This window comes from Mycobacterium gallinarum (assembly GCF_010726765.1).
GTDB lineage: Bacteria > Actinomycetota > Actinomycetes > Mycobacteriales > Mycobacteriaceae > Mycobacterium > Mycobacterium gallinarum.
The window spans coordinates 4,831,782-5,289,279 of the sequence record NZ_AP022601.1 but is presented as its reverse complement, the minus strand read 5'-3'; the positions used below and the strand labels follow the sequence as shown (position 1 = coordinate 5,289,279).

Here is a 457,498-nt window from a genome sequence, read left to right as displayed (position 1 = left end):
GCCGTCAAGGACTTCGCGCGCGCGTTCGCCTCGCTTGCCGAGGTGCAGACCGAGTTCACCGCGGACGACATGGCGGACGAACACTCACTGAACCTGCAGCGCGTGTACAACCTGGAGTGCTGGATCTACGGGTCGAACCCGGACGCCAACGGCGACTTGGTAACCAACGAACAACTGCCCGAAGACCGCGCGTCGGGCTGCCCGGCCGAGTGGCAGCAACTCGACGAAGCCTGGTCCACGCTGCTCGAACCCCACTGGAAATAGCGCTATCCAACCGACGAAATTCGATCTTGATAACTCGCTGGTAGTCGGTTTGCAGGCGCAAAGGTGAACATTATTGACATTGGCGTAGACGGCTGTGTCTAAAGCAAGGACAGAACCGTCGAGCAGCCCTAACATTCCGTCCGTGGAACCCCAGAGCCCAGCGGCGCCAGAGCGCCAGGCAAGTTCGCGCCACGGCGCTCCCGAGCCCACATCGGGCCGGCGCGTCGGAACCATCGTCGGCGTCGTCGCGGTGGTCCTGCTGGCCTACGTCGGCACGCTGTTCGCCTACTGGTGGCTGTCGGGATCGTCGACCGAGTTGGGCCCCGCCGACACCGGCGACGGATCCGAAACCGTCGTCCTCGTGACCGTGAAGGCCTTGCGCACCGTCGACTATCAAGCCGATGTCAAGGTGCTCGTCATTCCGCAGGATGACCTCACCGATGAACGTCTCGAGGTACTCAACACCGACATATCGGTGCGGTTGTTCCCGTGGAACACGTTGGGCGACTTGAGTTTCCCCGCAGGGGAGGCGCCTGCCGAGAAGACGACCACCCTCGACCTCAACGGTGACGTGAACAACTGGCCGTTCGACTCGTACAGGAGCGAGCCGATCAGCGCCACGCTGCTTGTCGGATCGGGTGAAGAGCGGCAGTTCATGCCTGCCCGCGTGGAGGTAGAGGGCGCGCTGCAGGGCTGGGATATCACAGCCGAAGAGGTTCCTCCGGGACCGCAGACCTCGGGCACCGACGAAGCGATGCAGGTGACGATGAAACGGTCACTCGGTCCGCTGGCATTCGATCTCGGAATCTGCATAGTGTTGATCACGCTGCCCACGTTGGCGATTGCCACTGCCCTGCAGGTGATCACACGACGGAAGGCGTTCCAGATGCCGTTCCTGACGTGGTACGCCGCGATGCTGTTCGCGGTTGTCCCGCTCCGGAACATCTTGCCGGGAGCACCGCCGCCGGGCGCGTGGATCGACGTTGGCCTCGTGCTGTGGGTCCTGGTCGCCTTGGTGACGGCGATGTTGATGGCTGTCATCTCCTGGTGGAAACAGGTCGACTAGAACCGAGTAGTTCTTGGACGCACCGACATTCGGTAGGTCCAAGTTCTATTCCCAGATGTCCTGTAGCTCGTCGGCGATCGCCACTGGGTCCTGCGTGTCGGTGTTGCAGGTGACAGCGATGGATGTGTGTCGATCCGCGCTGACGCGGAACGCACTGACGAATCCAGCCCATGAGCCGTCGTGGTCGAGGCTGCCGTCGGGGTACACGAAGATGCCGGCGCCGTAACGATCGCCGTCGCCGGATCCGGTGTCTGCGGCCCCTTCGACCTGCTCGTCGAGGAGGCGCCGGCCGCCCAACTTTCCGGTCCGATAGTTATCGGCCCACCGCACGAGTTGGGTGGGTGTGGTTTCGACGGCGCCGTCACCGACCTGCTCCCATGCGGAATTCCAGACGGTGTACTCGGAGGTGTCCTCGTCGAACCCGTAGGACAGGGCCTTGCCCGGGATCGAGTTGCCGGCGTCCATCACCATGGCTAGATCGAGCGGCTTGAAGACCTGCGTGCTCAGGTAGGCGGGTAACGGTTGGCCGGAAACCCGCTGGACGATGTCGGCCAGCAACAGATAGTTGGAGTTCGAGTATTCGAACTGATCGCCGGGCTCGAACTCCAAATCCTGTACCTCGGCTAGGATCTGCAGTGCCTGCTCCTGCGTCGTGCGGTCGCTGTACTGATAGCCGGCATCCTCCAGCAGTCCGATGTAGTCCGGGATTCCGCTCGTTTGATGCATGACTTGTCCGACGGTCACCGTTTCGGCCCACGCGGGGAGCCCCGGCACCAGGGAGGCCAGGGTGTCGTCGAGCGAGAGCTGGCCCGCGTCCACCAACAACAGGACCGCGGTGGCGGTGAATTGCTTGGACACAGAAGCGATGTCGAAGACTGTGCTGTCGGTTATCTCGGCGCCGGTTTTCAGATCGGCGAGACCACGGACCCCTTTCCAAACCACGTTGCCGTCGACACCGACCGCGGCGGAGCAGCCGGGCTCGTCAAGCTTGATGGCGCGGTTGAGCACGTCCTGGCTGCGGGCCGCGGATTCGTCCGGCGCGTACGCCGCGGTGGCCTCGGTCCTGTCGTGGGTTCCCGGTGCCGGCTCGTGTGCGCTGCTGCACCCCCCGAGGAGAAGTGCAACGGCGACAAGGCGAATCGCCAGCTGTTGCTTGCGGGTTGCCCCGGCGCAACGAGTCACCATGGCTACCTCCCGCGCCGACAATATATCCACCCATCCTGGGTGACTGCTGTACGAGCGAAACACCGAGGATGAGATCGGCCAGCAGGCAACGGGATTGGCCGCCGAGCTCCGTCTGGACGGCACGATCACGCTGATACCGATCCGACGTCGCGAGCCGGGTGAGCGTCGCGGCGAACCTCATCGACGCGTCCGCTCCGAGACCGAACCGGGTCCCGATGACCTGACAGCGGGGACCCTCACTAGTCACATGCGTCTCAGCTGGTCACACCTGACACCGACTTCACAGGAGCTGCCAGGATTTCTCACAGATTTTGGCTTGAAATTCTGCGATTTCGGCAAATTCGCCATCGGGTAATGGTGTGATGGACATCACCGTCGATGAATTCATTTGGACCCAGGCATCCATGTGAAGGGGGGAACGATGGACCCATTTTTAGGGCACGCGTGGATCGGAGCGATAGCCATCCCGCTGGCGATACTGATGGCCATCGCGTTCGTTTTGGAGCAATACCAACAGCGTCAAAATCGCGTGGACGGCGTGCTGATGTCGTGGGATGACCTGCGGTTGACCCCCAGCTATCTCATCGTCGGCTCTCGCCGCGACGCCAAACGACTGCCCGTCGGCGGGCTCAGCGCGAAGGTCGACGTCACTCGCTCGCCCGGTCACCCGGACGACGAGGTCCACCTCGTCATCAAGAACGCAGGCGCCGACATCCGCCGCAGGCAGCCGTACTCGTACGGTGCGAGCGGGAACGCGCAGATGTTCGCGATCAAGCTCAACATGCTCAGCGGCCACCCCCGCAAGGCGTCCGACGCCTTCGCCAGCGGCATCATCGACGGCCCACGGCCGGACCGCCACGCCGCCTGAGCGCGGTTGAACAGCCTAGGTTTTCAGCAGCTGCGCCGCATCGTCGACCACACCCATCACGATCTCGCCGATGCGACGCTTGTCCGTCGGACTCATCCGCGGACGCGGTATCGCTGTGCTGAAGGCCAGGTGCGGCAGCCCTTCCCGAACCGGGAACGCAACCGCAATCGACGAGACATCCGCCTCGCTCTCCTCAGAGCTGCACGCGTAACCGCGCCGCCGGATCTGTGCGAGCTCTCGTAGCAATCCGGCTTTGGTCTTGATGCTGCGGTCAGTGAGGGTGACGAGTTCTTCGGTCGGATAGAGCTTCTCGATTTCAGCAAGCGACAGGCCGGCGAGCATCGCCTTTCCGGACGCGGTCGTACTCGCGGGCAGCGCCATACCCACCCGTGACGCGGTCCGCGCCACCTTCGAGCCTTCGATCGCGTCCACGAAACAGACCGCCGTGTTGTCGAGCATCGACAGGTGCACCGTCTCATCGAGCGTGGAGCTGAGCTTTTCCAGATACGGACGCAGCGGCGCCAGGAAGTCCAGACGACGGGTAATCGAGAAGGCGATCTTCGTCAGCGCAGTGCCTGCGGTGTAGATCTTTGTCTTCGGGTCTTGTTGGACGAAACCGCGATAGAGCAACATCGCCAACATTCGGTGGGCGCTCGAGGATGCGACGCCGAGATAGTCGCTCACGTCGGTCAACCGCAGTTCGCCCCGTTCCGCGAGAAGTAGTACGACCTTCAACGCGTTGTCCACCGATTCGATCGGGTATTGCGGCATCGGTCCGCCGGCGGTTGTCACGATCACATGACCTTCGTCGGCGATGGACTAGGCGCGAGCCCATACCCGCCGTCGGGATGCAAAGTGTCCCCGGTGATTCCGCGTGCGCGATCGGAAGCCAGATACACAAAACTCCATGCGTGATCTTCGGCCGTCAACGCCACGTTCAGGGGAGTTCGCGCCTTCAGACCATCGGCGCGATCGGGACCGTCACCGAGTCGAAACTCGCTCTGGCCCAACGCGGTCAAGCCTCGCAGATCGGTCTTGACCGTGCCGCCCGGCGCGACACCGTTGACCCGGATGTGGGGCGCTAGTTCATAGGCGAGGCTGGTGACCAAACCGCGGACCGCGAACTTCGACGAAACGTAGAGAACCCCGCCGCGGCCGGGATAGAACGAGGATGCCGACTCCGCGAGCACTATCGACGATCCAGTCCCGCGCTGCAAGGCCGAGACTGCCGCCTTGACCGACTGCAGATGGCTCAACACGTTGACTCGGAACATCTCCTCGAAGGCCGCGTCGAGGCTGTCCTCGGCGATGTCGGTCAGGCCTTGGTAGAAGTCGAATACGCCAACACAGTTGACCAAGGTGTCCAGGCCGCCAAACGCGTCGACGGCGGCGTCGACCGCGTCGACGTTGGCTGACCTCGTCGTCGCGTCACCCTCGATCACGGGTACGTCGGGGACTTCGTCGCGCAGCGCGATGCACTTGTCGGCGTCACGTTCCAGCGCCATCAACTGCGCGCCCTCGTGGCGAAACGCGTCCACGACGGCTCGGCCGATACCGGATCCGGCCCCGACGATCAGCGCACGTTTGCCGTCGAGCCATCCGGTCATCGGTCGTCCTCGGCGTCGGGGATCAGCGGCGCGTGGGGGTTGCTGATCATCGCCTCGAGTGTGGCCGTGTTCTGCCAAGTCAGGGCTTCCACCTCCAACGCGTCGAGGGTGATCCAGCGTCCCGTGCGAGGTGACGTGATGAGCAGCCGCGTCCCGTTACGAGTCTCGATCCGGTAGACCTCGGTGGCACTGAACTCGTTCGCGATGACGATCGGATCGCCGACGCGGGCGTCGAGCAGACTCTGCGGCAGTGCCGACGTCCGGTCGTCTCCGGTACTCATAGGAAGATCGCCAGGTTCTGCATGCGGATGACCGACTCGTCGATGAAGATCGTGCGCCGGGCGATCTTCCAGCGGTCTCCTTCGCGCCGCAGCAGGTCTTCACGGCCACACGACACGGTCGCGGCTTCGTTGACATCGCCGCGGCTACGGAACAGCAGCTCGGCCGAGTCGACGATGAGGTGGTCATCCTTGGGGGTCGCAAAAGTGCGCACGTTGGTGATGTAGTGCCGTAGTCGAGACGGCGGATCCTCCGTCCACGCATGCTCGGTGCGGAACCGGGCGACCCGGCGGCCCAACGAGTACTTGTTTTCGTCGAAGTGAGCCATGCCCGGCGACGAGTCGTACCCGGTGCCCAACGCGGTCGAAACTCGCACCGGCATCACGTAGTGCACGTCGTCGGTGAACAAGTCCAACCACTCGTCGTACGCCTGAGCATCGAGCAGGTATGTCTCATCGACGAGGAACTGGTGGGCGCGCAGGTGGCGCTCATCGCTGAAGGGCAGTGTGCTTCCGACGCGACGGTCACGCGCCGCGTGGTCGCCGAGTACCGACTGCTCGGAGTACGTCTCGCCGCGCCCGAAGCGGCGAAACCCGGCCCCTCGATCATGCTGCGGCGCAGTCATACCCGCGCTCGATCTGTAACCGGAAGGCTGGCTGTCTGTACCAGTGGCTCGATCCCGTCGGCGCACGTCCCGACCGCGACCGTCGCCGAGGCCTCGACCGGACGCTCCACCTGGTCGGCCCACAATCGCAGCAGAGCACGCTGATTGGCTTCGTTGTAGCCGACCTGCGCTACGCCTGGGCCATGAAATTCGTTGGGTGGCAGGCGCTTTCCGACAGGTGTATCGTCCTCGAGCAACCCCATCCGACTGTTGAGCTGCAGACGCCGCGCCATCGATCCGGCCGCGGTGTTGGTCAGCGACACCCAGTTCTCGACATCGTCCTGCTCGAACATGCCCGTCGAGCCGAAGCACATCAAGTAGGCCTTGTAGGACTTCTTCTTGTACTCCTCAGGTGCCGCGGCGTCGACGGCGAACCAGGAGTACACCTCGGTTTCGTGTTCGTCGATGGGTTGCCACGTCCGCAGCGAGATGAACGGCAGGACACTGTCACCGTCCTCCACCTTCGGCCAGTTGTGCACCAGGCTCATGTTCGGGAAGCAGGACGCCGCCGAGATCATGAAGCCGTCGCCGCCGACCAGCTTCTGCTGATCCGAGGACCAGATCTGTTCGATGCGCGCGATCATGTCGTCGGTGTAGCCGACGTAGCGCATCCGCTCCCGGAAATCGCCGGGCGGCAGTTTGTAGGTGGTGCCCCCGCCGACCCCGGCCCAGTAGGTGGCGCCGTCCTTGCGCTTTTCCGCCTTGGGCTCACGGAACAAGCCGATCTCCACGACGGAGGTGTGCGTCTGCGGGGTGTGATACATGTCGCCGGCGAAGTTCTCGGCGCCGATCTTCCAGTTGGCGTTGATGCGCCATCGCTGAGGACCGCGGACCTCCAAACCGGCCGAGCTCTGCCTCGAGTAGTAGTCGAGGTAGAACCGGAAGTCGCCGAGATAGTCCTCGAGGGGTTCAGCGTTGGCGTCCAGGCTGATGAAAATCAGTCCGTTGTAGCTGGCGAGGCTCGGGGCGGGCAGCAGCGTCTGACCGCGCTTCTTGAACCCTTGCTCACCTCCATAGGCCTCCTGATGAAACGGCAAGCCGAGGATGCGTCCGTCATTGCGGTACGACCACCCGTGATACGGGCACCGGAAGTTCGACGCGTTGCCCATCTCCGCGCGGCACACCTGCATGCCCCGGTGCAGGCACATGTTGAACATCGCCCTGATCTCGCCCTTGGAGTCGCGTGCGATGACGAACGAATCGTCGAGCACGCGCCTGACCACGTAGTCACCATCGAGCGGAACCTCCGACTCGTGTCCGACGAAGATCCAGGACCGGCCGAAGATCCGCTCTCGTTCGAGGGCGAAGATCTCGGCGTCGTTGTAGATGTGGGCGGGGATCATGCCCCGGCGCACCGCAGCCAGGACATCCACTAGGTCGGGCATCGCAAATCTCCAACCGGCGGTTCTCTGACAGACAGAAAGCCATCTCCGCCAGTTAGAAGGATTCTCTACACCGGGGCGCTAGACATCCCAGGGCCGTAAGTTGTCAAGCAGCTGCGGGCGTGCGGTGTGTCCAGGCTTTGTGTTCGTCGTAGAGCGTTTGGTGGCGTAGGCAGCCGTGGAGGATGCCGACGAGTCGGTTGCCGAGGGCGCGTAGGGCTTGATGGTGGGTATCGCCATTTCCGCGGTGCTGGTCATAGAAGGTGCGGGCACCACGACTTCGGGTCAGCGCGCAGAAGGCCCATTGATCGAGGGCGTCGTAGAGCCGTTTGTTGCGAACATGGCGGGCCAGCACAACTCGTTTTCGGCCCGACGCGATGGTCAATGGTGAGGTTCCGGCGTAGTTCTTGCGACACTTGGCAGTGCGGTATCGGTTCGGGTCGTCCCCGAACTCACCGAGCACCGGGCGCCGAGCACAACACCAAGTCCTGGCAGGGAGCGGTAGATGTCGGCGTCCGGGTGTTTCTCAAAATGGTCGGCCAGCACGGTCTCGAGTTCGGCGATCTGGGTGTTCAGTGCTGCAATGACATGAACCGCGGCCGTCGTGGTCGTCCCGAAAGCGCTGGCTATGGCAGGGGAAGCGGTGAGGTGCTCGCGGCGCAAGATGGTTTGAATCTCGATAGCACGTGTGTCGATATTGCGTTGTCGGCCAGCAGCTTTGAGTGCCGATCCGATCTTCGACAGGCTCAACCGGGCGCCCTGTTCAGGAGTGGGTGCGCGGCCCAAGACAGCCAACGCGTCACCGTCGGTGAGTGAATCGAAGGCCTCCAAGGCTGCGGGGTAGTACTCCCGCAGCCCGCTACGCAGCATGTTGGCGTGCCGAGTGCGTGCCCAGATCAGGCTCTGATGAGTGCGGGCCAGCACCTTGATCGCCTCGGCGTCTGAGGTGTCTCCGGCGATCTGGCGGTGGTTGTGCCGGTCGGTGCGAACCAGGTCGGCGAGCAGCTTGGCGTCTCCGGCATCAGATTTCGCACCCGAGACGTGATGACGGTCGCGGTAGCGGGCCGCGGCCATCGGGTTGATCGCCCACACCCGATAACCCGATGCCGCCAACGCCGAAACCCACAGGCCACGATCGGTCTCGATGCCGATCACCACCTGGTCGGGTTCCTCAGCGTGACGGGCAACCAGCTCATGCAAGTCCCGGATGCCAGACAAGCCCTCGGATAATCGCCGGGCTGCCAATCGTTGGCCGGCCTCGTCCATCAGATACACATCGTGATGGTCTTCGGCCCAGTCGTCGCCGACGAAGATCATCAATGCCACCTCCTCGCGGTCGTCGTTGACTCACATTGAGCCCGAGGACACCCGGCGGCGGACTAATGGATCAGTGCTCGTATTGGCACGACATCCCATCAGCGCTTCAAGCGACCTCACCGAACCGACCGGGGCACGATCTAGCGCTAGGAATCAGACATTCATCCCCGTCAGACATAGTGCTCACCGGTCAGCGGCTCGACGATCAGCGTCCCGCGACCACGAACTCAAACTCGTCAACGCCACGCCGATCGACTCCCATTAGTCAAGGCTGGTCGGACGTGCTGTTTCGACTCTTGCGCAGCAGGTACTGATATCCCGCGTCGAGTTGCTTCTGATTCCACGCTTGTTCGCGTTTGAACGCCGACTCGGCAGGGTCGGACCAGATAGCCGGACCTCCGGCGGACATCGCCATCAGCTGGGTACGACAGGCACGTTCGAGCAGGACGGCGTGCATCACGGCGCTGGCGACGTTCGGGCCTGCGACGGCAGCACCGTGGAACGGCATCAAGATGGCCGGCGCACCACCGAGTTCGGCGGCCAGTGCGCTCCCGAGTTCTCGACTGGCAATCAACGCACCGGTGACGGTGAAGCGCGGTAACCCGGCCTCGAACAGAACGCCGTCGTGGGATATCGGGCGCAGCGGTACATCGAGGGACGCGAAGGCGGCCAGCGTCGGGGCGTGGGTGTGCACGACACAGTGCACCTCGGGTCGGGCGGCCATGATCTCCGTGTGGATCGGATACTCGATGTGGCGCGGCCCGTTTCCGGCGGCGACATCACCATCGGGCGTCACCAGAGCCACGCGGTCGGTCGTCACTTCGTCGAACCCCCACCCACTGGCCTTCATCCACACGCCGCTGCCGTCAGGATCCCGCACCGAAGCGTGCCCCCACACCATGTCGGTGAGGCCGTGCGCCGCGAGCGCAGCACTGGCTGCAACGACTTCTGCTATCGGATCGTCCACAGCGTTCCCCTTCGTTCAGATCGATTTTGAACCCAGCCCGGCGTCACCATGGGTATATCTCGTCGGTGTCGCCGACGAACTGCCCCGTCGGCCCATCACCGCCGATCAGAGCCATGTTCACGGCCACTCTCGCTGCGGCGGTTACCTGCCGTGCGACTGGACAGTTGAGCCCGCGTTGTTCGGTCGCAGAGAACGAACCTCGTTGTGCGACTAGACAATTGGGCGCGCATTGTTTGGTCTCTCGGAGGCGATATGCTGCGGTCGAATCGAGCAGGGTCGAATAGTCAGGGGCCGTCGTGGCATGTGCGTGTGAAGAGTCAGGCCAGCCGCTCTGCGGCTGGTGCGAGGAGGCCGTCGTGCAGGATGTGCCACCTTCACACCACAAATGCCTGAACGGTTACTGCTCGTAGCGGGATTTCGGCGTGGCTGGGTCATGCGTCGAAGTCGTTCACGCTGCACATGTAGTGCACAGCCAGCCGGGTGCGTTGGCCGCAGCGAGCCTCCCGGACGGTAGAGGTCTCGGGGTACCCGGAGTCGTAGCGCTCTTCGGTTTGGCCGCGAAGCACGCCGGTGACGACGCATTGCGACCAGGGGTGTGAGCACTGCGCCACCGTTACAGACGGTCTAATGCCATTCTTTGAACGCGTCGAGGAGGCGATCTCGGAAGGTTGGATCGAGCTCGCCGACGGGGATCTTGCCGATGGTGCCCACGGTCCTGCGGAACTGTTGAAGGTAGTTCTCACAGCCTTCGCATTCCAACAGGTGGGTGTCGAACCGCGCACGGTCCTCGAGATCCAGAGAGCGGTCGAGGTAGGCGGTGATCAACTCCACGAGTTCGTTGCAGTCCATCGAATCTGTGCTCATGAGCTTTCCCTCAGATAGTCCTCGAGGGCCTGCCGGACCGCGGCTCGGCCCCGATGCAGGAGCACCCGTTGATTGGCGACTGTGATGCCGAGATGCTCGCACACTTCGGCGGAATCGAGTCCCAGCACGTCGCGCATTGTGACAACGAGTCGTTGCCGCTCGGGCAGCTTGTCGAGCTCTCGTTGCGCAAGGCTGATGAGTTCATCACCGAGAACCGAGCCTTCGGGCGTCTCCGGAAACGGCGACGGCTGTTGCTCCGGTCTCCAGTGCCCTGGATAGCGGTCGTCGGCGTCCCGGAAGCGCGCCGGATCGACAGTGCTGCCGGTGAAGGCCATCACCGCGGCATCAGCGTCACGACGCTCGCGCACGCCTTTGCGCTTCGCGATATTTATCATGACGGTGAAAAGCCATGTGCGCAAAGATGATCGGCCCTCAAACGAGTCGATTCCTTTGAGCAGGGCGATCCAGGTTTCCTGGACAACCTCCTCGGCGAGCTCGCGGCTCGACACATAACCTCGCGCCACACGCAGCATCGCAGGCGTATGACGATCCACCAGAGACACGAACGCGGACTCCTCGCGGTTGCGCAGGGCCGCGATGAGTTCTTCTTCGTCACCAGCCGTCCTGGTCATGACGAGCAGCATCGTATCCCCTCAGCGGTACTCAGGGTTCTCGAAGTCATACCGGCACCCCGCATCCCAACCGGTTCGAAGGTTTCCGTACGCCGGTACTCCGCCACCGTCGCGCAGCATGCGGGCCAAATGCATCAGATTCCACGTCATGAACGTCGTATTGCGGTTCGTGAAGTCGTTATCCGGTCCGCCCGAACCGGGATCCAGGTACGACGGCCCCGGCCCCGCTTCGCCAATCCAGCCTGCATCGGCCTGCGGCGGAATGGTGTAGCCGATGTGTTGCAGGGTGTAGAGCGCGTTTTGGGCACAGTGCTTGACCCCGTCCTCGTTGCCGGTGATAAGGCAGCCTCCGACGCGTCCGTAGTACAGGTATTGGCCGGCATCGTTGAGCAGGTGAGAGCCACCATAAAGGCGTTCATGCACTTTCTTCATCACAGAGCTGTTGTCACCCAGCCAGATCGGGCCCGCCAGCACCAGAATGTCTGAGGCAAGTACCTTGTCGAAGATCTCCGGCCAATCATCGCTGTCCCAGCCGTGTTCACGCATGTCGGGCCACACCCCGGTGGCGATGTCGTGGTCGATCGCGCGCACGACGTCGACCTCGACACCGTGGGCTGCCATGATCCGCGTCGAGATGTCGATCAAGCCGCCGGTGTTACTGAGCTCCGGGGACTTCTTCAACGTGCAGTTGATGAACAGGGCCCGCAATCCAGAGAAATCCCAGCTGAGCTCAGGCATGCTGCGCCAGCCTGGCCGCGCGCAGCGCGTCGCCCAGACTCCATACCGAAAGCCCGAGCAGCGCAACATCTTTGATCAGAAACTGACCTGTCATCGACAAAAACGGGAAGCCGCCGGCCGATGCCTCGCCGACACCGGGCGTCGTGAACAGAAAGCTGATCGTGGCGACGAACAGTCCAATCGACGCAACACTGCCGAGCGCCGACAGGCGCGGCCACCACGGCTTGACCGCGAGCAGCACCGCGGTGCCCACCTCGACGACGCCAAGCAGCGCCGCGAAGGCGCCCACCGAGAACACCCCGTACACCCACGACATGAACGGACTGTGAGCCACCAGCGGCTCGATGCCCTGCGCTTCATAGGCCGTGAACTTCAGAAGGCCAATCCAGCCGATCACGACAACCAGGCCATACCGCGCGAGCACAGCGCCCACTCGTGCCACCGTCGACTCCGTCGAGGATTCGTCGATCCTGCCCTCGAGATGGATCCCCGCCATAACGTCTCCTTCACTCCGTGCGGCGCCGATCAGGGCCGCGCTGATGGTTACCGTGCGGAGTGGCGCCGAATGCAGCAGGCGTTACACGGGTGCCGTCTGGATCTTGCAGGCGAACGGAGGCAGGTCCGGCGCCGGCCAGTCGAATTCTGGTCGGGTTGCTCGCAGTGCGCGCAGATCCTTTAAGGATTCGCCAAGGTGCCGACGTCAAAGTCGCTCTCATCACCACGAGAGGACCCGACATGTTGGTCAAGACGCTGACGGAAGAGCCCGCCCGTCCGATCTCCCGTTTGTCGGGTGCGACGAGCTCGCGGAAGGCGACTCGACGCGTCCGCTTGATCTGCTTCCACCACGCCGGGGGCGGGGCCAGCTCGTTCAACCTCTGGAAGAGGGGCCTCAGCGCGGATGTCGACGTCGTTGCCGTCGACGTGCCCGATCGCGAACGCTTCGCCACGCTCAGCGAGCTCGTTGAGGCGATCCACGATCGGCTCGGTCCGCTGCTCGACGAACCGCACGTATTCTTCGGCCACAGCTTCGGCGCACTCGTGGCGTACCGACTGGCCAGCCTGCGCGCGGCGGCGGGCCTACCCCTGCCGAGCGCCTTGATCGTGTCTTCCTTCCCCCCACCGCACCTGCCGACAGCGATACACATGGTGCACGACGTCGACGATCAACAGCTGAGCAAGGTCCTGTCCGACATCGGCGGTCTACCGGTCGAGCTGGACCGGTGGCCGTGTTTGCGGAAGAAAGCGGTCGCGTTAGCTCGAATCGACCTGCGTCTCGGCGCAACGGATGACGACGCCACGTCGGTGCCCCTGACGTGCCCGATCCACGCCTTCGGTGGCAGCGACGACTTCCTGGTCAGCGAGCGTGAGCTGCGCCAATGGAGTTCGCGTACCGTGGCCGAATTCTCAGTGCAGATGCTCAAAGGCAACCACTTCCACATCAGCGACCGCAAGCAACTGTTCGCCGCCCTGGAGCCACTGCTCTTTGGATTCGACGCGCCCCACGCCAACGTCGCATAGCTCAGTCGCACGCCTAGACCGAAGTTGTGCAGGCAAAGTGCGAGAAGCCCTTTAAGTTTCAGTTTCGCGGCTCACACAGCTGAATCGGATCGGCGACCCGTTCGAGCTCGTCGGCAACCGAAGCGATCTGGCCGAGTACTCGAGCGGAGGGCACGCTCGACCGCAGCCAAGTCGCCTAAGTAACGGAAACCCGGGGTGGATCCGTCTTAGGTCCTCCCGAAACGACCCACATCGGGTGTTGCTGACCCGAGTACTCAGCCTGCCAGTCACTGATGTCGTCGATTGAGTCGCCGGGGGCGCTGGACGATGTCGATCTCGAGGCACGCCCACCGCGCGTCACCCAAACGACGACATATCTGGAAAACGCTCCGGTGGCGTTGATTTCGGTGTGGCTGAGTCACGCGACCCGCAGACTCCGCGCAGGCCGGGACAATCCCGTTAGCCGTCGAACACCTCAGGCCCCCTCGAAAGGGGGCCTGACCAGTGTGGCAGGTACAGGATTCGAACCTGTGTAGGCGTTAGCCGACGGATTTACAGTCCGCTCCCATTGGCCGCTCGGGCAACCTGCCTGGGTGCTGCACCACCCGGGTACCGGTTTGGTGCGAATAGCAGGGTACAACGAGGATGGCGCTAAGACGAAAACGCACTAGACACCAGGAGGGCCGAGTCCAATGGCGGATTCATCGTTCGACGTCGTGAGCAAGGTCGACCGCCAGGAGGCCGACAACGCACTCAATCAGGCGGCCAAGGAGCTGTCCACGCGCTACGACTTCCGCGGCACCGACACCTCCATCGCCTGGCAGGGCGAGGAGACCGTCGTCATCACGTCCTCGACCGAGGAGCGGGTCAAGGCGGCAATCGACGTCTTCAAGGAAAAGCTGATCCGTCGCGACATCTCCATGAAGGCCTTCGACGTCGGAGAGCCGCAGGCTTCGGGCAAGACCTTCAAGGTCAGCGGCCAGATGAAGCAGGGCATCAGCAGCGAGGACGCCAAGAAGATCACCAAGATCATCCGCGACGAGGGCCCCAAGGGCGTCAAGGCCCAGATCCAGGGCGATGAGATCCGGGTGTCGTCGAAGAAGCGCGACGACCTGCAGGCCGTCATCGCCCTGCTCAAGGGCTCCGACCTGGACGTCGCGCTGCAGTTCGTCAACTACCGCTGACGCCCTAGCCGATCGACACCAGCTCGCCGATCGGGTCCCTCGGCAGATCGCCGTCAGTGACGGCGGTCACCGACATCCAGTTCAGGTTGATCCCGCCCCTGTGGTTGTCCAGAAAGGCGGTGTCGGCGGCGTCGCGACCGGTCGCGATGCGGACCAGTGTCTGCCGCGGCGCCAGCAGGGTGGCGTCGACGACGCGCCACTGCCCCTCGACGAACGCCTCGGCCACCGCGTGGAAGTCCATCGGGTACAGGCCCGGCGCGTACACCGAGACGACGCGGGCCGGAACGAACACCGCTCGCAGCAGCGCCACCACCAGGTGCGCGAAGTCGCGGCAGACTCCGGCACCGGCGAGCAATGTGTCCGCCGCCCCGTCGATCGGGTCGCTGGACCCGGGCACGTAGTTCAGCCGCGTACCCACCCATGACGACACCTTCTCCAGCAGCGTCGTCGAATCGACGTAGTTACCGAATTCCGTTGCCGCGAACCCGAAGAACTTGTCGGCCTCCGCGTAGCGGCTCGGCCTCAGGTACACCGACTTTTCGTACTCGGTGACCGGCGGCGGATCAGCTCGTCCGGTGACGGTCGCGGCATAGTCGACCTTCAGCAACCCGCCTTGAACGTCAAGCTTGTGGATCCTGTTGCCATGCGTCCCGCTTATCTCCAAGGGCTGCACAGGTTTTCCGTCCAACACGAAGGACAACGATTCCGACACCTCAGCATTGACGTGCGGTGCGACGGCGATCTGGAACTCCAGTTCGGTCGGCGCGAGCACCTGGACTTCGAGCTGTGCGCCCACCTCTCGCCTCATGCTGCTGATGATGCGCCTCTCGGTCGGGTTGTGCGAGCCATACGACGGGCGTGGGACCCGCCAGGGGATCTACCCGCATTCAGTCGCCACAAACCGGTCCGCGCGACTCGCCGACAGTCATACCCTGATCGGCATGGCACCTGCGCAACGCGAACCCAAGGTCGTCGTCCTCGGTGGAGGCTCATGGGGCACCACCGTGGCGTCCATCTGCGCCAGGCGCGGGCCGACGCTGCAGTGGGTGCGTTCCCAGGAGACCGCCGACGACATCAACGACAAGCACCGCAACACCAAGTACCTCGGCAACGAGGTCGAGCTGGCGCACACGCTCAAGGCCACCACCGACTTCTCCGAGGCCGCCGAGTGCGCCGACGTCATCGTCATGGGCGTGCCGTCGCACGGCTTCCGCGGGGTCTTAACCGAACTCGCCAGGGAGCTACGGCCTTGGGTGCCGGTGGTGTCTCTGGTCAAGGGTCTCGAGCAGGGCACGAACTACCGGATGAGCCAGATCGTCAACGAGGTGCTGCCCGGACACCCCGCAGGTATCCTCGCCGGGCCGAACATTGCGCGGGAAGTGGCCGAGGGCTACGCGGCCGCCGCGGTGCTCGCGATGCCCGACCAGAGTCTCGCAGCGAACCTCGGAAAGCTGTTCCGCACCAGGCGATTCCGGACTTACACCACCGATGACGTCGTCGGGGTGGAGATGGCAGGTGCACTCAAGAACGTGTACGCGATCGCGGTGGGGATGGGCTATTCCCTTGGCATCGGTGAAAACACCCGCGCGATGGTGATCGCCCGCGCCCTTCGTGAGATGTCGAAGCTCGGCGAAGCGATGGGCGGTCACCGCGACACCTTCGCGGGCCTGGCCGGCATGGGCGACCTCATCGTCACGTGCACGAGTCAGCGCAGCCGCAACCGCCATGTCGGCGAACAACTCGGTTCCGGCAAGTCGATCGAGGAGATCATCTCGTCGATGAATCAGGTTGCCGAGGGAGTCAAGGCCGCGAGCGTGATCATGGAGTTTGCCGACAAGTACGGCATCTCCATGCCGATCGCGCGGGAGGTCGACGGCGTCGTCAACCACGGTTCCACGGTCGAACAGGCCTACCGAGGTCTGGCCGCCGAGAAGCCCGGACACGAGGTGCACGGCTCAGGATTCTGAGCCGCGCCTATCCACCGGAGCTCAGTTGAAGTAAGGGTTGGTGCCCTCGGGTCGATCCAGCAGCGGGTTGATGCCGCCGTTGATGATGAAGCTGCCCGCCGGGCTGAGCACGAACCCGGACTGGTTGCGGCTGTCCGCGCAGGTTGTCACCGACCCGTCGCTACCGCAGCTGACCGTCTGATAGCTCAGGCGCGAACCCGCCGGAAGTGGCTTGGCGTCGACGTTGGCGAACACATCCCCCGCCGAGTTGGCGAAGGACGGGACGCCGGGACCACCGCTGACGAGGTTCGCACCCTCGGGCGCCCCGGGGATCGGGCCGCTGCAGCCGTAGCCGCCGTTGCGCTGCAAGACGCAGGTCAGACCGTCGGGCGTCTTGAACGCATACCACTGGTTGTCCATCACCTGGTACTCCGACAGCTTCATCGGCGCGTACGCGTTCACGTTCGGTGGAGGTGGCGGTGGCGGCGGTGCCGGCGGCTGGGCCATCGCGACGCCCGGCAGTCCGATGAGGGCCGCCCCCGCAGACGCCACGACGCCGATCAGCATTCTGTTCAGCACGGTCCACACCCTAGATGGTGCGGTTGTGACTCGCAGCATGCCCGTGTCATCGCCGGTCAGGGCGGCGGCGTTACCCGATCAGTAGTACCGATCAGGCCCGCGGCCGGCCATCGCCTCCAGCCGGGCGATGCGATCTTCCATCGGCGGGTGCGTCGAGAAGAGCTTGCCGATCTTCTCCCCCGCCCGGAACGGGTTGGCGATCATCAGGTGCGCCTGGTCGGCGAGCTGCGGTTCCGGCGGCAGCGGGGCCTGCTGCACCCCCATGCTGATCTTGCGCAGCGCACTCGCCAGCGCCAGCGGATCACCCGTCAACTCGGCTCCCGACTGATCGGCCTGGTATTCGCGCGACCGCGAAACTGCCAACTTGATCACCGTCGCGGCGATCGGCCCGAGCAGCGCAACCAGAAGCATCGCAAAGGGATTCGAGCCACCCTCGCGGCTGCCGCCGAACATACCGGCGAACTGGGCGACGAGCGCCAGCGCCGTCACCACCGACGCCATGGCACCTGCCACGCAGGAAATGAGGATGTCGCGGTTGTAGACGTGGCTCAGCTCGTGGCCGAGCACCGCGCGTAGCTCGCGCTCGTTGAGGATGCCCAGGATGCCGGTCGTGCAGCAGACGGCCGCGTTGCGCGGGTTGCGTCCCGTCGCGAACGCGTTCGGGGCCGCGGTGTCGCTGATGTAGAGCCGCGGCATCGGCTGGCGTGCCGTGGTCGCCAGTTCGCGCACGATCTTGTACATCACCGGTGCCTGCATCTCGTTCACCGGCTGGGCGTGCATCGCCTTCAACGCCAGCTTGTCGCTGTTGAAGTACACGTAGACGTTCATGCCAACGGCGAACAGGACGGCCAGATACATGATGTTCCGCCCGAACAACGCGCCGATGAAGACGATCAGCGCCGAAAATCCCGCGAGCAGCACGAACGTCTTGGCGGTGTTGGCGTGCGGATGCCAGGTCATTGTGGCTGTCTCCTACTAGGCCGACTACGGATACCGAGACGTTTCACGCTCTTAACGCATAGACAGGCTCGGCAAGTTCCACGGCACCGTCAGCCGTGGCGATTGGCCGTGTAGTCGGCCAGCGTCGCCAACGCCTGGCGCCCGGGGCTCTCCGGCAGGTTCGCCAGCTCCTCGCGTGCCTGCGCGGCGTACTCGGCGACAGTCTGCTTGGCCTTCACCATGCCCTGCGAGGCACGCAGCAGGCGCAGCGCCTCGGCCAGGTCGTCGTCGTTCTCGACGGGGCCGGCGAGCAGCTCACGCAGCCGGTCGGCGTCGGGGCCGGTGTCCCGTAGCGCGTAGAGCACCGGGAGGGTGTGCACGCCTTCGCGCAGGTCCGTGCCGGGCAGTTTGCCGGATTCGTCTGGATCGCTGTCGATGTCGATGATGTCGTCGGAGATCTGGAACGCCGTGCCGACGATGCCGCCGAGGCGGCTCAACCGTTCGATCTGCTCCTCGTCGGCGCCGGAGAACGTCGCTCCGAACCGGCCGGACGCCGCGATCAGGCAAGCCGTCTTCTCGTACACCACCTTCAGGTAGTGCTCGACGGAGTCGACATGGTCGGCCGCGCCGCGGGTTTCCCGCATCTGTCCCGTGACCAGCTGGGCGAACGTGTCGGCGATTACGCGCACCGCCTCCGGACCCAGCCGGGAAACCAGCCGCGACGCCGTCGCGAACAGATAGTCGCCAGCGAGGATCGCGATGTTGTTGCTCCACCGCGCGTTCGCGCTCGGCGCACCGCGACGCACCTGGGCCTCGTCCATCACGTCGTCGTGGTACAGCGTCGCCAGGTGGACCAGCTCGATGACGGCGCCCGCCACGTCGACCTGCCACGCATCGGGTTCGGGGCCGAGGCGCGCCGCCAACACCGTGAACAGCGGGCGGAACCGCTTACCGCCCGCCTGGAACAGGTGCTGTACGGCCGCGGACATCAATTCGTCGGCTTTGCCCAGCTCAGTGGCCATCAAATCTTCGATTCGGGCCACGGCCTCGCGCACATCCTGCGCAAAGGCGGGGTCTCCGAAGTCGACGCCTGCCACCACACTCGCCGGTGTCCTCACCCTGCCAACATACTGGGAGCTATGCAAACGCGAGCCGATGTGGTGGTCGTCGGGGCCGGGCCCGCCGGTTCGGCCGCGGCGGCGTGGGCGTGCCGGGCCGGGCGCGACGTGCTGGTGATCGATTCGGCGCAGTTCCCACGCGACAAAGCGTGCGGCGACGGTCTGACACCGCGCGCGGTTCAGGAGATGGAGCATCTCGGGCTCGGTGCGTGGCTGGACGGCCGCGTGCGACACCGCGGATTGCGGATGTCGGGGTTCGGCGCGGACGTCGAAATCGAGTGGCCGGGTCCGTCGTTCCCTGCGACGTCGAGCGCGGTCCCGCGCACCGAGCTCGACGACCGGATCCGCATGGTGGCGGTCGATGAGGGCGCAAAGATGATGCTCGGCGCCAAAGCCGTTGATGTCCATCATGATTCGTCGGGACGAGTGGCGTCGCTGGTGCTGGACGATGGCGCCGAGATCGGCTGCTGCGAACTGATCGTCGCCGACGGCGCCCGCTCGACACTGGGACGCGTGCTCGGTCGTGAGTGGCACAAGGAGACGGTGTACGGAGTGGCCATCCGCGGGTACATCGGCACGCCGCGCGCGAGCGAACCGTGGATCACGTCGCATCTCGAATTGCGCTCACCCGAACGTGAGGTGCTGCCCGGCTACGGATGGATCTTCCCGCTGGGCAACGGCGAGGTGAACATCGGTGTCGGCGCGCTCGCGACGTCCAAACGGCCGGCCGACGCCGCACTGCGTCCGTTGATGGCGTATTACACCGACCTGCGGCGCGAGGAATGGGGCTTCGACGGAGCGCCGCGCGCGGGTCTGTCGGCGTTGTTGCCGATGGGCGGTGCCGTATCCGGGGTGGCCGGGCCGAACTGGATGCTGATCGGCGACGCCGCGGCGTGCGTCAACCCGCTCAACGGTGAGGGCATCGACTACGGGCTGGAAACCGGCAGGCTCGCGGCAGAGCTGCTAGGCACCGGCGATCTGACATTGGCGTGGCCCGCGGTGCTGTCGGCGCACTACGCGCAGGGCTTCTCCGTGGCGCGACGGCTGGGGCTGCTGCTGACGATCCCGCGCTTCTTGCCTGCGACCGGTCCGCTCGCGATGAGGTCGTCGTTCCTCATGACGATCGCGGTGCGCGTCATGGGCAACTTCGTCACCGACGAGGATGCGGACTGGGTCGCGCGGCTGTGGCGGCGTGCGGGTGCGGCGTCGCGTCGGATCGACGAACGCCCGCCGTTCACCTAGTCCTCGAGGATTTGCGTCAGTACTGACACAATTCGTGCTAGGAACGACGTGTGGCGAGTCCCCGCGTGCAGTCCGCGACCCGCGCCACTTTCGTGGTCGCCGCCGTCGCGTTTGCCACCGTCGTGCCTCCGGCCGCGGCGACCGAGTGGCCTACGCTCGACGGGACGTACACGGCAGTCTCCGACGGGCGGTGGGCCAAAACCCGCGAGGTCCGTCGCGACGAGGCCACGGTCACGAGCACCTGGACGATAACTTCGACTTGCAGCTCCCATGTCGAGTGCACCGGCCGCGTTATCAGCGACCAGGGGTGGAGCGCCGATGCCGTCTTCAGTTTCGGACTGTGGACGGTCGAACATGATGTGGTCGAATGGATTCCGTGCGCCGACGGCACTACCGCGCCGGGCAATCAACAGTTCACCTTTTATCCTGTCGATTCGACGACGTTGGTCGGCAAGGACAAAACCTTCGGGCCGAGCGGTGCGTGCGGCGTCAGTTACTGGATGACAATCGAGATGCCGTTTCGGTTGACCAAGACCGCGTGATCATCTGGGCAGCAGGTCTTTCCAATCCTTCGGCGGCGGCTCGGCGAGATTCGTCTGCCGGTAGGCTCGGCCATCCTGGGCGACGAACTGGCCAGTGCTCGGGCTGTACTGCGTGACCGCGACCGGCGGTGGGGGCCCGGTGGCGTGGTTGCCGCTCGGCGCCGCCGGCGGCGACGCAGGTGGCGGCTGCTGACCTACAGGCGGTGCGGTACCTTCGGCCGGCGCAAAGATGTTCTCGTCGAGAGTAATCCGGTCGTCGGGCGGAATGCCTTGCGAGACCAGATTGGGATCGATCGGATACGGGCCGACGACGTGCTGACGCTCGGCCACCGGTGTGAAAGGCTGCTCGCCGCGGCAAATCTCGACCGTCGGGGCGCGCTTTCCGGGATATCCCATACAGGGGTAGTTGCGTGCGCCGCGAACGGCGATCGGTGAATCTTGCGGCAGTTTGCAGTACAGGCCGTCTGGAGTGTCGATCACAGTGGTGTCAGCAGGTGATCGCCAGGCGGACGGGGGTAGATAGCCCACAGTGCACGCTGGCGGATCGCCCACTGCGATCCTGAACTCGCCCAGCGCAATTCCGGTCGGATTGTTGCCCGGCAACGCTGCCTGGACCGCGGCCACGAACGGTGGCAGAAGTACCAGTAGCTGTTCCAACGAGGCGTTGTATGTCACGCCGATCTGGCCGACTGAGCTCAGGTTCGCCAGCAGCACCGGCAACGTGGGCTTGACCTGCTCGAGTAACCGCGATACTTCCTCCGTGGCCCCGGGTCCCGCCCGCAACAGGGTCCGCACCTCGCTGTCATTACGGGCGAGCTCCTCGGTGACGTTGGCGAGGTCACGAGTCCAGATGCGCAGCGCATCAGCAGTCTGGGCTTGTGAATTCAGCAGCGGGGCAGTGTCTTCGACCAGACGACGCGGACGCTCACCGGTAGCGTCGATGTCGCGGACCAGCGCGGCAGACGAATCGATCAGTGACGCGATGTCATAGCCGGCGCCGTTGAGACCGGTGAACGATTCGTCTAGCAGGGCGGTCACCCTGCCCTTCGGGATGCTTGCCAGTAACGCGCTAACCTGGTCCAGCATCGGACCCACCTGCTGAGGAACGACGGCATCGCGCATGGGGATCACAGACCCGTCAGCCAGGTACGGCGCACCCGCGGTGCGGGGCCGCAGTTCGACATATTGCTCACCCACCGCCGATACGCTGCGCACTTCGGCCTGCACATCCGCCGGCACTCGCGGTGAACTGTCCAAGGACAAAGTGGCTTTCGCGCCTTCACGAGTAGGAGCAACGTCGACGACCTTGCCGATCTGCACACCGCGATAGGTCACATTGCCGAATTGATAGAGCCCACCTGTCGTCGGCAATTCCAGTGTCACTGTAATCCGGCCGATGCCCAACAGCATCGGCACCTGAACATAAGAGAACAGCAATGCGGACACCCCGATGACCGAAGCGACAGTGAAGATCACCAGCTGAGCCTTCACCAGACCGGTGAACATCAGCGGCCACCAGACTGAGGTGGCGGCGCGACACCTACCCCTAGCGGATCGGGGGTGTAGTAGGCGTCGTAGCCCGGGTCGCCTGGTGCGGGCACCAAGGGCAGGTCCGGTCGCCCCCAACGTGTTCCGAGCATCAACCCGCGCTTGAGTCGGTTCACCGTCAAGTCGAGCACCAGGTAATAGTTCATGTAGTCACCGCGAACCGCGCGGTCGACGAGATTCTGCGGGTAAGGGAACGTGGTCGCGAACGCCAACGCGGTGTCGAGGTCCGGCCCGACGTCGGCGAGCGCTCCCAGCGTCGGTTCGAGGTTGCGCAGATTATCGACGAAGTTCGCCTTCGTATCTTCAACGAGACCCGTTGCGGTATCGCTGAACACCCGCAACCTATCCAGCGCCGCGGTGAGGTTCGGTCGCTGGGCGACAAGGACATCGAGGGCTGGCGGAATGGTGTCCAGCGCGCGCACAATGACCTCACGCTGGGCTGCGAGGCGGGCTGCGAGCCGATCCAGCGCGTGAATCGAGGCGACGACGTTATCGCGTTGTGAATCGAGTACACCGACGAATCTCTCGAACCGCCCAAGCAACTCGCGCACCTCGCTCTCGCGACCGGACAGCGCGACGCTGAGATTGTGGATGACGTCGCCGATCTGGCCCAACCCTCCCGTGTTGACGATCGCCGACAATGACGACAACGTCGCCTCAGTGGACGGATAAGTGGAGGAGCTGTCGAGCGGAAGTGTTGAGCCCGTCGCGAGCCGGCCGAACGGCGCATCCCCTAGCGGTGGGTTCAACGCCAGGTGGCTGGATCCCAGCAGACTCGTCTGGCCGATAGTCGCGACCGCGTTGGCCGGGACAACGACATTCGACTTGACGAAGACCTCTACGTCGGCGTGGTAGCCACGCACCTTCATTGCACCGACACTGCCGACAACGACATCGTCCACCAGCACCGGTGAATTCGACTCCATCGTCCCGACATTGGCGATCTCGACGTGAAAGATCTGATCATGCGCGCCCCGCCCGATGGTGCCCGGCAGCGCAATCGAGTTCGTACCTGTGAAGCTACAACCCGGTACGACCAGGATCACGCTGCCCACGGCGGCGAGCAGTGTTCGAACACGGGACGTGCTGCTCATCACGGCGGGCTCCCTTCGAAGGGCACCCCGACAGCCGGCGGCGCCACGAGGGTCGAGGGCGCCGCCTCGGCGGGCAGCAACATGTCGGGCAGCGTCGGTGGGGCCGCGTCAGCGTGTCCCGGCATCAGACGCGGTTCGGTATAGATCAGGTTCTCCGGGCTCGCGGACTTGGCAAGGTAGGGGTTGAAGGGAATGGGCAGGTAGTTGAAATTCATCAGCCGCAGTGCCGGTCCCAGATAGTCGCTGCACAGTTGTGCTGTCTCGGGCGCGGTCGCATTCTCGATTGCACCGATCTGGGCGCAGATGAAATGGATGGGGTTCGAAAAGCCGTTCAGAACAGCCGCTCCGGCGAACTCGCCGGTGTCGGCGTTGTACATGTTGTACGCGTTGGCAAAGGAGTTGGGCGCCACGTGCAGGATCTGCTCGAGATCGGTGCTGTGGTCGACCAGGTTCTGCGTGACGTCCGCCAGCCGGCCGATCTGCTCGGAGGTTCGGTCGCGGTGCGTGGCGACGAAGCGGCTGACGTCTCCCACCGCGACCGACAGGCTGTTGAGTGCCGCATCGAGATCCGAGCGACTACCGTCGAGCACGCTGGACAACGTGGCGAGGCGGTCCTGGAACTGGACGATCTGCTCGCTGCTCTCGCTCAGCGTGGTGACGAAAGTCTGCAGATGACTGATGATTTCGACGATGTCGCCACTGCCGTCGGACAGCAATCGACCCACGCCGGACAGTTGAGCCAGTGTCTGCCGCAATTTGGCCCCGTTTCCCTCCATTGCGGAGGCCGCGCTGTCGATGAAGCGCGCCATCGCCGTGGTCGACAACTCGCTGTTGGGGCCCAAATCGGTTGCGAGTCGGGTCAGCTGGGCCTTCACCTCGTCCCACTCGACAGGTACGGCCGTGCGCTCGATGGGGATGACGCCGTTGTCCGGCATGGTCGGACCGGTGTCTCGGTAGGCCGGGGCGAGCTGGACATAGCGCGCCGCAACGAGGTTGTGTGACACGATCACCGCGTCGGCCTCGGCGGGAATCGGCACGTCGCGGTCGACGTGCATCGTCATTTTCGACCAGGTGCCGTCGGGCTCGATCGCGGTGATCCGTCCGACGTTCACGCCAAGGACCCGCACCTCGTCGCCGGGATAAATTGCGGTCGTCGACGTGAAGTACGCGGTGATGACCGTCGGCGCAAAGTAGATTTGTCGAACCAGCACGAGCGTCCCCGAAAATCCCACACCCACCAGCACGACTGCCAATACGGCGGCGATCCGGCTGCGTGCGATCATCGCGGCCTCTCCGGAATACCATTGCGCGGCCAGGGGAATTCCGCCCGCGGGCCCGCGTCGTCGGGGGGTTGGCCCGCGTCGACACCGCGGCGAAAGCCGAACGCGTAGTCGAGGAACGGTTGAAGCATCTGGCCGGGCAGGAGGTTGGGCACGAAGGCGTTGTAGTACGGGCCGTTTGCGACGGTCTCGCCCAACGTCAGCTGATACTTCGCGAAGCCCGGTAAGGCTTTGGCGATGTTGTCACGGTTCTGCTGCAACATCGCCGCCACCGAGTTCAACCTGTCGAGAGTGGGGCCGAGTTCCTGTTCGTGATCGGCCACCAGTCCGGATAGCTGTCGGGCGACGGCGGTGGTGTTGGCGAGCAAGGTGGCAATCTCGTTGCGCCGCTGCACCAGGACCGCGAGCAGATCGGTGGTGTCGAGAATCAGGGTGTCGACCTGCTGGCTGCGGTCCGCCAGGATTTCGGAGACGTTCCCGGCATGCTTCAACAGATCGCGCATCGACTCATTACGTTCGTTGAGTGTTCGCGACAGCCGGGTCAGTCCATCGAAGGTTGGCGTGAGTTGGGGCGATATCCGGTCGATGGCATCCGACAGCGCATCCAGCGACTGATTGAGGCTGGCTGTGTCCAGCCCCTCGGCGTTGGTGGTGAGCTCGTCCATGGCCTCGGTCAAGGAATACGGAGAGGAGGTGCGCGATAACGGAATCTCGTCGGTGTGCCGCATCGGGTCACGACCGGCGGGTCTAAGCACAACCATCCGTTGGCCCAGTACCGAGCCGGTGGCGATGTGGGCGGTGGTCTCAGACCCCAGCCTTACGGTGCCCGCGACGGTGAACCCGACGACCACTTCGCCGTGGCGCAGCGAGATATCCGAAACCGCACCTACTTTCATTCCGGCGACGGTGACGTCGTTGCCGAGAGCCAGCCCGCCGGCCTCGGCGAAGATGGCACGGTACTGCAGCGCCGTCGCCATCGAGACCAGTCGCTCCGGCGCGAGCCCGATTGCGACGATCAACACGCAGAGCACCGCGCCGATGACCCCGACGCGTGTGAGTCTGTTGTCACGGTATTTAAGCATCGGGCTCCGAACACCTCCCGCCCTCCTGCTTGATCCACGGGAAGACCGCCGTGCGGTTCTGCAGATCCGAAACCCGCACACTCAAGCCGCACACATAGAACTGGATGAAGTTGCCGTAGGCGCCGAGCCGCACCAGTTTTCGATAGTTCTCCGGCGCTTTGCGCAGGGCGGCGTCGATACGGTCCTTATCCTCATCGAGGAGGGGCGCAAGCCGGTTCAGCTGTCCGACGGTAGCCGCGAGCGGTGGTCTGGACGTGGTCAGCAGATCGGCGACCGATGCGGTGCCCGCGTCGATCGAGGTGATCGCGGCACCGATCAGATCGCGCTGCTCCGCCAGTTCGGTTGCCAGCCGTTGCAGACCGTCGACGGCGTTCGAGAACTTGTCACCTTCGTGGTCCAACGTGGCCACCAGGGTGGTGAGGTTGTCGATGAGGCGCTGCACCACGTCGTTGTTGTCGGCCAGCGAATCAGCGAAGGCCGACGTCTTCGTGAAGACCGATTCCAGTGCGTCGCCCTGCCCCTGGAACACCGTGAGCAAAGCCGACGTCAACGCGTTGACATCCTGCGCATCCAGGCCCTGGATGACGGGTTTGAGTCCACCGAGGAGCAGGTCGAGATCCAACGCGGGTGCGGTGCTGGCTTCGGCGATCTCGGCCCGCGCTGCCAGCCGACGGGTCGAGCCCGGGCCGTCGAGAAGTTCGAGATAGCGGTCTCCCACCAGGTTGAGATAGCGCACCGCGAGTCGGGTGCCCTCGGTGAGCACCACCTCGTCGTCCGCATCAAAGTGCACTACCACCTTGTTGTCGGCGCGCAGCGTCACGCCGGTGACCGTACCGACCCTGATTCCGGCTACCCGCACGGAATCACCTGCGCTCAAACGTGATACATCCGCGAAGACAGCCGAGTACTCGGTGGTCGAGCTGGTTCGGAACTGGCCGAACACGACGAACAGGGAGGCGGTGAGCACCGACATCACAGCTGCGAAGACGGCGAACTTCACGGCCGTTGCCCAACGGCGAGGGCGGCTCATCCCGGTTGGCCGATCTCTGCACTGTTACGCGGTGGACCGTTCAGGGGCCCGAACAGCCATTGTTTGAGGCCGTCGGCGTTGAGCACCAACCCCTGGTTGCCGTACTCCCACGGGTTCGCGCCGACGTCGGCGACGACGAACGGCGGGTGCTGACCGTAGGCCAGCCGCGGCAGATCGTGGCACTGGGGGCCGCCGGTGGCGGCGACCCTGGGCAGGTCACCGGGGTAGCGATAGCGGTCCTGACCTAATAGCAGGCTCACCGAGGCGACGACACCAGGTTCGGGCGACGGCGGATTCTTGGCGGCCGGGAGCACGCCTTCGACAGCACAATTGATGGCCTCGTGGTATTCGCTGGTCAGCGTGGTTGTCGGCAGTAGCAGACGCAGCACCTCGCTCAGCGCCCGCCGGTTTCCGCCGATGACATCGTTGCCGATATCGGCCAGTCCGATGAGTCCGAGCAGCAGCGCATCGAGATTGTGTTGTTCGGCGACCACCGTCTGACTCACCGTCGCGACGTGGTCGGCGATACGCAGGAGGTCCTCGGCGGCGTCGGCATAGGCGCCGAACACCGATGGCGCGTCCGTGAGGTCCCGGCTGAGAGCGGGTAACGCCGGATCGAGCTTGCCCAGAACGGCGTTGAGCGTCGAAAGCATCTGACCCAAGGATTGGCCGCGCCCGTTGAGTGCCGTGGCGATTGCCCCCAGCGTCTGATTGATCTTCACCGGATCGACCGCCGACAGCAGAGAGGTGAGCTGCTCGAACACGGTGTTGATCTCGACTGTCACTTGATCGGCCTGAATCACGGCACCTTCGGCGATGTTGTGTGGCGACGGCTGTGGCGGGTCTACCAATTGCACGAACTTGGCGCCGAACACCGTCGTCGACGCGATGTCGACCACAACATTCGAGGGAATCAACTGCAACGCAGCGGGATCCATCGCCAGCCTCAGTGCCGCCTGGCCGTCGGGCAATGCGTCGATGGCGCTGACCCGGCCGACCTCGGCGCCATGCAGCTTGACCTTGGCGTCCGGATTCATCACCAGGCCGGCACGTGGCGACAACACCGTGAGAGGCACGGTTTGGGTGAAGCCGCCGCGGAACATGGTGGCGGCCAGCACGATGACACCGACGATGGCGACCACCGTCACCAGCCCGACCAGCGGACGGCGGAATGTCGTCCACCGGGTTTTGCTGCGAATACTATTGGCGCGCAGCCGATGTCGGGTCACTGCGCCAAACTTCGTGGACGGGGTGTTACTCGTCGAACACCCGACCGACAGTCCACGCTGCGTCTCCTTTCACGACGTGGAGGAGTACTCTGCCACAGATCATGTCAGGACTGACACAAATTTGCCATACTGCGGGCAACGGTAAATTACGACAGCGGCCCGAGACCCGACCGGACGAGATTCATCGACGTAGCCGTGATCTCGCCGAGGTCACCGGCGCAGCCGTTGCGGCCCCAGTGCTCCACGGCTGTCACCAGCGCCGCGGCGACCACCGCCCCGGCCACATCGGCGACCAGGTCGATGTCGGCCACATCCTGATATCTGTTCCTGATGAAGTCGGTCAACACTGCGGCGAACGATGACTGCACGACCCGTAGGTGCCCGGCGATCCGTTCGGCGCTGATCAGTTCCGCCCTGGCGGTCGCGGCCTGCCGTACCACCTCGATGTCGAACGGGAAGCTGACAATGCTTGCGAGCACCGCGTCGAACAACGATTCCGTGGGAGGTCGCTGCTCCAACGCTTCGGCCAACCACTCCACCTGGGTCTCGTAGTCCTGGAACAGCACCGCTTCCTTGGTGGGAAAGTGCCGGAAGAAAGTCCGTTCGGTGACCCCGGCCTCGCGCGCCAGCTCGGTGACCGTCACGTTGGCGAACCCCTTGTCCGCGAAGCTGGCCAGCGCGGCGCGCCGCAGTGCCTCACGGGTCGAGCGTCGCCGCTGCTCATGAAGGTTGGGGGCGGATGCCATGGTGCGCCGATCGTAGCCCACCCTTGAGAATTCATGTCAGTACTGACATATTTCTGGTGGACCGCTGCATTGCGAAGGAGAACAGGCCATGAGCGAATATGACGCGATCGTCGTCGGTGCCGGACACAACGGGCTGACGGCTGCGGCCGTGTTACAGCAGGCAGGAATGCGCACGCTGTGTGTAGAGGCCAACACCTACAGCGGCGGGATGGCCGCGACCGTTGAGCTGATCGAGGGGTTTCGCTACGAGATCGCGGGCTCGGTGCAGTTCCCCATGCCGCCGCAGATCGCCAAGGAGCTGGGCCTGGACACCCTGCCAACCGTCGACGCCGAGGTGCAGTCGGTGAATCTCGGCGACGCCGGCGAGGAGCCGCTGATCTTCTACCGCGACCCCATCAAGTTCATGACCCATCTGGCCGACAAACACGGCATGGAGGCCGTCGCTGGGATGGCAGGACTGATCGGGTGGTCGCAGGGTCCGGCAAAGGCGCTGGGCCGCTTCGACGTTCGCACACCGCCGAAAACACTTGACGAGATGTACGCGTGTGCGGCCAACGAGGCCGAACGCACCGCGATCCACGACGTGATGTTCGGCTCCGCGATGGACGCCATCGACCGCTACCTTCCCGACAAGGAGAAGCACGCGGTGTTGCGCGGCATGCTGGCATTCCTGGCGATCAACTCGACCTACCGGGGGCCCTACACTCCGGGCAGCGCCACGTGTCTGGCGTGGGCGTTGGCGGTGCCCGATGACACGACCGCCATGATGACCAAGCTCGAAGGGGGCATCGGCGCGCTGTGCGACCATCTCCGTGAGTTGTTTCTGTCCTCCGGCGGTGAAATCCGTTATCGCACAAAGGTGGATCGCATCCTGGTGTCTGATGACCGCGTCACCGGGGTTCGCCTTCGCGACGGATCCGAGATCAGCGCGCCGGTGGTGGTGTCGAATCTGTCACCGGACTACACCCTCGTCGATCTGGTGGGCGCCGACCTGCTGCCCGCCGACCTGGTCACCCGCATCAGCGGCCGTGACCACCGCGCATCGTTTGTCCAACTGCACTTCGCCCTTGACGGCCTACCCGAATTCGCGCCGCCCTACGACTTCCTCAATGATCCCGAGATGCTCGGGTCGGTGGCGATCTTCAATTCGCCAGAAGAACAGCAGCGCCAGTGGGACGAATGCCGGCGCGGGATCGTGCCGGACAACCCGTCGATGGGCATGCAGATCCCGTCCGTGCACGACCCGAGCATGGCGCCACCGGGAAAGCATGCCGCCAGCGCCTTCGCCTACGCGCTACCCGTCGAGAACAGCCGGGACACGCGCAAACTCAAGAACGAGATGGCCGAGAAAGTCATCGACAAGATCACCCGGTATGCGCCCAATTTTCGCGATATCCAGATCCGCCTCATCACCTTCGCGCCGTATCACATGGACACCATGTTCGCCGCCCCGTCCGGCGACTTCTGCCACGGCCTGCTGCACCCAGATCTCATGGGGCCCAACCGGCCCGGGCCGAAAGGCTTCCTGGACATGCCGATTCCGATCGACGGGCTCTACCTCGGCGGGGCAGGCTGTCACGGTGGCCCGGGCATCACATTCACCCCTGGCTACAACGCCGGATACCAGGTCATCGAGGATTTCGCCGGCAGCACCTAGACAGACGACGAGGACCCCGAATCGCTTGATGAGGATCCGGAATCGCTTGATGAGGATCCCGAATCGCTTGATGACCAACCGGAGTCGCCCGACGACGAGCCCGAATCGGTCGAGAACAATCCGACGGCGCCTCCGAAGAACGGATCCGAACTGCTCAACGAGCTCGAAGACCCGCTTGTACCGGATCGACCCGACTGTTTCCGCTTCTGCAGCGCCATCGCGATCTTGACGTCCTTGGGGGCCTTCTTCTTGTCTCCACTTCCGGCGGTGAGTGCCAATGCGATGAGGATGTCAGCGGCGGTGATGAACAGGCCTGCCCAGTACGCCCAGCGGAGCTCCGGATGGCGCGGGGATGCGAAGAACATGATCAGGAAGATCGGGCCGACGATGCCGAAGACGAACATCATCGCCTGAATCAGCAAGTACCGCTTGAACGTCTCCATGTCGGGTGCAGAATATCGCGCATGCCCGAGGTCTACCGCGCACCGATGCGGTCCCGCCGCGACGACATCGATCCTCGATCGACGGTCGATCGCGCGCTTGCGATCGGAGTCGTTGGCTTCGGTGACGCGGGCGGCGGCGAGCGTCTCGATCGCCGCGTCGCGCGGTTCACCGACGTGGCCGACGGATCGTTCGTGTGGACTCGCGACGCCGACGGTCTCTACTGGCTCGGCCGTATCGAGGGACCGATGTTCTACGACGATGCCGGCGCCGCCGTCGATCTCGTTCACGTCCGGCCGTGCCGGTGGGTCGACGAGCCGGTTCTCGAACCGGAGGTTCCCGCCGCGGTGCTGGCGACGTTCGCGCGAGGAGGTCGCAACTTTCAGCAGACGCACGACCCGAATGTCAGCGAGCAGACGGCGGCGATTTGGCGCAGGCGCCGTCCGGCGCGCTGACAAGGGCCCGTGAAAACCTTTGCTGGAGCGGGCGATTTGCACAGCCCGGCTAAATGTAAGCCCTGCTAGAGGACCTATTCTCAAACGCTCCGCGGGATTACTCTGGAGTGCACCGGCGTTCCCACAAGCATCGGCGGAAGGAATCCACGATGCGCAAGCTGACAGTTCGATCAGCATTCGCGGCATTGGCCATTGCGGCCGCCGCGATGGGCACGGCCACGATTGCGAGCGCCGCGCCCGCCGGCCCGTGCGAAAAGGTCACGTCTGTCGGCGTCTGCCAGCCCTTCGATCAGCAGCAGCAGCAACAGCAACGCATCCGGTCACCACAGCAGGGCATGGGTGAAGTGGTCGTGCCCGGCCTCGGCTCCAACCCGCTGACCCTCGGTTAGCCGCTCAGCGACTTCGCGAACCCACTCACGTCGCGGATCGAGGCGTGAAACACCTCCGGCATCACGTGCGGCAACAACAGGTCACCACCGTGGCATGTGCCGGCGACCAGCCGGCCCACCGTCGGCACCCCCGCCTGCAGAAGCCGGCGGTAGTACTGCAGCCCCTCGTCGCGCAGCGGGTCCAACTCGTTGACCGAGATGACATGCGGCGGTAGGCCCGCCAATTCGTCGTCGGTGGCCACCGCGGCCCAGCACGTCGCGTCGTCGCTATGGCTATCGGCGGGGTCATAGAGCGATCCGAGCAGTGCCAATTGGTGGCATGTGACGAAGTACTCGTCGTTCTCGGTGAGTGACGGCAGATCCTCACACGCTTCGAGCCAGCGGTTCGAGATGTAGGGACACTGCGCGTAGAAACCGGCGATCTCGTGCAGCCACCCTTCGCGCTTCGCCTTGTGCGCGACGGTGAGTGTGAGGTTCCCGCCGCCGGACTCGCCGGACACGATCAGCTGTGCCATGCCGAGCTCGCCGCGGTTCGCGGCGGCCCATCGGACCGCGGCCGCACAATCGTTCAGACCTGCGGGGAACGGATGCGGTCCGAGCTTGCCACCGGAGTTGCGGAACTCCACACCGATCACGACAACCCCTGTGGCAGCCAGATGTTCGCGCAGCATCATGTATCCGATGTCCGCTGCGGCGCCAATCGCCATGCCGCCACCGTGCAGGTGCACGACGCCCGGGATCGGACGGTCGGCGCCGTCGGGGCGGCTGATGTAGAGCGCGATGTCGTTGCCGTCGTCACCGCTGATGGTGGTCGTCGTGGTGGTCACACCGTCGGCCGCAGACGCCGATTGCGCGAACACGTCGAAGATCGCGCCCATCCCCTCTTCGCTCATCGTGGCGAACGCCAGCCGCTCCTCGAGGGGTGCGTCGACCGCCAGCTCGATCGGCGGCAGCCGACCGTCGAGCCCGAACTCGGCGAGCGCCTTGACCATTCGCGGGTCGGAGCGGGGATCGGTGGCGAGTGTCGAATCCGGATCAGCGTGACGTCCATAGGCCATGGCGCGACCGTACAACCGGGTCGTGTGTCGTGGCCCGGGTTTGGGTAGCTCCGTCGTGTGCGCGAAGCTGATTCAGTGTGACGGTTTGGTCGCAGCGTGCAGCGCGACGATGCCGCCGCTGAGGTTGCGCCACCGCACCGCCGACCAGCCCGCGTCGGCGATGTGTCGCGCGAGGTCGGGCTGGTCGGGCCACGCGCGGATCGACTCGGCGAGGTAGACGTAGGCGTCGGGATTCGACGACACCGCGCTCGCCATCCGCGGCAGCGCCTGCATCAGATACTCCTTGTAGGCCGTCGCGAACAGCCTGTTCGTCGGCGTCGAGAACTCGCACACAACCAGCCGCCCGCCGGGCCGGGTCACCCGGGCCAGCTCGCGGAGCGCCGCTCCGTGGTCGACGATGTTGCGCAGCCCGAAGCTGATGGTCACCGCGTCGAACACGGCGTCGCCGAACGGCAGCTTGGTGCCGTCGGCCGCGACCTTGGGCACCTTGCGCGCACTGCCCGCGGCGAGCATGCCGACGGAGAAGTCCGCGGCTACGCACCACGCCCCCGAGGTCTCGAGCTCCACGGTCGAGACGGCAGTGCCGGCGGCCAGATCGAGCACCTTGTCGCCGGGGCCGATACGCAGCGCCTCGCGCGTCGCCCGCCGCCAGAAGCGGTCCTGCCCCAGAGACAACACCGTGTTCGTGAGGTCGTAGCGGCGCGCCACCCCGTCGAACATCGATGCGACCTCGTGGGGATCCTTGTCCAGCGTCGCGCGGTTCACAACGGCGACGCTACCTGTCAACATCCGGGCGTCGGGAATGGAATGCGCCCCAGCGGGCATTTATCCGCACATGGCGGAAAAAGTTTGGTTCATCACCGGTACTTCGCGTGGCTTCGGGCGAGAGTGGGCAATCGCGGCACTCGAGCGCGGCGACAAGGTAGCAGCGACGGCGCGGAACACGTCGACGCTCGACGATCTGGTCGAGACGTTCGGCGACGCGCTGCTGCCGATCCAACTCGACGTGACCGACCGTGATGCGGACTTCGCCGCTGTGAAAGAGGCGCACGACCACTTCGGTCGGCTCGACGTCGTCGTGAACAACGCGGGCTACGGCCACTTCGGTTTCATCGAGGAGCTGACCGAACAGGAGGCGCGCGATCAGATCGAGACCAACGTGTTCGGTGCTCTGTGGGTGACCCAGGCGGCGCTCCCCTATCTGCGGGCGCAGCGCAGCGGACACATCATCCAAGTGTCGTCGATCGGCGGTATCACCGCGTTCCAGAACGTCGGCATCTATCACGCCTCGAAGTGGGCCCTGGAAGGGTTCTCGCAGTCGCTGGCGCAGGAGGTTGCGCCGTTCGGGATTCATGTGACGCTGATCGAACCCGGCGGGTTCTCGACCGATTGGGCGGGCTCGTCGTCGAAACGGTCCGCACCGCACCCTGACTACAAAGAGGTGCATGAAGAAGCGGACCGGCTACGCAGCCAGCGCGTCTCGGAGCCCGGTGACCCGAAGGCGTCGGCGGCCGCGGTACTCAAGCTCGTCGACGCCGAAAAGCCGCCGCTGCGAATCTTTTTCGGTGAGCTGCCGCTGCGGCTCGCCAAAGCCGACTACGAAAGCCGGCTGGCTACCTGGGAGGAATGGCAGCCGGTGTCGATCGAGGCCCAGGGCTAGGCGGCTTTGAGGCGGCGCAGGCCGATGACCTCGTCGTAATGTCCGAGCAGCTCGTCGCAGATCGCGGGCCACGTCCGGGTCAGCACGCTGCGACGCGCCGCAACCGAGTAGCGCTGCCGTTCGGCGATCAGATGGTCGACGGCCGCTGGCAGTTTGGCTTCGAACTCGTCGACCGAAAGCAGCAGTCCGGTGCGGTAAGGCATGACGAGATCACGCGGACCACCGGCGTTCGGTGCGATCGCCGGCAGCCCAGAGGCCATCGCCTCCTGCACCGCCTGACAGAACGTCTCGTGCTCGCCGGGGTGGACGAAGACATCCATGCTTGCGTACGCGGCGGCCAGCTCTCCGCCGTACAGCGCTCCGGTGAAAACGGCTGACGGCAGCATGGTTTCGAGTTTCGCACGGTCGACGCCGTCACCGACGACGACCAGCTGAAGGTCGTCGCGCTCCGACAGCGCCGCGAGCCGCTCGACGTGTTTCTCAGGCGCCAGCCGGCCGACGAATCCGACGATCGGCTTATCCTGTGGGGACCACAGGCTGCGCAGGTTCTCGTCGCGCGCCGAAGGTGCAAACCCGGTGATGTCGACACCGCGCGCCCACTTGTGCACCCGTGGGATGCGATGCGCCGTCAGGTTTTCCATCGCGGCGGCCGACGGCGCCAGCGTGCGGTCGGCGCGGGTGTGGACCATCCGCGTCCACGCCCAGGCCGCCCTGGATGCGAAGCCCATGCCATAGCTCTCTGCGAAACCTGCGACATCCGTTTGGAATACGGCCACTGTCGGCACTCCGAGGTGACGCGCGGCGAGCATGCCGCCCCAACCGAGCAGGGCTGGCGAGGCCAGGTGCACGACGTGGGGGTCGAACCCGCGCAACACACTCACCATGCGGGGACGCGGCACGCCGAGCGGAAGCGACGTGATTTTCGGGAACATCCGCGACGGCACCCGGTGCACCCGGACACCTTCGTAGATCTTGTCGGCCGCCGGCTCACCCCGCGGGGTGTCCGGTGCGATGACGAGGGCCTCATGACCGGCGCAGCGGAGATGCTCGAGCACCCGAAGCACCGAGTTGGTGACGCCGTTGACATTCGGGAGGAACGACTCTGCGACGATTGCAACGCGCACGCCTCGAGAGTCCCATCGGCGGCTGTCGTCAAGGTTTCGTGCAGGGATATGTCACGCAAATAGCTCGTGCCGACGAACGGATGCTTCAGATCGGCGTTTTCGAGTACTCTGCGCTCAAAGAAAGGCGGTTGACATGCGGATTCCCCGGACGGCATCGGTGGCCATCGCTGTGGTGCTGATCCTCACCGGTTGCACTACGCAGGTGACCGGCACCGCGGAGCGGAATCCCGAACCAGCCCCACTTGTGGTGAGCGAAGACGGCTACGGCATCGTCGCCGGATTCGAGGACGCGCCGACCCGGATCGAGATCTTCACCGAGCCGCAGTGTTCCCATTGCGCGGATCTGCAGGCCGATTTCGGCGATCAGTTCGCGTACTACATCGGCGTCGGCGCGCTGAAGATCACCTATCGACCCTTGACATTCCTGGACAGCGGGGGCGGCGGCTACTCGGCGAATGTGAGCAACGCGTTGTTCCTTGCCGCCGAGGGCGATGCAACGGGAACACAGTTCCAGCGCTTCGTCGAGGAACTGTATGCACACCAGCAACGGACCAAGGGGGGACCCGGCCCCACCGACGACGAGATGGCCGACATGGCGAAGGCCGCCGGAATGCCGGACACAGTAGCCAATCGCATCGGCGATGCGGGGTCAGCGATCAACACCAAGGACATGGACGCCGCCAACTTCGAGTACCTGTACGGGATCGACCCGCTGAACACCGGGACACCAACGGTTTACGACCCGGTGAACGACGAGAAGATCGATATCTACGACAACAACTGGCTGAACACACTGATGCAGACCTGAGGCCTACGCGACCTCCTGCACCGAAACCTGCCGTCGGTCGCCGCGGCGCTCCAGGTAGGCCAGGCCCGACAGTGCCGCCACCGCGATGAGCCAGCCGACCACCGCGATGGAACCGGCCGGGATGATCGCCAGTGAGGCGTTGCGATCCCGAACCCGTACCAAATCCGGGTTGTTCGTGTCGTATTCGACGTAGATTCGCATACCCGTCTCCAGTTCGGACGGGTACAGGACACCCAGCTCGGGGCGATAGGTCACGCGGTCGGGCGTCACGAACTCGATGGTCGACCGTCGCGGTCCGGCGCTGAGCACCTCGGCGGCGGCCACGCCCATGTGCCGCTCGATCTGCCGGTCGTTACGCCACGCGCCCATCACCATGAGCACCGACTGCAGCGTCACCAGACACGCGACGAGCACGATTCCGATGCGGATCCGCCGGAACACACGCTGCGCCCGCGTCTCGGTGGGGTCGGGCGACAGTCGCGGAACCAGCTTGCGCCACAACGCGATGACTCGGCTCACAGTGTCGTCTCGTTCGCTCGGCTCACAGTGCAGCCTTGATCGACGCGTGCAGAGCTCGCAGCGACGACCGGTCGGCCTTCACCTCCAGCACCCGCATCCCGTCGAACGGCTCGTTGAGCGCCTCGACCAGGCCGTCGACCTCGATCTGCCGGCTGTCGATGTGGTACGCCCGGCACAACGCGCCGACGTCCACATCGTGCGGGGTACCGAAGATCCGCGACGAGACGTCGGAGAACCGCGGATCGCCTTGCTCGAGCAGTTCGAAGATGCCGCCGCCGTTGTCGTTCGACACGACGATGGTGAGGTTGCGGGGCGTGGGTTCGGTCGGACCGATCAGCAGCCCGGAGCTGTCGTGCACGAATGTCAGGTCGCCGATCAGTGCGAGGGTCCTGCCGTCATGGGCGAGCGCGGCGCCGATCGCCGTCGACACCGTGCCATCGATCCCGGCGACTCCGCGGTTTGACCGCACCTTCAAGCCCTGGGTGTTGAGGCCGACGAGCGCGGCATCCCGAACCGGGTTCGATGCGCCCAGCACCAGTTGGTCGCCGGTGCGGACCGCGTCGGCGACGGCGGCCGCGACATGGAGTCCCGTCTTGAGCGGATGGGCCTCCAATTGGGCGCGAACGGCGTCCACAGCGTGCTTATTGACCTCGCCGCAGCGCGCCAACCAGGCGGGATCGGGTTCGCCAGTGGTCACGGCCCGCGTGCCGGTCGCTGCCGAGTTCCCCGAAACGTCGGGCCAGCGCGGGCCCGTCGTCAGCGCGTAGACCGGGACCGCCGGATCGGCCAGCAGCGTCGACACCGGCCGGTGCAGCGTCGGACGGCCCAGCATGATGACCTGCTTCGGCCGTACCAGCCGCAGGGCGAACGGATGCAGCGGGTTGGCGGCCGGCGGCGCGGTCGGCTCCGCGACGGTCGGCAGCGCGGCGAGGTTCGGGTGTACACCGGCACCGTGGCCGGCGATGACGACCGTGTCGGGCGTCAGGTCGATGTCGAGCGGCTGGTCGAAGGTGACGGGCGGCGTGAACGTCCACGGCTTGCCGTCGGGCCGTCCTTGCGGGCAATAAGTGCCGCCGGAGCCCAAGTCGTCCTGGGCGCCGGGCACCAGCGGTTCGCGCAGCGGAATGTCGAACTGCACGGGTCCCGCGTTGGCCGAACGAGATCCGGTGGCGGCCACCAGGACTCGACACGTTGCCGACCGCCACTGCGCGTTGAGGGAATTCAATTCGTCAGGCTTGGCCCCGGCGATTTCGGAGGCGAGGCCGAGGCTGATGGTCTCGCGCACCTGCGTTCCGAAGTAGCCCAACTGCTCGAACGTCTGGTTCGCTCCGGTGCCGAGCAATTCGTAGGGCCGGTTGGCGCTCAGCACGATGAGCGGCACCCGCGCGTAGTTGGCCTCCACCACCGCCGGACCGAGGTTGGCCACCGCCGTACCGGACGTCATCGCGACGCACACCGGCGCGCGCTCAGCGACGGCGAGGCCGATCGCCAGGAAGCCGGAGGTGCGTTCGTCGATGCGCACGTGTAGCCGCAGCCGGCCCGCGCGGTCGGCGTCGTGCAGGGCGAACGCCAACGGGGCGTTTCGCGAACCGGGGCACAGCACGACATCGCGCACGCCGCCGCGGATCAGTTCGTCGACGACCACGCGGGCCTGCGTAGTCGAGGGGTTCACCACTACAGACTATCGGCGAAGAATTTCAGCGCTGCGGCGTTGACTTCCTGCGGCTTCTCGAGGAATCCGAGGTGACCGGTGTCGGCAATCTCCAGGTAGTAGCCGGTACGGATGGCTTTGGCGACCTCACGGCCCAGATGCGGCGGCAGCACGATGTCGTCGGCGAACCCGATGACGAGCGTGGGCGTCGTAATACTTTGGTAAGCGGGCAGCCGATCGGTCGTGGGCGCGGCGTCGGTCTGACAGCGCAGTCCAGGCGACGGCTTGGTGGGCCACATCGTGAACATCTCGGCCCAGTCGCGGACGAAGTTGTCGTTGTTCAGCGTGGCCGGCGAAAAGCTCTCCATCAGACGGATTTTCGCGTCGTACGACGCGGGTAGCTCGATGCCGGCGTCGTAGAGTTCACGTTCGGCGTCGCGGAAGAAGCTGCGCGCCCGGTCATGGCGGCCGCGGGTGGCCATCAGCACCGCGGCACTGACCAGCTCCGGACGCGCCAGCATCAGTTCCTGCGCGATGTAGGAGCCCATCGAGACGCCGACGATGCGCGCAGGTCCGGCGTCGAGCTTCTCGATCAACTCGGCAGTGTCGGCCACCATCTCCTCGACGCCGAAGTTGTCTTCGTTCTCGGTGGCACCGATACCCCGGTTGTCGAAGGTGATGCAGCGGTAGCCCGCGCGTTGGAACTCCGGCACCTGATGTAGGTGCCAGGTGCGACCCGCACCGCCCCTACCTGCGATGAACAGCACCGGATCGCCTTTACCGCGGTCGTCGTACGCCAAATCCACGCCGACGACGCTACTTGCTCACTCGACCTCGGTGAACGCCACCACCGGGATGCGGCGACCCTGCGTCGTCTTCTGGTATCCCGCGTAGTTCGGCATGAACTGCGTGGCCAGCCCGAACAGCCGGTCGCGTTCCGCGCCCAGCATTTCCTCGCCCACGAAGGTGCCCTGGTAGCCGCGGGAGGTGAGCGTGACGCGGGGATTGGCCTTGACGTTGTGGTACCAGGCGGGATGCCGAACGCCCCCGTAGTTGGAGGCGACGACGATGACGCGGCCGCCGTCGGTGAAATACGTCAGCGGTGTACTGCGCTGCTGACCGGACTTCGCGCCGGTGTGCGTGAGCAGCACCTCCGGTCGGACCATCGAGATCGACAGATGGCCCTTGGTCGCCTTGATCAGCGCGCGGTCGATGCGCCAGCCGTACCGGCGCAGGAACGTCTGCCCAGGACCTGTCGCCGTGAGCCGCGCGCCGGCCCTGACCACGGCTGACGGCGGGTTGGGCGGAACCTCAGGAATTCCCACGCCTGCGACCGTATCGCGGTTGCGATTTCGGTGTCGGCAGTCGCGCTGAGCGCTCCCCGCTACACCGAAATCGACTTTTTGCGGCCGCTGCGCACGCGGTCAATGGCCGCGCCCCACAGCAGCTGGACCGTCGGCGTCAACTGGTGCCCCTTGACGGTCTCGACGCTGAGCGCCGCGGTGGCCGCCGCCTTGGTCGCCGCCGACGCCTTCGACATGTGACCCGAGTCGTAGGGCGGCTGGGGGTCGTACTCGATCACCAACTGCACGGCCTTGGCCTTGGCGTCGCCGCAGATCTGACCGAACAGCCACAGCCCCAAGTCGATGCCGGCCGACACCCCCGCCGCGGTCACGATCTTGCCGTCGCGCACGATCCGCTCGTCGCCGACAGGCTCGACACCGAACGGCTTGAGCATCGGCACGCACAGCCAGTGCGACGTGGCGCGGCGGTCTTCGAGGATGCCCGCGGCGGCCAGGATCACCGAGCCCGAGCACACCGACGTCGTCCAGGTGGACGTCTCGTGTGCCTTGCGCACCCAGTCGAGCACCTTCTCGTCGCGGGCGTGCTCGAAGGTCGCCATGCCGCCCGGCACCAAAATGATGTCCGGAGAGGGGGTTTCGTCGAACGAGTGCGTCGCACCGATGAGCAGCACTCCCGAGTCAGCGGTGATGGGTCCCGGCTCGTGCCACACGAACCGCACCTCGGCATCGGGCAGGTTACGCAGCACCTCGTAGGGCCCGATGAAGTCCAGTGCGGTGAAGCCGGGGTACACCATGATTGCGATCTGCTGGGACATTTGGAGCCATCTCCTCTACTAGGCGAACGTCTTGCGGTATTGATCGGGCGAAATGCCCAGTCGTCGAACGAAATTGCGGCGCAGCGTCTCGGCACTACCGAAGCCGCAGCGCGCCGCGATGACCGTCACGGTGTCGTCGGTCTCCTCGAGTTGCCTGCGGGCGGCCTCGGTGCGGATCCGCTCGACATATGCCCCTGGCGCCTCCCCCACCTCATCGGTGAACACCCGTGTGAAGTGCCGAGGGCTCATCGCCGCGCGCCGGGCGAGTTCGGGAATACTGTGCGCGCCACCGGGTTCGGCTTCGATCGCGTTCTGCACGTCGCGGATCGGTGCCCGCTTGGCGCGTGGCATCCACACCGGCGCGGCGAACTGCGTCTGGCCACCGGGCCGCCGCAGGTACATCACCATCCAGCGCGCCACCGTCTGCGCGACGTCGGTGCCGTAGTCGTCTTCGACCAGCGACAGGGTCAGGTCGATCCCCGCCGTGACACCGGCCGCGGTCCAGACCTGTTCGGAGCTGCGCACAAAGATCGGTTCGGGATCGACGGTCACGGCGGGGAACTCGTCGGCCAGCTGCGAAGCGAACGCCCAGTGCGTGGTCGCGACGCAACCGTCGACCAGACCGGCCTGCGCCGCGATGAAGGCGCCGGTGCATACGCTGACGACGCGCCGCGACTGCTCGGCGGCGATCCGAATCCAACCGACGGTGTCGGGATCCCGCCGCGCATCGTCAACGCCCATGCCTCCGGGCAACACGAGTGTGTCGATCGGTTCGCGCGGGTCGGGGAACAGCTGGGCAACCAGTGCGAGGCCGGTGAGAGTGGCGGCGGGTTCGCCCGTCCGGGTCACGATGGTGACCGAATAGCCCTCGTCTGCTCGCCCCTGACTGGCCAGACAGATGGTGGCTCCCGTGAACACCTCGAACGGGCCGACCAGGTCAAGAGCCTGGACGCCCGGGAAGCCGAGGATCACCACCGATCGCACGCCTTCAGTGTTGGCCAGCGCCCGCGTGGCGTCTAGGCCGCGACCCCCACAAATTAGGACATCAGCGGGTAGCAGGCCTTGATTCGGTCGATCCACCAGCGCCGACGGTCGGAAGCCGCCGCCAGCGCGGCCAGCCGCGCCGGATCCGGCGTCACTGGTGCGACGGGCAGGAACCCGTCGACCGGTTCGACGGGTTCGCCGACGTCGTCGACGAACAGCCCGCCGGTGCCGAGGCCGCAGGCATACGGCAAATCGGGAAGCGCGGCGGCGGCGAGCAGTCCGCGGCCGATGCCGACCGCGGAGTCGAGCGCGCTGGACACCACGATCGGGATGTCGATCTGATCGGCGATCTCGAGTATCCTGGCCACGCCGCCCAGCGGCGCGACCTTGAGTACCGCCACGTCGGCGGCGTGCTCGCGCACCACGCGCAGCGGGTCGTCGGCCTTGCGGATGCTCTCGTCGGCCGCGATCGCCACGTCAACACGGCGGCGCAGCGCAGCCAGCTCGGGCACCGTCGCGCACGGCTGCTCGATGTACTCGAGCGGGCCGTCGGCGGTCAGTGCGGCGGCCGCCTCGGCTGCCTCGTCGACGCTCCAGCCTCCGTTGGCGTCGACGCGCACCGTCGGTACCAGTGCGCGTACTGCGTTGACGCGCACCACGTCGTCGGCGAGGGTCTGCCCGGGCTCGGCCACCTTGACCTTCGCGGTGCGCGCGCCGGGAAACCGGGACAGCACCTCGGGCACCTGCCTGGCGACGACGGCGGGCACGGTGGCATTGATCGGGATGCGGTCGCGCCGGACGGCGGGGGGCGCCCGGTATGCCGCCTCGACGGCCGACGCCAGCCAAAACACCGCTTCGGGCGGCTCGTATTCGGGAAATGCCCCGAACTCACCCCAGCCCACGGGGCCCTCGATGAGCGCGACCTCTCGAACGGTGATGCCGCGGAACCGAACTCGCATCGGCAGCGAAACGACATGCAATCCGTCGAGAACCTCATCCAGCTGCGGCACGCAGACCATACTGCCCCGCTCCGGTTCATCGATGCCGGCTTTACAGTGGTGACATGCCCACCCCTGACAAACCGCGCCCCGGCCAGGAGTCGGTGTGGGACTACCCACGACCGCCGCGGCTGGAGGAGTTCCACGGTTCGATCACCGTCGAACTCGGAGGCGTCGTCATCGCATCGACAACGGCGGCGTGGCGCGTGCTCGAGACCAGCCATCCCCCGACCTATTACCTGCCTGCCAGCAGCTTCATCGATGGCAGTCTGCGTGCGGCGGCCGGCTCCTCATGGTGCGAATGGAAGGGGCAGGCGAGTTATTTCGATCTCGTCAGCCCGCGCCGGGTGGCGTCACGGGCGGCATGGACCTATGTGTCACCGACCCGTGGATTCACCGCGATCGCCGGCGCGCTCGCGGTCATGCCTGCCCTGGTGGACCGGTGCACGGTGGACGGAGAAGAGGTCACTCCGCAGCCAGGGGGCTTTTACGGCGGCTGGATCACGAGTCGGGTCGCGGGGCCGTTCAAGGGAATACCGGGCTCCATGGGATGGTGACCTTGGTCGTCATGCATCGGTCACTTTTGGCCCGCGTTTAGACCGGCGCCTCGTGGATATAGTTAAGAAACTTAACGATGCCACGAGGGAGCAGATCTTGAAGTCAGGAACTATCGCAGGAACCGCTGTGGCGACCGCGGCGACGGCGGTCATCGGCGGGCTGGCGAGCCGCCCGGCGCAGTCGCCTTGGTATGCGAACCTGAAGAAGCCGCCGTATCAGCCTCCGCGCCAGGCTTTTCCGATCGTCTGGCCGATCCTGTACGCCGACATCGCAGTGGTGTCGGCCGCGACAATCGACGACCTGGAGCAACGCGGACTACGAGACGAGCGACGGACGTATATTGCGGCGCTGGCGACGAACCTGATCCTGAACGGGAGTTGGTCCTGGTTGTTCTTCAATCGCCGCTGGCTTGGCACATCGGCGATCGCGGCCGGAATCCTGGCAATCAGCAGCGCCGACCTGACCCGGCGCTCGGTCGCCGTCCGCGGTGGGAAGGCAGCCCCGATGGCCGCCTACGCAGCGTGGACCTCGTTCGCCACCGCGCTGTCGACTCACATCTGGGCGCTGAACAGGCGGCGTTGATGAGACTGAGCGACATACCGGGCCAGGTTGCCGAATCGATCTTGTCGATCGTCGGCATCCGCGTCGGCACCGAAGAACCCCACTATCTGGCGACCAAACTGACCGATCGGGTGGAGATCCGGCGGTACGGCCCGCGGATTGCCGCCGAAACGGCGGTGGCGGCCGACGACGAACGCGCCCGCAACATCGGCTTCCGCAGACTGGCGGGTTACATCTTCGGCGCCAATCACCGCGGCGAGACGATCTCGATGACGGCGCCTGTCAGCCAGCATCGCGGTGACACGATTGCCATGACGGCTCCGGTCGCACAGGCGCGAAACACTGAGGGCGAGTCGACGATCCGGTTCTTCATGCCGTCCAAGTGGACGATGGAGACATTGCCGGAGCCCGACGATGATCACGTCACCCTCGTCGAGGTCCCAGCGGAAACCTACGGCGTCCTGCGCTTCACTGGTGACCGCAGCTCGGCGGCCGTCGCCGCTAGGACCGACGAACTGCGGAAGATCCTGAGCGACAACGATGTTGAACCCGTGGGCGAGCCGGTGGCGTGGTTCTTCGATCCGCCGTGGACGTTACCGTTCCGGCGCCGCAACGAGATCGCCATCCCGGTCAAGCCACCGGCCTAGACCGTCGAGCGGTCGCCGACGTGATGAGCTAGGGCGATTCGATGCAAGAGCCCAGTTGCAAAGCCTTCCACGGCCGCCGGCCGCCCACGATGCGAAGGCCTTTGCCCACCGCCGCGACTGGACCGATGCGTTGAAGGATCAGCCGAACCATGGTCGATGCCGGCGCCTTCAGGACGGCATCCGGCCTGTCGCTGGATCGACGGGGACGAACCTCAAGGGTGCCGTCGTGAATGTGCATCAGATACGGCCGCGCAGCTGGGATCTGGAGAATCACAGAGATATCGGTCGTAGGTGAGATCCCCGGTTTGACGTAGGCCGGCGCCACCTCCACCACCTCGCGGAGTAGCAGCAACATGTCACGCTCGTGAATGTCCCACTTCACTCCGACGGCCCGCGCGATGTCCTCGCCATGCAAGAGCAGGTCAAAGAGCCAGTTAATCTGAAGTATGATGCCGGAAGTAGTTGCACCGCAGTGAAATTCGTTTGTGTAGTCATCCGGAAGGTTATCGAAAAACTCGTCCATCACCGTTTCCAAGGCCTCGAGCTTTTCGAGCAGTTCGGGTATCGGCGCCATCGCCGCCAGCATCTCTTCGCGGTTGATCTGATCCAGCTCGCGCGGATACCGTGCGCGCCGAAAGTCTCGGCCCTCCGCGATCGCTTGATACCGACGGGCGACGCAAAGCACGTGGGCGATGACCTGATTCACGTTCCAGTCCAAGCCCCGTCGCCGCGCTTTCGGATCGGCGGTACGAGCCAGTTTATAAAACCGTTGCCGCGCCCGGCCGATGCGATCCTTTAGTTCGCCTCGATCGGTGTCGACGAGTGCGAGGAACTGTGTGGCGTTCACGATACCCCCCTTTATACTCCAGGATGGAGCTTAAGTTACTCCAAGATGGAGTATTGTCAAGGTATGCCGTCGAAGCCGACCACCACATCGTTCGCGCTTCTGGGGTTGCTGGGCATAAAGCCGTGGACGGCGTACGAGATCGTCGCTCAGATCAAGCGCGGCATGCACTTCTTCTGGCCCCGATCGGACGCCCACCTGTACGCGGAGCTCAAGCGGCTCGTCGAGCGTGGGCACGCTACCGCCGAGCTGGTCGACGGTCGCAGAAAGCAAGCAACGCGCTACACGATCACACCGGAAGGCCGTGCGGCACTGGCCGATTGGTTCGGCACCGACCCCGCAGCACCTCTGCTCGAAGTCGAGGGATTTCTGCGCATGTTTCTCGGTGACCAGACAACCAAGGAGAATCTTCGCGCAGCGCTGGAAGCCACTGCGCGCCACGCCCGGGAATACCACGCCAAGGGAAACGCACTCATCGACGAACTTCTCACCACCGGCGGGCCCTTTCCCCAGCGGCTGCACCTGATCGAGCGTCAGGCGATGTTCATCGCCGACTTCTACCGGAATCTCATCGAATGGTGTGACGAGACGATCGCCGAGATCGACGAATGGCGCGACACCCGCGACGTCGGCCTTACGCCAACGGGGCGCAAGCAGTGGGAGCGGATACTCGCCGAACCCGATCCCTAGACCGCCTTACGAGTACTGCTTGCGCAGATCCTTCTTGAGGATCTTTCCGGTCGGATTACGCGGCAACTCGTCCTTGAAATCGACGGACTTCGGGCACTTGTACGCGGCCAAGCGCTCTCTGGCGAAGGTGATCAACTCGTCTTCGGTGGCCTCACCCTCGAGTTGGACAACGGCTTTGACGACCTCACCCCACTTGTCGTCGGGGATGCCGATGATCGCGACATCGGAGACCGCGGGATGCTCGGCGAGTACCCGCTCCACCTCGATCGAGTAGATGTTCTCTCCGCCGGAGATGATCATGTCCTTCAGTCGGTCCTCGACGAAGATGTAGCCGCCATCGTCGACGCGCCCGATGTCACCGGTGCGGAACCAGCCGTCCTCGGTGATCGACTCCTCCGTCGCCTCCGGCTTGTTGTGATAGCCCTTCATCAACTGTGGTGAGCGGAACCATAATTCACCCTGCTCACCCTCTGGCACGTCTTTGAGAGTGTCGGGATCGACCACCCGCACCTCCGCGTTGGGAACCAGCGTGCCCGCACTCGAGAGTCGCTCCTCCTTGCCCGGGTCACGGTGCGCCTCGGGAAGCAGGTGGCTGATGACGCCGCACAGTTCGGTCAGCCCGTACGCCTGCATGAAATCGGTGTTCGGCCACGCTTCGAGCGCCCGACGCAGCAATGGAAGCGGCATCGGCGAAGCGCCGTAGGCGAACGTCTTCAGCGATCCGAACAGCTTGACCGCATCCTCACCGGAGTCGAGCACCTTGGCCAGCACCGCGGGCACCAGGAATGTCCGGTTGGCACCCTTGAAGATTGCGCCGGCCAGGGACGCGCCGTCGACCTCGCGGGTCATGACGCTGGGGAAGCCGTCGTGGATTCCGAATTGCACATAGGACGAGCCGCCGACATGGAACAGCGGCATCGACACCATGTTCTTGTCGCCTTCGTCGAACTCGAACCCCTCGTGCGCGTTCACCGTGTGCGCGATGATGTTCGCCTGAGTCAGCTGCACGCCCTTCGGTTTGCCCGTCGTGCCTGATGAATACATGATGATCGCGACATCGTCGGGCTCGACATCGTCTTGACGATCGACGGGCGTAGCCGCCGCGAGCATCGCCTCGTACTCATCGCCGTCGCCGCCCTCCGGTGTCACCTCGATGACGTGCTCGACGTGGGTGAGCTTGTCGCGGATCTTGTCGACGTTGGCCCGCAGTTCCTTTCCCACGATCAGCACTTTGGCGCCCGAATCGTTGAGCACGTAGTCGAGCTCGTCGGCGGCCAGCCGGAAGTTGATGATCGCGTTGGCCGCGCCCAGCGAGGCGGCCGCCAGCGTCAGCTCCACACAGGCGGGGTGGTTCTTGTCGAGGAACGCCACCACATCCCCGCGCTTGACGCCGCGCTCCTTCAGCGCACCTGCCAGCCGGCGCACGCGGTCATTCCACTCCGCCCACGTCCAGGATCGGTCGAGGTAATCGAACGCCTCGGCGTCGGGTCGTGTTTCGGCCCAATGAGCCGTGCGTTCGTCGAGGAAGCGGGGTTCAGCCAGGTCAGACATGCTCTGAGCCTGCCACGGACACCGCCGGCGGTGCCCGCGTTTCGGCCAATCCGGCCGTTTACGTGTCGTCGGCTGCCGTGTGACTGCGCTGCAGGCCTCGACGGTCGTAGATGCGGGTGACGATGCCGCCGATCAGCAGGCCGATGAGGAGGCCGATAGCCGTCATCGTCAGCGAATGCGTGAGCCCGGCGTCGGCACGACCGTCGAAGTAGAGCAGCGCCCGCGCACCAAGGAAGACTTGATGCATAGGTTCGAACTTCGCGAGCCATCCAAACACCTTGGGGGCCGCCTCCAGCGGAATCGTCGCGCCGTTGGACGGTAGTCCCAGCATGACGAAGATGAACAGGTTCACCAGCAGCCCAACCGAACCCAACACCGCGATCAACGACGTCGAGGTGATCCCGACGGCCGCAATGGTGAACGCGCCGTATGCCCAGAGCGTCCACGCATTCGGTATCGGCATACCCAATGCGGTGGCGATACCGATGTATGCGGCGGACGTGAGTACCGCCATGATGGCCATCAACCCCCATTTGACGAGCAGTGTTGTGAACCGCGAGATCTTGACCGGTTCGGCGAACCGGTACATGGGGCCGAGCTCGGCGGGTACGAAGCCGAGCATCGAGTCGACCAGTGAGCTCACCAGGATGCTGCCGGTGAACCCCGCGAGCAACAACAGCAGCGCGTAATAGAAAGCCGACAAGCCGTTGCCGGTGCCGCCCGGCAGTGGGTTGAAGTCGTTGACCTGGACATCGACAGGGCTGGTCAGTGCGAGCGAAACGCCACCTGGCAACGGTGCGCCACTGGCCTTCTGCACCTGCGCAGAGATGCGTTGGCCAATCTTGTCGCTCATCTCGTTGACCGCCTTGCCCAACGTCAACCCGGCGATGCTGGAGCCCAATTCGCCGGCCCGGGGATTGGTGGAGATCGTGATGACCGGCCGAGTCACCTGACTTGGCCGCAACGCGCCCTGACCGAGGGCCTGCAGCTTCGCCGAGAAGTCCGACGGTATCTGGACAAGTCCGTAGATCTCCGCCCGACCCAACTGTGCTCTGGCCGCGTCCTCCGACAACACCCGCACGTCAAACTGATCGGGGTTCAGTCCCGACACCAACCCGTCGACGATCTGCTTGCCGTCGGCGCCGGCATCGGAGTTGACGACCGCGACCGGGAAATGCCGCAGATTCGGTGTCGGGTTGAGGATTCCCGCCAGGTACAACAACGCCAACGCCGAGAACACGACGAGGGACACGACGATTGGCGTCAGCCAGAACCTAGGGGTCCGGATCGTCGTCCATGGGTTTGGTGCAGCGTGCCTATGCGGTTCCGATGCGGCATGGCGATGCGGTACGGATTCGGACATCACTACTCCTGTTCTGGTTGCGGCTTTGCGGCGCAACGATGTTCGAACCGCCCAGCCGCGTCATTGTCCGTATACCTGCCTGCCCGCCAGGTAGGTCGCACGCACTTCGAGGTCGGCGATCTGCTCGGGCGGCACCGTTCGCGGGTCCGCCGAAAGCACCACCATGTCCGCGTACTTGCCCACTTCCAGCGAGCCGATGACGTCGTCGGAGTGCAGCTGCCACGCCGCGTCGATGGTCTGCGCCCGGATCGCCTGATCCACGGTGATCCGTTGCTCCGGCCCGATCACCCGACCGCTCGGTGCGGTGCGGGTGACGGCGACGCTGATGTTGCGCAGTGGCTCCTCGGGTGTGACGGGCGGGTCGTTGTGCAAGGAGATGCGCATCCCCGTCGCCACCGCCGAACCACATGGCATCCAACGGTTTCCGCGCTCAGGTCCGAAAAGGCCGTCGACGACGATGTCGCCCCAATAGTGGATCTGGTCGACGAACAGGCTGCAGGTGACGCCGAGATCGTGAGCGCGTTGCAGTTGGTCGTCGCGTATGGCGCCGACATGCTCGAGGCGCAACCGATGGTCGTCGCGGGGGTGCGCGCGCAGCGCTTCTTCGTAGACGTCGAGGATGGTGTCGGCACCCGCATCGCCCTGGACGTGGCAGGCCATCTGCCAGCCCTTCGGAAAGTAGGCGCCAACGATCTCGGTCAGCTGCTCACGGGTGTAGTTCGCACAACCACACGACCCCTTCGGAATGCCGACGCTGCGGGTGGCCGCGGTGTCGAGGTACGGGAACGACAGGTCGATGTTGCCGATCCACGGAGAGCCGTCGACCCAGATCTTGATGCCGGCCTGCCGGAACATGTCGTCGCCGTTGTCTGGTACCTGGTCGGTGGTCATCGCGGCGGTGGACATTTCGTAGACGCGCAGCCGCACGGTGAGGTCGTCACGCATCTGGTCGATCACCGGGCGGAACCCCGGGTCGAACGCCATCTCCGAACATGTTGTCAACCCGGCGCGGTTCAGCCGGGCGAGTTCGGCGCGCAGCATCGCCGGGTAGTCGGTGGGCTGGATCGCACCCTGCAGCAGCGGGAACACCGCCTGGATCTCCTCGGCGCTCCCGTCGAGCGACCCGTCGGCGTTCCGTCCGTACTTGGCACCCTTCGGGTCCGGTGTGTCACCGGTCAGGCCGACGCGGGCGGCCGCCGCGGAGTTGAAGTAGGCCTTGTGTCCGGAGTTGTGGATGATCACCAACGGGTTTTCGGGGGCGATGCCGTCGAGCCAGGCGAGCGTCGGGTCGGGTAGTCCGTCCTGCAGCAGCGCGTCCCAGCCGTTGAGGTAGGCGCCCTCGACCCCGCGCTTGGCGACTTCCCCTTTGATCGCCGCGACCACGTCGTCGGCGTTCGCCAGCGTGACTGGGCGAATGTCGACCATCCGGTCCGACAGCACGATGGCCTCCATCAGCGGGTGCCCATGAGCCTCGACGAGGCCGGGCATGACGCATGCGTCACCGAGGTCCTCGGTGTGCGTGTCCGGGCCGATCCAGGCCGCGACCTCAGACTTGCCACCCACGGCGACGATGCGGCCACCGGACACGGCTATCGATTCGGCAGTGGGTTGTGCGTCGTCGACGGTAAGAACGGTCGCGTTAATTACCAAGTCTGCGAAGGGCATCCGCAAAGTATGACCCGCGCGGCCGCGGCCGTGGCGCTATTCGGCTATGCGCCACCGAACTCGGGACGCAGTATCGAACGCAGCGCGGCCAGCGGAATATGGGCCTGTACCGTACCGCCGTCCATCGCCCACTGCATGCGGCCGACCGTGTAGTCCAACGGGGTGTCATGACCGACGGGGTAGTCGGGCATATAGAGAATCAACTCATCGGATGTCAACGCCCAGGCCCGGTAGCCGCCGGAGTACACCTTGTCCGGGGTCCAGCGGTCCGGGGTGAACGGATAGGTCCCAGGCTGATGCGGCGGCGGTGCGGCATCGAGGGCCGCCACGATGAACGGCGCACCCAACCGCGGGATCTCAGCCCCGTGGTCGACTCCCGGCTTGAACAGGTCGGCCAGCGTCAACTGTCGGCCGCCCGCGAAGGTGAAAGTGCGGTAGGCGTCGCTGATGATGGGCGCGTTCGGGTGGGCGAGGGCATCGGTACCGACGGTGCCCGAGTACATCTCGTGGAAGACGACCGTCATCGCGTCCCCGTGCTGGAAGATCTGGAATTGCTCCTCGCCGAAGCTGTCTTGAGCCATCTTTCGCGCCGCATTGCGCCAGTTGTTCATCAGGTTGGTCAGGTACTCCCGGATGGTGGGGTTTTCCACCAGATCGCCGGGCAACGCCATCTTGATGTTGCGAACCGCCTTGCGCTCCGATTCCACCGACGTGCTGCAGGACTGCCCGTCCCAATGACCGCCCAGCTCACCGCACAGGGCCGGCGCTGACGCCGACACGGCCGGTGCCACGCAGAACGCCGCCCCAACGGCGACGATAGCGACGACGCAGCGTGCGATCACGGCAGTTCGACTTTGCTTGCCCGCCAACGATCGTCGACGTTCTCCATCGTCATCTTGATCCTGCTGCGGTCGACCCGGGGGTCGGGCACGCTGGTGTTGGATACCGCCTGATCCACGAACAGCAGCACGACAACCTTGTCCTTGGACGCGGACTGCACCGCCGAATCCAGCACGACACCATGCGCCGTCGCCTTGTTGTCGATGAGCAATTGCCGTAGCTGAACGCTCGACTGCGAATACATGTCCTTGAACTCACCGGTCGACCCGTCCAAAACCTGGGCGAAGTTCTCGTCGACGTTGTTGGAGTCGATGCTGGTCAAGATCTGCGCGTACGTGACGGCTGCTTGTTGAGCCTGTTGACTCGCCTGCTCGATCTGCTGGCCCTGCCATAGCTGCCAGCCGAGGTAGCCTGAAGTGGCAAGTGCGGCAACGAAGATCACCACAACTGCGCCGATTAGCAGGCGTCGCCCCCAGCGGGGGTCGGTTGCGGGCTCGCTGTCGCCGACGTCGTTCCCGGTGTCGTCCGGCGCGGTGTCATCTGCCGCCTCGCCCGTTTCACTCGGCTTCAGTTCGTCGGCGGTGTCGGCGTCATCTTTAGCGGTTGTCACTGACAAGGTCATCTCCTTTGATCACTCAACGCGGTGGCTCGATGGGCAGGACGGGGCCACCGTACGGCGTGGGAATTGTGAAGCGGCCCTTCGGCGTCGGATCGGTCTGACGGCCGAGGTCGGCGCCCGGCGGCGGGCCTGCGGTGTCGTCGTCGGCGGGACGCGGTGCGTTCTTGGCTCCGCGAATCAGTACACCTGGATGGTCGTCGCGGCAGTAGGTGTACATGAACGGCTCGGGAAAGTCTGCCGAAGACGGTGGCAGACGCGGCGTTCCGTAGTCACAGAAGTACATCGGGTAGGGGTCCGCGGTTGCCCACAGTCCGTTGTCGTGCAACGTGCTGGTGATCGCGTCCAGCACCGATGTGCGATACGTCGGGAACAGCGCATTCAGCGCCGGGACACGAAGGTAGAGCAGTCGCGATGTAGTGGTCAGATTCCCGAGCAACTGCACCATGATGTCGGAGTTGTCGATGAACAACGCATCGACGTCGGACAGCGTGTCCGGCGCCTCGTTGGTGAGACGGCGGTAACCCTCGCGCATTTTGTTGATCCCGACAAAGCTCTCGCTGAGATTGTCTGCGGCGACGTCCATTCCAGCATTTTTGTCCGAGACGAGGGTGAATACGGTACGGCTGTTGCGCAGCACGCTGGTGGTCTCCGGCAACACCGAGTCGAGAGTGGACAGCAGGAAGGAGCCGCCGTTGACGATGTCGGCGAGCTTGCGCGGACCGTCCTTGCTCAGGCTCAGTTCGCGTTTGATGAGCTCGATCTGGGCCGTGTCGACCTGCGCCAGCGCGCCGTCGGCATCAGCGAGCAATTCCGCCAGGCTGACCGGGACGGTGGCCCTGCCCTGACTGACCACAGCGCCGTCCCTCAGATAAGGCCCGTCACTCGACTGCGCCGCGAAATCGATGTACTGCTCACCCGCGGGCGAAAGTCCCGACACGCGTACGTCGCTGGACTCGGGGATGTGCACCGCCGAGTTGACGTCAACAACCGCGTTGACTCCCGACGGCGTGATGTCGAGTCGGTCCACCCGCCCGATCCGCACGCCGCGCAGCGTGACGTCCTGATTCGGCAGCAGCCCTGCCGAATCCGGCAGTTCGATGGTCACGCGGTAAGTCGACGTCAGCGGATTCACCTGCAGCGCAACAAGAGACAAGTACGCGACGGCCACGACCAGCGTGCAGAGCAGCGCACCGGCTGACAGCCACGCCTTCCGGCGGTAGCCGAAGCGCACCGCGGCGACGAGGTGATTCGCGACGGCGGAGATCATGGCGTCCTCGGCGGGACTGCAGGGACGGAGGCCGGCGGCGGCTGCAGACCGGCTGGCGGCGCTCCCGGTGGCAGCACGCCGGGCGGCGGCGGCGGCGCGATCATCACCTCTCCGGGAACGTCCGGGTTGGGGATCACGGGCACCTGCGGGACACCTGGCCCCTTGCCGACGACCCGCTCCTGCAGCCGGTAGAGCGTGTACTGGAACGTTCCGACCAATTGGTGCCAGTTGTACCGTTTGGGCCCGTGCAGCCCCGGGTCACCAGCGAATCCGATGTCAGGTATCGAGCCGAGGATCAGCCGGTCGATGCTGCCGTTCACCGCGAGCGCAGTACCGGTGGTCGACTTCACGAACGGAGGCATCAGCCGGTTCAGTGAATGCAGCGTGGCGTCGGGGGTGAGCACGACGTCGTTCCATGCCCGCGCGATCTCGTTCGCGTCGGCGATCACGCTCCGGCCGCTGGCGTCGGTGCCCGCGATCGACGGGAACTTGCGCAGCTGGCCGGAGACGTCGCCGATCTGCACGACGAGGTCGGCGATCTGGCTCGTATGGACGGCCAGAGTGTCGGTGGCGGGGCGAGCCTCCGCCAGCACATCGGCGAGACTCTGGTTCTTCGCCTCGATGGTGTCGACCAGTCGCGACGTCTCGGTCATCGCGTTGGCGATCTGGTCCGACCGCGAATTGAGCCTGCCGAGCGTGTTGTTCGTCTTGCGGATCAGCGTGCCGAACGCTTCGCCCTGATCACCGGTCGCCTTGCCGAGGCCGTTGACGATATTGGTGAAGTTGCGCACCGCGCCGCCGTTCACCAGGATCGCGGCCGAGCTGAGCACCGACTCGACCGTCGCTGCGGCGGTCGTCGATTCCAGCTCGATGGAGTCGCCGTCCTTCAGCAGCGGCGCACCGGGTTCGGCCGGGCTCGGCGGCTTGACCGCGATGAACACGTCACCGAGCGGCGTTGCCGACCGCAGTTCGGCGGTGCTGCCCTTGGGCAGCCGCACCCCGTCCATGATGCGCAACGTCGTCACAGCGGTGTAATTGCGAGCGACCATCGATTCGAGTTGCCCGACGTCGGCGCCCGCGAGTTTCACCTTCGCATTGGCGGGCAGATTGAGCGCATTGGAGAACACCGCGGTCAGCGTGTAGCCGGCGGAGCCGACGCCGGGCGCGGGCAGTGGCAGGCTGGCCAACCCTTCTGAAGCACAACTGGTTACGGCCAGACAAAGGGCTGCGGCCAGGGCGGTCAATCGACGGGCGTACATCACTTCTGTCCCATCGCGGCCAGGCCGTCGAGCATGGACGTCAGTCCGTAATCCGGTCCGAAGTCCTGCAACGTCCCCGTGCTGCATCCGAGCTGGCGCAGACCCATCATGTTGCAGACTTCCTTCATCGTCTGGCTGTCGAAGAGCACCCGGTCGGTGAGCACCTTGGCCCGGATGGCGCCGTTACGTTGATCGATGATGTTGTAGATGTTGTCCAGCGTCATCGCCGCCAGATCGAGGAACTCCTTGAGATCGCGCTCATGCTCGACGGTCGTGCGCGACACCGTGTTGGCGTTGGCGACGATGCCCTTGATCGCGTCGCGGTTGGCCTCGAGAACCTCGCCTGTCTGCACGAGCACCTCGTTCAGCTTCTTGCCGGTGGTACCGCTTCCGAGATCCTCGTCGGCGATGACCTGGCTGAGCACATTGACGTTCGATCCGAACTCGCGAAGCGTCGCATCGTTGGCGGCGGCAGCATCGAGCAGCGAACTGACGTTGCGGATGATGGTCGTCAACTGGTCGCGCGTCACCGCGCCGCCGTCGGCGCTCAGCCGCAGGGCTTCCGACAGTTCACCGAGGGAATCCTTCATCTGCTGACCATTGCCGTCCGCGATGGCGGCACTGGCGTTGACGAGGTCGGCGACCGGGCCGTTGCCGTGACCGTCACCGCGAAGCGAAACGGACAGCTTGTCGAGAACGTCTAGCACTCGGGCGAATTCGACCGGGGTCTTGGTTCGATTCAGTCCGATGGTGTCGCCGTTCTGCAGTGCCGGGCCACCACTGTAGGGCGGCGTCAACTCGATTTGGCGGTCCGTGAGGATCGAGTTCGAGATCGTCACCGCCTGGGCATCGGCAGGCACCTTGACGTCCTTGTCCACGGTGAACTCCACTTCGACATACCCACCCTTGGGGGTGATCTTGGTGACCTTGCCCACCGGCATGCCGAGCACCGCGACGGTATTGTCCTCGTAAAGCCCTGCCGCATTGTCGAACTGGGCGGTGACCGTGACGGTATCCAGCCGATCCGCGGCGAAGGTCCACACCAAGGCGGCACCCACCACCACCGACACGAGGACGACGGCACCGAGGGCGAGCACTTTCGTTCTCATTTGCAGTCCTGGAAGTACGGAATCATGTTGAACTGCTCGGCGCGCTCGCTGATGGCACACATCCACGAGTCGACGAGCAGGCCATTGGGAGCGTTGAATCCGACCGCGTTGCCACTACCGGTAGCGTTGGTCAGATTTCGCAGTGTGACGGGGCCGGCTTGCAGGGTGCTGCGCAACAGGTCGTCGTGCTGGCCGAGCATGCCCGACAGTTCACGGATGTCCCGCAACAAGGCCTCGAGTTGCGGACGGTCGTCGATCACGATACCGCTGAGCGTTTCGACCAGATTGGTGAGCGCAGCCATCATCGCGTGAAAGGTCTCGCGCCGGGCGACGAACTCGCCCACCAGCGAATTGCCCTGCCGGACCAGAGTTCCGATGGTGGACTGCTGGCGGCGCAGCGTGTTTGTCACCGTCTCAGTGGTTTTCAGCAGGGAGCCCAACTGGTCGCGTCGTCGGGCGATGATCTCCGACAACGTCTTGGTGTTGGCCAGCGCCTGCGGAATGACCGGTGGCAGTGTTTGCATCTGCTTGCCGAGGACCCCGAGTGTTTCGGCGAACTGATCCGAGTCGACCTGCTCGTAGGTGGTCGTCACGTCGGACAACGCCTCCTGCAGATCGTAGGGCACCTCGGTGTGTTCGAGATCAAAGGTGTTGTCCGGCAACGCCCCTTCCCCCGCTGGCTGCAACGACAGGTAGCGGGAGCCGAGGATGGTGGTGATCTTGATGGACGCGCGGGATTGCGTGCCGAGCGGGATGTCGTCGCGGACTTTCAGCCCCGCTTCGACATGGTCGCCCGCCAACTCCATGCTGGTCACTTCCCCGACCGGGATGCCCGCGATGGTGATCGGATTGCCCACCTGCAGCGCCGCCGCTTGCAGGAACTGCGCCGTGTAGTGGCGATACCCCACATTGGCGACCTTGACGAGCAGCAGCGATCCGATCAGCACCGTGACCACCGCGACGGCGATGACGCCAAGCCAGGTCTTGTTGCGTTCCTCGAGCGGGATCCGTCGCCGCTTTGGTGATTGGTCAGCCATTGGCCATGTTCCTGCACTTCGGCGAGTACTGGGTGCCCGGTCCTGGTGAAGCGGCATCGACGATGATCGGAATCACGTCGTTGAGCCCGGGGAAAAAGCCTTGGATGTTGAGGTCGCAGGCATAGGCGTTGGCGTATGGACCGTCGCTGGTGATGCGTGCGAATCCCTTCAACAGCAGCGGCAGGTTCGCACCGGTGAACGCCAGCTGCGGCTCGAGGCCGACCATGTGCGAAGCGAATCCCGGCTCTCGGGTGACGAGCTCGTTCAGCGGCGGGTACACCTCGTCGGAGATCGTGGACAGCTGTCGCACCACCTTCGCGATCGCGCCGGTGGACGCGACCAGCTCGGGGCGCCGGGCATCGAAAGTAGATACCACCGTTTGGGTTTCGGTGAGCACGTGGTCGAGATCATCGTTGTGTTTGGCGAGGTTCGCCACGACCGTGTTCAGATCGGTGATGACGGCGCCCAGTTCCTCGTCGCGACCGGCGAATGATTCCGTCAGCTGCGATGTCTGGTCGACGAGGGCGGTGATCGACCCGGTGTCGCCCTGCAGCGACTGCAGGACTCCTTTGGTGAGGTTATCGGCGTCGCGCGGATTGAGCAGACTGAACAGGGGTTCATAACCGTTGAGCAGGGTGCCGACATCGAAGGACGGATCGGTGCGTTCGACGGGGATGACGCTGTTCGGTGGCAGCGGTCCGGGCTCGCCGATGTTGCCCAGCGACAGCCCGAGGTAGCGCTGGCCGACGATGTTCTGATAGGTGACCGACGCAACGGTGGTCCCCAAGACCTGCTGGTCCGACTGCACCACGAACGACACCTTCGCCTTATCGCCCTGCAGCTCAATGCTTTCGACACGGCCCACGCGAACCCCCGCCATGCGCACGTCGTCGCCTTCGCGAAGGCCGAACACATCGGTGAACACAGCGGCGTAGGGGATGGTCTCACCGGCGACGTCGCGGCGCAGCGTGGCGTAGACCAGCCAGGTCAACGCCACGGTTACCACCATGAACAGCGACAGACCGATCAGTGGCCCGCGGTATCTCATCCTGCCTCCTGCGCAACAGTGACCGTCGTCCCGCGAGCGAGCGGGCCGAGCAGTAGTTGGGTGGCGCTCGTCGCCGGTTGTCCGGTGAGAAGGCTGAATTGGGCCCGCTCCCCTGGGCTGCCGACCGGGCCGACGTTTCCGCCGTACGACGCGGGTGCGGCCTCAGCCGGTAGCGCGGGGGGAGCGGGGGCGGCCGGCGGCGCGCCGCCTGTCGCATCTCTCGTGTTCGGGGCCGTCGGATCCGACCATGGTTTCGGCGCCACCGGTGCCGGTGGTGACAGCGGTACCGGCGGTGGCGGGGTTGGCACCAGTGCCGGATTGGATGTTCCCGGTACCGGCGGCGAAGGCGGCATCCACGACGGCAGTGGCGGATTGGGATCGGCCAAGCTGGGATTGAAGTTGATCAACGGCGGTCCAACGGCGACGAGGTTGCCGTTCTCACCCACGATGGTGCCCGGCGGCGGTGCCAGATCTTTCGGGGGCTGATAGTTCTGCGGTAACAGGATGTCGGGCAGTTCGGGTCTGGTCGGAACCAGCGGTGCGGTGAAACAGCTCGGTCCCTTCAGCTCTCCGTACTGCGGGCAATCCGCCCGGGTGTAGGTGTAGCTGGGCGTGAAGGTCAGATTGACTCGCATGTTGCCGATATCTCTATCGGGCATCCACACATGCTCGAAGAACCTGTCCGCCAACGTGTTCAGCTTCACGAATGCCGGCACGAAGTTGTGTGACGTCTGCGCCAGCACGCCGATCACCGGCGTCATCTCACCGGTGATCTTCACCAGCCGGTCCGTGTGGTTGTTCAACGCGGTGTGCGTCGTGCCCATGGTGTGCACGCCGCCGGAGATGAGCGCATCGAGCTGCGAGCGCTGTTCGACAAGGGTCTGCATCGGCTCTATCGCCTGCTGCAGTGAGTCGATGAGCTCGGGTGCGGTCGCCTGCAGCCCGTGGGTCGCATCGATGAGCGCGGAGACCGTCGTCGCATCGGGTTCGGTGGCGACGATCGAGTCGAGCTGGTCGATCAAACGGTTCAAATGCGCACCGGAGGCCAGCAGTTCGGCCCGCTTGCCCTCGGTCGCGGCGTTCACCGCGGCGAGGATGCCCACCGTCTTGTCCTCACGACCGCGCCCGGTCGCCGCCAGCAGGTCGCGAAGCTTGCTGATGGTGGTCTGGAACAGGACCGTCGGCAGCTCGGTGTCCTCCGGGATGTGGGCCCCGGCTCGGATCGGTGCCCCCGTCCCTTGGTCGACGAGTTGCACCGAGGACACCGCAAACACGTTGCTCGGCACTACCCGCGCCGTCACTCCAGCTGGAATCGATTGTGCGTATTCGGGTTTGAGGTCGATGTGGACGAAGTTCGGCCTACCGTCAGCGGCCGGTGTGACGCTGTCGACCATGCCGACGAGCACACCGTGATACTTGACGTCGGACCGTTGCGGCAGGCCGTCACCGACGTTGACGAGGTCGGCCACCACCCGGACATACGGGTCGAGTCGACCCGTCGACTTGACCAACAACGTCGCGGTCGCCAGGGCTGCGACCACGAACAGCGCCACGCCGCAACCGAGCAGCTGGCGGTTCGACGGCCCACGTCCGTCCGGGTCAAGCGAATTCGACAATGTTCCCCTATCCCCCAAACCTTGCGCCTGCGTCGACAGACCACAGCGCCATCGTCAGCAGCATGTTGACCATGATCACGACGGTGATGCTGGCCCTCATCGCATGTCCGGCGGCGACTCCCACACCTTCCGGACCGCCGGAGGCGTAGAAGCCGTAGTAACACTGCACGGTCGAGGCGATCCACACGAAGATGATGGTCTTGATGAGCGAATAGAGGATGTCTTGACCGGACAGCATCAACGAGAAGTAGTGCAGATACGAGCCTGTCGAGCCGCCGCTGATGACGTACACGACGACTTGGGTGGTCAGATAGCTCACCGCGAGGCAGGCGACGTACAGCGGGACGACGGCGACCACCGACGCCATCAGCCGCGTGGTCACCAGGTACGGAACAGGTCGAATCGCAAGCGAATCCAGAGCGTCGATCTCTTCGGCGATGCGCATCGAACCCAGCTGGGCGGTGAACCGGCAACCGGCCTGGGTGGCGAACGCGAGCGAGGCGGCAATCGGGGCGAGCTCACGGGTGTTGACCAGCGAGGAGATGATTCCCGTCGCCGGTCCCAGTCCCAGCAGGTCGAGGAAGTTATAGCCCTCGATCCCGACGAGGGCCCCGACGGTGACACCCAACACGATCGCCACGCCGGCGGTGCCGCCGCCGACCACCAAAGATCCGTTGCCCCAGGCGATGTCGGATAGCAGGCGGACGAATTCGCTGCGGTAGTGACGCAGCGCGATGGGCACACCCGTCAACGCCCTGACGAAGAACACCAGCATGTGCCCCAGCCGCATCAGCGGCGTGCTGATGAGGCGGTACGCGCGGATTACCGGGACGAATGCCTTGGGCCGGTAGGGGGCTACGGCCATGTCACAGCCCCACTCTCGGGAACATCATGATGTACAGCTGACTGATGACGACATTGACGACCATCAGGATCAGGATCGATTCGACGACCGCCGCGTTCACCGAGTTGGCGACTCCGGTCGGACCACCGACCGTGGACATGCCCTTCTGACACGACACCACCGCGACGATGGCGCCGAAGATCACCGCCTTCAACAACGCGACGATCAGGTCGCCGGTGGTCGCGAACGAGGCGAAGGTGGCCACGAAGCTGCCGGGTGCGCCGTTCTGGAAGTAGACGTTGAACAGGTAGCTCGCCAGGAACCCGACGAAGCAGACGACGCCGGTGAGCGCGACACCGACCAGGATGGCGGCGGCGAACCGCGGCACCACCAGACGCCGGATCACCGAGACGCCCATGACTTCCATCGCGTCGGTTTCTTCACGCATCTTGCGCGAGCCGAGGTCCGCGGTGATCGCGGATCCGACGGCGGCGGCCATCAATATCGCGGCCGTCAGAGATGCGGCCTGTCGGATCACCGCCAGCCCGCTCGCGGCACCGGCGAGCGAGGTAGCACCCACCTGGCCGGCCAACAACGCGAACTGAATCGACAAGGTGACGCCGATGGGCAGGGCCACCAGAACCGTCGGCAGGACAGCGGTGCCGGCCATGAAGGCCCCCTGGCGGATGAACTCCTGCCACTGGAAGCGACCGGTGAAGAGATCGATGACCAAGTACTGAACGGTGCGGACGGCAAGAACGAACTGATCGCCAACGGTGGTCAGCGAGGCCAAGGGGTGGCGACGAACGTATCCCGCGCTCCAGTTCTGAATGGCTTCGAGGCCGTCGTCGGCGTCGCCGGCTGTTGCCCGGTCTGCAGGTGGAGCGGTCACCGGCCTCGAACCCCTTGCGTCAAGACGATCAGCCGCCCACTTGCTTGTGCCGAGTCAACGTCAACCCTCACGTTCGGACACCAACCCGGCAATCCCGCGTCGGCCTGTTCTTGGCAACCTCGCTGCCGCCCGACACGCTATGGCTGGCGACCCTTCAACGTCAAGGTTTTTGTGAATGGTCATTAACATAATTGAGTTGCTGCGAAGTTTCTCCAACGATGACCACGCCGTCTGGCGAGTTCAAGACCGACCCTACGACCAGTGGCCGACGCTCCGGGGAGCTTTCAATACTTATAGGTACGGTTATGTTCGTTTACTTCTTGTACGGCTGGGGCCCGCCGTCCAGGCGGCGACCACATGCTGACACGAGCGGTGACTCGCGTTCAATTCGCGTTTCGGGCGGCGTCACCGACGGCCGTGCGGCGGGGTCGGCCACGGACGCAGATAACTCAGCGCCATGGTGGTGAGTTCGTCGATGAACTCGTCGCGACCGATCGGCGGCTGGTCGAGGACGAACCGCACGCACAGGTGCTCGACCATGCGCACCAGCATCCACGCGGCCGTGTCATGCGAGCCGACGGGCCGAAGCCGTTTCTGGTTGATGGTCAGATACGCCTTGGTGAGGTCGCCGATGCGCTGCTCGAACGCGACGAGCTTGCTCCCGGCACCGAGGCGCGGAGTCTGCTCCATGACCGCCCGCAGAAATTCGGGGTGTACGTCGAGGGCGTCCAGCAGTGCGGCGATGGACTCGCGCACATAGTCCGGCGCCGGCCGGCTGAGTCGTTCTGACACCCTCGCCGCGACCCGGGCGGACAACTGATCGCTGTACCGGTCGATCACGGCCGCCGCAATGGCGTCCTTGTTGGGGAAGTACTGATACAGCGAGCCCGGACTGATTCCCGCGGCCGCGGCGATGCGGTTGGTGGAGGCTCCGTCATACCCGTGGGCGATCAGCATCTGCTCACCGGCGTCGAGGATGCGGTCGACCATCAGCCGGGATCGCTCCTGGCGCGGCGTCCGGCGCAGCGCGGGATCGACCTTCGCCATCAGAAGGCGAATTGAACGCGAGTCATTGCTCGTGTGAACATCGGGTCATGGTCGCACAGCAAGCCCAGTCCTTGCATCCCGGTCGGTTCATGGAGGCACCCCGCCGCAATCGTCGTCTTGGGCGTCCGCTGCAGGTACTCACCAGAACGGCGCGGCCGGATCCTGAACTGATCGACCTGATCGGCCAGCGGTTGCTCGAGCGCGACGAACTCGGCGCAGCGCTGGTCGCCGCGATGCGCAGCGAGCGTGACGGCGACCGCGTATCCATGGGTCAGTTCAAGGCAGCGCTCGAGCACGGCGTCGACGCCGTACCCGACTGCCCCGGCGCGTTACGCGAGTTCTTCTCCGCGGTTGAGCGTGTACCCGCCTGGGTGGACTGGGATCTGATGAACGAGGGTGCGGCAGCCTACCGACGGTTGGGCACCAATGCCGCCGATGTCATGCTGCAGTTATCGCTGATCGGAGGCTATCGATTCGGCGGTCCCACCGATCTGTTGGTTGAGACCGGAGGTCTGACCGGGCGCACCACGGTCCGCCGTCTGGCCGAGACGCAGAAGTGGGCGGTCGCGGTGTCTCAGCATGACGCCATGCGTCGCGACGGCGAAGGCTTCAAGCTCACCGTCCACGTCCGATTGATGCACGCACTGGTGAATCACCAATTCGAAACGAACGGCCGCTGGGACATCGACCAGTGGGGCCTGCCAATCAACCAGACCGACCAGGCCGCAACACTGGGCCTGTTCAACGGCGCTCTATTGCTGGGCATCCGCCTCCTCGGGGTGCGGGTGAGCAAATCCGAGTCTGCGGCGATCATGCACCTGTGGCGCTACGTCGGCTGGTTGATGGGGGTTGATGAAGACTGGTTGTGCGAGACAGAGGCCCAACAGCACCGGCTCAATTACCACCTTCTCATCACGCAATCGACGGTCAGCGCGGCCGGACCCCCACTGGCGAATGCGATCGTCGAAGCGCAGCGCCACCTGCATTACCCGAACTTGCCGGGCCTTCGGGGCAGCTACCGCCGCGCCCGACTACTGAGCATGCTGCGGTACTTCCTGCGTGCTGAGGGAATGCGCGACCTCGACCTACCGCGGGCGATTCCCTGGGCGGTCATCCCGATCGTGGCCAAGAACTGCATTCGCTACCAACTTCTCGCCCGCACTCGGGTGGGCCGGGCCTACCTCGAGCGATGGGGTGAGCGCACGAGCGACGCCCTGCTGGCGAAATACTTCGGGGAGCAGAGGCATGACGTCGGTGAACTCGCCCTCTGACGTGTCGAAGCCTGACGGATCCGCGCCACCCGCGCTTGGGCCGCAATCGCTGCTGTGGCGATGGGCCGGCGATATGCGCATCGCCTTCGAAGGCGGCACGGCGGGACTCCTGCAGACCATGCACCCCGCCATCGGACAGGGACTGATCGACCATTCCGACTTCTTCGACGATCCGGTCGACCGAGTCTTTCGTTCTCTCCCGGGAATCCTCGGAACGATCTACAACGGCGAACTGGCCGAGTCGACCGGCATACAGGTGCGCGACTTCCACCGCGACATCAAGGGCTCGCTACCCGGCGGGGGTCGCTATCACGCGCTGCAACCGGAGACTTTCTGGTGGGCGCACGCGACATTTCAGCGAATGGTCGATCGTCTTGCGCTGCACTGGGATCGCCACCGCTTGACCGCCGAACAGAGCGAGCAGCTCTATGCCGAGGGCTGCGAGTGGTATCGCCGCTACGGCGTCACCGGCACAGTCGTGCCACCGGACCGGGCGGTCTTCGAGCGCGAGGTCGAGCGCTACTGCGACGAGGTCCTGGTGCCGAACCCCGCGTCGACCTACCTGATCGAATTCATCAACCGGCGCGCGATACCGGACATGAGCGCGTCGCCGGACTATCCCTCTCATCCGCGACTGCGGCCACTGACCGACGCGTTGCTGCCCACCCTGCCGGTGCGAATGGCCCTGGCGCCGCCCATGCGACTGGTCATCTTCGGCGGACTGCCCGCCTCCGTGCGCGAGCGGTTCGGCATCTCGTGGAGCCGCGGCGACGAACGCCGATATCGCGGCATTCGTGCCGGCATCCGCGCCGGATGGCCCTACGTCCCGGCGTCACTCAAGTGGTACCCCGCCGCCCGTAAAGGCTGGATTCGCGAACGAGGACGCGTACCCGGCCGGTTCTGAGCCGCAACGCACCAGTTCAGAGTTGTTGCCGAAATTCGATGAGTTTCTTTCGTCGTCCGTGTCGATTTCAGTGGGTTGCCGTTCGACGTATGCACGAGGGCACGATGGAACGAGCCCCTTCCCAACTAGAAGGAGACAAAAATGTCGCGCTACATGCTGATCATGCGGTCCAGCGCCGAGGCCGAGGCGGCCATGGCGGAGGCGGGGATCGACTTCGACCAGGTCATCGAAGACATGGGCCGCTTCAACGAGGAGCTCATCAAGGCCGGTGTGCTGCTCGCCGGTGAGGGGCTGACGGGGCCCGAGGAGGGCTTCGTCGTCGACTTCAACTCCGACCCGCCCGTGGTCACCGACGGCCCGTACACCGAGGCCAAGGAGCTGTTCAACGGGTTCTGGATCCTCGACGTGTCGTCGAAGGAGGAAGCCAAGCAATGGGCTCAGAAGATCCCGCTCGGCAAGGGCGTCAAGGTCGAGGTCCGCCGGGTGTCGGAGACCGAGGAGTTCCCGCAGGACAACCCTTGGGTCCAGAAGGAGATCCAGTGGAAGGCCGAACTGGCCGAGAAGATCGCGGCGCAGGCGCGCGCGGACGCCGACAAGTTCGCGAGTCGCTGAGCCGGCCCGGCGTGCTGTGAAGCAGCGCTGCCTAGGGGTCGGGCAGCGCTGCTTCGTGGTGCCTACGCGACTTTCGCCAGGCTGAAGCCGCTTTGGTAGGTGGCCCCGGCAGGATCGCCGCACGCCGGGACGGATTGCGTGTTGACCGCGGTGCCGTCCAACGTCGCCGCCTCGAACGAAAACACAACTGTGCCAGGGGCGGTGACGTTGTCATTGGGTGGACTGCATCGAACCGCATGGACGTACTGCACGGTCATGTCCCACCGCCCGTTGTTCAACAGGGCCCGCCCCCCATAAGGGACGACCCTCGGGTCGGTGACCGGCGTGACGGCTACGTCCGCGCATCCGGGACCGCACGGCGTGATCACCCATGTGTTGACTCGGCCGGTGTCGGACTCATAGGTGTAGGTACCGCTCAGCTCGCCCGGTGAAGGCTGGAGAGGCCCGTCGGCCGATGCGGTACCTGCCGATCCGATCGCCACGCCTGCCGCCAGGATGATCGCCGCGGGCAGCTCGCGAGTGATGGTCATGCCGTTCCTCTCGTCACACGTGTCCGGGCATTCCGCCCATGCCGGCGCCCATGCCACCGATATGTCCCATTCCGCCCATGCCGGCGCCCATGCCACCGATATGTCCGATTCCGCCCATGCCGGCGCCCATGCCACCGATATGACCGATTCCACCCATACCGGCGCCCATGCCGCTGATTCCGCCCATGCCGGCCGGGCCGCCGATTCCGCCCATACCCGCGGGGGCCATCGGAGGCGGTGCTATCGGTGCCATCGGCGGCGGTGCGATCGGCGCCATCGGCGGCGGTGCGATCGGCGCCATCGGTGGCGGCGCGATTGGCGGCGCCGGCGGCGGCGCCAGGGGCGGCGGCGCGACCGGCGGCGCCGGCGGGGGTGCCGGCGGGGGTGGCGGAGGAGGTGGAGGCGGCGTCGGCAGCCCGTACGGACCGCCCGCGCACACCGGATTGGCAGGCTGGCTGACGCACGCAGGATCACCTGGACCGGTCGGAGACCCCATGGCGGGAGGAGGCGGCGGCGCATAGGGGCCGCCCTGGCACACGGGGTTGGTTGGCTGGCTGATGCATCGGGGATCGTCTGGCCCGGTCGGTGGCCCGGGCGGCTGGAGCGGTGCCGGCGCAATGGACGTTCCGCCGAAGACGGGCATCGCGATCGCCGGGCCAGCCGCGCCCGTCGTGGCGACGACGATGAGCGCACCGGCGAGAGCACCCTTAGCCACGATGCCGCCGACACGGGAGGCATTGGTCCAGCTCATCTTTCGCTCCTTCGCGCTAAGGAAAGGCGATGCGAGGCCCAATGTTATTGACGCCAAAGCAAATTCGCCCATACCTACAGTGTCGCCGGGTGGAACATTCGCACGCTAGCCCATCGAAAAACGCGCCGACAGCAAATCAGCGAAACCAGCTATTCACGTTGCTGAACGTCACCGCGGCCGAGCGCGAATCCGGATGGGTCCGCGCCACTGTGCGTCCGGGTCGATCACCTCGCCGCGCTGCATGATCTCCACGTCGCCGGCTCTCGCGAGGTCTCGCGCGATGTCGCGGGCGCCTTCCATCAAATCGCGCCAGTCGTCGCCCCCGACGGCGCGTGCCGCGTCCGACGGGCAGATGGTTTTGGCCGGCGCCCGCTCGCGGGCCAGCGTCAGAATCGCCTCGCGCAACTTCTTCTCACTCACTGATCGGAAGAAGCCCGTTCGGGGTTCCCTTGAAACCATTTCTGTAACACGTTCTAATCTGGAGGCATGAGCACTGATGCAGTCTCTTCCTCGCGCGAGCGCTCGTCAGCGCTGCTGCGGCATCCCATCCATTCCGGGCACCTCACGGTCGGCGCGCTGAAGCGCAACAAGGACAAGCCGGTGCTGTTCCTCGGCGACACCACACTGACCGGCGGCCAGCTGGCAGAGCGCATCAGCCAGTACATTCAGGCCTTCGAGGCACTGGGTGCGGGCACCGGGGTGGTGAGCGGGCTGCTGGCACTGAACCGGCCCGAGGTGCTGATGATCCTGGGGGCCGGCCAGACGCAGGGTTACCGACGCCTGTCACTACACCCTCTCGGCTCACTGGACGACCACGCATACGTGCTCAACGACGCCGGCGTCACGTCGCTGACCATCGACCCGAACCCGATGTTCGTCGAGCGGGCCAAGGGGTTGCTCGAGAAGGTTCCCGGTCTCAAGCAGGTGCTGACGATAGGCCCGGTCCCCGAGGAACTCGCCGAGGTCGGCGTGGACCTCACCGCCGAAGCCGCCAAGTACTCGCCGAAGCCGTTGGTCGCCGCTGACCTGCCGCCGGACCACATCGGTGGCATGGCTTACACCGGCGGCACCACCGGTAAGCCCAAGGGCGTGATCGGCACCGCGCAGTCGATCACCACCATGACGACCATTCAGCTCGCGGAGTGGGAGTGGCCCGATCGTCCGAAATTCCTGATGTGCACGCCGCTGTCGCACGCAGGCGCGGCCTTCTTCGTGCCGACCATCATCAAGGGCGGCGAGCTGGTGGTGCTCACGAAGTTCGATCCGGCTGAGGTGCTGAAAACCATTGAGGAGCAGAAGATCACGGCCACCATGCTGGTGCCGTCGATGATCTACGCACTGATGGACCACCCGGATTCGCACACCCGCGACCTGTCGTCACTTGAGACGGTGTACTACGGCGCCTCGGCAATGAACCCGGTGCGCCTGAAGGAGGCGATCGACCGGTTCGGCCCGATCTTCGCGCAGTACTACGGCCAGTCCGAGGCGCCGATGGTCATCACCTACCTGCCCAAGGGCGATCACGACGAGAAACGGTTGACGTCCTGCGGGCGGCCGACGGTGTTCGCGCGCACCGCGCTGCTCGATGCCGACGGAAACCAGGTGCCCCAGGGTGAGGTCGGCGAGATCTGCGTGTCCGGTCCGCTGGTGTCCGGCGGTTACTGGAACAAGCCGGAGGCGACGGCCGAGACGTTCAGGGACGGCTGGATGCACACCGGCGACCTGGCCCGCGAGGACGAGGACGGCTTCTGGTACATCGTCGACCGGACCAAGGACATGATCGTCACCGGCGGCTTCAACGTGTTCCCGCGCGAGGTGGAAGACGTTGTCGCAGAGCATCCTTCGGTTGCGCAGGTGTGCGTGATCGGCACGCCCGACGAGAAGTGGGGTGAGGCGGTGACCGCGGTGGTCGTGCTGCGGCCCGATGCCCCGTCCGACGAGGCGGCGATCGCGACGATGACGGCCGAGATCCAGTCGGCGGTCAAGGAGCGCAAGGGTTCGGTGCAGTCGCCCAAGCAGGTGATCATCGTCGATTCGGTGCCGGTGACCGCGCTGGGAAAGCCGGACAAGAAGGCGGTGCGCGCACAGTTCTGGGAGGGTGCGGACCGCGCGATCGGCTGAGTTGCTTCGCGAGCGACCGCTTCTGTACGCCCAATAGCGGCGTGTCGCAGTGCCAACACGGTCACTCGCGATGCGCTAGATCACTAGGTCGGCCCTACCGCGGCCGCGGTCGATGCGCTCGGCGTTCGGCTCGTCGATGGCGCGCACCCACGCCTGCGCCCGCTCGGGCGACTTGCCGAACTCGACATGGCGCGCGATGAGCCGGCGTCGACGCTCATCGGGTGCGCAGTCCACGAACCACACCTCGTCCAGCGTGCGCCGCACCAGCGGCCACGGCTCGTCGTCATCGAGCAGATAGTTACCCTCGGTCACGATGAGCCTCGCCGTCGGCTCCACACAGATGCTGCCCGCGACCGGTTGCTCGATATCGCGGTCGAAGGCCGGGGCATAGACAGCCTCGCCGCCTCGGCGGATGCGTTGCAGCAGCGCGAGATACCCGTACGCGTCAAAGGTGTCGATCGCGCCCTTGCGATCGAGCCGGCCCAGCCGTCGCAGCTCCGCGTCCGCGAGGTGAAAGCCGTCCATGGGGACGTGCACCGCGTCATCAATTGATGACGCGACCTGACGCGCCAACGCCGTCTTGCCCGCGCCGGGCGACCCGGTGATGCCGACGATGACGCGGTCCTCCCGGGCGAGCAGAGCCTCGAGACGGCTACTCCAGGAGGTCATCGATCTCGGCGGCCAACCGCTCGATGCGCTCCCGTTCACTGGGGATACCGCGACTGTCGTCGGCGGCGCGCCGCCAGCCCATCCGCCACATCCGCGCGACGGTCCGGTCCCCGATACCCGCGTACGGGTTCGCGATCCTCTGCGGGTAGGCCTTCCGGCCTTCCCGGTAAGCGGTCACGAGTCGGTGCGTCATCACCGTCAACTCTCCTGCGCGAACAGCGGCAGAGGCCGCCATTTCTGCGGCGTGTCGGAGCGTTTTCCCCGTCCTCGGCAGAATGGTGGGGTGTCGAACATCCAGCAGACCGTCGACGCGGTGTGGCGGATGGAGGCCGCCAAGATCGTCGCGACGTTGACGCGGATGGTCGGCGACGTCGGCTTCGCGGAGGATTTGGCGCAAGAGGCGCTCCTCGACGCACTGACCCAATGGCCCGCCTCAGGTGTGCCGCGCAACCCCGGCGCCTGGTTGACCGCGGTGGCCAAACGCAAGGCGATCGACCAGTGGCGGCGTCAGGAGAACCTCGACGCCAAGTACGCCGTGCTGGCGCACGAACTGGAGACGCAGGACCAGGACTCCCCCGAGGCGTGGGATCCCGACCACATCGACGACGACGTGTTGCGTCTGGTGTTCATCTCGGCGCACCCCGTGCTCTCCCGCGAGGGTCAGATCGCGCTGACTCTGCGTGTCGTCGGCGGTCTGACGACCGAGGAGATCGCCCGCGCCTTCCTCACGTCCAAGGCGACGATCGCCGCGCGCATCACCCGCGCGAAGAAGACCCTGTCCGAAGCGAATGTGCCGTTCGAGGTGCCGGACCGCTCGGAGTACCCGCAGCGCCTGTCGGCTGTGTTGTCGGTGATCTACCTCATCTACAACGAGGGCTATTCGGCGTCGTTCGGACAGCGCTGGATCCGCGACGAACTGTGCAGTGAGGCTTTGCGGTTGGGCCGTGTGCTCGCCGCGCTGGCTCCCGACGAGCCAGAGGTGCACGGCCTGGTCTCGCTGATGGAGTTCCAGTCGTCGCGATTCGCGGCCCGCACCGACAGCGACGGCAGGCCGATCCTGTTGGAGGCTCAGAACCGGGCCCGGTGGGATCGCGCGCAGATCAGGCGCGGCGTGGCGGCACTGGAGCGATCAGCAGACGCGTTGCGGCGCAAGGGTGTCGGCTGGGGCTCGTACGGCCTGCAGGCGGCAATCGCCGAATGCCACGCCACCGCACCCACGGCCGGTGACACCGACTGGAAACACATCGTCATGCTGTACGACGGGCTTGTCCAGGTATCACCGTCGCCCGTCGTCCACCTCAACCGTGCCGTCGCGGTGGCGATGGCCGGCGACCCCGCCGAGGCGCTGGCGATCGTCGACGGCTTGACCGGTCTCGACGGCTCGTACCTGGTGCCCAGCGTGCGCGGCGAGTTCCTCATCCGGCTGGGCCGCAATGCCGAGGCTGCCGACGAGTTCGATCGCGCCGCCGGATTGACCGACAACGAGCGGGAGCGGGAAGTATTGGCCGACAAGGCTGTTCGCGCGCGTGGCTAAGCCCCCGGCACACCCGTCCGCGCGGCCACCGATTTCGAGGAACCGGTATCGAATACCTCGACGATCACGTCCGCGTCGCGGTATCCGCCCAGGTGATGCAGATCAGACGTCGCGGCGATGACGTCGGTCGCGTAGTCCCCCGTCATCGGGTATTCGGCCACCGGGTGACGCCAGTGCGCGGCGACGACCGTCGTGCCGGGCCTCAACAGGGGTATCTCGCGGTCCAGGGTGTCGCGTAGCACCTCGGGATGCAGGTAGTAGCAGAGCTCGGACAGCACCACCAGATCGAATCCGTCCTGCGGCCACGGGTCGTCCACCGACCTGCGAAGCAGCGTCACGTTCTGGCGTCGGCCCGCGTCGATCAGCCGTCGGTGCGCGGCGTCCAGCGCCGCACTCGCGATATCGGTGCTCGTGACGTGATCACACCGTGTGGTGAGTTGTTCGGTGAGCACACCGATCGAACAGCCCGGTTCGAAAGCATGGCGGTAGCGCCGATAGGGCAACAGCGCCAAGGTGATCGCATACTTTCGTTGCTCATACCACCGCCCTCCGAGCTGCCACGGATCTTCGGACTCGGAGTAGATCCGGTCGAAATACCCGGTCGATAGCCGAGTGGGCATCAGAACACCACCTCCCTGACGGCGAGCAGCCGCCGTAGTACGAACGACGGCAGCAGCGGCGCATCGGCACCGTCCGGCTCGACCTGTGTGCGGTAACACCGCACGGCCGCCGTTTTGCGGTCGAAAGCGTGTGGAGTGATCGGCATGGCAAGCACCCGATTCCATGGCAAGGCGATATCACCGGGTGTGGCCCAGTGCCACATCCATATCGGATACTCCAGCAACACCGCGTCGCAGCGGTGCGCGGCGGTCGCCGCGGCACGGCCGACGGCCTGGTGGTCGGGATGTCCATCGCCACGCCACGTCGCCGCGATCCACGTCCGGTTCGTCCTCGGCGCCAGAATCTCGGTCAGCAGGTCCGCGAGCCGTTCCTCGTGATCGCTCAGCTCACCGTCGGGCAAGCCGAGACAGATCGGCGCGGGGACCCCTAGCACCGACATGGCTTCGTGGAGTTCGGCGCGACGGACGCGTTCCAGGTGCAGACGCTCCAACAGCCCTATGCCATCACGCGAGGCTCCACCGTCACTGGCGGCGACGACCTGTACCCGCACCCCCCGTTCGGCGAGGGCGACCATCGACGCACCGAATCCGAGCGTCTCGTCGTCGGGATGCGCTGCCACGACGATGATTTCGTCACAGCCACCAAGGTCCAGTTCGGGTACATCTGCGAGCGCATCGAGCCACTCCTCCGTCGGCGTACCAACGTCGGTGAGGGGCCTCGCGGCGAAGCGCGCGCAGTTGTCGACATTCGCGACAGTCATAGCTCGGCTCCCGCCAGCACGCCCAGCCGCTCGAGATCGCGCTCGGCGTGGCTCTGCCTCACGTAAACCGTCAGGTCGGCGACGCGTTTCGCGTGCTGCGCGTCCTGGCACAGCGGCGTCGGGCCCAGAGCGCGACCCGTTCTCGCGATCGATTCCTCGACCGCGGTTTCGATCACCGCTCGCGTGCGTCGCGCGATCATCTCGGCCGCACCTTTACGGTTCAACGGATCGTTGTCGACCGCGGCCGCCGCGCTGTCCAGCATGGCTTCGCCGGCGGCCAGTGCGGCGTCCACAGCGCCCAGGTGCGCCAGGGTGTGAGGGTCGACGGAATCCTGTGCAGCGCGGGCATACAGTGGCCGGGCGACGGCGCGTGCCCCGCCCAGCCAGCATGCTGCGACGCCGATCGCGCCGTGCCAGAACCCGGGCCGCGACAGATACTCACCGGGCCGGCCTACCGGCGTGGCCGGTACATCACTGAATTGCACTGAGCGGGTATCGGATTCGGCCATCCCGGGGTTACGCCACCCGCTCGGCAAGGGCCGTACCCCGGCGTGCCGCAGATCGACGGCGAACAGTCCGCGCTCGCCGGAGTCGAGTCGCGCGGTGACGAGAGCATGCGTGCACAGCCCGGCTCCCGAGCACCACACTTTCGTGCCGTTCAACGACGTCGATCCGCCGTCGCCGTGCGCGCTCAGCACCGCGTCGCGTGACTCTGCCGCCCAGACACCGTACAGCTCACCGGATTTCGATTCATATCCGCCGAGTTCGGCGATGATCGCGACCGCGTCGGTATGAGCTTCGGCGAGGCGGGCCGCCACCACGTCGACCTCGGCCAGCTCGGCGAGGCGGTGCCAACGTCGCGCCGTTTCGCCGCCGCCGGGCAACGGCAGCTCCAACGCTCCGGCATCCAACCATCGGCTGAGCAGTCCACTTGTCATGTCTGGGCACGCACCTTGCGCCGTGGCCGAGCCAGCTCGCGAAGGTGGGCGGCGAATCCGCCGGGGGCGCGTCCGTCTTCGCGTGCCGAAGTCGCCACCGTGAGCTTTGCGTCCCGATGGATGCTCAGGTGCGCAGCCTCGAATCGCTCGACGAGGTCGACGTCCTCACCGGTGCTCAGGGCACGGAACCCGCCGACACCCCAGTACGCGTCGGCCCGGAAGCCCATGTTGGCGCCGTGGACGTGATCGTGGCCCGGACCTTTCGAGTTGTAGGCGGCTCGGTAGCGGCGGGCCACCTCGGCGGGGAGCCGCCACACCGGTATGCGCACCGTGCCGAGCACCATGTCGGCGTCGGCTTGCGTCATCTGCGACAGCCACCGACTGCCGACGATGGTGTCGGCGTCCGTGGTGGCGAACCAGGTGCGGGCGGGCTCGACGTCGGTGCACACCGAGCGCGCGTACTCGAACCCGGCGGCGCGGGCGGCGCCGACGTTGGCCGCGTCGGTCGAGATGAAGTGCACGTTGGGGCCGTACCGCCCGATGAGGCGATCGCTCCCGTCGTCGCAAGAATCGAGCACAACGACGATCAATACCGGCATCTGCGCGCTCATCGACGTCGCAAGCAGCGCGGACAGGCTGCGCGGCAAATTGTCGATCTCGTTGTGCGCGGGCACCACCACGACCGCCTGCTCGAACTTCATCACAGGTGGTTAATTAGCCAATTTCGCCAGTTCTCACACCTGGCAGCATGGTGCGGGTGAATCGCATCGAAGCTGCTCTGTTCGATTTCTCCGGCACGCTGTTCCGGCTGGAGGAGGACGACAGCTGGTTCAACGGCATCGAAGTCGACGAACGCCAGATCGACGGCCATGTACAGGCCGAGCTGATGCGCAGGATGACCGCACCTACGGGCCAGCACGTCAACATGCCTCCCGACGCCCATCACGCGTGGATCAACCGTGACCTCGCCCCGCACCTGCACCGCGAGGCCTACTTGCATGTCCTTCGCGAGTCGGGGGTGGCCGACCACCAGGCCGAAGCGCTTTACGGCCTGATGATCGACCCGCTGAACTGGACGCCGTACCCCGACACCGCCGGTGTGCTGGAGGGTCTGCATCGACAGGGCATCAAGACCGCTGTCGTGTCGAACATCGCCTTCGACGTGCGGCCGGCGTTCGAGTCGATCGGCGCAGCCGAGTTCGTCGACGAATTCGTGTTGTCGTTCGAAGTCGGTGCCGTCAAGCCCGACGCGGCGATCTTCCAGACCGCGCTGGACCGGCTCGGGGTGCAGGCCGCGCGGGCGGTCATGGTCGGCGACAGCGACGAGGCCGACGGCGGTGCGCGCGCCCTGGGCTGTGGATTCGTGCTCGTTGACCCGCTGCCGACGGCAGAGCGCCGCGACGGGTTGCGCGCCGCCTTGGCCGATCACGGTGTGCAGCTATGACGGGTCCCGAGCCGATCCGAGCGCCGTGGTGGCTGAAGTACGCGAACAAAGTCGTCGTGAGGCTGGTGCGGGTCGGCGTGCCGATCTCGCGACGTGAGTCACCGGTCGTGCTGACGGTACCGGGCCGAAAGACGGGCAGGCCGCGCTCGACTCCGGTCACACCGATGCACGTGAACGGCAAACGATTTGTCGTGAACGGTTATCCGGGTGCCGACTGGGTCCGCAACGTGCGCGCCGCCCCGCAGGTGGCGCTGACCCAGGGCAGGCGGTCGGAGGTGGTGCGGATGGTCGAGCTGAGCGCCGAGGATGCTCGACCGATCTTGCGGGAGTTCCCCGTTCAGGTGTCCGACGGTGTCGACATCATGAAGCGAGCAGGCGTGCTGAAGACCGGGACCGTCGACGAGTTGGTGAGCCTGGCAGGCCGACTGCCCGTGTTTCGCATCGATCCGGTCGCGTAGCGTTCCAGGCATGTCCGACAGCGCGCGCATCCGGCCGCCGTGGTGGCTGAAGTACGTCAACAAAGTCATGATCGGTATCCAGAAAATCGGCCTACCCCTGGGCGAGAAGGGACCGGTGATCCTCGTGGTCCCCGGTCGGAAATCGGGGAAGCCGCGCTCGACGCCCATCACTCCGATGACCGTCGAGGGCAAGCGCTACGTGCTCGGCGGCCTGCCGGGCAGCGATTGGGCGGCCAACCTGCGGGCAGCCGGTGAGGCGGAATTGAAGCAGGGCAAGACCTCCGAACGTGTCCGCGTCATCGAGTTGCCGCCCGAAGAGGCAAAGCCACTGCTGCGCCTATTCCCCGTCGAGGTGCCCACCGGTGTCAGTTTCATGAAAAACGCCGGTCTCATCACCGGTCCGAACCCCGACGAGTACGAGGCCCTCGCCGGCCGCTGCCCGGTGTTCCGATTCGATCCGGTAAACGCATGAAGGACAACCCTTTTGACCCGTCACTGTGGCAGGCCGTCGACGGGTTCGACCTGACCGACATCACCTACCACCGTCATGTCGTCGACGGGAAACCGCAGCCGACGGTGCGGGTGGCCTTCGACCGTCCCGACGTGCGCAACGCGTTCCGGCCGCACAGCGTCGACGAGCTGTACCGAGTGCTCGACCACGCCAGGATGTGGCCCGAGATCGGCGTCATCCTGCTCACCGGTAACGGGCCAAGCCCGAAGGACGGCGGCTGGGCGTTCTGCTCCGGTGGCGACCAGCGCATCCGTGGACGCAGCGGCTACCAGTACGCAGCCGGTGAGACCGCCGAGTCCGTCGATCCTGCGCGTGCCGGGCGGCTGCACATCCTCGAGGTGCAGCGGCTCATCCGGTTCATGCCGAAGGTCGTGATCTGCCTGGTCAACGGCTGGGCGGCCGGCGGCGGACACAGCCTGCACGTGACATGCGACCTCACCCTGGCCAGCCGCGAGCACGCGCGGTTCAAGCAGACCGACGCCGACGTCGGTAGCTTCGACGGCGGCTACGGCAGCGCGTATCTGGCCAAGCAGGTCGGCCAGAAGTTCGCCCGCGAGATCTTCTTCCTCGGCAGGCCGTATGACGCCGAGCAGATGCACGCGATGGGCGCGGTGAACGAGGTCGTCGATCACGCCTCGCTCGAGACCGTCGGGCTCGAGTGGGCGGCCGCCATCAACGGCAAATCGCCGCAGGCGATCCGCATGCTCAAGTACGCGTTCAACCTGACCGACGACGGGCTGATGGGCCAGCAGCTGTTTGCCGGTGAGGCAACGCGATTGGCGTACATGACCGATGAGGCCGTCGAGGGCCGCGACGCGTTCCTGGAGAAGCGCGACCCTGACTGGAGCCAGTTCCCCCGCTACTTCTGATTGCGGGTCGACCTAGACTCGCCGACTGTGAGTAAGAACCCGCTGCGCTGGCTCTCCGAACAGGTGCTGCTGGCCGGCATGCGACCACCGCTGGCCCCGCAGTTGATGCTGCGCCGCCCCGACCGCGGCGAGATCGACCTCAAGGGCAAGCGGATCCTGCTGACCGGGGCGTCGTCGGGCATCGGTGAGGCCGCCGCCGCGAAGTTCGCCCGCCGCGGTGCCACGGTGGTGGTCGCCGCCCGCCGCCAGGAACTCCTCGACGATTTGGTCGACCGGATCTCCGCCGACGGCGGCACCGCGAGGGCCCACGCCTGCGACCTGTCGGACCTGGACGCCGTCGACGAACTGGTCGCCGCGCTCGAGCGCGACCTCGGCGGCATCGACATCCTGATCAACAACGCGGGGCGCTCGATCCGTAGGCCGCTGGCGGAATCCCTGGACCGCTGGCATGACGTCGAGCGCACGATGTCCCTGAACTACTACTCGCCGCTGCGGCTGATCCGCGGGCTGGCTCCTGGTATGCGCGAGCGCGGCGACGGCCACATCATCAACGTGTCGACCTGGGGTGTGCTCAACGAATCGTCGCCCCTGTTCTCGGTGTACAACGCGTCGAAGGCGGCGCTCACCTCCGTCAGCCGGATCATCGAAACCGAGTGGGGCGACGACGGGGTGCACTCGACGACGCTGTTCTACCCGCTCGTCCTCACACCGATGATCGCGCCTACCCGCGCCTACGACGGACTGCCCGGATTGAGCGCCGACGAGGCAGCGGACTGGATGATCACCGCGGCACGGGTCCGTCCGGTGCGCATCGCACCGCGGATGGCCGTCACCGCGCAGGCGGTGAACACGTTCGCCCCCGGCGCGGTGAACGCGGTGATGAAACGTCAACGCGTACAACCCAGCAGCTGATGACCGCACCCGAAATCGCCACGATCGCCGACATCGTCCGCGTCCAGGCGCGACGGCGGCCCGACGCCACCGCGCTCATCGTGGGTGAGCGGACGATCTCGTTCGCCGAACTCGACGCACGGTCCAACCAGGTCGCCCAGGCGTTCCGCGCCGCCGGTGTGGGATTCGGTGATCGGGTCGCCTTCATCGAGAAGAACGGCGCGGAGTTCTTCGAGGTGATGTTCGGCCTCACCAAGCTGGGTGCCGTTGGCGTACCGGTGAATTGGCGGCTGGCCGCACCGGAGATGCTGCACATCATCGAGGACGCACAGGCGTGCATGGTCGTCGTCGGATCCCAATTCTTCGGCCATCTGGAGGCGGTCGAGGATCAGCTGACGACGGTGGGCGACATCTTGGCGATCGGAGCGCATGACCGGTGGCCGTCTTTCGAGGACTGGTTGGCCGGCCATCCAATTGAAGACCCTTATGTCACAACGGGTCCCGACGACATCGCTTTCTTGATGTACACGTCCGGCACCACCGGGCTACCCAAGGGTGTCATGCTTTCCAACGGCAACTATCTCTGCAAGTCCAGCGGCATCGCCGGACAATGGCGGTTCACCGACGACAGTGTCAGCCTCGCGGTGATGCCGATGTTCCACATGGCCGGCTCGGGCTGGGTGTTCGTCGGAATGTACGAAGGCGCCACCACCGTGGTGCTGCGCGACGTCGACCCGGCCGCGATTCTGGATTCCGTTGTCCGACATCGGATCACCAACCTGCTGCTGGTGCCCGCGGTGATCCAGATGATGCTCGGCGCGCCGGAGGTTGAGAGCGCCGACTTCTCGAGCGTACGGGCCATTGTCTACGGTGCTTCGCCCATCACCGACGACGTGCTGGTGAAGGGGCTTGACCGCTTCGGGTGTGAGTTCATCCAGGTGTATGGGTTGACCGAAACCACCGGCTCGGTAACACAACTCGACGTTCACGATCCGTCGCGACGTCCTGAGCTGCTGCGCTCCTGCGGTAAGCCCTACCCGTGGGTGGAGCTGCGCATCGTCGGCGACGACGGCTGCGAGGTACCCACCGGCACGGTCGGTGAGGTGTGGACGCGGTCGGCGCAGAACATGCACGGCTACTGGAACAACCCCGACGCCACGGCAGCGACGGTCACCGACGACGGGTGGTTGAAGACCGGCGACGCCGGCTACGTCGACCACGACGGCTTTGTCTACCTGCACGACCGGAAGAAGGACATGATCGTCTCCGGCGGGGAGAACGTGTACCCCACCGAGGTCGAGAACGTTTTGATGACCCATCCCGGCGTCGGCGATGTGGCCATCATCGGAATCCCCGACGAGAGGTGGGGCGAGGCGGTCAAGGCCGTCGTCGTGCCCGTAGCAGGGGCCGCACCGACCGAGGCCGAGCTCATCGCCTATGCGCGCGAACGGCTTGCCGGGTTCAAGTTGCCCAAGTCTGTCGACTTCGCCGAAGTGCTGCCCCGCAACCCGAGCGGCAAGCTGCTCAAACGAGCGCTTCGCGAACCGTACTGGGCGGGCGTCGACCGTCGAATCGGCTGACCGAGCGTGATAGACACGTTCGTATGGAGATCCTGGCCAGCCGCATGCTCATTCGGCCTGCGGATTACGAACGCTCGCTGACGTTCTACCGCGACGAGATCGGATTGGCGATCGCGCGTGACTACGGCGCGGGCACGGTGTTCTACGCCGGCCAGTCGTTGATCGAGATCGCCGGCCACGGAACGCCTACCGCGGGCGGGACGATATGGCTTCAGGTCCGCGACATCTACGCCACCGAGCAGGAATTGACCGGGCGCGGCGTGCCGATCGACCGCGAGGCACGTCAGGAGCCGTGGGGACTGCACGAGATGCACGTCACCGATCCCGACGGGACACTACTGATCTTCGTGCAGGTCCCCGAAAACCATCCGCTGCGCCGCGACAATCGCGAATAGCGTCAGCGCGCGGCCGCCAGCGGCCATCCCACCGAGGCCAGGCGCGCGGCGACCTGGTGGATCTCCTCCGGGTTGGGCTCCTTGTCGATGACGGCCTGCACCGCGGTGCGGATCTCGTCCTCGGTCACCGTGTCGGAGTGGGTCCTCTTCAGGATCGACTGCGCGGCCTGAACGACCTCTTCCTCGGTGAGCGAGCGCTTCAGCAGTGCGAGTAGCGCGAAGTAGTCCGTCGGCGGCACGCCCTCGGGATAACCCTGGTGCAGCCAGCCCAGCACGCTGTCCAAAACAGTTTGATTCACAGCCATGTCGTCTCGGCTCATTTCTTGGGCATGAAGGGGAAGAGATCGATACCGGTGTGATGGATGATGGTCGCCCGCGTGATCCAGAGAACCGCGGTCAGGATCACCCAGCCGACGAAGACGAACAGTGCGATGCCGAGGAACTTCACCATCGGATTCGGGGCGACGGTCGTGCCGTCCGCATTCTGGCCGCCCGACCCGTTGGAGTAGGCCACCAGCCCGGCCGCGAACACCGCGGGCAGGCCTGCGCCGAGGAGCAGTCCGACGGCGAGCACCTTGAGGATGCTTTCGAAATACGTCATCAACGTGTCCTTGTCGTCCCGCTCAGACCGACGCCGTCGGCTTGGATTCCCTGACGGCCTCGCGAAGTTCCGCGGGCACAACGGAGTTCGTCGAGCTGTCCCAGTCCGCGTTGACGTTGCTGCTGTCCACCTTCTGCTGCTGGGCGCGCCACCACATGAAGAAGGACAGGCCCACCAGCACCAGGAAGATCAGGCCGTCACCGGCCAGCGCCGAGTTCGTCAGTGACTTCACCCCGTCGGACAGCCAGTACGACAAGGCGCCGACGAGACCGGCGGCGGGCAGGGTGATCAGCCATGCGACGGCCATCCGGCCCGCGACGGCCCAGCGGACCTGGGCGCCGGGCTTGCCGACGCCGCTGCCCAGGATCGAGCCGGTGGCGACGTGCGTGGTCGACAGCGCCATACCCGCGGCGCTTGAGCTCAAAATGATTGCGGCCGAGGATGCTTCGGCGGCGAAGCCCTGCGGCGAGTCGATCTCGACGAGCCCCTTGCCCAGGGTGCGGATGACACGCCAGCCACCGAGGTAGGTACCGAGGCCGATCGCAAGCGCGCAGCTGAAGATGATCCAGAACGGCAGTCCCTGTTCCTTCACATCGCCCGTCAGGTGACCGGTCGTGATGAGTGCCAATGCGATGACGCCCATCGTCTTCTGGGCGTCGTTGGTGCCGTGCGACAGCGCGACCAGTGAAGCGGTCGCGATCTGGCCCCAGCGGAAGCCTTCCCGTCGCCGGCCCTCCACCACCCGACGGGTGATCCGGTATACGAGCCAGGTGCCGCCCGCGGCGACCAGACATGCGATGACCGGCGCGGCGATCGCGGGGATCAGCACCTTGCCGGTGACGCCCGACCAGTTGACGCCCGCGAGTCCGAGCGCCGCGAGGCCCGCGCCGATCAATCCGCCGAAGAGCGCATGCGACGAACTGGAGGGGATACCGAACAACCAGGTGAGGAGGTTCCAGAGGATGCCGCCGATGAGGCCGGCGAAGATGATCGTCAGACCCGTCGACGCGTCGATCCCCGGGATCAGCTCGCCGGTCTTGCTGTCCTGCACCTTGAGCACCGAGGTGGTCACGGTGACCGCGACCTCGACGGACAGGAACGCCCCGACCAGGTTCAGGACGCCTGCCAACAGGACCGCGGTCTTGGGCTTCAGAGCGCCGGTGGCGATCGACGTCGCCATCGCGTTGCCCGTGTCGTGGAAGCCGTTCGTGAAGTCGAACGCCAGTGCCGTTGCTATCAACAGCACCAGGATGATCAGCTCTGCGCTCACGGCGCTAATTCTGCGGCCCGGAGGGGCCATTTGCCTAACGAAACGCCCCACCAGAAGGGTGTGTCGAGCAGGGACTTCGTCTGACCAGGCGAGGTGTTCACCCATTGTTCAACTTCAACGGGGTAAACGTTTGCCTGCCGCGCCGATCGCACCGTGCCTGGGGCGCGATTAGCATCGAATCCCTAGACCGCACGCGATAGTACGGAGGAGCCGTGACCTTTCTGGCGAGGATCGTCGCGTGGATCACCGCCGGTTATCCGGAGGGCGTGCCTGGCCCGGACCGGGTGCCGCTGTTCGCGCTCCTCAAGCGCCGCCTCACCGACGACGAGGTGAAGGCCGTCGCGAAGGAGTTGAAGGACCTCGGCGAGTTCGACAGTGCCGATATCGGCGTACTGATCACCCAGATCACCGACGAACTGCCGACGCCGGACGACATTGAGCGCGTACGAGCACGGCTGGCCGCGAGAGGCTGGCCACTCGACGACCCGCGTGACGGCGAGGAGCAGGCATAGCCGTCCTCCGCGCCGTCGCCGTTCCGCCTGGTGCTACGGCGCTTTCGGTGCTACCCATGGTGGAACTCGCGCTCGCCGGACGCGCGGCGCTGTTGCCGGTGCCGAAAGACGACGAGCGCGAAACCTCCTTGATCACAACGTCATTGCGGGCAGACTCGGAGGTCGACGACGATGTGGCCGTAGTGGTATCGACGTCCGGAACGACAGGAACACCCAAGGGCGCGCTGCTGACCGCGTCGGCGTTGACGGCCAGCGCGGAGGCCACCCATGCCCGTCTCGGCGGCGCCGGACGGTGGCTGCTGGCGCTACCCGCCCATCACGTGGCCGGGCTGCAGGTGTTGGTGCGCAGCGTCATCGCGGGGACCGCGCCGGTCGCAATACCGGCGGGTTTCTCTGCGATAGAACTGGTTTGGGCCATCGACTCTCTCGGTTCGGGCCGGCGATATGTATCGCTGGTGGCTGCGCAGCTCGACAAGGCACTGCGCGACGCCGGCGCTACCGCAGCGTTGGCGTCGATGGATGCCGTGCTGATCGGCGGCGGGCCGATGCCTGCCGGGGTGGCACACCGAGCCGCGGCCGCGGGCATTCCCGTGGTCCGCACGTACGGCATGAGCGAGACCGCGGGCGGCTGCGTGTACGACGGGTTGCCGCTCGACGGTGTGCGGTTGCGTATCGACGACGGACGCGTGGTGCTCGGCGGCGCGACGCTGGCCAAGGGCTACCGCAATCCCGTCGACCCCGACCCGTTCGTCGAGCCGGGCTGGTTTCGCACCGATGATGTTGGTGCGATTGATGACTCAGGGGTGCTCACAGTTCTGGGCCGAGTCGACGATGCAATCAGCACAGGCGGGTTGACCGTACTGCCGCAACTGGTGGAGGCGGCGGTGGCGTCGCACGATGCGGTGGCCGAATGCGTTGTGTTCGGCGTCGACGACGAACGCTTGGGGCAGCGAGTTGCGGCAGCGGTTGTCGTGGCACCGGGACGTACCGCCCCGACGCTGGCCGACATCCGCGCGCACATCGCGACCACACTGGACGTAACGGCGGCACCGCGGGAAATCCACGTCATCGACGAGATCCCGCGCCGCGGCATCGGCAAGGTCGACCGGCGGGCGCTGGCGGCGCGGTTCGGCGGCCAGTAACTCGGTCATTCGCGAATCATGGCCCCCGCTCCGGGTTTTCGTCGTCTTTGTCTGGTGGTTTCAGGAGTAGTTCGGGGCGGTGGTGGTAGTTGATGCGGGTTTGGCCGGTGTCGAGGCCTGGTGGTGGGCGCCATTCGGCGTCGCCGTGGTCGTTGATGGTGGTGGTCCAGCCATTCTCCTTGTCGACGAGGCGGTTATCCGGCCCACAGGCCAGGGTCATCTCGTTGACGTTGGTGTGGCCGCCATCAGCCCAATCCTGCAGGGCGTGATGCACCTGGGCGCCGTAGGCCGGCACCGCGCAGCACGGTTTGGTGCAGCCCCCGTCACGCGCGATCAACATGATCCGCTGCGCCGCCGACGCGGTGCGTCGCGCGCGGAACAGATCCAGGGCTTGTCCGGTGGATTTGTCGAACACCGCCAGCCAGTGGTGGGCGTGGGCGGCCAGGCGGATCACGTCTGTGATCGGTATGAGGCTGCCGCCGCCGGTGGTGCCGACCCCGGCGCGGGATTCGAGGTCTTGCAGGGTGGTGCGGATGATGATCGAGGTCGGTAGCCCGTTGTGCTGACCCAACTCGCCGGATTCCAACGCGTTGCGGCCCAGGGCGAGCAGGGCGTCGTGTTGGCGTTGGGCCAGGGTGCGGTGATCGGTGTCGATCTGCTCCTGTGAGGGGGTGCCGCTGATGCACGGGGTGTCGTCGTCGGGGTTGCACATGCCCGGTGCGCCCCATTTGGCGAAGATGGGTTCGAGCACTGCCCACGCTTCCGGCGTCAGGTCGCCTTTGATGGAGACCATGCCGTCACGGCCCTGCGGGCCACAAATGAGACCGCGTTTGCGCTGTCGTTCGGTGTCCTCGGGTTCCGGGCCGTCCTGATCCAACAGGAACAGCATGGTGGTGGCGGCCCTGCCCAGCTCGTAGGGTCCGACACCGACCGCGATACGCACCAAGTCTTGTTCGATCTGTTCACGTGTGGCGGCATCCACGAACCCGGGAAGGCGTCCCATGGCGTCGCGGATCTTGTCCACATGTTCACCGGTGATCTGCCCGGCGGCTTGGGCGGCGGCGGTCGCGGGCAGCACCGGCGCCAACGGTTGACCGGTCAACGCGCGCCGTGGCCCGAGTACTTCGGCTTCGGCCAGGCGGCGGTTGGCCTCGGTCGCTGAGATCCGCCACCGGATCCGCAGTACGTCTTTCCAGTTCTTGGCGCCCAACTCCTTGGGCGTCGTTTCGGTCTGTAGTCGGGCCAGCGCGCGGTGCCACTGCGTAGGTAGTTGGCACGACAACACCTCCAGCTCGTCGAGGACGTCGAGCAGTTCGCGGTGGGTGAGCATGTCCAGGTCGCAGCAGGCCAGCGATTCGTAGGCGGACCGCAGCGCGGCCATCGCCACCTGAACCGGAGTCGCCAACATGATTCGAACATACATTCGACCACCGACAACCACACCCAGCCTGTGACAGCAGAAACCAAAGTGACAGAAGAGGTTTCAGCTGTTCGCGAGAGCCCGCCTGGCATAGGCCCGAACATCGGCGTCGCCGTCGTCGAGTGCGCCTTCCAGCGCCTCCCGGGCCGCGTCCTCCGACGACGCCCACCGGGTCAGGCTCAACACCGCGGCCTTGCGGACATCGAGGTGTGGGTCAGACAGTGCGCGCGACAGTGGGGGCACGGCGGCAATCGGCGAGGGCGCCCCGGCCAGCGCGCGGGCCGCGCCCTGCCGGATCTGCCATGCCGACGCCGCGAGTGCGCCCTCGACGGTCGTCGCGTCGACGTCGTTCCAGCCGATCGACCCCATCGCCGCCAACGCCGCTGCCCGAACCAGCGGGTCGGGGTCGTCGATGAGTTCGCGGACCGCGTCGGCGCCGGTGCGCAGTGTGCCGAGCCCATTGGCGACGGCGATGCGCACTTCACGGTTCGCATCCGTGCGCGCGGCGGCAACGCCCGCAGCGTCGTCGACCGAGACCAGCGCACGGACCGCCTCGATGCGCACGCGGTGATCCGCGTCGACGACTGCTCGACGGTACTGTTCGGCGTCCCCGGCGCGGCGGGAACTCAACACGTAGACGGCCGCGCCCCGAACGACCGGGTCGACGGACGTCAACAGGCTTTGGATGGGTTCGGCGGTCGGCAGCACTTCCACGAGTTCACGGATGCCGTCGGCCGCGACGCGACGCACTTCGGCGTTCGGGTCACTCAGCGCGGCTACCAGTGCCGTCGCATACCCATCGGGCAGGTGCTCGGTCAACACATCGACCGCGGTGCGACGGACGCCCGCATCGCTGTCGGTCAGGAACGGCGCAAGCAGCTCGACGGTGGGCTCGTCGAGCGCCAGCACGGCGGCGATGCGTGGCGACGGCGGTTGCGCGGCTGCCCCGTCGCGAACCCGGGACACCTCGGACGCGGGCGCCTGTCCACCGACCGGGTCGGGCTGTCGCACCGGGATGGGTTCCGTTTCACCGCTGGGCAATTCGTCGAAACCGGGAACCGGCACAAAGTAGGGCGCGACGGGCCGCTTGAAGAACTCGATGTCGCCGTCGGCGGTCTTTCGCAGGTTGAGGTGATAGCGCCAGTCCACATCGTCGCGCTCGGGGCTGTCGCTGCGGTCGTGATAGAGGCCCCAACGCGATTCGGTGCGGGTGAGCGACGAGCGGGCGGCCATCTCAGCGCAGTCACGGATGAACGACACCTCGACGGCCCGCATCAGTTCGTGCGGCGTGGTGGCACCGATGCCCGCGATCTCGCCGCGCATCCGGTCGAAGGTCTGCACCGCTATAGACAGCTTGGCGGCGGTCTTCGGCGGGGCGACATAGTCGTTGACGAACCGGCGCAGCTTGTACTCGACCTGGGTCTGCGGCGGACCGTCGGGATGCTGAAGCGGCCGGTAGATCAGCTCGTGTGCCTCAGCGATCTGATCATCCGGAAGTTGTTGTGGCGATTCGACATCGGTCAGGGTGGACGCTGCGTGGCTGCCTGCGAGATCGCCGTAGACGAACGCGCCGATCATGTAGTTGTGCGGGACGCAGGCCAGGTCACCCGCTGCATACAGTCCTGGGACGGTGGTGCGTGCATGCTCGTCGACCCAGACACCTGATGCGGAATGACCGCTGCACAAACCGATTTCGGAGATATGCATCTCGATGTCGTGCGTACGGTAGTCATGGCCGCGATTCGCATGGAACGTACCGCGGGTCGGCCGCTCGGTGGTGTGCAGAATGCCCTCGAGCGTGCTCAGTGTCTCGTCGGGTAGGTGGCTGACCTTCAGGTAGATGGGACCGCGCGCCGACTCGATCTCGTTCTTGACCTCCGACATCATCTGCCCCGACCAGTAGTCGGAGTCGACGAACCGCTCCCCGGCCGCGTTGACCTGGTAGCCCCCGAAGGGGTTGGCGACGTACGCACATGCCGGTCCGTTGTAGTCCTTGATCAACGGATTGATCTGGAAGCACTCGATTCCGGAGAGTTCGGCGCCCGCGTGGAACGCCATCGAATAGCCATCACCGGCGTTGGTCGGGTTCTCGTAGGTGCCGTACAGGTAACCCGAGGCGGGCAACCCCAGCCGGCCGCACGGTCCGGTGGCGAGGATGACGGCCTTGGCGCCCACGACTACGAACTCTCCGGTGCGGCTGTTCAGCGCGGCGGCACCGACCGCGCGCCCGTTCTCGGTGAGGACGCGGACGGGAACCAGCCGGTTCTCGATGCGGATCTTCTCGCGCATCGATCGCTGCCGCAGCACCCGGTACAGCGCTTTTTTGACATCCTTGCCCTCCGGCATTGGCAGCACGTACGAGCCGGAGCGATGGACGCGCCGCACAGCGTACTCGCCGTGTTCATCCTTCTCGAACTTGACGCCGTACCGTTCCAGTCGCTGCACCATGGCGAAACCACGGGTGGCGGTCTGATAAATGGTGCGCTGGTTGACGATTCCGTCGTTGGCGCGGGTGATCTCGGCGACGTAGTCCTCGGGTGTGGCCTTGCCGGGGATGACGGCGTTGTTGACGCCGTCCATGCCCATGGCCAACGCACCGGAGTGCCGGACGTGGGCCTTCTCGAGCAGCAGGACCTGCGCACCGTTCTCGGCGGCGGTGAGCGCGGCCATCGTTCCGGCCGTGCCGCCACCGATCACGAGCACGTCGCAGTCGAGGCGCACGGCGTCTTCGAGCGCAGGAACTTCCACTAGCTGACCAACTCCGAATGATCGAGTGCAACAATGACTTCAGCACGCAGGGTGGCCCGGTTTACGCTGGTGTCGCGGGGCGATGGAACGTGGAGCAGTGCGCGCAGGGGTTGCCCCGCACGACCGAGCACGGCGATGCGGTCCCCGATGAGCAGGGCCTCGTCGACGTCGTGAGTGACGAAGACAACGGTCGTCGGGTGCGCACGCCAGGTCTCGATGAGCAGGCGCTGCATGGTGGCGCGGGTCTGCGTGTCGAGGGCGCCGAACGGTTCGTCCATCATGACCGCGCGCGGCGCCCCGGCCAGCCCGCGGGCGAGTTGCACACGCTGACGCATCCCGCCGGACAGACTCTTCGGCAGATACTTCTCAAACCCGGTCAGCCCGACGTCGGCGACCCACCGCAACGCCTCCTCGCGGCGGCCCTGGCGCGGGCGTCCGGCCAGTTTGAGCGCGAGCTCGACGTTCGATTGCACAGTCCGCCAGGGCAACAGCGCGTTGTCTTGGAAAACCATGGCGCGGTCGCGGGACGTGGTGGTGACGCGGTCACCGTCGCCGAGCACCTCTCCCCTGTCCGGTGGCAGCAAGCCGGCCAGTGCGCGCAGCACCGTCGACTTGCCGCAGCCCGATGGTCCGGTCAGCACCAGGATCTCGCCGGGCGCGACGTCGAGGTCCAGTCCGTCGACGACGGGCGCGCCGCCGTAGCTGAGCACGACGTCGCGCAGTTCCAGGGACATACCCGTCATCGCGCGTTCTCCTCACCGCGGGGCAGCCAACGGGTTACTCGCCGGCCGATGAGTTCGACGGCGGCAGACGTGACGAAGCCGAGTACGCCGATCGTGATGATGCCGACGAAGACGTCGGGATAGGCCAGCACGGTGTATGCCTGCCAGGTGCGGTAGCCGACGCCGAGACGTCCGGAGATCATCTCGGCGGAGATCACGCAGATCCACGCGACTCCGATGCCAACGGACAACCCGCCGAAGACACCGGGGAGGATGCCGGGCAACACAACTCGGGTGATGACGTCCCATCGGTTGCCGCCGAGCGTGCGCACCGAGTCCTCCCACAGCGTCGGCAGCGCCCGCACCGCGTGCCTGGTGCTCACCATGATGGGGAAGTACGCGGCGAGGAAGGTGATGAACACGATCCCCGCCTCGTCGGTGGGGAACAGCAGGATCGCGACGGGCACGATCGCGATCGCGGGGATCGGTCGGGCAAGTTCGGTGAGCGGGCCGAAGACGTTGGCAAACGCGCCCGAGCGGCCGAGCAGAATGCCGGTGACGACACCCGCGACAGCAGCGAGAGCGAATCCGGTGAGGATGCGGATCAGTGACTGGCCCAGGTCCAGCCAGTAGTCCTGCGTACCCACCCGCGTGCCGAACGCGGAGACGATCTCGGTGACCGTCGGCAACGTGTCGAATCGCAGCCACAGCCGGACGTCGCTGGCGGTCAACAGCTGCCAGAGTGCGATGGCGGCCGCCACCGAGGCGATGCGCACCAGCCAGGATGACCAGGTCCTGCGGGCAGGTGCCTTGACGGTGGCGTCCGTCGGTGCGGCGACTGCGGGCGCGTCGGGTGTCAGCACCGCCGGCGCGGCCGTCACACCGCACCCACTAATGCCTGCTGGTACTCGACGACCGTCGCGCCGGGATGGCCGCCGATGTAGCGCTGCGCACCGGCGGGCGTACCGAACGGCAGAAAGTTACGACCATCCTGGACCCAGACGGACTTGTCGGCGAACCAACGCGTGCCGAACTCGCTGTCGGGGACGTAGGCCGCACGGACCTGCTCTCCGCGGGCGTTCGCCTCGCGCACGGCGCGCAACAGGCATCCGGGGTTCGCGGCAGCCTGGGTGGCGTCCCTGCCATTGATCCAGAGTTCGCTCGCCAGTTTCGGATCGGTGACCGCAACGTTGCAGACCGGATCCTGACCGCCCAGCGCTGACGGGTTCGTCGTCGTATTCAGCGCGGCTTCATAGTCCTGCCCACGCTCCGCGAACGCCTTGCGGATGGCGGTGTCGTCGACGAACTCGTCGATGTTCAGATCGGCGAAGTCCCCGATGGACTCGAGGTAGGGCACGTCGCCCTTGAACGCCTCGATGAGCGACGGCTTGAGCGTGGTGTCGAAGCTGGTGCCGCCGGGGCCGTTGTAGAGGTACACGACTTCCTGGGGCAGGCCGCTGCCCTCAGCGACGAGCCGGGCGGACTCCAGCGGGTTTTCGTTGAGGAAGTCGGTGGCGTCGAGTTGTGCCTGCAGGAACGCGTCGAGCACCTCGGGGTGTTGGCTCGCGTAGTCGCGGCGGACGACGACTCCGTGGAACGTCGGGTAGTCACCCTCGGCACCGTCGTAGAGCAGCTGGGCCTTGTCCTGGAAGACCAGCAGACCGGGCCATGCGACGAATTGTGAAAGTGCCTGCGCCTGTCCGGATTCCAGCGCCGACGCGCCGACCTGAGGCTGCTGGTTGAGTACCTCGACGCCGGTCTTCGGATCGATGCCGGCGTTGTCGAGTGCGCGGACCAACGTGCCGTGGCCCGCAGAGCCGACGCTGGCCGAGACCTTCTTACCCGCGAGATCGGTGATCGATCGGATGGGCGAGTTGGGCGGGACGACGACCATGTTCAGTGCGCCGGTCGGGCTGTAGCCGGTGACGGAGACGAACTCCGTGCGGGCGCGTTCGTTCGCCTGGGTCTTGGAGCCGTTGATGAGCAGCGGGTAGTCGCCCATCGAGCCGATGTCGATCTTCTCGGCGACCATCTGGGCGGTGATGGGGGCGCCCGTGTCGTAGTCCTGCCACTGCACGTTGTAGTTCACTCCCGAGGAGTTGGAGATGTCCTCGAGCCGCTTCTCCAGAAAACCCTTGGCCTTCAAAAGGGTTCCGGCGGTGACGGTGTTGATGGTCTTGGATTGATAGCCGATGACGACGTTGACGGTGTCTGCGGACTCGGACTGGGAGTCAAGCGAGCAGGCGGCCAGTGAACCGGCGGTGAGGACGACAGAGGCTACGGCGAGTATGCGCTTCATGAATGTTCCTGATTCTCAGCGGAGGAGGTAGGGCATGTTGACGGAGACGGCGCCGGTGGGGCAGCGCGCTGCGCAGGGACCGCAGTACCAACACTCGTCCACGTGCATGAAGGCCTTGCCGTTCTCGGGATTGATCGCCAAGGAGTCGAGTGGACAGATCTCGACGCACAATGTGCACCCTTCGATGCACAGCGACTCGTCGATGGTCACCGGCACATCGACACGCTGATTGACCTGGGCCATCAGTTTCCCCTAACCAGATTGCTGCGCAGCGTAATTCGATCCCCGCGCATGCGGATGTACTCGAGATCGACGGGCCGTCCGTCGTCCAGGTGGGTGAGGCGCTCCAACAGCAGGACCGGAGCACCGTCCGGGACCTGCAGGATGGCGGCTGAATGTGCATCGGCGGCAACAGATTCGACTGCAAGGGTGGCCCCGCCGAGGCGCCGCCCGGTGACCTGCTCGATGAGCGCGAAGACGTCGTTGACCTCGAGTGAATGCTCGATGACCTCGCGGCCGATGTCGGGAGCGAGGTAGGTCATGTCGAGTGACAGCGGGAGGTCACCGAGGTAGCGCAGACGCTCGATGAACACGACGGGCTCGGACGGGCTCAGCTGTAAGCGGTTCGCGACCGACGGTGGCGCAGCGACGTTCATGGTCGTGCGCACCTCGTTGCGGATCTCGCCGTAGCCCTTGAACGTCTCCTTGAGGCCGACGAGCGCGTCGAGACCGTGGTCGTACTTGCGGATGGCGACATGGGTGCCCGTGCGGGGACCGCGGTCGATGAGGCCCTCGTCCTTGAGCGCAGCCAGCGCCTCACGGACGGTGTTGCGGGAAACGAAGAATTCGCTCGCCAGATCCTGCTCGGTGGGCAGTCCGTCGGAGTAGCCGCCCGCATGAATCTGGTGCCTCAGGACATCGGCGACCAGGCGCGCCTGGTCGGCTCGGGGTCGGCGGATCGGCGTCGGTTCGGCATGCTGCGCGCGGGCTTCTTGGCTGGCCACGGTCACCTCCAGGGGGCTGTCGTCGTGTGACTGACCTGGTCGGTGACGTTATCGGTGGACGCGGTGGCCGCCGACCAACCGCATTGAGGGATCGGCGCGGCTCAGGTGAATGCGCCGGTCCACAGCCTCGCCGACCTGCCGTTAGGCCTCATACGACAGCCATTGCGCCAGTGCTCCGGCGTCGAGAGGTTTCAAATCGCGGTGAGCAGAACGGTGCGGATCGGCGGTGAGCGCCGTCTCTGCGAACGGGCAGCGACGCGGCGAGCATGATGTAGCCATGCGCCACGAAGTGACCACCGTCGCCGACCTCCGCGCGATTGTCGGGGAACCTCAGCAGGCGGTCGCCAACAAGGTCAAGGACAGGTTGTCCCCTGTCCAGCGGGACTGGCTGGCGCACTCGCCGCTCGGCTTCGTCGCGACCACCGATGCGCAGGGCCGCGTCGATGTGTCACCGAAAGGCGACCCGCCCGGCTTCGTTCACGTCATCGACGACACGACGGTCGCGATCCCCGAACGCCCGGGCAACAAGCGCGTCGACGGCTACCTCAACGTGTTGCAGCGCCCGCAGGTCGGCACGCTGTTTCTGATACCGGGCCGCGGCGACACACTGCGCATCAATGGCTCCGCGCGAATCCTCTCTGACGCAGACTATTTCGATGCCATGGTGGTGAACGGTAACCGGCCCATCCTCGCGTTGGAGATCGACATCGAAGAGGTGTTCTTCCACTGCGCCAAGGCTTTTATGCGGTCGGACACTTGGGATCCGTCAAGTTGGAATCCGACGGCCTTGCCGAGCGTCGCCGAACTCGCCAAGGCCGTCCGCACCGACTGGACGCAAGCCCAGCTCGAGGAGTACTACAGCGACGACAACTATCGCAGGCAGCTCTACTAGAACTGGTTGACGCCGCCATCGACGGGGATGTCGGCAACGGTGGTGAAGCTGCTCAGATCCTCGCGTTGGTGTTGGAGGAGCTCAGGATGATGGGGAGGTGCTCCTCGGTGATGTACCCGATCGGGGCGACGTCGATGACCGCTGTCGTGCCCTCGAGTAGTGCAATGGTGGATGGGTAGGGTCGTTCAGATGGCGGCCACTTCTCACCGACGAGAAATCGTGGCGGTCGCCGTCGGAGTTGTCCTTGTCATCGCGGCATTCGTGGTGCCGCACCTGGATCTCGGCATCGTCACCCCCCTGATCAATGCCACCCCGGAACGCTTCCGCGACTTCGCGGGCACCGCGCCGATCTTCGGGTGGTGGAATGCCCACGTCGGCTGGGGCACTGTCCCCGCCGTCGTGATCGGCGCCGCGGCGGTGTGGTGGGGACCGTCGGTGGCGCGGCGGCTGCCGTGGCGATGGGTGCCGTGGGTCACGTGGGCGACGGCGTGCGCATGGGCGTTTTCGCTCGCCATGATCGACGGCTGGGAACGCGGTTTCGCCGGTCGGCTCACCGCGCGGCATGAGTATCTGCGCCAGGTACCCACCATCACCGATATCCCGGAGGCGGTGCGCACCTTCGCGAGCAGAATTCTGGATTACCAACCTGATTCGTGGATCACCCACGTGTCGGGCCATCCTCCGGGAGCGCTGCTGTCGTTTGTCTGGCTCGACCGCATCGGGCTGGGCGGTGGCGGATGGGCGGCGCTGCTGTGCCTGCTCGTCGGTTCGAGCGCGGCAGCCGCGATCGTGGTCGCGGTGCGCGCACTCGCCAATGAGGACGTCGCGCGGATGGCGGCACCGTTCACGGCGGTTGCGCCTACGGCGATCTGGATCGCCGTGTCCGCCGACGGCTACTTCGCCGGTGTGGCGGCGTGGGGTATCGCGTTGCTGGCGTTGGCGGCTCGACGCACCGTGCGCTGGCCGATGCTGGCGGCGGCCGGTTCCGGGCTGCTGCTGGGGTGGGGCATCTTCCTCAACTACGGCTTGGGTCTCATGGCAGCTCCCGCCGTCGCGGTGTTGCTCGCGGCGGTGGACTGGCGGGCGGCGCTGCGCGCGCTGATCCCTGCGGTGCTGGTCGCGCTCGTCGTTGTCGCGGTCTTCGCCGCCGCGGGGTTCTGGTGGTTCGACGGGTATGTCCTTGTGCAGGAACGCTATTGGCAGGGCATCGCGAACGACCGCCCGTTCCAGTACTGGTCGTGGGCGAATTTCGCGTCGGTGGTGTGCGCGATCGGACTGGGCAGCGTGGCGGGAATCGGCCGCGTCTTCGACCGGGCCGCGATCAGGCTGCGGCCGGGTCTGCATCTGGTCGTGCTCGGCGCGCTGGTCGCGGTCGTGTTCGCGGACCTGTCCATGCTGAGCAAGGCCGAAACGGAACGCATCTGGCTGCCGTTCACGATTTGGCTGACGGCGGCCGGGGCGCTGTTGCCGCCACGTTCGCAGCGGTGGTGGCTGGCCGTCAACGTGGTCGGCGCGCTCGCGCTGAACCATCTGATCCTGACGAATTGGTGACGTCGTCGCTGACTATTCGGTGACGCACTGCTCGATTCCCGGCAACCGGTGGCTTGTGGGTCGACAATCGGATGCGTAACGAACGCGCGACTCACGCCACTCAAGGTGGGACGGACACCCGAGCACATGGACCATTCCGAGGAGCCTGATGGAGCGCCGACAGACGCGCGCGGATACGGATTCCCCCGACGCCTGTGGCGCGGTCTGGACGAGCATCCGCCACCGGGCCTGAAACGCGCCACGCGCTGGCGCAGTCCGCTGCGCGGCCTATGGCTGACGTCTGCGCTCGGGTCTGTACTGCTGATCACCCTTCCGGTGGTGACGATCACCGGTCTGCTTTCGTACATCGCGTACGGGCCGCAGTTCGGCCAGGCGATTCCGGGCGACGTCGGCTGGCTCAAGTTACCGACGTTCGACTGGCCGACCGACCCGTCATGGCTGTACCGGCTCAACCAAGGCCTGCATGTCGGGCTCGGGCTGATCCTGATCCCGATTGTGCTGGCCAAACTCTGGTCGGTGATTCCGCGACTCTTCGCTTGGCCACCGTCACGCTCGGTGGCACAGATGCTCGAACGCATTTCGCTGCTGATGCTTGTCGGTGGGATCCTGTTCGAGATCATCACCGGCGTCCTCAACATCCAGTACGACTACATATTCGGCTTCAGCTTCTACACGGCCCATTACTACGGAGCATGGGTCTTCATCGCGGGCTTCGTGATTCACATCGCCATCAAGATTCCGCGCATGCGGCTAGGGCTTCGATCGATGTCCATGCGACGCGTGTTGCGCACCAACACCAGGGACACCCGACCCGAACCGTACGAACCCGACGGGCTCGTGGCAGCCGAACCCGGACCCGCCACGATCAGCCGCCGCGGCGCTCTCGCCCTCGTCGGCGGTGGCGCGCTGTTCATGGCAGTCATCACCGCCGGCCAGACGCTGGGCGGCTGGACTCGGCAGACAGCACTGCTGTTGCCCCGCGGGCGGACCCACGGCGACGGGCCAAACGACTTCCAGATCAACCGCACTGCCGCCGCGGCCCGGATCACCCCCGACTTGACCGGCGAACGCTGGCGCCTGACCCTGACCGGTGGGCCGTCGCCGGTCGTTCTCGACCGCGCGATGCTCACCGCGATGTCGCAGCACACCGCACGATTGCCGATCGCCTGCGTCGAGGGCTGGTCGACCACCGAGACGTGGACCGGGGTGCCACTGCGGAACCTGGCAAAGCTCGCCGGTGTTCCCGAACCGCGGTCCGCATTCGTGCGCTCAGTGGAACGTTTCGGCGCGTTCAACCGCGCCACCCTGCAGGCCAACCAGGTGATGCACCCGGATTCGCTGCTTGCACTTCGGGTCAACGACGCCGACCTGTCCCTCGATCACGGCTTTCCGGCACGAATCATCGTTCCGGCACTGCCCGGCGTGCACAACACCAAATGGGTAGCATCCATCGACTTCAGGGCGAAGTGACATGTCACTGAACGGATTTCACCGCATCTACGGGTCGCATCCGCTGCACCTGCTGACGCTGGTCGCAGGTTTCGCGCTCTTCGGTTACGTCATCGCGACGATCAAGCCTGAGACGTTGTGGAACACCAACGTGTGGTGGCAGTCGATCGCAGTGTGGTTCGCCGCCGCGATCATCGCCCACGACCTCGTCTTGTTTCCGATCTATGCCCTGGCGGACCGACTGCTGACAGCCAATCGGCGTCCGGTCGCAAAGGTGCCTGTGCTCAACTTCATTCGGGTACCCGCGCTGGGGGCCGCGCTGACGCTGGTGGTCTTCCTGCCCGGCATCATCGAACAAGGCGCGCCGACATATCTCGCCGCCACCGGACAGACCCAGGAACCTTTCCTCGGTCGGTGGCTGCTGCTGACCGCGGTGATGTTCGCCGCGAGTGCCATCGCGTTCGCGATCAAGCTCGTTCTCAGCCGGGCGAAATCCACTGGCCCGCAGAAAAGGACGGTTCGAAGTGCCGAATCGGCCGGTTGAGGCGATCGGGGCGCTGCTCGCCGTGATCGTGGTTGTGGCGGGCTGCGGCGAAGGTGCGACAACGGAGCAGACATCCGCGCCGCGGTCCTCACGTACGCCCGCTGCCGAACCCGCTCCGGCCGGGGCTCCGACGGTGTCGCCGGTCGGCAGGGTCGTGCCGATCCCCGGCGGGCCCGAGGGCATCGTCATCGGCACATCGGGAACCGCTGCGATCGCCGTACGTAATCCCCCCGGTGTGGCGCTGGTGGACAGCAGAACCGGGGTCGTTCGTCAGACCGTCCAGCTGGGCGGAGCTGCACGGCATCTGAGCCTCGCCGGGGCCGACGGGCCAGTGTTGGTCCCGCTGGAGTCGTCCGACGAGTTGGTCGAAATGAGCCTCGCCGATGGCGACGTGGTGTCGAGGACCGCCGGCGTCGGGCGGCAGCCTCACGATGCCGTGCGCACGTCCGACGGCACTGTCGTCGTGACCAACGAAATGGGTGGCGGTGTGGTGTTCGTTCGGGACGGGGACGTCGTCGGATCACTACCCGCGGGTCCACCGCAGCCGGGTGGTGCCGCGGCGGTCGGGAAGTACGCGGCGGTGGCCGACGTGCAGGGCAACGGAGTGTGGGTTTATGACGGATCGAGCCGGGAGCAGGTGGCGCAAGGGCCGGTCGGTACCAAGCTGACGCACGCGGTGACATTATCCGACGACCTCGTCGCATTCGCCGACACCGATGGCGGCGCCGTGCTCATCGAACGCATCACGCCGCAGATCAGCGGGCTGGCCAGGGTCGAGTCGCCGGGCAAGCCCTACGGGCTGGCATACGACCCCGATCGTCGACGGCTTTTCGTCACCCTGACCGCCACCAACCAACTGCAGGTGATCGACGTGGCCGATCCCGCCACACCACGGATCGCCGGCACCGTCCCGACGGTGCAACAACCCAATTCGGTCGCGGTGGAACCACGTTCGGGCGCGGTACTGATCACGGGCAGCAGCCCCAACGGGTCGCTGCAGATCATCACCGAGGATCTGTTACCCCGCTGATCGTCACGGCAAAGCCAGCGTCGCCACGACGCGCCCGCCGATCGTCTGCATACCCGTCATCACCAATCCTGCGTCCTTGGCGAGCGAGGCGGCGGAATCGATGCCGACCAATGCCCAACGAAACCACGGCCCGATAGTCCGGCTGGACTCCAGTCGCACCCAGCTGGTGCGGATTCCCATTGCCTCCGAATCGAATTCGGCCACGCACTTGCCGCCGTGACCCAACAACTCGGCTGCTCTTCTGAGCATCCGCAGTGGGTCACCACCCAACCCCACGTTTCCGTCGGCGAGAAGGACTGTCTGCCAGCGTCCGATCCCCGGCAATGGTCCGAACACGTCTCGTCGGAGCACCGGAGCGCCGTTGCGCCGCGCCAAGTCGATGGCCGTCGCCGACTGATCGACCCCGAGCGCGGGAATGCCACACCGGATGAGTTCAGTCACGAATCGACCAGGACCACAACCCAAGTCGATCGTCGGACCAGTGCACAGTTCCAGCACGGCACTGTCGAACTTATCGTCGGCGTGCTTCCCGCCGAGCCACCGTCGCACCGGTAACCGTCGGACTTCGCCGTCGTCGCGCCTGATCCAGCACCGCTCACCGTCGAGAGCGCGGTCATAGAGTTGGCCCAGCATGTCAGGCATGCACCCCCTCGGTGGCGCGGGCGAAATGACTGTCCGCGGAGCACATCCGCCGGACCGACGCGATGTCCGCGACGGTATCGACATCGCCCAACTCGGCGACCCGCGTGACCTCGATTCCCTTGGACCACAACGCGGCCAGCGTCAACGCCCCGGTGTCGGGTTGCGACATCGGCACCGTCCGAAGGCAATCGGCCATCGCGGCGTCGGACACTCCCAGCACCCACCATCCGCCGTCGTCGGCGAGGCCGAGCACCGCGCCGGTGCCCATCAGTTCATGGGCGCATTCGGTGAGCATGTCGGCCGACACCTGCGGCGTGTCCATACCGATCTGCAGCACCGTTCGAATGCCCGTCGCTGCCGCCGCGTCGATGTGCGCATTGGCGAGCCGGTCGGCGAAACCATCCCCGCGCTGCGGCACCACCGTGAACGATTCCAGGCGGCTACGGATCGTCGCCGATGCCCGCGCGGAATCGAGGTCGCCTGTCATCGCCACCACGCGCGCCTGTACCGGCATGGCGGCGACCGCGTCGAGGGTGTCCAGCAGCGCAGCGGCCGCGATGTCGGCGGCCACCCGATCCCCTACCGAGGCGGCCAGCCGCGTCTTCGCCAATCCGGGCACGGGCGCCTTCGCCACCACCAGGGCGACCACCGGAATCACGAAATCACCCGCCAGAAATCGAATGCCGCGACCACGCTGCCGCGCATCGAACCGCTCACCTTCGATTTTCCGCCGGTTCTGGGTCCGTAGTCCACATCGCGTTCGACGACGTTCCAGCCCGCGGCAGCGGCCCGCACCAGCAGTTCGAGCGGATATCCGGACCTGCGGTCCTGCACGCCGAGCCCCATCAGCGCGTCGCGACGGACCACCCGCATCGGCGCAATGTCGTGCACCGGCAGACCGTGCTTGCGACGCAGCCGCCAGCACACCGCAGCGGTCCCGGCGCGGGCATGCCACGGCCATTTCAGCCCCTTCACGGCACGCCGCCGTCCGATCGCCATATCCGCTCCACGTTCGAGATCGTCGACCAATTTCGGCAGGTCACGCGGATCAAGCGAGCCGTCGGCGTCGATGACCGCCACGACCGGCGTCGTCGCCGCCACGATCCCGGCGTGCACCGCGGAGCCGTATCCCGGACGGGGCTCGGCGACCACGTCCGCACCGTGCCGTCGGGCCACCTCGGCGGTGCCGTCGGTGCTGTTGTTGTCGACCACCAGGGTGCGGTACCCGGGCGGGATCGCCGCCAGGACCCCCGGCAGCGACGCGGCCTCGTTGAGGCACGGCAGCACCACCGTGACGGGACAGTCGGGCATGGTTCGAGGCTAACCACCCTCGCGCTGGTCAAACAGGGTGACCCATGACGAATTCATTACGTTGCTGCAGGTCGCGGGTGTGCGGGGCTAACCTCGGGGGGTGACTCGGGTGTTGATCGCCGACGACGACACCGTCGTGCGCGATGTCGTGCGCCGGTATCTGGAGCGCGATGGCCTCGAGGTGTCGATCGCCCACGACGGAACGGAGGCGCTGCGGCTGCTCGGCTCGCAGCGCATCGACGTCGCGGTATTGGACGTGATGATGCCCGGACCTGACGGCCTCACGCTGTGCCGCAGCCTGAGGCAGCGCGGCGGTTACGCGATTCCGGTGATCCTGCTGACCGCGCTCGGTGAAGAGGACGACCGGATCGCGGGTCTGGAGGCCGGCGCCGACGACTATCTGACCAAACCGTTCAGTCCGCGCGAACTGGCGCTGCGGGTCCGGTCGGTGCTGCGGCGTGCTCCTGCGCAGTCAGGCCCCCCACCGCTCGACATCACGGTGGGCGGGCTGAGCGTGTCGGCAGCCGCGCGCTCGGCGACCGTGTCCGGGCACCCGGTATCGCTGACCAACCGCGAATTCGACCTGCTGATGTTCTTCCTCACACACACCGACACCGTGTTCTCCCGTGAGGAACTGCTGAAACAGGTGTGGCGCTGGGACTTCGGCGATCTGTCGACGGTGACGGTGCATGTGAAGCGGCTGAGGTCCAAGCTCGGAGACGCGCACCGGTTGCAGACCGTGTGGGGCAAGGGCTACCTCTGGAGCAGCGCCGACGAACAGCAGGCTCATGCCCACTGACCTGTGGGAGATCGCCTGGTGGGCGTTCGCCTGCTCGGTGCCGGTGGTTCTCGCCGGAGCGATCATCATCCGGTTGGCACGGTCGTGGTCGTTGGCCGTCAGCATGGTGGCGCTGGTGCTCATCCCGGTACTGGCGACGTTCTCCGGAGTGCTGGGCGCGAGCGGGTTCATGCTCACCGAGACGTTTGAACAGACGGCGGTCGTGCTGGTCATCGTCGCGGTGGTCACGATTCCGGCGGCGGTGATGTTGGCGCGCTACCAAGCCCGGCGCACCGTCTGGGAGCAGGAGATCCGCGATTCCGAACGGGCCGCAGAGCAGTCGCGGCGGCGGCTGGTGGCCTTCGTCAGCCACGACCTGCGCACACCGCTGGCCGGGATCCGCGCGGTGTCCGAGGCCATCGCCGACGGTGTGGTTCCCGAATCAGAGGTGCAGGTGCACGCCAAAACGATTGAGCAGGAATCGATTCGGCTCGCCGATATGGTCGACGATCTGTTCGAGATGTCGAAGATCAATGCAGGCGCGATACGACCCGCGCTGGACAAGGTGGCGCTGGACGAGGTCGTCGACGACGTCCTGGCTGCACACCGGATCGCCGCCGAGCGCGCCGGCGTGCACCTGACGGCCGAATTGCCGTCCAAGGCGGTACGGGTGGTGGGTAGCGACCGGGCTTTGGTCCGGGTGTTGTCCAACCTGGTGGCCAACGCCATCGCGCATACACCGGAGGGCGGGGAGGTTCTGCTCTCACTCGGTGCCGACGACAACGGCGCATGGGCCCGGGTGGACGACACCGGCGTCGGCATCGCCGAGGCTGACCTACCGCGGGTGTTCGATGTCGCGTACCGCGGTTCCAACAACCGTGTGCCACGCTCGGATTCGTCGCTGCCCAGCGGATCCGGACTCGGCCTCGCCATCGCCGCGGGTCTTGTTCAGGCCCATCGCGGCACACTGACCGCGCACAACCTCGACGCCGGCGCACGGTTCGAGGTGCGGTTGCCGTTGGCTGCCGAGGATTAGTCCACGGCGAATGCTCGCCACATTCCGGGCACACCCTTCAATTGGTGCTCACCGCGATCGGTGAAGCGCAGTCGGGAACCGAGCACCAGTGGCGGGATCACCCCCGATACAAACACCTCGCCAGGACCGGCAAGCGCCATGATGCGGGCCGCAACATGGACCGCGATGCCGTGGATGTCGCCGTCGGATTTCTCGACCTCTCCGGTGTGCAGACCGACACGGACTTCCAAGCCGAGATCTTCGACCGCGTCGCGTATCGCGCATCCACATTCGATCGCGCGCGCCGGACCGTCGAATGTCGCGAGCGCGCCGTCTCCGGTGAACTTGACGACTTCACCACGCCAGCTGGCCACACTTCGATCGACGACGCGGTCATGGGCGGCAAGCACTTTCGTCCAAGCTTCATCGCCGAGCTGTGCAGCACGTCGGGTCGAGCCCACAATGTCGGTGAACAACACCGTCGCCAGTACGCGGTTGGACGGTGGCGCACCGCGTTGGCCGGTGAGAAATGTTTCCACCTCGTCGAGCAGGCTGTCGGCATCGCCGGCGAACCACACGCTGTCCTCGCCGTCGAACTCGACCAGTCGAGCATCGGGAATCCGCCCGACGATGTCCTGGGCATGGCCGTCGCGTACGTGGCGATCGCCGCGACGGCGCACCACCAGCGTCGGCGCCTGGATACTGCCGAGGAGAGGGCGGACGTCGGTGCGCGCGAACAGGTCGAACGCCCGCACCCAGTCCCCGGGTCCGCCTGCGAGGCGTTCATTGCGGCCCCACCAACGCCTCTTGGCGGCGTCGTTGGTCCAACTCGGCGCCAACACGTCGACGAGCGCTCCCGTCCCGACATTTCGACCGAACGCCTCGTTGAACCGAGCGAGCTCCGACTCGGGTAGTCCGAAAGACTGGCCGGTAGTGCGGAGAAAGTTTGCGTAGGGACTGGAAAGCACAAGCGAGCGAATCCGCTGAGGATGGGTGGCGGCCAACAACATGACAGACAGCCCTGACTCCGTCATCGAGAACACCGACGCTCGCTCGCTCCCGACCGCATCGAGCACCGAAACGAGGCCGTCGGTCCAGACCTGCATCGAAGGATTGTCGGCCGGCGCCGAATCGGAGCTGCCGATCCCGAGCAGATCGGTCAGGATCAAACGACTGAACGACGCCAGGCGGTGAAGATGTCCGGCGACGGCGGCGTCGTCCCACACCAGGTCAATCGGGAAGTTCGGACTCGGTACCAACAGTAGGTCGGGCCCGTTGTCGCCGAGGACCTGGTACGCGAAATGGACACCGTTGTCCTGCGCGTACAGCGTCTCCGGCACGCCCCCCATGGCAAGAGCATGCCATCTGACCGGCGCCCTCATCCGCGACTCTTGTATTTGAGTGATCGTTCTACTATCGTCGCTAACCATGGCGACCAAGAGTGCCGACAAGGCGCGACGCAAATTCAAGTTCGAACGACGCATGGGACGCATCGTGATGAACCCGTTGGTGACGGCGCTGGACCGTCTGGGCGTCCGCTCGTCACTTGTGGTCGAGCTCGAAACCATCGGCCGCAAGTCGTCAGAACCGCGCCGGGTGCCGCTGGCCGGTCGGATCGACGGCAACGACCTGTGGGTCATCTCCCAACACGGTCGCCGGGCCGGCTGGGCCTACAACATAGCCGCCAACCCGAATGTCCGGGTACGGGTGAACAACGAGTGGCGCACCGGCACAGCCACTTTCGAACCCGATGACGACGTGCGCGCCCGTGCCCGCAGCTTCGGTGGTGGCGGCCGATTCGGACAATCGGCGACCGCGTTCACGATGCGCGCGATGGAAAGCGACCCGATCTCGGTCCGCATCGCCCTCGACTAAGTCCGTTTCGAGCCGACTGGGACGGGTAGTCCCACCGCGTCGGAAGGAAACGGAGGAACTGTGAACAAGCAACTACGCACATCGTTCGCTGTGCTCGGCGGCGCTGCTGCAATGGTGTTGGCCGTGGGTTGTGGCGGCGGCGACGAAGGTGAATCGACCAGCACGACCAGCACGACCAGCACGACCACCGAGACGACGTCGGCGACGACGACCGCACCCGCACCCGCTCCGGCGACGACGACCGCGCCCGGTGGCGGCGGTGCGGTTCCCGGAGGCCCCACCGGCGGGGGCGGCCCGGAGGGCGGCGGCGGAACGATCCCGGGCGGCCCCACGGGTGGCGGCGGTCCCGGCGGAGGCGGCGGGTCCATCCCCGGCGGCCCGTCAGGCGGCGGCGGCCCAGGTGGCGGCGGCGGTTGTGTTCCCGGCGTGGGTTGCATCGAGGTCCCGTAGGACTTGCTGGCTGACGCTCACTGCCGGAACCTAGTCCGGCAGTGAGTTGCTCAGCCGTTCTGTCGCTGACAGGTAGTCCTCGATGAACTCACGAACCACCTCTTTGGCTGGCTTCACCTTGTTCATCAGCCCCACGCCCTGTCCGACGAAATAGGTCGCCAAGGCTTGCGCCCCCGGATGGCCTTGCGCCGCGAGCACGTCGATGCGCCGGATGATCGGCTCGGCCACCATCGATTGCAGCGGCAACGGCAATGTTTTGTGACCGCCCTCGTTCGGCTGCCACGCGTCGGTCCAGTCCGAAACCAGCTGCCGCGCAGGCTTTCCGGTTCGGCCGGTCGAGCGGATTGTGTCGCGTGAGGATGCGGCGAGGAATTTCTGCACCGTATGCGGCGCCGTTTCGGCCTCCTCCGTCGTCAGCCACACCGAGCCGGTCCACGCCCCGTCGGCACCCATCGCTACACACGCGGCCATCTGCTTGCCGGTAACGATCCCGCCTGCCGCCAACACCGGGATGTTGCTCCCGATCGCCGCAAGAGCTTCCAACACCTCGGGGATCAGCACCAGCGTCGTCACCTCGCCGCAGTGGCCGCCGGCTTCGGTGCCCTGAGCGACGATCAGATCCACCCCCGCCTGCGCCTGCTTGACCGCATGCTCCTTCGCGCCCACCAACGCGGCGACCGGGACGCCGTTCTTCTTCCCCGCCTCGATCATGTAGTCGGGCGGCACCCCAAGCGCGTTGGCGATGAGCTTGATCGGATGGCTCATCGCGACCTCGAGCAGCTCCTGCCCGGTGTCTCCCGACAGGAACGACGGGCCGGTCTTCGGCGACGCCTCGGGCTCGATGTCATGCTTGGCCAGCAGCTCCGCGATGAATTCGCGGTAGTCGTCGGGGATGCGGGACGCCAGCTCGCCCCGGCCCAACTTTTCGCCCTTGCCCTCGAACTTGGCGGGCACGATGAGGTCGAGGCCGTACGGCTTACCGCCGACGTGCTCGTCGATCCACGACAGTTCCTGGTCGAGCAACTCCGGTGTGTAGGCGGTGGCGCCCAGGACGCCGAACCCCCCGGCATTGGTCACCGCGGCCACGACGTCCCGACAGTGGCTGAACGCGAAGAGGGGGAAATCGATGCCGAACTGCTCACAAATGGCGGGCTTCATTCCACCAGTATCACTAGGTCACACCGGTCGACGACAGAAACCCTTGGATCTCGGTGAGCATCTGCCGGCCGTCCACCATCTCAGGGTCGTTGTGACCGGCCCCCGGCACCAGCACGTACCGCTTGGGCTCATTGGCCGCGTCATAGAGTCGACGGCTCAGTGCCTCGGGGACGATGTCGTCGCGGTCGCCGGCGATCACCATGACCGGCACGTGCACCGATCCGATCCGGTCGATCGACGGATACCGGTCCATCAGCAGCCACCGCACCGGCAACCACGGATAGTGCATCGCGCCAACGTCGGGCAGGGAGGTGAACGGCGATCGCAAAATCAAGGCCGCGGGCGGCCGTTCCACCGCGAGGCCGACAGCGACTGCGCCGCCGAGGGATTCGCCGAAGTACACGATCTTCTCGACGCCGGGTTGCGCAGCCAGCCATGCCTGGGCGGCCCGCGCGTCGGCGGCCGTTCCATCCTCGGAAGGTTGGCCAGGGTTGCCACCGTAGCCGCGGTAGTCGAACAGCAGCACCGAAAGGCCGATACGGTTCAGCGCGGCGGCCAGGGCGATCCGGCCAGATCGATCGCCGCCGTTGCCGTTGCACACCAGCACCGCGGGACCGCCGCCGACGACAGGGAAATACCAGGCCCCCAAACGGATTCCGTCGCTGTCCAGTACGACGTCCTGACCGTTGGGCAACATCGTTGCCGCTGGCGGGACCGGCCCAGGCGACGGAAAGTAGATCAACCGTCGCTGTTGCGACCACGCCAACGCCAGCAGACCCGAAGCCACGAGCGCGACGATAGCGACAACCACCGCGAGGCGCTTCATCTACGCCCGCAGCGGTGCGAACGCGAACTCGCGCAGGCCGTCGCGCGGATCAACGGCGGCGCGAAAACCGAGCACCTCGGCGGCGCGGGCGGGGTCGGCGACGATATGGCGGACGTCGCCGCTGCGGTACTGCCCGGTGACGACGGGCGCTAGAGCCTCATGTCGCCGTCGGGGCGGCTCCGCGGCACCGCGTGCGTCGCACAACTCGGTCGCGACCTCCATGATCGAAATCGGCCGACCGGAGCAGACGTTGAACGCGTCGAAGCCGTCGACCGCGGATTCGACGGACGCGACGTTGGCTGCCGCGATGTCGTCGACGTGCACGAAGTCGCGCATTTGACCACCGTCTTCAAAAACCCTTGGCACGTCGCCGGATTCCAGCTCTGAGCGGAAGATCGCCGCGACCCCGGAGTACGGGGTGTCGCGCGGCATGTGCGGGCCGTACACGTTGTGATAGCGCAGCGCGACGACCGAGCCGCCGCTGGCCTCAGACCACGCCAGGGCGTAATGCTCCTGCGCGGTCTTGCTCGCGGCGTAAAGGCTGCGCGGCCGCAGCGGCGCGTCCTCGGCCACCAGTTGCCAGTTGACCGTCGCACCACAGACCGGGCAGCGGTGGTCGAACTCCCCGGCGTCGAGATCGGCGCGCGAGCGGGGCAGCGGGTCGATCGGACCGTGCTCGGCGCAGTCGTAGCGGCCCTGGCCGTAGACCACCATCGACGAGGCCAGCACCAGCCGCCTGCAGTCCGCGGCGAACATCTCGGCCAGCAGAACCGACGTCCCGTAGTCATTGTGGCTGCCGTACGACGGTGCGTCGGCGGCGTTCACCCCGGCGCCCACCACCGCGGCCTGGTGGCACACCACGTCGACACCGTCGAGCAGCGGCGCCAGCGCGGACCCGTCGCGGATGTCGAGCACCCGGCAGTCCGGGGGCGGCACAGCACCCGGACCGTGCGCGGCGGGCAGCATGGCGTCGACGGCGACGACGTCGTGCCCCGCGTCGCGCAGGGCGGCGTCGACCCGGGTTCCGATGAACCCGGCCGCTCCGGTCAGCAGAACTCTCACGGCAAGTCGAACGGAAGTTGAATGCCTTCGTGCGGAAGGCAATGCGTGCAGGTCCGCTCGAGCTGAACCTGATCTATGGCCTCGTGCACGAGCTTCTTGAAGGGCACCAGGTTGCGCTCGAACTCCGCGAAGACGTCGACCGCGCGGACCGCGCTTCCGCTGTCGATCCCCGCGTCCACATCCGTCACCAAAGCGATTGCCGCATAACACATTTCGAGCTCACGGGCGAGGACCGCTTCTGGGTATCCGGTCATGTTGACCAGGCTGAAACCCTGGCTCGCGAACCAGCGGCTCTCAGCCCTGGTGGAGAACCTCGGTCCCTGCACCACCACCATCGTCCCGCCGTCGACCACCCCGGGTAGGTCGGCCGCCGCGGCGCGCAGTGTCGGGCAGTACGGGTCGGCGAACCCGACGTGGATGCCGCCCGAGTCGAAATAGGTGTCGTCGCGGCCGCTGGTGCGGTCGACCAGTTGATCAGGCACCACCATCGCGCCCGGCCCCAGGTCCGGCGTCAGGCTGCCGACGGCGCATGGCCCGTAGATGCGCCGCACACCGAGCGCGCGCAACGCCCACATGTTGGCGCGGTACGGGACGGTGTGCGGGGAGAACTCGTGCCCGGCACCGTGTCGTGGCAGGAACGCAACCTCGTGGTCGCCGACGGTGCCGACGGTGATCGGCGCGCTCGGCTCGCCGTAGGGGGTGTCCAAGCTGATCGCGCGGGCGTCAGAACCGAAGAACGTGTAGAACCCGCTGCCGCCGATGACTCCGAGCAAGGGCTACACGCCCGGTGTTTCGTCCTCGACCACCGACTGCTGCGAGGCGCGTCGTGCTCCGTCGCGGATCTCGAATACATCGGTCGCGAAGCCGCCGATGGCGTTTGCGACGTCCTTGACTGCGGTGGTGATGATCGAGGCCACATCGCCGACGGTTGCCGCGCCGGACTCGACGATCTCCTGCACGGCGTCCTTGCGGATCTCGGTCTTACTGAGTCGGTCCTCCATGAGCACAGTCTGCCACGCGTACGGGCGCCGGACCCGAAGAGGAAAACAACGACCGTGCAAGACTGGCGCTCGTGGCCAGTTTCGCGCAGTGGGTGGAGGGTGCCCGGCCCAGAACGCTGCCGAATGCGATCGCCCCGGTCATCGCCGGTACCGGCGCGGCGGCCTGGTTGCACGCGTGGTGCTGGTGGAAAGCGCTGCTGGCAATGGTCGTCGCGGTCGCGATGATCATCGGGGTGAACTACGCCAACGACTACTCCGACGGCATCCGCGGCACCGACGACGTGCGGGCGGGACCGTTGCGGCTGGTGGGGTCGAAGGTCGCCAGCCCGCGCTCGGTGCTGACCGCCGCGATCGTCAGCCTGACCATCGCGGCCCTCGCCGGACTCGCGCTCGCGTGGTTCAGTGCCCCGTGGCTGATCCTGGTCGGCGGACTGTGTCTCGCCGGCGCGTGGCTGTACACGGGCGGCTCGAAGCCGTACGGCTACCTCGGGCTGGGCGAGGTCGCGGTGTTCGTGTTCTTCGGTCTCGTCGCCGTCCTCGGCACCCAGTACACCCAGGCGCTGCGGATCGACTGGGTCGGCGCGGCGATGGCCGTCGCGATGGGCGCGATGTCGTCGGCGGTGCTGGTGGCGAACAACCTGCGAGACATCCCGACCGACAAGGAATACGGCAAGATCACCCTCGCCGTCCGGCTCGGCGACCCGCGCACGCGGCTGCTGTACCAGACGCTGCTGGCGGTGGCGTTCGCCCTGACGCTGGTGCTGATCCTCGCGACGTCGTGGGCCGCCGTCGGCCTGGTGGCGCTCCCCCTGGCGATGCGGGCCGCTTCTCCGGTGCGAAAAGGTTCCGGTGGCAAAGATCTGATCCCGGTTCTGCGCGATACGGGGTTGACCATGCTGGTTTGGTCGCTCGCCGTTTCTGCGGCGCTGTTTTTTGGCTGATTCCGTCCGAACCGAGCCCCGAACTGCTGCGATAGCTGAAGAAGCTGATGCGGAGGCACGTCATGACGACGAGTCGAGCAATACACTCAGCGGTTATCTTGGCAATCGCCGCCGTGGGGTTCGCGGGTCCGGCCGGGGCCGAGAATCCCCGCGACCTCGACGGCACCTCCATCTATTCCGACGGGGTCAGCACCCAGCAGTAGGTGGCCACCCCCTGCGAGCCCGTCTGCATCAACATCGTCGCCTCTCCCGGCGCGGGTAAGCCCGGCTTCAGCGGACAGGCGACGAACTTCCGGGGCTGGGTACTGACGGTGGAAAACCTGCCCGACGTGATGAAGTGCCCCGACGGCACCACCGCGACCGGTGGAATGAACTTCCGGTGGTCCGACGACCTCACCGGCTACGGACACACATTCTCGTCAACCGAGGCGTGTGGCAAACCGCCGCAGCCCTACGACCAGTTCACCTTCACGCTGACAAAGGTCTAGCTGACCGCGATTTCGGTGTAGCTGGTCGCGCTGTCCGCGACTGTCTACACCGAAATCGCAACTGGCGCTTCCGACACCTTCACCAGTGCGACCTCGGGTCGAGCCGGAACCTCGTCGGCCAGAAACCAGCGGAAGGCGAGATTGCCACGCGGATAGTCAAGCGTCGTAATCGAATTCGGATGTTTGGTCATACCCCGTGAGATGACGACGGTCACTGAGCCATCGGCGTTGGGGACCGCCGAGTAGCCGTTGACCGAGCTGCGCGCGTCGGCGACACCCGGCGTCGCCATGAACTGATTCCACACCACCAGGTTCCAGAATCGGCACGACGGCGGGCGGTGGGTGACGACGAGCGCCTCATCCTCGTCGAGTACGAAACTGCCGTAGGCATAGCAGGCGTCGCGCGCCGACCAGCCGAAGTTCGCATCGGGTACCTGGTAAGGATCAGCGAATTCATTTGCGGCCGTCGCAATCTCGTGTCCCAGCGTGTGTTGTTGCTCGCTGCGCACACCCACCGCCAGCGGCAGGATCGCGAACATGGTGCGCAACCAGGCCGCACTGGAGCGCAGCGCAGCCGCCGTCTCCGCATCGCCATGCCGGAATGGATCGGGTTCGTCGAGTGCTTCGATCTGCCACTTCACCGGGCGCCCGGTTTGCGGATTGCCCTGGTAGTCACGTGTCATCAGCACCGCCGCGTCGGGCGTCGGACCGAAGTCGAAGGAGAAGTTGCCGTCGGCATCGATGTCGAGGTCGTCGTCGCGCAGGATGGCCACGATCCGGTCGGACCACGCACCCGGCGACGGCTCGTTGTAGGCAGTCACCGAGAAGTAGACGCTGTCGCCCTTGTTCCCGCTGATCCGGTATCGCCGATTCGGATCGACAGGGCACATGAAGTAGTAGGCGTCGGTATTGTCGCCACCCCACCGGCGGTCGGGCCGAAATGGCGAGTTGACCTCCACCCACAGCGGCCGGCTGGGGTCGGCGAACAGGTACGTGTCGAACGCCACGCCGAGGGTGGTCGCGAGCATGCGGTAGCCGTCGGCGATATGGCGGTCATCGGTCACCGCACGATCACCTTCGAGGAAGGTGCGGTCAAGGCCCCCAAGGGTTTCCAGAAGCTCGCGCCAAGCCGCCGTGGATTCGTGTTCGGTCATGCGCCGATTCCTCTCGCGATGAACTCGGCGGTGCGGTCCATCCAGGCCTCGTCGAGTGTCTCGGGGTGCGTGATGAGAGCGAGGAAGATGATGCCGGCGAGCGCGTCGATCACATCGGCGGGACGGACCTCGGCGCGAACCTCACCGCGCTTGCGGGCCGTCTCCAGCCAGTCGTCCAACCCGTAGGACAGCACGTCGACGAACCGCTCGAGCAGCGCGGCGTGCAGCGTCGAGTCGACGGCCATCTCCGCCACCAGCCCGGGCAGTGCTGCCAGCGCCGCCGGGGTGGTCAGTAGCGCGAACGTCCGGGCCATCATCTCGCGCACGTCACCGAGCGTGCTTCCCGTCGAAGGTAATTCGGTGTATTCGGTGACCGGGAAGACCGCCTCATGCACGAGATGCGCCTTGCTCGGCCAGCGCCGGTAGATCGCCGGCTTGCTGGTGCCCGCACGCTTCGCGATCGCGTCCACCGACAGCGATGCGTAATCGGTCTCGCCGAGCAACTCGGCCGTCGCTTGAAGAACCGCACTGTCGATCCGTGGATCGCGCGGTCGCCCAATTTCCACCATCATTATGGAACTGACAGTAACATAACTTGCCGTGACTGATGCCCACTCAGCGCCTCCCACGGTGCACCTCGACGACCTCGCCGAACCCCGTTTCTCACCAGAGGCCGAGCCCATTCGCGAAATGATGGGAGCAATGGCGGCGGATTGCCCGCTGGACGCCGACGCACTGCACACCAAGGCCGCCGCCGAAACCGGGCTCGACGATTTCGGCCCCGACGACTACCGCGAACGCCTCGACGTGTTTCTTGGAGCGCTGCAAGACATTCCGGGCATGCATGACGCGGGCATCGTGAACTTCCACGCCCAGTTGTTGCAGTGGCTGAAGAACAGGCTGCTGCTCACCGACCTGCTGACCCGCCATCCCGAGATCCACGACATCGAGCTCGCTCCGCCGGTCGTGATCGCCGGGTTACCCCGCACCGGAACCACCCATCTGCACAACCTCCTCGGCGCGGCCTCCTCCAATTCTCCGTCCGGACGGCCGGAGGCGACGTTTCGCACCATCCCCTACTGGGAGAGCAACGAGCCGTTCCCCCTACCGTCGGAGGCGGGCATCGAGCCGGATCCTCGCCGGACGCGAATGGACGTCGCAGTCGAGGTGATGAACATCGTGATGCCGCACTTCGCGCTGATGCACGAGATGACCACAGACCATGTGCACGAAGAGATTCAGCTGCTGGCCAACGACTTCTCGACGATGCTTTTCGAGACCCTCGGCCATGTGCCGGCATGGCGCGACTACTACCTGTCCCATGATCAGACGTCGCACTACGAATACCTCGCCGTCCAGCTGAAGGCGCTGCAGTTCCTGCGCGGCGGACGGCGCTGGCTGCTCAAGTCCCCGCAACACCTGGAGCAGCTGCCGGTCCTGAACGCCGTCTTCCCCGGGGTGGTCGTCGTGTTCACTCATCGCGACCCGGTGCCCGTGGTGCTCTCCATGCTCGCGATGCTTACCTACAGCGCCCGCATGCACCGCTATCCGGTTCCGGTGCACGAGATCGCGGCGACGTGGATCGATCGTCTCGAGCTGATGCTCAATGCGTTGGTGCGCGACCGTGCCGTCATTGCGCCGCAACGTTCGGTCGACATCCGCTTCGACGACTTCATGGCCGACGAAATGGGCGTCGTCGAACAGATATACGACCTCGCGGGAGAGCCGTTGGCCGACGACGCACGGACCTCGATCCAGGACTACCTCGCCGGACACCAGCGAGGTCGCCTTGGCCGTGTCGCTACGTCAGCCGAGATGTTCGGGCTGGACGAGCGCGACATGCGGGCCCGGTTCAGCCCGTATGCCGAACGCTTCCTGGCGTGACGGGCCAGAAGGTCAGCCTGCCGAGGTTCCCGTCCAGTACTCGACCACTCGACCGTCGGCGATCCTGAGAATGTCGTTGCCCGTGAATCGCTTCGGACCGTCCGGCGTGGCACCCGTCCCGATCCAGCGAGCCGCCAGCATGTCGCCTTCGACGAACGGTTCCACCTCGATGACGAAACGCAGATCGGTCAACATCGACCTGGTCTTGTCGACCATCGCATTCAACTCATCGGCCCCGTGGACCTCATGGTCCGGCCAATGCCCGACGAAATCTTCGGACACCAGGTCATTCGCCACTGGTTTGCCCGCCCACAGTTCGTCAATCCAGCGCCCGTAAAGCTCTTTCGCAGAGATCACGCACTCCTTCATAGAAGACATGCGGATTTACTACCCCGTCAAGCGCAAAAATACGCCCACCGACCTGTCCCCCGCTGTTCCCCGCCAACCCGACCCAGGAATGCCTGCTAGCTGCATTGTCGGTGCACTCGCGATCCGGTGTGCTGGTGGCGATGGCAGTACAGGAGGCCGAGACGGCCGGGGCTCGGGTGATCGTCGCCGACGACGACGTGCTGCTGCGCGAAGGTTTGGCCAGTCTCCTGGATCGATCGGGCTTTCAGGTGGTCGGTCAGGCCGGCAGCGGCGTGGAGTTGCTGTCGCTGGTGGGCACCCACCGGCCCGACCTGGTGATCGTGGACATCCGGATGCCGCCGACGCACAGCAGCGAAGGACTCGACGCGGCTCGCGCGATCCGCTCCGAGTCGCCGGACACCGGCATCCTCGTACTGTCGGCCCATGTCGAGGTCGACCATGCGATGGAGCTTCTCGGCGGCGATCGCGCGATCGGCTACCTGCTCAAGAGCCGCGTCACCGATGTGGGCGACTTCATCGACACGCTCACGCGCATCACCAAGGGAGCGTCGGTGGTGGATCCCGCAGTGGTTGCCGAACTCCTTTCGACGCGCCGGCGTAACGACCCACTGGGCGTGCTGAGTTCGCGCGAGTTGCAGGTGCTGGCGCAGATGGCAGAGGGCCGTTCCAACGCGGGAATTGCGCGACGGCTGTGGGTGACCGAGGGCACCGTCGAAAAACACGTCCGCAGCATCCTGGCCAAGTTGAACCTGCCCGAAACCGGCGACGATCACCGCAGGGTCCGTGCTGTCATCACGTTTCTGGAGGCGCGCTGAACGATCGGTTTGCAGCCGAATCCCCGTTGCTGTCGCCACGGCCACGGACCAAATCGACGATCGCTTCGGGCGACAACTCGATCTTCGGCAGAAACCCCACCGCAGCACTGTTGGCGAGCAGATCGGCGAGGTCCCGCTCCGCGTGGGCCGAGATCAAGATGACCGGCGACAGGTGCGGGATGCCGCTCGCACACAGTCGCTCGACGAGATCGAATCCGCTTTCCTCACCGAGATCGACGTCGACGAGCGTGACGTCTGGCCGCAGGTCGAGGTAGCGCTGCAGACCGTCGGCGCTGTTGGACGCAACGCCGACCACCGCGATGCCGCTACGCTCGAGCATCCCGAGCGCCGCACAACGGAAGCTCTGACTGTCGTCGACGATCAGACAGCGCATAGCCGAACCCGCAACAACATTCCTTCATCGTGCCCATCAATTCGCGAGTTCCGCATTGCGGATAGCTGGAATTCACCGTCCACGCCTCGACATCGTGGAGCCATCAGGGCAGTAGCGCGTCGACCAACCGGTCCAGGTCGTTCTCGTTGTTGTAGAGATGAAAACCCACCCGAATCGCCCCGGCGCGGACCGACGCGCGGATACCGGCCCGCTGAAGCACCTCGGCCGCGCCCTCGATAGGCAGCGAGACGATCGCCGAATCATGCGGCGGCAGATCCAGTTCGGCGCGTAGACGGTTGGCGAGCCCCAGACAATGCGACTGCACGGCGGCGCCGTCGAGCGAAGCCAGCCACGGCATCGCGAGCCCGGCGCCCAGGACGCTGAACCACGCGGGCGACAGGTCGAACCGGCGAGCATCGTCTGCCAATCGGAGCGGTAGCCCGTATATCGTCTGCCAGGGGTCAACGCCGGCGTACCAATTGGCAGCGTGCGGCGTCATCGCGCGACTTACTCTGTCGCTCAACGAAACCCACGCGGTACCCCGAGGTGACAGCAGCCACTTGTACACCGCCGCGACGGTGACGTCGACCCAGTCCAGCTCGACGCGCTTCCATCCGAGCGCCTGCGTGATGTCGATGACTGTCAGCGTCTCGGTGCCGGCAACGTGGCTGCGCAGCGTATCGGCGTCGAGCACCACACCGTTTGCCGACTGCACCAGGCTCACGGCGACGACATCGAAATCGGCTGCTGCCGTAATCAGTTCGTCGGCGGGCAGCTCGGTGACGGTGACCCCGCGCCGCGCCTGGGCGGCGAACGGAAATGTGGTGCTGGTGAACTCACCCGGCAGCGTGAGGACACGCGCACCGTCGGGGATGGCCGCAGCCACCAGCCCCAGCGCCGAGGAGACGGTGCTGCCCATCGCCACCGAGCCGACGGGAAGGCCCGTCAGCGCGGCGTAGCCTTCGCGCCCGGCGGCGACGTGGGCGTCGAACGAGGGGACGTCCATCGTCCCGTTCTGCCACTTGCCGATGCAGTCCAGCAACGCGTCCACGAGGAACTGCGGCGGCAGGCCATAGGTGGGTGAGTTGAGAAATCCATCGGCTCCGAGGAATTCGGCGCCGAATGCTTCCCGCGTCATGGCGTGGGAGGCTCGTCGCCACGAAGTCTGGCCTGCAGTTGCTCGCGGTCCTTGCGACGCCGCTCGTCGAGTAGGGCGATGCTGGCGGTGGCGCGACGGCGCAGGGGGGCGAACATCCAGATGCCCAGTGGCAGCGCTATCACCATGGCGAACAGAAGCGCGACCACGAGCGGAAACTCGCGCACCCCGAGCAGGTGGGCCGCTCCGACGATCACCGCGGTCAGCGCGACGACGAGAAGTAACCGGGCCAGCACGTAAAGCACCAGGTCTGCGACGAGGCGAGATCCCGGCCGACTATCAGACACGGCCCGAGCCTACCGACGACGCGTATATTCGGAGCAAGGAGGTTTGTTGTGGTTTACCTGTTCGCGATTCTCGTCTTGGCCGTCGTGGTCTATGTGGGCTACCGGTTGATGCGCGCGAACGCGACTCCGCGGACCCGCACCATCGGTCCGGACGACGATCCTGATTTCCTGCGTCGACTCGGCCCTGAGAACAAACCGCGGTAGCTCAGATCGGGTCGCGCCGCGCACCCGGGAAGCCCGCTGTCACCACTGCCGCCAGTTCCAGCAGCGCCTCCCGCGTCTCGGGCTTCAGTCGTTCGAGGCTGATTTCGGCGCCCTCTTCGAGGTGCGGGTCGAAAGGCACCTGCAAGACGGCCCGGCAGCGCCGGGTGAAGTGATCGACGACCTTGTTCATGTCGACCTTGCCGGAGCGCGGCCGGACGGCGTTGATGACTGCGATCGAATCGCGCACCAGATCCTCGTGCCCGTGGGCGTCCAACCAGTCGAGTGTGGCCGACGCGCTGCGCGCGCCGTCGACCGATCCGGAGCTGATGACGATCAACGCATCCGCTTTGGCCAGCACCGCCGCCATCGCCGAATGCATCAGCCCTGTGCCGCAGTCGGTGAGCACCAGGCTGTAGAACCGCTCGAGGACCTCGAGGGTGCGGGTGTAGTCCTCGGAGCTGAACGCCTCCGACACCGCGGGGTCGCTCTCCGAAGCCAGCACCTCCAGCCGGCTCGCGCCCTGCGAGGTGTAGGCGCGCACATCGCTGTAGGCCTCGATACCCTCGGCGTCGCGCAATAGGTGACGGACCGTCGCCGGCGTCTCCAGCGGAACCTTCTGACTCAACGTGCCGCGGTCGGGGTTCGCGTCGACGGCGATGACGCGGTCGCCGCGGACAGACGCCAGCGTGGCACCGAGCGTCGCGGTAACGGTCGTCTTGCCGACCCCACCCTTGAGCGACAGGACGGCGATGCGGTGGCAGCCACGCAGCGGGTGCTGCGCCTGCGCGATCAGGGCGTCACGGTGGATCACTTTCGGGCTCTCGCCGACGTTGATCAACTTGAAAGACGCCAGATACAGCCATTTGCGCCAGCCCGCCGACGGGGCCCGCTTGCGCTGTCCGAGCAGCGCCACCGTGGACAGATCCAGATACGGCGGCGGATCCGGGGCGGGCGGTGGGGGCGCGGCCGACGGTGACGGTGTCTGCGGGATCACCACCGGCAACCCGGTGGGTGGCGTCGGCGCCGTCCAGTCCTGCGGCACGTCCTCCGCCGGGTTCGTAAACCGATTCTGGCCACGAAATCCCGTTGCGCCAGAAGAGTTTCTAGGTGCGCTAGCGTCCGTATCCAGCTTCTTGTCCCCTTCTAGCCAACTCCGGCGTAGGAGTGCAGACCCACCGTCACGAGGTTGATGAAGAACAGATTGAAGACCATCGCGATGAAGCCGGCGACGTTGATCCACGCGGCTTTCTTGTCACGCCAGCCGGCCGTCGAGCGGGCATGGAGGTACGCGGCGTATATCACCCACGCGATGAACGACACCGTTTCCTTGGGATCCCAGCCCCAGTACCGACCCCACGCCTCTTCGGCCCAGATCGCGCCGAAGATGACACCGAAGCCGAACACCGGGAACGCGAAGATCGTCGTGCGGTACGCAATGCGGTCAAGCGTCTGCGCGTCAGGCAGTCGCTGGACGACTCGGGCAACCAGGCCCTCTCGATCGGGCTCTTCCAGCTTGGACATCTTCAGCAGGAACAGGATGCTCGCGACGCCCGCGACGAGGAAGACACCCGACCCGAGGCTGACCACCGAGACGTGAATGGGCAGCCAGTAGGACTGCAGTGCGGGCATGACCGGAGCGGCGTTGGTGTAGAGCCAGCGGCCCGACACCGTGAGCAGGATCAGCACCGGAAGCAACACGAAAACCCACAGCGCACGGACCTGAGGGCGGCGCAACACGATGGCCGCGGCCACCAGGCCCGAGAAGCACGTCAGGTTGATGAACTCGTACATGTTGCCCCACGGCACGCGTGCGGTGGCCATACCGCGCAGCACGATGCAGACCAGCAACAGGGCGATCCCGAGATAGGTCAGTGCCAGGCCCGCCCCGCCGATCCGCTCGTCGACACTGCGCCGCGGCTGCTCGACCACGATGCCCGGTCCGCCGCCGCCGGGGCCGACACCTGCACCCACCGCCTCACGCTCGATGACCTTGCGGCTTCGGCTGTACGCCAGTTCGACCGCGAGCAGGAGCAGGGCGCCGACGAGCACCACGACCGACGTGGTGAAGGCCCAGTCCGAGTACCGGGCCAGGCCGATGTCGATGTGGTCGGTGTTCATGGGCGCTCGGCGTTCGTCATGCGCGATCCCGCTTCGCTTCTCGCTCGGTCATCTCAGGTTCCTCTCGCTGCGCATCGTCGGCACCGGCTAACAGGCGCTCGGTCAACCGCTCGAACTCGTCGCCCCAACCAGAGTTGTCGGTACGGGCCAGCCCGCCCAGCTCGACGCTCACGGTACCCGGCCCACCGGGGCCGATTCGAATCCAGATCCGCCGTCGCCGCACGACGAGGGACACCAGCAGACCGGCCATCATGGTCAGCGCGAACACCAGCACCCAGATCTGGGCGGGGTCGTGTGACACCTGCACGTTGATGAACGGCACCGCACCGTCGAACCGCACGACGGTGCCGTCGTCGAGGCGGGTCGACTCGCCGACGCCGAGGTTGACCCTGGCCTGCTTGGTCAGCCTGCCCTGCCCGATGAGGCGTGGGTCGAGGGTGAACAGCGACTGCGGCCTGCCGGTGTCCAGGCCGGTGTCGCCCTTGTAGATGTCGATGGCGACGGCCGGATCGTTGGGCGCGGGAAAGCTCGACGACAGCAGCGTCCCGTGGAGCAGCTCGGTGGGCGCGAACAGACCCTGGATGGCGATCTGGTTCTTTCGCCGCTCATCCGGATCGGGGTAGGTGCCCGCCGGCGGGTCGAAGCGCATCGCACCCGAGGACAGCATGGTGATCTGATCGTCGGGCCGCCACTGCAGCGTCTGCGTGCGGGTCTGCCCGTCGGGGAAAGTGACGGTGAACGTCGGGGCGTAGCCGTGGCCCTGCAGGTAGATCCGGTCGCCGCCGACGCGTAACGGGTGGTTCACCTCTAGGCGGTAGGGCCGCCAGGTGTCCGAGGTCAGGTCCGTCCCGGCCTGGTAGTCGATATCCGCGGCGAACGACACGGCCTGTCCGGACGGCAGATAGTCGGCCTGGAAGTCGTTGACCCGCAGGCAGATCGGATGCAGGGACGTGCCGTCGACGGTGTTACCGGCGCGGAACGAGTCGAACGCCGCCGGTGACGCCGAGCAGAAACCCGGCCCGCCGTCGGCAACGACGATGACGTTTCCCTCGTAGCCGAACAGCTTCCCTGCGGCCACGGCGACGAGCAGGCCGAGCAGCGAGAAGTGGAAGACGATGTTGCCGAACTCGCGCAGATAGCCCTTCTCGGCCGATATTTCGACGCTGCCGTCGCGGACGTCAGTGACTTTGCGCCACCCACGCAGCCGGCCGGTCATCGCCGTCGCCAGTGCCTGCGGTTCGCCGCTCACCTCGGCGGTGTGGTGCTTGGGCAGCCGACCGAAGTTTCGCGGCGCCGCGACCGGGACCGCGCGCATGCTGCGGACGTGCTCGATCATCCGCGGCGTCAGGCAGCCGACGAGTGAAATGAACAGCAGCGCATAGATGGCGGTGAACCAGAAGCTGGAGAACACATCGAACGCCTGCAGGCGGTCCAGCCACGGGCCGATCGTCGAATGCTCGGCGATGTACTCCGCGACCTTGGCCTCGTTGAGGCTGCGCTGAGGCAGTAGCGCACCCGGGATGGCGGCGAGCGCGAGCAGGAACAGCAGCACCAGCGCAGTGCCCATCGACGTCAAGGTGCGCCAGGTGTTGCGCATCAGCGCAAGCAAACGCGAAATCCCCTTGAAATGGGTCCTTTTAGGGGCTTTCACGTCTTCTCGCGGGGGCCCGGTTCGCGCGGATGTGTCGGTCATATCGGCAATGTCACGTCGCTGACGAAGGCGTCGCGCACCCAGGACACGAAATCGCCCCATAGTCCGGTGACCAACGCGATGCCGACGGCGATGAGCAGCACGCCGCCGAAGATCTGGATGGCACGCGCGTGCCTGCGCAGCCACGCCATGCCCTGGACGGCACGCGCGGAGCCGAAAGCCAAAAGCACGAACGGGATTCCCAGTCCCATGCAGTACGCGATGACCAGTGCCACGCCCCGCCACACGTTGACACCGTCGGTCGCCGACGCCACGGCGATGACGCCGGTCAGCGCCGGTCCCAGACACGGCGTCCAGCCGAGCGCGAATACCGCGCCGAGCAGCGGAGCGCCGGCGAGCGTGGAGAGCTGACGCGGCGCGAACCGGGTGTCTCGTTGCAAGACCGGAATGAAGCCGACGAACACCAGGCCCATGATGATGGTGACCACGCCGCCAATACGTTGCAGCAGAAGCTGATTGGTGATCAGCGTCGTCGTCATGCCCAGCACCGCGACGGTGCCGAGCACGAACACCGCGGTGAACCCGGCGACGAACAGCGCTGCGGCTCCCGCGACGCGCACCCGCGCCGTGCGGACCGCGACGCCTTTCTCCCCCGACGAGGTGCCCAGTGCGGACCGGTCCTCCACACCCACGACGGCCGCGAGGTACGACAGATAGCCCGGTACCAGCGGCACCACGCACGGAGAGGCGAAGGACACCAGCCCGGCCAGTGCGCTGACGAGGAAGGCCAGCAGGACCGGACCACCCGCCATCAGCTCGTCGATCTGGTCGAGACTCACGTGCCGCCCTCACCCGGCTCCGGCGCCTCGGCGGCCAGGCGTTCCACGACCGGTTGCAGGTCCTGCGCGAGAAGTTCGCGCAGGAACACCGCGGCGACGCGGTGCTCGCGATCCAGCACCACCGTCGACGGGATGACGGTGGTGGGGTATCTGCCACCGAACGCGATCATCGTCCGCATCGGCGGGTCGTAGATCGACGGGAAGGTGATCTTGCGGTCGACGACGAAATCGACCGCGGCCTGCCGGTTGTTGTCGCGGACGTCGATGCCGAGGAACGCCACACCCTGCGCGCGCGTCGCGTCGTACACCTGCTGCAACTGTGGCATCTCGGTGCGGCAGGGCCCGCACCACTGCCCCCAGATGTTGATCACGACGACCTTGCCCGCAAAGTCGTCGAGCGAAATCGTCCTCTCGGGATCGATCAGGTCGGGACCGGACAACGGGCCTGGGCGGCCGCGGCTTTCGGGCGGGTCGTACGTGATGTCGGTCTTACCGCCGGGGGCGACGAACTCGAACGTGCCGCCCTGGGCGACGGCGTCGGTTCCGGTGGAGCAACCGGCCAGCGCGATGCACACGGCACCCGCAGCGATGAGCGCGAGGAGCCGAACGCCGGAGCTGGCCACCAACGACTTCACTGCCCGGCCAGCTCCGCGTAACCCCAGCCGGCGAGGGCATCGTCGTGGAAGTAGAAGGACGTCAGCGAAGCCAGGTTGCACAGCCGACGGGTCGGGAAGTGATGCAGGTTCCGCTTCGTCATGGCGCGCCGCAATGTCTCGACCGGCAGCTGGTGGCTGACGCACACCGCTTCATGACCGGCCGCCTCGCCGCGGGCCCGCTCAAGTGCGGCCGTCATCCGGTCGGCGATCTCCCGGTAGGGCTCACCCCACGACGGCTGCCGCGGATTCCGCAGGTGCCACCAGTTCCTCGGATTGCGCAGCGCACCGTCGCCCGGCGATACCCGTTGGCCCTGAAAGATATTCGTCGACTCGATCAGATCGCCGTCGGTGTCGATCGGCAGATTGTGTGCGGCCGCGATCGGCCCGGCTGTCTCCTGTGCGCGCTCCAACGGCGATGCCACGACGTAGGTGATGTCGCGCTCGGCCAACCAGTCGGCGACCGCCTGCGCCTGGGCCCGACCCCGGTCCGAGAGGTGGTAATCCGGCAGCCGGCCGTACAGGATCTTCTCCGGGTTGTGCACCTCGCCGTGGCGCATCACGTGCACCACCGTTTTCACTGTCATGCGGGCGGTGTCGCTTCCGCTGCGGCACGCGCGGCGCCCGGCAGGGCGGCGGCGATGCGGTCGAATGCGTCGTCATCCAGAGCGGCTGAGACGAACCAGGTTTCGAATGCGCTGGGCGGCGGATAGATCCCCGCATCGAGCAGTCCGTGGAAGAAGGCGGGAAAGCGCCAGGTTTCCGACGCCCGCGCTGATGCGAAGTCGGTCACCGGCTGATCGGTGAAGAACACGCTGAGCATGTTGCCGGCGCGCTGAACCCGGTGCGCCACACCCGCTTCGGTCAACGCCTCGGTGAACAGGCCGTTGAGGCGGTCGGCGTTGGCATCCAGGCTTGCGTATACGGCGTCGTCGGCCGCGCGCAGCGTGGCCAGCCCAGCGGCCATCGCCACCGGATTGCCCGACAGGGTGCCTGCCTGGTAGACGGGGCCGAGCGGGGCCAGTCGTTCCATCACCTCTGCCCTGCCCCCGAACGCCGCGGCGGGCAGGCCGCCGCTCATGACCTTGCCGAACGTGAAAAGGTCGGCATCGACGGGATCGACTCCGTACCAACCTGATCGGCTGACCCGGAACCCTGTCATGACCTCGTCGGAGATCAGCAGCGCGCCGTGGTCGGCGGTGATGCGTCGCAGCGCCGCGTTGTAGCCGGGCAGCGGCGGGACTGTGCCCATGTTGCCGGGGCTGGCCTCGGTGATGACGCAGGCGATCTCGTCGCCGAATTGAGCGAAGATGTCCTCGATCGCAGCGACGTTGTTGTACGGCATGACGATCGTGTCGGCTGCGGCGGCCCCGGTGACACCGGGCGACGAAGGCAGGCCGAGCGTGGCGACACCGGACCCGGCGTCGGCGAGGAGGGCATCGCTGTGCCCGTGATAGCAGCCGGAGAATTTGATGATCTTGGCCCGGCCCGTGTATCCGCGGGCGAGCCTGATCGCGCTCATGGTGGCCTCGGTACCGGAGTTCACGAGGCGGATCCGCTCGACGGGCGCGACGCGCCCGATGATCTCTGCGGCGAGCTCGGTCTCCGACGGGGTGGGGGCGCCGAACGACAGGCCATTGGCGGCGACACGTTGAACGGCCTCCACGACGGCGGGGTGCGCGTGTCCGAGGATCATCGGTCCCCAGGAGCACACGAGGTCGACATATTTGTTGTCGTCGGCGTCGGTGAGCCAGTAGCCGCTGGCCGAGGTGATGAACCGCGGGGTGCCGCCGACCGAGTTGAACGCCCGGACCGGGGAGTTCACCCCACCTGGGATGAGGGCGCAGGCGTCGGCGAACAGCGCAGCGGAGGTCGCCGTCGCTGAGGAGGTGCTGCGCATGCCACCAGTCTCCCAGCCGGGCCAAATGCGTCAACTACAGGGTGTAGTGGCTAGCCCTTCGGGGTCAACACGAAGACCGGGTGATCGGCATCGTCGGGCAGCTGGCGCCAGTAGCCCTCGACGACCTTGCCTGCCAGGGGGCGATAAGCGGCGATGACGCGCGCCCGCTGCGCCACCGGAATCTCGCTGGCGACGTAACGCTGGTCACCGACGATGACGTCGGGGACAGCGCGCACATTCTTCACCCACTCCGCCTCGCCGCGCGTGGACACCAGGTACTTCACCCCGTCCACCTCGGGCACGACCACGGGGATCTTCTGCGGTTGCCTGCTGAGGCGCTTGGTCACGGTCAGCGTCTGGCTGCCGCCGATGCCGGTCGCCATCGCGATCTTGTTGAATATCGTGCGCGTGAACCACGGGGGCTTGACGTACGCCACGCCCTGAAGAGTTTGATGGCCGGTATGCAACTACCGCAATGGCTGGCGCGGTTCAACAGGCACGTGACCAATCCGATCCAGCGGCTGTGGGCTGGTTGGGCGCCGACGATGGGGATTCTCGAGCACGTCGGCCGCAAATCGGGCCAACAGTACCGAACCCCGCTGACGGTCTTCTCCACCGACGACGGCGTGGCGATCCTCCTGACCTACGGACCCAACCGGGACTGGCTCAAGAACATCGCCGCGGCTGGTGGCGGCCGAATCAGGCGTTACGGCAAGACCTTTGAGGTGCGCGATCCGCGGGTCATGCCGAAGGCCCAGGCAGCGGCATCGGTGACAGGTCTGGGGCGGCCACTCTTCGCACGGCTGCCGTTCGAGCAAGCTGTGCTGCTCACCAGGGTCTAGGAGCCCTCAGTGCCGCAGGTCGACGTGCGCGCGGATCGGCCCCTTGGCGACCGTGGTGAACGGCACCTCGCAGTCGAAGTCCTTGTCCAGCGAGCTGACCTTCATCGCCCGGACGATGGTGGCCAGCGCCAGCGTGGTCTCCAGCCGTGCGAAATGTTCGCCGATGCAGGGGCGCCCACCGCCGAGAAACGGGAGGAACTGCCAGCGATCACGGGACCTGACGTTCTCCGGGCTGAACCGGTCGGGGTCGAAGTCCATTGGATTGGGCCACAACGTCGGATCGTGATGAAGCGCGTAGATGCCCACGGCGATGAGGCTGCCCGCCTGCACTCGGTATCCGTTGACCGCGATATCGCGAGTCGCGAGCCGCGCGACACCCGCCGCGGGAGGACACAGCCGCAACGCTTCGTGCAGCACCTGCACGGTGTAGCCGAGTGCGGGCACGTCGTCGGGCGTGAGCTCTCGATCGCCGATGGCCGCCGCCTCGGCGGCCACCCGATCCTGGACGTCGGGATGGTGGCCCAGGATCCACAACGAGTAGGTGAGCGCCGTCGCGGTGGTGTCGTGGCCGGCGAGCATGAAGATCAGCAGGTCATTGGAGATGTCGTCGTCCGAGATCGGCTGCCCGGTTTCCGGATCGGTCGCCGCGAGCAGGGCCTGCACCAGCGGCGCGTCCCGCGTCGGGTCGGCGCGGCAGGCCCCCACCATCTCGTCGGTGATCGTGCGCATTTTCCTGACCGCGGCCCTGGCCCGGCGGCGCGCCGGTGTCGGCATCCATCGCGGTGCGCGCACCGGCCGTAACGCCCGGTCGGCGGTGTAGGAGGACGCCACGTGCATGCAGTTTGCGATGGTGTCGGCACGTTCGTTGAGATCGACACCCAGCACCGAGCGGCCCAACGACTGCATGGCGATCTTGCGGCATTCCACGTCGAGGTCGACATCGCCGCCCGCCAGCCAGCGATCGACGAAATGCTGTGCGGCCCTAGACATATGGCCACCAAAGTTTCGGACATTGTGCTTGGTGAACACCGGTTGCAGCGCCCGCTTACGGGGCCGCCACTGTTCGTTGGGCAGCACGAACAGGCTGTCGCCGGCCATGTTCCGCACTTCGTCGTGGATGACGCACCGGTCAGACGATGCGTCGCTGCGCCCCAACACATCACGCATCGCTTCGGGCGACATCACCGCCACGATCGGCGGTATGAAGTTCTTCGGTCCGAACTGGATGCGGGTAATGGTGCCACCGGCATCGCGGATGACTTCCTGCCCGGTATCCAGCCTGCGCACCAGCTTCACCAACCGATGGATCGGCAGGGGATTCTTCGGGACCAACGGCAGGGCGCCGACGTCGACGGTGGAGGTCACTGCGCACTCCAGAGCAGCGGTGCGCCTTCACCTTTCATCATGACCGCGCCTGCCATGACCCTCAACCGGTACGGGGCCAGCCGCAACGCCGCGAAATCCGCGGACGTGGGCCCGTCGGCCCATTGCGGAATGATCCGGGGGTCGTAGCCCACCGGTGCTGGAGCACTGGCGAATTTGTCCCACACCGCGGCGCGGGTCTCGTCATCGAGATACCACTCGACGAGGCATTCGGCGCTGCAGGTGTCCTGGCTCGGGGTCCAGTAGTTCAGCGACATCTGCGGGTGTACCGCAAGGTGCGCCTTCTTGATCGGGCTCGGCACCGTCGCGATCCACCCGAACAGGTCGGTGCCGTCCCACTCCCAGATCGGGTGGAGCACCCGACTGCGTGGATGGCCGTTAGCGTCGACGGTGGCGGCGGAGGCCCACACGATCGAATGGGCCATGTCGATGAACGGGGGCGCGATCTTCTCGAGAGAGGTCACGCCGGAACTCTAACGCGGTCTATGTTTTGTCCTGCTTGCCACTTTCCTCGCTGAACTTGGGATTGCCGTCGTCGTCGACCCAGTCGTTGACCGCGGTACCCGATACTGCGCCGTCGGTGCCCGGCATCGAGATCGTCGGCCGGTCGTCGTTGTTGTCCTTGGCCATTGCCTTGGCCTTTTCCCGGTGCTCGTCGGTTACCTCGGGCTTCTCCGTGGGTTCCGGCCGATCGGGTGCGTTGATGACGTTGTGGTGTTCGTCGGTTTCGGGCTCGGCGTTGCGCCGTTCCTCGGTGCTCTGTAGCTCGTCGTTGCTCTGCTGTTGTTCGGTAGCCATGCCTGTCTGTTTGCCCCGTGGTGTGACCCACCAAACAGAGGTGCGCTAATCAGCAGCTAGAGCGGCACGCAGCGCGGCAGGCAAGCTGGGGAGGAAGTGCTGCGTGGCGAAGGCCCGGATGTCGTCAGCGCTGTCCAGCGGTTGAGCGCTGGGCAGGAGCAGCGCCATCGCCGCATAGCGCAGAATCGTGTCGGCGAATTCGTTGACGGCCTGCTCACCGATCCGCTCGGCGAAGCCGGTCGGGAAAATGACCCGCAGCGCCTCGGCCATTCGGACGATCGCGGCACCGTGGTGCTGAGCCGCCAGTTCGAGGACCAGCGCCGGCTCGTCCCTGATCATCCGGTCGAGAACGCGGTGCCTGCGGAACTTCAGGATCGCCAGGGTGAAGGCCTCGACGTAGTAGTTCGCCTGCGGGCCCGCCTGTTTCAGTTCGTTGGCGATGTCGGCGAACAGCGTCACGTTCTCGCGTTCGATGACGGCCGCGACCAGCTCGTCCTTGTTGCGGAACCGCCGGTAGATGGTCGTGCGGCTGACCTTGGCGCGCCGCGCGACATCGTCGAGCGCCACCCGGCGGAATCCGTGTTGTTCGAACTCGACGACGGCGGCGTCGAGGATGGCTTCCGTCGTGGACGACGAATCAGGCACCGTCGTGGGGTCAGCCCCTGGCATAGCCGGTCTGGGCGAACGTGTTGTAGCGCAACCGCATTGGCAGATGATCCCACAGCCAGTTCACCGGCCGGGTGCGCCACAGCGCGGCGAAGCGCTGGTACCGACGTTCTTGGCGCTCACTCCACGGCAGTCCGAGCAGGTCCCTGGTCCGCGGCGGCATGCCGCCGGTGGTGAGGAACGCTGCCACGGGGTTGAAGACCGGCGCGATCAGCCGCCACAGCACGGGCGAAACCCCTTTGGGGCGCGGGAAGCCCTTGGTGACATAGCCGACGCCGTACTTGGCGGTGGGATGCGCGACGACGATCTCGTCGATCATCCGGTTCCAGTACCGCTCGAACTCGTCGTAGTCGGCGGGCATCGGCCGCTCGCTCACGCCGTAGCGGCGATACCACGTCTTGGACTCCAGGTAGATCTGCTCCTTCTCCGCGCGCGTCAAACGCTTGACGAACGTGTCGGCGAAGTAGAGCACCTGCTCGACGAATGTGGCGTGCGCCCAGAAGTACGTGTCCGGATCCAGGGCGTGGTAGCGAGAACCGTCGGGCATCTCGCCCTTGATGTTGGTGTGGAAGTCGCGGACCCGGGTCCCCTCGTTGTCGTCGTCGGCGCCGTAGACCGTCATGAAGATCGGTGGCAGCGACCGCTTGACCCGCGCGGCGGTGTCGGCGAAGAACACCGAGTGGTCCAGCACGCCCTGGCCGAGTTCGGCGAGCATGTTCTGCAGGACGGCGGGCCGCGGCCCGATCAGGTACATCCGGTTGTCACCGAAATACCTCCAGACCAGCGAGTCCGGGCCCAGTGGCAGGGCGTCGAGCGTCTGTTCGGCATTCTCGGCCTGGAGAGTCATGTGGAACAGTGTTACAAATTTCGAACTTTGTACCAACCACAACGGGGTGTGACTCCTGTCGCACTTGAATGCGTCCGCAGGCATATCGTCGAAGCCACTGCTTCCAACAATCAAGGAGCGCCCGGTGGCGAAGCGTCTGACTCCGCAGGACATGCTCTTCCTCTACGGCGAGACTCCCAGCTCGATGATGCACGTCGCCGCGCTGATGCCATTCACCCCGCCGGACGACGCACCGGCCAACTATCTGCGCCAGATGTTCGAGGAAACCCGACACCTCGAAGTCGTCGAGCCCTGGAATCTCAAGCTGTCCCATCCCCGCATGTTGTTTCGGCCGGACCAGTCGTGGGTCAAAGACGAGAAGTTCGACATCGACTACCACGTCCGCCGGTCGGCGCTCGCGAGTCCCGGCGACGAGCGCGAACTGGGCATCCTGGTCTCCCGACTGCACAGCCAGAACATCGACTTCACGCGGCCGCCGTGGGAACTGCACTTCATCGAAGGGCTCGAGGGCGGGCGGTTCGCGATCTACATGAAGATCCACCACTCGCTGGTGGACGGTTACACCGGGAACAAGATCCTCGAGCGAAGCATGTCGACCGACCCGACGCTGCGGGATCAGCCCCTGTTCTTCAACGTCGGCCCGCCGTCGAGAAAACGCTCGAAGACACCAGCGCCGCCCCGCAATCCCATCGTGAGTCTGGTCGGCGGCTTGCTCGGCGGCGCCGTAGGCGGAGCACAGTCGGTGGTCAACGTCGGAAAGGCGTTGTACAACACACAAATCCGCAGCGACGACGAATACGGACAGATAACCAACTCCTTCCAGGCCCCGCATTCGATCCTGAACAAGCACATCAGTCGCAATCGCCGGTTCGCTACGCAGGTTTACCCGTTCGAGCGCCTCAAGAGCATCGGCAGCAAGCACGACGCCACCGTCAACGACGTCGCGCTCACGATCATCGGCGGGGGTCTGCGCGCGTTTCTCGATCAACTCGGGGAATTGCCCGGCAAACCCCTGGTCGCATTTCTGCCGGTCAACATCCGACCGAAGGACGACGTCGGCGGTGGCAACGCGGTGGGGACGATTTTGACCACGATGGGCACCGACATCGAAGACCCGGTCGAACGGCTGCACGCGATCACCGCGTCGACGCGGGCGGCGAAAGGTCAGCTGCAGAACATGTCACAGACCGAGGTGCTGGCCTACACCGCAGGCTTGATGGCGCCGACGGCATTTCAGCTCGCCAGCGCCATGACCGGCGTCAGGGGACCGTTGCCATTCACGTTCAACCTGTGCGTCAGCAACGTTCCTGGGCCGCGAGAAACCCTGTATCTCAATGGAAGTCGTCTGGAAGCCACCTATCCGGTTTCGATTCCGATGCACGGGATGGCACTCAACATCACACTGGAGAGCTACGCCGACACCCTGAACTTCGGATTCATCGGATGCCGGGACGCCCTGCCACACCTGCAGCGCCTCGCGGTGTACACCGGTGACGCGCTCGACGAATTGGACAAGCTGGCCTGAGCCGAACGCCGCTCGTTCACGCGGACACTGGAGCCGTACCATCGACTCGACCGCGATTGACGCGTCGCCACCCCGCGATCCCCAGCACGGCAAGCACGCCCGCGACGGTCGCCAGCAGCAGAGCCAAACTCAGCAGGGGCGCACTGTAAACCGACGACGTGGTCATCGGCTCACCCTCGATGATCGGGGGCACTTCGACCGTCGTGATCGCGGCCAGCCAGCTCAGCACACAGCCGACGGCCGCGGCCGCCGCCAGCACCAGTTGGACGACGGCGCGGGCCTTCACGAAGCCGGCTCCGGCGGGATGCGTTCCTCGACCAGCCGGGTCAGTTCGGTCCGCAACCGCTGATGCTTGCGTGCCCATGCCTGGGCGCTGCGGTCGTTGGTCAGCTTGAGGCCGATGCCCTTACGTCCACGCGGCACTCCGGTGAGCTCACCGAGTGCACGCGATGACTGCCATTTCGGCGTTTCAGCACCGGTGGCCTCGGGATAGATCCGCACGATGTCGTCGATGCTGATGCGTTCTTCGCCCTGGCGCAGATGATCCGGCGTCAGTTCCACCGAGGTGTGGATCCGGGCCGCCTTGATCTGGATCCACAGAAACCCCGTCACGAGGACGAAGAAGATGCCCGGCACCACCCATTGGATGCCCAACCCGGCCGAGAGCTGGATCAGCGCCATGGAGATGCCCGCGACGGGGCCGGCCAGGATCCACCACCACGTGGCACCTGGCTCGTAGAACAGGATCTGGGGCGGCGAACTCGTGTCGGTCACGTGGGCTCGTCTTTCTGATCTCGTGCGAACCACTCCAGCGCCGGTGGCCGCATCATCAGGACGGTGCCGACCATGGTCAGGATCATGATGAGCAGCCAGATCGGCCCGCGGCTGTACAGCGCAAAGAGCGCGAGAACCACCACGACCGCCAGCGACAGCGCGATGGCCGCGCGCCGGAACCGCTCGTCGCCCAGGCGGGCCCGGCCGGCCAGAAATCCCAGGCCGAGACCCGATGCGGCCAACAGCGCCCCCATACCGCGGAACAGCGAGGGGAGGGCGTCCGGCGAGAATGCGAGCAGTAGCCCGAATGCCACCAGCAGCACCGCGCCGGCCGCCCAGCACCAGAACCCGGCGGACACGACGCGCGGTCGCAACTGTTGAGCTGTCATGATCGGGCCAGCGTAACGCTTCACCGCGTGAAGAACGCGTGGGCGTCCTTGCGGTGCAACAGGAACACCCCGCCCGCGATCAGGACCGATCCCAGGATGCCGCAGACCGCGTAGACCATCGCCGCGACGGTAGGCCGGGTGACCGTGAAGAGGTTCGTCGCGACGTACACGACCGTCGCGACCCCACCGCCGGTCAGCACCGTGCGAGCCCATCGGTAGCCGTGGCGCATCAGGATCTGGAAGGTCAGCACGACGGCCGCCAGCACGACGACGAAAAGTATCGACAGCGCCAACACCGCAGTGGGCAACCGATCATTCGGAGCGGCGACCATGTCGATGATGTGGCCGGCCAACAGCAGCGGTAGGGACGCCACCCACAGCCAGAACCCGGTGTCGACGTCCACCGGCCGGCCGGAGGGCTCGACCGGCGGCGTCACGCCAGCCAAGCGGCGACGTCGGCCGCCCAGTACGTCAACACGATGTCCGCACCCGCCCTGCGGATGCCGGTCAACGTCTCCAGCGCGACGGTCTGCGGGTCGATCCAGCCCTTCTCGGCGGCGGCGCAGATCATCGCGTATTCGCCGGAGACCTGGTAGGCGGCCACGGGCACCGGAGAGATGTCGGCGGCCGCCCGAACCACGTCGAGGTAGGCCATCGCGGGCTTGACCATCACGATGTCGGCTCCCTCGTCGATGTCGAGTTCCACCTCGTGCAGCGCTTCGCGAGCGTTGCCCGGCTCCTGCTGATAGGTGCGCCTGTCGCCCCGCAGGCTCGACGACACCGCCTCACGGAACGGGCCGTAAAAGCCCGAAGCGAATTTGGCCGCGTAGGCCAGGATCACGGTGTCGATGTGGCCGGCCGCATCCAGACCGGCGCGGATGGCCGCGACCTGGCCATCCATCATGCCACTGGGGCTGACGACGTGAGCACCTGAATCAGCCTGTGCCACAGCAAGTTCGACGTAACGTTCGTTGGTCGCGTCGTTGTCGACCCTGCCGGTCGCGTCGAGGACACCACAGTGACCGTGGTCGGTGAACTCGTCGAGGCAGGTGTCGGCCATCAGCACCGTGTCCTCGCCGAGATCCTTCGCCAGATCCCGCAGCGCGACGTTGAGGATGCCGTCCTGAGAAACCCCGACCAACCCCCCGGCATCCTTGTCCTGGTCGCGCGGCACACCGAACAGCATCAGGCCGCCCACGCCCGCGGCGACCGCGTCAGCGGCGGCGCGGCGCAACGAGTCACGAGTGTGCTGTACGACGCCGGGCATGGAAGCGATGGGCCGCGATTCCGAAATCCCGTCGGCGACGAACATCGGCAACACCAAATGCCTTGGCTCCAGCGAGGTTTGCGCCACCAACCGACGCAACGCGGGTGTCGATCGAAGTCGACGGGGTCGGTGACTCGGATAGGACATGTAATGCCATTCCTACGAGATGGTTGCGGCTAGCGGCGACGGCTCTTCTTACGCGGCGGGGGCAGCGCACCCTCGGCACGCAGTCTGGCCGCATGCTCGGCGAGCGCCTCAACCAGCGGACCGACCGCGGCGACCTCGGGCTGCACGTCCACGCGTAGGCCGAATTCCGCAGCGGTTTCAGCGGTCTTGGGCCCGATGCACGCCACGATCGTGCGTGCGTGCGGCTTGCCGGCGATGCCGACGAGGTTGCGCACCGTCGAGCTCGAGGTGAAGCACACTGCGTCGAAGCCACCGGTCTTGATCATCTCGCGTGTGTGCGCAGGCGGCGGCGCCGCACGCACCGTGCGGTACGCGGTGACATCCTCGATCTCCCAACCGCGTTCACGCAGACCTTCGGCCAGCGTCTCGGTGGCGATGTCGGCGCGCGGCAGCAGCACTCGGTTCACCGGATCGAAAACGTCATCGTAGGGCGGGAACTCGTCGAGCAAGCCGATCGATGACTGTTCACCGACAGGTACCAGCTCGGGGTTGATACCGAAAGCGCGCACCCGATCGGCGGTCGCCTGACCGACGCACGCGATCTTCACTCCCGAGAATGCGCGGGCATCGAGGCCGAACTCGTTGAACTTCTCCCACACCGCACGCACCGCGTTGGTGGAGGTGAACACCACCCACTGGAACCGGCCGTCGACGAGACCCTTGACCGCACGCTCCATCTGCGCGGGGCTGCGCGGCGGCTCGACGGCGATGGTGGGTACCTCGATCGGCAATGCGCCGTGGGACACCAGCTTTTCGCTCATCTCGCCGGCCTGGTCCTTGGTGCGCGGCACCAATACGGTCCAGCCGTACAGTGCGCGACTCTCCCACCAGTTCAGCTTGGCGCGGTTGGCGACGGTCTTGCCGATCGTGACCACCAGCGGTCCGGGCAATGGTCCCGCCGGTTCGGCGCCGATCAGCGTCGCCTTGTCCAGCAGCCCGGCCAGCGTCGTCTCGACCGAACGCTGTTGGCACGTCGTGCCGTTCGCGGTCACCACGGTTTGGGTGTTCTCGGCAATGCCGTACTCGATCAGCGTGCGCGCCGCGTCGGGAAGGTGAGATGCGGTGGCGTGCAGGATCAGTGGGCCCGGCGCGGCGGCCAGCGACTCCCAGTCCACGTCGCCGCGGACGTCCGCGACGGTGTGCGCCGACCCCAGCGGCAGACCCGCATATGTGGGCACCGCGGTGGTGTCGGGCAGTCCCGGCACGATCTCGAAATCCAGATGGGTCTTCGCCAGCGCCGTCACCTCGGTGATCACCGCGTCCACCGAAAGTGGATCACCGGCCACCAGACGCACGACGTCGGCACCGGTGCGCGATTCGGCCGCCAGTGTCTTGGCGACCTCGGCCGGATCGCCCAGCGCGGGCCGGATGTCGGGACCACCTGAAATCGTGGGTGCCGGATTCTCGGCTGCGTCGCCGTCGACGGGTGCCGGCGGATCGGCGGGTTCGGGGCCCGACGGCGGCGGCAGCTCAGAACCCGCGAGGGCGAGCACCGCTTCCGGCACGTCGGGGTCTGTGAACACCAGGGCGGCGTTGGCCAACACCGTGCGGGCCCGCGTCGTCAGCAGACCCGGATCACCCGGGCCCGAACCGACGAACGTGATGCGGCCCGGCTTCGGCTTACGCCCTCGCCCGCTCCCTTGGCCTGTCATCTATCACTCACCTCGATGCTTGTCGCAGCTCTAGCTACTGCCGTCGCGTTCCGCCATGAGCTCGCGCGCCCCCAGCTCGAACAACTCCTCGGCCACCGAGAGCCCCAGCTCCCGTGCCCGATCGGTAGTCCCTACCGCGGACGCGCGGATCACGTCGGATCCGTCCAGCGTCGCCACGCAACCGCGCAACGACACCTCTTCGAAGATCCGGCCGTCCTCGTCGATGGACTCGACCACCTCAGCGATCGCACCCACCGGCGCGGAACAACCCGCCTCCAGTGCGGCGAGCAGGGCCCGCTCCGCCGTGACCGCTGCGCGGGTGTCGGCGTCGTCCAACTCCGACAGCAGCGCGGCGAGCTCGGTGTCGCCTGCGCGGCACTCGACCGCGAGGGCACCCTGAGCCGGCGCTGGCAACATCTGCACCGGTTCCAGAGTCTCGGTGACATCGGCTAATCGTCCGATGCGGGCCAGACCCGCCCGGGCGACGACGATGCCGTCGAGGTCACCATTGCTTACCCTGTTCAACCTGGTGTCAAGGTTGCCTCTTAGGGGGCGGATTTCCAAACCGAGACCCAATGCTCTAAGCTGCGCGGCCCGTCGCGGGCTCGATGTGCCGATGACCGACCCGGCAGGCAACTCTCCCAGGACCAGGCCGTCGCGGGCCACCAGGGCGTCGCGAGCGTCCTCTCGCGGGGGTATCGCAGCGATCTTGAATCGATCGTCGGGCGCGGTCGGCAAATCCTTGTAGGAGTGCACCGCCATGTCCACACGGCCGTCGTGAATCGCCTCCCGCAGCGCCGCGGTGAACACGCCGATACCGATCTCGGCCACTGGCGCGTCGGATCGATCGCCCTCGGTGGACACGATGACCAACTCGGCGGCGTGGCCCCTGCCCTCGAGCGCGTCTTTGATGAGACCGGCCTGGGTTGTCGCCAACAGGCTGCCCCGGGTCCCTATCCGGATTACAGTCAAGCTCTACTCGGTCTTGTCGAGATCGGTTGCCATCAAAGGCAATTCGCCCGCAGCGACAGCGTCGACGGCCTGCTGGTCGAGCTCGAAGAGCTCCCGCAACGCCTCGGCGTAGCTGTCGCCGCCCGGGGCGCTGGCCAGCTGCTTGACCCGGACTGTCGGAGCGTGCAGGAGCTTGTCGACGACCCGTCGCACCGTCTTGGCGACCTCGTCGCGGTGGGCCGCTTCAAGCCCCGGCAGCCGGTTGTCCAGCCGCAACAGCTCGGCCTCGACCACGTCGGCGGCGCGCTGGCGCAGCGCGGTGACGGTGGGCGTGACCTCGGCCATCCGCTGGCCGGAAAGGTAATTGGCCACCTCGGCGGCGACAATGGTCCGGGCCGCCTCGGTGTCCGACGCCGCGGCGCGCGCCGACGGCTCGCGCTGGATCCTGTCCATATCGACGACGTAGACGTCGGGAAGACCGGCGACGGCCGGGTCGACGTTGCGGGGCATGCCAAGGTCGCAGATCACCAGCTGTTTGGGCGTCTGACCGTGCGCGAGACCGCGGTGGACATCGGCAAGCGACACCACCGGTCGGACAGCGCCCGTGCAGCTCACGACGACGTCGGCGTCGGTCAGCGTCGGCGTGAGGTGGTCGAACGGGAACGCGTCGGCCGTGACACCGAGCTCACGGATCTTCTCGGCCAGCCGCTTCGCGCGCGGCAGCGTGCGGTTCACCACGTGAATACGCTCGACACCCGCCTTCACCAGGTACTTCGCCGACAGCGAACCCATCGAGCCCGCGCCGATGACAACGGCGCTGCGGCCCGCCAACGAACCGAGCTTGGCGTCGGCCATATCGAGCGCCACCGACACCACGGACGCGCCGGCGGCGTCGATACCGGTTTCGGCGTGCACCCGCTTGCCGACGGAAAGGGCGCGCTGGGACAGTTCGTGCAGCGTGCGGCCCACGGTGTGGTTCGACTCCGCGGTGGCGTACGCCCGGCGCACCTGCCCGAGCACCTGCTGCTCGCCGATCACCGCGGAATCCAGGCCGCTGGCCACCGCGAACAGGTGCTCGACGGCCGCCTCGGCATAGCGCACGTACGCGTATTTCGTAAGGTCGTTGAGGCCCATACCGGAGTGCTCCGAAAGCACCTGCCCGATCACCGACAGTCCGCCGTGGAAGGCCTCGACGACGGCGTAGACCTCGACCCGGTTGCAGGTCGACAGCACCATGGCCTCAGTCACCAGCGACGACTGCAGGACCTTCTCGATGATTTTGGCCTGTTCTGCCTCATCGGTGCTCAACTGCTCGAGAACAGACACCGGCGCGCTGCGGTGCGAAACCCCGAAAAGCAGCACGCTCACGGCTTGTCCACCACGTCATCCAAGGTAATCGTTGACCAGCGAGCTCACCAAATTATCGACGTTGCCGAGATGGGACATTCGACACGTCTGACGGCCGGAATCCGTACCGGAACCCTATTTCGGCGGCAGTTTCCGGAGATCCGCCCGCAACCGAGGCTCGTCGACTTCCCAGTAGCTGTGTTCGGCGCCGTCGAGCAGCACCACCGGCAGCCGATCGCCGAACTCGGCCCGCAGCGCCGGGTCCCCATCGGCCGCAGCGGTGTCGACGTCGGTGATCGTCAACGTGAAGCCCAGCTCGTCGGCCAGCTCCGCGAGCCGCGCCGCGGCGCCGGTGCAGATTGTGCAGCCGGCACGCGTGAGCAGTTCCACCCGTCTTCCCATGGCGCAAGTATCTCCGCACGGTGACCTAGGCTGAATTCGTGTCCGACTCCGACGTCATCGAGCCCTCCGGGGGGACAGACGCCGATGATCAAAAGCTCGCAGGCGAGGCCAGTGCGGGTGCGGCGGTCTTCGACCTGGATGAGCCCAGCGCAGCAGGCGCCCCGCCGCCCGACTTGACCGCAGCGGCGTTCTTCGACGTCGACAACACGCTCGTACACGGGTCGTCGCTGGTGCATTTCGCGCGTGGGCTGGCCGCCCGCAAGTACTTCACCTACGGCGATCTTGGCCGATTCGCTTACGCGCAAGCCAAGTTTCAACTTCTCGGCCGGGAGAACAGCGACGACGTCGCCGCCGGTAAGCGAAAGGCGCTCGCGTTCATCGAGGGCCGGTCGACCGAGGAACTGATGGCCCTCGGCGAGGACATCTACGACCAGATCATCGCCGACAAGATCTGGCCGGGCACTCGCGCCCTGACACAGATGCACCTCGACGCCGGCCAACAAGTGTGGTTGGTCACCGCGACGCCCTACGAGCTGGCGGCCACCATCGCCAAGCGGCTCGGGCTGACCGGTGCGCTGGGCACCGTCGCCGAATCGATCGACGGTGTGTTCACCGGCCGGCTCGTCGGCGACATTCTGCACGGTGCAGGTAAAGCGCATGCGGTACGGGCGCTGGCCATCCGGGAGGGCCTGAACCTACGGCGCTGCACCGCGTATTCGGACAGCTTCAACGACGTCCCGATGCTGTCGCTGGTCGGCACCGCGGTGGCGATCAATCCGGACGCCGCCTTGCGTGATCTCGCAAGGGAGCGCGGATGGGAGATCCGCGACTTCCGCACCGCGCGTAAGGCCGCGCGCATCGGGGTGCCGTCGGCGCTGGCGCTGGGCGCCGCAGGCGGCGCATTGGCGGCGGTAGTGTCGCGGCGCCAGGACGGCCGCTGAGACCAGCGCTGATAGGCTCGCGCCCGCACATCACGAGACGAAGAGAACGCCATGGCTATCGCTGAAGACATCATCGGGACCCACTACCGCTACCCCGACTATTTCGAGGTCAACCGGGAGAAGATCCGTGAGTTCGCGCGTGCGGTCAAAGACGAGCACCCGGCGCACTACTCCGAGGAAGCCGCCAAGGAGTACGGCCACGACGCCCTCGTCGCGTCACTGACGTTCCTGGCGGTGGCGGGCCGTCGGGTACAGATGGAGCTCTTCAACCAGTTCGATGTGCCGATCAACATGGAGCGGGTACTGCACCGCGATCAGAAGTTGGTCTTCCACCGGCCCATCCTGGCGGGCGACAAGCTGTATTTCGATTCCTATCTGGACTCGGTCATGGAGTCGCACGGCGCGATTCTCACCGAGATCCGCGGTGAGGTGACCGACGCCGAGGGCAAGCCGGTGATCACCAGCATCGTCACGGTGATGGGCGAAGCCGAATCCGACACCGAGGCCGACGAGGTGAGCGCACGGATCGCCGCGGCGCGCGACGACGCCATCGCGAAAATGATTGCCAAGCAAAGCTCTAAGCAGAGCTAGCTTCCGTTACGCGCCGCTACCCGAAGAAGGCGTTCCGCCGGTTGGCCAACAGCTGGTAGAGCGTCTGCTGGATGGTCTCGCGGACGTGGTCGGTCAGCTCAAAGGTCACCATCGGATCATCGGCGGACGCTTCGTCGTAATCCGACGTGTAGATCGGCTCGCCGAACTGGATGTGCCACTTCGACGGAAGCGGCACCAGGCCGACGGGCCCGGCCAGCGGGAACAGCGGTGTGACGGGGAAGTACGGCAGGCCGAGCAGGCGGGCCAACAGCTTGACGTCGGCGATCATCGGATAGATCTCTTCGGATCCGACGATCGAGCACGGCACGATCGGCGCCTTGGTCCGCAGGGCCGCGGCAACGAACCCGCCGCGGCCGAACCGCTGCAGCTTGTAGCGGTCCTTGAAGTGCTTGCCCAAACCCTTATAGCCCTCGGGGAAGACCGCGGTGAGTTCCCCGGCTGCCAATAGCCTGTGCGCATCGGACGTGCAGGCCATGGTGTGCCCGGCCTTGCGCGCAGCCTGCCCGAGAAAGGGCATGTCGAATACCATGTCGGCGGCCAGCAGGCGCAGATCGCGATTGGTTGGATGGTTGTCGTGTACCGCCACTGAGGTCATCAGCCCGTCGAAGGGCAACACCCCGGCATGGTTGGCGACGACCAACGCGGCACCGGTTTCCGGGAGGTTCTCGATACCGCTGACCTCGACCCGGAACCACGACTTGAAAAGCCCTCGCAGCAAAGGCAAGAAGATTGCGTTATTGAGGTGGGGATCGAAGCCGAACTCGTCGACGGTGTAGTCGCCCATCATCCGCTGGCGGATGAATTCAGCTCCCGCACCTATTCGTTTGGCGAGTTCGGAGGGAGTCGCGTCGGTGGCGCCGGCACCCGCGGCGCCGCCACGGGCCTGATCGATTTCGCGAACGACCGCGGCGATCTGCTCAGCGGAGGCGTGCGCACCGCTGTCGGAGAACACGGACGGATGTCGACGGGAACTCTCCGCGCGCGCTGCCGCAGCCCGCCGCTGGGCCGTCGATCGACCCGAATTGGAATGCAGCGGAATGACTTTGGCCTTCGACTCGCCCGCCACCTTCGTACCTTCTCCCCGACCCGATTCGAATCGTTGCTGTTATCTTCCCCACCGCTGCGCCATGGACACGGCGCGACTCTCCATTGAGCGTACCCATTTCGGGTCGATGATCGGAGTCAACCCGCGACCTCTCACGTAATCGTCAAACGCTTCCAAGGTTGTCCACTTCGGGCTGTAGCCAAGCTCGTTACGCATACGTGTCGTATCCATGACGCGGCCGTAGCTCAAGTAGTCAAGCTGCTCTCGATCGACCTCAGTGTAGCGAGTTGCGCGCGACAGCGAATCCACAGCGGAGAGCGCGGACCGAGGTACCGGCAGGGCGATGCGCCCGGCGCGCCGGATGGCCTGGCTCATCATCATGATCCCGGTGGCACCGATGTTGAAGGTGCCCGACTTGCCCGCCATCGTCGCGCGCTCCAAAGCGCCGAGCGCGTCCTGTTCGTGCAGCAGCTGCAGTCGCGCGTCGTGGCCGATGACCGTCGGCACCACCGGACCTGCGAGATACCGCGACAACGCGGTGTCCATCGCGGGACCGATCATGTTGGCCAGCCGCAGGATCGAGACCGTGATGTCGGGCCTTCGCCGACCGAGACCGCGGGCGTAGCCCTCGATGTCGATGCTGTCGCGGGCGAAGCCCTCGCCCGGTGGCCGCCTCGCACCGCTGGCCTCGGTGAACAGGACGGGATCGTGCGGGTGTGAGCCGTAGACCTCCGACGTCGACTTCACGATCACCCTGCGCACCGTCGGTGCCTTCTGGCAGGCGGCGAACAGCTGGATCGCGCCCATCACGTTGAGCTCTTTGAGCACGGCCCGCCCCCCGGCTCGCGGCGCGTAGGAGGCCGCGGCGGCGTGCACAACGGTGTCGACCTCACCGTTGCGGATGACCTTCGCAATGAACGGGTTACGGATGTCGGCACGCACGAACTCGGCGCGACCCATTCTGCGCAGCAGATCCTTGCTCGGGGCGATGGCGTCGACGGCGATGACGTGATTGATCAGCGGGTTCTGGGCCAACCGTGCCGTCAGATACCCGCCGAGAAATCGGCATGCGCCCGTGACAAGCACGACCTTCGGGTAGTGGACGGTGTCGTCTGGAGAACGACCCTCAGAATCCATCCGGTCAGCCTAGCGACCGAGCGCGAGAACTACTTGCCGAGTTTTCTGCGCTGGACCCTGGTGCGACGAAGCAGCTTGCGGTGCTTCTTCTTCGACATACGCTTGCGCCGCTTCTTGATGACTGAACCCATGAACTCCGCAATCTAGATGATGTTTGTGCACTTCCGCGCACGTGACTCGACCCGCTACCTTACCTGGGCGGTCAGGCTAAACGAAAAGCGCGTGACGGAGCCGGAAGGCTCGGTGACATCGGGCTCGGTGGTCAGCGGTGCGGGGCGAGGACAACCAAACAATCAGCCCGCGTCGAAGTACGAGCTTTCGAGCATGTCGTGCACTGCCTTGGCGTGCACGCGGAAAGAGCGGCCGACACGCACTGCGGGCAACTCTCCGTTGTGCACCAAGCGATATACCGTCATCTTGCTGACCCGCATCAGGCTGGCCACTTCCGCGACGGTGAGAAATTGAGCACGAGGCGGCTGGCCGTCGGAACCGCTGCTGTCCCGCTTGCCGCTCGCCGAATCACGACCCGATGGCCCGTTCATAGACGTCATCGCAACCCATTCAGTTCAGGCACGAGCAGTCCCAGCAGCTTCCCCACCGCTGGCACCAACCCGTGCTTACACGAGGAGAATAGCGTGGCGTATGGGGTTACTGCGACGGGTGTGGGCTAATCAATTTGAATTGATTGAATTACTGGGATGTAATTCCCAGCTGCTCAGACCGGGTTTTTGCGGCTTCGACCGCGGAAGCTACGGCGGCCCGCAAACCGCCTCGTTCGAGTTCTCGCAGACCAGCTGCGGTGGTACCCCCGGGCGAGGTAACTGTCGCGCGTAGCTGAGCCGCCGTGGTGTCGATCGCCGTCCCCAGCGCGACTTCCCCCGACGGCTGCGCCTCATCGAGCCGCTCCAGCAACATAGCGGCCGAACCCGCCATCGTTTGCACGACCAGATCGGTCGCCACCGACCGCGACAGACCCGCGGCCACGCCCGCGTCCACCAAGGCCTCGACCATCAGGAAGAAGTAGGCCGGACCCGATCCGGACACGGCGGTGACGGCGTCGAGCTGTGACTCCGGCACGGTGAGCACACCGCCTACCGCGTCGAAGATCGACGACACCCCTTTGAGGTGGTCTGCAGTAGCGAAGCGGCCCGGCGCCAAGGCGCTCACCCCGCCCCCGACGACGACCGGGGCGTTGGGCATCACCCGGATGACAGGCGACCCCGCAGGCAGCTTGTTCTCATAGAACGCCGCCGTGACGCCGGCCGCGACAGTCACGAAAACCTTTTCGGCAGTATCGGTTTCGGCCCTGGCCGCGGCATCGGCGATCTCGGCGACCAGCCCCTCGACGTCGAACGGCTTCACCGCCACGATGACGTACGTCGCGGTGTCGACCGCGTCACCCACCGTCGTGACCAGCACCGAGTACGTCTCCGACAGGAACTTGGCGCGGTCGGGATCCTTCTCCGCAACCACCAGGTCCTTGACCTGCCGACCGGCGCGCAGCATGCCCGACAGCAGCGCCTCGCCCATACTCCCGCCACCGATGATCGCGATTCTGGCCATGCGGGCAAGCATTGCAGATGCAGCGCGCGGTTACTGCGGGGGCGGCACCAACGCCAGCTGGCGGCTTTGCACGACGATGTGCCCCGCGCAGTCGACGACGATGTGGTCCTCGTCGAACCAGTCCTGGCCGATCTGCACCGTCGTACACAGCACCCGCAGCCAGCCGTCGGCAGGCAATGCCCGCAGATAGGCGGTCAGTTGCACGGTAGGCGCCCAACCGAACCTGTTGACCCCGAACGTCACCGGAGCCGACACATCGCCGCACAGCAGTGCGAACAGCACGTCGGGTGCCACCCCCTTGGGGCGAACCCAGTACTCGATCACCGGCGGACCACCGTCGGCGCGCGGCTCCATCGTCGTCAGCGACGGACGGATATCGCACCCGTGCGCCAGATGGACGATGTCGGCCATCCGGTGGCCGGGGCCGATCGGGTCCAGCCCAGGCGGCGGTTCCGGCTGCATCAGCGGGATGACGGGATTGACCGAAAGCAGCGGAGGCACGTGATGCTCTGGCTCCCCCAGCGTCACCGACGCCCGCACCGCTGTCCTGTCACCTTGATGGAGTTCGACGTCGATGAGGCTGACGCGACGGCCCCGCTTGCGCACGGTCGTCGTCAGACGCATCGGGCCGGGATCGGGTGCCCACAGGAAGTTGCCCGAGATCGCAATCGGCTGAACATCTCCCCCATGCTCGGTGCGCGCAGCGTTGGCGCACAGCGCCAGCATCGCCCCGCCGTGCACCTTTTCGCCGATCGTCCAATGTTCGTTCAGCTCACCGTCATACACGCCGTCGCCGGCGCTCGTCAGCGCCATGGCATCGGTGAACAGGGTCGAGCTCGGCATGGGATCCTCACCTCGGTCAGCGCAGCAGATTGGCGCGAGCGAACTGCAGGGACTCGGCCAGCAGCGCCTCGCGCTCACTCGCCGACCGCGCCCCCGACGTCGTCACCTCAAGGATCACATGCCCGGAGAAGTCGCTCGCCGCCAGCATCTCGCACACCTCGACGGTCGGCTGGGTGCCGCGGCCGGGAACCAGGTGTTCGTCGGTTGACGCGCCGCTGCCGTCGCACAGATGCAGGTGCACCAGGCCCTCACCCATCCGGTGAGCCATCTCGAGGGCGTCGGTGCCCGCGGTCGCGGTATGCGACAGGTCGAGCGTGTAGTGCGCGTGGTTGCCGTCCAGCGGGTCGTAGGACGGCGCGAACGCCGAGATGCCCGGTCCTGGCTTACCCCCGCGTTTGCGCATCCGCTCGATCGACGTCTGGCCCGCACCGAAGAACCGGTCGGCACGGAACGGGAACATGTTCTCCACCGCCACCATCACCTCGCTGGACGCCTCCAATTCGGCGACCTGCGTGCTGAACCCTTCGGCGTACCGGCGCTGCCACCGGAACGGCGGATGGACGACGACCGTTTGTGCGCCGAGCTGTTCGGCGGCCCGCACGCTGCGCTCCAGTTTCGAGATCGGATTGGCGCCCCACACACGCTGCGAGATCAGCAGACAGGGTGCGTGTACCGACAGCACCGGCATCTCGTAGCGCTCGGACAGCTCGGCGATGGCATCGATGTCCTGAGAAACGGTTTCGGCCCACACCATCAGCTCGACACCGTCGTAGCCCAGGGTTGCGGCGTACTCGAAAGCAGCCTCGGTCCTCAGCGGATAGACCGAGGCCGTCGACAGACCGACCTTGATTGCGGGGCGCACGTTGGCTGTTCGGCGGCGGTGGTCGCCGTCAACCCGACTGCAGCAGCGCCAAGGGACCCAACGTGACGAGAGCCCCTACAGCCACTGCGATCAGCGTGCTGCCGATGTCCTCGGTCTTGCGCACCACCCGCACCCCGACGACGAGGCCGAGAATCACCAGGACCGACAGCACCAGCGCGACGATGTTGTTCCACTTCCACAGCTGGTCGAAAGCGACGAACAGGCCGGCGCCGAACGCGACCGCCAGGACGCACTGCCCCACGATCCACACACCGTGCATGAACGACGACATGGTCGTCGGCTCGGCCGCTTCGATCTCGTGATCCGGGTCGTCGAGTTCGATGTCTTCGGGCGTTGGCGCTGCGCCCCTGCGCGCGATGTCGTCGGCGACGGTCTGGCCGCCGAACAACGCACCCTCTACGGGACGCGGATAGGACGGCGAGCGGTCGGAATCCTTGGCGTCGTCCTCGAGGTCGCCGACCGTATCGAGGGCGTCGATGTCGTCCTCGGACTCGATCTCGGGCGCCGACCAGTCCAGGGCGGTGTCGTCGTCGACCGGGTCCGGATCGGGGCTCATCTCCTCGGCGTCGACCAGCGCGCCGAACCGGCGCGGCGCGTAATTCGAGCGCCGCGGTGGCGCGAAGAAGTCGACGTCGGCGTCGGTGTCCCGCTGCTGCATGTGCGCGGCGTAGTCGGTGACCGCGTCGGCATAGTCATCGTCGGTCTCGTCGGCCGCGTCCTGTTCGACGGCCTCATCGGCCGCGTCCTGTTCGACGGCCTCATCGGCCTCGTCGGCCTCGTCGGCCTCGACCGCTTCGACCACGTCGGTGTCCTGATGGTCGACGGCGCCGTTACTCACAGCGGGGCCGGTCAGCTCCGGCGGCTCGACAGATTCGCCCTGTTCGACAGGGACCTCGACGGGCTCGGCGACATCCGGCTGGGCCGACGGTTCTTCGGCGACGGGCTGTTCGACGATGTCGCGATCGGTGACGATCGGAATCTCACCGGTCAGCTCCGCGACGGAGATCGAGTCGGTGTCGCCGCGACGGCGCCTGCGGCGGCCCCCGACCGGCGGGGCACCGATTGTGCCGTTACGGGCCAGCAACTCCGCGACCGAGATCGGTCGCGTGCTCTGGCTGTCTTCTGGTCCTGTCATTCGTCTCTCGCCTCTGGGCCCCTGGATTCGGCGCCGTGTAAGCCTCCAGTCTGCTGGTCAGCGTCGCTGGACAGATGTCTCCACCAAGGCAGTTCCATCAGCCTCGCTGTCGAGTTTCCGCAGAATCAGCCCTTCTCGCAATGCCCATGGACAGATATCCACGCTTTCGACATCCAGAGCCTTCATGCTCGCCTCAGCTACCAAGGCTCCGGCCACGATCTGCGGCGCCCGTTCGGCGCTCACCCCTTCCAACTCTGCACGGTCAGCCGCGGTCATCCTAGAGATGAATGCTATGAGCTGCCGCAGGCCGGTGGCCGTCAACGTCCGCTTCACCCTCGGACCTGCCCCGGACGGGGCCGCGCCGGTGAGGCGGGCCAGCGAGCGGAACGTCTTCGAGGTCGCGACGGCCAGGTCTGGAGTGCCCGCCTTGAGCATCTCGGCGCCCGCGTCGGCCAGCTCGGTGGCCAGCCAGTCGCGCAACATGTTCACGCGGCGGCGGCCCGGGGGATCGTCGGGCAGCCATTCCCGCGTCAGCCTGCCCGCACCGAACGGCAGCGACAGCGCAACCTCAGGCTCCTCGTCGACGCCGTTCGACAGTTCAAGCGAGCCGCCACCGATGTCGATGTTGATGATGCGGCCCGCGCTCCAGCCGTACCAGCGACGCACTGCGAGGAACGTCAGCCGGGATTCGTCGACCCCGCTGAGCACCTGCAGCGCCACGCCGGTCTCGGCGTGCACCCTGGCGAGTAATTCTTCGGAGTTCTTCGCATCGCGGACCGCGGAAGTCGCGAACGCCATCAACTCGGCGCAACCCGAACTCGCCGCGATCTTGGAGAACTCGTCGAGCGTGCCGATCAACTTGTCGGCGCCCTTGCGAGTGAGCTTGCCGTTGTTGTCGATTGACTCTGCCAGGCGCAGCGACGCCTTTGTCGAACTCATGGGCGTCGGGTGGCCGCCCCGACGCGCGTCCACCACCAAGAGGTGGACGGTATTGCTGCCGACATCCAGCACGCCTAATCGCACCTCTACACGGTAGTGGGTTTACCGTTGAATACTGTGAGCGCATCAGCGATGAGTCCTCGGGCGAAGAGCAAATCACTCGGGCCCGGCGAGGTTGAACTCGACTTTGCCCGTGAGTGGGTGGAGTTTTTCGATCCCGACAACCCCGAGCATCTGATCGCGGCCGACATGACGTGGCTGCTGTCGCGGTGGACGTGCGTGTTCGGCACGCCCGCCTGTCAGGGCACCGTGGAGGGCAGACCCGACGACGGGTGCTGCAGCCACGGGGCCTTCATGTCGGACAAGAACGACATCGCCGAACTCGAAGAGGCGGTCAAACTCCTGACCGACGAGGACTGGCAATTCCGGGACAAGGGTCTCGGTAAAAAGGGCTACCTCGAGATGGACGAGTACGACGACAAACCCAATTTGCGCACACGGAAGTACAAGGGCGCCTGCATCTTTCTGAACCGTCCCGGCTTCCCCGGTGGCATCGGGTGCGCGCTGCATTCGAAAGCGCTCAAGATCGGCGTCGAACCGCTGACCCTCAAACCCGAGGTCTGCTGGCAGCTGCCGATCCGCCGCACCCAGGAATGGGTGGAACGACCCGACGGGACCGAGATACTGAAGACGTGGATCACCGAGTACGACCGGCGGGGCTGGGGCGAGGGCGGCGCCGACCTGCACTGGTACTGCACCGGCGATCCGAACGCGCACGTCGGGAAGAAACAGGTCTGGGAGTCCTACGCCGCAGAACTCACCGAACTGCTCGGCGAGAAGGCCTACGCAGAGCTGGCCGCGATGTGTAAGCGGCGCAGCGCTTTAGGGCTGATCGCCGTGCACCCCGCGACCCGCGCGGCCGAATGAGCCTCTTCTTCTTTCGCCTCACTCCGCCCCGTGCGGATTTCGCGCAGACGATGACACCGGCCGAACAGCAGGCCATGGCAGCTCATCAAGATTACTGGCAGCAGCTGGAGGCCGACGGCAGGGTCGTGGTCTACGGTCCGGTCGCCGACCCCGAGGGCGTGTGGGGCCTTGGCGTCCTGCGCGCGGCCGACCGCGCCGAGGTGCTGGCCATCGCGGAGCGCGATCCGTCAGTCACCGCGGGGGTCAACACCTTTGAGGTTTTTGAGATCCTGGGTTCCTAGCCCTCCAGTTTGTAGCCCAAGCCGCGGACCGTGACCAGATGAACGGGATTCGCGGGGTCGGACTCGATCTTCGACCGCAGCCGTTTCACGTGCACGTCAAGGGTTTTCGTGTCGCCGACGTAGTCGGCACCCCACACCCGGTCGATCAGCTGACCGCGGGTGAGCACCCGGCCACTGTTGCGCATCAAGTACTCGAGCAGGTCGAACTCTTTGAGCGGCAACGTGATCATATCGCCGTTGACCGAAACAACGTGCCGTTCGACGTCCATCCGCACCGGCCCGGCTTCCAAAACGCCGTCGCCGATCGCTGCGTCGTCGTTGTCGCTGCCGCGACGCAGCACGGCGCGAATACGCGCAATCAGTTCCCGCGCGGAGTACGGCTTCGTCACGTAGTCGTCGGCTCCGAGTTCGAGTCCGACCACCTTGTCGATTTCACTATCGCGAGCAGTCACCATGATTACGGGAACACTTGAGCGCGAACGCAATTGCTTGCAAACGTCGGTACCGCTCATCCCCGGGAGCATCAGGTCCAACAGGACGATGTCGGCACCGGCCCGCTCGAACTCGGCCAGGGCCGACGGCCCGTCGGCCACCACCGTGGCCTCGAAGCCCTCCTTGCGCAGGAGAAAGGCCAGGGGATCGGCCAAGGACTCCTCGTCCTCCACGATCAACACGCTGGTCATTGTCTAGCTAGTCCTCTCGTTCGACGTGCACTTCTAGGTCATCGTCACCCTGCGGATATGCCGGAATCGACAGGGTGAACGTCGATCCCGTTCCTGGTTGACTCCACAGCCGGATGGTTCCGTTGTGGTTGGCGGCGACGTGTTTCACGATCGCCAATCCGAGTCCCGTGCCGCCGGTGGCCCGGGAACGCGCCTTGTCGACGCGGAAGAACCGTTCGAACACCCGCTCTTGATCCGCGCTGGCGATGCCGAAACCGCGGTCGGTGACGGCGATTTCGATGTTGTCGCCGCGGCGGCGCCTGCTGATCGACACCGCAGAACCGTTAGGCGAGTACGCAATTGCGTTGGACACCAGGTTCGCGATGGCGGTGACCAACAGCGGCTGGTCGCCCAGCACACGGAATCCGGTCGGCGCGTCGGTGGTGATCGCGATGTCGGCGTTGTCGGCGGCCACCTTGTACCGCGACAACGCCTCGGCCACCACGGTGTCGACGTCGACGGCTTCCAGGTCGGGCAGCGGTTCGGCGCCCTGCAGCCGCGACAGCTCGATCAGCTCGCCCACCATGTTGCCCAGCCGATTCGACTCCACCAACATCTTCTCGGCGAACCGGCGCACTGTGTCGGGGTCGTCGGCCGACGCCAGCACCGCCTCGGCGAGCACCCCCATCGCCCCGACGGGGGTCTTGAGTTCGTGGCTGACGTTGGCGACGAAGTCACGGCGGGTCGCCTCCATCCGCGCATGCTCGGACTGGTCGTCGACGTAGACGACGGCGAAGCGGCGATCCTGCTCGGTCAGCAGGCGGACGTGCCCACGGATCGATAATCCCGATCGGCCCGGATGAGCACGCTTTCGTGGCGACAGGTCGACCTCACCGTCCTCGCCGGTCGTCAGGGTGCGTTCGGCCGCCAGCCACGCGCGGTCGTCGAGCAGCCGGTCACGCACGAGACCCAACTCGCGCGCCCGGTCGTTGGTGTAGACCACGTCACGGTAGGTGTCGACCACGACGATCCCGACCGGCGACTGCGACACGATGTGGGCGAGCATCTGGGAAACGGTGATCCCCGACTGCGCGGTCGCGCGCCGTTGCCTGCGCTCCATCAGACGGGGCGCCAACCCCGCCCCGAGCGCCGCACCGATCACCAGGGCGAGCAGTGCCACGAGCGCCGACAGCAGCAGCGCCGTTACCACACTCACGCGAAAATCGTACGCATCCGGTGAACGTCATCCCAGCAGCGTGCGGCCAAATCGGGACAAGTCACAGAAGGAATCTAGGAAATTCGAACCCTGGCTTTCCCCCGTTAACCCGCCGTTTGCCCGGCGGCACTGCGTCGCGGTCTACTTCGCGCCCTGCGCAGCAACTGCGGCCGCGCCCGCCGCCGCGGCCTCGGGGTCCAGGTAGGTGCCGCCGACGACCGTGGGCTTGAGGTCGGAATCCAGGTCGTAGCGAAGAGGAATGCCGGTCGGAATGTTCAGTCCGACCACGTCTTCGTCCGACATTCCGTCCAGATACTTCACCAACGCGCGCAGCGAGTTGCCATGGGCGGCGATCAGCACGGTCTTGCCGGCCCGAAGATCGGGCACGATCGTGCCCTCGAAATACGGCACGAATCGCTCGACGACGTCCTTGAGGCACTCGGTCAGCGGGCCGCCGCCGATATCGGCGTACCGCGGATCGCGGTCCTGGCTGAACGTGCTGCCCGCCTCGATCGGCGGTGGCGGGGTGTCGTAGCTGCGCCGCCACTTCATGAACTGCTCGTCGCCGTACTTGTCCTTGGTCTCGGCCTTGTTGAGACCCTGCAGGGCGCCGTAGTGCCGCTCGTTGAGCCGCCAGTCGCGGTGCACCGGAATCCAGTGCCGGTCCGCGGCGTCCAGCGCCAGGTTCGCGGTGGTGATCGCGCGGCGCAGCAGCGAGGTGTACAGCACGTCGGGCTGACGGTCGAGCTCCTTGATCAGCTCGCCAGCGCGCAGCGCCTCGGCCCTGCCCTTGTCGGTGAGGTCGACGTCGACCCAGCCGGTGAACAAGTTCTTCGCATTCCACTCGCTCTCACCGTGCCGCAGCAGAATCAGCGTGGAGTCTCCCATGGCACAGAGCCTAGTCGGGAGAGGTCTCCTCGGCTGTGCCGTTCCCGCCACCCCATCCGTCGTCGATGAGGTGAGCGAAGGCCTGCAAGTTCTTCAGTGACTCGCCGCGCGACACCCGCCACTCCCACTCTTTTTGGATGGACGACCGAAAACCCAACTCCAGCAAGGTGTTGAAGTCCGAGTCGACGGCTTCGAGTACTTGGCCGAGCACCCGGTCGATCTCGTCGGAGGTCACCGAGGCCAGCGCCATCCGCCCGACGAGGTAGATGTCACCGACGTTGTCCAGCGTGTAGGCGACGCCGTACAGACGGCGGTTGCGCTTCAGCAGAAACCGGTAGACGCCCTCGTGGTTTTCGTCGGGTTTACGGCAGACGAACGCCTCCACGCGCACCGAATGCTCTCCGATGGACAGGATGGTGTTGGTTGTCAGCCGACGCTCGCCGGGCAGTTCGACGATGATGCCGGGTAACCCGCCGCGGGCGCCTTCATGGCGGGTGCAGGTGAGGCCGTTCTCCTTGCAGGTCTGCTCGATGACGTCCCGCACGCTGGCAGTCACGCACGCACCCCGCGCCGGATCGTGAAGCGCCGGACACTGCGGCGCGCCGCCACGTCCTTGCGCTGACGGGCGCGGTAGTCGGTCATCGCACGTCCGTAGCTGGTGAGTAGCGCGTCGACGGTGCGGGTCCATGAGAACGTCGCGGCATGCTCGACGGCGGCCGCACGCATCGTCTCCGGCCCCCTGTCCAACACGGCGCCGATGGCGTTCGCCCAGTCGTCCACGTCGTGGCCGTCGACCAGCGTTCCGGTGACGCCGTCGCGCACCGCGACCGGCAGCCCGCCGACGGCGGCCGCCACGACGGGCGTCCCACAGGCCTGCGCCTCGATGGCGACGAGCCCGAACGATTCCGAATAGCTCGGCACGGCGACCAGATCGGCGGCCCGGTACACGTCGACGAGTTGATCGCGCGACTGCGGCGGCAGGAAAGTCACGTGTGCGGTGATACCCAGTTCGTCGGCCAATTGAATCAACGATTCGGGTGCGGCGAGCCCGCTGCCGGACGGTCCGCCGGCCACGAGCACCCGCAGTGCGCCGAACCGGCCGGTCAGCCGGGCCGCGGCGCGCAGCAGGACGTCGGGCGCCTTCAGCGGTTGGATCCGCCCGACGAAGGCCAGCACCTGCTCGTCGGCGCGCAGCCCCAGCGCGGCGCGTGAGGCGGCCCGGTCACCGGGTGTGAAGAGCTCGAGGTCGACGCCGGGGTGGACGATGTCAATGCGTGCCGGATCGGCGTTGTGCAGCGAAACAAGTTGGCGCGCTTCGGTTTCGGTGTTGACGATCATCCGGTCGGCCTCGTCGACCACCTGCTGCTCGCCGACCGCGCGCAGCGGCGGCTCGGGCGCGTCGCCGTCGGCGAGCGCCGCATTCTTGACCGCGGCCAGGGTGTGCGCCGTATGTACGAGCGGCACGGCCCACCGATCCCGTGCCAGCCAGCCCACCTGACCCGACAACCAGTAGTGCGAGTGCACGACGTCGTAGTAGCCGGGCTCGTGGGTGGCCTCGGCGCGCAGGACGCCCGCGGTGAAGGCGCACAGCTGGGTGGGCAGGTCGTACTTGTCCAGACCCTCGAACGGGCCGGCGACGACGTTGCGGACGAGAACTCCGGGCGCGACGTGCACGACGGGCGAATCGGCCGACGACGTCGCCCTGGTGAAGATCTCCACCTCGACGCCGCGGCGGGCCATCTGCAGCGCGCTCTGCAGGACGTAGACGTTCATTCCGCCGGCGTCTCCGGTGCCGGGCTGCGCCAGCGGCGAGGTGTGGACCGAAAGAACGGCTACTCGTCGCGGAGCCGGAAGGCCGGCGACATTCGGCCCCGGAGCCGGAAGGCCGGCGACATTAGGCCCCGGAGCCGGAAGGCCGGTCAGATCCGTGGCTGGGCGCACACACACATGTCTACACCGTGGCCGGACAACGGCCCGCTACGCACTCACCTCGGGGCGCCGGTTGAGGGCCCGCTTCATCGCGCCGATGGGGTCGGCGTAGAGCCCGACGAGGGACACCACACCGGCGCCAGCCTCCTGCACCCGATTACCGAAGGCCGTGACCCGGATCTGACGCGGCGGCATGACCGAGCGTTGCGTGTACGCCGCCTCGACCAATTCCATGCCCTCCGGATACTCGGTGAAGGCCTGGCCACCGACCACGAGGTCGTCGGGGTTGAGCATGTCACGCAGCAGCGCGACAGCCTGGCCCAGCACCCTGGCCCGCTCGGCGAGCAGGCCCTGCGCCTGCTCGTTGCCCTGCCGGGCGGCCCGCAGCACCGCCTGCATCGTCGAGGCCGGACCGTCGCCGCTGATGATGCGGGCCTTGCGGGCGGCGATCAGCACGGCTTCGTCGCTCACGGTGGACTCCAGCTGGCCGGTGCCGCCCAGCAGTTCCGAGTCCGCGGGCAGCGCGGCGATGGTGCCGGGTCCGCTGCTCGGCGAATGCACCCGCCCGCCGATGGACAGCGCGTAGCCGACGGTCTCACGGGCGTAGACGTACAGGCTTGTTCCCGCGCTCTCGGACACCGGTAGCCGTCGGCCCCCGAGCAGAAGTTCGGCGCCGGCCATCGCGTCGACGTGGGAGGCGACCGACACCGGCAGGCCGAGCGCTTCGGCGAGCACCGGCCCGACGGGAGCCTCCGACCAGCCCAGCCGCGGATGATCGAGGTAACCCGTCGCGCTGTCGACGACGCCACCGGCGGCCACGCCGACCCACAGAGCGCGGCGGCGGTGCCAACGGCTCAGGTAGCGGCGGGCGCTGGCGGCCAACGACGCCAAGGCGGCGGCCTGCGGGGCACGCGGCGTCGGCGTCTCGACGACGTCGAGCGTCCGGCCGAACAGATCGGTGGCCACGATGCTGGTGGTGCGCGCACCGATGTGGATACCCAAAGTCAGGTAGGGCTCGTGGTTGACCTCGACGGGCACTCGCGGCCTGCCGATGGCTCCGGAAACGGCCAGGTCGGCGCGCTCCCGAAGGACTCCCGCATCGAGCAGCGCCGTCACCTGACGGTTGACCGTGGCGATGCTGAGTCCGGTGACCTGCGCGATGACGTCACGCGCGATCGGGCCGCGCAGGCGCGCGGCGCTGAACACGGAGCCCGCGGCCGCCTCGGCTACCCGCAGCGAGGGCGCCACGACGTGGTGACGTGCGAGAAGAGCGCGCTTGGCGTGAGCGGGGGCAGCGGGCTTATGGAGAGTGGGAGATGCGGTGCGCACGGGAGTGTCCTTTTGTGAAGTCGGCCGGGGGGTCGGTGCCACACCCGGGGACTGTCGTCAGGACAGCGCAATCAGGAGCGGCGAAGTGCGCAACAACAACAGTGCCGCGTGATGCGGGCAGCCTGACTCCTGGACACACGGTGAATTTAGCACGCCAACTAAAGTTGGGCCCATGACAACACCAGAGACCGACAGGCGGGTCGCGGTGGTCACCGGCGCCAGCGCCGGTATCGGTGCAGCGACCGCGAGAACCCTTGCAGCCCTTGGCTTTCACGTCGTTTGCGCAGCCCGTCGCGCCGAGCCGATCCAGGCCCTGGCCGACGAGATCGGTGGGACCGCAATTGTGACCGACGTCACTGATTCCGATGCCGTCAACGCCCTGGCCGACAGGCTGAACAGGGTCGATGTCCTGGTCAACAACGCCGGCGGCGCGCGCGGACTCGAGCCCGTGGCAGAGGCCGATATCGAGCACTGGCGGTGGATGTGGGAGGCCAATGTTCTGGGCACTCTGCGGGTCACCCGCGCACTGCTGCCGAAGCTGATCGACTCCGGCGACGGGCTGATCGTCACCGTCACCTCGATCGCCGCTGTCGAGATCTACGACAACGGCGGCGGCTACACCTCGGCCAAACACGCCCAGGGAGTACTGCATCGCACGCTGCGCAGCGAGCTGCTCGGAAAGCCGGTGCGGCTCACCGAAGTTGCGCCGGGCATGGTGAAGACCGACTTCTCGCTGCGCCGGTTCGACGGTGACGAGGAGCGCGCCGCCAAGGTGTACGAAGGTGTCACACCGCTGGTGGCCGAGGACATCGCCGAGGTGATCGGGTTTGTCGCCAGCCGTCCGTCCCACGTCGACCTTGATCTGATCGTGGTGCGGCCGCGTGACCAGGTCAGCGGCGCCAGCGGCTCGCGCTTCAACCGCCAGACCTAGATCACAATGTCCGCCTGAGAGCGTCGCCGTGCATATATAGCCTTGCCGGCGCTGTCAGCACGACATTGGGTCAGCCGCCGGGGCGTCCTGCGCCGGCGGGCTCCGGTGCACCCGACGGCGTGGCAGGAGCGGAGCTGGGAATCCCCGCAGGTGAAGCCTGGTCCGACAGCGCGGACATCGAAGTCCACTCGTCCCACGAAACCGCCCAGTCCCAGATGTCGCCGTCGGCGTAGGACAGCTGGATCCGGGTCCCGGTGACCTCGACCGGATCGCCGTAGATCGCACTGTTGAAATACTGCTGGGCGTCGGACTCGGACAGGTTGATGCAGCCGTTGGTGACGTTCGAGTTGCCCTGCGAACCGAGGCTGGCCGGGTTGGCGTGGATGAACTCGCCGTTATTCGAGATCCGAACGGCGAACCGCTCGCGGACGTTGGCGTATCCGGCCGCGGGGTTGGTCATATAGAAGTCTTCGTACTTCTCGGTGACGACGTGCACGCCGCTGCGCGTCACGTTGCGATCCAGGTCGCCCTCGCCGTAGCTGCACGGGAAGTCCATGATGACCGCGCCGCCGGCGTCGAGCACCTGGATGCGGTGCGACGACGCCTCGGCCCTGACCACCTGACGGCGGCCGGTCTCGAACGCCAACGTCGAATCCGCCGCGCCGAACGCGCCGTCACCGAACGGAACCCCGTAGAGCTTCGCGTCGACGTGCACCTTCGTGCCCGCCGGGTAGTAATCCTTGGTGCGCCAGTGCATGCGCGAGCCGCCGACCTCGTCGGGCAGCCATGCCCAGCTGCCCTCGACGGCAGGTTCGGTAGTGACCTTGACCGCCTTCTCGACGGACGCCTTGTCGCTGATCGACGCGTCGAACTGGATGATGATCGGCGCCGCGACGCCGACGACTTGACCGTCGGCGAGCTGGAACCGACCGCTGACCTGAGCGCTGGGGTTGACGGTGGTGAAGTTGCCTGCGACGGGTTGCGCATTGCCGTCACGGCCGACCACCGAGCCACTCCACGTGTACTCGACGCCGTAGCCGAGCGGTTCGGTGATGTTGAAGGCGGTGCGATCGCGGTTGAGCGCACCCGCGACGGCCTTGCCTTCGGGATTCGTCAGTGCGACCCGCTGGAACCAGCCGTCGCGGACCTCGATCCCGATCGGCGCGGTCGGCACCACGTCAGCGGTGGCGTCCGCGGGTTGGTATGTCAGCGACGGGGCGGGCGGCTCGATCGCCTCGCCGGCTGAGGGCAGAGACCCCCTGGAGCAGGCCGCCAGAGCGCCCGGCGCGATGACCCCGACCGCAAATGCGGTCAAGGCGCGCCGTCTGGATATAGCCGGCATCGAGGGCACGGCATCGGCAGGGCTCACGTGGACCCAGGGTACCTAGAGAGCGGCGCCAATCAGAATCGGTTCGGGGGTGAGTTCGATCCCGAATGTCGTTCTGACACCGTCGCGTACCGCCCTGGCCAGCGCAATCACATCAGATGTCGTCGCTTTGCCCCGATTGGTCACAGCCAGCGCATGCTTGGTCGAAAGCCGCGCTACAGCGTCGTTCCCCGGATAGCCCTTGGCGAAGCCCGCACGCTCGACGAGCCATCCCGCGGCCAGCTTCACGCCGTCGGGCGCCGGATAGTTGGGCACGACTCCGTCGACGCTCCCTTCGAGCCGGTCGAAGACTTCTTGGTCGACGACGGGATTGGTGAAGAAGGAGCCCACGCTCCAGGTGTCGTGGTCGGCCGGGTCGAGCACCATGCCCTTACCGGCCCGCAACGCCAGCACCGCGTCACGCACACGGGCGGCGTCGACCCGCGAATTCGGTTCTGCACCAAGGGCATTGGCAAGCTCGCCGTAGCGCATCGGTGCGCTGAGTCCGTCGGGGCGCAATTCGAACTCCACCTCGAGCACGGTCGCTGCCGATGAGCGTTTGAGGATGCTGGTGCGGTAGCCGAACTGCAGGGCCGGCGGTGGCACCCAGGAGTCCGTGCCGGTGCGCCGGTCGAGCAGGCGAACCCGCCGGATGGTGTCGGCAACCTCGGCGCCGTACGCGCCGACGTTCTGAACCGGTGTTGCACCCGCGGACCCGGGGATGCCGGACAGGCATTCCAGCCCGCCCAGTCCGTGCGCCAGCGACGTCACGACGACGTCGTCCCACGCCGCGCCGGCCTCTGCGCGTACGACATTGCCCTTGACGGTGATCTCGGTGTTGGCGAGCAGGACGACGGTCAGGTCGGTGAGGTCGTCGGCCAGTACGACATTCGATCCACCCGCCAGCACGAGGGCATCGCTGTCGGGGCCTAGCGCGCGCGTCACGTCGACGACCTTCTGGGTGGTGTCGCAGGTGATCAGGCGCCGTGCGACGGGCCCGACGCGCAACGTGGTCAGCGGTGCCAGCGGCACCGCTTCGGAGACGGACGCGCCGCCGATGAGCGAGGTGACCACGGGCGGTAACGGTAGCGTGGCCAGCTATGCCACGTTCATTCGACATGGCGACCGAGTACGAGGGCACTGTCGAACAAGTCCACCGCGCATTCCGCGATGAGAGGTACTGGCTGGCCCGCCTGACGGAGTCCGGTGCCGACGTCTATTCGCTGGACTCGATCGATTGCTCCGGTGGCGGCATCGACATCACCACGACGCAAACGCTGCGCGCCGACCGATTGCCGGGCGTCGTCACCCAGTTCCACCGCGGCAACCTCAGTTTCGTCCGCGAAGAAACCTGGACGCCGGTCATTGACGGGCAGACGACCGCCACGATCATTGGATCGATCACCGGGGCGCCCGCCACGCTGCGCGGCACCGCGATCCTGGCCCCGGCGAAATCCGGGTCCGGTTCGCGGCTCGAGTTCCATGCCACCGTCGAGGTGAACATTCCACTCGTCGGCGGAAAGATCGAGAACTTCATCGGCAGCCAGCTGGTCGACCTGTTGGTCCAGGAGCAGCGGTTCACCACGGCGTGGATCTCCGAGAACGCTTAGGTCACCCGCCCTGCGGCGTGGTGCAGGGCGGAGGGACTCGACCGGCTTAAACTTGAATTCATGGCTGCCCCACTTGGACAGCTCACGCGAGGTACCACCGGCTACAACAGACTGCGACGCAGCGATCGCTGGCTGGTGCATTCGCGACGGGTGCGCGCCGCACTGCTGTCCGCCGCCGACCCGTTGGTCATCGACCTCGGCTACGGCGCGCTGCCGGTGACGACCCTCGAACTGGCCGAGCGACTGCGGATGGTGCGCAACGACATTCGGGTCATCGGCCTCGAGATCCACCCCGACCGAGTCGCCTCGGCACGAGCCGCCGGCGGTGACACCGTTGAATTCGCCCTCGGCGGTTTCGAATTGGCCGGGCGGCGCCCCGCCCTGGTGCGCGCATTCAACGTGCTGCGCCAATATCCCGTCGACGCGGTGGCCGAAGCGTGGTCGACCATGCAAGCTCAGTTGGCTCCCGGCGGTCTGATCGTCGACGGCACGTGCGATGAACTCGGCAGGCTCTGCTGTTGGGTGCTGCTCGACGCCGACGGTCCGCTGAGCCTCACGTTGGCCTGCGATCCGTTCGCCATCGAGCGCCCGTCCGACCTCGCCGTGCGACTGCCCAAGGTGCTGATCCACCACAATGTCGACGGTCAGCCGATCCACGCTTTGCTCGCGGCGGCCGATCACGCGTGGGCCAGCGTCGCGGGCCACGGTGTCTTCGGCCCGAGGGTGCGCTGGCGGGCAATGCTGGATCTCCTGAGCAACAGCGGCTTCCAGGTCGATCCACCGCGACGACGGATGCGCGACGGCGTGCTGACGGTGCCGTGGCAGGCCGTGGCGCCTAATCCCCTCGCCTGAACGTCCTACGCTGGTGATCATGCGTGTGGCCCTGGCACAAATCCGCAGCGGCACCGACCCCGCGGCCAACCTCGGCCTTGTCGAGGACTACACCCGACGCGCAGCCGACGCCGGCGCGCGGCTGGTGTTGTTCCCGGAGGCGACGATGTGCCGCTTCGGCACTTCGCTGGCCTCGATCGCCGAACCGCTCGACGGCCCATGGGCGACGGGAGTGCGGCAGATCGCCGAGCGCGCAGGCATCGTCGTCGTCGCCGGCATGTTCGTCCCCGCCGACACCCGAGATGGGCGGGCGCGGGTGACCAACACCCTGATCGCGACGGGACCGGGAGTCGACGCCCACTACGACAAGATCCATCTCTACGACGCGTTCGGGTTCACCGAGTCCGATACCGTGGCGCCGGGCCGCGAGCCCGTGGTGATCACGGTCGACGGTGACTCCGGTCCGGTCACCGTCGGCCTCACGCTGTGTTACGACGTCCGCTTCCCTGAGCTGTACATCGAATTGGCCCGCCGCGGAGCACAACTCGTCACGGTCCATGCATCGTGGGGCACCGGTGCGGGCAAGCTCGACCAGTGGACGCTGCTGGCCCGCGCCCGTGCAATCGACACGACGGGTTTCGTCGCCGCAGTCGATCAGGCCTATCCGGGCGACGAAATCGCAGCGCTGGGACCCACCGGGGTGGGCGGCAGCGTCGTCGCGTCTCCGGTGGGCGAGGTCGTCGCATCGGCGGGTGACGATCCGGCTCTGCTTGTCACCGAGATCGACCTCGATGCGGCCCGGAAGGTCCGCGAAACCATCGCGGTCATGCACAACCGCACAGATCACCTATGGCGTAAGGCAGAATCGCGGGGATGACAGACCCTTGGGACGGCCGCAACCAGCCGCAGGGCCCGCCTCAAAGGCCGCAGGGCCCACCTCAGTACCCGCAGAGCCAGCCGCAGTACCCGCAGGGGCCGCCGCCGGGTTACTCCGCGCCGCCACCCCAGGGACCCGGGCCGCAGACGTCGGCGCCGCAGCAGGAGGAGCCCACTCCCAAGAAGCGGTCGAAGGGCTTCCTTCGCGACCCGCTGTCCATCATTCTGACGCTGGTCATCGTCGTCGCGGTGGTCGCGGCAGCGCTGATCGGCGTCGAGCTGTACGCCCGCAACGAAGGCGAGACCAGGGTCGCCTCCGCCGTCGAATGTCTTGTCGAGGACAAGGCCGAGGTGTCCTTCGCCTTCATGCCGCCCTTCCTGATACAGCACATGTCCAGGCACTATTCGAGCCTGCACATCGAAACCGCGGGCAATCAGATCGGCAGTTTGCAGGGCATGAAGGCCGACGTGACCGTCAAGGACGTCAAACTGAATGAAGACGCCGGCTCCGGTAGCGGCGGCACGATCGGGTCGCTCGTCGCGAAGATCGACTGGACATCGGCCGGCATGTCGCAGTCCATTCAGGACGCCATTCCACTCGTCGGATCATTGATCTCCGGCGTCACCACCAACCCGTCCGACGGCACGGTCGAGTTGGAGGCGGCGCTCGGCAGCATCGTCACCAAGCCGACGGTCAAGAACGGCGCTCTGACGCTGGAGGTGACGGAGCTGACCGGGCTCGGCTTCACGTTGCCGCGGGAGACGATTCAGCCCGCACTCGACTCGCTCACCGCCCAGTTGGAGCAGGAGCTGCCGATGGACATCAAGGCCGACTCGGTGAAGGTGACCGACGCGGGCGTCGAGACCCAGTTCTCCACCCAGAACGCGACGATTCCCAGGAGCGAGCAAGACTCCTGCTTCTCGAGCATCTGACGGTCAGTCCTTCGGCTCTGTCCACCGAAAACTGTTGACGTACTTGCCCATATCCATGGCAAGTTGCAGATTCGCCGCGGATGGGTGGCCCGGTCCGTCGTCCCGGGTGAACTCGCGGTACGGCCCGATCGCGGCCGCAGCCAATGCATAGTCGTTCTTGACCGCGACCATGACGAGGAGGCGCAGCCGGGTGAACGATCCGCGGGCGTCCTGCGGATACTCGTCGTAGACGACGCCGTACCCGGGCTCGTAGCCGACCATGGCGTTGGGAATCTGATAATCGACGGTCGCATTCGGGAAATGTTCGGCGACAAGGCTTTCCGTAATCTGCTTCGCTGTCCTACCCTCGGCGGGCTGTCCGAACAATTCCATGGTGCCGGTGTCGCCCCCGGTGAATTTCAATTCGACGCCATCCGGCTGCAGTGTTGCCACGTACGCCGTTCCCGGCCCGGGGTACTGCACCGAGAACGCGCCGTCCTCGGAGACGTAACGCGGATACGATTCGATCGGTTCGTAGATCGGCGGACGTCCGCAGTCGGGCGGGCATTGGTAGGCGACCACCTGGGGCGTCGACGCAAATGCGGCGGCGATGCCCGCAGCCGCGGCGACCGCCGTGCCGATGGCCAGCGCCGTCATCAGACGGGCGTGGCTCGGGCGACGCACCGGCGCGGTCTCGACATCCTCTGCGGTGCGTCGAACATCGCGCGAGGACCGCGATGCCGCATGCGCGGCGACCCCGCAATTGAGGCAGAACGGCATGTCAGGTTCAACGTAGTGACAGTGAAAGCAGCGCAGAAACCCGCTGTGGGTTGCCGGGTCGTGATCCTTGGTCATGAGGACAAACTGGACGCCGAGCCTGAGCGCGATCACGGCGAACAGCGCGATGAACAGGTAGAGCACCAACTCCACGAATATCGGAATCGTCTCGAGATCCATCAGGCCGAACAGGGCGTACAAGCCGAGGATCAACAGCACGCTGATCGCGATGAGGGTCCGACGGCCGAACCACAGTGCCATCCCGAACAACCCGCCGAGCATCGCCGCCGTCAAAGGAACGGCGATGAGCTGAATTCCGGCCTGCACGACCAAGGTGTCGACCGCTCGGTCGCTGGCGCTGATCCCCGTCTCGAACTGAGGAGACAGCAGCGTCAGGGTCGCCGCGGAGGTGAAACTGATCGACCCGAGCGCCCCGATTACGTAGCCGTCCAACGACTCTCGCGGTCCGCGCTGGATCAGCCGAATCACCACCGTCGGAATCAGCATCAGCAGCGCGTAAAACACCGGGGTCACGATCACGAGTGCCTTGTCGAACAGCGTCTGTGTGGTGTACTCGCTTCCCAGCGTCAATACGTAGTCGTCGGGGACGAACTCGTTGACGGCGTAGGCGCAGCCGACACCCAAGACGATTCCCATCGCGGCGGTCAGCGCCAACAAGCCACGCGGCAGGTCGTCGTCGACGTCGGATTCGCGCAGAAACAGCACGAACAGGATCAGCAGTCCGAGCGCGCCCACCGTGATCAGCGGCGCCTGCCACCGCAGCAATGCGAAGGCGATCACCCCGAGGAGGGGCACCGCCAGCCCCACCCGAAAGACTATGTGCGACCGCTGTGACAGCTGCGGGAAAAGCGACGTGACGAAGAAGGGCAGCAGAGTGTGTTCGTTCGGGGCGACCGCGTACGCGCCAAGGCGCCAACGCCCCTGTCCGCCGGCCTGTTTCGCGCCGCAACTGCCGCAGAAGCCCGCGTCGGGTACTTCGGTTTCGCACGCCCGACAGACCATGGTGGATGAGCCACCTGGGCTGCTCACCGAGGCGCCACCCCCTTCTGGAGTCCGAGGATATTGCGGGCGAGGTTGTCGATGTTCGGGCTACCCAGTCCGGTCACCAGGTCGTAGCCGGGATTCGAGTAGTAGACCGCGTTCCCGCCGCGGCCCACGTTACGGAATCCCGGTAGATAAGACCCGGCGGCCACGCGGTACAGCAGCGGGTTCGCGTTCCCGATCTGATGGCCGCCGCGCTCGACGAGGTACTGGTTCATCAGCGCGGTCATCGCGGCCCAGATCGGCGCCGACTGCGACGTGCCGCCGCCGAGCACCTCGGTCTGCTTGTAGATGAACCTGACCCCGGTGAAGGGATCCCCGACCGCCGCGACGTCGGGCACGAGGCGGCGACGCTGAGGGTCCTGCTCGATGTCCAACTGGCTCTGCCATTGCGGCCGGTCGAACAGCACCGACACACCACCGGTCGAGCCTTGGGACAGCGGTGAATCCACCCATGGGCGCTCGCCCACCCAGTCGCCGCGAGGGCTTGTCGACAACGTCGTGCCGCCGACCGTCGTCATCGCCGGTATCGACGAGACCGCGTCCAGGCCAATGTCATCGGGACCCGGTGGGGCCGACCATGCGTCGCTGGCTTTGCACTCGAGGCCCGCGTTGTCGCCGCTCGCGTCGAACGCGGAGGTGCCACGACGCTGCGCCCTTTCGAGCGCCGCCGCCACCGGCGCCAGATCCGCCGCAGTGACGAGCTTGTCGCAACCCCATCCGATCGACAGGCTCCACACCGCCCCGGGGAACTGGCGGTCGGCCTCTTCGAACATCTTGCCGATCTTCTCGAAGGCGCCGTCGCCCTGGACCGTGGGCCGGGCGTTGACCACGACGAGCCGGGCATCCGGCGCAATCGCATGTGCCACTTGGAGATCCATCGCAGTTTCGCCGTGCTGTTCCTCGGGCTTCCCGCCGACGATCACCGGGGTGAATCGGGGCAGTTCGGAGGTGTCGGCGAAGAGGTCCAAGTCCTCCTGGTCGGCGCTGTCGAACGCGAAGAAGACGATCGTCTGGCCTTTACCGGTGATGCCCTGCTCGGCCAGCGGGTCGGCGTTGTAAGCCTGCAACAGACCGTCGGGGGTCAGCCCACCCCACCGGACATCAAGGGGTAGGAACCCGGGGCTTTTCATGTGGTGCGGGGTGTAGCTGTTGATGCGGCCCACCTCCGCCACCACGCCACGCAGGGGTGACGGTATCGACGGTTGATGAGTGGACGCGTAGAACACCTGGCCCTTGCGGCCGCGGTAGTCATGGATGGGCACGTCGAATGCCCGTGCCACCTCAGCGGCCGGACCCTCGACGATGGCCCAGCCGTCACCGGGGCGGGTACGTACCCTCAGGCCCCGATCACCGGCCCATCGGGTCAATGCCGGTGCCTGCGTCGGGTCCGCGAGCGTGACGGTCAGTTGGGTGTCAGCAGAACGCGACGGGCCGAGGTCGGCCGAACTCGCCAGCAATGCTGCGTAGGGACCCGTGATCGGGTCGGGAGATTGCCGCGCGCAAGCGGCGCTGAAGCTGGTGGCAGTCAGCGCCGCTGCGGCGACGAGTGCCGAGAGCCTGGCCTGAACCCGGAGTCGCCTATCAGCGATGGCGGCCAGGCGTGGCCTCCGGTGCCGGCGGCGCAATAACGCTCGGCGAGAACGGGTTCGGTCCGCCCGGCTCCAGACGGGGAGCCTTCTCGGTCGGCTCGACCGGTGCGGCGGAAGTCGTGGTCGTGGTGGTGGTCGTAGTGGTCTCGGGCGCCTTTTCCTCTTCCTTGGCGCACGATGCGGTGAAGAAGCCCATCGCGGCGATGGCCCCAATTCCCGCAACTGCTGAAACTCGACGAAGCAAACGATTGTCGGTCGTCATCTTTCCATCCTATCGGATTATCACCAGCGGAATAGGTGAGCTTGATCTAGATCTTCGCACACTTTTGGCACACTCGTAAATCGAACTCAGCAAATATTACTAGTTTGCGTCAATAACGCGCCGCGCCCCCTTCAGTCCGTCCAGCACCGACCGAGTCCCAGACAGTCCCAGCCGGGTCGCGCCGGCCTCGAGCATCGACAGCGCATCGGCCGTCGTACGTATGCCGCCACTGGCCTTGACCTGGACACTCGGGCCGACAGCCCCACGCATGAGCTCCACCGCGTGCACCGATGCGCCCCCCGCCGGGTGGAACCCGGTGGAGGTCTTCACGAAGTCGGCGCCGGCATCGGCGGCGGTCCTGGACACCGACACCAGCGCATCCTCTCCAACGATGCTGAGCAACGCCGCCGACTCCACGATCACCTTCAGGACGACGTCGCCACCGATCGCCGACCGGACCGCGGCGACGTCCGCCCCTACGGCGGTGAAGTCGCCGGACACCGCGGCGCCGATGTCGATCACCATGTCGATCTCAGCGGCCCCCGCCGACACCGCAGCGCGCGCCTCCTCGGCCTTGATTGCCGAAAGATGCTTGCCCGAAGGGAATCCGACGACCGCGGCGATGGGCTTGGCGCCCCTGGCGGCTCGCTCCGCGATGGCGACCATGGACGGTGACACACAGATCGCGTAGACCCCGAGTTCGGTCGCTTCCTCGACGAGTCGCGCAACGTCGTGTTCGGTGGCTTCGGGTTTGAGCAGAGTGTGATCGATGAGCGCAGCCACGTCATCGCGGCAGTAGTCGCTCACTAAAACGGTTCCTCGGTCCCGCCCGGATTACAGCCCGTCGCGATCAACGTGCCGTCATCGACCTCGGGCCGCCACGGCTCGAGATTCCAACTGGTCTTTCCGGGGCGGCCGAGTTCGGCCAACTCCCAGTGGCATACGAATTGTTCGTACATTCCGGGCATCGCCGCGTCGGGCGACAGCGCCAGCACCTCTTGCCATGCGGCGGCCTCGGTGTCGACGGTCGCGACCAGCGACGCCTGCCGCCCCGAAGCGGTCGGATACACCCGCAGACTCGAGAGGTCGCCGAACTTCGCCCATTCGACGTGGTCGACGTAGGGGGGCGGGGGCGCCGGATTGGCCGGGGCGTCGGGCGCGAAGGTGAGGGGTACGAAGACCGTCGCGACCGCGGCCGCGACGAAACGCCGGTTAACGGGACTTTCCTTGAATTTCCAGGATCTTCGGCCGCACATCGACAAGGTAGATGCCGGTCGCGACAGCAGCGATCGCAATCGCGAAAACAGAGACTCCGGCGAGGCTGGTGAGCAGGGCGAAGGCACCTGCACCGCCGATGATCAGAAGCCAGACCGGCTTGGTGAGCTTGCCCGCCGCGGTATACGCGTCGGGCCGCTGCATGGCGGCGTGCACGAAGGCATAGAGGGTGAAGGCCAGTACGACGACCGCCAACAACAAGAGGACGTAACCCGCCAAGTTTTGGAGCTGCACGCTCCAAGCGTATGCGGGCTACGTCCCCTGGTCGACTCTTACTCGCCCAGCCGGGCGACCAAGTGCCGAAATGCTACTTCTGCGTGACCTTCTTGGCCGGGGCCTTCTTGGCCGGAGCCTTCTTGGCGGCGGCCTTCTTGGCGGGGGCCTTTGCCGGAGCCTTCTTGGCGGCGCTCTTCGCGGGCGCCGCGGCCTTCTGGGCCTTCTTCGGCAGCTCGACACCGACCAGCTTGGCGGCGCGCTCGCCGACCGCACGGGTCTGGGTGGCGACGTTGCCCAGCGCTTCCTGGGTCAGCTCGACGGCCTGGTCCGAAAGGGCCTCGACGCGACCGGCGGCCTCTTCGAGAGCCGGCTGGCTGCGCAAGCGCTCGAGAGCGGCCTCGCCACGCTCGACCAGCTTGTTGTAGGAGGTCTGCGCGGCTTCGGCGTAGGTCTCGGCGAACTTGCGCACCTCCTCGGAGCTCAGGCGCTCACGCAGATCGCCGAACTGCGAGGGCAGCTCTTCCTGCAGCTTGGTCACACGGGCGCGGGTCTCTTCCACGCGGGTCCCGGCATCGGTGCGCGCGTCTTCGGCACGCTCGCGCAGGGCCGCGACGATCTCGTTGACGCGCTCGAGGGCCAGATCGGCAGCGCCGACTGCGGCGAGCAGCGGGGCCTTCAGGTCGTCAGCGGTCGGCTGGTTCTTGTTCTTGGCCGGGGTGTTCTTAGCCATGTCGGTGTTTCCTTTCACTTTCTGGAGATTTGGTGTTCATACGTTCAAACGGACGGTTCGGTTGGACTAAATACGGTGCGAATTTCTATTCAGTCGTCTGCTCCTCGTCGGTCTGGACGCGCGCGGCTTCGATCTGCAGGCCCTCGTTCTGCTGACCCTCGTCGTGCTGGGCCTCGTTCTGCTGGACGAACGACGTGTAGATCTCGAGCAGCACCTGCTTTTGCCGCTCGGTGATCGCCGAGTCGGTGATGATGACGTCGCGGACTTCGTTGTTCTCGCTGGGCTCCAGGATTCCCGCCCTTATATAGAGAACTTCCGCGGACACCCGCAGCGCCTTGGCGATCTGGTTGAGCACATCGGCGGAGGGTTTCCGCAATCCCCGCTCGATCTGACTGAGGTAGGGATTACTGACGCCGGCCTTCTCGGCCAACTGCCGTACCGATACCTGGGCTGCCTCGCGCTGCGTGCGAATGAAGGTGCCGATGTCCTGTGCAGCGTTGGACACCACTGCGGCGATCTTCTCATCCTGCGGCATGCGTGACCCCCTCGAGCATCGGGTAACCGGTAACGACACATCCCACGGTACGACGGGGTGCTAACTTTTGCAAGCACTAGTTAGCGCAGGTCAGAAGAGTAGCTGAGCTATCGAATAGATGATCAGACCCGCGAGCGAACCCACCACGGTGCCGTTGATTCGGATGAACTGCAGGTCACGACCCACATGCAATTCGATGCGGCGACTGGCCTCGTCCGCGTCCCAGCGCTCGATGGTCTCGGTGATGATCGCTGTGATCTCCACCCCATATTCCGACACCAGATGCTGAGCCGCTCTGATGATCCAGTTGTCGACCTTGTCGCGGAGATCGGCATCGTCACGAAGCGACTCTCCGATGTGCACGACCGAGTCGGTGATGCGGGTCCGCAGAGCCGACGACGGGTCGTCGACCGATTCGAGGATGATCCGCTTGGCCGCACTCCACGCCGTCTCCGCCGCCCGCGCGACCTCGTCGCGGGCCATCAGTTGTTCCTTGACGTTCTCGGCGCGCTGAATCGTGGCCGCGTCGTGCTGGAGGTCGTCGGCGAACTCGAAAAGGAAGCGGGTCGCCGAGCGCCGCAGTTCGTGGTCGGGGTTGCGGCGCACCTTGTCGGTGAAGTCCATGAGCTCGCGGTGGATGCGATCGCCGACGAGGTGGTCGACCCAGCGTGGCGACCAGGTTGGTGAGTCGCGTTCGATGACGCGCTCGATGATCTCGCCGGCGTTGAGCGACCACTGGAAGGCCCGATCGGCCAGCAGCTGGATCAGTGCTTCCTGCCTGCCCTCGGCGAGCAGGGTGGCCAGGACGCGGCCGATCGGCGGGCCCCACGTCGGTTCGGCGATGCGCTTGATGATCATGCGATCCAAAACATGCTGAACGTCCTCGTCGCGCAGCATCTCCACCAGAACCCGCAGCACCGTTGATGTTTCGGCCGCTACGCGCTGGGCGTGCACCGGCTCGGAGACCCACTTGCCAAGGCGTCCGGCGACCTGCGCGTCGCGCAGTTTGGCCTCCACGACCTCGGGTGACAGGAAGTTCTCGCGGACGAACGTCCCCAGCCCCTCGCCGAGTTGGTCTTTCTTGCGCTTGATGATCGCGGTGTGTGGGATCGGGATACCCAGCGGATGCTTGAACAGCGCGGTGACAGCGAACCAGTCGGCCAGCGCGCCGACCATGCCCGCTTCAGCGGCGGCGCGGACATAGCCAACCCAAGGCGGCGCCCCCTGGGACTGAGCCCAGGTGCATACGAGAAAGATCACCGTGGCGCCGAGCAGAAACGACACCGCGACGATCTTCATCCGCCGCAGGCCGCGTTGGCGCTCGGCATCGGCGCCACTGTCGGCAGCCGCCAGCGACTCGGCGAAGCTACGCGGAGCCGGATTGCCGGCGCTCGGTCTGTGTGCCACACCTACATCATCCGCTACCCGCGGAGTGGCGGTTCCAGCCGACAACGCTCGAACGCAAGATCACCCGTACTATCGAGGGGAACTAGGGAACGGGATTACGGCGATCGTGGCAGAACAAATCTCGTCCGTCGCGGTCAAGACCGATGGACGCAAGAGGCGCTGGCACCAGCACAAGGTGGAACGGCGCAATGAGTTGGTCGATGGCACCCTGGAGGCGATTCGGCGCCGCGGCAGCAACGTCAGCATGGACGAGATCGCAGCCGAGATCGGTGTGTCCAAGACGGTGCTCTACCGCTACTTCGTCGACAAGAACGACCTGACGACCGCCGTGATGATGCGGTTCGCGCAGACCACACTGATCCCGAATATGGCTGCGGCTCTCTCATCCAACCTGGACGGCTACGACCTGACGCGCAGGATCATCGGGGTCTACGTCGAAACCGTCGCCGCCGAGCCGGAGCCGTACCAATTCGTGATGGCGAACAACTCGGCCTCCAAGAGCCAGGCCGTCGCACGCTCGGAGCAGATCATCGCTCGCATGCTCGCGGTGATGCTGCGGCGGCGCATGGCCGAGGCGGGGATGGACACCGGCGGCGTCGAGCCGTGGGCCTATCACACCGTTGGCGGCGTGCAGCTGGCCACGCACTCGTGGATGTCGAACCCACGCATGAGTTCCGACGAGCTGATCGATTACCTCACGATGCTGTCGTGGAGCGCGCTGTGCGGCATCGTCGAGGTCGGCGGGTCGCTGGAGAAGTTTCGGCAGGACCCGCATCCTTCGCCGGTTTTGCCCCGGCAACTGCTTGACTGAGCTGATGAGCGAGTCACACCTGCCGTCCTTGTGGACCCACGAGCCGCACACCCATCTCGAGTTCCGTCACGGCGACAAGGTCGCCGACATCGACGCCGGTGCGACCCCGGGGTTCAGGGGTAAGAAGGCCGACGCGCCCGCGCTGCAGGCCGAACGCAACGCACGATTCGCCGAGCTGCAGGAGATGCTGTACGCCAACAGCCGCTCCGGAGACCCCCGGGCGATACTGCTGGTGCTCCAGGGTATGGACACCGCGGGAAAGGGCGGGATAGTCAAACACGTTGCGGGAGCTGGTAATCCACAGGGTATTCGGTACAAAAGCTTCGGAAAGCCAACCGAGGAAGAGCTGTCGCACCACTTTCTGTGGCGCATCATCAAGGCATTGCCGCCCGCGGGCCACATCGGGGTCTTCGATCGCTCCCATTATGAGGACGTGCTGATCGTCCGGGTGCACAACCTGGTCGCGCCCGAGGTATGGGGAGCGCGCTACGGCGAGATCAACACCTTCGAGAAGGCACTCGTCGATGAAGGCATGACGCTGATCAAGGTGGCGATGTTCGTCTCGCTCGACGAACAGAAGGCCCGGCTGGCAGAGCGGTTGGATCGTCCGGACAAGTACTGGAAGTACAACCCCGCCGATGTCGACGAGCGGCTCAAGTGGCCGCTGTACCAGGAGGCGTACCAGGCGCTGCTGGACAAGACGTCGACCGATTACGCACCATGGCACGTGATTCCGTGCGACCGAAAGTGGTACAGCAGGTTGGCGATCACCGAGCTGTTGATCGAGGCGCTCGAGTCGATGAACTTATCGTGGCCCCCAGCCGATTTCGATGTCGAGGCGGAGAAGAAGCGACTCGCCGAGGCTTGAGCCGCTCGCCGCCTGGTTACCCGCGCTCGACCATCAGTACGTGTAGAAACCCCGACCTGACTTCTTACCCAGCTGGCCCGCCTCGACCATGCGCAAGAGCAGCGGCGGCGGAGCATAATTCGCGTCCTTGTACTCGTCGTACATCGAGTCGGCGATGAGCTTCATGGTGTCGAGGCCGATCAGATCCGACAGCCGCAGCGGGCCCATCGGATGCGACAGCCCGGCGACCACCGCGGTATCGATGTCCTCGACGGTCGCGACCCCTGCCTCCGCCATCCTGATGGCCGCCAACAGATACGGCACCAACAGCGCGTTGACGATGAAGCCCGACCGATCCCCGCATCGCACCACCTTCTTACCCAGCACCTCGCTCGCGAACTGCTCGGTGCGCGCGGCGGCTTCAGGCGCCGTGACCAGCGTGCTGACGAGCTCGACGAGCGGCAGGACCGGCACCGGGTTGAAGAAGTGCAGACCCAGCACTCGGCTCGGATTCTGCGTTGCCGCAGCAATTTTCATGATCGGGATGCTCGACGTGTTCGATGCGAGGACCGCATCTGGGTCGGTGATCACCCTGTCGAGCTCGGCGAAGATCTTGCCCTTGACCGCCTCGTCCTCGACGACCGCCTCGATGACCAACTGACGGTCAGCCAGGTCGGCCAGGTCGGTGGTGAACTTCAGGTGGGCCAGCGCCGCGTCGCGATCGTCTTCGCTGAGCTTGCCCTTTGCGGCTGCGCGTTCCAGCGACTGGGTGAGCCGCTTGCTTCCCGCGGTCACCAGCTCGTCGGTCGGCTCGTAGACGAGCACATCCGCGCCGGCCTTGGCCGATACCTCGGCGATTCCCGAACCCATCTGCCCGGCGCCGATGACGCCGACCCGTTCAATGCTCACTATTTCTCCTCGTACATGCGTCAGGCCCCGCCCAGGGTTTCGGGGCGGGGCCTGCGCTGTCAAGCCGAAAGCTTTTGGCAACGGCTCAAGCTCAGTGGCTCCGGCTTGTCGGTCCCACTTCGCAAGCTCAGTGGCTCCGGCTTGTCGGTTCCACTTCGCAAGCTCAGTGGAACTGACCCTCTTCGGTCGAGCCCGCGAGCGCGGTGGTCGAGCTGGTCGGGTCGACGGTGGTGGCGATCCGGTCGAAGTAACCGGCGCCGACCTCACGCTGGTGCTTGGTGGCGGTGTAACCGCGCTCCTCGGCGTCGAACTCGCGCTCCTGCAGCTCGACGTAGGCGCTCATCTGGTTGCGGGCGTAGCCGTAGGCCAGATCGAACATCGAGTAGTTGAGGGCGTGGAAGCCGGCCAGCGTGATGAACTGGAACTTGAAGCCCATCGCGCCGAGCTCCTTCTGGAACTTCGCGATGGTCGCGTCGTCGAGGTGCTTCTTCCAGTTGAACGACGGCGAGCAGTTGTACGCCAGCATCTGGTCGGGGAACTCGCTCTTGACGCCCTCGGCGAACTTCGCGGCCAGCTCGAGGTCCGGGGTGCCGGTCTCCATCCAGATCAGGTCGGAGAACGGCGCGTAGGCCTTGGCGCGGGCGATGCACGGCTCGAGACCGTTGCGGACGCGGTAGAAGCCTTCCTTGGTCCGCTCGCCGGTGATGAACGGGCGGTCCCGCTCATCGACATCGGAGGTGATGAGGGTGGCGGCCTCGGCATCGGTACGCGCGATGACGACGGTCGGCACGTCGGCGACGTCGGCAGCCAGGCGAGCCGAGGTCAGCGTGCGGATGTGCTGCTGGGTGGGGATCAGCACCTTGCCACCGAGGTGGCCGCACTTCTTCTCCGACGCCAGCTGATCTTCCCAGTGCGACCCCGCGACGCCTGCGGCGATCATCGCCTTCTGCAGTTCGTAGACGTTCAGCGCGCCGCCGAAGCCGGCCTCACCGTCGGCGACGATCGGGGCGAGCCAGTTCTCGACCGAGGTGTCGCCCTCGACCTTGGCGATCTCGTCGGCGCGCAGCAGCGCGTTGTTGATGCGGCGGATCACCTGCGGCACCGAGTTGGCCGGGTAGAGGCTCTGGTCCGGGTAGGTGTGACCGGACAGGTTCGCGTCACCGGCGACCTGCCAACCCGACAGGTAGATGGCCTTCAGGCCGGCACGCACCTGCTGGACGGCCATGTTGCCGGTCAGCGCGCCGAGCGAGTTGACGAACTCCATGTCGTGCAGCTGGTTCCACAGCACCTCGGCGCCGCGGCGGGCCAGGGTGGCCTCCTCGACGACGGAACCCTGCAGTGCGACCACGTCGGCCGGGGTGTACGTACGGGTGATGCCCTTCCAGCGCGGGTTGGTGTCCCAATCGTGCTGGATCTGTTCGGGTGACTTCGGCGTGCCCACAGTGGACATGGCTGCTCCTTCGAATCGCTTTGCATAGCCGGCGGGGCTCGGCTTGCTAATACTCAACAAACTTGGCTGTTCCGCTGTTACGAGGATGCATCACGCCATACGCGCAGGTCCACTCGTTTTGATTGCCAATTTTCGCCAAGGCGCCAACCCATGTTGCAAAGGTTGCGAAGGTGGCTATTCCCTGAAACGGTTCAGAAGCTACCTGCCGGTAACCGATTTGCGCACGTCAGTACGGTCGTACTGTTAGGGAAAGGGCGTCAGAGCGCGAAGATCGATGCGACGGCTTTGGTCTCGTCGCCGACGGCATATGTGAGCGTTGTAACAGTGCGATCCGCCAGTTCGGGACCGAACTTGTCCGTCGTACCGGGCCGATGGACATGGGTGATGATCTCGAGCTTGTCGCCGAGAGCCACCGGGGCGTCGTGCTCGATGGTCACGCGCAGGGGTGCGCTGAGCAGTTCGGGCACCTTGTAGAGGTAGTCCTCGACCACCGACCAGTACACCGAGTTGTTCATATGGTCGAAGATGTCGATGTCGCTGACGCGCACCGGATAGTCGCGAATCTCGTCGGCGTCCTCGCGGCTGCCGGCCTTCAGGTAGGCCTTCCACCGCAGACGGTTGATATCGGTCGTGCGCTGCAGGCCTTCGAGGAAGTCGTCGGAGATGCGGGCCGGGCCCTGGGTCTCCTGGTTGATGTTGATCCAGAACGCCTCGGACTCGATCAGCCCGCCCTTGCGGCCGTCGACGCGGACCCGCATCTCGCACCACCGGTTGGAGGTGCCCGAGCACCAGCGGCGCAGGCGCAACATGTCCTTGAACTCGATGGGCCTGATCAAATCGACCATCGTGCGACGGACGATCCACAGCGGGTGGGTTTCCTCGTAGCCCATCTCGCGCAGCTGATCTGAGCCGATGTCCTGGATGTGCCTGGTGGCGGCGTCGAACTTGAGCCGGCCCCCGCGATCGACGTCGGCGACACGCAACGGCCACTCGATGTCGAAGACATCGGGGTGCGGATCCGGCACCGGCATCATCGCCTTCGCCAGACCGGTAGTCGGCTCGCCTCCCATGACCAACGATCCTGCCATAGCGCCGGAACTGCCAACAATGCGAAGGCACACTTCGCAGCGTTGTTACGCTGGTTGACGTGCCAAAAACGTTCGTCGGCTCTCGGGTCCGGCAACTCCGTGGAGAACGGGGCTACAGCCAGGCGGCACTGGCCCAGATGCTAGGAATCTCGCCGAGTTATCTCAACCAGATCGAGCACGACGTACGGCCGCTGACGGTGTCTGTCCTGCTGCGGATCACCGACGTGTTCGGGGTGGATGCGACGTTCTTCGCCTCCGAGGACGACACCCGGCTGGTCGCCGAGCTGCGCGAGGTGACCCTCGATCGCGACGTGGCGATCGACGTCGATCTTGCCGAGATCTCTGACATGGTCACCTCGCATCCGGCACTGGCGCACGCCATGGTGAACCTGCACCGCCGCTACCGGTTGACCACCGCGCAGCTGGCCGCCGTAACCGAGGACAGGCACTCCGACAGCAGCGGCTTGAGCTCCGGGTCTGGCGCGATCACGATGCCGCACGAGGAGGTCCGCGACTACTTCTATCAGCGGCAGAACTACCTGCACGAGCTCGACACCGCCGCCGAAGACCTCACCATCCGGATGCGGATGCACCGCGCGGAGCTGACGCGCGAGCTGGCTGACCGGCTGACCAGGGTCCACGGTGTGCACATCAAGCAGCGAATCGACCTGGGCGGCACGGTGTTACACCGATACGACCCGGTTTCCAAGACCCTGGAGATCAGCGGCCACCTGTCGTCGGGGCAGACGGTCTTCAGGATGGCCGCAGAGCTGGCGTATCTGGAGTTCGGCGAGCTGATCGACAAGCTCGTCGACGACGGTAACTTCACCAGCGAGGAGTCGACCGTGCTTGCGCGCCTGGGTCTCGCGAATTATTTCGCGGCCGCAACAGTGTTGCCGTACCGGCAGTTTCACGACGTTGCCGAGAAGTTCCGCTACGACGTCGAACGCCTGTCTGCTTTCTACGCCGTCTCGTTCGAGACGATCGCGCACCGACTGTCGACACTGCAACGACCCTCGATGCGGGGGGTGCCGTTGTCGTTCGTCCGAGTCGACCGCGCGGGAAACATGTCAAAGCGGCAGTCCGCCACGGGATTTCACTTCTCGTCGAGCGGTGGAACCTGCCCGCTGTGGAATGTCTACGAAACGTTCGCGAGCCCCGGCAAGATCGGCGTGCAGATCGCGCAGATGCCCGACGGGCGCAACTACATGTGGGTGGCCCGCACGGTCGAACGCCGTGCGCACCGCTACGGCCAGCCGGGCAAGACCTTCGCGATCGGCCTCGGCTGCGAATTGCGGCACGCGCACCGGCTGGTCTATTCGGAGGGCCTGGATCTGTCGGGCGACAACTCGACACCGATCGGCGCCGGCTGCCGCGTCTGCGAGCGGGACAACTGCCCGCAGCGGGCCTTCCCCGCGCTCGGCCGCGCACTGGACATCGATGAGCACCGCAGCACGGTGTCGCCCTATCTAGTCAAGCAGTCCTAATAGACTCGCTAGATGAGTGCAACAGAACCCGCGCGCATTGCGCCCGGCGGATTCAAGGAACTCGGACCGTTCGGCTGGGTGGCCGCCAAGGTCGGCGCCTACGGCATTCGCCGACCACGGTTCAGCCTGTCCAACGTCCTCGGTCAGCACCGAGTGCTGTTCCCGATCTGGCTGCCGATGTCCCTCTACCTGCTCTACGCAGGCAAGCTGTCGAGGCACGACACCGAGACCGTCATCCTGCGGGTCGGTCATCTGCGCAACTGCGAGTACGAACTGCAACAGCATCGCCGTCTGGCCCGCAGCCGCGGCATCGGTCCCGAGATCCAGGCCAAGATCTTCGAAGGTCCCGACGCGGACGGCTTGACCGAGCGACAGCGCGCACTCATCACCGCCACCGACGAGTTCGTCGTCACGCGCGGGGTATCGCCCGAAACGTGGGCGGAACTGGCCCGCCAGCTCACGAAGCCACAGCTCATCGAGTTCTGCATGCTGGCGGCTCAGTACGACGGGTTGGCCGCGACCATCAACACGTTGAACGTGCCGCTTGACTTTCCCGACTGAGCCGACCCGCTGACGCTCGTTGGCTGCCCCACACAGGGAGCTACAGGTACGTCACGCCGAGAACTACCAACGAGAGCAGTACCGGTGCGATCGGCAGTCCCCAGAGGAACGCCGCCCATACGTCCGACTTCCGCCGGTATGCGCGCCACCCGAGCGCACCGACGATGCCCCCGACGACGAACGAAACGGCCGCCACCACCAGCACCCACGAGCTGACGGTCGCGGTGGACGTCGCAGCCGTGATCCCGGCCAGCCACAGGACGTGACCGACCACCAACCCGCCGATCCCGGCGACCCAGATCGCCGCCGTCAAAAGTTGATCATGTGGCCGGCCAAGCCGTGGAAGCATTCCTGCAGCGCTTCCGACAGCGTCGGGTGGGTATGCACGTTGCGGGTCAGCTCGTTGACCGTCAGATCCCACTTCTGCGCCAGGGTCAGCTCTGGCAGCAATTCTGAGACGTCATGCCCGATCAAGTGACCGCCGAGCAACTCGCCGTACTTCGCGTCGGCGATCAGCTTCACGAACCCACTCGGATCACCCAGACCGTGCGCCTTCGCGTTCGCGGTGAGCGGGAACTTGGCGACCTTGACGTCATAGCCCTCGTCGCGGGCCTGCTCCTCGGTGAGCCCGAAGCTGGCGACCTGCGGCTGGCAGAACGTGGCACGCGGCAACATCCGGTAGTCACCGAGCGCCAAAGTCTCTGCGCCTGCGATGGTTTCGGCCGCGACGACCCCCATCGCCTCGGCGACGTGGGCCAGCATCAGCTTCCCGGTGACATCGCCGATGGCGTAGATGTGCGGCACGTTGGTGCGCATGTAGTCGTCGATGCCGATCGCCTTGCGATCGGTGACCTCCACGCCGGTGACGTCGAGTCCATAGCCCTCGATGTTGGGCGCAAATCCGATGGCCTGCAACACCTTATCGGCCTTGAGCTCCTCGGACTTGCCGTCCTTGCTGACGGTGACTTTCACCTGGCTGCCATCGTCGTCGATGGACTCCACCTTGGTGCCTGTCAGGATCTTGACACCGAGCTTCTTGAACTGCTTCTCGATCTCCTTGGACACCTCGGCGTCCTCGTTCGGCAACGCCCGCGGCAGGAACTCGACGATGGTCACATCGACGCCGAAGTTGTTCAACACGTAGCCGAATTCCATGCCGATCGCCCCGGCGCCGGCGATGACGACCGAGGACGGCAATTCGCGCGTCATGATCAGCTTCTCGTACGTGACGACGTTCTCCGACAGCGACGTGCCGGGCACCAATCGGGTGCTGCTGCCGGTCGCGATGATGCAGTTGTCGAAGGTGACCGCCTCGGTCCCGCCCTCGTTGAGGGCGACCTCGAGTGTGTTGGCGTCCTTGAACTTCCCGTAGCCGTGGATCTCGGTGATCTTGTTCTTCTTCATCAGGAAGTGCACGCCGGCGACACGGCCGTCGGCGACCTTGCGGCTGCGGTCGAACGCCACGCCGTAGTCCATGGTGGCTTCACCATTGATGCCGAAGAGCTTGGCCTCCTTGGTGATGATGTGGGAAAGCTCCGCGTTGCGCAGCAGCGACTTGGATGGAATGCACCCCACGTTGAGGCACACCCCGCCCCAATACTTGGGTTCGACGACTGCGGTGTTCAGTCCGAGTTGGGCGGCGCGAATGGCAGCGACGTATCCGCCGGGGCCGGCTCCGAGAACGACGACGTCATAGTGGGTCACACGCTCAACTCTAGTAAGGGATCAGCCCCACGAAACAGCGAGTGGCCCATTCGCAGAAGTAGAGACCGTGCAGCACGGCGGCGCCGGCCGTCGCCGCCAGCGGCGCCGACGTGAATGCGATGGCCACAGCGGACGCGATCGGCCTGTTGGGCACCATCGCGACGAGCAGGCCGACCACGGTGCACAGAATCAGGAACACCAGCACCACGAACTCCGACGCCGTCTTGTCGATCGAGTGGTACCACCAGAAATAGAGTCCCCATCCCGCGGCGGCCGCCGCGACGGCCCATACGCATGCCACGACCAGCACGAAGTGCCAGCGCTTGAGATAGAGGTCTCTGCCCGGCACGACCAGCGGGGGCGCCGGTACGGGCAATGGCTCCGACGGCGCCTCGTCGACCGGCTGGGGTTGCGCGTCGAATTCGCCGGTATCCCACGACGGCGTGAACTCTTGGGTGTCTTCGATCAGCAGGTCGCGGTCCACGTCAAGCACCATTCACCGTCTGTATCGCCACCAGCGCGCCGAACCAGCCCGGGGAGATGGCGATGACGAAGGTGCCGACCGCCGTCAGCCAGCGTCGGCGCGACAACAAAATCGTCAACATGCCGATCACCCCGGGCACGCCGACGACAAGGGCTATCACCACGTCGGGCCGGATTTTGGCGGTCACCACCAGGCTTGCGCCGATACCGAGGAGCAGCCCGAACGCCGTGCCGATCAGCAGAGCGCTGGTCAGCAACCGCGGGCGCGGCAGCGGTATCACCCTTCGAGGTTAACGCCGAGAAAACGCTAGGCGCTTGAGGCACGCCCGGGAATCGAGCACGCGTCGACGGCTTCCGCGACGATGTGCGTACCGGCCCGCGGTGGCCTCCTGCCCTGTGCGAACTCCGCACCGGTCACCGGCTCGGCGGCGTTCAGCAGGTCGTTCTCGTCACTGCTGAACGCGCGCCCGCGGGAAAGGAACCGCATCCCTTCCGGCGCTTCGACGCTGAAGCCCCCTCCCCTGCCGGGGACGACGTCGATGACCAACTGCGTGTGTTTCCACGCCTCGAACTGCGGCCCCGAGATCCACACCGGAACTCCTTCGCCGACGTCGAGCACCCCAAGCAGGACGTCGCGATCCCCGACGAGGAACTCACCCTCGGGGTAGCACATGGGCGACGACCCGTCGCAGCAGCCGCCGGACTGGTGGAACATGAGCGCGCCGTGTCGCCCCTGCAGCCGCGCAAGCAGATCCGCGGCCGCCTGGGTGATCAGCGCACGAGGCGGAGCGTCAGTCACGATTCCCTCTCCGCCGAACGTGGGTTACCGTCACGCAATACCGCGATGTGGCGTGCGGGTAACCCACGTTCGCGCCAGTTTCAAGATCAGAAGAAGCCCTGCGCTTTGTTGGAGTAGGACACCAGCAGGTTCTTCGTCTGCTGGTAGTGGTCGAGCATCATCTTGTGGTTTTCCCGGCCGATGCCGGACTGCTTGTAGCCGCCGAACGCGGCATGCGCCGGATAGGCGTGATAGCAGTTGGTCCACACCCGGCCGGCCTTGATATCGCGCCCGGCCCGGTACGCGGTGTTCCCGTCGCGCGACCACACGCCCGCGCCGAGTCCGTAGAGGGTGTCGTTGGCGATGCCAATCGCGTCGTCGTAGTCCTTGAACGACGTGACCGCGACGACGGGTCCGAAGATCTCCTCCTGGAAGATGCGCATCTTGTTGTTGCCCTCGAAGATCGTCGGCTGCACGTAGTAGCCGCCGTTGAGGTCACCGCCGAGCTGTGCACGCTCGCCGCCGGTGACGACCCGCGCACCCTCGTCTTTGCCAACCTCGATGTAGGACAACACCTTTTCCAACTGATCGTTTGATGCCTGCGACCCGATCATCGTCTCGGTGTCCAGCGGATCGCCCTGCCGGACCGCCTTGGTGCGAATGGCCGCGAGTTCGAGGAACTCGTCGTAGATGTCGGCCTGGATCAGGCTGCGCGACGGGCAGGTGCACACCTCGCCCTGGTTGAGGGCGAACATGGTGAAGCCCTCCAGCGCCTTGTCCTGGAAGTCATCACCTGCGGCCATCACATCGCTGAAGAAGATGTTGGGGCTCTTGCCGCCGAGCTCCAACGTCACCGGGATCAGGTTCTGGGATGCGTACTGCATGATCAGCCGGCCGGTGGTGGTCTCGCCGGTGAACGCGATCTTGGCGATGCGATTGCTCGACGCAAGCGGCTTACCCGCCTCGAAACCGAAGCCGTTGACGACGTTCAAGACGCCGGCGGGCAGCAGGTCGCCGATCAGGCTCATCAGGTAGAGGATCGACGCGGGGGTCTGCTCGGCGGGCTTGAGCACGACGGCGTTGCCGGCCGCCAGCGCGGGCGCGAGCTTCCAGGTGGCCATCAGGATCGGGAAGTTCCACGGGATGATCTGGCCGACCACGCCGAGCGGTTCATGGAAGTGGTAGGCCACGGTGTCGTCGTCGATCTGACTCAGCGAACCCTCCTGCGCGCGGATGGCGCCCGCGAAATACCGGAAGTGATCGACCGCCAGCGGCAGGTCGGCGTTCAGGGTCTCGCGGATCGGCTTGCCGTTGTCCCACGCCTCGGCCAGCGCGAGCGATTCGAGATTGGACTCGATGCGGTCGGCGATCTTGTTGAGGATGTTCGCGCGCTCGCCGGCGGGCGTCTTGCCCCACGCGGTCGCCGCACCGTGGGCGGCGTCGAGCGCCTTCTCGATGTCCGTCTCGTTCGAGCGCGGGACCTCGCAGAACGGCTGGCCGGTCACGGGCGTCGGATTCTCGAAGTATTCGCCTGAGGCAGGCGGCACCCATTCCCCGCCGATGAAGTTGCCATATCGCGACTCGTACGACATCAGGGCGTCGGTGGAACCAGGACGGGCATAGACAGTCATCGACGACTCCCTCTCTGACAGCGCGGATGGATGGGTGTAACGGGGCTCACATTACGCCGGGTGACCACAATGGTGTTGTGGCGCAAGACCCCTATCTGTGGCTCGAAGACATCACCGGCGACGACGCGCTGAACTGGGTGCGCGCGCACAACGAGCCGACCCTCGCCAAGTTCGGCGGATCCCGCTTCGAGCAGATGCGTGCCGAAGCGCTCGAGGTCCTCGACACCGAGGCGCGGATCCCGTACGTGCGGCGGCGCGGCGACCACCTCTACAACTTCTGGCGCGACGCGGCCAATCCGCGCGGGGTGTGGCGGCGCACCACGCTGGACAGCTACCGCACTTCCGACCCCGACTGGGACGTGATCCTCGACGTCGACGCGCTCTCCGACGCCGAGGACGAGAACTGGGTCTGGGCCGGCGCGGACGTCCTCGAACCCGATCACCGTCTGGCGTTGATCGAGCTGTCCAGGGGCGGCGCCGACGCCACCGTGGTGCGCGAATTCGATATTTCGACAAGGCAATTCGTTGCCGATGGATTCGAACTGCCGGAAGCCAAGTCCGGCGTCGCATGGCAGGACCAGGACACGGTGCTGGTGGGCACCGATTTCGGCCCCGATTCGATGACGGAGTCCGGCTATCCCCGAATCGCCAAGCGCTGGCGTCGCGGCGAGCCACTCGAGAATGCCCAGACGCTGTTCGAGGGTGCGGCTTCAGACGTGAGCGTCGGCGGCGGCTACGACCCGACGCCGGGCTTCGAGCGACTGTTCATCACACGGTCTTTCGACTTCTTCAACCGCGACCGTTTCGAGCTTCGCGGCGACGAGTTGATCGACATCGAGATTCCTACCGACTCCGCGATGTCCGTGCACCGCGAGTGGCTGTTGATCCGGCCGCGAACCGAGTGGACCGTCGGCGCGATCACCTACCGGCCGGGTTCACTGCTGGCGGCTCGCTATGACGAATTCCTTTCCGGCGCCCGGGAACTGACCGTCGTCTTCGAACCCGACGAGCATTCCAGCCTGGACAACTACGCGTGGGCGCGAGACCACCTGGTGCTCGTCACGCTGGTCGACGTGGCGAGCCACGTGGAACTCGTCACGCCCGGCACGTGGGAGCGCTCGGAGATCTCCGGCATCCCGCCGAACACCAACACCGTGCTCGTGGACATCGACGAGCACGGTGACGAGATGTTCCTGGACTCAAGCGGATTCGACACACCGTCGCAGTTGCTGTGGGGACGGGCAGGTGGCGAGGTGGCGACGATCAAGAGCGCGCCCGCGTTCTTCGACGCCTCCGATATCGAAGTCACGCAGCATTTCGTGGCGTCGGCCGATGGCACGAAGATCCCGTACTTCGTGGTCGGCCAACGTGGTTCGACCGGCCCGGGGCCGACATTGCTCGGCGGGTACGGCGGGTTCGAGGTCGCCAACACCCCGGGTTACGCGGGGGTGCTCGGCCGGCTGTGGCTGGCTCGCGGCGGCACCTATGTGCTGGCGAACATCCGCGGCGGGGGCGAGTACGGCCCGACGTGGCACACCCAGGCGATGCGCGAGAACAGGCACCTGGTGTACGAAGACTTCGCCGCGGTGGCATCCGACCTCGTGGACCGTGGCGTCACCACCGTCGACCAGCTGGGTGCCCAGGGCGGCAGCAACGGTGGCCTCTTGATGGGCGTCATGCTGACGCGGTATCCCGAACTGTTCGGAGCGCTGGTGTGCAGCGTGCCCCTGCTGGACATGCGCCGTTTCCACCTGCTGCTCGCCGGCGCCTCGTGGATGGCCGAGTACGGCGATCCGGATGACCCCGACGATTGGGCGTTCATCTCCGAATATTCTCCGTACCAGAACATCTCGGCGGACCGCCGCTACCCGCCGGTGTTGATCACCACGTCGACCCGCGACGACCGGGTGCACCCGGGCCACGCCAGGAAGATGGCTGCGGCGCTGGAACAGCTGGGGCATTCGGTGGCGTACTACGAGAACATCGAGGGCGGGCACGCCGGTGCGGCCGACAACGCGCAGACGGCCTTCAAGTCCGCGCTGATCTACGAGTACCTGTGGTCGATGCTCAGTCGACCAGACGATCGCCGAGGAACCGGTCCGGCCCCGTCACGCCCGGCAGGATGAAGAAGAATCCGCCGCCGACCGGCATGATGTACTCCTCGAGCGGCTCACCCTTGAGCCGACGTTGCACGGTGAGGAAGCCCTTCTCCAGGCTCCGCTGATAGGCGACGAACGCCAGTCCCTGGTCCAGTCGGCCGGCACCGTCGAAGCCGCGTGAATAGTTGAATCCGCGCCGCAGGATGAGGTTTTCGTCCGTCTCGGGGGTGCGGGGATTGGCCAGCCGGATGTGCGCATCGAGCGGAATCCGCTTGCCGTCGGGATCTTCGGGATAGTCGGGATCGGTGAACTCACCCGTCAGCCCCAGTGGTGCGCCGCTGACCTTGGCCCGACCGATGAGCTGCTCCTGCTCGATGAGCCGGGTGCGGTCCCAGAATTCGACGAACATCCGGATGATGCGGACGGCCTGATACGAACCGCCGACCGCCCACTCTGGTTCGCCGTCGTCGGCACCAACCCACACGTGGCGATCCATCAACGCGGCGTCGTCGACGTCGAGGTTGGCTGTTCCGTCCTTGAATCCCAACAGGTTTCGAGGGGTGGCCGCATCTGAGGCCTGCCCTGCACCGATGCCGCGGGCGTAGCCGTCGATCATCCATCGCAGCACCAGGTCGCTTCGCGTCCGCCTCATCACCTGCCGCAGCGCGAACTGAACGGTGTCGTTGTGACCCGCCTCGAAGATGATCGAGATGTCCCCATGCGAGAGCTTGGGATCCAGTCGGTCGTTGGCCAGAAACGGCATCGTTTCAAGGTCTTTGGGCTTGCGGTCGGCAAGGCCGAATCGGTCGTCGAACAACGACGCCCCGACGCCGACGACGATCGAAAGGTCGTCGGCAGGCGGATTTTCGCCGAGGATGCCCGAGTCCACGGGCGGATACGCCGCGTCCCGCGTTTCCGGCGGTTTGCCGGCCATCAGCCCGCGGATCTCCTCGGTGAGCTCCTTGAGCGCGGTCGTCAGCCCGGCGCGGTCTTTGGACTGGACATTGAAGGAGGCGATCATCCCTTGTTCGGGGATGGGTAACGCCGTGACGCCAGTCTGATGAACGCCCTCGAACGGGACGAATCTCTTTTGGGCGGCGGGCGCTGGGGGGGCCTTCCGTCCGGAGTTGGTCAGCGCATACGTGGCGCCGGCTCCGACAGCGGCCCCCGCACCCGCGCTCAGGGCTCCCGTGACGAACCCTCGTCGCGAGATGCCCTGGCGCGACTGCGGCTCGGTCACGACAGCTTCAAGACCCCCGCGACCTGGGACACATTTTCCGACAGGCCGGCCAGCTGGGCCTTGAGCTTGTCGATGGTCGGGGGGTCAACGGTCACGCCGGTGCAGCGAGGCGACGGGTAGGGGTCGTTCTCGGTGCAGTAGAGCACCCAGCCGTCGCCGCGGCGCAGCGGCTGCAGAGTGGCGTTGATGTCGGCGAAGCCGGTCTCGATCTTGCCGAGCAGCTCCGGATCAGCCTTCTCCAGAGCCGGCTTCAGCTTGTCGACCGCGGCCTGCGAGCCCTGCAGGTTGGCGTCGAAGTCCCACAGGTCGGTCTTGGAGTAGCGGTCCTCCTCGCCGGTGATCTTGCCCTCGGAGACCTCTTCGATCAGCTCGGCCGCACCGGTCGCGACGTCCACCGGCTTCACCTCGACCGAGGGGAACTGCTCCTTGAGGGCAGCGATGTCTGCGTCGAGCTGATCGGCGAACGGGGCGCCACCCTCGGTCGTGTTCTGCTGGAACAGCAGGTATTCGAGGCGGTGCCAGCCGGTGAACTCCGCGTCGTCGACGCCGGCGAAGTCATCGACTCGCGCATCGACCTTGCCGTCGATCTCCTCGACGAGGCCGGCCAGCGGTTCGATGCGCTCCCACGGGATACGGGACGGCGCGTACGCGTCCTGCGCGGCCTGCAGATTGTTCGCGCGCACGGCGTCGGTGAGCACCTTGACGACGCCCACGAGTTCGTCGATCTGACCGGTGGCATACGTCTTGTACTCCGCAGCGGCCTGCTCGGCCAACGGATCGGGAGCGGCAGCGGCGGCACTCGACGAGGTCGTGGTCGCGGTGGCGGTCGACGTCTCCTCGGAACTGCCCGCGTCGCTGGAGCAGCCCGAGAGCATGAGACTCGCGGCTACGACCGGCACCGACCATGCGAAATAGCGATTCATTTGCACCCTCTAAGTTAGGAAAGGCAAAACATAGCATTCCCGCAGGCCGGAGGGTAGGCACACCTAAGAGGTCGTCCATTCACTGTGAAGTCGCTGTGAGCTCCTTTTTGCGCACCGCAACGACGCATCGCTGCGAAACTCTCCCTATGTCGACCCCGACGTTCGAAACCCTGCTCTACAAGACCGAGTCACATGTCGCGACCATCACCCTGAACCGGCCCGAGCAGCTCAACACCATCGTCCCGCCGATGCCCGACGAGATCGAAAAGGCCATCGGGCTGGCCGAACGCGACTCCTCGATCAAGGTGATCGTGCTTCGCGGCGCCGGTCGCGCGTTCTCCGGCGGCTACGACTTCGGCGGCGGCTTCCAGCACTGGGGCGAGGCGATGAACACCGACGGTCGCTGGGATCCGGGCAAGGATTTCGCGATGGTCAGCGCCCGCGAGACCGGGCCCACACAGAAGTTCATGGCGATCTGGCGAGCGTCCAAACCCGTCATCGCCCAAGTCCACGGCTGGTGCGTCGGCGGCGCAAGCGACTACGCACTGTGCGCGGACATCGTCATCGCCAGTGATGACGCCGTCATCGGCACTCCCTATGCCCGCATGTGGGGCGCGTACCTCACCGGCATGTGGCTGTACCGACTGAGCCTGGCGAAGGTGAAGTGGCACTCGCTGACCGGGGAGCCGTTGACCGGAAAAGAAGCCGCCGCAGTCGAACTCATCAACGAGTCCGTGCCGTTCGAGAAACTCGAGGCCCGGGTCAAAGAGATCGCCGACAAGCTCGCCAAGATCCCGCTGTCTCAGCTGCAGGCACAGAAGCTCATCGTCAACCAGGCCTACGAGAACATGGGACTGTCCTCCACCCAGACACTCGGCGGCATCCTCGACGGGCTGATGCGCAACACTCCCGAAGCGCTGTCATTCATCGAAACCGCTGGCTCACAAGGCGTTCGGGCGGCCATCGAGGAACGCGACGGACCGTGGGGCGACTACAGCCAGGCACCCACGGAGCGCAGGCCGGACCCGTCGCACGTCATCGAGCCCTGAACAGATCCACCAGCGCATCGAGATCGGCGATACAGCGCAGCGTGTCGTTGAGATGCGTGCACGTGCTGATACCCACGAACTCGCCGCGAATACGTTCGCGCATCTCCGGCAGCGCCATTCCGCGAATCCGCTCGGCGCTGTTGATCGCGCCGGGACATTCCCGCCACGGCAGCACTCGCACATCCGCCCTCACCGATGTGATGGTCCGCGTCGACGTATCCACCGTGCCGACGACGGTGTACTCGTGCACGATCGTCTCGACACCTTCGCCGTCCACATGCGAATCCCGGAAGTGCGCCTCAAATCCCGCGGAATCTCCCTCCGCGGGAACAAGATCGAGCCGCCGAAACCGTCGCATACCGTGCGCGCGCAGTGGTTCGACGGGATGCAGACCATCCAGTGGCGGTGCCACCGGGCCGTGGACCGACGGAATGACGTCGTACCGCCTGGCGTAATCGATGAGCGAAGCCTCCGGCGCGAACCCCGCGCAGATGCCCGCCATGCGGTCTGCGGTGCCGGCAGGCAACTTCTCCTCGACGCCGAGAACGATCGCCGCGTGCTGCACCGCGTAGCCGGATACCAGAGCCGCGCCGACCCAGTCGTCGAGCAACAGGTGCAGCCTGCTCGCGCGCTGCGCCTCACCGGGGAGCAGCTTGCCCACCGCCGAGCGGAATCCGGGGCCGACGCGGCTGCCCAGCAACCGGTCCAGTCGCTCGACGCGCGGGGCGGACTCGATGCTGTCGATCACCCGTTGCGACAGGTGCGCTCGAATCCGCGTCTCGCCCAGCACCTCGACGGCGTCCTGATCTGCCGTCACGTCGCGGGCCCTCAGGTCGACGTCGGAATCGCCGGTCCCGGCCGGATGCGTGTCGATGGTGCTGGTACGGCGAAAAGAACCCGAGACCAGCACCGCCGGTGCCCGGACAGGCTGCTGAGGTCCCGCGATGTCCGACACGAATGGCATGGGCAGAACGGTACCCGGGAGGACGGTGGCGCCTAGTCCCGCCGGCGCAGACCGCCCAGCATCGCCACCGCGACCCCGAACACCACGAGCACACCGCCCGCAGCCAGCGTCAGGTTCAGCCAGTGGTGCGCGCTCAATTCGGCCTGGCCGACCATGACGTCCGCGATCTGCCGGATGTCGCCTGCCGTCTGGTTCAGTGCGTCGTCGACGAAACGTTGTGACGTTTCCAACGCCGCCCATCCCCCGGCTCCCACCAGCAGAGCCGAAATACCAAGCGATACAAGTGCTTTGCCGCGTGATCGGGCTGCCGCCAGCATCAGCAGCGCCGATATGCCCGCCAGTACCGTCGACCCGACACTGACCCACGGACCCCACGTCGACAACAGCCGTAGCTGGCCTGGCCGCAGCTCCGACGAATCGGGCACCGTGATCGGCACCGTCAGCGTCTGCGGAACGTCCAGGTCGAGATCGCCGAGCGTCTCCTTGATCGACGGATCGTTGAGCATCGGCGCGATGTCGACGAGCCAACGGTCCCCCGAGCCGTCTGCCCGGACCGTGTCGGTGAACATCCAGCGGTGCGCGATTCGGTTGGCCTGCGCAAACTGGCCGGGGAATCCGTCGTTGCCGGTGTAGGCGGTCACGACGTTTCCGACGAGCTCGGTGTTGAGGGTGCCGTACCCGTTGTTGGCGGCGAAGCTGCGGATCTGCGCCGTCAACTCCGACGCCATCGCGCGCTGCAGCTTCGGATCCTGTGCCGCGGCCGCAGCCAGCGCCGCATATCCGTCCTCGCTCACCACGTTGCGCTGCGCCCACATCGTCGGGACCGCCACAGCCAGCAGAACGGTCGTGACCAGCCAAAGGAACATAGTCGCGACGAACCGCACGCGTCCTCCTCCCAGGCCTCATGTCGCCGCCGGGGCGGCTCCGGGGACGCGGTCGGAATCAGTCGGCCAGCGCACGTCCCACGATGAGGGGGTCCGCCTCGGCGACCACCTCGCGGTCCTTGTTGTCTTAGTCGAACTTACCGAGGACGTGGCGCATGGCGTTGATGCGAGCACGCTTCTTGTCGTTGCTCTTGACGACCGTCCAGGGGGCGATGTCGGTGTCAATGAGCTCGAACATGTCCTCCTTGGCCGCGGTGTAGGCATCCCGTTTGTCCAGCGACGCGAGGTCCGTCGACGACAGCGCGTAAGCGAGGCTGACGCAAAGACGAACGCAAGGTGGCGTGCGGAGGCGCTACTTGGCGGTGCGCTTGGGCCGGATCAACGCGAGCTTCGTCATCATCGTGTTCATCCGCTTCAGTGCCCGCAGCGAGTTGTTGTAGTAGTTGCCGCCCGCACCGATGTTGGTGCGGGGCGCGACCACGACCTCCTGGCGGCAGAACTTGCGCACACCGTCGGCGCCGCCGAAGCGAGCTCCGATGCCCGATGTCTTCCAGCCACCCATCGGCGCCGTGGTGCACATCAGGTTCGAGATCACGTCGTTGATGTTGACGGCCCCGCAATCCAATTCCACCGCAACGTCTTTCGCGCGGTCGATGTCCTTCGAGAACACCGACGCGCTGAGGCCGTACGGGCTGTCGTTCGACAGGCGTACCGCTTCGGCGACAGAGGCGACCTTCATGATGGGCAGAGTGGGGCCGAACGTCTCCTCCGTCATGCAGTCCATCGTGTGGTCGACGTCGACGAGCACCGTCGGCTCGTAGAAGCTGCCGGGGCCCGTCGCGCGCTTGCCGCCGGTGAGCACCTTCGCGCCCTTGGCGACGGCGTCGGCGACATGACGCTCGGTGACTGCGAGCTGGGAGTCGTCGATGAGGGCGCCGAAGTCGTGCCCCTCGCCCGCGCCCATCTTCAGGTTCTTGACGTCGCGCACGACGGCGGCGACGAACTGGTCGTAGACCGGTTCGAGCACGTACACCCGCTCGACGGACACACATGTCTGGCCGGCGTTGAAGAACGCACCCCAGACCGCAGCGTGCGCGGCAAGGTCGATGTCGGCATCCTCGAGCACGACCATCGGGTCCTTGCCACCGAGTTCGAGGCTCACCGGCGTGAGTCGGCGCGCCGCGCGCTCGGCGACCTTGGCGCCTGTCGCGGATGACCCGGTGAACTGGACGTAGTCGGCGTTGTCGACGACGGCCTCGACGGCCTCCCTTGCCCCCTGGACGATCGCCATGACCTCGGGCGCGCCGGAGTCCGCCCAGCCGCGCAACAACAGCTCAGCGGTCAGTGGGGTGCGCTCGGAGGGTTTGAGGAGGACCGCGCAGCCCGCCGCCAACGCGGCGATGCCGTCCATCAGGAGGTTGGCCACGGGATAGTTCCACGGTGCGACGATGGCGACGATCGGCCGCGGCCGGTAGTGCACCGTCACCTTCTTGATGTTCAGGAAGGGCAGCGACGCGGGCCGGGCCTCAGGCGCCAGCGCCTTTTCCATCGTCTTGATGTAGTACGAGGCGATCATGATCAGCAGCGGCACCTCTTGGGCGGCGTCGGTCGCCGACTTACCGGTCTCCTTGATCAGCAGCTGCTCAATCTCGTCACGGTGCTCGCCCATCCAGACGGCGAAGCGGGCCAGCACCTTGGCGCGGCCCTTGGGCCCGCGGGCCTCCCATTCGCGTTGCGCCCGGCGCAAGCCCGCCGCGATGCGGGGCACGTCGGCGGGGTCGGTCCACCGCACGGTTCCGGCGACAGCGCCGGTCGCGGGATTGAGGACAGTGGCGGCTTGCGATTCCGGGGGCAGATCAACATCTGGCGTCGCGGTCATAGCCCCATGCTAGCCACCGCGTGTGACGTAGATCGCACCGGGGTTGACACGTGTCAAGTCACGGTGGGCGACGAGCGCCGCGACGCCCACGACGGAGGTGCCGAGCAGCAACCCGCCGACAGTGTCGGTGAAGTAATGAAACGTCGAGCCCACGCCGACCATGGCGAGCGCGACGTAGGTGACCGCGGTCAGCACCGCCCACAGGGCACCCCCTGCCACCAGCACGAAGAGGCCCAACACGATCGTCGTCGTCGTGATGTGCCCACTCGGGTACGCGAGGCCGCCTTCCTTGATTCGCCCGAAGACCGGCTTGATGAACTGCACGAGCAGGTAGGTCAGCGGCGGAAACACTGTGGCGGCCAGAGCCAGCCTCCAACACCGGCGATACAGTGCGATGCCCACGACCGTGACGCCGAGGATGGCGAGCGACAGTGGCTTTGCAAGGTTGGACAGGTCTTGAGCGACACTGCGATTGAGCGTCTGGAACCAGTCGTCGAGCGGGGTGGATCCCTTACCGACGGCAAGTCCGAGCACGATCATCGCGGTCACCCCGACCGGCGGCCACCACCGAATCGGACTCACACGATGCCGGCCACGTAGGCCGCCTGGCCCAAGTGCTGCGCACTGTCGTCGAAGATGCTCACCAGCCGCGCGCCTGCAGTCACCGGCGGGTCCCAGTGATCGTCGACGACGCGGCTCAGCTCCTCGGGCGTTACCGAGGCGATGTACTCGAGCGTCGCCTTGTGCACGCCGTGGTAGTAGCCGGCCAGCAGGTCAGCTGACGCGCGCACCTTGGCCACCTCGTCGGGGCCGTCGCCGTAGCCCATCGCGTCGCGCGGCAGGTCGAGACCGAAACGGTCGACCCAGCCGTCGCGGAACCAGACCTGTTCGGTGCCCGCGATATCCGCCAGCTGCAGGTCGTGCTGACGGGCGCTGTGCCAAATGAGCCACGAGATGCTGTTGGCATTCGCAGTCGGCCGGAAGAAGGCGACCTCGTCCGTCAGCCCGTCGGTGAGCCGCTCGACGTGCTCGATCAACCGGGTGAAGGCATCGCGCAGCAGTGCGCGCACCGCCAAGGAATCAGTAGAGGCATCAGAGCTAGCCATACCCTGACGGTACCCAGTTCAGCCCTGCGGCTGCGCACCGTGGAAGACCGCCTCGATGTTGTTGCCGTCGGGATCGCGCACGAATGCCCCGAAGTAGCCCGGGTGATATTCGGGCCATATCCGCGGCGCATGCAGGGATTCGGCACCCGCCTCGATCGCCGCGTCATAGAACGCCTGGACGGCGTCGGTGCTGGAGGCCTGGAATGCGAAGTGCACCTCACGGTTGGGCCCGGCCGCCTCGCCCGCATTCATGTCGGCGATCCAGAAATCGGGTTTGCCCTCGGTGCCGTAGCCGATGGCCACCTGATAGTCCATCTGGCGGCTGTATCCGAGCACTCCGAGGACCTTGTCGTAGAACGCCTTCGATTCTTCCCAATTCGCACAGTTGATTCCGAAGTGGTCAATCACAGCCTCATCCTGGCATCCCGGGCCGACGGCGATGAACGCTTGCGTGAAGAGCAGAAGCAAAAGTCGTACATTCAGCTCATGACGTACGACTTGATCATCCGTAACGGCACCATCGTCGACGGCCTGGGCGGTGAACCGTTCGTCGGCGATGTCGCGGTCTCTGACGGTCTGATTGCGGCCGTCGGCACGGTCGACGGCTCCGGTGCCAGGGAGATCGACGCGACGGGTCTGCTGGTCACCCCCGGGTTCGTCGACCTGCACACCCACTACGACGGGCAGGCCATCTGGAGCGACCGCATGATCCCGTCGTCGGCGCACGGCGTGACAACAGCCGTCATGGGCAACTGCGGCGTGGGATTCGCGCCGTGCCGCGCCGAGGACCACGACGTGCTCGTCGACGTGATGGCCGGCGTCGAAGACATCCCCGGTGTCGTGATGGTCGACGGGTTGCCGTGGACCTGGGAGACGTTCCCCGAATTCATGGACGCGCTCGACTCGCGCCGCCGCGACATTGACGTGGCCGCGTTTCTTCCCCACTCCCCGTTGCGGGTGTACGTGATGGGGCAACGCGGTGTCGACCGCGAACCTGCGACCGACGAAGACCTTTCCCTGATGCGCAAACTCGCGGCCGAAGCGGTGCGGGCGGGTGCGCTGGGTTTTGCATCGTCCCGCCTCACGCTGCACAAGACCATCAAGGGACAACCGATTCCGAGCTACGACGTGGACTACGCGGAGATCGAGGCGATTGCGCGTGGTATCAACGACGCCGGCGGTGGTCTGCTGCAGTTCGTGCCCGACCTGATGGCGGGTGACTACCAAGCGTCTCTGGGTGCGGTGTTCGACGTCGCGGGCGAAGTCGGTCTACCCGTGACCTTCACACTGGCGATCGGCAACGCGGGACCACCGATTCACCTCGACGCGCTGACCATGGTGGAGAAGGCCAACGCCAACGGCGGCGATGTCACGGGCCAGATCTTCCCCCGCCCGATCGGGCTGGTGCTCGGCCTGGATCTGTCAGGCAATCCGTTCGTGATGTACCCCTCGTATCAGGAGATCGCCAGGCTGCCACTCGCAGAGCGGGTCGCCGAGATGCGTAAACCCGAAGTGCGCGAACGCATTCTGAACGACAGACCGAGCAGCGACGGGCATCCCCTGATGTTCGCCGCGCAGGCATGGGACTACATGTTCCCGCTCGGCGATCCGCCGAATTACGAACCGGCCGCCTCGGATTCGATTGGCGCACGGGCCCGGGCGCGCGGCGTGAATCCGTTGGAGGAGGCCTACGACCGTCTCCTCGACGACGACGGACACGCCATGCTGCTCGTCACCCTCGCCAACTTCCGCGACAACTCCCTGGACACCGTCGCTGAACTGATCCAGCGTGACGACGTCGTACTCGGCCTCGGTGACGGCGGTGCGCACTACGGAATGATCTGCGACGCAAGCTTTCCCACGTACTTACTGACGCACTGGGTGCGCGACCGTGAGTCCGGACGGCTGTCGATCACGCAGGTGATCAAAGAGCTCACGTCCGTGCCTGCCCGGATCGGCGGCCTACAGGACCGTGGCCGCCTGGCCGTCGGGTACAAGGCCGATATCAACGTCATCGACGCCGACGCGATGCGACTGCACCGGCCCACCGTCAAGTCCGATCTACCCGCCGGTGGGCGACGGCTCGACCAGACGGCCGACGGCTACGTGATGACGATGGTGTCCGGCGAGATCATCAGCGAGAACGGCGAACCCACTGCGGCCCGTCCCGGCAAGCTGATCCGTGGTCGCCAGACCGCACCCGCCATCGCGTGAGCAGAGTCGCTCCCGTCGCTCCGCCGTGGAGCGACCAGGATGCCGCGGGGATCAACAGCTGGGGCCATCCCGACCGCACCTATGAACCCCTGCTGTTGGTGCGCTGCCTTCAGCGGCACCCCAATCTGGCGTCGCGATTGCGCAAGCTCGGCGAATCCCTCTATGTCGACGCGCTTTTGCCTCCGCGGGTGCGCACGATCGCGATTCTGCGGATCTGCGCGCTGGTGGGTTGCGAGTACGAGTGGGGCGGGCAGTCCGCGTTCTGGGGCCCGATCGCAGGCGTCAGCGACGACGAATGCGACGCGCTGGTCACCGGTGTCGACCCCGGCTGGAGCGAGTCCGAGCGCATCCTGATCGGCGCCGTCGACGAACTGGAGCGCACGGGCTCGTGGTCCGAGGAGACGTGGAATCGCTTGGGCGACAGCCTCAGTGACGAGCAGCGTCTGGAATTGCTCATCGCCGTCGGCTGGTACCGAACGATCTGCACATTGTGCAACGGGATGGCGCTACCGATCGAGGCTTGGATGCGGCGGTGGCCGGGGTCAGCCGACTGATTTGCGGTCGCGGCGCAGGCCCGGATGCTGGCTGGCGAGGAGCTTGAGCAACACCTGCCGCGGAAGTGCCTGCATCAGAACGGTACTCAGCTTGTTCTGCACGCCGGCGATCACCTCGCCGCGGTCGTGTTCGAGCGCGCCAACACCTGCCTTGGCGACCTCGCGCGACGGCATCCACAAGAACTTCGGGAACGCCGCGGCGAACTTCTCCTCGTCCATGCCTGCCGCCTCGAGGAATTTGGTGCGCACAGGTCCGGGATTTAGCGTGGCCACCGTGACGCCCGTTCCCGCCAGCTCGCCGCGAAGGCCTTCGGTGTAGGTCTTCACGAAGGCTTTGGTTCCCGCGTAGCCGGCTTGTCCGGGAAACGGATGGTAGCCGGCTGTGGAGCCGACATTGAGGATGGCGCCACGACCACGCGGCACCATCTGCTGCACCGCCCGCGTGCTCAGGTCGATGACGGCTTCGACGTTGACGCGTACCTGTCTGATCTCGTCGTCGACCGTCGAATTCTGGACGGCGCCGATGGTTCCGATGCCGGCGTTGTTCACCAGGATGTCGATGGTGAGACCACGCGAATCGACCTCGTCGAACAGCCTCGCCCGCGCATCGGGGTCGGCGACGTCACACCCGATCACCTCGACGCGCACGGTGCCGGACAGTTCGGCGGCCAGATCCCGCAACCGGTCCTCGCGGCGGGCCACCAGCGTTACACCGTGCCCACGGGTCGCGAGCTCGCGAGCGATATCGGCGCCGATACCCGACGATGCTCCGGTGACGACGGCGGTGGTGGCCGGTGACGGCGAGGGGAGTCCCATGGCTCGAACCTACGCGGACCGAGTCACGACCACTTTGCCGGTCATCCGGCCGGTCTCGACGTCGCGATGCGCCTCGCGAAGGTCTTCGGCCGTGAACCCCTCGACGGTCTTGGTGACCGTCGTGCGCAGCGTGCCGTCGTCGACGAGTGCGGCAGTGCGGGCCAGCAGCCGCTGCTGCTCGATCATGTCGGGTGTCTCGAACATCGACCGGGTGAACATCAGCTCCCAATGCCACGCGATGCTCTTCTGTTTCAGCTCGAGAAGGTCCAGACCGGGCGGCTCGTCGATCGCGGTGATGTGGCCGAACGGTTTGACGATCGCGGCGTAGTCGGAAATGTTGTCCTTCGAGTGCGGCGAGAACAGATAGTCGACGCCGTCGGGCGCGATGCCCAGTGCCTCGTCGCGCAGCCGGTGGTGGTCGATGACGGCATCGGCGCCCATACTCTCGGCCCATCGGCGCGACTCCGGACGGCTGGCCGTCGCAATGACTCGAACGCTGGTCAGCGCCTTGGCCAACTGGATCATGATCGAGCCGACGCCGCCCGCCGCGGCGAGCACCAGCAAGTCGCCCGTCGAGTCCTTCGTCAAATCGAAACGATCGAACAGCGTCTCCCAGGCGGTGATCGTCGTCAGTGGCAGTGCGGCCGCGTCGGCGAACGACAGCGACGTCGGCTTGCGCGAGACGATGCGCTCGTCGACAGCCTGGAACTCGGCGTTGCTACCCGGACGGGTGAGGTCGCCCGCATACCAGACCTCGTCACCAACGTGCAACGTTTCCACTTGTGGCCCAACGGCTTCCACGATCCCGGCGGCGTCGTATCCGAGGATGGAGGGGTCCGACGACGGCTGCAGGCCGGCGCGCACCTTGACGTCGGCAGGGTTGACCGAGACCGCTAGGACACGGACCAGGACGTCGCGGGAACGCAGCTCGGGTACGTCGACAATGACGTCCTGCAGGGCTTCGTCGTCGTCGACGGACTTCGTGGCAAATGCGCCGATCGCGGCCATTGTCGCCATGTTCTGGCTCAACGCCGCGATGCGATGGAAATCTTCCCCAGGGCTCGTATTGTCGGCTCTATGAGCGTCAAGGTGGATCTCGACAAACTCGCCGACGCGTTGGCGGAGTTCTCGTTCGGATACCTGATCACGGTCGGCGACGACTTCCGCGCGCACACCGTGGCCGTCGAACCGGTACTCACTGATGGCGTGTTCGAGGTGGGTCAGATGGGATCGGGCACGCGCCGCAACGCCGGCGAGCATCCCGACGTCACCGTCATCTGGCCGCCCGCCGCCCCCGGCGGCTACACATTGATCGTCGACGGCCGCGCCGAAGTAACCGACGGCGGACTCACCGTCACGCCCACCAAGGCGATTCTGCACCGCAGAGCCACGTCCGACTCCGTGGCGACGAGTCCCGACGGCCTGCACGACTGCCTGCCCTTGAAGCAATAGCAAGCTCGCCGAGCGTGGGCTTGTGTCACGCTTTTCGTGAAAAGGCGTGCGGGTAACCCACGTTCGGCGCGAAGTCGACACGAAAAAGCCCCGGCTCGACAAGCGAGCCGGGGCTTTTCGTTGAGCCAGACTTAGAAGTCCATGCCGCCCATGCCACCGGTCGGGTCGCCCGCAGGTGCGGCCGCCTTCTCCGGCTTGTCGGCGACGACTGCCTCGGTGGTCAGGAACAGCGCCGCGATGGACGCCGCGTTCTGCAGCGCCGAACGCGTCACCTTGACCGGGTCGGCCACGCCAGCCTTGAGCAGGTCCTCGTACTCGCCGGTGGCGGCATTCAAGCCGGTGCCGGCGGGCGAGTTGGTGACCTTCTCGGCGACAACGCCGGGCTCGAGCCCACCGTTGAAGGCGATCTGCTTCAGCGGAGCCGACAGCGCCACGCGGACTATGTTGGCACCAGTGGCCTCGTCGCCCGTGAGACCGAGGTCGTCGAGCGCCGGAGCCGACTGCAGCAGCGCCACGCCACCACCGGCGACGATGCCCTCCTCGACGGCAGCCTTCGCGTTGCGAACGGCGTCCTCGATGCGGTGCTTGCGCTCCTTGAGCTCCACCTCGGTGGCAGCGCCGGCCTTGATCACCGCAACACCGCCGGCCAGCTTGGCCAGGCGCTCCTGCAGCTTCTCGCGGTCGTAGTCGGAGTCGCTGTTCTCGATCTCGGCACGGATCTGGGCCACGCGGCCCGCGATCGCGTCGGAATCGCCGGCACCCTCGATGACCGTGGTCTCGTCCTTGGTCACGACGACCTTGCGGGCCTGACCAAGCAGCGCGACGTCAGCGGTCTCCAGCGAGAGGCCGACCTCTTCGCTGATGACCTGGCCACCGGTCAGGATCGCGATGTCCTGCAGCATGGCCTTGCGGCGGTCACCGAAGCCCGGGGCCTTGACGGCGACGGACTTGAAGGTGCCACGGATCTTGTTGACCACCAGGGTGGAAAGGGCCTCGCCCTCGACATCCTCGGCGATGATCAGCAGCGGCTTGCCGGACTGGATGACCTTCTCCAACAGCGGAAGCAGGTCCTTGACCGTCGACACCTTGGACGACACGAGCAGGATGTACGGATCCTCGAGGACCGCTTCCTGACGCTCGGCGTCGGTGACGAAGTAGCCCGAGATGTAGCCCTTGTCGAAGCGCATGCCCTCGGTGAGCTCCAGCTGCAGGCCGAAGGTGTTGGACTCCTCGACGGTGATGACACCCTCGTTGCCGACCTTGTCCATGGCCTCGGCGATCAGCTCACCGATCTGGACGTCACCGGCGGAGATGGCGGCGGTGGCAGCGATCTGCTCCTTGGTCTCGACCTCTTTGGCCGACTTGAGCAGCGTCTCGGTGATCTTCTCGACGGCCTTCTCGATGCCGCGCTTCAGGCCGAGCGGGTTGGCGCCGGCGGCGACGTTGCGCAGACCCTCGCGAACGAGTGCCTGAGCCAGGACGGTGGCGGTGGTGGTGCCGTCGCCCGCGACGTCGTCGGTCTTCTTGGCGACCTCTTTGACCAGCTCAGCGCCGATCTTCTCGTAGGGGTCCTCCAGCTCGATCTCCTTGGCGATGGACACACCATCGTTGGTGATCGTGGGGGCGCCCCACTTCTTCTCGAGTACGACGTTGCGGCCCTTGGGTCCCAACGTCACCTTTACGGCGTCGGCGAGGCTGTTCAGGCCCCGCTCGAGGCCACGACGGGCCTCTTCGTCATACGCAATTGTCTTGGCCATTGCGAAGTGATTCCTCCGGATTGGGGATGCACGTCTTGCGGTCGGGCGCAGTGCCCGCGACGGACGGCTGGGGATGTGCTCCGCGTGTGCGGCCCCTGCCTCACCGTCCCGACCTAGCACTCACCGGTCGCGAGTGCCAACTGCATTTTTAGCACTCAACCATGGCGAGTGCAAGATCGTTCACCGCGGGCGAAGGCCGTCCAGCACGACGTCGGTGAGCCGCTTCGCCGCCTCGTCGTCGTAGGTCTGCATGGCTTGCAGCCCGACCATGACCGCTTTGACGTCCGGTGCCGAAACATCACGGCGCACCACACCCGCCTCCTGGGCGGCAAGCAGCAGGTCACCGAGCATGGCGTAAAACTCGCCCTCCGCCTCGGGCATCGCCTTCTCGACGTCGATACCGACCCCCGCCAGCGCCTCGCTGAGGCCCCGATCGGTCGCCCCCCACTTCAACACCATCGACCGCAGGAATTCGAACAGCGCAGTCGCTGGGTCTCCGGCCGTCAGCAGACTGCGGCCTTCGCCGATGATGCCCCGAATCCTGTCCTCCACGACGGCCCGGAACAGGTCCTCCTTGGTCGGGAAGTGGCGGTAGACGGTGCCCGCCCCGACGCCCGCCCGCCGGGCGATCTCGTCGATGGGCACCGAAAGCCCCTCGCTCGCGAAGGTCTCGTAGGCGACCTCGAGCACCCGGGCGCGGTTGCGGGCCGCGTCCGCGCGCAACGGTCGGGCGGTCTCGGTCACCTTTGTCCCCTCGGGAATGGATTAAGCGGGGCGCTCGTTCCGTATACTTGTCATCAACCGGGGCGTACGCTCCGCTTAATACTCTACCGAGGAGACCCGATGTCCAATTGGAATACCGCCGATATCCCTGACCAGACTGGCCGCACGGCGGTGATCACGGGCGCCAACACCGGCCTGGGATACGAGACCGCCGCGGCGCTCGCCGCCAAGGGCGCGCACGTCGTGCTGGCCGTACGCAATCTCGACAAAGGGCAGGAAGCCGTCCGCCGCATCGAACAAGCCACCCCCGCCGCCCGCGTGGACCTGCAACAACTCGACCTGACGTCGCTGGAATCCATTCGTGCTGCCGCCGAACAACTCAAGTCCACCCACGACATGCTCGACTTGCTGATCAACAACGCCGGAGTGATGTTCACGCCGAAGTCGACGACCAAGGACGGCTTCGAATTGCAGTTCGGCACCAACCATCTGGGCCACTTCGCCTTCACCGGACTGCTCCTCGACCGGGTGCTCGAGACGCCCGGGTCGCGCATCGTCACGGTCAGCAGCGTGGGCCATCGCTTCGCCCGTAACGGCATCCGTTTCGATGACCTCCAGTGGGAGCAAAGCTACAACCGCTACCTCGCCTACGGGCAGTCGAAGCTGGCCAACCTGATGTTCACCTACGAACTGCAGCGGCGACTGGCCGGCACGGACACCATCGCCGCCGCCGCCCATCCCGGTGGATCGCGGACCGAGCTGACCCGCAATCTGCCACCACTGCTCGGCGCAGCGTCCGGCCTGCTGGAACCGCTATTCCAGGACGCCGCCATGGGCGCTCTTCCGACGCTGCGGGCAGCCACTGATCCCGGCGTGCTCGGCGGGCAGTATTTCGGCCCCGACGGCTTCGCCGAGCAGCGCGGCTACCCCGTGGTGGTGGCCTCCAGCAGGGCATCGCACGACGTCGACGCGCAGCGCAGGCTTTGGGCGGTCTCCGAGGAACTCACGTCGGTGGAGTCCCCAGTCACGCCCCCACTGCCACGATGAGGTGATTCGGCGGAGGGGGCGCGGATACTGGCATTTTTGCCGAAAGATGGCCGCTCCGAGAGAGTTTCACCGCTAGCATCACAAGCGATGTCACTCTGGGATCCGCGAAACGTGCCCCCGTATCCGCCGGCCCGCTACACCAAAGACGAACCGGAGGTCAGTGCCCGCCTGAGGCCCGGCACTGACCCGCCGGACTACGAATTCGGCCTCGTGAAGTACCACTATCTGGCCAACCAAGAATCCACCGACGGCGATTACGGCCTGTACCGCGTCGACATCGCCCCCAACGGCGGCGGGCCGGGCCCGCACTTCCACCGCACCATGTCGGAGGCCTTCTTCGTCCTGTCGGGGACCGTGAGGCTCTACGATGGCACCGACTGGATCGACGGCCATCCGAACGACTTTCTCTACGTGCCACCGGGCGGCATCCACGGCTTCCGCAACGAGGCCGACGCGTCCGTCTCGCTGCTGATGCTGTTTGCTCCCGGCGCACCCAGAGAGGCCTACTTCGAGGGCTTCGCGCACCTGGCCGACCTGTCCGACGAGGAGCGCGCCGAGTGGTTCATCAAGAACGACAACCACTCCGTCGAATGACACGCGGTAGCCGACACGCCGAAACGTGCGTAGGCGTAATCCGTTGCGCTAGGCTCATTCCGATCGCGTTCCGATCAGAACAAGGAGCTTTGGGTGCGGGCTTATGCAGCGCCCGACACCCAGGCTTTGCGGGGCTGGCAGCGTCGGGCATTGGTGCGGTATCTCACCGCTGCGCCGCGTGATTTCCTGGCGGTCGCCACACCGGGGGCGGGCAAGACGGCGTTTGCCCTGCGGATCGCCGGAGAACTTCTTTCCGAGCGCGTCGTCGACCAGATCACCGTCGTCGTGCCGACCGAGCACCTCAAGATTCAGTGGGCGATGGCCGCCGCCGGTGTCGGCATCGCGCTCGACCCGAAGTTCTCCAACTCCTCAGCACAGACGTCGTCGGAGTACCACGGTGTCGTCGTCACCTACGCCCAGGTCGCCAAGCATCCGTCGCGCCATCGCGTACGAACCGAGAATCGCCGCACACTCGTCATATTCGACGAGATCCACCACGGCGGCGACGCGAAGAGTTGGGGTGAGGCGATCCGCGAGGCGTTCGGCGACGCCACGCGACGGCTGTCGCTGACCGGCACGCCGTTCCGCAGCGACGACAGCCCGATCCCCTTCATCAACTACGAGCGCGGCGCCGACGGCCTGTTGCGCTCGCAGGCCGACCACACCTACGGCTACAGCGACGCGTTGGCTGACGGAGTCGTCCGCCCCGTGGTTTTCATGGCCTACTCGAGTGAGTCGCGATGGCGCGACAGCGCCGGCGAAGAGCACTCGGCGCGCCTCGGCGAGCCGCTCAACGCGGAGCAGACGGCGCGGGCCTGGCGCACCGCACTCAACCCCGCCGGTGAGTGGATGCCCGCCGTGATCGCGGCCGCCGACAAACGCCTACAGCAGAAGCGTCAGCACGTGCCCGACGCCGGCGGCATGATCATCGCCTCCGACCAAACGGCGGCGCGGGCGTACGCCGAACTCCTGACCCGGATCACCGGTGAGGTACCCACGGTCGTGCTGTCGGACGACAAGGGTTCTTCCGACCGCATCTCCGCCTTCGCAAAGGGCACCAGCCGCTGGTTGGTCGCGGTGCGGATGGTGTCCGAGGGCGTGGACGTACCACGGCTGGCGGTCGGGGTCTATGCGACGAGCGCGTCGACGCCGCTGTTCTTCGCGCAGGTGATCGGTCGGTTCGTCCGGTCACGTCGGCCCGGCGAGACAGCCAGCGTCTTCCTTCCCTCGGTGCCCAACCTGTTGCTCCTCGCCAGCGAGATGGAGGCGCAGCGCAATCACGTGCTCGGCAAGCCGGACCGCGAGTCGGATGGCCTCGACGACGATCTGCTCGCAGACGCCGAGAAGCAGAAAGACGAGTCCACCGAACTGGACAACGGCTTCGAGATGCTGGGCGCCGACGCGGAGCTCGATCAGGTGATCTTCGATGGGTCCTCATTCGGCACGGCGACGCCGGCCGGCAGTGAGGAGGAGGCCGACTATCTCGGCATCCCCGGCCTGCTCGACGCCGAACAGATGCGCGATCTGTTGCGGCGCCGGCAGGAGGAGCAGCTCGACCGCCGGAGCCGCGCAGCCGGCGACATTGATTCGAGCACGGCTTCTCCTCTGAATTTCCGCCCCTCGAAGCACGGACAGTTGCGCGAGCTTCGCCGCGAACTCAACGCACTGGTATCGATCGCGCACCACCGCACCGGGAAGCCGCACGGGTGGATCCACAACGAGTTGCGCAGAATCTGTGGCGGCCCGCCGATGGCGGCGGCGACGACCGGCCATCTGCTCGCCCGTATCGAGGCGGTCCGCACCCTCTGATTACCGGGGCGACAGCTCGAAGCGGAAATCGCTTTCGCCGATGCGTACATGGCACCCGTCACTGAGCGGGGCGCTGCCGCGAATTCGCTTGTGGTCCAGCTCGACGCCGTTGGCCGAGCGCGCATCGATGAGCACGAAACTGGTACCCGTGTCGATGATCACGGCGTGGTGGCGACTGACCCTCGGATCGTTGAGGGCGATGTCGTTGTCCGATCGTCGCCCGATCCTGGTGGCCACACCCTTCACCGGATAGCACTCACCGGTAGCCGCCCGCAGTTGGGCACGCTCCTTGCCGGTGTTGATGGCGGTGCGGTTGGCCAGGCTGATGAACGTACCCGCGAGTGTGGTGTCGGGCGGGGGTTTGGCGTCCATCGGCTCCTGCCGCAGGATCCGCTCATGCAGGTCGCGCAGCGCCCGGCTCGGGTCGATTCCGAGCTCGTCGGCCAGCACGGTCTTCAGGCGCTGATACGCGTCGAGGGCATCCGACTGTCGCGCCGAGACGTAGTACGCGATCATCAGCTGCTCCCAGGCCGGCTCGCGGAAGGGATGTTCGGCGACCAGCCGCTCCAGCTCCCCCGTGATCAGCTTCGCGCGCCCGCAAGCGATCTCGGATTCGGCGAGGGCGATGTGGGTGGCGATCTTCTCGTCGGTCATGGCCGTGGCGAAAACCGAGACGAAGTCGAAAGCCCGCAGGTCTTCGAGCACGTCACCGCGCCACTGGGCCAACGCGTTCGAATAGTGACTGCTCGCCTTGTCGAACCGGCCGGCCGTCGCGGCCTGGACGCCCGCGTTCCGCTCGCGGATGAACCTCCCCAGGTCGACGCTCAACTCGTCGATGTTGAGCCGGTATCCCGGCGAGACCTTCTCGAGCATGCTCCGCCCGTCCACACCGACCGATCCGAGGAGCCGACGCAGATTGGACACGTAGGCGTGCAGGCTCGCGCGCGCTTCGGCTGGGGCATCCTCACCCCAGACGGCGTTGATCAGGGAATCCGCTGCCACCGGCCGATTACGGTTCATCACCAGCGACGCCAGCACCGCTCGCTGTTTCGGCGTGCCGATCGGCACCACGGTGTCGTCGACCGTCATTTGCAACGGTCCGAGAAGACCAAACACTGGGCCTCTCTGCGGCATCGGCTGTCCTACCCATCAGCGTGAAGTGACGTCAGCTAACGATACGGCGCTCGGCCAGCCGGGCCAGGTTCTTCAGCGAGTTGTCCAAGTGGTCGACCTCGAACGGCGGGAACTCGATGTCGCGCATTTGCGGCGGCACCCCCGACCAGTCGTAGGTCAACGTCACCCGCGTCCGGCCAGGCCCGTCCGCTTCGAGATCGTAGCGCCAGATCCACCCGCCAAATGCGAGCTCGTTGCCACCCATCAGGTATCCGCGCTGGTCCGGGCCCTGCCCGGGCTGCCAGGCGAGGGCCCGCGGGGGGTCGATCACCTCGACCCGGTTGGCCATCTCGTAATCCTTTTCGGGGTGGTTGTCGTGATACATCGCCATCCGGAAAATCTGGCCCACGTCGGTCAGACGCTGGGGATCGAGTGCGTCGCGCACCCATCCGGTGCCGTCGATCGCCGGGTGTGTCGACGGGTCGGCCAGCACGTCGAAGACCACTTCGGCGGGCGCGTTGACGGTCGTGACGGCGTTCACGTGTTGATCGGTCATATGCGTACCGACCGCCACGGCCGCCAAAACTCACCGTCAGAACAGACCGCAGCCCGCGACACCGCAGAGAAAGGACGTGACCCACAGGAACGGCCAGGCGATGACCATCACCACCAGCGCTGCGATGTCGGAGAAAATCGGGAACGCACCCGTGAGCGCTTGCTGCAGCTGACCCATCAGCTCGATGTGAAAAATCGTGTAGCCGACGCCGATCACGATGTACATCAACGCGATCCACAACGCGAGCTCCAGGAATGTGTTGATGCCGCGATCGAACAGCATCCGTTCGACGCGCACCCAGATCCCCGGCTCCGGCAACGCTACAGCCCCAGCAACTGCGGTAGGTCCGCGACCGAGTCGATGACGTGGTTGGGTTGCATCGCGAACTCATCGGCCGCCCACCGGTCGAGCGTGTCCTGACGAAACTTGCCGGTGCGCACCAACACTCCGGACATGCCGACGACCTGTGCGGGCAGCACGTCGTTGTTGAGGTCGTCGCCGATCATGTACATCTCGTCGGGGTCGACGCCGAGTCGGCTTGCGGCGGCAAGGAATCCCTCTGGCGCAGGCTTTCCGACCGCAGTCGCTTTCCGGCCGGAGGTCTGCTCCATACCGATCAGGTACATGCCGGTATCCACGCGCAAACCATCGGTCGTCGTCCACACCGTGCTGCGGTGCATCGCCACCACCGGAACCCCCTGAGCCATCCAGTCGTAGACCCACGACAGCGTCAGATGGCTGTACTCCGGTCCCGCCCCGCCGAGAATCACCACGTCGGGGCGCTCCGGTGCAGTGGGTCCGCTGAAGTCGCTCGAGTACTCGATATCGATACCGGGCATGTCCTCGGCAATCTGCCCGCTGTTGACGAGGAAACATCGCGCATCGGGGAAGTTGTGGCGGACGTACTCGGCGGTCAGCACAGCGGCAGTGATCACCTCGTCGGCGCGCACGGCCATCCCGGCGTCGTTGAGCAATTCGGCGATCTGCGCCCGCGTCCTGGTCGTGGTGTTGGTCAGGTACGAGCAGGCGACCTGATGGTCGGCGAGGGCCCGCAGCGTCTCCGCGGCACCGGCGATCGGCTTCCACGACGTCACCAGGACGCCGTCGATGTCGAACAACACACCACCGATTGCCATTGCCCGACAGTAAACGGCGATCGTCTCAGCGCAAGTCGGACCCACCCCTATTCGCCGGAGCGCGCCCACCTGGTGTCGGCGACCCACGGGGACGCTTCGCCGACGATCGTCCACGCCAGCCCGGCCGGTATGTCGATCACCTGATAGTGCTTGACGCCCGCCGCGGTCGCGGCGATCAGCGTGGCGACACCGGCCCGGCGCTGCATGAAGGTTTGGCGCACCGTCCATCCGATGATGCCGGGCGCCGCGATGCAGTCACGCCTGCGCTGCAGGCTCCCCGTGCGCGCGACCAACCAGCCGTCGCTCACCAGATGCCCGAGCGACCGCGACCGGTCCAGGGCGAGCAGCGCACAGCACACGGTGAGCACCGCCCATGCCACCCATACCCAGACCGGCACCAGCACGACCACCAGGACGACAGCGACGATCGCAGGACACGCCAGCGCACGGGTCCAGCGTCTGCGGGTCGCGGCGGGCCCGTGGCGGCGCAGCGTGCCGGTGACCGCGTCGGGTCGCGCGATCAAATCGCCCAGGACCGTCTGCGCGGTCGACCTCGGACACGGCGGCAACAGCATCGACGCTTCGCCCGCGCCGCCGACACCCGTCATCACCGCATCGAGACGGGCACCGCCAAACAGCCTGACCAGCAGCGGTTCCCGCAGCGTTCCGCCCCGTAGCCTGCGCATGTCGAACGTGTGCTCCCGCACCCGCAGCAGCCCGTGCTTGAGGTGCAGGACGTCGGCGTCGCGGCGCAGGTCGAGGTTCGCGTAGCTCAGCAGGGACTGCGCGACCGACAGCACGACGGACGCGACGAGCACCACGACCGCGCCTGCGGCGATGGCGGCTGCTACGCCGAAGCGATCAGCGATGGCCGCGCCCGACTGCTCGATCCGCGAATCCCGCAGCGCCGCAGCTGCTCCCACCTGATATGCGATTCCGACGGCGGCCGCGATCATCGCCAGGCCGGTGAAGCTCAGCGGGCTGTACCGCAGCCACGACGGGTGCCAACGCGCGAGCACGCTACCCGGCGTGGCGCCCTGATGCTCATCGACTGCCAACGATCCGGCCAGCAGCATGGCGCGCAGCCTCGGCGCTTCCGCGGCAGCGACCGCGTCGAGCGCGAAAACACTGTCTCCCATTGCTTCCTGCCCGGTGCTGACCCGTACCACGGTCAGGTCGAGCAGCCGGTGCAGCAACCTCGCGTCGGTGGACACCGAACGAATCCTGTTGCGCGGCATCGAAAGAACTTTGCGCTGCACAATCCCCTTGCGCAGCTGCACCTCGCCGGGGCCGATGCGGTAGCTCGTGGTGAACCAACGTGCGAGCCCGATACCCACCGTGACCACCAGAACGGCGACCGCATACATCGGATTGCCGGTGGCAGAGCCCAGCACGACCGTCCCGATGATCACCGGGATCTGGCGCAGCACTTCGTGAACGGGGTGCACCAGCAGCATGCGGGCGCTCAGCCGACTCCACTCGGCGCCGGTCGGGGAATTCACGTCGCGTCCTCGGCCCCGATCGCCGCGATGTCGGTGAGTTGGGCGACGACGCGGTCCGCGACATCGACATCCAGGGCCACGATGCGCACCGCACCGGCCGACGACGCCGTCGTCACGGTCACGTTCGCGAGCCCGAACAGCCGGTCCAGGGGTCCGCGTTCGGTGTCGACGGTCTGCACCCGCGATACCGGCGCGATGCGGCGCTCCTGCACAAGCCACCCCGAGCGCGTGTACACCGCCTCGGGAGTGACGTCCCAGCGATGAACTCGGAAGCGCCACATGGGAACCACGACAACGAACAGGAGGACACAAATCGCCGTGACCGCCGCGGCGACTGCATGCACCCACCACGTGCGGTGGTCGACGACGAACCACACCAGCTGGGCGAGTGCCAACAAGGCCCACGGAATCAGCGCGCCGAGCGCCCACACCAGCGGCGCCTTGCGACTCGGCGGATTCGCGGGATCCCTCATGGTCAGCACGTTCACGAGGTCACGATTTCTCGAGACTCAGACACTGGCTCACCCCGAACAGCCGCAACGTCCGCAGCGTCCGCGCCGGGATCAACTCCTCGACATCGGCGGTCGCCACGACGGCCGGCCGTACTACCGGGATGCGCTCTCCGCCGGACACGACGGTGGCGGAACCGGCGGCCAGCACATTGCGCAGCCAGTCGGTGCGCGCGCCGTAAGGCAGCGCGATGAGAAGCCGGGTTGTGGTCTCGATGATGTCGACCGGTGTCTCATGGGTCTTGGCCGAACGACGTCCGATGTGCTCGATGACCGACGTCTGCGTTCCCGCGCTGCCCGCCGTGCGCATCACCCGCGGATTCGTCAACCAGCGGTTCATTCGTCGCACCGTGTTCACCACCGGGGTGACCTGCCAACGCATGCCTGCCACCAGCAGCCCCAACAACACCAGGACCGCACCGAACAGCGTGCCGATGATCACCGCAACCACTCGCATAGAACGAAAGTAACCGGCGGCGCAAGGCAGCAGGGCTTCAGTATGTTGATCGCATGGGTGCCAAATGGACCGCGGCCGACATACCCGATCAATCCGGTCGCGTCGCGATCGTCACCGGCGCGAACAGCGGCCTCGGATACGACACGGCGGCTCTCCTCGCCGGCAAGGGTGCGCAGGTCGTCATGGCGGTGCGCAACCTCGACAAGGGCAACGAGGCCCTCGGGCGCATCCAGCGGACACATCCCAATGCCCAGGTCGCCCTGCAGGAACTCGACCTGTCGTCGCTGGACAACACCCGCAAGGCCGCCGAGGTCATGCGGTCGGCCTATCCGCGCATCGACCTGCTGATCAACAACGCGGGGGTGATGTACGTGCCGACCCGCGAAGCCACCAGCGACGGCTTCGAAATGCAATTCGGCACCAACCACCTCGGCCACTTCGCGCTCACCGGTCTGCTGCTCGACAACCTGATCGGAGTCGACGGCTCCCGCGTGGTGACGGTCAGTAGCGTCGGTCACCGGATCATGGCCAAGATCCGTTTCGACGACCTGAACTGGGAGCACAGTTACAACCGCGTCAAGGCCTACGGCCAGTCCAAACTCGCCAACCTGATGTTCACCTACGAGCTGCAGCGTCGTCTCGCGGCGAAGGGCGCCCCGACCGTGGCCCTCGCCGCGCACCCTGGTTTCTCCGACACCGAACTCATGCGGCACCTGCCGGGCTTCATCCCGGATTCGCTGTGGAAGGTCGTGGCCCAACCCGCCGAGATGGGGGCGTTGCCGACCCTTCGCGCGGCCACCGATCCGGGTGCACAGGGCGGCCAGTATTACGGTCCCGACGGCATCGGCGAGGCCAAGGGAAATCCCAAAGTGGTTGCCTCGAGCGCACAGTCACACGACGAGGCCATTCAGCGTCGGTTGTGGACGGTCTCCGAGGAACTGACCGGCGTGACCTTCGGAGTCTGATGCGGTCCGTCGAGGAACATCAGCGTGTCGTCGCTGGCCTGATCCGCCGCCGGACGCCGATCGCCGTCGCGCTCGCCGACTCGCTGGGGCTGGTCCTGGCCGACGATGTGGTGGCGCCGCTGTCGCTGCCCGGTTTCGACAACTCCGCAATGGACGGCTATGCCGTTGTGGCCGAGGACGTCTCGACCGCCACGGCGGCGCAGCCCGTGCTGCTGCCCGTCGCCGAGGACATCCCGGCCGGCCGCACCGACCCGCTCACACTCACATCGGGGACCGCACACCGGATCATGACCGGCGCACCGCTGCCGCAGGGCGCTACCGCTGTGGTGCCTGTTGAGGCCACCAACGCCGCGACCGACACCGTGGAGATCCGTGCGAGTGCCAAACTCGGCCAACACATTCGACGCGCGGGCGAGGACGTCACCTCGGGCACCACCGTGCTGCGGGCAGGGCAGGTCGTCACCCCCGCGGCGGTGGGGTTGGCCGCCGCGCTCGGATTGGGTGAGCTGACGGTCATTCCTCGGCAACGGGTGCTGGTGATGTCGACCGGATCGGAACTCGTACCGCCCGGCACGCCGCTGCAGCCGGGTCAGATCTACGAATCCAACGCGGTGATGCTGGCCGCGGCGCTGCGCGAGGCCGGGGCCGAGGTGGTGGCGTCACCGACGACCGGAGACGACGTCGCCGCGTTTCGTGACGCGCTGATCCGTCACAGGAGCGACGCCGACCTCATCATCACGACCGGCGGGGTGAGCGCCGGCGCATATGAGGTCGTCAAGGACGCGCTCGGAGCCGGAGGGCAGGCGACATCGGGCCTGGCCGGCGAGGTGGAGTTCGTCAAGGTCGCGATGCAGCCCGGCATGCCACAGGGCTCGGGCGTCGTGGACGGCACGCCGATCATCACGCTGCCGGGCAACCCGGTCAGCGCGCTGGTGTCTTTCGAGGTGTTCCTGCGTGCTCCGGTGCGAAGTGCGATGGGGCTGCCGCATCCCGATCGGCCGCGGCGTTCCGCCGTCCTGATCGAGGACCTCACGTCACCGCGGGGGAAGCGCCAATTCCGGCGCGGCGTGTTCGATTCGGTTGCGGGCACGGTCACCAGTTACGGACCGCCCGCATCGCACCACCTGCGCTGGCTCGCGTCGGCGAACTGTCTGTTGGAGATCGATGAGGACGTTGCCGAACTGGCCGGCGGATCCGATGTTCAGATCTGGGACTTGACCTAAGCCCTATTGGCGACGCGCTCCGCCCGTAGAATCGGCCCACGATGGCCAGACGCCCCGACATTCAATCCGGCCCCGCGCGGTTTGCCGCGCTGGTGCGCTCCTCCGTACCTCCGATGCACCCGGCGGGCCTACCGTTCGTCGGCGCGAGCCTCGCGGTCGCCGCGCTGGGGTACCGCAGCCGCTGGCTGCGGCGCGCCGGGCTCGCGTCCGCCGCGGCCAATGCCGCATTCTTCCGGCACCCGCCGCGGGTGCCACCAACCCGTCCCGGCCTTGTCGTGGCGCCCGCAGACGGACTGGTCTGCCTGATCCAGGAGGCGGTGCCGCCCGCCGAACTCGGCCTGCCCTCAACGCCATTGCCGCGGGTCAGCATCTTCTTGTCGATCTTGGACGCCCACGTGCAGCGCGCCCCGATCGGCGGTGAGGTGATCGCGGTCTCGCACCGGCCAGGGAAGTTTCATTCGGCCGAACTGGAGGCCGCCAGCGAACTCAACGAACGAAACAGCGTCGTCATCCGCAGCCCGGAAGGCGCGCAGGTGATCGCCGTGCAGATCGCCGGCCTGGTGGCCCGCCGCATCGTGTGTGACACGAAGGTGGGCGACAAACTCGCGATGGGCGACACCTATGGCCTGATCAGGTTCGGATCTCGGCTCGACACCTACCTGCCCGCCGGCTCCAACGTCCTGGTCTCCCTCGGCCAGCGCGCCCTCGGCGGAGAGACGATATTGGCCGAGTTGCCAGAGGCTCCCGCGTCTGATGTCGCGGCCGGAGACGCTTCGTGATCAAACCCCGCGTCAAGACGCCGGTCATCAGTCTGCGCATCCTGCCCAGCGCCATGACCGTGACAGCCATCTGTCTGGGCTTGAGTTCGGTGAAATTCGCACTCGACGGCAGACCGACAGAGTCGATGGCGTTTTTGGCCGTCGCGGCGATACTCGACGCACTCGACGGCCGGATGGCCCGGATCCTGAAGGCCACGTCCCGAATGGGCGAGGAGATCGACTCGCTCGCCGATGCGGTGAATTTCGGTGTCGCACCGGCATTCATCGTCTACGCGACGCTGCTGTCGTCGTCCCGGGTCGGCTGGATCGTGGTGTTGCTGTACGCGGTGTGCATCGTGTTGCGGCTGGCCCGTTTCAACGCGATGCTCGACGTCGCCAAGCCCGCCTACGAGAGCAAGTACTTCGTCGGCATGCCCGCCCCCGCCGGAGCGATCGGCGCGATCGGCCCGCTGGCTGCCAAGATGCAGTTCGGCGACGGCTGGTGGACCTCTGAAATCGCCGTCGTCATCTGGATGATCGGCGTCTCGCTCTTGACGGTCAGCACCCTGCCGATGCGCAAGATCCACACCTTCTCAGTGTCACCGAACATGGTGGCTCCGCTTCTGGTGGCGGTCGCGATCCTGGTCGCCGCGTCGATCCTCTACGGCTACCTCGTGATCCTGGCGATCATCCTCGGGTACGTCATCCACATTCCGTTCGCGATCCGAACCCGGCGCTTCCTGGCGGCCCATCCCGAAGTCTGGGACGACAAACCTCGACAACAGCGGGCGGCTCGGCGGGCGATTCGTCGCGCGCAGCCGCACCGGCGATCGGTGATGCGACTCGGATTGCGCAGGCCGGGCTCCTGACGTGACCGGTTTCGATTCGGGGAAGTCGGCAAGCGACCGTCCCGCCCTCAAGCAGCAGCTGACGCTGACCGCGCGCCTGAACACCTCAGCGTTGGACACTCGGCGTGGAGTCGTCCGCCTTCATCCGGAAGTCATTGCGGCGCTCGGCATTCGGGAATGGGACGCGGTGTCGCTGACGGGTTCCCGTACCACCGCAGCGGTGGCCGCAGTGGCACCGCCGGGCACGCCCACCGGCACCGCGCTGCTCGATGACGTCACACTGTCCAACGCAGGCGTACGTGAGGACACCACGGTGCTCGTCGCGCCTGTGACGGTGCACGGCGCACGATCGGTGACACTGTCCGGTTCGAACCTCGCGACCCGGTCGATCTCACCGGCGACGCTGCGTCAGGCACTGCTGGGCAAGGTGATGACGGTGGGCGACACGGTGTCGCTGCTCCCCCGAGAACTCGGTCCCGACATCCCGACGTCGGCAGCGACGTCGGCGCTGGCGTCGTCGGTCGGCATCACGTGGACGTCGGAACTGCTGACGGTGACTGGTGTCGATCCCGTGGGACCGGTGAGCATCCAGCCCAATTCGCTCGTCAGCTGGGGCGACGGGGTGACTCCGTCCATACCCGCATCGTCGGGGCAACCGACCGTCACCGCCGCCAAGGAGTCGACGGCGAGCACCGTCAGTTTCGACGACCTCAAGGGCGCACACGCCCAGGCGTCGCGGCTGATCGAGTGGCTCAAGCTCGCCCTCGACCAACCGCAGCTACTCGAAACACTCGGCGCGACAGCCAATCTCGGCGTGCTTGTCTCCGGTCCGGCGGGCGTCGGAAAGGCGACCATGGTGCGGACGGTCTGCACCGACCGGCGCCTGGTCGAGCTGGACGGACCCGAGGTCGGGGCACTACGCGCCGAGGACCGGCTCACCCGTGTTGCGGCTGCGGTATCCACCGTCCGCGACGGCGGCGGCGTGCTGCTCATCACGGACATCGACGCGCTGCTCCCCTCACCCGCCGAACCCGTTGCGACACTGATCCTCACCGAGTTGCGCAATGCCGTCGCCACCCGTGGCGTGGCATTCGTGGCCACGTCCGCGCTGCCCGACAACGTCGATCCGCGCCTGCGCGCACCCGACCTCTGCGACCGCGAGCTCGGCTTGAGCCTGCCCGACGGCGCCATCCGCAAGCAGCTGCTGGAGGTGCTGCTGCGGGACGTGCCCGCCGGTGATCTCGCCCTGACCGAAATTGCCGAACGTACACCGGGTTTCGTCGTCGCCGACCTGTGCGCGCTGGTGCGCGAGGCCGCACTCCGGGCGGCGGCCAGGGCCAGCACCGACGGCGAGCCGCCCGCGTTGACACAGGACGACCTGACCGGCGCGCTCAGCGTGATCCGGCCCCTGTCGCGGTCGGCGACCCATGAGGTCTCGGTCGGATCGGTGACGCTCGAGGACGTCGGCGACATGGCCGAGACCAAACAGGCGCTCACCGAAGCCGTGCTGTGGCCACTGCAGCATCCGGAGACGTTCGAGCGCCTCGGCGTCGAGCCTCCGCGCGGCGTCCTGCTCTACGGCCCGCCCGGCTGCGGCAAGACGTTCGTGGTGCGGGCGCTGGCCAGCTCTGGTCGCCTGAGCGTGCATGCCGTCAAGGGTGCCGAGCTGATGGACAAGTGGGTGGGCTCCTCGGAGAAGGCGGTCCGCGACCTGTTCCGGCGCGCGCGCGACTCGGCGCCGTCGCTGGTCTTCCTCGATGAACTCGACGCGCTGGCGCCGCGGCGCGGCCAGAGCTTCGACTCCGGTGTCACCGATCGGGTCGTGGCGTCGCTGCTCACCGAACTCGACGGCATCGAACCACTACGCAACGTGGTGGTGCTCGGCGCGACGAACCGGCCCGACCTGATTGATCCGGCGTTGTTACGGCCCGGCCGGCTCGAAAAGCTTGTCTTCGTCGAACCGCCCGACGCCGAAGCCCGCCGCGAGATCTTGCGCACGGCAGGCAAATCCGTGCCACTCGCCGACGATGTCGACCTCGATGCGCTGGCGGCCGGGCTCGAGGGCTACAGTGCCGCCGACTGTGTGGCGTTGCTGCGGGAGTCCGCGCTGACGGCGATGCGGCGCTCCATCGACGCCGCCGCGGTCACCGCCGACGACGTGGCCAAGGCCCGCGAAACCGTGCGGCCGTCGCTCGACCCCGTCCAGGTCGAGTCGCTACGGGCGTTCTCTGCCGCCCGCTGACGACCTTCGTCGACTAGGGCCGAGCCTCGAGCACGAGGTTGAACGGAGTCTCGGTGGCCCGGCGGAAACGGGTGAACCCGCCACCGTCGACCACGACTTCGCGTAGCCGCGCTTCACCTGCCTGGGCGCCCAGCGCCGGACCTTTCCGGGCCAGCGAAACCGGGACACAGATCTGGGTGGACGCGCCGTACATCACGCGACCCACCGGATTCAGATTGTCGGCCACCCGGTCATTCGCGAACGGCTCGACGAGCATCACGGTGCCGTCGTCGTTGATCGCCTCGCGCGCATGGCGCGACACATTGACCGGATCGGCCATGTCGTGGAGGCAGTCGAAGAACGCGATGAGGTCGAAGCTCTTGTCCTGGTAGCCGACGGCATCGGCGACTTCGAAACGCGCGTTCGTAACCCCTGCGGCAGCGGCCTTCTCGGTGGCGACCGTGATCGACTCGTCGTGATAGTCGTAGCCGACGAACTCCGATTCGGGGAAGGACATCGCCATCAGGATGGTGCTGGCACCGTGGCCGCATCCGACATCGGCGACCTTGGCCCCGCTCTCCAGTTTTTCGACGACGCCGTCGAGCGCCGGCAGCCACGAGCCGATCAGGTTCGCGTTGTAGCCAGCGCGAAAAAAGCGCTCCGTTCCCTCGAACAGGCAGGGGTGATGATCTCCCCACTCCATACCGCGGCCAGACCTGAAGTTCTCGAGCGTGTGCTCGAGGGCGTGGAAGGTCGCCTCGACGATGTTGTACGCGCCGGGCATGTCGACCGGTCCGTTCGGATCGGTCAGGCACAACGCCTGCTCTGGACTCATCGACCACTCGTCGGATGCGGGGTCGTACTCCACGTATCCGCCCGCGCCCTGATTCCCGAGCCATTCTCGGATATAGCGCTCGTCGGTTCCTGTGCGTTGCGCCAGCTGGGACGACGTCAGTGCGCCTTTCGCCAGCTCGCGATACAGCCCGAGTCGATCGCCGACGAGCATCAGCGTCGCACTCATCGCGGCCCCGAGGTCGCCCACCGCCTTACCGAGAAATTCGTTCAACTTCGCTTCGTCGACAGCCATGGCCGCCTCCTTTCACCGATCAGAAGTGAGGTGTCCATAGTGGGCGCGACGAGCGGCCCGCGTCGGATATTGACCGCTCCCATCCGGACGTCTGTGCCCAGGGAAATACATCTTGACAGTGACTAGTTCAAAGGGCATAGTCGGACTAGAACTAGACACTGTCAAGATGAGCTTCGGGAGGCCACGATGACCGCGCCATTGACGATTCGAGCCGGCGATCGCGAGCGTGAACAGACTTCCAACCTGCTGGGCCAAGCCCTTGCGCAGGGCTATTTGGTACTGGACGAGTACGAGACGCGCCTGCAGGCCACATTCGCCGCTCACACCACCGCGGAACTACACGAACTCGTCGCAGACCTGCCGCTGGACCGCATCCGGCGCAACGACCCGGCGCGCAGGCAGGCTCGCCAGAAGGCGGCCAGGCGCGGCGTGCAGATCCACCTCGCGGCCTACCTCGCGATGGTCGTCATCGTGCTGACGGTGTGGCTGGCCGTCGGTCTCACCGCGGGCGCCTGGTACTTCTGGCCGATCTGGCCGATCCTCGGTGCCGGCATCGGCGTCATCGGACACGCGGTGCCGATCCGGTTCGCGGTCCCCCCCGGTGGATGTGCGGCGCGTCAGGGCTCGATCAGTCCTGCGCGAATTGCATAGCGCGTCAACGCGACCCGGTCCTGCAGCCCGAGTTTGGCCAGCGTGTTGGTCCGGTGACGGTCGACGGTCTTGGCGCTGATACTCAACGTGGTCGCGATCTCGCGGGTCGACAAGCCCTCGGCGATCAGCTTGAGCACCTCCTCCTCGCGCGGCGTGAGGATGGTGTCGGGCAGCGCGTCGCCCTGCCGCGCCCGGTGCAGATAGTCCCGGATCAGCGCAGTCACTGCGCCCGCGTACAGAAACGGCTCACCGCGCAGCGTCGCGCGGCATGCCTCCAGCAGGTCGCGGTCCGCGACCGACTTCAGCACATATCCCGAGGCGCCGGCTTTCAGGGCCTCGAAGAAGTACTGCTCGTTGTCATACATCGACAGGATCAGGATCCGCACATGCGGATGCCTGCGATTCATCTCCCTCGCTGCCTGCAGACCCGTCATGCGCGGCATCGCGATATCGAGGATCGCCAGGTCGGCCGGTGTGCGGTCGAGCACGTCGAGGGCTTCGCTGCCGTCAGCCGCCTCTGCCACCACGGTGAGATCGGGCTCCGCATCGATGATCATCCGCAGCCCGCTGCGCACCAGGGCGTGGTCGTCGGCGAGCAGAATCCGCGCGGGAGAGGCGAGCATCAGCCGTCCCGCCCCGGCAGCGGAATCACCAGGCGCACCTCGGTGCCCTCGTCCTTGACAGAGGTGATCGTCAGCGCCGCGTTCACCAGCACCGCCCGCTCGCGCATCCCGTTGATCCCCGCACCCTCGTCGGCGACGCCACCCCGTCCGTCGTCAGCGATCCGCAGTGTCAGCTGATCCGCGGTGGTGTGCATGTCGAGCCACACCTTGTGGGCGACGGCATGCCGCGCGACATTGGTCAGGCTCTCCTGGGCGACCCGGTAGCAGACCAACTCCACATCGGCAGGCAGCCGATCAGCTTGGGAGGCAATGTGTTTGACCACCGTCAAGCCGGTGGCCTGAGCGAACTCACTGCACAGCGCGTTGAGCGCACTGGTGAGTCCGAGGTCTTCGAGCGCGTCCGGGCGTAATCGACGCACGATGCTGCGGAGCTCGTCGAGGCTGGCGCGCACCGCCTCCTGCGTCCCGGCGAGTTCGCTCTTGATCTCCGTCGGCGCGAGATCGACAGCGCGTTTGAGCATCAGCAAGGCGACCGTGAGGGTCTGCCCGATCTCGTCGTGCAGTTCGCGGGCAATGCGCTGACGCTCGTTCTCCTGGGCGGCCAGCGCGGTCGCGCCCGCCGTCGTCCGCTCAAATTTCAGCAACGGGGCCAGGCTCGACCGCAGCAGCAGCGCATTCGCCGTCAGCATCACCGCCAGCCCGACGACCAGGACCGGTATCTCGGTCAGCTTGATGCGCGATGACACCGACGCGGGAGACAGCGCCAAAATCAACGTCCCGGCGACGAAGATCAGTCCGTTGATCAGGAAGACACGCCGAAACAGCGCGGCCGCCGGAGTGCGCGCCCGACTCATAGCCCCAGGGTGACAAGTCATACCGAGGTTTGTCCATACAGGCCACATCTCGCCCGAATGGGGGTCAGACCCGATGGTGTGCCACTTCTCCCCCGCCCAGACTGACCCTCAACATGCACGGTCAGTCGACGAAATGACCGGAGGACGAGGACGATGACGCTTACCGCAGACACCGCCGGCACCCATTGGAACGAACTCATGCAAGCACATGAAATCGCCGTGACCCCACCGACGGTGCGGATGGATGACCCGGTGTCCAAGGCCGTACAGCTGATGGTGGTCAACCGGCTACCTGGCCTCGTCGTGGTCGACGAGTCCGACCGTCCGGTTGCCGTGCTGCCCGGGACCCAAGTCCTGCGACTGACGATCCCCGAGTCCTACCGCGACGATCCGGCGCTCGTGCGGACCGTCGACGAGATCCACGCCGACCTGTTCTGGCACGGTCCGGGCCGACTGACCGTGGGCGACTGCCTTCCCACCCCGGTCGCCAAACCGGTGACGGTGGCCCCGGACGCCACCCTCCTCGAGATCGCCACCGTGATGGCCAACAAACGGAGTCCGCTGATCGCGGTCGTCGACCGTGGGGGAAAGCTGGTCGGTGCGGTGACGCTCGAGCGGCTACTCACGAGCCTGGCCGTGGCCGGCCCCAACGACTGATCCACCGGCCCCGTGCTGGCTCCTCTTCTGGCGCTGGCGATATTTGTCGTCGCCTTCTGGTTTCTGGCGACCGAGCGTGCGAACAAGGTTAAAACCGTCCTGGTCGCCGCAGGCCTGATGACGCTGCTCGGCCTGACCCCCGGCGTGCAGATCTTCTACTCCGAGCACGAGGGCATCGACTGGAACGTCATCTTCCTGCTGCTCGGCATGATGGTCATCGTCGGCGTCATCAAGCAGACGGGGCTTTTCGATTTCCTCGCGATCTGGGCCGCAAAACGCTCCAAGGGCAAGCCGTTTCGGCTCATGGTGATGCTGATGGTCATCACCGGCGTAGCCTCACCGGTACTCGACAACGTCACGATCATCATGCTCGTCGCACCGGTCACGCTTGTCATCTGCGACCGGCTGGAGATCGCGCCGCAGCCGTTCCTGATCGCCGAAGTGCTGGCGTCCAACATCGGCGGGGCCGCAACACTCATCGGCGATCCGCCCAACATCATCATCGGCAGCCGGGCCGGCCTGACGTTCAACGACTTTCTGGTGAATATGGCGCCGATTGTGCTCGTGATCTTCGCGCTGTTCGTCCTCTTCACAAAGTTTCTGTTCCGAAACGATCTGCGCGCCAACCATATGCGCCTCGACAAGGTGATGGCGCTGCAGGAACGGCGAGCGATCAAGGACACCGGCCTGCTTCTGCGGTCGATGGCGGTGTTGGTGCTGGTGATCGTCGGCTTCAGCCTGCACTCGGTGCTGCATGTGGCGCCATCCATCGTCGCACTGCTGGGTGCGGGCACGATGCTGTTGGTCACCAACGTCGACGTGGCCGAGGTGCTGCCCGAGGTGGAATGGCCGACGCTGGTGTTCTTCATGGGCCTGTTCGCTATGGTCTCGGGCCTGGTGCACACCGGTGTGATCGGGTGGCTCGGCGACGCTGCGGTCAACCTGTTCGGCGACGACTTCTTCCTCGCCGCAACGGGTTTGCTGTTCGGATCCGCCATTCTCGGCGCGTTCGTCGACAACATTCCGTATACGGCGACGATGACTCCGGTGGTCGAGGACATGGCCGCGCAGGCACCGGACGCCGACACCGGCCGAGCTTTGTGGTGGGCGTTCGCGCTCGGTGCATGCTTCTCGGGTAACGGCACCGCTATCGCCGCCAGCGCCAACGTCGTCGCCATCGGTATTGCGCAGCGGGCCGGTCACGCGATCAGCTTTTGGCGATTCACCCGCTACGGCATTGTTGTGACGCTGCTTTCGACCGCGATCGCTTGGGTCTATGTGTGGCTGCGCTACTTCTGATGCATCCAGTTATCCACTGCCGCAACACATTCGGCGGCGCTCGGGACCCGCTCGTCGGCCCAGGCCACGTAGCTGTCGGGCCGCACCAGAACAGCGGCGGAAAGCTCCGGATGCCTGCCGACGACGTGCACGAGGTCGGAGCGGCCGGTGTCCACCGGCGTCGCCGTGATCAACACGAACTTCCCCGCGCGCAACAATTCGTAGACGCGCTCGCCGCTGCAGTCGACGTCGGGCATCCGGCGGCCCACCAACGCGTGGTCGCCGCGCTTGCGCGGGTAGGCGATTCCGATACCGCTGAGGAACTCGCGCATCAGTCGCCTGGTCTTGGGCACCCGGGTCAGCGTTCCGATGACGATAGTGCGTGCGATGCGTTGCACTTTCGAGCGTCCGAGCACCACCTGGTTGAAGGCGTCGGTCGTGCGAAGCACCGCCGCGCCGACCGGATGCCGCTCGGCTTCGTACGTATCCAACAACCACGTCGGCGCCGATCCATTGACCGCGGCCGCCAGCTTCCAGCCCAGGTTCATCGCATCGCCGATGCCGGTGTTCATGCCCTGGCCGCCGAGCGGCGAATGCACATGGGCGGCGTCACCTGCGATGAACACCCGGCCCGACCGGTAGTGCCGCGCCTGTCTGCGTTCGGACAGAAACCGCGAACTCCACCTCATCTCGGTCATGCCGTAGTCCTCACCGGCGATGCGGACGAACGAATCGCGGATCTCGTCCAGCGTCACCGGTTCGGTCAGCGGCGCCTGTTCACGCAACCGGTCCCATGCGATGGCGCGGAACCAGCCATCGCCGAACGGGATCATCAGGACGACACCACGCTCGTTGGTCACCCCGGTCAGGGTGTCGGACGGTGCGCGCGCCAACGCGACGTCGGCCAGCAGGATGTGCGTCTCGTACTGCTTGCCTGCGAAGTCGATGCCGACCTGAGCGCGGACGGTGCTGTGGGCACCGTCGCAGCCGACCACGTATTTCGCGCGGATCGACGTCCCGTCGGCACACGCGACCGTGACACCACCGTCGTCCTGGGTCAGCCCGATCACTTCAGCTCCGCGCACGACGGGGACACCGAGTTCGCCGACGCGGGTCTCGAGCACGTGCTCGGTGCCGCTCTGCGGGACGATCAACAGCATCGCGTACCTGCCGGGCAGCTCCCGCAGGTCGACCGTCGTACCGCCGGGCGGAGCGAGCTCGAACACCTGCACCCCGCGTGGCACCAGAGCCTCGGCCATCCCGCGCGCGTCGAGCAGTTCCAGGGTGCGAGCGTGCACGGCGAAGGCCCTGGTGATGTTCGGTGCCGAGGCGCGTTCCTCGAGCACCCGGACCGCCACGCCTGCAAGGGCGAGTTCGCAGGCCAGCATCAGACCGGTAGGCCCAGCGCCGACCACTACCACATCGGCTGTGTCCATGACGCCGGATGGTAGCTGCATCGGCCCACGTAGACTGGCGATAAGTCCAGAGCCCTAACCCGGCTGACACCCCGCTATCTGCCCTTCGCCGACGGCTCACCGCCGACCTACGACAGAAACGGAGTGCCCTTGCTCGCCATCCTCATCGCCCACGCAGTCGCAACCGCTCTGGCTCCCCTGCTCGTGTACCGCTGGGGACGGATGGCGTTCTACCCATTGGCATTGGTGCCGCTGGGTTCACTGGTCTGGGTCGCGGCCAATTGGCCCGCTCCCGGGGGAGCATCCACGGTCGACGTGCCATGGGTGCCCGAGTTGTCGATGAACTTCAATCTTCGGTTTGATTCGCTCGCGGCGATCATGAGCGTTTTGGTGCTGGCCATCGGCGCCCTCGTCCTCTTTTACTGCGCCGACTATTTCCAGCACCACGACGGACACACCGAGAAGCGGCTACCGAGCTTCGCCGCCGAGTTGGTCGCTTTCTCCGGCGTCATGTTCGGCCTGGTGACCAGCGACAACATGCTGCTGCTCTATGTGTTCTGGGAGCTGACCACGGTGTTGTCCTTCCTGCTGGTCGGTCATTACGCCGAGCGCGCCACGAGCCGCCGCGCCGCCACCCAGGCGTTGTTGGTCACGACGTTCGGCGGGTTGGCGATGCTCGTCGGCATCATCGTGCTCGGCAACATGGCCGGCACCTACCTGCTCTCCGAGCTGATCGCGTCACCGCCCACAGGCATCGCCGCTTCCGTCGGTGTGGTGCTCGTCCTGGTCGGGGCGCTGTCCAAATCGGCGATCGTGCCCATGCACTTCTGGCTGCCGGGAGCGATGGCCGCCCCGACACCGGTCAGTGCGTATCTCCACGCCGCGGCGATGGTCAAGGCCGGCGTCTATCTGTTGGCGCGCATGACGCCCGGCTTCGCGGATTCTCCGCCGTGGCGGCCCATCGTGATCACCCTCGGCATCCTGACGATGTTGATGGCGGGCTGGCGGGCGGTGCGGGAGTACGACCTCAAGTTGATCCTCGCGTTCGGCACCGTGAGCCAGCTCGGGCTGATCACCGTCATGGTGGGCTCCGGCGGTAGCGACATGATGCTCGCCGGGCTGGCGATGCTGGTCGCGCACGCGATGTTCAAGGCGTCGCTGTTCATGGTCGTCGGCGTCATCGACCACGCCACCGGTACCCGTGACATTCGCAGGCTGGCATGGCTCGGCGCCCGCAGCAGGAGCCTTCTGATCATCGCGATCGGAGCGACGGCAAGCATGGCGGCGCTGCCACCGTTTTTCGGCTTCGTCGCCAAGGAGGCCGACCTCGAAACAGTGCTGCACAGCCCGGTTCTCGGCTCGGCCGCACCGTTCGTCCTCGCTGGCATCGTGCTCGGTTCGGTGTTCACCACCATCTACAGCCTGCGTTTCCTGGTGGGCGCCTTCGGCCGCAAGGGACGACCGGAGCCCAGCACTCGGGTGGCCGAAATGCACCGCCCCGAAGTCGCTTTCATGTTGCCGCCCGCGCTTCTCGCGGCCGCAGGCCTGCTGTTCGGACTGTGGCCGACGCACCTCGACACCGTACTGGACAGCTACGCGGAGACGGTCCCCGGCGGCGCGGACTACGACCTCGCGCTGTGGCACGGACTCGGACTGCCGCTGCTGTTGTCGGTTCTCGTCCTCGCGGTCGGCAGCGCGGCATTCTTCGGGCGGTCGCGCCTGCGTCGCGTTCGCGTTGTGCGCGAACCGCTCGGCAACGCCGACCGGATCTACGATGCGGCCGTCCGCGGCCTGGACGTTCTGTCGGTCCAGCTGACCGCGGTGACGCAGCGCGGTTCGATTCCGGCGACGCAGTCCGTCATCCTGTCGACGCTGGTCCTCGTCCCCGTCGCGGCGTTGGCGATGGGCGCCCGGGATCGACCGGACTTCTTGTTGTGGGGTTCACCCGTTCAGCTCGTGGTCGGGTTGATCGTGCTGGCGGCCGCGCTCGGTGCGACCATGCTGCGCAACCGGCTCGCGGCCGTGCTCTTGGTCGGGGTCACCGGCTACGGCTGTGGCGCGATCTTCGCGTTCCATGGCGCACCCGATCTGGCGCTGACGCAGTTCCTGGTCGAAACGCTGATGCTGGTCATCTTCGTCCTGGTGCTGCGCACACTGCCCGCCGAGGCGGACCGCACGCACATCAACCGGTTCCGGGTGGCGCGAGCAGCACTCGCGATCGCCGTCGGCGGGACGGTCACCACGCTGGCCGTCTTCGCGATGGCCGCCCGCACCGGTACGCCGATCGCCGACTTGCTCCCCGACGCAGCGTACTTCCGTGGACACGGCGCCAACACCGTCAACGTGCTGCTCGTCGACATCCGCGCGTGGGACACCATGGGTGAGATCATGGTGCTGCTGGTTGCCGCGACCGGTGTGGCGTCGATGGTGTTCCGGCACAGGCGGTTCGGGACGGCCCCGAGGGTCTCCGACGCCGGCCAGCCCGACATCGGACGCCTGCCCATGACGACGCACAGCCCGGCGGCAGGCGACATCACGTGGCTGAGGGGCAGCGAGTTGCGCGACCCCCGACACCGTTCGTTGGTCCTCGAGGTCGCGACGCGCATCATCTTCCCGCTCATGATGGTGCTGTCGGCGTACTTCTTCTTCGCCGGCCACAACACTCCCGGCGGGGGCTTCGCGGGAGGGCTGACCGCGGGGCTCGCGCTGGTGCTGCGGTATCTCGCCGGCGGACGCTATGAACTGGGTGAGACGCTGCCCTTGGACGCGGGCAAGATCCTGGGCAGCGGGCTGCTGCTGTCCGCGGGAACCGCGGTGACCTCACTGCTGGTGGGTGCGCCGGTGTTGTCGTCGGCGCTGATCGAGTTCGACGTGCCCGTGCTCGGAACGGTCAAGTTCGTCACGGCGCTGTTCTTCGATCTCGGGGTCTACCTCATCGTCGTCGGACTCGTGCTCGATGTGCTGCGCAGCCTGGGTGCCCGCATCGACGTGGAGATGGGCCAGCAGCGCGGGGCGGTGAACTCGGCATGAGCACCTACCTCGTCCCGCTCATCATGATCGGCGGCCTCACCAGCGCGGGTGTCTACCTGCTTCTGGAACGCAACCTGACGCGGATGCTGTTGGGGCTGTTGTTGATCAGCAACGCCATCAATCTGCTGATCCTCACCGTCGGCGGCCCGTCGGGTAACCCGCCGATCCGTGGCCGAACCAGCGAAGGCCAGACCACCACCGCAGATCCGTTGGCGCAGGGCATGATTCTGACGGCCATCGTCATCACATTTGGTATCGCCGCGTTCGTGCTGGCGATGACGTACCGGTCGTACCGACTGACCACCGAAGAGGAAGTCGGTGACGATCCAGAGGATGCAAGGGTCTCGGAGATCGCCGCCAAGGACGCCGTGACCATCGAAGAGGATCGGCTACGCGCAGATGCGGCCCGCGACACCGACGAGCCCGACGAGTTGGACGCGCTACCCGGATATGAGGGCTCGCGATGACAGCCGAGCGAGTAGCGAAGGCGGATCGCCCATGACAGCCGAGCGAGTAGCGAAGGCGGATCGCGCATGACACTGCCCGCGGTGTTGACGCCGTTGCCGGTGCTGATCCCGACACTTGCCGCCGCCGTGACGATGTTCGCCGGCCGCAGGCCACGACTGCAACGAGTCATCGCCCTCGGCGCGCTGTCGGTGGTCGTCGTCGTATGCGCTCTGCTGCTGTACCTCGCCGATCGCGACGGAACGCTGGCCCTTCAGGTCGGCGGTTGGGGGCCCTCGGAGCCCGGGATGGGACCGCTCGGCATCACCCTCGTGGTGGACCGATTGTCGGCGCTGATGCTTCTGGTGTCGTCGATAGTGCTGCTGGCCGTGGTGTTCTACGCCATCGGTCAGGGCATCCGAGACGGCGACGACCGCCAACCGGTGTCGATCTTCCTGCCGACCTACCTGGTGCTGTCGGCAGGCGTCTGCATCGCATTCCTGGCCGGCGACCTCTTCAACCTGTTCGTCGGATTCGAGGTGCTGCTGTCGGCCAGCTTCGTGCTGCTGACCATCGGTGGCAGCAAGGACCGTGTGCGCGCGGGCATCTCGTACGTCATGGTGTCGATGGTGTCCTCGCTGGTGTTCCTGTTCGGCATCGCGCTCGTCTACGCGGCGACCGGCACGTTGAACATGGCCGAGTTGGCGTTGCGACTCGAGGGCGTCTCGTCGGGCACCCGCACGGCCTTGTTCGCGGTGCTGCTCGTGGGGTTCGGCATCAAGGCCGCCGTCTTCCCCCTTTCCGCGTGGTTGCCCGACTCCTACCCGACCGCGCCCGCACCTGTGACGGCGGTGTTCGCCGGCCTGCTGACGAAAGTGGGTGTCTACGCGATCATCCGGGCACATTCGTTGCTGTTCCCCGTCGGTGGCCTGGATCCGCTGCTGCTCGTGGCGGCACTGCTGACCATGCTCGTCGGTATCCTCGGTGCGATCGCGCAGAGCGATATCAAGAGACTCTTGTCGTTCACTCTGGTCAGCCACATCGGCTACATGGTTTTCGGTATCGCACTGTCCAACGAGCTCGGCATGTCCGGTGCCATCTACTACGTGGCCCACCACATCGTGGTGCAGACGACGTTGTTTCTCGTCGTCGGGCTGATCGAACGTCAGGCCGGCGCGTCCACGCTGCAACGTCTCGGCGGGCTGGCCGCCGCCAGCCCCATCCTCGCGTTCGTATTCGTGGTGCCCGCCCTCAATCTCGGTGGCATTCCGCCGTTTTCCGGGTTCATCGGCAAGGTCGCGCTGCTGGAGGCGGGCGCCGAGAACGGCTCGGTCCTGGCGTGGACTCTGGTCGGCGGCGGCGTGGTCACCAGCCTGCTGACGCTGTACGTGATCACCCGGGTGTGGACGAAGGCCTTCTGGCGGTCGCGCGAGGATGCCCCGGAAGGACATCTGTCGGCGGCCGCACCAGCGGCGCTGCTCGACGATTCCGAGGATGTTGACTTCTTGAAGCGCGACGACGTGGGCAGGATGCCGGTGGGCATGCTGCTGCCGACGGGAGCGCTGATCGCGGTAGGGCTCTCCATGACGATTCTCGCCGGGCCGTTCTTCGCCTATTGCGAACGCGCCGCCGAAGAGGTCCTCGACCCCGGCCAGTACATCTCGGCGGTGATGGGCAGATGAGAAACATCGTGCTCCGCGTCTGGGTGGTGTGCTGGCTGATCTTGGTGTGGATTCTGTTGTGGGGCACGTTCTCTGCGGCCAATGTCCTCTCCGGCCTGCTCGTCGCGCTGGTCATCACGCTCCTGCTGCCGCTGCCCGCGGTGCCCGTCGAGGGCAGGGTGCACCCGCTGTCGCTGCTTCGGCTGCTAGTCACCGTCGGCTACTACCTGGTGCTGTCGTCGGTGCAGATCGCGTTCCTGGCCATCAGGCCCGGGCCGCCACCGCTGTCAGCGGTGCTGCGTGCCCATCTGGCGGTCAAGTCCGATCTCGTGCTCGCATTGGCCGTCAACATCTTCAACCTGATTCCCGGTTCGATCGTGCTGGAGATCGACCAGAGCAGGCGCATGCTCTACATGCACGTGATCGATGTCGGCAATGAACGCGCCGTCGCCCGCTTCTACGTCCAGGTCGCCCGGGTGGAGCGGCTGCTCGTGCGGGCGTTCGAGCGCGAAACCGACTGGCGGCCTTCACCGGACAAGGAGAGCGCATGAATTATGTCTGGATTGCCGCGGCGGTGATGCTGACGGCCGCGGCCGGCGTCACGATGATCCGGTTACTCGCAGGCCCCAGCACACTCGATCGGCTGGTGGCGCTGGACACCCTCGTCGCCGTGACGATGTGCGGCATCGGCACCTGGGCTGCGTTCAGCCTCGACACGACGGTGACGTACGGCATGGCCGCGTTGGCGTTGATCACTTTCGTCGGCTCGGTGAGCGTCGCCAGATTCCGTGTGCCGGACATCGACAACTCAGGCATCACAAGGGGAGAACGATGAACGTGCTCGACGTCGCGGTCGCGGTGCTCATCCTCGGCGGCTCCGCGCTGGCACTGACCGCGGCCATGGGTGTGGTCCGCTTCCCGGACACGCTGACACGCATGCACGCGGCATCCAAACCGCAGGTGCTCGGACTGCTGTTGGTGCTCGCCGGCGCGGCGATCCGGCTGAGCGGCAACATCGATGTCGGCATGCTCGTCCTCACCGGCTTGTTCACCGTGATCACCGCACCGGTGGTGGCCAACCGGGTCGGCCAGCTGGCCTACCGCGAGCAGAACGTTCGCGACGACCTGCTGACCAAGGACGAGCTGTACGAGTTCGCCGAACCCGAGAACGGTGGCAATGGCAAGAACTGACGACGACGGCTCGGGCATCACCGAGAGTGTCGGCGCCACCGCGCTCGGGGCGGCGTGGGCCCGTGCGCAGGAAGCGTCCGCGAGCTGTCCGCTGTTCACCGACTCGTACGCCCAACGCTTCGTCGATGCCGCGATGGCCCGCGGCTGGCAGCTGCCGCCGTCGCACATCGTCGAACGGAACCGGGCGATCTCGAATTACGCCGCCTCGCGCACCAAGTGGTTTGACGACTTCTTCATCGCCGCCAATGCACACGGCGTCGTGCAGGCCGTCATCCTCGCGGCGGGTCTCGATGCCAGGGCGTGGCGGCTGCCGTGGGCGAACGACAGCGTCGTATTCGAGATCGATCAGCCGAAGGTGCTCGCCTTCAAGGCCGAAACGCTGACCGACGATCGACCGGCCGCCCGCTACGTCCCTGTGCCGATCGACCTGCGCCAGGATTGGCCGAAAGCCCTGCGCGACGCGGGTTTCGACCCGCAGGAACCGACCGCGTGGATTGCCGAGGGCCTGCTGCCCCACCTGCCCGCCGAGGGCCAGGACGTGTTGTTCGAGCGCATCCACGAACTCAGTGCGCCAGGCAGCCGGATCGGCGTCGAATCGTTCGGCGCCGGGTTCTTCGATCCCGAATATCTGGCCAACCGCCAGGAACAGGACCGCGCCGACGTCGCCGACTGGCTGATGGATCACGGCTGGCGGGTGTCGTCGGAGGAAGCCGACGCCCTGATGCTGCGTTATCGCCGCCCGCCCACGGAGGACATCACGCCGCGCACCACGTTCGTCGAGGGCGTGCGGGGCTAGCCGAAACCTACTCGGAGAGCTGAAATTCGACCATTGCGGCGACGGTGTCCACGGCTTCGCTGAGCGCGGCTACCCGCGCAGCGGCAGTGGGCGCGGCCAGTACGGCGTACCGGTCGGCCTGCCCCATGGGCAGACGGGATGCCAACGCGTACAGCCACATTGCGACATCCCCCGACGCGTCCGCGCCGGCGACGATGTCCCGCGCCACCACCTGTGCTCCACGCGCCTGGGCGATCCGCTCGAACAGCGCGACCATGCGGTCCTCGATGTCCCTGATCGCGTCCACGTCTACGGCGTCACCCGGTTCGTCGGGCCACTCCTCCACGGCCGCGCGCGGGTACGGGTTGTCCGGCTGCCACTCCACCACCCGAATCCGCTCGGCCATCACACACCGCAAGCGATAGCGGCCCTCCCCGAGGTCGGCGGCCTCCGCGATGCGTGCCATCGCGCCGACGTCGCTGCGCATGTCACCGCCGCCCACCTCGCGGCCCGCCGAGATCAACACCACGCCGAACGCCGGAGCTTCAGGCTGAGCCAGGCAGTCCGAAACCAATGCTGCGTAACGCGGTTCGAAAATCCGCAACGGTAGTTCCTCGCCGGGCAGCATCGCCACCTGCAGCGGAAACATGGGCGTGACGAGCATCCTCAGATGTCCAATTCGGCGACTAGCGCGTCGACCACCGCACGCAGGTCGCCGTCGTGCTCCTCGGCGACCCGCCGTTGCCGTTGATAAGACCCGCCCGAGGTGCAGATGTCGGAGACCAGCCGGAGTTCGTCGGCGCAGTTCAACGACGCAGCGACCGGCTCGAGTCGATTGAGCAGGTCGTCGAGATCGTCGGTCACCAGACGCTCGTTGCTGTCTTCGTCGAGGATGATCACCGCGTCCAGGCCGTAACGGGCTGCGCGCCACTTGTTTTCCTGTACGTGCCACGGCGGCATCGTGGGCAGCCGCTCGCCCGCGTCCAGACGATGGTCGAGGTCGACGACCAGACAGTGAGTCAACGCCACCAGCGCGCTCAACTCACGGATGTTGGAAACCCCGTCGAAGACCCGCACCTCCACCGTTCCGATGTGCGGCGAGGGCCGGATGTCCCAACGGATCTCGTTCATGTGGTCGATGATGCCGGTCTTCTTCTGATCGTGAACGAAGCCTTCCCACTCCCGCCACGTCTGAAAGTGAAATGGCAGTCCGGCCGTCGGCAACTGCTGGAACATCATCGCGCGGTTGGACGCGTAGCCGGTGTCCTCACCATCCCAGAACGGCGACGATGCGGAAAGCGCCAACAGATGCGGGTAGTGGTTGAGCAGTGAGGTGTTGATCGCCATCACCTTGTGCGCCGACGAGATGCCCACGTGCACATGGACGCCCCAGATCAGCATCTGGCGACCCCACCATTGCGTACGCTTGATCAGCTCTGCGTAGCGGGGCGCATCGGTCAGGCTCTCGGAGGTCCATTGGGCGAACGGATGCGTACCCGCGCAGAACAGCTCCATGTTGCGATCACGGACGATCTTGCGTGCGGTCCGCAGCGTCGACCGCAGGTCGTCCATCGCCTCGGGGACGGAATCGCAGATGCCGGTCACGACCTCTACGGTGTTGCGCAGCAGTTCTTTGTGGACCCGAGGGTTGTTCTCCCCGAGCTCCTCGATCACCTCGGTCGCGACGTTGCTCACGTCCCGGGTTTCGGCGTCGACGAGTGCGAACTCCCACTCCACTCCCAGCGTCGGCCGGGGTGAGGCGACGAAATTGATGTGGCGGTTAGCTGGCGCCGATGACACCGCAGGCCACGCGCTTTCCGGCATCGCCGGTTGCCAGGGTGGTCTCGTCCGGCGGAGGCGCTCCGTTGACCTGCTGGTAACGCTCCGGCGGGATGTTGGCGAAGTTGTCGGCCTTCTCGTGAATGATGATCGCGGTCTTGGCCTCACCCGTCAGGTCCGCCGCGGTGAACGCGTCGGTGGTCGTCACCAACAACGCCGAGCCGTCCTCGCGAACCTGCAACGACGAGAGGTCGCCGCTCGCGGGGTGTCCGCTGTGTCCGGCCACCTGCAAATGTCCACCGGCCGAGTTGAAGTCGCCCGGCGCACCGCCGGTGGGCGCGACCGAGTTCGCCTCGCACTTGCCGACCGAGTGGATGTGCAGTCCGTGGAAGCCGGGCGCGAGTTCGCCGGCCTCAGTGGTCTGAACCGTGACGGTCGCGTAGTTGCCCGAGAACGCGATCTCGGCCGTGGCGACCGTCGTCCCGTTCGGGAGTTTCAGTTCGGTCTTCAGCGTCTCGCCGCTGGCGGCCTCACCCTCGCCTCCTCCGTGGCCACCGCCCTGCTCACCTGGCGCTGCAGACGGTGCCGGCGAGCCGGTCCACACCGACGGCGTGGTACCCGGCGTGGTTGCGGGTTGTTCGGGGGCGCTGCATGCGCTCAACACGAGGGCGGGGATGGCGAAGCCTGCTGCAACAGCGACGTTCTTGAGCATGTGCAAGAGCCTAGCCGGTCACCACCACGAGCACGCCCGGCGGCTGCTCGGCCAATTCGGGCAGTCGCGGTTCGACCGGCGCGTCCAACAATCTGCCGACTTCCTCGGCGGCGTCCCGCTCCCCTGGGGCGTCGGTGAAGTACACGGTGTTGACTGTCACGTCGGGCAGCTCGAGGTTGCCGGTCTCGGCGACGGTCCAGCCGCCCTCACGCAACCGGTTGGCGGTGCCCTCCGCAGCACCCTGCACTGTCGAGATGTTGAAAACCCGGACCTCGGGCTTGGCCGGTTCCGGTGACTCTGTCGGACTGGCGGTGGTGACGGTCGGCGTGCTCGTCGCGATGGGCGACTGTTCGCCGTCGTCGTCTCCTGAACCCATCGCCTGGAATCCCACCAGGAGAAACACGACGCCGAGGAACAGCAGCACCATCACCATGGCACGCAGGGGTAGGCCAGAGGAGTTCTGCTGATTCATTGCGTTCACTGTATCCAGCCGGACAAGCAGGTCGGCGAATGCCCTTACGGCCTCAGGTGACGTCGAAGCCCAGCCGTCGCGCCGCCCGCGCCTTCTGCCGGCTCGCCCGCAACCGCCGCAGCCGTTTGACCAGCATCGGATCGGCTGCGAGCGCCTCGGGGCGGTCTACCAGCGCGTTGAGCACCTGGTAATAGCGGGTGGCCGACATGGAGAACAGTTCTTTGATCGCGTCTTCCTTGGAACCCGCGTATTTCCACCACTGACGTTCGAACGCCAGGATGTCGTGTTCGCGCCGGGTCAGCCCATCGGCCAGCGCAGGGTCGTTTCCGGATTGCTCAGTCCGCGCGATTGCGCCGTCCATCTCGCTCCTGGACCCTTCCAACATTCGAAATGACATCGCTGTGGTTCGGCGCTCATTCAACCACGGGTTTGCAAGCTGAGGCGTCCGACATGCCCGCGAGTCGGGCGATAAGGATTGCCGACTTAAGCTGTTCCGCGTGGCTGTTGTACCGATACGCATCGTAGGAGATCCCGTCCTACACACCGCGACCGAGCCCATACCCGTCGGTGAGGACGGTTCGCTGCCGGCGGATCTCGCGGACCTGATCGCCGATCTGTACGACACGATGGCGGCAGCCAACGGTGTCGGGCTCGCGGCGAATCAGATCGGCGTGGCCAAGCGCGTGTTCGTCTACGACTGCGCCGACGAACGCGGCAGGGTCACACGGCGCAAAGGTGTGGTCGTCAATCCTGTCCTCGAGACGTCCGAGATTCCGGAGACGATGCCCGACCCGGACAACGACGACGAGGGCTGCCTATCGGTGCCCGGCGAATCGTTTCCGACCGGGCGCGCGGACTGGGCGCGGGTGACGGGCCTGGACGCCGACGGCACGCCGATCACGCTTGAGGGCACCGGTCTGTTCGCGCGGATGCTGCAGCACGAGACGGGCCACCTCGACGGTTTCCTGTATCTGGACCGCCTGGTCGGCAGGCACGCGCGCAGCGCCAAACGCTCGGTGAAGTCGCACGGCTGGGGCGTGCCAGGACTGACGTGGACGCCCGGCGAGGATCCCGACCCCTTCGGTCACTGATGCAGATCCCGCCGATGGGTACGCGGGTGATGATTCGTCACCGCCTGCCCGCCGGGTCGGTGCCACCGCTGACGGACGTGATCGGTCACCTGGTGCAGACCGGGCCCACGCTGCAGGTGCGCACAAAGCGCGGAGACGTCGTGGCCGTGGCGGTCGACGACGTCGTGGTGATCAAGGCGCTGGCCGACGCGCCGGTGCGCACGGCCGACATTCGCAACCTCGAGCACGCGGCGGCGCTGGCCTGGCCGGGCGTCGAGCAGCAGTGGGTGGACGGATGGTTCTGCCGCTACGGGCACGGCAGCACGAGGCGCGCCAATTCGGCGGTCCCATTGGACTTTTCCGTTGGCACCGACATAAGTGCGATCACCGAGTGGTATGCGGCTCGGACGGCGGCGTCGTTGGTGAGCGTGCCGGACCGGCTTTTTCGTGTTCCGCCGCAGGCGTCGACCGAGGCCGAGAACCTCGTCATGACATGCGATATCGAGCCGGGCGAAGGCGTTGGCGCGGTGCGGCTGGCGCCACAACCGGATGACGAGTGGATGCGCATCTATGACCGCGACGTACCCATCGACGTGCTGAACGCGGTGATCGGTGGCTCGGTGATCTTCGCGACGCTCGCGGGTGCAGCGGTGGCGCGGGCCGCGGTGACCGAGGCACCCGACCGTACTCGCTGGCTGGGCTTGTCTGCATTGCAGGTGACTCCCGATCAACGCAGGCACGGCCATGCGCGGAGACTGTGTAGCGCGCTGCTCGGCTGGGGTGCAGACCACGGCGCCACCCGCGCCTACACCCAGGTCCTCGACGACAACGCCTCCGCGATAGCGCTTTTCGAGTCGCTACGGTTCGCGCTGCACCACCGCTCGCGCTATTGGCGGATCGACAACCGCTAGCGGACCCTGACAACTAGGCTCGAGCCCATGCGTTTGGCCACGTGGAACGTAAACTCGATCCGCGCTCGTGTCGATCGGGTGGCGGACTGGCTAGAGCGTGCCGACGTCGACGTCCTGGCGATGCAGGAGACCAAGTGCTCCGACGAGCAATTCCCCACCATGCCATTTCTGGCCGCCGGTTACGACGTGGTGCACTGCGGGTTCAACCAGTGGAACGGCGTCGCGATCGCGTCCCGGGTCGGTATCGATGACGTCCAGGTCGGCTTCGACGGGCAGCCGACGTGGAGCGACAAGCCGGAGGTCGAGGCCGCGGCGGAGGCGCGTGCGCTGGGTGCGACGTGCAACGGGGTGCGGGTATGGAGCCTGTACGTGCCCAACGGCCGCTTCGTCGGCTCACCGCACTACGCTTACAAGCTGGAATGGCTTGCCGCGCTGCGCAGTACGGCACAGCAGTGGCTCACCGACGACCCGTCGGCACAGATCGCGATGGTCGGTGACTGGAACATCGCGCCGACCGATGAGGACGTGTGGAGCGTCGAGGCCTACGCGGGCAGCACCCACGTCACTGAGCCGGAGCGATCGGCCTTCGACGCCATCCTCGACGCTCAGTTCAGTGACGTGGTACGGCCTTTCACCCCCGGACCCGCCGTATACACCTACTGGGACTACACGCAGCTGCGGTTCCCGAAGAACCGCGGTATGCGCATAGACTTCATTCTCGGATCACCGGCGCTGGCCCAACGTGTGAGCCACGCCGAGATCGTCCGCGAGGAGCGAAAAGGTAAGTCCCCCAGCGATCATGCTCCTGTGTTGGTCGATCTGGCGTGAGCAACTAGGCAGAGATGTCGACGTTCTCCTCGTCGGCATAGCGGCCCGGGTTGAACAGCGACGCGACCATACCGACGACCATCATCGCCGCGGCCGCGACGAATACCACAACCAGGCCGGCGTGGAACGGTTCGATGATCAGGTGCGGAAAGAACGTCTGTCCGGTCAGCACGTCGGCATTCACGCCCGGCTGCTGTAACGCGTGGTAGGGCTCGAGCAGTTCGGCCATCGGGTTGTAGCCGAGGAACGCCGCGAACAGGCTCCCGACCGGCGGCAGGTTCGCCACCTCGTGCGCCACGGTTGCCGAGACGCCCTGCTCCTGCAGACCAGTGCTCAGCGCGCCCGGAAGCGTGTTGGCCAGCCCGATGATCATGAGTGAGAAGAAGATTCCGATCGACAGCGACGATCCGGCGTTGAAGAAGGTGGCCCGCACTCCCGATGCGGCTCCGCGCTCGGCCGCGGGCACGCTGGACATGATGGCCGCGGTGTTCGGCGCGGTGAAGATCCCACCACCGAGACCATTCACGAAGACCAGCAGCGCGAAAACCCAGTAGTCGAAGTTGACCGGGATCATCACCAGGGCGATGAACGAAACTGCCATCAGCGCCATCCCGCCGACCGTGAACAACCTGGCGCCATAGCGGTCCGCCAGTGTTCCGGCGAGTGGAGCCGCGACCAGGAAGCCGAACGTCGCGGGTAGCAGGTAGATGCCGGCCCACAACGGTGTCGACTCGAAGCTGTAGCCGTGCAACGGAAGCCAGATCCCCTGCAACCAGATGATGAGCATGAACTGCAGGCCACCACGACCCACGGACGACATCAGCCCCGCGAGGTTGCCCATGCCGAACGATGTCGAACGGAACAGCCGAAGGTTCACCATCGGTTCCTCGAGCCGCAGCTCGACGAAGCAGAAGGCAACGAGCAGCAGCACACCGAAGAGAATCGAACCGAGCACCCACGGGTTGGTCCACCCCGTCGTCGAATTCCCGTAGGGCTGAATGCCATAGGTGATCCCGACGAGAAGGGCGGTCAACCCGACGCCGAAGGTCAACGTGCCCGCCCAGTCCAGCCGGCCCGGGGTCCGCACGCCGAGCTCACGCAGCGAGCGATAGCTCCAGATGGTACCGAGCAACCCGATCGGCGCGCCTACCCAGAAGATCGCCTGCCAGTGAAACTCCGAGAGCACCCCTCCGATGAGCAGGCCGAGGAACGAACCTGCAACGGCGGCAACCATGTTCACGCCGAGTGCCATACCGCGCTGGTTGGACGGAAACGCATCTGTGAGGATCGCCGCCGACGACGCCATCAGCATCGCACCGCCGACGCCCTGGACAACGCGCCACGCGATCAGCCATACGGCGCCGCCGCCGAGATGAAAGGGATCGAACGACAACGCAATCGCCGCGATGGTGAAGACCGCGAATCCGAGGTTGTAGATGCGGACGCGGCCGTACATGTCGCCAAGCCGTCCGAAGAACACGACGAGCACCGCGGTCACCACCAGATAACCCATCAGCATCCAGAGCAGGTAACCGACGTTGGCGGGAGCCAACGGGTTCAATCCGATGCCGCGGAAGATCGCGGGTAGTGAGATCAGCACGATCGACGCGTTGATCGCCGCCAGCAGCATGCCCAGCGTGGTGTTGGACAGCACGATCCACTTGTAGAACGGATGGTCGTGGTCCATGCGCGTACGTCGTAGCGAGGTCTCGCTCAACGCCTCGTCGGCCGGCGGGTTCTTCTTCTCGATATCGGTCGTCATCAATCTTCGCTTCACGTGTCCACGGCTATCGGCACAAAAAACATATATTAGCTATACAAAGCAACGCGGAGCAATTCCTATTCCCAGGCACGCACCGCCTGCGCTAGCGTGGCGGGAGTCCACACACGGGAGCGCACACCCAGTGCGCTGAGAGGACGGGTAGGCCCGTCGACCGTACGAACCTGACCGGGTAATGCCGGCGTAGGGAGATGCTGAAAGTGCTGCATTCTGACGTTCCCACCTCGACCCCAGCGGTGACCGGCGGGCCCATCGCGGGCAGTACCAAGGTCTACCGGGACCTCGACGGGATGCGAGTGCCGTTCCGCCGCGTGAACCTGACCAACGGCGAGCACTTCGACCTCTATGACACCTCGGGCCCGTACACCGACACCGACGCGGCGCTCGACCTGCACCGGGGACTGCCGCCGCGTCCCGGTGTGGTGTCAGACCGCGGCACCCAGCTGCAACGCGCCCGCGCAGGCGAGGTCACCGCCGAGATGGCGTTCATCGCCGCCCGCGAGGGGCTGGCACCCGAGTTGGTTCGTGCCGAAGTTGCACAGGGGCGCGCAGTGATCCCGGCCAACCACAACCATCCCGAGGCCGAACCGATGATCATCGGCAAGGCATTCGCGGTGAAAGTCAATGCGAACATTGGCAATTCGGCTGTCAGCAGCTCGATCGCCGATGAGGTCGACAAGATGGTGTGGGCCACCCGGTGGGGCGCCGACACGATCATGGACCTGTCCACCGGTCGCGACATCCACCTGACGCGGGAATGGATCCTGCGCAATTCGCCGGTGCCCGTGGGTACCGTGCCCATCTACCAAGCGCTGGAGAAGGTCAACGGCGATCCGGTGGCGCTGACGTGGGAGTGCTACCGCGACACCGTGATCGAACAGTGCGAGCAGGGTGTGGACTACATGACCGTGCACGCAGGCGTCCTGCTGCGTTACGTGCCGCTGACCGCCAACCGCGTGACGGGAATCGTGAGCCGGGGCGGCTCCATCATGGCCGCCTGGTGTCTTGCCCACCATCAGGAGTCGTTCCTCTACACCCACTTCGCCGAACTGTGCGAGATCCTGCAGCGCTACGACGTCACGTTCTCGCTCGGCGACGGATTACGGCCAGGCTCGATCGCCGACGCGAACGACGCCGCCCAGTTCGCCGAACTGCGCACGCTCGGAGAACTGACCAAGATCGCGAAATCTCATGGCGTGCAAGTGATGATCGAGGGTCCCGGTCACGTCCCGATGCACAAGATCGTCGAGAACGTCCGCCTCGAAGAAGAGCTGTGCGACGAAGCTCCGTTCTACACGTTGGGCCCGCTAACGACCGACATCGCACCGGCCTACGACCACATCACCTCGGCGATCGGCGCCGCGATGATCGCCCAAGCGGGTACTGCGATGCTCTGCTACGTGACGCCGAAGGAACACCTGGGACTACCGGACCGCAAGGACGTCAAGGACGGCGTGATCGCCTACAAGATCGCCGCGCATGCCGCGGATCTGGCGAAAGGACACCCCCGCGCGCAGGAACGGGACGACGCGCTCTCGCGTGCTCGGTTCGAGTTCCGCTGGCACGACCAGTTCGCGCTGTCGCTGGATCCGGACACGGCCCGCGAGTTTCACGACGAAACCCTTCCCGCTGAACCAGCGAAAACGGCGCACTTCTGTTCGATGTGCGGTCCGAAATTCTGCTCCATGCGCATCACGCAGGATATCCGCGACGCGATGGCCGAAAAGTCCAAGGAGTTCGCCGAACACGGCAACCAGGTCTATCTTCCACTGGCTTGACGTCCTCCCCTGTCTAAAGGCGGGGGATTCCAACCCGACCTACTACCTATGTGGCAGGAGAGCAAGGTTGAGGTTCACGGTTCGTCGACCGGCTAGCGCCGAGGTCTCCCCGTGCTGTCACCGCCCGTCCGGCGGCGATGTTGCGTGCAGCGTTCACATCGGCGTTACACGGCCCTGTGGTGCAAGCTGCGCACTCGAACACCGCTTGGTTCTTGCGGTTTTCGGGAGCGACGTGCCCGCACGCCGAGCATTGCTGCGATGTGTATGCGGCCGGGATCTGCTCCACCCGACCGAAAGCCTTATGTTGCAACCGCGCAGCGAGCAGCCCCCATCCGCTTCGACTGATGGCCCGGTTGAGGCCGCGCTTTTGTGTCACCCGCACACCGGGATGATCGACGGTGCCGCGCGCGCTGCGGGTCATCGCGCGCACGTTAAGGGCTTCGATGCGGATGGTGTCGAAGCGCCGCGCGATGTCCGTGGTGGTCTTTTCGATCCAGTCCTTGCGTCGGTCTCGCTCCCGCACTTTGAGCTTGGCGATGGCGCGCTTGGTGCGAGCGCGCCGGCGCGAGCCGCGCTCGGCGCGGGCTATGCGTTGCTGCAGCACCGTCAACCGCTTGGCCTCACTACCGCTCAGGCCCGGGGCACACAGGAGTTCTCCGGTCGACAATGCCGCCGACACCACCACGCCACGGTCGATACCCACCACGTTGCCCACGCCCGGACCCGCGATCGGATTGGGGACGTGGGCAAACGCGATATGCCAGCGGCCGGCCCGATCGAGGGTGACCCGGTAGGATCTCACACCTTCAGGTACAGACCGCGACCAGCGGAAGCGCACCCACCCGACTTTAGGTACCCATACCCGGCCGAACCGGCGATTCACACGCTCGACGTGACGCGATTTCACCGCGATCTGTCGAAACCCTTCGTGCACACCGGCTTTACGCCACGTCGGGCGACGGTGCGTTCCACGGAAGAAGTTGCCCATCGCCTCGGCAAAATCCCGCAGCGCCTGCTGCTGCACGGTCTGCGAACCCGCCGCCAACCAGTCGTGCTCAGCTCGGGCGGCCGTCAACTCAGCGCACTGCTGGTTATAGCCCGGCGCGCGGCGCCCGGCTGCCAGTATTGTTGCTGCTCGACCGCCAGGTTCCACACATACCGCGCGTGACGACAATGCTCGGCCAGGAGCACCGCCTGCTCAGCGTTAGGAACCAAACGGTATCGCGACACACCAGCAACCTAGTGGCTACCACCGACAAGTCACCGAAAGGAGAGGCGGCGTTCCTTGCACCGGCTAAAGCCGCAGGTTTCCACGCCGCAACGAACCATGACAATGCCTCCACTGTCGACGGCACGGTTTCATACGCGACGAGCCGATGAGGCCGTACGAAACCGCCCACCTTCGACCACAGCAGGGACGACGTCATGAGTTTCCTTCCGCTCACGCCGCCGGGCCAGACCCCTCTTCGGGTCATGACGATCGCCGGGTCCGATTCCGGTGGCGGTGCGGGTATCCAGGCCGATATGCGGACGTTCGCGATGCTCGGCATGCACGGACTCGTCGCCGTGACCGCGGTGACCGTACAGAATTCTCTGGGGGTCAAAGGGTTTCACGAAATACCACTGGATGTCATCGCCGGCCAGATCGAAGCCGTGGCGTCCGACATAGGTGTGCAGGCCGCCAAGACCGGCATGCTGGCGTCTTCGGCGATCATCGACACCGTCGCTGACACCTGGCGCGCACAGGGCCTGGCCGGCGCCGTGCCGCTCGTCGTCGACCCGGTGTGCGCATCGATGCACGGCGATCCACTGCTGCATCCCAGCGCACTGGACTCCCTCACGGGCCGGCTGTTCCCGCTGGCCACGTTGGTGACACCCAACCTCGACGAGGTGCGCCTGCTCGTCGACGTCGACGTCGACGACGACGCGTCGCAGCGGGCGGCTGCGCATGCCCTGCATGCGCTCGGACCGCAGTGGGTGCTGGTGAAGGGCGGACACTTGAGGTCGTCGTCGCAGAGCCCTGATCTGCTGTTCGACGGAACCGACTTCTTCGAGTTCGACACCGCCCGCATCGACACCGGACACGACCACGGGGCGGGTGACACGTTGGCCGCCGCAATAGCGAGCGCGCTGGCCCACGGTTACACCGTGCCGGATGCGGTGGCGTTCGGAAAGCGTTGGGTCACTGAATGTCTGCGAGCGGCGTATCCGCTGGGTCAGGGCCATGGGCCGGTGTCTGCACTCTTCAGGCTCCACGGATGAACCTCGACGACATCGCGGGCATCGCCCACGAACCCGCGGGTAAGCCGCGAGGCACTGTCGTTCTGACTCATGGCGCCGGCGGTAGTCGGGATTCCCCACTGCTGCAGAAAATCTGCGACGAGTGGGCCGCACGCGGCTGGCTGGCGGTCCGTTACAACCTGCCCTATCGACGGAGACGGCCGAAGGGGCCGCCGTCGAACTCCGCTGCGACCGACCAGGCCGGAATCGTCGAAGCCGTCGAGCTGGCCCGCAGCCTAACCAAAGGACCGGTCGTCGCGGGCGGACACTCGTACGGCGGCCGCATGACTTCGATGGTCGTCGCCGACGATGCCGCGAAAGTCGATGCACTGAGCCTGTTTTCGTATCCGCTGCATCCTCCTGGCAAGCCGGAACGGGCGCGCACCGAACATCTTCCGCGGATATCCGTGCCCACAGTGTTCACCCACGGCACCGCCGACCCGTTCGGGTCGATCGACGAGCTACGCACCGCGGCGGCGCTCATCTCCGGCACCACCGAGATCGTCGAGATCAACGGCGCCCGCCATGATCTCGGCTCGAAGACGCTGAATGTCCCGGCGCTGGCGGTCGACGCGGCATTGCGATTGCTGGACGCTGCGTCCTAGGGACAGACACCGACAAGTTAGCGGTGGTCATCGATCCGCGCTTGACGCTAATGTCACGGGGTGACCACGCCGCCGGGCAATCCCCCGCCATATGGCCAGCAGCCGCCTCCATACGGTCAGCAACCTCCGTACGGACCACCCCCCGGCGCGTACCCACCACCGCCCGGCGCGTACCCGCCGCCCCCGCCGCCGCCTTACTCCCAGCAGCCGCCCGGCTATTTTCCCCCGCCACAGAAGTCGAACTCCAAGAAAATCGTCTTCATCGTCCTGGGAGTCATTGCGGCGCTGATCGTGCTCGTCGTCGGTGGCGGGGTCGCGCTCTACTTCGCCGTCGGCCAGGGCACCGTCACCGCGACCGACGTCGAGATGGGCGACTGCCTTTCGGAGATCCCCGGCGACACCCGAGTGCTGACCGTCAAGACCATCGATTGCGCCGAACCGCACGCAGGGGAGGTGTTCGCGGTGCTGCAGATGCCTGGGGACGACTTTCCCGGCCAGGCGGCCATCGACACGTACGCCGACAAGTGCAGCCCGGAGCTTGCGAGCTATTCGCCCTCGTCGATGACCGACGACAGTGTCCAGCTCTACGTGCTGTACCCCACAGCCGAAACGTGGGAACAGGGCGACAGGGCTGTGACCTGCGTCGCGACGCTCGACCCGCCGCGGGCGGGCTCCATCAGAGGCTGAGTCCTTCACGGGAGTTGAGCAGTACCTGAGGTACCGTTCTTCCATGACTTCGGAACAATTCGACGCCGTAATCGTGGGCGCCGGTTTCGGGGGGATCGGTGCTGCCATCCAACTCAAGCGGATGGGCTACGAGAATTTCGTCATTCTGGACCGGGAGGACGATCTCGGCGGGACATGGCACATCAACCGCTACCCCGGCCTGGCCGTCGACGTCCCGACGACCACCTACTCCTACTTCTTCGAGCCGAACCCCAATTGGTCGCGACTCTTCTCCACCGGTGCGGAGATCAAGCAGTACGCCAACGATGTCGCTGACAAGTACGACGTACGCCCACATATGCGGTTCAACACCAGCGTGGAGAGCGCCCGCTGGGACGAGGAGACCAAGGTCTGGTGCATTGCGCTGGCCGGCGGTCAGACCGTCACCGCGCGCTACCTGATCACCGCCACTGGCTTTCTTTCCCAGCCGAAGACACCGGACATCCCGGGGATCACCCAGTTCGCGGGCAAGATCATCCACACCACCGAATGGGACGACAGTTACGACCTCGAGGGGAAGCGCATCGCCGTCATCGGCACCGGTGCCACCGCGGTCCAGCTCATCCCCGAGCTGGCCAAGAAGGCGGCCGACCTCACCGTCTATCAGCGCACCGCGATCTGGGTGGTACCCAAGGTCGATTTCCGTTTCTCCGAGCGTGCAAAGCGCCTCTTCGCACGAGTGCCCTTGGCGCAGCGGGCCATCCGCGCCATCACCGACGCGCTGTACGAATTCTTCATTTTCGTCGAACTCCACCAGAACAACCTTTTCCTTCGGCGGCTCAATGTCGCGGCGGGCGACCTGTCCAAGACCCACCGCATGGTGTCCGTTCGGGATCGAAAAGTGCGTGAGCAGTTGACCCCCGACTACGACTTCGGTTGTAAGCGGCCGACGTTCTCGAACGACTACTACCGGATCTTCAACAAGCGCCATGTCCACCTGCAAGCCAGCGGGATCGACCACATCGAGCCGGACGCCATCGTCTCCAGCGACGGCACCAGGACGCCGATCGACGCACTCGTACTCGCGACCGGGTTCGACCTGTGGGAGGCCAACTTCCCGGCCATCGAAATCGTCGGCCGTGCAGGCCGTAACCTCGGAAAGTGGTGGCGCGACACCAGGTTCCAGGCATATCAGGGATTGACGGTTCCTTACTTCCCGAACTACCTGAGCATGGCCAGCCCATACGCGTTCCTCGGGTTGAACTTCTTCAACACGGTGGAATACCAGATGCGCCATATGGACCGGCTGTTCGGCGAGGTGCAGCGCCGCGGTGCGACGACCTTCGAAGTCACCGAGGAAGCCAACACCCGTTATCTGGACCGGATGTCGGAGCTGATCGGGAATTCGGTGTTCATGCGCGGGAATTGCGCGACATCGAGGTCGTACTACTTCGACCCGAAGGGCGAGGCCAACCTGCTGCGCCCCCTTTCGACGCGCGCGGCGTTGAAGGAAGCCTCCGATTACCCGCTGAGCGACTATCAGATTTCGTGATCAGAGAGGATCGGTAGCAGTGCCCTCAGAACAGAAGAATTCGCGTGGCGCGACGATAGCGGGCCTGGCCCTCGCCGGGACAGGCCTGGCCCACTTCGCCCGTCCTCAGCTCTTCGAATCGATCACCGCGCCGGCTTTTCCGCGCAACACGCGCCAGAACATCTATATCAATGGCGGCATCGAGACGGCCCTGGGCCTCGGTCTGGCAGCACCGAAGACCCGTCGCCTGGCCGTCGTCGGAGTGCTCGGGTACCTGGCCTACTTGGTGGGCAACGTCGCTCGTAACCGATAGCGGCCCAACAGCGTCAGGTCAAGCAGTCGCTCCATCGTCTCGAAGCTGTGCACCGATCGCTCGTAGTGCATCAGGCGGCCGAGATCGACCACCAGTGACATCGCCGCGTGCACGGCGAACCGCGCCTGTCCCGGTGTCCACTCCGGACGGACCGCCACGACCAGCTCGACCCATGCCTCCACCGTGGAGCGTTGCATGTTGCGCAGGATCTTCTGATCGGCCGCGGTCATGTTGAGCCGCTCGCTGTAGTAGACGTAATCGAGTTCGGGCTGGTCGAACGACCGAGCGACGTAGGCATCGATGACCGCGGTCAGCGCGTCCTGCGGATCGCCGATCGTGGCCGTGATGGTCGAAGTATCCGCCGAGAGGCGATCGGCCGCCCTGCGGAACGCCGCCGCGAGGATGTCGCTCTTGCCGGAGAAGTACCGGTAGATCCCCGACGCCGGCATGCCGACCGCCGCGGCGATGTCTTCCATCCCGGTGTCGCGATATCCGTTGAGATTGAATAACCGCATCGATTCGTCAAGCAGCGCTTCGTATCTCGACGACTCCGTGCCCGTCGACGCGTGAGGTTCGATGGCGTCCTGATCGTCGGCGGGGTCGGGGAGTTCGGCCGCCAGAACGACATCCGCGAGCTCGGCCAGCAACGCCCGCACCTGAATCGCGGGCAGCTTGGCCCGGTGATCGACGATGCTGCCAAGCACCGAAAGGACCGCGGTCGACAACGTCCAGCGTTGCCGACCCGTGAGCTCGGGGCGGATGACGCACAGGGGTCGCTGGATCCGGCGGTGCACGGTGCGCATCTGCGCTATCAGCGTGGCCTGGTCGTCGCCGCGCAGATAGCGGCCTTCCCATCGATAGAGTCCGCCGGCTTCGCGATTGGCCATCGCGGTGTCGATGAGCGCGGCGACCAGTCGGTGCAGGACGATTTGGGGGTCCTCGGTCGCGGCGTCGTCGGCGAACTCTGTGCAGTCCACCAGCTGCTGGCCGAGGCTGAGCACCGCATCACGGAAGAGTTCGTACTTGCCGGTGTAGTGCCGGTACAGCGCCGCGGCCGAGATGCCAACGCGAGACGCGATGGCTTCCATACTCACGCCGTGAAAGCCCAGCGTGCTGAACGCTTCGGCCGAAGCACGAGCGATCTGGGCCTTGCGATCCTTGGGGCGGCGCCGAATCGTTTCGCCGCTCGCTGGCCGGGGGCGCGCCATGGCAGACACCATAACCCAAGTTACCCAAACACCGCTTGCGACCAGGTCGAAAACCCGCCAAAAGCAGTGGCGACGGGGAGAACGGACATTAACATAGAGGCTCCGCGACACGAACGGGGGCCGTATGCATCACTATCACCATCGCGCGTTCTACTTCGGCGTCGGGTGCGTCGTCGTGATCGCCGCGGGGCTGCTGGCGCTCAATTTTCCCGTCTTCCTCGACGCCTTCGACCAATACGGTTTCCAGATCAAGTGCGGGACGGGATTCGCCACCGATCTGAGCCAGGCCGCGGCCGCCGCCGGTGAGCACACCTACGTCGACCAATGCGAGACAGCCGTTCGCGTGCGCCGCCTGTGGACCATCCCGCCCGTGGTGATCGCGTCGATTGCGCTTGCCGTACTCGTTGCGGTGGCAGCGCTGCTCTGGGGCCGCGAATCGGCATTCGGGAAGGACCCCGTCGCCTGAAATAGCATCGTCGTGTGAGCACGCCGGACGGTCCTGCGCTTTCCCGGCGGCTCGGCACTTTCGACGCCGTCATCATCGGCCTGGGGTCGATGGTCGGCGCGGGCATATTCGTCGCGCTGGCCCCTGCGGCGGCGGCCGCCGGGTCCGGTCTGCTCGTGGGCCTGGGCATCGCCGCGGTCGTCGCGTACTGCAATGCGACCTCCTCGGCCCGGTTGGCGGCCCGGTATCCGCAATCCGGCGGCACCTACGTATACGGCAGGGAGCGACTCGGCGATTTCTGGGGCTACACCGCGGGGTGGAGCTTCGTCGTCGGCAAGACCGCATCCTGCGCGGCCATGGCACTCACCGTCGGCTACTACGCGTGGCCGACCTGGGCACACGCCGTCGCGGTCGCAGCGGTGGTGGCACTGACGGCGTTGAACTACACCGGCATTCAGAAGTCAGCGCTCCTGACCCGCGCCATCGTCGCCGTGGTGCTTGCGGTGCTCGCGGCAGTGGTGGTCGTCATCCTCGGCTTCGGCGACGCGGATGTGGCGCGAATCGGCGTCGGCTCGGACGTCTCCGTTGCAGGCGTGCTGCAGGCCGCCGGCTTGCTGTTCTTCGCATTCGCCGCTTCGCTTACGCGTGATCGCCATCCGGTGATCGCCGTCGCAGTGACACACTGGCTTCTACGAGCGCTCCGCTCGCCGACGCGGTCACCGCAGCGGGCTTTCCCGCGCTGGAACCCGTCGTCCGCGTCGGGGCCGCCGTCGCCGCGCTCGGTTCACTGCTCGCTCTCGTTCTCGGGGTTTCGCGCACCACCTTGGCGATGGCGCGCGACCACCACCTCCCGCATGCCCTGGCCGCCGTGCACCCCCGGTTCGGCAGCCCACATCGCGCCGAGGTGGCCGTCGGCATCGTGGTGGCGGTGGCAGCGGCACTCTTGGATGTCCGAGAGGCGATCGGCTTCTCGTCGTTCGCCGTGCTGCTGTACTACGCGATCGCCAATGCGTCGGCGTGGACGCTGGAGCCGGACGGCCGGCGACATCAAGCTTGGGCGACGCGGATCATTCCGGGCGTGGGCCTGGCGGGCTGCCTGTTGCTCGCGTTCACCCTGCCCCTCTCGTCGGTGCTCGTTGGCAGTTGCGTGGTGCTCGCAGGCACGGTTGCCTACGGTCTTAGAGCATGGCTTCGTTGACGATGCTGACATGGACGAAGGTCGACGCCCGTGCCGACGACGATTTCGTCGTCGCGCCTGACGAACGGCTCGACTGGTTCCGCACGATCGGCATCGGCGCACAACACGTCGTGGCGATGTTCGGCGCGACCTTTCTGGTGCCGGTGCTCACCGGATTTCCGCCGGCGACCACCCTGCTGTTCTCGGGTATCGGCACGGTGCTGTTCCTGCTGATCACCGGTAACCGGCTGCCGAGCTATCTCGGTTCGAGCTTCTCGGTGATCGCTCCGGTCACCGCGGCCGTCGCGTCAAACGGCACGGGCAGCGCGCTTGGTGGCCTGGTGGCGGTCGGTGTCGCACTGATCGTCATCGGCGCCGTCGTGCATCTGGTCGGCACGCACTGGATCGATGTGACCCTGCCTCCGGTCGTCACCGGCGCGATCGTCGCGCTGATCGGCTTCAACCTCGCGCCCGCCGCGAAGTCGAACTTCGAGAAGGGCCCGCTCGTCGGCATCGTCACATTGGTGCTGTTGCTGGCGACGCTGGCGTTCTTCCGCGGCATCGTCGGACGGCTCGCCATCTTCATAGCCGTGTTCGCCGGGTACCTGCTGGCGCTGATTCTGGGCGAGGTCGACACCTCGGGTATCAAGGCCGCGCCTTGGGTGGGGCTTCCCGAGTTCCAGACCCCGACCTTCACGTTGGCGGTGCTGCCGATGTTCCTGCCCGCCGTCATCGCCCTGGTGGCCGAGAACATCGGGCACGTCAAGTCGGTCGGTCAGATGACCGGCACCGACGTCGATCCGGTGACGGGCCGCGCGCTGGCGGCCGACGGCGTGGCGACGACGCTGGCGGGCTTCGGCGGCGGCTCGGCGACCACCACGTACGCGGAGAACATCGGCGTGATGGCCGCCACCCGCGTTTATTCGACGGCGGCGTACTGGGTTGCCGCGGCGGTCGCCATCGCGCTGTCGCTGTGCCCGAAAGTGGGCGCCGTCATCTCGGCCATCCCCGCCGGAGTGCTCGGCGGGGCCACCGTTGTCCTTTACGGATTGGTCGGCATTCTCGGCGTGCGGATCTGGCTGACTAACGGCGTCGACTTCTCCAAGCCGATCAACCAGATGACCGCGGCCATCCCTCTCGTCATCGGTATCGCCGACTTCACCTGGCATGCAGGCAATTTGACGTTCACCGGCATCGCGCTGGGGTCGATCGCCGCCCTGGTCGTGTATCACGGCATGCGGCTGTTGGGCTTGCGGCGGACTAGGGAGCGCTCCGATGTCGCTGATCCCGCGTCGGAACTCCATTGACGCCCTCGAGCGACTGCGCGTACGTGCCGACCGCAAAGGCTGCCGCCGCCCCCATCACCGACAGCGCATCGCGGTCGATGTTGTCCACCGTGTCGCGCGGAGTCCGGTAGTTGGGGTCATATGGCGCACCGGCGCGGCCGCCCCAAAGCCGTGCCTGCACTTCGGTTTTCCGCTGCGCGGCACCCGTCGTCAGTCCGCCGACAGGCACGCCTGCGGTCAGGAATGCGTTGTAGTCGGTGTAGCGGGTCAGCGGCATGTCGGCGGGCCGCACGCCCGCACCGTTGAGGTAGGACGCCAGGGTCCGTTCGATGCCGGCTGAACCGACCGGGACGGTATCCAGCGGGATCTCGGGATTCAACTGGCCCGACTGGTCGCCGTCGTAGGTGAAGTAGCCGGCGTTGGGTGAGCCGATCATGTCGAGGTCGAGATACAGTGCGATCTCGTCGAGTTGTCCGGTCTCGAGTCCGCGGATGTACTTCGTCGCACCCTGCAGCGCATTCTCCTCCGAACCCCACAGTGCGAACCGCACGGCGTTCTTGATCTGCGGTGCCGAACCGAGCGCCCCAGCGGTCTCCAGCACCGCTGCGACCCCTGAGCCGTCGTCGTTGATGCCGGGGCTGCGGGCAGAACTATCGAGGTGCGCACCGACCATCACCACATTGCTGGTGTCACCGGATTTGGTTTGCGCCAGCACATTTCGCGCCTTCTTCATGACGGGCTTGTTGTCCAGAATCAGCTTCACGGGCGCGGTCGTGCGCCGCAGCGCCGCGTTCGCGTCGTTGCCGATGACACCGACCGGCACGGTGAGTTGCTGGTAGTAGCCCGGCGTGAAGAGGCCGGGTGGGCTGCCCGCGCCCGGGGCCGGAGCGCTGACCACGAGCATGCCCACCGCACCCCGGTCGACGGCGGCGTTCTGCTTGTCGACGACCGAGCAGCCGGTGTCGTCGACGACGGCGATCGCCCCCCTCATCGACACCGTGCCATAGTCGGCGGAACGGCAGCCCGTCGATGTCCTCTGCGGTCGCAGCGTCACCCCGTTCAACCCGGCGCGCGGTGTGGTGATCAGTAGTGATGCCTGCTCGACGTTGTAGTTGCGGCCGCCGATCGTGAGTTTCGGGTCGCCGCCCTCCGAGCGGGCGAGCAACTCGAACTCCGGAGTCTGGACATCGAATCCTTTGTCCTGCAGGAACTTTGCAACGTAGTCCACGCTGGCGTCATAGCCGGGGGTGCCGTTGGCCCTGGTACCGCCGTTAGCGTCCGCGATCTTCTGCAGTTCGTTCAGGTGCGCATACATTCCGTCCGCGCCGACCTTGCCCGCCAGTTCGGCCGCTAGATCCGGCGCAGGGCCGACGGGGTCCGACGAGGAGCACGACGTCAGCACCGCAGTGACCGCAAGGACGGCCGCCCATCGCTTCATGATTCGAGCACGTGACGTGTGCGGTCCTCGCGGATCGGCACACCGTTGCGTCCGGACTGATCCTGCGCGTACAGCGCGACGGCGTATGCCGCACCGCGACCGTTGATTTCGAACGCCGTACGGTCGATGTTGTCGATGGTGTCACCGGGTTTGTGGTAGTTCGGGTCGAACGGCTGGCCCGCCTCGCCACCCCACCGCTCGGCCTGTTCGGGCGTCATCTTCTCCTCGGCGCCGGTGAAAAGACCACCGGCGGCCACACCGGCCAGCGTGAAACTGCTGAAATCCGACCGGCCTTCGAATTGGACGTCCTCGGGGTTCTTCCCCGCGCTCTTGAGGTAGGCCACGAGCGTGCGCTCGATCCCAGCCGACCCCTCCGGGATGCGTGGCGCCTGCTGCCGGGGATCCGGCGGCGCGGACTGATCGCCGTCGATCGTGAAGTAACCCGGATTGGGCGAGGCGACCATGTCGAAGTTCAGATAGAGCGCAAGATCCATCAGCGCGTCGTGATCCAGCGATGCCACATAGTCGTTGGACCCGAGCAGGCCGAGTTCCTCAGCTCCCCAGAACCCGAACCGCACCGCGTATTTCACGTCCGGCGAGCTCCCCAGCTGCAGCGCCGTTTCCAGCACCGCGGCCACCCCCGAGCCGTTGTCGTTGATCCCGGGCCCCTCCGCCACGCTGTCGAGGTGTGCACCCGTCATCACGACGTCGGACGTGGACCCCGTCTTCGTTTGGGCGACCACGTTGCGGGTGCGCTCCACGCGCACGCCGGCGTTGAGCTTGACAGTGGCCGGGCCGGGATCCGCCCGCAGTCGCTCGCCGGTGGCCTTCGTGACCCCGATGACCGGAATCTTCACATCGGTGTCGGGACCGAGCGTGCCGCCCATCTCGTCGCCGTCGATGTTGTTGGCGACGACCAACGCGACCGCGCCGCGCTCAGCGGCGACGGCCTGTTTGTCGCCGAACTGGCACTCTCCACGATCGACGAGCACGATCGCACCCTGGACCGGCAGACCGTCGTAATCGGATGCCGTGCATCCCGGTGAGTCCTCGACGCGGGCGGGCACCAGCTCACCGGCCACCCCGTCACCCTTCGTACCGATGGTGAACTCCAGCGGAAACGCCTCGACTCTGGCGCCCGACACCGTCAGCGCGGGCTCGTCGGAATATGGCAGGCGAACTTCGAACTCAGGGGTTTGTACGTCGAAACCCTTGTCGCGCAGGGTGTTCGCCACATAGTCGACGCTAGCGTCATACCCGGGGGTGCCGAGTGCCCGGTTGCCCCCGTGCTCGTCGGCGATCTCCTGCAGCTTGGTGACGTGCGCCATCAGCGCGTCGCCTGTCACCGCCTCCGAGATCTTCTGCGCGAAGACCGTCGCCGCCGTGGTGGGCCCCGCCGGGGTGGCCGGAGGCTGCGACGGCTCGGGGCGCATCTCGCGTCCACACCCGGCCAGCACCAGGACGGCGGCCACCGGCAGTGCGGCCAATCTCCACCACGTTTTGTGCCCCATCGCCACCACGTTATCCCGACTCGGCGGCACCGGGACCGGACACCTGCGCGACGACCAGATCGGCGACCGCCCGCATGCCCGCCGCGTTGGGGTGCAGGGGCGCGGGGCGACAGGGCACGGGCAGACCGAAGCCGGTCGTCCACGGTTCGTCGGACCACGCGTGGTGGTCGACGCTGTGCTCGGCGACCCGGACAAGCCCGCAGCCGGTGTCGGCGGCGGCCTGCGCGGTGGCCCGCGCCAACTCGTCGGCGACGTGCCGTCCCATGGCGGCATCGGCGTCGGACAGCGGCGAGGCGGCGGTACCGGACGGGGGCAGCAGCGTCAGGTAGTCGACGAACAACACGCGCGCCCCGGGTGAGCGCTGGCGCAGGGTCCGACCGACGGTCCTGAGCGACTCGGCGACCTCGACCAGTGCCCGCTCACGCGCCGAGGCATCCAGCCGGTCGGTCAACCGCCGACCGACCAGCGGCAGGGCACGCACGAGCCTCGGCAGCCCGGCCGCGAACAGCAGCGGCACGTAGCCGACGTCGTTGCCCCCGATGGTGACGGTGATCAGGTCTTCGGTCCCATCGAGCGCCTCGATCTGCGGCGCGGCGCCGGGCTGCGGCTCGGCCAGCACGTTGGCGGTGGTCGCGCCGGAGTACGTCACATCGACCAGCTCGAGACCGAGCCGCTCAGCGACCAGGTGCGGATAGTTGCGGGCCGAACGACCCGCCAAGAATGGGGCGCCCTGGGCGCGGGGCCGGATTCCCGGCCCGGCGGCCATCGAGCTGCCCAGCGCCACATACCGTTTCATATGGAGGGGCTGGATGCCTGCGCCCAGAAGCGCTTCGGAATCCGGCCGGCGCGCCGAGCCAGATATCCGGCGGTGACGGCCGACGCCATCGCAGCGGCCATGGTCGGCGGATCGGCGGCACGGGTGACCGCCGTCGCGAGAAGCACTGCGTCGCAGCCCAACTCCATCGCCAGCGCGGCGTCGCTCGCGGTGCCGATACCGGCGTCGAGCACGACAGGCACCGATGCGTGTTCGACGATCATCTCGATGTTGTGCGGGTTGGCGATGCCGAGTCCCGTGCCGATCGGCGAGCCCAGCGGCATGACGGCCGCGCAGCCGGTGTCCTCCAACCGACGTGCGAGCACCGGATCGTCGTTGGTGTAGGGCAGCACGACGAATCCGTCGTCGACCAACTGCTCTGCGGCTTTGATCAATTCGACGGCGTCCGGCAGCAGCGTGCGCTCGTCGGCGATCACTTCGAGCTTGACCCATTCGGTCTGTAGCGCTTCGCGGGCGAGCCGGGCGGTCAGCACTGCTTCGGCGGCGCCGCGGCAGCCCGCGGTGTTCGGCAACGGGGTGATGCCGAGCCGGTTCAACAGGTCCAGCACACCGGTGCCGCCCTCGCTGTCGACGCGACGCATCGCCACCGTGGTCAGCTCGGTGCCCGAGGCCACCAGCGCCTCTTCGAGAACCGTCAGGTTCGCCGCACCGCCCGTACCGAGGATGAGGCGTGATCCGAACTCGCGACCGGCGATCGTCAGCTTCGCGTCAACCACCCTGCACCGCCGTGACCACCTCGACGCGCGCGCCGTCGGCGAGCGTCGTCTGCCATTCCGACCGGGGCAGCACCGAGAGGTCCACGGCCACCGCGATGCCCTTCTCGCCGAATCCCAGCCGTTCCACCAACGCGGCCACGGTCGTGCCGTCGTCGACCTCGACCGCTTCGTCGTTCACCGAGATCTTCATTGGCTCCTCATCGCACTTCCCACCAAATCAGCTTCAGGCAACGGAACACCGTTCAGCTCCCCCAGTATCGCCTCGGCAGTCCACGGCGCCAGCAGAAAGCCGTTGCGTCCGTGTCCACCGGCGACCAGTGTGCGTTCGTCGAGCCGGCCGACGATGGGCAGTCCGTCGGGCGTCATCGGACGAAGACCGGCTGCGCACTCGGCGAATTCGTACTCGCCGAGCGCGGGCATCACGGCACACGCGTCATCGAGCAGTTCGCGCACACCGGTGACGGCGGGCGCGGTGTCACGGCCGTGTTCGTACTGGGTGGCGCCGACGACCACGCCGTCGTGCCGCGGAACGAGGTAGACCTGGCGGCCGTGCACTCGGGCGCGAATCACGCGCTGCGGTACCGGCATGCACCCCCGTCGCCAGCGCAGCCGCAGCACTTCTCCCTTCACCGGGCGGATCGGCAGACCGGGCCACAACGATGGCGCGTCGATACCGTTCGCGATCACCACGGCGTCCGCCACAGCGTCGGTCAACTCACCGACCGGCGGCGCCCACAGCACTCCGAGCCGCTCGCAGTGCTCGGCGAGCGCATCGACGATCGCCCGATTGTCCACGGCCAGTTCGGTTTCGGCACGAAAGCCGTGCCGGATGCCCTGCGCGAGCAGCGGTTCGATCTCGCGGGCGGCGGTCGTCGGCTCGACCGGATGCCCCTGAGCCGCCAACCACTCGCCGACGGTCCTCAGGTCCGCGGCGTCGGCCCGATCGACGGCGACGACCAGCGATTCGCGCGCGGTGACCACGCTGTCGGGAAGACCGTCGAGGAACCCGCTGTGCCAGAGCTTCAGCGACGCGAGCCCCAGCCGTAGCAGCCGCTCTTCACCGGGCCAGCCCTCGCTGTGCGGGGCGAGCATGCCGCCTGCCACCCACGAGGAGCCGGGCTCGTCGCTGCGGTGCACGCGCACGGTCCAACCGTCGAGGGCAGCCCGTCGTGCGACCGCCAGCCCGATGACGCCACCGCCGATGACCGCGAGTGATCTCTCTGCCATTTCCCCTCCCTTCGCCGGCATGACCCGGATCAGGTGTGTGACGGTAAGGGCAGGGCGTGCCCACTCTCAGCCCCCGGTCCCGGGACTCCCGTGTGTCGACTTCACGGTAGTCGCTAGCGTCGCGGTGTGCACAAAGCCTCCGAACGCCTCGCCGGATCCTTGCTCTATCTGTGCACCGACGCCCGGCGCGAGCGCGGTGACCTCGCCGAGTTTGCCGATGCGGCCCTGGCGGGCGGAGTCGACGTCATTCAGTTGCGGGACAAGGGTTCGCCGGGTGAGCAGCAATACGGGCCGCTGGAGGCGCGCGGGGAACTCGAGGCGCTGGCCGTCCTCGCCGACGCCGCCCGGCGGCACGACGCGTTGCTGGCGGTCAACGACCGGGCCGACATCGCCTTGGCCGTAGGCGCCGACGTGCTGCACCTCGGCCAGGACGACCTGCCGCTTCCGATCGCCCGCCGCATCATCGGCGACGGCCCACTGATCGGCCGATCCACCCACGACGAGGCGCAGGTGGCCGCTGCGACGTCAGAGGACGTCGACTATTTCTGCGTCGGGCCGTGCTGGCCGACGCCGACGAAGCCCGGCCGCCCGGCACCGGGCCTGGACCTGGTGCACGCCGCGGCGCGGTCCGGGACGCCGAAACCGTGGTTCGCCATCGGCGGGATCGACGCTGCGCGACTGCCGGAGGTCATTGCCGCCGGGGCACGCCGGGTCGTGGTGGTGCGCGCGATCACCGCGGCCGACGATCCGTCCGCGGCGGCGCGACAGTTGAAGGAAGCGCTCAGAGCTGCTTGTTGACCAGCAGCGGGATCGATGCCGACTCGGTGCGCAACCGCGCCCAGCTGGCGGCGAAGCCAGGGTGCAGGGGCAGATCCGCGACGTCGTCCTCGGCGACCCAGCGCAGTTCGGCACTCTCCCGATTGGGTGTGGTCGGCAGCTGTTCGGGGGCGTCGGCGATGACCGTCGTGTAGCTCCAATAGGTGTCGTCCTCACCGAACACCTCTTTGGTGATGACCTTCGTGCGCACCGTGAGCTGATCCTCGGACAGTCCGGCTTCCTCGTGCGCCTCCCGGATTGCAGCCTGTTCGACGGTTTCGTGACTGTCGCGCGCACCACCCGGCAGGCCCCACGTTCCACCCTGATGACTCCAGGCCGCGCGATGCTGCAGCAGCACCGCGGCCGAACCGTCGTGATGCGGCGCCCGCAGCAACAGACCCGCAGCACCATGCCTACCCCAGAACCACGAGCCGGTATTGGACACCACCCAGCCGTCGCCATCGCCGCGCACGCGTCAAGAATACGGACGCGCGTCTTCGATGAAGCTCTTAGGATTTTTTTATAGAGTGGAACCGTCGAAAAACGATAGCCGGAAAGCAGGTCCGCGCGCGTGACTGTGGAGTTGGCGCACCCGTCGACCGAGCCACTCGCGTCACGGTCGCCCACAACACCAGCGCACCCACGCTGGTGGTTCCTCTGGACCACCCCTGGCCGGATTCTGAGCATCGGTGTCGTGCTGTCCGCGTTGGTGATCGCGAGCGCCTTTGCCACGTCGACGACGATCAACGACCGCCAGGCGGCGTTGACCACTGTTCTCAACCACACCGAACCGTTGGCGTTCGCCGCGGGGCAGCTGTACACGACGCTGTCGGTGGCCGACGCCGCGGCGGCCACGGCGTTCATCGCCGGCGCCGAACCGCGCGACGTCCGGCAGCGCTACGAACAGGCGATCACCGACGCCTCCGTCGCGGTCACCAGGGCTTCCAGTGGGCTCACCGACGAGCCGATGGTGCAGTTGCTCGGCCGGGTGAACGCCGAACTGTCGGTGTACACCGGGCTGGTCGAGACGGCCCGCACCAACAACCGGGCCGGAAATCCGGTCGGCTCTTCCTATCTATCCGAGGCGTCGGCGCTGATGCAGACGCGGATCCTGCCCGACGCGCAGCGTCTCTACGAGGAGACCTCGGCGCGGGTGGACGCGGAGACCACGGCCTCGACACGCATTCCGGGTCCGGTGATCCTGGTCGTGCTCGCGACGTTGTTGTTCGGTATTTTCGCCAACCGCTGGCTGGCCCGCCGGACCCGGCGACGCATCAACATCGGCTTCATCGCGGGTGGGCTGGCGGTGCTGATCATGCTGGTGTGGGTCGGAACCGCGCTGATCATCTCGACCGCCGACAGCCGCAGCGCCAAAGACACTGCCGCCGAGTCGCTCAAGACCGTGACCACCCTGGCGATCACCGCTCAGCAGGCCCGCGCCGACGAAACCCTTTCACTGATTCGCCGCGGCGACGAGGACGTGCGCAAGCAGTCGTACTACCAGCGCATCGACGTCATGCAGCAGCAGCTGTCGGACTACCTTGCCCGCGACGACGTCATAGACAAGACCGATCTGGCCGACGCGGAACAACTGCTCAAGAAATGGCGGGCGGCCGACGACCGGATCAACGCCTACATCGCGGTCGGCAACTATCAGGCCGCCACCCAGGTGGCGCTCGGCACCGGCGAAGACGACTCCACTCCGGCGTTCAACAAGCTCGACGACGCGCTCGGCAAGGGCATCGAGGAGAGCCGTAGTCAGCTCCGCGGCGACATCGTCAACGCCCACCGCGTGCTGTCCGGCGCTACCGTCGGAGCAGCGGTGCTGTCCGTCGTCGCGGCGTTGGCGGTGGCACTGGGTTTGTGGCCGAGGTTGAGTGAGTACAGATGATGTTGCGAAAGCTCACCGCCATCCTCGCCGCGGCAGCGGTGGTGGCGGGGTGTGCGCAGGCGTCGTCGGTGATTCAGACACCCGGCGTGACGCTTCCTCCCCCGACCCCCGCGGGCATGGAGGAGATGCCGCCCGAGATCGTGCGCATTCCAACCGAACCCGACGACGAGTGTGACCGCACCGCGAGCCTGCGGCCGTTCAACAATCGGTCCGACGCCGAAGCGGCGGTCGAGAACATCCGGACCCGAGGACGACTCATCGTCGGGCTCGACATCGGCAGCAATCTGTTCTCCTTCCGCGATCCGATCACCGGTGAGATCACCGGTTTCGATGTCGACATCGCCGGCGAGATCGCCCGCGACATCTTCGGCACCCCCTCCCAGGTCGAATACCGCATCCTGTCGTCGGCCGACCGAATCGCCGGATTACAGAACAATCAGGTGGACGTCGTCGTCAAGACCATGACGATCACCTGCGAACGCAAGAAGCTAGTCAACTTCTCCACGGTGTATTTCAACGCCAACCAGCGAATCCTGGCGGCACGCGACTCGACGATCTCGGAGCCGTCGGATTTGTCGGGTAAGCGGGTGTGCGTCGCCAAGGGCACGACGTCACTACAGCGGATCCAGGAGATCACGCCGCCACCGATCATCGTCGGTGTCGTCGCGTGGGCCGACTGCTTGGTGGCGCTGCAACAGCGGCAGGCCGACGCGGTCAGCACCGACGACTCGATCCTGGCCGGGTTGGTAGCCCAGGATCCCTATCTGCACATCGTCGGACCCAGCCTCAACGAGGAGCCTTACGGCATCGGCATCAATTTGCAGAACACCGGGCTGGTGCGATTCGTCAACGGCACGCTGGAGCGCATCCGCCGCGACGGCACGTGGAACACGTTGTACCGCAAGTGGTTGACGGTGCTGGGGCCTGCCCCGGCACCACCGGTGGCGAGGTATTCGGGCTGATGGCAGCGGTACAGTCCGACGAATCCGATCCGGGTACCCAACCGGCCGGCCTCGACGACCTGGAATTCGACAGCGCCGCCACAATGCGGCCGATGGCCACCCAGGCGGTGTTCCGTCCGCACTTCGACGACGACTCCGAGGGAATGTCCGTCGGCACCGGCGAGACCGAGCCGCAGGATCACACGACGGCGACACGGGCGCTGTCTCCGATGCGCCGCCTCGGCGGCGGTCTCGTAGAGATTCCCCGGGTGCGCGCCAAGGACCCGCTCGAAGCGTTGATGACCAACCCGGTGGTCGCCGAGGGAAAGCGGTTCTGCTGGAACTGCGGCCGCCCGGTCGGCCGTTCCTCGGATGACGGCGAGGCGCTGTCAGAAGGCTGGTGCCCCCACTGCGGAAGCGCGTATTCCTTTCTGCCGCAGCTGAGTCCGGGTGACATGATCAACGACCAGTACGAGATCAAGGGCTGCATCGCCCACGGCGGTCTCGGCTGGGTGTACCTGGCCTTCGATCACAACGTCAACGAACGGCCGGTCGTCCTCAAGGGCCTGGTGCATTCGGGTGATGCCGAGGCGCAGAAGATCGCCATGCTCGAGCGTCAGTTCCTCGCCGAGGTCACCCACCCGGGCATCGTGAAGATCTACAACTTCGTCGAGCACGACGACAAGCACGGCAATCCGGTCGGCTACATCGTGATGGAGTACGTCGGCGGTACGTCGCTGAAGCAGGCCAAGGGCGAGAAGGTGCCGGTCGCCCAGGCCATCGGCTACATGCTGGAAATCCTTCCCGCCCTTGGCTATCTGCACTCGATCGGTCTCATCTACAACGACCTCAAGCCTGAAAACATCATGATCACCGAGGAGCAGCTCAAGCTGATCGACCTCGGTGCCGTGTCGACCATCAACTCGTTCGGATATCTGTACGGCACACCGGGTTATCAGGCGCCGGAGATCGTGCGGACCGGGCCGACGGTCGCCACCGACATCTACACCGTCGGCCGCACCCTGGCCGCGCTGACGCTGAACATGCGCACCCGCAAGGGCCGTTACGTCGACGGCCTGCCCGAGGACGATCCGGTGCTCACCGAGTACGACTCGTTCGCCCGGCTGTTGCGGCGCGCGATCGATCCGGATCCGCGACGGCGATTCGTCAGCGCCGAGGAGATGACCAGCCAGTTGCTCGGCGTCCTGCGCGAGGTGGTGGCCCGCGACACCGGTGTGCCGCGCCCCGGCCTGTCCACGGTGTTCTCCGCCTCGCGTTCGACGTTCGGGGTGGATCTGCTGGTGGCCCACACCGACGTCTATCTCGATGGGCAGGTGCATTCCGAGCGGCTGACCGCGCAGGACATCGTCAAGGCGCTGCAGGTACCACTTGTCGATCCGGCCGACGTCGGCGCGACCGTGTTGTCGGCGAGCGTGCTCACGCAACCCGTTCAGACACTTGACTCGTTGCGCGCTGCGCGCCACGGTGCGCTCGATTCTGAGGGCATCGATCTGTCGGAGTCGGTCGAACTACCGCTGATGGAGGTTCGCGCGCTGCTCGACCTCGGCGACGTCGCCAAGGCCACACGGAAGCTGGAGGATCTTGCCGAGCGAGTCGGCTGGCGGTGGCGGCTGGTGTGGTTCCGGGCTGTGTCGGCGATGCTGACGGCCGACTACGATTCCGCCACAAAGTATTTCACGGAGGTGCTCGACACCCTGCCCGGCGAGCTGGCGCCCAAGATCGCCCTGGCGGCCACCGCGGAGCTGGCGGGCGCGCAGGTCGACGAGGCGCCGCAGCGCAAGTTCTACGACACGGTGTGGTCCACCGACAACGGCGTCATCTCGGCGGGCTTCGGGCTGGCGCGTTCGCAGTCGGCGGCAGGAGACCGCGACGCCGCCGTGCGGACGCTGGACCAGGTGCCCGTCATGTCGCGGCACTTCACGACCGCCCGCCTGACGAGCGCCGTGACGCTGCTGTCCGGACGGTCGACGAATGAGATCACCGAGCAACACATCCGCGATGCGGCGCGTCGCGTCGAAGCGCTGCCGGACACCGAACCGCGCGTGCTGCAGATCCGGGCACTGGTCCTCGGCACCGCGATGGACTGGCTGGCGGACAACACCGCGAGCACCAACCACATCCTCGGCTTTCCCTTCACCGAACACGGGCTGCAACTCGGTGTCGAGTCTTCGCTACGCGCCCTCGCGCGGGTCGCACCCACCCAGGGCCACCGCTATGCGCTGGTCGACCTTGCGAACAGCGTGCGGCCCACCTCCACGTTCTGACGATCAGCAACGAAATCCGTAGCATCTGGCCGTGGTCGCAGGTGTTACGAGCAAAAATTCCCTCATCAAGCTGTCATAGTTATCCGACGGAATTCGTAGTAGCGTTTCTTTAAGGTTGAGATGAGAGCCAACCGGTGACGTCACAGCGGCTTTGAGAAGTAGGGCCTGATCCCTGACGGCATCCCAGTTCGACTGAGGAGGCCCACAGTGACCATCAGTACTTCTCGCGTATTCAGACCCGATCCCGAATCCATCGGCAGGCGCGAGGTGCACCACCGCGCGGTGTTCAGCGCGCACCGCGATGCCCCGTCGACGGTCACCGTCACCGTCGAGGGCGAGATCGACGCGGCGAACAGCCGTGAACTCGCCGGCTACGTCCAGCGTCACATCGCGGGTTCGACGCACGTGGTCATCGACCTACGGCTGGTGGATTTCCTCGGTACCGCGGGCTTGGCGGCGCTGCACAACATCAACGTGATCTGTTGCGGATGCGAAGCCACGTGGGTGCTGCAGGCCGGCAGGCAGGTCCGTCGTCTCCTCGCGATCTGCGATCCCGAGGGTGCGCTGCCGCTGGAGACGGCACCGCCGCTGCTCACCCCTGTTCAGTAACCACGGCGACGCAGGCCCTGGCGATCGCCAGCTCCTCGTCGGTGGGAACCACGAGCACGGCCGTTCTCGAGCTCTCCGCCGAGATCCGGCGTGCGACCTTGCTTGCCTCGGCATTGAGTTCCTCGTCGAGCTCGACACCCAGCGCCGACATTCCGCTCAGCGCGTCGCGACGGACAGCGGCGTCGTTCTCACCGACCCCGGCGGTGAAGGTGATGACGTCGGCCGAACCGAGCACCGCCAGGTAGGCGCCAATGTATTTGCGCAACCGGTGGATATAGACGTCGTAAGCCAATTGTGCTGCTGAATCACCGGATTCGATGCGCTGGTGGACGATCCGGAAGTCGATCTCACCGCCGAGGCCCAGCATGCCGCAGCGACGGTTGAGCATCGACTCGATGTCCTCGACGCTCATCTCGGCGGTGCGCGACAGATAGGTGATGATCCCGGGGTCGATATCGCCGGAGCGGGTGCCCATCACCAGGCCCTCCATCGGTGTCAATCCCATGGAGGTATCGACGGCACGGCCGCCGACTATCGCCGACGCCGACGCGCCGTTGCCGAGGTGCAACACGATTTGGCGCAGCGAATCCAGTGGTACACCGAGGAATTCGGCGGCCTGCTCGCTGACGAACTGGTGCGACGTGCCGTGGAATCCATACCGCCGGATGTTCCACTGCGCCGCGATGTCGCGGTCGATGGCGTAGGTGGCCGCGGCGGGCGGCAGGTCGTGAAAGAAGGCGGTGTCGAACACGGCGACATGCGGAAAATCGGGCAGCGCTTTGCGAGCCACTTCGATACCCAGCAGCGCGGGCGGATTGTGCAGCGGCGCAAGCGGAGACAGTTCTTCCAGCTTGCTGATCAAGGCGTCGTCGACCAGCGTGGGCCGATAGAGGTCCGGACCCCCGTGCACCACCCGATGACCAACGGCCACGAGTCCGGCCAGATCGTCCGCCAGTTCGTCGAACACCACTTGTAACGCTGCAGCGTGGTCGGGGACCCCCTCGTCGTCCCCGATCCTCTCGACTATGCCGTCGGCGATCATGTCGCCGGAATTTGCCTCCACGACTGCATATTTCAGCGATGACGAGCCCGAGTTCACGACCAGGACGCGACTCACAGCGTTTGCGCCTGAATCGCCGTGATCGCGACGGTGTTGACGATGTCCGCCACCAGCGCACCCCTCGACAGATCGTTGACCGGTTTCTTCAGGCCCTGTAACACGGGGCCGATCGCGATGGCGCCGGCGCTTCGCTGGACCGCCTTGTAGGTGTTGTTGCCGGTGTTGAGGTCGGGGAAGATCAGCACGGTGGCGTGCCCGGCGACGTTCGAGTCGGGCATCTTCGTCTTCGCCACCGACGGTTCGACCGCCGCGTCGTACTGAATGGGCCCGTCGACCAGCAACTCCGGCTCCCGCTGGCGTACGAGTTCCGTTGCGGCCCTGACCTTGTCGACGTCAGCTCCGGTGCCACTGGTGCCCGTCGAGTACGACAGCATCGCCACTCGTGGCTCGATACCGAACCTCGCGGCGGTGCGGGCCGACGATATGGCTATGTCGGCGAGTTGTTCCGATGTCGGATCCGGCACGATCGCGCAGTCGCCGTAGGCGAGTACCCGGTCGGCGAGGCACATCAGGAAGATGCTCGACACCGTCGACACGTCCGGCAGCGTCTTGATGATCTCGAACGACGGGCGCACAGTGTGGGCGGTGGTGTGGCGAGCGCCGGACACCATGCCGTCGACCATGTCGTTGTGCACGAGCATGGTGCCGAAATACGAGACGTCGTGAATGATCTCGCGGGCATGCTCGACGGTCACGCCCTTGTGCTTGCGCAACTCGGCGTACTGTTCGGCGAATTTGTCGCACAGCTCGCTGGTCTTCGGGTCGAGCACCGCTGCCGCCGAAAGGTCGAGACCCAGTTCAGCTGCCCGCGCGCGGATCTGGGCTTCCTCTCCGAGGATCGTCAGGTCAGCGACGCCGCGCTTCAGCAGCCGGCCCGCCGCGGTGAGGATGCGATCGTCGTCACCCTCGGGCAGCACAATGTGTTTGCGATCCGAGCGCGCCCAGTCCAGCAGCTGGTAGGTGAACATCTGCGGGGTGACGACCGAGGGCATCTCGATCGTCAACTGTGCGAGCAGGTCGGCGACGTCGACGTGCGCGTCCATCAGCGCGAGTGCGGTGTCGATCTTGCGCACCGAGGTGGCGGTGACCCTGCCGCGCGCCGACGCCACCCGGCTGGCCGTCTCGAACGTGCCGAACCGGGTCGCAAGGATCGGCAAGCGCAGACCCAGACCTGACACCAGCGAGGCGATCGACGGGTGCAGTTCGAGGCCACCGTTGAGGATCAGGCAGGACAGCGACGGAAAGCCCTCGGCGGCGTGCGCGCTCACGACGGCGAGCACGACATCGGACCGGTCGCCCGCCGTGATGACGGCAACCCCTTCGTTCAACCGCTCCAGTACGTGTTCGGCGGTCATACCCGCCACCAGCACGTCCATCGCCTCGCGTGAAAGCAGTGCGGGATCGCCTCCGATCACCGTCCCCTCGACGGCGGCCTGCAACTCGGCGACCGACGGCGCCACCAGCAGCGGCTCCTCGGGCAGCACGTAGCACTTGGGACCGAACGGTTCGAGCGCGGCAGCCAGGGCGCCCATCCCATCGGGGTCGCAGCGGTTGGCCACCACCGCAGCGGTGTGCGCGTGCTGGGCGCCGATCTCGGCCAGGCACACGTCGACGATCTGGGCGACCTGTTCGGGACTGCGGTCCTTCGCCTTCACTGCGAGGACGACGGGAGCGCCGAGGTTTGCCGCGATGCGCGCATTCGTGGACAGCTCGCTGGGGGCGGCGACGTCGGTGTAGTCACTGCCGACGATCAGCACGGCGTCGCACTGGTCGGCCACCCGGTGATAGCGGTCGACGATGTCGCCGATCGCTGCGTCGGGGTCCTCGTGCAGCTGTTGATAGCTGACGCCCACACAATCCTCATAGGGCAGTCCCGCGGTCGCCTGCGACAGCAACAGCTCGAGGATGTAGTCGCGCTCCTCGCCGAGGCGGGTGATGGGGCGGAAGACGCCAACCTTCGCGACGTTGGTGGCGAGCCGATGAAGGATGCCAAGGGCGATTGTCGACTTGCCCGTGTCGCCTTCCGGTGAAGCGATGTAGATCCCCGAAGTTGGCTCAGCGGGCACGTGGACAAGCCTAGGGCACGGGCGAGGCCGAGTGTGCGGCGTGCGGGCCGGACCGCTATTGACGTGCCCGTCATCAAGATCGCGTACGATTGCGGGGACGGCCTCGGGGGGCCGGTGAAACAGCCCGCACGGCGCGGATTACCCGCTGTGGGCCTTTGCCAAATATTGACGGCTGTGTGATTTTGTTCATATGTCACACCCAGTTACGGAATTTGCTGATACTGTGCATTGCAGCACAAATACGCCATCAGTACCGTGGTTGCCTTAGCAAATCTCATAACTGAACGTTCCTATTCAGGGCGTCCCCGAGGTGAATCTTGGAAACTTCCTACGTCACTCGCCTGCGCTCGTTTGCTCAGCAGGCTGCACGGTCACCGGGTTCGATAGCTGCCGCCCTGCCGGGACGAACCCGATGACAATCGCTCCGCCGATCGGCCCCGGGGCCGACGTGACGGTTCCGCTGAGGGCCCGCGGCTCTGCCGATGTTGCTCCGCTGCTCGGACTCGACCCCGAGGCGTTAACTCAGCCGATCCGCCTCGTGCCCGAGCGGCCCGATGGTCCGGAGACAGCGGGCACCTACATCCGCCGCTCCGGCGGAATATCGGCCGCCTTCCGGATCACGCTGATCACCGCGTCGACCGCGGTCGCGTTCGCGCCGGCCGTCTGGACGAACATCCGCACGATCCTCGACGGCTCGCCAACGGCGTATCTACTGCTGGCGCCGCTGTGGGCATTGATCGTCGCGTATTCGGTCGTCTACGAACCCCGTCACCGCGAGATCAACGACGCCGAGTTCGACATGATCCTCACGGTCGTGATCATGAGCATCGCCGGATTCTCGAGCAACCTCGCATTACCGCGCATCCCGGCAGCGGCAGCGTTCTGGCACGCCGAGTTGGTGCTGCCGATGATCTGGATCTTCGGCTTGTCGATCGCGTCGTTCGGCGTACGGCGCGCGTTCCGCGCTTATCCCGCTTGGCTTTTCGTGGCAGCATGCTTCCCACCGAACTTCCTGATCATCGGTGGCGTCCTCGGCGGATCGACCGTCGGGTTCGGATGGCTCACCGTCGGATACGCGGTCGCGGCGGTCACGATCGCGCTGCGTCGCAGCAAGCGCAAGTGGTATGTACCACCGATCCTCATGCTCGGCGGCGGCATCGGTGTATTGGCCCTGGAGGGCGCCCATCCGGCCATGGTGTACCTGGTCCCCGCCGGAGTGGTGACCGTCCTTGGCGCCCTTTCGGTGCGCACCTCGCATCAACCGTTCCGGCTGACACTGCCACCCCGATCGAAGGCTTTCGTCGTCGCGACGGTGTTGGCGACAGTGCTGACGGTTTTCGTCGCACCGCGACCCGCGCCGTACATCGACGCGTCCGACCTGGTTCGCGTCCAGCCCGACTGGGTGAACAGCCTGCAGAGTGCCGGCATCAAGGTCTCCGCGCCGACCACCTACGGCTGGGGTCCGCGCATCCTGGGTGACGGCGGTTCGGCGCGACGCTTCCGCCTCGAGCACGACGGGATGGTCGCTTACCTGGACGTCTTCTCGAGCCGAGACCTCGGCCGGTTTGCGTCGACACGGGTCGGCGTCTGGTACGGAGCCGCTCCGCCCGCGCACGTCGAAGAGATCTTCCGCAGCCGCGCGTCCGGTATCCAGACCTTCAACAGCCTCGACAACCGCATGGGCACGATCAAGTCGCCCGCCGACCCGGTCTGGGCGGCCCGCGGCTGGTACTGGCGGTACGGCCAGGGCCCCGACACCATCTACCAATCGGTGTACCTCGTCACGTCGCGCGCCGCGGCAGCGCCCGACACGGTACCGACGCCCGAACCCCCCGGCTACGTGAACACCGTGGCGCTGCCGATCGCCTGGCTCGTCAGGGCCGAGGCCAAGGCTCCGGACATCCCGCCGTATCTCAGCACCGAACTGACCGATCTCGCGCGGCAGATCGCGACGACGGCAAGCGAGCCCCGCCCATGACAACGACAGAGAATCGGTCGTCCCGGCCCGCGGAGTACTCGGCGAACCGCGTCCTCACGAGGCGGCAAGCCGGGTTCTTGGCCTCGATTCTCGTCGTCATCGTGGCCGGCGCCGTACTTGATTGGCGCCTGACCGCGATGGCGCTCCTCGGACTGTCTGCCGTCTACTTCGTAGTGTCGACCACGGATCGTGTCGTGCTGATGCTGCGCGCACTCGATGGCCGCACCGTGCTCCGGATCTCGGACGAGGAAGCGCTGGCGCTGTCCGAGAAGGATCTGCCGAAATACACCTTGCTGCTGCCGGTGTACGACGAGCCGGACATCGTCGAGACCCTGGTCCAGGGCATCGGGCAGATCGACTATCCCCGGGACAAGCTCGAGGTGCTGCTCATCATGGAGGCCGATGATGAGGCCACCATCAATGCTTTTCACTCTGCCGAGTTCGACTGGATCACACCGGTTCTGGTGCCCCCGAGTGATCCGCGAACGAAGCCGAAGGCGTGCAACTACGCGCTTGCGCACCATGTCCTCGACAGCGAGCTCACCACGATCTACGACGCTGAGGACATTCCCGACCCACTGCAATTGCGCCGTGTCGTCGCGCTTTTCAAGAAGCACGGTCCCGAGGTCGCGGCCGTTCAATGCCGCCTGGCCTTCTTCAACGAACGGCAGAACCTACTCACGAAGTGGTTTTCGCTGGAGTATGACCAGTGGTTCAGCTATGTGCTGTCGTCACTGGCCGCCAGCGGATGCGTGGTGCTGTTGGGCGGCACGTCCAACCACGTACGCACTTCGGTGCTCCGCGAACTGGGTGGCTGGGATGCGTTCAACGTCACCGAGGACGCGGATCTCGGTGTGCTGCTGGCGCGGTCGGAGTACAAAACACTGGTGCTGGACTCGGTGACACTCGAGGAAGCCAACGCCGACGTCGTGAACTGGGTGCGGCAGCGATCCCGTTGGTACAAGGGCTATTTGCAGACCTTCTTCGTGCATTTCCGCCGACCGATCGCCGCTTCTCGTCAGCTCGGTCTCAAACCGACACTGCGGCTCATCAACTTCACCGCGGGCATGCCGATCGCATGCATGATGAACCTTGCCTTCTGGACGTTGATGATTCTGTGGTACCTCGGCAAGTCGCACCTGCTCGACGACCTCTACGCCGGGCCGGTGTACTACCTGTGTCTGCTGCTGTTCACCGTCGGCAACCTCGTCACGATCATGGCCGGCCTGGTCTCGACACGCGCGATGGGCAAGCCCTATCTGTCGACAGCCGCCCTCCTGGTCCCGGGTTACTGGTTCCTCCAGGCCCTCGCAGCCGTCAAGGCTGTGGTGCAACTGATCTACAAGGCTTCCTATTGGGAGAAGACCGTGCACGGCCTGACCGTGTCGGGGAAGGCATGATGGTTAAAAAGCTTCTACTACAGCTTGTTTCAGTCGCTCTCCTGGTGACACTCGGCGCGATGTCACCGGCCGTGGGTACCGCTCAGCCCGAGGTCACCGCGGTGCCGACCGAGGAGACGCCGCCACTGAGCATGACGTGGGAACAGCTCGGAATGGGCCCCACCATCGGCTTCACCGCCGCGAACTCCGCTCAGACCGTGACGATTCCGGTGCCCGACGGCACCCAGCCGAGGATGTTCTTCGGAGAGCTGCAATCCATCGTCAACGTCACCGGTGGATACATCGAAATCACCGGGGAGGACGGCAGTCTTCTCGGTTCCGTTCCGATTCCCGATGTGACCCTCGGCCAGGTGACTGTGCCGTTCGCCATCGACATCTCGAGACTGACGATCCACGACCAAGCCGCCCGCATGAACATCGTGCTGCGTCAGGTGGGTGCCGACCCGATCTGTGGAAGCACGCCCAACGTCACGATGAATCGACTGTCCGTCGAATTCACGGGGCCGATCGTACTGCCCACCACCATCGATCAGTTCTTCCCGCCGTTGCTCTCCGGTATCGACGTCTACGTCGACCCGGCACCGACGACGTCGGAGTCACAGGCGGTGGTGACGCTGGCCGCCCTGTTGACCCACCACTACCGGGACATTCCCGTTGACTTCAGGGTCCTGCCGTTGTCACGCACGGTCGAACCGCCCGCCGAGTGGAACGCGATGCGCCGCACCATAGTCGTGCGCGATGACGAGAACGACGAAGGCGGGGGCGCGGTCACCGTCAGCGGCCAAGCCGGAGTGCCGTATCTGCTGGTCACCGGCAAGGGCGACAGCCTGGTCGACCAGACCGCACTGTTCAGATCGCAACTGTTGGCGATCAGCCAGACACCCACCGCTGCAATCGATTCCACCGAGTCGTTGGCGGTGCGCGGGACGAACACCGCCACCTTCGAACAGCTCGGCGCAGGCGGTCGTGTCACCGTGCTCGGTCAGTCGTCGCTGTACACGGGATTCGACACCGCCGTCTTCGGCCTCGCGAATCCGGGCAAGCTGGACGTGCACATGCTGGCGCACTACACATCGGTGAAGGACACCGAGAAGGGCACCCTGGTGGTCCGTTCTGGCGGCCAGGCGCTGTACTCGACAGAACTCAACGAGTCCGGCCTCGTCGACGCCACCTTCGCCGTGCCGGGTGATCTGGGCAGCCGGGGTGCGAACCTCGAGCTCGCCGTCACCTACGAGCCTGCGCCGGGAGCCTGCAATCCACGCACGGTGCCGATGACGTTCGAGATCGACGACGCCTCGACCGTCACCGCGGTGGGCGGAAATGTCTCCATGGGCGGATTCGAAGCGCTGCCAGTCGGATTCGCGCCGACGTTCCAGGTGGCGCTCGGCGGCTACGACACGAACTACATTTCCCGCGCCGTCGCGGTCATCGCGTCCGTCCAGAAGCTGACCTCGCGGGAACTGTTGCCCACACTGGTCGACGTGAAGCAGGCCGCGAACAGCGGATCCGGCGCGCTGATCGTCGCCGACTCGGCCACCATCGAGGGCACCGGGCTCGAGCCGCCGATCGCGCCGGAGAAGGACGCCGTGGAGGTGGATCTGCCGCCCGATGTGACCGCCAGAATTCCGGAAGGTCTCGGCAGCATGCAGGCGTTCGCCGATAACGACCGCACCGTCCTGCTCGTGACGACATCCGGTGACTGGTCATTGGTCAACCCCGTGTTCGACTTCCTCGCAACCCGCAAGGGCGGTTGGCGTGAACTCCGTGGTGACGTGGTCGTCGCGGGTGCCGGCGGAGTGGCCAAGAACATCACTGTCCGTTCCAATGGACCTGCCCTGCGTGTGGTCGAGACCAGCAACCGCTGGGTCCTCTGGGCCTTGATCGGCGCGGGGACAGCGGTCGTCGCGAGCATCATTGCCGCGGTGGCGCTCACCAGGCGCCGGAAAGCACGTAAGGCGTCGGTCGGGCAGCATGCGGCGCCGGGCTTCGACAGCTCGGGTCCATGACCACCACGCTCGTTCGGCCTGCCGAAAAGCACCACACCCCAGTTGAACCCGAAGTCACGTCGTCGGGGCGTCGTGCCGGCTGGTTGCTGTTCCTGGTCGGCTTCATAGGTTACGGCGCGCTGGGCTACTACCTGTTCAAGGTGGGCTACATCAACCCGGATGCCACCAGCCGGACCGGCAATGCCGGCTATACGGTGATGAGCAGGTACCCACACCTGGGTGCCGTCGGCTTCGTGTGGAATCCGCTGCCGAGCTTCGCGCAGATTCCGCTCATGCCGTTGAGCCACTGGTGGCCCGAACTGAAGACACTCGGCCTCACCGGCGTCATCCAGAGTGCGGCCTTCATGGCCGGTGCCGTCGTCCTGATACGACGGATCGCGCTCGACGCCAACGTCAGCACCCTGCTGCGCTGGACCGGCATTCTCGCGTTCGCGCTGAATCCGATGGTCATGCTGTACGGCGCCAACGGTATGAGCGAGGCCGCCTTCCTTTTCGTGCTGCTGTGGGCATGCCGCCGGTTGCTGCAATGGCGACGGACACACGGTGCCCTCGATCTCTTTTGGGCCGGAACCGCTTTCGGGCTCGGGTATCTCGTTCGTTATGAAGCTCTGATCGCCGCGGCTGCCGCGACCGTCGTCGTTATGGTCTATTCGTTCCGCCGCCACCAGAGGCTGACGAGTTGGCGCAGCGGCGTACAACACAGCTGGCATGACGGGGTGGTCGTCTCGTTTCCCGTCATCGCCGCATTCGCCCTATGGGCGCTGGCCGGTTGGTTGCTCGACGCAAGCCTGCTGGCCCAGTTCACCTCTCAGTACGGCAACAGTGCGCAGATCGAGGCCTCCGGAGTCGTGGGTGCCGACGATGTCGGCTTCATCCCGCTGCTGAAGGTCATCGCGCAGAGCGTATTCGGGATCCAGCCGTTGGTGGCCGTGGTGCTGATCGCGGTCGTCGTCGCTGCCTTTCTCCGCCGCCGGTCGATTCCTGCGGTTCCCTTGGCGATCTTCGGGTCGGTGCTGACCTTTCAGTGTGTGGCGATACTGCTGGGCTCCACCTTTGGGTGGTTCCGCTTCTTCATCGTGCTGGTCCCGATGTTGGTGGTCCTACTGCTCGTCGCCTGGCCGGAGAGTGAGCCGCCGTCGCGTCCCGAGAAATATTGGCGTGTTGGACTTTCCGGACTGATGATCGGCGTTTTGTTGACCTCGCTGCCCGTCACGTGGAAGTCCATGCTCGATCCCTCCATCGGGAAGGAGGAGTTCGGACTTCGTTCCGTCTTCTGGCCCGAGCAGTACCCGCGGGACAAATTCTGGTTCTTCTGGTCCGGCGAGGTCGCCGAGAACACCGTTCGCTGGTTCGACAGCCAGAACCTGCCCACCGGATCGGTGGTGATAGACACCTTCGGGTTGGCGCGGATGTGGCTGGCCTCTGAACGCCCCGACCAGTTCGTCGTGCGCAGCGACTACGACTTCTTCGACAAGCTGAACAACCCGGCCGAGATGGGTGTGAAGTACATCCTCGTGCCCCGACCCATGGGACTCGGCAAACTCGACGCGGTCAACATCCGCTACCCGACGCTGTGGAACACCGGCGCCGGTATCGGCACGCTCGTCATGACCGTCACAGGACCGACAGGTGGGCCGCAGTTTCGCATCTTCCGGATCCACGACCGGCCTGCGAATCCACCGCCACCCAAGCCCTAGACCGGGTAACTGGCGGTCGGGTCGACCGGAATCTCGATCGTGGTGGCCAGGCCGCGGTGGTCGGAGCCGGGCAAGGGAACCGTGCGCGCGGAAGATGCGACGCAGTTGTAGACGAGCACATGATCGATGCCGATCATCGGCTTACGCCACGGCTTGCTCGGATAGGTACGGGACAGTCCCGCACCCACCTGCTCACCCGCATCGCGATAACCCTCGTCGAGGAACTTGCGAAACGGTTGCATGTCGATGGTGGAGTTGAGATCGCCGGCGATGATCACCGCACCCGATCCCGCGTCGCGCGCGACGTCGCGCAGGGTCGCGGGGAACCTGGCCATGTCGTCACCGAAGATCTCCAGCGGCTGCACCCACGGTGCGGCGAGGTGTACGGCCAGCAGCGTCGGCGGGAACCGCACGCCCGGAAGCTGGATGCGGGCCCTCAGCATCGGCATCTGGTAGCCCTCGACGTGCCCGGTGTCGACGAGCGGGTACCTGCTCCAGATCCCGATTCCGAATGCCATCTCTTCGGGATTGAGCATGCGGTGCGGAAACGTCTCGCCCAACCCCGCCAGCCCGGCCGCAGCCTGGGGCGTCAGCTCCTGGATGACCAGCACATCGGCCGAAGATCGCGCCAGGTCCGCGACGGTACCCGAATCCGCCTCTCCAAAGCCAAGATTGGCGGTGACCACCCGCACGGCGACGCTCGGCACATCCGTGCTCTCGGAGCCGATGAACCGTGGTAGCTGGACACCGATCATCACCACACACAACAGGCCCGCGGCGACGGTCAGCACCCAACGCCGCGCCAACGCGAACAGGATCAGGGCGATGAGGGCCGCGACCGTCAGATACGGCGATGCCGCGGCGACGACGAGGATGGCCTCGTTGGTTATCGGCAGGTACCGCGACGCCAATCCGGCCGCGCCGACCACGAACGCGAGCACGCCGAGTACCGTCGTGAACACTCGAATCATGCTGTGCTCGTTGTGATCTCGGCTCAGCCGAGTCGGCGCAGCCGCGGCTCCAGATCTTTTTGAAACAGCTCGAGGAAACGGCGCTGATCGTGGCGGGGGTCGTGGAACACCAGGTGGTTCAGACCCCACTTGACGTACTGACCGACCATTTCGACCGCTTCGTCGGGATCCGACGCGACGATCCAGCGCTTGGCGACCTGCTCGATCGGCAGCTCGTCGGCGGCCTTCTCCATCTCCATGGGGTCGTTGATGCTGTGCTTCTGCTCGGCCGTCAGCGACAGCGGCGCCCAGAAGCGGGTGTTCTCCAGCGCCAGCTTCGGATCCGGATCATAGGAGATCTTGATCTCGATCATGCGGTCGATGGTGTCGGGGTCGCGGTCGGCGGCCTCCGCCCCTTCTTTTACGGCAGGTATGAGCTTGTCCTTGTACAGCTCCTCGCCCTTGCCGGACGTGCAGATGAAGCCGTCGCCCGCGCGGCCCGCGTACTTGGCCACCTGCGGTCCGCCCGCGGCGATGTAGATCGGGATCCCACCCTCGGGGACGTCGTAGATCGAGGCACCCTTCGTCTTGTAGTACTCACCCTCGAAGTCCACGCGGTCGCCGAGCCACAGCTCGCGCATCAGCCGGATGGACTCGCGCAGACGGGCGTAGCGCTCCTTGAACTCGGGCCACTCGCCCTCGTAACCCGTCGCGATCTCGTTGAGCGCCTCACCGGTGCCCACACCGAGGAAGATGCGGTCCGGGTACAGGCAGCCCATGGTGGCGAAGGCCTGGGCGATCACGGCGGGGTTGTATCTGAACGTCGGCGTCATCACCGACGTGCCGAGGAACAGCCGCTCGGTGCGCTCACCCACCGCGGTCATCCAGGCCAGTGAGAACGGCGCGTGACCACCCTCGTGGCGCCACGGCTGGAAGTGGTCGCTGACGGTGGCGCTGTCCATCCCGTGCGCTTCGGCGGCGACCCCGAGCTCGACGAGTTCTCGCGGGGCGAACTGCTCCGCCGACGCCTTATATCCGAGTTTCAGTTGAGGCACCTTTTATTTCTACCCTCCTGCCTAAACTCGCGACATGGCAGCAGCCCTGGACGCCGTCACAGACCGTGTCCACTTCGCTTACACCGACCTCGTCAACTGGACCCTCGTCACCGACGACGCCGGTGTGATCCTTATCGACACGGGATTCCCGGGTAACCGCGACGACGTGCTGGACTCGATGCGCCGGCTCGGCTTCGGCGTCGACGACCTGCGTGCAATCCTGTTGACGCACGCGCACATCGATCACTTCGGTTCGGCCATCTGGTTTGCGAAAACCCATGGCACCCCGGTCTACTGCCACGCAGCCGAGGTCGCCCACTCCCGACGGGAGTACCTGGAGCAGGCCTCACCGGTCGACATCGCCAAACACATCTGGCAGCCGCGCTACGTCAAGTGGTCCGTGGCGATCACCCGCAAGGGTGCGTTGACCCACGACGGCATTCCGAGCACGCAGGCGCTGACCGAAGACGTCGCCGCGGGCCTACCCGGCGCGCCGGTGGTGATTCCGACACCGGGGCACACCGGCGGACACTGCTCGTACCTGGTGGACGGCGTGCTGGTCTCGGGCGACGCGCTGGTCACCGGTCACCCGCTGGCATCGCGGACCGGGCCGCAGCTGCTGCCGAAGCTGTTCAACCATGACGAGGACGGCTGCCTGCGCAGCCTGTCCGCACTGGGGCTGCTCGACACCGAGGTGCTGTTGCCCGGTCACGGTCCGGTGTGGCGGGGTTCGGTCCGGGAGGCGGCGGCTCGGGCCCAGACTCAAGCCAAGGTGTTGTAGCCGAGCAGGAACAGCGCGGTGAGGCAGAGGCCGCAGGCCACCACGACGGTGGGCATCAGGATCATGCTGTCGAGTTCGTCGTCGTCGAGCACGTCACTGTCGAAGCGGCCGAACAGCAGCCGGGCGATGCCGGTCTTGCGGAAGGTCCGGACCATGGCCTGTACCGGCTTGGTCCGGCGTCTGCGGCCGATGTAGACACGCGAAGCCAGGCCGAGAATCGCCGTCAGCACGGCCGCGGCGAGGAGCAGAAACCCCACCGCCGGCTGTGTAAAGGCCATCGTCACCCCCGGTGTCGCCGCGGCACCTCCGAGTCAGCCTATAGGCCGAGATGATCCCGCAGAGTGTGCCCGGAATATCCGGTGCGGAACGTGCCGCGCTCCTGAAGAAGCGGCACGACCCGGTCGACGAACTCGTCGAGTCCGCGCGGCGTGAGGTGGGGCACGAGGATGAATCCGTCGCAGGCGTCGGATTGCACATGCAGGTCGATCTGTTCGGCGACCTGTGCGGGGGTGCCGACGAACTGCTCGCGGCTGGTTACGGCGATGACGAGTTCGCGGATGGACAGGTTGCCCGCCTCGGCACGCTCACGCCAGGCCGTGGCCAGTGCCTTCGGATCGCCGTGCCGTACCCGCCCCTGGGTGACGGTGGGATCGTCGGCCGGTTCGACGTCGGGCAGCGGGCCGTCGGGGTCGTAGCCGGACAGGTCGCGCTGCCAGACCTGTTCGAGCATCGCGATCGCGGTCTGCGGACTCACCTGTTGGTGCCGGATATGACGGGCCCTGTCCACCGCCTCTTCGGCAGTGTCGCCGAGCACGAAGGTGGCTGCCGGAAACACCTTGAGCCCCTCTGGATCTCGGCCGTACGACGCGGCGCTTGCCTTTACGTCGGCATAGTAGGTTTGGCCCGCTTCCAGCGACGAGTGCATGGTGAACGCCGCATCGGCGTATTTGGCCAGGAATGCCCGGCCGTCGGCGGAGTCACCGGCCTGCAGCAGAACGGGGTGGCCTTGTGGTGTGCGCGGCAGGGTGGCGAGGCCGCGGACGTCGAACTGCGGTCCCCGATGCTCGACGACACGAATCCGACCGGGGTCGGCGTAGATTCCGTTCTCGCGGTCGGCGATGACGGCGTCGGTTGACCAGCTGTCCCAGAACTCCCGGGCCACGGTGACGAACTCCTCGGCGCGCTTGTAGCGTTCGGAGTGGTCGAGAAAGCCGCCGCGGCGAAAGTTCTCACCGGTGAAGGCATCCGACGAGGTGACCACGTTCCAGCCGGCCCTGCCGTCGGACAGATGGTCAAGGGTGGCGAATTGCCTTGCCACTTCGAAGGGTTCGTTGAAGGTGGTGTTGATGGTTCCGGTCAGACCGAGACGGTCGGTGACCGCGGCCAGGGCGGCGAGCACGGTGAACGTGTCCGGCCGGCCGACGACGTCGAGGTCGTGGATGCGGCCGCGGTGTTCCCGCAGCCGCAACCCCTCGGCGAGAAAGAAGAAGTCGAACAGGCCCCGTTCGGCGGTCTGAGCGAGATGGACGAACGAGTCGAAATCGATCTGACTGCCCGATTCGGGACTCGACCACACCGTGGTGTTGTTGACGCCAGGAAAGTGCGCGGCAAGATGAATCTGCTTGCGGTCCTTGCCCTCTCGGCGGCTCACAGTCCCCACCTCTTCGCAAGCAGTTCGTGGCTGCGCAGCCGATCGTCATGGTCGTGCGTGACTGAGGTGACGACGAGCTCGTTCGCCCCGGTCACCCGCCGCAGGGACTCGAGCCTGTCGGCCACCTCCTCGGCGTCACCGACGAATTGTGTTGCGGTGCGGTCCTTCACAATCGCCAGCTGGTCATCGGTCAGCGGTTCGACGGTGCGGGGATCCGGGTACGGGACGGCCCCGCCGCCCGCGCGGATCGAGTACACCCAGTGGCCGTAACTCGACGCCAGATGCCGCGCCGTTTCGGTGTCGTCGGCGACCACCACGTCTGCCGACACGACCACGTACGGTTCGGCCAGTGCCGCCGACGGCCGGAAGGCCGCGCGGTATGCGTCGACCGCATCCAGCGCCGTCGCGGGGGTGATGTGATAGCTCGCGACGAACGGAAGCCCGCGTGCGCCTGCGACCTGTGCGCTCTGCCCCTTGCTGCTGCCGAAGACCCACGGCATCAACGCCGTTCCCTCCCCCGGCGTAGCGTGTGCGTCGACTGTGCCGATCGAATAACTGCCGTTGATCATGGCGAGAATGTCGCCGACCTGGTCGGCGAAGTCCGGTGCTACGGCCTCAGGCTGTTGCAGAACCGACATCTTCGCGCGCAACCGCGGATCGCGCATCAGCGCGCTGATGTCGAATGGCGGGGGTACAACGACACCGTCGACGTCGCGCCATTCCGTGGACGGCTCGGGTTTCGGGGTGGCCTCGTTGATCGCCTCGCTGCGGCGCTGCCCGGACCGGCCGATGCCGAGGTCGATACGGCCGGGGTGAAATGCGTCGAGAGTGCCGAAGGTCTCGACAACGGCGATTGCGGTCGTCTGGCCGAGTTGCACCGCGGCGGCGCCGACCCGAATGGTGCTGGTGGCAGAGGCGATCTGGCCGATGAGAACCGCGGGTTGGGCGGATGCGACCGAGACGAAGTGGTGTTCGGCGACCCAGTACCGTTTGTAGCCCCACTGCTCGGCGTGCTGGGCGAGGTCGACGGTGTTGCGCAACGCCGTCGCGGCGTCGGCACCTTCGCTGATCGGCGAAAGGTCGAGTATCGATAGCGGGACAGTCATGAGCTTGCCTCGGTATAGCGGTTTTCCGCGGCTGGTAGGCCAAGTCGATGCCGCAGCGTCTCACCTTCGTCGTAGCCCATGCGAAAACGGTTGGCCCGCTGCAGAATCGGCACGACGTCGTCGACGATTGCCGGCAGGTCCGTGACGTTGACCGAAGGACGCAGCCGGATTCCGTCGATGCCCATCTGCTGCCAGTCCATGATCAGGTCGACCAGTGCGGTCGGGGTGCCGTCGAAGACCAGCGCATCCGAACGTTCGTCGGTGATGCCGGAGAAGGAGACGAACACATCGGCGTACACCTTGAGACGGTTGCCGCCGACCTGCGCGACCTCGCCGAGGATGGAGCGCAGCGAGCCATCGTCCTTGGGTGTGATGAAGACCAGATCTGCAATGCGCGAAGCGAATTCGTAGGCTGGTCGTGCATGCGCCAGGGCGGCGACCACGGGCTGGCCCTGCGGCGGGCGGGGGGTGATCGACGGGCCCTTGACCGAGAAGTACTTACCGACGAAGTCGATGTAGTGCAGCTTGTCGCGGTCGATGAAGCGCCCGGTGGTGGCGTCGCGGATGACAGCGTCGTCCTCCCAGCTGTCCCAGAGTCGGCGCGCGACCTCGACGGCGTCGGAAGCTTCTTCGAACAGGTCGACGGCGCTGAGATCACGGCGGCCGAACAGCTCGGACTCGTGCGGGGTACCGCTGATCCTCACCTGCCAGCCCGCCCGTCCGCGGGAGACAAAGTCAAGTGTGGCAATCGCTTTGGACACGTGAAACGGTTCGGTGTGGGTGACGGTGGCAACCGGTATGAGTCCGATATGACGCGTCGTCGGAGCCACCCTGGACGCGACGAGGACGGCATCGGGTCGGCCGGCGAGCCATCGGGGTTCGATTTCGGCGCGGCGGCGGCGCTGCGGGGTGAGCGCGTCGTCGAAGGTCACGAAATCCAACAGTCCGCGTTCGGCGGTGGCGGCCAAGTTGGACCAGTAGCGCCCGCTGGTCACAGGCTCGCCGTCGGGTGTGTGACGCCAGGCCTCCGGGTGCCAGCCGTAGCCGTCGAGCGCCACGCCGAGGTGTAGGTGCCCGGTCATCGCAACCTCTTCTCGAAGGCGATCGGATATCCCTCGCTCGCGGCGGGCAGGGGCCCGGCGAGCCGGGTATATCCGGATGACAGGTAGAGCGCTTCGGCCTCGGGCTGACGGTCGCCGGTCGTGAGGTAAACGCTGCGGTAGCCCCGGGCGGCGATCTCACGCTCGAGTTCGGCGAGCATCGCCTTCGCATAGCCCCGCTGCCGGTGCTCGCTGTCGGTCCACATGCGCTTGAGTTCAGCCCTGGTGTCGTCGAATCGCCTGAACCCGCCGCCGGTCACGGGGATGCCGTCAAGCAGCCCGACCAGCAACGCGCCGTCCGGCGGCGCGAAGTCTTCGGCGGGGTACTCCTCGAGCAACCACTTCATGACCCGCTGCTCGGTGCCGCCGTATCGGCCGGCGTACTCAACCGCGAGCTCGGCCAGCAGCGGTGCGGCCAGCGCGTCGTGCTGGCTCACCGCCACGAAGCGGAGTCCGTCGACTGCCGGCATGCCCATCACTCAACTGTCTAACGCATGGCACGCGCCTGCATTCCGGAGCCGCGCATTCGCTCAGGGTGATTGGAAATTCGCCCAGTCCGCAGGCTGCCCTCGGATGGCGGTTTTTACGCGGACGTCAGCTAGTCTTGCGGGAGACCGTGCGAGACGGCTTTCGCGCGACCCAGGGACGGCTGGTGCCGAGGCCCGCCGCGTTGCTGGACCGGCTTGGCGACTGGTCCCGCTGGGATACATCCGAACATTAAGGATCCCTCAGTGGCTGAACCCATGGTCACGCCGATTGCGGTCATTGGCATGGCCTGCCGCCTACCGGGCGGCATCGAGTCCCCCGAGCAGTTGTGGGAGGCGTTGCTTCGCGGTGACGATCTGGTCACCGAGGTTCCGCCGGACCGCTGGGACGCCGACGAGTACTTCGATGCCGAGCGTGGCGTGCCGGGTCGGTCGGTGTCCCGATGGGGCGCGTTCCTGGACGACGTCGGGGGTTTCGACGCTCCGTTCTTCGGCCTGGACGACGCGAAGGCGACCGCGGTCGATCCGCAGCACCGGCTGCTGCTGGAGACCTCCTGGGAGGCCATCGAGCACGCCGGGATCGCGCCGTCCTCGCTATCGGAATCGATGACAGGCGTCTATCTCGGTCTGTCGCACGACGACTACATGCGGATCAGCCTGGAGGCCGGCGAGTACGGCTACACCGGCCTGGCCTCGGCAATGGCCTCCGGCCGGGTGGCCTATGCCCTGAACCTGCACGGCCCGGCGTTGACGGTCGACACGGCGTGCTCCTCGGGGCTGCTGACCGTGCACATGGCCTGTCGCAGCCTCGACGGAGGAGAAAGCGACCTCGCCCTGGCCGGCGGCTGCATGGTGATCCTGCAGCCGGAAACCACGGTATGGGCCTCGGGACAGGGCATGATGTCGCCGACGGGGCGGTGCCGGGCGTTCGACGAGGCCGCGGACGGGTTCGTGCGCTCCGAGGGGTGCGCGGTGGTGCTGCTCAAGCGGCTGCCTGACGCGCTTCGCGACGGTGACCGGATTCTCGCCGTGGTCCGCGGAACCGCCGCCAATTCCGACGGCCGGACCAGGAACATCGCGACGCCATCGGCGGATGCCCAGGTGGCTGCGTGCCAGGCGGCGCTGGCCGCGGGCGGCGTCGACGCCGACACGATCGGCGCGGTCGAAGCGCACGGCACCGGCACCCCGGTGGGCGACCCGATCGAGTTCGAGGGCCTGGCACGGACCTACGGCCGCACGGCAACGGTCCTGCTCGGCTCGGCGAAGTCCAACTTCGGCCACACCGAGTCCGCCGCGGGCACGGTCGGCCTGATCAAGGCGATCCTCGAGTTACAGCACGGCGTCATTCCGCCGATGGTGCACTTCAACCGCCTGCCCGAGGCGCTCGCGCAGATCGAGACCGGGCTGGTCGTGCCGCAGCATGCCACGCCCTGGCCCGACGGCCACGCCGGACCGCGCCGCATGGCGGTGTCGTCCTACGGGATCTCCGGCACCAACGTGCACGCCATCGTCGAGCAGGCGCCCGAACCCCAATCCCCGGGGCTGCCCGCCGCCGCGGTCGAGCGTCCATTGCTGATCCCGTTGTCCTCCAGTTCGGCCGACGAACTGCGGCGCACCTGCGGCCGGCTCGCCGACTGGCTGGACCGGCGCGCGGAGCCGGTTGCGCCGGCTGACTTGGGCTACACCCTGGCGCGCCGCCGCGGCCACCGCACGGTGCGCACGTCGGTGATCGCCAGCGACGTCGAAGCGCTTGGTAAGGCTCTGCGGGACATCGCCGACAACGGCGACGCGCAGTACCGTGCCCAGGTCGGCCAGGATGACCGCGGCCCGGTATGGGTGTTCTCCGGGCAGGGGTCGCAGTGGGCAGGCATGGGTGCCGACCTTCTGGGCACCGAGCCGGTGTTCGCCGACACCGTGGCCGCTATCGAGCCGCTGATCGAGCTGGAGTCCGGGTTCTCGGTAACGGAGGCGATGTCAGCGCCCGAGACCGTTACCGGCATCGACCGTATTCAGCCCACGCTGTTCGCCATGCAGGTCGCCCTGGCCGCGACGATGGCGTCCCACGGCGTGCGGCCGGGCGCGGTGATCGGGCATTCCATGGGCGAGGTCGCGGCAGCCGTCGTCGCGGGAGCGCTCTCGCTGCAGGACGGCGTGCGGGTGATCTGCCGACGCTCCGCGCTACTGGCTCGCCTGTCCGGGTCCGGCGCGATGGCGTCGGCGGAGCTTCCCGAGCAACGCGTCCGTGACGAACTGACCAGCCGGGGGATCGACGACGTCGTCGTGGCCGTGGTCGCGTCCCCGCAGACCACGGTGATCGGCGGAAACACCCAGACGATCCGCGACCTCGTCGCCGCGTGGGAGCAGCGCGAGGTGATGGCGCGCGAAGTCGCCGTCGACGTGGCATCCCACTCGCCCCAGGTGGACCCGATCTTGGCTGACCTGGCCGACGCGCTGGTGGAGCTCACCCCCACACGTCCCGCGATTCCCTTCTACTCGTCGACCCGGCCGGATCCGCGGGCCTTGCCGTCCTGCGATCCGAGCTACTGGGTGGACAACCTCCGCCAGATGGTCCGCTTCTCCGCGGCGGTGCAGGCCGCGCTGCAGGACGGCCATCGGGTCTTCGCAGAATTGGCTCCGCACCCCCTGCTGACCCGCGCCGTCGAACAGACCGCGCAGGGGATCGACACCCCCGCAGCAGCACTGGCCAGCCTTCGGCGCGACCAGGCGTCGCCGCACGGCTTGCTCGACGTCGTCGCCGATCTGCACAGCGCCGGCGCCGCCGTGGACTTCTCCGTGCTGCACCCCTGCGGGCGACTGGTCGACGCGCCGCTGCCGACGTGGTCTCACCGCCAACTACTGCTCGCCCGTGCCGACGGGAAGGCACAGGGCCACCTGGTCGCGGTCCATCCCCTGCTGGGGGCGCACGTGCGGCTGCTGGAGGAACCCGAACGGCACGCCTGGCAGGCCGACGTCGGAACTGCGGCCTTGCCGTGGCTGAGTGACCATCGGGTGCACGACGTCGCGGCGCTGCCCGGAGCCGCCCACTGCGAGTTGGCCCTCGCGGCTGCCGAACGGCTCTTCCCCGACGGTTCGGAAGTGCGTGACATCCGGTTCGAAGACCTGCTGTTGCTCGACGACCACACCGAGGTCGCCGCCGTCGCGTCGCTCGATGCGCCCGGTGTCGCCGCGTTCACCGTGCAGACCGACTCGGGAGAAGGAGCCGGGGAACGGGTCCGGCGCGCCGCCGCCGACCTGCACGCGGTCACGGACGGGTGCCAACCCGCCCGTCACGACCTGGGCGGGCTACTGGCTGCGCACCCGGGCATCTTCAGTGGCGACGAGGTCCGGCTGGCGCTGGCCGCGCGGGGCATCGCGTTCGGACCCGCCTTCACCGGGCTGACCAGCGTGCACACCGCGGCCGACGGTGCCACGCTGCTGGCCGAGCTTGGGGCGCCGGGCAGTATCCGGGCGGAGCAGTCCGGCTACGGCATCCACCCCGCAGTGCTGGACGCGTGCTTCCAATCGGTGGCCGCCCACCTACTGGGCGCCGGCCGGCGCGGTGTTGGTCAGGGCGGCCTGCTGTTGCCGTTGAGTGTCGGCCGACTGCGCCGCTTCGGGCCGGGCCGCGACGCCCGCTACTGCCTCGTCACCGTCACCAAGGCCGACTCCGCGACGATCGAGGCGAACCTCGAAGTGCTGGACGGAGCCGGCGAGGTGGTCCTCGAGGTCGATGCGCTTCGGATGGGCAGCGGCGCGAGCAAGGCCGGCGAACGCGAACGGGTACTCGCCGGCCGACTGCTGACCGTCGAATGGGAGCCGCGACAGCTGCCTAGTGCGCCGACGGTCGCGGCCGGATCATGGCTCCTGATCACCGCGGCCGCCGACCCGCTCGCGGCGGACCTGTGCCATGCGCTGGTGGCCGGTGGCGCCCAGTGCCGGACGGCGCAGATGGGCGCCGACGACGTCATCCCGCAGGGGCTGACGGGCGTGGTGATCATGACGGCGGAGGCAGGCGACGAGCCGACCGAGGCGTGCCTGGTGCGCGGCCGCGAACTCGTGTCGCACGTCGTCGGCGTCGCGCGTGAACTGGCCGACACCGACGGACCGCCGCCGCGGCTGTACGTCGTCACCCGCAACGCGCAGGCGGTGACGCGCCACGATCGGGTCAACCTTGACCAGGGTGGCGTGCGCGGGCTACTCCGGTCCCTCGGCGCCGAGCAACCGCAGCTGCGTCCGACGCAGCTCGACGTCGATTCCCACACCTCCGCCGACGAGCTGGCTCGGGAGTTGCTGAGCGGCTCGGACGAGGACGAAACGGCCTGCCGGGCGGGCACCTGGTACGCGGCGCGGCTGCGGCGAAGTCCCTTGCGACCCGAGGAACGTCGGAGCGCCGTCGCCGACCCCGGATCGGACGGCATGCGGCTACAGATCCGCACCCCCGGCGACCTACAGACGCTGGAGTTGGTCGCCGCCGAGCGGCCGGCACCGGCGGCCGGACAGGTCGAAGTCGCGGTGCGCGCCTCCAGCATCAACTTCGCCGACGTGCTGGCAGCGTTCGGCCGCTACCCGACGATCGACGGCAAGCAACCGCAACTCGGCCTGGATTTCGCGGGTGTCGTGACGGCCGTCGGGCCCGGGGTCACCGAGCACCGGATCGGCGACGAGGTCGGCGGGTTCGGCGCAGGCGGCTGCTGGGGCACGTACGTCACCTGCGACGCACGGCTGGTCGCGGCACTGCCGGCGGGCCTGACCGCCGAGCAGGCCGCCGCGGTCTCGACCGGATACGGCACGGCGTGGTACGCACTGCACGACCTGGCCCGGATCGGGCCCGGCGACCGCGTGCTCATTCACTCCGCGACTGGCGGTGTCGGTCAGGCCGCGATGGCGATCGCCCGCGAGGCCGGTGCCGAGATCTTCGCCACGGCAGGCAGCACCGGCCGGCGGCAGTTGCTCCGGGACATGGGAGTCGAGCACGTATACGATTCACGCTCAACCGATTTCGCCGACGAGATCCGCCGCGACACCGACGGATACGGCGTCGACGTGGTGCTCAACTCGTTGATCGGCCCGGCCCAGCGCGCCGGACTCGAGTTGCTGGCGTTCGGCGGTCGCTTCGTCGAGATCGGCAAGCGGGACGTCTACGAGCACACGCGCATCGACCTCTACCCGTTCCGGCAGAACCTCACGTTCTACTACGCCGATCTGGCCTTGATGACCACCGGCGCCCCGAAACTCATTGGGGCACTGCTACGCAAGGTCTACGAGTTGGTGGGCGACGGCGTGCTGCCGATACCCGAGCACACGGTGTATCCGCTGACCGAGGCGGCAACGGCGATCCGGGCGATCAGCGCCGCCGAACACACCGGCAAACTCGTCCTTTCGGTGCCAAGGAGTGGATCAATCCGGGCGGCGGTGCCGCCGAACCGGGCCCCGGTGTTCCGCGGCGACGGCTCGTACCTCGTCACCGGTGGGGCGGGCGGCCTTGGGCTGTTCCTTGCGGCGGTGATGGCCTCCGGCGGATGTGGACGAATCGTGCTGACCTCGCGATCTCAACCGAACCCACAGGCGCAGAAGACGATTGCGCGGCTCCGGAGCAACGGAGCCGACATCGTGATGGAGTGCGGAAACATCGCCGACCCGGCCACCGCGCAACGACTCGTCAGCGCCGCCACCGCAAGTGGGCTGCCACTGCGCGGTGTCCTCCATGCCGCGGCCGTCGTCGACGACGCCACCCTGGACAACATCACCGACGAACTCATCGAACGGGACTGGGCACCAAAGGTCTACGGGGCGTGGTATCTGCATCAGGCGGCCGCCGAGCAGCCGCTCGACTGGTTCTGCAACTTCTCCTCGGCCGCCGCGCTGCTTGGCTCGCCGGGCCAGGGCGCCTATGCGGCAGCCAACAGCTGGCTGGACGCGTTCACGTCATGGCAACGCAGCCAAGGCATTCCGGCCACCGCGATCGCCTGGGGCGCGTGGGCCGATATCGGTCGTGGCACCGGTATGGCACAGCGCGGTGACGTGACGATGATCAGTCCGGAAGACGGCGGCTATGCGTTCCGGGCGCTGCTGCGTCACGATCGGGGATATACCGGCTACCTGCCGTTGACCGGCATGCCCTTGCTGACGGCGTTGGCGGCGCGCAGCCCGTTCGCCGAGGCTTTCCGCGACACCGACCGCGGCGACGCCGGGATCCCCACTGTGCTAACCGAACTCGCCGAACTCGCCCAGGAGGAATGGCCCAACCGGTTGCGTCGACTGGTCACCGACGAGACGGGGCTGATCCTGCGACGCGCGGTCGACCCCGATCGTTCGTTCACCGACCACGGCCTGGATTCATTGGGCACCCTCGAGTTGCGCACCCACATCGAGACGCAGACGGGTATCCGCGTGACGCCAAAGACCATCGTCACCTACAGCACACCGCGTGCGCTGGCCGGACATCTGACCGAGACCCTGACTGCCGGGTCCGGGTAGTCAGCCGCCGACCAACCGCCCAGACACCGCGATCACCATCCGCCTGGGCAGCACTCTGGTGACCACGCGCGCGACGAACGCATTGGCGACACCGTCGACCAGGCTGTGTTTGCGGCCCGACAGCGCGCGCATTGTGCTGTCGACGACCTGCTCAGGGGTGCGGGTCAGGGCCAGCGCCGCCGAGCCTGATGCGGCGGAGGCCGCGGCGTCGCCTGCCAACTCGAAGAACGGGGTATCCGTCAGCCCTGGACACACCGCGAGGACACGAACTCCGTGCTCGCGCTCCTCGGCCCAGAGCGCCTCGGTGAAGGACAGTACGAAGGCCTTCGACGCACCGTAGACCGCCATCTTGGGCAAGGGCTGAAACGCCGCGATCGACGCCACGTTGATGATCGTTCCCGCCCCCCTGGCTCGCATCTGGGGAAGATAACGGGCGGTCGTGCCGACCACCGTGCGGCAGTTGAGCTCGACCGCGTCCTCGAGGCGCTGCGGATCGACATCGGCGACGTCGCCGTGAGTGCCGAAGCCGGCGTTGTTGACCAGCACGGAGATCTCAAGGCCCAGGCCATCCGTCCGCTGCCACAACTCCGCCGCGGCATCCGGTTGCGACAGGTCCATCGCCACCACGGTGACCTCTACGCCGTGCGCCGTGCGCAGTCGCGCGGCAAGCTCGTTCAGCCTGTCCACACTGCGAGCGACCACGACGAGGTCGTGGCCCCGGGCGGCGAACTGGCGGGCGAACTCCGCGCCGATGCCGGTCGACGCCCCAGTGATCAAGGCCACCTTCGAGGTCGCCACTGCCAACTCCGATCGGGATGATGTGCCGACCGGCAAGGGATTCACGCGGCGCTGGTCATCCGGCAGTCATCGTAGATCGGCGCCAGGACGTAGTGTCATGGAGTGCGACGGTCGCAGCGGCTGAGCGGACTCGACGCCAGCATGCTCTACCTCGAGACCGCAACGCAGCCCCTACAAGTGTTTTCGGTGCTGGAACTCGATCCCGCGAGCATTCCCGGCGGTTATCGCTATGACCGTTTCCGCGACGCGCTCTCGGAACGGGTGCGGGCGACACCGCCGTTGCGGGAGAAGCCGTCCGAGCGATTCGGAAACCTCGATCATCCCGTCTGGGTCGAGGACGTCGACTTCGACATCGACCGCCACGTGCATCGGATCAGCCTTCGGACGCCCGGCGGACGGGCCGAACTGCGCGAACTCGTCGGACATCTGGCGGGTTTGCCTCTCGATCGTCGCCGACCGATGTGGGAGCTGTGGGTCATCGAGGGCCTGGACGGCGGACGGCTGGCCATCCTGTTCAAGGTGCACCACTCCGCGGCCGACGGGGTGACCTATGCCAACCTGCTTTCGCAGCTGTGCAGCGCCGAGCCCGATTCGCCGCCACCGGAACCGGTCGCGGCGACGGCGGCCCCAACCCCGCTGCGGTTGGCCGTCAGCGGGCTGGCCCGGTTCGCGAGCCGACCGCTGCTTCTTGTCGTCACCGTGCTGCCCGCGGCCATCAGAGCGGTGGTCGACACCATCCGGCGCGCGGCGCGCGGCCGGGCGATGGCCGCACCGTTCACCGCCCCGCGGACCCGGCTCAACGGTCGGCTCACCGCGCAGCGCAACGTCGCCTTCGCCCGGCTCGACCTCGACGACATCAAGAAGGTCAAGAACCACTTCGGGGTCAGCGTCAACGACGTGGCGATGACGCTGGCCGGCGGGGTGGTCCGCCATTACCTGCTCGACCGCGGCGAGTTGCCGACGCCCTCCCTGGTCGCGTTGGTGCCGGTGTCGGTGCATGCACCCTCGCTGGACCGGGGGCGAAACCAGGTGTCGGGCATGTTCGCCCGACTGCAGACGCAGCTAGCGGACCCCGTGACGCGGCTGCGGGCTCTCGCCGAAGTGACCGCCGATGCCAAGGAACACGCTGCTGCGATCGATGCCACGCTGTTGCAAGACTTCAGCCAGCTCACCGGCCCCATCGCCCTCGGCGTCGCGAAGCGAGTTTACGCGCGGCTCACTCAGTTTCGCCCGATGTACAACCTGGTGGTGTCGAACGTGCCGGGTCCACGGACGGACTACTTCTGTGGTGCCGAGGTACTGGCCGCCTACCCGTTCGGGCCGGTCATGCACGGTTGCGGGCTCAACATCACGATGTGGTCGATCAACGGGAAACTCCACGTCAGCTTGATCTCGTGCCCCGCTCTGCTGCCCGACTTATCGGAGCTGGCCGACGGCTTCGCCACCGGCTTGAAGGAACTGCTTGCCGAGGTGGGCTGAGCTACCTTCTACTCCGTCACCCATGCGTACCGCGACGGGATCGCAGCCAGGAGTTCGTGAATCTCGCGGACGTAACGATCTGGCTCTGGCCCGTGGCTGTGAAAGGTGATCACCAACCGACCGTCATACGTTGCGGCGGAATACATGTCGACGCCCGCCGAGGTCGACGCGAACAACACTTCGACGTCATACTCCTCGACCGTCAACCCGGGTGGGGTGCGCACCGGCGGCAATTCCCCGCCGTCGGTTGTCATCACGACGTCGGGCAGCCCCGGTGGATTCCCCTGGTATTGCAGACCGAAATGGAGGAACGACTGTTGAATCACTCCGTCGGCCAGATCGGCGCGGAACGCCTCGACGATGTCACGCGCCAGGTCCATGATGTCGGTATTCGGGTGAATCTCGGCCAGGTACATCGCCATTCCCACTGGATTGGTGGCCTCGGTTGCACCGACCGGCGGGGTCAGAAAGTACCGCAGATCGACCGGGTACATATAGGGGATCGGAAGGTGCGGTGTATCCCGAATCGTCCACTCGGCCAACAGGATCGCGGCGGCGACCAGAGCGTTGAGACTGACCCGGTGGGCGCCACAGATATCAAGCAGGCTTTGGGTTTCCTGGCGGGAGAGCCGGCAGGTGGCCGACGGTACGAGAACCGGCTGCGGGTCGACGCGTCCCGCGTTTCGCCTGGAGGGGGGCAGCTCATAGGCGAACATCGCAGGCAGGTAGCGCTCGAGACCGAATCGCGCGAGTTTGCCGATACCGCGCTCGGAGAGTGCCGCCTCCAACGACTCCGGGATGGGCTCGACCTTGACCGGCGGGATACCTGCGCCGGTGACTATGTCGGTGTACCAGCCGAACAACTTCTCCAGCAGAGCGAACTGGTGGTGCGCGTCGGCCAGCGCGTGGTGGGTGTAGAGGGTGAGTTCGGACCGCTCGTCACCGTGGCTCAACCGCAGCTCGACCAGCGCCCGGGACTGGACCGGCAGGCGCCGGGCAGATGTGTCGTCGATCTTTTCGAGCCACATCCCCGGATGTTCGTAGTCGTCGACCATGATCTGGTGCCTGCCGTCGGTGCCCCGTTCGAGGTGACCGGCAAGGGCCGGATGCACATGACACAGCGTCTCGAACGCCTCCGACATCGCGCCGACGTCCACCGGTCCGCACAGGGTCAGGGTGATTCCGATGAAGTTCTCGGCCTGGGCGAAGAACTCCTCGCTAGGCGACAGATGGCGGATCGGCGATGAACCAAACACCGTGAATCCTTCCTCTTGACGTTGCGCCGATCACCGACTGGTGCTCGCCCTGCGGTAGCCCACCATGATCGGCCCTAGGCACACCGCAAAGATCCCGGCGAACCACAGCAGGGTGGTGATCATCGGCCACCACACCGGACCACCCACCGATAGTCCCCTCATCGCATCGACAGCCGGCGACATCGGCTGATACCGGACCGCCGGCTGGACCCAGTCCGGATACTTTTCCAACGGCACGAACCCCGTGCAGAAGGTGGCCCCCAGAATGATCACGGGCTGCATCGCCTCAACCAGAACGGCTTTCGACCAATACAGCGCGACCGTGGTGGCCAGCGTCGCAAATGCGACCCCGAAGATCACCGGCACTGCCACCCACAGCAATGCGGCGGCCAGACCGCACTGAAAACGGAACCCGAGGATTGCTCCCGCGCCCAGGATGACCAGCGTGGTGCCGAGCACGCGGATCGTCTCGGCGGCCAGCCGCGACAGCAGTCCGGCGCCGCGGTGCAGGGGCAGCGCCCACAATCGGCCGAGAAAGCCGTCGAGGCGCTCGGCGTTGATGCCGACCACGGCCGTTGTCGACCCCGACATCGTCGCCACCAGCGCCACCAGCGGCACGCTGAGGTACAGACCGTTCTGGCCCGTAATCGCTGTGATCGAGTCACCGAAGACGACCTTGAGTGTGAGCAGGAACGCCACCGGCAGCAGCAGGGCGTGGACGAGAGTCATGGGGTTGCGCGCCGACCGGACCAGTAGCCGCCGGGTGAGCACCGCGGTTTGCGACAGCAGGTGCTCGGGTTTGGCTTGCGCGTCACGGACCGCGCCGACGAGTACTGCCATCAGGTTCTCCGTCGGTACACCGCGATGGCGAAGGGCAACGTCAGGGCGATCACGCCGACCACCCAGGCCAGAGCCGGTCCGATGACCGACCAGGTGACCGGTGCCGCTTGTTGCACCGAGTCGCCGGCCAAGGCGTGCAAGGCGTCGACGATCCGGGAGATGGGTTGATTGTGAACGATCGGCTGAATCCATCCCGGAAAGCGCTCGAGAGGTTGAATCCCCACCGACAAGAAGCCAAATATCAACTGCGGCAACAGCAACCACTGCGCAGTCCCTGCAGGGTTGCGCGAGTTGGTTCCGATGATATCTGCCAGGAGCGCCAGCGCCAGGCCGGTGAGCAACACCAACAGACAGAACGCCGCGATGGCAGGCGGCGAACGGTGAAATCGAAAGCCGATGACGTATCCACAAGCCAGCGCCACGACGAGCCCGATCACACAACGATAGGCGCTCGCGCTGATGCGGGCCCCCAACGGGATCAGCGGCGCGATCGGCAACGACTGGAAACGGCGGTTGATCCCCTGTACCGAGTCGGTCGCGGCGCGAAACGCGGTAGAGATCGATGCGAACGCGATGGCTTGCAACACGATCAGCGGCAGCAGGTACTGCGCGTAGCTACTCGCCCCCAGGTCGGGCCCATCCATGAGCCTGTTCAAAGGGATGTAGAGACTAGCGGTCGCCGCCACCGAAACAGCCACGCCCACCGCGACCTCGCCGTTGCGCAATGTGGGACCGATCAGCCGTGTCGTCAGCACCCACCATTGCTGCGCTCCAGACGGCGCGGGTCGTGTCGCGGTCAACGGCGTCGACGCAGTCAACGCGGTCACGAGTACACCTCACCGGCCACGCGTTCTGCTGCCTGGTCGGTGGCCGCGGCCCCGGTCAGCGAGAGGAAGACATCGTCCAGCGACGGCCTGCGCAACACGATGTCGGCCAGCGCGATGTCGGCCGAATTCACCCGCAATAGAGCCGCGGTCAGCATGGCCGGTCCGTCTGGGGCGGGCAAACTGACCCGATCGGACTCCGGGCTGATCGCGGCCCGACTCGCGGCGGGCACCAACGTGCCCAGCGCCTCGACCAGAGCGGGGAGGTCATCCGGGTTGCGGGGCACGATCTCGCAGTACGTGCCTCCGGTGCGCTCCTTGAGTTCGTCGGCGGTGCCCTGCGCGACGATGGAGCCGTGGTCGATCACGATGATCCGATCGCTCAGCGCATCGGCCTCCTCGAGATACTGGGTGGTCAACAATGTCGCGATGCCCGCCTCCTTGAAAGCGGTGACCAACTCCCAGATGGCTTGTCTGCTGCGCGGATCCAGTCCGGTTGTCGGCTCGTCGAGGAACACCACCTCGGGGCGGACCACCAGCCCGCAGGCGATGTCGACGCGTCGGCGCATACCGCCGGAATAGGTACTGACCCGGCGACCCGCGGCGTCCTCCAGATCGAACTCACGGAGAAGGTCGACGGCCCTCGCGCCGGCGGTGGACTTGTCCAACCCCTGCAACCGGCCGAACATCACCAGGTTCTCGTATCCGGTCAACATGTCGTCGAGAGCGACATGCTGACCGGTGAGCATGATCGAACGGCGCACCATCGCCGGGTCGGCCACCACGTCATGACCCGCCACGGTGGCGCGTCCACGATCCGGCGTGGTGAGCGTCGACAGGATCTCCACTGTGGTCGTCTTGCCGGCGCCGTTGGGCCCGAGCAGCGCAACGACCTCGCCGCGGCCCACGTCGAAGGTGATGTCGCGCAACGCCGCAACCGAACCGAATGACTTGCCGATGCCTTCGACTTCCACACCGTTGTCGGACTGTGACATTGCTTGCCTACCTACTCATCGTCGTCGAGAACGGCTGCCGACAGATCCACCAGGGCGAGCGCTTCGTCCTCCGCCTCGCCGCCGTCACCGTCCTGGACACCGGTCACCGCTTCCTCGATCAGCGCGATCAGCGTGGCACCGAACTGCTCCGCGAGCGCCTCGGCCGTACCGCTGCGCACTCGTCGACGGTCGTACCACCAGTCCACGTGGAGCACGCCGCCGTGTCGATACGTCCGCAGTTCGAGCAGATGGCCCAAGCCCGGCAGGGTCTGCCGGATCATCAACTCGGTGTCACCATCGACTTGCACAGCCGCACCGGTCTCCTGCCATTCGGGGAGCATGCCGAGATGGGAGAAGAAGATTTCCGACGTGGCCGTGGTCCTCAGTAGCTCGGCGGTCGGCGCATGCAGGTAGCGCAGCAGCCCGTACCCGATACCGTGGTGCGGCACGGCCTTGACGGTCCGGCTTACCTCTGCAAGCAGCTGAACCGCGCTGGCCCCCGGTAAGTCCATGCAGGGCAGCGCGATTGGATGGATCGCGGAGAACCACCCGACCGTTCTGCGCAGGTCGACCTCCGGCCGAAGCACCGACCGTCCGGCACCGGCGAGGTCGACGGCCGCAACGCCGTCGCCGACGGTGATCGCGAGGACGCGCGCCAGGGCGGCCAACAGAATCTCCTCGGTCGACGCCTGGGAGATTCGACGGGCGTTGTCGACCTGCGACGTCTGCTCTGGGGTCAATGCGGTGGCCAGCCTGATCAGGTCCTCGGCCGCCGGTGCGCCAGCACGCTCGGCATCCTGCCCGGGGCCGGCCAGGCTCACCGTCGCCTTCACCGCGTGGTCGATCCAATAGCTCCGTCGGTTGAGGACCGCGGGGTGGGCGGCCAGCGCGGCACAGCGCTGGGACCACTCCCGCCAGCCCGTGGTGGCCGGTTCCAAGGCGATGTCGCTACCGGCCAGTCGTTGCGCGAACGCGGTCAACACGTCCGTCACCAGGATCTCGCGTGATTTCGTGTCGTCGACCATCCCGTGCATGGTGAGCACCAGGAACCGGGGGGCACCCTGCGCGTCGACGACATAGGTGCCCGTCAACGGCCAACTGCCGAGGTCCTGCACCGCGATGGTGTCGGAGACGACGGCCGAGAGCGCTTCCCGCTCACCCTCGCTGGCCGGCACGGCATCGGCGGGCAGTGTGCATTGCGTCAGCCCGGTGAAGTCCCCGGGTTCGCTGATGTGCTGCTCCCACACACCTGCCCGGTTGACGACCCGCATTTTCAAGGCGTCATGGTGGTTGACGACTGCAGTCATGACCGCGGATGCATCCTCCACACTCACGGACGTGTCGATGCGCAACACCAACGGCGCCCGCCAGCGGCCCGGTTCAGCCAAACCGCTGTCGAGAAAACGGAGAATGTTGGGCGGGACAGGTGGATTCAGCTCGTCAGTGGGCTGGCCGGCCAGGCCGCCCGACGCGTAGCGGGCCACCAGGGTGTCGGCCAGTGCGCCAAGGCTGTCATGGTCGTAGAGGTCCTGCGGGGTGAGTTCCACACCTTCGTGCGCCGCGGTCATCGCCACGCCAATCGCCAAGAGCGAGTCGCCGCCCAGTTCGAAGAAGTTGTCGCCCGGCGCAATCGACTCGACGCCCAGACACTGCGACCAGATTCGCTGCAATGTCGCCAACATCTGAGACCTGGCGTCGGTGGCGATTGCGGGTTGGCGCGCGGCCGGTAGCGACTCGGACACCGCTGCACCGAGCGGGGCAGAGCCGCCCGACCGCACAAAAGCGGCGGGTTCGATCCAATGGCGCTGCCGCGCAAAGGCATAGCCGGGAAGCGTCACATGCTGGGCCTCGCCGTGGCGCGCCGTCCAGTCGACGTCGACTCCTGCCGACCACAACTGTCCGAGCCCGAGCAGGAATGTGTCGCGATCATTTCTGCTCTGCAACGGGTGCCGCATCAGGCGAACCGCGCGGTGGGTTTCCGACCACCCGGGCACACGCACGGCCGATCCGGTCAAACTGCCTCCGGGCCCCACCTCCACGAGCACACGTTGCGCATCGCCTAGCAGTTCGGCAAGTTCATCGGCGAACCGTACTGTGGACCGGATGTGCTTCGCCCAGCGGTGCGGATCGGTGGCCTCCTCGTCGGTCATCCAGGTGCCGGTTACGTTGGACAGCATCGGGATTCGGGGTGCGCGCAGCGTCACTGTGGACAGGTATTCCGCGAACGGGGCGAGCACCGTATCCATCGACTGCGAATGGAAACCGTGCGAGGTCCGGACACGTCGGGCGAGGATGCCCGCAGCGGCAAGGCGATCGCTGAAGGCACGGATGGCTTCGTCGGGACCGGCCACCACGCAGTTGCCGAATTCGTTGATGGCGGCGAGATCGACGTCGGCTGTCATGTGCGTGGCGATGTCGTCGGGGGCGGCAGCTACAGCGACCATGGCGCCAGCAGGCGCGGCATGCATCAGGCGGGCGCGCATCGACACCACCTTGAGCGCCGTCGGCAAGTCGAAGACCCCCGCCAGGGTGGCGGCCACCAGCTCGCCGATGCTGTGACCTGCCAGTGCCGCCGGGGTGACCCCATACGACGTGATCAGCTGCGCCAGCGCGTATTCCACTGCGAAGAGAGCCGGCTGGGCCAGGTCGGTGGGCTCCAGGCTCGCCCCGTCGAACACCTCGGCCACCAGGTCGAAGCCGAGTTCTAGGCCGAAGACAGCGGCGCACCGGTCGAACGTCTCCCGGAACACCGGCTCGGTGTCATAGAGACCGCGGGCCATGCCGACGTGCTGAGCGCCCTGCCCGGGAAACAGGAACGCCGCCCTCTTCGCGCCTGGCGAAGCGCCCGGCGGACATTGGCCGACCGAAACGTTCTCGTGTTCTGGGTTGTCGGGCAGAGCGGTCAACACGGCCGCGGCGTCGGCGCGGTCGGCAACGACGGCTGCCATCCGAACCTCATAGGCCCGCCGACCCGCGAGCGTGAACGCCACGTCGGGCAGCGACAGTTGTTCGTCTCGCGAGAGTTCCGCGGCAAGCGCGGCCCTGGCGTCCTGCAGGGATTCGGCGGTGCGCGCGGACAGCAGCAGCACTTGCGGGCCGCTCGTGGCCGCGACCGCAGAGGTCTCCGGCGCCTCCTCGAGGACGACGTGCACGTTGGTGCCACCGACACCGAACGAGCTCACTCCGGCCCGGCGCGGCACGTCGGATTCCCATGGTGTGTAGGTGTTCGCAACCACGAACGGCGTTTTCTCGAGGTGCAGCTCGGGGTTGGGCGCGGTGTAGTGGACGGTCGGGGGAATTGCCTTGTTCTTCAGGCAGAGGATCGTCTTGATCAGGCCGGTGACGCCGGATGCCGCATCAAGGTGGCCGATGTTCGACTTCACCGAACCCAGCACGCACGGGCCCGGCCGATCCAGGTCGGAGACCTCGAAAGCCTGTCGCAGCGCTTCGATTTCGATGGGATCACCCAGCGGGGTTCCCGTTCCGTGGGTCTCCACGAATCCGATTGTCGAGGAGTCGACACCGGCAACGGCATGAGCTTCGGCGATGACCTCCGCCTGGCCGGCAAGGGCAGGTGCCGCATAGGTCATCTTGACCGAGCCGTCGTTGTTGATCGCTGAACCGCGGATGACGGCGTGGATGCGATCACCGTCGTCGAGGGCTGCCTCCAGCGGCTTGAGTATCACCGCCGCGACCCCGCTGCCGAAGATGGTGCCGTCGGATCTGACGTCGAACGGTCGGCAGTGGCCCGAGGCCGACACCATTGCCCCCGGCTCATAGGTGTAGCCAACGTGATGCGGCACCCGGATCGATGCGGCACCGGCCAGCACCATGTCGCTTTCGCCGGACAGCAGGCTCTGGCATGCGAGGTGCACTGCGACAAGCGACGACGAGCAGGCGGTTTGCACCGAAAGGCTCGGCCCGCGCAGATTGAACTGGTGCGACACCCGCGTCGCCAGGTAGTCCTTGTCATTGAGCAAGACCAGGTTGAACATCTCGACGGTGATGCCCTCCCCGACGAGCGCCTTGGGATCGCGGTGCGACATCAGGTTGTCCATCAGGTAGCCGCTGGCGGTACTGGCGGCGAAGACGCCGATCGCTCCGTCGAAGGTGGCGGGGTCGTACCCGGAATCCTCGAAGGCGTGCCACGCGGTCTGCAGGAACAGCCGCTGTTGGGGGTCCATCATCGCAGCGGTGTACGGAGTCATCCCGAAGTATTCCGCGTCGAACTCATCGGTCCCGTCGAGCAGGGGCGCACGCCGCACGTATGCCGGATCGGCCAGCGTCTTCGCGCTGACTCCTGCCGCGGCAAGTGCATCATCGGAAAGCGTGGCGATGGACTCTTCACCGCGGCGCAGGTTGTCCCAGAACGTCGTCACCGAGTCTGCACCGGGAAACCGGCCGGCCATTCCGATGACCGCAATCGAGTTGGGCGGCAACTGATTCGAACCGGTGTCCATAGCTAGACCCGTCCCTTCCGTCTGCCCGCAGCAGCTTCCTGGCGGGCCTTGGCGCGCTGCTGGGCTCGTGCGCCAAGGCCGGATCGAGCCGTCGCGGGGATTTCGGCCGCCGTCACGTAGCCCATGCGCTTGCATAGTGCGTCGGTGAGACGCGAGATGGTCGGGTACTCGTAGATGACCGCGGCCGGCAGCGTGATGCCGAGACTCGAGCCGAGGCTGCGCTGAAGTGTGACGCTCATCAGGGAATCCATACCGAGTTGGAAGAATCCCGCTGCCGGGTCGAGAGTCGCGGTGGGTGGGAGCCCCAGCACGTCGGATGCCAACGTACCTATGTGGTCGGCCAGCAGCTCGCGACGCCGCTCCGGTGCACACTCGCGGAGCGCCTTGCCGAACTCGCTTTCCGGGATCGGCTGGTCCGTTTCGGTTTCGCCGGCCGACTCGCCCGCCAACACCTCATCGACGATGCGCAGCGCTCCGCGGGTGCGGTATGCTGTGGCGAGCAGCGGCCAGTCCACGTCTGCGACGGTGAAGTGCAGCGGCGCATCGGACGCCATCGTCAATGACAGCGCCCGAATGGCGATCTCGTCGGGCATTGGCACGAGCCCCGAGTTCGACATGACCTGATTCGCATCGGTTTGCCCCTCGGCCAACGACTTCCATAATCCCCAGTTCACCACCGTGGCCGGCAGACCCATGTTGCGCCGGGCGTAGGCGAAGGTGTCGAGGAAGTTGCTGGTCGCCGTGTAGTGGGCGAGCCATCGCGAACCGAGCAGACCGGAGATCGACGAGAACATCAGGAAATGGCGAACGGCGGTTCGCAACGCAAGAGTGTGCAGCACGCCGAGCGCGTCCAGCTTCGGACCGAACATCGCGTTGACGTCGTCGGTCGTCATGTCGGACAACGCGACCGGTCCACCGCCGAAGGCCGCGAGGTAAATGCCCTCGAGAGAAGGGAGTTCGGTGCCGAAGCGGCCGAACAGTGCGGCCATCGCTACTTCGTCCGCTGCGTCGGCGGCCACCGTGATCAGCGTCGTTCCCGTCGCCGAGAGCCGGCGGGCCAGTTCGTCGAGCCGCCCGCCTGGGTTTCGCGATACCGCGACGATGGTTCCGGCTCCCATGTCGGCGAGCTGTTGAATCAGGTGCGGCCCGATGCGGCCGGTGGCGCCGATCACCAACTGGCTGGTGTCCTGGCCGAGCAGACCGGTCGTTGCCGCACGAGGAGTATGCCGTCGCAGCCGCGGCACGTGCCGGGTTCCTCCCCGGTAGACGACCTGGTCCTCCCGCTCGCCGGCTTGCGCCTCGGTCAGCACGTACCGCGCGGTCAAGACGGCAGGCACCGCGTCGTCGACATCGACCATGCCGCCCCAGATCTCGGGATGTTCCAACGCGAGCGTGCGGCCGAGACCCCATAGGACAGCGTGTGTCGAATTGGCGCGATCGCCGTCGGCGACCGGCTGGGCATTGCGGGTGACGAAGTACAGCCGCGGCGGTGAGTCCATCGAAAGCAGTTCTTCGACAAGACTTCTCGCCTCGTTGAACAATGCGTATGCCGACGGCACATCGATGGCGGCACCCATGAAGGCCTTAGCGGCCGGCGCGAGTAGCACGTTGTCCACTTCGCCCAGCGCGGTGCGCAATGCGGCCCGGTCGGTGCCCCAGTCCGTGGCAAGGTCTGGAACACAACCGAGTTCAGCACCCAGGTCGGCGTCCCCGAGGACCAGCCATTGACCCACGCTCGCAGTGTCGGCCGCGGGACGAGGGTGGATGGGCCAGGTCGGCTCGTACAGCCAGTCGGCCGGGACTGGACTGGCGTCACCGCCCGCTGGCCGGCGCGCGCGCTGCCCGCCAAAGTCGTTGGTGGACAACGCGGGTGCGATGTCGATCCAATGTCGGCTGTGGCGCCACGGGGCAATCGGGGTAGCGGGGTGCGGCCCCGGCGGGTGTTCGCCGTGCGGTGGCCGGACGGTGTGAGTCGCGTTGAGATTCGTGTGAAATTCAACGGTGTCGTGCGCATGGCGCTGCAGCGTGCCGATGCTGTGGTGATGTGCATTGCCGGTGGACGGGTCAGCGAGGGTGTCGGAAATGGCCTTGGTGAGCAGTGGATGTGGGCTGATCTCGATGAACGTGCAATTGGTTGCGCCGGCGGTGGCGACGGCGTGGCCGAACCGGACGGGGTTGCGCAGGTTGGCAGCCCAGTGGTCGGCATCGAACAGTGGTGAGACACCGGCGTTTTCGACCGTGCTGATGACCGGGATGAGCGGAGACCTCGGCGTCAGGCCGGCCAACGCCTCCTTCAACGCCGGCAGGATGGGATCCATCATCGCGTGGTGGGACGCCACGTCCACGTTCACCCTGCGGGCGAACGCATTCTGCCCAATTGCCCTGGCGACGACGGCGTCGACCGCCTCGGTTGGCCCGGCGACCACAGTCTGGCGCGGTGAGGCATACACCGCCACCGTCACCCCCGGAAAATCGGCGATCAACGCCTCCGCGGCCTGCGCATCGAGCTCCAGCAGGGCTATCGCGCCCTTGTCGGCGCGTTCGGCCATGAGCCGCGACCGGGTCGCGATCACCTGCAGACCCTGCGCTGGGGTGAGGGCGCCCGCCACCACGGCAGCCGTCACCTCACCCATCGAATGCCCGATCACGGCGTCCGGCTCGACCCCGTGCGAACGCCACAACGCCGTCAACGCCAGCTGGACGCCCACCAGCACCGGCTGAATTCGCTCGATCCCGGTGAGTTCCTGTCCGGTGGCCAGCACGTCGCGCAGCGAGAATCCCACCTGCGCAACGAAGTCCGGCTCCAGCTCCGCGACGGCGGCTGCGAACGCCGGTTCGTCGGCGAGCAGTCGGCGGCCCATCCCCGCCCATTGCGAACCCTGACCCGAATACACGAACACGGTTCCGGATCCGCACGGTCCCTCGTGGGGACCGACCACACCGATCGCGGGCTCACCGGCGGCGACCGCCCGGAGCCCGGCGATGGCTTCGGCGCGCTCGGCCGCGCAGACCGTCGCGAACGTCGGGTGCTGGCTGCGGTGATGGTTGAGCGTGTGCGCGACATCGGCCAGCGGCACCAGCGCCCCTTCGTCGGTCATCCAGTCGGCCAACGTCGTCGCCATCGCAGCCATGCGCTCGTGGTTCTTGCCGGTGACGACGAGGGTCGTCACCGAAGGGGCCACCGCGGGCTCCTGCCCCCGCGCCTTGGGGCCCTGCTCCAGGACCACGTGCGCGTTGGTGCCGCCGAAGCCGAATGACGACACGCCTGCCCGGCGCGGACGTCCGGTCACCGGCCACTCGGTCGCTTCGTCAACCACCTTCAGGCGGAGCTCGTCGAACGGGATATGCGAATTAGGGGTTTCGAAGTGCAGGTTGGCCGGAAGAGCGCCTCGTTGCAGCGCCAAGGCTGCCTTGATCAGACCGAGGATTCCCGCGGCTGCTTCCAAGTGGCCGAGGTTGGTCTTCACGGCGCCGACCAGCAGCGGCGCGGCGGGCTGCCGTCCGCGGCCGTATACCGCCCCGAGGGCCCTGGCTTCGATGGGATCGCCGAGCAGCGTTCCGGTTCCGTGCGCCTCGACGTAGTCGACCTCGGAGGGCGTAACGCCCGCATCAGCGCAGGCGGCCCGCAACACTGCGGCCTGAGCGGCCGGGTTCGGTGCCATCAATCCGTTGGATCGACCGTCTTGATTGACCGCTGAGCCGCGGACGACCGCGAGTACCCGGTCTCCGTCACGCTCTGCGTCGGAGAGCCGCTTGAGTATCGCGACCCCACAACCCTCACCGCGGACGAATCCGTCGGCGGCAGCGTCGAAGGCATGGCAGGCACCGGTTGGCGACATCGCTCCTGCGGCATCGAAGCTGCGCGTCACGGCAGGCGAGAGCAACAGGTTCACCCCTGCGGCGATCGCCAGCTCGGATTGGCCGGCCCGCAGGCTCTGGCAGGCCAGGTGCACCGCGACCAGCGACGAGGAGCAGGCGGTGTCAACGGTGAGCGACGGTCCCCGCAGGTCCAGGAAGTAGGAGAGCCGATTGGCGATGATGCTCAACGCACCGCCGGTACCCGTCCAGGCGTCGATCTGGCCGAGGTCTCGTGCGGCCAGGTAGCCGTATTCGCTGACACATGCGCCTGCGAACACCCCGGTCTGCGAGCGCTGGAGCGATTCGGCCGGGATGCCGGCATGCTCGAGCGCCTCCACCGCGACCTCGAGCAGTAACCGTTGCTGCGGATCGATGCGGTCGGCTTCACGCGGCGCGATACCGAAGAACTCGGCGTCGAAGCCGGCGATATCGCTCAGAAACGAGCCCCACCGGGTGGTGTTCGCCAGTGCCGCGTGCGCTTCCGGTGAGCCGTCATCGAACGCCTGCCACCGCCCGTCGGGCACCGTTGAAACCGCTGAGCGGCCCGCGGCCAGGAAGTCCCACAGCGCGTCGGGTCCTTGGATCTCGCCCGGCAGCCGGCAGCCCAGCCCGATGACGGCGATCGGCTCGTTCAGCGAGCCGCCCGCGGTGCCGGGCGACGAGCCACCCGCTGGCTCCAGATCGGGGTGGACCAGCGCGTGGGCCAACGCGTTGATGGTCGGGTTCTGCCAGAAGTCCACCGGAGAGACCGGCCGACGCAACAACTCCGACAGCTCACCGGACAGCACCACCGCTTCGCGCGATCCGACGCCCAGTTCGTTGAGGGGTGCTTCGAGGTCGATCTGGTCGGGACTGCAGCCGATATTGGTGACGAGGTAGTCGACCAGCCAGTTACGCAGTTCGGGTTCGTAATCACCCCACGACGTCATACGGAGATGTCCAGTCGGTCGAACTCGCCCTGTCGGTAGAGGTCCGCACACGACGACCGGCGGATCTTGCCGCTGGTGGTGATCGGGATCGAACCCGGCGACACGAGCACGAGATCGCCGACACGAAGATTGTGTGACCGCCAGATCGCCGTCGATACTTCGCGTTTCACTGTGTCGAGCCGCTGAGGATGCTCATCGACGGACCCGTGTTGCTTCAGCTCGATGATCGCGACGAGGTTCTCGGTGTCGTCGTCCTCGACCGCGATCGCGGCGACGCGGCCGCCGGTGATCTCCGTGATCGTCGACTCGATGTCGTCGGGATAGTGGTTGCGGCCGTCGACGATCAGCAGGTCTTTGAGACGGCCCATGATGTACAGCTCGCCATCGGAGATGACCCCAAGATCCCCGGTGCGTAACCAAGGTGCTTCCGGGGTTCCGGCTGACGCATCCGTGATCCGTGCGTCGAAGATGCGCGCACTCTGTTCTGCTTTGCGCCAGTAGCCCTGGGCGACGTTGTCTCCGTGCACCCAGATCTCGCCGATCGCGCCCGCCGGCTGCTCGATGCCGGTCTCCGGCCGCACGATGCGGATCATGCAGGCCCGCGGCGCGCCGTAACTCACGAGCTCGGTGGTGCCATAGCGGCCTCCGACGCACGGACGGGCAAGGCCGGCCGACAGTTGCGCGAGGTCGAAGCGGGCCGTCCTGACGGGCTTGCCGGGTGCGGGAGTGGCCACGTAGAGGGTCGCCTCGGCCAAGCCGTAGGAAGGGCGGATCACGTTGTCCTGCAAGCCGAACGGGGCGAACCGCTCGGTGAAGCGCTTTACCGTGCCGCTGGCGACGCGCTCGGCGCCGCTGAGGATGGCCTGCACTCCACCAAGGTCGAGACCCGCCATGTCTGCATCGGAGGTCCGCCGGACGGCCAGGTCGAACGCGAAGTTGGGCGCCGCGGACACCGCGTGCGGGTGGCTGGCCAGCAGCTGAATCCAGCTTGCGGGTTTACGCAGGAACGCCAGGGGACTCATCAACACTGCGCGGCGTCCCGTGACTACCGGTGCACAGACGCCCATGATGAGGCCCATGTCGTGGTAGAAGGGCAGCCAGGACACGATCACGGTGCCTTCGGGAGTCTCCCCGTTGTAGTCGAAATAATCCTGCACCGCCTGGTCGAGGTTGGCCGTGACATTGCGGTGGGTAACGACCACGCCCGCCGGAGTCCGGGTGGAGCCGGACGTGTACTGCAGGTACGCCGGACCAAGGCCGGATTGGTCGGTGGTGTCGAGGTCGCGCGTGCAATCCAGGTCCAGCAGATCGACCTCGATGAGCGCAGGTCCCTGTTGGCCGCGTCGGCCACTCGCGTACTTGTTGACGTCGGTGACCACCGATGAGGTCGTCAGCAACGCGACCGGGGCGCTGTCCTGAATTGTCGTGGCGACCCTGAGGTCGTGAACGCCGAACTGGGGCACTGACAGCGGAACCGCGATGAAGCCTGCCTGGAGCGAACCGAGGAAGGCGACGATGTAATCGAGGCCCTGCGGCGCCAGGATCGCCGCGCGATCGCCTGTCGTGCCGAACCGGCGCAGTTCCTCGGCCACGACCAGCGACCGACGGTAAACCTGCGACCAGGTCAAGCTTTCGGCGAAGCCACTTCCGTCCAGGGTGCCGTCCATGAAGGTGTACGCCGTGGCGTCGCCGTGCTCGGCGGCGCGCGCGCACACCAACGCAGGAATAGACAATTCGGTGTGGGGCATGCTGGCAACCTCTTCGCGTCTCCGCCGATGTTCAGCTGGGTTGACCCGAGCCCCAAGTCCGGATGCAAACCGACACTCTGGCAAACCCCAGCTAGGAAGGGAGAGCCTGGCGCCGACACTTCCCCGGCCCGCGCAGCTGCGGACCCTTCACTGAATTTAACAGTCGCGTCAATGCGTTGCCAATTCGCGCCGGCGCCGGCGCGGGTGTACACAATATGAGTTCAGTTCAAAAGCTTTGCTCGCAAATATCGCAAAGCTGCCCTGGAAGGTATGACTGTCGGTGATCGTCGTCATCGACGTTTGCTGCTTCATTCTCCCCCATGTTTGCTCAGCAAATTCTCAGGGGTCGGCCACAGCGCAACCGAAGTCCTCCAGGGCCGGAGCTGCACTGCGACGAACAAAACCGCTACGCCCCCGGCAGTGCTCCCGAGCATCGGGCAAACACGCGTTCTTCCACCCACTGCGCGAGCGGCAGCAAATTGGTGTTGATGTAGAAATGGTCGCCGGGAAAGACGGTGAGGCCGAAGTCCGACGTCGTACGCTGCGCCCAGGGCGTCATCAGTTCGGCAGTACCCAACTCGTCGTCGTCGGCCATCAGCCCGTAGATGGGGCACGACACCTTGGCCTCGGGCGGGCAGTCGTAGGACGCGATGGCCTTGAGACCGCGCAGGGTCGGCAGGATGGTGGCGGCGAACTGCTCGTCGTTGAGAAACTCCGGGTTGGCGCCGGTCACGTCGCTCACCATGCTCAGCAGCTCGACGTCGGAGCCCTGGAGACCGCCGCGCTGCCGCAACAGCCCCGGAGCGGCGGACGCCGATGCGAAGAATGCCGCGATGGGATTACCGGCCTGCTCGAAGCGAAGCGCAACCTCGAAGGCCAGCAGCGCCCCCATGCTGTGCCCGAAGAACGCGACCTGACCACCCGGAATTTCGGCGGGCTTGAGCAGCGTGCAAAGCTTGTCGGCCAGGTCGGGGAGGCTCGTGTACTGCGACAAGTCCTTGCCTGCGCGCTTCCCCGGGTACTGGACCGCCACGCATTTGGTGCCGCCTGTGAATGCTCGGGCGAACGGCACATAGAAGTTCGCCGACCCACCGGTGTGGGGGAAGATGTAGAGCCGCGGCTCGACCTTCTGGTCGTGCTCTGAAGTCACCGGTCCCACGGTAGATGACGGGGCATCACACCCCTTCCGACTCAAACTTGACACGTGTAAAGTTTGGCCGCATGGACAACATCCACGGGAAGACCATCGCGATCACCGGTGCCGCTCGCGGCATCGGATACGCCACCGCCAAGGCGCTGCTGCAGCGTGGCGCCCGCGTGGTTATCGGTGACCGTGACGTCGCCCTTCAGGAGTCGGCAGTTGTGCAGCTCACCAAGCTCGGCCAGGTCTCGGGCTATCCGCTCGACGTCACCGACCGCGAATCCTTCGCGACATTCCTGGACAAGGCGCGCACCGAGGGCCGCGGCCACATCGACGTCCTGATCAACAACGCCGGCGTGATGCCGATCGGCCCGTTCCTCGAACAGACCGAGCAGGCCATCCGCTCCTCGATCGAGGTCAACTTGTACGGCGTCATCGCCGGCTGCCAGCTGGTGTTACCCGACATGATCGCCCGCCGCAGCGGCCACATCATCAACATCGCCTCGCTGTCCGGGTTGATCCCCGTCCCGGGCCAGGTCGTCTATGTCGGCGCGAAGTTCGGCGTCGTCGGGCTGTCCGCGGCGCTGGCCGACGAGGTCGCGCCCCACGGCGTCGACGTCTCCGTGGTCATGCCGCCGTTCACCAACACTGAGCTCATCTCCGGCACCAAGAGCAGCGGCGCGATCAAGCCCGTCGAACCCGAGGACATCGCCAAGGCTGTGATCAAGACTCTGGACAAGCCGAAAACTCATGTGTCCGTGCCGCCGCCGTTGCGGTTCACCGCGCAGGCCGCACAGATGCTGGGCCCCCGCGGCCGTCGCTGGCTGAACCGCAAGCTCGGACTGGACCGTGTGTTCCTGGACTTCGACACCACCGCACGCGAAACCTACGAGCAGCGCGCGCGGGCGGCTCAGGGCGTCGTCGAGGGTCCCGACAAGCCCTAGGCGAACTGCGGGACCGGGTTCCCCATGCGGTAACCCTCGATCACGTCCAGATTCTCGAACAACTCCTCGAGCCCGAACTGGTAGTCGTCGGCGGTGCCGACGAACACGACGTGGACGACGTCGGCGTCGTCGGACGTCATCGCGATCGTGGTCACGGGCACCACGTCGCCGTCGTCAGGGACCTCCGCCGTCGACGGGATGAAGTACCATAGCGCCGATTCATCATCGGAGAGCTCTTCGTCAAAAACCCAGCCGCGCTCCGTGATTCGCTCATCCAGTCGCTCCAGCACCGCAGCAAGTTCGATGTCGTCGGAGAGCCCTTCGAGCACGGTCTCGGGAATCCATCGCGAATTCTGGGCAGCCTGCCGCTTCTTGCGGCGAGCCTGTTTCGCTTGGGACTTGCGAGACACGTTGAACCTACGACAGCGCCTGGTCGAGATCGCCGATGAGGTCCTCGGTTCCCTCCAGCCCCACCGAGATTCGCACCACCCCGTCGCCGAGACCGATCGCGGCGCGACCCTCCGGACCCATCGAGCGGTGCGTGGTGGTGGCCGGGTGGGTGATCAGCGACTTGGAGTCGCCGAGGTTGTTCGAGATGTCGATGATCCGCAGCTTGTCGAGCACCTCGAATGCGCGTTCTTTCCCCGCGGTTGAATTGCCGGCACCGCCGGCGGCCTTGAGCTCGAACGTCACAACCGTTCCGCCACCGGTCATCTGGCGCTTCGCCAGGTCGTACTGCGGATGCGACTCCAGGAACGGGTACCGCACCCAACTGACCGCCGGATGGTTCTCCAGGAACTCGGCGACGCGGTGCGCCGACGCGTTCTGGTGCTCGACGCGCACCGACAACGTCTCCAGACCCTTCAGCAGGGTCCACGCGTTGAACGGGCTCAGCGCGGGGCCGGTGTGCCGCATGAGCTTCTGCACGGGCTCGTCGATGTACTGCTTGTCGCCGAGAATTGCGCCGCCGAGCACCCGGCCCTGCCCGTCGATGTGCTTGGTGCCCGAATACACCACGACATCGGCGCCCAACGGCATGCCCTGCTGCAGAATCGGCGTGGCGAAAACGTTGTCCAGCACAACTTTCGCGTCGACCGCATGGGCCATCTCACATACCGCGGCGATGTCCACCAGCTGCTGCATTGGGTTCGACGGCGTCTCGAAGAACACGGCTCGGGTGGGCTTGGAGGAGTCGGTCAGCGCCTCCTCCCACTGCGATAGATCGTCGCCGTCGACGAACACCGTCTCCACACCCCAGCGCGGCAGGATCTCGCTGCAGACCACGAAGCACGAACCGAAGAGGCTGCGCGCGGCGACCAATCGGTCACCCGCAGCCAGCAGTGCACCCAGCGACGTGAACACCGCCGCCATGCCCGTCGCCGTCGCGAAACACGCTGGCGCACCCTCGATCAGCCGCAGCCGCTCCTCGAACATCGAGATCGTCGGGTTTCCGTAGCGCGAGTAGACGTAGCGGTCGATGTCACCCGTGAACGCCTTCTCCGCCTCTGCCGCAGAGGAATACACGTACCCCGACGTGAGGTACATCGCCTCGGCGGTCTCCTGAAAGCCGGACCGCAGCAGGCCGCCGCGCACTCCGATGGTCGCCTGGCTGACGCCCTCGGGCAGTTCGGCCGGCCGACGGACGGAATGACCCTCTGGGCTCATGACTGCCTCCACGGCAGGCCGGCGGCCTTCCATCCGGTGACGCCACGATGTCGGTGCTCATCGAGGTCGCCTTCGAATCCGTCGAGCATGTTGTATGAGGGGGCGATGCCCGCCGCGGTGGCGGCCTCGGCGGCGCCGATCGAGCGGTTGCCGGAACGGCACAGGAACACCACCGGCCGGTCCCCTGGCGTCACGCCCGCGGCCTTGAGATCGTCGACGAAATCGTCATTGTGCTTACCGTCGGAACTGTTCCATTCGACGTAGACAACCTCGCGATCGAGGCTCGACAGATCGGCCACCCCGACGAACCGCCACTCGGCGTCGGTCCGACAGTCGACCAATACCGCCTCGGGGTCATCGGCCAGCAGCTTCCATGCCTCCTCAGGCGTGATGTCTCCGGCATAGCTCACGATCGTGAGTGTCCCACAGCTAGCCAGGGGCCTGTGTACAGACCTTCCATGCCCCGTCCTCGAGCACGAACGTCGTTTCGACATCGATGGTGACGTCCGACGCCTTGTCGAACTGGTAGGCCACCTTGGCCGTGGCGCGATCGCCGTTGACCACCACGTCGGTCACGTCGGCGATGCGTCGCGTCCCCTGTTTTTCCTTCGAATCGCGTTGATCGGCAAGCACTTCAGCCTCGGTGCCCTGCTCCGAACGGCACGTGTTGCTGCGGAAGTCGCCGTAACTCTCCTTCTGCAGCGCATCGTTCTGCGCCACCACCGCGCGCACGATCTGCTGCTCCGGCGACACCTCGTCACCCTGGAAGAAATTCACCAGCGCAATTGCGATCACGACAATCGAAATGATTGCCAGCGCACCCAGGAACGGTGCCGCAGAAGGCCGGTCCGCGCTGGGCTCCGGTTCGGAATCGGGCTTGTTCATGGCTGCCAGAGCCTGCGCAGCGCCGCGGAAACCCGGCGGGCCCGGTCCCTGGCGATGATCGGGTCCTGCGCAGTCGCGAGCGCCACCCCGAGGCGGCGCCGCCCCTCGGTCTCATCGGGCCTGCCGAACAGTCGGACATCGCTTTCCGCCACGGCCAGCGCCTCGGTCAGCACCGCGTTCAGCGCAGCGCCACCACTCTCGGTCGCGTCCGCCCCGGCGTAACTGACCTCCGCGGCCGCCGGCGAGATCATGATGGTGTCCACCGACAAACCAAGGATCGCGCGCGCGTGCAGCTCGAACTGCGAAAGTCGTTGTGAGCGAAGCGTTACCAGCCCGCTGTCATACGGTCGCGGCCGTACGTTGTCGAAGTAGACCTCGTCACCGCGCACCAGTACCTCGACGCCGAACACACCGCGGCCACCCAGCGAGTTGACGATCCGGGCCCCGATCGACTTCGCGGCATCCAGCGCGGCGGGTGACAGCTGCTGAGGCTGCCAGGACTCGAGCATGTCGCCGCCAAGCTGCCGGTGCCCGATCGGTTCACAGAAGTGCACCACGGGCCCGGTCGATCCGATGGTGCGGATGGTGAGCAGTGTCACCTCGAAATCGACCTCGACGACGGCCTCGGCCATCACCCGGTTGTGCGGTATCCGGCCCGCGGCGACGGCGCGATGCCAGGCCGGCTCGACGTCTTCGGGACGCACCAGCACCGACTCGCCCACCCCGGGAGCCGCCGCAATCGGCTTGACGACCAGCGGAAAGCCTGCGTGCCGAGCTACGGCGGTCAATTCCTCCGCAGAACCCGCGAACCAGAACGGTGCGGTTGGCAAGCCGAGTTCGTCGGCGGCGAGCCGCCGCAGCCCCTCGCGGTCGAGGGACAGCCGGGTGCTGCGCGGCGTCGGGAACACCTCGATGTCGCCGCGTTCGGCCACCGCGATCAGCGCGTCCGCGGCGACCAGGGTCGCCTCGGCCACCACGTACCTCGGCTGCTCCTTCTCGATCACCGCCGTCACCGCGTCGGCGTCGTTCAGCTTCACGACGGCCGATCGGTCGGCGACGCCGTGCGCCGGCGCATCGGCATAGCGATCCACCGCGATGACGGTGGCGCCGAGCCGCTGAAACGCCAGCGTCAGCTCCCGGCTCAGTTCGCCCGATCCGAGCAGCATGACCGTGGTCTGGGGGGCGGGTTCGGGACTGGCTTCGGGCGCCGTCTCGACCTCGTCGGAGTCGATCTGCGCCATTAACTCGTCACTGTCGGTCGTTTCACTCATCGCGGGTCCAGCCTGCCAGATGTCAGCGCAGCCGCGCGTCGATGTAGCACCAGCGCCAGTTCTCGCCCGGCTCGACCGATCGCATCACGGGATGGCCGGTCTGCCTGAAGTGTTCGTCGGCGTGCTGGTGCGGGCTGGAATCACAGCATCCGACGTGCCCGCAGGTGAGGCACATTCGCAGGTGGACCCAGGCGCCCTTGCCGTCCTCGATGCAGTCCTCGCAGTGCCCCGGAGTGCGCGGATCGGGCTCGGCGGCATCATCAGCGGCGTCGAGGTGTTCGCACGTATCGATGGCCTTCGTCAGGGGGACCTCGGAGGATTTCGCTGCACGCAAACGTGATCTCCTCAGCATGCTGATCAACGATACGGACGGCGACACAGGAGGCTGAGCGACGTGGGCGCATCACTGCTGGCGGTTCTCATGCTGTCGATCCTGTTGGCCGCTGTCGCCCGCCGCTTCGACGTCTCCGCACCGCTGGCCCTCGTCATCGCGGGACTGCTCGCCAGCAACCTGCCCGGGCTGCACGACGTCGTGCTCGAACCCGAGCTCGTTCTGTACGTGATCCTGCCGCCGCTGCTGTGGTCGGCGGGCACCGAGAGCAGCTACGTCGCGCTGAGAACGAACCTGCGTCCCATCGGTCTGTTGGCTGTCGGACTCCCCCTCGCGACGACTTTCGCGGTCGGTTTCGTCGCCTACCAGACGGTTCCCGAGCTCACCGTGGCCGCGGCGCTGACCCTCGGCGCGATCGTGGCGCCGCCCGATGCGGTGTCCGCGACCGCGGTGGGCAGACGACTGGGCCTGCCCCGACGGACCATGGTCCTGCTCGGCGGTGAGAGCCTGCTGAACGACGCGACGGCGTTGACGGCCTACAAGGTGGCGTTGGCGGCCGCGATCGGAACGGCGGCGACGTGGAGCTCTGCCATCGGCACGTTCGCGCTGGCCGCGGTCGGCGGCGGCGCCGTCGGAATCGGGTTCGGTGCGCTGATCTCCTACATCCGGTCACGCCTCGACGACCCGGTCGTGGAGAGCGCTATCGCGTTGATCGCCCCGTTCGGCATCTACCTCGTCGCGGAGCTGATCCACGGGTCCGGCGTGATCGCCGTGGTGGTGGCGGCGCTGATCCTCGGACAGCGCTCCGCGCACGCCGGCTACGCGACTCGGCTGCAGGACTTCGCGCTGTGGCAGTCCGTCGTGTTGATCCTCGAGTCATTCGCGTTCCTGTTGATCGGGCTGCAACTGCCCGAGGTCATCGATGAGCTGGTGGGAATCCGGGCCTCGGTGCTCATCTGGTCGTCGGTCGCGGTGTTCACCACGGTGATCGCAGTTCGGATCGCGTGGGTGTTCATGTTCGCCTACCTGCCGCCGTTGTTGTTCCGGCGCATCAGGGAGCGTGAACCCACACCGCCGCCGTCGCAGGTGTTCGTCGTGGCGTGGGCCGGCATGCGCGGGGTGGTGTCGCTGGCCGCCGCGGCAGGCGTGCCGCTGGTGACGCTGTCCGGCGATCCGTTCCCCGGCCGGCCGCACCTGGTGTTCCTCACGTTCGTCGTCGTGGTGGGCACACTGCTGCTGCACGGGCTGACGCTGCCGTGGGTCATTCGGCTGCTGAACGTGCGGGGCGACGACCCCCAGCAGGACCGGCTCGCCGCGGTTCAGGCGCAGGACCGCGCGGCACGCGCCGCGGCAGACCGGCTGGACGAGCTGCTGGCCGAGTCGCAGGACACCGCCGAAACTCCCGAGCGCGCCGCCGAGGTACTGCGGGCGTGGAACACTCGACGGCTCAACAGCGCATGGGAGCGGCTCGGACGCACGGACGAGGAGATCGGCGAGAGCCCGGCCGCCGCGTTTCGCCGGCTGCGGCTGGAAATGCTTGCCGCCGAACGTAAGACGTTCATCGAAGAGCGCGACGCAGGGCGCATCAACGACGAGGTGCTGCGCACCATGTTGCACGGACTCGATCTCGAGGAGGCGACCCTCAACCGGACGTAGCGTCGAGCTGGTTGCGGAACGCATCCATCGCAGCGATGAGCGCCGTGAAGGTGCGGTGCGCGGCGCGTAGATCGTCGTCGGAGACTCCGGTCAGCGCGATGCTGGTCTGCTCGGCCAACGGGGTGAAAAAGCCGCGCGCGACGTGCATTCCGTGGTCGGCGACGCGCAGGATGACCTTGCGACGGTCGGCGGGATCGGACTCGCGCAGCAGGTGCTTCGATGCGATCATGCGCTCGACCAGGTACGTGATCGCTGCGCCGGACATGCCCATCCGTTTGCGGAGTTCGCCCGCGGTCAGCGGGGTTCCGGCGGTCTCGGCGACCATGATGTGCAGCAACGCACGGAAGTCGTTGGCCCCGACTTCGTGTTGCCCGGCGAAGTGCCTGCCGATCTGGTCGGACTCCGCGTTCATCGCCCGCACATCGGCCGCGATCATCGCCTCGAGTGCCTCGCGGTCGTCGTTCACAGGGGAAGCATATGTCGAGAACTTTCATTTGATTAATATTTAAGTATCTGAAATATTGTAGGCATGTCGCGTCGCTTGTCCTGGCTCCTGGCAGTGCTGGTGGTGGCCGTCTCCGGTGCGTTGATGGCGCTTCTCGCCGGTGATGACTCCAGCGAACGTTCCCCGGTAGCGGTACCCGAGGACGCCGAATCCGCGCGCGCAGACGCGATCCGCGCACAGTTCCCCGGGGGTGACGAAGTCCCGGCAATCATCGTGATCACGCGCAACGACGGCGCCCGACTGGATGCCGCCGACCTCACCGCGATCCAGCAGAAATGGCAGGCCCAGGTATCCGAAGACGGTGCGGCCGCACTGACCGTCGTGCCGCTGAACGCCGACCTCACCGGATTCGCGCTCAGCGACGCGGTCACGGAGCTTCGGCAATCGGCTGCCGACGGGCTTCCCGCCGATCTGCGGACCGAGGTCACCGGTGGGCCCGCATTCGGAGCCGACATCGCGAACTCCTTCTCGGGGGCCAACATCACACTGCTCGCGGTCACCGCGGCGGTCGTGGCGCTGCTGCTGATCGTCACCTACCGATCTCCGGTGCTCTGGCTGGTACCGCTGCTGGTGATCGGCTTCGCCGACCGGGTGGCCGCCGTGGTGGGCACCGCGGTCGCCAGCGGGCTCGGGATGAATCCCGACGGTTCGACGTCGGGCATCACCAGTGTGCTGGTATTCGGTGCCGGCACCAACTACGCCCTGCTGCTCATCTCCCGCTATCGAGAGGAGTTGGGGCGCAACGATGATCACCACGAAGCCCTCGATGTCGCGGTGCGACGCGCCGGCCCGGCGATCATCGCGAGCAACGCGACCGTGGTGCTGGCGCTGCTGACGCTGCTGTTCGCGTCGTCGCCGAGCGTGCGCAGCCTGGGCGTACAGGCCGCGGCGGGTCTGGTGGTCGCCGCGGTCTTCGTGCTGCTCGTACTGCCGCCGCTGCTCGCCCTGTTCGGCAAGCGGTTGTTCTGGCCCTTCATCCCGCAAGTCGGGGCGGAACCCCTGACCGACAGCGGAATCTGGCACCGCATCGCCGAAGCGGTGGCCAACCGGCCCGCCCGGGTCGCGATCGTTTCCATCGCGGGCCTTGCGCTGCTGTGTACCGGCTTGTTGACCACACCCGTCGGACTCTCACAGACCGAACAGTTCCGGGTACAGGCCGAATCCGTCAGCGGCTACCAGACTTTGGCGAATCATTTCCCGAGCGGTCTCACCGATCCCGCGCGCGTCATCGCGCCGACCGACCGGGCCACCGACATCCAGCAGGCGATCGCGGACACCCCCGGCGTGCTGTCCGCCGTCCCGGCCGGACAGAGTCCCGCTGGCCTGTCGCAGTGGTCGGTGGTCATCGACGCCGAGCCAGCGTCGGATAGGGCTTTCGAAACCATTGATGCGCTGCGCGATTCGGTGCACGCGGTCGACGAGGACGCATTGGTCGGCGGGTCCGACGCGACGGCACGCGATGCGAGTGCGGCCGCCGGGAACGACCGGCTCGTGGTGATCCCCGCGATTCTCGTCGTCGTGCTCGCGGTGCTCTACGTGCTACTGCGTTCGGCACTGGCGCCGCTGATCCTCGTCGCCGTCACGGTGCTCAGTGCGCTGGCGGCGCTGGGGCTGGGCGGCTGGGCCAGTGTCCACCTTTTCGGATTCCCGGCGCTGGACAACACGGCGCCGCTGTTCGCGTTTCTGTTCCTGGTGGCACTCGGCGTGGACTACACGATCTTCCTGGTCACCCGTGCCCGCGAAGAGACCCCGACGCACGGCACCCGCGACGGGATCGTCCGCGCCGTGTCCGCCACCGGGGCCGTCATCACCAGTGCAGGCATCGTGCTCGCGGCGGTGTTCTGTGTACTCGGAGTGCTTCCGCTGATCGTCCTCACCCAGGTCGGAATCATCGTGGGCCTCGGCATCCTGCTGGACACCTTCGTCGTGCGGACCGTGATCATCCCTGCGCTGTTCACGCTCATCGGCCCGGCGATCTGGTGGCCCAGTCTCAGGACCGACGACTACCGTCCACCTGGTGGACGTACAGCGGGTCGACACCGCGCTCGGGAAGGTGCGCATCCGCACTAGGGGAACCGGCGAAGCCATCATGTTCTGGCCGAGCCTGTTGATGACCGGCGACATGTGGTCATCGCAGGCCGACCACTTCGGCTCGACGCGCCAGGTCATTCTCGTCGATCCGCCAGGCCACGGTGGTAGCCAGAAGCTCGCTGCACCATTTACTTTCGACGATTGTGCGCAAGTCATCGTCGACATACTCGACAGCCTCGGCGTGCAGCGGACACACTTCGTCGGTAACTCGTGGGGCGGGATGATCGGCGGCACGTTCGCGGCGAGCCATCCCGACCGCATCGGCCGCGCGGTGCTGATGAACTGCACCGCATCGCCCGCGGGCGCACGGCAGAAGCTCGAGTACGGATTCCTGTTGCGCTTGGCGAACCTGCTCGGTGGCGTCCGGCCACCCCTGACCCGCTCAGTCCTCAACGCGTTCCTCGGGCCCACCACCTTTCGGACGCGTCCCGACGTCGTGGAATTCGTGCGGAACACCGTGCAGGCCGTCGACATGCGGTCCGGCGCGTGGGCGGTGCGCAGTGTGGTGCCCAGCCGTCCGGACCAGCGTTCGCTGTTCGCGAAAATCTCGACGCCCGTGCTGGTGGTCGCCGGCATCGAGGACGCCACCTTCGGAGTGCCGGAGACGTCCGCAATGGCCGAGGCCATCCCGGGTGCGCAGCTCGTCGTGCTGGACGGGGTGGCACACCTTGCCGGGCTCGAGAATCCGCCTCTGGTCAACGAGTTGATCCAGGAGTTCGTTTTTCGCGGGTAGCGTCAAGAGATGACCGGCACCTCCGGAACCCAGGCCCCGCAGCTGCCGCTGCACATGCGGCGCAATGCGTTCGACCCGACTCCGGAACTACGCGAGATCCGCGAGACCACCGGGGTTCGCACCGCGACGAACTCGTTCGGTATGACGGTGTATCTCGTCACCAGATACGAAGACGTCAAGGCGGTGCTGTCCGACCACGAGCGGTTCTCCAACAGCCGCCCGCCGGGGTTCTTCATGCCAGGGGCACCGCCGATATCCAACGAGGAGCTGGCCGCGTCGCGGGCGGGCAATCTGCTCGCCATCGACCCACCGGAGCACCAGCGTCTCCGTCGCATGCTCACCCCCGAGTTCACCATCCGCCGGATGAAGCGGCTGGAACCGCGCATCGTCGAGATCGTCGATCAGCACCTCGATGCGATGGAAAACGCCGGTCCGTCAATCGATCTGGTGGAAAGCTTCGCGCTGCCGATCCCGTCGCTGGTGATCTGCGAGCTGCTCGGCGTCCCCTATGACGATCGCGACGACTTCCAGCGACGCAGCGTCCGCCAGCTGGATCTGTCCATTCCGATGGCCGACCGCATCGAGCTGCAACGGCAGGGCCGCGACTACATGCAGACGCTGGTCGACCGTGCGCGCAGGCATCCCGGCGACGACATCCTCGGGATGCTCGTCCGCGAGCACGGCGACGAGTGCACCGACGCCGAACTCATCGGCATCGCGGGTCTGCTCCTGCTCGCCGGGCACGAGACCACGTCGAACATGCTCGGCCTCGGCACCCTTGCCCTCCTGCGGTATCCCGAACAACTCGCCGCGGTCCGTGACGATCCCGACGCGGTCGGGCCCGCCGTCGAGGAGCTGCTGCGCTGGCTGTCGATCGTGCACAGTGCCATCCCACGGTTCACCACCACCGAGGTAGAGGTGGCCGGCGTACGGATCCCCAAGGGGGAAATGGTTTTCGTGTCGATGCCGTCCGGCAATCGGGACCCCGACTTCATCGACGACCCCGAGACATTCGACATCGGGCGAGGCGCGATCGGACACTTGGCCTTCGGGCACGGAGTGCACCACTGCCTCGGAGCCCCACTCGCGCGCATGGAGATGCGGATCGCGTTCCCGGCGTTGTTGCGCCGGTTCCCCACCCTGGCGCTCGCCGAGGATTTCGACGACGTGCAGTTCAGGTCGTTCCATTTCATCTACGGCCTGAAGTCGTTGGAGGTCACGTGGGAGGTGACGCCGTGAAAGTCGCCGCCGATCGCGATGTGTGTATCAGCGCGGGCAACTGCGTGATGTCGGCACCGGCGGTGTTCGATCAGGACGACGACGGCATCGTGGTTGTCCTGACAACCGAGGTGCCCGCCGGTGAAGAGGCGCACGCGCGCGACGCCGTGAAGCTCTGCCCCTCAGAGGCTTTGCGAATCGTCGACTAGCGGCCGTCGCGTTCGAGGTCGATGACGCCGGCCCTGCTCAACAACAGCAGGCTGACGACCAGCACCCAGGTGGGGAAGGCCAGCGTCAACCACATGGTGATCTCGCTGGCGAGAATGCATCCCACGGCCACCAGATACGTGACAATCACCAACCAGCGCGGCATCAGTCCCGTCTTCAGCCAGATCGTGGCCAGGGACATCATGAACACCGCGGCCATCCGTAACGCGTAGGTCTTGCTGAGCGTGAGCAGCAGCACGCGCCCGAAATCCGCGGTCTCGCCGGAGCTGTGGGTCAACGCCGCACCGACTGCCGACGTCACGAAGATCATCGCCAGAAACAGCAATCCGCTGCCGAGGAACACCGACGAGAAGAACTTGTCCTCGTAGCCCCCGAAACCATCGCGGACCACGCCGATGAACCACAGAAAGAGGATGCCGGCGAAGGGCATCAGCAACGACGCGATCCGGATGCTGTGGTCGCTCTGGGTCCACTGCATGCCAGGGGCGGCGCCCTCGGGCAGCGAGATGCGGATCAGCACGAGCGACGTCCCGAACAGGAGCGCGAACAACACGCCCGCCGCCGCGGCCGCACGAGGCGTCGACAGGTTACGAAAGTGGATGTTGACCGGTGCTTGTCCGGGCTTGCTTGTCACCGGGTCATCGTGGCACTTCTACGGCTGGCCGGGGAGCAATCTGATCATCAGCCCGTTCGCCTCCGCGAGGAGCTTCTCATCCCGGTCGCGCAGTTCGGCATTGACGAACGCCTTGCGTCCCTCGACCTCCCGCACCCATCCGCGCGCCACGAGCGGCGTGTCGATCGGTGTCACATTGCGATAGTCGACGTGAAGGAACGCGGTACGGCTGATCGGCCGGCCCGCCGCGTGGATCACCATGCCGAACACCGAGTCGAACAACAGCGGCAGGACCCCGCCGTGCACGGCGTAGTTGCCGCCTACGGAAAAGCGACTGAAGTGGACATCGAGTTCGACGCCGTCGGCCTCGAACCGGGTGACCCGGTAGGGGGGCATCAGCAGGCTGCCCGACCCGGGCAGGGACGGGACGCGGTTGGCCGGACCGACGCCTTCGGCCGCTTCGAAGGGGTCCAGCAGCTTGACCAGTGCCTCGGCACGGTCGGCTGCCTGTTCCCAGGTGGCGCTGTCCGGATCGGCGGACACCGCCAAGTCCTGCGCACGCCGCATCGCGGTGAGGAACCGCCCGAATCCCGGACCGGGTTCGGCCGCCTGGAAATTCGGGAAGCCGCCGTGTTTGTCGTAGTCGGGGTCTAGTAGATGCGGGTCGTCTGTCACGTAGCCGCCAGAATGTCGCGGCGCACGATCGTCTGCTCGCGCCCCGGGCCGACGCCGATGCACGAAACATGCGCGCCGGCAAGCTCTTCCAGACGCAGCACGTAATCGCGGGCCTTGGCGGGCAGGTCGTCGAAGTCGCGCGCGTCGGAGATGTCCTCCCACCAGCCGGGCAGTTCCTCGTAGATGGGTTCGGCGCGGTGCAGGTCGGACTGGGTCATCGGCATGTCATCGACACGCTTCCCGTCGACGGTGTAGCCGACGCAAACCGGCACGGTCTCCAGGCTCGAAAGCACATCGAGTTTGGTGAGGAAGTAGTCGGTGATGCCGTTGACCCGGGTCGCGTAGCGGGCGATGACGGCGTCGAACCATCCGCAGCGGCGCCGCCGCCCAGTCGTCACGCCGACCTCGCCGCCAGTCTTCGACAGGTACTCGCCGAACTCGTCGAACAGCTCGGTGGGGAACGGTCCCGAGCCGACGCGGGTGGTGTAGGCCTTGAGGATCCCCAGCACCGTCGTGATGCGTGTCGGACCGATACCTGACCCGACCGCCGCGCCCCCCGCAGTCGGATTCGATGACGTGACAAAGGGATACGTTCCGTGGTCGACGTCGAGCAGCGTGCCCTGCGAACCTTCGAGCAGCACCGTTTCGCCCTTTTCCAGCGCGGTGTTCAGCAGGTAGCGGGCATCGGCGATGCGGTGCTTGAAACCCTCGGCCTGGGCCAGCAGGTTGTCGACGACCTCCGCGGGCTCGAGCGCTTTGCGGTTGTAGATCTTGACCAGCACCTGGTTCTTGAAATCCAGTGCGCCCTCGATCTTTTCGGCCAACTGACCCTCGTCGAGCACATCGGCGACCCTGATTCCGATGCGGGCGATCTTGTCCTGGTAGCAGGGACCGATGCCGCGGCCGGTGGTGCCGATCTTCTTGCTGCCCGCGTACCGCTCGACGACCTTGTCGATCGCCACGTGATACGGCATCAGCAGATGCGCGTCGGCTGAGATCAGCAGTCGCTCGGTGTCCACGCCGCGGTCCTCGAGACCCTTGAGCTCGTTGAGGAGGACTCCCGGATCGACCACGACGCCATTGCCGATGACGTTGGTGACGCCGGGGGTGAGGATGCCCGACGGGATCAGATGAAGGGCGAAGTTCTCGCCCGTTGGCAGCACCACCGTGTGGCCGGCATTGTTGCCGCCCTGGTAGCGCACCACCCACTGCACTCGGCCACCGAGTAGATCGGTGGCCTTTCCTTTGCCCTCGTCGCCCCACTGTGCGCCGATGAGCACGATTGCCGGCATCGCGTACTCTCCCGCTTGATCTGCCCAAAGTCTGGGTCCAGCCGGTGACCCACCCTATCCCAGCCGACGCCGAGGAGCCCCTTTGACAGCCGCTGACATTGCGGTGTTGCTGGTCGGCGGCAGAAGGATGCCCCGGTCGCTGCGTGGGCTGGCCACGATCAGCGAGGATGCCGTCACCGAATCTCGGCGGGTGATCGTGGTGGGTTCGCAGGCCGACGTGGCAGCAGTCCTGAGCCGGTTGCTGAAGGCCGACCGCCTCGATGTGGAGGTCGCGCACGTGCGATGGCCGTGGCAGGCCAGGCGCGCCCGTGCCGGCGCCGCCACCCGAATCCCGCTGATCAGGGACGAAACCGGGAAGGTGATCGTCGGGGCCGCGCATTGGCTGCCGCCGGACGACAGCGCCGCCACGCTCCGCGGCGAGGCCACCGTCGACGACGTCGTGCTGTTCCACGGCGATGTGACCGCGGTGCGCATCGAACCGACCACGACCATGCCCGGGCTACGGGCCGCCGCGCTGTCGTCGCGCATGCGCCCGAAGCGCTGGGTCGCGGGCCGCGCCGCACAACTCGGTACCGAAGGCGCGCTCGTCGTCCGCGACGGGGTGGCCGGACAGCGACCGGTCCGCCGGTCGACGTTCTATCGACACACCGAGGGCTGGCTGTCGGTTCGGTAGCGTCAAACCGTGAACGTCCGTCCGCTGCACCCGCGGGCCTCGGTGCGCCCGAGCCCGGTTTTCCTGGCGATCGTCGCGCTGACGGCCGTTGGCGGCTGGTTGGCCTGGATATCGACCGCCGAGTTTCGCGCGCCGCTGGCCTACGCGGGCGTGTTCATCTTCGTCATCGCCGGTTGGGTCGTGTCGCTGAGCCTGCACGAATTCGGGCACGCGTTCACCGCGTGGCGGTTCGGCGACCATGACATCGCGGTGCGCGGCTATCTGACGCTCAACCCTTTCAAGTACGCCAATCCCCTGCTGTCGCTCGGATTGCCGGTGCTGATCACGCTGTTGGGCGGAATCGGCCTGCCCGGCGGCGCGGTGTGGGTGCGGACGTCGTTCATGACGGTTCGGCAGAAGTCGATCGTCAGCCTCGCCGGACCCATGATGAACGTGCTGCTCGCGGCGATCCTGTTGGTGGCCGCCCGGCTGTTCTACGACCGGGAGCACGTGGTGTTCTGGTCAGGCGTGGCATTCTTGGGCTTCCTGCAGATCACCGGCGCGGTGCTGAACCTCCTGCCGATTCCCGGACTGGACGGCTACGGAGCCCTGGAACCGCACCTGAGCCCCGAAACGCAGCGCGCGCTCGAGCCCGCCAAGCCGTGGGCATTTTTCGTCTTCCTCCTGCTGTTGATCGCGACACCGCTCAACCAGTACTTCTTCTCGGTCGTCGGCTGGTTCTTCGACCTGTCCGGCGTGAACAGCCAATTGATCGGCACCGGGTTCGGCCTGACGCGATTCTGGTCCGCCTGGTTCTGAGCGAGCCTCTTGCGACATATGCACGTTTACGCATAGGTTGTCGGTATGGGCGCTGGGCACGACCACGGAACGCGCGATGCGCGGGTGAGCCGGATGCTGATCGCCGCGGCGATCCTGACGGCGTTCTTCGTGATAGAGCTGGTGACCGCGCTGTGGATCAACTCGATCGCGCTGCTGGCCGACGCCGGCCACATGCTCACCGACCTCGTTGCGATGTTCATGGGCCTGACCGCGGTCCTGCTCGCCAAACACGGCAGCGCGTCACCGGCGCGCACCTACGGCTGGCACCGGGCCGAGGTGTTCACCGCGGTCGCCAACGCGGTGCTGCTCCTCGGGGTGGCGGCGTTCATCCTCTACGAGGCCGTCGAACGCCTCGGTGACGCGCCCGATATCCCGGGCGTGCCGATGATCGTCGTAGCAACGGCCGGCTTGGTCGCCAACGCGATCGTCGTACTGCTGTTGCGGTCGCACTCCGAGAGCAGCCTCGCCGTCAAGGGCGCCTACATGGAGGTCGTCGCCGACACCGTCGGCAGCATCGGTGTGCTGATCGCGGGAATCGTGACGGTGACCACCCGCTGGCCCTACGCCGACGTCGTGGTCGCGGTGTTCGTCGCGCTGTGGGTGTTGCCGCGCGCCATCGCGCTGGCCCGCGCGGCGCTGCGGATCCTGTCCGAGACGTCGCCCGCGCACATCGACGTCGATGAACTGCGCCAGGCGCTGTGCGACGTGGACGGTGTCACCGAGGTACACGACCTGCACGTGTGGACTCTGGTCCCCGGCAAGGACATGGTGACCGCGCACCTGACCAGCACGCGGGATGCCGCCCTGGTGCTCGACGACGCGCGCGCGGTGCTCACGGCACGCGGACTCGACCACGCCACGGTTCAGGTGGAACCGCCCGAGGGCGCCGCTGACTGCAAGTGCGAGGCGGAGACGTAGGTGCTCAGGGGCGATGAGCGCTTGCGCGAAGAGAAATCAAGCAAGCCCGAGCGCCGGCCTGGCCTCGGGGTCGCAGTCGTCGAGCAGATCCACGCAACGCTGATACTCGTCGGTTTCGCCGATCTGGCCCGCAGCCTGCGCCAACGCGGCCACGCAACGCAGGAATCCGCGGTTGGGAGCGTGACCGTAGGGAACCGGTCCAAAGCCCTTCCACCCGTTGCGGCGCAACTGGTCGAGTCCGCGGTGATAGCCGGTCCGCGCGTAGGCGTAGGCCGTCACGGCCTGTTCGGCGGCGAGCGCCTGTTCGGCGAGGGTGGCCCATGCGACCGATGCCGATGGATGCGCGGCGGCCACGGTGGCCGGGTTTTCGGCGGCGGCCAGTTCGGCCTCTGCCGCCGGGTCGCCGGGAAGCAGGACCGGATCCGGCCCGAGAAGGTCACCCATCCGTGTCATGTGGCCCATTGTGCCGTGCGGCTCCCGGCGGTCGTCCCGCCGGATGGTTAAGCTTTGCGGCCGAAGCGTTGTAACGGAGGGCTGCAGTACCGATGTCGAATCCACAGGGGCCGGACCAGCCGGATGAGGTCACCGACCAGGGGGCCGACGAGTCTGCGCCTGCAACCGAGGTGATGGGGTCCGCCGAACCCGAACAGGAAGCAGCAACGGAGGTGATCTCGACCGAGGCGTTGTCTCAAGATCCCGCCTCGCCGGAAGAGCCCGAGCGCCGGTTCACCGCACCCTCCGGTTTCGACGCCGGCGTGACGACGAGGATCGACAGACCGTCCGAACCCGCAACCGAGGTCATGGCCACGTCCGCCGCACCGGTGGCGAAACCCGTTTCGCCACAAGTCATTCCGCCGCGCGGCGACGTGCCCAAGCCGCCGCCGTCCAAACACCGCAGTTGGGGCTGGGTGATCGCGGTCGTGCTGGTGATCGCTGCGCTGGTGGCCGTCGCGGTGCTCGGCACGCTGTTGCTGACCCGCGACTCGGAGCCCTCGGTGTCCCAGGAGGATCGGGTGCGCTCCACCATCGAGGACTACGACGCCGCGATCGCGAAAGGCGATCTGGCCACGCTGCGCAGCATCACCTGCGGCAAGGCGCGCGACGACTACGTCACCTACAACGACAAGGTATGGTCCGACACCCACTCGCGGATAGCGGCGGCCAAGCGGTATCCCGTCATCGCCAGCATCGACCAGGTGGTGGTCAACGGCGACCACGCGGAGGCCAACGTCACGACGTTCATGGCCTACGCGCCGCAGACCCGCTCGACGCGAAGCCTGGATCTGGAGTTCCGCGACGACCAGTGGAAGATCTGCCAGGCACCGACCAGCTAGCTAGCCGGTCACCGAGCGACCCGCACTGTGCAGGTCGCGGCACGCCTCTATGACGCGTTCGGTCATCGACGCCTCGGCCTTCTTCAGATAGCTGCGCGGGTCGTAGGCCTTCTTGTTGCCGACTTCGCCGTCGACCTTGAGCACGCCGTCGTAGTTCGAGAACATGTGCGCCGCGATGGGCCGGGTGAACGCGTACTGGGTGTCGGTGTCGACGTTCATCTTCACGACGCCGTAGCGCAGCGAGTCCTCGATCTCGGACTTCAGCGAGCCAGACCCACCATGGAAGACGAAGTCGAAAGGCTTTGCGTCGTCCGATAACCCGAGCTTCGCCGCCGCCACCTGCTGTCCCTGGGCGAGAATGTCGGGCCGCAGCTTCACGTTGCCCGGCTTGTAGACGCCGTGCACATTGCCGAACGTCGCGGCCAGCAGATACTTGCCGTGCTCACCCGCGCCGAGCGCCTCGATGGTCTTCTCGAAATCCTCCGGCGTGGTGTAGAGCTTGTCGTTGATCTCGTGGGCCACACCGTCTTCTTCGCCGCCGACCACACCGATCTCGATCTCGAGGATGATCTTGGCGGCCGCGGCCTCCTTGAGCAGCTCGCGCGCGATGTCCAGGTTCTCGTCGATCGGCACCGCCGAACCGTCCCACATATGCGACTGGAACAGCGGGTTACCCCCGCCGGCGACCCGTTGCTGCGAGATCGCGAGCAACGGCCTGACGTAGGTGTCCAACTTGTCCTTCGGACAGTGGTCGGTGTGCAGGGCCACGGTGATCGGATACCTGTCGGCGATGACGTGGGCGAACTCGGCGAGCGCCACGGCGCCCGTCACCATGTCCTTGACGCCGAGTCCGGAGGCGAACTCGGCCCCGCCGGTGGAGAACTGGATGATGCCGTCACTACCGGCGTCCGCGAAACCCTTGATGGCCGCGTTGACCGATTCCGAGCCGACGCAGTTGATGGCGGGAAACGCGAAGGAATGTTCTTTGGCCCGGCTCAGCATCTCCGCGTAGACCTCGGGCGTTGCGATGGGCATATGCGTTCCTCTCGGCGATCAGTACGTACAGCGATTCTCGCAGGGGTGGGGCCACCGCACACGGTCAAGCCGAATCGACATTTCGGCAGCAACCGCCCAGACCGGTATCTTGGGGCCTTGTGACGACCTCCGCCGCTGCCAACCAGCTGGCACTCATGCCGGACTTCCTCGACCCGATGACGTTGCTCGGGTATTTCGGTACGTGGGCCCTGGTGGGACTGCTGGTAGTCATCTTCGTCGAGTCTGGCGTGCTGTTCCCGATCCTGCCGGGCGATTCGCTGCTGTTCGTGGCGGGCATGCTCGCCGCGGGCACCCAGGCGCTGCAGGCCGACGGCGGCGAGGTGATCAACTTCCAGCTCTGGCAGCTGCTGGTGTACATCCCCATCGCCGCGGTGCTCGGCGGGCAGGTCGGCTACTGGATCGGGCGCAACGTCGGCACCGCGATGTTCAAACCCGACGCCAGGATCCTCAAGCAGCGTTACCTCGACGAGGCGCACGCGTTCTTCGAACAACGGGGGCCGTTCGCGATCGTGATCGCGCGATTCGTGCCGATCGTGCGAACGCTGGCGCCGCTGACCGCAGGCGCCGCCCGGATGAACTACGCGGCGTTCACGTTCTTCAACGTCCTCGGCGCCGTCGTGTGGGGCGTCGGGCTGACGCTCCTCGGATACTGGCTCGGCCGGTTCCAGATCATCCAGGACCTCCTCGAGCCCATCGTGATCGGCATCGTGGTGGTGTCGATCCTGCCGATGGTCTTCGAGTGGTACAAGCGACGCAAGGCCGCCAAGCGCGCGGCGGGCGAAGCCGCCTAACCGCTCACCGCCGTACGGCCGCTCATTGGCGGCTTTCCTCCAGCGCCCGGATCAGGCTGGCCGAATCCCACGGGCCCTTGTGGCGCTTACCGTTGACGAAGAACGTCGGCGTCGAGTTCAGATCCATCGCCTCGGCGTCCTGTGCGTCGTCCTGCACGCGGTGTAACACCTTCGACGGATGAACCCGAACGTCCTGATCGAACTGTTCGAGATCGAGTCCCACCGCGTTGGCGTAGCGGTAGATATCCGACCACTCCAGGTCGTCCTGGTGCGCGAACAACTCCGTACCCATCTCGAAGTACTTGCCCTGCAACCCGGCAGCCTCGGCGGCGCGTGCCGCGTCGAAGGCACGCGGGTGAACCCTCTCCAGCGGCAGGTGTCGCCACACGTAGAGCAGGTCGTCACCGAAATGCGAACGCACTTCGTCGATCCCACCCGTCGCACGGCTACAGAACGGGCATTCGTAGTCGCCGTACTCCACCAGCGTCAAGGGAGCGTCGGGGTTGCCGCGGACGTGGTCGCGCGCGGGGTCCACGGGTCGAATCAGCTTGAGGCCGATGGGTTCCGGCGGGCTGACCAGGTCGGTGATGTGGAAGATGGCCCAGCCGAGGACCAATGCGATGAGCGACGCGGCGATGACACCGATACGCGCCTGATCCTGCCGCGCGGGTTCGCTGATCGCGATGTCGACGATGAAAAGTGAAATGGTGAAACCGATTCCGGACAGCGCGGCACCACCGGCGACCCGGCGCAACCGCAGCCCGGGAGCCAGCTGACCGAGCCCCGTTCGGCTCATCAGCCACGTCGCACCGGTGATGCCGATGAACTTCCCCAGCACCAGCCCGGCGATGATGCCCCACGTCAACGATGAGCGCGCCGCAGCGGACAGGCTCTCCGCGTCGAGCCTGACCCCGGCGTTGACCAACGCGAACAACGGCAGCACCAGGAACGACACGTACGGTCCGATGTCGGTCTGCAGTCGTTCGTTGATGGAAATCGATTGCCGCAGACGGCGGGTGGCCGTGCGGGCGTACTGAGAGTTCGGTGACTGCCGGAAAGCGCGGATCACCTCGACGGCGTCCTCGACCTGTCTGCGCTCGGGGGCGAATACGGGAATGAGTAACGCGAGCGCGACACCGGCGAGGGTCGGGTGGATTCCCGCCATATACAGCCCGACCCACAACGCGAAGCCCAGCACCGCGTATGCGGGGCCGCGGGCGACAGGAAGAAACCGCACCAGCGCGATGGCGATGAGCAGTAGCGCCGACACCACCAGCGGTGCCACCTGGATCGAGTCCGAATAGAACACCGCAATCACGATCAGCGCACCGACGTCGTCGACGACGGCCAGGGTGAGCAGGAAGATCCGCAGTCGCCCAGGAAATTTCGGTTTGATGATGGCGAGCGCACCCACCAGGAAGGCGGTGTCGGTGGAAATCACCACACCCCAGGCGTGGGCGTTCTCGCCGGAGGGGTTGAGCACCAGGAATATGACGGCGGGCGCGACCAGACCCGCGATCGCCGCGACGACGGGTACCGCGGCTCTAGCTCTGTCGGTGAGCTCGCCGATGGCGAACTCCCGTGTCACTTCGAGGCCGACGATGAAGAAGAAGAACGTCATGAGCGCGTCGTTGATCAGATGCTTGACGCTCATGTCGAAGTGGTGCTCGCCGAACGAAACACCGACGTGGGTGTCCAGCAGGGTCCAATAGCTTTCCGCCCATGGCGAATTCGCCCAGATGATGGCGATGACTGTGGACAGCAGCAGCAGGCCCGCGGCGGCGTTTTCCCCAGGCTTCATCGATTTGAGGTCGCGGCCGAACCGCGTGGGAAAAGAATGAACGACGCGCGAAGCCGGCTCAGACGTCACGTGTCGGATACCGCGTGGGCCGCTTCCATGAGCATCCACCCTGCCAGCTGAACGGACAGATCGCGCTCTGGAACCTGCGACGAGTTGACGGCGCCCTCGACGGACTCGGCCTCCTCACCTGCCGCAGTGGGTATCTCGGCGGTGCGCTCCCAGAACGCCGCGAACAGTGGCAGGCCGTCGACGGTCTGCCGGTTGTCCCAGGCCGCCTCCGCCGACGTCAGCACCAGCTTGGTCGCGGCGGCCCTGGCAGCCGCGTCATCGTCGTCGTTTTGCGGCAGCGACGTGGCCACCAACGCCAGATAGCGCGCGAGGATCCCGTTGAACAGGCCGCCGTCGCCGCCGCCCGCACCCCGGATGATGCCCTCGGGAGCCATGTGGTCGCGTACCGCGGCGACCAGTCGGTGCACCCGCTTGGCGTGGTCGGCGTCCTCGGTGCGCATCGCGAGTTCGGTTTCCAGGCCGAGCACCACTCCCTGGCAGTAGGTGTACTGCGCGCGCACCATCGAACCGCCCTTGATCCCGTCGAACACCAGATGCGTCTCCGGATCGATCAGCGTCTCGTCGAGCCAGTCCGACATCTGCTGGGCCCGGCGCAGCCGGTCGTGGCGGGCGAGGAAGATCGCCGCCGGACCGTTGGCAGGGGCGTTGAAGAACTGGTCTTGTTTGCGCCATGGAATTCCGCCGCCGTCCTCGGGGACCCACGAGTTGAGGAACTGTTCGGACAGTGTGTCCAGCGCCCTGGGCCGCTCGACACCCGCGAGGCGCCCCGCCCGTTCGAGCGCGATGGCCAGCCACGCCATGTCGTCGTAGTAGTCGTTGGTCCAGCGCAGGTTGTTGCGTAGCCGGTGACCCCTGATCTGCCTGGCGATCTTCTGCTGGCGTTCAGGCTGCGGGTCGCGCAGTTGCGCGTCGACCAGGCAGTCCAGTAGATGGGCCTGCCACCAGTAGTGCCAGGTGCCGAACAGCCGGTACTTGCGCGTCGCCGGCCAGGCGACGACGCCCAGCTGAGTTCCCGGCACGGCCCACACCTTCTTCAGATGCCGCTTGGCGATCGCGGCCTCTGCGCTGGCCGCGCGGTTGGCCCATAGCTGATCCATGACTTCGATCCTGCCCTACCCGGCCTGCGAAATGTGCTCGGCTGAGAGGCCGGCCCATATTCAGTATGAGACATATTTGTCTCATCTGAGCTATTATCGTCTCATGCCTTCTGACCGTGAGACGCTGCTGCGCGCCGCGGCCGACTTCCTCGGCCGCAGGCCCAATGCGACGCAGGACGAGATCGCGGCCGCGGTCGGGGTGAGCCGAGCCACGCTGCATCGCCATTTCGCGGGGAAGCCGGCACTGATGGTCGCGTTGGACGAACTCGCGATCAGCGAGATGGCACACGCCCTCGACGTCGCCCGCTTGCAGGATGGTTCGGCCGTCGAGGCGTTGCGCAGGCTGATCACCGCATGCCAACCGGTATCGCCCTACCTCGCGCTGCTCTACAGCCAGACCCAGGAACTCGACGTGGACAAGTCGCTGGAGGGCTGGGCGGACATCGACTCCGCCATCACCGCGCTGTTCCAACGCGGCCAGCGCGACGGCGATGTCCGTCCCGACCTCACCGCGGCATGGCTGACCGAGGCGCTCTATTCACTGGTGGCAGGAGCGGCGTGGGCCGTTCAGGTCGGTCGCGTCGCGGGACGCGAGTTCGACCACATGATCACCGAACTGCTATTGCACGGAGTACTGACATCATGATTCGCCGCTGGTCCGCGCTCGGCGTCCTGACGCTCGCGGTTCTGCTCATCGGCATCGACGGTACGGTCCTGGCGCTGGCTACACCCTTCATCAGCCGGGATCTCGATGCCACCGGAATCCAGATCCTGTGGATCGGCGACATCTACTCGTTCGTGCTCGCCAGCCTCCTGATCACGATGGGCGGCCTCGGTGACCGGATCGGTCATCGGAAGATGTTGCTCTGGGGTGCGACGGCCTTCGCGGTGATCTCCGCCGCGACGGCGTATGCGCCCTCCGCGGAACTGTTGATCGCGGCGCGGGCCCTGCAGGGCATTGCGGGTGCGACCCTGGCGCCTGCGACGCTGGCCCTCATCCGCGGCATTTTCCCCGATGCCAAGGAACGCACACTGGCCGTCGGCATTTGGGCGTCGGCGTTCTCGGCAGGCGCCGCCTTCGGCCCGATTCTCGGCGGGATACTGCTCGAGCATTTCTGGTGGGGCTCGGTGTTCTTGATCAACGTGCCGGTGATGGTGGTCCTGGTGATCGGCGGCATCGCGCTGGTGCCCGAGCACCGCAACCCCGCCCCCGGGCCGTGGGATCTGCCCAGCGTCGTGTTGTCGATGGCGGGCATCCTCGGCGCCGTGTACGCGATCAAAGAGGTTGCCGCGCAGGGATTTCACCTCGACGTCGCCGTCGCAGCCCTGGCCGGGGCAGGTGCACTGACACTGTTCGTCCGCCGCCAACTCAGGCTGTCGCACCCCCTGATCGACGTTCGGCTGTTCGCCAACCGCGCATTCACCGGTGTGGTGAGTGCCAACTTGCTGTCCGTCCTCGGACTGTCCGGTCTGGTCTTCTTCCTGTCGCAGTACTTCCAGCTCGTCCAGGGCTTCAGCCCGTTGCAGGCCGGCCTCGCCGAACTACCCGCGGCGGTGACGGCGACGGTGTTCGGTGTGCTGGCGGGAGTCGCGGTGCGCTATTGGTCCCGGCGCGCGGTACTCACGTCAGGCCTGGCGCTGGTGGGTGTCGCCATGGCGACATTGACGGTGCTCACACCCGGCACCTCCTACCCCCAACTCGGCGTGACGCTGTTCGTCGTCGGTGTCGGGCTCGGCCTGGCGTTCACCGTGGCGAGCGACGTCATCCTGGCCAGCGTTCCGAAGGAGCGCGCCGGTGCGGCGGCCGCGGTTTCGGAGACCGCGTACGAGCTCGGGATGGCGCTCGGCATTGCCACCCTGGGCTCGATCGTCACCGGCGTGTATCGCAATTTCACTGCCCCCGAAGGCATTTCCGCTGTGGTGGTCGCTGAATCGCGTGACTCCCTCGCCGCTGCGGTCGAGGCCGCACAGACACTGCCCGCCGACCAGGCGTCCGCCCTGCTCGACGCGACGAAGCACGCGTTCACCTCGGGGCTCGCGATCGCGTCCGGCGTCGGTGCGGCGCTGATGCTGGTCTCGGCGGTCGCGGTGTGGCTGTTGCTGCGCGAACGGCTACCAGGCGCGGTCGAGGTCGGCGTGGGTTCGGATCCAGCTGTGCATGGCGATGCCTGCGGCGACTCCGGCATTGATGCTGCGGGTGGAGCCGAATTGTGCGATCGACACCGTTAATTCGGCGCCTGCACTGGCCTCCGAGGTGATGCCCGGACCTTCCTGCCCGAACACCAGTAGGCATGCTCGCGGTAACTCGACGTCCTCCAGCCGCGCGGCACCCGGCACGTTGTCGACGGCGACGACGGTCAGCCCCGCATCGACGGCGAAGGCCAACAGCCCTTCGGTGGCGTCATGGTGGCACAGCCGCTGGTAACGATCGGTCACCATTGCTCCGCGCCGATTCCACCGGCGGCGACCCACGATGTGCACGGTGTCCACCGCGAACGCGTTGGCCGTTCGGACCACCGCACCGATGTTGGCGTCGTTACCGAAGTTCTCGATCGCGATGTGCAGGGGATGCCTACGGGTGTCGATGTCGGCGATGATCGCTTCGCGTGTCCAATACCGATATGCATCAACGACATTGCGGGTGTCGCCGTCCCGCAGCAGCGCGGGGTCGTAACGGGGATCGTCGGGCAGCGGGCCTTGCCATGGGCCTACCCCGGGACCCTCGCCCCACTCGGTCGGACCCGCCTCACTCACCCTTGGCCCACATCGCGGCGTGCGTGCCGACCACCGAGAGCGTCGGATAGAGCAGTGCTTCATTCATCTCTCCCTGGGTGCACAACGTCACGCGGGTGAAGACCGCGTCGCGGGTGCTGTCAGGTAGCACGAGAGTCGACGCGCCGTAGACGTCGCAGGCGTGGCTCAGCCCGGGCGGAGGCAACGTCGGAGCCATCACCACCATCGTCGGTCCGCCGCGGCGTTTCGACTCCTCACGGTATTGCGTTGCCTGACCGGAGATCTCGAGGCCGAGCAGCATGTAGCCGTTTCCGGTGAACTCGTTGGGGTCTCCGAGCGCGGTCTGGTCGAGCATGGAGCCGTCCGCACGGAACGCGTCCACGCTGGTCGTCTTGAGCGACAGTCCGGTGGCCTCGTCTTCGACCGTAGGTAGCCCGACGGGAAACGCCACGCCGTGCGCCATCGTGGTACCGGGCGTGCGATCACGGGTCGAATAGACATAGACCCCGCGCACCTGGAGCTGGTCACGTTGTGGCCCCACACATACCGTTCCCGTCAGCCGGTCCGGCGTCTCCGACACCGGCTGCACGTCGAGGTCCGTCACGTCACGGCACCCGCCGATGGCGGGGGCCTCGAGCGGGTGTGCCAACGCGCCGTAAAGCCCGAACCTCAGGTCCTTCGGGTCGGCATGCGGACCGTCACCCGATGGCGCCGCGTCGATGTCGATCAGGACGTTTTCGCCCTCGAAACGCAGATTGGACACCGACATGTTCCAGCCCAGGAACGCCAACGATTCGCCGATGGTCGCGGTCTGGGCGGAGTAGGTGTCGACCTTCGCGTCATCGCTCGAACAGGCCGAGGCGACCAGGAGCACCGCGGTGAGGGCAGTGAAAACTGAACGGGCGGACACTGAGCGCGACTTAGGTTCTATCCCGGCCCCGGCCAACGACTTTCGTCACCGCACGCACCACGTTTCGCGGCACCATGCGGCCACCGGTGGTCAGTGCCTTGTACTGCAGGCCGGGCACGATCACCACCTTGCCCCGTGCGACATCGGCCATCGTCTCGCGGACCACGTCGTCCACCTCCAGCCACAGGAACGACGGCGTGTTCGCCATGTCGATGCCCGCTCGTTCATGGAATTCGGTGTGCACGAAACCGGGGCACAGCGCATGTACGCCGACGCCGGTGCCACCCAGGCCGTTGGCCAGGCCCTCGGAGAACGCGACCACCCAGGCTTTGGAGGCCGAGTACGTCGAACCACGCCCAGGCAGCAGTCCGGCCACGCTGGCGACGTTGATCACCGTGCCTTCACCGGCCGCCAGCATCGGCGGCAACGCCGCGTGCGTCAGATGCATGACCGCCGTGACGTTGACGTCCAGTTGGGACTGCAGCACCGCGAGATCTGCGGTCCAGAACTCGCCGGAGGTTCCGAAACCGGCGTTGTTGACCAGAACGCGCACACCGGCGGCAAGCCGGTCGGCCACCTTCGAACGATCGGCGGCCTGCGCCAGGTCGGCGACGAGCACCTCGACGTTCGCGCCTGCCTCGTCGTGCAGTTCGGCGGCCAGCGCGTCGAGACGCTTCGCATCGCGCGCGACGAGCACGAGGTCGAAGCCGTCCACGGCATATCTGCGGGCGAATCCTGCGCCCAACCCCGACGTGGGGCCAGTGATCAGGGCGACGGGGCGTGACATGGCGACAGCTTAGTCACCGCGCCGGTCACCGCTGATAGTGCGGGGACTGCCGTCCGTTGCGCGATTGCGGTGGCTGCGGGGGCGACGCGGTTCGACGAGCCTGTTCGGGTCGCGGGGGCGCCTGGGCATACCTGCCGCCTGGAGCCTCGGCCCTGCCGGCAGGCACCTCGGAGCGCGCCGGCGCCGGCTTGAGCGGACGGCTCGGCGACCCGCTGCGGCGCGTCACCGACTGACCGACGGTCGCCTGCGACGTTGGCGGCAGCACGCGCAGCAGGTCGTTGAACTGGCGCACCGTGCGCAGGCCCTCATCCCACTGTGCCCGCGTGCTGGTCACCGGCATCGAGACCAGCGTCCAGTGCTCCTCGTTCCACATGATCTCTGCACAATCCGGCGCGGTGTGGGCGAACGTCACCATGCGGCGGTCGCAGGCGCGTCGGGCCGCGTCGAGGTTGGTCGAGTACACCATCCGCGGACCGATCGCGCCGAGCAGCCAGATGTCGTTCTCCCGCGGCTCCTTGATTCCCTTGAGCCGCAGATCGACGACCACGTTCGTGCCGACCTTGCGGTGCAGGGCGATGACGGTCGCGACGTCTTCGAGGTCGAAGATGAACACCGCTTCGCCACGGATCTGCCCGAGGACGACGTTCTTGGCGTTGATGTCGCCGACGGTCGACATCACACCGCGCTTCCAGCGCTTCAGGATGTCGCTCGACTCGTGTTCATAGTCGAAACCGTGCGACTTCGCCCACGACTTGCGGCGACGACCCAGCCCACGTCGACGGTCGATGTCGACGTACAGAAGAACCGCCGCACCCACGAAACAGAGCGCGGACAGCGTGAACCAGAGCGGGACCATTACGTCGTAGCTTACTTGCAGGTAGCCCTCAAGTCCGAACTCGAGCAGATCACAGGCTCGTCACATAGCGACTTTCCCTGTCATATGCCGACTACCAGCTTCTTCGCATCGCAACCTCTGGGTCACTCGGGAAAGGACGCCTCGGCGAGCTGGAGGATCTCGGTCCGGTCAGCCGCCACGATGAAACCCGCGTCGATCGCGCGATCCAGCGCGTCGCCGAAACGCGCCAGGTAGTCGGCGGCGCCGCCAGGATAAAGCGCGCGCACCGTGTCGGCGTCGAACACCTCCCCGGTACCGAACAAGAAGGACATGGGGCTCTCGTCGGGCGCGAGGCCCGATGTCCGCGCAATCGGCACGTCGACCCACGGCGTACGGACTCCGCCCACGGCGAGTTCGTGATCGTCGAGCACCAGCGCCGGGACGTCCGCGCCGGTGAGGGCCATCGGCTGCGCCGTGGCCGCAGGCGCGCCGGTACGAACCCAGTCGTTGAGGGCCGCGATCGCGGCCTGCAGCACGTAGTGATGCTGGGGCGCGAAGTTGATGTAGTAGGACAGGTTCGTCCCCATCAACTCGTTCGTGGGTGCGTAGGCCGCGACAAGGCCCTCCAGCGGCAGCGAGCCGTCGTCGATGAAGCCGACCCGAATCGTGTAGTTGTCGGCGTGCGCGGTGCCGGGTATCTCCCACACCCGCAACCTGTCGTTGTCCGGTCGGCGGGCGTGGTGGTAGCCGAGCAGATGGCCGTCGACCAGATCGGTCTCGGTGATCACCGATAGCACCGGGACCCGCAGATCGTCCCGGAAGGGCGCAGGCCGTGACTCTTCCAGCGCGCTGCCGCCGCGGAGTGCAGCGGCGGGACCGAACCGCGAGTGCACGAGGAAGCCATCAAAAACTTGAGTGACCGCGTCGACCTCGTTCACATAGGTGGTCAGAAACATCGCCGACTGGGATTCCCCCACCGCGAGAACCGCTTTCGGCTGCAGTCTGTCGATACCACCCTCACTGACCAAACGGCCGATCTGGGTGTAGATGTCATAGGCGAACTGGTCACCCGGATGATTGAGCTGCGAATAGCGTTCGCGGTCTTGGGCTTTCAGCGACATGTCGATACCGATCAGGTTGTCACCGCCCTCGACGCCGACGTACTGGGCGGACACCGCGACGTAGGCGTAGCCGGCGCGCGCGATCTCGCGATGCGCCATCAGCCAGACCGCGGGTGCGTCGATGCCGCCGCTGACGTTGAGCCATTCGACGACGGCGGTGCCGTTGAACGCGCCCTTCGGGCGGCACACCACGATGCGGGTCGTGTAGTCCGCCGTCTCGCCGGTGGCATACGAGCGTGCGGTGCCGGAGATGACGAACTCCTCGGCGCCGTAGCCGAGCGTGGCCAGCTCGTAGGCGCCGAGGAGCAGGTTGGGTCTACCGGGGAGGGACGAGACGCGAGTGCTCATCCCCCATCGATATCAGGCTCAGCCCAGGACCAGCGAATCGCCGTCCGCGCTGACGTTGACCGGCACCACGTCGCCGTCATGGACCTCGCCGGCAAGCAGCATCTTGGCGAGCTGGTCGCCGATGGCCTGCTGGATCAGCCGCCGCAGCGGACGCGCACCGTAGAGCGGGTCGAAACCGCGATGCGCCAACCACTGCTTGGCGGGCAGCGACACCTCCAGCGTCAGCCTGCGTTGCGCCAGCCGCTTCGACAGCTGCTGCAGTTGGATGTCGACGATCGCCACCAGCTCACCGGGTTCGAGCGCGTCGAAGACGATGACGTCGTCGAGCCGGTTGATGAACTCGGGCTTGAACGCCGAGCGCACCGCGGCCATCACCTGCTCCTCGGTGCCACCGGCGCCGAGGTTGGACGTCAGGATCAGGATCGTGTTGCGGAAGTCGACCGTCCGGCCCTGACCGTCGGTCAGCCTGCCCTCGTCGAGCACGGCAAGCAGCACGTCGAACACGTCCGGGTGAGCCTTCTCGATCTCGTCGAACAGAATCACCGTGTACGGACGCCGCCGCACCGCTTCGGTCAGCTGCCCGCCCTGGTCATAACCGATGTACCCGGGAGGCGCACCGACGAGGCGGGCCACCGAGTGCTTCTCGCCGTACTCGCTCATGTCGATGCGGACCATGGCACGTTCGTCGTCGAACAGGAACTCCGCCAACGCTTTCGCGAGCTCCGTCTTACCGACACCGGTCGGGCCGAGGAACATGAACGATCCCGTCGGCCGGTTGGGGTCGGCGACACCGGCACGGCTGCGCCGCACCGCGTCGGACACGGCCTGCACGGCCTTCTTCTGCCCGACGACGCGCTTGCCCAGCTCGTCCTCCATGCGCAACAGCTTGGCGGTCTCGCCCTCGAGCATGCGGCCCGCGGGAATGCCGGTCCATGCCGACACCACGTCGGCGATGTCGTCGGGTCCGACCTCCTCTTTGAGCATCACGCCCTCGCGCGCCTCGGCATGGGGCACCGCCGCATCGAGCTTTTTCTCGATCTCCGGGATGCGCCCGTACCGAAGCTCGGAGGCTTTCGCCAGGTCACCGTCGCGCTCGGCCCGGTCGGCCTCCCCACGCAGCGTCTCGAGCTGCTCCTTGAGCTCACGGACCACGTCGATGGCGCTCTTCTCGTTCTGCCACCGCGTCGTGAGTTCGGCCAGCTTCTCCTTGTAGTCGGCGAGCTCGGCACGCAGCTTCACCAGCCGTTCCTTGGAGGCGTCGTCCTCCTCCTTGGCCAGCGCCATCTCCTCGATCTCGAGCCGGCGCACCAGGCGCTCGACCTCGTCGACCTCGACGGGCCGCGAGTCGATCTCCATCCGCAGCCGGGACGCGGCCTCATCGACGAGGTCGATCGCCTTGTCGGGCAGGAAGCGGCTGGTGATGTAGCGATCGGACAGGGTCGCCGCCGACACCAGTGCGGAGTCGGTGATCCGCACGCCGTGGTGCACCTCGTAGCGGTCCTTGAGCCCGCGCAGAATGCCCACAGTGTCCTCGACGGACGGCTCGCCGACGAGCACCTGCTGGAAGCGACGTTCGAGCGCGGCGTCCTTCTCGATGTACTTGCGGTACTCGTCGAGGGTGGTGGCGCCGACGAGCCTCAGCTCGCCGCGGGCCAGCATCGGCTTGATCATGTTGCCCGCGTCCATCGCAGATTCGCCGGTCGCGCCTGCGCCGACGATGGTGTGCAACTCGTCGATGAAGGTGATGATCTGACCGGCCGAGTTCTTGATGTCGTCGAGGACAGCCTTCAGCCGCTCCTCGAACTCACCGCGGTACTTAGCACCGGCGACCATCGAGCCCATATCCAATGACACGACGGTCTTGTCGCGCAGGCTCTCGGGTACGTCGCCGGCCACGATGCGCTGGGCCAGGCCCTCGACGATCGCCGTCTTGCCGACGCCGGGCTCGCCGATCAGCACCGGATTGTTCTTGGTACGACGGCTCAGCACCTGAACGACGCGGCGAATCTCGTTGTCGCGCCCGATGACCGGATCCAGCTTGCCCTCTCTGGCGCGGGCGGTCAGGTCGGTGGAGTACTTCTCCAGCGCCTGGTACGTGGCTTCCGGATCAGGGTTGGTTACCCGGGCGCTCCCGCGCACGTTTCCGAACGCGTCGCGCAGCACCTGCGGTGACGCGCCGTGGCCGCTGAGCAGCTTGGCGACGTCGGAGTCGCCGGTGGCCAGGCCGACGAGCAGATGCTCGGTGGAGACGTATTCGTCGTCCATCTCGGTGGCCAGGTGGGTGGCCGTCGTGATCGCAGCGATCGACTGGGGTGCCAGCTGCGGTTGCGTACTCGACCCCGATGCGCTGGGTAACCGGTCGAGAAGTCGTTGCGCTTCTGCACGGATCGTCGCGGGTTCGACGCCGACGGCCTCCAACAACGGTGCGGCAATGCCATCGTTCTGAGTGAGCAGTGCCATCAACAAATGGGCGGGCGTGATCTGTGGGTTGCCGGCGGCGGTAGCCGCTTGCAGCGCCGAAGTCAGGGCCGCCTGGGTTTTGGTCGTCGGATTGAACGAGTCCACGACGCCTCCCTTTCTATGTACTTCAGGGCCGCACAAAGGGCCCTTGGAATGCTTGTCGCGTTGTACAACGCCGTCAAGGTTGAGTCTGTTCCGCTCAACTTTAACTTTTTTGCCAGCACAACGCCAGCGCGTACCGAGCCGCTGATCCAGCAACCACCCGCCACGTCCCTCTACGATGGCGGAATCCAACTCGGGCAAAGCCGCATGGGGGAAGACGTTTGGACCTCAACACCGTCACCGATGTGGTCCGCCAACCGCTCGATCCGCCAGGGGCGCACTGGCGCGACGGCGATGCCTTCCTTGCGGGCGGCACCTGGCTGTTCTCGGATCAGCAACCACACCTGCGGCGGCTGATCGATCTGGCGCCGCTGGGCTGGGACGCCCTCACGGTCGAGGAGACTGGGCTGGAGATCGGCGCGATGTGCACGATCCGCGACCTGTACGCGCTCACGGTACCGAGCGACTGGCCCGCCGCGTCGCTGCTGCAGACAAGCTGTGAGGCGTTCCTGGCCTCGTTCAAGGTGTGGAACACCGCGACGGTCGGCGGGAACATCTGCATGTCGCTGCCCGCCGGCCCGATGATCACGATGACAGTTGCGCTGGAGGCCACTTACACCTTGCGCGCGCCCGACGGCTCCGAGCGCACCGTCGACGCGGCCGACTTCGTCACCGGAAACAACGCCAACATCCTGGCGCCCGGAGAGGTGCTGCGGAAGATCGACATTCCGGCGAGTGCCTTGCGAAAGCGGCACACCCACCGACGGTTCACCCTGACCAAGCTCGGCCGATCGACGATCTTCATCGTCGCGACCCAACGTCAGGACGACATGCTGCTGACCATCACCGCGGGTACCACCCGCCCGGTACGCATGAGATTCGATTCGATGCCAGACGCCGATGCGCTCGCCCGACGTATCGACGAATTGCCCGATGAGCTCTGGTTCGACGACCCTAACGGCAGCCCGGACCACCGGCGCCACCTCGCCGCGCACTACGCCGAGGACATCCGCGCCGAGTTCGCGCGGGGGGCTTCGTGACCTACACCGTGAACGGCGCGGCCTTCGACGAGCAGCCCAGACCCGGCCAGTGTCTGCGTACCTTCGTCCGCTCGCTGGGCCACCTCGGGGTCAAAAAAGGTTGTGACGCAGGTGATTGCGGAGCCTGCACGGTGTGGCTCGACGGCGATCCGGTGCACAGCTGCATCACTCCCGCCTTCCGCGCGGAGGGGCGGGAAGTCACCACCATCGAGGGCCTTGGCACGCCGGACAATCTGCATCCCATGCAACAGCGATTTCTCGACGGACCGGGATTCCAGTGTGGATTCTGCACCGCGGGGATGATCATGACGTCGGCCACCTTCACCGACGAGCAGAAGCGCGACCTGCCGCGCGCGCTGAAGGGAAACCTGTGTCGCTGCACCGGGTATCGCGCCATCGAGGACGCGATCAACGGCGTCAAGGGAGTCGAGGACGCCGCACCCGGTGAGGCCGTGGGCGCCAACGTTGTTGCGCCGGCAGCAACCGGGGTCGTGACCGGGACGGTCGAATTCACCATGGACACCGCGATGCCGGAGATGCTTCATCTCAAGGTGCTGCACTCACCGCACGCCCATGCGCGCGTCGTCTCCATCGACACGTCCGCCGCGCTCGAGGTTCCCGGCGTCCAGCGCGTATACACGTGGCAGGACGTCCCCCGTAAGCGATTCAGCACGGCGATCCACACCGACCACCTCGTCGATCCCGACGACACCTACATACTCGACAACGTCATGCGGTTCGTGGGCCAGCGCGTCGTGGCGGTGGTCGCCGAGTCCGTAGGCGCCGCCGAAGAGGGTTGCCGCAAGGTCGCCGTGGAGTACGAGGTGCTGCCGGCGGTCTTCGACCCCGAGGAGGCGATGGCCGACGGCGCGCCCCAATTGCACAGCTACGACGATCCGTTCGCGCACGACAAGCTGCGCAACATCCTGCTCGAACTGCATGGCGAGGTCGGCGACGTCGAGGCCGGATTCGCCGCGGCCGACGTGATCCACGAGGGCACCTACTTCACGCCCCGCGTCCAGCACGCCCACCTCGAAACACATGGATCGATCGCCTGGATGGAGGAGGGGCGATTGCATGTGCGCACCAGTTCGCAGTCGCCGTCGGTCGCGAAACTCAAACTCTCCCACCTGTTCAACCTTCGGCCGGACGAGCTGCGGGTGTTCTGCAAGAGGGTCGGCGGCGGGTTCGGCGGCAAGCAGGAGGTCATCTCCGAAGACCTGGTCGCGCTGGCGGCACTGGACACCGGCAGGCCCGTTTGCTGGGAGTACACCCGGGAAGAGTCGTTCACCACAGCATCACCGCGTCACCCGATGAAGGTCACCGTGAAGCTGGGCGCGAAGGCCGACGGCACGCTGACCGCCTTCCAATTCCGCAACGTGTCCAATACCGGCGCATACGGAAACCACGGCGGCGAGACGCTGTTCGCCGGCGGTGCCGCCATGATGCAATACCGATGCCCCAACAAGAGATTCGACGGCTACTCGGTGTACACGAACACCGTGCCCAGCGGAGCGCTGCGCGGATACGGCATGACCCAGCCGTCGTTCGCGGTCGAGTCCGCGATGACCGAGTTGGCGCTGGCGCTCGGTATGGATCCGCTGGAATTGCGCCGCCGCAACGTGATTGTGCCCGGCGATGCGCTGGTGGCGGTCGGTGAGCACCCAGAAGATGTGAGTTTCACCGAGGACGGGCTGACGGCCTGCATCGACCTGGTGGACGACGCGTTGCGCCGCATGCCTCCCGAGCCGAGCCTCGGACCAGATTGGCTGGTCGGCACGGGTACCGCGAGCTCCATCCACGAGACCGCGCCGCCCACCGACCACGTGTCGGAAGCCTGGGCGACCCTGCGGGACGATGGCAGCTACGAGATCGCCGTGGGAACAGTCGAATTCGGTGAAGGCACGTCCACGGCGCACGTCCAGATCGCGGCGAGCGTGCTCGGCACGACGACGTCTCGGATCCATCTCGTGCAATCCGACACCGACAGGACGGGTTTCGACACCGGCGCGTTCGCAAGCGCCGGCCTGTTCGTGTCCGGCAACGCGGTACAGAACGCCGCGACCGCGCTACGCGACAGCATCCTGCACTTCGCCGCGGGCCACGTCGGCGTCGGTGTCGGCGAATGTTCGATGGACGACGACGGGGTGCTGTGTGCCGACACCAGATTGACGCTGGCCCAGGTACTGGTGGCCGCCCGTGAGCGTGGTAGGCGGTTCACCGTGGCGCGCAAGGCCTATGGTTCGCCGCGCAGCGTGACGTCCAATGCGCACGGCTTCCGTATCGCCGTCCACCGGATCACCGGCGAAGTCCGCATTCTCTACAGCGTGCATGCCGCTGATCCCGGCGTCGTGATCAATCCGCAGCAGGTCCGCGGACAGATCGAAGGCGGGGTCGCACAGGCCATCGGCTTCGCGCTCACCGAGAACTTCCATGTCGACAGCAACGGAGTGATGGTCAATCCCAACCTGCGCAACTATCGCATCCCCACCTACGCCGACGTGCCGCGCACCGAAGTCCTCCTCGTCGAGACCCAGGACTCGGTGGGACCCATGAAGGCGAAGGGCATCGCCGAGTCGAACGTCAACCCGGTGGCACCGGCACTGGCCAACGCACTGCACGACGCCACTGGAGTGCGCTATCGCGAGCTGCCGTTCACCCCGGAACGCATCTATCGACGCCTGATCGAGCACCGTCTTTCTCCCGCAACCTGATTGGCAGGACATGGACACGACAGGGGCCACCGATACCACCGCGACGGTGATCATCAGTCAGCGCATTCGGCCCGGCCAGGAGCAGGCGTTCGAGGCGTGGCAGCTCAACATGAACCGCGAAGCCGGCAAGTACCCAGGCTTCATCGCCGCCGAGATCAACCAGCCCACCGGGGTCCAAAGCGATTGGGTGATCGTCTATCGCTTCGACTCGGTCGCGCATGTCCAGACATGGCTCAACAGCGCCACCCGTCAGGAGATGCTACTCAAGGCCGAGCAGTACTTCGAAGGGCCGGGCACCCAGCAGGTCATCGGCGGCGGTGGCCGAAGGTCGGATCCACTGGTGACCGTGGTGGTGACGCACCGGGTCGATCCGGCCGATGTCGACGAGTTCCTCGCCTGGCAGGAGCGACTTCGGCTGGCGGAGAGCGCTTTTCCGGGATTCCGCGGGTCCGAGCTGTTCCGTCCGGTGGAGGGTGTTCAGGAGGAGTGGACCGCGCTGTATCGCTACAGCACCGCCGACGATCTCGATCGTTGGCTGGTTTCGGGCGAACGCAAGCAGCTGCTCGCCGAGGGTGCGAAGTTCAAGGACTACCAATCCAGAACAGTCGACAACTCCTTCGGCAACTGGTTCGCCTTCGACGACACGGGCGCCGAGGCTCCACCGCCGTCGAACTTCAAGACCTCCGTCGCGGTGTGGGTCGGCGTCTACCCCACTGTGGTGGTGATCGCCTTGGCGCTCTGGCCGTTGCGGTTGCCGTTATGGCTGAATCTGCTGATCGGAAACCTGTTGTCCAGCTTGGCACTCAGTTACTTCGTGATGCCGCGTTTCGTCAATCCGTTGCTCAAGAACTGGCTGCGGCCGCCGCCCGATGTCTCGGTCACCAAGACCAACTGGCGTGGATTTGCACTCGTGCTCGTCGTCATGTCGATGTTGAGCGCGACCTTCTACCTCATCACCAAGGTGCTCCTGCAGATGCCCTAACGGCCGCCCAGCGGCGTCGGTCCCGCCGGCATCTTCGGCAGGGTGGTGAGTAGCTTCGGCGCCAACGTCGTCGCATCCGGGGCTGGTCGCTCCAGGGTGTACTTGCGGACCTCCTGGCCACCAGCAGTGGTTCCCGCCACAACGAGATCGGCTCCGTAGACGGTGCTGCTCGTCGCGACGGTCGACCCGCCGGGGAACGGTGTGAACGATGCGATCTCGGCGTATTCGATGTTCTCCTCATGGTGGTTGGGGCTGTCGAGGTACATGCCGGGCTGCCCGTCGAGCTTGGAGCCCGTCGACCACACCCGCACGGTGCCCGGCCCTGCGAGTTGGCTGGTGATGATGCTCATGGCGCCACCCTCGCCACCGGCAACCCATCCGGTCGACAGCGCGACCCCGTCCCTGTAGTCCTCTGCGTAGGCGAGGAAATTCGATGTCATCCTGGGCTCATTGGGCTTTGCGGCGTGCTCGGTAGCCGTGCCGTTGGCCTGCGCCCGCGCGGTCGGCGTGTAGAGGTCCCACCGGAACGACTTGACGAGCGGCGCATCGCCGGGACCCGGCGCGGTCACGATGGTCTCGCGGCCTGAACCGAATTCGACCATTCCGGTGGCCAGCGTTACCCCGGACTGCGATCCGGGATAGGGCGTGAACGCGGACAACACGTCGGGCTCCTTGCCCGACTCGGACGGCAGCTTCGAGGTATACACCTTCACCTGCGACTCTGTGCCCGGACCGGTACCGACGATGATGTTGTCGGCCAATGAGTTTCCGTCGATGTCCGCCCCGGCGACGGTCACACCGCCGGTGAAGTCGGAGTCGAACGGGACGAACCGGGTGATCTCGGTCTTGAACAGGCCCAGGTCGGTGTCGTTGCCGTCGTACGCGACGACCTCCGGCGTGGCGCCCTTACCGGTTCCGACAAGCAGATCGAGAATCATGTCGCCGTTCACGTCGGCCATCGCCACCGACGGCGTGCCCTCGAAATCCGGGAACGGGACGACGGTCTGCAGCACCTTGTCGCCGTTGCCATCCCGGACCTGGACGGAAGCCGGTTTACCATCGGAGCCGGGATTGGCCACGGCGTATGTCGACACCTCGGGGATGACGTTGATGGTGGCCATGAGTCCGTTGTCCTCATGGTTGAGGCGGTGGCAGTGGATCACGTACGTGCCCGCGAACTCCGAGAACTCCTGGCGCAGGGTCAGCGTCGCGGGCGTGCTCACCACGTGCATGTCGTTGAATACCGGCGCGGGCACGTTGACGTTGTCGAGCCCCCAGGGTTGTACGCCGGTCCTGCCCCTATGCGGATCATCGATGGCCATCACTTGAAAGTCGTTGACGTGGATGTGCATTGGATGCGCATCGTTGTTCTGATTGACGATCGTCCACTCCTCAACGGAGTTGAGCCGCGGCTGGATCAGCGAGACGTTCGGGAACCCGGCGGGTTCGAACTGGTAGATGACGGCCTTGGGATCGTTGTTGCTGGCGATGTTGCCACCGATGGTGTCGGTGATCGTCATGGTCCGTTTGACGGCGGGGGTCATCACCGACGTGTCCACGAACGACGTATAGGCGTCGAGGTTCTGCCCGGGTTCGAAAGCGGTGGTCTTTCCTTCGCCACTGGTGTCGGGCGTGGCACGGATCAGGGTCTGCGTCGGGAACACGAAGAAGCCGTCGGCGAACGCCATGTACTTGGGATCGACCGTGAGAGTGCCCAGCACCGCGGGTGTGTTCTTGGTCCCGTTGTTGGTATAGAGCACACCGGGATTCACGAGCGGCTTGGCATCGGGGTCCGGCGGGAACTCCAGGACCAGATCCCCCTCCTTGGGCATCGTGACCGCGATCGCATACCGTGACCCGGGCGGCACGCTGAGCGTTGTCCCATCCCCGTAGACCGGGCGACCGACCTGTGTGTAGGGGTTACCGTCCTGCCCGACTATCGAGAACTTCGGATGGTCGCCGGTGGCGGTCTCGGTCAATCGCAGTGTCATATAGGCGATATCGCTGATATTGGCGACCGTCCAGATCTCCGTCTGACCCGGCTTGATCTTCAGTTCCGGCTGGAACTGGCCGTTCACGGTGAACTGCACGTCGCGCTGATTGTCAGGCAGGCCCGGGTTCTCGGCGAACTTTGTCGTCGGACTGTCGAAGCTCATCAGATTCGAGGGGATGAACTGAGTCTGACCGCGATTGTTGCGCGGTGACAGCGGTCCGGCCCACCACGGCGTCAGGTACTGGGCGCCGACTGTGGTGTCGGCGATGTTCACCGGCGCCAGGCTCGGCTGGTACGTGCCGTCGGCGAGCTGGTTCCCGTCGGGCGGTTCGAGCGTGCTCGCCCACTGTGGCCAGCTGTAGTTGTTGAGCTGGTGCCCCTTGCCGCTACGGTCGAACACGTAGTTGTACTGAATCGCCATGTTGCGGATGGGAATATCGTTCTGCGTGACCAGCGGCAGATTGCCGTCGGGGCGACCGATCTCCAACAGGCCGGCCAATCCGGCGTACGTCTGCTGCGACGTCATCGTGTGCCGGTGGCTGTGATACCAGTACAGCCCATTGGGCATGTTCTCGGGCACGTCGTAGGTGAAGGTGTTGCTCATACCGGCAGGAATCGACAACAACACGTTGTCGGCATTGCCCGACGGGCTGATGTGCAGACCGTGGGTGTGCAGGTTCAACGGCGCCTCTTTGAGAGCGGGCGGATACAGCGGCACCTCACCGCCCTTGGGCGTCATCGCGGGATCGTAGAAGTCCGGGATCGTCAGATTCTGAAGATCGTTGTCGTAGTGGACGATCAGCTTCTCGCCGGGTTCCACCCGCAACGTGGGCGCGGGATAGACGTTGTCGCCCTTCGTCGATCCGTTCGAGCTCGTACCTTTGACAAGGTCGTAGGAGAAGATCAGGAAATTGGTGACCGGCTCCTTGACTGTGTCGAGGTTGACGGTGCCCTGGTGCGCCGACAGTCGCACCTCGAGTACGCCGTCCTTGCTCGACAGCCGCACGGGCTCCCTGAACGGGGCGGGTCTGCCGTCGGGTCCGGCGTTGACTCCGGCCTGCGGCGCGGGCGCTTCTTTGTCACGCGAGCATGCGGTTGCCGCCGCGATCAACGTGACAATCAACATCAGAGCAATACACGCGCGTGAACCGGGCCGCCGCATGCGCAGATGCTATCGGCATGGTGGTCGCCTGGGCGGTCATCGCTTCATACGGACAGTCCGCTTGGTCAATGATTGCTACGTTGCGTATCGAATGACGCGACGAGAGGGGGAGCATTGTCGGACAACTGGGGATCGGTGCTGATCGAGCTCATACCGCTCGCACTGGTCGTGGCACTTTCGCCGTTGTCGATCATCCCGGCGGTGCTGGTGCTGCAAACGCCCCGGCCACGGCCGGCGGGGCTGGCTTTCCTGACGGGTTGGCTGATCGGCCTCGCGGCGTTGACGAGCATCTTCCTTGCAGTGTCCGGCCTCATCGGCGGACTCGGTGGCAAGCCGCCCGGCTGGGCGTCCTGGCTACGCATCGTGGTCGGTGCGGCGTTGATCGTGTTCGGCATCTACCGATGGCTCACCCGCAAGAAGGCTGCGCACGTTCCAAAGTGGCTGCAGAGCATGTCCAAGCTCACTCCCGCTCGTGCCGGCGTGACAGGTCTTGTCCTCACCGCAGTCAATCCCAAGGTGCTGTTCATCTGTGCCGCTGCGGGTTTGGCCATCGGCACGACGGGGATGGCCGACGCCCGAGTGTGGTTGGCGGTCATCTGGTACGTCGCGGTCGCGGGCTCGACGGTCGCATTGCCGATCCTGGCCTATGCCGTGTCGGGTGATCGCCTCGTCGAGCCCCTGCGACGGCTGCGGGACTGGATGGAGCGCCAGCATGCCGTGCTCGTCGCGGGCATTCTCGTCGTGATCGGTCTCCTGGTGCTGTACAAGGGAATTCACGGCCTGGTCCTTTGAGGCTGCTCAGGGGAGCCCGAGCTCCCTGGCGTCCGCGGTCAGATAGCGCGTCACCGTCGGTGCGAGCAGCCGCACCATTTCGTCGCCAGACAGTGTCGCCATCGGCGCTACCTTCATGACGTAGCGCAGCACCGCCGCCCCAACGAGCTGACTCGCGGCGAGCATCGCACGAAGCCTGGCCTCATCCCCACCACCGAGCACATCGGACACCGCCGTCAGCACGTAGTTCTGCATGAAGGCACGGAAGGCGTCGTGGGCATCGGAGTTGGACGTCGCCGACTGCAGCATCGCCACCATGCTCGGACCCGTGTCGGGCGACTCCCAGATCCGCAGGTAGGTGCGCACCATGCGAGTACCGATATCGGGTTCGTCGTCGGCACCCCCGGAGAGCGCGGCAACAAGCGCGGCCGGGTCGATGATGAGCCGCAGCGCCTCTCTGAACAGGTCGGCCTTCGAGCCGAACAGGTACAGCACCATCGACGGATCCACGTTGGCGTCGTCCGCGATCGACCGCAGCGTGGTCTTCTCGTAGCCCTCTGCCGCGAACCGCACCTTGGCCGCAGCCAGAACGGCCTCCCGCGACACCGGATCTCCCTGGCGTCGCCCTCGCCGCTTCCTCGTTTTCGCTGGTGAAGGCATCTATCGACACTATCATTTCACTGACTGTTGAAATGATGACCGGCCCGCGATACGCTCACCGTGCGATTAATTCAACGATGAGTGAAAAGAGGTCGGCTGATGGTCATGGAGACCGTGCCCAGGCACACCCACGCGATACCCGCGCACGAACCCCCCGCGGCGATCCGGGCGACCGGCATCATCGCGGTGCTCACTGTCGCGCTCGCCCTCGTCGCGATCGCGTTCGCGCTGCCCGCCGCGCGCACAGCGCCGCACGACGTGCCCATCGGCGTCGCCGGCCCGCAGGCGGCGAGCGGCCAAGTCGGCGCGACCCTGGAGAAGCAGGCGCCGGGCGCCTTCGCCATCACCTACTACCCCGGCGAGGCCGCACTTCGCGACGCGATCCGCCACCGCGATGTCTACGGCGGCATCTCCTTCGGCCCCGACGGGCCAAACATGTTGATCGCGACTGGCGGAAGTCCGATGATCGCGCAGATGCTCACACAGATCGGCAACGGCATCGCCCAGCACGCTGGGGTGCCGATAGCCACCGAGGACCTGGCCCCGCCGACCACCGATGATCCGCGCGGCGTCGGGCTCGCCGCGTCCGCGCTGCCGATCACACTGGCCGGACTGTTACCGGCGATCGCATTGATGTTCGCGCTCAAGCGTGAGGTGTGGACCCGTCTCATCGCGACGGTCGTGTTCGCCGGGGTGGCAGGCGTGTCGGTGGCCGCACTCCTGAAGTACGTGCTTGGTTCGATCGACGCGAACTTCTGGGGTGTGGCCGGTGGTTTGACGCTGGGGGTGCTGGCCATGGCCTTGTTCATCCTGGGCCTTGGATCATTGTTCGGTCGGGCCGGGCTGATCGGCGGGGCGGTGGTGGCGATGCTGCTGGGCAACCCTCTATCGGGCCTCAACAGCGCACCGGAGATGCTGCCCAGCGGCTGGGGTCAACTGGGGCAATGGCTGCCCCAGGGCGCGAACGCCACATTGCTGAGGTCGACGGCGTTCTTCGACGGAGCCGGCGGAACACTGCCGACCGTGGTGCTGATCTGCTGGTCGCTGCTCGGTCTGGCACTGATCGTCGCGTCGGCGCTTACTATCGAACGACGTGGGACTCGACGATCGTGACGCGCTGCGCATATTGCGCGACACCGTCGACCCCGCGTTCGGCTCCGACGAACTGATCCGTCGCTTCTACACCCGCTGGTTCGCCATCGACATGTCGGTCCGCGACCTGTTCCCCCCGGACATGACGGCTCAGCGAAAAGCCTTCGCCAAGGCGGTGACCTGGCTGTTCGGCGAACTCGTCGACCAGCGGGCCCAGGAGCCTGTGGCGTTCCTCGCGCAGCTGGGCCGCGACCATCGCAAATATGGTGTGACACAACGGCATTACGACAGCCTGCAGGACGCGCTGCTGACGACGCTGCGCACCCAGCTGATCGAACAGTGGGACGACAGGCTCGCCGAGGCCACCCACGACGCGGTGGCACTGCTCGTCGGGGTGATGCGCGGGGCAGCCGACGCCGAGAAGGGCCCGCCCTTTTGCGACGGCACGGTGATCGAACTGATCCGCGCCACCCGGGACGTCTCGGTGATCCGGTTGCAACTGGACCGTCCGCTGTACTACCACCCCGGCCAGTACGTCACCGTCCAGGTCCCGCAGTGGCCGCGGCGGTGGCGCTATCTGAGTCCGTCCATCCCCGCCGACCGCGGCGGGGGCATCGAGTTCCACGTCCGCTCGGTGCCGGGCGGCATGGTGAGTCCGGCGATCGTCGCCGAGACGAGGCCGGGTGACCGGTGGCGGATATCGAACCCACACGGCGGGATGCACATCGACCGCGACGACGGCGACGTATTGATGGTCGCGGGGGGCACCGGCCTCGCGCCGCTGCGGACGCTGATCATGGATCTCACCCGCAAGGCCGTGAACCCGCGGGTGCATCTGTTCTTCGGCGCCCGCTATCCGTGTGAGCTCTACGACCTCCAGACACTGTGGCAGGTCGCGTCGCACAACCCGTGGCTGTCCGTGACGCCGGTGTCGGAGTACAACACCGATCCGCCGTGGGCGGCCGACTTCCCCGATGTGCAACCGCCGCGCGGTCTGCACGTCCGCCAGACCGGGACACTCCCGGCGGTCGTTACGCGGTACGGCAGTTGGAGCGACCGGCAGATCCTGATCTGTGGGAGCCCGGAGATGGTCGAGGCCACCAAGGCCGCATTGCTCGCCAAAGGTGCTCCGGCCGAACGTATCCAGCACGATCCACACGCCTGAGCCCTAGACTGTGGCGATGATGCGCGCGGCACGGATGCACGGATACAAGCAGCCGCTGGTGTTGGAAGAGATTCCGATTCCGGCCGTCGGACCCGGCGAGGTCCTCGTCAAGGTAGGCGGTGCGGGCATGTGCCGCACGGACTTTCAACTCATCGACGGCTACTTCGGCACCGACATGCCGATGCCTGCCACACCGGGGCACGAGATCGCGGGGACCATCGACCGGATCGGCGCAGAAGTGCCCGCCGCGGCTGGCCTGGCAGAGGGCGACCCGGTGGTGGTGTTCGGGCCACGCGGCGACGGCTCCTGCCGCCAATGTCACCGCGGCAACGAACACATCTGCAACCAGGGCCACTGGATCGGGTTCGGCCCCCACGGCGGCTATCAGGAGTATGTTCCCGTCGCCTACCAACAACTGATCAAGGTGAGTGGCAACCTATCGCCGCTGTCGCTGGCACCGCTGACCGATGCCGGGCTGACCCCGTACCGGGGACTGAAGAAGTTGCAGGCCGCCGGGGTGCTTGGTCCGGGAACGACGCTGGCGGTGATGGGTATCGGCGGACTCGGTGCCTACGGAGTGCAATACGCCAAGCTGCTCGGCGGCGGGGCCACCGTGGTCGCATTCGGCCGAAACGCTGAAAAGCTGGCGCTGGCAACGGAGAACGGCGCTGATCACACCATCAACATCGGCGGCAGGTCCGAGGACGAGGCGCGGGATGCACTCGAGCAGGCCACGGGCAGGCGGGAGTTCGACGCGGTCATCGAGTGTGCGGGCGCCGAGGAGAGCATCAGGCTGGCTTTCTCGCTACTGGCGACCGAGGGTGCCGTCGCCTCGGTGGGACTGGTCGGCAACCGGGTGGACATCTCGCTGTTCCCATTGGTCAGCCGCGAGTACTCGTTGTTCGGGTCGTTCTGGGGCAACTACAACGACCTCACCGAAGTGGTCGCGCTCGCCGAGGCCGGCAAGATCAAGGACTCGGTCACGCCGGTGAACTTCGAAGACGTCAACGACCACATCGATGCACTGGGCCGAGGTGACTTCGTCGGACGTGCGGTCATCGTCTACGACTAGACCGGATCTCCCGCGGTCCGCCCGTGCCGTCACGCCGCGCATCGAACCTGGCGCGCACGGTCGCGACATTTCGGGTCTCGAGGTCTTCATGTGAAGCGATCATCTGTCGATTGAATCAGGTCCGCCGGACCGTGCGAGGATCTCGTGCATGCCGGAATTCGAGCCCGTAACACTTCGCGATCCGTCGTCATCGATGACAGCCACGTTCGTACCCGACGCGGGCATGATCGGGACCTCGCTCGCCGACGGTGACGCAGAGTTCCTGGGCCAGCGTCGCGGACTGGATGCCTACGTGACCGCCGGAAAGACGATGGGCATCCCGATTCTGTATCCGTGGGCAAACCGGTTGAGCGCCAGCGACTATGAGAGTGACGGGACCGTCGTCACCCTGACTCCTGGTCAGGGGGGCGTCCGCGCCGACGAACACGGTCTGCCCATCCACGGCGTACTCGCCGCCTACCCGGGCTGGCAGGTCACCGCGCAGTCGGAGAACACGCTGACGGCGAGCGTCACCTTCGACACGCCGGAGCTGCTCGCGGCGTTTCCCTTCCCGCACGTGCTCACGCAACACGTCGCGCTGGCCGGCCGCAGGCTCACGATCGAGACCACCGTATCGCCGACGGCATCGGCGCCCGTCCCGCTGTGCTTCGGGTACCACCCGTACTTCACGATTCCCGGGGTGCCGCGCGACGAATGGCAGCTCACGACACCGACGATGCGGCATCTGCCGGTGGACGGGCGCGGCATCCCGACCGGAGAGCACGACGATTGGGAGGGGGGCACCGGGTCCTTGCAGTCCGTGACATACGACGACGGCTTCGACGAGGTAGCCGACGGTGCGGTGTTCTCACTGGCCGGTGGCGACCGTCGTGTCGACGTCGTGTTCGAAACCGGTTACCCGGCAGCACAATTGTTCGCCCCCGGTACGGACAGTCTCATCGCCATCGAGCCGATGGCGGCGCCGACCGACGCGCTGCGCCGCGGCGACTACCGCAGCGCGATGCCCGGACACCCGTCCACGGCACGCTTTTCAATCACGGTGACCTAACTCTGAAGGACGAGCGGCCGCATTTGTACGGCTATCGCCGGTGTGTCGTGTACAGACACGGCCGCTCGCGGGGTTTAGGTGTGCAACCGCCGTCCCCTAGCGTTTGTTGCGCGGCTGCCAGACCACCAGGGCCGTGCTCTTGGACCTGGGTTGGGAACGCAGTTCCTCGATCTCGCGCGCCATCTCCTGCAGGCGGCTCTGCAGCGCCTCGACCTGGTTGGTCAACTCGATGATCCGCTTGATACCCGCGAGGTTGACGCCCTCGTCCTGCGACAGCCGCTGCACCTCACGGAGCAGATCGACGTCGTGCTGCGAGTAGCGCCTTCCACCACCGGAAGTCCGCTGCGGGCTGACCAGCCCGAGCCGGTCGTACGTACGCAGGGTCTGCGCATGCATACCGGCCAACTCCGCGGCGACCGAAATCAGAAAGGTCCGCGCTTCGTCATTGGCTCGCTTGGGCATCATGCACCGGCCCAGTTCGCTCTCGGGTCGAAGCCGCTGGCCCGTTCGGCTTTCGCGTAGGCCTCCAAAGCTTCAGCGGCCTCACCCTCGACGTCCGGCGGCACCGCCACCTTGACGGTGACGAGCAGATCGCCATGTCCGCCGGAACGTTTTGGCACGCCTCGGCCACGTACCCGCAGGATCCGGCCGTCGGAGGTACCCTTCGGCACCCTCACACCGACCTTGCCTTCCAGCGTAGGCACCGAAAGCGTTGTCCCGAGCGCCAATTCGTGGAAGCTGACCGGCACGCTCACCGTGAGGTCGTCGCCGTTGCGGCCGAAGACCTTGTCCGGCTTGACGTGTACGGTCACATACAGGTCGCCTGACGGTGCGCCGCGCAGCCCGGCTTCTCCCTGGCCTGCCAGCCTGATGCGCTGGCCGTCCTCGACACCCGGCGGGATCCGCACGTTGATCGTGCGTGTCCTCGTGGTCACGCCGGTGCCCTTACATTCGTCGCAGGGGTGCTCGATGATCGAACCGCTGCCCCGGCATTCAGTGCACGGTTCGGAGAACCCGAACGCGCCCTGGTTGCGGTTGATGACACCGGATCCATTGCAGTTGGGGCACACCTTCGGGCTGGTGCCGGGCCGTGCGCCACTGCCGTGGCAGTTCGTGCACGGCGCGGGGCTGGTGAGCCGCAACGGCATCATCACGCCCTTGGTGGCCTCCAGAAACGACAACTCGGTCTCGGTCTCGAGGTCGTTGCCGCGCCGTGGCCGGCTTGCCCTCGGCTGTTGCGCTCCACGCCCGAACAATCCGCCGAACAGATCGCCAATGTTGGCTCCGCCGGTCTGGCCGGCCGCATCGAACAAATCGTTCAGATTGAACTCGCCGCCGTCGGAACTGAAACCGCCGAAATTCCCGCCGCCTCCGCCGCCGAAACGACCACGACCGAACCCGCCGTTCGCGAAAAGCCTTCGCGTTTCGTCGTATTCCTTGCGCTTGGCCGGATCCGACAGCACTTCCTTGGCTTCCGACACGGCTTTGTACCGGTCTTCGGCCGCCTGGTTTCCGGGGTTGCGGTCGGGATGGTTCTCCGCGAGCAGCTTTCGGGCTGCTCGCTTGATCTCCTGTTCGCTGGCATCGGAGGCGACGCCGAGCTCCTTGTAGAAGTCCTTTTCGACCCATTCACGCTGGGCCATACCGCGTCACCTCCTTACGGTGTCTAGTTGTCGTCTGATTGTGGGGCCTCTGGCGAGGCGGGGTTGGGGTTATCGGCATCGGGCACGGTGTCGACGACGCCCACCAGGGCGTGTCGCACGACAAGATCGCCGACCTTGTATCCGCGACGCATGACGGTTCCCACGACGGGGTGGGTACCGTCGCCCTCGTGCTGCACGGCCTCGTGCAGGGCGGGGTCGAAATCGTCACCTTCGTCACCGAAACCCGATAGGCCAAGTCCCTCAAGGGCGGTCGCGAGCTTGTCGGCGACCGACTTCAGCGGACCGGACTCCAGGTCCCCGTGGCTGCGGGCGCGGTCGAGATCATCGAGTACGGGCAACAGTTGGGTGATCACTGACGCCTTGGCCCGGTCTGCCGTGAGCTGCTGGTCGCGGAGGGCACGCTTGCGATAGTTCGCGAAGTCGGCTTGCACGCGTTGCAGATCACTGAGCAGTTCGGCGGCTTTTCCGGCCTCCTCAGGGCTCTCGCCCGCGAACTCCCCCGGCGCCGGCCCGCTGGGGGCCGGGCCGGAGGATTGTTCACGGATTTCGCCGGTGTCAGGATCGATGCGCCGCTTGTCGGTGACTGTCACCGGCTCGTGCGAATCGTTCTGGCTCACTTGCGCTCCTGGTCATCATCGACCACCTCGGCGTCAACGACGTTGTCGTCGGCCGGTCCAGCCGCCGACTCACCGCCGCCGGCACCGGCGGCCTGCTCGGCCTGGGTGGCCTCGTAGAGCGCCTGACCCAGACCCTGGGCCTCGACGCCGAGCTTCTCCATCGCCGACTTGATGGCTGCGATGTCGCTGCCTTCGAGCGTCGACTTGGCCTCGGCGACCGCGGAATCGACCTTGTCCAGCGTCTCCGCAGGGATCTTCGATCCGCCTTCGGCTTCGCGCTGCTCCTTGACGATCTTCTCCGTCTGGTAGACCAGCGACTCCGCCTGGTTGCGGACGTCGGCCTCCTCGCGACGCTTACGGTCCTCCTCGGCATGCGCCTCGGCGTCCTTGATCATCTGGTCGATCTCGTCCTTGGAAAGGCCGGAGCCCTCCTGGATTCGGATCGTGTTCTCCTTGCCGGTGCCCTTGTCCTTGGCGGTCACGTGCACGATGCCGTTGGCGTCGATGTCGAACGTGACCTCGATCTGGGGCACACCGCGCGGGGCCGGCGGGATGCCGGTCAGCTCGAAGCTGCCGAGCAGCTTGTTGTGCGCGGCGATTTCACGCTCACCCTGGAAGACCTGGATCTGCACCGACGGCTGATTGTCGTCGGCCGTCGTGAAGGTCTCCGACCGCTTGGTCGGGATGGTGGTGTTGCGCTCGATCAGCTTGGTCATCACGCCGCCCTTGGTTTCGATACCGAGGGACAGCGGTGTGACGTCAAGCAGCAGAACGTCTTTCACCTCACCCTTGAGCACACCGGCCTGCAGCGCGGCGCCAACGGCGACAACCTCGTCCGGGTTGACACCCTTGTTGGGCTCCTTGCCGCCGGTCATTTCCTTGACCAGCTCGGACACCGCAGGCATACGCGTGGAGCCGCCGACCAGAACCACGTGGTCGATGTCGGCCACCGAGATACCGGCGTCGGCGATCACCGACTGGAACGGCTTGCGGGTGCGATCCAGCAGATCCTGTGTGATGCGCTGGAATTCGGCACGGGTCAGCTGCTCGTCGAGGAACAGCGGGTTCTTGTCCGCGTCGACGGTGATGTAGGGCAGGTTGATCGACGTGCCCTGCGAACTCGAGAGCTCGATCTTGGCCTTCTCGGCGGCCTCACGCAGCCGCTGCATCGCCATCTTGTCTTTGGTCAGGTCGATGCCCGAGGTGCCCTTGAACTTGTCGACGAGCCATTCGACGATGCGGTCGTCCCAGTCGTCGCCGCCCAGGTGGTTGTCACCCGAGGTGGCGCGGACCTCGACCACACCCTCGCCGATCTCCAGCAGCGACACGTCGAACGTGCCACCGCCGAGGTCGAAGACCAGGATGGTCTGTTCCTTCTCGCCCTTGTCCAGCCCATAGGCCAGCGCCGCGGCGGTCGGCTCGTTGACGATGCGCAGCACGTTGAGACCGGCGATCTGGCCGGATTCCTTGGTGGCCTGGCGCTGGGCGTCGTTGAAGTACGCGGGCACGGTGATCACCGCGTCGGTGATGTCCTCGCCCAGGTATGCCTCGGCGTCGCGCTTGAGCTTCATCAGCACCCGAGCGCTGATCTCCTGGGGGGTGTACTTCTTGCCGTCGATCTCGACGGACCAATCGGTGCCCATTTCACGTTTGACCGAACGGATCGTCCGGTCGACGTTGGTCACCGCCTGGTTCTTGGCGGGCTGACCGACCAGCACCTCGCCGTTACGCGCGAACGCGACGACGGACGGCGTGGTGCGGGAGCCTTCGGAGTTGGCTACGACGACGGGGTCGCCACCCTCCAGTACCGCGACGACGGAGTTGGTGGTCCCGAGGTCGATTCCGACCGCACGAGCCATGGTTGTTCCTCCTGAATTAGTCAATCTTTGGGTCTGAGTGCACCGCACTCAAGACTGCTCCGGCCAACCTTATCTTGTCAACCCAGACTTGAGTCAAGCACGCTCAACTGTCAGAAGGCTCAACGGCACGGCATCGGAGTTTGTTCCCGCGTCTTCCGAGGGGCGTCGCTCGACGTTATCGGGGCATTGCGGCTGATAGGACCTTCTGCCCTGCCGTCGAGGACTTTCACCAAGCGGAAAGTGACCCAAGCCGCTACCTCGTCGACGTCGACGCGAGCACCGTTCACGGTGTGGAGCGGACACATGCGATTGACGCGCGCTGGCGATCGCTGCGCGAGCCCATCCTGGTGGCACTGACCGTCTGCGCGTTGGCCGTCGGCGGCATCCTCTGGCTGATCGGACTGCGGGAGGCGGCCGACATCTGCTGGATCGTCGGGACGGCGATCGCCGTGGTACCTGCTGTGTGGTGGGTGATCTCGACGTTGCGTCAGGGACGCCTCGGGGTCGACGTGATCGCGGTGCTGGCGCTGGGCGGCACCCTGCTCGTCGGCGAGTACCTGGCCGGCGCCCTGATAGCGGTGATGCTCGCCGGTGGCCGCGCTCTCGAAGCCGCCGCGGAGCGTCGTGCCACTCATGACCTGCGCGCATTGCTCGAGCACGCGCCGCGATTCGCTCGCCGACGGTTCGGCACGGAGGTCCGGGTCGTCCCGATCGCCGACGTCGTGGTCGACGACCTGTTGATCGTCGGCCCGGGCGAGACAGTGCCGGTCGACGGACGGGTCGCCGACGCGCTGGCCGTGTTGGACGAATCCGTGCTGACCGGTGAGTCCGAGCAGGTGGAGCGCCGGTCCGGTGAGCCAGTCCGCAGCGGCGTGGTGAACGCCGGCGGCCCATTCGAGCTTCGTGCCACCGCCACCGCGAACGACAGCACCTACGCCGGCATCGTGCGGCTGGCCGAAGCCGCGCGTGTGGAGAATGCGCCGATCGTCCGGCTGGCCGACCGCTACGCGGCCTGGTTCCTGCCGTTGACGCTCGCCGTCGCCGGCGGGGCCTGGATGGCGACCGGATCGGCGGTGCGAGCGGTCGCCGTCCTGGTCGTGGCCACTCCCTGCCCGCTGCTGCTCGCGGCACCGGTGGCGATCGTGTCCGGCCTGTCGCGTGCTTCCCGCCACGGCGTGGTGATCCGCAGCGGTGGCGCGCTGGAGTCACTGGGAAGTGCGACCACCCTGGTGATGGACAAGACCGGGACGCTGACGATGGGCCGCCCGGTCGTGGTGGGTGTGCTCAACGCGCCGGGCCGAGACGGCGCGGAGATCCTTCGGTTGGCGGCGTCGGTGGACCAGATGTCGCCGCACGTGCTGGCCGAGGCGATCGTCACCGAAGCGCTGACCCGTGGCCTGCAGCCGTCGCTGCCGACCGAAGTCGACGAGCAGGCCGGCCGCGGTGTCACCGGCACCGTCGACGGTCACCACATTGAAGTCGGGAAGCTGTCCGGCCCCACCGGCGATGCGGATTGGGCCCGCGCCGCGGTGAACCGGGCGAGCCTGGATTCGGCCGCGATCGCGTGGGTGCGCATCGACGGCGAACTGGCAGGCGCCGTCTTGCTACGAGACCCGTTGCGGCGGAACGCCCCTCGCACGGTACGGCGGCTGCGAGCGGCTGGCCTCAACCGCCTGGTGATGCTGACCGGCGACCGTCCAGAACCCGCCCGCGAAGTCGCCACGGTGCTGGGACTCGACGAGGTCTACGCCCAGCAGACCCCGGCCGACAAAGTAGCCGCGGTCCGAAAGGAGAAACAGCGGGCCGGGACCGTGATGGTGGGCGACGGCGTCAACGACGCGCCCGCGCTCGCGGCGGCCACGGTGGGCGTCGCGATGGGGGCGCGCGGCGCGACCGCGTCCTCGGAAGCCGCCGACATCGTGTTGACGACGGATCGTCTGGACCGCCTCGCCGATGCGATGGACATTGCCAGGTGGTCACGGCGAATCGCCGTGCAGAGTGCGGTGGTCGGCATGGCGTTGTCGTTGGCGGCCATGGTGATTGCGTCCTTGGGCTGGTTACCTCCCGCCGCCGGCGCGCTGTTGCAGGAGGGCATCGATGTGGCCGTCATCCTCAACGCGCTTCGCGCCCTGCGCGGCAACCCCGACGTCGAGGTGGATCTACCCGCTGATACGGAGAACATGTTGCGGCGCTTCGCAACCGAGCACGACGAACTGCGCGACACCGTCGATCTCCTTCGCGACGCGGCCGACCGACTGGTCACCGGCGCCGATCGGGGCGCACTGGAATCGGTGATCCGCGCGAAGACCTTTCTCGAGGAGCGGATCCTGCCGCACGAGCAGGCGGAGGAGTCGGGGCTGTATCCGGCGCTGGCCCGTCCGCTCGGAAGCGGCGAAGCGACGGCCACCATGAGCAGGACCCACGCCGAGATCCGCCGATTGTCCGACCGCATCGCAGCCCACGTCGAACTCGCCCGAGCCAGCGACGGTATCCAGTCCGACCAAATCGATGACCTACTCGCGTGCCTGTACGGGCTGCACGCGGTGCTGCGGCTGCACTTCCTGCAAGAGGAGGAGAACTACTTCACCCTCGCCGACGACGCCGTGGCCGCCGACCTGGACACCGGTGATGGCAAAGAACACCTCGCACAGAACAATTGACGCCCTCCGGCTACACCTGTCCGCGGGCTGGCAGACCTACTGGGCCGGCCGGCAGGGGCGAGCCGGCATCGCGCGGCGCCAACAGAAGCGGCTGCGCGACCTCGTCTCCTACGCACGCACGCATTCGACCTACTTTGCCGAGCGATACCGCGACGTGCCGCAGACGCTGACGGATATCACTCAACTGCCCGCGGCCACGAAGAGCGACCTGATGAGCCACTTCGACGAGTGGATGACCGACCCGGCGGTGCACCGCGACGAAGTCGAAGCGTTCATCGCCGACCCCACGAAGATCGGCCACGACTACCACGGCCGCTACGTCGTGTGCACCACGTCCGGTTCGACGTGAACGCCCACCATACTCATGCACGACCACCACGCCCTGGCGGTCTACAACGCGCTCGGCTACGTCCGATCGATGCCGATCGCAATGCTGCGGTGGGACGTCCTGTCGGCATTGATTCGTGGTCACGGGCGGCTCGCTGCGGTCTTTGTGACCGACGGTCACTTCCTGGGTAACACGATGATGGCCCGCCGCATCCGCGCCAAGCCGTGGCGCGCGCACATGCAGAAGATATTCTCCGCGCTCGCTCCCGTGAGCGAGATCGTGGCCCAACTCAACGCTTTTCAGCCCGTCGTCCTCGGCGGATATCCAAGCGCGTTGGAAGCGCTCGCCTCAGAGCAGTGCGCCGGCTCGCTCCACATCTCGCCGGTATTGGTCAACGCCGCGGGGGAAACGTTGACACCAGCGGCACGACAGCGGATCGCGTCGGCGTTCGGATGCCGCGTCGGCAATTATTACGGGACCTCCGAGGCGGTCGGTTTGACATTCGAGTGTCCGTCTCAACGCCTCCACGTGAACAGTGACTGGTACATACTGGAACCCGTAGACGAGCACAACCGACATATACCACCGGGACAACTGTCGCACGGCGCTCTGGTGACGAACCTGGCGAACCGCGTTCAGCCCATCATCCGGTACCAGATCGGGGATCGAATCGTTCTCAGTCCCGAATCATGTTCCTGTGGAAGCCCGTTCCCGATGGTCGACGTGATCGGGCGCACGGATGACACGCTCGTGTTCGCGACGGCGGGGGACAAATCGGTCCGGGTTCTGCCGTTGGCCATCGCCACGGTCGTCGAGGAAACCCCGGGCGTAGCGACCTGTCAGATCATTCAGCGTGGCCCGTCGACACTCGCGGTGCGATTCCGAGCCACCGAAGGTACCGAGGAACCCATGGTTTGGGACGTACTGCGGCGGCGCCTCGGCGACTTTCTGGCCGACCACGGCGCGACCGGCGTGTCGATCGAAAGAGACGACCTACCACCGCAATTGCATCCTCGAAGCGGTAAGTTCCGACAGGTCTACGCGGATTACCGACCGAGCGATAGCGGCGCCCAGACGGTCTGACGTCGGGCCCGTGCTTCACGTCGCGCTGGCGCGCTCGCGCTGCAACAGGTCGCGCAGCAGCGGGAACTCTGTATGCACATGCCGGTCCATGGCGCCCGCGAACGCCGGCGATAGGTACAGCCGCCACAGCGGGTCGAGCGCCCGCGCCCACCCTGTCCATCCCGCGATGATGGTGTGGCACAGGTGAACTCCGCGTTCCTGCGGCCGCAGCGTAAGGGTCAACCGGACGGGCAGCGGGAGCCTACCCCAACCGAGACGCCACACGATCTGCTCACCGGGCACGGCGGTCTCCACCTCGCCGACCATCCGCAGATGCCGCGATCCGACGTATTCGTCCATGAGCACAACGTCACCTACGTGGTCGGCGCCCCCGTGCTCGAGCACATGCAGTTCGAGGTGCGTGCCCGGCCACCACGCCTGATACCTGTCGTCGTCACACTCCAGCAGGAAGTCGGTGATCTGGCGTCCGGTGAGACCATCAACGGTCATCTGCGATTCCAGGGTCAGCATCGTCGGCTCCTTTCGGTGATTGTGCATCCCATTGACAGCCCACGCCTCGGCCGCCCGATGGGATAGGGCCCCATGTCACTTCGTTCGGCCGTGTGACTATCGGCCCTACGATCCAACGTCGCCGAAGCGCATCCTGAGCAAGCCGCACCAAAACCGGATGAGGCAGGGGGTAGAGACATGGCTGATCCATCCGAAACGGTGCCCGAGCCGACCGCCGCGGCCGCCCAGCACCGTCCTGTCAATCAGATCCTGGCGTGGACCGGCATCGCCGCCGCAGCGGTGTTCATCGTCGCGGTGGTGTTCTTCTCCGGGTTCGTCATCGGCCGCAGCACTGATCGCGAATACCACCACGACCGGTGGAACGAGATGCCCGGTCCAGGCATGATGGGTCCGAGCATGATGGGCCCCGGTATGGGCCCGCAGCCCCGCCAGACGACTCCTCCCGGCCCGTAGCCCTGCGGTCGGGCGACAGCGCGGTGCAGTTACGTGCACTGGCCGACGGCTACGCATCAGTGGCAGAATCGCCGCGATGACTGCAGCCCAGCGTGAGCGCGCCGCCCTGGTGGCGACCATGAGCGAGATCGGGCCTGACGCGCCCACCCTGTGCGAGGGATGGACGACCCGCGATCTCGCGGCGCACCTGGTGGTCCGGGAGCGCAGACTCGACGCCGCGCCCGGTATCGCGATCCCTTTCCTCGCCGGCTACACCGACAAGGTGCAGCGAAGGACCGCATCGTCCAGCGGCTGGGACGAGTTGGTGGAGAAGGTCTCGTCGGGCCCGCCACTGCTGTCTCCGTTCAAGCTTCTCGATTCGGTGGCCAACATGGATGAGATGTTCATCCATCACGAGGACGTCCGCAGGGCCCAACCCGGTTGGGAGCCAAGGTCTCTCGATGCCGAGACAATCGCGGCGCTCCGGCGCCCCGTCGGCATCATGGCCAGGCTGACCATGGGGAAAGTGCCCGCCCGAGTGACGCTACAGACACCCGAAGGCGAAACAGTGGCCGTCGTCGGCAGCGGCCCCGGGCTGACCGTCACCGGAGACATCGGCGAGCTCACGATGTTCGTCGCCGGTCGCGACGAAGCCCGGCTCACCTTCTCCGACGCCCAAGCCGCTCAAGCCGTGCGCGCCGCACGACGAGGCCTGTGAAGGGCGGCCTCGCCGCTGGGCTTCTGCTGTCCGCGGCCGTACTGGCCGGTTGCTCCACCACCGTCGAGGGCAATCCCGTCGCGTCCAGTGCCTCACCGACCGAACCGAGCTTTCCGACATCCAGGCCGACGCGAACGCCGTCGCCGAGCAGCACACCACCGTCCACACCACCGTCCACACCGCCGCCGACCGGGCTGCCCGGCGCGACGACGCTGTCGCCCGACGAATCCGGTTACGTGTTCATCGAAACGAAGTCGGGTCTGACCCGCTGCCAGATCTCCGAGGCCGAGGTCGGCTGCGAATCGCAGTTCACCAACTCCGTCGAAGTGAACGGCATGCCCGCCAACGGGGTGAACGTCACCGCCGACGGCAGCATGCGCTGGGTGGTCGGCAACCTCGGCGCCATCCCGGCCGTCACGCTGGATTACCAGTCCTACCGTGCGCTCGGCTGGACGATCGCCGCGACAGCTGACGGCACTCGGTTCACCAACGACGGCACCGGTCACGGCATGTTCGTCAACACCTCGGGCGTCGAGGTCTTCTGAACCGCCTAGGGTGGAGCGCGTGGATTCACCGCCGGACTTCCGGGTCTTCGTCGAACCTCAACAGGGCGCCACCTACAACGACCAACTGGCGGTCGCCCGCACGGCCGAAGCCGCCGGGTTCTCGGCGTTCTTCCGCTCCGACCACTTCACCGCCATGAGCGGTGACGGCCTACCGGGACCCACCGACTCCTGGGTCACGCTGGGCGGCATCGCCCGCGAAACCACTTCGATACGGCTCGGCACCTTGGTCACATCGGCCACCTTCCGCTATCCGGGCCCCCTGGCGATCGCTGTCGCACAGGTCGACGAAATGAGCGGCGGCCGTGTGGAATTGGGCATCGGCGCGGGCTGGTTCGAAGCCGAGCACAAGGCCTACGCCATCCCGTTCCCTCCGCTGGGCGAACGCTTCGACCGGCTGACCGAACAGCTGAACATCATCACGGGCCTCTGGACGACACCGGGCGGCGAGACGTTCGACTACGCAGGCGCCCACTACGTCGTCGCGGAATCTCCCGCCCTACCCAAACCGGTCCAGTCGCCGCATCCGCCGATCATCATCGGCGGCGCCGGCGCCAAGCGGACACCGGCGCTGGCTGCGCAGTTCGCCGCCGAGTTCAACATCCCGTTCGCGCCGCTCGAAACGGCGCAGACTCAGTTCGACCGGGTCGCCGCGGCGGTGGCCGACGCCGGCCGCTCAGCCGAGTCGATGACGTACTCCGCGGCCTTCGTGATCTGCGCGGGTCGAAATGAGCAGGAGATCTCCCGGCGGGCCGCCGCGATCGGTCGCGAGGTCGACGAGCTGCGCAGCAACTCTCCGCTGGTGGGGACCCCCGGCGAGATCGCCGACAAGCTCGGCGCCTACCTGCACATCGGCGTGCAGCGGGTTTACCTGCAGGTTCTGGATATGTCGGATCTCGACCACGTGGACTTCTTCGCCGCAGAGGTGATCCCGCAGCTCCGCTGAACAGGCGCTCACCTGCATGTCGCCACTACTATCAGCGCCGTGGCCCGCCGGCAGTTCGACGACGACGACGGGCAGCCCTGGCACAATCGCACCTCCACGGTCCTCGGGGCCAGCGTGCTCGCGATCGTGGTGATCGGCATATTGATCGTCGCCGCGACCGCCGTGGCCCGCCAGTTCGGCGAAACCGAAGAAGCCCCTCTCGACTTCGTCACGCCGTCGTTCTCGGCAACGGCGTCGCCCTCAACGGACACCACCACTACGCAGACGATCACGAGCACGAGTCCGCCAGAGACCACCGACATCGACGGGCCTTCGACGTCTCCAACGTCATCGTCAGAGACGACGTCGAGCAGCGAGAGTTCGACCAGACGGCCGACGACCCGCAACGATGACGACGAGGACGAAGGCCCCACCACCCGCACGACACGGCGCACGCCACGCACCAACATCACGCGTACGCTCAATCCTTATCCCTGAGCGCCTACTATCGGTCCCCGTGGCGCGATACGGATCTCCTGACGACCAGAACCATCCGGACGACGACCCGACCGTTTATGCCAACTACGGCGGCGGTGGATATGACGAGCCGCCTGGCCCACCGCCCGGTGACGACGTCCCGTGGTTCCGTCGGCCGGGCGCGCTCGTCGGGTTCGGGGCGCTGGGCGCGGTGATCATCGCGTTGATCGTGTTCGGCCTGGCCAAGCTCATCACCGGTGGCGACACGCCGTCCGAGCAGACGACGTTGACTCCGCTCACCACGACCTCGCGGTCGGTCACGCCGACGACCACGTCGGCGCCCGAGACCGTGACGGAGACGTACACGCCGACGACGACCACCGAGTCCCCGACGACCACGACGACCACCACGACACCGCCGACGACGACCACCACGACGACGACACCGAGCGTCAGCACCAGCATCAGCACGAGCACGGAAACGAGCACGGTCACCGAAACGGTGACGCCGGACGCTCCCTAACGACCCCTGGCCGCATATTCGGCGACCAGCGCCTCGGCGCTGCGCACGGCGGCCCGGCAGGCGCGCGTCGTGAACGGATCGTTGAGCGGGTGTTCGGCGCGACGGCGCCAGCGCTGGGCGGCGGCGAAGGCGGAGCGGGGCCCGTCGTAGGGGGCATCGGGTTGCAAGCCGAGTCTGCTGGCGGCATCGGTGCCGGAGCCACCGATGATGCGCCGCAGCGACGCCATCTCGTCCTCGTTCAACGTGGTTGGCCGCGAACGTAATTGGCTGAGCAGCCGCAGCTCTTCGAATGCATGGGTGTCGGCCAGCAGCGGGTCGATGTCGGCGATGATGGCGCGGCTCGCGTAGATCGGATTGTTCTCCACGAAGCGTCGCAACGACAGCAGCGCGGTGTGCGCCTTGAGCAGATCCGACCGCTGCGCGAACTGCTGGTCGATCACGTCGCGCAGGGCGATCAGCCCGCTGCGCTCGAGCAGTTCGTCGGCCAGGGCCACCGAATCGCTGACGCCGGCACGCAGCACGGCGATCGAGATCCTGATCCCGAACATGCCGAACCGGTCGAGCAGCGCGGCCCGGGTGGCGGCGTCGACCGGCAACGAACTGTCCTCGCGCACGAATCGGTCTACCGACAGCATCGCCTTGGTCAGCTCTGCCGCGTCGACCCCGGCCAGCTTCTCCAACGCGACGAACTCGCTCTGTCGCAGGGTGCGCGCGGTGAGCGCCAACAACCCCGACACCGGCACCACCGCCTGGCAGATGCCGGTCTTGTCCATCTCGCTGGTGAACCGGGCCGCCACGTCCTTGGCGGACAACATCGCGTCGATCCGGCCGGCACCGATCTCGTCGGCGCGCGACGCGACACCGATGACTCCGAGCGCCCCCGCCGATCCTCCGACCAGCTCGCCGATCTGCATGAGCAGCGCGATGTCGGCGGCGTTGAGGGTGCGCAGGAGGAACACCACGGCGTCGATGCGTGGAACGCCGTCGTCGGGGACCAGCAGTCGCAGCGTGCGTTGGGAGACGTCTCTGGACAGCGACGACGTGCCGGGCGTGTCGATGATCGTGGTGTCGATCAGTTCAGATGCGGGCCACTCGACGTCCAGGTCGACGACGTCGTCGGGATCGAGGGTGGCGAAGTCGAAGGTGAGACCACCCTCGACGGCGTCGCGGCCGATCGGCACGTTGGAGCGCCGTCCACCCCGATGGTTGGCGGTGACCTTCGGTGTCGGACCGTGCCGGAACCAGGTGACGATGCGGGTGGCCTCGGTGGCATCGGTGGGCGCAATGTCCTCGCCCACAAGCGCATTAACCAGGGTCGACTTGCCTGCCTTGAGCGTTCCCGCCAGTGCGATGCGGATGGGCTGGTTGAGGCGGCGGCCGATGCGGTCCAGTTCGTTGTGCACGTCGGGACGCTGTGCGTAGGCGGGATCGGAGCGGTAGGCCTGGATGGTTCCGCCCAGGATCGCGCGCACCCGGTCACTCGTGCTCATCGACAGACCAGCTTAAGGCCTGTCAGCTGGGCGCTGACCGAGCCTCCGACAGCAGCTTGTCCGCGTGGTCGGTCACCTGTTTGAGGATGTTGAGCTGGCGCTCGAGTTCCTTGACGCGCGTGTTGCGTTCGTTCTCCTCGAGTTTGGCCGAGGCGATCGTCGCCTGCAGCGATTCGTTCAGCGATCGCGTCGTCTGGTTGGCGATACCGCGGTAGTGATCGCGCAGTTGGCGCTGAATACCTTTGAGCCGGTCCCGCGACTCCTTGTTCACGACGAAAGAAACGTCGTCGATGAACCGGCGCGTGCTCAGCTTCGCCTCGTTGCGCACCCGCATCATCCGGTTGTCCATGTTCTCCCGGTACGCGCTGCGGCCCATCAGCAGGCCGGCACCGAGGGACAGCGGATTGAACATGCCCAGGCCCGCCAGCGACGTCATCATGCCGAACATCAGGACACCTCCGTAGGAGCCCTGCATGCCTATCCCGACCTTGCGTGCCTTGCCGACCGGTTTGGCTTCGAGATTGGCCAGCGACTTGATCTCGCCGAGGCTCGCGCCCATCTCGCGGGCGTCGATCTGCGGCATCTTGATCGCCTCAAGGCCGGCCTCGGTGAACGTGCGGGCCACCTCTTCGGCCAACACCGTTGCACGCTGGTACGCCCAGACGAAGTTGTCCCCGACCGCGGTGGCGATCGCGTTCTCCAGCTCGGTCCCGATCTCGGCCCAGTGCTGCGTCGGGTCGCAGTTGTCGATCTCCTTTTCGATGTGCTGGCCGATGATCCGGAAGCGGCCGCGCAGATCGTGGTCGATATCGGCTGTGAGATCGGAGATTCCGTCGTTGAGCACCTGCTGCCACAGCGCTGTCTGCTGCAGCGCCTCCTGTGCCTCCTCCTTGCGCCGCTCCAGATCCTCGGTGAGCCGGGCCCGCACATCCGCGTCGTTGAGCGACGCCAGCTCGGTGCTGACCTTGAGCGTGAGATGTTCAGCAGCCGAGCGTATTTCGGCAACCACCTGATCCCGGATATGATCGTTCTGCCGCGACAGCACCTGCTCGGTGAGGAACTTCACGATGGCCGGGAAGTTCGACTCCGCGTTCAGTTCCTTGTCGTTGAGCTGGATGGCGTGACTACGCAACAGCGACGACGCCGGAATCATCGGTATCGACAGTCCTGCCCGGTCGAGATGGGCCTTGTTCGCCTCGACGATCGCGCGCCAGTGGGGATACAGGTCGGTCTTGGTGGCGATGATCGTCGAGACCGGGCAGATACCGAAAGCCTGCCGCATGAAGGTCATTTCGGGTTCGGTGAACTCCTGGCTGGTGTCACTGCACATCAACAGCGCGTCGGCGTCGGGCAACAAGCCCAACGTCGCCGACAGGTGCGGCTGACCGTGTCCACCGACCCCCGGCGTGTCCACGAATGCCAATCCGTTCTTCAACAGCGGGCCCGTCGCGGTGACCTCGACCCGCAACACCTCGCGGCCGCCGGCCTGTGGGGCGCGGCGCAGATCGGTCTTGATGTCGGCCATCGGGATGTCGATGGCTTCCGGCTCCGCGCCGTCCGGGCGTGCGACGATCAGCCTGGCCGACGTGTTCTCGCCGTAGGACACCACCGTCGGCAGCACGGTGCTCTCGTCGTCACCGACGCGCGCAACGGGAGCATTGAGCAGCGAGTTGAGCAGTAGGCTCTTGCCCTGCTTGAGCTGCCCGGCGATGACCACCCGGATCTGCGGGTCGGTGATCCGGGTCTTGGCCCTCGCCAGCCGCTCGACCAGGTCGCCGCGCTCGTTGACATCGGCGATCTTGCTGGTGTGGTCGATCAACTCGACGATGACCTTGACCTGTCTGGCCGGCTCGCCGGCCGCTACCTTGCGAGGGTCACTCGGTTGCGTCATGAGGTCCTTCTGTAGCGCGGTTGTGCACCCAACGGTAGATGCGCGAACTGGCGGGGATCGAATTTCGATCCCCGCCAGTGGCGTTGTCGTGCGGTATCAGAACAGACCGGCGTCAATCGTGTTGTCGACATCCGTCGAGGTGTCGACCGAGGTGTTGACCTGGCCCGAGCTGTCGACGGAGTTGTCCTGGCCGGAGTTGTCCACAGAGCTGTCGATCGAGCTGTCGACCGAGTTGTCCTGGCCCGAGTTGTCCACCGCGCTGAAACCACCGGCGGCCCCTCCGGACGCATCGCCGCCGACCGTGGTCTGATCTCCGCCGACGGCGGTGGTGTCGTTGTCGACGATCACGATGCCGCCGCCGGAACCACCGGCCCCGCCGGACGCGCTGCCGCCGTCGTTGCCGATGCCGATCAGGCCACCGCCACCGTCGCCGCCGGCCGCGCCACCGCCGCTGCCACCGCTCATGTCGTTGTCGTTGATGACGGGTCCTTCGTTGTCGGAGATGATGTCGCCGCCGGCGGTCTGGTCGCCACTGTCGTCGATCTCGTTGTCCTCACCGATGTTGACGTTGGAATCGTCGATGTCGCCGGTGCTGACGTTCTCGTTGTCGTCACCGACCACATTGCCGTCGCCGTCGACATGGGTCGCGTCGATATCGCCCGCGGTCCCGGTGTTGACCACACCGCCGTTGGTGGCGGTGTTGCTGGTCTTGTCACCCAAGGTGATGTCACCGAATTCCAGGTCGAAGTTGCCGACGCCCTGCTGCGAGTCCTCACCCGTCCTGTTGGACATGTTGGTTTCGGGGCTCATGAAACTGGTGTCGTTGTTCGACAGCAGGTCGGTCTGGCGCTGCGGGGCGAAGGCGATGCCGTGGGTCTGGGCAACGGCCTGCTGCAGCCCGAATACGGGGTCGCCGCCGCCGTGCAGGACTGCAGCGGGTGCGACCGTCGCGGCAACCGCTTGCACCTGAGCGGCGGTCACGTTGGACACGTTGGCCGCGGCCATGGATCGGGCCGGATCGGTGATGAATTCCTGGGCCCGGATCGGATCACGGAAGAGGTCCAGGAGCCAATCGATTACGTTCGTCATTTTTGTCGTCCTTCAGTCGTGTTGTCGGAAGCTCGTCACCGGGCTGTCCGGCGAACTGATGACCACGTTAGGGAGCTGCCGAGCCCTCTGAAACGGGGTCGAAACCCCTGCCTGCTACGAGGCACCTCGGGATGGGTCATGGACCCGCATTAGGGGATTAGGGGGTTATTAGGGGGTCGCTCTCACAATGGGTGGAAAACAAAACTGCGCGGCCGCTTGCGGCCGCGCAGTCGTGGTGGTGAGGGGTCAGAAGATTCAGAAAATGTCGTATCCCGACGGGTCGGAATCCATGTCGGCGACCTCGATGACGGTATCGCTGAGATTTCCGTCGGCCGGCAGGTCGAACACCGGCAGGTCGTCGATGATCGGCTGGTCGAATTGGAGTGACCCGTCGTCGGCACCGACCACCCCGGGGATGTTCGAATCGTGCAGCGCATCCAGTCCGGAGTCCAACACGTCGTCGGAGGAATCGACATAGTCGATGATGGTCGTGTGCACATCGTCGACCGCCTGAACAGGCACTTGGTCGTCAAAAGCGTCGAACGCCGCCGTCGCGGCGCCGCTCGCCCACACGTTGTCGGCCAAGTCGACAGCCATATCACCAAGGCCCTCGGCCCCTGTGCTGGGCAGGGCCGCGCCCAGTGACTCCGTGACAACCGGAATAAGGTTGCTGACGTCGGCAGTGGTCACGTTGGTGAGGTTGGCGTCGAAAATGGCTTGGTCTGGGTTTTCTGCGTAGCGCGCGGCGGCGTCGGGATCTCGCACCAGGGACATCACGAAGTCGAGCAGCGAGTTGGCCATGAAACACCCTCCTTCCCAATACAGATATAGATGACAGACAGATGGCACGAGCCAGATGGCTTGTCACGATGCTATCCACCGCGGACGCCGCAGAGATCGGTGCGAAACCCACCTCTACACCCGGGGCATTAGGGGGCCCGACGTTAGGGGTTTTCGCGGCATAGGGGGATGTTCCGGGTTTTGGGATGCAGAGCCGCTATCGTGATGGTCGGCCGAAACGCAGAGGAAAAGATGAGCGACTCTCTCGGGTTGTCCATTGGGATGACCAATTTGGTGGCGGCTCGCATGGGCCGTCCCCCCGTGATGCGACGTTCCGTGCTCACGTTGTTCGAGGACCGAGCAGCCGAAGTCGGCGTGCCGTCCGAGTATTCAGGGGACCCTTCGACCCGGCCGTCGGGAATGGTGCTGACGGGGTTCGTCGAGCGCGTGGGCGATCCGGTGCCGTTGGTCGCGGCCGACGGCTCGGCCCACCGCGGCGAGCAGGTGCTCGTCGAAGCCCTCGACGCAATGGCACGCACCGTCGGCGGTGGTGCACCCATCGCGATCGCGGTGCCCGCACACTGGGGTGCGGCGACGGTCGGCGCATTGCGCGGCGCGTTGCGCGCCACCCCGAGCCTGGCTCCCAACGGTGTCGCGCCGGCGTTGGTCCCGGATTCGGTCGCCGCACTTTCGGCGTTGCAGTCGGCGCCGGGGCTGCCGTCCAGCGGCGTCGTGGTGCTGTGCGATTTCGGCGGCAGCGGTACCAGCGTCACGCTAGCCGACGCGGGCGCCAACTACGACACCATCGGTGAGACGGTGCGGTACGCCGACTTCTCCGGTGATCAGATCGATCAGGCGCTGCTGAACCATGTCGTCGCCGGCATCGCGGAGGCGAGCGACGCCGATCCCGCGAACACGGCGGCCGTCGGTTCGCTGGCCAAGTTACGCAACGACTGCAGGCTGGCCAAGGAGCGGTTGTCCGCCGAGACCGCCGCGGCCGTCCACGCCGATCTACCTGGCTTCGCATCCGATGTCCGCGTGACGCGCACCGAGTTGGAACAGCTCATCGCCGCACCGCTGAACGGCTTCCTCAATACCGTCGAAGAAACATTGCAGCGCAACAACATTGCCGCTGCCGATGTCTCGGCCGTGGCGACCGTCGGCGGCGGTGCGAACATCCCGCTGGTCACGCAGCAGCTCTCGACGCGGCTGCGTGCGCCCGTCGTCACAACCCCGCAATCGCAAGTGAACGCGGCCGCGGGCGCTGCGGTGCTGGCCGAAGGTGCTGACGCGGCAACCGGAATGGCCACCGCTGCGGATGCTCCCACGGGGATGGCCCCGACCGCGGGCTGGGTCGCGGGGGCAGCCGGTGCGGGCGCGGCCGCCGCGGGCGCGGCCAGCGCGGCCGGCGATGCGACGGATTCGTCGACGTTCCGCTCGCTCGCATGGTCAGAAGATGCGCCCGGCGGTGGCGAACCCGTGCCCTACACAGGTGAGGACTACACATTCGACCCGGCCACCGGCGCCGCGGCCCGCCCGCCGATGGAGTTCAGCCACGAAGAGGAGGGCTTCACCCCCGAGCCCGGGCCACTGCCCTGGTACAAGCGGCCGACCATCCTGTTCGGTGCGGCCGCGGCCGCCGTGCTGTTGGCCATCGGCGGTCTCGCGGTCACGTTGACCGGCACGTCCAGCAACACGGGTCCGGTGACCGAGACGGCGACGACCTTCGAGACCGGCCCGTCGCCCGCGGGACCACCCACCTCGCAGACCATCACCGTCACGGGATCCGACGGCCAGCCGAGCACCACCGTCGTGCCGCCTCCCTCGACGACGCCCCCCACGACCACGACGTCAGCGACGACGTCATCGACGACAACCACGACGACGACTACTACAACGACGACCACAACCACCACCCAGCCAACGACGACCCAGCCGACCACCACCCAACCGACGACCACCCAAGCGCCGACCACCACCGACGAGCCGATCATCACGACAACAGTGGTTCCTGACGTGGTGATTCCCGACGACGGCACGTGATCCATGCCCAAACCGGCGCCGGAGCACGTCAACGAAATCCCGCCGCCCGCGCGTGACGCCATCGCGGCGCTGACGGCAGCGCCGGGCGACCCGGTGAAGCTCCTGGTAGCAGGAGGCATCGGCAGCGGTAAGACGTCGATCCTCGCCGCGGTGCGAAACACCTTGCGTACGGCCGGGATTCCGTTGCTCACGCGGCCGCCGCGCAGCGGTGACGATCCCGCAGCGGCCATCGTGATCGACGACGCGCATTTGCTCGACGATGTCGAACTCGAACAGCTCGTCGACCGCGTGGCCGATCCCGCTTCGACGGTCGTCGTTGCGACGGAACCCCTCGCGCACCGGCCCGCGCTGCGTGCCTTGGCCACCGCGATCGAACGTGAGAACCCCGTTGTGACGATAGGCGCATTGAGCCCGCCTGACGTGACGCGTGCCGCAGCCGAAATCCTGTGCGCCACACCGACACCCGAGTTCATCCGGGCGCTCATGGTGTCCACGGCCGGGCTGCCGTTCCTGTTGGGGCCGGCGATCACCGCCGCGTCCTCCCGCGAGGGCGATGCGCCGACGTCGGCGATCGCGCGGGCGGCGAGCTTCGCGCTCATCGAACGGCTACGTCGACTCGACGAGCCGGTGCTGGACACGCTGCTGGTGACCTCGCTGAGTCCCGGCCTGGGCCCCGACGACGTCGCTGCGACGCTGCGCATCGGAGCCCAGGACGCCCAATTCCTTGTGGACCGCGCCCGCGCGACCGGATTGATCGAGCCGTCGCACAGTCACACCTTCCTGCGTTCCGTACACCACTGCATCGCACAGATCATCGGTACCGCGCGCCACCACGACACCGAGATCGCATTGCTCGTCTCTCAGATCGAATCGTCCACGCTGTCAGCTGATCTCGCTTTGCGGCTGGCCGAGCATGGGCTTCGCGACGATCGGCTGGCGAGTGCTTTGGCCAATCTCGCGGTCGAAAGCCATGGCCAACCCGCAAGGGCAGCAAGGCTTTATCGCGCGGCAGCCGACGCAGGGGCGACGAAGCTCAATGCGAGATTGGCGGACGCGCTCGCCCTGACGGGCGACTGTGCGACCGCGGGCCGGATAGCCGACGAGCTGCTCGGGTCCGACGACGCGGCTGAACGCGCGGCCGCGGTCCGCATCGCGGCCAGCATCGCTGCGCACGACGGCAGCTCCGCGCAGGCCGCCGACATCTTCCGCTGGCTCGGCCCCTATCCGGACGCGTTCGTCGGCTCGGCAGGCGCCATCGTGTCACTCGCGGTTGGGGATCTGCCCGCAGCCCGGGCGGCGCTCAGCGCCGAGAACGCGGGCCCGCCGACGTCGACGTCGCGCGCCGCCCGCAGCCTCGCCGAGGGCCTCCTGATGTCCCTCGATGCTCCGTACCCTTCGGCGGTCGCCCGGCTGGGCCAGTCGATCACCGCCGATCAGTCGCCGACGGGCGTCGCACCCGATACCCCCGCAGCGCTGGTGACGCTGGCCGCCCTGCATGGCGGCGACCCCGTACGGGCGCGCAGCGTGATCGGCCGTGCCGTGCGGACATCACTCGACGGAAGCCCAGAGAACACAACCTTCGCCGCCCGCAGACACCGGCTGTTGTTGGGCTGGGTGCGAATGCTCGACGGCCACCTACAGGCCGCGACGGCCGACGTCGCCGCCGTTGCCGCGGACGCCGATGCGCTGCACCGCCGCGACGCGCTGTGGGCGGCGGCGCTGCAGACGGCGATCGCGCGTCGCAGCGGCGACAGCGGCGCGGTGCAGAAGCATTGGTATGCGGCGGCCGAAGTGCTCGCCGAGTACTCGATTGACCTGTTCTCCCTGCTGCCGTTGGGCGAGCTATGGGTGGCAGCGGCCCGGCTGCGTCAGATCGACCGACTGCAGCACACCCTCGACGAGGCGTTCGCCCTGCTGGACTCGCTCGGCAACCCGCTGTTGTGGTCGGTGCCGTTGCGCTGGGCCGGTGTGCACGCGGGGATCCTCGCCAATTCACCGGAGGCGGTGGCGCCGCACGGTCAGGCGTTGACCGCCGCCGCCGCACACAGCCCCTTCGCCAAGGCGTTGGCCACCGCGGGCCGCACGTGGCTGCGCGTGCTCGCCAACCACGTGGATACCGACGAAGTCGGCACGGCGGCGCGCGGGCTGTCACAGTTCGGGCTCACCTGGGATGCCACCCGGCTGGCGGGGCAGGCCGCGTTGCACACGCCCGACGGCCGCGTTTCGGGTGCGATGCTGCAGCTGGCTCGCGACCTGAAACAGACCACCGCATTGGATGCGACGCCGAGCCTCGACGCACCCGCAGCCCTCGACAGCCACCCCGGTCCCACCCGCCCGGCCGCGACGAAACTGTCGGACCGCGAGCGCGAAGTCGCCGAGCTCCTATTGCTCGGCATGCCGTACCGCGACATCGGCACCCAGCTGTTCATCTCAGCGAAGACCGTCGAGCATCACGTCGCGCGGATCCGGCGACGGCTGGGAGCCGAATCGCGTTCGGAGATGTTGTCGATGTTGCGCGCGATGGTCGCACCACAAGGCTGATTACCTGTGATTCCTGCCACCGGTGTCAGCGGCGGCCGCAGCAGCGCCGCCGGCCACTGAGTGCGCGCCGCCGCCACCGCCGCCATCACCGCCGATAGGCCCCGAAAGGGTGCCGGCGCGAGTCCATTCGCCGGCGACACCGGCAACCCCGACAGCCATCCGATGAGTGTGGCGAACCGTAGTTAGGTCAGCCTGCGTAGACCTGAATCCAGCTGTGGTGTAACTATGAGCAGGCATGCAGCGAAAGTTACTGACGAGTAACATTGCATAAGTTACCCTTGAGTAACTTAACGACGGGAGGCGCGCGGTGGAAACGCAGATGCTGATCAGGATCGTCACAGTGGTCCTGATGCTCGCCCTCGTCGGTGGCTTTGCATTCAAGCGCGTGCTCTTCCTGACGAACCTGATCCGTTCCGGCGCGAAGACCAGCGTCGAGAACAACCGCAAGGACAACCTCAAAAAGCGCATCACCACGCAGTTCGAGGAGGTCTTCGGGCAAACCCGACTGCTGCGCTGGTCGATCCCCGGCATCGCCCACTTCTTCACCATGTGGGGCTTCTTCATCCTCGGATCGGTCTACGTCGAGGCGTTCGGTCAGGTCGTCGACCACGACTTCCACATCCCGTTCGTCGGCCGCTGGGACGCGCTCGGTTTCCTGCAGGACTTCTTCGCCGTCGCCGTGCTGCTCGGCATCATCACGTTCGCGATCATCCGCATCGTTCGCGAGCCCAAGAAGCACGGTCGCGACTCGCGTTTCTACGGTTCGCACACCGGCGGCGCCTGGCTGATCCTGTTCATGATCTTCAACGTCATCTGGACCTACGCGCTGGTCCGCGGCGCCGGCGCCAACACCGGAGCCCTGCCCTACGGAAACGGCGCGTTCTTCTCACAGTTCATGGGCTGGATCCTGCATCCCCTCGGCGAATCCGCCAACGAGTGGATCGAGACGCTGGCGCTGATCGGGCACATCGCGGTCATGCTGGTCTTCCTGCTGATCGTCCTGCACTCCAAGCACCTCCACATCGGTCTGGCGCCGGTCAACGTCACGTTCAAGCGGATGCCCAACGGGCTGGGTCCGCTGCTGCCCGTCGAGTACGACGGCGAGCGGGTCGACTTCGAGGATCCCGCCGAGGACGCCATCCTGGGGCGCGGCAAGATCGAGGACTTCACGTGGAAGGCCTACCTCGACATGACCACGTGTACCGAGTGTGGACGCTGTCAGTCGCAGTGCCCGGCGTGGAACACCGGCAAGCCGCTGTCCCCCAAGCTCGTGATCATGAACCTGCGCGATCACCTGTTCGCGAAGGCGCCGTACATCCTCGGCGACAAGGAGTCGCCGCTGGAGAACACCTCCGAGGGTGGCGTCGGTGAAGACCTCGGCGGCGAGAAGCACGACGAAGAGCACTCGCACGATCACGTGCCCGAGTCCGGGTTCGAACGAATCATGGGTTCGGGTCCCGAGCAGGCCACCCGGCCACTGGTCGGCACCCTCGAACAAGGTGGCGTCATCGACCCCGACGTGTTGTGGTCGTGCACCACGTGCGGCGCCTGCGTCGAGCAGTGCCCGGTCGACATCGAGCACATCGACCACATCGTCGATATGCGCCGGTACCAGGTGATGATGGAGTCAGAGTTCCCCGGCGAACTCGGTGTGCTGTTCAAAAACCTTGAGAACAAGGGCAATCCGTGGGGCCAGAACGCCAAGGACCGCACCAACTGGATCGACGAGGTCGACTTCGACGTGCCGGTCTACGGCAAGGACGTCGAGTCCTTCGAGGGTTACGAGTACTTGTTCTGGGTGGGTTGCGCGGGCGCGTACGAGGATCGCGCGAAGAAGACCACCAAGGCGGTCGCCGAACTTCTCGCGACGGCGGGCGTGAAGTATCTGGTGCTCGGCGAGGGCGAGACGTGCAACGGCGACTCGGCCCGGCGCTCGGGTAACGAGTTCCTGTTCCAGCAGCTGGCCGCACAGAACGTCGAGACGCTCAACGAGCTCTTCGAGGGTGTCGAGCGCGTGGATCGCAAGGTCGTCGTGACATGCCCGCACTGCTTCAACACGCTGGGCCGCGAGTACCCGCAACTGGGCGGCAATTACACGGTCCTGCACCACACCCAGCTGCTGAACCGGCTGATCCGCGACAAGAAATTGGTGCCGGTCAAGCCCGCCGACGGCGGAGTCGAGGTCACCTACCACGATCCCTGCTACCTCGGCAGGCACAACAAGGTCTACGAGGCGCCGCGCGAGCTGATCGGGGCGTCCGGGGCCAAGCTCACCGAGATGCCCCGACACGCCGACCGCGGCCTGTGCTGCGGTGCGGGTGGTGCCCGGATGTGGATGGAAGAGCACATCGGCAAGCGCGTCAACGTGGAACGCACCGAAGAGGCGATGGACACCGCGTCGACGATCGCGACGGGTTGCCCGTTCTGCCGCGTGATGATCACCGACGGCGTGGACGACGTCGCCGCGACCAGGGACGTCCCCAAGGCCGAAGTCAAGGACGTGGCACAGCTGCTGCTGGAGTCGCTCGACACGAGCGGTGTGACGCTGCCCGAGAAGGGCACCGCTGCCAAGCAATCCGAAGAGCGCGCAAGCCGCGCGGAAGCGGCCGTGCCGGCCGTCGAGGAAAAGACCGAGGCCGACGAGGAAGTGGCCGAGCCCGAGGCCAAGGCGTCCACCGCGACCGCGGACACCAAGCCCGTCACGGGGCTGGGTATCGCCGGCGGCGCCAAGCGTCCCGGTGCCAAGAAGGCCGCCGCCGCTCCCGCCGCCGAAGCAGCGCCTGCTGCCGACAAGCCGGCCGCGTCAGCACCGGTCAAGGGCCTGGGTATCGCCGGCGGCGCCAAGCGTCCGGGCGCCAAGAAGGCCGCCGCCGCTCCCGCCGCGGCAACCCCCGCGCCAGCTGCGCCCGAAGCCGAAGCACCGGCCAAGGCCGAACCCGAGGTCAAGGGCCTAGGCATCGCCTCCGGCGCGCGCCGCCCAGGCGCCAAGAAGGCCGCGGCGCCCAAGGCCGCAGCACCGGCGGCTGAAGCTGCGGCACCCGCAGAAGCAGAAGCCCCCGCGCCAGCTGCGCCCGAACCCGAGGTCAAGGGCCTGGGCATCGCGCCCGGTGCGCGCCGCCCGGGCGCGAAGAAGCCAGCGCCCGCCGCTGCCCCGAAACCTGTTGCGCCACAGTCGGAACCGGAGGCCAACGGCGAATCCGGTCCTGCGCCTGAGCCTGCCGCCGAGGACAACGGTGAAGCGCCAGAGGCGCCGGTGAAGGGTCTGGGTATCGCGAAGGGTGCGCGTCCGCCCGGTAAGCGCTGACCAGCGTTTTTCGATATTCGCTGGACGGCAATGAGAGCATTGTGGACGTGACTACGCACCACGTGCCGTTCCATTCTTCTGGAGCCGCCGGGCAGCATCCGCGGCCGCGCACGTTCACGCAGTCATCCAAGCTGCAGGACGTGCTGTACGAGATCCGTGGCCCGGTGCACGAGCACGCGTCACGGCTGGAGGCCGAGGGTCACCGCATCCTCAAACTGAACATCGGCAACCCGGCCCCGTTCGGCTTCGAGGCACCCGATGTGATCATGCGCGACATGATCCAGGCGCTGCCATATGCGCAGGGGTACTCCGATTCGAAGGGCATCCAGGCGGCCCGCCGCGCGGTGTTCACCCGGTACGAATTGGTCGAGGGATTCCCCCGATTCGACGTCGACGACGTGTACCTCGGCAACGGGGTGTCCGAACTGATCACCATGACGCTGCAGGCGCTGCTAGACAACGGCGACCAGGTGCTCATCCCCGCACCGGACTACCCGCTGTGGACCGCGTCGACCTCGCTCGCCGGTGGTACGCCGGTGCACTACCTGTGCGACGAGACCCAGGGCTGGCAGCCCGACATCGCCGACCTCGAAGCGAAGATCACCGACCGAACCAAGGCGCTGGTCGTGATCAACCCGAACAACCCCACCGGTGCGGTGTACGGCAAGCAGATCCTCGAGCAGATGGTCGAATTGGCGCGCAAGCATCAGCTGCTGCTGCTCGCCGACGAGATCTACGACAAGATCCTGTACGACGACGCCGAGCACATCAGCCTCGCAACCCTGGCGCCGGATCTGCTGACGCTGACGTTCAACGGCCTGTCCAAGGCCTATCGGGTGGCCGGCTACCGCTCCGGCTGGTTGGTCATCACCGGGCCCAAGGAACACGCGGGCAGCTTCCTGGAGGGCATCAGCCTGCTGGCCAATATGCGGCTGTGCCCGAATGTGCCCGCGCAGCACGCGATTCAGGTCGCGCTCGGCGGGCATCAGAGCATCGAGGATCTCGTGCTGCCGGGTGGGCGATTGCTCGAGCAACGCGACATCGCCTGGACGAAGCTCAACGAGATCCCCGGGGTTTCGTGCGTCAAACCCCAAGGCGCGCTATATGCGTTCCCGCGGCTGGACCCCGAGGTCTACGACATCGTCGATGATGAGCAATTGGTGCTCGATCTGCTGCTGCAGGAGAAGATTCTGGTCACCCAGGGCACCGGCTTCAACTGGCCGACACCCGACCACCTGCGCATCGTGACGCTGCCCTGGGCGCGCGATCTGGCCAACGCCATCGAGCGGCTCGGTAACTTCCTCGTCAGCTACCGCCAGTAATCGTCAGCTCCGCGCGTCTACGAACCAGCTCGTTGTTTAACTCGACCCGCGCAGGGTAACCGCAGTTCTGCGAGTTGAAAAACTGCCGGCGAGTCATGGGGCAGACATTCACGACTAGAGCAACTGGTCCGCAGACCGCCACGGGTCGCCATGGACCGATTCAACCATTTAGGGCGTAGCCGCATTTATCGAGCGGCCCGACGGCTTACGAGTTGTCGATTGACGCCAGGAGAAGAGCCAAATGAGCGAGCACAAGAAGGCCGACGAAGCCCGTAAGGGGCTGTTCGATTCGGTAAAGGGCAAGGTAAAGGAAGTCGCCGGTGCTATCACCGGGAACGATTCGCTGACCGCAGAGGGCCAGCTCGAGCAGACCCAGGCCAACGAACGCAAAGAGGCCAACAGCGTCGAAGCCGTTGCCGATGCCGAGGCCGCGCAGGCCCGCGCACAGGTATCAGAGGCCCGGGCCGAGGCCACACAGGACCGAGTCGCGGTGAACACACAGACGGCCGCTGCGGAGCGATCAGTGCGCGAACAGCAGGCTGATCAGAAGCGCAGGGCCGAGCAGGCAGGTCAGCAACAGGCCTCTCAGGAGAGAGTCCGTGCCGAGCTCGAGGCGCAGGCCGAGATTCGGCGTGCCAAAGACCAGGAGCGTGCCGAAATGGATTCGGCCGCAGAAGAAGTGGTCGATGCCGTCGACGATCACCTGACCACTGTTCAGGAGGCGTCGACCGCCAAGGCGGAAGCCGACCGAATCAGACGGCAAGCAGACAAACTGACCAACCAGGCCGACCTGCCTTGAGCACCGGCGAGAAACAGGAGTTATCAATGAGAATCATCGACGCACCGCTGGCGGTCCTGCGGGTTCAGTACCGGATTGCACGGTTTCCCCTCCAACTGATCGAGCAGCGTGTGGTCGCTCGGATGGATGCAGAAGCACCGGCACGACTGTTCTACGAACGGTCGCTGGGACTGCTTGACGCTTCGATAGGAAATGTATTGGGCGACAGGCAGCTTCAAAGGAGCGGCAGTGCGCTCGCCAGGCGTAGCGATGTACTCGGTCGCGCGGCGCAGCTGGATTCGGAGGCGGAGCAGGCGCAGCAGCGTTCCCGTGCCGACCTGAAGGCCAAGAGCGACGAGGCCAGCCAAGAGCGGCACGACGCACGTGTGGCCAAGGAGCAAACGGTCGAAGAAGCTCGCAATTCCGCACAAGAGCGCAAGCGCGCAGCGGAAGAGGCTGCGGCCCAACGTACCGCTGCCGCGAAGAAGCAAGCCGACGACGTGGCTGCACAGCGCACCAAGTCGGCCGAGGCGGCCAAGCGCATGGAGCACGCCAAAATCCAGTCCAACGAACAACGGGCCGCCGAGGCCGCGAAGTCAAAGCTCGACGATGCTCAGGCCAGGCGCACAGAGGCCGGGGCCAAGCGGGCACAGGCGAATCGCATCGAGGATCTGGCCGACGCCGAGAAGCGCAAGCGTCAAGCCGCCCGGGCGAACAACAAGTAAGTTTGAGTTAGTTGTGGTGAAGGGACTGTCGCTGTACCGCTGAGGCTTTCGCGGTGCGGCGGCAGTCCTGCCTGTTGTGGAGCGATAATCAACATGCCCGGCCGCGCCCGGCATGCGTAGCGCCCAGTTTCCCCTCCGCCACACCGGGTACCCCTGGGGCAGAACCTCGCGGTGACGACCACCACGACCGTCTGTTGGGTCCAGCGGGTTCAGGTCCCCAGGCAGCGTGGAACCGTCCCGAAATCTCAGTTCATTTGTGGTGAGCGCCTCGCGGGCGGCTGCCAGATCAACCCGAGGATCCTCATGGCCATCATCGACGTCGCACAGTATGCGCATTTGAACAAAACCGACTTGGAAACACTCGGCGATGAGCTCGACACCATTCGCCGCGATATCGAGGAGTCCCGCGGCGCCAATGACGCCGCCTACATCCGACGCACAATCGCGTTCCAACGCACGCTGGAGATCGCTGCGCGGCTCCTCATCGCCGCCAGCCACTCCAAAGCAGGATGGTTCCTGGGGACCGCGGCGCTGGCGTTCGCAAAGAGCGTTGAAAATATGGAGATCGCCCACAACGTGGGCCACGGCCAATGGGATTGGATGAACGACCCCGAGATCCATTCGGCCACTTGGGAATGGGACATGGCCGGCCTGTCTTCACAATGGCGCTATTCCCACAACTTCCGTCACCACGTATACACAAACGTTCTGGACAAGGATGACGACATCGGCTTTGGCGTCATGCGGATGACCAGCGATCAACCGTGGGAACCCCGTTACCTGCTGCAGCCACTGCGCAACCTTCTGTTGGCGGTTGGATTCGAGTGGGGCATTGCGCTGAACGGCGTCCGCGCCGCACAGGAGCGAGCAAAGACGGCGGGTGAGAAGAGTGTGCAGTCGCGCGCCGTCGTCAGGAAGATCAGCCGCCAAGTGGTCAAGGACTACGTGGCCTTCCCGGCACTGAGTGGTAGGCGTTGGCGGCGGACAATTGGCGCGAACGTGACCGCGAACGTCTTGCGCAACCTGTGGGCTTACGTGGTGATTTTCTGCGGGCATTTCCCTGACGGCGCAGAGAAATTCACAGCTGCAGTGATCGAGGAGGAAGGTCGACCGGAGTGGTATCTGCGTCAGATGATCGGTACCGCCAACTTCGACGCCGGGCCGCTGATGGCGTTCTCGAGTGGGAACTTGTGTTATCAGATCGAACACCACCTCTTCCCCGACCTGCCGAGCAACCGCTACGCCGAGATCGCTGTCCGGGTCCGAGCGTTGTGCGACAAGTTCGACATCCCGTACACCACAGGGACGCTGCTGAGCCAGTACCTGCAAACGATTCGGACAATTCACAGGCTGGCGTTGCCGAACCGGGAACGCATTGACAGTGTCCCCGATGGGGAGTTAAGTGGATTGCGTTAAGAAGTAACCGGCTGGGGCCGGGATTCGTACCGCCCTCAGGGTCGCGATCCCGTGGACATCCCGTTCACCGCCCAGACATTCGTGTCCACTAGGCGCTCTGATGTTTCGCGCTTTGGACCCCCGATGTCTGTTGCGTGTTGGCCGAAGGATCGTCTGAGCCACAACATCCTTCGGGCGATAGTACGTATCGTCCGTGGCAAAAATTGAGCTCCGGTTGCGGAGCGGTGACGACTCCTGCTCCGCAATCTGGCAATCCCCGATATAAGTGTCACTGCGCGACGCATTGCGTCGCCGGTTCTGACGCGACGAAGGCAAAAGCAGCTCCTGTCAACGCGTTTGCATCACTTGCGCACGGGTATCACTGCGGAGCCGACCGCTTCCAGCAAGGGGAGCCCATGGCGGTGCAGCCAGTTGTCGGCGTCGTGGACGGGGATAGGTCACGCAAAGTGGCGCGTCCCACGGGCCACTCCACTGACCAACACACCTCAACCCATTCGAGGAGAATCATGTACCTGCACACTCAGCAATTGATCAATGAGATCGTCGTCGATGAGCCAGATCCCGCCGCCGCCAATGCGCTTCAGGAGGGCCTGGGAGGCCAATTCGGCGAGATGCGGACGATGATGCAATACCTGTTCCAGAGCATCAACTTCCGCGGCGATGCGGCCTCCAAGCCCTATAAGGATCTTCTGCAGGGCGTAGGCACCGAAGAGATCAGCCACGTCGAACTCATCGGGACCACCATCTCGCGCCTCCTCGACGGCTCACCGGAATACAAGGGCAGGAAGACCGACGCGGTCGACAAGCCCGGCGCCGGCGGCGCCACGCCGCTGAAAATCGCATTGGATACCAGCAACATTCATCATTACCTGGTGGGGGCGCAGGGCGCTCTGCCCGTCGACGCGGCAGGCAACCCGTGGAGCGGCTCCTACGTCTACAACAGCGGAAACTTGGTCCTCGACCTGCTCTACAATCTCATGCTCGAGTCGACCGGACGGCTGCAGAAGTGCCGGATCTACGAGATGACGGACAACAAGACGGCGCGTTCCACCATCGCCTATCTGATCGTTCGCGATCAGGCTCACGAGAACGCATTCGCCAAGGCGCTGGAGAGCCTGGGAGTGAATTGGGGTGCAGCACTGCCGATCCCAAAGACAAACGCCGAGCAGTTCCCCGAGGTCAAGAAACTTCTCGATCTCGGCCTGCAGAGCGTCCAGTACACCTTCAGCGCCGATGACGAAAGCCAAGCGGCCAAGCTGTACCAGGGTGCATCGCCGTCCAACGACGGCACCGAATTGAGTACCGCCGTCATGCCGGAGGGTTTCCCGATGACCATCGCGCCGGAACGGCGTGAAGAGTTCGCACCCGGCCTGGACAAGGAACTGCTGGCGCTCATTCAGGCGACCGCAGAGGTGGAGATCGCGACCAACGGATCGGTCACCAAGTAGATGCAGCAATCAACTCAGCCAGAGAAGGTCGGTGTCGCCGAAGATGCGGATGTCGAAGCCACGACACCCGATCCCCGCGACACCGATCACCCGACCGGCACCGACCAGGCGGCCGAGAACGCCGCCAACGAGTCACCCAGCTAGTCCTACTCCCAACTACCCGGCTGTGCCGCCCGCAACTCGGTGCGCAAGTGCGGCACGCCGGGGTAGGCTCGAGTCTCGGCTGTGTTGTATCCAGCAGCGGGTAACGAGCCGAGAAGCATTCTGCGCCGTGTGTGAATAGCTGACCGGCCGCCGCGCACCATTGCCCGGTTCTTCTGCGAGCCGCCCTATCCAGGATCAACCGGTTGAAGGGCGTCCTGGTGACCCCGAGGTCTAGATCCGAATATGCCGATCTCGTAGGCATGTTCCAACATTTGAAAAGGCTGGACGAGCAGTCGAATGAGCATCGGCGCCAACGCGACGCCATCGTCGAGCGCTGCCTGCCGTTGGCCAGCCACATCGCACGCCGCTTCAGTCGGCGTGGGGAACCGTACGAAGACCTCGTTCAGGTGGCACGACTCGGCCTGGTTCAGGCAGTGAAGCGCTTCGATCCAGACAACGGTGCTGACTTCCTGGCGTTTGCCATTCCGACGATGATGGGCGAGGTTCGCCGATATTTCCGTGACCACGGATGGGCGGTGAAAGTTCCACGCCGAATGAAAGAGCTTGGCTTACAGCTGAATAGGGCACGTGACGAGCTGTTCCAACAACTGGGTCGTGCGCCGACCGCAAGCGAGATGGCCAACCATCTGGGGCTCGGACGTGAAGAAGTTGTGCAAGCGCAGATTGCCGCGACCGCGTATTCCACCGTGTCGTCGGATTGGACCGGCCCGAGGGCAGCAGACGACATCGACGGACAATCAATTACTGACAAGATCGGGGCAATCGACTGCAATCTGGATAAGGTGCTTGATGTCGAGACGGTGCGCCCACTGCTGGCGAAGTTGCCCGCACGGCAGCAACACGTGCTCATGCTGCGATTCTTCGAGAACATGACACAGACACAGATCGCCGAGCGCCTCGGTATCTCTCAGATGCATGTGTCGCGCCTGCTGTCCAGATCCCTCGACCAGCTGAGCGATCAGGCGCTGACACTCGAACCGGTATAGCTCCCACGACCGCAGGAATCAGGTAACCCCCCTACCCTGTTGCGGGTGACGCACTCGCACGCCCATTCCCACTCCCTGAGCGGACCGTCTCCGCTGGGACCGCTGGCCGCCAAGGTCGTCGTCGGACTGCTGATCGCCATCGGCGTGGTGACCCTGGCCGGGGCCGCATGGCTGTGGCCCAGTCAGCAGAAGGTCGACATCCCGCTGCCGTTCCAGAACGCCGAGGGCGGCGCTGTCACCACCGAGGCCGGGCACGTGGTGTCCACCACCGCGTCGACCTGCGGCTACCAGTCGGTGGGCTCGGTGCTGACAACCCCTCCCGCCCCCGCCGAGGGTGAGGGCACCCCATGCGTGCAGGCATTCATCGCGATCGATTCGGGTCCGAACGCGGGCGCCAACACCCTGCTGGAGTTCAGCGGCGGGACCGGCCAGCCACAGCTCGCGGTCGGCGACCAGATTCGGATCACCCGCCAGGTCGACCCGACCGGCACCACGACCTACTCGTTCTACGACTACGAGCGGACGTGGCCGTTGATCGGACTGGCCGTCGCTTTCGCGGTGGTGGTCGTCGCGGTCGCCCGCTGGCGCGGACTACGCGCGCTGATCGGGATCGTCGTCGCATTTCTGGTGCTGGTCGCGTTCATGCTGCCTGCCCTGCGCGACGGGGCCGCCGCCATCCCCGTCGCGTTGGTGGCGTCGTCGGTGATCCTCTACGCGGTGATCTACCTGGCGCATGGCGTCAGCCTTCGCACCAGCGCGGCGTTGCTCGGCACACTGGCGTCGCTCCTGTTGGCCGCCTTGTTGTCCTGGGCCGCAATCGAGTTGACTCATCTGACCGGTCTCTCCGAAGAGGAGAACAACGCCGTCGCGACGTACCTGGGCAACGTGTCGATCACCGGGCTGTTGCTGGCCGGGTTCATCGTCGGTTCGCTCGGCGTGCTCAACGACGTCACCGTCACCCAGGCGTCGACGGCGTTCGAGTTGGCCGCGCTGGAGGGCACTTCACGCCGGGCGGTGTTCGTCGGCGCCATGCGAGTGGGGCGTGACCACATCGCCAGCACCGTCTACACGCTGGTGCTGGCCTACGCGGGTAGCGCTCTTCCGCTGCTGCTGTTGTTCAGCGTTGCCAACCGCTCGCTGGGTGACGTGCTGACCAGCGAAAGCGTGGCCATCGAGATCGCACGGTCGGCAGTCGGTGGCATCGCTCTGGCGCTGTCTGTGCCGCTGACAACGGCGATCGCCGCGGTGCTCGCGACGCCTACTAGCGCTCCAGCAGGCCCAGCAGGTACCGGCCATAGCCGGACTTGAGCAGAGTTTTTGCGCGCGCGGCCAACTGCTCGTCGTCGATGAAGCCGACCTGCCACGCGACTTCCTCGGGGACGCTGATCTTCAAACCCTGCCTGCGCTCGATGGTGCGCACATAGTCGCCGGCATCGAGCAGCGAGTCGAACGTTCCGGTGTCCAGCCACGCCGTGCCGCGGGCAAGCACCTCGACCGATAGCCGGCCCTGATTGAGGTACATCTGATTGATGTCGGTGATCTCGTATTCGCCTCGCGCCGAGGGCTTCAGCCCGCGTGCGATCTCGATGACGTCGTTGTCGTAGAAGTACAGCCCCGGCACCGCGTAATGCGACTTCGGCGTCTCGGGCTTCTCCTCCAGCGAAAGCGCGAGGCCGTCGTCGCTGAACTCGACCACGCCGTACGCGGAAGGGTTGGCGACCCAGTAGGCGAAAACCGCACCCCCACTGACCTCTTGGAATCGGCTGAGGCTGGTGCCCAGGCGCGGTCCGTAGAAGATGTTGTCCCCCAGCACCAGTGCCACCGAATCGTTTCCGATGTGGTCGGCGCCGATGATGAACGCCTGCGCCAGGCCGTCGGGTTTCTCCTGGACGGCGTAGGTGAGGTCGATGCCGAATTGTGAACCGTCACCGAGCAATCGGTGAAATGCCGGTGCGTCATCGGCGGTGGTGATGATCTGGATATCGCGGATCCCCGCCATCATCAAGGTGGACAGCGGGTAATAGATCATCGGCTTGTCGTACACCGGCACCAGCTGCTTGCTCACACCCATCGTGATCGGATACAGCCGCGTCCCCGACCCCCCGGCCAGAATGATCCCCCGCATCAGCCCGCCAGATCCCCTTCGCTCAGCTCGGTGGCGGCCAGCGCCGACGCAAGATCGTCGTGCCGGAACACCGACGTGACGTGGTCGTGCACGACACGGAACGCCGCCGCCTTTCCGTCTTCTTCCTCGGCGACGACGACGCCGTCGCGGACGTACATGCGGCCGGGAACGGCCGCCGATGTCGCCAGGGAATTCGCCCACTCGCGCAGCGCGGCGTGTCCCTGTCCCGCGCCGCTCGCGTCGCCGAACTCGATGTCGTCGCTGGAAACCTGGATGAGGGTGTCGAGGTCCTGCTCGTTGAGCGCGTCATGCCAAGCGAGGACGGTCGCGATCTCCGAAGTGGTCATGGTCGTGAAAATACGCCAATCAGAACGGCGTGCGTTGCAACCATGCGTCCCACACCGCCTCGTCTCCGAAAACCTCGATGTCGAGCTCTGACGCCCGGCGTCGACGCACGATCGCCAGCAGCAGGTCCCTGACCGGTCCGCGCAGCGCGACGTCCCCCTTACCGTGGTCGTGGGTCCAGGACAAACCGTCCTCGTCGTTGCCGATCGTCCACTCACCCGTCGGCCCGAGATCCGCGTCGGTGGCGTGCAGATGCAGCGTGCGCCCACGGTCGACCGGCGGTGCGTGTTTGTCGGCCTGTACGACCATGAGCTCGATCCACTCGCTGATCGCGTCGGCCGCCAGTTCGGGTGCCGGGTTGAAGTCGGCGCCCGATGCGAGCGCGGCGTCGGCGGAGTGCACGAGCACCTCATGCAGCCGCCTGCGGATCCAGAACCCGGCGGGCCGCGGCCCGTTGAACGTCCACACGCGGGCGTCGGCGCCGACCTGCTCGACGGCGATGATCAACTGCTGTACGCCGCCGTTGAGCCAGTCGATGGCGGCGTCGGGATCGTCGGGCGGCTTGCCGTCGCGTACAGCGCGTGGGTCCAGCGGCTGGCTGCGGCGCTCGGCGACGATCTGCGCGGCCCACCGGTTTCCGCGCCCGACATGGCGGAACAACTGCTGCATTGTCCAGCCCGGACAGGTCGGAATCGGTGTCGACGGATCGGTAGCGCGAATCAGTTCGCCGAACGCTTGGGTCTGATCGAGCAGGCCGGCTCGGAAGTCCACGTCACGAACTTACAGCGGTGCGCGCCTCACCAAGCGAGATCGGGAGCGACGACCATCCGCGCAGTACGCGCGTCTCCCGACGGCTGCCCTCGCCGGCCAGTCGCGCATCCGGGAAACGCTCGAAGAAGGTCCTCAGCCCGACGTCACCTTCGGCGCGCGCCAGCGCCGCACCGAGGCAGAAGTGCCGCCCGCCGGAGAACGACAGGTGCTTACCCGCGTTGGCGCGTTCGATGTCGAAGCGATGCGGGTCGTCGAAGACGTTGGGATCTCGATTGGCGCCGGCGAGGTACAGGATCACGCCCTCGTTGCGCTTCACCAGGGTGCCCTCGACCTCGATGTCCCTCGTCGCGATCCGGGCGCTGAGTTGCACCGGCGAATCCAGCCGCAGAACCTCCTCGACTGCCGTCGGCCACAGCTCGGGACGCTCGGCCAACGTGTCGAGATGCTCCGGGGTGTCCAGCAGCATTCGAATCCCGTTGCCCAGCAGGTTGACCGTCGTCTCGAAGCCTGCGGCGAGCACAAGGCCCGCGGTCGCGAGCAACTCCTGATGAGTCAGCGGGCCGCCTTCGGCGTCCTGGGACGCCACGATGATCTGGCTCATCAAGTCGTCGCCGGGGTTGCGACTCAGCTCGTGCAGGTGATTGGACAGCCAGTCGTTGAAGCCCCTGATACCGCGGTAGACCGCCTTGTACTGCGTCCACGTCAGACCGATGTCGAGGCTCGGCGCACCCAGTTCACCGAACTCGAGGATGCGGGGCCTCGCGTCGTCGGGCACCCCGAGGATGTCGCCGATGACCGTGACGGGAAGTTGCGAGCAGTACCGATCGACGATGTCCACGGTGCCCGCTTCGGTGAGGCCGTCCAGTAGGGCGTTCGCCGCGTCCTGTACGCGGTCGCGCAGGGCTGCAACAGCACGTGTGGTGAACACCGATGACACCAGCTTGCGATAACGCGTGTGCTGAGGCGGTTCCACCGAGAGCATCGACGGTGGCTGAATCGGATGCAGCAGATCGGATTTGGTGCGTGCTGCCACCCACTGAATCGGTTTGGGCAGAGTCGATCCCATCTGGAACACGTGGAAGTCGTCGGAGCGCAGCAGGTCGTTGACGACCTTGTGGTCGACAGTCATGAACAGGGCACGGCATCGGACTATCGGGCCGCGCGCGCGCAGTTCCTCGATGAATGCGATGGGGTCCGTCCGCACCGTGGGGTCGGCGAGCATTCGTCCCTGCGGATCGCCCCGACGAGCTACGACCGTGGCGAAGCCCCTGATCAGGCCGTGCACGGAGAGCCAGTGAATCCACTGCTTGATCCTGGTCTGAGCCATGAGCCTCCGCTCCGTCGACACCGCCCCCACGGTTTACCGAATCGTGGTTCGGTTATGGATCCGGAGCCTACCGAATTATCATTCGGTATGGCAAGGAAGCGGATACCCGCCGAAGAACGCCGGGCCCGCATCCTCGACGCGGCCGTCGAGGTGTTCGCCGAGCACGGGTATACAGCCGCCAAGATGTCGGACATCGCCGCGCGGGCAGGCGTCGTCCCGTCCGTGCTCTACGACCACTTCGGCTCCAAGCGCGACCTGCACGTGACGCTCCTGCTGGCGCACGCCGAGCAGCTGCGGGAGCGGTCACTGCGTCGCCTCGAAGGCGCGACGGTCGAAGAGCTGGTGCGCGCCAGCATCGCGAACTACTTCGCGTTCGTCGAGGAGGATCCGTTCATCTGGCGCGTCTTCCATCAGGACGTACCCGCCGACCCCGAGATCGCCGAAGTGCGGCAGGAGTTGGCCGACCGCGGCACCGCCGGTATCGCCGATCTGATCCGATTCGGGGCAGGCGAGTCAAAACCGGTGAAGGGCATCACCGTTGACGAGGCGGCGTGGATCCTGGCCAGGGCCACCCAGGCGGCATGTCACGGCGTCGCCAGCTGGTGGTACGAGAATCGCGACGTGCCGCGCGAGCGGGTCGTCGAACTCGTGTTCATGCTGTTGTGGCAGGGCTTTGACGGAATGCTCAAACAAGCGACGGCGAGCTGACCACGCGCGGGCTCCTACCCAGGCAGTACACCTGCCAGCCCGCGGCGGACCACCGCTCGGCATCGAGGCAATTGCGCCCGTCCACAACGACTTTGGCGTGAACGGTGTCGGCCAGCTCGGCGGGGTCCAGTTCGACGAACTCGCGCCATTCGGTCAGCACCAGCACGGCATCGGCGCGTTCACAGGCCTCCACCACCGACGTCGAGTAGTTCAGCGTCGGGAACAAGCGCTGCGAGTTCTCGATCGCCTTGGGGTCGTACACGTTGACGGTGGCGCCGTTGAGTTGCAGCATGCCCGCGACGTTGAGTGCCGGCGAGTCACGCACGTCATCGGACTCGGGTTTGAACGCCGCACCGAGTACCGCGACGTTGGCGCCGAGAAGCGAACCGCCGCACGCGGTCGTGGCCAGCTCCACCATCCTGGTGCGTCGGCGCATGTTGATACTGTCCACCTCACGAAGAAACGTCAGCGCGTGATTGGCGCCGAGCTCACCGGCACGCGCCATGAACGCGCGGATGTCCTTGGGCAGGCAGCCGCCGCCGAATCCGAGGCCCGCGTTGAGGAATCGCCGCCCGATCCGGGAGTCGTGACCCAGCGCGTCGGCGAGCATGGTGACGTCGGCATCGACCGCCTCGCAAACCTCGGAAATCGCATTGATGAACGAGATCTTCGTGGCGAGAAACGCGTTGGCCGACACCTTGACGAGTTCGGCGGTTTGCAGGTCGGTGACCAGGAACGGCACGTCGTCGTGTAGCAGCGGCGCGTACAGTTGACGCACGGCAGCTTCGGCGTTCACCGAATTCTTTGGCACGCCAAGGACAATCCGATCGGGGTGCAGCGTGTCGTGTACGGCGAACCCTTCACGCAGGAATTCAGGATTCCACGCCACCTCGACGTCAATACCCGCCGGCGCCAATGCCCGCGCCCGTTCGGCGAGTTCGGCGGCGGTGCCCACCGGGACCGTGGACTTTCCGACGATGACCGCCGATCGAGCCAGGCGCGGCACGAGCGTGTCGATGACGGCGTGTACATGCCGCAGATCCGCGCCGTATTCACCCTTCTTCTGCGGAGTTCCGACGCCGAGGAAGTGGACGTCGGCGAACTCGGCCGCGGCGTCGTAATCGGTGGTGAAGCGGAGGCGACCAGCAGCGATGTTGTCGCTCAACATCTTTCGCAGGCCGGGTTCGTAGAACGGAATGTCGCCGGAGGCGAGCTTGGCGATCTTCCCGGGGTCGATGTCGACACCGATCACGTCGTGCCCGATTTCGGCCATGCCGGCGGCGTGTGTCGCTCCGAGATAGCCCGTGCCGAATACTGCGCATCGCATACCACCCTTGTATGCAGCCGCGATGAGCTAACTGCTACGCGACACTTAGCAACACACCAACGCTAGGTTACGAGTGAACGCGGCTCGTCTCAGCTGCAGAAGATCAGGAAGCAGTTGTTTCCGCCACCGCCACGGCCGGACGAACCCGATCCCGGGTATCCCGAACCCGGGTATTGAGGACCACCGCGCGAATTGGCGCCGTCCCCGGAACCGTTCCGTGACGGTGACTGCGGGTACTGCTGCTGCGGGTACTGCGGGATCTGCGGCACCTGCGGCTGCTGGGGGATCTGCGGAATCTCGGGCAGCTGCGGGGTCTCGGGCTCGTCGTCCCACGGCGGGCTCCATGGCGGAGTCCACGGCTTCGGCTGCACATACGTCGGGCGCCACGGGGGCGTCCACGGCCGGTAGTACGGCGGTGGGTTGTAGACCGGCGGCGGCGTGTAGACCGGGGCTGGCGCCGGCACGGGAACCGGAGCCGCGGGCGCCGGTGGCGGTGCCGCAGGCGGCGGTGGTGCCGCGGGTGGCGGCGCCTCGACGTACACGGTCCGCGGCGGTGCCTGCGGTACCTGCTGCGCCACGGGCACCGGAGGCTTGATGGTTTGCGCCGCTGGCGGCGGCGGGGGCGCCTCGACCGGCTTCGCCGCCGGAGGGGGCGCGGGAGCCGGTGCGGCGGGGACGACCGTGGTCGGAACCAGCGCGTTCTGCCCGGGACTCGGCCGCTGGTCGGCCGTCGGACGGATGCTCACGGCCAAGGAAATGACCAGCGCCACCACGCCGACGACGAAGATGGACGTCAGCGCGCTGCCGACCAGCAGGAACGGCTTGCGCTCGGGCTCGGCCAGCTGCATGTCGGTCTGGGGGTCATAGTCACCGAGGGCCGCCCCATCGGAGCCGACCGCCCGCAGCTGCGTCTCCGCATTGGCAAGGCCGGCGAGAACCGAGCCTGCGGTGGTGCCGTCGGGGTCCAGCGAATACGCCAGGCCGACGGTGGACGACTCCATTGCCGGAGCGTTGGCGGCGGCCAGGGCCGCACCGCGGGCGAGGGCGAGTTCGGGTTCGTCCGGCGCGCTGACCGGAAGGCTGACCAGGTGCCGGAGGTGTTCCTTGACCGAGGACACGTCGACGCCGGAGCCGACGACGAACATGCCCTGCGGTGGCGAATCCTGCGCGTCGACGGCGGCGGCCATCTCGGACAGCACTCCCATCGCGTCCTCGCTGTGCAGACTGCTGCTCAGCACCTTCACGACCGAGCCGTCGTCGGTCTGGACGACCGACAGCGTGGCGCTGTCACGGTCGATGAACAGCAGTGCAGTGGTCGCGTATCCGACCGCGCGGCCCGCCGCCTGCGCCAGTGACGCCGCGGCGTGGCTCGCGGACACCAACATCACGTCGTCCAAGCCCTTGGCGGCCAGCGCATCGCGCAGTGCCGCACCCTCGCTGTGGTCGCTCCAGGTGACGCCGATCGCCTTGAGGTGGTGACCGCCGGTTGCCGCGCTCTCCTGGGTGCCCAGCACCGCTTCGACAACCTGATCGGCCGCCGAGTTAGCCGAGCCTTCCTTAGAGGCGACGTCGAACGAGTCGTGGTCGACGGTTACTCCGTCGCCCTTTTCCCCTTCGACCAGCACCATGCGGACCGTCGTAGGTGTCGTAGACACACCCAATACGATGTCCACTTACTCCTCCAAATAAGTTTGCTAATCGGTCAAGTTCTTTGATGGACCCCGCATTCCGCACGAGCCGACCACTAGTACTTCATCGACGTGATCTGCAGGTGCGTTACATCCCAAAACGCATTTGCTGACAACAATCGAGTCGTGGCCGGATCTGTGGCAGCTCCGGCGCCCCGACGACGCCGGTACTACGACCCTACTCGGGTCAACGGCCGGATGCGCGAGGCCGTTCAAACGGTAAGAAAGATGTCCTGGGAACTGTCAGTCCGCGCTGTCGTCCGCGGTCTCGGTGCGCTGTCCTACAGCGCCAGGACCGCCGGGAGTCGGTCGACGACCGGGCTGGTGCCCGTGCACGCCCTCGGCGTATGCGGTCTCGGCGTGCTGGGTGAAGTCGACGCCCGTCGTCTCGTCCTCGGGGCTGACGCGGAACCCGAGGACGCGATCGATGATCTTGGCCAGCGCGTACGAGACGGTGAAGGCGTAGAGGGTCACCACCAGGGCCGCGAGGGCCTGCTTGCCCAGCTGGGCGAGTCCGCCACCGTAGAACAGGCCCTCGGGGCCGGCGGTCATCACCTCTGCGGCCAGGAATCCGATGAGCAGCACACCGACGAGCCCGCCGACGTAGTGCACGCCGACGACGTCGAGCGAGTCGTCGTAGCCAAACCGGAACTTCAGGCCGACTGCATACGAGCAGATGATGCCCGCCGCCAGACCCACGACGATGGCACCGAGCGTGTTGACCGTCCCGCACGACGGTGTGATCGCGACCAGGCCGGCGACCACACCCGAGGCGGCGCCGAAGGTCGTCGGCTTACCGTCGCGGAACCGCTCGACCGTGATCCAGCCGAGCATGCCGAGGCAGCCCGCGACCAACGTGTTGAGGAAGACCGCCGCCGCGGTGCCGTTGGCCGCCAGTGCCGAGCCGGCGTTGAACCCGAACCAGCCGAACCACAGCAGGCCCGCACCGAGCAGGACGAAGGGCAGATTGTGCGGGCGCATCGCGTCCTTTTTGAAGCCGATGCGGGGTCCGAGTACCAGCGCCAGCGCCAAAGCCGAAGCACCGGAGACGATTTCGACGACCAGGCCGCCGGCGTAGTCGAGAACACCGAGGTTGAAGAGCCAGCCGTCAGGACCCCAAACCCAGTGCGCCACCACGGCGTACACGGCGACGGTCCACAGCGGAACGAAGACCACCCACGCGGAGAACCGGGCACGGTCGGCGATGGCGCCGCTGACGAGTGCTGCGGTGACGATCGCGAAGGTGAGTTGGAAAGTGGCGAAAAGGAGTTCGGGCACCGACCCGCGGACGGTCGTCGGATCGATACCGAGCATGCCGAAGTGCGAGAGGTTTCCGATCAGCCCACCGCCCGCGTCCTCGGAGAACGCGACGGTGTAGCCGAGCAACAGCCAGGCGACAGTGCATGCCGGGATCGAGATGAAGCACATCATGATCATGTTGAGCACGCCGGTGGTGCGGACCATGCCGCCGTAGAAGATGGCCAGACCGGGGGTCATCAGCAGGACCATCGCGGTGGCGGCCAGCAGCCATGCGGTCGCGGCGGGATCTATCTCGGGCACGTCAGCTCCTTCGGCGAAGTTCGGAGAGAGCATTTCGGCCCTACGTTTCAGCTGCGCGGCAAAAGTGTTTCCGGCATGTTTCGTGTTTCGCCGCAGTTACCGAAAGCTCACGGCTCCGTCGTGCCCGTTTCAGCTGGACTTGATGAAGTTCTGGTACGACCGCGACGGGGTCGGGCCGCGCTGGCCCTGGTATTTCGAGCCGGCCTGCGAGCTGCCGTAGGGATGTTCGGCGGGGCTGGTCAGCCGCAGCAGGCAGAGCTGGCCGATCTTCATGCCGGTCCACAGGGTTATCGGCAGGTTCGCGACGTTGGACAGTTCCAGCGTGATGTGGCCGGTGAAGCCGGGGTCGATGAACCCGGCCGTCGAGTGTGTCAACAGCCCGAGGCGACCGAGTGAGGACTTGCCTTCCAGACGGCCGGCGAGGTCGTTGGGCAAGGAGCAGCGCTCGAGCGTCGAGCCGAGGACGAACTCGCCGGGATGCAGTACGAACGGCTCGCCCTCCTTGGGTTCGACCAGGGTGGTGAGATCGTCCTGGCGGATCGCCGGGTCGATGTGGGTGTAGCGGGTGTTGTTGAACACCCGGAACAGGTTGTCCAGCCGAACGTCGACGCTCGACGGCTGAATCAGGCTTTCCTCGAAGGGGTCGATGCCCAACCGTCCGGTGGCGATTTCGGCCCTGATGTCGCGATCGGAGAGCAGCACGCGACGAGCGTAGCCGCTCGAGTGTTAGCCTTCGTGATCACTGGTGCAGCCAGCCAAGCCGATGTAGTTCAATGGCAGAACATCAGCTTCCCAAGCTGAATACGCGGGTTCGATTCCCGTCATCGGCTCCACAGCTACCAGCGCCAATGCTGTCCGATCCGTTCGAATCCCGGCCTCGGTATCACGTGAGTATCACAACTCGATTGAAAGTGTCACCGGCGGCCCGCAGAGCGTCGTCCTGGCTGTGCGCGTATAGGCGCATGGTCAGCGATGCGTCCTTGTGCCCGATCCATGCCGCGATCACCGCGACCGGCACGCCGGCCAAATGCATTGCGGTAGCGGCAGTGTGACGGGCCGCGTGCAGCTTGATCGGCCGCAGGCCGGCCAACGTGACCGCATCCCGCCAATACCGCGACAGAACCTGCGGGTGATACGGCTCGCCGGCCTCGTTGCTCACGACGTACTCCCACGACCCGCCGTCGCGGCCGAGCGCCAGCCGCTCGCCGGCCTGCCGTTTCTTTGCCGACCTCAACACGACGACGAGCCGGTCCGGTAGTGGGAGCGTCCGACGTGACATAGCCGACTTAGGGTCGTTCTCCACCGCCTTGCCGCCGGCGTCCACCCGGTTGTTCGCCACCGACAGCGTCTTGGCCTCAAGGTCGACGTCAGACCACCGCAGGCCGGCGATCTCGCCGCGACGTAGCCCGCACAGCGCGAGCTCCCAAGCGTGCCTGAGCCGATCGTCGGCGATCGACGCCAGCAGCGTGCGCACCTCTGCCTCGGTGTAGGTGTCGACGCTGCGGTGTCCGACCGCGACCGGGTCGACATGCTCGGCGACGTTGCGCGTGACGAGCCCCTGGCGCTGCGCGTCGGCCAGCACCATCGCCACGGTCTGGATGAACTTGTTCACCGCTGCCGCGCCCCACGGCCGCCGGGTGCGACCCTTGCCGGTCGTGGTGCCGCCGGCGAGCAGATCCTCCACCAGCGTGTCGACGTGGGCCTTGGTCAGTCGCTGCACGGGCTCGTCGCCGTGGCGTTCGATCAACGGCGCCAGATCGTAGCTCAGCTTTGCTTTGGACGTGGCCCGCAGCTTGTGCCGGCCCGCCACGTAGTTCTTGCACACCTCGGCGACGGTGATCGCCCTACGTGGCACAAACGTGCCCTTGGTGGCGGCGTCGGCGATCTCTGCAAGCGCCGCACGTGCCGCCCTTTCAGTGGCGTAATGGCGCAGCACTTGCTGTCGTTTACCCGTCTCGGCATTGATGCCGGCACTGGCCGCGAGCCGGTAGCGCACAACGGACTTGCCCGTCTTGCGGTCGAGCACCTCGATTTTCTTGATCTGCGGTGGGAGCTGCTGCCTACTCATCGCCCGTCCTCACTCTTTCGCCGCCCCATAGCTCGTCTTTCTGACGTTGCACGTCGGCCCGCAGCGTCACCAACGCAGCCTCGGCCGCCGCAATGTCGTCCTCAAGCTGGTCGCGGTATCCGCGTGTGCTGTTCGGTGCCGCCAGCATCTTTCTCATCCTCGACAGCCGCTCCTCCCACTCCGCGGCTAGGGCGTCGGCGCGGATCAGCTTTGCCCCCGCACCGGAGAACCACCGCACAGCGTCGAGGCTGTCGACCGTGTGCCCTGGCCGCGTCTCGACCTCGCCGTCGGGGAAATCTGCCGCCAGCAGCAAGACCGGCGGAATGTAGAGCGCCTCGGCCAGCACGAGCAACTCGGCAACGTCGAACTTGCCGGCGCGGCTGTTGGTCTCAATCTTTGAAATCGCCACGCGTGTAATGGGATAACCAAGCTCGGCAGTCCGGTCGGCGAGTTGCACGCCTGTCCATCCCAGCGCCTTGCGCCGCTTGGCGACCGCATCACCCACCCGCTGCGCGAGCGTCAACTCCCACGCCTTCGCGGCCTCGTTAATTTTCGGCATTGCGACATTCTGGACTGAGTTCACGTGCGTTTGAGCACATCCGTGGAGTATGGTTCATACCAGCACGATAGACCATCATCGTGTCGCATTCCAGAAATATGGAGGACCAATGGCGGACACCGCCGAACGCACAGCCAGACTCCACCCCGTCGAGGCAGTCATGGAGCGGCTCGGAGTAGGGCGATCCACCGTGTTCGCCCTGATGGCGAGCGGGGACCTACGGAGTTGCAAGGTCGGTCGCCGGCGGCTCGTACCCGAGTCAGCGATTGTCGAGTTCATCGAGAACCTCGAACAGGCCACCCACAACGGCGCATGAGTTACGCACAACGGCACCCCAACAGCGAGGCCGCTGGGGTGCCAAGTGATCTGGGCGATCGCGGCCAGGCTACCGCGCCCGCCCGACAGCACCGCGGCCGCGGCGTCGCCCGTGGCGAGGCGGTGCCCTGATGGGCAACCCAATCCACGTAATCGGCGACCGCCCGCGGGACGGTTACTTCTACCTGTGCGACGACCTGGCGCGCACGGGTGCGCGTGAACTCGGCTCCGACGGGCTGGTGTTGCTCGCGTATCTGCTCTCCCGTGCCGGCAATGCCAAGGGCGGTAAGCCGTTCGAGACGTCATCGGTTCGCATCTCGATCGACCTCGGGTGGGGTCCCAACCGAAACCGTGTACGGCGTGCCTTAGATGCCGCCGAAAAGCAACACCGGCTCGTGAAACGAAAGTTCGTGCGCGACGGGCACGAGCAAACAACTCGGTGGGCCTACGTCGTTGCCGCCGGCGGGCGAAAGTTCACCGATTGGGAGCTGACCGAGTGCAATCGGCCGATCGAGTTGCCGTCCAAGATGAGCCCCGAGGGTGACTCGTGAGCGTGCTCAGACTGCACGGAAACGGTGCAGTACGGCAGCTTTCACGCTGCACCGAATCGGTGCATGTTCGACACGTCCAAACTGCACCGAATCGGTGCAGGTCGAAAGCGCTCAGACTGCACCGTTTTTTGTGCAGTCTGACGGCGCTCAGACTGCACGGCTGCGGTGCAGTCAGACTGCACCCCCGTGGGTGCAACAAAGGAATACCCAACAGGAATACCCAATCCCGTACTGCACTGGCGTGCAGCACGGACGTAACTCTCTGGTTGCTTCAAGCGCGTGGTTACCCAGACCAAACCAGCCCCGTAGGTGACCAACAGAACGCGCACGCGGAACAAGAGGTGCGACCGTGACCGACCGGCCCGTCATCGAGGCATACCGCGGCGCACTCGACCAACCGTGTCCAACATGTGGAGCCGAGCCCGGCGACTTCTGCACCCGCACCGACACCAACCGCAAACCTCGCATCCGGCAAATGCCTTGCGTGCGCCGCTGCCCACCGTCGAGCCGATCGGCGGTCGAGGAGCCACGCCGGCCGTACCGATCGTTCAGCGAGCCGCTGCGAGGCGACCGCGACGACGAGGCGTCGACGTGAGGCTCAACGCGGTGCCCGGGGCTGCGAGCCACCGTCGCGGCGCTGCCCGGCCACCAACCACCCCGCATCCGCCTGTCGGCCGGCCCGTTCACGTTCACCATCGACCCCGACGAGGCCCCTCGCGCTGGCCGACCGGCTCGTCGACGTCGTCGAGCGACTTCGCGCCGGCGAGCGTATTAGCACCGACCCCCGACAGGAGGCCCGATGATTGACCGCGAGTTCGTGTCGGAGTGGGAGCCGCGGTGGCGAGCGGGCCCGCCGGCCGACGGCGCCGATCACGCAGGCGACGACCGGGCCCGCGATGCGACAGCGGCCGCGCTCTACGCGGTGCGCCGCAGCGAGCCAGCCTTATCAGTGGTGCTGGATGCCTGGGCCGAGCACGACCCGTTCTCGGCGCTGCCGGGCGCGTGCGCCGCGGTGATCGTCGACCATCTTGTGTTCGACGCCGCGGCGGCGGCCCGGTTCACCTCGGCTGTTGAGCAGGTGATCGCCGAATGGCGAGCCGGCCCGCACCCCGATACCCGCGACGCCGCCACACAGGCGCTGTGGCGCCTCGCCGGACCTGTCTGGGTCTGCACCGACGTCGGCAGCGCCCACGACACACAGCGCGAACTGTTCTGCATCCTGCTCGAAGATCGACTCTTGCGGCTGGCGGCGATGCCATGACGCAACTCGAATTCGACTACTCCGAGGCCGCCGACCCGCGTACGCGCACATGCCAGCACTGCGGCGAGGCGTTGACGGCATGAACACCCTGCGCGGGCACGTGCTGCTCGACCCAGGCGAGGCCGACTATCTCGCCCGCGCTCTGGCGCTGCTGCAACAAATGCTGCGCGAAAACCGCTGCACGCCGACGCCGCGGCTGGAAACCGTGGCCCGCCAACTCGCCCGATGCGCCGAAACCGGCAGCGCCGCAGCGCCGAACGGCAGCACCGACTGCCGCTGCGGTGCATCGCACAAGGACACCGGCCACCATCACGACTATGCGTGGCTCAACACCGCCGAGGCCGCCAAAGTCCTCGGGACCGGCGAGCGCAACGTGCGTGACCTCGCGGCCCGTGGCTCGATACCGGCCCGCCGAGCCGGCGAGCGCGGCCGCTGGCTTATCGACGCCGGCGCCGTCGTCGAGCGCGCCGAGCACAAGGCCGAGCGAAAGGCCGCCCGCCGCGCCGGCTGAGGGAGGCGACCGTGCCCATTGATGTGCGACGCGTGCCCAACCTAGAACTGCTCAAGGTGGGTCGTTGGGACGGGATCACCGGCGAGTTCGAGTTCGGCCCCGAGCATCTCGCGTCGGCCGTCGAAGCACACGAGGCCGGCATCCTCGGCAGAAAAGCCGTCGTAAAGCTCGGCCACACCGGCATGGGCGACGGCGCGCCCGCGCTCGGATATGTCGACCGCCTGCGACTGACCGACGGCGGGCACACCCTCGTCGGCGACCTAGCCGGCGTTCCCAAGGCAGTCGCGACGTTGCTGCCGCGTGCGTGGCCCGACCGCTCGATCGAGGGCTACATGGGGTTCACCGACGACACCGGCCGCGTGTGGCCGTTCGTGCTGACCGCGCTGGCCCTGCTCGGCGCCGCGGCGCCTGCCGTGAGGTCCTTGCGTTCACTGCAAGACGTCGCCGAGCTCTACGACGTCGCGGCCGCCCACCGCGGCCGCCCGGTCACGATCGCGGCCGCCGCTTTCCACCCCGACGACCGCGCCGCCCAGCGGCGACGCGCCGTGCAAGTAGCCGCGGCTCGACGCCGCCGAAACAACCAAACGATTGGAGTCTGACCGTGTCGACAACCATCGCCAACCCGTCGGTGTACGACCCCGGCGCAACCATCACCGGGCAGGCCACGGCCGCCGTGACCGCCAAGCGGTTCCTCGCGATCAGCGGCGACCGCACCGCCGGCGGCAACATCAGCGTTGCGCCCGCAGCTGCCGCCGGCCGCACGTGCGGCGTGGCCGGAAACGACGCCGCCGTGGGTGAGCTCGTGCGTGTGGTGCGTGGCGGTGGCCGCGTCGTGCGCGTGACCGCCTCCGGTGCGATCGCCGCCGGCGCCGAGGTGCAGGTCGGCGCGAACGGGATGGCCGCCACCAAGGCCGCCGGCGTCGCCGTCGGCTACGCGATCACCGGCGCGGCGGACGCCGCCGACGCCGAAATCAGCTTGTACTAGGGAGGATTCACGCTCATGCCTAACCCGCTCATTCCCGAGCTCACCGGCCGCCGGCTCACCGTCGACGTGGCTCTGAAAACCCCGTCGATCATGCGCGACCAGATTGCGCGCCTTGCAGATTCGCAAATCTTGCTCCCTCGCGTATTTAGGCCGTTCGGCGCCCAGGTGCAGGGCGGTGGCCTGCTCTATTCCGTGATCGCGGCGAGTGACTTTTTCACCAGCGACGTCGAGAAGCGCACGCCCGGCGCCGAGTACAAGGTCGTCGAGGGCGTCGAACCCGAGCCGCGGCTTGCCGCCGTCGAGGATTGGGGCGGCAAGTTCCAGGTGACCGACGAGCAGCGCACGCGCAACGATGTGAGCTATCTGGACCAGCAGACAACGCAATTGGCGAACACGATCGCTCGCAAGCTCGACACCCGCGCTGTCGAGGCGCTGCAAGCCGCCAGTATCGCCAGCGTCGCCACCGCGAATAGCTGGGACAACTTGGTGTTCGTCGGACCCGACGCCAACCTCACCGCGTCCGGCAACCGGCCGACCGCGCATTTCGCGCAGGCCCAGGAGCTCGCCGACCTTGAGGAGCTCGGCGTCGCGCACGACACGCTGCTCGTGCATCCGTCGCAGGCGCGTGCGCTGCGCCAGGCGTACGCCGAAAACCTCGGCGCGATGCTCGAATCGGCGGGCCTTGAGATGTTCTCGAATCCGCGCATCCCCGAGGGCACCGCGTTCGTCGCGCAGGGCGGCATGGTCGGCACCGTCGGATTCGAGACGGCGCTGACCGTCGAGGTGTACGACGACCGCTCGACGCGCTCGATGTGGGTGCAGGCGTACGCCGTGCCCGCGTTCGCGGTCGACCGACCCTACGCCGCCAAGAAGATCCTCGGCGTTTAGAAACCAAGGGAGACAACAAGAATGGCACTCACATTCAACGTCGAGCAGGCCGCCGCGCTGATCGAGGCCCTCGGCCTGCCCGCCGACACCACCGATGTTGACCTGATCCTCGCCACTGTCGCCGATCTAGCGGCGCAGGCTGCCGGCATGAACCCCGAAAAGCCGTCCACCGTGGCCGCTGCGGCACGCGAGGCCGGTCTAGAGGTGGTCGACACCCAGACCCTCGCCGCGCTGCGCCACGACGCCCAGCAAGGTCGGCAGATGGCCGCCGCGGCCAAGGCGCAGAAGATCGAGGCCGCCGTCGACGAGGCGCTGCGGCTCGGCAAGATCGCGCCGAGCCGGCGTGAGCATTGGGTGACGCTGTGCACCCACGACGAGGGCATGATCGAGGTTCTCGCGGCCGTGCCCAACGAGACGGCCGTGCCGATGACCGAGGTGGGTCACTCGACCGAGCCGGCCGACCGTGACGCCGACAAGCAGCCCGCCTGGTTCTACTAAGTCGTCGCCGCCGGCGGTCCCTCGCCCGGCAACCGCCGGTGACCGACTGCGGGCACCCCGGCCGCACTCCTAACCGGCCGGGGTGCCCGTGACCACTACACCCGACAAGCCCGAGTTTCCGCCCGAGCTCGCCCGCTGCACCTGCGGCACCGCGTCGTTTGATCCCGACGACCACGCCAACGGCTGCCGCCTCGGCTCCACGCCACCGCTGTCGAGCGATCCCCACGCGGCCGTCGACCCACGGCCGCCTGAATGGCGGTTCTGACCGGGCTCATGGTGCATAGGCTTGAAGCTGGCGCGACACAGCGCGGATCGAGGTGACCCATGTCGGAGCCAACGACCGATCGGGCAGCAATGGCGGCCGACTTGGAGCGCGCCCGCGCCGACCTCCATCGTCTCCTGGCCGTCGCAGCCGATGACGACTGGAACAAACCCACCTCAGGCACACGGTGGACCAACGAACAGCTGTTATTCCACATGGTGTTCGCATACATGCTCGTGCGACGACTGCTGTTTCTCGTGCGCATATTCGGGCGACTGCCTGACCGGGTCAGCCGTGCCTATGCGCGGATGCTCGACGCAGTCACACCGCCGTTCCATGTGATCAACTACTACGGGTCCTGCGCCGCGGCTCTCTTCTACAACCGCCGCCGGATGGGCAAGAAGATGGACCGCGAAATCGACAAGCTACAGCGGTCCCTCGCCAGAGCGAACGACACCTCCATGCGCCGAGGCATGCACTACCCGCCCGGCTGGGACCCCTATTTCCGGGAATACATGACGCTCGCCGACGTCTACCGCTATCCGGGTCAGCACTACGATCACCACCGCCGACAATTAACACTGGCCCGAATGTGACACCCGAAAAATATCGAGGCACCCCCCACCTGACTGCCGGCGCGGTAGTCAGGAATTTTTTTGAGCGGCCGAGTTTTTTCGGCCGGATGCCAGCAAACTCGGGTGAATTAGGGCGCGGCACCGGCGGTCTGGCTCGGGACGACCGCGCCGAAACGGCGCCGGCGGGTGGTGCGCCGGGCGGTCAAGGTTGGCCCGTGGCCCACCTCGGCGCGGGTGTCATGCTGGTTGAGTGAGCACCACACCCACCCCGCAGAAGCGAGCCAACCTGCGTATCGAACTACTCACGTCGCCGGGATGCCCCAACGCCGACACCGCCAGGGCGCTCGTCAACGAATGCCTGGCCGCGCTGGGCATCCACGCGCCGATTATCGACCGCGTCGGCCGCTATCCTTCGCCGACCGTGCTTATCGACAGTGTTGACGTGATGCGGCCCGAGGCCGGCGCGCCGATTGGCGATGCGTGCCGACTCGACCTGCCCACGCGCCAACGGGTGCTTGACGCGTTGCGCGCCCAAGCGCCACACCAGGTCGAACCGATGCGCGAGCAGTCGGCCCGCAGACCGCAGTCTGTAGCCGAGTCGGCTGCCCAACTCCCGCCCGCGATCCGCGGAATTCACCAAGCCGTGCTGCGGGCATTCTGCGATAAAGGCCAGGCTCATCGCGACGACCTAGCGTCGACGGCCGCCGCAGTCGGCGTTGATCTCGATGACGCGCTGAACCAACTCGCCAGCGCCGACCTCGTGCACACCGCACCCGATGGACAGGTTGAGGTCGCTTACCCCTTTTCTGGCCGGCGCACAGGCCACACCGTCCAGCTTGCCGACCACCGCTCGGTCGCCGCAATGTGTGCAATCGACGCGCTCGGCATCCCGCTGATGACCGGCGGTGACGGCACCATCGACTCGACCGACCCCGACTCAGGAACACCGATCCACATTCAACGCCGCGGCGACGAATGGACGTGGCAACCCCCCAGCGCGGCCGTCGTCATCGGCCGCACCGACTGCTGCGGAACCCTTGCGAATACCGCGTGTCGGTCGATCACCTTCCACACCGACCCCGAGGCCGCGCAGTCACATCTCGATAAGCATCCCGACCTCGACGGTTTCATCGTCGGCCAGGCTGACGCAATCGCCCTCGCCGACCAAGTATTCGGACCCCTGCTCGCCAAGAGGTAACGGGCTGCGCGGGTTCTCTGCGTCGCTTCGACTCCGGCGGGTCGTGCGTCGGGTTGTCACTGTTGGCCGACGGCCCACGGCGGCACGAACTCGTCGACCCTGTTCTCGTTGAGCATGTAAATCCACGGGCCAGTGTCGCGCTGCTCGATGAGCGCCTCGATCCGCGGCCATTGCCGCACTACTCGCTCAAGCCATTGCCACGTCGACAGATCGCGCTTGCCGCCGATGCAGAACACCCGCAACCCGTGCTCCCACAGCGCCCGCACCTCGACGGGCTTGGTCCGTAGCCGCTTGTCGCGGGTAATGACAATGAGGCCGCGGGCAGCCACGGCGGGAATCCACTCGGTGTCGAGCGCGCCGCGAGGGCACTCGGGGATGAGCGCGTGCCCCGCGTGGATTGTGTCGCGGCGTGCCGCAGTCAATGCGAGGCCGAGGCCGGTCGCGCTCTCGTCGACGTAGAACCGCACGAGGTGCTCGACGGCAACCATCCCCGGCGGCCCGCTGGTCTAGCTGGCTCGCGCCGCGTACGCCTCGGCCGCCCTGAGCTCGTAGCGCACGGCCGCCTCGACGAGTTCACGTGGCAAGCCGTAGAGCTCGGCGATCATCTCGATTGGGTCGCCGGCAGCGTAGAGCTCGCGGATGACCTCGGTCGGCACACCACGCGTCGACGGCTCACCGAACCGCTGTAGCGGGTCGACGACGACGTCACGGATCGCCGGGTCGGGTCGCAACCTCGTCACTTCGGGCCGCTTGCGCCGGCCGACCGTCTCCCATTCCAGCGAGTCGGCGAACTCCTGCGCCGGCGCGGACCAGTCGAGCATCTGTTGGTCGTTGCGCACGACGATCAGTAGCCGTCGATCGAGGCCGACGGCGTCCTGGACCTTGCGCACGAGCTCGCGGCCCTCGACGGCCAGCCACGTCTTGGCCGACGCCAGCGGGTAGAGCGTGTCGAGCTCCTCGCGCAGCGTCTCGACGGCCGGCCGCATCCTGACGAGCGGCACGCCCGCGTCGCGGTATTCGGCGAGCAGTCGGGCCTCGACGAACTCGCCCCACGTCACTACCTCGTCGCCTGTGGGCTCGGGACGGATCACCGGCGGATAGCTCTTGCCCCTGCGCTGGTAGCCGTCGATCCACCGCGCAGAGGTGCCGGCCTTGAGACCGAGAATGTGGTCGACCTGACCGAACCCGTACACCGGCCGGTCTTGCAGGTCGATCACCTTGGTAGTGGACACGACCACATCATGGCAGTAGCCACCCACACCCTCGCGGCGAACAGGCGTTTTCGTGACCGCGCCGCGCTCAAGCCGATACGGCGTCGGTATCACGTGAGTATCACAACTCGCGGCTAACTCCCGGCCATCCGCCCTGATCCACTACCGTCCACCACGGTCCGATTGCGCAGGTCAGATGCTCGACGAACGACAGCGGTGGACCCGCGTGGACCCGCGTGGACGCAGCGAATCGACTTCCCAAGCTGAATACGCGGGTTCGATTCCCGTCATCGGCTCCACATGTACTTGGCCGACCCGGCGGCGAGCCAGAGTCGCACCAAGCAGCGTCGGTTCTCCACCTCGGTTGCGTCGGTGAAGGCATTGCGGTTGTGGAGCACGGTGTTGTTGTCGGCGAAGAAGACGTCGCCGGGCTCCATCGTGAAATCGATCGCGTTCGCCGGATCGTTCAGTATCGCGTCGAATGCATCAAGCGCCTCACGCTGCAGCGTGGTGAGCGGAGTGCCCGAAAGATGGTGTCCCAGTTCGATGTGCAAGCGGTTGTAGCGGATCGCCACACCTTCTTCGGTGTCGGTGAACACCGATCCGCGCGACACCGGGTCCTCACCCTCCGCCGTGTCCTTCGACCGGTCGAAGAGGAACTCTCCGTAGAGCACCTCCACCAGATCCGGCCGAGTCGACAGCAGGATGTTGTAGGCGGTGTGACCGCTGACCATCAGCGACTCACCACCGGACAGGGCCTTCCGCAGGCACATCAGCGCGAGGATGTCGGGACGGCTGCCGACGAAGGCAGCCGCCGAGTCGGTGTGGTAGATCATCCCGAGATTTGTCTTTGAGCCGCGCGCCTCCATCAGCGTCGCGCCGGTGTCCTGAACCAGGTACACGCGATCGCCGGCCCGATTCTGCGGCAGCGGCCGGCCCAGGTAGGTGCCGATGCCCCAATAGAGCATCGACGCTTCCTCGTCGGTCCATCCGCTTGACGGCAGCCCGCGCAACAGGACGAACCCGGCGACGGAGTGCACGTGCTTGCTGATGACCTGAGCCAACTCAGAGAGCCCGGGGTGAGTGAAGTCGGCGGGCTCAACGGTGTCGATCCGCTTACCGCGTCGCCGCAGCTCGGAAACGATGTGCAGGCAAGCCTCGGCCTGGTGCGGTTCGACCGTGACCGTGTAGCACTCGTCGTCGAAAGTCGCGCGATCCCACACCGTGGACCCGATCAGCGGCCTGCGGGTACGGGTTCCTTCTCCTGTCGCCTGCGTGTGCATCAGCGGTCTCCTTTCGTGTATCGCCGGGATGCGTGACACGAGATTGGCGGCCAATTCTTTGAAGTTTCTTGGAGCCGTGCACACCGTGGCTTTTAGGAATCACCAAGGACGTCGTCAGAACCTGAGCTCGTGAACACCATCGAGCTCCTCGCAACCGCCCTGGTCTGCGGAATCCTTGCCTGGACCCTGTCACGCCACGCGCCGCAGGCGGTGCCGGCGTCGACTCTGGCCGTGCAGGGTGTGCTCGGGGTGGCCACCGGACTTCTGGTTCGCGACGTTTCGTTCTCCACGCTCGGCGCTGCGGACTGGGTGGCGCTCGTAGCCGTTGCCGTCGGGACACTGGCCGTCTGTATCGCCGGCGGCGCGCTGCTGGGCATGCACCGCGGCATCAGCCCGCTGACGGGTGCGCTCTCGCTCGTCGCAGGCGGTTCGTCCGGCGTGGTGTCCATCGCCCGTGAGTTGGGCACCGACGACCGTGTCGTCGCTGCGGTGCAGTATCTACGCGTCGCGATCATCACCGCGGCCATGCCCTTCGTCGTCGCGGTCATCTACGGCGGATCCGGTTCCAGCGCATCACATTCCGATGCCGTAGGCATCCTGCCGATTTTTTTCAACCTGCCGCTGATCGCAGTGCTCGTGGTCGTCGGCGCGGCGGCCGGCCGTGCGGTGCGCTTGCCCGGTGCCGGGCTGCTTGGCCCGATGGCGATCACCATTGCGCTGGAATTCAGCGGATTGATCAGCGGTCTCGAGGTTCCTGTGATGCTGGTTCAGGCTGCGGCGCTGCTCTTCGTATGGCAGACAGTGCTGGAGTTCGACCGTGAATCACTGCGCGCGATCCGCCGGATCCTGCCCACTGCACTGGCATTGATCGCGGTCCTCAACCTGGTCGTGGCCGGCTTCGGCATGGTGCTGGCCGACGTCGCCGGACTCAGCCAACTCGACGGCTATCTGGCGACCAGCCCCGGCGGCATCTACGCGGTGCTCGGGTACACCATCGGATCCGACTGCGACGTGCAGTTCGTCATGGCGTCCCAGGTGATCCGTGTGGTGCTGATGCTGTTCGCCGCCCCCCTGGTCGCGCGGATATTCTTGCGGTTCGCACCTCAGATCTCGATTCGGCCTCATGCTGGGCACAACCGGGAATCACACGCCGCGCTGGCCACGAGTGGGGTGACAGGGCCGTTAAATTCCTGATCACTATGACGACGGTTCTGCGCACATTAGTTGGCGCCTTCGCCGCGATCGCGGGCGTCGCATTCGCCGGCGCGGCGGCTGCCGACCCACCACTACTCAACGGCACCTATGGCTCATCGGACGGTGACCCATACAACGTGTGGACCTTCGTGACGGCTTGCGCCCCCGCCGGCTGCACCGGGACGGTCACGAGCAACCAGGGTTGGTCCGCGCCCACCAGCCTGAGCGGTGGCCGCTGGAACTTCACCGTCTCGAAGCCAGGCGGCTTGACCTGCGCTGACGGGCACTATGAACCGGCCGTGGTATCGATGTCGGTCGACCCGACCACGCTGGCCGGCGTGGTGTCGTCGGACTCCAATTACGGCTGCGCGGGCGGCGTCGTGACGCAGAGCGCGTTCCAGCTACAAAAGGTCGGCTGAGCCCGACCCGCGCCGCTTCCCTAACTGAAATGGGTTGCGGGACGGGCCAGTTCTACGCCGTCGACCGTGATGTCGACCTTTTCGTTGTAGAACGCGACCAGGTTCGCGATCGGCGCCACAGCAGGCAGCGGCGTCTCGTAGGACCATGCCAGGTCGGCCACAAGGGCATCCGCGACGCGCACCGACCAGTACCTCGAGGTGACGCCCTTGTACGGACACAGGGTCTGCGTGGTCGACGGTTCGAGGTGTGCGAACTCGACATCGGTACGGTCGATGTAGTACCGGGTAGGTAACCCGGTCTCGAAAAGCAATACCGGGCAGTGGGTCTCGGCCAACGTCGCTCCGTTCAGTGCGACCTGCACGTGACGATGGGACCGCAGCGCATCCACCCGCACGTACGGATTCCGTGGATGGCCGTATATCGGCTCGTCCTCCTCGAACCAATTCAAGGTGTCCCACCGGAACCGAACCAGTCCGGCGAAGTCGCCGTCGTCGAACACCCGCATACCCGGAAGACCCTCGCGCAGAACGTCGGAGCGGACATCGGAAAGCGGTACGAAATACTGCGGGTAGTACGGCACCTCCCACACATAGCGCGCCGCGGTCGTGTCGAAGACGAGCTCGGCGCCGCGAAACCCGCGGACCCGCCGTGGTGCCGGTTCGATGCGACCACGAGCCGCAGCCATTTGCGGGTAATCCGGCCGTGATGGCGTGCTCATGCTGTCAGACTAGGCGCGCAACCCGAGCAAATTGCCATGGGCCACTCGGGTTCCCGCGTCCCGCTGCGAACTCTTGCCTACGCAATAATCGCAGGTGAGCGATGCATCCGGACGTGCGTCCGCAACACGATGTTGATCTTGATTTTCCCGTCTTTTGGGCCGCCGCTCCGGTACATTTAGCACCGCTTTTCCGTCCTAATGGCCTTACAAGGAAGACGACGATGACACAACCACCGCCTGGCAACTACCCGCCCCCGCAACCGCAGGGCGCGCAGCCAAGCACTCATCTGGTGTTCGCCATTCTGACGACACTGTTCTGCTGCCTCCCGTTCGGCGTCGTGTCGATCGTCAAGGCGAGCCAGGTCAACGGCCTCTGGGCATCGGGCCGGTACGCCGAGGCTCAGGCGGCCTCCGACTCGGCGAAGAAGTGGGCGATGTGGAGCCTGATCGCCGGCATCGTCGTGTTCGTCATCTACGGCATCCTCATCGCCGTCGGCGCGGTCAACATGGACTTCGACACTTCGACGACGACCGAATACTGATTTCAACGCCAATTCGGCACAGCGTGCCCGTCAGCCTCGGCGGCCCACTCCTGGTGGGCGCCTTGGCGGCTGGTGCGTGTGCGGTGGTCTGGATCGGAGATCCGACCACACCCGGCGGTTTTCTTCCCGTGTGTCCGACGAAAGCCCTTCTGGGCATCGACTGCCCGGGCTGCGGCACACTTCGAATGATCTACTCGCTTCTGCACGGAGACTTCCTGTCTGCAGTGCGATTCAACGCCCTCGCCGTCGTCGCGGTGGCCTTTCTGATCGTCGCCTACCTCGTGTGGACGTACGGTCGAGTCGTCGGCCGCAAGATCGCCGGCTGGCAGCACCACCGCTGGGCCGCCACGGTGACGATGGTTGTCGTCACCATCTGGTTCGTGGTGCGCAACCTACCTTTTGAGCCGTTCACCGCATTGCGCGTGTGACCGCCGAAAACTACTGACGCAGTGCATGATCGACGCTGCCCAGCACCAGCGCCGCGCCATGCTAGGGGTTGCGCACGCAGTCGTAGGTCAAGGGGACATCCGGTCCGAGTTCGACGACCTCGAACGCCTCGGGTGTGATGGCGCTGAACGTATCCGAGGCGATGCCCAAGTCCGCCCACTTGGCGGTGCTGGTTCTGTCGTCAGAGAATGTGAGGGGCACCTCGCCGCCGTCGGCCAGCAGCATCCCGTGCGTCTTCAGAGCCTTGATCACCACCTTCTGCGGATCGGTGTAACCCGTCTCGTCGAAGTCGGCCTTCAGTCGCAACCTCACACCAAAGGGTGGTGAGTTTGGGTCTGTGCTTTCGGGGCCACCGGCGTGGCTCGCCGGATGCACGTAGACGCCTGCTCTGATCCGGTCGTTGGGCAAGATGAACCGGATCGCGTGATCGATTGAGCCCGAAGCGACTTGGTCGGCGGTGGGTGTCATGGCGGCGATCGGGAAGCCGCCCGCATCCGCGCTTGTGCACTGGTCGCCGCGCAGATTCTCCGGGTACTCCTTGTTCAGGTCCCAGATGAAGAAGCCGCGGGCCTTGAGCGCGACTCCGTCCTTCGTCGACTGGTAAGTCTCGTACAGCTTCTTACCCTCCCGGTCGACGACCAGCAGCTGGCAGTCACCCTGACCCTCGGTGTTTCCGGAGTCGTCGCACTGCAGATCCGAGGATCCGCCGATGTTGGCGTTCTCCGGGACAGGCATCTCGGCGGGCACCGCGTCGCAGGCCGGCCCGCCGAAGCAGTAGTCCTCGGTGCCGACCACCTGCATGCGGGGCGTGCTGCCGTCGGCGAACAAGACCGCGTTCGAGAAGTCGATTTGCAGCCTGTTCTCAGTGCCCCAACCACCCGCTGCGGTCAACGCACCGATGATCGCGTCACTGCGTTCGGATTTTGGTGCGCCAGACACGTCGAGGGTCCATGGCTGAGTACCGCTGAACATCGCACCGCCTGGCGCAGATGGCGGTTCGGACGGCTGTCCCGAAGACGGTGACGGCCCCGCCGGTGACGATGGCGACGACGCCGTGTTACTCGACGGCGAGTCGGAGCCGCCGGTGAACATGATCACCGCGACGACGGCCACGATCACGACGAGGAGTGCGGCGGCCGAAGCCAGCAGGATGTTCCTGCGCCGTCCCGACGACGGATCGGCCGACCCCGGCGGGGTGGACGCAGACGGCATCGGCGTGCGGTACTGCGTCGCGGCGGCGAATGTCTCCGGAGGCGGTTGATGCAGACGCTCGGTAGGTTCTGCCGGCCTGGCGGCCACCGTCGCGGCGGGTGGGTTGATCTGCTGCGTCGGCGGCACAGGCGCGGCCGCCATCGTGCGGTCTTGGTGCGCGGCGACCGTGTGATCCTGTTCCCCGCCGATGGCGGCGCGGGCGGCGGTCGCCAGATCCTTGGTCGAGGCGTACCGCTGTTCGGGTTCCTTAGCCATGCCGGTGTTGATGACCCGGTCCATCGCGGGAGGTATCTGCGGTAGCACCGCCGAGGGCTTCGGTGGTGGTTGCAGCATGTGCGCGGTCGCGATCTGCTCGAGAGTCTTTCCCGGAAAAGGAGATTGGCCGGTCAATGCTTCGTAGAGCACGCAGGTCAGCGCGTAGACATCGGCGCGCGCGTCAGCCGAACCGGTCGAGAAACGCTCGGGCGCCATGTAGGCCCAGGTGCCCACCGCGGCGTTGGTGTCGGTGAGCCCCGCTTCGCCCTCCGCCCGCGCGATGCCGAAGTCGATCAGGTAGGCGAAGTCGTCCTCGGTGACGAGGATGTTCGACGGTTTGACGTCGCGGTGCACCAACCCGATTCGGTGTGCGGCGAAGAGTGCGAGCGCGATCTGCTCGACGATTCTGATGGCACGCTGCGGCGCCAGCGGACCGGTCGCGAGTAGCGTCCCGAGATCCTCACCCTCGATGAGCCGCATGTCCACGAACAGGCGTCCGTCGATCTCACCGAAGTCGTGGATGGGCACCACGTGAGGATTGTTGAGCCCCGCCGCTGCCCGAGCCTCCCGACGAAACCGTTCCTGGAACGTCTGATCGCTGGCCAGATGCGCGGGCAGGACCTTCACCGCGACCACGCGGTCAGTCATCGTGAAGTAGGCGCGCCAGACGTCACCCATGCCGCCCCGGCCGAGTAGCTCGACCAACGTGTAGCGTCCGAACGGCGTGCCCTCCAAATCGACCTCCCGCGATAGCAGTTTGCTGAAACGATAAGCCGCAACGGCCACCTTAAGGGCGGAAAGCAGTGGCCACATCTGCAACGGAGGAACGCTCGGGCAATATGTCAGTCGTGTCGGGACTGTTGGAGAACAAGGTCGTCATCGTCGCCGGACTGGGCGGTATCGGAAATGGTTTGGCGCGTCGGTACGCCGACGAGGGCGCGCGCCTCGTCATCGGCGATCTGGATCCGGATACGGTGTCGCGTGCCGTCACCGATCTCGACCCGGACCGGGTGCGCGCCGTCCCGCTCGATGGGGCCGATGAGGAGTCGGTCATCGCCATCATCAAGCTGGCGGTGGACACGTTCGGACGCCTCGACGGCATCCACGTCAACTTCACCAACGCGGCCGACGCCTACCTGCCCGGCGGCGTCGTCGATTTGCCGCTCGAAGCCTTCGACGAGGTGATGCGGGTCAACACAAGGGGTTTCGTGATCTGCGCCAAGCACGCGATCCCTCCGATGATCGAGTGCGGCGGCGGGTCGATAGTTTTCACCGCGTCGATCGAGGCCTACAACGGTGGGGGCAGCCGGGTTTCCTACGCGATGAGCAAGGCGGCCGAGCTTGCGCTGATGCGTCACATTGCCCGCAAGTACGGTCCGAAGGGGATTCGTGCCAATGCCATTGCGCCAGGCCTGATCTGGCACTACAAGTTCGACGAACAGTGGATGCCGGAAGGCGTCGTGGAGCAGACGCGGGCCCGTCAGATGATCAAGTCGCGCTTCGGCAATCCGGACGACGTCGCCGCTCTAGGCGCGCTGCTGCTCTCCGACGACGGCAGCTTCATCACCGGTCAGACGATCAGTGTCGACGGCGGAGTGACGTTCCGACCCTAGCTAGACGGGCTCAGTCAATCCGGCTCAGCGGTAATAGTTCTCGTCGCCGGTGGGATAGCCACCACCGGTGGTGGTGATGTGAACATGGTCGTAGTGGCCGTAGCCGCCGCCTCGTTGCGCACCGTTGGGGGTGTAGTAGGACCCGCGCCAGATGGCGTCCTGCATGCCGAACCTCGACGCGTTGCGCAGCACGTAGTCGACGATCTCATTGCCGAGCGCGATGCCCTCCGCTGTGCCGGCGTTGGGGATCATCACGTCGAGGGCGAGACCGTTCGGATGCCATCTCAGTGCATCGGGGCGCACCCCGCCGATGCTTTGGATCTCGGGGAAGGCCGCGGTGATCGCGCGTGACGCCAGGATCGTCTTCACCTGAAGGCCGCGCTCGGGAGCGAGTCCGACGGGCAGCGTGCGGTCGACGGTGCGGTATCGCGAGGCCGCGATGACGGTGTCGGGAGCGGAGCTCAAGCTGACCTGGCCGACGATTGGCGCCGGGAACGGATTCATCGGGGCGGCGACCACGATCTCGACGTTCCAGGGAGCGACCTCTTCGACGGGAGCGCTCTTGGCTACATCCTTGCTGGGTTGCATGTCGGCGCCGACCGCGAAGAGCACGGCGGCGGGGCCGAGTACAGATGCCAGGACAACAGGCGACCTACGTCGCTTTTTGGCTAATGAGTGCCGCCCCACGCAGAGCACCATAACCGCAATTCGGCCATAACACAGCAAGGGTCCGACCTGCAACGATGTTTTCGCTGGTCACCGGCCTGAGATAATTTTGTTATCTCTCCGTTATCGGCGTCCGAGGGCCGGTTCGGCGTTTGATGCGTGGAGAATCGATTCGTGGCAGAGCCGACCATTCAGTTTCGCCGTCTCGCCGAACAGGTGGCCGACGAGCTCCGGCGCCGCATTCTGCGCGGTGAGCTGGCCGACGGCAGCATCCTGCCCAAGGAGGATGAGCTGCTCCTGCAGTTCCCGGTGAGCAAGCCGTCGCTGCGCGAGGCGATGCGCATTCTCGAGGCCGAAGGGCTGCTGCGCGTGCGCCGCGGCAAGCTCGGCGGATCCGTCGTGCGGCGACCCAACGCCGCCAATGTCGCATACACCGTCGGCCTGGTGCTCGGATCCCAGGAGGTGGGCCTGTCCGACGTCGGTAACGCCCTCCTTCAGGTCGAGCCGGCGTGCGCGGGGCTGTGCGCCCAGCGCGCCGACCGCGGCACCACCGTGGTCCCACAGCTGCGACGGGTGCACGCCGAAGCAGTCGAGGCCGTGGAGGACCTGCGGCTCGTGACATCGGCGAGCCGGCGGTTCCACGAGTCCCTCGTCGCGCTGTGCGGCAACCAGACCATGATCATCCTGGCCGGGGCGCTGGAAATGCTGTGGTCGGCGCACGAGACGAGCTGGTCGAGCCGGGTGGCGGACGGCAGCATCGTGCCGATCGACGAGCGACTGGCCGTGCTGGAGGACCACCGGCAGGTGATCGACGCGATCGAGGCCGGCGACGCCCGTCGCGCCTATGACCTCGCCGCGGCGCATCTCCTCGACGCCCAGCACTACCCGGGCTCGTCGGGGGTCGTCGACCCCTCGATGCTGCGCGGCTGGGCGACCACCCCTCCGGAAACCGACCGTTGACCGCCGGTCCTATTTTCATATGATTTGGTGATGAGCGTCGACGGGGCCACGGTGACCAGGGCCGAGGCGGCGCAGTACCGGGCCGCGGGCTGGTGGACGGACGTCACGCTGTCCGACTGCGTGCGCCGCAACGCCGCCTCCGCACCGCATAAGCCCGCCTACATCGACTTCACCCTCGATTCCGCGGGCCCTCAGTTCAGCTGGAAGGAGTTCGACAACGCCGCCACCAACCTCGCCCACGGGTTGCGCGGCCTCGGTGTCGCGCCGGGAGACTTTGTCGGCCTGTGGCACAAGGACACCGCCGCGATCCACGTCGCGCTGGTGGCCATCGAGCGGTGCGGCGCCGCGGTCGTCGGTCTCGGCTCCCGCGTCGGTGTGCGCGAGGCCGAGCACATTCTTCACGTCACGCAACCCACCGTGCTGATCGCCGACGCTGAACGGCACGGTCTAGCCGTCGAGGCCGCTGGTTCGTCGATGCGCGTCGTGGCGCTCGGCTCCGAACTCACGATCGACACTCGGCATTGTCCGCAGTCGGTGCTGCCGCAGGCCGGTGCGGACGACGTCTTTCTGATCAACTCCACATCTGGCACCACGGGTATGCCCAAGTGTGTCGTGCACACCCAGAACCGTTGGCATTACTTCCATCTCAAGGCGGTCGCCAACGGCGCGCTCACCGCGGACGATGTCTTCCTGCCGATCATCCCCACGCCATACGGCTTCGGGATCTGGACCTCGCACACCACACCCATCCACTTGGGCGCGACCACGGTCCGCATCGAACGGTTCGATCCCGGCGCGACGTGCGCGGCGATCGAACGGCACCGCGCCACAGTGTTGTGTTGTGTCAGTACGCAACTGGCGATGCTCCTCGCAGATCCGGCCTCGCGGGACCACGACCTGAGCAGTCTGCGCGTCGTCTTCACCGGCGGCGAGCCGCTGCCGTACACCCAGGCGGCACGCTTCGAGGAGCTGACCGGAGTGACGATCCTGCAGTTCTACGGGTCCAACGAGACCGGCATGTTGAGCGCTACCACCCTTGCGGATTCGTTGGATCGCCGGCTGCGTACCGCCGGCCGCATCGTGCCGGAGATGCAGGTTCGGTTGTTCGACGGCGATCGCGACGTCACCGAAACCGGTCGCGGACAACCGGTATGCCGAGGGCCTGCGCTGTCGCTCGGCTATCTCGGCGGCACCGACCACGATCAGCTGTTCACCAAGGACGGCTGGATGCGGATGGGCGACATCTGCGAACTCGACGCCGACGGCTACCTCACCCTCACCGGCAGAACATCGGACTTCATTCTGCGCGGCGGGAAGAACATCAGTGCTGTCCAGGTCGAGGAGGCCGTGGCGACTCATCCCGCCGTCGCCGTCGCCGCGGCGGTCGCGATGCCCGACCCGGTCTTCGGCGAACGCGTCTGCGTGTATGTCGAGCTCAAGCAAGAGGCTGTACTGGATCTGCCCACCCTGGTCGAACATCTTCTAGCGCAAGGCGTTTCGAAGGAGCTGTTTCCGGAGCGGCTCGAGATACTCGAGGAGTTGCCCAGATCGTCCGGGGGAAAGGTCGCCAAAGGTCAACTTCGCGAACGGATCCGGGAGGGATCATGACCACAGAGGAAATTCGCCGCGGTGGCCTCGACGTCTGGTCGCCGTCGATAACACCACCCATCGGCAGCGACCTCACCGACGAACAGCTGATGGCCGTCGCGTTCCGGCACCTGGCCGACATCGGATTCGCCGAGAACATGGCCGGGCACATCACCTGGCAACCCGACGGCCAACACGACATGTACGTCAACCCCTGGGGACTGTGGTGGCAGGAGTTGACCGCGTCCGACATATGCGTGGTCGATGAGGACGCTCACGTCGTGCGCGGCCGCTGGGACGTCACACCCGCCATCCACCTGCACACCGAACTGCACCGCATCCGGCCCGACGCCCGCGTGATCATCCACAACCATCCGTACTACGTCAGTCTTATCGCGGCACTGGGGATCCTGCCCGAGCTCGTACATCAGACCGGGGCACTGTTCCTCGACGACATGTACCTCGTCGAGAAATACGACGGTGAGATCGACGCCCCCTGGCGCGCAAGGGAACTAGCACAGCAGATCGGCTCGGCCAACCTCATACTGCTCGCCAACCACGGCGTCATCGCCGCCGGACGCAACCTGGCCGAGGCGGTCTATCGCGCCGTGTCCATCGAACGGGTCTGCCGGCTGGCCTACGACGTGATGGTCACCGGGCGGACACCGTCGCAGATGAGCCGCGGCGACATGGTCGGCATGCAGCAGTCACTGATCGAACGCGCCGCCGACGTCTACTGGGCGGGCGCCGCCCGGATGACGATCAAGGCCGACCCCGACGTTCTGAACTGACAGCCCAACCGATAACACGAATCGAGGATCGCCCATGACTTCCATCGACGACATGGCGGCCAATCTCAACTTCACCACGGCCAAGACGGGCGCCGACCGCACCGTCACATTTCTGCCCGAACCCGAACGGGCAGAACGCCGTTACACCGTGATCTCCGTCGACGACCACATCGTCGAACCGCCCGACACGTTCGAGGGCCGGGTGCCGCGCAAGTTCGCCGACCGCGCCCCACGGGTCGTCGACACCGACGACGGCGGTCAGACCTGGATGTACGACGGCAACTCACTGCCGAACGTGGGCTTCAACGCGGTGGTCGGGCGGCCGGTGTCCGAATACGGGTTCGAGCCCGCCCGCTTCGACGAAATGCGCCGCGGCGCATGGGATATCCATGCTCGCGTCAAAGACATGGATCTCAACGGCGTGTACGCGTCCTTGAATTTTCCGTCGTTCCTGCCCGGTTTCGCGGGTCAGCGACTCCAGCAGGTCACCGATGACCGCGACCTCGCGATGGCGTCGGTGCGGGCGTGGAACGACTGGCACATCGAGGCATGGGCGGGCGCCTATCCCGAGCGGATCATCCCGTGTCAGTTGCCGTGGCTACTCGATCCCGAGGTCGGCGCGAAGATGATCTACGAGAATGCCGAGCGCGGCTATCACGCGGTGTCGTTCAGCGAGAACCCGGCGATGCTCGGACTCCCGACGATCCACTCGGGTTACTGGGAGCCGCTGATGGCGGCGTGCGCAGACACCGGGACGGTGGTGAACCTGCACATCGGGTCGTCGGGGACGTCTCCGTCGACCACCGCCGACGCACCGCCCGATGTGCAGGGCGTGTTGTTCTTCGCCTACGCGATCTCGGCGGCGGTCGACTGGCTGTACTCCGGCGTGTGCACTCGGTACCCCGATCTGAAGATCTGCCTCTCCGAAGGCGGCATCGGATGGGTGGCGGGCCTGCTCGACCGGCTCGACCACATGCTGAGCTACCACGAGATGTACGGGACGTGGAAGGCGCTCGGCGAGACACTGACGCCCGCGGAGGTCTTCAAGCGCAACTTCTGGTTCTGCGCCGTCGAGGATCAGTCGTCGTTCGTCCAGCACGAGCGGATCGGCGAGGACAACATCCTGCTCGAGGCGGACTACCCGCACTGCGACTCCACGTGGCCCCACACCCAGCAGACGATTCACGAACAGATCAGCGGTTTACCCGACGCGATCATCAGAAAGGTGACGTGGGAAAACGCCGCCCGGCTCTATCAACATCCGGTTCCCGACGCGGTGCAGAACGACCCCAACGCGTTTTGAAGGTTGCGGGGCGATCGAGTTAACCGACCCCTTGCACTAATAATCCATTCACACACCGGGGGTGCGCGCCTCCGCTGCGGTAGCTGAACTTGGGGCTTGCTGCGCGATGGCGGGCAGCCGACGCCGTGTCGCTTGATACACCTCCGCGATCGCTCTTCGGTAGTGCGTGAGCGCACGGTATCGCTCCAAGACACCGGGTTTCGGCCATACTCGACGCCCACGAAAATCGGCCGTCGCGTCATCGAAGTGGCAGAAGCTGCACAGCCATCGCTGCGTACCGGGTTGCGTCTGTGTCACGAGTTTCAATCAATTGGGCCAAGTACGCATACAACTTCTGGCCGGAATCCAAACCGGCGATACCGTGGTGATTTCGCCTGAGCGAGTTTGCCGGATATGCACAAATAACGGCACCGACGTGAGATATTTGCGTCGGGTCGGGATGCATCAATCGAGGGAATAGTAATGGGTGCGTCTGCACATGTGGGCCGCGTCGGCGGACTGGCCGTAGCTCTGGGAGTCGGCGTAGCCGTCGCAACCGGACAGGGGGTGGCGTCGGCAGACACCGAATCGAGTCCTTCGACATCGGAGTCAACGGCGTCGGCAGGAGCGAATTCCGCCTCGGGTAAAAAGTCTCCCGACTCGAGAAAGCCGTTCGCTTCGACACGAAAGCCGTCCGCTTCGACGCGCAAGCCGTCCGAGTCCAAGAAGCCGTCGGAGTCGAGGGGGGCGTCCGAATCAACGAAGCCGCCTGACTCGAACAAGCCTGCCGAGTCGAGGGGAACGTCGACCGCTGGCGACGGCAACTCGACAGGCGCCAACGACCTTGACGAATCCGACACCACTCGGGACGAGTCGACCGAACCGTTGACTGAACAGCGAGACAATGCGACGCGCTCGGATGACTCATCCGAACCTGAGCCCGCTCCCCGGCTTCGCCAAAGGACAACCGGCAAGCGAGCCACCCCCACCACCAGTCGCGTAACGACGAGGTCGGATCAGGTCACCAATCACACGGTCGCGGTGACCACCGCACCAGTCACAGAACGCACAGTGAACATCGCGAGCGCGCGCGCTCCCGAGGCCGAAACGGCTACCGGAGAGGTGCAGTTGACTTCGACGACGGTCAATCTGCCCGAACCACGCACCCAGAAGCTCACTGCGACGGTGTCGGCGGAGCCCATCGCGTCTCCACAACGCGTAATGCAACGCGCGCTGGTGAGTCTGTTCTCCAGCCTCGGCATCGGCCCCTCGGCCTCGAACCTGCCGACAGGGCCCGTGCGGTCGCCGATCGCGATGGCACTGCTCGCTTTTGGCGCGCGTCGCGAATACACGCAGCAGATCAGGGCACTCGCCAAGACTTTGCCCACCCAGCCGGTGGCGGCGTTGACGACCAGCGAACTGGCCGCCGCGGCGGCGACGCCGACATACCCCGGTACCACCAGGACGCCTGTGACCCTGAGTACCAACACGAGTTTCATCGAGTTCGTGACCGGCGAATATCAGCCCGGTCCAGGCCGGTACAACCTGAACTACACAATCTCCCGCTTTGGGATCGGCGGCACCGACCTCGGCATCATGTGGGACAACGGCATCAAGGACAACCCTGCGACCGCAGTCGACGAACACCAGGTCCTGATCGCCTTTGGTGACACCTTCAGCAGCGCCAGTCCGGTCCGCACCGGAGTGTGGCGATTCAACACGTTGTTCCGTAGCCCCGACGACGTACTGACCAATGGCTTGTACGTGCCCAACGGCGTGCCGTACGACGTCTTCAGCGGCTCACCCATGGAGAGACCCAACTGGTCGGATCCGATTCTGCCCAGCCCGGGCCAGCCAGTTCACCCGCCTTATGCCATCGGGCCGGAGGTGACGATAATCCCGACCGCGGGAATCTCCACGTCCTACCCAAACACCTACGGCGCACGTCAGTACATGAGTTTCATGTCCATCCGATCCTGGGACAGTCCGGGCAGGTGGACGACGAACTACTCGGGCGTGGCCTTCTCCGACGACAATGGACAGACATGGCGCATCGCGCCGACGAGCATCCGGACAGCGGCCGTGGGGCGGGCCACGGAGCGGTTTGTGCCCGGCAACCAGAATTTCCAGCAGGGCGCGTTCCTCAAGCCGCCTGCTGGCTCACCGGAGGCCGAACAGGGCTGGGTCTACTCGTACGGGACGCCGTCGGGACGGGTGGGCACCGTGTATCTGTCGCGCGTTCAGCAGGACCAGATACTCGACGCGTCGAAATACGAATATTGGAATGGGACGAGCTGGACTGCTAGCGATCCGGCGGCGGCGAAGCCGGTGCTGCCCGGTAAGACGACTGGATGGTTCATCAAGAGGACGACGTATCCCACCGTCAGCGAGATGTCGGTGCAGTACAACCCGTACTTGCAAAAGTACGTGATGCTGTACGGCGATTCCGGCAACAACATGGTGATGCGCACCGCGACCTCCCCTGAGGGAACGTGGTCGGCGCCTACGACGCTTGTACCGGCGTGGAAGGTGCGCAGCCTGTATGCGCCGTACATCCACCCGTGGTCGGGCACGGAGAACGTACCCGCATCGGAACAGCAATACCTCTACTGGAACATGTCGACATACAACGACTATCAGGTGAGATTCATGCGCACCGATCTGAGCAAGATCAAGGTGTAAAACTTGGCGGTCCGGCCACCCCATTCCATTGCAGCGGTACCCTCGGAAGCGACTTACAGCCAGATCGGGGGTGGCCATGGACCTCGTGCTCGGCGTTTCGATGACATCGGCGGCCGTGCGCTGGGTGCTCGCCGAGGGCACGACAGGCGAAGGCGCGACGATCAGCCGCGGCGCGTTCGACCTGGACGACAACGTCGATCCGGATGATCTGCTGGATGTGCTGCTGGTCGATGAGTCCGACAATCGGATGCACGCCATCGGCCTCACCTGGACCAACGAAGCCAAGGACGCGGCATCCGGGGTGCTGGAAGCGCTGCGGGCCAGGGGCCGCGAGAACGTCATCGCGGTTTCGGAACTCGAGGCGGGCGACGTTCTGGCCGCCGGTATCGCAGGCATCGCCGAGTACGACGACGTCGCTGTCTGCATCGTCGAACCCGATGCGGCGGTCATCGCGATCGTCGACGCCGACGGCGTGACCGTCGACCGTCTCAGCCGGCCGTCGGACGGTTCCGATGTGGTGGAGCTGCCGAGTTCGGTGATGACGATGCTGGAGCTCGACGACTGGCATCCCGACGCGATTTTCGTAGTGGGCTCGGCCGACGACCTCGACCTCATCAAGTCGACGCTCGAGGACGTCACCGACGCACCGGTCTTCTCGGCAACCGAGGCCGACCTCGCGCTCGCTCGAGGCGCCGCGCTGGCATCCGCCCGCGCCGTGAACGGCCTGGAGACCGTCGGATCACACGCGGCGCCGCGGGTCCGCGCTTTGACCGCGGTACTCGTCGCGGCCGCCGTCACGTTCGTCGTATCGCTGTCCGTCGCGCTCGGACTGAGCCTCACACCGTCGGCGCCCGAACAGCCGACCGCCGCCAACCCCGAGCCGACGGCCGAGGCGCCGCCGCCACCGGGCACCCAACCCGCGAACAAAGTCTCAACGCTCACCGCATCTCTGCAAGCGGCCCGCCCCGTGGTCGCACAGACCATCGTGGTGGCCGCCCCGCCGGCTCCGGAATTCGTGCCGCCGGCCGCGCCCGCATACGAGCCGCCGCCGGCGCAGGCACCCATTCCGACCTATGCGCCGCCGCCGGTGTATGTACCGCCGGTGGCTCCGCAGCCGAGGCTGCGCGATCGGATCATCGAACGCATTCCGATCATCAACCGGTTCCACGAACCGCAGTACCAGTATCCGCCGCGCTGACTCCTAGGGCGCAGGCGGCTGAAACGGGTTGTTCGGCACCTGAATTGGAATCGGCACCGGCACGAACGGCACCGTTATGTGGGTTGTCGTCATCGCGGGTGTCGTGGTGGTGGTCGTCGTCGTAGTCGTCGGCGACGTCGTCGTCGTGGTGGTCGTCGTGGTTGTGGTGGTGGTGGTCGTCGTGGTCGTGGGCGGCGTTGTCGTCGTCGGCGCTGTGGTGGTCACGTACGTCGTGACCGTCTCCTGTATGGGCGGCGGAGACTCGGGGTCGACGGTCACGGTTTCCGGTGGCGGCGGCGCTAAGCTGGCCGGTTGCTCGGCGGTCGCCGGCGGCGGCGGTTCGGCGTTCGTAGGTTTCGGCGGGCTGGCGGTGCTGGGCGGATCGGTCTTGCTGCTGCTGTCGGTCACGCTCGTCAACGCGATCGCCACGCCGCCGACGGCGATCAACGCCACCGCGGCTGCGAGTCCGATCACCAACTGTGGCAACCGCTGCCACGTGCGCGGTTTGTCGATCGAGCCGGTCGATGGCACGTACTGCACGGGTTGGCGCATCGAGAGGGCGTCCGCGTCGTACGGGCTCTCGTACCGGTTTTCGCCGGTGTACGGGACGGGTTCGTCGCCGATGTCGTCATCCTGCGACCACGCCAACGCATTGGCGGTTTCCGTTGAGGGTGCGTCCATGCTGGCCGCGGCGGGCGCCAAACCCGTTGGTGCGTCTGCGATCACCGGCGCCATACCGGTCTGGGCCTCGGCTGCGGAGCCGTAGGCCGCGAACAGGGCTGCTCCTACCGCTGCGTCGAGAGCGGGCTGCGGTGTGGTGATCACTTGGGTGTCTGTGAGCTGCGAAAGGCGTTGCGCGATCAGAGGAATGATCGCACCGCCGCCCACCGTGACGACGGCGGCGATGCTGGACCAGCCAATGCCATTGCGTTCCAACGTATTTTCCAGCTCAGCGATCATGCTGTCGAGCGGGGCTGCGATCAGCGACTCCAACTCGTTGCGGGTCAACCTGATTGTCGACCGGTAATTGGGAAGTTCGGCGACGATGTCTGTCGTTGCATCCGTCGACAGCCGTTCCTTGGCGCTGCGGCATTCCTCCCGCAGCCGGCTCAGCGAGCCCACCGCGGCCGTGGCCGCCGGATCGATACCGCCGTTCTTCGCAATGCCGTTGACGATGTGGGTCAGCAGTGCCTGATCGATCTGGTCGCCTGCGAAATCGGTGTACCTGGTGGTCTCGTCGATTGGCTCGAATGATGCGGCCGCGTCCGCCAACGTGATGCTCGTTCCGCCGCCCCCGAAGTCGAGCAGCGCAATGACGCCCTGAGCCGGCAGGCCCGGATTGGTCTGCAGCGCCGTCAGGGCCGTGATCGCATCGGACACCAGCCGCGCGGGCATGCCGTTCGGCGACAGGGTCGGATCGGCACGCAGCGCGTTGCGCAGACTGCGCAGCGTGGCCATTCCCCAGTAGGCGGGCACCGCGATCGCGATCTCTGTCGGGTCTTGCTCGCCGGTCGCGTCGACCACGTCGCCCAGCGCCTCGACCAACAGCCGGTCGGCCTGATGCGGCACTCCATCCGGAGCGACCAACGGCACCGGGTCGCCGACCCGCTCGACGAATCCGTCCAGCACGGAGCCATCGCCGAGGGTCACCGCGGCACGGTGTGTCACAGGTCGATTGCCGACTCGCACCGCGACCAAGTTCGTCGTCCCGATCGACAACCCCAACGGGTCGCTCATAACGGACCACACCCTAGCGTCCCCACCTGCTGATATCCGTTAGACACTCCGTACCAACGGCGTTCCACCGACACGGTTTTGGCTCCTCCGAGTTCGCTGTGACTCAACGGGCGAACACGCTTGGCGGGGTTTCCGGCGCGGCGCGGTAGCCGGTGTGCTGCAATGTCGGCCATGGGTGACATCGACGACATCAAGCAAGTCAAATACCGGTACCTCCGCGCGCTCGACACCAAGCACTGGGACGAGTTCGCCGATACCCTCACCGAGGACGTGGTCGGCCGGTACGGCGAATCGATCGGCGAGGAGCACCACTTCACCAATCGCGACGAGTTGGTCACGTTCATGCGCAACTCACTCGGGCCGGAGATCATCACCGAGCACCGCGTCACCCATCCGGAGATCACCGTGGACGGCGACGAGGCGACGGCCACGTGGTATCTGCAGGACCGAGTGATCGCACCGGATTTCAATTTCATGTTGATCGGTGCGGGGTTCTATCACGACAAGTACCGGCGAACCGGCGACGGCTGGCGTATCAGCGAAACCGGATACGACCGAACCTACGATGCGTCGATGTCGACGGAAAATCTGAACTTCAAGGTGAAAGCCGGTAGGGCAATCAACCTTTGAGCGTCACTGCGAGATGGCGATCAGCGCACCCGGCTTGAGCCACCGCATGATTTCGACCAGTTTGGCGTCGTCGATCGCGATGCAACCCGCGGTCGGGCCCCCGTCGGTGGCGTGAAGGAAAAAAGCGCTGCCGTTGCCGGGGACGCGTTCGTCGTTGACGCCCATCACCACGGCGTGGACGTACTGCGGGATCTGGAGGTTCTCCGTTGGGGGATCCGTGCTGAACGGGCACTGCGCCTTCTCGCATACCTGCATGGTGTTGTAAGTCGGGCTGTTCACATCGCCGTCCCACCAGTGATTCGGGCCGACCTGAACGTATTGCAGCCCGCCGCCGGGGTTGGGCGCGGTGCCGAACGCGTAGTCAAGGGTGAAGAAGCCCATCGGTGTCTTCATCTCGCCCTCGCGAGTCGTGGGCGCCATACCCCTGCTTCCGACGAACGCAGGGATGCCGGCCGCGACGGGCTGCCAGCCTGTCGTCGTGCGCTGGTAGACATCCATTTTGGCTGACGAACCGCCCACTCCGACAACGGAAATCACCTGGGTGGCGTCGCCGACGTAGTGCGCGAACCACGGTGAGGTCTGAGCGTGGCTGGTCGCGCCGGCGAGTGGCAGCAGAGCCACGCAGAGCAGTATGAGCAGCCGACGCACCCGCTCATGCTAGGTGCTGACGGGGTCACCTTCTAGGAGGCCACGCAGCCAAGCTGTCCATTTCGGTTGTTCGGCTGCCGCCACGTCCGTCGCGTCGGATCCGTACAGATAGATGCTGGCCATGACACGGCCCTCGTCCCCGACCGTGCATGCGCCGACGACCGCGATCCCCTGCGACGGCTGGTCGATCCGCATCATCACCTCGCGCGAGATCCCGTCCTGGTGGATGCGCTCGACACGGCCCGCCAACCGGGGTGCGTCGCCGGATATTTCGATGCGATCGCCGACATTTGCGGCTCCGAGGTCCAGCGCGGTGGTCATCTTCGACCACGCCTGCCTTTCGCCGTCGTGGTGGGTGGCCGACGCCCGAATCGTCGCCGCTTGCGCCCCAGCGAAGTTCGCGAGATAGATCTTGAGGATCTCGAAGAAGCCGGGCCATCCGGTTTCGAAGCTCTCGATCTCATCGTCCCACTCGTCCTTGTCGGTGACCATGGTGTGCACCATGCGGACGACGCACCGGTCGCCGGACCGAGCGGTGATGGTCACCTCGGTCGCGACCGGCGGGGCGTCGCCGTTCCATCCGTATTCCTCGTATTCGAGGCGCACCGGGGGATCCCAGGTCGTGACCTGGCCCGACGAGACGTCGGCGCCACAGTTCTCGTCGCCGAAATCGAAGCTGATGGCGCCGCCGACACGCTCCTCGATGTGTGTCGTCGTGAACCACGCACTCATCCCGGGTCCGGTTGCGATGGCCTGCCACACCTGTTCAGGCGTGCCGGGTACGAGGAACTCCATCTCGACCCATCGGCGTCCGGAATCGTCTCTCTTCAAAGGCATTACGCATCCTCCTTCGGCTTCGGATAGGCCGCGACCACCAACCGGTAGCTGCGTCCATCGGAATCTGATTCGTCGTGATATCGGGCGGCCAGTGACGTCACCGCTTCGGACAGATCCTTGGTGAAGGCGGCCCGGTCGGCGGGAGAGCGGAACCGGATCACCGCGTCGATCGACAGCGTCGGGAGTCGCTTGTTGCTGGTGCGCGCCGTACGCCAGAGGTCGCCGACCTCGCGTACGACACGCGCCGACAGCGCGATCAGGTAGCTCGCCGACAGCCGGTCCTCGGAGCGGCCCGGATCGGAGGCGACCGGCCCGAGCGCGCCGGGCGACACCACGTATGAGGCCGCCGTCGCGACGAGCAGACGCTCTTTGAGCCCGCCCCAACGGCGTTCGCCCGCTTCGGTGACCAGCTGGTGGCCTTCGAGGGCACGTAGGTGATAGTTGACCTTCTGCCGGGCCATGCCCATGCGCGACGCGAGGGTGGCCGCCGACGCCGGTTCGGTCAGTTCGGCCAGCAGTCGACCCTTGATCGGATCGAGCGCGCTGGCCGCCGCGGCCGGATCCGCGATCACCTCGACGTCGAGCATGGGGCCATCCTCGCCCTTGACAAAATAATTTGTCAATAGCGTGGATAGATTAGCGGCATGGAACTCCTCCCCATTCGTCGTCATCGAGGCATCCGCCAAATCGGAGAGGGCCTCGGGACGCTGGACCGCGAGGTGTTCGAAGCCATCGCCGAGTCGCCCAGTCCCCTGCTCGATTCGCTGATGCCGCAGCTGACCCGCGCCGCGGACCATTCGAAGCTGTGGTTCGCCATCGCCGTCGGGCTGACCGCGACACGGCACCGAGCATCGCGGCGTGGTGCGGCGCGTGGCGTCATGACTCTCGGTGTCACCAGTCTGGTGACCAACCAGGTCGCCAAGCGGATCTGGAAGCGGCCCCGCCCTAGTCGCCTGCTGGTACCGCTGGCCAGACAGAGCAGGCGGGTCCCGACATCGAATTCGCTGCCGTCGGGCCACTCCGCGAGCGCGGCCGCGTTCGCCGTCGGTGTGGGCCTCGAGAATCCGCCGGTCGGGCTCGGACTTGCACTACTCGCTGGGCTGGTGGGCCTGTCCAGGGTGGCGACCGGCGCGCACTATCCGGGTGACGTGTTCGCCGGCTTCGGCATCGGTGCCGCCATCGCAGTGCTCGGCGCCCGGATCGTGCCACCGACCGTGCCTACGAAGATTCCGACCGCGGACCCGCTCCGACTGGAAACGCCCGCACGCCCGGAGGGTGAGGGGGTGGTGCTGGTGATCAATCCCGCGTCGGGCAGCGGCACTGGAGCACGTGTGGTGGCGGAGGTGCGAGAAGCCCTGCCGGCGGCTGAGATCGTCGAGTTGGAGGAGGGGGACGACCTCGAGGTCGTATTGCGCGCCGCGGCCGACCGGGCCGAGGTTCTCGCCGTCGGAGGCGGCGACGGGACGGTGTCGTGTGGCGCAGGCGTCGCGATTGAGTCCGGGCTACCGCTGGCGGTCTTCCCGGGCGGGACGTTCAATCACTTCGCAAAGGACATCGAATGCGACACGGTGGCCAAGACGGCCGAGGCGATTCGGCGGGGCAGCGTCGCCTACGTCGACGTGGTGTGTCTCAACGAGAAACACATGGTGGTCAACACCGCTAGCATCGGCGCCTATCCGCAGTTCGTCCAAACGCGAGAAAAGCTCGAGCACAAGATCGGTAAACCGCTCGCAGGTATCTACGCGATGTTCCACACGCTGTGGCGGGATGAGCCCGTGCGAATCCGCTACGACAACAAGAAGTTGCAGACTTCGCTGTTCTTCCTTGGCAATTCGACATACCTGCCGTCCGGGTTCGCCCCGTCGCGCCGAACCCGGATGGACGACGGTTTGATGGACGTCCGCATTCTCGAGACCGGTCGCAGGTTCAGCAGGCTGCGCATTCTCGTATCACTGGCGCTGGGCCGATTGGTGCGCAGCCCGCTCTATCACGAGATGCGAGTGCCCGAATTCGAGTTCAATGCCGTAGACGGTTCAACGATTCTGGCTCATGACGGCGAAGTCAGCACCGAATGCACCGATGCCAGCTTCAAGGTCCGATACCGAGTTCTTCCCGTGTTTCGTCCGCTGCCGTAACCCTCACCCAGGGTGGAAGTAGCGCCAGACAGACGGCGAAATAGGCGTAGCCCAAGGCCCATCCGGCGATGATGTCGGAGGGGTGGTGCACGTTGAGCACGACGCGACCGATGCCGACGGTGACGACGATCAAGGCGCCCAGTGCGACGAGCCACCAGCGCAGCGGTGGCCGCACGAAGGGCCAGGCGACCGCCAACAGCACCAGCACGCCGACCATGACGCCGAGTGCGTGACCGGATGGGAACGACAACGAATATGCGAAGACCAGCGCTGTCGGCGGCCGTGGGCGGTCGGCGAGATGTTTCGTGAGCTCGATGATGGGTCCCGACAGCCCCACGGTGAGCATGACGAAGCCCACCAGGCGCCAATTGCGGCGCCGCAGCGCGACGATGACCACGACAAGACCAGCCAACCGAAACGCATTGGGCCCCAGCACGGTACAGAACACATCCCATGCCGTCACCCAAGCCGGATGCATGGAGCCGTAGCGGTAGGCGGGGTCGAGAGCCGCGGAGTCCATGGCCGTCAACCAGGCCCATCCCGAGGCGAAGCCGACCCACATCAACGCGTATATCGCGACGGCGGCCACGGCGCTCGCAAGGAGCCGACGCGTGCTGGAAGTCATATAGATACCTGTACCAGCCCCGCCCGGTAGCCGTTAGGGTGGCTGGCCATGGCCGGACTCTTCCGCAAACTTTTCCGTATCGGCAAGCTGCCTGCCGACATGCGTACCGGGGTCGACTCGGAGGGCGTCATCTACCTCGGCGAGTACCTCGGCGTCGTCCTGCGCTTCACCGGCCAAGTTCCCGGTCGGAAGTCGGTTGGGCTGGTCCGCGGATACGGCGGGGCGCTGGCGTTGACGAACACGCGGGTGCTCGCGACGGTCTCCGCTGTTCCCGGCAAAGGCGGACGCGCAGTAGATCAGCCGTGGAACGCGCCCCAGTCAGGCGCTGTTAAGGGCACGCTTTCGGAGTCCGGCCTGCTGCTGGAGGTCGCGGACCTGTCTCAGGTCGATCCGGAGTTCTCCGGGACTTTGTCGCTGACCTTCAAGGCTGAGTTGCCCGCCGATGTATTGAGCCGCGTCCCGTCGCGGACACTGGCGTTCGATGTCCCACCGAAGTTCGTCTACAGCGTGCTCGGCATCCCCCGCGGCTGAGCTACGGTGCCTTAATGGCGGTGTTTCTGCGCAAGCTGTTGCGCATCGGCGGGCTGCCCGCTGAGCTGCGGGCCGAAGTAGAGGCCGAGGGCGTCATCTATTTCGCTGAGTACGTTCCGGTGACCCGAAGATTCAGTGGCAAGATCCCCGGCAAGCGCGCCCATGGCAACGTGGCGAGCTATGTCGGTTCGTTGGTACTCACCAATCGGCGGGTCCTCGGCACGCTGTCTACGGTGCCGAAGCTGGCGGGCCGCACCATCGATCAGCCCTGGAGCGCACCACAATCGGGCACGGTGACCGCCGACCTCACCGAGGCGGGTCTGCATCTCGAGGTCAACATCGCCGCAGTGGACCCGCGGTGCGAAGGTGAGCTCTCGCTCCAGTACAAGACGGACATTCCGCCCGACGTCCTGGCGCGCGTACCGCAACGGTCGCTGGCCTTCGACGTCCCACCCGAGTACGTCTTCCGCGCGGTCGGAGTGCCCTACCACCCTTAGAAAGCCGGGGCCGCGGACCATAAGGCTTGCGCTCAGAATGGTGCTGGGTCGTGGTCGCTTGGGGGTCGTGGCTGGGTGGGGAAGTAGCCGTCGTCGCAAGCACTTTCGGGGTCTTCGCCCGTGCCCTGATTGCGCATCCGTTCTTCGGCGTGGATGAGGGTTTCGTTGGCTCGGCGTTCGTCGGTGATGGCTTGGGTGCGGTTGGGGGCTCGGGTTTGGGTGCGGCGCGGCATGGCCAGTGTGCGGGCGGCCGGGTCGGTGGTGGCGGTCGGTGCGTCGGGCACGGTGATGGGTGCGGTGGGTTGGCACAGGGTGGGAAACAGCAGTCGGCTCCCGGGATCGGTGGTGTAGGTCTGGCCCTGCGGGCACGTCCAGATGACGGTGCCGTCGGGGAACTGCTGGTCGCGCCAGCCCCAAAAGGTTTTGAGCAAGTGGTGTTGTCGGCATAGAACCTTGAGATTCGACGCCTGGGTCGGACCGTGCGGGTAGGCGATCGTGTGGTCGATATCGCAACGGTGGGCGGGTTCATCGCACCCCGGGAACCGACACGTCACATCCCGACACCGCACAAAAGTGGCCAACACCGCCGAGGGGAGGTAGCGCGGTTCGGGTGCGGCGTCGCCGGGATGGCGGATCGGGACGATCTTGGCGGTGCCCGCGACCTTCGCGGCCAACAGCGGGGCGGGCAGCATGCCGCGGCCCAGGACCAGCGCCGGTGGGGTGGCGGCGGTGACCGGTGTCCACGGTGTCGGGGTGAGGGCTTCGCGCCAGGTCATCTCGCGTAGCGGCTTGTCCACGGGGTGCGGTGGTGCGTCGCCGTCGAGTTGGGCGGGGGTGTCATCGGTGAGTGAGTCTTCGTGGGCGATCACATGGACAACGACCGCGCTGGGCTGAGAGTCGGCGGCCTCGCAGTCGGGGTCCTGGCATCCGCACACCAGCCGGTCAGCTTTGTGCCCGAGCGCGCCCAGGGCCGCGGAGCGGCGCTGGTCCAGGGTGCGCGGATCGTTCTCGCACACGGTGCGCGCCATTGCCTCGAGGCGTTGGTCCAGCGCCTCGGCGTCGGTGATGATGAGCCGGCCCTCGATGAACGCCACACCTGATCCGTCGTCGGGGTCGTGGATATCGACACCGCAGCCGCGCGCGGAGTATTCGGTGCGCCGCACCGCGGCGGGGTCATACCGATCGACCCAGTAGTCGATCTCGGTCTCGGTCTTGGCTGCCGACAACGATCCCCACTGCTCTACGTGGGCGGCGATCTCGGTGTCGACTTTGGCCATCGCATCGGGATCACAGATCAGGCGGGTCCGCGCCACGATCGCCGACACCAACCGGTAGTTGATCGCCCCGGCGGCGAACACCTCGCCCACGCGCGGGAGGCGCTGGCGTAGGGCGTCGGCGATCAGCAGTTGATGCGAGGCCACCCCCAGCGACACGTTCTGCGCCGCGGCGATTGACGCCGCGACCGCGCCCCAGTTGTCCAGACACCACTGCTCGCGATGGTCGGACCCGTCGGCGGCCAGCATCTGTTCGAGTTCATCAGCGCAGGCGAACAACCGTCGCGCGCAGGCGGCGTTCTCGACCCGCGCCCACGCCCCGACCGCCGCCACACCCCGGCTGCGGGTGGCCACCTCGACGAGTTGATCGAACATGCATTCGACACTAATCGCGCCCACGCCACCAAACCAGCAGCTCAACCCAACCTGTGGATAAAACCGCCATTGGGGATAAGTTGCTTGGGATGAGTCAAAAGGTTGCGGAGGTCGCGCGGCACCCTGTTGCGTGGACCGACGTGACGGATAAGGACACTGCGTGACCGAGCCGAGACGAGACAACCTGCTAATCGTGCATTGGCACGATCTCGGCCGCTATCTCGGTGTTTACGGCCACGACGACGTCTCCAGTCCTCGGCTCGACCAACTCGCCGCCGAAGGCATACTGCTCACCCACGCACACGCGACCGCACCCCTCTGCTCCCCTTCGCGCGGCTCGCTCTTCACCGGCCGATACCCGCAGAGCAACGGCCTCGTCGGTCTCGCTCACCACGGCTGGGAGTACCGAAACGGCATCCGCACACTCCCCCACCTGCTCTCCGAAGCCGGTTGGTACACAGCGCTATTCGGCATGCAGCACGAGACGTCGCATCCTCCGCGCCTCGGTTTCGACGAGTTCGACGTGTCGAACTCCTACTGCGAATACGTCGTCGAAGAGGCCGCCCAGTGGCTCACCGACCCACCCAGGCAGCCGTTCCTGCTCACCGCCGGCTTCTTCGAGACACACCGCCCGTACCCGCGGGACCGCTACGAGCCCTCCGACGCCTCCGGCGTCACCGTGCCCGACTATCTGCCCGACACCCCCGATATCCGGCAGGACCTCGCGGAGTTCTACGGCTCCATCACCGTCGCCGACGCCGCGGTCGGCCGTCTCCTGGACAAGCTCGAGGAGACCGGGCTCGACCGCAGCACCTGGGTGGTGTTCATGACCGATCACGGGCCTGCGCTCCCCCGGGCCAAGTCCACGCTGTACGACGCGGGCACGGGAATCGCGATGATCGTGCGGCCGCCGCGCGATGCGGCGATCGGGCCGCGGGTCTATGACGAACTGTTCAGCGGCGTCGACCTGGTACCCACGCTGCTCGGTCTGCTCGGCGTCGACGTCCCCGCGGATATCGAGGGCATCTCGCACGCCGCCAACCTCCGTCACGGGCAGGCGGCACCGGCGCGCACCGAGGTCTACACGACCAAGACGTACCACGATTCCTTCGACCCGATCCGCGCAGTCCGCACCAAGGAGTACAGCTACATCGAGAACTACGCGGCACGCCCGCTGCTCGATCTGCCGTGGGACATCGCCGAAAGCGCGCCGGGCCAGACGGTTGCGCCGCTGACCCAGTCGCCGCGTCCTGCGCGCGAACTCTACGACCTGCAGGACGATCCCACCGAGGCGCACAACCTGCTCGGGCCCGACGCGTCCGACAAAGCGGAGGCCATCGCGAACGACCTCGCGCTGCTGCTCAACGATTGGCGCCAAAAGACGAACGACGTCATTCCGTCGGATTTCGCGGGCACCCGAATTGCGGAGCGCTACACCGAGACCTATCTGCGCATTCACGGCCCGTCGGTGATCAGCCGCTCCGCCATCGCATCCGAACGCGGCATCGAGGACGAGCAGATATCCGGACAATAGTTTTCGTCACGGTGATTGTTAACCCTTGATGTGTCAAGTGATTTGAATGCGGTTACGCTCACCGCATGTCAGCCCGTCCGACCGCTTATCTCGTGCTTGCGTCGCAACGCAGCGGGAGCACGCTCTTGGTCGAATCTTTGCGAGCGACCGGCGTCGCGGGTGAGCCTCAGGAGTTCTTTCAATATCTGCCGACCACCAGCCAGTCGCCACAGCCACGCCAATGGTTCGAAGGCGTACAGGACGAGTCGATCATCCGTCTGCTGGACCCACTGGACGAGGGCAAACCGGATCTCGCACCGCCGGAGATCTGGCGCGACTACATCCAGACAGTAGGACGCACCCCCAACGGGGTGTGGGGTGGCAAGCTGATGTGGAATCAGACGCCCTTGCTCGTCGAGCGGGCAGCGGGTCTGCCGAACCGGTCCGGTGACGGTCTGCTCGCCGCGATCCGCGATGTCGTCGGCAGCGATCCGGTTCTAGTCCACGTGTACCGGCCCGATGTTGTCTCCCAGGCGGTTTCGTTCTGGCGGGCGGTGCAGACCCGCGTGTGGCGAGGTCGGCCTGACCCGACGCGGGACTCCCGCGCCGAATACCACGCAGGCGCCATCGCTCACGTGATCACGATGCTGCGCGAACAGGAGGTCGGTTGGCGCAACTGGTTCGCCGAGGAGCAGGTCAAGCCGATGGAGATCCCCTATCCGGTGTTGTGGCGCAACCTCACTCAGATTGTGGGCGACGTACTCGAGGCAATCGGTCAGGACCGTCGGTTGGCTCCCGCACCTGTGTTGGAACGTCAAGCCGATCAGCGCTCGGACGAATGGGTGGACCGCTACCGCGCGGATGCGGAACGGGAGGGGTTGCCGACATGACGGTCGACACGCTGCACGTCGACGAGCTGCGGGCACTCGAGGCCGAGGCGGTGCACATCATCCGCGAGGTGGTCGCCGAACTCGAGCGACCAGTGCTGCTGTTCTCTGCCGGCAAGGACTCCATCGTGCTTCTGCGGCTGGCGGAGAAGGCATTTCGGCCGACGCCGCTACCGTTCCCGGTCATGCATGTCGACACCGGCCACAACTTCGACGAGGTCATCGAGTTCCGCGACCGCCGGGTCACCGGCGAGGGCCACAAGCTGCTCGTCGCGTCGGTACAGGAATCGATCGACAGCGGCCGGGTGCCGGACCCGGGTCCGGCCGCCTCCCGCAACCGGCAGCAGACCCGCACCCTGCTCGACGGCCTGGAAGCCGGCGGCTTCGACGCGGCGTTCGGTGGTGCGCGCCGAGACGAGGAGCGAGCCCGCGCCAAGGAACGCATCCTCAGCTTCCGTGACGAGTTCGGCCAATGGGATCCACGCGCGCAACGGCCGGAACCCTGGTCGCTCTACAACGGCCGGATCAAGAAGGGCGAACAGGTCCGGGTATTTCCGCTCAGCAATTGGACCGAGCTCGACGTGTGGCGCTATATCGAGCTGGAAGACCTTGAGCTGCCGTCGATCTACTTCGCCCACGAGCGGGAGGTCTTCGAACGAGACGGCATCCTGCTCGCGGTCTCCGAATACGCCAAACCCGAAGACGGCGAGACCGCGTCGACGGAATGGGTGCGCTACCGCACCGTCGGCGACTTGACCATCACCGGCGCGGTGCGCTCCCGGGCGACCGATATCGAGGGAGTCATCGCCGAGATCTCGGCGGCCACCGTCTCCGAGCGCGGCGAGACACGTGCCGACGATCGCACCTCCGCCGCCGCCATGGAGGACCGTAAGCGCGAGGGATATTTCTGATGACTCGCCAGCTGTTGAGAATCACCACCGCCGGATCGGTCGACGACGGCAAGAGCACGCTGATCGGGCGACTGCTGCACGACACCGACAGCCTCCCCCTCGACCACCTCGACGCGGTCACCGACGAGGATGGCGTCGCGGGCCTGGCCGCGCTCTCCGACGGCCTGCGCGCCGAACGGGAGCAGGGCATCACGATCGATGTGGCGTATCGCTCTTCTCCACCGAGGCGCGCAGCTACATCCTCGCCGACACCCCCGGCCACGAGCGATACACCCGCAACATGTTCACCGGCGCCTCAAACGCCCACGCGGCCATCCTGCTCGTGGACGCCCGCGCCGGCGTGCTGCGACAGACCAACCGGCATGCCCGGATCGCAAAACTTTTGGGCATCAGGCATTTCGTCGCCGCGGTAAACAAAATCGATCTCGTCGATTTCGACCAGGGCCGGTTCGACGACGTCGTGGCCGAAATTCGGCAGGCCGCTGAACGTCTCGGCGGAATCGATGTCACCGTCATCCCCATCGCGGCCAAGCACGGGGACAACGTCGTACACCGGTCCGAACGCACACCGTGGTACGACGGACCGACACTGCTGGAATTCCTCGAGGGCATCGAGTTGTCGGCACCGCACCCCGAGCCGGAGAAGCTGCGGTTGCCGGTGCAGTGGGTGTCGCGACCGACCCCAGAGCAGCGCCGGCGCTATACCGGTCGGCTCTCCGCCGGGACACTCGAGGTCGGTGACCCCGTTGTCAGCCTTCCGTCCGGAACCCGTTCGACGGTAACCGTCATCGACACTCTCGATGACGAGCGCACGACCGCCGTCGCCCCGCTGTCGGTATCCATCGAGCTGGCCGACGACATCGACGTCGGTCGTGGCGACGTCTTCGTCAGCGGTGCCGACGACGCCGCGCTGCCCGTGCTCGCACGTGAACTCGACGTCACGGTCTGCTGGTTCCTCGACAGCCCGCTGCGCGCCGGCGACCGGCTCGCGCTCAAGCAGGGCACCCGAACGGTTCGCGCCACCGTGCAGGCCCTTCATTCATGGCTCGATCCCGAGACGCTCGACGAGCTCGACAACCCAGTCGAGTTGGTACTCAACGACATCGGCGAGGTGACGCTGCGGACGAGTTCAGTCGTCATCGCCGACTCGTATACGGACAACCGCGACAGCGGCGCGTTCATCCTGATAGACGAGACCACCAATGACACCGTCGGTGCGGGCACGATCATCGAACCGCGCGAAGTCAAGCCAGGAGTGCAGACGCGCAACGACATCCGTTGGCATCCCTCCTCGTTGGATCGCGGCCACCGGTGGAAGGCGACCGGGCAACGCGGCGCCACCATCTGGTTCACGGGTCTCCCGGCATCGGGCAAGTCCACTGTCGCGGTCGCCGTCGAGCGGGCACTTGTCGAGGCCGGCGACGTGGCCTACCTGCTCGACGGCGACAACATCCGGCACGGCCTGTCAGATGATCTCGGCTTCTCGCCGGGCGATCGTGCCGAGAACATTCGTCGCGTCGGGCACCTGACCAGGCTGTTCGCCGACGCAGGCGCGGTGGCGCTGGCCTCGCTGGTGTCGCCGCTGAAGTCGGACCGCGAGATCGCCCGTGCCCTCAACGACGCTGCCAAGCTGTCGTTCATCGAGGTGTACGTCTCGACTCCGGTTGAGGAGTGCGCCAAGCGCGACCCCAAGGGCCTCTACGCCAGGGCTCGTTCCGGTGAACTGAAGGGACTCACCGGAGTCGACGCTCCCTACGAGGCACCGGAGTCCCCGGACCTCGTGCTGGATACCACCGGCGCCGACATCGACAAGCTCGTCGCACAGGTCATCGAACTGCTCAACCAGAAACGCGCCATCTAATTCACCTGTGCAACAACGAATATCCGGCGAAACGGAAAGAATCTCGTGCCGTCCGGTCGCATCGGGTAGGCCTCGTCGAGCATCGGGATCAGCTCCTCGCGGAACTGCTGCCACTGCGTCTCGTCGAGCCGGCTCTTCACCGGCGTCAGCGCTGTTCCGGTGATCCACTCCAGCACCGGGTTCTCGCCGCTGAGCTCGTGGACGTAGATCGTCTCCCACGCGTCGACCCGACAACCAGCGTCGGCCAGCAGCGCTGCATACCCCGCCGCGTCATCGACCTGTACCTCGCGGAACGGAAAGTCCCGCAACGGCTCTGACCACCGGTCCCGACGTGCGAGCGTGCGCACGGCCGCGTGCGACGGGGCGTCGAAGTTGCCAGGAACCTGCATCGCGATCCAGGCTCCGGCTGACAGCTGACCGGCCCATCGGACCAGCAGCTCAGCGTGGTCGGGCACCCAATGCAGCACCGCATTGGTCAGCACGACGTCGGTGTCGGATTGCGGTACCCAGTCGCCCACGTCGCCCACGTCGGCATCGACACCACGGTCACGCGCCGCCTCCACCATTTCCGGAGAACTGTCCCAAGCCTCGATCGTGGCGTCAGGCCAACGTTGCGCCAGGCTGACGGTGAGGTTTCCCGGACCGCATCCAAGGTCGACCACCCGCCGCGGCGATTCGGCCGCCACCCGCGACATCAAGTCGACAAACGGCCTGCCGCGGTGGTCGGCATAGGTCAGATAAACGTCAGGATTCCACATGGGGCCAGTCTTGCACTCGGGTTACGATGCGGAACGTGACCACTTCGGACACCACCCCGGTGGATCCACCCATCCCCGTACCCGATGTCCCCGGGGCTGACGCAACCGTCCAAGGACTCCCGCGTCGCGGCGATCTCACACTGCGCCAACGACTCATCGTGGACTCGTCCGCAGTGGCCGACATCGCCCTACGGACCGCCATCGCCTCGCTGCTCGCGACGACGATGCTGCCGACGCTCGTCGGCGGGCTGCGCGGCAGCCGAGCGCGGGCCGAACAAGATCAATTGCGGTTCTACGCCGAACTGGCTTCGGCGAAGGACCCCACGTTGTCCTTTCCCACGCCGACCGAGGTGCCGCGGGTCGCCTCACGCCCAGCCAGCCCGATCGCCGAGTGGATCGCCAAGGGCAATGTGCACAACATCCGTTTCGACAGCAGCTTCGAAGCGGTCAATCCGGCGTTGCGTGAACAGTGCCGAGGCTTCGCGCGCAACAACGTGGTACATGCCCAACACTGGCGCCACGACGACGGACCCCACCCGACACTGTGCGTCATTCACGGCTTCATGGGGTCGCCGTATCTGTTCAACGGCCTGTTCTTCTCGCTGCCGTGGTTCTACCGGTCCGGCTACGACGTCCTGTTGTACACCATGCCGTTTCACGGCAGCCGCGCCGAAAAAGGCTCGCCGTTCAGCGGTTACGGCTTTTTCGCGAACGGCTTCTCCGGTTTCGCGGAAGCCATGGCACAGGCCGTGCACGACTTCAGGTCGATCATCGACTACCTGGAGTTCACCGGCGTCGACCGCATCGGTCTGACCGGAATGTCGTTGGGCGGCTACACCTCTGCGCTGATCGCCAGCGTCGATGACCGGATCCAGGCGGTCATTCCGAACGTCCCTGTCGTCGCGCCCGACCAAACCGTCGACGAATGGTTCCCCGCCAACAAGGTCGTCCAACTGCGGAGCCTGCTGTCGAACACCGACTCGGAGCTCACCAAGGCGGCGGCACGTTTCTCGTCGCCGCTGAACTACGAGCCTCTGGTTCCCAAGGACCGGCGGCTGATCATCACCGGTCTCGGTGATCGGCTGGCGCCGCCGGAGCAGGCCGAAATGCTATGGGAGCACTGGGATCGCTGCGCGTTTCACTGGTTCCCCGGCAACCACATCCTGCACGTCAGCCAGCCTGACTACCTACGCAGGATGACCCGCTTCATGCGCGATTTCATGTTCGACTGACCAACGGCCGCCCACCATCCATCCGGCCGGCTCGAGCAGTCCCTGAGGCAGTGGGCTGCTCGGGATGTCGAGGCGTTCCGCCGAACCCGGCGCCAACGCGGTGAGCAACAGTCCCTGAATGCCGGGTTGGGCCGTGAGACCGGCCATGGGCGTACCGCGCACCGGTTCAGCGGTCCGGATGGCGCACAGTGCTCGCACCCTGGGTTGTGCCGAGGTGCCACCGAATTCGAGTACTGTCCAAGTCTCCGTCGGCTGCGACCACAACTCGGCGAGCCGATCGGGGAGGGCGTCGTCGACCGGGATTCCATACGCCGAAACGAATCCGCCGTCGTCCCGGACTCCGCGCCACTTCTCGCGGCCGCCACCGGTCAGCGGCGTCGACGCACCGTCGACGATGACCGCCAGCAGACCATCCTCGCGGAGGTGATCGGCGAGTCGGCGACCGACGATCTGGGCCGTGTCCGACAGGGGGAGGTCACCGGAACGGGCCCTGAGCGCCGCCAGGTTGTCGACGGCGCGCAGCGTCATGCTGATCCAGGTCGAGCGGACGCCACCGTCGTCGCGGTTGGTCACCCGGACCTTGTCGCAACGGATGCCGAAACGTTCGACGTACCCGGCCACCGTCGGAAGCGAAAGGCCCATTCCGGCCGGATCGTCGACGTGCAATACAACGGTGGCTTCGCCGGCCGCCGTTGGCTTCGGCTTGGAATGGTTGCGCCGCCAGATCGCGAAGACACGACCGATCATCTGTGTCACGAACAGTCCACGCCACCAGGCGAAGGCGAACAGCGTGACGCCGATGGCGACACCGAAAACCCACCAGTCGGTGTCGGACTCCCACGGGTAGGCCATGGCAGCGGGAACGATGAGAAGTAGCGCGAGCGCGATTCGGATGGTCACTTTGTCTCCGTCTTTCGTCTTTGGGCGGCGACCCCCGCGGTGACGGCGGCGACCAGCGCCAGCACACCGGTGCCGACGAACGCGACCGTGCGCGGCGTGTTCTCCGGTGGTGCCGGCTGCGGCGGGGCGGCTATCGGCTTGGGTTGAGGTTCACCGGCGACGTCGCTCGCGGCGCTGACGTCCCACGTCAACGACGCGACGGCATCGACGAGCCCGGCGCCGGTCAGGTTGGACGGCGCGCGAGCCGCCCCCTGCGCGCCCGCCGTCAGTCGTTCGACCACCTGCTCGGCGGTCAACTCCGGAAATCGGCTGCGCACCAATGCCGCAACGCCGGAGACATACGCAGCGGCGAAGCTTGCGCTGTTGAGGGGGAAAAGCTCACCCTGCTCGTTGGGCAACGCGTTGGCGAGCCCGCCACCATCGGCGTTTCCGACCGAAGTGATGTTCTCACCCGGCGCCGCGATTCCCACCCACGGGCCGGCCATGGTGAAATTCGAGGCCGTGCCGGTCGAATTCAATGAGCCGACGGACAGGACGTACTGCTGCCACCACGACGGGATCGAGATCTCGGTCACGCCTGCCCAGTTTCTCGGGTCCTCGGGGCGACCCGGATCCGACAGCGGATTCGACGGACAGGCCGAACCAGGATTCAATCCGGCCTTGTTGTTACCGGCCGCCGCGATGATGACGGCGTCCTTGTCGACCGCGGCGTAGCGCAGCGCGGCGCCGAGTTCGGTCTGTTCGACAGTCTTGTTGGCGGGCAGGCACGTCACCGCCGAGATGTTGATGACGCGGGCACCGAGATCGGCCGCGCGAACGACGGCCCGTGCGAGTGTTGCGACGTCGAGCGCCACCCGTGCGGTCAGGGGATCCTCCCCGGTGTCACGAGGTGCGTAGCGCGCCGATGTCGACCGGATAGACAGGATCCGTGCCCCGGGTGCAACTCCCGAGAAATCGTCGTCACCCGGTTGTCCGGCGATGAGGCCGGCCACCAGAGTTCCGTGTCCGTCGCAGTCCACCAGACCGTCGGTGGTTTCCACGAAGTCGCCACCCGGGTCGACGTTCGGCAGGCGTGGTCCGGGCCGCACGCCGGTGTCGAGTACCGCCACGAGTTGTCCGTCGCCGCGGCTGTACTTCCACGCCCCGGAGAGGTTGAGCATCGACGAGTTCTGGTTGACCGCACCGGGATCGCTGCCCGGCAGCACACCGGTCGCGACGCACGGGTTGCGCTGCGCCATCGGCAGTACGGGACCCGGCGCCCCAGAAGGCGGCGCCGCCCCGGCGTCCAGTTCGGGCGGCGTGATCGCCCCTGCCGCAGGACAACTCACCGTCGCGAGGGCCAGCATCGCCGTCGTGGCCGCAAGCGCGCTACGCAGCATCGCGTACGTCACCGATGCCTCATCGATTCAGCACCCAGGCGAACAGTCCAACCAGATACGCCAGCACCGGAATCAGCGACGCGTCGACACCGGAGGCGAGGAAGCCGACCAGACGGCGCATCGGCAACGAATAGGTGTCCGGCGATGCGACCCGCGGGACGAGCGCCGCGAACACGAACACGGCCGTCAGACCGGCCAGTGCCGCCAACGTCCACCAGGCCGCGGTATAGCGGTCCTCGGCGGCGAACCAGACGAGGAACAGGGAACCCATCAGGAACGGCTGGGCGAGCAGCCACGCCTTGCACGGTGCGGAGTCCCACACCCGGGCGCGCAACACCGCGCCGAGCGCGACCGCACCCACGACGTACCACGCCCAATACGAAACTCCGGTCGGGCCGGCAATCAGCCAGGTTCCCACGGTCCCGAGCACCACACCGCCTGCGACGAAACCGGTTTGGTGCGAATCGGTCACGCGCACCCGACGCGGGAGGTCTTCCAGCACTTTGAGCGAGGGCGGCGGCGGCGTCGGGTCGCCCGGCGCGGGGATCACCGGCGCAGGCAGGCGCGACCATGTCGCGGAGAGTTGCGGGGCCTGCACGGTGACCACGAGGGCCAGCACGATCAGGATCGAGGCGATGACGACGGCGTCCAGCTGCAAGATCGTCGCAGCACCGGCGGTGAGGACGGCGGCGGCACCCACCACGGTCACTGCGGTGAAGACCGCGATAGCGCGCTCTGCGACGGTGATGCTGACGATCGCCCACGCCGTCACGCCGGCCGCGGCAAGCAGCACCTGCGCCGCGCCGGTCTCGCCGGGTACGGAAAGCCCGAGTGCCGCGGCGATCGGGACCAGCGCTGTGATCGACAGCGCGGTGGCTAGTTTCGGCGCGCGTCCCCACGCGAGCATGGTGACGAGCACGGAGAGCACCGCGACGCCGCACGCCGCGATGAGCCCGGCGTAGCCGCCGACTGAGAGCCGGTGCGCGGTGGCGAACACCGTTGCGGTCAGGATGAGTGCGATCAGGGCCAGTGTTGCACCCCGCTGAATATGGCCTGCACTCCAAGGCTTTTCCCGTGCGGCAGAGAAGATGACCGCGGCGTCGCCGATGTCCTCCACGATCCGCGGTGCGGGCGGCCCGGCCGGTACCGGTTGCAGCGCCAGCAGATCGCCGTCGACCACGCCGACGGTGTTCAGTGTGGCGTCGAGGCTGAACGGCGCACCACCGATCGGGGCGAGCGAAAGCTGCACAGGGTCAGAAGAGTCGCCGTCATCCGTCGCCACCGCCATTCGCCTTACCGCGGGCAGGATCTCGCGCAGCGGAAGCTCTGTCGGCAGGGCCATGTCGGTGACTCGACCGCCGCCCGCAGAGTCTGGGCCGCCCGAGGCGAGCACGGCGACGCGAACGATCGGCATCACCGCCGAGGAGTTGGTGCCGATCAACTGACTGTCTGACGCCATTGCTGGTGTTCCGTTCTCTGGTCCGAGTCGAAGTCTCGGGTCAACTGCTGGTTGGGGAACCACTGCCCGTCGGGCAGCGTGGAAGTGAGCCGCTCTATCGCGGTGGCGATGGCCAGCGGCGTGCCGGGGGTGAAGGTCGAAATCCACTCCCCATCGAAGGCTTTCGACGGGGCGACGAGGACACGCCCCTCTCGGGTGTCGACGACGCTGACGCCGACATTCGTGCTCACGCGATGGCCGTCACGGTGGTCGCCGGCGACGATCTCCACATAGCTGCGGTCCGGCGCGTACGCCGCCGTCACGACTGCGCGCGCTGTCGCGGGGATGCCGAGGAACTCGATGACGTCATCGAGCGCGGCGCCGTCGCGCAGCTGCTCGTCGGCGCGCGCCCCGGTCCGTGCGGGAATGGTGAACTCCTCGAATTTCGCCGGCGACCGTCCCGACAGCCCGGCGGTCAGGACGGGCACCAGTGCCTGCGGATGGTCGATGTCCAGGGCGGTCAGCGTGATCAGGCCGCCGCCACGCAGCGCGACGATGTGCTGTTCGGTCTGCTCAACGCGACGTGCGACGTGGCCGCGCAGCATGTTTCCGGATCCGCGAACAAATCTGAGGTCGATCCAGCGCCGGGGCCGGCACGTCGTCGTGACCCATTGCCGAACACCGGGATCGATGACCCCGTCCCCGGTCATCACCCCCAGTGCCTCCAGCTCCGCGGAGAGCCTGGCCGCGACCGCCGCGCGCTGCGCGTGATCGCTGTAGGGCGGCGTGATGGCGAGAACCCAGGGAAAGCTCCCTGCTCCCAACGCATCAGCGACAAACCAGGCCTGCTCCGCGGTCAGCTCGACTGCGTTAGCGGTCAACGAACCTCAGCCACCCCACTTGGCGCCTTCGGCCGCGTCGCGGGCGCTCATCGACATGGTGTTCGTCTCGTGGGTGGCGGCCATCGCGCGGTAGGCCCGCACGAGCTCCTCGAGGCTGGTGTTCCATTGCGCCTGCCACGCCTGGTAGGTCATGCCGGTATCGCCCTGCCACGCGCTCGCCAGCGCCGCCTGCTCGGCGGCGATGTCGGCACCGACGCCGTGCATCGCACCGGCATAGCCGGCCATCTCGCCCGCGTGCCCGAGCATCGCCGGGTAGTTGTACATGATCTGCGACATCAGGTTCTCCTCTGGTCAGTCGGGAAGTTCAGATCTCAGATGGCGGTGTAGGTGCTGGCCGCTGCGGCGTCCTCGGCAACGTAAGTGCCTGCGGCGTCGCCGAGGTTGATCTGCGCGATGTCGAGCAGCGAGTTGATCTTGGCGGACACCTCGATGAAACGAGCGTGCGCAGCCTGGAACGCAGCGGACGATTCGCCCATGTGGAAGGCCTGCGCCGACTGCGCCGCCTGCTCGGCCTGGGCCATGGTGCTGCGCATCAGCGCAGCCTTGGCGGCGAACGCGGCCTCCGACGAGACCAGCTGCGGGATGTGAGCGTCCAACATGCTCATGGCTTTTCCTTTCGATTGTTAGCTCTGTCGTGGGCGGAGTCGGTCGAACAGTCTGCTCAGTTGCGCGTTCCCCCCTCTTGGTCCCAGTCGCCAGGCAACATGGGTTCTGTGGGACCGCCGCCGAACGAGTCGCCGGAGAGCTCAGTGAGCCCGGTGGCCTGCTCCGTCTCCGACTTCGTTGCGGCACCGGTGAAACCGACTGTCCCAGCGCCGCGTTCGGACGCGCGCATGCGCGAGCGCGGTTCCGGCGGCGTGTCCTCGGCTTCGGGTTCGTAATCCATGAACGCGTCGGCGTACTGGCGCTGGTGGATCGGCCGCGCACGCTTGCGGCGGGCCTTGCGTTTTGCCAGCGACGACGCCGCCGCGGCGGCCGCGGCAGATGCCGCGATGTCGGAGGCGGGCGCCTTGGCTCCGATACCGTCCCGGAACGTCGGGGAGACACCGCCGTCCGGGCCTGCACCGGGAATCACGTACGGCAGCGCCGCGCCGACACCCGGTGCCGGCGCGGCGCCCGCGGGCGCGGACCCGGCGCTGACCGACGGTGACGGCGCGGCAGTTCCAGTGGGCACAGTCGGTGCCACCGATGTCATCGGCGGCAGGCTCTCCGCCCGCGCGACCGGAACACGTGCGGGGGCCGGCGCGGGCGCGGGGGCAGGCGCGGGCGCGGGAACCGCTTGTGGCGGGTTCAGATACTGGTAGATGAGCCCGATCATGATCGGGAGGAATATCGGAGCGGCGAAGATCATCGACCAGGTGGTCCATCCGAGCGGCTGGGTGATCGCCTGGTATGCGATGAACAAGAGCAGCACCCCCGACGACGGATTGCCGAGCCACCCGAGGAAGTTGTTCAGGAAGTCGCTCAGGAAGTCGAAGATGGCGCGAAAGAAGTTGCGCACGAAGTTCAGGATCGACTCGAAAAAGTCCTCGAAGAACTTGACGATCTGCTGCAGCAGATCCGAGATGGAGTCCGCGACGTTCAGCGCCGCACCGGAATCGGCGGCCGTCACCATCGCTGCGGACTGCTGCGCGTCCGCTGCCGCCGAACCCGCTTCTCCGACACCGGGAGTCAGCAGGAACGGCGCGGGTATGGTCGTCGGCGCGGCGGCCACCGCGGCGCCGGACACCGCCTGATACGTACTCATGGTCGTGGCGGCCTGAATCCACATCCGCACGTAGTCGGCCTCGTTCAAAGCGATGGGAATCGTGTTGATCCCCAGGAAGTTCGTGCCGACCAGTATCCCGTGTACGGCATGGTTGAGCGCCAGCTCGGCCAGCGTCGGCATCGTCGCGAGCGCCACGCTGTAGGCGGCGGCCGCCGTCTCGTGCTGGACGGCGGTCGCCGTGCTGTTGGCACTCGCCTGCGCCAGCCAGGCCAGGTACGGGGTGTGTGCGGCGACATACTGCTCGGCGCTGGGGCCCTCCCAGGCGCCGCCCTGAACCCCGCCCAGCACGCCGGTCAACTCCGCTGCGGCCGAGGCATATTCGGCCGCCAACGACTGCCAAGCCCCCGCGGCTGCCAGCAGCGGACCCGGACCAGGGCCTGCGCTGAGCATCGCCGAATGCACCTCCGGCGGGAGAGCCATCCAGATGGGGGCGGTCATGTTCAGCTACCGAGCGGCCCGTGGGCCGCCAAATAAGACACAGCAGCCATCGCGTCACCGCTGAGATAGCTGGCACCGGACTCGCCGACCCCGACGCCAGAACGTCCGAGTTCCTCGACGCCGAGCGCGGCCATCGTGTTGTGCTGCACGCCGCGCGCGCTCATCCCCGCCGCGGTCTGCAGCGACACGGCATCGGCGGCGGGCGGCAGGACGGCAGTGATCAGGGGCGCGGCCGCGGCGTGAGCGGCGGCGAGTCGGGCGGTCAGTGCCTCGACCGCGGCGCTCGCCGCGACAAGACCCTCGGGAACTACGCGCAGAGTCATCAGTTGAACTCCCTTCCTCTGTTTCCGTTAATTCCGGTGCTGCCTGTACTGCCTTGGACGGTGTCCGCGAGCGGATTGACGATCTGCAGGAACGTCGGAGCATCGCCGTCGTCGAGCAACATGGCGCGACCTGCGGGCAACCTACGGAACCGGTGGCCCCTGATCTTGCCGCTGTCCTGCGGGTTACCGGACAACATGACGATGGCGGCTTGTAGCTCGTTCAGACGCCGCAGCAGCGGAGCAGTCATCAACGCGTGCGCCGATCCCGTCGCTCGCGCAGTGACAATGACGCGCAGCCCCAGCTCGCTCGCCTGCGACAGCAACCCGATGATGCCGGTCCACGGACGCTGGCCGACGAACGGCCCGCTGACCGCGGGAGCGTCCGGGATCTGGTCCACGTCGTCGACGATCAGGTAATGGGTGTGGCCATCGGCACCTGACTGGTAGGACCACCTGCTCAACTCTTGCGGGCTCAGCCCCGCCGGCGGTCGACGCTTCTCCAAGAGTGCCGAGAGCCCCAGCATGGCGGGCGTGATCCGATCGATGTTCGGGGTGTACTCGTTGTCGGGGAACAACGGTTCCTCGACGAGGTGCAGACGGCGGTCGACCACCGTGAACGCCACGCGGTCCGGCGTCGAGTTCTCGCGGATCGTGCGAATCACATGGCGCAGCAACGTCGTCTTGCCCGATTTGGAGTCACCGAACACCATGAGCAACGGATTGTCCGAGAAGCTCAATGACACCGCGGCCAGATCCTCCTCGCGCAGGCCCACGACCACCCGCTCCGGTGCCGGATACAGCGGCGCCACCGCGGCCGGGGCCAGCTCCAGCGGCAGCAGCCGCACCGGCGGCGCCGCGACACCCGGATACCGCGCATTGATGACCGCGATATCGCGCAGCGAGGGCTCCGCGACGAGGAAGTGCTCGGCCGCCATCGTCAGGCCGCGGCCCGGCTGGTCGGCGGGCACGGCTTCGGCGGGCCTGCGCAGCGCACCGGTGATCCGCACATTGCTGTCACGCGCATCCGCGAGCTTGAGCTCTAGCCGCAGCCCGAGCCCGTCGCGCATCGCCAACGGCACCTCGAGCCAGTTCGGCGTGGTGATGACGACGTGGATGCCGTAGGACATACCCGTATTGACCAGCTCGGTGACTTTGGCCAGCAACGGGTTTCGGGTGTTGAACGTGTCGGTGTTGTCACGGCTGAACGCGTACAGGTTGTCGATGACCAGAAATACTTCGCCGTACTCGTCGCGTTCCCGGCCGTTGCCTACGTGACCGCGAGCCTGGCGGGCCCGCAGCAGCTGTTCGAGTTCACCGAAGGTGCGCCGGATGCGTTCGGGTTCCAATGGCGACGCGACACTGCCGACGTGGGCGAGGTCCTCCAGCTCGCGCAGCTGACCGCCGCCGTAGTCCAGGCAATAGAACGTGACGTCGCGGGGCGAGTGCAGCGCGGCGGCCGACAGGATGAACGTCTGCAGCGCCGTCGTCTTGCCCGACCTCGGTCCGCCGTGAATCAGCACGTTGGCGGCGGCCGACGTCGCGTCGAAGATCAGCGGATCACGCCGCATCGCGAACGGTCGGTCGATTTCGCCCAGCGGCCAGCGCCATTCACGCTCGGACACGTCCGCACGGGCGAGCAGCTCGTCCAGCGGTATCGGCTCGTCCAGCGGGGGCAGCCACAACCGCGGCGCCTTTGGGCCGTAGTGCGAGAGCTGGTCGCCGATAGTCGCGACGAGCTTGCGCGGCGGACGGTCCTCGTGCGCCGCTGGTTCGACGACCGTCACCGTGTCCGCGGGCGCCTCTACGTGGCCGGCGGTGAACAGCTGCGGTGCCGGAAGCGATTGCACGACAACTGACTTCTCGACCCGGGGCGGATCGTAGATGCCGTCGACATAGGTGCTGCGGAACTTGACCGGCATGGCGCCGGGCGTCGGCACCAGGTAACCCTCACCCTTGTGATCCGGCCCGGCCTCGATGTGGAATGCGTCCTCGACACCGATGATCTGGCGGCTGACGGCCGGGCTTGCCACCTTGAGCCCGATGCGGTACGAGGTGTTCTTGTCGATGTCCTTGATGCGACCGACGTCGAGAGTCTGCGATGCGAACAGGATGTGGATGCGGAACGAACGGCCCTTGCGCGCAACGTAGTCGAAGAGATCGGCGTACTCGGGATGGTCGGACAGCATCAGCGAGAACTCGTCGGCGACGACGAGCAGCGTCGGCATCGGCGGCAGATCGTAGGACCCGTCCGTCGACGAAGAACGGTAAGCCTCGTACTCGAGAACCGAGCTGAAGGCACTGCCCTGCACCCGCCGGCCTGCTTCCATCAGCAACTGTTCGCGGCGCGCCACCTCACCGCGCAGCGTGTCGGCGAACCGGTCGGCCAGCGAACGCTTCTCGGCCATGTTGGAGATGACGGCGACGACCTGTGGGAAGTCACGGAAGATGTCGGCTCCGGCCTCGCCCTTGAAGTCGGCGTAGATGACGATCAGCCGGTCCGCGGAGTGAGTGGTCAGCAGCGACAACAGGATCGACATCAGCGTCTGCGACTTACCGGAGCCGGTCATACCGATCATCAGACCGTGAGGGCCCATGCCCCCCTCTGCTTCGTCCTTGAGATCGAACTCCAGCGGATCGCCGGTGGACGTGACACCGATGGGCACCCGCAGCTCGTCGGCACGCGCGCGGGGCGCCCACAGACTCGCCACGTCCAGCGCCGCGGCGTCCGAAATCCCGAGCAGCGTCGAGAACGTCGCCACCCCGGCATTGCTCGTACGCGCGTGGCTGGGATTGGAATCCCAGCGGGACAGCCGTCGCGCGACGTGGCGGGCCTCAGCGACATCGAGATGATCGGCCGCATCGACATACGGTGCCCAGCCGCCGGATTGCCACCGCTCGAGCCTCCCGTCCACGACGCGCAGGATGGGCCGTTCGGGGTCGGGGTACTGCTCGCGGTGCGGAGGTTCGGCGATGCGCTGCACCAACGTCACACCGGACAACCCGCCGCGCGGCACCAGGATGTTCGGATCGGCTGTGCTGTTCTCCGGATCGTCGACGACGATCAGCAGGTGCTTGACACTGGAATCCGCGTCGGAGCCGAACGGTGCGCGGTCGTCGAGCACCGGGTCTAGCAGCGACCGCAGTTGTGTAACGTCGTCGCAGAGATAGCGCGCAGGGCCCGCACCGTCCGATGACCCGGGTATGTCATTGTGCGGCAACCACTTCAGCCACGACCAGTCGTCGCTCTCGACGTCCGGAGACGCCAGGGCGACACCGAGGACGGCGGGGTCGTGCCAGGTGACCGCCTGCATGAGCCACGCCCGCAACGCACCACGAACCTCGTCGGGCTCGCCCAGCACGGAGATCCGCGAGACCTTGGCCAAATCGATCGCCGCGGGAACTGCACGCACCGTGCGCTGCACGTCGAGCAGTCCGCGCAACGTGGTGTGCGAGACCGGTTCGAGGTCGACCTCGTCGGCGCTGTCCTTGACCCGCAGCGCGGCGCCCAGCGGTGCATCGTGCAAACCCGTTCGCACCACGAGGAAGTCGCTGTCGTGCGGGTCGCGCTCCCACTGGCGGCGGGTGCCAGGCACCTCGGCGAGCAACCTGGGATCCGGATGCGACCACTCGAGGGCGGCACGCTGTTCGGCCGCGTGCGCGCGCACGTTGTCACGGACCACCGACAGGTACCGCAGGTAGTCGGCGCGCTCGGCGTCCACCTCTTCGGTGCGCATCTTGTTGTCGGTGCCGCGGTATAGCGCTGTCGCGGCCAGCAGCAGGACGAACGGGAAGAACAGCGTTGTCGGCGAGATCAGCCGCATACCGGTGGCGACCAGCGCGACGATCATGCCGATGATGAGAATGACGATCAGATAGGGCAGCACCCGCCGCAACAACGACGGCGGCACCATCCGGGGTAGTTCCGGTGGCGGTTCGATCGTGATGGTGCCCTTGCGCAACGTCGGTGGCGCAATCCTGCGACGCGCTTCGAAGATGAGCCGACTCACGATGGGGTCTCCCTCACGACTGCGGGGCGGGGGTCGGCTGCGAGCCCGTCGTGGGCCAACAGGGCGTCGGCACGCGACAACGTCGGGCCCTCCGCGAACTGGCTCAGCATCGACCACGGAATGGGTAGCGGCGGCGGGGTCAGTCCGAGCGCCGCGATCGTCTTCTGGTCACTCTCGGTGTCGAGGCCGTACCGCACGCCGGTGTCGCTGAGCCAGAAGATCGCCCCTCCGACCGGCTGCGTCGACGTCCCTCCGCCGTCCTGGCCAACGGTCTGCACCAGGAAGCCTGAGCCCGGTGTCAGCACGACGCGGTCCGCCGTGGTACCCGATCCGGCTCCGACCAGTGCGACGGTGCGCAGTTCGTCGGCCACCGGAAGCGTTACGCCGGAACGCAGCTGAAGCGTTCCCCCGGTCGCATCCGCGGGCCGTGTCCACTGGGCGCACGTCAGCGGTGCGTCGGTGGCGTCGACGATCGTGACCGGCTCGCTCGGATACGCGTCGTTGTCGATACCGCTCGCCACCGGCGCCTTGGCGATGTCGTCGGCGCCCAGTCGTGGCGGCTGGTTGAGTCCGAACGAGTTCGTGTTGCGCAGGATCGCGGCGACCACCGGCGAAACCGGTTGCAGCCCTTGGCGAAGCACCGCGTAGTGCTGTAGTGCATTGTCGGCTCCGAACGATGTGACGACCGCACCGACCGGTGCCGGCGTCGGCAGCGTATAGCTCGTCGGCTCACCCGCACCCTCGATGACGGGCGCACTCAGCGCGGGAGCCTCCGGAATTGCGTTGGACAGTCCCGGAGCGACGGTGCGACTGGCGGGCGCGTCCGAACCCAGACCCAGCGCACCGGTGACCGCGCGATCGTTCAGGTCGATCGTGCTGCGACGGCCGCCCCACAGCAGCCATGTGCCCGCCTTGGGTCCGGACTCGTTGGAGACCAGAATGACCTCGTTCTTGGGCAGCACCGCGGCGCGTTCGCCGCCGTCGGCCAGCGGGGCGGCGATCAGCGTAACGCCGGTCGCCGGTCCGGAAGCTCCGTCGCAGACCGTCCAGTCCGCGTCGCCGGTCGTGTTCTGCACCATGCGTTCTGGCGCACCGGGGATGCCGATCAGGTTGCCGCGCGCGAACTGGTCGATCTCGCTGGTCTTCACCGTGGTCGGGTTGTCGGGTCGGCCCGCGATCAGGCGCGCGGAGGTCAGGTTCAGCACCGGGTGCAACTGGTCACCGAGGCGGACGTAAAGCGCCGACGTGGTGCGGTCCGCCAGGATCGCGTCGTTGCCCGCCACGCCGCCGGGCCTGATGAGCGAGAAGATGAAGCAGCCGGCGAGACCGGTGATCAGCACGAGTGCGCCGACGAGGACTGCGCGCGACTGGGTGCGCAGCGGATCGACGAGCATCCGGGTGTCGTGCAGTGCGACACCGGATGCGATGCGCCGCATGATGAATCGCCAGCCCGAGACCTGATGACGGGTGACGAATCCGCGCCGGTAAGCGACCCGGTCGGGGTTCTCGTTGACCGGGGTTCGAGAGGTGAACTCGCGGCGGTCGCCACCCCCGTCCTGGCCGCTCATTCGGACACCGACAGTCCGAGGCCGCGCAGCAGCGGGACGGCAGATCTCGTGACGTCCTGGTCGGTGATGGTCATCAGCTGGTCATCGGTGAAATCGTCTGTCTGGGAATGGTCGAGGCGGAATTCCCGCTCCTCTTCCGAACGCTCAACGAGGTTGCGGACGAACCGGCCGTTACCGGCGATGTCGAGGTTGCGTCGCTCGACTCCGTTGGCGTCGGGGGTGGTGACGGAGGCGAGCTGGCCGAACAGCATCTCCATGTGTTGTAGCGCCGCCGGCTCGAAGACGCTGTCTCGCTTCTCGGCCATGCGCATCGCGATCTCCACCAGTTCATGCGGCGAATACGACGGGAAGTCGATGCTGCGGGTGAACCGCGAACGCAGACCCTCGTTGGTGTCGAGGAACGCGTCGAGGTCCTTGCGGTATCCCGCGACGATCACGACCAGCCGCTCGCGGTCGTTCTCCATACGGGCCAGCAGGGTGTCGATGGCGACGAGACCGAAGTCGTTCTTCGCGCCGGTCGACACCAGCGCGTACGCCTCGTCGAGGAACAGCACGCCGTCCAGTGCGCTGTCGATGACGCCGTTGGTCTTCGCCTCGGTTTCGCCGATGTGCTGGCCGATCAGGTCGGCGCGGTGCACCTCGCGCACGGTTTCCTTCTTGAGAATTCCCAGCCCGCAATAGATCTTGGCGACGACGCGCGCAATCGTCGTCTTGCCGGTGCCCGGAGGTCCCGCGAAAACCAGGTGGTTGGTGCGGTTGGCCACGGTCAGCCCGCGCTCCTGACGACGGATCGCCATGGCGACCGAGCTCTTCAGCCGGGCCACCTGGTACTTGACCTCTTCGAGGCCGATGAACTCGGCGAGCTCCGCCTCGGCCTCGATCAGCAGGTGGGCCTTGCGCTCCTTCGCGCCGGGATCAACGAAATCTGTTTCGGAGGGCTCGGTTTCGGGATCCCACGGATCGGTCCGGGCCTCGATCCTGGCTGCCGTCGTCGGCACGATGCCGTACGAGGTATCCGAGATCGCCATCTCGACTTCTTCGTTCTCGGGGTTGGCGGCGTAGAGCTCGGCGAGCACGTCGGCGGCGTCGAGGTCCTCGCCCTGCGCGCGCAGAGACAGCGCCCTGGCCAGTGCGCCGTCGACGGCCGCGACCGCGACGGGCCCGGAGGGGTCCTCGAGGTAGGACAGCGCCGGCGCGAACATGCCCAACCTCGCGAGCGACGTGCCCAGGGCGATACGCACGGCGTGTGCGTATCGCTCGTCCAACTTCGCGTCGTTGACGATGGGGGTGAGCAGGCGCACCACGTCCGACCATCGCTCGGTCCGGTAATACATCGCAACCCGCACCCACCGTGCCTCGAGCCAACTCGGCCGTCGGGCGATCAGGGGGTCGACGAGTTTGTCCGCCGCCGCATAGTCGCCGGCGTCGCACAGGGTTACCGCGTACGCCAGCGCGAAATCGTCGGGCGTCGAGGCCGCGAATTGGAGGTAGAGACCGGTGTCGTAGTCGAAAACCAGATCGCCGTCGGCGAGGTCGACCTCGCGCTGCAGCACACCAGCGGACTTCACCGTCCGCCACACGGCTTCGATGACCAGCGCGCTGGTATCGCCGGCGGCGGCCAAACCCGTCCACGCGTCACACTGCTCACGAGCGATTCGCGTGAGTTCGGCAAACCCGGAGCGAGCCGCCGAGAGATCCGGCGGGCGTCGCCGATCGTGGACGGACAAGCCCAGCGCCCGGCAACACGTCGCAAAACGACTCACGACGTCGCTGTCGACGCGGGACGTCGCAGCAAAATCCGTTGATAGAGGCACGCGCGCTTGTCTCCCCGTAAGTTATGCCAGGCTAACCTTCGTGAAGTTAGCATTGCATAACTTAACTGTCGAGACTCACGGTGTGGGTTACGACGTGACTGCACTCACCCCTTGATCGCGCTTACCAGACTGATCGTGCTGGTCATGGTGCCGGCGTCGGAGTCGAGCGCGGGGACCGGACGGCCGTGGGCCCGTAGATAATCCGGAAGCGGTGTGGCATCGGCGCGCCAACCCCTGGCCCCGAACCACTGGGCCGCCGGCTCGTGCTGCTCGTTGTATATGAGCTCGAAGAACGGACCGCCGTGCGCCGAGCCTCCCCCCGCCCGCTCTTCCTCTTGTTTGGCGACGAACGCGTCGGCATCCATCGGCACGGACTCCTCCACCGCGACGTGGCTGCCCGGCGCCGAGAGCGCGTCGATGCCGGCGAACAGCTGAACCTGCGCGGTCGCGGGCAGATAAATCAGCAGGCCCTCGGCAATCCAGGCCGACGGCGACGTGGGGTCGAAACCGTGATCGAGCAGTGCCCGTGGCCAGTCATCACGCAGGTCGACGGCGACTTCACGGCGCTGGGCGCTGGGCCGCACGCCAGCCAGGGCACCGCGCTTGAAGTCGAGAACCTGCGGCTGATCCAGTTCGTATACGACGGTCTCGGCGGGCCAGTCCAACCGAAATGCACGCGAGTCCAGACCGGCTGCGAGCAAGACGATCTGGCGTACTCCCGCGGTGGCGGCCCTGCTGAAGTAGCTGTCGAAGTATCGCGTCCGCACGCCTTGGAAGTTCACGAAGCCGACGCCGAACTCGGATCTCAGCGGGTGCTCGGGCGCCCCGCCGTCGAGCAACTCGGACCACTGGCCGCCCACGGCACGACAGAACACCTCGGCGAACGGGTCGACGGCGACGGGGTCGGGTTTCTGCGCCTCCAGTGCTCGCGCCGCGGCGACGAACAAGGCCGTCGAGCCGACACTCGTCGTGATGTCCCAGGTGTCGTTATCGGTACGCATGCAGCCGTTGTACGCGGCCAATCTGACAACCTGCTTACAGCCCAGGTGGCTGCCCGCTAGGTCAGGGGTCGGCCGGTCCGGATCCGCCAGTCGAGATCGCGCAGCATCCAGTTGAACGGGAAGCGCCGAATGAACCGCGGCATCACCTTGTTCACGGTGCCGATGCCCGTCATCACCCGATTGAACCTGCGTTGCTTGCTCGCGTCCCACGGCAGCCGCATCTCGTCGCGGAACCGTTGCGGCAGAAAGCCTGTGGTCATGAACAAGTTGACCGCGTCCAGCCGCTTCTGCAACGGCCGCGGCAACGTGGCCTTCCCGAGACGCCCGGCCGCGATGGGCCACAGATACTCATGAACGGCGTCGTCGATGTGGATCCGTTCCAGTGACTGCTGCCAGTACTCGTCGAAAGCCTTGCGATCGGCAGGCCACATCTCCGCGGGCACCTGCAACGTCGTACCGAGTGCCATGCCTTCGCGATAGTGGCGGTCCGCGGTTTCGTCATCCATCTCGCCGACGAAGATGCGATGGACGTCGACGAAACCCTTGTACAGACATGCCGCCACCCACATCTGCAGGTCCTTGTCGAAGGCGTTGTATTGCACCGGGTCGCCAGGCTTCGAGTACACCTGTGCGTGGGACTTGTTCACCGCGCGGCGATACAGCTTCTTCTGCTCGTCGGTGCCCGAGAGCGCGACCGCGAGATAGGTGAAGGTCGTCCTGGCCCGCTTGATGGGATGACGGTCGGCGCGTCCGCTCTCGACCCGGCTGTCCTTGACCCCGTACCCGACACCGGGGCGGGCCAACTCCATGATCACGTTGGCGCCTCCGGACAGCAGACCGATGAACGCGGCGTCATCCGCGGCGCCCATCCACCTCGGCGGCTTCTTACCGCCGGGAAGCACCGGGTCGTTGAGCGGACGCTCGACGTGATCGATCGGAACAGTGACCGTCATTGGCCGTCACCTATCGGTAAAGTGAGAACGCGTGTTTCCTGATATTGCCTGCGAATGTGACAGGTGTCAAGATGGCAGGTATGGCACAGGTCCGCCCCTATCGCGGCGTCGACGCGGGCGAACGCATCGCAGGTCGCCGTCGCCGCCTGCTGGATGCCGGGCTCGACCTACTCGGCGCCGCAGGTAAGGACCCCGCCGAGCTGACCGTCCGCGCGATCTGCGGGCAGGCCGCGCTGGGCGTTCGGTACTTCTACGAAAGCTTCAACGACAAGGATGACTTCGTCGGAGCGGTGTTCGACTCGGTGATCGCCGACATCGCCGCGACCACCCAGGCCGCGGTCGCCGCGGCGTCCCCGGCCGAGCAGGCCCGTGCCGCGATGGCCAACGTCGTCCGCACGATCTCCGCCGACCCCCGCGTCGGACGCCTCCTTTTCAGCGTCGAGCTGTCCAACACCGTGATCGTGCGCAAGCGCGCGGAGTCGACGGCCTTGTTCGCCGCCCTGCTCTTCGCCCATGAGGGCGTGAAGGGGGCGCTGGACAACAAAGCCGCATCCCATTTCGCGGTCGGCGGAGTGGGTCAGGCCATCAGCGCATGGCTGTCCGGGGACGTCGAACTCGACCACGACGAGCTGGTGCAACTGCTGGCCGCGCTGATCGATCAGCTGGCCGCGATGCCGCCGAGACCCTAGACGGATACCCGCGGCCGGCGATCCGCGGCCGTCTTCGGCTCGGTCGTCGTATCACTGTCGGTGAATTCCTTTGTCCAGCAGGCGAACTCGAGAGTGATGCCGTCGGGGTCGAAGAAGTAGAACGATCGCACGTACACCCCCGGATGTACCGTCGGGGAGACCTGCTGCTTGCTCTCGTCATGGTTGAGCACCGGGCCGACACGCACGCCCTTGTCCTTGAGTCGCTGCCGGTATTCGTCGAACTCCTCCGCCGGGACGTGGAACGCAAGGTGGTTCATGGTGCTCACGGCGCTCACGATGTCGCCGATACCCGGAATCGCCTCGGGCGACGAGATTCCCGGAACCCGATCCGGTGCGTCGGCGAACCAGAAGAACGCCACGCAGTCGCCGTTGCCCGCATCGAAGAAGAAGTGTTGTCCCATGCCCCCCGGCAGGTCGAGCGACTTGATCAACGGCATGCCAAGCACATTGCTGTAAAAGTCGACCGTCTTCGCCATGTCCGAGCACACGAGCGCGACGTGGTTGATGCCGCCGAGTTCGAACTCGGAATTCGGGTTGTTCGGCTTGATCATGTGTGGCTGCTCCTCTAGTCAAGCTCGATTTCTGAATCTAACATCAGGTTCAGGTTCGATCAATGGTGCGATCGACGAGCCGATCAATGGTCGAGGAGAGGCCGTGTCCGCAAGTTCTCGCGTGCAGCTTCCGACACTGCGCGGTCGGCGGACGCAAGCCGCGATCGACGCGGGAGCCCGATCAGTGATCGCCCGCAAAGGCATTCTCGCAACGACAATTTCGGATATCGCTTCCGAAGCCGGCAAGTCCACCGCATCGTTCTACAACTATTACGACTCCAAGGAAGCGATGGTCCGCGAGTGGGCCCTGCGGTTCCGCGACGAAGCCAGGGAGCGCTCGCGGGCAGCAGCCGAGCCGGGCCTGTCGAACTGGGAGCGCTCCTACCAGGCCGCGGCCGCACACTGGCACACCTATCGTCACCAACTCGCCGAGATCGTCAGCGTGTCACAACTGGCGATGGTCAACGACGACTTCGCGGAATACTGGAACGAAATCTGCTCGCTCCCGATCACGCTGGTCACCCACATGGTGAAACATGCTCAGCAACAGGGTTTCTGCGTGGATGATGATCCACATCTGGTGGCAGTGGCGTTGGTGTCGATGCTCAACCAATTCTGCTACACACAGTTGGCCGGGGACGCCCGGCGGGGTGGCGGGAAAGAACCCGTCGATGACGAGGCATGCATCACCACGCTTGCCAACGTCTTCTATCGGACGATCTATCACAGGGGGACCGCATGACCAGGGCACCATCGAGCGGCGCGACTCCGGGTGTCACCCGGGAATTCGTCGGTGTGCAGTCACCCACCGCACGTCGGGCGGGTGCGGGCGGAAACCCATGTCAGGGCCTCTACTACCGCGGCATAGGACGAAAACCGAAGGTGGCCATGATCGCCACGCACTACCAGATCGACTTCTCCGAACACTATCTCGCCGACTATATGGCGACCAGAGGCATCGGCTTCCTCGGGTGGAACACGCGATATCGCGGCTTTGAGAGCAGTTTCCTGCTTGACCACGCATTGGTCGACATCGGGGTGGGAGTGCGTTGGCTGCGCGAGGTGCAAGGGGTGGAAACCATTGTTCTGCTGGGTAATTCCGGCGGTGGTTCACTCATGGCGGCGTATCAGGCACAGGCCGTACACCACCACGTGACTCCGCTGGACGGCATGCGGCCCGCCGCGGGACTCACCGACCTGCTGCCCGCGGACGGTTTCATCGCAAGCGCTGCCCATCCCGGCCGTCCCGACGTCCTGACCGCCTGGATGGATGGGTCGGTCATTGACGAAAGCGACCCTCTCAGCAGCGATCCCGAGCTCGATCTGTTCAATCCGGAGAACGGACCACCCTTTTCCGAAGAGTTCGTCGCGCGCTACCGCTCGGCGCAGATCGACCGAAACAATGCCATCACCGACTGGGCCGAGAGCGAACTCAAACGCGTGCACGCCGCCGGCTTCTCGGACCGCCCGTTCACGGTGCTGCGAACCTGGGCGGACCCGCGCATGGTCGACCCATCCCTCGAGCCGACCCGGCGCCAGGCAAACTTGTGTTACGCAGGTGAGCCGATCAAGGCCAACCGATCCGCCCACGGCATCGCCGCGGCGTGCACGCTGCGCAGCTGGATCGGCATGTGGAGCCTGCGACACGCGCAGACCCGGGCCGAGCCGCACCTGTCACGTCTCGCCTGTCCCGCGTTAGTGATCAACGCCGAACAGGACACCGGTGTGTATCCGTCGGACGCGCAACGCATTTATGACGCCCTGGCCTCCGAGGACAAAGCGCAGTGCTCCATCGACACCGACCACTACTTCGCGACCCCGGGCGCACGCAGTGAGAAGGCCGATACCATCGCCAAATGGATCGCGAAGCGGTGGCGTTAGCCGTCGGCTCTTCGCGCAAGCGCTCATCGCTCAGAGTGCTGGCCCATTACGTTCCCGGTGACAAGGTCGCACAGTTCGTTGCGCCACAAGCGGATTGGCTCGACATTCACTACTGCGCCGAAGATGACGACGACACCTTTTATCGAGAGCTCCCCCATGCCGACGTGATCTGGCATGTGCTGCGGCCGATCTCGGGTGCAGATCTCGAACAGGCTCCGCGGTGCCGATTGGTGCACAAGCTGGGCGCGGGCGTCAACACCATCGACGTCGAGACGGCGACGCGGCTCGGCATCGCCGTGGCGAACATGCCGGGCGCCAACGCCCCATCGGTCGCCGAGGGCACCGTGCTGCTGATGCTCGCCGCGCTGCGCCGGCTCACCGAGCTCGACCGAGTCACCCGCGACGGCCAAGGCTGGCCCTCGGATCCGAGCCTCGGCGAGACAGTGCGTGACATCGGCGGGTGCACCGTGGGTTTGATCGGCTACGGCAACATCGCGAAGGCGGTCGAGCGAATCGTGGTCGCGATGGGTGCCCGGGTGCTGCACACCAGCACCCGCGACGACGGTCTGCCCGGCTGGCGCGCGCTGCCCGACCTGCTTTCGGAAAGCGACATCGTCTCCCTGCACATCCCGTTGACGGACCAGACCGCGGGCTTGCTGAGTCGTAGCGCACTCGCGTCGATGCGTTCCGATGCGGTGTTGGTGAACACCTCCCGTGGAGCCGTGATCGACGAGGACGCGCTCGTCGACACGCTGCGATCGGGCGGACTGGCGGCCGCGGGCCTGGACGTCTTCGCCGTCGAGCCGATCCCCGCCGGACATCCGCTCCTGACCCTGGCCAACGTGGTGCTGACACCCCATGTCAGCTGGTACACGCTGGACACCATGAGGCGGTATCTGGAGATGGCCGTCGACAACTGCCGCCGCATCCGGGATGGCCGGGACCTCGCCAATGTCGTGAACGGTATCGTGGTTCCCAACCGACCGGTTAATAGGGAAATGCCACAATGAGGTGCAACAACTATGCCCATCGCAATCCACACCGAGCACAATGACCTGGCCGATTCGGTCCGGTCCCTGGTGGCGCGGGTAGCGCCGTCGGAGGTGCTGCACGAGGCACTGGAGACGCCGGTTCCCAACCCGCCGCCGTACTGGAAGGCCGCTGCTGAGCAGGGTCTGCAGGGTGTGCATCTATCGGAATCCGTTGGCGGACAAGGGTTCGGTGTTCTCGAGCTGGCGATCGTGCTGGCCGAGTTCGGCTACGGCGCGGTACCCGGTCCGTTCGTCCCTTCGGCGATCGCCAGCGCACTGATCGCCGCCAACGACCCCGACGCGAAGGTGCTGGCTGACCTCGCGTCCGGTGACGTGATCGCGACCTACGCGATCGACTCCGGCCTGACGGCCACCAGACAGGGCGACGACCTGGTCATTCGCGGTGAGGTCCGCGCCGTCCCCGCGGCCGCGCAGGCGTCGGTGCTGGTGCTGCCGGTCGCGATCGACAGCGGTGAGGAGTGGGTGATCCTCGACGCAGAGGCGTTGGAGATCGAGCCGGTCCAGAGCGTGGACCCGCTTCGCCCGGTGGCCCACGTGCGCGCCAACGCCGTCGAGGTCGGCGACGATCGCGTGTTGGGCAACCTGAGCCGCAACCACGCGCGCGCCGTCATATCGACGCTGCTGTCCGCAGAGTGCGTCGGAGTCGCGCGGTGGGCGACCGACACCGCGACGGCGTACGCCAAGATCCGCGAGCAGTTCGGTCGGCCGATCGGCCAGTTCCAGGCCATCAAGCACAAGTGCGCCCAGATGATCGCCGACACCGAGCGGGCGACCGCCGCGGTGTGGGACGCGGCGCGTGCCATTGATGCGCACAGCGAAAACCCAAGCGATGAAACGGCTTTCGAGTTCGCCGCGGCTGTCGCTGCCACGCTGGCTCCGGCAGCCGTGCTGCACACCACCCAGGACTGCATCCAGGTGCACGGCGGCATCGGCTTCACCTGGGAACACGACACCAACGTGTACTACCGCCGCGCGCTGCTGCTTGCCGCATGTTTCGGCCGCACCAGCGATTACCCGCAGCGGGTCGTCGATATCGCGACGAGCACCGGAACCCGCAAGCTCAACATCGATCTGGATCCCGAGACGGAGAAGCTACGCGACGAGATCCGCGCGGAAGTGGAGTCGCTGAAAGCGATTCCGAGCGAGGAGCGGACCATAGCGATTGCCGAGGGCGGCTGGGTGGTTCCCCACCTGCCCAAGCCCTGGGGCCGCGCGGCGGGTCCCGTCGAGCAGATCATCATCGCGCAGGAGTTCAGCGCGGGCCGGGTCAAACGTCCGGCGATGGGAATCGCGGCGTGGCTGATCCCGTCGGTGGTGGCATTCGGGACCGAGCAGCAGCAGCAGCGCTTCCTGCCACCGACGCTGCGCGGCGAAATGATCTGGTGCCAACTGTTTTCCGAACCCGGCGCCGGCTCGGATCTGGCCAGCCTGACCACCAAGGCCACCAAGGTCGACGGCGGCTGGCGGATCACCGGCCAGAAGATCTGGACCACCGGAGCGCAGTACTCGCAGTGGGGCATGCTGCTGGCCCGCACCGATCCGAGCGCCCCGAAGCACAACGGCATCACCTACTTTCTGCTCGACATGAGCAGTGACGGTGTCGAGGTGAAACCGCTGCGCGAACTGACCGGCAACGCGATGTTCAACACGGTGTTCATCGACGATGTGTTCGTCCCCGACGACATGGTGCTCGGTGAGGTGAACCGCGGCTGGGAGGTCAGCCGGACCACCCTGACGGCCGAGCGCGTGTCGATCGGCAGCACTGAGCCACCGTTCCTGCCCGCCCTCGACGGCTTCGTCGACTTCATCCGCGACGGCCAGTTCGATCAGGTCGGGAAGAACACCGCGGGTCATCTCATCGCCGAAGGACATGCAGCGAAGGTGCTGAACATGCGGTCGACCCTGCTGACGCTGGCCGGTGGCGATCCGATGCCGGCGGCGGCCATCTCCAAGCTGCTGTCCATGCGCACGGGTCAGAAGTACGCCGAGTTCGCGGTGTCCTCGTTCGGCACCGACGGCGCCGTCGGGAATCCGGATACACCGCAGGGTAAGTGGGCCGAGTTCCTGTTGGCCAGCCGCGCGACGACCATCTACGGCGGCACGTCCGAGGTGCAGCTGAACATCATCGCCGAGCGGCTGCTGGGCCTGCCTCGCGATCCGTAAAAGCCCTCGACGGCGGGCGTACGATCGAACTGTTGGCTCACGAAAGGGGTCGGCAGACATGAACCTTCTCAGACGACGCCCGTCGCAGTTGATCATCACCGGTGCCGCGGCACTGGGGTTCCTGATCGCGCCCGCGGTGTTGACGGCGGAGTCGGCCATCGAGTCAGAGGCGGCGCCGTGCTATCCCGGCTTCGTCCCCGGTAACCCGTACGTCCCGTCCTGCAACGTCGGACCGCGCATCCCGAGGGTTCGGGGCGGGCCACCCGATCAGGCGGCAGTGATCGCGTGCCGCGATATCCCGGGATGCCTGTCCTGGTACATCAACCATCCGCACTGAGCGCGGTTGCTCCGTGCGGTACGCGGGAACCCGCTCGATATGACCAATGACGTCGAGAAGCGCTGGGACCGGCCCGGCGCCTTCCGCGCCGCGGCGGTCTACCTCGGTGCCGTCGTCGTTGTGGCGGGCATCGTCTTCGCCCTATACGGGTTGGCTGCCCGGGAGTCGGTGATCGCGGCATCGCTGGTGCCGGCCGTCTTGTTCGTCGGCGGCATCGGCGCATTCGTCAAGACGTACCGGGAGTGGAAAGTGCAGGGTCCATGGGTGGCCTGGCAGGGCGCTGGCTGGTTCCTGCTGACCCTGATGCTGGTGTGCCTGTCGATTCCCGGCGCCGCGATACTGTCCCCTTAAGGCAGGATCGAGTCGACGTATCCACCGTCGACTCGAAGCGCGCCACCGGTCGTCGCGGACGCCTGCGGAGACGCCAGATACGTGACCATGTTGGCGATCTCTTCGGGATCGATGAGTCGTTCCAGCAGCGACTGCGGTCGGTGGTTTCGCATGAACTCCCGCTGCGCGGCGTCCCACGGCAACGACTTGTCGACCAGTTGGTAGACGAAGTCCTCCACACCCGCGGTGTGGGTGGGCCCCGCGATGACGGAGTTCACGGTGACACCGGTGCCCGACGCATCCTTGGCGAACCCTCGCGACAACGCCAACAGCGCGGTCTTCGAGACGCCGTAGTGGATCATCTCCGCCGGAGTCACGATGGCCGAATCGCTGGCGATCTGGATGATCCTGCCCCAGCCGCGTTCTGCCATCGCGGGTAGATAACTTCGGATAAGTCGTGCTGCCGCAAGGACATTCACTTCGAAGTAAGTACGCCACTGGTCGTCGGTGATCTCGCGCGCTGGAACCGCCTCGAAGATGCCGAGGTTGTTCACGAGGATGTCGACGTCAGGCACTCGCGCCAAGAGCTGGGCTACGCCCTCGTCGGTCGCGACGTCGGCTGCCACACCGATGGCGTCGCCGCCCACCTTGCCTACGGCTTCCTCGACGCGGTCAGGCGTGCGCCCGTTGACCACGACGCGCGCACCGCTGGCGGCCAACCCCTGGCCGATCGCCAGTCCGATGCCCTGGGTGGAACCTGTGACGAGGGCCGTCTTACCGGCCAGATCGATGTTCACGCAGTGCTACTACCACTGCGACAGCCGAACTATTCCGACCCTTCGGTGTCCATTTCACGTAGTTCGCGCTTGAGGATCTTGCCAGTCGGATTGCGCGGCAACTCGTCGAGGAACACAACCTCGCGGGGGACCTTGTAGCGGGCCAGATTCTCGCGCACGTACGCCTTGATGCCGTCCTCGTCGATTGAGGCACCTTCGGCCTTGACCACAAAGCAGCGCAACCGGTGGCCCCACTCCTTGTCTTCGACGCCGAGCGCGGTGGCCTCGACGACCTCGGGATGCCCACTCACCAGGTCTTCGATCTCCGCGGGGAACACGTTCTCGCCGCCGGAGACGATCATCTCGTCGTCACGACCGCTGACGTACAGCAGACCGTGCTCGTCGAAGTAGCCGACGTCGCCGGAGGACATCAGCCCGTCGATGATCTGCTTGTGCCCGCCGCCGGTATAGCCCTCGAACGGGAAGGTGTTGCCGACGAAGATGCGGCCCACCTCGCCCTGCGGTAGCTCGGCGCCGTTGTCGTCGAGGATCTTGACCTTGACGCCCTTGACGACGGGGCCGACGGTGCCCGGATTGATCGACAGGTCCTTGGGCCGCGCGATGGTCGCGAAAGCGATCTCGGTCGAGCCGTACAGGTTGTAGATGACGGGGCCGAGGTCCTTCAGGGCACGTGTAGCCAGCTCGGCGCCCAGCTGTGACCCGGACACGAACACGATGCGCAACGACGACAGGTCGGGTTTGGGCTGGGTCTTCTCGAGTTCGTCGAGCAGCCGGGACAGCATCACCGGTACGACGACGATCGCGGTGGCCTTGTTCTTCTCGATGTCCGCCAGCACAGTCGACGGCTTGAAGCGCCGGCGCAGCACCAGTGTGGAGCCCAGCATCATCGCGATCGTGGCGTGCAGGAAACCGAGCGCGTGGAACATCGGCGCCGGAAGCGACGTCACCTCCCCCGCCTTGAACGGCACGTGGGACAGCACGCCGCCGATGGGCGCGAGCGACGGCGGGGTGCTGCGGTTGGCTCCCTTGGGCGTGCCGGTGGTCCCGCTGGTCAGGATGATGATCGACGAATGCTTGGTGACCTTGGGGGCCTGCGCGGTAGTGCTGCGGGCGATGAGGTCGGCGATGGTTTCGTCGGTGCTGCCGGACGGCTCGTCCTTATCGGGATTGGTGGCCAGCGCGCGCAGCTTGCCGAAATCGGGGTCGGCCTGCGAGACGGCGGAGGTGTACTCGTCGTCGTAGATGATGACCTTCGCGCCCTCACGCTCGGACACCTCTTTGATCTGGGGCCCGGAGAATTCGCTGTTGAGCAGGATGATGCGCGCTCCGGTGCGGGCCGCGCCGTACACCGAGACGAGGAACCATCGGTGGTTTCGCGCGAGGATCGCCACCCCGTCGCCGCCCTTGACGCCCATTGCCAGCAGGCCGTTGGCAAGGGCGTGCGCTGCGTCGTCGAGTTCTTTGAACGTGAACTCGCCCTCGTCGTCGACGACGGCGATGCGATCAGGTGTGCGGCGCGCGTTGAGCGCCGGGATCATGCCGAACTCGCCCCAGCGCCGGATGTCGGCGAGGAACGCGGCGATGTTCTGCGGTGCCTCCAGCTTCAGCGCGCCGGCTTCGAACATCTTGCGGGCGTAGTGCAGTTCGGCCGATCCGCGCTCGGCATACTGCTGGATTTTGGCCGCTGCCTGCAACGGAAGTTCGGTTAGCTTGGGCATGAACCCACAATATGTGACGCGGGTCGCATGTCGGGTCCGGAACCTAACATGGACCCATGCCCGCCCCGCTCCATATGGAGGTCGACGGTCAGCAGGTGCCCATCACCAACCCCGACAAGGTCGTTTTCCCAGCGATCGGGGTGACCAAGATGGACCTGATGCGCTACTACATGCGAGTCGCCGACGGTGCGCTGCGTGGTGTGGCCGACCGCCCGATGATCCTCAAGCGGTTCGTCAAAGGTATCTCCGAAGAGGCGGTGTTCCAGAAGCGTGCCCCCGCGAAGCGGCCCGACTTCGTCGACGTCGCCGAACTGAAGTACGCGTCTGGAACGTCGGCCAAAGAAGCGGTGATCCACTCCGCGGGTGGGCTGGTGTGGGCGGTCAACCTCGGCTGTGTCGACCTCAATCCCCACCCGGTGCGCGCCGACGACCTGGCCCACCCCGACGAGCTGCGCGTCGACCTGGACCCGATGCCCGGCGTGGATTGGCGCCAGATCGTGGCGGTGGCCCTGGTCGCGCGTGAGGTGCTCGAGGACCACGGGCTGACGGCGTGGCCGAAGACCTCCGGATCGCGGGGCTTCCACATCTATGCCCGCATCGAACGACGCTGGCCGTTCAAGCAGGTGCGCCTGGCCGCACAGACGATCGCGCGAGAGGTGGAACGCCGCGCTCCGGACCTCGCCACCAGCCGATGGTGGAAGGAGGAGCGAGAGGGTGTGTTCGTCGACTTCAACCAGAACGCGTTCGACCGCACGGTGGCGTCTGCCTACTCGGTGCGATCGCTGCCCGACGCGCGAGTGTCGACACCGTTGGTGTGGGACGAGGTCGCGGACTGCCATCCCGAGCAATTCACCATCGCGACCGTGCCACAGCGGTTCGAGGATTACGGCGACCCGTGGGAGGGAATAGACGACTCAGCGGGTTCACTCGATTCGCTGCTCGACCTCGCCGACAAGCTCGGCCCGCCCGAGAAGGCACCACGCGGTGCCCGGAGCCGCCCCGGCGGCGACATCGGATCCAAGAAAGGAACGGGACGACGGGAGTCGGTGATGCCGCTGATCGAGGTCGCCCGCACCAAAACCAAAGACGAGGCGATGGCGGCGCTGGACACCTGGCGCGAACGTTACCCGTCGGTAGCTGAAAGGCTCGAAGCACCAGACGTTCTGGTAGACGGCATGCGGGGCCCCAGTTCGATCTGGTACCGCATTCGGATCAACCTGCAGCATGTGCCCGAGGATCAGCGTCCGCCGCAGGAACCGCTGCTCGCCGACTACAACCCGTGGGAGAACTACACGGGTCCACAATGGATGCGCCGAGACTGACTCGTTTGCTATTCGAAAGCTCGCAGTACCAAAACACGTTCTTACCAAAGTATTAGCGATAGCACCCGGTTGCCTTACTTTGCCTGGATACCTTGAGACTCAAGAGACCGAGGGGAGGCAACATGTACGGCAACCCGGCGTTCGATTGTGCTGGCGCTCAGATCCATGCGGTGTGCCGGCAGTTGGCCACCGTAGTGACGGTCGAAGGCGTGATCGACGACACCAACATCGAGCGGGTCACCGCGCTGGCGCTTCGGTTCGTCATCGCCGAGAAACCCTTCGTGCTCGACCTGAGCCACGTGAGTTCCTTTTCAGGACACGCACTTTCGCTGCTGTCCGCGGTCGACGAAGGTTGCTTCCACAGCGGTGTGGAGTGGTCGCTGATCACCAGCGCCCCGGTCATGCGCGCGATGCAGGCTGCCGGGCTCGGCTTCCCGGTCGCCGAGTCGATTCCCGACGCGCTCCACCATTTCGCCGACAGCATCGACGAACGCCGTCGCCTGCTGCCCTTGCTGACCAAGAAATCCGCATAGCGGAAAGGTCCGAAAATGCTTCTCGATATTCGCTGGCTCCAGTTCCTGCTTGGCCGCCGTCACCTGCCCGCCAGGCGCGCACTGCCCGCCGCCCGGTAGCGGTATTGCGCTGGATCGTCGACGGCATGAACGTCGTCGGATCCCGTCCGGACGGCTGGTGGCGCAATCGCCGATCGGCGATGTCCACCTTGATCGAACATCTAGAACGTTGGGCGTCCACCGAAGGTGAGGACGTGACGGTGGTGTTCGAGCATCCGTTGTCACCGCCGCTGGAATCGTCGGTCATCACCATCGCGCATGCCCCGCGAGCGGCGGCCAACTCGGCCGACGACCACATCGTCACGCTGGTCGGGTCCGCCGAGAATCCGCAGGACGTCCGCGTGGCTACCTCGGACCGTGCGCTGTCAGAGCGGGTCGGGGCGCTCGGCGCGACGGTCTACCCTGCCCAGCGCCTGCGTGATCTCATCGACCCTCGCTGACGCGCTCACCGGTCCAGTTGGCCAGCAGGCGTAAGGCCGTCTCCGAGGGCGACGCCGCCTCCGCGCTGTAGAGGCACAGCGTCTGGTCGGGATCGCCGAGGAGCGCAACGGACTCATACTGCAGCGTCAGGTCCCCGACGAGGGGGTGGTGGTAGCGCTTCGTTCCATGCGTGCGTTCGCGCACATTGTGATCGGCCCAATAACGGCGAAACTCCGGACTCTTCACCGACAGCTCACCCACCAACTCCATCAGCAGCGGGTCGTCGGGATGACGTCCGGCGTCGAGGCGCAAGGTCCCGACGTTGTCCTTGGCGACCTCCTCCCAATCGACGAACAACTCTTGGGTGGACTCGTCTAAAAACGTGTAGCGCAACAGGTTTCGTTCACGCGGCGGGAGCTCTTCGAAATCCGTGAGCAGTGCGCGCGCCAGGTTGTTCGTGGCGAGCACATCCATCCGGCGGCCGAAGACGAACGCGGGTGTCACGTCGTCCAGCCTCTCGAGGAGGCGCCGTACACCGGGCCGCACGCGCTGCACGGGCGCCGGTGCACGCCGGCGCGGACGTCGCGGGTTGGTCTTGGCGATCCGAAACAGGTACGCGCGTTCGGTGTCGTCGAGGCGCAACGCGCGAGCCACGGCGTCGAGAACCTCATCGGACACATTCAGGTGGCGGCCCTGCTCGAGGCGGCTGTAGTAATCCACGCTCACACCGGCAAGCGCAGCGACCTCTTCGCGACGCAACCCCGGCACGCGCCGCTTTCGGCCGGTGCCCCCGACATCGACATCGTCGACGTTCAGACGCGCACGGCGGGTACGCAGGAAGTCCCTCAACTCCACGTTGTGCTCCACATAGACCAGTCTGAGGCCCCCGACCCGTGCTCGCCGGAACAAACGTAGGTCTGCCAGACCTAGGAAGAGCAGTGCTCGAATAAGCGGTAAGCATCGCGCCGCCGCGATGTTGATGTGGGCATGACCACTTCAACCAACACCACCGACACCAACACCACTCTCATCGGCC

457 protein-coding genes, 2 tRNA genes, 5 pseudogenes and 1 riboswitch (2 of these 465 only partly in view) are annotated in these 457,498 nt (G+C 66.2%); of the genes and pseudogenes, 193 read left to right on the top strand and 271 right to left on the bottom strand.

Going from position 1 to position 457,498, the window contains the following annotated elements; genetic code table 11:
• Together G6N42_RS26130 and G6N42_RS26125 are read left to right on the top strand one after the other, a co-directional pair.
• Positions 1-264 carry the 3' end of a DUF4344 domain-containing metallopeptidase gene (locus tag G6N42_RS26130; protein ID WP_163734868.1) on the top strand. Its footprint begins 618 nt before the window's first position, so the window shows 264 of its 882 coding nt (coding positions 619-882); its start codon lies beyond the left edge, outside the window; its stop codon occupies positions 262-264.
• Positions 265-406: 142 nt separating this feature from the next.
• The gene (locus G6N42_RS26125) at positions 407-1,330 is read left to right on the top strand and encodes a DUF4436 domain-containing protein (RefSeq protein ID WP_163734866.1); all 924 of its coding nucleotides are present in this window, start codon (positions 407-409) and stop codon (positions 1,328-1,330) included.
• Between the two features lie 45 nt (positions 1,331-1,375).
• Here the strand turns inward: G6N42_RS26125 and G6N42_RS26120 are convergent, their stop codons facing one another.
• Positions 1,376-2,515: a serine hydrolase domain-containing protein gene (locus G6N42_RS26120; RefSeq protein WP_163734864.1), complete on the bottom strand. Its 1,140-nt coding sequence runs from the start codon at positions 2,513-2,515 to the stop codon at positions 1,376-1,378.
• 421 nt (positions 2,516-2,936) lie between these two features.
• Here G6N42_RS26120 and G6N42_RS26115 point away from each other — a divergent pair, with 421 nt between their 5' ends.
• Entirely contained in the window at positions 2,937-3,383 is a 447-nt protein-coding gene (locus G6N42_RS26115) for a hypothetical protein (RefSeq protein ID WP_163734861.1), read from the top strand.
• A gap of 15 nt (positions 3,384-3,398) precedes the next feature.
• On the opposite strand, the gene G6N42_RS26110 is transcribed toward G6N42_RS26115, so the two are convergent.
• The 11 genes and pseudogenes from G6N42_RS26110 to G6N42_RS26060 form a co-directional block, all read right to left on the bottom strand.
• Complete coding sequence (locus tag G6N42_RS26110) at positions 3,399-4,175, bottom strand: IclR family transcriptional regulator (RefSeq protein WP_232076330.1); 777 nt, start codon at positions 4,173-4,175, stop codon at positions 3,399-3,401.
• A gap of 2 nt (positions 4,176-4,177) precedes the next feature.
• Positions 4,178-4,990 carry a 3-(cis-5,6-dihydroxycyclohexa-1,3-dien-1-yl)propanoate dehydrogenase gene (gene hcaB, locus G6N42_RS26105; RefSeq protein WP_163734858.1) on the bottom strand — a complete coding sequence of 271 codons (813 nt, stop codon included), beginning with the start codon at positions 4,988-4,990 and terminating at the stop codon, positions 4,178-4,180.
• The gene (locus G6N42_RS26100) at positions 4,987-5,271 is read right to left on the bottom strand and encodes a dihydrodiol dehydrogenase (RefSeq protein ID WP_174262169.1); all 285 of its coding nucleotides are present in this window, start codon (positions 5,269-5,271) and stop codon (positions 4,987-4,989) included. Before G6N42_RS26100 ends, hcaB begins: the two co-directional genes overlap by 4 nt.
• On the bottom strand, positions 5,268-5,894 hold the full coding sequence (locus G6N42_RS26095; protein ID WP_163734855.1) for a 3-phenylpropionate/cinnamic acid dioxygenase subunit beta: 627 nt from the start codon (positions 5,892-5,894) through the stop codon (positions 5,268-5,270). The genes G6N42_RS26100 and G6N42_RS26095 overlap by 4 nt, the downstream gene beginning before the upstream one ends.
• Positions 5,891-7,318: an aromatic ring-hydroxylating dioxygenase subunit alpha gene (locus G6N42_RS26090; protein ID WP_163734852.1), complete on the bottom strand. Its 1,428-nt coding sequence runs from the start codon at positions 7,316-7,318 to the stop codon at positions 5,891-5,893. The genes G6N42_RS26095 and G6N42_RS26090 overlap by 4 nt, the downstream gene beginning before the upstream one ends.
• A gap of 103 nt (positions 7,319-7,421) precedes the next feature.
• Positions 7,422-8,632: pseudogene (locus tag G6N42_RS26085) on the bottom strand (IS110 family RNA-guided transposase).
• Positions 8,633-8,897: 265 nt separating this feature from the next.
• Complete coding sequence (locus tag G6N42_RS26080) at positions 8,898-9,599, bottom strand: class II aldolase/adducin family protein (RefSeq protein ID WP_197905557.1); 702 nt, start codon at positions 9,597-9,599, stop codon at positions 8,898-8,900.
• 624 nt (positions 9,600-10,223) lie between these two features.
• On the bottom strand, positions 10,224-10,463 hold the full coding sequence (locus G6N42_RS26075) for an anti-sigma factor family protein (RefSeq protein WP_174262168.1): 240 nt from the start codon (positions 10,461-10,463) through the stop codon (positions 10,224-10,226).
• A complete protein-coding gene (locus G6N42_RS26070) occupies positions 10,460-11,095 on the bottom strand; it encodes an RNA polymerase sigma factor (protein ID WP_163734848.1) in 636 nt (211 codons plus the stop codon). Before G6N42_RS26070 ends, G6N42_RS26075 begins: the two co-directional genes overlap by 4 nt.
• A gap of 21 nt (positions 11,096-11,116) precedes the next feature.
• The gene (locus tag G6N42_RS26065; RefSeq protein WP_163734843.1) at positions 11,117-11,833 is read right to left on the bottom strand and encodes a flavodoxin family protein; all 717 of its coding nucleotides are present in this window, start codon (positions 11,831-11,833) and stop codon (positions 11,117-11,119) included.
• The gene (locus G6N42_RS26060) at positions 11,826-12,329 is read right to left on the bottom strand and encodes a YkgB family protein (protein ID WP_163734840.1); all 504 of its coding nucleotides are present in this window, start codon (positions 12,327-12,329) and stop codon (positions 11,826-11,828) included. Before G6N42_RS26060 ends, G6N42_RS26065 begins: the two co-directional genes overlap by 8 nt.
• Before the next feature lie 239 nt (positions 12,330-12,568).
• On the opposite strand from G6N42_RS26060, the gene G6N42_RS26055 reads away from it, so the two are divergent.
• On the top strand, positions 12,569-13,351 hold the full coding sequence (locus G6N42_RS26055; protein ID WP_163734837.1) for a thioesterase II family protein: 783 nt from the start codon (positions 12,569-12,571) through the stop codon (positions 13,349-13,351).
• Between the two features lie 486 nt (positions 13,352-13,837).
• Here the strand turns inward: G6N42_RS26055 and G6N42_RS26050 are convergent.
• Positions 13,838-13,920, bottom strand: a tRNA-Tyr gene (locus G6N42_RS26050).
• A 102-nt stretch (positions 13,921-14,022) separates the two neighbouring features.
• On the opposite strand from G6N42_RS26050, the gene G6N42_RS26045 reads away from it, so the two are divergent.
• Complete coding sequence (locus tag G6N42_RS26045) at positions 14,023-14,514, top strand: YajQ family cyclic di-GMP-binding protein (RefSeq protein ID WP_014209444.1); 492 nt, start codon at positions 14,023-14,025, stop codon at positions 14,512-14,514.
• 4 nt (positions 14,515-14,518) lie between these two features.
• On the opposite strand, the gene G6N42_RS26040 is transcribed toward G6N42_RS26045, so the two are convergent.
• Entirely contained in the window at positions 14,519-15,322 is an 804-nt protein-coding gene (locus G6N42_RS26040; RefSeq protein WP_163734834.1) for a transglutaminase-like domain-containing protein, read from the bottom strand.
• A gap of 133 nt (positions 15,323-15,455) precedes the next feature.
• Between G6N42_RS26040 and G6N42_RS26035 the strand changes: the two genes are divergently transcribed.
• Positions 15,456-16,481 carry an NAD(P)H-dependent glycerol-3-phosphate dehydrogenase gene (locus G6N42_RS26035; protein WP_163734831.1) on the top strand — a complete coding sequence of 342 codons (1,026 nt, stop codon included), beginning with the start codon at positions 15,456-15,458 and terminating at the stop codon, positions 16,479-16,481.
• A 21-nt stretch (positions 16,482-16,502) separates the two neighbouring features.
• On the opposite strand, the gene G6N42_RS26030 is transcribed toward G6N42_RS26035, so the two are convergent.
• The 3 genes from G6N42_RS26030 to grcC1 all read right to left on the bottom strand — a co-directional run bounded on the left by G6N42_RS26030 (position 16,503) and on the right by grcC1 (position 19,096).
• Positions 16,503-17,027 (bottom strand): hypothetical protein, encoded by a 525-nt coding sequence (locus tag G6N42_RS26030; RefSeq protein ID WP_410506755.1) that lies wholly within the window; start codon positions 17,025-17,027, stop codon positions 16,503-16,505.
• Between the two features lie 90 nt (positions 17,028-17,117).
• Complete coding sequence (gene htpX / locus G6N42_RS26025; RefSeq protein ID WP_163734825.1) at positions 17,118-17,999, bottom strand: zinc metalloprotease HtpX; 882 nt, start codon at positions 17,997-17,999, stop codon at positions 17,118-17,120.
• Between the two features lie 89 nt (positions 18,000-18,088).
• Entirely contained in the window at positions 18,089-19,096 is a 1,008-nt protein-coding gene (gene grcC1 / locus G6N42_RS26020; protein ID WP_174262167.1) for a nonaprenyl/(2E,6E)-farnesyl/geranylgeranyl diphosphat synthase, read from the bottom strand.
• Positions 19,097-19,117: 21 nt separating this feature from the next.
• Here grcC1 and menJ point away from each other — a divergent pair, with 21 nt between their 5' ends.
• Positions 19,118-20,338, top strand: a complete 1,221-nt coding sequence (gene menJ / locus G6N42_RS26015; RefSeq protein ID WP_163734822.1) for a menaquinone reductase MenJ — start codon at positions 19,118-19,120, stop codon at positions 20,336-20,338.
• A gap of 50 nt (positions 20,339-20,388) precedes the next feature.
• Positions 20,389-20,880, top strand: a complete 492-nt coding sequence (locus G6N42_RS26010; protein ID WP_232076328.1) for an Rv2253/PknI dimerization domain-containing protein — start codon at positions 20,389-20,391, stop codon at positions 20,878-20,880.
• Here the strand turns inward: G6N42_RS26010 and G6N42_RS26005 are convergent, their stop codons facing one another.
• The 7 genes from G6N42_RS26005 to G6N42_RS25975 form a co-directional block, all read right to left on the bottom strand.
• The gene (locus tag G6N42_RS26005) at positions 20,881-22,386 is read right to left on the bottom strand and encodes an MCE family protein (protein ID WP_163734819.1); all 1,506 of its coding nucleotides are present in this window, start codon (positions 22,384-22,386) and stop codon (positions 20,881-20,883) included.
• The gene (locus tag G6N42_RS26000) at positions 22,386-23,522 is read right to left on the bottom strand and encodes an MCE family protein (RefSeq protein WP_163734816.1); all 1,137 of its coding nucleotides are present in this window, start codon (positions 23,520-23,522) and stop codon (positions 22,386-22,388) included. The genes G6N42_RS26005 and G6N42_RS26000 overlap by 1 nt, the downstream gene beginning before the upstream one ends.
• Positions 23,522-24,805 (bottom strand): MCE family protein, encoded by a 1,284-nt coding sequence (locus G6N42_RS25995; RefSeq protein WP_163734813.1) that lies wholly within the window; start codon positions 24,803-24,805, stop codon positions 23,522-23,524. Before G6N42_RS25995 ends, G6N42_RS26000 begins: the two co-directional genes overlap by 1 nt.
• Positions 24,802-25,884, bottom strand: a complete 1,083-nt coding sequence (locus G6N42_RS25990; protein ID WP_163734810.1) for an MCE family protein — start codon at positions 25,882-25,884, stop codon at positions 24,802-24,804. The genes G6N42_RS25995 and G6N42_RS25990 overlap by 4 nt, the downstream gene beginning before the upstream one ends.
• Positions 25,877-26,914, bottom strand: coding sequence for an MCE family protein (locus G6N42_RS25985; protein ID WP_163734808.1), 1,038 nt, complete (start codon positions 26,912-26,914; stop codon positions 25,877-25,879). The genes G6N42_RS25990 and G6N42_RS25985 overlap by 8 nt, the downstream gene beginning before the upstream one ends.
• Complete coding sequence (locus G6N42_RS25980; protein WP_232076326.1) at positions 26,911-28,143, bottom strand: MCE family protein; 1,233 nt, start codon at positions 28,141-28,143, stop codon at positions 26,911-26,913. Before G6N42_RS25980 ends, G6N42_RS25985 begins: the two co-directional genes overlap by 4 nt.
• Before the next feature lie 146 nt (positions 28,144-28,289).
• Positions 28,290-28,889 carry a TetR/AcrR family transcriptional regulator gene (locus G6N42_RS25975; RefSeq protein WP_163734805.1) on the bottom strand — a complete coding sequence of 200 codons (600 nt, stop codon included), beginning with the start codon at positions 28,887-28,889 and terminating at the stop codon, positions 28,290-28,292.
• Between the two features lie 88 nt (positions 28,890-28,977).
• Between G6N42_RS25975 and G6N42_RS25970 the strand changes: the two genes are divergently transcribed.
• The gene (locus G6N42_RS25970; RefSeq protein WP_163734803.1) at positions 28,978-30,546 is read left to right on the top strand and encodes a phytoene desaturase family protein; all 1,569 of its coding nucleotides are present in this window, start codon (positions 28,978-28,980) and stop codon (positions 30,544-30,546) included.
• Here the strand turns inward: G6N42_RS25970 and G6N42_RS25965 are convergent.
• Positions 30,543-30,989: a hypothetical protein gene (locus G6N42_RS25965; protein WP_163724428.1), complete on the bottom strand. Its 447-nt coding sequence runs from the start codon at positions 30,987-30,989 to the stop codon at positions 30,543-30,545. The two genes, G6N42_RS25970 and G6N42_RS25965, sit on opposite strands and share 4 nt — an antisense overlap.
• A 21-nt stretch (positions 30,990-31,010) precedes the next feature.
• Here G6N42_RS25965 and G6N42_RS25960 point away from each other — a divergent pair, with 21 nt between their 5' ends.
• Both G6N42_RS25960 and G6N42_RS25955 read left to right on the top strand, forming a co-directional pair.
• The gene (locus G6N42_RS25960; RefSeq protein ID WP_163734798.1) at positions 31,011-31,442 is read left to right on the top strand and encodes a GAF domain-containing protein; all 432 of its coding nucleotides are present in this window, start codon (positions 31,011-31,013) and stop codon (positions 31,440-31,442) included.
• A 149-nt stretch (positions 31,443-31,591) separates the two neighbouring features.
• On the top strand, positions 31,592-31,831 hold the full coding sequence (locus G6N42_RS25955; RefSeq protein ID WP_163734795.1) for a hypothetical protein: 240 nt from the start codon (positions 31,592-31,594) through the stop codon (positions 31,829-31,831).
• Here G6N42_RS25955 and G6N42_RS25950 read toward each other — a convergent pair.
• Together G6N42_RS25950 and G6N42_RS25945 are read right to left on the bottom strand one after the other, a co-directional pair.
• Positions 31,828-32,889, bottom strand: a complete 1,062-nt coding sequence (locus G6N42_RS25950) for an alpha/beta hydrolase fold domain-containing protein (RefSeq protein WP_163734793.1) — start codon at positions 32,887-32,889, stop codon at positions 31,828-31,830. The genes G6N42_RS25955 and G6N42_RS25950 overlap by 4 nt on opposite strands.
• Before the next feature lie 72 nt (positions 32,890-32,961).
• On the bottom strand, positions 32,962-33,654 hold the full coding sequence (locus G6N42_RS25945) for a demethylmenaquinone methyltransferase (RefSeq protein ID WP_163734790.1): 693 nt from the start codon (positions 33,652-33,654) through the stop codon (positions 32,962-32,964).
• Between the two features lie 70 nt (positions 33,655-33,724).
• Here G6N42_RS25945 and G6N42_RS25940 point away from each other — a divergent pair, with 70 nt between their 5' ends.
• Positions 33,725-34,549, top strand: a complete 825-nt coding sequence (locus G6N42_RS25940; RefSeq protein WP_163734786.1) for an SDR family oxidoreductase — start codon at positions 33,725-33,727, stop codon at positions 34,547-34,549.
• On the opposite strand, the gene G6N42_RS25935 is transcribed toward G6N42_RS25940, so the two are convergent.
• Positions 34,546-35,673 (bottom strand): glycosyltransferase family 4 protein, encoded by a 1,128-nt coding sequence (locus tag G6N42_RS25935; protein ID WP_163734783.1) that lies wholly within the window; start codon positions 35,671-35,673, stop codon positions 34,546-34,548. The genes G6N42_RS25940 and G6N42_RS25935 overlap by 4 nt on opposite strands.
• 133 nt (positions 35,674-35,806) lie before the next feature.
• Between G6N42_RS25935 and G6N42_RS25930 the strand changes: the two genes are divergently transcribed.
• Positions 35,807-36,481 (top strand): DsbA family protein, encoded by a 675-nt coding sequence (locus tag G6N42_RS25930; RefSeq protein ID WP_163734780.1) that lies wholly within the window; start codon positions 35,807-35,809, stop codon positions 36,479-36,481.
• Positions 36,482-36,484: 3 nt separating this feature from the next.
• Here G6N42_RS25930 and G6N42_RS25925 read toward each other — a convergent pair whose 3' ends face one another.
• The 7 genes from G6N42_RS25925 to G6N42_RS25895 all read right to left on the bottom strand — a co-directional run bounded on the left by G6N42_RS25925 (position 36,485) and on the right by G6N42_RS25895 (position 42,773).
• Entirely contained in the window at positions 36,485-37,000 is a 516-nt protein-coding gene (locus G6N42_RS25925) for a DUF3592 domain-containing protein (protein ID WP_163734777.1), read from the bottom strand.
• A 22-nt stretch (positions 37,001-37,022) separates the two neighbouring features.
• The gene (menD, locus tag G6N42_RS25920) at positions 37,023-38,672 is read right to left on the bottom strand and encodes a 2-succinyl-5-enolpyruvyl-6-hydroxy-3-cyclohexene-1-carboxylic-acid synthase (RefSeq protein WP_163734775.1); all 1,650 of its coding nucleotides are present in this window, start codon (positions 38,670-38,672) and stop codon (positions 37,023-37,025) included.
• 2 nt (positions 38,673-38,674) lie between these two features.
• The gene (locus G6N42_RS25915; RefSeq protein ID WP_163734772.1) at positions 38,675-39,457 is read right to left on the bottom strand and encodes an alpha/beta fold hydrolase; all 783 of its coding nucleotides are present in this window, start codon (positions 39,455-39,457) and stop codon (positions 38,675-38,677) included.
• Between the two features lie 18 nt (positions 39,458-39,475).
• A complete protein-coding gene (locus tag G6N42_RS25910; RefSeq protein ID WP_163734769.1) occupies positions 39,476-39,976 on the bottom strand; it encodes a nitroreductase family deazaflavin-dependent oxidoreductase in 501 nt (166 codons plus the stop codon).
• 59 nt (positions 39,977-40,035) lie between these two features.
• The gene (locus G6N42_RS25905) at positions 40,036-40,770 is read right to left on the bottom strand and encodes a DJ-1/PfpI family protein (protein ID WP_163734766.1); all 735 of its coding nucleotides are present in this window, start codon (positions 40,768-40,770) and stop codon (positions 40,036-40,038) included.
• An 18-nt stretch (positions 40,771-40,788) separates the two neighbouring features.
• Positions 40,789-41,745, bottom strand: a complete 957-nt coding sequence (locus G6N42_RS25900; protein ID WP_163738276.1) for a GlxA family transcriptional regulator — start codon at positions 41,743-41,745, stop codon at positions 40,789-40,791.
• 62 nt (positions 41,746-41,807) lie between these two features.
• Positions 41,808-42,773, bottom strand: coding sequence for an o-succinylbenzoate synthase (locus G6N42_RS25895; protein ID WP_163734763.1), 966 nt, complete (start codon positions 42,771-42,773; stop codon positions 41,808-41,810).
• Between the two features lie 44 nt (positions 42,774-42,817).
• Here G6N42_RS25895 and G6N42_RS25890 point away from each other — a divergent pair, with 44 nt between their 5' ends.
• From G6N42_RS25890 to G6N42_RS25880, 3 genes are all read left to right on the top strand, one after another.
• Positions 42,818-43,309: a DUF427 domain-containing protein gene (locus G6N42_RS25890; RefSeq protein WP_163734760.1), complete on the top strand. Its 492-nt coding sequence runs from the start codon at positions 42,818-42,820 to the stop codon at positions 43,307-43,309.
• 97 nt (positions 43,310-43,406) lie between these two features.
• A complete protein-coding gene (locus G6N42_RS25885) occupies positions 43,407-43,892 on the top strand; it encodes a TspO/MBR family protein (protein WP_163734757.1) in 486 nt (161 codons plus the stop codon).
• Positions 43,892-44,518 carry an SOUL family heme-binding protein gene (locus tag G6N42_RS25880; RefSeq protein WP_163734755.1) on the top strand — a complete coding sequence of 209 codons (627 nt, stop codon included), beginning with the start codon at positions 43,892-43,894 and terminating at the stop codon, positions 44,516-44,518. The genes G6N42_RS25885 and G6N42_RS25880 overlap by 1 nt, the downstream gene beginning before the upstream one ends.
• Before the next feature lie 28 nt (positions 44,519-44,546).
• On the opposite strand, the gene G6N42_RS25875 is transcribed toward G6N42_RS25880, so the two are convergent.
• Positions 44,547-45,365, bottom strand: a complete 819-nt coding sequence (locus tag G6N42_RS25875; RefSeq protein WP_163734752.1) for a maleylpyruvate isomerase N-terminal domain-containing protein — start codon at positions 45,363-45,365, stop codon at positions 44,547-44,549.
• 63 nt (positions 45,366-45,428) lie between these two features.
• Between G6N42_RS25875 and G6N42_RS25870 the strand changes: the two genes are divergently transcribed.
• Positions 45,429-46,052, top strand: a complete 624-nt coding sequence (locus G6N42_RS25870; protein WP_163734749.1) for a PadR family transcriptional regulator — start codon at positions 45,429-45,431, stop codon at positions 46,050-46,052.
• A gap of 6 nt (positions 46,053-46,058) precedes the next feature.
• Here the strand turns inward: G6N42_RS25870 and G6N42_RS25865 are convergent, their stop codons facing one another.
• From G6N42_RS25865 to G6N42_RS25800, 14 genes and pseudogenes are all read right to left on the bottom strand, one after another.
• Positions 46,059-47,603, bottom strand: a complete 1,545-nt coding sequence (locus tag G6N42_RS25865) for a long-chain-fatty-acid--CoA ligase (RefSeq protein ID WP_163734746.1) — start codon at positions 47,601-47,603, stop codon at positions 46,059-46,061.
• 85 nt (positions 47,604-47,688) lie between these two features.
• Positions 47,689-48,966: pseudogene (locus G6N42_RS25860) on the bottom strand (YhgE/Pip domain-containing protein); the annotation flags it as partial.
• Between the two features lie 60 nt (positions 48,967-49,026).
• Positions 49,027-50,631 carry an amidohydrolase gene (locus G6N42_RS25855; protein ID WP_163734740.1) on the bottom strand — a complete coding sequence of 535 codons (1,605 nt, stop codon included), beginning with the start codon at positions 50,629-50,631 and terminating at the stop codon, positions 49,027-49,029.
• 44 nt (positions 50,632-50,675) lie between these two features.
• The gene (locus G6N42_RS25850) at positions 50,676-51,470 is read right to left on the bottom strand and encodes a DUF3298 domain-containing protein (RefSeq protein WP_163738273.1); all 795 of its coding nucleotides are present in this window, start codon (positions 51,468-51,470) and stop codon (positions 50,676-50,678) included.
• Positions 51,470-52,087 carry an Rv1363c family protein gene (locus G6N42_RS25845; protein ID WP_434059598.1) on the bottom strand — a complete coding sequence of 206 codons (618 nt, stop codon included), beginning with the start codon at positions 52,085-52,087 and terminating at the stop codon, positions 51,470-51,472. Before G6N42_RS25845 ends, G6N42_RS25850 begins: the two co-directional genes overlap by 1 nt.
• 19 nt (positions 52,088-52,106) lie before the next feature.
• Complete coding sequence (locus tag G6N42_RS25840) at positions 52,107-53,357, bottom strand: MlaD family protein (protein ID WP_163734735.1); 1,251 nt, start codon at positions 53,355-53,357, stop codon at positions 52,107-52,109.
• The gene (locus G6N42_RS25835) at positions 53,354-54,616 is read right to left on the bottom strand and encodes an MlaD family protein (protein ID WP_163734733.1); all 1,263 of its coding nucleotides are present in this window, start codon (positions 54,614-54,616) and stop codon (positions 53,354-53,356) included. Before G6N42_RS25835 ends, G6N42_RS25840 begins: the two co-directional genes overlap by 4 nt.
• The gene (locus tag G6N42_RS25830) at positions 54,616-55,725 is read right to left on the bottom strand and encodes an MCE family protein (protein ID WP_163734731.1); all 1,110 of its coding nucleotides are present in this window, start codon (positions 55,723-55,725) and stop codon (positions 54,616-54,618) included. Before G6N42_RS25830 ends, G6N42_RS25835 begins: the two co-directional genes overlap by 1 nt.
• Positions 55,722-56,762 (bottom strand): MlaD family protein, encoded by a 1,041-nt coding sequence (locus tag G6N42_RS25825; RefSeq protein WP_163734730.1) that lies wholly within the window; start codon positions 56,760-56,762, stop codon positions 55,722-55,724. The genes G6N42_RS25830 and G6N42_RS25825 overlap by 4 nt, the downstream gene beginning before the upstream one ends.
• The gene (locus tag G6N42_RS25820) at positions 56,755-57,810 is read right to left on the bottom strand and encodes an MCE family protein (protein ID WP_163734728.1); all 1,056 of its coding nucleotides are present in this window, start codon (positions 57,808-57,810) and stop codon (positions 56,755-56,757) included. Before G6N42_RS25820 ends, G6N42_RS25825 begins: the two co-directional genes overlap by 8 nt.
• The gene (locus tag G6N42_RS25815; RefSeq protein WP_163734725.1) at positions 57,807-59,426 is read right to left on the bottom strand and encodes an MlaD family protein; all 1,620 of its coding nucleotides are present in this window, start codon (positions 59,424-59,426) and stop codon (positions 57,807-57,809) included. Before G6N42_RS25815 ends, G6N42_RS25820 begins: the two co-directional genes overlap by 4 nt.
• Before the next feature lie 7 nt (positions 59,427-59,433).
• Positions 59,434-60,291 (bottom strand): MlaE family ABC transporter permease, encoded by an 858-nt coding sequence (locus G6N42_RS25810; RefSeq protein ID WP_163734722.1) that lies wholly within the window; start codon positions 60,289-60,291, stop codon positions 59,434-59,436.
• 1 nt (position 60,292) lies between these two features.
• Positions 60,293-61,162 (bottom strand): MlaE family ABC transporter permease, encoded by an 870-nt coding sequence (locus G6N42_RS25805; protein ID WP_163734720.1) that lies wholly within the window; start codon positions 61,160-61,162, stop codon positions 60,293-60,295.
• Between the two features lie 405 nt (positions 61,163-61,567).
• A complete protein-coding gene (locus tag G6N42_RS25800; RefSeq protein WP_232076324.1) occupies positions 61,568-62,209 on the bottom strand; it encodes a TetR/AcrR family transcriptional regulator in 642 nt (213 codons plus the stop codon).
• A 47-nt stretch (positions 62,210-62,256) separates the two neighbouring features.
• Between G6N42_RS25800 and G6N42_RS25795 the strand changes: the two genes are divergently transcribed.
• The 3 genes from G6N42_RS25795 to G6N42_RS25785 all read left to right on the top strand — a co-directional run bounded on the left by G6N42_RS25795 (position 62,257) and on the right by G6N42_RS25785 (position 64,996).
• Positions 62,257-63,480 carry an oxygenase MpaB family protein gene (locus G6N42_RS25795; RefSeq protein WP_163734718.1) on the top strand — a complete coding sequence of 408 codons (1,224 nt, stop codon included), beginning with the start codon at positions 62,257-62,259 and terminating at the stop codon, positions 63,478-63,480.
• Entirely contained in the window at positions 63,455-64,384 is a 930-nt protein-coding gene (locus G6N42_RS25790) for an oxygenase MpaB family protein (RefSeq protein ID WP_163734716.1), read from the top strand. The genes G6N42_RS25795 and G6N42_RS25790 overlap by 26 nt, the downstream gene beginning before the upstream one ends.
• 141 nt (positions 64,385-64,525) lie before the next feature.
• Positions 64,526-64,996, top strand: coding sequence for a YciI family protein (locus G6N42_RS25785; protein WP_163734714.1), 471 nt, complete (start codon positions 64,526-64,528; stop codon positions 64,994-64,996).
• A gap of 62 nt (positions 64,997-65,058) precedes the next feature.
• On the opposite strand, the gene G6N42_RS25780 is transcribed toward G6N42_RS25785, so the two are convergent.
• From G6N42_RS25780 to G6N42_RS25770, 3 genes are all read right to left on the bottom strand, one after another.
• Positions 65,059-65,526: a hypothetical protein gene (locus G6N42_RS25780; protein ID WP_163734713.1), complete on the bottom strand. Its 468-nt coding sequence runs from the start codon at positions 65,524-65,526 to the stop codon at positions 65,059-65,061.
• 13 nt (positions 65,527-65,539) lie between these two features.
• The gene (locus tag G6N42_RS25775) at positions 65,540-66,277 is read right to left on the bottom strand and encodes a hypothetical protein (protein WP_163734712.1); all 738 of its coding nucleotides are present in this window, start codon (positions 66,275-66,277) and stop codon (positions 65,540-65,542) included.
• 168 nt (positions 66,278-66,445) lie between these two features.
• Complete coding sequence (locus tag G6N42_RS25770) at positions 66,446-66,697, bottom strand: DUF3253 domain-containing protein (protein ID WP_232076322.1); 252 nt, start codon at positions 66,695-66,697, stop codon at positions 66,446-66,448.
• Between the two features lie 66 nt (positions 66,698-66,763).
• Here G6N42_RS25770 and fadD8 point away from each other — a divergent pair, with 66 nt between their 5' ends.
• A complete protein-coding gene (gene fadD8 / locus G6N42_RS25765; protein ID WP_163734708.1) occupies positions 66,764-68,398 on the top strand; it encodes a fatty-acid--CoA ligase FadD8 in 1,635 nt (544 codons plus the stop codon).
• 75 nt (positions 68,399-68,473) lie between these two features.
• Here fadD8 and G6N42_RS25760 read toward each other — a convergent pair whose 3' ends face one another.
• Positions 68,474-69,067: a nucleoside/nucleotide kinase family protein gene (locus G6N42_RS25760; protein ID WP_163734706.1), complete on the bottom strand. Its 594-nt coding sequence runs from the start codon at positions 69,065-69,067 to the stop codon at positions 68,474-68,476.
• Entirely contained in the window at positions 69,051-69,260 is a 210-nt protein-coding gene (locus tag G6N42_RS25755; RefSeq protein WP_163690889.1) for a hypothetical protein, read from the bottom strand. The genes G6N42_RS25760 and G6N42_RS25755 overlap by 17 nt, the downstream gene beginning before the upstream one ends.
• Positions 69,261-69,389: 129 nt before the next feature.
• On the opposite strand from G6N42_RS25755, the gene G6N42_RS25750 reads away from it, so the two are divergent.
• A complete protein-coding gene (locus G6N42_RS25750) occupies positions 69,390-70,601 on the top strand; it encodes an RNA polymerase sigma factor (RefSeq protein WP_163738267.1) in 1,212 nt (403 codons plus the stop codon).
• On the opposite strand, the gene G6N42_RS25745 is transcribed toward G6N42_RS25750, so the two are convergent.
• From G6N42_RS25745 to G6N42_RS25730, 4 genes are read right to left on the bottom strand one after another with little or no spacing between them, the layout of a single operon-like run.
• Complete coding sequence (locus G6N42_RS25745; protein WP_163734704.1) at positions 70,598-71,221, bottom strand: SAM-dependent methyltransferase; 624 nt, start codon at positions 71,219-71,221, stop codon at positions 70,598-70,600. The genes G6N42_RS25750 and G6N42_RS25745 overlap by 4 nt on opposite strands.
• Entirely contained in the window at positions 71,221-71,982 is a 762-nt protein-coding gene (locus G6N42_RS25740; RefSeq protein ID WP_163734702.1) for a PIG-L deacetylase family protein, read from the bottom strand. Before G6N42_RS25740 ends, G6N42_RS25745 begins: the two co-directional genes overlap by 1 nt.
• Positions 71,979-72,920, bottom strand: a complete 942-nt coding sequence (locus G6N42_RS25735; protein WP_163734700.1) for an acyl-CoA dehydrogenase family protein — start codon at positions 72,918-72,920, stop codon at positions 71,979-71,981. The genes G6N42_RS25740 and G6N42_RS25735 overlap by 4 nt, the downstream gene beginning before the upstream one ends.
• Positions 72,917-73,621 (bottom strand): glycosyltransferase family 2 protein, encoded by a 705-nt coding sequence (locus G6N42_RS25730; RefSeq protein WP_163734698.1) that lies wholly within the window; start codon positions 73,619-73,621, stop codon positions 72,917-72,919. The genes G6N42_RS25735 and G6N42_RS25730 overlap by 4 nt, the downstream gene beginning before the upstream one ends.
• A gap of 47 nt (positions 73,622-73,668) precedes the next feature.
• Between G6N42_RS25730 and G6N42_RS25725 the strand changes: the two genes are divergently transcribed.
• From G6N42_RS25725 to G6N42_RS25695, 7 genes are read left to right on the top strand one after another with little or no spacing between them, the layout of a single operon-like run.
• The gene (locus tag G6N42_RS25725; protein WP_163734696.1) at positions 73,669-74,364 is read left to right on the top strand and encodes an HAD family hydrolase; all 696 of its coding nucleotides are present in this window, start codon (positions 73,669-73,671) and stop codon (positions 74,362-74,364) included.
• Entirely contained in the window at positions 74,361-74,822 is a 462-nt protein-coding gene (locus G6N42_RS25720; RefSeq protein ID WP_163734694.1) for a nitroreductase family deazaflavin-dependent oxidoreductase, read from the top strand. Before G6N42_RS25725 ends, G6N42_RS25720 begins: the two co-directional genes overlap by 4 nt.
• A gap of 10 nt (positions 74,823-74,832) precedes the next feature.
• On the top strand, positions 74,833-75,294 hold the full coding sequence (locus G6N42_RS25715) for a nitroreductase/quinone reductase family protein (protein ID WP_163734692.1): 462 nt from the start codon (positions 74,833-74,835) through the stop codon (positions 75,292-75,294).
• On the top strand, positions 75,291-76,202 hold the full coding sequence (locus G6N42_RS25710) for a 1,4-dihydroxy-2-naphthoyl-CoA synthase (RefSeq protein WP_163734690.1): 912 nt from the start codon (positions 75,291-75,293) through the stop codon (positions 76,200-76,202). Before G6N42_RS25715 ends, G6N42_RS25710 begins: the two co-directional genes overlap by 4 nt.
• A gap of 27 nt (positions 76,203-76,229) precedes the next feature.
• The gene (locus G6N42_RS25705) at positions 76,230-77,114 is read left to right on the top strand and encodes an SDR family oxidoreductase (RefSeq protein ID WP_163734686.1); all 885 of its coding nucleotides are present in this window, start codon (positions 76,230-76,232) and stop codon (positions 77,112-77,114) included.
• Entirely contained in the window at positions 77,114-78,673 is a 1,560-nt protein-coding gene (locus G6N42_RS25700; RefSeq protein WP_163734682.1) for a long-chain-fatty-acid--CoA ligase, read from the top strand. Before G6N42_RS25705 ends, G6N42_RS25700 begins: the two co-directional genes overlap by 1 nt.
• 23 nt (positions 78,674-78,696) lie before the next feature.
• Positions 78,697-79,068 carry a VOC family protein gene (locus G6N42_RS25695; protein WP_163734678.1) on the top strand — a complete coding sequence of 124 codons (372 nt, stop codon included), beginning with the start codon at positions 78,697-78,699 and terminating at the stop codon, positions 79,066-79,068.
• A 2-nt stretch (positions 79,069-79,070) separates the two neighbouring features.
• Here G6N42_RS25695 and G6N42_RS25690 read toward each other — a convergent pair whose 3' ends face one another.
• Genes G6N42_RS25690 through G6N42_RS25680 form a run of 3 tightly spaced genes read right to left on the bottom strand, consistent with a single transcriptional unit; the run spans position 79,071 to position 80,939 of the window.
• Positions 79,071-79,373, bottom strand: a complete 303-nt coding sequence (locus G6N42_RS25690; protein ID WP_163734676.1) for a DUF3349 domain-containing protein — start codon at positions 79,371-79,373, stop codon at positions 79,071-79,073.
• Positions 79,374-79,384: 11 nt separating this feature from the next.
• Entirely contained in the window at positions 79,385-79,669 is a 285-nt protein-coding gene (locus G6N42_RS25685) for a hypothetical protein (protein ID WP_163734673.1), read from the bottom strand.
• A 22-nt stretch (positions 79,670-79,691) separates the two neighbouring features.
• Positions 79,692-80,939 (bottom strand): inorganic phosphate transporter, encoded by a 1,248-nt coding sequence (locus G6N42_RS25680; RefSeq protein ID WP_163734670.1) that lies wholly within the window; start codon positions 80,937-80,939, stop codon positions 79,692-79,694.
• 212 nt (positions 80,940-81,151) lie between these two features.
• Here G6N42_RS25680 and G6N42_RS25675 point away from each other — a divergent pair, with 212 nt between their 5' ends.
• Together G6N42_RS25675 and menE are read left to right on the top strand one after the other, a co-directional pair.
• Positions 81,152-81,451: a DUF3349 domain-containing protein gene (locus G6N42_RS25675; RefSeq protein WP_163734667.1), complete on the top strand. Its 300-nt coding sequence runs from the start codon at positions 81,152-81,154 to the stop codon at positions 81,449-81,451.
• 56 nt (positions 81,452-81,507) lie between these two features.
• A complete protein-coding gene (gene menE / locus G6N42_RS25670) occupies positions 81,508-82,593 on the top strand; it encodes an o-succinylbenzoate--CoA ligase (protein ID WP_232076320.1) in 1,086 nt (361 codons plus the stop codon).
• Between the two features lie 16 nt (positions 82,594-82,609).
• Here menE and G6N42_RS25665 read toward each other — a convergent pair whose 3' ends face one another.
• The 7 genes from G6N42_RS25665 to G6N42_RS25635 are packed head-to-tail and all read right to left on the bottom strand — an operon-like array spanning position 82,610 to position 90,786.
• Entirely contained in the window at positions 82,610-84,016 is a 1,407-nt protein-coding gene (locus G6N42_RS25665) for an HNH endonuclease signature motif containing protein (RefSeq protein ID WP_163734664.1), read from the bottom strand.
• Positions 84,017-84,076: 60 nt separating this feature from the next.
• Complete coding sequence (locus G6N42_RS25660; protein ID WP_163734662.1) at positions 84,077-86,761, bottom strand: fumarate reductase/succinate dehydrogenase flavoprotein subunit; 2,685 nt, start codon at positions 86,759-86,761, stop codon at positions 84,077-84,079.
• Complete coding sequence (locus tag G6N42_RS25655) at positions 86,761-87,504, bottom strand: ABC transporter ATP-binding protein (RefSeq protein ID WP_163734659.1); 744 nt, start codon at positions 87,502-87,504, stop codon at positions 86,761-86,763. The genes G6N42_RS25660 and G6N42_RS25655 overlap by 1 nt, the downstream gene beginning before the upstream one ends.
• Positions 87,501-88,346 carry an ABC transporter permease gene (locus tag G6N42_RS25650; protein ID WP_163738260.1) on the bottom strand — a complete coding sequence of 282 codons (846 nt, stop codon included), beginning with the start codon at positions 88,344-88,346 and terminating at the stop codon, positions 87,501-87,503. Before G6N42_RS25650 ends, G6N42_RS25655 begins: the two co-directional genes overlap by 4 nt.
• A gap of 14 nt (positions 88,347-88,360) precedes the next feature.
• Entirely contained in the window at positions 88,361-89,782 is a 1,422-nt protein-coding gene (locus G6N42_RS25645; RefSeq protein ID WP_163734656.1) for an ABC transporter substrate-binding protein, read from the bottom strand.
• A 15-nt stretch (positions 89,783-89,797) separates the two neighbouring features.
• Positions 89,798-90,025, bottom strand: a complete 228-nt coding sequence (locus G6N42_RS25640) for a 4Fe-4S dicluster domain-containing protein (protein ID WP_099038114.1) — start codon at positions 90,023-90,025, stop codon at positions 89,798-89,800.
• Positions 90,025-90,786 carry a GntR family transcriptional regulator gene (locus G6N42_RS25635; protein WP_163734653.1) on the bottom strand — a complete coding sequence of 254 codons (762 nt, stop codon included), beginning with the start codon at positions 90,784-90,786 and terminating at the stop codon, positions 90,025-90,027. Before G6N42_RS25635 ends, G6N42_RS25640 begins: the two co-directional genes overlap by 1 nt.
• Positions 90,787-91,063: 277 nt before the next feature.
• Here G6N42_RS25635 and G6N42_RS25630 point away from each other — a divergent pair, with 277 nt between their 5' ends.
• From G6N42_RS25630 to G6N42_RS25610, 5 genes are all read left to right on the top strand, one after another.
• Positions 91,064-91,678: a pyridoxamine 5'-phosphate oxidase family protein gene (locus G6N42_RS25630; protein ID WP_163734648.1), complete on the top strand. Its 615-nt coding sequence runs from the start codon at positions 91,064-91,066 to the stop codon at positions 91,676-91,678.
• Positions 91,679-91,867: 189 nt separating this feature from the next.
• Positions 91,868-93,229 (top strand): hypothetical protein, encoded by a 1,362-nt coding sequence (locus tag G6N42_RS25625; protein WP_163734645.1) that lies wholly within the window; start codon positions 91,868-91,870, stop codon positions 93,227-93,229.
• Positions 93,230-93,355: 126 nt separating this feature from the next.
• A complete protein-coding gene (locus G6N42_RS25620; protein WP_163734642.1) occupies positions 93,356-94,699 on the top strand; it encodes a molybdopterin-dependent oxidoreductase in 1,344 nt (447 codons plus the stop codon).
• Position 94,700: 1 nt separating this feature from the next.
• The gene (locus G6N42_RS25615) at positions 94,701-95,222 is read left to right on the top strand and encodes a hypothetical protein (RefSeq protein ID WP_163734639.1); all 522 of its coding nucleotides are present in this window, start codon (positions 94,701-94,703) and stop codon (positions 95,220-95,222) included.
• On the top strand, positions 95,203-96,252 hold the full coding sequence (locus G6N42_RS25610; RefSeq protein ID WP_232076318.1) for a YncE family protein: 1,050 nt from the start codon (positions 95,203-95,205) through the stop codon (positions 96,250-96,252). The genes G6N42_RS25615 and G6N42_RS25610 overlap by 20 nt, the downstream gene beginning before the upstream one ends.
• 3 nt (positions 96,253-96,255) lie before the next feature.
• Here G6N42_RS25610 and G6N42_RS25605 read toward each other — a convergent pair whose 3' ends face one another.
• From G6N42_RS25605 to G6N42_RS25595, 3 genes are read right to left on the bottom strand one after another with little or no spacing between them, the layout of a single operon-like run.
• Entirely contained in the window at positions 96,256-96,885 is a 630-nt protein-coding gene (locus tag G6N42_RS25605) for a class I SAM-dependent methyltransferase (protein WP_163738254.1), read from the bottom strand.
• 1 nt (position 96,886) lies between these two features.
• Positions 96,887-97,552 (bottom strand): TIGR04282 family arsenosugar biosynthesis glycosyltransferase, encoded by a 666-nt coding sequence (locus G6N42_RS25600; RefSeq protein ID WP_163734635.1) that lies wholly within the window; start codon positions 97,550-97,552, stop codon positions 96,887-96,889.
• Positions 97,549-98,205, bottom strand: coding sequence for a glycosyltransferase family 2 protein (locus tag G6N42_RS25595; protein WP_197905556.1), 657 nt, complete (start codon positions 98,203-98,205; stop codon positions 97,549-97,551). Before G6N42_RS25595 ends, G6N42_RS25600 begins: the two co-directional genes overlap by 4 nt.
• Before the next feature lie 100 nt (positions 98,206-98,305).
• Here G6N42_RS25595 and G6N42_RS25590 point away from each other — a divergent pair, with 100 nt between their 5' ends.
• Both G6N42_RS25590 and G6N42_RS25585 read left to right on the top strand, forming a co-directional pair.
• Positions 98,306-99,004 (top strand): response regulator transcription factor, encoded by a 699-nt coding sequence (locus G6N42_RS25590; RefSeq protein WP_163734631.1) that lies wholly within the window; start codon positions 98,306-98,308, stop codon positions 99,002-99,004.
• On the top strand, positions 98,994-100,019 hold the full coding sequence (locus G6N42_RS25585; protein ID WP_163734628.1) for a sensor histidine kinase: 1,026 nt from the start codon (positions 98,994-98,996) through the stop codon (positions 100,017-100,019). Before G6N42_RS25590 ends, G6N42_RS25585 begins: the two co-directional genes overlap by 11 nt.
• Here the strand turns inward: G6N42_RS25585 and G6N42_RS25580 are convergent.
• On the bottom strand, positions 100,016-101,347 hold the full coding sequence (locus G6N42_RS25580) for an adenylate/guanylate cyclase domain-containing protein (RefSeq protein ID WP_163734624.1): 1,332 nt from the start codon (positions 101,345-101,347) through the stop codon (positions 100,016-100,018). The genes G6N42_RS25585 and G6N42_RS25580 overlap by 4 nt on opposite strands.
• 79 nt (positions 101,348-101,426) lie before the next feature.
• Here G6N42_RS25580 and G6N42_RS25575 point away from each other — a divergent pair, with 79 nt between their 5' ends.
• Both G6N42_RS25575 and G6N42_RS25570 read left to right on the top strand, forming a co-directional pair.
• Positions 101,427-101,873 (top strand): nitroreductase/quinone reductase family protein, encoded by a 447-nt coding sequence (locus tag G6N42_RS25575; protein WP_163734620.1) that lies wholly within the window; start codon positions 101,427-101,429, stop codon positions 101,871-101,873.
• A gap of 60 nt (positions 101,874-101,933) precedes the next feature.
• Entirely contained in the window at positions 101,934-102,323 is a 390-nt protein-coding gene (locus G6N42_RS25570; RefSeq protein ID WP_174262165.1) for a hypothetical protein, read from the top strand.
• 30 nt (positions 102,324-102,353) lie between these two features.
• Here G6N42_RS25570 and G6N42_RS25565 read toward each other — a convergent pair whose 3' ends face one another.
• From G6N42_RS25565 to G6N42_RS25545, 5 genes are read right to left on the bottom strand one after another with little or no spacing between them, the layout of a single operon-like run.
• Positions 102,354-103,481, bottom strand: coding sequence for a nitronate monooxygenase (locus G6N42_RS25565; RefSeq protein ID WP_163734618.1), 1,128 nt, complete (start codon positions 103,479-103,481; stop codon positions 102,354-102,356).
• Positions 103,482-103,494: 13 nt separating this feature from the next.
• Positions 103,495-104,307, bottom strand: coding sequence for an alpha/beta hydrolase (locus tag G6N42_RS25560; RefSeq protein WP_163734615.1), 813 nt, complete (start codon positions 104,305-104,307; stop codon positions 103,495-103,497).
• Positions 104,308-105,369 (bottom strand): NAD-dependent epimerase/dehydratase family protein, encoded by a 1,062-nt coding sequence (locus tag G6N42_RS25555; protein WP_163734612.1) that lies wholly within the window; start codon positions 105,367-105,369, stop codon positions 104,308-104,310.
• The gene (locus tag G6N42_RS25550; RefSeq protein WP_163734609.1) at positions 105,366-106,142 is read right to left on the bottom strand and encodes an S-methyl-5'-thioadenosine phosphorylase; all 777 of its coding nucleotides are present in this window, start codon (positions 106,140-106,142) and stop codon (positions 105,366-105,368) included. The genes G6N42_RS25555 and G6N42_RS25550 overlap by 4 nt, the downstream gene beginning before the upstream one ends.
• Positions 106,143-106,145: 3 nt before the next feature.
• Positions 106,146-106,370 (bottom strand): hypothetical protein, encoded by a 225-nt coding sequence (locus G6N42_RS25545; protein ID WP_083124226.1) that lies wholly within the window; start codon positions 106,368-106,370, stop codon positions 106,146-106,148.
• A gap of 71 nt (positions 106,371-106,441) precedes the next feature.
• Between G6N42_RS25545 and G6N42_RS25540 the strand changes: the two genes are divergently transcribed.
• Complete coding sequence (locus tag G6N42_RS25540; RefSeq protein WP_163734606.1) at positions 106,442-107,311, top strand: 1,4-dihydroxy-2-naphthoate polyprenyltransferase; 870 nt, start codon at positions 106,442-106,444, stop codon at positions 107,309-107,311.
• A gap of 203 nt (positions 107,312-107,514) precedes the next feature.
• Positions 107,515-107,799: a hypothetical protein gene (locus G6N42_RS25535; protein WP_163734603.1), complete on the top strand. Its 285-nt coding sequence runs from the start codon at positions 107,515-107,517 to the stop codon at positions 107,797-107,799.
• 44 nt (positions 107,800-107,843) lie between these two features.
• Here the strand turns inward: G6N42_RS25535 and G6N42_RS25530 are convergent, their stop codons facing one another.
• Both G6N42_RS25530 and G6N42_RS25525 read right to left on the bottom strand, forming a co-directional pair.
• Positions 107,844-108,953: a DUF1214 domain-containing protein gene (locus G6N42_RS25530; RefSeq protein ID WP_163734600.1), complete on the bottom strand. Its 1,110-nt coding sequence runs from the start codon at positions 108,951-108,953 to the stop codon at positions 107,844-107,846.
• On the bottom strand, positions 108,950-109,525 hold the full coding sequence (locus tag G6N42_RS25525) for a TetR/AcrR family transcriptional regulator (protein ID WP_163734597.1): 576 nt from the start codon (positions 109,523-109,525) through the stop codon (positions 108,950-108,952). Before G6N42_RS25525 ends, G6N42_RS25530 begins: the two co-directional genes overlap by 4 nt.
• Before the next feature lie 58 nt (positions 109,526-109,583).
• On the opposite strand from G6N42_RS25525, the gene G6N42_RS25520 reads away from it, so the two are divergent.
• Positions 109,584-110,837: a sulfotransferase family protein gene (locus G6N42_RS25520; RefSeq protein WP_163738245.1), complete on the top strand. Its 1,254-nt coding sequence runs from the start codon at positions 109,584-109,586 to the stop codon at positions 110,835-110,837.
• Between the two features lie 12 nt (positions 110,838-110,849).
• Here G6N42_RS25520 and G6N42_RS25515 read toward each other — a convergent pair whose 3' ends face one another.
• The gene (locus tag G6N42_RS25515; RefSeq protein WP_232076316.1) at positions 110,850-111,215 is read right to left on the bottom strand and encodes an ester cyclase; all 366 of its coding nucleotides are present in this window, start codon (positions 111,213-111,215) and stop codon (positions 110,850-110,852) included.
• Positions 111,216-111,346: 131 nt separating this feature from the next.
• Here G6N42_RS25515 and G6N42_RS25510 point away from each other — a divergent pair, with 131 nt between their 5' ends.
• On the top strand, positions 111,347-112,021 hold the full coding sequence (locus tag G6N42_RS25510; RefSeq protein ID WP_163738240.1) for a response regulator: 675 nt from the start codon (positions 111,347-111,349) through the stop codon (positions 112,019-112,021).
• Here G6N42_RS25510 and G6N42_RS25505 read toward each other — a convergent pair.
• The 3 genes from G6N42_RS25505 to G6N42_RS25495 form a co-directional block, all read right to left on the bottom strand.
• Positions 111,999-112,415, bottom strand: coding sequence for a response regulator (locus G6N42_RS25505; RefSeq protein ID WP_163734594.1), 417 nt, complete (start codon positions 112,413-112,415; stop codon positions 111,999-112,001). The two genes, G6N42_RS25510 and G6N42_RS25505, sit on opposite strands and share 23 nt — an antisense overlap.
• Positions 112,416-112,518: 103 nt before the next feature.
• Positions 112,519-113,553 (bottom strand): aminotransferase class V-fold PLP-dependent enzyme, encoded by a 1,035-nt coding sequence (locus tag G6N42_RS25500; protein ID WP_163734591.1) that lies wholly within the window; start codon positions 113,551-113,553, stop codon positions 112,519-112,521.
• Positions 113,550-113,858 (bottom strand): DUF4229 domain-containing protein, encoded by a 309-nt coding sequence (locus tag G6N42_RS25495; protein WP_163734589.1) that lies wholly within the window; start codon positions 113,856-113,858, stop codon positions 113,550-113,552. Before G6N42_RS25495 ends, G6N42_RS25500 begins: the two co-directional genes overlap by 4 nt.
• Positions 113,859-113,906: 48 nt before the next feature.
• Between G6N42_RS25495 and G6N42_RS30990 the strand changes: the two genes are divergently transcribed.
• Complete coding sequence (locus tag G6N42_RS30990) at positions 113,907-114,062, top strand: hypothetical protein (RefSeq protein ID WP_174262164.1); 156 nt, start codon at positions 113,907-113,909, stop codon at positions 114,060-114,062.
• A 1-nt stretch (position 114,063) separates the two neighbouring features.
• Here G6N42_RS30990 and G6N42_RS25490 read toward each other — a convergent pair whose 3' ends face one another.
• The 8 genes from G6N42_RS25490 to G6N42_RS25455 form a co-directional block, all read right to left on the bottom strand.
• The gene (locus tag G6N42_RS25490) at positions 114,064-115,191 is read right to left on the bottom strand and encodes a MinD/ParA family ATP-binding protein (RefSeq protein ID WP_163738237.1); all 1,128 of its coding nucleotides are present in this window, start codon (positions 115,189-115,191) and stop codon (positions 114,064-114,066) included.
• A 14-nt stretch (positions 115,192-115,205) separates the two neighbouring features.
• Positions 115,206-116,180 (bottom strand): c-type cytochrome biogenesis protein CcsB, encoded by a 975-nt coding sequence (gene ccsB, locus G6N42_RS25485; protein ID WP_163734586.1) that lies wholly within the window; start codon positions 116,178-116,180, stop codon positions 115,206-115,208.
• A gap of 16 nt (positions 116,181-116,196) precedes the next feature.
• Positions 116,197-117,777 (bottom strand): cytochrome c biogenesis protein ResB, encoded by a 1,581-nt coding sequence (gene resB / locus G6N42_RS25480; protein WP_232076696.1) that lies wholly within the window; start codon positions 117,775-117,777, stop codon positions 116,197-116,199.
• Between the two features lie 92 nt (positions 117,778-117,869).
• Positions 117,870-118,643, bottom strand: coding sequence for a cytochrome c biogenesis CcdA family protein (locus G6N42_RS25475; RefSeq protein ID WP_163738231.1), 774 nt, complete (start codon positions 118,641-118,643; stop codon positions 117,870-117,872).
• A 23-nt stretch (positions 118,644-118,666) separates the two neighbouring features.
• Positions 118,667-119,293 carry a TlpA disulfide reductase family protein gene (locus tag G6N42_RS25470; RefSeq protein WP_174262294.1) on the bottom strand — a complete coding sequence of 209 codons (627 nt, stop codon included), beginning with the start codon at positions 119,291-119,293 and terminating at the stop codon, positions 118,667-118,669.
• A gap of 8 nt (positions 119,294-119,301) precedes the next feature.
• Positions 119,302-119,910 (bottom strand): histidine phosphatase family protein, encoded by a 609-nt coding sequence (locus tag G6N42_RS25465; protein WP_163734583.1) that lies wholly within the window; start codon positions 119,908-119,910, stop codon positions 119,302-119,304.
• On the bottom strand, positions 119,907-121,223 hold the full coding sequence (gene hemL, locus G6N42_RS25460) for a glutamate-1-semialdehyde 2,1-aminomutase (RefSeq protein ID WP_163734580.1): 1,317 nt from the start codon (positions 121,221-121,223) through the stop codon (positions 119,907-119,909). The genes G6N42_RS25465 and hemL overlap by 4 nt, the downstream gene beginning before the upstream one ends.
• Positions 121,224-121,273: 50 nt before the next feature.
• Positions 121,274-121,660 carry a nitroreductase/quinone reductase family protein gene (locus tag G6N42_RS25455; RefSeq protein ID WP_163734577.1) on the bottom strand — a complete coding sequence of 129 codons (387 nt, stop codon included), beginning with the start codon at positions 121,658-121,660 and terminating at the stop codon, positions 121,274-121,276.
• A 24-nt stretch (positions 121,661-121,684) separates the two neighbouring features.
• Between G6N42_RS25455 and G6N42_RS25450 the strand changes: the two genes are divergently transcribed.
• Complete coding sequence (locus G6N42_RS25450) at positions 121,685-122,065, top strand: nitroreductase family deazaflavin-dependent oxidoreductase (protein WP_163738225.1); 381 nt, start codon at positions 121,685-121,687, stop codon at positions 122,063-122,065.
• A gap of 6 nt (positions 122,066-122,071) precedes the next feature.
• Here the strand turns inward: G6N42_RS25450 and G6N42_RS25445 are convergent, their stop codons facing one another.
• From G6N42_RS25445 to G6N42_RS25425, 5 genes are read right to left on the bottom strand one after another with little or no spacing between them, the layout of a single operon-like run.
• Positions 122,072-123,430, bottom strand: coding sequence for a cytochrome P450 (locus tag G6N42_RS25445; RefSeq protein ID WP_163734574.1), 1,359 nt, complete (start codon positions 123,428-123,430; stop codon positions 122,072-122,074).
• Positions 123,427-123,912: a pyridoxamine 5'-phosphate oxidase family protein gene (locus G6N42_RS25440; RefSeq protein ID WP_163734570.1), complete on the bottom strand. Its 486-nt coding sequence runs from the start codon at positions 123,910-123,912 to the stop codon at positions 123,427-123,429. The genes G6N42_RS25445 and G6N42_RS25440 overlap by 4 nt, the downstream gene beginning before the upstream one ends.
• A 19-nt stretch (positions 123,913-123,931) precedes the next feature.
• Entirely contained in the window at positions 123,932-124,246 is a 315-nt protein-coding gene (locus tag G6N42_RS25435) for a hypothetical protein (RefSeq protein ID WP_163734567.1), read from the bottom strand.
• 45 nt (positions 124,247-124,291) lie between these two features.
• The gene (locus tag G6N42_RS25430; protein WP_163734564.1) at positions 124,292-124,915 is read right to left on the bottom strand and encodes a TetR/AcrR family transcriptional regulator; all 624 of its coding nucleotides are present in this window, start codon (positions 124,913-124,915) and stop codon (positions 124,292-124,294) included.
• Complete coding sequence (locus G6N42_RS25425; RefSeq protein WP_163734560.1) at positions 124,902-125,759, bottom strand: oxygenase MpaB family protein; 858 nt, start codon at positions 125,757-125,759, stop codon at positions 124,902-124,904. Before G6N42_RS25425 ends, G6N42_RS25430 begins: the two co-directional genes overlap by 14 nt.
• A gap of 151 nt (positions 125,760-125,910) precedes the next feature.
• Between G6N42_RS25425 and G6N42_RS25420 the strand changes: the two genes are divergently transcribed.
• Positions 125,911-127,284 carry a WS/DGAT/MGAT family O-acyltransferase gene (locus G6N42_RS25420; RefSeq protein WP_163738221.1) on the top strand — a complete coding sequence of 458 codons (1,374 nt, stop codon included), beginning with the start codon at positions 125,911-125,913 and terminating at the stop codon, positions 127,282-127,284.
• 16 nt (positions 127,285-127,300) lie between these two features.
• On the opposite strand, the gene G6N42_RS25415 is transcribed toward G6N42_RS25420, so the two are convergent.
• From G6N42_RS25415 to G6N42_RS25375, 9 genes are all read right to left on the bottom strand, one after another.
• Positions 127,301-127,570, bottom strand: a complete 270-nt coding sequence (locus G6N42_RS25415) for a hypothetical protein (RefSeq protein WP_163734557.1) — start codon at positions 127,568-127,570, stop codon at positions 127,301-127,303.
• A complete protein-coding gene (gene mce1N / locus G6N42_RS25410; protein ID WP_163734555.1) occupies positions 127,567-128,058 on the bottom strand; it encodes a transport-regulating membrane protein Mce1N in 492 nt (163 codons plus the stop codon). The genes G6N42_RS25415 and mce1N overlap by 4 nt, the downstream gene beginning before the upstream one ends.
• Positions 128,055-128,447 carry a hypothetical protein gene (locus tag G6N42_RS25405; RefSeq protein WP_174262163.1) on the bottom strand — a complete coding sequence of 131 codons (393 nt, stop codon included), beginning with the start codon at positions 128,445-128,447 and terminating at the stop codon, positions 128,055-128,057. Before G6N42_RS25405 ends, mce1N begins: the two co-directional genes overlap by 4 nt.
• Positions 128,448-128,467: 20 nt before the next feature.
• Complete coding sequence (locus tag G6N42_RS25400; protein ID WP_163738216.1) at positions 128,468-128,884, bottom strand: hypothetical protein; 417 nt, start codon at positions 128,882-128,884, stop codon at positions 128,468-128,470.
• Complete coding sequence (hemB, locus tag G6N42_RS25395) at positions 128,881-129,861, bottom strand: porphobilinogen synthase (protein WP_163734552.1); 981 nt, start codon at positions 129,859-129,861, stop codon at positions 128,881-128,883. The genes G6N42_RS25400 and hemB overlap by 4 nt, the downstream gene beginning before the upstream one ends.
• A 29-nt stretch (positions 129,862-129,890) precedes the next feature.
• The gene (locus G6N42_RS25390) at positions 129,891-131,552 is read right to left on the bottom strand and encodes a bifunctional uroporphyrinogen-III C-methyltransferase/uroporphyrinogen-III synthase (protein ID WP_163734549.1); all 1,662 of its coding nucleotides are present in this window, start codon (positions 131,550-131,552) and stop codon (positions 129,891-129,893) included.
• A 30-nt stretch (positions 131,553-131,582) separates the two neighbouring features.
• Positions 131,583-132,524 carry a hydroxymethylbilane synthase gene (hemC, locus tag G6N42_RS25385; protein WP_163734546.1) on the bottom strand — a complete coding sequence of 314 codons (942 nt, stop codon included), beginning with the start codon at positions 132,522-132,524 and terminating at the stop codon, positions 131,583-131,585.
• A 3-nt stretch (positions 132,525-132,527) separates the two neighbouring features.
• Positions 132,528-133,871, bottom strand: coding sequence for a glutamyl-tRNA reductase (locus G6N42_RS25380; RefSeq protein ID WP_163734544.1), 1,344 nt, complete (start codon positions 133,869-133,871; stop codon positions 132,528-132,530).
• A gap of 114 nt (positions 133,872-133,985) precedes the next feature.
• Positions 133,986-134,252: a glutaredoxin family protein gene (locus G6N42_RS25375; RefSeq protein ID WP_163734541.1), complete on the bottom strand. Its 267-nt coding sequence runs from the start codon at positions 134,250-134,252 to the stop codon at positions 133,986-133,988.
• 56 nt (positions 134,253-134,308) lie between these two features.
• Between G6N42_RS25375 and G6N42_RS25370 the strand changes: the two genes are divergently transcribed.
• Complete coding sequence (locus G6N42_RS25370) at positions 134,309-135,193, top strand: HAD family hydrolase (protein WP_410506690.1); 885 nt, start codon at positions 134,309-134,311, stop codon at positions 135,191-135,193.
• 51 nt (positions 135,194-135,244) lie between these two features.
• Positions 135,245-135,784, top strand: coding sequence for an FAS1-like dehydratase domain-containing protein (locus G6N42_RS25365; RefSeq protein WP_163734535.1), 540 nt, complete (start codon positions 135,245-135,247; stop codon positions 135,782-135,784).
• Positions 135,785-135,800: 16 nt separating this feature from the next.
• Here G6N42_RS25365 and G6N42_RS25360 read toward each other — a convergent pair whose 3' ends face one another.
• From G6N42_RS25360 to G6N42_RS25320, 9 genes are all read right to left on the bottom strand, one after another.
• Positions 135,801-136,871 (bottom strand): lysophospholipid acyltransferase family protein, encoded by a 1,071-nt coding sequence (locus G6N42_RS25360; protein ID WP_163734530.1) that lies wholly within the window; start codon positions 136,869-136,871, stop codon positions 135,801-135,803.
• A 39-nt stretch (positions 136,872-136,910) separates the two neighbouring features.
• Complete coding sequence (locus G6N42_RS25355; RefSeq protein ID WP_163734527.1) at positions 136,911-137,987, bottom strand: SDR family oxidoreductase; 1,077 nt, start codon at positions 137,985-137,987, stop codon at positions 136,911-136,913.
• Positions 137,988-138,016: 29 nt separating this feature from the next.
• Positions 138,017-138,118: a 30S ribosomal protein bS22 gene (locus G6N42_RS25350; protein ID WP_003402602.1), complete on the bottom strand. Its 102-nt coding sequence runs from the start codon at positions 138,116-138,118 to the stop codon at positions 138,017-138,019.
• Between the two features lie 162 nt (positions 138,119-138,280).
• Complete coding sequence (locus tag G6N42_RS25345; protein WP_163734524.1) at positions 138,281-138,538, bottom strand: helix-turn-helix domain-containing protein; 258 nt, start codon at positions 138,536-138,538, stop codon at positions 138,281-138,283.
• A 139-nt stretch (positions 138,539-138,677) separates the two neighbouring features.
• On the bottom strand, positions 138,678-139,550 hold the full coding sequence (gene proC / locus G6N42_RS25340) for a pyrroline-5-carboxylate reductase (RefSeq protein WP_174262162.1): 873 nt from the start codon (positions 139,548-139,550) through the stop codon (positions 138,678-138,680).
• A 30-nt stretch (positions 139,551-139,580) separates the two neighbouring features.
• Positions 139,581-140,393 carry a thioesterase family protein gene (locus G6N42_RS25335; RefSeq protein WP_163734520.1) on the bottom strand — a complete coding sequence of 271 codons (813 nt, stop codon included), beginning with the start codon at positions 140,391-140,393 and terminating at the stop codon, positions 139,581-139,583.
• Between the two features lie 16 nt (positions 140,394-140,409).
• Entirely contained in the window at positions 140,410-141,255 is an 846-nt protein-coding gene (locus tag G6N42_RS25330) for a sugar phosphate isomerase/epimerase family protein (RefSeq protein ID WP_163734517.1), read from the bottom strand.
• A 28-nt stretch (positions 141,256-141,283) separates the two neighbouring features.
• Entirely contained in the window at positions 141,284-142,411 is a 1,128-nt protein-coding gene (locus G6N42_RS25325) for an Rv0497 family membrane protein (RefSeq protein WP_163734514.1), read from the bottom strand.
• 57 nt (positions 142,412-142,468) lie between these two features.
• A complete protein-coding gene (locus G6N42_RS25320) occupies positions 142,469-143,434 on the bottom strand; it encodes a Ppx/GppA family phosphatase (RefSeq protein ID WP_163734511.1) in 966 nt (321 codons plus the stop codon).
• 48 nt (positions 143,435-143,482) lie between these two features.
• Between G6N42_RS25320 and G6N42_RS25315 the strand changes: the two genes are divergently transcribed.
• Positions 143,483-144,277: a DUF3109 family protein gene (locus tag G6N42_RS25315; RefSeq protein WP_163738212.1), complete on the top strand. Its 795-nt coding sequence runs from the start codon at positions 143,483-143,485 to the stop codon at positions 144,275-144,277.
• Positions 144,274-144,558, top strand: coding sequence for a YciI family protein (locus G6N42_RS25310; protein WP_163734508.1), 285 nt, complete (start codon positions 144,274-144,276; stop codon positions 144,556-144,558). Before G6N42_RS25315 ends, G6N42_RS25310 begins: the two co-directional genes overlap by 4 nt.
• Here G6N42_RS25310 and regX read toward each other — a convergent pair.
• The 6 genes from regX to G6N42_RS25280 all read right to left on the bottom strand — a co-directional run bounded on the left by regX (position 144,555) and on the right by G6N42_RS25280 (position 150,582).
• Positions 144,555-145,241, bottom strand: coding sequence for a two-component sensory transduction protein RegX (gene regX / locus G6N42_RS25305; RefSeq protein ID WP_163734506.1), 687 nt, complete (start codon positions 145,239-145,241; stop codon positions 144,555-144,557). The genes G6N42_RS25310 and regX overlap by 4 nt on opposite strands.
• Before the next feature lie 7 nt (positions 145,242-145,248).
• Entirely contained in the window at positions 145,249-146,436 is a 1,188-nt protein-coding gene (locus G6N42_RS25300; protein ID WP_163734503.1) for a sensor histidine kinase, read from the bottom strand.
• Positions 146,437-146,577: 141 nt separating this feature from the next.
• Positions 146,578-147,324, bottom strand: a complete 747-nt coding sequence (locus G6N42_RS25295) for a phosphoglyceromutase (protein WP_163734500.1) — start codon at positions 147,322-147,324, stop codon at positions 146,578-146,580.
• 10 nt (positions 147,325-147,334) lie between these two features.
• Positions 147,335-147,880 (bottom strand): type III secretion system chaperone family protein, encoded by a 546-nt coding sequence (locus G6N42_RS25290; RefSeq protein WP_163734497.1) that lies wholly within the window; start codon positions 147,878-147,880, stop codon positions 147,335-147,337.
• On the bottom strand, positions 147,877-149,265 hold the full coding sequence (mshA, locus tag G6N42_RS25285; protein WP_163734494.1) for a D-inositol-3-phosphate glycosyltransferase: 1,389 nt from the start codon (positions 149,263-149,265) through the stop codon (positions 147,877-147,879). Before mshA ends, G6N42_RS25290 begins: the two co-directional genes overlap by 4 nt.
• Before the next feature lie 36 nt (positions 149,266-149,301).
• A complete protein-coding gene (locus tag G6N42_RS25280; protein WP_163734489.1) occupies positions 149,302-150,582 on the bottom strand; it encodes an ROK family protein in 1,281 nt (426 codons plus the stop codon).
• 172 nt (positions 150,583-150,754) lie between these two features.
• On the opposite strand from G6N42_RS25280, the gene G6N42_RS25275 reads away from it, so the two are divergent.
• Entirely contained in the window at positions 150,755-151,513 is a 759-nt protein-coding gene (locus G6N42_RS25275; protein WP_163734485.1) for an SDR family oxidoreductase, read from the top strand.
• A 70-nt stretch (positions 151,514-151,583) separates the two neighbouring features.
• Here G6N42_RS25275 and G6N42_RS25270 read toward each other — a convergent pair whose 3' ends face one another.
• Together G6N42_RS25270 and G6N42_RS25265 are read right to left on the bottom strand one after the other, a co-directional pair.
• Positions 151,584-152,882, bottom strand: coding sequence for a L,D-transpeptidase (locus G6N42_RS25270; RefSeq protein WP_163734482.1), 1,299 nt, complete (start codon positions 152,880-152,882; stop codon positions 151,584-151,586).
• Positions 152,883-152,897: 15 nt separating this feature from the next.
• A complete protein-coding gene (locus G6N42_RS25265) occupies positions 152,898-153,953 on the bottom strand; it encodes a UDP-N-acetylmuramate dehydrogenase (protein ID WP_163734479.1) in 1,056 nt (351 codons plus the stop codon).
• Positions 153,954-153,979: 26 nt separating this feature from the next.
• Here G6N42_RS25265 and G6N42_RS25260 point away from each other — a divergent pair, with 26 nt between their 5' ends.
• The 4 genes from G6N42_RS25260 to G6N42_RS25245 are packed head-to-tail and all read left to right on the top strand — an operon-like array spanning position 153,980 to position 157,129.
• Positions 153,980-154,489, top strand: a complete 510-nt coding sequence (locus G6N42_RS25260) for a DUF2505 domain-containing protein (RefSeq protein ID WP_163734476.1) — start codon at positions 153,980-153,982, stop codon at positions 154,487-154,489.
• Between the two features lie 60 nt (positions 154,490-154,549).
• Positions 154,550-155,341: a class I SAM-dependent methyltransferase gene (locus G6N42_RS25255; protein ID WP_163734473.1), complete on the top strand. Its 792-nt coding sequence runs from the start codon at positions 154,550-154,552 to the stop codon at positions 155,339-155,341.
• A 19-nt stretch (positions 155,342-155,360) separates the two neighbouring features.
• Positions 155,361-156,197, top strand: a complete 837-nt coding sequence (locus G6N42_RS25250; RefSeq protein WP_163734470.1) for a carbon-nitrogen hydrolase family protein — start codon at positions 155,361-155,363, stop codon at positions 156,195-156,197.
• Positions 156,194-157,129 (top strand): LmeA family phospholipid-binding protein, encoded by a 936-nt coding sequence (locus G6N42_RS25245; protein ID WP_163734467.1) that lies wholly within the window; start codon positions 156,194-156,196, stop codon positions 157,127-157,129. The genes G6N42_RS25250 and G6N42_RS25245 overlap by 4 nt, the downstream gene beginning before the upstream one ends.
• A 3-nt stretch (positions 157,130-157,132) precedes the next feature.
• On the opposite strand, the gene G6N42_RS25240 is transcribed toward G6N42_RS25245, so the two are convergent.
• The 9 genes from G6N42_RS25240 to G6N42_RS25200 form a co-directional block, all read right to left on the bottom strand.
• Positions 157,133-158,935: an Rcat domain-containing protein gene (locus tag G6N42_RS25240; protein ID WP_232076314.1), complete on the bottom strand. Its 1,803-nt coding sequence runs from the start codon at positions 158,933-158,935 to the stop codon at positions 157,133-157,135.
• A complete protein-coding gene (locus G6N42_RS25235) occupies positions 158,932-160,548 on the bottom strand; it encodes a S53 family peptidase (protein ID WP_434059629.1) in 1,617 nt (538 codons plus the stop codon). Before G6N42_RS25235 ends, G6N42_RS25240 begins: the two co-directional genes overlap by 4 nt.
• Complete coding sequence (locus G6N42_RS25230) at positions 160,532-160,801, bottom strand: hypothetical protein (RefSeq protein ID WP_163734461.1); 270 nt, start codon at positions 160,799-160,801, stop codon at positions 160,532-160,534. Before G6N42_RS25230 ends, G6N42_RS25235 begins: the two co-directional genes overlap by 17 nt.
• 99 nt (positions 160,802-160,900) lie before the next feature.
• A complete protein-coding gene (gene deoC / locus G6N42_RS25225) occupies positions 160,901-161,608 on the bottom strand; it encodes a deoxyribose-phosphate aldolase (protein WP_163734458.1) in 708 nt (235 codons plus the stop codon).
• On the bottom strand, positions 161,608-162,057 hold the full coding sequence (locus G6N42_RS25220; RefSeq protein WP_163734455.1) for a DUF2599 domain-containing protein: 450 nt from the start codon (positions 162,055-162,057) through the stop codon (positions 161,608-161,610). The genes deoC and G6N42_RS25220 overlap by 1 nt, the downstream gene beginning before the upstream one ends.
• Complete coding sequence (locus G6N42_RS25215; protein WP_083124174.1) at positions 162,014-162,310, bottom strand: DUF2516 family protein; 297 nt, start codon at positions 162,308-162,310, stop codon at positions 162,014-162,016. Before G6N42_RS25215 ends, G6N42_RS25220 begins: the two co-directional genes overlap by 44 nt.
• Positions 162,311-162,383: 73 nt before the next feature.
• Positions 162,384-163,022: a heparin-binding hemagglutinin gene (locus G6N42_RS31745; protein WP_163734452.1), complete on the bottom strand. Its 639-nt coding sequence runs from the start codon at positions 163,020-163,022 to the stop codon at positions 162,384-162,386.
• A gap of 85 nt (positions 163,023-163,107) precedes the next feature.
• Positions 163,108-163,557: a helix-turn-helix domain-containing protein gene (locus G6N42_RS25205; RefSeq protein ID WP_163734450.1), complete on the bottom strand. Its 450-nt coding sequence runs from the start codon at positions 163,555-163,557 to the stop codon at positions 163,108-163,110.
• A gap of 90 nt (positions 163,558-163,647) precedes the next feature.
• Positions 163,648-164,964, bottom strand: coding sequence for a DUF445 domain-containing protein (locus tag G6N42_RS25200; RefSeq protein WP_163734448.1), 1,317 nt, complete (start codon positions 164,962-164,964; stop codon positions 163,648-163,650).
• 106 nt (positions 164,965-165,070) lie between these two features.
• On the opposite strand from G6N42_RS25200, the gene G6N42_RS25195 reads away from it, so the two are divergent.
• Both G6N42_RS25195 and G6N42_RS25190 read left to right on the top strand, forming a co-directional pair.
• Positions 165,071-165,775, top strand: a complete 705-nt coding sequence (locus tag G6N42_RS25195) for a TetR/AcrR family transcriptional regulator (protein WP_163734445.1) — start codon at positions 165,071-165,073, stop codon at positions 165,773-165,775.
• Between the two features lie 4 nt (positions 165,776-165,779).
• A complete protein-coding gene (locus G6N42_RS25190) occupies positions 165,780-166,643 on the top strand; it encodes a polyphosphate kinase 2 family protein (protein WP_163734443.1) in 864 nt (287 codons plus the stop codon).
• A gap of 33 nt (positions 166,644-166,676) precedes the next feature.
• Here G6N42_RS25190 and G6N42_RS25185 read toward each other — a convergent pair whose 3' ends face one another.
• The 3 genes from G6N42_RS25185 to G6N42_RS25175 form a co-directional block, all read right to left on the bottom strand.
• Positions 166,677-167,531, bottom strand: a complete 855-nt coding sequence (locus tag G6N42_RS25185) for a 3-hydroxybutyryl-CoA dehydrogenase (RefSeq protein ID WP_163734440.1) — start codon at positions 167,529-167,531, stop codon at positions 166,677-166,679.
• Between the two features lie 163 nt (positions 167,532-167,694).
• Positions 167,695-168,981 carry an isocitrate lyase gene (gene aceA / locus G6N42_RS25180; protein ID WP_083124169.1) on the bottom strand — a complete coding sequence of 429 codons (1,287 nt, stop codon included), beginning with the start codon at positions 168,979-168,981 and terminating at the stop codon, positions 167,695-167,697.
• Between the two features lie 257 nt (positions 168,982-169,238).
• The gene (locus tag G6N42_RS25175) at positions 169,239-170,051 is read right to left on the bottom strand and encodes an acyl-[acyl-carrier-protein] thioesterase (protein WP_163734437.1); all 813 of its coding nucleotides are present in this window, start codon (positions 170,049-170,051) and stop codon (positions 169,239-169,241) included.
• A gap of 77 nt (positions 170,052-170,128) precedes the next feature.
• Between G6N42_RS25175 and ramB the strand changes: the two genes are divergently transcribed.
• Together ramB and G6N42_RS25165 are read left to right on the top strand one after the other, a co-directional pair.
• Positions 170,129-171,556: an acetate metabolism transcriptional regulator RamB gene (gene ramB / locus G6N42_RS25170; protein ID WP_163734434.1), complete on the top strand. Its 1,428-nt coding sequence runs from the start codon at positions 170,129-170,131 to the stop codon at positions 171,554-171,556.
• A 12-nt stretch (positions 171,557-171,568) separates the two neighbouring features.
• Positions 171,569-172,117: a carboxymuconolactone decarboxylase family protein gene (locus G6N42_RS25165; RefSeq protein WP_163734433.1), complete on the top strand. Its 549-nt coding sequence runs from the start codon at positions 171,569-171,571 to the stop codon at positions 172,115-172,117.
• Positions 172,118-172,157: 40 nt separating this feature from the next.
• Here G6N42_RS25165 and G6N42_RS25160 read toward each other — a convergent pair whose 3' ends face one another.
• The 6 genes from G6N42_RS25160 to adh form a co-directional block, all read right to left on the bottom strand.
• On the bottom strand, positions 172,158-172,466 hold the full coding sequence (locus G6N42_RS25160; RefSeq protein ID WP_434059597.1) for a hypothetical protein: 309 nt from the start codon (positions 172,464-172,466) through the stop codon (positions 172,158-172,160).
• Entirely contained in the window at positions 172,427-173,821 is a 1,395-nt protein-coding gene (gene lpdA / locus G6N42_RS25155) for a dihydrolipoyl dehydrogenase (protein WP_163734427.1), read from the bottom strand. Before lpdA ends, G6N42_RS25160 begins: the two co-directional genes overlap by 40 nt.
• Before the next feature lie 10 nt (positions 173,822-173,831).
• Positions 173,832-174,317, bottom strand: coding sequence for a hypothetical protein (locus G6N42_RS25150; protein WP_232076312.1), 486 nt, complete (start codon positions 174,315-174,317; stop codon positions 173,832-173,834).
• Positions 174,307-174,585 carry a putative holin gene (locus tag G6N42_RS25145; RefSeq protein ID WP_163734424.1) on the bottom strand — a complete coding sequence of 93 codons (279 nt, stop codon included), beginning with the start codon at positions 174,583-174,585 and terminating at the stop codon, positions 174,307-174,309. The genes G6N42_RS25150 and G6N42_RS25145 overlap by 11 nt, the downstream gene beginning before the upstream one ends.
• A gap of 26 nt (positions 174,586-174,611) precedes the next feature.
• Complete coding sequence (locus G6N42_RS25140; protein WP_163734421.1) at positions 174,612-175,103, bottom strand: DUF779 domain-containing protein; 492 nt, start codon at positions 175,101-175,103, stop codon at positions 174,612-174,614.
• A gap of 86 nt (positions 175,104-175,189) precedes the next feature.
• A complete protein-coding gene (gene adh, locus G6N42_RS25135; protein ID WP_163734418.1) occupies positions 175,190-176,713 on the bottom strand; it encodes an aldehyde dehydrogenase in 1,524 nt (507 codons plus the stop codon).
• Positions 176,714-176,739: 26 nt separating this feature from the next.
• Here adh and G6N42_RS25130 point away from each other — a divergent pair, with 26 nt between their 5' ends.
• Positions 176,740-178,839: a prolyl oligopeptidase family serine peptidase gene (locus G6N42_RS25130; RefSeq protein ID WP_163734415.1), complete on the top strand. Its 2,100-nt coding sequence runs from the start codon at positions 176,740-176,742 to the stop codon at positions 178,837-178,839.
• Here the strand turns inward: G6N42_RS25130 and G6N42_RS25125 are convergent.
• Complete coding sequence (locus G6N42_RS25125; RefSeq protein WP_163734412.1) at positions 178,781-180,052, bottom strand: Dyp-type peroxidase; 1,272 nt, start codon at positions 180,050-180,052, stop codon at positions 178,781-178,783. The genes G6N42_RS25130 and G6N42_RS25125 overlap by 59 nt on opposite strands.
• Positions 180,049-180,975 carry an EfeM/EfeO family lipoprotein gene (locus G6N42_RS25120; RefSeq protein WP_163734409.1) on the bottom strand — a complete coding sequence of 309 codons (927 nt, stop codon included), beginning with the start codon at positions 180,973-180,975 and terminating at the stop codon, positions 180,049-180,051. The genes G6N42_RS25125 and G6N42_RS25120 overlap by 4 nt, the downstream gene beginning before the upstream one ends.
• Positions 180,976-181,121: 146 nt before the next feature.
• On the opposite strand from G6N42_RS25120, the gene G6N42_RS25115 reads away from it, so the two are divergent.
• Complete coding sequence (locus G6N42_RS25115; RefSeq protein ID WP_163734407.1) at positions 181,122-182,024, top strand: crotonase/enoyl-CoA hydratase family protein; 903 nt, start codon at positions 181,122-181,124, stop codon at positions 182,022-182,024.
• On the opposite strand, the gene G6N42_RS25110 is transcribed toward G6N42_RS25115, so the two are convergent.
• The 7 genes and pseudogenes from G6N42_RS25110 to G6N42_RS25080 all read right to left on the bottom strand — a co-directional run bounded on the left by G6N42_RS25110 (position 182,011) and on the right by G6N42_RS25080 (position 187,265).
• Positions 182,011-182,988: a DUF2889 domain-containing protein gene (locus tag G6N42_RS25110; RefSeq protein ID WP_163734404.1), complete on the bottom strand. Its 978-nt coding sequence runs from the start codon at positions 182,986-182,988 to the stop codon at positions 182,011-182,013. The genes G6N42_RS25115 and G6N42_RS25110 overlap by 14 nt on opposite strands.
• A gap of 32 nt (positions 182,989-183,020) precedes the next feature.
• Positions 183,021-183,872: a hypothetical protein gene (locus G6N42_RS25105; protein ID WP_163734401.1), complete on the bottom strand. Its 852-nt coding sequence runs from the start codon at positions 183,870-183,872 to the stop codon at positions 183,021-183,023.
• Positions 183,873-183,930: 58 nt separating this feature from the next.
• Positions 183,931-184,179, bottom strand: a pseudogene (locus tag G6N42_RS25100) (polyphosphate kinase 2); the annotation flags it as partial.
• Positions 184,180-184,224: 45 nt separating this feature from the next.
• Positions 184,225-185,751, bottom strand: coding sequence for an aldehyde dehydrogenase family protein (locus G6N42_RS25095; protein WP_163734399.1), 1,527 nt, complete (start codon positions 185,749-185,751; stop codon positions 184,225-184,227).
• Positions 185,752-185,760: 9 nt separating this feature from the next.
• Positions 185,761-186,333, bottom strand: coding sequence for a phosphatase PAP2 family protein (locus G6N42_RS25090; protein ID WP_174262161.1), 573 nt, complete (start codon positions 186,331-186,333; stop codon positions 185,761-185,763).
• Positions 186,330-186,857, bottom strand: coding sequence for a mycothiol transferase (locus G6N42_RS25085; protein WP_163734396.1), 528 nt, complete (start codon positions 186,855-186,857; stop codon positions 186,330-186,332). The genes G6N42_RS25090 and G6N42_RS25085 overlap by 4 nt, the downstream gene beginning before the upstream one ends.
• 18 nt (positions 186,858-186,875) lie before the next feature.
• Positions 186,876-187,265 carry a VOC family protein gene (locus tag G6N42_RS25080; RefSeq protein ID WP_163734393.1) on the bottom strand — a complete coding sequence of 130 codons (390 nt, stop codon included), beginning with the start codon at positions 187,263-187,265 and terminating at the stop codon, positions 186,876-186,878.
• A gap of 78 nt (positions 187,266-187,343) precedes the next feature.
• On the opposite strand from G6N42_RS25080, the gene G6N42_RS25075 reads away from it, so the two are divergent.
• Positions 187,344-189,071 (top strand): N-acyl-D-amino-acid deacylase family protein, encoded by a 1,728-nt coding sequence (locus G6N42_RS25075; RefSeq protein ID WP_163734390.1) that lies wholly within the window; start codon positions 187,344-187,346, stop codon positions 189,069-189,071.
• Entirely contained in the window at positions 189,068-189,625 is a 558-nt protein-coding gene (locus G6N42_RS25070; RefSeq protein ID WP_163734388.1) for a carboxymuconolactone decarboxylase family protein, read from the top strand. The genes G6N42_RS25075 and G6N42_RS25070 overlap by 4 nt, the downstream gene beginning before the upstream one ends.
• Here the strand turns inward: G6N42_RS25070 and G6N42_RS25065 are convergent.
• Positions 189,614-190,441: an SDR family NAD(P)-dependent oxidoreductase gene (locus tag G6N42_RS25065; RefSeq protein WP_163734385.1), complete on the bottom strand. Its 828-nt coding sequence runs from the start codon at positions 190,439-190,441 to the stop codon at positions 189,614-189,616. The genes G6N42_RS25070 and G6N42_RS25065 overlap by 12 nt on opposite strands.
• A gap of 9 nt (positions 190,442-190,450) precedes the next feature.
• Positions 190,451-191,458 (bottom strand): zinc-binding alcohol dehydrogenase family protein, encoded by a 1,008-nt coding sequence (locus G6N42_RS25060; RefSeq protein WP_163738200.1) that lies wholly within the window; start codon positions 191,456-191,458, stop codon positions 190,451-190,453.
• A 60-nt stretch (positions 191,459-191,518) separates the two neighbouring features.
• Here G6N42_RS25060 and G6N42_RS25055 point away from each other — a divergent pair, with 60 nt between their 5' ends.
• Complete coding sequence (locus G6N42_RS25055; protein WP_163734382.1) at positions 191,519-191,893, top strand: pyridoxamine 5'-phosphate oxidase family protein; 375 nt, start codon at positions 191,519-191,521, stop codon at positions 191,891-191,893.
• Positions 191,894-192,024: 131 nt separating this feature from the next.
• Here G6N42_RS25055 and groL read toward each other — a convergent pair whose 3' ends face one another.
• Positions 192,025-193,650, bottom strand: coding sequence for a chaperonin GroEL (gene groL, locus G6N42_RS25050; protein ID WP_083124148.1), 1,626 nt, complete (start codon positions 193,648-193,650; stop codon positions 192,025-192,027).
• Between the two features lie 180 nt (positions 193,651-193,830).
• Positions 193,831-194,394: a TetR/AcrR family transcriptional regulator gene (locus G6N42_RS25045; protein WP_163734379.1), complete on the bottom strand. Its 564-nt coding sequence runs from the start codon at positions 194,392-194,394 to the stop codon at positions 193,831-193,833.
• Between the two features lie 99 nt (positions 194,395-194,493).
• Here G6N42_RS25045 and G6N42_RS25040 point away from each other — a divergent pair, with 99 nt between their 5' ends.
• From G6N42_RS25040 to G6N42_RS25030, 3 genes are all read left to right on the top strand, one after another.
• On the top strand, positions 194,494-195,420 hold the full coding sequence (locus G6N42_RS25040) for an SDR family NAD(P)-dependent oxidoreductase (protein WP_163734376.1): 927 nt from the start codon (positions 194,494-194,496) through the stop codon (positions 195,418-195,420).
• An 87-nt stretch (positions 195,421-195,507) separates the two neighbouring features.
• Positions 195,508-196,014 carry a cupin domain-containing protein gene (locus G6N42_RS25035; protein WP_163734372.1) on the top strand — a complete coding sequence of 169 codons (507 nt, stop codon included), beginning with the start codon at positions 195,508-195,510 and terminating at the stop codon, positions 196,012-196,014.
• 93 nt (positions 196,015-196,107) lie between these two features.
• Positions 196,108-197,823 carry a DEAD/DEAH box helicase gene (locus G6N42_RS25030; protein ID WP_163734369.1) on the top strand — a complete coding sequence of 572 codons (1,716 nt, stop codon included), beginning with the start codon at positions 196,108-196,110 and terminating at the stop codon, positions 197,821-197,823.
• Here the strand turns inward: G6N42_RS25030 and G6N42_RS25025 are convergent, their stop codons facing one another.
• The 7 genes from G6N42_RS25025 to G6N42_RS24995 are packed head-to-tail and all read right to left on the bottom strand — an operon-like array spanning position 197,824 to position 203,096.
• Positions 197,824-198,957 carry a BTAD domain-containing putative transcriptional regulator gene (locus G6N42_RS25025; protein ID WP_163734366.1) on the bottom strand — a complete coding sequence of 378 codons (1,134 nt, stop codon included), beginning with the start codon at positions 198,955-198,957 and terminating at the stop codon, positions 197,824-197,826.
• A gap of 31 nt (positions 198,958-198,988) precedes the next feature.
• On the bottom strand, positions 198,989-199,492 hold the full coding sequence (locus G6N42_RS25020) for an SRPBCC family protein (RefSeq protein WP_163734363.1): 504 nt from the start codon (positions 199,490-199,492) through the stop codon (positions 198,989-198,991).
• 36 nt (positions 199,493-199,528) lie between these two features.
• Entirely contained in the window at positions 199,529-199,810 is a 282-nt protein-coding gene (locus tag G6N42_RS25015; protein WP_232076308.1) for an addiction module protein, read from the bottom strand.
• Between the two features lie 2 nt (positions 199,811-199,812).
• Positions 199,813-200,628, bottom strand: coding sequence for an HAD-IIA family hydrolase (locus G6N42_RS25010; protein ID WP_163734360.1), 816 nt, complete (start codon positions 200,626-200,628; stop codon positions 199,813-199,815).
• A gap of 47 nt (positions 200,629-200,675) precedes the next feature.
• Positions 200,676-202,085, bottom strand: coding sequence for a PH domain-containing protein (locus G6N42_RS25005; RefSeq protein ID WP_163738194.1), 1,410 nt, complete (start codon positions 202,083-202,085; stop codon positions 200,676-200,678).
• Positions 202,086-202,126: 41 nt separating this feature from the next.
• Complete coding sequence (locus G6N42_RS25000) at positions 202,127-202,603, bottom strand: PH domain-containing protein (RefSeq protein WP_174262160.1); 477 nt, start codon at positions 202,601-202,603, stop codon at positions 202,127-202,129.
• A 19-nt stretch (positions 202,604-202,622) separates the two neighbouring features.
• Positions 202,623-203,096, bottom strand: coding sequence for a nitroreductase family deazaflavin-dependent oxidoreductase (locus tag G6N42_RS24995; RefSeq protein ID WP_163734357.1), 474 nt, complete (start codon positions 203,094-203,096; stop codon positions 202,623-202,625).
• Positions 203,097-203,149: 53 nt separating this feature from the next.
• Between G6N42_RS24995 and G6N42_RS24990 the strand changes: the two genes are divergently transcribed.
• The 5 genes from G6N42_RS24990 to G6N42_RS24970 are packed head-to-tail and all read left to right on the top strand — an operon-like array spanning position 203,150 to position 209,132.
• A complete protein-coding gene (locus tag G6N42_RS24990) occupies positions 203,150-204,061 on the top strand; it encodes an SDR family NAD(P)-dependent oxidoreductase (RefSeq protein WP_163734354.1) in 912 nt (303 codons plus the stop codon).
• Complete coding sequence (gene moeA / locus G6N42_RS24985; protein ID WP_163734351.1) at positions 204,061-205,284, top strand: molybdopterin molybdotransferase MoeA; 1,224 nt, start codon at positions 204,061-204,063, stop codon at positions 205,282-205,284. The genes G6N42_RS24990 and moeA overlap by 1 nt, the downstream gene beginning before the upstream one ends.
• Positions 205,285-205,325: 41 nt before the next feature.
• On the top strand, positions 205,326-206,063 hold the full coding sequence (locus tag G6N42_RS24980; protein ID WP_163734349.1) for a phosphatidylserine decarboxylase: 738 nt from the start codon (positions 205,326-205,328) through the stop codon (positions 206,061-206,063).
• On the top strand, positions 206,060-206,911 hold the full coding sequence (locus tag G6N42_RS24975) for a CDP-alcohol phosphatidyltransferase family protein (RefSeq protein ID WP_174262159.1): 852 nt from the start codon (positions 206,060-206,062) through the stop codon (positions 206,909-206,911). The genes G6N42_RS24980 and G6N42_RS24975 overlap by 4 nt, the downstream gene beginning before the upstream one ends.
• 1 nt (position 206,912) lies before the next feature.
• Positions 206,913-209,132 (top strand): AAA family ATPase, encoded by a 2,220-nt coding sequence (locus G6N42_RS24970; protein ID WP_174262158.1) that lies wholly within the window; start codon positions 206,913-206,915, stop codon positions 209,130-209,132.
• A 13-nt stretch (positions 209,133-209,145) separates the two neighbouring features.
• Here G6N42_RS24970 and G6N42_RS24965 read toward each other — a convergent pair whose 3' ends face one another.
• Complete coding sequence (locus G6N42_RS24965) at positions 209,146-210,198, bottom strand: methyltransferase domain-containing protein (RefSeq protein ID WP_163734346.1); 1,053 nt, start codon at positions 210,196-210,198, stop codon at positions 209,146-209,148.
• Positions 210,199-210,384: 186 nt separating this feature from the next.
• Between G6N42_RS24965 and G6N42_RS24960 the strand changes: the two genes are divergently transcribed.
• The gene (locus G6N42_RS24960; RefSeq protein WP_163734343.1) at positions 210,385-210,849 is read left to right on the top strand and encodes a DUF1707 domain-containing protein; all 465 of its coding nucleotides are present in this window, start codon (positions 210,385-210,387) and stop codon (positions 210,847-210,849) included.
• On the opposite strand, the gene G6N42_RS24955 is transcribed toward G6N42_RS24960, so the two are convergent.
• Both G6N42_RS24955 and G6N42_RS24950 read right to left on the bottom strand, forming a co-directional pair.
• On the bottom strand, positions 210,816-211,472 hold the full coding sequence (locus G6N42_RS24955; protein WP_083124133.1) for a response regulator: 657 nt from the start codon (positions 211,470-211,472) through the stop codon (positions 210,816-210,818). The two genes, G6N42_RS24960 and G6N42_RS24955, sit on opposite strands and share 34 nt — an antisense overlap.
• Positions 211,472-212,326: a sensor histidine kinase gene (locus G6N42_RS24950; RefSeq protein ID WP_163734340.1), complete on the bottom strand. Its 855-nt coding sequence runs from the start codon at positions 212,324-212,326 to the stop codon at positions 211,472-211,474. The genes G6N42_RS24955 and G6N42_RS24950 overlap by 1 nt, the downstream gene beginning before the upstream one ends.
• Positions 212,327-212,479: 153 nt before the next feature.
• On the opposite strand from G6N42_RS24950, the gene G6N42_RS24945 reads away from it, so the two are divergent.
• Together G6N42_RS24945 and G6N42_RS24940 are read left to right on the top strand one after the other, a co-directional pair.
• Complete coding sequence (locus G6N42_RS24945; protein ID WP_232076306.1) at positions 212,480-212,983, top strand: CBS domain-containing protein; 504 nt, start codon at positions 212,480-212,482, stop codon at positions 212,981-212,983.
• A 12-nt stretch (positions 212,984-212,995) separates the two neighbouring features.
• Complete coding sequence (locus G6N42_RS24940; RefSeq protein ID WP_163734334.1) at positions 212,996-214,282, top strand: ArsB/NhaD family transporter; 1,287 nt, start codon at positions 212,996-212,998, stop codon at positions 214,280-214,282.
• Here G6N42_RS24940 and G6N42_RS24935 read toward each other — a convergent pair.
• On the bottom strand, positions 214,273-215,697 hold the full coding sequence (locus G6N42_RS24935; protein WP_163734331.1) for an FAD-dependent monooxygenase: 1,425 nt from the start codon (positions 215,695-215,697) through the stop codon (positions 214,273-214,275). The genes G6N42_RS24940 and G6N42_RS24935 overlap by 10 nt on opposite strands.
• Before the next feature lie 129 nt (positions 215,698-215,826).
• Here G6N42_RS24935 and G6N42_RS24930 point away from each other — a divergent pair, with 129 nt between their 5' ends.
• The 7 genes from G6N42_RS24930 (at position 215,827) to G6N42_RS24900 (ending at position 222,798) form a co-directional block, all read left to right on the top strand.
• Positions 215,827-218,706: a Na+/H+ antiporter subunit A gene (locus G6N42_RS24930; protein WP_163734328.1), complete on the top strand. Its 2,880-nt coding sequence runs from the start codon at positions 215,827-215,829 to the stop codon at positions 218,704-218,706.
• On the top strand, positions 218,703-219,173 hold the full coding sequence (locus G6N42_RS24925; protein ID WP_163734325.1) for a Na(+)/H(+) antiporter subunit C: 471 nt from the start codon (positions 218,703-218,705) through the stop codon (positions 219,171-219,173). Before G6N42_RS24930 ends, G6N42_RS24925 begins: the two co-directional genes overlap by 4 nt.
• A gap of 66 nt (positions 219,174-219,239) precedes the next feature.
• Positions 219,240-220,832 (top strand): Na+/H+ antiporter subunit D, encoded by a 1,593-nt coding sequence (locus G6N42_RS24920; RefSeq protein WP_163734322.1) that lies wholly within the window; start codon positions 219,240-219,242, stop codon positions 220,830-220,832.
• Complete coding sequence (locus G6N42_RS24915) at positions 220,829-221,362, top strand: Na+/H+ antiporter subunit E (protein WP_163734319.1); 534 nt, start codon at positions 220,829-220,831, stop codon at positions 221,360-221,362. Before G6N42_RS24920 ends, G6N42_RS24915 begins: the two co-directional genes overlap by 4 nt.
• Positions 221,359-221,646 carry a monovalent cation/H+ antiporter complex subunit F gene (locus G6N42_RS24910; protein WP_163689293.1) on the top strand — a complete coding sequence of 96 codons (288 nt, stop codon included), beginning with the start codon at positions 221,359-221,361 and terminating at the stop codon, positions 221,644-221,646. The genes G6N42_RS24915 and G6N42_RS24910 overlap by 4 nt, the downstream gene beginning before the upstream one ends.
• Complete coding sequence (mnhG, locus tag G6N42_RS24905; RefSeq protein ID WP_163734316.1) at positions 221,643-222,002, top strand: monovalent cation/H(+) antiporter subunit G; 360 nt, start codon at positions 221,643-221,645, stop codon at positions 222,000-222,002. The genes G6N42_RS24910 and mnhG overlap by 4 nt, the downstream gene beginning before the upstream one ends.
• Positions 221,989-222,798 carry an SAM-dependent methyltransferase gene (locus tag G6N42_RS24900; protein ID WP_163734313.1) on the top strand — a complete coding sequence of 270 codons (810 nt, stop codon included), beginning with the start codon at positions 221,989-221,991 and terminating at the stop codon, positions 222,796-222,798. Before mnhG ends, G6N42_RS24900 begins: the two co-directional genes overlap by 14 nt.
• 7 nt (positions 222,799-222,805) lie before the next feature.
• Here the strand turns inward: G6N42_RS24900 and G6N42_RS24895 are convergent, their stop codons facing one another.
• The 5 genes from G6N42_RS24895 to napA are packed head-to-tail and all read right to left on the bottom strand — an operon-like array spanning position 222,806 to position 226,101.
• On the bottom strand, positions 222,806-223,441 hold the full coding sequence (locus G6N42_RS24895) for an LON peptidase substrate-binding domain-containing protein (protein WP_163734310.1): 636 nt from the start codon (positions 223,439-223,441) through the stop codon (positions 222,806-222,808).
• 2 nt (positions 223,442-223,443) lie between these two features.
• Entirely contained in the window at positions 223,444-224,601 is a 1,158-nt protein-coding gene (locus G6N42_RS24890; protein ID WP_163734308.1) for a glutamate--cysteine ligase, read from the bottom strand.
• Positions 224,558-225,268, bottom strand: coding sequence for a superoxide dismutase[Cu-Zn] (gene sodC / locus G6N42_RS24885; RefSeq protein WP_163734305.1), 711 nt, complete (start codon positions 225,266-225,268; stop codon positions 224,558-224,560). Before sodC ends, G6N42_RS24890 begins: the two co-directional genes overlap by 44 nt.
• A 10-nt stretch (positions 225,269-225,278) precedes the next feature.
• Complete coding sequence (locus G6N42_RS24880) at positions 225,279-225,740, bottom strand: LytR C-terminal domain-containing protein (RefSeq protein WP_174262157.1); 462 nt, start codon at positions 225,738-225,740, stop codon at positions 225,279-225,281.
• A gap of 52 nt (positions 225,741-225,792) precedes the next feature.
• The gene (gene napA / locus G6N42_RS24875; protein ID WP_083124120.1) at positions 225,793-226,101 is read right to left on the bottom strand and encodes a nucleoid-associated protein NapA; all 309 of its coding nucleotides are present in this window, start codon (positions 226,099-226,101) and stop codon (positions 225,793-225,795) included.
• Positions 226,102-226,237: 136 nt separating this feature from the next.
• Between napA and G6N42_RS24870 the strand changes: the two genes are divergently transcribed.
• Genes G6N42_RS24870 through G6N42_RS24860 form a run of 3 tightly spaced genes read left to right on the top strand, consistent with a single transcriptional unit; the run spans position 226,238 to position 228,549 of the window.
• On the top strand, positions 226,238-226,831 hold the full coding sequence (locus G6N42_RS24870; protein ID WP_163734298.1) for a peptide deformylase: 594 nt from the start codon (positions 226,238-226,240) through the stop codon (positions 226,829-226,831).
• Complete coding sequence (locus G6N42_RS24865) at positions 226,831-227,721, top strand: N-acetylglutamate synthase, CG3035 family (protein ID WP_163734296.1); 891 nt, start codon at positions 226,831-226,833, stop codon at positions 227,719-227,721. The genes G6N42_RS24870 and G6N42_RS24865 overlap by 1 nt, the downstream gene beginning before the upstream one ends.
• 27 nt (positions 227,722-227,748) lie before the next feature.
• A complete protein-coding gene (locus G6N42_RS24860) occupies positions 227,749-228,549 on the top strand; it encodes an exodeoxyribonuclease III (protein ID WP_163734294.1) in 801 nt (266 codons plus the stop codon).
• A gap of 4 nt (positions 228,550-228,553) precedes the next feature.
• Here the strand turns inward: G6N42_RS24860 and G6N42_RS24855 are convergent, their stop codons facing one another.
• Positions 228,554-230,311 carry an MFS transporter gene (locus tag G6N42_RS24855; protein ID WP_163734291.1) on the bottom strand — a complete coding sequence of 586 codons (1,758 nt, stop codon included), beginning with the start codon at positions 230,309-230,311 and terminating at the stop codon, positions 228,554-228,556.
• A gap of 115 nt (positions 230,312-230,426) precedes the next feature.
• A riboswitch (TPP riboswitch) is annotated at positions 230,427-230,537 on the top strand.
• Between G6N42_RS24855 and thiC the strand changes: the two genes are divergently transcribed.
• Positions 230,521-232,107, top strand: coding sequence for a phosphomethylpyrimidine synthase ThiC (gene thiC / locus G6N42_RS24850; RefSeq protein WP_163734288.1), 1,587 nt, complete (start codon positions 230,521-230,523; stop codon positions 232,105-232,107). Its footprint overlaps the riboswitch before it by 17 nt.
• A 46-nt stretch (positions 232,108-232,153) precedes the next feature.
• Here the strand turns inward: thiC and G6N42_RS24845 are convergent, their stop codons facing one another.
• Both G6N42_RS24845 and G6N42_RS24840 read right to left on the bottom strand, forming a co-directional pair.
• On the bottom strand, positions 232,154-233,152 hold the full coding sequence (locus G6N42_RS24845) for an RNA-guided endonuclease InsQ/TnpB family protein (protein WP_232076686.1): 999 nt from the start codon (positions 233,150-233,152) through the stop codon (positions 232,154-232,156).
• Between the two features lie 26 nt (positions 233,153-233,178).
• Positions 233,179-233,298: a hypothetical protein gene (locus G6N42_RS24840; protein ID WP_232076685.1), complete on the bottom strand. Its 120-nt coding sequence runs from the start codon at positions 233,296-233,298 to the stop codon at positions 233,179-233,181.
• Positions 233,299-233,532: 234 nt separating this feature from the next.
• Between G6N42_RS24840 and thiD the strand changes: the two genes are divergently transcribed.
• From thiD to G6N42_RS24815, 5 genes are read left to right on the top strand one after another with little or no spacing between them, the layout of a single operon-like run.
• A complete protein-coding gene (gene thiD / locus G6N42_RS24835; protein ID WP_163734278.1) occupies positions 233,533-234,369 on the top strand; it encodes a bifunctional hydroxymethylpyrimidine kinase/phosphomethylpyrimidine kinase in 837 nt (278 codons plus the stop codon).
• A complete protein-coding gene (locus tag G6N42_RS24830; RefSeq protein WP_163734275.1) occupies positions 234,366-234,992 on the top strand; it encodes an alpha/beta hydrolase family protein in 627 nt (208 codons plus the stop codon). The genes thiD and G6N42_RS24830 overlap by 4 nt, the downstream gene beginning before the upstream one ends.
• 60 nt (positions 234,993-235,052) lie before the next feature.
• Positions 235,053-235,679 (top strand): septum formation family protein, encoded by a 627-nt coding sequence (locus tag G6N42_RS24825; RefSeq protein WP_163734273.1) that lies wholly within the window; start codon positions 235,053-235,055, stop codon positions 235,677-235,679.
• Between the two features lie 43 nt (positions 235,680-235,722).
• A complete protein-coding gene (locus tag G6N42_RS24820; RefSeq protein ID WP_163734271.1) occupies positions 235,723-237,210 on the top strand; it encodes a flavin-containing monooxygenase in 1,488 nt (495 codons plus the stop codon).
• Positions 237,211-237,229: 19 nt separating this feature from the next.
• Entirely contained in the window at positions 237,230-237,502 is a 273-nt protein-coding gene (locus G6N42_RS24815) for a DoxX-related protein (RefSeq protein ID WP_163734268.1), read from the top strand.
• On the opposite strand, the gene G6N42_RS24810 is transcribed toward G6N42_RS24815, so the two are convergent.
• Positions 237,469-238,710: a TetR/AcrR family transcriptional regulator gene (locus G6N42_RS24810; RefSeq protein ID WP_163734265.1), complete on the bottom strand. Its 1,242-nt coding sequence runs from the start codon at positions 238,708-238,710 to the stop codon at positions 237,469-237,471. The two genes, G6N42_RS24815 and G6N42_RS24810, sit on opposite strands and share 34 nt — an antisense overlap.
• A gap of 124 nt (positions 238,711-238,834) precedes the next feature.
• Between G6N42_RS24810 and G6N42_RS24805 the strand changes: the two genes are divergently transcribed.
• The 3 genes and pseudogenes from G6N42_RS24805 (at position 238,835) to G6N42_RS24795 (ending at position 241,639) form a co-directional block, all read left to right on the top strand.
• The gene (locus G6N42_RS24805) at positions 238,835-239,176 is read left to right on the top strand and encodes a hypothetical protein (protein ID WP_163734262.1); all 342 of its coding nucleotides are present in this window, start codon (positions 238,835-238,837) and stop codon (positions 239,174-239,176) included.
• A 14-nt stretch (positions 239,177-239,190) separates the two neighbouring features.
• A pseudogene (locus G6N42_RS24800) lies at positions 239,191-240,353 on the top strand (APC family permease).
• Positions 240,341-241,639, top strand: a complete 1,299-nt coding sequence (locus G6N42_RS24795) for a uracil-xanthine permease family protein (RefSeq protein WP_163734260.1) — start codon at positions 240,341-240,343, stop codon at positions 241,637-241,639. The pseudogene G6N42_RS24800 and the gene G6N42_RS24795 overlap by 13 nt, the downstream one beginning before the upstream one ends.
• Here G6N42_RS24795 and G6N42_RS24790 read toward each other — a convergent pair.
• From G6N42_RS24790 to thiO, 6 genes are read right to left on the bottom strand one after another with little or no spacing between them, the layout of a single operon-like run.
• Positions 241,593-243,056, bottom strand: coding sequence for a M28 family peptidase (locus tag G6N42_RS24790; RefSeq protein WP_163734257.1), 1,464 nt, complete (start codon positions 243,054-243,056; stop codon positions 241,593-241,595). The genes G6N42_RS24795 and G6N42_RS24790 overlap by 47 nt on opposite strands.
• Positions 243,053-244,567, bottom strand: a complete 1,515-nt coding sequence (locus tag G6N42_RS24785) for a M28 family metallopeptidase (RefSeq protein ID WP_163734255.1) — start codon at positions 244,565-244,567, stop codon at positions 243,053-243,055. Before G6N42_RS24785 ends, G6N42_RS24790 begins: the two co-directional genes overlap by 4 nt.
• Before the next feature lie 10 nt (positions 244,568-244,577).
• Entirely contained in the window at positions 244,578-245,363 is a 786-nt protein-coding gene (locus tag G6N42_RS24780) for an SGNH/GDSL hydrolase family protein (RefSeq protein WP_174262156.1), read from the bottom strand.
• Positions 245,360-246,118 carry a thiazole synthase gene (locus G6N42_RS24775; RefSeq protein ID WP_163734252.1) on the bottom strand — a complete coding sequence of 253 codons (759 nt, stop codon included), beginning with the start codon at positions 246,116-246,118 and terminating at the stop codon, positions 245,360-245,362. The genes G6N42_RS24780 and G6N42_RS24775 overlap by 4 nt, the downstream gene beginning before the upstream one ends.
• A complete protein-coding gene (gene thiS / locus G6N42_RS24770) occupies positions 246,111-246,308 on the bottom strand; it encodes a sulfur carrier protein ThiS (RefSeq protein WP_163734249.1) in 198 nt (65 codons plus the stop codon). Before thiS ends, G6N42_RS24775 begins: the two co-directional genes overlap by 8 nt.
• A complete protein-coding gene (gene thiO / locus G6N42_RS24765; RefSeq protein WP_163734245.1) occupies positions 246,305-247,345 on the bottom strand; it encodes a glycine oxidase ThiO in 1,041 nt (346 codons plus the stop codon). Before thiO ends, thiS begins: the two co-directional genes overlap by 4 nt.
• Before the next feature lie 126 nt (positions 247,346-247,471).
• Here thiO and thiE point away from each other — a divergent pair, with 126 nt between their 5' ends.
• Positions 247,472-248,143, top strand: coding sequence for a thiamine phosphate synthase (gene thiE, locus G6N42_RS24760; RefSeq protein WP_163734242.1), 672 nt, complete (start codon positions 247,472-247,474; stop codon positions 248,141-248,143).
• On the opposite strand, the gene G6N42_RS24755 is transcribed toward thiE, so the two are convergent.
• Positions 248,127-248,633 (bottom strand): NUDIX hydrolase, encoded by a 507-nt coding sequence (locus tag G6N42_RS24755; RefSeq protein WP_163734239.1) that lies wholly within the window; start codon positions 248,631-248,633, stop codon positions 248,127-248,129. The genes thiE and G6N42_RS24755 overlap by 17 nt on opposite strands.
• Positions 248,634-248,732: 99 nt before the next feature.
• Between G6N42_RS24755 and glnX the strand changes: the two genes are divergently transcribed.
• The 4 genes from glnX to G6N42_RS24735 all read left to right on the top strand — a co-directional run bounded on the left by glnX (position 248,733) and on the right by G6N42_RS24735 (position 253,887).
• Positions 248,733-250,052 carry a protein kinase G-activating protein GlnX gene (gene glnX / locus G6N42_RS24750; RefSeq protein WP_163734235.1) on the top strand — a complete coding sequence of 440 codons (1,320 nt, stop codon included), beginning with the start codon at positions 248,733-248,735 and terminating at the stop codon, positions 250,050-250,052.
• The gene (locus tag G6N42_RS24745; RefSeq protein ID WP_410506688.1) at positions 250,052-251,014 is read left to right on the top strand and encodes a glutamate ABC transporter substrate-binding protein; all 963 of its coding nucleotides are present in this window, start codon (positions 250,052-250,054) and stop codon (positions 251,012-251,014) included. The genes glnX and G6N42_RS24745 overlap by 1 nt, the downstream gene beginning before the upstream one ends.
• Positions 251,014-253,278, top strand: a complete 2,265-nt coding sequence (locus G6N42_RS24740; protein WP_163734229.1) for a serine/threonine-protein kinase PknG — start codon at positions 251,014-251,016, stop codon at positions 253,276-253,278. The genes G6N42_RS24745 and G6N42_RS24740 overlap by 1 nt, the downstream gene beginning before the upstream one ends.
• Positions 253,279-253,485: 207 nt before the next feature.
• Entirely contained in the window at positions 253,486-253,887 is a 402-nt protein-coding gene (locus G6N42_RS24735) for an STAS domain-containing protein (protein WP_163734226.1), read from the top strand.
• Here G6N42_RS24735 and G6N42_RS24730 read toward each other — a convergent pair.
• Positions 253,871-255,004 carry an acetate kinase gene (locus G6N42_RS24730; RefSeq protein WP_163734223.1) on the bottom strand — a complete coding sequence of 378 codons (1,134 nt, stop codon included), beginning with the start codon at positions 255,002-255,004 and terminating at the stop codon, positions 253,871-253,873. The genes G6N42_RS24735 and G6N42_RS24730 overlap by 17 nt on opposite strands.
• A complete protein-coding gene (pta, locus tag G6N42_RS24725; RefSeq protein ID WP_163734221.1) occupies positions 255,001-257,073 on the bottom strand; it encodes a phosphate acetyltransferase in 2,073 nt (690 codons plus the stop codon). The genes G6N42_RS24730 and pta overlap by 4 nt, the downstream gene beginning before the upstream one ends.
• A 412-nt stretch (positions 257,074-257,485) precedes the next feature.
• Between pta and G6N42_RS24720 the strand changes: the two genes are divergently transcribed.
• Genes G6N42_RS24720 through G6N42_RS24705 form a run of 4 tightly spaced genes read left to right on the top strand, consistent with a single transcriptional unit; the run spans position 257,486 to position 264,154 of the window.
• A complete protein-coding gene (locus G6N42_RS24720) occupies positions 257,486-259,051 on the top strand; it encodes a hypothetical protein (protein ID WP_163734218.1) in 1,566 nt (521 codons plus the stop codon).
• The gene (locus G6N42_RS24715) at positions 259,048-260,451 is read left to right on the top strand and encodes a glycosyltransferase family 2 protein (RefSeq protein ID WP_163734215.1); all 1,404 of its coding nucleotides are present in this window, start codon (positions 259,048-259,050) and stop codon (positions 260,449-260,451) included. The genes G6N42_RS24720 and G6N42_RS24715 overlap by 4 nt, the downstream gene beginning before the upstream one ends.
• Before the next feature lie 59 nt (positions 260,452-260,510).
• Positions 260,511-262,457, top strand: a complete 1,947-nt coding sequence (locus G6N42_RS24710; protein ID WP_163734212.1) for a hypothetical protein — start codon at positions 260,511-260,513, stop codon at positions 262,455-262,457.
• Complete coding sequence (locus G6N42_RS24705) at positions 262,454-264,154, top strand: hypothetical protein (protein ID WP_163734209.1); 1,701 nt, start codon at positions 262,454-262,456, stop codon at positions 264,152-264,154. Before G6N42_RS24710 ends, G6N42_RS24705 begins: the two co-directional genes overlap by 4 nt.
• On the opposite strand, the gene G6N42_RS24700 is transcribed toward G6N42_RS24705, so the two are convergent.
• Positions 264,151-265,125, bottom strand: coding sequence for an endonuclease/exonuclease/phosphatase family protein (locus G6N42_RS24700; RefSeq protein ID WP_163734206.1), 975 nt, complete (start codon positions 265,123-265,125; stop codon positions 264,151-264,153). The two genes, G6N42_RS24705 and G6N42_RS24700, sit on opposite strands and share 4 nt — an antisense overlap.
• 23 nt (positions 265,126-265,148) lie before the next feature.
• On the bottom strand, positions 265,149-266,159 hold the full coding sequence (gene fgd, locus G6N42_RS24695) for a glucose-6-phosphate dehydrogenase (coenzyme-F420) (protein WP_163734203.1): 1,011 nt from the start codon (positions 266,157-266,159) through the stop codon (positions 265,149-265,151).
• Between the two features lie 34 nt (positions 266,160-266,193).
• On the opposite strand from fgd, the gene G6N42_RS24690 reads away from it, so the two are divergent.
• Positions 266,194-266,940 carry an MBL fold metallo-hydrolase gene (locus G6N42_RS24690; RefSeq protein ID WP_163734201.1) on the top strand — a complete coding sequence of 249 codons (747 nt, stop codon included), beginning with the start codon at positions 266,194-266,196 and terminating at the stop codon, positions 266,938-266,940.
• Here the strand turns inward: G6N42_RS24690 and G6N42_RS24685 are convergent.
• Genes G6N42_RS24685 through G6N42_RS24665 form a run of 5 tightly spaced genes read right to left on the bottom strand, consistent with a single transcriptional unit; the run spans position 266,922 to position 271,273 of the window.
• On the bottom strand, positions 266,922-267,218 hold the full coding sequence (locus tag G6N42_RS24685) for a hypothetical protein (RefSeq protein WP_163734198.1): 297 nt from the start codon (positions 267,216-267,218) through the stop codon (positions 266,922-266,924). The genes G6N42_RS24690 and G6N42_RS24685 overlap by 19 nt on opposite strands.
• Positions 267,219-267,256: 38 nt before the next feature.
• Positions 267,257-268,591: an NtaA/DmoA family FMN-dependent monooxygenase gene (locus G6N42_RS24680; protein WP_163734195.1), complete on the bottom strand. Its 1,335-nt coding sequence runs from the start codon at positions 268,589-268,591 to the stop codon at positions 267,257-267,259.
• Positions 268,588-269,697, bottom strand: a complete 1,110-nt coding sequence (locus tag G6N42_RS24675; protein ID WP_163734192.1) for an LLM class flavin-dependent oxidoreductase — start codon at positions 269,695-269,697, stop codon at positions 268,588-268,590. The genes G6N42_RS24680 and G6N42_RS24675 overlap by 4 nt, the downstream gene beginning before the upstream one ends.
• A complete protein-coding gene (locus G6N42_RS24670; RefSeq protein WP_163734189.1) occupies positions 269,694-270,779 on the bottom strand; it encodes an LLM class flavin-dependent oxidoreductase in 1,086 nt (361 codons plus the stop codon). The genes G6N42_RS24675 and G6N42_RS24670 overlap by 4 nt, the downstream gene beginning before the upstream one ends.
• Complete coding sequence (locus G6N42_RS24665; RefSeq protein WP_163734187.1) at positions 270,776-271,273, bottom strand: GNAT family N-acetyltransferase; 498 nt, start codon at positions 271,271-271,273, stop codon at positions 270,776-270,778. The genes G6N42_RS24670 and G6N42_RS24665 overlap by 4 nt, the downstream gene beginning before the upstream one ends.
• A 267-nt stretch (positions 271,274-271,540) precedes the next feature.
• On the opposite strand from G6N42_RS24665, the gene pks2 reads away from it, so the two are divergent.
• Positions 271,541-277,759 carry a sulfolipid-1 biosynthesis phthioceranic/hydroxyphthioceranic acid synthase gene (gene pks2, locus G6N42_RS24660; RefSeq protein ID WP_163738151.1) on the top strand — a complete coding sequence of 2,073 codons (6,219 nt, stop codon included), beginning with the start codon at positions 271,541-271,543 and terminating at the stop codon, positions 277,757-277,759.
• Here the strand turns inward: pks2 and G6N42_RS24655 are convergent, their stop codons facing one another.
• Positions 277,760-278,557 carry an SDR family NAD(P)-dependent oxidoreductase gene (locus tag G6N42_RS24655; protein ID WP_197905555.1) on the bottom strand — a complete coding sequence of 266 codons (798 nt, stop codon included), beginning with the start codon at positions 278,555-278,557 and terminating at the stop codon, positions 277,760-277,762.
• A 102-nt stretch (positions 278,558-278,659) separates the two neighbouring features.
• On the opposite strand from G6N42_RS24655, the gene G6N42_RS24650 reads away from it, so the two are divergent.
• Positions 278,660-280,036: a WS/DGAT/MGAT family O-acyltransferase gene (locus tag G6N42_RS24650; protein ID WP_286201651.1), complete on the top strand. Its 1,377-nt coding sequence runs from the start codon at positions 278,660-278,662 to the stop codon at positions 280,034-280,036.
• A gap of 8 nt (positions 280,037-280,044) precedes the next feature.
• Here G6N42_RS24650 and G6N42_RS24645 read toward each other — a convergent pair whose 3' ends face one another.
• The 8 genes from G6N42_RS24645 to G6N42_RS24610 form a co-directional block, all read right to left on the bottom strand.
• Entirely contained in the window at positions 280,045-281,292 is a 1,248-nt protein-coding gene (locus G6N42_RS24645; protein ID WP_163734184.1) for a phthiocerol/phthiodiolone dimycocerosyl transferase family protein, read from the bottom strand.
• A gap of 30 nt (positions 281,293-281,322) precedes the next feature.
• Entirely contained in the window at positions 281,323-282,132 is an 810-nt protein-coding gene (locus tag G6N42_RS24640) for an ABC transporter permease (protein WP_163734181.1), read from the bottom strand.
• Positions 282,132-282,950 (bottom strand): ABC transporter permease, encoded by an 819-nt coding sequence (locus G6N42_RS24635; protein ID WP_163738142.1) that lies wholly within the window; start codon positions 282,948-282,950, stop codon positions 282,132-282,134. The genes G6N42_RS24640 and G6N42_RS24635 overlap by 1 nt, the downstream gene beginning before the upstream one ends.
• Positions 282,951-282,955: 5 nt before the next feature.
• Positions 282,956-283,951, bottom strand: coding sequence for an ATP-binding cassette domain-containing protein (locus G6N42_RS24630; protein WP_163734178.1), 996 nt, complete (start codon positions 283,949-283,951; stop codon positions 282,956-282,958).
• Positions 283,952-283,962: 11 nt separating this feature from the next.
• Positions 283,963-288,411: a type I polyketide synthase gene (locus G6N42_RS24625; protein WP_163734173.1), complete on the bottom strand. Its 4,449-nt coding sequence runs from the start codon at positions 288,409-288,411 to the stop codon at positions 283,963-283,965.
• Between the two features lie 2 nt (positions 288,412-288,413).
• Positions 288,414-293,198: a type I polyketide synthase gene (locus G6N42_RS24620; protein ID WP_163734170.1), complete on the bottom strand. Its 4,785-nt coding sequence runs from the start codon at positions 293,196-293,198 to the stop codon at positions 288,414-288,416.
• Complete coding sequence (locus G6N42_RS24615) at positions 293,195-294,946, bottom strand: AMP-binding protein (RefSeq protein WP_163734169.1); 1,752 nt, start codon at positions 294,944-294,946, stop codon at positions 293,195-293,197. Before G6N42_RS24615 ends, G6N42_RS24620 begins: the two co-directional genes overlap by 4 nt.
• Before the next feature lie 406 nt (positions 294,947-295,352).
• The gene (locus G6N42_RS24610) at positions 295,353-296,096 is read right to left on the bottom strand and encodes a thioesterase II family protein (RefSeq protein WP_232076303.1); all 744 of its coding nucleotides are present in this window, start codon (positions 296,094-296,096) and stop codon (positions 295,353-295,355) included.
• Between the two features lie 71 nt (positions 296,097-296,167).
• On the opposite strand from G6N42_RS24610, the gene G6N42_RS24605 reads away from it, so the two are divergent.
• Positions 296,168-297,031 carry an SDR family oxidoreductase gene (locus tag G6N42_RS24605; protein ID WP_163734162.1) on the top strand — a complete coding sequence of 288 codons (864 nt, stop codon included), beginning with the start codon at positions 296,168-296,170 and terminating at the stop codon, positions 297,029-297,031.
• Here the strand turns inward: G6N42_RS24605 and G6N42_RS24600 are convergent.
• From G6N42_RS24600 to G6N42_RS24575, 6 genes are read right to left on the bottom strand one after another with little or no spacing between them, the layout of a single operon-like run.
• Positions 297,028-297,441, bottom strand: a complete 414-nt coding sequence (locus G6N42_RS24600; RefSeq protein WP_163734159.1) for a hypothetical protein — start codon at positions 297,439-297,441, stop codon at positions 297,028-297,030. The two genes, G6N42_RS24605 and G6N42_RS24600, sit on opposite strands and share 4 nt — an antisense overlap.
• Positions 297,442-297,448: 7 nt before the next feature.
• Positions 297,449-298,696 (bottom strand): O-succinylhomoserine sulfhydrylase, encoded by a 1,248-nt coding sequence (locus tag G6N42_RS24595; RefSeq protein ID WP_163734157.1) that lies wholly within the window; start codon positions 298,694-298,696, stop codon positions 297,449-297,451.
• Entirely contained in the window at positions 298,693-299,106 is a 414-nt protein-coding gene (locus G6N42_RS24590) for a rhodanese-like domain-containing protein (RefSeq protein WP_163734154.1), read from the bottom strand. Before G6N42_RS24590 ends, G6N42_RS24595 begins: the two co-directional genes overlap by 4 nt.
• Before the next feature lie 19 nt (positions 299,107-299,125).
• Complete coding sequence (locus G6N42_RS24585; RefSeq protein ID WP_163734151.1) at positions 299,126-299,581, bottom strand: Rv0361 family membrane protein; 456 nt, start codon at positions 299,579-299,581, stop codon at positions 299,126-299,128.
• Entirely contained in the window at positions 299,578-300,852 is a 1,275-nt protein-coding gene (gene purT, locus G6N42_RS24580; RefSeq protein ID WP_163734148.1) for a formate-dependent phosphoribosylglycinamide formyltransferase, read from the bottom strand. Before purT ends, G6N42_RS24585 begins: the two co-directional genes overlap by 4 nt.
• Before the next feature lie 22 nt (positions 300,853-300,874).
• On the bottom strand, positions 300,875-301,204 hold the full coding sequence (locus G6N42_RS24575; protein ID WP_163734145.1) for a UBP-type zinc finger domain-containing protein: 330 nt from the start codon (positions 301,202-301,204) through the stop codon (positions 300,875-300,877).
• A gap of 42 nt (positions 301,205-301,246) precedes the next feature.
• On the opposite strand from G6N42_RS24575, the gene G6N42_RS24570 reads away from it, so the two are divergent.
• Positions 301,247-302,839 (top strand): Na+/H+ antiporter, encoded by a 1,593-nt coding sequence (locus G6N42_RS24570; RefSeq protein ID WP_163734142.1) that lies wholly within the window; start codon positions 301,247-301,249, stop codon positions 302,837-302,839.
• Here the strand turns inward: G6N42_RS24570 and G6N42_RS24565 are convergent.
• A complete protein-coding gene (locus tag G6N42_RS24565; protein ID WP_163738139.1) occupies positions 302,826-303,275 on the bottom strand; it encodes a MarR family winged helix-turn-helix transcriptional regulator in 450 nt (149 codons plus the stop codon). The two genes, G6N42_RS24570 and G6N42_RS24565, sit on opposite strands and share 14 nt — an antisense overlap.
• 93 nt (positions 303,276-303,368) lie before the next feature.
• On the opposite strand from G6N42_RS24565, the gene G6N42_RS24560 reads away from it, so the two are divergent.
• From G6N42_RS24560 to G6N42_RS24545, 4 genes are read left to right on the top strand one after another with little or no spacing between them, the layout of a single operon-like run.
• Entirely contained in the window at positions 303,369-305,414 is a 2,046-nt protein-coding gene (locus tag G6N42_RS24560) for an MMPL family transporter (RefSeq protein WP_163734140.1), read from the top strand.
• A gap of 19 nt (positions 305,415-305,433) precedes the next feature.
• Positions 305,434-306,168, top strand: coding sequence for an alpha/beta fold hydrolase (locus G6N42_RS24555; RefSeq protein ID WP_434059628.1), 735 nt, complete (start codon positions 305,434-305,436; stop codon positions 306,166-306,168).
• Positions 306,169-306,177: 9 nt separating this feature from the next.
• Positions 306,178-307,407, top strand: coding sequence for a cytochrome P450 (locus G6N42_RS24550; protein WP_163734134.1), 1,230 nt, complete (start codon positions 306,178-306,180; stop codon positions 307,405-307,407).
• Complete coding sequence (locus G6N42_RS24545) at positions 307,404-307,595, top strand: ferredoxin (RefSeq protein ID WP_163734131.1); 192 nt, start codon at positions 307,404-307,406, stop codon at positions 307,593-307,595. The genes G6N42_RS24550 and G6N42_RS24545 overlap by 4 nt, the downstream gene beginning before the upstream one ends.
• On the opposite strand, the gene G6N42_RS24540 is transcribed toward G6N42_RS24545, so the two are convergent.
• From G6N42_RS24540 to G6N42_RS24530, 3 genes are read right to left on the bottom strand one after another with little or no spacing between them, the layout of a single operon-like run.
• A complete protein-coding gene (locus G6N42_RS24540) occupies positions 307,592-308,248 on the bottom strand; it encodes a hypothetical protein (protein WP_410506745.1) in 657 nt (218 codons plus the stop codon). The genes G6N42_RS24545 and G6N42_RS24540 overlap by 4 nt on opposite strands.
• Positions 308,249-308,266: 18 nt before the next feature.
• Complete coding sequence (locus G6N42_RS24535; RefSeq protein WP_163734128.1) at positions 308,267-308,902, bottom strand: PaaI family thioesterase; 636 nt, start codon at positions 308,900-308,902, stop codon at positions 308,267-308,269.
• Positions 308,899-310,194 (bottom strand): adenylosuccinate synthase, encoded by a 1,296-nt coding sequence (locus G6N42_RS24530; protein ID WP_163734124.1) that lies wholly within the window; start codon positions 310,192-310,194, stop codon positions 308,899-308,901. Before G6N42_RS24530 ends, G6N42_RS24535 begins: the two co-directional genes overlap by 4 nt.
• 82 nt (positions 310,195-310,276) lie before the next feature.
• Here G6N42_RS24530 and G6N42_RS24525 point away from each other — a divergent pair, with 82 nt between their 5' ends.
• The 3 genes from G6N42_RS24525 to G6N42_RS24515 are packed head-to-tail and all read left to right on the top strand — an operon-like array spanning position 310,277 to position 312,604.
• Complete coding sequence (locus G6N42_RS24525) at positions 310,277-310,867, top strand: peptidase M50 (protein ID WP_163734121.1); 591 nt, start codon at positions 310,277-310,279, stop codon at positions 310,865-310,867.
• 9 nt (positions 310,868-310,876) lie between these two features.
• The gene (locus tag G6N42_RS24520; RefSeq protein WP_163734119.1) at positions 310,877-311,665 is read left to right on the top strand and encodes a site-2 protease family protein; all 789 of its coding nucleotides are present in this window, start codon (positions 310,877-310,879) and stop codon (positions 311,663-311,665) included.
• Between the two features lie 45 nt (positions 311,666-311,710).
• Positions 311,711-312,604 carry a cation diffusion facilitator family transporter gene (locus tag G6N42_RS24515; RefSeq protein WP_163734115.1) on the top strand — a complete coding sequence of 298 codons (894 nt, stop codon included), beginning with the start codon at positions 311,711-311,713 and terminating at the stop codon, positions 312,602-312,604.
• Positions 312,605-312,640: 36 nt separating this feature from the next.
• On the opposite strand, the gene G6N42_RS24510 is transcribed toward G6N42_RS24515, so the two are convergent.
• Positions 312,641-313,057: a DUF3151 domain-containing protein gene (locus tag G6N42_RS24510; RefSeq protein WP_163734112.1), complete on the bottom strand. Its 417-nt coding sequence runs from the start codon at positions 313,055-313,057 to the stop codon at positions 312,641-312,643.
• Positions 313,058-313,149: 92 nt separating this feature from the next.
• Between G6N42_RS24510 and G6N42_RS24505 the strand changes: the two genes are divergently transcribed.
• Positions 313,150-313,938: an Rv0361 family membrane protein gene (locus G6N42_RS24505; protein ID WP_163734109.1), complete on the top strand. Its 789-nt coding sequence runs from the start codon at positions 313,150-313,152 to the stop codon at positions 313,936-313,938.
• Here G6N42_RS24505 and fbaA read toward each other — a convergent pair whose 3' ends face one another.
• Positions 313,939-314,973 carry a class II fructose-bisphosphate aldolase gene (gene fbaA / locus G6N42_RS24500; RefSeq protein WP_163734105.1) on the bottom strand — a complete coding sequence of 345 codons (1,035 nt, stop codon included), beginning with the start codon at positions 314,971-314,973 and terminating at the stop codon, positions 313,939-313,941.
• Between the two features lie 155 nt (positions 314,974-315,128).
• Between fbaA and G6N42_RS24495 the strand changes: the two genes are divergently transcribed.
• A complete protein-coding gene (locus tag G6N42_RS24495; RefSeq protein WP_163738133.1) occupies positions 315,129-315,785 on the top strand; it encodes a VTT domain-containing protein in 657 nt (218 codons plus the stop codon).
• A gap of 22 nt (positions 315,786-315,807) precedes the next feature.
• On the opposite strand, the gene nhaA is transcribed toward G6N42_RS24495, so the two are convergent.
• Both nhaA and G6N42_RS24485 read right to left on the bottom strand, forming a co-directional pair.
• Entirely contained in the window at positions 315,808-317,586 is a 1,779-nt protein-coding gene (gene nhaA, locus G6N42_RS24490; RefSeq protein WP_232076299.1) for a Na+/H+ antiporter NhaA, read from the bottom strand.
• Between the two features lie 65 nt (positions 317,587-317,651).
• Positions 317,652-318,752, bottom strand: a complete 1,101-nt coding sequence (locus G6N42_RS24485; RefSeq protein WP_163734099.1) for a glycoside hydrolase family 76 protein — start codon at positions 318,750-318,752, stop codon at positions 317,652-317,654.
• Between the two features lie 103 nt (positions 318,753-318,855).
• Between G6N42_RS24485 and G6N42_RS24480 the strand changes: the two genes are divergently transcribed.
• Both G6N42_RS24480 and G6N42_RS24475 read left to right on the top strand, forming a co-directional pair.
• On the top strand, positions 318,856-319,398 hold the full coding sequence (locus tag G6N42_RS24480) for a TetR/AcrR family transcriptional regulator (protein WP_163734095.1): 543 nt from the start codon (positions 318,856-318,858) through the stop codon (positions 319,396-319,398).
• Positions 319,395-320,981, top strand: a complete 1,587-nt coding sequence (locus G6N42_RS24475) for an MFS transporter (RefSeq protein ID WP_163734092.1) — start codon at positions 319,395-319,397, stop codon at positions 320,979-320,981. The genes G6N42_RS24480 and G6N42_RS24475 overlap by 4 nt, the downstream gene beginning before the upstream one ends.
• Here the strand turns inward: G6N42_RS24475 and G6N42_RS24470 are convergent.
• The 6 genes from G6N42_RS24470 to clpB form a co-directional block, all read right to left on the bottom strand.
• Entirely contained in the window at positions 320,865-321,506 is a 642-nt protein-coding gene (locus tag G6N42_RS24470; protein WP_232076297.1) for a TrmH family RNA methyltransferase, read from the bottom strand. The two genes, G6N42_RS24475 and G6N42_RS24470, sit on opposite strands and share 117 nt — an antisense overlap.
• On the bottom strand, positions 321,499-322,395 hold the full coding sequence (locus G6N42_RS24465; protein WP_163734086.1) for a hypothetical protein: 897 nt from the start codon (positions 322,393-322,395) through the stop codon (positions 321,499-321,501). The genes G6N42_RS24470 and G6N42_RS24465 overlap by 8 nt, the downstream gene beginning before the upstream one ends.
• A gap of 10 nt (positions 322,396-322,405) precedes the next feature.
• Complete coding sequence (locus G6N42_RS24460) at positions 322,406-323,182, bottom strand: SDR family NAD(P)-dependent oxidoreductase (protein WP_163734084.1); 777 nt, start codon at positions 323,180-323,182, stop codon at positions 322,406-322,408.
• Positions 323,183-323,207: 25 nt separating this feature from the next.
• Positions 323,208-324,038: a trehalose monomycolate transport factor TtfA gene (gene ttfA / locus G6N42_RS24455; RefSeq protein WP_163734081.1), complete on the bottom strand. Its 831-nt coding sequence runs from the start codon at positions 324,036-324,038 to the stop codon at positions 323,208-323,210.
• Between the two features lie 122 nt (positions 324,039-324,160).
• On the bottom strand, positions 324,161-325,486 hold the full coding sequence (locus tag G6N42_RS24450; RefSeq protein WP_163734078.1) for an alpha/beta hydrolase domain-containing protein: 1,326 nt from the start codon (positions 325,484-325,486) through the stop codon (positions 324,161-324,163).
• An 18-nt stretch (positions 325,487-325,504) separates the two neighbouring features.
• On the bottom strand, positions 325,505-328,051 hold the full coding sequence (gene clpB / locus G6N42_RS24445; RefSeq protein ID WP_163734075.1) for an ATP-dependent chaperone ClpB: 2,547 nt from the start codon (positions 328,049-328,051) through the stop codon (positions 325,505-325,507).
• Positions 328,052-328,269: 218 nt separating this feature from the next.
• On the opposite strand from clpB, the gene G6N42_RS24440 reads away from it, so the two are divergent.
• Genes G6N42_RS24440 through G6N42_RS24430 form a run of 3 tightly spaced genes read left to right on the top strand, consistent with a single transcriptional unit; the run spans position 328,270 to position 332,784 of the window.
• A complete protein-coding gene (locus G6N42_RS24440; protein WP_163734072.1) occupies positions 328,270-329,088 on the top strand; it encodes an FAD binding domain-containing protein in 819 nt (272 codons plus the stop codon).
• Positions 329,085-331,802, top strand: a complete 2,718-nt coding sequence (locus tag G6N42_RS24435; RefSeq protein ID WP_163734069.1) for a molybdopterin-dependent oxidoreductase — start codon at positions 329,085-329,087, stop codon at positions 331,800-331,802. The genes G6N42_RS24440 and G6N42_RS24435 overlap by 4 nt, the downstream gene beginning before the upstream one ends.
• Before the next feature lie 10 nt (positions 331,803-331,812).
• Positions 331,813-332,784 (top strand): antibiotic biosynthesis monooxygenase, encoded by a 972-nt coding sequence (locus G6N42_RS24430; RefSeq protein WP_163734066.1) that lies wholly within the window; start codon positions 331,813-331,815, stop codon positions 332,782-332,784.
• On the opposite strand, the gene G6N42_RS24425 is transcribed toward G6N42_RS24430, so the two are convergent.
• A complete protein-coding gene (locus G6N42_RS24425) occupies positions 332,781-335,903 on the bottom strand; it encodes a multicopper oxidase family protein (RefSeq protein ID WP_434059596.1) in 3,123 nt (1,040 codons plus the stop codon). The two genes, G6N42_RS24430 and G6N42_RS24425, sit on opposite strands and share 4 nt — an antisense overlap.
• Before the next feature lie 150 nt (positions 335,904-336,053).
• Here G6N42_RS24425 and G6N42_RS24420 point away from each other — a divergent pair, with 150 nt between their 5' ends.
• Positions 336,054-336,731: a GAP family protein gene (locus G6N42_RS24420; RefSeq protein WP_163734060.1), complete on the top strand. Its 678-nt coding sequence runs from the start codon at positions 336,054-336,056 to the stop codon at positions 336,729-336,731.
• 6 nt (positions 336,732-336,737) lie between these two features.
• Here G6N42_RS24420 and G6N42_RS24415 read toward each other — a convergent pair whose 3' ends face one another.
• Positions 336,738-337,370: a TetR/AcrR family transcriptional regulator gene (locus G6N42_RS24415; protein WP_174262155.1), complete on the bottom strand. Its 633-nt coding sequence runs from the start codon at positions 337,368-337,370 to the stop codon at positions 336,738-336,740.
• 99 nt (positions 337,371-337,469) lie between these two features.
• Here G6N42_RS24415 and G6N42_RS24410 point away from each other — a divergent pair, with 99 nt between their 5' ends.
• The 4 genes from G6N42_RS24410 to G6N42_RS24395 all read left to right on the top strand — a co-directional run bounded on the left by G6N42_RS24410 (position 337,470) and on the right by G6N42_RS24395 (position 341,747).
• Positions 337,470-338,483: an ABC transporter permease gene (locus G6N42_RS24410; RefSeq protein WP_174262154.1), complete on the top strand. Its 1,014-nt coding sequence runs from the start codon at positions 337,470-337,472 to the stop codon at positions 338,481-338,483.
• Entirely contained in the window at positions 338,464-339,627 is a 1,164-nt protein-coding gene (locus G6N42_RS24405; protein WP_163734054.1) for an FAD-binding oxidoreductase, read from the top strand. Before G6N42_RS24410 ends, G6N42_RS24405 begins: the two co-directional genes overlap by 20 nt.
• Positions 339,628-339,643: 16 nt before the next feature.
• A complete protein-coding gene (locus G6N42_RS24400; protein ID WP_232076295.1) occupies positions 339,644-340,699 on the top strand; it encodes an NAD(P)-dependent alcohol dehydrogenase in 1,056 nt (351 codons plus the stop codon).
• A 148-nt stretch (positions 340,700-340,847) separates the two neighbouring features.
• Positions 340,848-341,747 (top strand): aldose 1-epimerase, encoded by a 900-nt coding sequence (locus G6N42_RS24395; protein ID WP_163734051.1) that lies wholly within the window; start codon positions 340,848-340,850, stop codon positions 341,745-341,747.
• Positions 341,748-341,843: 96 nt separating this feature from the next.
• On the opposite strand, the gene G6N42_RS24390 is transcribed toward G6N42_RS24395, so the two are convergent.
• From G6N42_RS24390 to dnaK, 4 genes are read right to left on the bottom strand one after another with little or no spacing between them, the layout of a single operon-like run.
• On the bottom strand, positions 341,844-342,209 hold the full coding sequence (locus G6N42_RS24390) for a heat shock protein transcriptional repressor HspR (RefSeq protein WP_174262290.1): 366 nt from the start codon (positions 342,207-342,209) through the stop codon (positions 341,844-341,846).
• On the bottom strand, positions 342,209-343,390 hold the full coding sequence (gene dnaJ / locus G6N42_RS24385; RefSeq protein ID WP_083124045.1) for a molecular chaperone DnaJ: 1,182 nt from the start codon (positions 343,388-343,390) through the stop codon (positions 342,209-342,211). Before dnaJ ends, G6N42_RS24390 begins: the two co-directional genes overlap by 1 nt.
• A 23-nt stretch (positions 343,391-343,413) precedes the next feature.
• Positions 343,414-344,028 (bottom strand): nucleotide exchange factor GrpE, encoded by a 615-nt coding sequence (grpE, locus tag G6N42_RS24380; RefSeq protein ID WP_163734047.1) that lies wholly within the window; start codon positions 344,026-344,028, stop codon positions 343,414-343,416.
• Complete coding sequence (gene dnaK / locus G6N42_RS24375; protein ID WP_163734045.1) at positions 344,025-345,887, bottom strand: molecular chaperone DnaK; 1,863 nt, start codon at positions 345,885-345,887, stop codon at positions 344,025-344,027. Before dnaK ends, grpE begins: the two co-directional genes overlap by 4 nt.
• Positions 345,888-346,177: 290 nt before the next feature.
• Here dnaK and G6N42_RS24370 point away from each other — a divergent pair, with 290 nt between their 5' ends.
• Genes G6N42_RS24370 through G6N42_RS24365 form a run of 3 tightly spaced genes read left to right on the top strand, consistent with a single transcriptional unit; the run spans position 346,178 to position 349,958 of the window.
• Complete coding sequence (locus G6N42_RS24370; RefSeq protein ID WP_232076292.1) at positions 346,178-348,547, top strand: heavy metal translocating P-type ATPase; 2,370 nt, start codon at positions 346,178-346,180, stop codon at positions 348,545-348,547.
• Entirely contained in the window at positions 348,516-348,896 is a 381-nt protein-coding gene (locus G6N42_RS31320) for a phenylacetate--CoA ligase family protein (protein ID WP_232076290.1), read from the top strand. Before G6N42_RS24370 ends, G6N42_RS31320 begins: the two co-directional genes overlap by 32 nt.
• 15 nt (positions 348,897-348,911) lie before the next feature.
• Positions 348,912-349,958 carry a phenylacetate--CoA ligase family protein gene (locus tag G6N42_RS24365; RefSeq protein WP_232076288.1) on the top strand — a complete coding sequence of 349 codons (1,047 nt, stop codon included), beginning with the start codon at positions 348,912-348,914 and terminating at the stop codon, positions 349,956-349,958.
• Positions 349,959-349,973: 15 nt separating this feature from the next.
• On the opposite strand, the gene G6N42_RS24360 is transcribed toward G6N42_RS24365, so the two are convergent.
• Entirely contained in the window at positions 349,974-350,468 is a 495-nt protein-coding gene (locus G6N42_RS24360) for an immunoglobulin domain-containing protein (RefSeq protein WP_197905554.1), read from the bottom strand.
• Positions 350,469-350,645: 177 nt separating this feature from the next.
• On the opposite strand from G6N42_RS24360, the gene G6N42_RS24355 reads away from it, so the two are divergent.
• The 6 genes from G6N42_RS24355 (at position 350,646) to G6N42_RS24330 (ending at position 354,106) form a co-directional block, all read left to right on the top strand.
• Positions 350,646-350,921, top strand: a complete 276-nt coding sequence (locus G6N42_RS24355) for a hypothetical protein (RefSeq protein WP_163734041.1) — start codon at positions 350,646-350,648, stop codon at positions 350,919-350,921.
• A gap of 76 nt (positions 350,922-350,997) precedes the next feature.
• Positions 350,998-351,618 (top strand): TIGR03085 family metal-binding protein, encoded by a 621-nt coding sequence (locus tag G6N42_RS24350; RefSeq protein WP_163734038.1) that lies wholly within the window; start codon positions 350,998-351,000, stop codon positions 351,616-351,618.
• The gene (locus G6N42_RS24345) at positions 351,615-352,163 is read left to right on the top strand and encodes a hypothetical protein (RefSeq protein WP_163734035.1); all 549 of its coding nucleotides are present in this window, start codon (positions 351,615-351,617) and stop codon (positions 352,161-352,163) included. Before G6N42_RS24350 ends, G6N42_RS24345 begins: the two co-directional genes overlap by 4 nt.
• A 19-nt stretch (positions 352,164-352,182) precedes the next feature.
• Positions 352,183-353,127 (top strand): LLM class F420-dependent oxidoreductase, encoded by a 945-nt coding sequence (locus tag G6N42_RS24340; RefSeq protein WP_163734032.1) that lies wholly within the window; start codon positions 352,183-352,185, stop codon positions 353,125-353,127.
• A gap of 39 nt (positions 353,128-353,166) precedes the next feature.
• Complete coding sequence (locus G6N42_RS24335; protein WP_163734029.1) at positions 353,167-353,604, top strand: hypothetical protein; 438 nt, start codon at positions 353,167-353,169, stop codon at positions 353,602-353,604.
• Between the two features lie 19 nt (positions 353,605-353,623).
• The gene (locus G6N42_RS24330; RefSeq protein WP_163734026.1) at positions 353,624-354,106 is read left to right on the top strand and encodes a hypothetical protein; all 483 of its coding nucleotides are present in this window, start codon (positions 353,624-353,626) and stop codon (positions 354,104-354,106) included.
• Here G6N42_RS24330 and G6N42_RS24325 read toward each other — a convergent pair.
• From G6N42_RS24325 to G6N42_RS24310, 4 genes are all read right to left on the bottom strand, one after another.
• The gene (locus tag G6N42_RS24325) at positions 354,103-355,596 is read right to left on the bottom strand and encodes a dynamin family protein (RefSeq protein WP_163734023.1); all 1,494 of its coding nucleotides are present in this window, start codon (positions 355,594-355,596) and stop codon (positions 354,103-354,105) included. The genes G6N42_RS24330 and G6N42_RS24325 overlap by 4 nt on opposite strands.
• Positions 355,597-355,618: 22 nt before the next feature.
• On the bottom strand, positions 355,619-357,487 hold the full coding sequence (locus tag G6N42_RS24320; RefSeq protein WP_163734020.1) for a dynamin family protein: 1,869 nt from the start codon (positions 357,485-357,487) through the stop codon (positions 355,619-355,621).
• Positions 357,488-357,583: 96 nt separating this feature from the next.
• Positions 357,584-358,576: an IniB N-terminal domain-containing protein gene (locus tag G6N42_RS24315; RefSeq protein WP_163734017.1), complete on the bottom strand. Its 993-nt coding sequence runs from the start codon at positions 358,574-358,576 to the stop codon at positions 357,584-357,586.
• Positions 358,577-358,831: 255 nt separating this feature from the next.
• Positions 358,832-359,377: an Rv0340 family IniB-related protein gene (locus G6N42_RS24310; protein ID WP_163734015.1), complete on the bottom strand. Its 546-nt coding sequence runs from the start codon at positions 359,375-359,377 to the stop codon at positions 358,832-358,834.
• Between the two features lie 231 nt (positions 359,378-359,608).
• On the opposite strand from G6N42_RS24310, the gene G6N42_RS24305 reads away from it, so the two are divergent.
• Both G6N42_RS24305 and iniR read left to right on the top strand, forming a co-directional pair.
• Positions 359,609-361,399 (top strand): Hsp70 family protein, encoded by a 1,791-nt coding sequence (locus G6N42_RS24305; RefSeq protein WP_163734012.1) that lies wholly within the window; start codon positions 359,609-359,611, stop codon positions 361,397-361,399.
• Between the two features lie 3 nt (positions 361,400-361,402).
• Positions 361,403-363,940 (top strand): isoniazid response ATPase/transcriptional regulator IniR, encoded by a 2,538-nt coding sequence (gene iniR, locus G6N42_RS24300; RefSeq protein ID WP_163734009.1) that lies wholly within the window; start codon positions 361,403-361,405, stop codon positions 363,938-363,940.
• Here iniR and G6N42_RS24295 read toward each other — a convergent pair whose 3' ends face one another.
• Positions 363,941-364,099 (bottom strand): hypothetical protein, encoded by a 159-nt coding sequence (locus G6N42_RS24295; RefSeq protein ID WP_163734006.1) that lies wholly within the window; start codon positions 364,097-364,099, stop codon positions 363,941-363,943.
• A 148-nt stretch (positions 364,100-364,247) separates the two neighbouring features.
• Between G6N42_RS24295 and G6N42_RS24290 the strand changes: the two genes are divergently transcribed.
• The 9 genes from G6N42_RS24290 to G6N42_RS24250 all read left to right on the top strand — a co-directional run bounded on the left by G6N42_RS24290 (position 364,248) and on the right by G6N42_RS24250 (position 375,392).
• Complete coding sequence (locus G6N42_RS24290; protein ID WP_163734003.1) at positions 364,248-367,244, top strand: (Fe-S)-binding protein; 2,997 nt, start codon at positions 364,248-364,250, stop codon at positions 367,242-367,244.
• A gap of 20 nt (positions 367,245-367,264) precedes the next feature.
• Positions 367,265-368,566 carry a pyridoxal phosphate-dependent aminotransferase gene (locus G6N42_RS24285; protein ID WP_163738104.1) on the top strand — a complete coding sequence of 434 codons (1,302 nt, stop codon included), beginning with the start codon at positions 367,265-367,267 and terminating at the stop codon, positions 368,564-368,566.
• Between the two features lie 241 nt (positions 368,567-368,807).
• Positions 368,808-369,365 (top strand): CsbD family protein, encoded by a 558-nt coding sequence (locus G6N42_RS24280; RefSeq protein WP_163733999.1) that lies wholly within the window; start codon positions 368,808-368,810, stop codon positions 369,363-369,365.
• The gene (locus G6N42_RS24275) at positions 369,362-370,069 is read left to right on the top strand and encodes an IF2 family translation initiation factor (protein ID WP_232076287.1); all 708 of its coding nucleotides are present in this window, start codon (positions 369,362-369,364) and stop codon (positions 370,067-370,069) included. The genes G6N42_RS24280 and G6N42_RS24275 overlap by 4 nt, the downstream gene beginning before the upstream one ends.
• Positions 370,070-370,372: 303 nt before the next feature.
• Positions 370,373-371,485, top strand: a complete 1,113-nt coding sequence (locus G6N42_RS24270; protein WP_163733995.1) for a fatty acid desaturase family protein — start codon at positions 370,373-370,375, stop codon at positions 371,483-371,485.
• A 506-nt stretch (positions 371,486-371,991) separates the two neighbouring features.
• Positions 371,992-372,933, top strand: coding sequence for a manganese catalase family protein (locus tag G6N42_RS24265; RefSeq protein WP_163733993.1), 942 nt, complete (start codon positions 371,992-371,994; stop codon positions 372,931-372,933).
• A complete protein-coding gene (locus tag G6N42_RS24260) occupies positions 372,934-373,077 on the top strand; it encodes a hypothetical protein (RefSeq protein WP_163733990.1) in 144 nt (47 codons plus the stop codon).
• Between the two features lie 203 nt (positions 373,078-373,280).
• Positions 373,281-374,084 (top strand): SigB/SigF/SigG family RNA polymerase sigma factor, encoded by an 804-nt coding sequence (locus tag G6N42_RS24255; RefSeq protein ID WP_286201650.1) that lies wholly within the window; start codon positions 373,281-373,283, stop codon positions 374,082-374,084.
• A 45-nt stretch (positions 374,085-374,129) separates the two neighbouring features.
• Positions 374,130-375,392 carry a YibE/F family protein gene (locus tag G6N42_RS24250; protein WP_174262153.1) on the top strand — a complete coding sequence of 421 codons (1,263 nt, stop codon included), beginning with the start codon at positions 374,130-374,132 and terminating at the stop codon, positions 375,390-375,392.
• On the opposite strand, the gene rfbA is transcribed toward G6N42_RS24250, so the two are convergent.
• Genes rfbA through G6N42_RS24230 form a run of 4 tightly spaced genes read right to left on the bottom strand, consistent with a single transcriptional unit; the run spans position 375,346 to position 378,652 of the window.
• The gene (gene rfbA, locus G6N42_RS24245; protein WP_163733983.1) at positions 375,346-376,209 is read right to left on the bottom strand and encodes a glucose-1-phosphate thymidylyltransferase RfbA; all 864 of its coding nucleotides are present in this window, start codon (positions 376,207-376,209) and stop codon (positions 375,346-375,348) included. The two genes, G6N42_RS24250 and rfbA, sit on opposite strands and share 47 nt — an antisense overlap.
• On the bottom strand, positions 376,209-376,556 hold the full coding sequence (locus G6N42_RS24240) for a nuclear transport factor 2 family protein (RefSeq protein WP_163733980.1): 348 nt from the start codon (positions 376,554-376,556) through the stop codon (positions 376,209-376,211). The genes rfbA and G6N42_RS24240 overlap by 1 nt, the downstream gene beginning before the upstream one ends.
• Before the next feature lie 19 nt (positions 376,557-376,575).
• Positions 376,576-377,325, bottom strand: a complete 750-nt coding sequence (locus G6N42_RS24235) for a maleylpyruvate isomerase family mycothiol-dependent enzyme (protein ID WP_163733977.1) — start codon at positions 377,323-377,325, stop codon at positions 376,576-376,578.
• A 1-nt stretch (position 377,326) separates the two neighbouring features.
• On the bottom strand, positions 377,327-378,652 hold the full coding sequence (locus G6N42_RS24230; protein WP_163733976.1) for a cytochrome P450: 1,326 nt from the start codon (positions 378,650-378,652) through the stop codon (positions 377,327-377,329).
• An 87-nt stretch (positions 378,653-378,739) separates the two neighbouring features.
• Between G6N42_RS24230 and G6N42_RS24225 the strand changes: the two genes are divergently transcribed.
• Positions 378,740-379,360 carry a TetR/AcrR family transcriptional regulator gene (locus G6N42_RS24225; RefSeq protein ID WP_163733973.1) on the top strand — a complete coding sequence of 207 codons (621 nt, stop codon included), beginning with the start codon at positions 378,740-378,742 and terminating at the stop codon, positions 379,358-379,360.
• Here G6N42_RS24225 and G6N42_RS24220 read toward each other — a convergent pair.
• The 4 genes from G6N42_RS24220 to dcd form a co-directional block, all read right to left on the bottom strand.
• On the bottom strand, positions 379,338-380,687 hold the full coding sequence (locus G6N42_RS24220) for a UDP-glucose dehydrogenase family protein (RefSeq protein WP_163733970.1): 1,350 nt from the start codon (positions 380,685-380,687) through the stop codon (positions 379,338-379,340). The two genes, G6N42_RS24225 and G6N42_RS24220, sit on opposite strands and share 23 nt — an antisense overlap.
• 89 nt (positions 380,688-380,776) lie before the next feature.
• Positions 380,777-382,360: a DUF7159 family protein gene (locus tag G6N42_RS24215; protein ID WP_163733967.1), complete on the bottom strand. Its 1,584-nt coding sequence runs from the start codon at positions 382,358-382,360 to the stop codon at positions 380,777-380,779.
• A 258-nt stretch (positions 382,361-382,618) separates the two neighbouring features.
• On the bottom strand, positions 382,619-383,935 hold the full coding sequence (locus G6N42_RS24210; RefSeq protein WP_163733964.1) for an ammonium transporter: 1,317 nt from the start codon (positions 383,933-383,935) through the stop codon (positions 382,619-382,621).
• Between the two features lie 129 nt (positions 383,936-384,064).
• Positions 384,065-384,637 carry a dCTP deaminase gene (gene dcd / locus G6N42_RS24205; RefSeq protein WP_163733961.1) on the bottom strand — a complete coding sequence of 191 codons (573 nt, stop codon included), beginning with the start codon at positions 384,635-384,637 and terminating at the stop codon, positions 384,065-384,067.
• Between the two features lie 57 nt (positions 384,638-384,694).
• Between dcd and G6N42_RS24200 the strand changes: the two genes are divergently transcribed.
• Positions 384,695-384,768 (top strand) — tRNA-Gly (locus G6N42_RS24200).
• Positions 384,769-384,818: 50 nt separating this feature from the next.
• On the opposite strand, the gene G6N42_RS24195 is transcribed toward G6N42_RS24200, so the two are convergent.
• Positions 384,819-386,003 carry a tyrosine-type recombinase/integrase gene (locus G6N42_RS24195; protein ID WP_163733958.1) on the bottom strand — a complete coding sequence of 395 codons (1,185 nt, stop codon included), beginning with the start codon at positions 386,001-386,003 and terminating at the stop codon, positions 384,819-384,821.
• Complete coding sequence (locus tag G6N42_RS24190) at positions 385,996-386,562, bottom strand: helix-turn-helix domain-containing protein (protein ID WP_163733956.1); 567 nt, start codon at positions 386,560-386,562, stop codon at positions 385,996-385,998. Before G6N42_RS24190 ends, G6N42_RS24195 begins: the two co-directional genes overlap by 8 nt.
• Before the next feature lie 109 nt (positions 386,563-386,671).
• Between G6N42_RS24190 and G6N42_RS24185 the strand changes: the two genes are divergently transcribed.
• The 12 genes from G6N42_RS24185 to merB all read left to right on the top strand — a co-directional run bounded on the left by G6N42_RS24185 (position 386,672) and on the right by merB (position 393,606).
• Positions 386,672-386,878, top strand: a complete 207-nt coding sequence (locus G6N42_RS24185) for a helix-turn-helix domain-containing protein (RefSeq protein WP_163733953.1) — start codon at positions 386,672-386,674, stop codon at positions 386,876-386,878.
• 130 nt (positions 386,879-387,008) lie between these two features.
• Entirely contained in the window at positions 387,009-387,428 is a 420-nt protein-coding gene (locus G6N42_RS24180) for a hypothetical protein (protein ID WP_163733950.1), read from the top strand.
• Between the two features lie 349 nt (positions 387,429-387,777).
• The gene (locus G6N42_RS24175; protein WP_163733947.1) at positions 387,778-388,023 is read left to right on the top strand and encodes a hypothetical protein; all 246 of its coding nucleotides are present in this window, start codon (positions 387,778-387,780) and stop codon (positions 388,021-388,023) included.
• Between the two features lie 204 nt (positions 388,024-388,227).
• Positions 388,228-388,689: a hypothetical protein gene (locus G6N42_RS24170; protein WP_163733944.1), complete on the top strand. Its 462-nt coding sequence runs from the start codon at positions 388,228-388,230 to the stop codon at positions 388,687-388,689.
• 79 nt (positions 388,690-388,768) lie between these two features.
• On the top strand, positions 388,769-389,200 hold the full coding sequence (locus G6N42_RS24165) for a helix-turn-helix domain-containing protein (RefSeq protein WP_163733940.1): 432 nt from the start codon (positions 388,769-388,771) through the stop codon (positions 389,198-389,200).
• Positions 389,201-389,211: 11 nt separating this feature from the next.
• Positions 389,212-389,799: a hypothetical protein gene (locus G6N42_RS24160; protein WP_163733937.1), complete on the top strand. Its 588-nt coding sequence runs from the start codon at positions 389,212-389,214 to the stop codon at positions 389,797-389,799.
• A 2-nt stretch (positions 389,800-389,801) separates the two neighbouring features.
• Positions 389,802-390,185 (top strand): capsid cement protein, encoded by a 384-nt coding sequence (locus G6N42_RS24155; RefSeq protein ID WP_163733933.1) that lies wholly within the window; start codon positions 389,802-389,804, stop codon positions 390,183-390,185.
• Positions 390,186-390,200: 15 nt separating this feature from the next.
• The gene (locus tag G6N42_RS24150) at positions 390,201-391,073 is read left to right on the top strand and encodes a major capsid protein (protein ID WP_163733928.1); all 873 of its coding nucleotides are present in this window, start codon (positions 390,201-390,203) and stop codon (positions 391,071-391,073) included.
• Positions 391,074-391,094: 21 nt separating this feature from the next.
• Entirely contained in the window at positions 391,095-391,571 is a 477-nt protein-coding gene (locus tag G6N42_RS24145; RefSeq protein WP_163733925.1) for a phage protease, read from the top strand.
• A gap of 88 nt (positions 391,572-391,659) precedes the next feature.
• Positions 391,660-391,836 carry a hypothetical protein gene (locus G6N42_RS24140; protein WP_163733922.1) on the top strand — a complete coding sequence of 59 codons (177 nt, stop codon included), beginning with the start codon at positions 391,660-391,662 and terminating at the stop codon, positions 391,834-391,836.
• A 59-nt stretch (positions 391,837-391,895) separates the two neighbouring features.
• Positions 391,896-392,429, top strand: coding sequence for a DinB family protein (locus tag G6N42_RS24135; RefSeq protein ID WP_163733919.1), 534 nt, complete (start codon positions 391,896-391,898; stop codon positions 392,427-392,429).
• Positions 392,430-392,658: 229 nt separating this feature from the next.
• Positions 392,659-393,606, top strand: coding sequence for an alkylmercury lyase family protein (gene merB, locus G6N42_RS31510; RefSeq protein WP_163733916.1), 948 nt, complete (start codon positions 392,659-392,661; stop codon positions 393,604-393,606).
• Between the two features lie 56 nt (positions 393,607-393,662).
• Here merB and G6N42_RS24125 read toward each other — a convergent pair whose 3' ends face one another.
• The 3 genes from G6N42_RS24125 to G6N42_RS24115 form a co-directional block, all read right to left on the bottom strand.
• Positions 393,663-394,094, bottom strand: a complete 432-nt coding sequence (locus tag G6N42_RS24125; protein WP_163733913.1) for a PIN-like domain-containing protein — start codon at positions 394,092-394,094, stop codon at positions 393,663-393,665.
• An 18-nt stretch (positions 394,095-394,112) separates the two neighbouring features.
• The gene (locus tag G6N42_RS24120) at positions 394,113-394,838 is read right to left on the bottom strand and encodes a DUF433 domain-containing protein (protein ID WP_163733910.1); all 726 of its coding nucleotides are present in this window, start codon (positions 394,836-394,838) and stop codon (positions 394,113-394,115) included.
• Positions 394,839-395,104: 266 nt separating this feature from the next.
• Positions 395,105-396,100, bottom strand: a complete 996-nt coding sequence (locus G6N42_RS24115) for a TauD/TfdA family dioxygenase (protein ID WP_163733907.1) — start codon at positions 396,098-396,100, stop codon at positions 395,105-395,107.
• Positions 396,101-396,229: 129 nt separating this feature from the next.
• Here G6N42_RS24115 and G6N42_RS24110 point away from each other — a divergent pair, with 129 nt between their 5' ends.
• A complete protein-coding gene (locus tag G6N42_RS24110; protein ID WP_163733903.1) occupies positions 396,230-397,294 on the top strand; it encodes an AbrB family transcriptional regulator in 1,065 nt (354 codons plus the stop codon).
• A gap of 5 nt (positions 397,295-397,299) precedes the next feature.
• The gene (locus G6N42_RS24105; protein ID WP_163733900.1) at positions 397,300-397,713 is read left to right on the top strand and encodes a hypothetical protein; all 414 of its coding nucleotides are present in this window, start codon (positions 397,300-397,302) and stop codon (positions 397,711-397,713) included.
• A gap of 20 nt (positions 397,714-397,733) precedes the next feature.
• Here G6N42_RS24105 and G6N42_RS24100 read toward each other — a convergent pair whose 3' ends face one another.
• Positions 397,734-398,432, bottom strand: a complete 699-nt coding sequence (locus tag G6N42_RS24100; RefSeq protein ID WP_163733897.1) for a DUF427 domain-containing protein — start codon at positions 398,430-398,432, stop codon at positions 397,734-397,736.
• Positions 398,433-398,653: 221 nt separating this feature from the next.
• Between G6N42_RS24100 and G6N42_RS24095 the strand changes: the two genes are divergently transcribed.
• Positions 398,654-398,974: a CD225/dispanin family protein gene (locus G6N42_RS24095; protein ID WP_163733894.1), complete on the top strand. Its 321-nt coding sequence runs from the start codon at positions 398,654-398,656 to the stop codon at positions 398,972-398,974.
• 23 nt (positions 398,975-398,997) lie between these two features.
• Positions 398,998-399,402, top strand: a complete 405-nt coding sequence (locus G6N42_RS24090) for a DUF2752 domain-containing protein (protein WP_174262152.1) — start codon at positions 398,998-399,000, stop codon at positions 399,400-399,402.
• A 61-nt stretch (positions 399,403-399,463) separates the two neighbouring features.
• On the opposite strand, the gene G6N42_RS24085 is transcribed toward G6N42_RS24090, so the two are convergent.
• Positions 399,464-401,623, bottom strand: a complete 2,160-nt coding sequence (locus G6N42_RS24085; RefSeq protein ID WP_163733891.1) for a serine/threonine-protein kinase — start codon at positions 401,621-401,623, stop codon at positions 399,464-399,466.
• 104 nt (positions 401,624-401,727) lie between these two features.
• On the opposite strand from G6N42_RS24085, the gene G6N42_RS24080 reads away from it, so the two are divergent.
• Entirely contained in the window at positions 401,728-402,501 is a 774-nt protein-coding gene (locus G6N42_RS24080) for an SDR family NAD(P)-dependent oxidoreductase (protein ID WP_163733888.1), read from the top strand.
• Between the two features lie 24 nt (positions 402,502-402,525).
• Here G6N42_RS24080 and G6N42_RS24075 read toward each other — a convergent pair whose 3' ends face one another.
• Positions 402,526-403,188: a VldE C-terminal domain-containing protein gene (locus G6N42_RS24075; RefSeq protein WP_232076285.1), complete on the bottom strand. Its 663-nt coding sequence runs from the start codon at positions 403,186-403,188 to the stop codon at positions 402,526-402,528.
• A gap of 153 nt (positions 403,189-403,341) precedes the next feature.
• Here G6N42_RS24075 and G6N42_RS24070 point away from each other — a divergent pair, with 153 nt between their 5' ends.
• The 6 genes from G6N42_RS24070 (at position 403,342) to G6N42_RS24045 (ending at position 411,667) form a co-directional block, all read left to right on the top strand.
• On the top strand, positions 403,342-404,127 hold the full coding sequence (locus G6N42_RS24070) for a FadR/GntR family transcriptional regulator (RefSeq protein ID WP_163733882.1): 786 nt from the start codon (positions 403,342-403,344) through the stop codon (positions 404,125-404,127).
• Between the two features lie 30 nt (positions 404,128-404,157).
• Entirely contained in the window at positions 404,158-405,735 is a 1,578-nt protein-coding gene (locus G6N42_RS24065; protein WP_163733879.1) for a class I adenylate-forming enzyme family protein, read from the top strand.
• Positions 405,732-406,505, top strand: a complete 774-nt coding sequence (locus G6N42_RS24060; protein ID WP_163733876.1) for a class II aldolase/adducin family protein — start codon at positions 405,732-405,734, stop codon at positions 406,503-406,505. The genes G6N42_RS24065 and G6N42_RS24060 overlap by 4 nt, the downstream gene beginning before the upstream one ends.
• Positions 406,506-406,539: 34 nt before the next feature.
• Positions 406,540-407,808: an amidohydrolase family protein gene (locus tag G6N42_RS24055; protein WP_163733873.1), complete on the top strand. Its 1,269-nt coding sequence runs from the start codon at positions 406,540-406,542 to the stop codon at positions 407,806-407,808.
• A 1,020-nt stretch (positions 407,809-408,828) separates the two neighbouring features.
• Positions 408,829-410,469: a glycoside hydrolase family 183 protein gene (locus tag G6N42_RS24050; protein ID WP_232076283.1), complete on the top strand. Its 1,641-nt coding sequence runs from the start codon at positions 408,829-408,831 to the stop codon at positions 410,467-410,469.
• Between the two features lie 76 nt (positions 410,470-410,545).
• The gene (locus tag G6N42_RS24045; RefSeq protein WP_163733866.1) at positions 410,546-411,667 is read left to right on the top strand and encodes a DUF7159 family protein; all 1,122 of its coding nucleotides are present in this window, start codon (positions 410,546-410,548) and stop codon (positions 411,665-411,667) included.
• A 3-nt stretch (positions 411,668-411,670) separates the two neighbouring features.
• Here G6N42_RS24045 and G6N42_RS24040 read toward each other — a convergent pair whose 3' ends face one another.
• Positions 411,671-413,404, bottom strand: a complete 1,734-nt coding sequence (locus tag G6N42_RS24040) for an Hsp70 family protein (protein ID WP_163733863.1) — start codon at positions 413,402-413,404, stop codon at positions 411,671-411,673.
• Between the two features lie 171 nt (positions 413,405-413,575).
• Here G6N42_RS24040 and G6N42_RS24035 point away from each other — a divergent pair, with 171 nt between their 5' ends.
• Positions 413,576-414,034 (top strand): nuclear transport factor 2 family protein, encoded by a 459-nt coding sequence (locus tag G6N42_RS24035; protein ID WP_174262151.1) that lies wholly within the window; start codon positions 413,576-413,578, stop codon positions 414,032-414,034.
• A gap of 3 nt (positions 414,035-414,037) precedes the next feature.
• Here G6N42_RS24035 and G6N42_RS24030 read toward each other — a convergent pair whose 3' ends face one another.
• The 3 genes from G6N42_RS24030 to G6N42_RS24020 are packed head-to-tail and all read right to left on the bottom strand — an operon-like array spanning position 414,038 to position 416,106.
• Entirely contained in the window at positions 414,038-414,682 is a 645-nt protein-coding gene (locus G6N42_RS24030) for a L,D-transpeptidase family protein (protein WP_163733857.1), read from the bottom strand.
• Between the two features lie 9 nt (positions 414,683-414,691).
• Positions 414,692-415,519, bottom strand: coding sequence for an SRPBCC family protein (locus G6N42_RS24025; RefSeq protein ID WP_174262150.1), 828 nt, complete (start codon positions 415,517-415,519; stop codon positions 414,692-414,694).
• Positions 415,519-416,106 carry a winged helix-turn-helix domain-containing protein gene (locus tag G6N42_RS24020; protein WP_163733854.1) on the bottom strand — a complete coding sequence of 196 codons (588 nt, stop codon included), beginning with the start codon at positions 416,104-416,106 and terminating at the stop codon, positions 415,519-415,521. Before G6N42_RS24020 ends, G6N42_RS24025 begins: the two co-directional genes overlap by 1 nt.
• Positions 416,107-416,163: 57 nt before the next feature.
• On the opposite strand from G6N42_RS24020, the gene G6N42_RS24015 reads away from it, so the two are divergent.
• Complete coding sequence (locus G6N42_RS24015) at positions 416,164-417,654, top strand: bifunctional phosphatase PAP2/diacylglycerol kinase family protein (RefSeq protein ID WP_163733851.1); 1,491 nt, start codon at positions 416,164-416,166, stop codon at positions 417,652-417,654.
• Here G6N42_RS24015 and G6N42_RS24010 read toward each other — a convergent pair.
• Positions 417,608-418,279, bottom strand: a complete 672-nt coding sequence (locus G6N42_RS24010; RefSeq protein WP_163733849.1) for a phosphatase PAP2 family protein — start codon at positions 418,277-418,279, stop codon at positions 417,608-417,610. The genes G6N42_RS24015 and G6N42_RS24010 overlap by 47 nt on opposite strands.
• A 48-nt stretch (positions 418,280-418,327) precedes the next feature.
• Between G6N42_RS24010 and G6N42_RS24005 the strand changes: the two genes are divergently transcribed.
• A complete protein-coding gene (locus G6N42_RS24005; RefSeq protein WP_163733846.1) occupies positions 418,328-418,810 on the top strand; it encodes a hypothetical protein in 483 nt (160 codons plus the stop codon).
• 14 nt (positions 418,811-418,824) lie between these two features.
• Positions 418,825-419,307: a hypothetical protein gene (locus tag G6N42_RS24000; RefSeq protein WP_163733843.1), complete on the top strand. Its 483-nt coding sequence runs from the start codon at positions 418,825-418,827 to the stop codon at positions 419,305-419,307.
• A gap of 32 nt (positions 419,308-419,339) precedes the next feature.
• On the opposite strand, the gene G6N42_RS23995 is transcribed toward G6N42_RS24000, so the two are convergent.
• Positions 419,340-420,956, bottom strand: a complete 1,617-nt coding sequence (locus G6N42_RS23995) for an HNH endonuclease signature motif containing protein (RefSeq protein ID WP_163733840.1) — start codon at positions 420,954-420,956, stop codon at positions 419,340-419,342.
• 160 nt (positions 420,957-421,116) lie between these two features.
• Between G6N42_RS23995 and G6N42_RS23990 the strand changes: the two genes are divergently transcribed.
• From G6N42_RS23990 to cysC, 4 genes and pseudogenes are all read left to right on the top strand, one after another.
• Positions 421,117-422,490: a sulfatase family protein gene (locus G6N42_RS23990; protein ID WP_163733838.1), complete on the top strand. Its 1,374-nt coding sequence runs from the start codon at positions 421,117-421,119 to the stop codon at positions 422,488-422,490.
• 65 nt (positions 422,491-422,555) lie between these two features.
• Entirely contained in the window at positions 422,556-423,359 is an 804-nt protein-coding gene (gene stf0 / locus G6N42_RS23985; RefSeq protein ID WP_163733835.1) for a trehalose 2-sulfotransferase, read from the top strand.
• Positions 423,356-424,267, top strand: coding sequence for a sulfate adenylyltransferase subunit CysD (gene cysD, locus G6N42_RS23980; RefSeq protein ID WP_163733832.1), 912 nt, complete (start codon positions 423,356-423,358; stop codon positions 424,265-424,267). Before stf0 ends, cysD begins: the two co-directional genes overlap by 4 nt.
• Positions 424,267-426,128: pseudogene (gene cysC, locus G6N42_RS23975) on the top strand (adenylyl-sulfate kinase). Before cysD ends, cysC begins: the two are co-directional and overlap by 1 nt.
• Here the strand turns inward: cysC and G6N42_RS23970 are convergent.
• Positions 426,125-426,886 carry a trans-aconitate 2-methyltransferase gene (locus G6N42_RS23970; RefSeq protein WP_163733829.1) on the bottom strand — a complete coding sequence of 254 codons (762 nt, stop codon included), beginning with the start codon at positions 426,884-426,886 and terminating at the stop codon, positions 426,125-426,127. The pseudogene cysC and the gene G6N42_RS23970 overlap by 4 nt on opposite strands.
• A 26-nt stretch (positions 426,887-426,912) precedes the next feature.
• Between G6N42_RS23970 and G6N42_RS23965 the strand changes: the two genes are divergently transcribed.
• Positions 426,913-428,118, top strand: a complete 1,206-nt coding sequence (locus tag G6N42_RS23965) for an alpha/beta hydrolase family protein (protein ID WP_163733825.1) — start codon at positions 426,913-426,915, stop codon at positions 428,116-428,118.
• Here the strand turns inward: G6N42_RS23965 and eccE are convergent.
• The 13 genes from eccE to G6N42_RS23900 all read right to left on the bottom strand — a co-directional run bounded on the left by eccE (position 428,074) and on the right by G6N42_RS23900 (position 444,609).
• The gene (gene eccE / locus G6N42_RS23960) at positions 428,074-429,018 is read right to left on the bottom strand and encodes a type VII secretion protein EccE (RefSeq protein WP_163733822.1); all 945 of its coding nucleotides are present in this window, start codon (positions 429,016-429,018) and stop codon (positions 428,074-428,076) included. The two genes, G6N42_RS23965 and eccE, sit on opposite strands and share 45 nt — an antisense overlap.
• Positions 429,015-430,397: a type VII secretion-associated serine protease mycosin gene (gene mycP, locus G6N42_RS23955; protein ID WP_163738089.1), complete on the bottom strand. Its 1,383-nt coding sequence runs from the start codon at positions 430,395-430,397 to the stop codon at positions 429,015-429,017. The genes eccE and mycP overlap by 4 nt, the downstream gene beginning before the upstream one ends.
• Before the next feature lie 19 nt (positions 430,398-430,416).
• The gene (eccD, locus tag G6N42_RS23950) at positions 430,417-431,856 is read right to left on the bottom strand and encodes a type VII secretion integral membrane protein EccD (protein WP_286201649.1); all 1,440 of its coding nucleotides are present in this window, start codon (positions 431,854-431,856) and stop codon (positions 430,417-430,419) included.
• Entirely contained in the window at positions 431,835-432,716 is an 882-nt protein-coding gene (locus G6N42_RS23945) for an ESX secretion-associated protein EspG (RefSeq protein WP_163733820.1), read from the bottom strand. Before G6N42_RS23945 ends, eccD begins: the two co-directional genes overlap by 22 nt.
• Positions 432,717-432,722: 6 nt before the next feature.
• Positions 432,723-433,013 (bottom strand): WXG100 family type VII secretion target, encoded by a 291-nt coding sequence (locus tag G6N42_RS23940; RefSeq protein ID WP_163733816.1) that lies wholly within the window; start codon positions 433,011-433,013, stop codon positions 432,723-432,725.
• A 35-nt stretch (positions 433,014-433,048) separates the two neighbouring features.
• Positions 433,049-433,342 (bottom strand): type VII secretion protein EsxS, encoded by a 294-nt coding sequence (locus G6N42_RS23935; RefSeq protein ID WP_083129361.1) that lies wholly within the window; start codon positions 433,340-433,342, stop codon positions 433,049-433,051.
• 56 nt (positions 433,343-433,398) lie between these two features.
• Positions 433,399-434,943, bottom strand: a complete 1,545-nt coding sequence (locus tag G6N42_RS23930) for a PPE family protein (protein WP_163733813.1) — start codon at positions 434,941-434,943, stop codon at positions 433,399-433,401.
• Positions 434,944-434,945: 2 nt separating this feature from the next.
• Positions 434,946-435,266, bottom strand: coding sequence for a PE family protein (locus tag G6N42_RS23925; protein ID WP_163733810.1), 321 nt, complete (start codon positions 435,264-435,266; stop codon positions 434,946-434,948).
• On the bottom strand, positions 435,266-439,273 hold the full coding sequence (gene eccCa, locus G6N42_RS23920; RefSeq protein WP_163733807.1) for a type VII secretion protein EccCa: 4,008 nt from the start codon (positions 439,271-439,273) through the stop codon (positions 435,266-435,268). Before eccCa ends, G6N42_RS23925 begins: the two co-directional genes overlap by 1 nt.
• A complete protein-coding gene (gene eccB, locus G6N42_RS23915) occupies positions 439,270-440,841 on the bottom strand; it encodes a type VII secretion protein EccB (protein WP_163733804.1) in 1,572 nt (523 codons plus the stop codon). The genes eccCa and eccB overlap by 4 nt, the downstream gene beginning before the upstream one ends.
• The gene (gene eccA, locus G6N42_RS23910) at positions 440,838-442,655 is read right to left on the bottom strand and encodes a type VII secretion AAA-ATPase EccA (protein WP_163733801.1); all 1,818 of its coding nucleotides are present in this window, start codon (positions 442,653-442,655) and stop codon (positions 440,838-440,840) included. Before eccA ends, eccB begins: the two co-directional genes overlap by 4 nt.
• A 104-nt stretch (positions 442,656-442,759) precedes the next feature.
• Positions 442,760-443,656, bottom strand: a complete 897-nt coding sequence (locus G6N42_RS23905; protein ID WP_163733799.1) for a class I SAM-dependent methyltransferase — start codon at positions 443,654-443,656, stop codon at positions 442,760-442,762.
• A 56-nt stretch (positions 443,657-443,712) separates the two neighbouring features.
• A complete protein-coding gene (locus G6N42_RS23900; RefSeq protein ID WP_163733796.1) occupies positions 443,713-444,609 on the bottom strand; it encodes an oxygenase MpaB family protein in 897 nt (298 codons plus the stop codon).
• A gap of 80 nt (positions 444,610-444,689) precedes the next feature.
• Here G6N42_RS23900 and G6N42_RS23895 point away from each other — a divergent pair, with 80 nt between their 5' ends.
• Positions 444,690-445,298, top strand: a complete 609-nt coding sequence (locus G6N42_RS23895) for a TetR/AcrR family transcriptional regulator (RefSeq protein ID WP_163733793.1) — start codon at positions 444,690-444,692, stop codon at positions 445,296-445,298.
• Here the strand turns inward: G6N42_RS23895 and G6N42_RS23890 are convergent.
• On the bottom strand, positions 445,295-445,870 hold the full coding sequence (locus tag G6N42_RS23890; protein ID WP_163733790.1) for a VOC family protein: 576 nt from the start codon (positions 445,868-445,870) through the stop codon (positions 445,295-445,297). The genes G6N42_RS23895 and G6N42_RS23890 overlap by 4 nt on opposite strands.
• A 103-nt stretch (positions 445,871-445,973) precedes the next feature.
• Between G6N42_RS23890 and G6N42_RS23885 the strand changes: the two genes are divergently transcribed.
• The 6 genes from G6N42_RS23885 to G6N42_RS23860 are packed head-to-tail and all read left to right on the top strand — an operon-like array spanning position 445,974 to position 451,654.
• Positions 445,974-446,612, top strand: a complete 639-nt coding sequence (locus G6N42_RS23885) for a TetR/AcrR family transcriptional regulator (protein WP_163733787.1) — start codon at positions 445,974-445,976, stop codon at positions 446,610-446,612.
• Positions 446,609-447,751, top strand: a complete 1,143-nt coding sequence (locus tag G6N42_RS23880) for an alpha/beta hydrolase (protein WP_163733784.1) — start codon at positions 446,609-446,611, stop codon at positions 447,749-447,751. Before G6N42_RS23885 ends, G6N42_RS23880 begins: the two co-directional genes overlap by 4 nt.
• Complete coding sequence (locus tag G6N42_RS23875) at positions 447,727-448,761, top strand: 2-hydroxyacid dehydrogenase (protein ID WP_163733780.1); 1,035 nt, start codon at positions 447,727-447,729, stop codon at positions 448,759-448,761. Before G6N42_RS23880 ends, G6N42_RS23875 begins: the two co-directional genes overlap by 25 nt.
• A gap of 12 nt (positions 448,762-448,773) precedes the next feature.
• Entirely contained in the window at positions 448,774-450,966 is a 2,193-nt protein-coding gene (locus tag G6N42_RS23870; protein WP_163733777.1) for an acyl-CoA dehydrogenase family protein, read from the top strand.
• A 58-nt stretch (positions 450,967-451,024) separates the two neighbouring features.
• The gene (locus G6N42_RS23865; protein WP_163733774.1) at positions 451,025-451,303 is read left to right on the top strand and encodes a hypothetical protein; all 279 of its coding nucleotides are present in this window, start codon (positions 451,025-451,027) and stop codon (positions 451,301-451,303) included.
• A gap of 39 nt (positions 451,304-451,342) precedes the next feature.
• Entirely contained in the window at positions 451,343-451,654 is a 312-nt protein-coding gene (locus G6N42_RS23860; RefSeq protein ID WP_163733771.1) for a hypothetical protein, read from the top strand.
• On the opposite strand, the gene G6N42_RS23855 is transcribed toward G6N42_RS23860, so the two are convergent.
• Positions 451,651-452,430, bottom strand: a complete 780-nt coding sequence (locus G6N42_RS23855) for an SDR family NAD(P)-dependent oxidoreductase (protein ID WP_163733768.1) — start codon at positions 452,428-452,430, stop codon at positions 451,651-451,653. The two genes, G6N42_RS23860 and G6N42_RS23855, sit on opposite strands and share 4 nt — an antisense overlap.
• Before the next feature lie 29 nt (positions 452,431-452,459).
• The gene (gene fadD2, locus G6N42_RS23850; RefSeq protein ID WP_163733765.1) at positions 452,460-454,148 is read right to left on the bottom strand and encodes a long-chain-fatty-acid--CoA ligase FadD2; all 1,689 of its coding nucleotides are present in this window, start codon (positions 454,146-454,148) and stop codon (positions 452,460-452,462) included.
• A gap of 56 nt (positions 454,149-454,204) precedes the next feature.
• Here fadD2 and G6N42_RS23845 point away from each other — a divergent pair, with 56 nt between their 5' ends.
• From G6N42_RS23845 to G6N42_RS23835, 3 genes are all read left to right on the top strand, one after another.
• Complete coding sequence (locus G6N42_RS23845) at positions 454,205-455,470, top strand: DNA polymerase domain-containing protein (protein ID WP_163733762.1); 1,266 nt, start codon at positions 454,205-454,207, stop codon at positions 455,468-455,470.
• Between the two features lie 122 nt (positions 455,471-455,592).
• Entirely contained in the window at positions 455,593-456,003 is a 411-nt protein-coding gene (locus G6N42_RS23840; RefSeq protein WP_174262149.1) for an STAS domain-containing protein, read from the top strand.
• A gap of 104 nt (positions 456,004-456,107) precedes the next feature.
• Complete coding sequence (locus G6N42_RS23835) at positions 456,108-456,482, top strand: NYN domain-containing protein (protein WP_083128119.1); 375 nt, start codon at positions 456,108-456,110, stop codon at positions 456,480-456,482.
• Here the strand turns inward: G6N42_RS23835 and G6N42_RS23830 are convergent.
• The gene (locus tag G6N42_RS23830; protein ID WP_163733759.1) at positions 456,466-457,329 is read right to left on the bottom strand and encodes a helix-turn-helix transcriptional regulator; all 864 of its coding nucleotides are present in this window, start codon (positions 457,327-457,329) and stop codon (positions 456,466-456,468) included. The two genes, G6N42_RS23835 and G6N42_RS23830, sit on opposite strands and share 17 nt — an antisense overlap.
• A gap of 120 nt (positions 457,330-457,449) precedes the next feature.
• Here G6N42_RS23830 and G6N42_RS23825 point away from each other — a divergent pair, with 120 nt between their 5' ends.
• A protein-coding gene (locus G6N42_RS23825) for an SDR family oxidoreductase (protein WP_163733756.1) crosses the window boundary here: on the top strand, positions 457,450-457,498 show its start. It continues 740 nt past the right edge of the window; the window shows 49 of its 789 coding nt (coding positions 1-49); the start codon lies at positions 457,450-457,452; the stop codon falls past the right edge of the window.

Bases quoted from the DNA above. Each gene is read 5' to 3' on its own strand.
- G6N42_RS26120 (WP_163734864.1), bottom strand. From the start codon at position 2,515: ATGGTGACTCGTTGCGCCGGGGCAACCCGCAAGCAACAGCTGGCGATT.
- G6N42_RS26115 (WP_163734861.1), top strand. From the start codon at position 2,937: ATGGACCCATTTTTAGGGCACGCGTGGATCGGAGCGATAGCCATCCCG.
- hcaB (WP_163734858.1), bottom strand. From the start codon at position 4,990: ATGACCGGATGGCTCGACGGCAAACGTGCGCTGATCGTCGGGGCCGGA.
- G6N42_RS26100 (WP_174262169.1), bottom strand. From the start codon at position 5,271: ATGAGTACCGGAGACGACCGGACGTCGGCACTGCCGCAGAGTCTGCTC.
- G6N42_RS26095 (WP_163734855.1), bottom strand. From the start codon at position 5,894: ATGACTGCGCCGCAGCATGATCGAGGGGCCGGGTTTCGCCGCTTCGGG.
- G6N42_RS26090 (WP_163734852.1), bottom strand. From the start codon at position 7,318: ATGCCCGACCTAGTGGATGTCCTGGCTGCGGTGCGCCGGGGCATGATC.
- G6N42_RS26075 (WP_174262168.1), bottom strand. From the start codon at position 10,463: ATGAGCACAGATTCGATGGACTGCAACGAACTCGTGGAGTTGATCACC.
- G6N42_RS26070 (WP_163734848.1), bottom strand. From the start codon at position 11,095: ATGACCAGGACGGCTGGTGACGAAGAAGAACTCATCGCGGCCCTGCGC.
- G6N42_RS26065 (WP_163734843.1), bottom strand. From the start codon at position 11,833: ATGCCTGAGCTCAGCTGGGATTTCTCTGGATTGCGGGCCCTGTTCATC.
- G6N42_RS26060 (WP_163734840.1), bottom strand. From the start codon at position 12,329: ATGGCGGGGATCCATCTCGAGGGCAGGATCGACGAATCCTCGACGGAG.
- G6N42_RS26055 (WP_163734837.1), top strand. From the start codon at position 12,569: ATGTTGGTCAAGACGCTGACGGAAGAGCCCGCCCGTCCGATCTCCCGT.
- G6N42_RS26045 (WP_014209444.1), top strand. From the start codon at position 14,023: ATGGCGGATTCATCGTTCGACGTCGTGAGCAAGGTCGACCGCCAGGAG.
- G6N42_RS26040 (WP_163734834.1), bottom strand. From the start codon at position 15,322: ATGAGGCGAGAGGTGGGCGCACAGCTCGAAGTCCAGGTGCTCGCGCCG.
- G6N42_RS26035 (WP_163734831.1), top strand. From the start codon at position 15,456: ATGGCACCTGCGCAACGCGAACCCAAGGTCGTCGTCCTCGGTGGAGGC.
- G6N42_RS26030 (WP_410506755.1), bottom strand. From the start codon at position 17,027: ATGCTGATCGGCGTCGTGGCGTCTGCGGGGGCGGCCCTCATCGGACTG.
- htpX (WP_163734825.1), bottom strand. From the start codon at position 17,999: ATGACCTGGCATCCGCACGCCAACACCGCCAAGACGTTCGTGCTGCTC.
- menJ (WP_163734822.1), top strand. From the start codon at position 19,118: ATGCAAACGCGAGCCGATGTGGTGGTCGTCGGGGCCGGGCCCGCCGGT.
- G6N42_RS26005 (WP_163734819.1), bottom strand. From the start codon at position 22,386: ATGTTCACCGGTCTGGTGAAGGCTCAGCTGGTGATCTTCACTGTCGCT.
- G6N42_RS26000 (WP_163734816.1), bottom strand. From the start codon at position 23,522: ATGAGCAGCACGTCCCGTGTTCGAACACTGCTCGCCGCCGTGGGCAGC.
- G6N42_RS25995 (WP_163734813.1), bottom strand. From the start codon at position 24,805: ATGATCGCACGCAGCCGGATCGCCGCCGTATTGGCAGTCGTGCTGGTG.
- G6N42_RS25990 (WP_163734810.1), bottom strand. From the start codon at position 25,884: ATGCTTAAATACCGTGACAACAGACTCACACGCGTCGGGGTCATCGGC.
- G6N42_RS25985 (WP_163734808.1), bottom strand. From the start codon at position 26,914: ATGAGCCGCCCTCGCCGTTGGGCAACGGCCGTGAAGTTCGCCGTCTTC.
- G6N42_RS25975 (WP_163734805.1), bottom strand. From the start codon at position 28,889: ATGGCATCCGCCCCCAACCTTCATGAGCAGCGGCGACGCTCGACCCGT.
- G6N42_RS25970 (WP_163734803.1), top strand. From the start codon at position 28,978: ATGAGCGAATATGACGCGATCGTCGTCGGTGCCGGACACAACGGGCTG.
- G6N42_RS25965 (WP_163724428.1), bottom strand. From the start codon at position 30,989: ATGGAGACGTTCAAGCGGTACTTGCTGATTCAGGCGATGATGTTCGTC.
- G6N42_RS25960 (WP_163734798.1), top strand. From the start codon at position 31,011: ATGCCCGAGGTCTACCGCGCACCGATGCGGTCCCGCCGCGACGACATC.
- G6N42_RS25955 (WP_163734795.1), top strand. From the start codon at position 31,592: ATGCGCAAGCTGACAGTTCGATCAGCATTCGCGGCATTGGCCATTGCG.
- G6N42_RS25950 (WP_163734793.1), bottom strand. From the start codon at position 32,889: ATGGCCTATGGACGTCACGCTGATCCGGATTCGACACTCGCCACCGAT.
- G6N42_RS25940 (WP_163734786.1), top strand. From the start codon at position 33,725: ATGGCGGAAAAAGTTTGGTTCATCACCGGTACTTCGCGTGGCTTCGGG.
- G6N42_RS25930 (WP_163734780.1), top strand. From the start codon at position 35,807: ATGCGGATTCCCCGGACGGCATCGGTGGCCATCGCTGTGGTGCTGATC.
- G6N42_RS25905 (WP_163734766.1), bottom strand. From the start codon at position 40,770: ATGTCCCAGCAGATCGCAATCATGGTGTACCCCGGCTTCACCGCACTG.
- G6N42_RS25895 (WP_163734763.1), bottom strand. From the start codon at position 42,773: ATGGTCTGCGTGCCGCAGCTGGATGAGGTTCTCGACGGATTGCATGTC.
- G6N42_RS25890 (WP_163734760.1), top strand. From the start codon at position 42,818: ATGCCCACCCCTGACAAACCGCGCCCCGGCCAGGAGTCGGTGTGGGAC.
- G6N42_RS25880 (WP_163734755.1), top strand. From the start codon at position 43,892: ATGAGACTGAGCGACATACCGGGCCAGGTTGCCGAATCGATCTTGTCG.
- G6N42_RS25870 (WP_163734749.1), top strand. From the start codon at position 45,429: ATGCCGTCGAAGCCGACCACCACATCGTTCGCGCTTCTGGGGTTGCTG.
- G6N42_RS25865 (WP_163734746.1), bottom strand. From the start codon at position 47,603: ATGTCTGACCTGGCTGAACCCCGCTTCCTCGACGAACGCACGGCTCAT.
- G6N42_RS25855 (WP_163734740.1), bottom strand. From the start codon at position 50,631: ATGCCCTTCGCAGACTTGGTAATTAACGCGACCGTTCTTACCGTCGAC.
- G6N42_RS25840 (WP_163734735.1), bottom strand. From the start codon at position 53,357: ATGATCTCCGCCGTCGCGAATCACCTCGTCGCCGCGGTGCGCTTCGGC.
- G6N42_RS25835 (WP_163734733.1), bottom strand. From the start codon at position 54,616: ATGTACGCCCGTCGATTGACCGCCCTGGCCGCAGCCCTTTGTCTGGCC.
- G6N42_RS25830 (WP_163734731.1), bottom strand. From the start codon at position 55,725: ATGAGAACGAAAGTGCTCGCCCTCGGTGCCGTCGTCCTCGTGTCGGTG.
- G6N42_RS25825 (WP_163734730.1), bottom strand. From the start codon at position 56,762: ATGGCTGACCAATCACCAAAGCGGCGACGGATCCCGCTCGAGGAACGC.
- G6N42_RS25820 (WP_163734728.1), bottom strand. From the start codon at position 57,810: ATGAGATACCGCGGGCCACTGATCGGTCTGTCGCTGTTCATGGTGGTA.
- G6N42_RS25810 (WP_163734722.1), bottom strand. From the start codon at position 60,291: ATGGCCGTAGCCCCCTACCGGCCCAAGGCATTCGTCCCGGTAATCCGC.
- G6N42_RS25800 (WP_232076324.1), bottom strand. From the start codon at position 62,209: ATGGCGAAGGTCGATCCCGCGCTGCGCCGGACGCCGCGCCAGGAGCGA.
- G6N42_RS25795 (WP_163734718.1), top strand. From the start codon at position 62,257: ATGGTCGCACAGCAAGCCCAGTCCTTGCATCCCGGTCGGTTCATGGAG.
- G6N42_RS25790 (WP_163734716.1), top strand. From the start codon at position 63,455: ATGACGTCGGTGAACTCGCCCTCTGACGTGTCGAAGCCTGACGGATCC.
- G6N42_RS25785 (WP_163734714.1), top strand. From the start codon at position 64,526: ATGTCGCGCTACATGCTGATCATGCGGTCCAGCGCCGAGGCCGAGGCG.
- G6N42_RS25780 (WP_163734713.1), bottom strand. From the start codon at position 65,526: ATGACCATCACTCGCGAGCTGCCCGCGGCGATCATCCTGGCGGCAGGC.
- G6N42_RS25775 (WP_163734712.1), bottom strand. From the start codon at position 66,277: ATGAGCTGGACCAATGCCTCCCGTGTCGGCGGCATCGTGGCTAAGGGT.
- fadD8 (WP_163734708.1), top strand. From the start codon at position 66,764: ATGAGCACTGATGCAGTCTCTTCCTCGCGCGAGCGCTCGTCAGCGCTG.
- G6N42_RS25760 (WP_163734706.1), bottom strand. From the start codon at position 69,067: ATGACCTCCTGGAGTAGCCGTCTCGAGGCTCTGCTCGCCCGGGAGGAC.
- G6N42_RS25755 (WP_163690889.1), bottom strand. From the start codon at position 69,260: ATGACGCACCGACTCGTGACCGCTTACCGGGAAGGCCGGAAGGCCTAC.
- G6N42_RS25750 (WP_163738267.1), top strand. From the start codon at position 69,390: ATGGAGGCCGCCAAGATCGTCGCGACGTTGACGCGGATGGTCGGCGAC.
- G6N42_RS25745 (WP_163734704.1), bottom strand. From the start codon at position 71,221: ATGCCCACTCGGCTATCGACCGGGTATTTCGACCGGATCTACTCCGAG.
- G6N42_RS25740 (WP_163734702.1), bottom strand. From the start codon at position 71,982: ATGACTGTCGCGAATGTCGACAACTGCGCGCGCTTCGCCGCGAGGCCC.
- G6N42_RS25735 (WP_163734700.1), bottom strand. From the start codon at position 72,920: ATGACAAGTGGACTGCTCAGCCGATGGTTGGATGCCGGAGCGTTGGAG.
- G6N42_RS25730 (WP_163734698.1), bottom strand. From the start codon at position 73,621: ATGAAGTTCGAGCAGGCGGTCGTGGTGGTGCCCGCGCACAACGAGATC.
- G6N42_RS25725 (WP_163734696.1), top strand. From the start codon at position 73,669: ATGGTGCGGGTGAATCGCATCGAAGCTGCTCTGTTCGATTTCTCCGGC.
- G6N42_RS25720 (WP_163734694.1), top strand. From the start codon at position 74,361: ATGACGGGTCCCGAGCCGATCCGAGCGCCGTGGTGGCTGAAGTACGCG.
- G6N42_RS25715 (WP_163734692.1), top strand. From the start codon at position 74,833: ATGTCCGACAGCGCGCGCATCCGGCCGCCGTGGTGGCTGAAGTACGTC.
- G6N42_RS25710 (WP_163734690.1), top strand. From the start codon at position 75,291: ATGAAGGACAACCCTTTTGACCCGTCACTGTGGCAGGCCGTCGACGGG.
- G6N42_RS25700 (WP_163734682.1), top strand. From the start codon at position 77,114: ATGACCGCACCCGAAATCGCCACGATCGCCGACATCGTCCGCGTCCAG.
- G6N42_RS25695 (WP_163734678.1), top strand. From the start codon at position 78,697: ATGGAGATCCTGGCCAGCCGCATGCTCATTCGGCCTGCGGATTACGAA.
- G6N42_RS25690 (WP_163734676.1), bottom strand. From the start codon at position 79,373: ATGGCTGTGAATCAAACTGTTTTGGACAGCGTGCTGGGCTGGCTGCAC.
- G6N42_RS25685 (WP_163734673.1), bottom strand. From the start codon at position 79,669: ATGACGTATTTCGAAAGCATCCTCAAGGTGCTCGCCGTCGGACTGCTC.
- menE (WP_232076320.1), top strand. From the start codon at position 81,508: ATGGTGGAACTCGCGCTCGCCGGACGCGCGGCGCTGTTGCCGGTGCCG.
- G6N42_RS25665 (WP_163734664.1), bottom strand. From the start codon at position 84,016: ATGTATGTTCGAATCATGTTGGCGACTCCGGTTCAGGTGGCGATGGCC.
- G6N42_RS25655 (WP_163734659.1), bottom strand. From the start codon at position 87,504: ATGACGGGTATGTCCCTGGAACTGCGCGACGTCGTGCTCAGCTACGGC.
- G6N42_RS25645 (WP_163734656.1), bottom strand. From the start codon at position 89,782: ATGAAGCGCATACTCGCCGTAGCCTCTGTCGTCCTCACCGCCGGTTCA.
- G6N42_RS25640 (WP_099038114.1), bottom strand. From the start codon at position 90,025: ATGGCCCAGGTCAATCAGCGTGTCGATGTGCCGGTGACCATCGACGAG.
- G6N42_RS25630 (WP_163734648.1), top strand. From the start codon at position 91,064: ATGCGCCACGAAGTGACCACCGTCGCCGACCTCCGCGCGATTGTCGGG.
- G6N42_RS25625 (WP_163734645.1), top strand. From the start codon at position 91,868: ATGGCGGCCACTTCTCACCGACGAGAAATCGTGGCGGTCGCCGTCGGA.
- G6N42_RS25620 (WP_163734642.1), top strand. From the start codon at position 93,356: ATGGACCATTCCGAGGAGCCTGATGGAGCGCCGACAGACGCGCGCGGA.
- G6N42_RS25615 (WP_163734639.1), top strand. From the start codon at position 94,701: ATGTCACTGAACGGATTTCACCGCATCTACGGGTCGCATCCGCTGCAC.
- G6N42_RS25605 (WP_163738254.1), bottom strand. From the start codon at position 96,885: ATGCTGGGCCAACTCTATGACCGCGCTCTCGACGGTGAGCGGTGCTGG.
- G6N42_RS25595 (WP_197905556.1), bottom strand. From the start codon at position 98,205: ATGCCCGACTGTCCCGTCACGGTGGTGCTGCCGTGCCTCAACGAGGCC.
- G6N42_RS25585 (WP_163734628.1), top strand. From the start codon at position 98,994: ATGCCCACTGACCTGTGGGAGATCGCCTGGTGGGCGTTCGCCTGCTCG.
- G6N42_RS25580 (WP_163734624.1), bottom strand. From the start codon at position 101,347: ATGGGGGGCGTGCCGGAGACGCTGTACGCGCAGGACAACGGTGTCCAT.
- G6N42_RS25575 (WP_163734620.1), top strand. From the start codon at position 101,427: ATGGCGACCAAGAGTGCCGACAAGGCGCGACGCAAATTCAAGTTCGAA.
- G6N42_RS25565 (WP_163734618.1), bottom strand. From the start codon at position 103,481: ATGAAGCCCGCCATTTGTGAGCAGTTCGGCATCGATTTCCCCCTCTTC.
- G6N42_RS25560 (WP_163734615.1), bottom strand. From the start codon at position 104,307: ATGAAGCGCCTCGCGGTGGTTGTCGCTATCGTCGCGCTCGTGGCTTCG.
- G6N42_RS25545 (WP_083124226.1), bottom strand. From the start codon at position 106,370: ATGGAGGACCGACTCAGTAAGACCGAGATCCGCAAGGACGCCGTGCAG.
- G6N42_RS25530 (WP_163734600.1), bottom strand. From the start codon at position 108,953: ATGACCGAACACGAATCCACGGCGGCTTGGCGCGAGCTTCTGGAAACC.
- G6N42_RS25525 (WP_163734597.1), bottom strand. From the start codon at position 109,525: ATGATGGTGGAAATTGGGCGACCGCGCGATCCACGGATCGACAGTGCG.
- G6N42_RS25515 (WP_232076316.1), bottom strand. From the start codon at position 111,215: ATGTCTTCTATGAAGGAGTGCGTGATCTCTGCGAAAGAGCTTTACGGG.
- G6N42_RS25510 (WP_163738240.1), top strand. From the start codon at position 111,347: ATGGCAGTACAGGAGGCCGAGACGGCCGGGGCTCGGGTGATCGTCGCC.
- G6N42_RS25505 (WP_163734594.1), bottom strand. From the start codon at position 112,415: ATGCGCTGTCTGATCGTCGACGACAGTCAGAGCTTCCGTTGTGCGGCG.
- G6N42_RS25500 (WP_163734591.1), bottom strand. From the start codon at position 113,553: ATGACGCGGGAAGCATTCGGCGCCGAATTCCTCGGAGCCGATGGATTT.
- ccsB (WP_163734586.1), bottom strand. From the start codon at position 116,180: ATGAACACCGACCACATCGACATCGGCCTGGCCCGGTACTCGGACTGG.
- resB (WP_232076696.1), bottom strand. From the start codon at position 117,777: ATGCGCAACACCTGGCGCACCTTGACGTCGATGGGCACTGCGCTGGTG.
- G6N42_RS25475 (WP_163738231.1), bottom strand. From the start codon at position 118,643: ATGGCGGGTGGTCCGGTCCTGCTGGCCTTCCTCGTCAGCGCACTGGCC.
- G6N42_RS25465 (WP_163734583.1), bottom strand. From the start codon at position 119,910: ATGACAGTGAAAACGGTGGTGCACGTGATGCGCCACGGCGAGGTGCAC.
- hemL (WP_163734580.1), bottom strand. From the start codon at position 121,223: ATGCGCAGCACCTCCTCAGCGACGGCGACCTCCGCTGCGCTGTTCGCC.
- G6N42_RS25450 (WP_163738225.1), top strand. From the start codon at position 121,685: ATGCAACTACCGCAATGGCTGGCGCGGTTCAACAGGCACGTGACCAAT.
- G6N42_RS25435 (WP_163734567.1), bottom strand. From the start codon at position 124,246: ATGGCTACCGAACAACAGCAGAGCAACGACGAGCTACAGAGCACCGAG.
- G6N42_RS25430 (WP_163734564.1), bottom strand. From the start codon at position 124,915: ATGCCAGGGGCTGACCCCACGACGGTGCCTGATTCGTCGTCCACGACG.
- G6N42_RS25425 (WP_163734560.1), bottom strand. From the start codon at position 125,759: ATGACTCTCCAGGCCGAGAATGCCGAACAGACGCTCGACGCCCTGCCA.
- G6N42_RS25420 (WP_163738221.1), top strand. From the start codon at position 125,911: ATGCTCTTCCTCTACGGCGAGACTCCCAGCTCGATGATGCACGTCGCC.
- G6N42_RS25405 (WP_174262163.1), bottom strand. From the start codon at position 128,447: ATGACAGCTCAACAGTTGCGACCGCGCGTCGTGTCCGCCGGGTTCTGG.
- hemB (WP_163734552.1), bottom strand. From the start codon at position 129,861: ATGTCCTATCCGAGTCACCGACCCCGTCGACTTCGATCGACACCCGCG.
- G6N42_RS25390 (WP_163734549.1), bottom strand. From the start codon at position 131,552: ATGACAGGCCAAGGGAGCGGGCGAGGGCGTAAGCCGAAGCCGGGCCGC.
- G6N42_RS25375 (WP_163734541.1), bottom strand. From the start codon at position 134,252: ATGGGAAGACGGGTGGAACTGCTCACGCGTGCCGGCTGCACAATCTGC.
- G6N42_RS25365 (WP_163734535.1), top strand. From the start codon at position 135,245: ATGGCTATCGCTGAAGACATCATCGGGACCCACTACCGCTACCCCGAC.
- G6N42_RS25355 (WP_163734527.1), bottom strand. From the start codon at position 137,987: ATGGATTCTGAGGGTCGTTCTCCAGACGACACCGTCCACTACCCGAAG.
- G6N42_RS25350 (WP_003402602.1), bottom strand. From the start codon at position 138,118: ATGGGTTCAGTCATCAAGAAGCGGCGCAAGCGTATGTCGAAGAAGAAG.
- G6N42_RS25345 (WP_163734524.1), bottom strand. From the start codon at position 138,538: ATGACGTCTATGAACGGGCCATCGGGTCGTGATTCGGCGAGCGGCAAG.
- proC (WP_174262162.1), bottom strand. From the start codon at position 139,550: ATGGCCAGAATCGCGATCATCGGTGGCGGGAGTATGGGCGAGGCGCTG.
- G6N42_RS25335 (WP_163734520.1), bottom strand. From the start codon at position 140,393: ATGCCGAGCTCGACCCTGTTCACCGATGCCATGGCGCTGACGAGCGCC.
- G6N42_RS25325 (WP_163734514.1), bottom strand. From the start codon at position 142,411: ATGACAGGACCAGAAGACAGCCAGAGCACGCGACCGATCTCGGTCGCG.
- G6N42_RS25315 (WP_163738212.1), top strand. From the start codon at position 143,483: ATGAGTCCTCGGGCGAAGAGCAAATCACTCGGGCCCGGCGAGGTTGAA.
- G6N42_RS25310 (WP_163734508.1), top strand. From the start codon at position 144,274: ATGAGCCTCTTCTTCTTTCGCCTCACTCCGCCCCGTGCGGATTTCGCG.
- regX (WP_163734506.1), bottom strand. From the start codon at position 145,241: ATGACCAGCGTGTTGATCGTGGAGGACGAGGAGTCCTTGGCCGATCCC.
- G6N42_RS25295 (WP_163734500.1), bottom strand. From the start codon at position 147,324: ATGGGAGACTCCACGCTGATTCTGCTGCGGCACGGTGAGAGCGAGTGG.
- G6N42_RS25275 (WP_163734485.1), top strand. From the start codon at position 150,755: ATGACAACACCAGAGACCGACAGGCGGGTCGCGGTGGTCACCGGCGCC.
- G6N42_RS25260 (WP_163734476.1), top strand. From the start codon at position 153,980: ATGCCACGTTCATTCGACATGGCGACCGAGTACGAGGGCACTGTCGAA.
- G6N42_RS25255 (WP_163734473.1), top strand. From the start codon at position 154,550: ATGGCTGCCCCACTTGGACAGCTCACGCGAGGTACCACCGGCTACAAC.
- G6N42_RS25250 (WP_163734470.1), top strand. From the start codon at position 155,361: ATGCGTGTGGCCCTGGCACAAATCCGCAGCGGCACCGACCCCGCGGCC.
- G6N42_RS25245 (WP_163734467.1), top strand. From the start codon at position 156,194: ATGACAGACCCTTGGGACGGCCGCAACCAGCCGCAGGGCCCGCCTCAA.
- G6N42_RS25230 (WP_163734461.1), bottom strand. From the start codon at position 160,801: ATGACGACCGACAATCGTTTGCTTCGTCGAGTTTCAGCAGTTGCGGGA.
- G6N42_RS25220 (WP_163734455.1), bottom strand. From the start codon at position 162,057: ATGTGCGGCCGAAGATCCTGGAAATTCAAGGAAAGTCCCGTTAACCGG.
- G6N42_RS31745 (WP_163734452.1), bottom strand. From the start codon at position 163,022: ATGGCTAAGAACACCCCGGCCAAGAACAAGAACCAGCCGACCGCTGAC.
- G6N42_RS25205 (WP_163734450.1), bottom strand. From the start codon at position 163,557: ATGCCGCAGGATGAGAAGATCGCCGCAGTGGTGTCCAACGCTGCACAG.
- G6N42_RS25190 (WP_163734443.1), top strand. From the start codon at position 165,780: ATGAGCGAGTCACACCTGCCGTCCTTGTGGACCCACGAGCCGCACACC.
- aceA (WP_083124169.1), bottom strand. From the start codon at position 168,981: ATGTCCACTGTGGGCACGCCGAAGTCACCCGAACAGATCCAGCACGAT.
- G6N42_RS25175 (WP_163734437.1), bottom strand. From the start codon at position 170,051: ATGGGAGGCGAGCCGACTACCGGTCTGGCGAAGGCGATGATGCCGGTG.
- G6N42_RS25165 (WP_163734433.1), top strand. From the start codon at position 171,569: ATGAGTGCAACAGAACCCGCGCGCATTGCGCCCGGCGGATTCAAGGAA.
- G6N42_RS25160 (WP_434059597.1), bottom strand. From the start codon at position 172,466: ATGCTTCCACGGCTTGGCCGGCCACATGATCAACTTTTGACGGCGGCG.
- G6N42_RS25150 (WP_232076312.1), bottom strand. From the start codon at position 174,317: ATGGTGCTTGACGTGGACCGCGACCTGCTGATCGAAGACACCCAAGAG.
- adh (WP_163734418.1), bottom strand. From the start codon at position 176,713: ATGACTGTCTATGCCCGTCCTGGTTCCACCGACGCCCTGATGTCGTAC.
- G6N42_RS25130 (WP_163734415.1), top strand. From the start codon at position 176,740: ATGGATGGGTGTAACGGGGCTCACATTACGCCGGGTGACCACAATGGT.
- G6N42_RS25120 (WP_163734409.1), bottom strand. From the start codon at position 180,975: ATGAATCGCTATTTCGCATGGTCGGTGCCGGTCGTAGCCGCGAGTCTC.
- G6N42_RS25115 (WP_163734407.1), top strand. From the start codon at position 181,122: ATGTCGACCCCGACGTTCGAAACCCTGCTCTACAAGACCGAGTCACAT.
- G6N42_RS25110 (WP_163734404.1), bottom strand. From the start codon at position 182,988: ATGCCATTCGTGTCGGACATCGCGGGACCTCAGCAGCCTGTCCGGGCA.
- G6N42_RS25095 (WP_163734399.1), bottom strand. From the start codon at position 185,751: ATGACCGCGACGCCAGATGTTGATCTGCCCCCGGAATCGCAAGCCGCC.
- G6N42_RS25085 (WP_163734396.1), bottom strand. From the start codon at position 186,857: ATGGCTAGCTCTGATGCCTCTACTGATTCCTTGGCGGTGCGCGCACTG.
- G6N42_RS25075 (WP_163734390.1), top strand. From the start codon at position 187,344: ATGACGTACGACTTGATCATCCGTAACGGCACCATCGTCGACGGCCTG.
- G6N42_RS25065 (WP_163734385.1), bottom strand. From the start codon at position 190,441: ATGGGACTCCCCTCGCCGTCACCGGCCACCACCGCCGTCGTCACCGGA.
- G6N42_RS25060 (WP_163738200.1), bottom strand. From the start codon at position 191,458: ATGGCGACAATGGCCGCGATCGGCGCATTTGCCACGAAGTCCGTCGAC.
- G6N42_RS25055 (WP_163734382.1), top strand. From the start codon at position 191,519: ATGAGCGTCAAGGTGGATCTCGACAAACTCGCCGACGCGTTGGCGGAG.
- groL (WP_083124148.1), bottom strand. From the start codon at position 193,650: ATGGCCAAGACAATTGCGTATGACGAAGAGGCCCGTCGTGGCCTCGAG.
- G6N42_RS25040 (WP_163734376.1), top strand. From the start codon at position 194,494: ATGTCCAATTGGAATACCGCCGATATCCCTGACCAGACTGGCCGCACG.
- G6N42_RS25035 (WP_163734372.1), top strand. From the start codon at position 195,508: ATGTCACTCTGGGATCCGCGAAACGTGCCCCCGTATCCGCCGGCCCGC.
- G6N42_RS25025 (WP_163734366.1), bottom strand. From the start codon at position 198,957: ATGCCGCAGAGAGGCCCAGTGTTTGGTCTTCTCGGACCGTTGCAAATG.
- G6N42_RS25020 (WP_163734363.1), bottom strand. From the start codon at position 199,492: ATGACCGATCAACACGTGAACGCCGTCACGACCGTCAACGCGCCCGCC.
- G6N42_RS25010 (WP_163734360.1), bottom strand. From the start codon at position 200,628: ATGGCAATCGGTGGTGTGTTGTTCGACATCGACGGCGTCCTGGTGACG.
- G6N42_RS25005 (WP_163738194.1), bottom strand. From the start codon at position 202,085: ATGCTGCTGGTGCACCCCGTTCACGAAGTGCTGCGCCAGATCCCGGTG.
- G6N42_RS25000 (WP_174262160.1), bottom strand. From the start codon at position 202,603: ATGAGGGATCCCGCGAATCCGCCGAGTCGCAAGGCGCCGCTGGTGTGG.
- G6N42_RS24995 (WP_163734357.1), bottom strand. From the start codon at position 203,096: ATGCGAGTGGTTGCGGTGATCATCGGCACGCTGTTCGGTGCGGTCCTG.
- G6N42_RS24990 (WP_163734354.1), top strand. From the start codon at position 203,150: ATGGGTGCCAAATGGACCGCGGCCGACATACCCGATCAATCCGGTCGC.
- moeA (WP_163734351.1), top strand. From the start codon at position 204,061: ATGCGGTCCGTCGAGGAACATCAGCGTGTCGTCGCTGGCCTGATCCGC.
- G6N42_RS24980 (WP_163734349.1), top strand. From the start codon at position 205,326: ATGGCCAGACGCCCCGACATTCAATCCGGCCCCGCGCGGTTTGCCGCG.
- G6N42_RS24965 (WP_163734346.1), bottom strand. From the start codon at position 210,198: ATGGCTGTCGACGAAGCGAAGTTGAACGAATTTCTCGGTAAGGCGGTG.
- G6N42_RS24960 (WP_163734343.1), top strand. From the start codon at position 210,385: ATGACCGCGCCATTGACGATTCGAGCCGGCGATCGCGAGCGTGAACAG.
- G6N42_RS24955 (WP_083124133.1), bottom strand. From the start codon at position 211,472: ATGCTCGCCTCTCCCGCGCGGATTCTGCTCGCCGACGACCACGCCCTG.
- G6N42_RS24950 (WP_163734340.1), bottom strand. From the start codon at position 212,326: ATGAGTCGGGCGCGCACTCCGGCGGCCGCGCTGTTTCGGCGTGTCTTC.
- G6N42_RS24945 (WP_232076306.1), top strand. From the start codon at position 212,480: ATGACGCTTACCGCAGACACCGCCGGCACCCATTGGAACGAACTCATG.
- G6N42_RS24935 (WP_163734331.1), bottom strand. From the start codon at position 215,697: ATGGACACAGCCGATGTGGTAGTGGTCGGCGCTGGGCCTACCGGTCTG.
- G6N42_RS24925 (WP_163734325.1), top strand. From the start codon at position 218,703: ATGAGCACCTACCTCGTCCCGCTCATCATGATCGGCGGCCTCACCAGC.
- G6N42_RS24920 (WP_163734322.1), top strand. From the start codon at position 219,240: ATGACACTGCCCGCGGTGTTGACGCCGTTGCCGGTGCTGATCCCGACA.
- G6N42_RS24915 (WP_163734319.1), top strand. From the start codon at position 220,829: ATGAGAAACATCGTGCTCCGCGTCTGGGTGGTGTGCTGGCTGATCTTG.
- G6N42_RS24910 (WP_163689293.1), top strand. From the start codon at position 221,359: ATGAATTATGTCTGGATTGCCGCGGCGGTGATGCTGACGGCCGCGGCC.
- mnhG (WP_163734316.1), top strand. From the start codon at position 221,643: ATGAACGTGCTCGACGTCGCGGTCGCGGTGCTCATCCTCGGCGGCTCC.
- G6N42_RS24900 (WP_163734313.1), top strand. From the start codon at position 221,989: ATGGCAAGAACTGACGACGACGGCTCGGGCATCACCGAGAGTGTCGGC.
- G6N42_RS24895 (WP_163734310.1), bottom strand. From the start codon at position 223,441: ATGCTCGTCACGCCCATGTTTCCGCTGCAGGTGGCGATGCTGCCCGGC.
- G6N42_RS24890 (WP_163734308.1), bottom strand. From the start codon at position 224,601: ATGCCGGAAAGCGCGTGGCCTGCGGTGTCATCGGCGCCAGCTAACCGC.
- sodC (WP_163734305.1), bottom strand. From the start codon at position 225,268: ATGCTCAAGAACGTCGCTGTTGCAGCAGGCTTCGCCATCCCCGCCCTC.
- G6N42_RS24880 (WP_174262157.1), bottom strand. From the start codon at position 225,740: ATGAATCAGCAGAACTCCTCTGGCCTACCCCTGCGTGCCATGGTGATG.
- napA (WP_083124120.1), bottom strand. From the start codon at position 226,101: ATGGACGGCGCAATCGCGCGGACTGAGCAATCCGGAAACGACCCTGCG.
- G6N42_RS24865 (WP_163734296.1), top strand. From the start codon at position 226,831: ATGCAGATCCCGCCGATGGGTACGCGGGTGATGATTCGTCACCGCCTG.
- G6N42_RS24860 (WP_163734294.1), top strand. From the start codon at position 227,749: ATGCGTTTGGCCACGTGGAACGTAAACTCGATCCGCGCTCGTGTCGAT.
- G6N42_RS24855 (WP_163734291.1), bottom strand. From the start codon at position 230,311: ATGACGACCGATATCGAGAAGAAGAACCCGCCGGCCGACGAGGCGTTG.
- thiC (WP_163734288.1), top strand. From the start codon at position 230,521: ATGCTGAAAGTGCTGCATTCTGACGTTCCCACCTCGACCCCAGCGGTG.
- thiD (WP_163734278.1), top strand. From the start codon at position 233,533: ATGAGTTTCCTTCCGCTCACGCCGCCGGGCCAGACCCCTCTTCGGGTC.
- G6N42_RS24830 (WP_163734275.1), top strand. From the start codon at position 234,366: ATGAACCTCGACGACATCGCGGGCATCGCCCACGAACCCGCGGGTAAG.
- G6N42_RS24820 (WP_163734271.1), top strand. From the start codon at position 235,723: ATGACTTCGGAACAATTCGACGCCGTAATCGTGGGCGCCGGTTTCGGG.
- G6N42_RS24810 (WP_163734265.1), bottom strand. From the start codon at position 238,710: ATGGCGCGCCCCCGGCCAGCGAGCGGCGAAACGATTCGGCGCCGCCCC.
- G6N42_RS24805 (WP_163734262.1), top strand. From the start codon at position 238,835: ATGCATCACTATCACCATCGCGCGTTCTACTTCGGCGTCGGGTGCGTC.
- G6N42_RS24795 (WP_163734260.1), top strand. From the start codon at position 240,341: ATGGCTTCGTTGACGATGCTGACATGGACGAAGGTCGACGCCCGTGCC.
- G6N42_RS24790 (WP_163734257.1), bottom strand. From the start codon at position 243,056: ATGAAGCGATGGGCGGCCGTCCTTGCGGTCACTGCGGTGCTGACGTCG.
- G6N42_RS24785 (WP_163734255.1), bottom strand. From the start codon at position 244,567: ATGGGGCACAAAACGTGGTGGAGATTGGCCGCACTGCCGGTGGCCGCC.
- G6N42_RS24780 (WP_174262156.1), bottom strand. From the start codon at position 245,363: ATGAAACGGTATGTGGCGCTGGGCAGCTCGATGGCCGCCGGGCCGGGA.
- thiS (WP_163734249.1), bottom strand. From the start codon at position 246,308: ATGAAGATCTCGGTGAACGACGAAGCGGTCGAGGTCGACGACGGCACG.
- thiO (WP_163734245.1), bottom strand. From the start codon at position 247,345: ATGGCAGAGAGATCACTCGCGGTCATCGGCGGTGGCGTCATCGGGCTG.
- G6N42_RS24745 (WP_410506688.1), top strand. From the start codon at position 250,052: ATGTTGCGAAAGCTCACCGCCATCCTCGCCGCGGCAGCGGTGGTGGCG.
- G6N42_RS24740 (WP_163734229.1), top strand. From the start codon at position 251,014: ATGGCAGCGGTACAGTCCGACGAATCCGATCCGGGTACCCAACCGGCC.
- G6N42_RS24720 (WP_163734218.1), top strand. From the start codon at position 257,486: ATGACAATCGCTCCGCCGATCGGCCCCGGGGCCGACGTGACGGTTCCG.
- G6N42_RS24715 (WP_163734215.1), top strand. From the start codon at position 259,048: ATGACAACGACAGAGAATCGGTCGTCCCGGCCCGCGGAGTACTCGGCG.
- G6N42_RS24710 (WP_163734212.1), top strand. From the start codon at position 260,511: ATGTCACCGGCCGTGGGTACCGCTCAGCCCGAGGTCACCGCGGTGCCG.
- G6N42_RS24705 (WP_163734209.1), top strand. From the start codon at position 262,454: ATGACCACCACGCTCGTTCGGCCTGCCGAAAAGCACCACACCCCAGTT.
- G6N42_RS24700 (WP_163734206.1), bottom strand. From the start codon at position 265,125: ATGATTCGAGTGTTCACGACGGTACTCGGCGTGCTCGCGTTCGTGGTC.
- G6N42_RS24690 (WP_163734201.1), top strand. From the start codon at position 266,194: ATGGCAGCAGCCCTGGACGCCGTCACAGACCGTGTCCACTTCGCTTAC.
- G6N42_RS24685 (WP_163734198.1), bottom strand. From the start codon at position 267,218: ATGGCCTTTACACAGCCGGCGGTGGGGTTTCTGCTCCTCGCCGCGGCC.
- G6N42_RS24675 (WP_163734192.1), bottom strand. From the start codon at position 269,697: ATGACTGTCCCGCTATCGATACTCGACCTTTCGCCGATCAGCGAAGGT.
- G6N42_RS24670 (WP_163734189.1), bottom strand. From the start codon at position 270,779: ATGACCGGGCACCTACACCTCGGCGTGGCGCTCGACGGCTACGGCTGG.
- G6N42_RS24665 (WP_163734187.1), bottom strand. From the start codon at position 271,273: ATGGGCATGCCGGCAGTCGACGGACTCCGCTTCGTGGCGGTGAGCCAG.
- pks2 (WP_163738151.1), top strand. From the start codon at position 271,541: ATGGTCACGCCGATTGCGGTCATTGGCATGGCCTGCCGCCTACCGGGC.
- G6N42_RS24640 (WP_163734181.1), bottom strand. From the start codon at position 282,132: ATGGCAGTACTCGTCGGCGCGGTCCGTGACGCGCAAGCCAAACCCGAG.
- G6N42_RS24630 (WP_163734178.1), bottom strand. From the start codon at position 283,951: ATGTCACAGTCCGACAACGGTGTGGAAGTCGAAGGCATCGGCAAGTCA.
- G6N42_RS24625 (WP_163734173.1), bottom strand. From the start codon at position 288,411: ATGGACACCGGTTCGAATCAGTTGCCGCCCAACTCGATTGCGGTCATC.
- G6N42_RS24620 (WP_163734170.1), bottom strand. From the start codon at position 293,198: ATGACGTCGTGGGGTGATTACGAACCCGAACTGCGTAACTGGCTGGTC.
- G6N42_RS24615 (WP_163734169.1), bottom strand. From the start codon at position 294,946: ATGCCCCACACCGAATTGTCTATTCCTGCGTTGGTGTGCGCGCGCGCC.
- G6N42_RS24605 (WP_163734162.1), top strand. From the start codon at position 296,168: ATGGACAACATCCACGGGAAGACCATCGCGATCACCGGTGCCGCTCGC.
- G6N42_RS24595 (WP_163734157.1), bottom strand. From the start codon at position 298,696: ATGAGCCCAGAGGGTCATTCCGTCCGTCGGCCGGCCGAACTGCCCGAG.
- G6N42_RS24585 (WP_163734151.1), bottom strand. From the start codon at position 299,581: ATGAACAAGCCCGATTCCGAACCGGAGCCCAGCGCGGACCGGCCTTCT.
- purT (WP_163734148.1), bottom strand. From the start codon at position 300,852: ATGAGTGAAACGACCGACAGTGACGAGTTAATGGCGCAGATCGACTCC.
- G6N42_RS24575 (WP_163734145.1), bottom strand. From the start codon at position 301,204: ATGCTGAGGAGATCACGTTTGCGTGCAGCGAAATCCTCCGAGGTCCCC.
- G6N42_RS24565 (WP_163738139.1), bottom strand. From the start codon at position 303,275: ATGATCGCGGCCGATGTGCGGGCGATGAACGCGGAGTCCGACCAGATC.
- G6N42_RS24560 (WP_163734140.1), top strand. From the start codon at position 303,369: ATGTCGCGTCGCTTGTCCTGGCTCCTGGCAGTGCTGGTGGTGGCCGTC.
- G6N42_RS24555 (WP_434059628.1), top strand. From the start codon at position 305,434: ATGTTCTGGCCGAGCCTGTTGATGACCGGCGACATGTGGTCATCGCAG.
- G6N42_RS24550 (WP_163734134.1), top strand. From the start codon at position 306,178: ATGACCGGCACCTCCGGAACCCAGGCCCCGCAGCTGCCGCTGCACATG.
- G6N42_RS24530 (WP_163734124.1), bottom strand. From the start codon at position 310,194: ATGCCGGCAATCGTGCTCATCGGCGCACAGTGGGGCGACGAGGGCAAA.
- G6N42_RS24515 (WP_163734115.1), top strand. From the start codon at position 311,711: ATGGGCGCTGGGCACGACCACGGAACGCGCGATGCGCGGGTGAGCCGG.
- G6N42_RS24510 (WP_163734112.1), bottom strand. From the start codon at position 313,057: ATGACACGGATGGGTGACCTTCTCGGGCCGGATCCGGTCCTGCTTCCC.
- G6N42_RS24505 (WP_163734109.1), top strand. From the start codon at position 313,150: ATGTCGAATCCACAGGGGCCGGACCAGCCGGATGAGGTCACCGACCAG.
- fbaA (WP_163734105.1), bottom strand. From the start codon at position 314,973: ATGCCCATCGCAACGCCCGAGGTCTACGCGGAGATGCTGAGCCGGGCC.
- G6N42_RS24495 (WP_163738133.1), top strand. From the start codon at position 315,129: ATGCCGGACTTCCTCGACCCGATGACGTTGCTCGGGTATTTCGGTACG.
- nhaA (WP_232076299.1), bottom strand. From the start codon at position 317,586: ATGAAGCCTGGGGAAAACGCCGCCGCGGGCCTGCTGCTGCTGTCCACA.
- G6N42_RS24485 (WP_163734099.1), bottom strand. From the start codon at position 318,752: ATGGATCAGCTATGGGCCAACCGCGCGGCCAGCGCAGAGGCCGCGATC.
- G6N42_RS24480 (WP_163734095.1), top strand. From the start codon at position 318,856: ATGCCTTCTGACCGTGAGACGCTGCTGCGCGCCGCGGCCGACTTCCTC.
- G6N42_RS24475 (WP_163734092.1), top strand. From the start codon at position 319,395: ATGATTCGCCGCTGGTCCGCGCTCGGCGTCCTGACGCTCGCGGTTCTG.
- G6N42_RS24460 (WP_163734084.1), bottom strand. From the start codon at position 323,182: ATGTCACGCCCCGTCGCCCTGATCACTGGCCCCACGTCGGGGTTGGGC.
- ttfA (WP_163734081.1), bottom strand. From the start codon at position 324,038: ATGGTCCCGCTCTGGTTCACGCTGTCCGCGCTCTGTTTCGTGGGTGCG.
- G6N42_RS24450 (WP_163734078.1), bottom strand. From the start codon at position 325,486: ATGAGCACTCGCGTCTCGTCCCTCCCCGGTAGACCCAACCTGCTCCTC.
- G6N42_RS24430 (WP_163734066.1), top strand. From the start codon at position 331,813: ATGGACACGACAGGGGCCACCGATACCACCGCGACGGTGATCATCAGT.
- G6N42_RS24425 (WP_434059596.1), bottom strand. From the start codon at position 335,903: ATGTTGATTGTCACGTTGATCGCGGCGGCAACCGCATGCTCGCGTGAC.
- G6N42_RS24415 (WP_174262155.1), bottom strand. From the start codon at position 337,370: ATGCCTTCACCAGCGAAAACGAGGAAGCGGCGAGGGCGACGCCAGGGA.
- G6N42_RS24410 (WP_174262154.1), top strand. From the start codon at position 337,470: ATGGTCATGGAGACCGTGCCCAGGCACACCCACGCGATACCCGCGCAC.
- G6N42_RS24400 (WP_232076295.1), top strand. From the start codon at position 339,644: ATGATGCGCGCGGCACGGATGCACGGATACAAGCAGCCGCTGGTGTTG.
- G6N42_RS24395 (WP_163734051.1), top strand. From the start codon at position 340,848: ATGCCGGAATTCGAGCCCGTAACACTTCGCGATCCGTCGTCATCGATG.
- G6N42_RS24390 (WP_174262290.1), bottom strand. From the start codon at position 342,209: ATGCCCAAGCGAGCCAATGACGAAGCGCGGACCTTTCTGATTTCGGTC.
- dnaJ (WP_083124045.1), bottom strand. From the start codon at position 343,390: ATGGCCCAGCGTGAATGGGTCGAAAAGGACTTCTACAAGGAGCTCGGC.
- dnaK (WP_163734045.1), bottom strand. From the start codon at position 345,887: ATGGCTCGTGCGGTCGGAATCGACCTCGGGACCACCAACTCCGTCGTC.
- G6N42_RS31320 (WP_232076290.1), top strand. From the start codon at position 348,516: ATGGCAAAGAACACCTCGCACAGAACAATTGACGCCCTCCGGCTACAC.
- G6N42_RS24365 (WP_232076288.1), top strand. From the start codon at position 348,912: ATGCACGACCACCACGCCCTGGCGGTCTACAACGCGCTCGGCTACGTC.
- G6N42_RS24360 (WP_197905554.1), bottom strand. From the start codon at position 350,468: ATGCTGACCCTGGAATCGCAGATGACCGTTGATGGTCTCACCGGACGC.
- G6N42_RS24355 (WP_163734041.1), top strand. From the start codon at position 350,646: ATGGCTGATCCATCCGAAACGGTGCCCGAGCCGACCGCCGCGGCCGCC.
- G6N42_RS24350 (WP_163734038.1), top strand. From the start codon at position 350,998: ATGACTGCAGCCCAGCGTGAGCGCGCCGCCCTGGTGGCGACCATGAGC.
- G6N42_RS24325 (WP_163734023.1), bottom strand. From the start codon at position 355,596: ATGAGCACGAGTGACCGGGTGCGCGCGATCCTGGGCGGAACCATCCAG.
- G6N42_RS24320 (WP_163734020.1), bottom strand. From the start codon at position 357,487: ATGACGCAACCGAGTGACCCTCGCAAGGTAGCGGCCGGCGAGCCGGCC.
- G6N42_RS24315 (WP_163734017.1), bottom strand. From the start codon at position 358,576: ATGACGAACGTAATCGATTGGCTCCTGGACCTCTTCCGTGATCCGATC.
- G6N42_RS24310 (WP_163734015.1), bottom strand. From the start codon at position 359,377: ATGGCCAACTCGCTGCTCGACTTCGTGATGTCCCTGGTGCGAGATCCC.
- G6N42_RS24305 (WP_163734012.1), top strand. From the start codon at position 359,609: ATGAGCGACTCTCTCGGGTTGTCCATTGGGATGACCAATTTGGTGGCG.
- iniR (WP_163734009.1), top strand. From the start codon at position 361,403: ATGCCCAAACCGGCGCCGGAGCACGTCAACGAAATCCCGCCGCCCGCG.
- G6N42_RS24295 (WP_163734006.1), bottom strand. From the start codon at position 364,099: ATGGCTGTCGGGGTTGCCGGTGTCGCCGGCGAATGGACTCGCGCCGGC.
- G6N42_RS24280 (WP_163733999.1), top strand. From the start codon at position 368,808: ATGAGCGAGCACAAGAAGGCCGACGAAGCCCGTAAGGGGCTGTTCGAT.
- G6N42_RS24270 (WP_163733995.1), top strand. From the start codon at position 370,373: ATGGCCATCATCGACGTCGCACAGTATGCGCATTTGAACAAAACCGAC.
- G6N42_RS24265 (WP_163733993.1), top strand. From the start codon at position 371,992: ATGTACCTGCACACTCAGCAATTGATCAATGAGATCGTCGTCGATGAG.
- G6N42_RS24260 (WP_163733990.1), top strand. From the start codon at position 372,934: ATGCAGCAATCAACTCAGCCAGAGAAGGTCGGTGTCGCCGAAGATGCG.
- rfbA (WP_163733983.1), bottom strand. From the start codon at position 376,209: ATGCGGGGGATCATTCTGGCCGGGGGGTCGGGGACGCGGCTGTATCCG.
- G6N42_RS24240 (WP_163733980.1), bottom strand. From the start codon at position 376,556: ATGACCACTTCGGAGATCGCGACCGTCCTCGCTTGGCATGACGCGCTC.
- G6N42_RS24230 (WP_163733976.1), bottom strand. From the start codon at position 378,652: ATGGCTCAGACCAGGATCAAGCAGTGGATTCACTGGCTCTCCGTGCAC.
- G6N42_RS24225 (WP_163733973.1), top strand. From the start codon at position 378,740: ATGGCAAGGAAGCGGATACCCGCCGAAGAACGCCGGGCCCGCATCCTC.
- G6N42_RS24220 (WP_163733970.1), bottom strand. From the start codon at position 380,687: ATGCGATGCGCAGTATTCGGCACGGGCTATCTCGGAGCGACACACGCC.
- G6N42_RS24195 (WP_163733958.1), bottom strand. From the start codon at position 386,003: ATGAGTAGGCAGCAGCTCCCACCGCAGATCAAGAAAATCGAGGTGCTC.
- G6N42_RS24190 (WP_163733956.1), bottom strand. From the start codon at position 386,562: ATGCCGAAAATTAACGAGGCCGCGAAGGCGTGGGAGTTGACGCTCGCG.
- G6N42_RS24185 (WP_163733953.1), top strand. From the start codon at position 386,672: ATGGCGGACACCGCCGAACGCACAGCCAGACTCCACCCCGTCGAGGCA.
- G6N42_RS24180 (WP_163733950.1), top strand. From the start codon at position 387,009: ATGGGCAACCCAATCCACGTAATCGGCGACCGCCCGCGGGACGGTTAC.
- G6N42_RS24170 (WP_163733944.1), top strand. From the start codon at position 388,228: ATGATTGACCGCGAGTTCGTGTCGGAGTGGGAGCCGCGGTGGCGAGCG.
- G6N42_RS24165 (WP_163733940.1), top strand. From the start codon at position 388,769: ATGAACACCCTGCGCGGGCACGTGCTGCTCGACCCAGGCGAGGCCGAC.
- G6N42_RS24150 (WP_163733928.1), top strand. From the start codon at position 390,201: ATGCCTAACCCGCTCATTCCCGAGCTCACCGGCCGCCGGCTCACCGTC.
- G6N42_RS24145 (WP_163733925.1), top strand. From the start codon at position 391,095: ATGGCACTCACATTCAACGTCGAGCAGGCCGCCGCGCTGATCGAGGCC.
- G6N42_RS24135 (WP_163733919.1), top strand. From the start codon at position 391,896: ATGTCGGAGCCAACGACCGATCGGGCAGCAATGGCGGCCGACTTGGAG.
- G6N42_RS24125 (WP_163733913.1), bottom strand. From the start codon at position 394,094: ATGGTTGCCGTCGAGCACCTCGTGCGGTTCTACGTCGACGAGAGCGCG.
- G6N42_RS24115 (WP_163733907.1), bottom strand. From the start codon at position 396,100: ATGCACACGCAGGCGACAGGAGAAGGAACCCGTACCCGCAGGCCGCTG.
- G6N42_RS24105 (WP_163733900.1), top strand. From the start codon at position 397,300: ATGACGACGGTTCTGCGCACATTAGTTGGCGCCTTCGCCGCGATCGCG.
- G6N42_RS24100 (WP_163733897.1), bottom strand. From the start codon at position 398,432: ATGAGCACGCCATCACGGCCGGATTACCCGCAAATGGCTGCGGCTCGT.
- G6N42_RS24095 (WP_163733894.1), top strand. From the start codon at position 398,654: ATGACACAACCACCGCCTGGCAACTACCCGCCCCCGCAACCGCAGGGC.
- G6N42_RS24080 (WP_163733888.1), top strand. From the start codon at position 401,728: ATGTCAGTCGTGTCGGGACTGTTGGAGAACAAGGTCGTCATCGTCGCC.
- G6N42_RS24065 (WP_163733879.1), top strand. From the start codon at position 404,158: ATGAGCGTCGACGGGGCCACGGTGACCAGGGCCGAGGCGGCGCAGTAC.
- G6N42_RS24060 (WP_163733876.1), top strand. From the start codon at position 405,732: ATGACCACAGAGGAAATTCGCCGCGGTGGCCTCGACGTCTGGTCGCCG.
- G6N42_RS24055 (WP_163733873.1), top strand. From the start codon at position 406,540: ATGACTTCCATCGACGACATGGCGGCCAATCTCAACTTCACCACGGCC.
- G6N42_RS24045 (WP_163733866.1), top strand. From the start codon at position 410,546: ATGGACCTCGTGCTCGGCGTTTCGATGACATCGGCGGCCGTGCGCTGG.
- G6N42_RS24040 (WP_163733863.1), bottom strand. From the start codon at position 413,404: ATGAGCGACCCGTTGGGGTTGTCGATCGGGACGACGAACTTGGTCGCG.
- G6N42_RS24035 (WP_174262151.1), top strand. From the start codon at position 413,576: ATGGGTGACATCGACGACATCAAGCAAGTCAAATACCGGTACCTCCGC.
- G6N42_RS24025 (WP_174262150.1), bottom strand. From the start codon at position 415,519: ATGCCTTTGAAGAGAGACGATTCCGGACGCCGATGGGTCGAGATGGAG.
- G6N42_RS24020 (WP_163733854.1), bottom strand. From the start codon at position 416,106: ATGCTCGACGTCGAGGTGATCGCGGATCCGGCCGCGGCGGCCAGCGCG.
- G6N42_RS24015 (WP_163733851.1), top strand. From the start codon at position 416,164: ATGGAACTCCTCCCCATTCGTCGTCATCGAGGCATCCGCCAAATCGGA.
- G6N42_RS24010 (WP_163733849.1), bottom strand. From the start codon at position 418,279: ATGACTTCCAGCACGCGTCGGCTCCTTGCGAGCGCCGTGGCCGCCGTC.
- G6N42_RS24005 (WP_163733846.1), top strand. From the start codon at position 418,328: ATGGCCGGACTCTTCCGCAAACTTTTCCGTATCGGCAAGCTGCCTGCC.
- G6N42_RS24000 (WP_163733843.1), top strand. From the start codon at position 418,825: ATGGCGGTGTTTCTGCGCAAGCTGTTGCGCATCGGCGGGCTGCCCGCT.
- G6N42_RS23995 (WP_163733840.1), bottom strand. From the start codon at position 420,956: ATGTTCGATCAACTCGTCGAGGTGGCCACCCGCAGCCGGGGTGTGGCG.
- stf0 (WP_163733835.1), top strand. From the start codon at position 422,556: ATGTCAGCCCGTCCGACCGCTTATCTCGTGCTTGCGTCGCAACGCAGC.
- cysD (WP_163733832.1), top strand. From the start codon at position 423,356: ATGACGGTCGACACGCTGCACGTCGACGAGCTGCGGGCACTCGAGGCC.
- G6N42_RS23970 (WP_163733829.1), bottom strand. From the start codon at position 426,886: ATGTGGAATCCTGACGTTTATCTGACCTATGCCGACCACCGCGGCAGG.
- G6N42_RS23965 (WP_163733825.1), top strand. From the start codon at position 426,913: ATGCGGAACGTGACCACTTCGGACACCACCCCGGTGGATCCACCCATC.
- mycP (WP_163738089.1), bottom strand. From the start codon at position 430,397: ATGCTGCGTAGCGCGCTTGCGGCCACGACGGCGATGCTGGCCCTCGCG.
- eccD (WP_286201649.1), bottom strand. From the start codon at position 431,856: ATGGCGTCAGACAGTCAGTTGATCGGCACCAACTCCTCGGCGGTGATG.
- G6N42_RS23940 (WP_163733816.1), bottom strand. From the start codon at position 433,013: ATGTCGCAGATCATGTACAACTACCCGGCGATGCTCGGGCACGCGGGC.
- G6N42_RS23935 (WP_083129361.1), bottom strand. From the start codon at position 433,342: ATGAGCATGTTGGACGCTCACATCCCGCAGCTGGTCTCGTCGGAGGCC.
- G6N42_RS23930 (WP_163733813.1), bottom strand. From the start codon at position 434,943: ATGACCGCCCCCATCTGGATGGCTCTCCCGCCGGAGGTGCATTCGGCG.
- G6N42_RS23925 (WP_163733810.1), bottom strand. From the start codon at position 435,266: ATGACTCTGCGCGTAGTTCCCGAGGGTCTTGTCGCGGCGAGCGCCGCG.
- eccB (WP_163733804.1), bottom strand. From the start codon at position 440,841: ATGAGCGGCCAGGACGGGGGTGGCGACCGCCGCGAGTTCACCTCTCGA.
- G6N42_RS23905 (WP_163733799.1), bottom strand. From the start codon at position 443,656: ATGCGTACCGATAACGACACCTGGGACATCACGACGAGTGTCGGCTCG.
- G6N42_RS23900 (WP_163733796.1), bottom strand. From the start codon at position 444,609: ATGACGGTCACTGTTCCGATCGATCACGTCGAGCGTCCGCTCAACGAC.
- G6N42_RS23895 (WP_163733793.1), top strand. From the start codon at position 444,690: ATGGCACAGGTCCGCCCCTATCGCGGCGTCGACGCGGGCGAACGCATC.
- G6N42_RS23890 (WP_163733790.1), bottom strand. From the start codon at position 445,870: ATGATCAAGCCGAACAACCCGAATTCCGAGTTCGAACTCGGCGGCATC.
- G6N42_RS23880 (WP_163733784.1), top strand. From the start codon at position 446,609: ATGACCAGGGCACCATCGAGCGGCGCGACTCCGGGTGTCACCCGGGAA.
- G6N42_RS23875 (WP_163733780.1), top strand. From the start codon at position 447,727: ATGGATCGCGAAGCGGTGGCGTTAGCCGTCGGCTCTTCGCGCAAGCGC.
- G6N42_RS23870 (WP_163733777.1), top strand. From the start codon at position 448,774: ATGCCCATCGCAATCCACACCGAGCACAATGACCTGGCCGATTCGGTC.
- G6N42_RS23865 (WP_163733774.1), top strand. From the start codon at position 451,025: ATGAACCTTCTCAGACGACGCCCGTCGCAGTTGATCATCACCGGTGCC.
- G6N42_RS23860 (WP_163733771.1), top strand. From the start codon at position 451,343: ATGACCAATGACGTCGAGAAGCGCTGGGACCGGCCCGGCGCCTTCCGC.
- fadD2 (WP_163733765.1), bottom strand. From the start codon at position 454,148: ATGCCCAAGCTAACCGAACTTCCGTTGCAGGCAGCGGCCAAAATCCAG.
- G6N42_RS23845 (WP_163733762.1), top strand. From the start codon at position 454,205: ATGCCCGCCCCGCTCCATATGGAGGTCGACGGTCAGCAGGTGCCCATC.
- G6N42_RS23840 (WP_174262149.1), top strand. From the start codon at position 455,593: ATGTACGGCAACCCGGCGTTCGATTGTGCTGGCGCTCAGATCCATGCG.